This is a genomic window from Azospirillum sp. A1-3 (assembly GCF_023806445.1).
Classification (GTDB): domain Bacteria; phylum Pseudomonadota; class Alphaproteobacteria; order Azospirillales; family Azospirillaceae; genus Azospirillum.
Genome location: NZ_JAMSLU010000002.1, coordinates 604,541 through 952,303, shown reverse-complemented (window position 1 = coordinate 952,303; position 347,763 = coordinate 604,541). Strand labels below are relative to the sequence as shown.

The window sequence follows — 347,763 nt, the reverse complement described above, 5'->3', positions numbered from 1 at the left end:
AGCCGCCCTTCCCCTGATTGCATGAGCCGCAGAGGACTTGGAGGTTCGTCAGTTCCAGCGACAGGTCGGGGCGGCGGCTGATCGGCTTGATATGATCGACATTCAGGACGGCGCCCATGCTGGCGCTGACGCCGCAGCACTCGCACCGGCCATGTGACCGCTTCAATGCCTCATACCGCACCCGCTTCCATTCAGCGGACTGATAGAACTTGTTTCGGGGCGGACGGCGCTCTTTCGTGGCCTTGGCCTTCTTCTCCTGTGTGACCTTGGCTGCGGCGCGGTTTTCCGTCTTGCGGCGCTTCTCTTCGAGCCTCTCCGCATGGCGGGCAAGGCCGCGCCCGAAATTGATGACGAACCCCTTGGCCGCGCCAGGATTGGCGAAGTCTGCCGTTCTGTGGGTGACGGTGCAAAGCGCAGCGGCGGCTTGCTCAAAGCCAGCACCTTCCGGCAGCTTCACGCCCTTTTCGGCAAGGAACAGCACCACTTGCCGAAAGTCAGATATATGCTTAGACTTCTTCTTACTCATGCCAAGCCCCCATATGGTTTGGTTGGGATGCGCGCCGGACAGGGATGGCACTCCTTGTTCGGCGCTTCCAATTTTAGCCAAAAGCACCCATGCGTTCAACAGATGTTCTACTGTGACGCAATCGACTCCGCGTCCACTCTCCGTGACCATGCCGGAAATTGCGTGGCGATGCGTCTTGGCGGTTGAGCGCCCTTCCCTGATTTGGTAGAATGCAGGCGTTGCGGCAGACGGGATGGACCGTCCTGAAAGCGCGCGAGGCTCTGGCGATTATTTCGGTGCCGTTGGGAATTTGAACACCCACCTTAGCCAGAGAGCCGGGTGACCGGCCCGCAACACGGTTCGGCTAGACCCCCTTGAAGCGGTCGAAACCGGCCAGTTCCACATCATCGCTTGGCGGGCGGTGTGGTCCTAGAGACAGCCAAGCGGATAGGCAGACGATACCGGGGAGTAGTCAGGGCTTACCCAGACGAAAGCCGGGCCATTCCGGGCGGAGGCTTCGGCCTCCGTTCCAGGCGTGTGGTGATCGATCCTACCGGGGACGCCCGGAACGTTAGTCGGGGGGATTGGGCAGAAGCGTAGGCGTTGCCCTAGGATCGATGACCACAGGCTTCGGCCGCCGGACCAGATCACTGCCGAAAGGCACATCCCCGGCGGCTTGGGTAAAGCCACTCCGAACCGGCGCGAACCGGGGCCTGCATAACGGGCAGGGAAACAATGCTCACGGAGGTATGTGGCCCTCCAGCCCTATTCGCCCAGCGTATGTTGGGCAGACGAGACGGACTGCGCAGTCCAGTAGACTGCGGGGATGTTGGGAGAGTGCACGCTCCGGCATCCCGCTCTGGTCGCGCCAGAGGCTTTCCGGGTTTTGCCCAGCGATGGGCTCAGAGTTGCGGCGGCGGTTGCCGGAGCGGTTTATCGGAGGCTGATCACCTGGGGATGGTACGCGTGGCCCTGTCCCTCGTTGGTTCAAATCCAACACCGCCGTCGTAAACAGGTAGCCACCTCCTCACGGGGAGAATGGCGAGCCGCCGGGGGTTAGCCCGGACGCCAGCCGGTGCGAAAGTCCGGCAGAGGCGCCGTGGTCGCGAACGCTGCGCCCCGACCGGAGGATAGCCGGTCACTGAACGCGCCCGAATGGGCAACGAGTTGCGCCCGGTGGTTCATTCTGCCTGCGCGGTGGTCATCAGCCAGCACGGGGGAGGCTCCACCCCTCCTAGGCTCGATTAGCTGAACCGGCGATCTGGTGGTGTAACCCGTGACCGATGTAGCGCCATCGGTGGACGCAAAACGAGGGGAGCGTCGCGCGCCACTTTACCGACAGCGACAGGCGGGGCCGTCCTTCACGGGGCGGCCCTTGCCTTATGGGCGCTAGACGGTCGCAGATTTCGATAGACTTCACCGCTTCGCCAACAGGGCCATAGCGTCGGTCTTCTGCTTGCTGCCGCTGGACGACCCGAAAAAATAGGCAACCACGGACCCCCATGCGCCGCCAAGGGCGCCCAGCATGACCAGCAACGCCTCTCCGCCCTTGTCCGGCATGCCATAGTGCATCAGGGCTGCCAGCACGCCGAAGAAGCCCAGCGTGACGCCATAGGCCAGCACTTCCGGGGTGCGGTCACCGGTCTTTACCTGACGGTCGCGCGCATTGGCCCGGTCTTCGTTGCCCAGCCGGTCAACGTCGATGTCAAGCTTCCGCATGTCAGCCTGGAACTGCTGCTCAGCCTGCTTGAGTGCCAACAGGGCAGACGGATCGGCCTTCTTCACTGCGTCGGCAACCTGAGCCGGGGCTGCGTCAGACGGCAGGCCAAGGGCGTTGATGATAGCAGCGGTAGCGGCGCCAGCGAGAGGGCCGCCAAGGGCTGTGGCGATGCCCGGCGCTACGGTGCTCAGTATGCCGGTGATGCTGTCCCAAAGTTCATCCATTGTCGGTCTCCAGGCATGAGAAAGCCCGCCGGGCGGTCTGCCGGGCGGGCTGGGTTGGTTCGGGATGTAGTGGCGGTTAGGCGTCGTGCAGTGGCGCGAAGTGGGTCACGCCGCTCATATAGCCATCAGGCAATCGCTCTCCGACGCAGTAACCGTCAGGCGTCACGCGCCCAACGAACCACGATACAGAGAATGCGCTGCGGCACAGGCAAACGGACTCAACCCCACCCTTTGGGGCCTCTGACACCGGGCGGAGGATGGCGGTAACAGTTTGGTTGCTCATGGTCACGCCTCCCCTTTCAGAGCGGCGGAGACGACGCGCACCAGCCGGTGCATGTCCAAGAGGCCGTCAACGCCAACGCCGCGCATGCTGTCGTCCTCATAGACGTACGGCCCTGCGGCAGTCAGCATGTCGGCAACGGCAAGGCGCGCAACGCGCTCTACCACGTCGTCGGTAAGTTCTGTATCTTGGGGAACGGCGTCGGTCATCTCTGCACCTCAGAGGTTGGTCAATGGCCGGCGGTTGCCCCCGCCGACCGACGCCACATTCTACCATGCCGGGTAGTTAGGCGGACAGGAAAAGAGAGCGTTCAGCAGCCCGGCGATTGACGAGCCCCTGCATCACCTTGCCGTTCGCCTTGCTCCACCGAAGGAACTGATCCGCCACGCTTTCCTTGCTGGCGCCGGAGTTCCACAGACGGACCAAGGTGGAGTTGGCGAAGTTGGTGGCGCCGATATTGTAGGCTAGCGACACAGCGGCCCCGAGTTGGGCATCTGTCGCCGGCACAGTGACTGCCCTCCCCACCGCGGCGGCCTTCTTTGCCACCTCCTGCGCCAGACGGGCATCGGCCGTCGCTTGATCCCAGATCGTGCCGGGCTTGATGTCGGGACCGGTGGAGCCAAAGCCGATGGTCCATGGCGCGCCGCCGGTTGCCGGATCGGGATAGGCACGCAGCCTACCGTCGGGCATCCGCTTCTCGCACCCCTCGAATTGCTTAATGATGGCGCACGCCTTCGCGATTGCGCCGGGGGTGATCGTCACCATAGTTCAACTCCTCCAAGAGCGATTGAGAGAACGCCCCACTGCCAGCCGCCCCAAAGCAACTCTGACCATGCCGTGGGCGCATCAACGGGCTTGTTGCCGTCATTCAGCCAGCCGGCAGGGACGGGGATGCGCCAGCCCAGCCAGTAGCAGAGCGCCTGCCCTGCCCCGGCTACAGCCACCCACCACAGCGACGGGTCAGCGAGCGGAAGCGCGATCAGGCCAAAGCGGGCAGCGCCAACAGCGGCCATATACAGCCCGTCAAGCCATTCCCGCCCGGTCATGCGGCCCATGTCCTGCCCGTAGTTGTGCGGGATCATGAGGCCAAGGAATGCGGCGACGGCAGCGGCAACGCCGGTCCACCAGCCACCGCCGGACAGCCACCACACCAGCACTCCGGTAGGCAGGCACCACACGGCGCGGGCAAGCTGGGTTGAGCCGGTCGGAAGCCACCCGCCGCGGATGCGGTAAAGCAGCGCGCCGGCAAGCGCGAGGATCAGCATGGGCGCCTCCAGACATGCGAAAGGCGCCTCACGGGCGCCGGTTCGGTCAAGGGTTGGAGTGTTGTCGCAGCGTCAGCTGGGCCAGCCGGACAAGTGGTCGATGCTCTCCGGATCGTCCGACACTAGGGCAGCGTCTTTCACATCTCGGGCGTGCTGCACAATCGCGCTGTACGCGCCTGCCACGGCGGCTGCCAGGGCAACACCGTCCTGCGGCGTCGGCAGGGGCAGCCGGCTATTGTCAGCCGAAATCCACCCTTGTGCGTAGCTGTCGGGCCACTCCAAAGCGCCTGCCAGCACCAGTGCGGCGGTAGTCGCCATGCCGCCCAGGTCGGTGCGGGTCAGGGCGTCGGTGGGGAAAACCTTGCCTGCATGCTGGACGCCAAGCGCCAAGCGACGGTCCCGTTCAGCGGTGATGGCGGCGACCTTGGCGGCGCGGCGTGCATCGAGATTTGCCGCCAACACCTCCTCCGGCAGCGGAACCACCTTGCGCGGGAGCGTGACGCGATGGGCTTCTGCATCGACCAGCGGTTCGCGGTCAGGGTCAGCCACCACTTGGTGCGTCAGAGGAGATGGGAGCGCGACCGCTTCTTCAGACGCCGGCCAGTAGCCATAGCCTTGCAGGCCGAGGCTGGGGTCCGTCCATGACAGGTCCACCAGAGACTCATCCTGTAGGCCCTCAAGGCAGGGCGGCACAGCCGCGACGACTTCGGCAACTTCCAATGTTTCAAGATTGATTTTTGCGCGCATTACACAGCCCTCCGATACATGATGAAAATGACACCGCCGTTTGTTCCACCAACAGCGACTGAGCCTGCAAACGGCGCACCTCCAGGAGAATTTCCTGTGGTGGTGCCGCTGGGATTTCCAGAAAATGCTAAGTTGTTAATCCGAAGTCCATAATCCGTGCTCATACCATTTTCTACTGTCTGTGAAACCAGCGAGGAAATGCCAGGACTTGCTGTAACATTCCCTGTGTAGATTAGCCCCTTGAAGTTGGCGTCGCCTCCATATGCGAGCCCACGAATCAATGGGCTACGCGCGCCGCTCGATCCTTCAGCAGTCATGCCATCGACAGTAGTTGACCCGCCGACAACCCCAGGACTTGAGTCTGCTGCCCCCGCCCCGACGATCCCAGAAATAACCTGACCCGCAGTTACAGTCTTCCCAACCCGTTGGGAGACTGCGCCGCTACCGGCGGAATAACCTGGGTAGCAAGCCGAAGAAGCGCCGACCGCAATGATATCGACAACATCGACACCCGCAGGGACAGTCCAGTTAAACGCGCCCGCAGCCGATACGTAGTCCATCCCAACAATTTGCAGAGTATCCGGCGCAACCCGCGCCGTCCTTTGCAGCCCTTGTCCGAGGAAGCCCATCACAGCACCTCCGTCACGTACCAAAAGAAGAAGATGCCGCCGTTTGCCCCGGCAGCCCGAGTTGCAGACATGTCAGTCCCGCCACCGGCACCTGGGAGTTCAGGGATACCTGTGCTGGTGTTAGGTCGGCCCTTAAAATTAGGATGGATGTATGGCCCGCCTGAGTCTGAATAATAGCTGGACTTTCCCGCGGTCCAGGCAGGGCTAGGGCAGGCGCCGCCAGGAGCCCACAGGCCGCCGCCACATGCCCCGCCTTGGATATTTACATCGCCTCCAGTTGCGTTTCCTCCGGGAGCATTTACGCTACCATTCACGCCACCCTCTGCAACCATCCCGTCAATGGTAGTGGATGGCGCTCTTGTCCCAGAAGTTGTGTCGTTGATAGGGCCTGCACCAACGGACCCCACAATGACTTGCCCAGGTGAAACCACCTTGTTGCGCCTGATCGCCATGGCCCCACCGCTGCCTGGAACATTTCCAGTGCAGCAGCCGCCAGCACCAACCGCAATAATATCGCAGCTATCCACTCCCGCCGGAACGGTGCAGCTAATCGGACCAGACAGCGAAGTGCTGCAATAAAACGTGCTGCCGACAAAGCGTCGGCGCACACTTCCTCTCTTGGTCCCAAGACTGTCTCGCATTCCCATCACACACCTCACGCCGGCTTGGACAGGTCGTACCAGTTAAGGTCCACATCGCACGAAGCGGTAAGCGTGGCCCAACTGCCGACGCCGATAACGTCACCGGCCTCAAAGTCCATCCCGGTGATTGCGGGTACCGTCTGCGGGTTGGGCGGAGACGTGGAGTTGATTGTCTGTGCCCCCACATACTGCGTGGCGATCAGGTGCCAGACGTTTGCCGCCTCGCCCGACTTGCGCTTGTAGAAAGCTACGACCGCCGCCGTGTTGGTTGCCAGCGGAGTGATGCGGCAGGTTCCGCCCTGACCGCCGGATGCTCCGATAGTGCCGAGTGTGGTGACGCCGGTCGGGGTGTTGCCGGACGTGCTGCCGACAGCCCCCGGCGCCATCGTCACAGTGAAGGACTTCGGCGCGCCGGGGAAAACAGGAGAAGTATTAACAGCCATTTTGATGATCCTTTTACTTGCCCAAATAAGGGATGTTGATGCCTCCGCCGATTGCCATCAGCATTGCGAAGTCGAAGTTACCGCCGCTCGCTGCTGCAACTGATTGCACGGCTACGGCTTGTACGCGCGGCGCGACGATTGCCTCGCGACCGTTGATTTGCGGCGCGACAATACCGGCCTCGGCAGCGGTGCCGATCAGCAGCGTGTCGTTGCGGAGGCAGACGGCTTTGATGTTGTCGTTAGAGATGGCGCCAAGCTCGACAACGGACACGCTGGTGATAGCAAAGCTGGCGCCCAATGCTTCCGATACGCCTGCCGACTCAATTGACAACTGATGCGAGACGCCGGATTGAGCCACAAGGGTAGCCGTAAGCTCTACAGTAGTCGTACTGGTGGTGTAGTTGCTTTGTGCAGCCGCCGAAATGAGGCTGGAATAGTTGGCGGAATTGCGCACATACGCTTGCACGCCAGTTGTTGTGGAAATCCTCCGCGCTTTTGCCGTCACGAGGTACGACTTTCCTGCGGTAAGGCCGGAAAGCGCAAACACCGCCCTTGGCCACGCAGACGCGGAAGTAGCCGTAACAATCAACTCGCCATTGGTCACTGCAAGCGAGGCACTGCTGCCGGCCCACCCCGTCGTATTAGTGAACGGCCCGCCAGGATTGGTGACGAGGTTAGCCCCAACCGCCACACCCGCCGCGTCCTTGTAATCGACCCTCCGCAGCCCGGCGAACACCGACACCCCGTCGCCAGTGCCAACGGCGAGCTTGCCCGTGGCATCGTCGTAGGATAGGGCCTGCACAGACGATGACGTGCCGCCGAGGAATGCTTTGGCGCCGCTGTCGAACAGACCGCGCTCGTCGGCGTACATCTTGGCGATTTGCGCAGCGGTGGGTGCGTAGGCAGAGATGCGGACCATGCACGCCGCTGCATTGGTCGCTGGGTTTGCTCCCTGTTGGTCGATACCAATCCGCAGGGTAGCAACCGCGTTGGACAGTGAGCCGACAGATGCGGCCGAAGCTGTCGCGGTCAACACGCCGTCTACCCACAGCTCCAGCGTGCTCCCCCGCTTTTCGCATTCGATGATGTGTGTGTTGCCATCAGCTAGGCTCGACGTTCCTGCGGCGTTGGCGCTGTTTGTGCCGTCAGAGACGAAGAACCGGGGGAGACCTGCGGCGTTCAAGTATAGCTGGAAGCGTGCACCAGTAGTCGCGCTGTCTCGCGAAACTAGCGTGCATTGCGTCGGCGTCGATGTGATCTTGCCAGACCAACGGAACCAAAAATCCCCCGTTCCGAAATCCAGATCAGCGTTATACGGCTGTTCCAGATAGTTGCTGGTCGAGAACCCCGACCACACCACAACATCGCCGCCATTTGCCGCATTGCGCTGCAAAGTGCCGTTGACGATCAGGCCCTTTGCTTTGTAGCTGCGGTCGGGGGTGGCAAGGCGGACGGAGATGTTGTCGAAGTAGGCCGTGGTGCCGCCATCCATCGTCAGGAGAGAAATACCTACGCTCGTCGGCGTGGCCGTAAAGGAGCCCGTCAGCGGGGCTGATGTTGCCGATGTGGTGTTCACGTCCACCAGGGTCGTCCCACCCACCGCCCCAGCCTGCACCATGAGGCGGGCGCTGCCGGCCGTCCCTTTGCGGGCACTCGCCGTCACCACGTAGGTCTGGCCGACCACAAGGCCGGAGATCGTTTGACCAGCGGAGCCGTAGGTTCCTGCCGGAGCTGTGACAGCGATTTCCCCGCCAGAGACGGCGATGGCTCCGCCGTTGATGGCCGTCCACCCGCTGGTGTCCGTCGGAAAGGTGCCGTTGGCGACAAGCTCACCGCTGCCCGTTATCGCGCCCGTCTCGGACCCGTTCAGCCACGCGCCGACCGTGTTGCCCGGCATCCAGCCCGTGCAGTATGTGGCGGTCAGGTAGGCGACCATGCCGTTGGCTGGGTTGCTGGTGTCTTCGGCTAGGAGGGTGAGGCCCTGTGGACTTGCGATAGCGTTGCGGTTAATCGCGGTTGCCGAGCCGCCCAAAATCGCGGGAGAGACATTGGACGCATAAACGAATGACCGCCACGCATTGCTCGCAGCGTCGGCGGATGGAATTAGCCCAACCTCCACCCGCTTGTCAGAACCAAGCCGTGTCATCAAGCGGGAGTCGTCGAGGAACTTAACTTGGTCGTGCCCGGCAGCGCTTGTAAGGTCGTACACCGTCCCATCATGCCGGATCACCGACACACCAGCCGCCGTCGCCACTGCGACAGTCGGCACAGCGAGGCCGGCAGCGTCGAGCGGGGCGCCGGAGAGGGCTCGGGCGTGGACGGAGTTGACGGTATTGCTGATAATGTTTCCGGTGACGTGTCCAATACGAGAACTTGCCCCTGCCAAATACGTGGCATTGCGGCCTGCGATTGGCGTCCCGTATGGCGTAAGGTCAGCAGAGCGAACTTGGCCGCTAGTTTCAGTTGGGAAGTGGATAAGCGTAACGCCGTTCCCGGAGTTGCCGAGGACCAGCCATCCATCAATTGCCACTGCCGACGTAATGTAGCGGCTGAGTGCCGTTGACGTGCCGTTCATGCCATTTGCGTTGAACACCATCCACATTCTCGGCGCGCCGTTGGCGTCCAAATCCAGCGCGTCATAAATCGTGAGCTTGGCCTGCTCCGCGACGATCAGCGCAACAACCGGGAATTTCCTTCGCGGACCCCTGGTAGCCGTGTTCAGCGATTCGTTTTCCCAAGAGGTCCAGCCGCACTTGTCAATCCACGCGCCGCCGTCTGTGTCGAGGCGGGTGTCGTAGACAAAGCAGTCCACAAGCGTTGTGGTCGCGGCGATCTGCTTGGACAGGGCCGCAATCACGACGTTGGATGCAGACCCGATCCACTGTTGTGCCTGGACAGCGTAACCGACGGCAGCGTCTCGGGCGGCCTCGGAGATAGCACGATCCCCCGCCACTGCGGATCGGTCGGCAGCGGTGGCAGCGGCGTCATCTGATGCAGCGGCGGCAGACTGTTGGGCGGCATCGGCCGCAGCAACAGCGTCGGCGGAGACGCCAATCGTCTTGCCGACCATCGGCAACAGGTTGGTCCGGAACCCCCCGTTGCGCATGTCGTTGGCGGACGATCCGTCGTCAGAGAACTTTGTGCCGTCGGGGAAAGTAACGCTCGTCATCACATCACCTCTTCAAAGGCCAGCGGCACTTGGTCTCGGTTAAAAGTGGAATACGCCATCAATCCAGGATCAACGTTGCGCGCAAGAAACACCTCGCGCAGCAAGTTAGTCGTGCTGGTCGGGTCGGGCATCCAAAGGAACGGCGTGTCGATGTCCATTTGGCGCTGATGCTCGAATGCTTTTGCCATGGCTTCTTCGCGCTCAAGATAGCTGATTTGACCCTTAAACACACGCGGTTTATCTCGTCGCTCAAAGTATTTCGCGCCTCCTATAGCCTCAACTGATTGAGACCGGAAGCGGAAGCCGTATTGAGCGCCGTAACTGAAGTTGATGCCGACTTGCCACCCCTGTGACACTTCAAACATTCCGCACTCTATGTATCCGGCGCTGTTTGTAGTATCATCCACTTCCACTTTGATGCCGCGCGCAAGAACCTGAGCGTCAAGCCACAGAGGGCGGGTCCACCGGTATCCGGTGATCTCAAGATCGGCGTATTGGCCCGACCACCAGTTGTCGTCCTCCCACTCAAGTTGGTCTGGCGTGTAGACCACCGGCCAAGCGTCGATCCACCCGCTGTCGTAGAGCAAGGCGGTCAGGTCGGTGTCGGAGTACAGCCGCACCCTGATCTTGCCCAGGAGGCTGATGTTGTGCCCCACCAGGGCTAGCAGGCGGACGCCGCGCGCCCTGTCCAGGGTCGCTGTGAATTGCGTGTCTGCTGCATCGGCACTGGCAGAGCGCCAGACCTGTGCCAGCGGCAGGCTGCCAAGGTTGGTCACGGGGTAGGTCGCAGATGACGTAGAGCCTGCCGGCTGGGCAAAAGTGATCCTATCCGTCCACCGGGGGAACCCGATGACGGCTGCGCTGTCGGCCATTGTTTAGCCCTCACAGGTAGAGGTATAGGTCCGCCGTCTGGTTGGACCAATCAGGCGTGATGCCGGTCACTAGGGCCTTACGCCCTGCCGACATGCCGAACCGCGGGAGTTGGATGGTGATGAACTTCATCAGATCGACCGCCGCTGCCGTGGCAGGGCCGAACTTCACCTTCATGCGCGCCCGGCGGGGGCCGCCCTTCTTGCGTTGAGCAAGCCGGCTGGATGCCTCCGCCGATGTCACGGCTTGGTCGATGAACAGCGTGTCTTCGGTCGTCTGCCGGGCAAGCGGCGCGTTGGTCAACGTCGCCGCGTCTTCCTGCTTTACCTGCCGCGTTGCCTCGGTCAGGAATTGCAGGCCGTGCGTCGTCGCCGTGGACTCCAGAGAGATGCCGGCTAGGCTGTCTTTTGACTGCACCGTCCAGTTACGGGCATAGGTCAGAGCGACGCTATAGGCCGGACTGGCCGTCCCATCTCCGGGGTTGTCCCACTCCCATTCGAGAATGTCGCCATCGTTCGCTTGGGCCGATGACCCGATCCGCAGCACCTTGAACGTGACGGAGCTTGTCCCGGTCGGCTCTTCCACGCGGGCAATCCGCCATGTGCCGCCAGCATCAAGCCACGTCACGAAGCCGCCGGACGCCAGCACCTTGTTGATGGTGTCCCGGCGTTGCTCTTCGCTGGCCCCGAGCCAGATGCCGACTTCACCGGGTTGCGCTGTGTCGGCCGCCGTCACGTCGCTGGCGCTGACTGTCGTGATGCCCCAAGCCGCAAGCATTCGCTTCCAGACTTGGGCGATGGTCCGAGCGGCGCCGTTCGCTCCTTCGCTGCCATCCGCCGTAACCTCCCCAGCCGGGGCGGTGTTCAGACGGACATAGGTGCCTTCAGGCCCGCTGTACCATTTCCACTGACCTGCCGCCGGCTTCACGGCATCGTTCTGCACATCGGCAAGCGTGGAGAATGTGCCGGCCGGGGTCAGAGCCGATCCCTTGTCGTAGACGGCGCTGAGGGTCTGCATGGCGCGGGCAGACGCCTGATAGATCACCTTGGACGTATTCACGCAGACCAAGGGAACGTTGTAGTTCGTTCCCCACCATTCCGGCTTCCACTGGTCCTTGATGTCGTCCACCCCCTCTAGCCCGGCGGGCAGGGCGTTAGAGCCGGCGAACTTCACCGACTGCGCCGCCTTGTCCAAGAGGTAGGCGATCTGGTCACGCCAACGGAAGGTGACGCGATCCCAGGAAAACGCGGCGCCCTCAATCACGCCCGTGGCAAGGACGGTCGCCGAACCATAGGCTGTCGTGGCGTCGGGGAGCAGCAGGAGCCGGCCGGAAAACCCATACGTCGCCGCATTGGTCACCAGCCAGTCCAGCCACCCGTCGATGTTCTCCACGTCGATTTCCGCGAGGTCCAGCTTTCCGGCGCCATACTCGCTTTCCGACTGCCAGACCGTGCGGGATATCGTCGCCGTAGCCTCAGCGTCACCCAAGATGGCGCCCCGGTAGAAGTCGGGGGCCGAAGGATGGGCATAGGCAGACGTGCCGGCAAGGATAGTCTTTGACCCGGCGGAAACCGGGTCGTAGACCGTTGCCTCAAACAACAGGATCGTCATTCACGAAGCCCCCCGCCAGACGCCTTCTTTGCGACGGCCTTCACGTTGTCGGCGACTTCCGCCAGCCCGTTGAGCGTGCCGTCGCCGGCCGCCGCGGTGGTCCTGAGAAGGGCCGTAAGCAGGCGGTTTTGCTCTTCAAGCAGTTCGTTTTGCCGCTTGATGTCAGCAGAGCCGCCGCCGGAAGACTGCGACGACTGACGCGGCCGGTACTCGACGACGTTCCCGCCCCACCTGTCGTTCGCCGCCTCCCACGACCGGGCCATGGACACGGCTGCGGCGTTCGGGATGACCGGCTCACCGCCTTTCATCTGCATCAGCTCCGGCCCTTGCTCGCCAACCCACGCCCATCCCGGAGGAGCGGCGGGGGTGCCGGTCGCGAAGCCGTTGATGCGCCACGACTGTCCAGCCGCAGCGAGCACCTGACGGGCGATGGCCTTCGTGCTGTCGTCTTGCTGCGTGATCCAGCTTTGCCAGCCGCCGCCGCCGAAGTCGCCGCTGTACCCCGTCTTAAGGGCAAGCTGCATGTTGGCGGCGACGCTCCCCGACGCACCCCAGTTGCGGGGCGTGGAGATGACAGACGCCATCTGAGCCTGTTCTGCCATGTTGGCGTCTAGGCTCTTCAAGCTGCTGTCAATCGACGACAGGTAGCTAACCTGAGACTTGGCTGCTGTGAGTTGCTGCGATGCGATACTCTCGCTGTGCTGCAACGCATCGGTCGCCACCGAGAAGTCAGAGGCGTAGGCCGTGTTTGTGGCGTTGTAGGCTTTCGAGGCGGTCAAGAAGCTCTGAGCCACCGTTGCCAGTTGGCTCATTGCGTCCTGATCGCCACCGGCCGCCGCAGAAGACACGGCGTTGAACTGCGCCTTGGCTGCGTTGTATTTCTCCAACGGGCTGAGCGGCGATAGGTCGCCCACAAGGAGCTGCTGCCGAGCAGATGCCAGAGACTTGGCCGTATTCTCCCACGCCGACTTAACCGACTGCGCCGAAGACAGAGCCGACGACACCACCGACGACCAGGACGAGCGGATATCCGACGCCGCCTTGGCAGCCGCTTCTGCCGCCGCCTCCGCGTTGTCGTTCGCCGCCTGCTGCATCACCTCCGAGAGGTTGGAGATGCTGCCGCCGAAGGTCGCCACCACGTCCGCCCGCTGGGTGTCGTCCAGCGTCTTCAGCAGGCCGGCGAGTTGGGCGTTGAAGAGGGTCTGCGCCCGCGTCACCGGCTCGCCAACCGCCGCCAGCGACTTGCCGTTGGCGGTCAGCGTGTCGAGGAAGCCGCTGATCTGGTTGACGTAGCCCCGACCGCTTGCCTCTGCGATCTGCTGGTCGAGCGACTTGTTCAGGTTGGCCGCCATTCGCGCCCGCGTCTCAGCCTCGATCTGGTCCACATAGGTGACCATCGCGGGATTGAGTTGGGCATAGGCTTCCCGAGCGGCTTGGAACTGCCCGGTCAGCGTCGCCATGTCCTGCTGCGTCTGCGTGAAGTCCGGCGGGTTGCGGAGTTGGTCCAGGTAGGCCTTCAGCTGTTCACTGGCGAGGCCGACATAAGCCCCGTCGATGCCCAGCTTTTTGGCGCGTTCCAACTCCTCAAACATCGGCTTGAAGGACTCAGTCGTGGCCTTCTTCGCCGCGTCAGTGACGCCCGAGAGCGTCTTGACCATCTCCCGCAGCGCCGTGTTGCCGGCGTCGATGGAGGCGCCCAACGCAACGTCTTTGCCAAACTCTTCGGCGTCCTTGTTCTTCGAGTTGGTGATGGCCGCCAGCGTGTTCTTGCCGCCGTCCTTCAGTCCGCCTTGGTCGATGAGCGCGTAACGCATCATCGCGGCAAAGTCGTCTCCGAACTTCTTGTAATCGACAGAGCCAGCGATGTAGTAGCCATCCTTGGCTGTCTGCCCAAAACCGAAGTCCTTGGTCAGCCTTCCGCCACCAGCCGCCGCCGTCGTGAAGATGCTGGAGATGTAATTGCCAAGCGCCTTCCCGGCTTCCGGGTCTCCTTCGTTGTCAGTCAGTATATTCCCATAGGTCGCACTCTTGCCATTGCTGGCAATCGTCACGTCAGAAGATGCGGTTTTCCCTACGCTTGGCTTTTGAGTGCCGATCAGGCCGCCAAGCCCGCCGCCGGCACCGCCGATCAGCGCGCCGATCAGCGTCCCGACGCCGGGGATCATCGAGCCGACCAGAGCGCCAGCCGCCGCGCCAGAAGCGCCGCCTGCCAGTCCGCCAACAGCTTTATTCCCGTTCGCCAGCAACGGGCCAAGCAAGCCGCCAACCGCGAAGCCGGCGCCAAGCGGGCCGAGGTATGACGATAGCCCAGCCGATGCCCCCTGCGCCCCCGCCGCCCCCCAACTATTGTAGGCAGCGAGGGAGCCTGTCGCCGGGTTGATGGTCGTAGCCGCCACCGTGGCAGCCTGCCCGCCGACCGCCGGAACAATGGAGCTGCCGATGCCGAACGCCGAAGCGCCGAACTGGTCGATAGCCCCCGTGATGCCGCTTGTCCACGACGACGGCATGAACTTGCTGCCTATCGACAGCAGGTTGCCTGCACCCCCCATGCCGCCGTTCTGGTTGGCAGCAGAGCCGCCGCCCTGGATGCCGAACAGGCCGGGAACCGAACCGACAACCGCCGTTGTGATCGGCAGAACGATGTTTGCCTCAAGCAAGGCAACAGCGATCCGCTTCCCCAACGCCTTGATGGCGTCGATGATGCTGGCTTGCTTGTCCTGAAGGATCATCGCGTCGTAAAGGGTCTCTGACCAGTCGCGGGCGATGTCCTTGGCGGTGCTCTGTATCTCCTGTTGGTACTTCTCAGCGGCCTTCTTCGCCTCTTGGAATGCAGGGTCAGACTGTTGAACAGCCCTGTTAAAGGTGTCTTGATCAATGGCCCCAGCATTCAGAAGCCTATTAAGGTCAACAAGCGTATCGGCGTACTTCTCGGCAGGCGTGCGCGTGCTATCGTACACGCGCTTACCTTCGTTCATGACCTTGTTGTACTCTTCAACCGCCTTTGCATCAGCGGCCTTTACGGCGGAGAGGATTTGCTTTTCAAGCTTCGCCTCCGCCTTCTCCCGGTCGCCAGCCGCTTTCTCCGCATCACGTTGCGCATGGGTGACGCTCTCGACCTTGGCTTGATATGCCTCCTCAATTGCGGCGTTGTCCTTCTGCGCCTGAGCAAAGCTGATGAGGCCGGCGTCCAGTGCCGACATCACATCGGCGCGCTTCTTATTCCTCTCCGTCAGAGCGTCTTCCAGGGGGAACAGCCCCTTTACCGCATCCTTGTACGCCCCTTGCGCTGCCGTCTGAGCCGCCGCCGCCGCGGCCGATGCCGTGCGCGCTCGGTCAGATTGCTGCATTTGAGCGGCTAGGCGCTGTTCCTCTCGGACATTCTCTCCGAGAACATCGCGCGTCGCCTGAAGCCGGGCGATCCGCTTATCAATATCTGCCAGCTCGGAGTTGTTCTTCAAGAACGTCCCGACGCTGAAACCCCATCCGTTGTTGTCAGAAAGCTCCTGCTTGAGTTGCTTTTTGTACGCCTCCAATTCGGTGATTTGTTTTGATATGTTGTCAAATTGACCAGAAGTGGTCTGGTTCTTCGCCAGTCTGTCCAACTGGTCAGCAACATACTTGATGGTGTTGGCAAGGCTCTGAGACCGCTGGAGGCTTCTGTCAATTTCAGCGACGAACCGCCCCCACGAAGAGGCCATGATGCTGGACGCCCGCTCTACAGTCATGGGCATCGCTTCGAATGCCGCATTCGCCTCAGTAGACGCCCGCAGCAGGGCGCGGAATACCTTGTCAGCGGTCAGTTCGCCGGCAGAGCCCATCTCCTTCAATTGACCGATGCCGACGCCAAGCTCCTTCGCCAGAGCACGCGCCATCACCGGCATGTTCTCCAGGATCGACCTCAGTTCGTCGCCTTGAAGCTTGCCACTGGCAAGCGCCTGCCCTAGCTGTTGCGCCCCCGCTTGCGCCTCCTGCGTGCTGATGCCCGAGACGACGCCAAACTTCTGGACGGTCTCGACAAGCTGCAACACCTCCCGCCGCGTGGCGCCGATCTCCCCGGCCGCGATGTTGAAGCGGACGAACTGGTTGGCGCTGTCCGCGACGGCGATGCCGGTCTTTTGCGAAATCTGGTACAGGCCGTCATAGGTCTCGCGGGCGGCGCCAACGGACCCGGTAACGGCAGCAAGCCGCCCCTCTGTCTTCGTCAGTTCATCGCCGGCTTTGATCGACGCGGCGGCCAGCAAGGCGATGCCGCCAGCGATGGCGCCGACACCAGCCCCCATCGCCAACATCGCCACGTTCGCCGCCGTGATGCCCTTCTCCAGGCTGGAAAACTGCATGACAATGGCGCCAACAGGGCTCCCGCCGGCAGAGATGGCGTCGAAGGTGTCTCGCGCGGCGCCAGTCAGTTTGACATGAGCCGCCGCCGTCGAAGTCGCCGTGACCCGGCCATCATCAAGGGCCTTGTTCAACACCGCCAGACGGGAAGCGTGCTGGTCGGCGTCGATGGTTCCTTGCCGCAGCAGGCGGCTAAGCTCAGCCTCTGCTGTGGCATAGGCCAAATCGGATTTCGTGATGAGCCCGAGCCGCGCGTCCAGGCGGGCAAGGGCTATCGTCTGCGCCTCGGTGTCCCGAACCACTCCGCCGGACGCCTTGGAAGATGCCGCGGCGTCCGTCACCCGCGCCTGCGTCAGCTTGCCAACTGCCTCGGTCGTTTTCTGGACCGACTGGACATCAGCGGCCAGCAGACCAGCGTTAGAGACCTTGCCGCCGGCGCCGGCAGCCACAGCGGTATTCAGCGCCTCTTGCGCCACCTTCTGCTGTTGGGCCGCCTGCGCCTGGGCTTCTCGCGCCGCCTTGGCCTCCCGCATGCGCCTTGTGATGCGGTCTAGCGCCTCGTCCTCGCTCTCAGTCGCCTGCGTCACTTCCTTGGTTGACCGCTGCCACGCCTGTTGTTTGTCAACGATCTTAGTGATCGCATCCAGCATCGCTTGGGCGGCTTGTGTTTGCTTTGTGGATGCCGCCGCCATCCCTTCCATGGCTTGCTGCATGGCGCGCTCAACGCGCTCTGCCCTCTCCATCGCCGCAGCCATGGCATCGACGCTTCCAGCGCCAGATGAGATGGCGCGGGTCACAGCGTCGAAGGTAGCCCCCTGCCCCATCTTGGACATGGCGGCGTCTGCCTTGGACACGGCGGCAGCCATGGCATCGGCGCGAACTTCGATGGCTCGGTATGCGGCGACGACCTTTAGTGCGCCAGTTTCAGCCGGCGCCGCGTCTACGGCAATTCCAAGCGTCAGGGTGTCGGTCACGTGGCACCTCATAGAAAAGGGCGCCGCGGAGTAGCCGGGCGCCCGTCAGTCAAGGTCTAGCTTCTGGACTCTTTTGAGTATCCCGCGCATGCTCATGCGCTCGCTCGCGGAGAATGCGCCATGTCAATGTTTAGGAACCCATCTAACGGATACCGGCAAAGCGTGGGGCCGCAAACCGTTGCATGGATGTTATTCCTTGGCCCCATCTATTTGCTTGCCAAAGGGGCTTGGTCATATGCCGCCATCACGCTCATGGTGATGGCGTTAATTGCGTTCGTCCCTGGAGTTCCTCTGCTCGCCATATGCGGCATCTGGATAGCCTTCGCCATGTCATCGCCGCTGATGATGGCAGACCATTACAAGCGATCTGGATGGATCGAGGAATGAAAAGGGGCCGCAATTACGCGGCCCCCTTACCCATGCCTAGCACTGCCAAAACTAGACCAACCATTCCAAGCCGATCCGTGCCGTATCTCACCGGTCACTGGCATGCCATTTGGCGCTCTTCGCACCGCAGAGGGGCCGGCTTACCAGCCCCTCCCCATTGCGAACAACGGTCCTTGCCTCACCGGGCCAAACCACTCCAGTCCCGAACAGGGCTTGGCTAGGCTTGCCCCTGCGCACCTTAAGGCCTATCAGGCGACTTCGAACCTTCCGAAACGAGGCCGCCAATCACCAATTCCTACTTGTTCTCCAGCGGCTTGCAAGAAGCTTTTCACCTCTCGCGCATTCAGCATAGATGGCAGAAACTTAACCTCAATGTCCGCCGACCACCCGTCAAAGCGGGGGCGCGTGCGCATTACCTTCGCCATTCCAACCTTAACCGGGACGCGCAAGCGGAAGCGCTCATCCGCCCAAAGCTCCTCTGCCGTGGTTGGGCCGTCATACAGCAGAGTGGCGTTGCCATCGACCAATAGCCCAGCTTTTGCTTGCGGCCCGCGCTTCTCCTTCTTCGCGCCAGCGATCATGACTGCTTCAAGCATCTCGCCGGGGATGCATGGGCGCCCGCCGCTCATGTATAGCGAGCCGTAGAACTCTCGCCTACCCATCTCAATGTGATCGGCGTCAGTCTTTTTCCGCTTGCTCGAAATTTCTGCGATGCTCTTGGCAAAGGAGTTTAACGGGTCCGCGAGTTGGCCGTTGTGCATCAGCAGGGGCGATACGCCCGTGATCTTGAACTTCAAGGTTTCGTATGCCATGATCAAAGCCTTCATGTGTTGGGGCGATGCGCGACACCTCTGCCGGCTCAATGGCGGTGTTTGCGTATCGCCTTTTTCGTTGCTTGTCGGTGATTAGGTCGTGACACGAGACGCATAGGACGGTCAGAGCGTCCAAGCAATCCAGGTCCCATCTGCCTCTCGGCGGATAGTACCGGTGGTGAACCTCTAGCCTGTCGTCTTCCCCGCCAGCATTGCACAACCGGCAGCGACGCCCATCCCGTTCAAGGGCGGTTTCACGAAGCTTGCGCCAAGCCGGAGATGATATGTACTCATTGTATTCCATAACGGCACGCATCCTACTATGACGCGCACCTAGGCGCTATGCGGCGCCGTATCCTGTACCATCCGCCAGACCATAGCCTCGCGGAAGTCGCTGTTCACGCGCTTGAGGAACGCTTCCGTTGCCGGCCTGCCATGGACAAGCACTTCGTCAGCGCTTGGGTGTTCGGTCATCGACGTCAGCAGGTAGCGGAACTTAAGGTGCATTCCGTCCAGCGTCTTTGCCGGCAACGTCTCCATCCGATCCCGGCACCGATCCAGCCGCGCGGTGAACGGCGCGATTTCCGCATCAGTCATGGTCGTGGGCAGGCTATCGTAGTGGCTCACAACCTCGACATACTCCCGCCAAGCGGCGAAGAGTTCGGCGTCTGGATGATTGCGGTCCTTGGCTCCAGCCAGAATGTCGATAATCCGGAATGCAGGTTCACCCTGCGTACCAGCAACCGCACCAACCGGAACAGCGGCCGTTGCGGCGAGAAACTGACGGCGCGATGCGTTCATGGCGTTGCCCCTGCGTCCCGTTTCGTGTAACCTCGACACAGAACATGCAACATTGATCCGGCAACGTCAACAGGAATTTTGCAACTTGGCCATGATTTCGCCACAGCAGTCCAAGGGCGCCCGCGCCATGCTCGATATGTCCCGCTCCGATCTGGCGTCAGCCGCGGGGATAGCGGAGAGGACGCTTATCGATTTCGAGCGCGGCGCCCGCACGCCGCACGCCAACAACCTTGCGGCCATCCAGCGTGCCCTTGAGGACGCTGGTGTCCGCTTCACCGATCATGGGGTAGAGCTTCCGCCACAGGATGCTGTTCAGAAGACGGCGGACAACATCCGCAAGATAATCGGACCCATCGTCACGGAGTGATGCCATGATGACGGGCTTATCCGAGCATGCTCCATATGTTGAAATTCAGGACGGCGACGACTTGACGCCATTCGTTGAGCGTCAAGAGAAACTGGAAGACCTCTGCGGCGTAAAGATTGGCGGCATCTCGGCTCGGAAATCTTCGGCTGACCGGGATGGAGAAACTCGGCTGCGCATCCTAGCCGAAGTCTCTTCGTTCATAGGCCACACACTTGACCGCCATCTGTACATCCAGGCCATCATCTACGATGCGGCTGGCCGCGTGGTTGGGCAATGTACAGAAGCCATCTACGCCACCGGATACCGCGGACTCCGAGCCATCGACATGACGACTTTCTGCCGCGCTGAACCAGCACGGATTACGCTTTTCCCGTATCAGTAGGACGGCGCTACCCGACGCCGCCCTTGTCCTTGGCGCGGTCCTTTTCCTCCTTGTCGGCGATGACTGATCGGTATTCATCATCAGCCGCAAAGACCAGTTGCCGGATCGTCTCCCGGTCTTCCTTGTCGGTGATGCCGTTCTCATCGAGCCATCGGACCACGGAGGTATAGGGGATAGGCCCCAGCCCCATGCCGGACTGGCGGTCCCTTCCCGCCTCCGAGAAGGCCCGCCATGCGTCGGCTATGGTCTCGTCTATCTCTGGACGATCAGCGAGGGGGCCGGGCAGTTCCCCCTCGTCTATCATCTCATCCCAGAGGACGCTTAGTTCGCGGTCGCCTGCCCATTCGGCTGTCCAGCGAGCCAGCTCTCGAATGCGTTTTTTGAGGCGTCCACCGCGTTACGGCGGTAGCTCTCAGCGGTGAAGGCCGTGTTGATGACCTTCTCTCGGGTGTCTTCCGAGGCATTCAGAAGGCCGTACCCGAATTCCGGCGAATACTCGACCGGGTTGCCGGCGGCGTCCGTGAAGCCAGCCCAGCCGGTCAGCAGGCCTTCGGCCGCAGCGCGGATGTTGATGTCCTTGGCCTTGTCATCCGGGATTTTGCCGCCGACACTCAGCAGCTTGTCGTAGGGCTTGCGCAGCCGCTTCACGATCTCCTGATAGGCCTTGGCGCTGTTGTGGGCGACGAACACCCACTTGTCCTCATCGACCATGACGGGGATGCCATGCTCCATGGCGTCGCGGTCGCTGGCGACGGACGAGAAGTCGGGGACCGGCTTGGCCGGGGTTTCGGTGACGGGGGTGGCGGTCTCGAAGGTGTCGCTCATGGTGGAAGTCCTGCTTTTCGGGGTTGTCGGTTCGGGGTTGTCGTGGAAATGGGCGACGGCGACCCCGATAGCGCCGCCGCCCGCCGGTTGCCCGGCCCTCGCCTCACGGCGAAGCTGTTACGCACCCAGGTACGGGATGCGGTCGATCTGGAACATGTAGCCGGTCAGGTTGGAGCCCGTGCTGTCTGGCTGTGCGTCGATGGTGACTTGCAGCTTGCAGTCCTGATTGACCTTGCCGCGGGTGATGTCGCGCTTGGTGACCTTGGCGGCCAGAAGCGTCATCACGTAGGCGTTGCCGGTCGGGTCTTTCAGGATGACAGACGAGTTCGTGACGGTGGCGCCGTCCGCCCGCTTCCACAGCGGCAGGGCCTTGCCGGCTTCGAAGTACAGCTCGGCCTGGAGACTGGCCTTGAAGGTTCCGGAGCCGATACCGACGTTGCCCAGCGTGCCGGCGGCCTTCTGGTCGCGAAGGTTGTTGCTGATCTGGAGCGTGAGCGAGGTGATCTTGCCCGAGACAGCGCCGTTCTCGTAGAACCTCGCAAAACCGGTGACGGCGCTGATGGCCTGCGCCGCGACCGCCGCGACGATGGAGCCGGCGCCGCCGTTGCTGATGGTGCTGGTGTTCTGCGTCTCAGTCAGGCCCTTGAACTGGATCGTCTCCATCACCGGCTGACCGGCGTTGACCTGAACCTGATAGGTGTCCGGCTGGTAGCCCTGGTAGTCGAACACGCCGCCCGTGACTTCGGTGTTCTCCACCTCAATCGTCATGCTGTTGTCAGCAGTGCCGTTGCGGATGAAGTCGCCGAACAGGATGCGGATCGTCTTGCCGGTGCCGGCATCCGTGGTCCAGCCGGTGGGACGGTTGTCCAGCGTGATCGCATGTGCGGCGATGGCCGTGATGCGCGCGTAGTCGTTCAGGACTGCCGTTGCGAACTGGTTGCCGGCCGCCGCGCCGCCAATCTTGATGAACTGACCGACACGCAGACCAAGGGTCGTGAAATCAACCGTGGTCGATGCCAGACCGGTGGACGTGGCGGTGATATCGCCGCTGGCGCCCTCATAGCCGACGACAGTGACCGTCTTCGCCGCGCCAGAGGTTTCCGTGGTCAGGCTGGCGCCCGACGCAACGATGGTGGTGCCGGTCGTGCTGGTGACGACAGCGAGGCCGTTGTTGGCGGCATTGGTGAAACCGGCCCCCTTGACGATGTGGCCGGCGACGACGCCCGAGGACGACGTGACGGTGTAGGCGGTCGTGCTGCTGACGCTCGCACTCGTGGCCTGATAGACGCGTGTCCACGACGCAGCCTGCATCGACAGCAGCTTGAAGTCGTCGGAGGCGCCGTAATCCATGTACCGGCCGATGTTGCCCTTGGGGGTCGCATCGGTCAGCAGGTTGTCGGCGTTCTGACGGTCCGAGCGCACCACGTCGATGGACGTGAAGGCAAGGTCCATGCCGATATCGACGCTCTCGACAAGAAGCGTCTGGAGCGGGCTGGTGGGGGTGGTGCCGGCGCTGGGCTCGATGCCATAGCGGACGGCGATCTTATTCGTTACTGCGCCAACTGAGGGCATACTAAACGGCCTCCTTCAAGCCATGAAAAAGGCCGCCTCAGTGGGCGGCCCGTGTTGGTCGGTCAGTGCTCGGGGTTCAGAACGGCGCGTCGCTCGAAGGTCGGGCGAGCGTCGATATTCGGTACTGCTGCGCCGCCGCGGCGAACGCCGTGTAGGTGTTGAGGAAGACGCCGCGTGGTGTCTTCCGACTGAAGCCGCCCTCAATGTCGCGGGCATATGGGACACTCTGCGTCACCATGACGCGCTGGAACGCCCGGATGCCAGCAAGCCGGTTCATGGCGTCCTGTTCGTCCGGCAGCGGGTACAGCACCTTGTCGCCGTGGACGGGGTGCTGGGATAGCTCAGGCTCGTAGGACGTGTCAGGCGAGCCAACGGAGACCCGCAGCGAGGCGATGAACCGGCCGGTCAGCCGTGGAGAGCCGAAGGGCGGCGACCCGCGCTCATCCCGCGGCGTGGCGAGCATTCCGAACAGATCGGTGACGGCATGCTTTTGGAGCGCCGTGACCATCTCCGGTATGGCTGCCGCCTCCTTCCGCAGCGCCGTGCGGAAGGCGTCCATTCCGACGACCGGCATCAGTAGAACTCGTCCAGTTTGAACGGGACGTTGACCGTCACCCGATACCAGCCTGCTTCCTTCTCTTCCTCTCCAGGCTCGGGATAGGCGGACCAGAAGGTGAAGCCGGAAAACTGCTGCCCACGGAATAGGGCGGCAAGGCTATCGGCCAGCGTGTGAGCCTGCGACGTGCCGACACCCCGCGCTGTCCTGACATGAAGTTGCAGGACGCCCGTGTTCCGGTAGAGGTTCACGTCGGCGCCGAAACTCCGTTGCCACTCATGGCCCCACAGGACCGTGAAGGCGATGAACGGGCCGCCGGCCGGGAAGCTGCCGCCGGGCGCCTGTGGATCGAAGTCAACGTTCTCCCAGGCTATCGGCGTTGCCGTCCAATTGGCCTGGAGGCGGTCTTCCACAGCCGCGCGGGCGCTTGCGTAGCTCATTGCCTACCCCCGAGACTGAAGCTCAAACACTGCAATTTGGTCCCCGGCGTATTCTGGGCGCACCGTCACGACCGACCGCGGCGCTCCACCGTCGATGATGACTTGCCAGTCGGCCGGGGCCGGCGTCGGTATGGCGTTGCCGTTCACGTCCTTGGTGCCCACGATGACCCGCAAGTCCTTGACCGTGACCGTCGTGCCGTTGATGAGGTTGGCGTCGTAGCCAGCGATCAGCGCCTTGACGCTGTAGTCCGTGTTCGTGATGACCGGGTTTGCCCCGCCGCTCTTCGTCTGTCGGCGGAGCGTGATCGTCTTGCCGATGAGCCGGATGACCGTGGCGTAATGGTGGATCACGCTGTCGGTCAGCAACGTGGTCTGAGTGGCGGAGATGCGCCATCCAAGGTCGGTCAGCTCCGCGCTGTTCACGATGTACTGCCGCAACAGCTCATCGGTCAGCAGGTCGGCAACGTCGATCTGGACGCCAGCCACGGCAGGCAGCAGCACGCGCCATGACGGGTTCGCCGGGTTGCCGGCAACGTCCTCAACAGGCAGATCGCCGCGGGGGCTCTCCACTAGGATCGATGCAGGCCAGCCGACAGCGACGGGCGACGTGCCGCCCTGCGTCAGCGAGACGGTGCGGTTGCAGGACACAGCGAGGATCGGCAAGAGCGGCTGACGTGCGGCGATGAAGAACGTTCCCGGATCGCCCGTAAGGTAGTCGCCAACGGCTACCTGAGCGCCGTCTAGCATCGCCTGCCACGTCGCAGCGCCGTACGAATTCGGCTTGGTGTAGTTGCCGTCCGCCGTGAAGTGAGCGGGAAGCGCCGACACAACCTTGTTGCCAGTAGCAAGCGGGTCCGTCGCATCGGAGGGGCGGTAGACGTCGAAGGGGAGGCCAATGCGCTGGGCTGCCTTGCCCATGCCGCGATAGATTTTCGACTGAGCGCGAACGCCGTCCATGTCAGCCTCCGTCAGACGACGATGCGCATCCCGCCGCCGCTGTTGTTCAGGTCGGGGCCGGGGGGCACGCCAAGGAAGCCGCAAAGCTTCTGGCGCCACTGGTCTAGCAGCTTGGTTCGCTGCTCAACCTCTTTGCTGTTCCACTTCCATGGGCCGGCTTCCAAGGTGTCGAGGTTGTCACCCGCCCCCACGATGGCCGCCTCCAGATCGCGGAGCTGGCCCAGGTAGGTGGTTACAACGGTCGCTTCTGCGTCCGTCAGGTTTTGCAGGCGCGTTTCGAGCGCGCTGTAATACCGGAACCACCACGGGAAGGGGAACACGATGACGCCGGTTCCCACGGCTGGGTATCCGGCAAAGCGTCTGATGTCGATCAGGTCCGCTTCAGCGAAGGTGTGCGCGGGAACCGTCATCGTTTACTCCACAGGCTCAACCGGAGCGCCGCGATTGATCAGCAGAGCGACCTCAGCCGCATCCCCGACCACTTCGCCCGCATTCCAGTACCGGTGCCGGCTGTTCTCGTCGATGAACCCGTGAGGGGCCGTGAGCCGGACCTTCGCGGGGATGGAGACGGGGGCATCGCTGCCCCCATCGTCCAGAAGGCTACGGGCCGGACGGGCCATTACAGGCTCTCCAGGATCACCGCGCGCTTGTAGGCCGCATTCGAGGCGGTCGGCAGCACGGTCGGGTTGGCCGTGGTGTCGGTCGGGGCCACGAAGCCGCCGATGTAGCTCCACGACTGCGTGACAACCTGCTTCAGGGCGTCCAGCGGCTCGCGGGTGACGTGGGCCACGTCGTCCACGTAGGTGATCATGGACTCATCGTCCACCGCAGCGGCGGCCTGATAGGCGGTCTGCGTGAAGACGCCTTCCACCAGGGCGCCGGCACCACAGACGATGGCGCGGCGAACCGTGCCGACGCCGGCAAGCGACTGCACCGGGTTCTGGTTGGTCTCCACGATCTGGACGCCCAACAGTTCGGCGATGGCGCCCTGCCGGTATTCCGGGGTGTCCGGCTTGCCGCGGAAGAAATACTGGAAGGCCGGGTCCTGATACAGGCCGGTGAGGTGGATCGGATCGGCGTAGCAGTTGTACAGGCCGTTCGCCAGTTTCGGCACGCTGTTGGCCTCAAGCTGCGCCTTGCCGGCGAGGATCATCTGGATCGTCAGCTTGCCGGCGTTGATGTCGTTGGCCGAACTGATGGCGGCAGTGGTCGGGGCCATCACCAGACCGGACGAGGTGGACGGGCGCAGGATCATCGGCGCCACGGCGGAAATGACGGCGTTGCCGGCGGTCGCGTCCGTGGTGGTCACGTTGCTGTCGAAGGTCAGCGTGCCGGAGATGCCGCCCGGCGTGGTCGAGACGTTGGAGCCATCAGCGGTCGCGCCGATCAGGTTGTAGGCGGTCGCGCCAACGGTCACGACGACCTTGTTGGTCGAAGACACGTCGGTCGGCTGGCCGGAGCTGTTCAGCGTCTTGCGGAAGCCGCGGATGTCGTCCACCGCAACCGTGGTGCCGGCGCTGCCCAGCGTGGTCTTGACGCGGGTGTTGCCGCCCATGTAGGCGCCGAACAGGGCATCGCGGGCGATGGTGTCGATGGAGCGCGACGCCTGCTCGGCCAGCTTCTCCGCGTTCTGGAGATACAGGTCGCCGATGGCAACGCGGCTGGTCGCCACGTTCAGCATCATGTTGGCGGCGTACTGATCGACCGAGAGAATGTACTGCTCGACGCTGTAGTTCTGCGGGGTCAGGCCCGACGTAATGTCGGTGTTGCTGGCGGCGGCCATCGGCGTGGTGACGGCGGGGAGCAGACCGGTGCGGGTCTTGGTGATGCTCTCACCGATGTTCGCCATGAAGGCTTCACGGTCGGCGATGGCGCGGAAGCCGAGACGAGCGCGGAGGCTGTCGCCGAAGGAGCGCTCAAGAAAGCCCTGCTGAATGACGGACTGAATGGCAGAGGGCAGGTTGTTCATAGCCATGGTGATGTTTCCTTGAAAGGCGCACTTGGCGCGGTTGGGTTTGGTAGTGTCGGGCGTCAGGCCCAAGCGCGCCCATCAGGGCAAAGGCACAAAAAAGCCCGCCATCGGGCGGGCTGCTGGGGTGGTGAGAGGGTGAGCGGGTCAGGGCATGCGGCCGGCGGCGATGGCGCGGCGCGCTGCCTGGAACTCTTCAGGGGTCATGTCCTTCGCCAGCTTCTTGTCGCCCGGCTTGGGGGCGGGGGGCGGCGGAGTGGGGTTGCTGCTGTGCGGCTGCGGCGCGCTGAACAGGTAGGGCTTGCTCTCCTTCAACGCGGCCAACATCTCGTCAGCGCCGGTCACGTTGCCCGTGTCGTCCAGCTTGACGGCGGACAGGTCAGCCAGTTTCAGGCCGTCCAGATCGACCATACCGGCCTTGATGGCGGCGGCCTTCAGTTCAGCGCGAATGATGCGGTCGTTAGCGGCCTGTTCGGCGGCGGTGCGAGCGGCGGCGGCGTCTGCCTGCGCCTTCTCTTCGGCGGCCTTGGCGGCGGCGGTAGCGGCGTCAGCGTCAGCCTTGGCCTTAGCGGCTGCCTCTTCGGCGGCCTGAGCCTTCAGGCGCCACGTCTTGTTCTCGCCTCGAAGCTCGGACACATACTCGCGAGAGAAGGTCTGGGGCTCCGGCGGAAGTTGCGGCGCGGGCGGGGCGGGCGGCTGCGGGGCGGGCGGGATGGTATCGTCTGACATGGTTTCCTCTGCGGCTCTACCGCGTTGCGTCCGCATCAGCGGACATGACGCCCGGTCAGAACTGGCCGGGCGAAACTGCTTCGAATGTCAGGGTGCAGCGGCACCGGGGATGGATTGTCGGGGCATCGACGGGGCCAACAGGCGTCCGGAACGCCTCACCCACCGGCACGCCGTTTGGGTTCATGCTGGGAATGGCAGCGCAGACCGGGCACAGTCGCTCATCAAGAGCGACCTGCCAGTATTTCCGCACCTCCACCGCCTCATTGCTCCGGCGCTGTGCCTGCTTTGCCGCGCTCTCGCGCCCCATCTGCACGGCGTTCCAAAGCTCCGTGGCGGCGGTCATCTTGGCCCGCTCCTTCAGCGCCTTGGTTGCCCACTCCCGCATGACGCGGTTGATGTCGGCTTCCTTTGCGCCTAGAGCCTTCAGCGTCTCCAGTTGGACCAGCAAGCCGCCCGTCTGCCGGGCATTGGTGCCGGCGGCGAAGGACAGCACCTTACCCACCTCTTCGATGGTCAGCCCGTTGCGCTTGCCCCATGCGAACACCGCATCGACCGCGGCTTTCGTCCCCGCGCCGAACTGCTTGAGGAACGCGCGCTTGGCGTCACGCTCCGTGGCAACGACGGCAGGGTCCAGGCTGTCAAATGAGCGGTACAGGGCGCGGGCGGCGGCGTCGTGAGCGTCGAAGATCGGAGCAAGCGCCCCACCCATCGACAGGGCGAAGTCGCTCCACCACGAAGCCGGCATGTACCAGACGGTGACTGTGGCTGCACGGGACCGGAACAGCAGCAAGGCCGCCAGAATGGCCGCCGTTAGCTCCCGCTCGTAGTCCTGCGCCGTCTTCTCAGCGTCCTTGGGATCGTCCGTGAGAAGATCGACCATCACTCACCCCCTGCGTCTCCCTTCGGCATGGGCATGCGGCCGTGGCCGTCTTCCCCGGTGTCGTCAGGCGTCATGTCGGCTAGCCTCTGCATGGCCTTGTCCTGATCGCCTTCGATGCGGGCCACCTCTTCCCCCACGTCCGCGATGTCGTAGTCATCGGCGACGTTGGCGATTGCCGTCTCCTGGCTGATGAGGTTACTGTCCCGCAGCGTCTTGAGCGTGGTCGCGTCGTTCTGGCGGTCTGTGGCTGTCGGGGCGTACCAGCGCGGCCAGTTGAGCGTCACTTCGGATGCTGGGTTCATCTTCGGGATCGGGCGCCCGTGCTTGTCGGCAAGCGGGAACCTCTGACCGGCCTTGATGACCATGTACAGCAGATCGAGCAACGCCCCCTCGCCGTAGGAACAACGGAGCCGATCCGCAAGCCAGATGAGGGCTTGGTTCATGAGTTCCATCGCCCGGCCGGACTGAGCGGCGGACAGCTTGTCGGCATCGGCGCGGTTGCCACCCACGGCCTCCAGAGCGAAGGCACGCAGGGCGCGGGCGTATTCGACCACGGCCCCAGCGGCAGACCCGCTGATCTCCAATAGCTTCGCGTCGCCCTCCTTGGACACGACCAGGGCGTTCGCCCCCTTGATGAGGTTGCCGTTGCCCGTGGGCGGCTCCTTGATCATCAACAGGGGGTCGGAACTGTACTTGAGCCCCCGGCCAGCCTGCGAAAGCTGGTACTCAATCTCAACCTGCGTCGAGATGGCCGCTTCGAAGGTGCATGCGCCGTCCGCATCGTCTCCGCCCGGCAGGTTCCGCACCCATACCATGGGCACAAACCCGAGCGTGTGCTTTACCGTTCGGTCTGCGTCGATGACCGGTTCAACCGGCTTGTCGGACATCACCGGCCAAGGAAGATACCAGTTCTCGGCAGACGCATCCCAGACACGGCGGAACCAGAAGTCTGCGGCCATGGCCTCGGCGGTAACGTCCACCTTCACACCACGCCCCTGCGGCTGCTTGACGGTCACGCCTGCCTTGTACAGCGCCACCACGTCATAGCCCTGCGCAGCCAGTACGGAGCCCTTCACCTTGTACTGCTCCGTCACGCTCTCCAGCACGTCGGGGGCATCAGGGCGCCATGCCGGCGACAGATAGGCAGTCGGCAGGGCGGAGAAGAACACCCGGTTGCCAAGAACCCGCATGAGGATGGCGACGGAGCCGACAGAGCCGCGGGTGGCGGCGTCAACCATCACCTCGTTCAGCTTGCTATCGGCGATGACCTTGCTCAACGCCTGCGCTGTTTCCTCATCGTCCGAATGTGGCGTGGGAAAGTGCCCCTCGCTGAACAGCATGGACACGCTGTCGTTGACGATCACCTTGCACAGGTTGTAGCGCACCGAAGGCCGCCGCTCCGCCAGTGGGACATAAGCCCCGCTTGGCTCCTGTTCCTCATGGAACTCGTACGGCAGGCAGTCGTACATGGAGCCATCCAAGACGCTCCCGAGCCACTGCACGCGGGCAGTGCGCGCCGGGTAATCCCGGTCGGTCGCCATGGCCTGTTGCAGGGTCTTGAGCATGGGGCATCCTTAGCGGCGCATGAAGGGCAGATGAATGGACTTCGCTTCCGGCTTCCGGAGCAACTCAATGGCGTAACGGATAGCGTCGATGACGTGGTTTTCCTTGTCCTCCAACTGCGGCAGGACTTCGCCGGTCAGCTTGTCCACCTTGTAGGAGTACAGGGTTAGCTCGTCGATTGTGTGCTTACAGTCGGGGTGGACGACGATGTCGTAGCTCTTGAGGAACTCGATGCCGTCTTCAACGGAGCCTTGGCCCTTGTTCGCCGCGACGACTTGTGGGAAGCCGTGCTTCTGCACGTAGCTGATCGTCTCGGGCCGGGCACTGTCGGCACGGATCGGCCATTTGTCGGAGCCGGGGACCGTGCGGAACAGGGCGGGCGTGTTGTCGATCTCGCAGCCGACCTTGTAGGCTTCCTTGTCGATGTAGAGCGTCCTGCCGTTGATCCAGCACCGCACCAAGACGGTTGGGTCAACGCTGAACCCCCAGTCGGCACCGAAGTAGAACCGCGCATCGGCCGGCGTGTCGAACGCCTCGATCCGCCAGTTCTTGAAGACGCGGGCCTCGCTGTTCCGCTGATGCTCGCCCAACCAGATGTGAGCGTACTTATCAGGGTCGCGGCGACGGTCCCATTCCATTTCGTCCCGCAGGACATCGGGGAACCAGGGGTTGTCATCCCAATTCACCCGCTTGACCACGGCGTTCGGCGGCGCGTCAGAACCCCTCAGCAACGTCTCGACCGGGTCGTTCGGAAGCCGTGGGTTCCACGTCATCCAGATTTCGGAGCCGGGCTTACGCAGCGTCGGGATCAGGATGTTCAGGCTATTCTGAGAGACCGTCGCGGCCTCTTCGATCCATGCACGATCCAACCCCTCCAAGCTCTTGATGCTGTCCGGGTTGGTCCGCAACCCTGCGAACACGAAGAGCGAGCCATTCGCCCCGCGTATCTCCGTGTCAGTGCTCTGGTAGAAGCCCGACAGGCCAGAGGCGGCGATCTTGTCGTCAAGGAGCCGCTTCACGCTGTCCTTGATGCTGCGCTGTATCTCGCGGCAGCAGAGGATGCGGAGAGGTTTCTGTGCGGCCTGTAGGACCAGTGCTTGGGCGAAGGCGTGTGACTTTCCGCTGCCCCGACCTCCCCACGCCGCACGGTACCTAGCCTGCCCCTCGAAGAGGAAGCTGAACACCTCCGGCATTTGGATGGTCGGCATCGTCAGCCCCCGTTGCCGTCGCCCCGCTTGGGCGACACGAACTCAATGCGGAGCGATCCGTCCGTTTCGATGGGCTTGCCATCAGGCCCGCTGTGTTCCTGCGTCACCTTGTCCCCGTAGCGCTTCGGCGCCAGCTTCGACAAGTACCAGCGGCGCGCATCAAAGCGGAGACGGTCGCGCGTTGGGTCTCCTGCGATGTTGTCCGAGATGTCGAACACTTCGTCGGCAATCGCGTCTAGGCCGATGTCCCGGCTCCGCGTGTATTGCGCGGAAAAGCCATTTACATCGTCAACAACCCAACCCCTTACCGTCGCTTCTGCTGGCATGTCTTCGTCACGGCATATTGCCCTGAGGCTTTGCCCATTGGCGAGGCGATCACAAATCGCTGCGGCAATCTCTGGCGTGTAGGACGACGGCCTGCCGCGCTTCTGCGGCTCTCCCTTGTCCGTCGTCTTGCGTGCCATGTCTCGTATCCTGTCTCTCTACCCAATCACCCAAGCGACGATCACCCCAGCCGCAGCAAGCGCAGCCATTGCCCATCCCGCACGGGTGTAGGCGTGGCGCTTGCCGTGCTGTAGCCCGTCCTCGTAGCCCCGGCTGTAGCTGTAGGCTAGACGCTGGACGGAAGGGCCGGCGGGAGGCGTGATGCGCTCTACGGCCTGTAGGGTGGGCTGCATGCTGCGGTTCATGGCGCCATGCCCTTCAGCGCATCGGCCGGGCGCATCGGCACCAGCACATAGACGTGATCGGCCTTCAGCAGACCGGCCCGGCTTGGGTGAGGGTCGTGCGCCAGTTCGCCGGCCTTCATGACTACCATGTGATGGACGCCACGTGATGCCGGCCCGCTTGCCAGATAGTAGGCATCGGGGCAGTGGTTGCCGGGCAGGCGGATCATGTCGAAGCCCAGACCTTCGAGCCAATAGCCAAGCGCCAACTCTTCGTGGCTGCCGCGGTCACGGGCCTCAAGGAAGTCTGGCACGTCAGCAAGCGGCAGGCCCAACAGCGAAGCAACGGCGGCCTGCATGCAGTTGCCGCGCGTCCCGGCTTCTTTGTCGTGGAAGCGGTCTTGATCTACAGGCTTCATGGCCGGAACCTGTGGTCAGTGAGGCGGGCGCCCCGACGTATGCTCTGGTCGATGCGGGCCTGCCGTTCGTCGAAGCGGCGTCGGCTCTCTGCCATCTCGTCACAGGCTGCGTCGAAGAAGGCGGCCTCCGGAGTGCCGGGCTTAGTGATGGCCTGCGCCAGCTTGCGGAAGGCTTCGATCAGCATGGCGGCATCCCGTTGACGAGATCGCTGGTCACGCCCCACACAGCGAAGTGCGTATCTGCGCCCGCCACCTGTACAGCGCGGGCATTGGCCTTGCGACCGATGGAGCGCCACAGGTCGTTGATGCGCTCCGCCTGAGCTTTTGCCGCAGCCTCGCTGCATCCGTCAGTGATGCGCGGAGCGGATCGGCTGAATGGCGGGCAGCGGCCGGGGACTAATCTAGCCATGGCGGTCACCCGATCCAGATGTCGTTGTTCTCGTCCACAAACCAAGCGATGGCGAACGCCTTGCTATTGGCCGGATCGTCGCGATCCTCTTCGGCGCAGCTAATGAGCAGGTCCAGGGCTTCCAGGGCCACAGCCTTTTCGACGCGGACGTAATGGCCGGCGAATGCAGTGGCGGCGACATGAACGACGTTGGCGGCTTTGATCTCGTCCACCAGTTCCAGGGCAGACTTGCCTAAGGCGTTGTCGCTCATGTTCACCACTCCCTCGATCTCTCAGCCACCTGACGCTCTATGCGGTCCAGGCGGTCACCTAGGCGTTCAGGGCCGCAGATCGGCGCGTCCGTGTTGACCGTGCGACGCAGGGTCAGCGTGCCGTCACTGTCCGTCACCAGTTCGTCAGTCACGCTCAGCGGACAGCCGTCGAAGTGCCGGCCGGATAAGCCGCAGTCGAGACAGGCTGGCATGGCAACCTCACTGTTCGTCGGGGTGGCGGACACGGCGGCCATTGAGCACGGCGAAGCGTCCGTCTTCGTCCAGGCCCTCGACGTACTGAGGCACACGGCCCAAGGCGATGCGGTCTAGCTCAGCGTCCAGTGCGTCGCATGGGGCGCACTGGGGTGCAGCGCGGCAGAACTCTTGGCACGTCGTCATGGGCGCCTCATGTGCAGGGAGTGAGCACAAAATCCGGGAGACTGTGCATTTTCTGCATTGACGCATGTGCAGGATTTGCACATACTGAGTTCATCAAGACGACGCCAACGACGGAGCAAGCCATGCCGACCTTCACGATCTCCCGCAACGGTGCCGGCGTTACCTCCAAGAAGCTGGTCACCGACCTGCCCGCCGATTTCGTCAAGGACGCGCTGAAGCAGTCCCGTATCGCCCACACCGCTCGCGAGTGCGACGGCTATTGGTCGATCAAGGCCAACCGCGGCGAAGAGGCGATGCTGTCCGAAATCCTGCGCACCGAGTGCAAGCGCATCGAGATCAAAGAGGCGAAGGCGGAAGCCGCCGCACAGGCTGGAAACGTCATCCAACTGCACCCCAGCAACGGAGACCGCCGCGTTCTGGTCGAAGCCCGCAAGCATAGCGTCGGCGATGTCTTCGGCGGTCGCGTCATCACTGGCCTCGGCCGCGTCTTTGCCTCGAACCCTGACCAGCTTGCCGCTAACGGCATCGGCCCGTGGGTCGATTACGTCCAGTACGCCTACTTTGACTAATGGAGATACCAATGCCAGTCCGCGCAACCGTGTTGTTTGACACCAGCAAAAACTCCAAGTCGCTGTCCAGCTACTCTGCGACGTTCAGCGGCGCTTCGGTCGACGAAGTGAAAGGCAAGATCGAACAACGCGCACCCGTCATTGACGGCCACGCCGAATATTCAGGCGCGTTTGCCTCACGCTCAGAAGCCGTCAGGGCGGTATTGACGTACATTACCGCACCCTGCCGAGTGAAAGAACTTGCGCCATCTCCCTACTCATTGGATCAGCCAGCGGCCAAGGAGATTGCGCTGCGTCCAATCAACTGCGACAGAGAAGGAGCCACGCTTGGCGTCCGCGACGCCGCAGGAAACGTGCAAGTTTTCATTTGAGGCTCACCATGAAAGGCTCAGACTTCGCCGAATGGCGAAAAGCCCGGTACAAGTCGCAGGCGGAGGCCGGGGAAGCCCTTGGCCTCTCGCGACGCACCGTGGCGAACCACGAAATCCCGAATGCCGATATCCCCAAGACCATCCGGCTCGCTATGGCGGCCCTGTCTCTTGGGCTTACCGACTACCCCAAGCAGTGATGCGGGCGCCCCGGCTGATGCTGGGGCCGCTTGCTTTGCGGCGTTAAGCCGCGTCCGATAAGCGAGCCCGGTAGTGCTTGAGCCAGCCGAACGCCTTCACCAGGACCGGCGATGCACGGTCTGCTTCCGATAAAGCCAACTCCTTCACGACGCCGATCAGCTCAGCATGGCTCCGGGCCAAGGATGAATGTTCGGCGATCTCGTGGGTGAGGCGGGCTTCCATCTGGACGTGATCGCCACGCAACCGGGAAGCCTCTTCGATGGCCTTCAACCGGTCGTCAATGGCTTCCGTCAGCTTGTCGGTAAGCTCTTCGATCTTGGCGTCCTGTTCAGCGATCCGCCTGTACAGACTGGCTATCTCTGCCTTGTGACGCTCTTCGGCGGCTTCCTGCGCCTTCTCCATCCGGGCCAGATGCGCTTCAAGCTGCTTGATGGCCGCGCTCTCCACCCTATCCGCTTGCTCGGTGAGCTTGTCGGATCGGGCCGTACTTTTCCAGCCTCGCCACGCGCTCCACAGCATCCGGCCGGCAATAGCCAATGCCCCTCCGCCCGTCGCAATGCCAACTGTTTCTGGCGAGATTGACGGGTCAGGCATGGCTAGTCCTCTGGGCCAGCCGTCATAACGGCCCGGCGTGGTATAATCGCGGCATACAAAGCGACAGCAGCGGCATATTCGGGCTCTGCTTTGTCGGTGGGCACGGCGGTCAAAGGTATGGTCGTTTTGACTATACCTTCAGGTAACGGCGCGTCGCTGGGGCTGTCCGGCATTGCGAACCTCAACCACCTTGGCGCCGACGATGCTGCAGTAGGTCAGTGCGGCGCCCTGCGTCGGGAAACTGGTCAAGACGCAGCCGTCATCCGGCGCATTCAGGACTTCCCAGGGAACGCTCCAGTCCGATGTCTTGACGATCTGGACGGGACGGTGGCGCATGAACGTCCGTTCCCCATAAACACGAACGGCGCCTCAGCGGGGAGCCGGGCGCCAGACGCAACTCTGATCAATAACGGCAAGATAAGTTAGTTGGGGAAACCGGTCAAGCGGGAAAGTGGTAATAGCCTCTAGAGCGGTACGCCTCATGCCGCCATCTTGGTTGGCGCTCTCACCTTCCCGGACTTGATGTCGAGATAAAGGTCCAGAGCGTCACGGAAAATGTCGGCCACAGCCTTGCGGCACATCCCTCTATCGGCGCCAACTTCGGCGCACGTCATGCCCTCAATGACGATATCGTGTACAAGGCTAGTCTGCCAGCGTCGCGTCCCACGATGCACTTTCTGTGCGGCAGCGGCACGTTGCACCATCACGTCGCACCAGTCGTTGTAAAGCTCCTGCATTTGGACAGCCCACGCCGTCTCCCACGTATCCCCGCGCCCTCCGAAACTCTCTCCATACGTCGCCACTCTGGCGTCCATGCCGATGGTAATCAGCATGTAGGCGGCGCGTATCGACAGAGCGGCGTCATAGGCTTCCTGCGACAGTTGCCCTCTGTCCAGCATCCACAACAGCGTGTCAGGGCGCATCTTCTTGCGGGTCGGGGCGGTGCCCTTGTCAGCGCCAACGCTGGACACCTTCACCCCGGCATCCTTGTCGAGCTTGATGTCCAAGGCCCGCGCCTCTTCGGCATCGGCTTGGATGATCTTGGCGATCCGGCCCCAGGTCCGGCGGCGCGTGTCGTTCGCTGCCTTCCGTGATGCGGACGCCTTCTTTAGCGCCTCATTGACGGCTGCCGGGCCGTGCTTCTTGGTGACGAACTTTGCCCACTCCGCCTTGGTCTTCATTCGCCGCTTGCGACGGGGCTTGGGAGCGTCGGCAGCAATAGCCTGTCGGCCTAACTGGATGTCATCGGGAACGCTGACCAGAAGAGCCGGCATCACATCCTCATGCGGGAATTTCTCGACTCCGGATGATACCACCAAACGAGCGCCGCCGCAGTGTCAATCTTGCGGCGGCTTGTATTCGATCAGCGTATCAGTAGCATGGTCACGCCCGATGACCGTCCCGCATTTGCCGTCTCCGAAGTCGAAGCGTAGCCAGATGTCGCGCTCTGTTACCTCAGTGACCGTGACGGCATAGCCAGTGACTTTGTCGACGTAGCTGGCGCCAACCTTTATGCTTGTCACGCCGTTCACCAAGTCGCAAAAAGCGTGATCGCTATCAGCGCTATCACCCCACGGGGCTGCATGAGAAACCCGGCTGCCGCAGGGGCGATGTTGATGGTCAAGGTGAACATGATCACGGCCAGCAAGATCGACGGAATGAGCACCACTGCCATCACGATCTTGACGATAAGCAGGACGAACAGGGCGATCTCTTGCAGGGCGCGCTCTAGCCAACTGGTCATTTCCCCCTCCCCTCTGCGGCACGTATGCCGTCCATCATGTCAGTTACCTCACGCTTGGTAGCTTCGTCCGGCTCTTCGCGGCACAGCTTGCCGAGTAGCTCCATGTCGATGCCGGCGTCCTTGGCGGCGGCATCGCAGTTCCGGCCGCACATCGGGCAGATATGCCAGTCCGGCCAAGCTGCGTACGCCGGAAAGCCATCACGGCAGTTCCGGCACTCTGCCTCCCGCTGGGATTGCTTGGCGGCGGCATGGGCGGCCTCTACACGGCGGCGGTGGGCGTTGTAGATCGTGCCGTCGCGCCACCGTTCTTCGTCCTGCTCAGCAAAGTATGCGGCGATCCCGGCCTGCGCCTCGGGGGATGCGGCAATGACGGCGCGCATCTCCGCCACCACCACAGACAGCGGGCGGTAGTCGGTTGGCTCCGGAGGAAGCATGCTCTTCAGCCGCTCCACCTCGGCCTTGATGCCGGACATCTTTTCGCCGATTATCTCGACATGGCGCATCGTCACGTCCGACATGGCCGGAACGCCGCTCAGCTTCGACAGCGCTTCCCGGATGACCAGATAGTTGACCGTGCCGTTCTCGACGACGTAGCCGTTGACGCGATCCCGCAACAGCTTGTCCCGCTCGGCAGCCAGCCGGTCACGCTCTGCCGTCAGCGCCTCCAGTGCGGTCGCTGTAGCCCGCTCCACGATGCCCATGATGTCGCGAGCCATCGACCGGGCGTCTTCGTCATACGTCGCCGCCTCCACCCGCTTCAGGATCAGCAAGGCTGTATCTCTGGCAGCCAGCTTTCCGGCGCTCAGCGATGCGGCCGGCGGAGTGGTGGAGTAGCTGGTGGGGCCCATTGGGTTCGCGTCAACCACGGTCAGCCTCCTTGCCTTCACTGATGCGCCAGTCGTTGCCGTAGACCTTCAACTGCGCCGGCTTTTTGAACCAAACAGCAGCGGCGATCAGGCAGCCGGCAAAGACGATGGCGCCGACGATCTGTGACGTTGGTTCGGATTGGTCGATGGTCTTGAGTATGACCACGCCAACCACGCCGCCGATGGTGAAGGACAGCACCCAGCCGCAGAACCATGCGACCTTGGCCGTTACGATGAGGGCGAACTCACTCACGGTCATGGTCGGCCTCCGAGAAATGCGACGGCATCGGCATCCAGCGTTGCGGAGCATGCCGCGAACCGCGGTATTGCCAGCACTCGTTGGCATCGTCCCAGCCATCTACCCACAGGCCGGCGTCAGGGTCGAATTTGGACTTGTCCACGTCGCCACGATCGGGGCCGCAGATCAGAACCCACGTCCCGTCCTTCGGCGCCTCGCTGATCGGCCTCCACGTCACCAGATCGAGGATGGTCAGTACGTCAGCGGCAAAAACACCACCCACGCCCGACTCCTTTGCGCCTTCATCACGCCAGCGGGTCAGGCGGGTGAGGGCTTCTTGGTGGTTAGTCATGGCGTGCCTCGCGGGCTTGCTCAAATGCACGGACGGCAGCGCCTAGGGACGCGCCGATATTGGCCGGCTCCGCTTGGCTCAGGGCGACAACAATCCAGATCACGGCGCCGAAGCCGGACAGGATCAGCACACCAAGCAGGGCGAACCAGAGCTTGAAGAACAGTGGCATGCCGGGCCGGCGAAGCGTGCGGGTGTAGCGGTTAGTCATGGCGGGCCTCAGAGAGCTTGGCGCGGAGAGCGGCAGCGCAGACGGCAAGCGCGAGATTTGCGCCGTCACCACGGAGACGGTCACGCTCGATGTCGCGATGATCGGTCAGGATCGGCCAGACGTAGGCGGTGCAGAGGATGCCGTCTTGGTCGTAGTTGCTCCGGCGATGCATTTCGACGCCGCAGTCGGCGGCAAGCATCAGCGCTTGGTCGATGCTGCCCGTGTATGCCGGGGCGTAACCTTCCACCGTCGCTTGGCGTGACCCGTCGCGGGCTGTCCACTCCTGCGTGCCGACGATGAAGGCGCTGTCAACGCGCTCTCCGCCGTCGTAGATCACTTCCTTGCCGGTCACGGCGGCATGGATCATGCCGTCCAGTTCCCGGCTCGGTCCTTCTGCCGCTTCCAGCCGGGAGATGAGGGAGGGGAGGTCAGACATTGTAAGTCTCCATCTGCGCCTCGTAATGTGCCCTGAATTCCGCCAGTTTCCTTGGCTCCCAGCACGCGACTTCGGCCGATGCCTTAGCCATTTCGCGTTCAAGCCATCCGACGTGCGGGGCGCGGAGACGGTCGGCCTCGTCAAGTTTGGCGTACATCGCCACGGCCAGTTCGGCGGCTTCCCGGTCCAGCGCGGCGGCAGCGGCAAGGGCCTCCGCCTTAGCGAGATCACCCATGACGCGCCTCCTTGGCAGATGGATTGGCAAAGTCACCGAAGCACTGGCGAGCGGCGGCGGCATAAGCGGCGGCGGCTTCGTCAAGGCTAACAAACCTGCCGAGGCTGCGAAGCTCCCCGTTTACCCTGATCCTGGCGTGCCACTTCCCGTAGGCCGCCTCCCAGTAAACGCCCTTCACCCCGCTGGTGTTATTGTTGAAAATTGACCGTTTTGCGCCGTTTTCGTGCCGGGTCGCCTCGCGTAGGTTCGACAAGCGGTTGTCTGCGGGAGAGCGATTAACGTGGTCGATTTCTGCGGAAGGCCAGTTGCCGTACACGTATAGCCACGCCAGTCGGTGAGCGTAGTAGCGACGACCGTCCAGACCTATCTGGATATGCCCGCTCGGGAGGGATCGCCCAGCCACACTTCCAGCGGTAGCATTGCCGCTGGAAACGCGCCGCGTAAACACGCCGGTATCTGGATCGTACTCCAGAAGTTCCTTGAGGCGGGCTTGAGTGATAGGCGTCGTGCTGTTATCTTTGTCTATAGCCATCATCGAACTCCCGTTGTTCGCAGTGGTCAGGCCCGCAGTCGGTGTTACAGCACTGGCGGCGGGCCGCTTCATTTCAGCGCTTAGTCTATCACGGATCAGGCAGCCGCAAGAGCAAAAACTTCAGCGCCGCTCTCATTTCCTTCGCCATACTTTGGCGCGCTCGCCACAATGCTTGCGAAGTCTTAACGACTGGCGTAGCGCACTGGCGGAACGGCGACACTCCGCCAAATGCCCGTAAAAGGCCGCAGGAGCGTCGCTGGTAAAATCCCGCCTCTCGCTGCGTCCGGAACGCCAGACCGCACTCACGGACGATCCTGCGGGCTTGGCGGCGTATCGGTGGGGATTGCCTCACCCCCACTTACCGCCGCGGCAGCGTCACGCCCCTCTGCCCCTGATACCGCCCTGCCCTGTCGGCGTAGGTAGTCCGACACGGCTCGCCCTTCACGAATAGCACTTGGGCGATGCCCTGCCCGGCGGTCAGCAGCAGAGGCCGGGGAGACTGGTTGTGCAGTTCCAGGGTGACTTCCCCTTCCCAGCCGGCTTCAAGGACGGTGTTCTGGACGGACAGCCCGCACCGAGCCCACGACGACTTGTCGCAGACCAATCCCGTCACGTCCGGCGGCATGCGGATGTACTCGGCGGTGACGGCCAGAACGAAGGCGCCCGGCCGGATGGTGAACCGATCAGAAACGATCCGCTCAACGTCCTCTTCGCTGATCCATTCCGGCGACAGCGGCTCGGCAGACGGCTTGATCACCACGAACTCGTTGCCCAGCCGCACGTCGTAGCCGTAGCTGGAAAGCCCGTAGCTGGTCCCGCCCAAGCGGACTTGGCCTTCCTCGAAAGGCTCGATGATACCGGACAGGGCAATTTCGTTGTCAGACAGCAGCATGGCTTAGCGGGCCTCCGTGGTGTGGGTGGAGGAATTGCTCGCGGTGGATGCGGCGTCCTCCGGCTTGTCTTGATCCAGACCCATTCGCCGCTTGTAGCGCGCGGCGGCGGCAACCAACCGCGGCGACGGAGGCTTGGGGTTCATGATGGCGTCGAAGAAGCGGCGCGAGCCTTCCTCAGTCAGCACAATCGCGGGGGCGGTTTCAGTCTTGGTGGTGGTCACTTGGCTTGCTCCCAGGGCTGGGGAATAGGTGTCAGGCGGCATGAGCACTGCGGCTCCGCTTGAGGTCATTGGGTGGCATCACCGGCTGGATGCGCGAACTCGCCAAAATACTCACGGGCCGCGGAGGCATAGGCGGAGGCGGCGGCATCAAGGTCGGTGAAGTGCCCAAGAAAGCGGTTGTTGCCGTTTTCCATGATCTTAGCCTGCCATTTTCCGCGGCTCTTATCCCACGTCACCCCTTTCACTCCTGATGAGTTGTTTTTGCTCATCGACTTGTTTCCCATATTCTTGCTTCGCGTCGCCTCGCGGAGATTGGCCAGCCGATTGTCGGACTTCACTCGGTTTATGTGGTCCAGATCAGCGTCAGGCCACTCGCCGGTCATGTAGAGCCACGCAAGGCGGTGGGCGAGATATTGCCGCCCGTCCAGCCTGATTTGGACATATCCGTGCCCGCCGACGCACCCAGCCACCTGACCAACGCGGACGCTGTTGTTTGTCGCCACCAGCCACTTGAAGGCGCCAGTGTCTGGCTCGTAATGCAGCAGCGCTTTCAGTCGAGATTGCGTGAGTTCGCTCATTTGGTTTGCCCTCCAAACAATAGCCGCTCACGCGGCGTTGCTTTGCGTGTTCTTCCGGATCAAAACATCGTTCCAATCATCACCAACGGCGGAGGGGATGATTACTTCCGTTTCAATCTTCATCGTCCGCGCTCGCATGGCGAGGCAGAAAGCCGCGTGCTGTCCGACGTAATTCTCGTCATTGTCGGCAAACACCATGAGGCGCTTGACTTGCTTCGGCGGCTGAAACTCTTTGATCCCGTTGGCATTCAACAGCGACCACACGGGAACATTATACAGCAGACTTGCCGAGATGGCAGTCTCAATTCCTTCCGCAACTCCCAAAACTTCCTCGAAGTCAAACAGGCGGATGGCGCTACCGGCTGGGCACTCGCCCTTCATGACCTTGCGCACCTTCTCCGGGTCTTTCTGCCCGTCGCGCGTCAGGAAGGTTCGGTGAATGTTGACCGGCACGTTGTCGGAGTTGATGACCTTGGCGACCATGCCAAAGCAGCGCGGCGTGTTGACGAAGCGCAGCGGCTTGGGCCACTCCCTCAGGGCGATCCCACGGGAGGCCATGTAGCGCGTCACCACGTCGCCGGGCCGGATGGCAGCCGACGCCTTCCAAAGATCGTTCATCCGCTGGCGCAGCACGTGGTCAGGTTCGGTTTTGGTCGGCGCGTCGCGCGTCGCCGTCCCAAGAACCGCTTCGATCCGCTCCGCCGCTTCCTTGAAGCCAATTCCGAAGAACCGGCGGATCAAATCCGTTCCTGTGCCGTTACCACAGACGTTGCAGACCCATGAGCCGGTGCCGTTGTGATCCGTGAAGCGGAAACGATCCTTCCCCTCTTGGCAGATCGGGCACGGGCCATGCTTGCCGGTCAGGTGCGCGGCCGGGATGCCGGCTTGCAGGAGGACGGAACGCCAGCGACCGCACGCGCGCTCCCAAACCGGCTCTCTGTTCTGTTGGCTCACCCTGTCCTCCTTCCCTCGTTCCAGTTCGCCGGGCCGTCGATCACAGGCCGTCGGCAAATCGTCGCCTTGCTCCCATTCGGCATTTCGACGACAAGATCGCCCATGTGGATTGCCAGGATGCGGCGACCGTCGATCATCGGTATCAGCGCCTTCACGTCGGCCGGCGACCAGCCCACCGTGTCCAACCGCGCCCAATTTCTACCCACCAGTTCCGCCGCATCCGCCCTGATGATTTCCCATCGCTCCGGCAGGTACGCGCCCGGCTTAGGAGCGGTCAGCAGGCGGGCTAGAGGCTCTGCCCATCGCCTTGGCAATCCGCCGTCATGCTCGATGATGGCGGCGCGTTCCTCGCATTCATCGTCATGCGGCTGGCTGAGCATGGGCAGCCCGCTCCTTCTCCCGCCGCTTGGCGTAGCGAATTTGCTGGGCCTTCAGCCATATATCGACCTCCCACGTCACCGGCTTGGGAGGAGCGTTCTTGTAGGCGTTCGGCCAGACTTGAACGGCGGAGCGGTATTGGTTGTCAGCCCAACCCTTCCTGTACCCACGCTCACGCTCACGGAACTTGAGTTGCCCGTAGAAGTCGGCGAGATGCAGCCAAACGCCGCCGATCTTGACCGTGTTCTTCGGGCCGGTCGCCTTGGTTCCCTTGCCACGCACGATCTCGCTAAGGTCGCCGTCTTCCGTCTCGATGTCGCTCCGCGGCGATCCTTCCGGCTTGAAGCCACAGCACGGGCACTGCGCCACCTTGGGCGGCTTGAGGAACGTGCATTTTGGGCACTCCTTCGGCAGCGCGCCCTTGCGCTTGGACGCGGTGCGGACGGAGCCGTCGTCAAGGCTTTCGTGGTGGATGTCGGTCACGAAGCCATGCCGGGTGTAGTTGTCGGCGTGGTCGAGAATGATGCAATCAGCCTTGCCCGGTGCGGTGCGCAGGCCACGTCCGTAAATCTGGACGAACAGGGCTTCACTCTTGGTCGGGCGAGCGTCGATGATGCAGCGCACGTCCCAATCAACGCCCGTCGTCAGGGTTCCGACGTTGGCGACGACCTTGTAGGCGCCAGCATGAAACTTCTGGCTGATCCGCTCGCGCTCATCCATCTCCGTGAAAGCATCGACATAGCCGCACGGGATGCCGGCCGCCTCGAAGCTGTCCTGAACGTGCCTCGCATGTGCCCGGTTGACACAGAACGCCAGCGTCGGACGCCCGTCGCCCATCTTGATCCAAGTGTCAACCACGTCGGCCACCAGCTTGGGCTTGCTCATCACGTCGGCCAGTTCGCCAACGGCGTAGTCACCCTTGCTGACGCTCACGCCCGACAGATCGGGATGCGACGGCGCGAAGACCTTGAACGGCGACAGATAGCCCTGGTCGATCATGTCCTTGAGCGTGGCGCAGACGATCAGGTCGTCGTAGTGCTTCCCCATGCCCTTGGCCCACGGCGTGGCAGACAGGCCGATGACAGGGATGTCCTTCATCTCGTCGGACGCGATCCATTCGAGGAATGCCCGAAACATCGTGTGGGCCTCGTCCACGATGACCAGATCAACGTCCGGGCGCTTCCGCCGGCTGAGAGATTGGATCGTCGCAACCTGCACCGGCTGGTTCGGGTCGGTCATCTCATGATCGGCCTGGATCACGCCGATTTCAGCGATGCCGTCACGCTGGAAAGAGGCAACCGTCTGGTTGACCAGAGACAGCGAAGGGACGGTGAACATCACTCGCTTGCCCTTGGCCCGGGCCATACGGACAATCTCGCCGGCCACGCGGGTCTTGCCGCCACCCGTTGGAAGCTGGAGAACCGGACGCTTCTTGCCGGACTTCAGGCTTTCACGGAGGCTGATTATCGCGCGTTCCTGATAGGGGCGAAGCTGACGGATCATTTGTCACCTACCGCGCGGCGCAGGGGAATGACGGTGGCAGAGGATTGGTCAGGCTCATCGCCGATGACACGCCATTCGGGCTGCCCCTCAGAGGGTGTGTCGTTGGCCGGATTTGCCCCCTGATTATCCCCCTGCCACCGCTCTAACCCTTGCAATTCCTTGCTTTCTGGCAGGCTATGACTTTGCGCATAGGCAGCGTCAGCGTCCCTATATTGTGGTTGGGATACGTCACGCATTCCGTTTGCGATCCGATTGGGAGTCCGTTTCGGATCGGATTTGCGCTTTCCAGCCCACCGGGTTTCGTTCGCAACTTTGCTGGCAGCGACGCGGGTCTGGTACTTCGTCTCCGCGTCGCGCAGCTCCTTTTCCACGCGCAGATGACGCCACTTCCCGTCAACGATGACGAAGAAGCCGGAGAGCGTTGGGCGCAGACGACGCCATGCCGTGATCGGCAGTTTCGTGATGTTGGAAAGCACCACGTCATCGTCCGGCAGCGGAACGCCAGACGAATAATAGTCCATCAGAAGAAGCAGATAGGCCCCATGGCCCTCGGTGGACAGGCGACTTGTGTCAGCCAGATAGTCCCCCGGATAGAGCGCGAACCAAGGTCGTTTCATAGCGGTAACCCCCAAGGAAACCGTGTGCGCACGATATGCGCGTTGAATAAGTTACGCACTTAGGATATGATCGTTCGGCGAACTGCGATCAACCATATCACGTGAGAGATCGACATGCAAATCCAAGCTTGCACACAGCGGTCCGTGATGTTCAGGATCGCGCCGATGATTACTGGACGCCAAATACGTGCCGCGATGGCGATGATCGGCTGGTCGCTGAAGACGCTTGCAGAGCGGTCCGGCGTGCCGTGGGCCACTGTCCAGCGCATGCAGCACGTGAACGGGCACCCTAAGCAGGGGTCTGACCGCGTTGCCGCCGTCCAGAAGGTTCTTGAGGCTGAGGGCGTCGAGTTCCGCCCCGATGGCTCCGTTGGCTTCACTGAGAAGCAGCGCACCGACGCCTAAAGCACTCCCCCGCCCTTCGCGGGGGTTGCTGTATAGGTGGGCCGCCATCACGCGGCCTCCCGCATCTGACCGGCTGTCGGGTCCACGAAGAAGCCGTAGGACTCAAAGGCTTCCTTGAAGCGGCGGGCGCGCTTCTGGCACGAACGTTCAATTTCCGGCAGCAGATCGGCCGACAGAGCGACTTCCTGTGCGATGCGCTCCCACGCCGCGCCGAAGGTCCACTCGGCATCCAGGGCCAATCCTCCGCGCTCTGGACCGCGCTTAAGCAGTTCGTCCAGCCACAGATAGACGGTGTAGAAGTAGGCAACCGGCTTGATGGCGCTGTCGATGCACTTGGCTTTGACCAGCATGCACAGGTCAGCAGACGCGGCGATCAGTTCGTCGCCAAGCTTGAAGGTATAGGCGCGGAACGGCTCGCGGGCGGCGGCACGGATCAACGGCAGGGTGTCCGCCGCCAGCTTCAGGAGGTCTTCCGGGCAATTCTTGTCGTGCGCCGCTTCCCACAGGATGGAATGCAGCAGTTGGGAGGCGCAGGCGCACTCTATGGCGCCCATGCGATCGGGGCTGGAGTTGCGGGCGATGGCCGTCTTGAGCATGCGCTCACGGCGCGACAGTTCGATGGGCTTGCGGTATGCGGCTCCCATGGCTCAAGCCTCCTGTGCCGGCGGCCACACGACGGGCGCCTTGATGCCGTTGACGGGGTGCCGGTCCCACCAAGCGCGGGTCAGCAGCGGGTAGCGCTCCGCTTTGTCGTAGCCCCGGCGCAGATCGGCGCAGAAGCCGGAGCCGTGGGGAGTTGCGGTCATGACGATGGTTTCGTAGGGCGTCATTGGACGGCCTCCAGAGCGGGCGCGGCGCGGCGCACAGCGAGTTCGATGGGAGACGGTTCGACGTTGGCGACGATGCGCAGGCCAACCAGCTTGGCGTAGCCAAACAGCTTGTCGGCCGGGATGAAGTTCTGGCCGGTCTCCCACGCCGAAACCGTGGAGCGGGCCACGCCTAACCGCCGGGCCACTTCCGCAACCGACATGCCGGCAGCCTCACGGGCGCGGACGATGGCGTTGCGGATCACGAAGTAGTCACTTGAAATGGACATGGTTCACTCCGCCATCCCAAGGGCTTCCTTGTAGAGTTCAAGGATTGCCTCTGCTTCCTGCCGATCAGCTTTGTCCATCTTCCGCAGGCGGATGATCTGCCGAATGATTTTGGTGTCGAAACCCGTGCCCTTCGCCTCGGCATAGATTTCCTTCACGTACTCAGAGATGCCGGCTTTTTCTTCCTCAAGCTTTTCGATCCGCTCGACAAAGCTTTTCAGCCGCTCAGCGGCAATTCCACCAACGTCACTCATGCTGCAATCCTCTGAATGCTGGCGCGCAGCGGTATTCCCAGGCTGCGCAGCGCGTTTTCGGTATCTTCGATAGAGCGGCACACAGAGACAGTCGCGCCAGCCGCAGTCAGGGCGGCGTGGACTTCCTTCTGTGCCGGGGAGAGGCGGCCCTTTTCGGCCTTCAACTCGATGAAGTGAACGCGCCCGTCCCACACGATTTCGATGTCAGGCCAGCCGGCGCGGGTGCCCATGTCCCGGAAGGCTTTTGCCTCCAGCACATGACGGCTGCCACCGTTCGGAGAGTGGTGCCAGACAGCACGCAGCGGCAGGGACATGGACAGGTAGCGGGCAACGGCCATGTGGATGGCCTTTTCTGGCGCGGCCATTGTCACGCCCCCATGCACAGGCTGGAGGACGCCGACATCATCACGGGAAGCCCGACAATCCGTCCGTCGCGGTTAGCGCCCTCAGCCCGCCGGGAGTTGGCCGGCAGAGCCACGCGGACGGACTTGAAGGCCGACAGGAACAGTTCGTCGCCAGTGATCGTGGGCTCAGGCTCGTCAAACCAGTCCTTGGAGACCGGCGGCCGGTTGCGCTTCTTGAGTTCCCACAGGCGCTTGGTGATGGTTCTTGGAGTGGCGCCAGACCGCTCGCACATCTCCTTCCGGCTCAACCCAGCCGCGTCCCAGGCGATTAGGTCGGCGTCACTGACAAGCTGCTTGTGGCCGCCGCGCGTCAGGGCCGGCAACCCCATGTCCCGGCGGATCAGGCAGATCGCCGATTTAGACACGCCAAGGCGCTCGCCAATCTCGACATCGTTCATGCCTTGCGCGTGCAGTTCGGCGATCAGGGCGCGGCGGGCTTCGTCTTTCTTCATCACACAATCTCCCGGCCGGCGCTGTCGAAGCGACGAGCCTTGTGCAGCGCCGCAGCGATGGACGCGCGGTCACGCTCAGTGACGGTGGGGGCGGCGTGGTTGGGGTAGACGGTCGGGCGGATCGTCGCCCAATTGCCGCGCTGTTTCGGGCGGGCATCCACTTCGGCGACAGTCGGTGACCAGTTACCCGGCAGGAATGGGTTGGCGGTGCAAGCGCGTCCGGTCATGGCTCACCCCACCCACGCGGATTTGGAGCCGAGCAACTGCGGGAAGTTGGACTGGTATCCAGCCGGCGGCAGCTTCGTGACCTTCTTCATCGGAAACGCGGCGATCTGAGCGGCCATGTCTTCCGGAACCGCCCGGCAGAAGTTGGCCCGCATCTCTGCCGTGATCGTCGGGCCGGAGAACTCCTTGCGCAGCGCATGGCCCGGCAGGTTGTGCGGCACGTCGCAGGTGATCTCGCCACGCTTCCGGAGCTTCTGGACGGCCTCTTTGACCTTCGACACTTCCGCCTGCGTCTTGCGCGCGATCTCCGTGATCGTCATTCCGGGCTGGAACACCAGCCGAATGCGGGCGCGGAGCGGGGCGTTCTGATCGGTGGCGCAGAGTTCTTTCTTGGATGCGTTCTTAGGCTTGGTCATGGCAGATCGTCCGGGTTCGTTTCGCAGCGCCACGCATCGGCGGCGCGGTCATTGGGGGATGGGGAGAAGGAGGCGGGGCCAAGGTCTGCTGTCTCGGCCCCGCCAGTCTGCGCCGGGTGGGTAGGCTGGCTATCCCCGGCGGGTGGTGTTTCGTGGGTCATGCTGCGGCCTCCGGATGACGGCGGCGCGCCAGCTTGGCGATCAGTCGGCTCGTTGCCCCAGCCGTTCGGACAGCGAGAGAAGGCCGTTTGCCAACCGCACCAGAAGAAGCCGCAACTTCCCTTTCCACGATGCGCTTCTCTTCGTTCGCGGCCCGTTGGCGCGCGAGGTATTCGCGGACGGCAATGTGTTCGGCATGTGCTTCTCTGGCTGCCAGTGGGTGGAAGACGGTGGCGACAAACTCCATGCCGAAGACTGCAGTCATCCGGCCGATGTGCCGCAGGCTCCAGGGCCGCTTTTCCTCCACCAGCCGCTCGGCCTGCCGTTCGCTGATGCGCAGCACCGCAGCGAGATTGGCGGCGACCTTGAACGGCCAACGCTTGCGAGCGAACCGAACGGCGCCGGCCGTAATCACCATGCCGTCGTCATTTCCCGACACGGCGCGACGGGGGCTTTTCGTGGTCATAGCGCACCCCCCGGAACATACTTTCCGCAGCGCAGAAACACGGAGAGGAAGCCATGAGCGAGGCGGGAAGCGAGCGGATCGGTCAGCCGCACAAGTCGCGGAAGGGCACCAACGAAGAACGCTTGGTCGCCTGCATCATCCTCACCCTGGAAACGCTGGGGAGCATCACCAACCGCGCTCCAGAAGCCGAAGGACTGGCTATCGCCGTGGTCGACACCTTCGGAAAGAAAGGCTGAGCCATGGGTGCCGTCGTCGCACTCGACACGCCGCCCTGCCCCGCCAACGGCCTGGAACGAGCCGAGTGGAACAGAAAGGAGGCGTCCTTCCATCAGGTCGGCGGATGGCTGTGGTGCCGCTTCATGGCGACGGCCATCTGCATCGAAATGCGTTACCAGCGCGACGAAAGGGAACCGACTTTGCCACTCGCCAATCCGATTGATGCTTTGGTCCACGCCACCATCTTGCGGCAGGCTGCGGCCGATGAAGACAGTCCCGACGCCCGCAACGAAATGATCGGCTGGGCACGGCACCTGGAGAGTTTGGCTATGGGGGAGCATCTCACAGCCCCCAAACAGTAAGGGCAGCGGCATGGGCGAAGCGGGCGATACCCATCAGCAGGTACACGGCGGCGATGCCGAGAACGCTGGCAACGGCCATGATCGCCAAAGCCGCGCCGATGAACGTCAGCCCCTCTTCCGCCGCCCGGCCGGTCGCCACATGCAGCGCCACCAGACCCAACACAGCCTGAAAGCCGATGGCGGTCCAAAAGTGGCGGGGGTCTCCACCGGAGAGGTAGGAGCGCCAACCGTCTGCGTCCGTGACGCTGACCCCGGAGGCGCGGTAGGCTTGCAGTGTGATATGCTGTTCGGGCATAGTACGCTCCATCATGTGTTCAACCACAGGGCCGCACTCTGTTTGGCGACGGGGCGGCCCTTGGTGTTTCTGGGATCAGGCGGAAGGCTGGTCTTTGCCGCCGCGGATGGCGAAGAGCGGGCCGATCACGGTGTTCGCAGCCACCAGCTTGCGGATCAGGCTGTCACCGCCCGACAAGCGCCATTCGTTCACCGCATTGACGGTGTAGAGCTTCGTGCCCCGTGCATCCCGGCGGACGACGTAGCCGTGATCGGCGCAGAAGCGCGTCAGCTTGCGGCTGATTTCCTGAACGATGGGACGGCGGCCAGCCTTCGGAACCTTGGCATCCGTGGCGATTTGGAGCGCGGGAACGGCGTCGATCACCGCCAGCCGACCGTCAGCGCACTTCACCAAGTCACGGACGATGGACGCGAGCGAGGCAACGTCTTCCTGCAGGCTGACGACGGCCTTCTCCGTCACAGTGCCCTTGTGGGACAGCATGCGGAGCATACCGTCCATGCGGCGGAGCATTTCGTCCGGCTTGGCGGGAACGTCGCCGCCGGCCTTGGCGAAGAAGTGCGCGAACAGGACGTCGGCGCATTCCCGCTGGTAGTCGATGACCTTGGCCTTGACGGCTTCATCGGTCACGCGGTTCGGCTGGATCGTGGCGAGCCAGAAATTCAGCTTGTCCAAAGGGAGGAAGAACCACTCGCGCGATTGGATATCCCCCGGCATCTGCATCATCCTGATGGTGACGCAGGTGGAAAGGACGGGGTGCTCCATCAGCTTGCGGTGCTGGGGCTGCCACGACAGGCCCATGCCTTCGGCGACGGGCTTCATGGCGACCAGCGTGCTAGCTTGGTCAGCGCCTTTGATGGCGACCAGATCGGCGCCATGGAAGTTTATGACGGTCAGGTCGCTCATGCGTGGGCTCCGTGGCTGGCGTGGGCTTTACGGGTGCGCGGGGATTTCACCGGGGCCTTCCCCTCAATCGCCCGCTCAATGTTCCGCAGGGTCTTGACGGTCGGGCTCCAGTCTTCGCTCTCCATGTTCGCCACGGTTGCCCACGACACGCCGGCCTTGCGGGCGAGCTCAGCCGGGGTCCAGCCCTTGGCCTTCACAACGGAGCGGATGGTTTGAAGCGTTTGTTCGATCATGGGGAGACGTTATCTCAGAATTCTGAGACGGTCAACCGCAAAACTCAGAATGCTGTGATCGCATTTTTCTGAGACATGGGCATCATGCCCGCATGACAGAGGATCGGATGGACCGTTACCGCGAAGCGCTCAAATCCACGCTTGCGCGCCTTAAAGCCTCGGGGCAGGTCGATGACCTAGCCGAGTGGTGCCGGCGTGCTGGCTTCAAATCGTCCACCGTCCATGAGTTCCTGGCGGGGCGCACACGCAGCTTGACGCTGGAGAAAATCGACGCCCTAGCCGTTGCCGCCGGCATTCCGGTGTCGGTGATGCTTGGGGAAACACCGGCCATGCTGACTGAGGACGACATGCGCTTGGTCGCCGCCCTCCGCCACATGGATGCATCTAAGAAGCAAGAGCTAGCGGCATGGCTTGTCGCGGCACAAACGGCTCAGCAGGACGCCCGGAAGCAATAGCTTCAGCAGCGCGGATGAATGCCTCTCGCAACTCAGTGTCAAGCGAGCGCGACAGGTTGACCCACGACACATCTTCTTCGCTCAGCCCCACGGTACGCTCCATCATCATTTGTCGGCACCCATTAGAACAAATTGGGAACACTGTCGCAACGGGAAGAGTTGCGTCCTAATCGCGTGTCTCGCATTTTTCTCAAATTGCAAGAGATAATCGCGAAAGACCCATCGCAGCGCTGCGGCAATAGGTGCATACCCCAGTGTGATCTTTGCTTATCATTGGCAAACCGTGTGCATTATGACCCAGCCTCCGGAAGGCATGGACAGGTGAGACCCAGCCCCAAGCGCTTGTGGCGCTGGGACAATACCCTGGGCGAATGCACTACGTTCGCTAAAGGCGTGCCGGCCTGTTACCAGCAGACCGGCCGCCCTTCCATCGGTTGGGCACCGTGGAATGCCCATATACTAGCCAATACGTTACCTTTGTGTGTACGCCGTTTTGGTTACGCCCCTGTAACGTGCATAACGCGGTATGCGGGATTGCAACGGTTCAGTCTTTTACCAAGCCAGACAGTCAACATCCGAATTCGCAAAATGCCAACGTTTGCAGGCTTTAGGCCAGTCTGATGTGCAAGATACGAATTGACCAAATGTGACGTGCGGCGTGTTGTCGCACCAGCTACTGTGGCGTTAGGAAGCGGCGGTTCGTTGCTCGAATGCGCCAAAGAGTCTACAAACAGAGACGCCCCTCTCTGTATGGAGACATGCCATGCGTAAGCTCAAGGTCATCGGCAACGGAAGCCATCCTCTCACCCGCGTCATTGATGCTGACACTGGCGAGGACATCGGCGCTCAGATCGGCGCCAGCCGGGTATCGGTGCAGATCGGTGGCGGGCCGAACTTCCCGGCCCCCACCCTGGTATTGGAAATCACGCGGCCATTTGAACTGGAACTGCTGACGACAGACGATCAGCTTTCGGCAGCGTAACGCCCGGACGCCGACAAAGTGATAGAGCCAACTGGCCCCGAGCTTTGCACGTAGCCTTTCTGCAAGATCGCAGTGAAGGCCGCATCAAAGCCGGGTCCGTATTCTGCCTGGACGGCTTTCCCATCGGCGTGACCAGTGGCGCGGCTGTGTTTGGCGATGATCGCCAGAAGCTTCTTTTCCATATAAATTCTCCACAAGTGAATGAGGCTACTGCTTCTTCTTCGGCTTTGCCGGCTGGTCTGCGGCGTCAAGGGCTGACAGGAAGTTAATGAAAAGCGGGATAGCCTTCCCAGCGGAAGATCGCCCTTCTTCAAGGCTCAACATTCCAGAGGCAACCGCCATGAATTCGGCAGACCTAAGCTCTTTCCATGAGTTCTTTACAACCTGCTGAGTCAGTGCCTCTTCGGCAATCACCATCTTGTCTGCGCATCTTGTCTGATCCCGTCTCCCTGTAGTTGGGAGCACCGCCTCTTTGCAGAAATCTGATGCATCGCGGAGCATGGCGCGGGTAGCGGGCGCTTCCTGACGTAGCGCTTCGACCAATCCATTTTGTGTCTCCGCCATTGCTGGCCCCGCTAGCACCAGGGCCACCACCAGCCAAACCTTACGCATTGCATCCCCCATCCAGAAGCGCGAGCCGTGGCGGCTGAGCGCAACCGATTATGACATTCAGCCCGACGAAAAAATAACTCAGAATTCTGAGTTTTGGCGTTGACCGTCTCAGAAATCTGAGTTACAACTACCCCCATCGGAAACACGGAGCACGCGCTCCACACCGGGGGCCGAAATGACCGCCAAGCTCAGCAAGACCACCCTGACCGTCAACGGCAAGCGCGCGGGCATCCGCATCGACGCCGGCCCCTGGATCGCTAGCGTCCCGGCCGAGACCATCAAGCTCCGCAGCAAGAGCGGTTGTTTCCCCGCCGAGTTCCGCAGCGCCCTGACTGTCGAGAACAACAGCGACGGCCGGGAAGACTACTTCGAAGTCGACTGCATCCGCCTGCTGCCGGGTCATCCGCTCTACGCCGCCGCGAAGTCCTTCGCCGCCTGACCCTCCCCAACGCCAATCCATAGAGGACGACACCATGGCCCGCTTTGTCATTGAAGGAGAATGGTCCGGTTACCGCTCGTCGCAGAGCCGGATCGTCCATCGCGAAGTCATCACTGAGAAGCGCGCCGAGCGCGTCAAGAACCTGAGCGCCATCGTCTACACGGACGGAACGTGCCTCTACGTCTCGGTTCGCAAGGCGGAACCTCGTGAGCGCATCCAAGAAATCCACGGCTATTCGAGCCTGATCCGACAGGCCGAGGCGACCGGCAAGGACTACGTGACCGTCGCCGAACTCAACCCTGCCCGCGCCGCCTAACCAGTTTCGCGGCCCCGCCGCGTCCACCTGCCCACATGGGCGTCCTCCCCGACTGCCGCCGGGCTCTGCAAAGACGTCCGGCGGGCATTTCAACAAGCAAGGACACGACGATGACAAGGCCGCTGTACTGCCCGTGCCGCAGCGAAGAAGAAGACCCGGAATGCCCGGCATGTGGCGCGCGGGTCGATGGCACCGACAAGCACAACGGCGTGTGCCAGTCGATCAAGGACACCCGTCCTCCGCAGTGGTGGTTGGATGAGTTCCGAGCATCGCAGAGCAAGAAGCCGGACTGATCGCCGGCCCGGAGCGTCATCCGGGCGCTGTCCCTAGCCCGTCACCGGCGGGCTGCGGACAGCACGCAATCTGGAGACAGACGACATGGACAAGCAGCGCCACGACCTCCTCCGCCTCATCAAGCGCGATCACGCCTGCACGGAGAACGTCATGTACCTCGTCAGCGAAGGCATCAAGACGGCGACCATTCGGGCGGCCGAGCAAGACGGCCTGATCGTGAGTGTCAGCCGGATCAGCTACACCCTGACCGATGCCGGCCGCGCCGCCCTCTCTTCGGCCACCTCCACCGTGGAGGGCTGACCGATGGCGAAGTTCATCACCCTGACCAACGCCCGCTTCAACGTTGGCCCCGATCCGGATGCCCCGATCCGGATCAACACTAACCACATCATTGGATACTGCCTTGGTGACGAGAGCAACTATTCAACAAAGGTCGGCAAAACCTCTCGGCTCAGCGGTACCTATGTCGATACCGTGTTGAAAGAGGGTCAATATTTGGTCACCGAGACCCCCGAGCAGATCGACGCGATGCTGGGGGGGGCGGAGAGCGCGGCGGAGAAGTACCGGAAGGCGCTTGAGCAGATCGCCGATCCGTTGGACTTCGCCACTTGCATTGGCGACCCGTGGGACTTCTACCGCGACCTCCAGGCCGTTGCGCGTGATGCCATCGCCGCAGCCCGTGGGGAGTGACGCCCATGCGCCTCCCCACCGTCAGCCTTCTTGGGCGTCGCGTCGCCTTGGCCTGTGTAACGCCGCTCGTCGCCGCCATTGGCTTGTCCGGCATCGCCACCTTCTTCGCGCTTGGTCAGTGGGGCCTAGCTCGGTCCTTCGGGATTTTTGCGGTCCATGAATGGCGCCTCGCTTGGAATGGAGACCTCCTGTGACTTCCCCCACCCTCTCCACCAGCCGCATGCAGGTTGAGCGCTTCAACGCCGACAACCCGGTTGGCAAGCCCGTCACCTACCACGCCGCACCATTCCGCCGCGTCTCCACCGTCACCGCCAGCAAGGCGCATCTGTTCGGCGCCACGCCTGTGGTGTGGGTCATGGGTCAGGGCCGCGTGCCGCTCGACCGCGTGAGGCCGCAATGAGCCGCTTCATCCTCATCACCGCCGCCGTCCTGACCGCCGAAGGTGCGCTGTGGGCAGCCGGCCGCATCATAGGAGCGCTGATATGAGCCTGACCACCGACGAAGCTCTGCGCCGCATTTTCGATGCGCAGGTCGCTACCGGCGACAAGTTCGCCCTGACCATCGGCCACGTCATCGACATGGACCACAAGGCGACCGCCTTCCTCATGCGCTACTGGCGGCCCGATCCGCATGCTTGGCCCAAGGCCGAAGAGATCGGTCACGGGTCGGTCGATGACTGCATGGCCGCTCTGGATCGCTTCGTTGCTCAGCACGCCGCCCCCGCCTACTCCGTCGCCGCCGAATAGGAGCGCCAGACCGTGACTGCCAAGCCGGCATGGGATCGCCTCAAGGTGCTGCGCGTCGCTCTGTCCAACGGTGGGCGCTTTGTTGTCAGTCGCCGCTATCGAGACGACCAAGTGCGCGCACTGTGCTGGAACGCCAACCAATCAGGACACATGCAGGCCCTGCCATTCAGGCGACACGGCGAAATCACCTTCCAGATCACCGATGCCGGCAAGCAGTGGCTTCGCGACAACTCTCCGAAAAAGGACTGACCGCCATGGCCCACACCATCCGCCTTGACCCTGACCAGCGCGAAATCCTCTCCGCCGCTCACAAGTCCATCGCTGCCGTCCATGCCGACATCCGCAAGCTGATCGCCGATGGAGTGGAAGGGCTGGAATGGGTGGACGCCTGCCTGATCGACGCCGGGTCCGATGTCGTCGGTCTGTTCAACAACACCGAGCCGATGAGTTTCCGCCAATGAATGCCATCGCCCGTATCCAGACCGACGACGCTCAGCCCATCGCCGGCATCGGTCACAACGGCGGCCCCGCCCCCAACGCCTTCGAGAAGGCAGAAGCGGAAGTCTCAAAGCTCTACGAAGAAGCCTCGCTCTGGCTGGACGGCGCCAAGGTCGATAGCCAAGAACTGGCGGACGGCATCGCCAACCTGCTGAACATGCTCCGCGCCGCTGAGAAGGCCGCCGACGCCGCCCGCACGGCAGAAAAGGAACCGCACCTTAAAGCCGGACGCGCCGTCGATGCGCAGTACAAGCCGGTTCTGGAGCGCGCCAAGCTGGCCGCCGATGCCTGCAAGAAGGCTCTGGCACCGTGGCTCCAGAAGGTCGAAGCCGAGAAGGCCGCCGCCGCTGAAGCCGCCCGCCGGGAAGCTGACGAGAAGCGCAAGGCCGCGGAAGAGGCGATCCGCTCCCGCGACGCCGCCAACCTCGAAGAGACCGCCGCCGCCGAAGCGCTGCTGAAGGAGGCGAAGAAGGCCGACGCCGCCGCGAAGAAGGCGGAGAAGGACGGCGCCAAGGCCGGCAACAGCACCATCGGCCGCGCCGTCTCGACCCGCACCATCTACCGCGCCGAAGTCACCGACGCCCGCGCCTTTGCCCGTCATGTGTGGGCGAACCACGCCGCCGAACTGAACGCCTTTCTTGACACGCTCGCCGCGCGCCTCGTCTCCGCTGGATCGCGCGATTTGCCGGGTGTGACCGTCCACACTGAAACCACGGTGGTTTGACCATGACCAGCCCCGTCACCGCCCGCTTCACCGAAGCGCAGATCGTCCAACTCAGCGACAAGCTTGACAAAAGGAACGTCAAGTCGCGGTCTCAGTCCGGCCGTTCGCTGGCCTATATTGAAGGCTGGCACGTCATCGCCGAAGCCAACCGCATTTTCGGCTTCGATGCTTGGGAGCGCGAAACGATCTATTGCCGCGAGGTGTGCCGCTACCAGCTTGACCGCAAGGACCGCGACGGCAAGCCGCTGATCGACCGCGAGAGCGGCGAAGTCCTGCGGAACTGGAAGATTGGCTACGAAGCCAAGGTCCGCGTCACCGTGAATGGCGTGGTGAGGGAAGGCACCGGGCACGGCAACGGCACCATGGGAGACATGTACGACGCTATCGAGAGCGCGGCCAAGGAAGCCGAGACCGACGCGATGAAGCGCGCGATGATGACGTTCGGCAACCCGTTCGGCCTCGCACTCTACGACAAGACCCAGGAGAACGTCGGCCAGCCGATAAGCGACGGAGAGCGCGCCGCCGCCGCCACGATCCGCATGGGCATCGACATGGCCGCGAACATCGACGAGCTTGGCGCCTTCTGGAAAGAGCACTACAAGCACGCCCGCGACCTTCCGCCCGTGCTGTTCGACGAACTGACGAAGGCTAAGGACGAGCGCAAGGCCGCGCTGACCGTCCCGGCGAACGCGGCGGAGTAGGCCATGCTCTGCCGCACCACCGCCAAGCGCCAGCCCACCGGCATCGACACAAGCGCGCTTCCCTTTCCGAAGGGAGGCCGCAAGCCGGGGCGTATCGACAAGTCCGCCCTTGCCTTTGGCGAGCCGGAGCGCATCAGGGACCGCGCCTATCTGGACAGCGCACAAAACCGTGCGTGCGAGTGCTGCGGGCAACTGTGGCACGGGGCTGTGGTGGCGGCCCACGTCAACACCGAACAGGGCGGCGGCATGGCCCTCAAAAATGGGGATGATGCCGTGCTGTTCCTCTGTGGGACATGCCACCAATCCTGTGACACGGACCCGCGTGGCGTTGCCGTCTGGATCACCGAAAACATCGTGAAGCCCTTCCTACGGCGCCGCTACCGAGCATGGCTTGCCGGGGGAGACAGGGCGTGGCGTTCGCTGAACGCCCGCGCCGCTATGCCGGAGAACGACCGATGACCATAGCCCATCGCTTCATGGAGATTGCGCGCCGCAAGCTGGACGCTGAGACCTACGACAGCATCTATGCCGCCGCCGTCGCCGCAGAGCGCCGCAGGATCGAAGAAGCCCCGACCCTGCCTGCCGATGAGCGCGTGGAGAAGCCGGCCCTGTCCGCCTCTATCGAAGCGGCCATCAACGACCTGCCGGCACCTCCGCCGCAAGCCTCACACGTCGCCGAACGACTGGAGGAACGCGCCGATATCCAGGTTGGGCCGAACGAGCTTGGCGAACTCAAGCGCATGGTTCGCGACGGCGACCGAAACGCCAAGATCACCAAGACCCGCATGGAGAGCATCGCCGAAGCCGAAGTCAGCTTCATGGGTAGGCACTTCATCGTGGTCTACAACAAAAGCCGCGATCACCTCATCACGGCTTACCTGAAGCGCTCGAAGAAGTCGCGCAACAAATACGCAGGCCCGCGCAAGGGTGACTGGCGCCGCGACGCCCTCGACCAGATGCAGGAGGCGTGCAATGTCTGACAGACTGACGGAAGCCTTTAACGCCCTCCGTGCCGGTGGCGCTGTGTTCGCCGGCCGCGTGCGCCTCACCAACTGGTCCGACAACGCCCGCGGCATGAACGCCAGCATCCGCCTGGACGCTTCCGCCGACCCGCTGGACAACCCCGTCACTCACCCGTTCAAGGGGGCTCATTGCAGCCCCAAGGACGGGGAAGAGTTCATGGTCCTTTTTATCCCGGTAGCGAGAGAGGAAGCCAAGGCAGACGCCACGCCTGCCACCGAACCGGAGCCGCAGGCCGCCGCCCCTGCCGAGCCCAAGGAACGCCGCCCCACCACGAATGCCAACCGCGCGGGGATGATGATAGGCGAACCGCTTTTCTGGAAATGGATCGAAGCCCACTACCCCTACGGCTGCGCCGATAAGGCCGCTGCTGACCAGTTCATCAAGGAGGAATGCGGCATCCGTAGCAAGACGGAGCTGGACGTTGATCTCGACGCCGCCGCGACCTTCGACGCCATTCGCCGCCGGTATTACGCCTGGACACAGGAACCCGTCAGCCCGGCCGCCTGACCACCCCGCGCCGCCTATGGCTGGCGCACTGAGGACAATGACCATGGCAAAAGCCGATTACATCCGCTGCGACCGCTGCGATTGCAAGGTCGTGTACGACGCCGAAGACACGATCAAGGACGGGCTGCAGGCGCTGGGATTGGGCGATACGCCGATCCTGTGCAAGGACTGCCGCGCCACTCCGCCGGCCCTGTCCTCCCCTGCGCTGGCCGTGCCGATGGGCTGGAAGCTGGTCCCAATCATCCCGTCTACCGACATGGCTATCATCGGCGGAGATTTGATTGAGGCCGGAGGCTCTGACCTGTGCAGCGAGAATGTCTATGCCGCCATGCTGAAGGCCGCCCCTCCCGCCCCCGTCGCCGCCACTGCCACGCAGGAAGAGGCGCTGACCGATGCGCTCACGGCAGAGAACGAGCGGCTGAAGGAGGAAGACGAGCGCGAGGGCGTCTCCCGCCTGATCGCCATTGTGGGGGCTCTAACCGGGGCGCCGATGGACGACCTGCACGGCTACACGCTCGCTGATTGCGTCGCCATGCTGGAGGAGCACGAGCAGGAAGTCGCCGGCATCGGTTGGCAGATCGGTCTCACCGGAGAGACGCAGCGCGCCGACCGGGCCGAAGAGGCCACTGCCCGCCATGCGGCATCAGCGTCGCGTCACGAAAGGCTGTGGCGCGCGGCGATGCGGGGGGCGGCAAAGCACCGGGCCGCGCTGTCCGCCTCGCAGGAGCGGGAGAGGGCGCTGCGGGAGGCGCTGAGAAAGTGCATATCGCCGTTCGCCGGATACGCCATCCAGAGCGACAGCCAAGCCGTCGATGTGATGAAGGGCTTCTTCGCCCACATCCGAGAGGTTGACGGCATCGCCCGCGCAGCCCTGCAGACGAAGGAGGACGGCAATGGCCGCTGACCTGATCACCCCCGAACTGATCGCGACCATGCGACAGACCAAGCGTAGCGCGTGCCCGAGGTGCGGCGCTAGGACTGAGGGGCAGGCGGAGAAAAAGTGTCGCCCCACTCAGGACGAAACCGGCGAATACTCCTGCCCTGGATCGGACAGCATGGTCGATGCGCAGGGATGGTTCCTTGGCCCGACTAAAGCGGCCGAGGAGGCATCCTCGGTCTATTGGGGCGAAATCTGCCGACAGCAAGAGGCGGAGATGGAGGCGGACCACCTTGTCATCATGCTCGACCGACGCATGCCGCCGACGATGGACACCGGCCTGCCCTATTACGGATGCCCGGATGACTGGGGCCTCCTGCCGGGCGTGACCGAGTTCTGCCATCCCCAGGAGCCCCACCATGACCGCTGACCTCATCACCCGCGCACGAGCCGCTGAGACGGACGACACCATACCAGGGTGGGTTTCTTGCGACATGAGACGCCGCATCGCTGATCGTGAGGCGGAAGCGCGCCGAGGACGCGCTTGGGCGGCGGTGTCTCTAATGCGGGAGCGGGAGGCCGCCGGCCAGACCGGCGGGGAGGGCTAGTGTCAGAAGACCCCGCCGCAGAACTGGCGCGGGCCGATGCGATGATGCTGGAGGCGGACGACCTTGAGAGACGGGCGTCCGCCCTCCGACGCGGAGCCCGGCAGATACGCGCTCGATACGCCAACTGGCGCGACCCCGCCCTCACTGAAGCCCTACGAAAAGCCCTGGATGGAAAGCATGGCAACGATACCTGAAGTGCGCGGAGAGATGCTTGTGGTGGCGTCACGCGTTGAAGCCGGGCAGATCAACCCCGCCGATCTGGCGCAGCATCTCCGCCGCTGGGAACTGGACCTGCATCGACGGAAGCCCGTGCAGCGCACACCGCCACAGCGCAGGGGCAAGAGCGCAGCAGACGACATCCGCGCATATGCCGCCGCCAACCCCGGCGCCAGCTATCACGACATCGCCAACGCGACGCGGACCACCATCGGCCGCGTGTCTGAGGCATTGGCCGGCAAGCGCACCTGAGTGGCTTTCACGCCACACCAAACGCAATCCCCTCATACCAGCTAACACGGAGGCGCCGGTTACGCCCGGCGCTGGAAAGGGCACGCTATGGTCCAGATCGACGTTGAACAGTGGGACGCCGTGAGAAAAGCACGCAAGATCGAAGCCGGAGAGCTAACAGAGGCGGAGCGGGCGTTGCTTGGCCGGGCCGTCCGGATAGAACTTCCCGTCACCGATCTGCCCGGCATGAAGCAAGCCGCAGATATGCTCATCGGCCTAGGCACCCAAATCAAGTTCATCGCCGAACGCGAGGACATGACGAAGGCTGAAAAGCTCTTTGCGATGCGCTCTTACGCGAACTCCGTACGTGACCGGCTCCGAGTCTCCAGTGGACGCCCAAAGCGTACTTATGATAAGTTCTAGATCGCCTCAGATGAAATCTTGCGCAATCAACATCTGGTGTGCGCAAGATTTTCTGACGTAAGGCTCCTTATGCGTTTTTGGTGTGTAAGCGGGGTAGGTTCTATTCTGAAGTGCAACTTTCTTGTAATCACAGGGCTTTACGGGTCGTGAGCGCTGATGGGTGAACATTATTCGCAGATCGATTTCGCAGAGCGCCGCCGCATCCAGGACATGCGCGACGCCAAGATGCCGGTGACGGTGATCGCCGAGGCTTTGGGCCGTCACCGGTCGACCATCCACCGGGAAATCCGGCGCAACTTCTATCACGACCCGTTCCGGGATCGCTGGGGCCAGGAGTACAAGGGCTACTTCTGCACCAGCGCCCAGAAGTATGCCCGTGATCGACGCTCTCGGCGTCGATTGAAACTGACGCTCAAGCCGGTTCTGCGCGACCACGTGATCGCCAAGCTGCGCGAGGGCTGGTCGCCGCAACAGATTGCTGGCCGCCTCAAACTGGATGCTTCTGATGGCGCAACAGTGTCGCACGAGACGATCTACCGCTTCATCTATGGACCGGAAGGGAAAACCCTCAATCTCTATGCGCTTTTGGCCGTCGCCCGGCGTCGGCGCCGCAAGCGTATGGGTCGCAAACCACGCAGCAGTCCGATTCCCGCCGAGCGCTCGATCGCCAATCGTCCGGCCGAGGTGGAGACCCGGCAGAGTTTCGGGCACTGGGAATGTGACTTGGTGATCTTCAGCCCTCAGTTCGGAAAATCCAACATCACGTCTCTTCAGGAGCGTCAGAGCCGATACCACATCCTCATAGCCAATGAGGATCGTCGCTCAGCCGAGGTGATCAGCCGGATCGCAACAGTGCTTGGCAAATTTCCACATCATGCATGCCGGACCATTACTTTTGACCGGGGAACGGAGTTTCTGTCCTACAAAAGCCTATCGTTGGACAGTTACTTTTGCAATCCGCACAGTCCCTGGCAGAAAGGTGGCGTTGAAAATGCCAACGGACGTTTGCGGCGATATTTGCCTCTGGGCATCCCTGTAGCGGAGCGCAATGGCTCAGCACTTGCCGCCCTCGCGAAGCGGCTCAACAATACGCCACGCCGCTGCCTTGACTACAGGACGCCAGCCGAAGTCTTTGCGGTCAATCTGGCGGCTTCGAAGATCGGGCGGTGAATACCAGCTACGCCTGAGCGCCATGAGAGGCCGTGAAACCAGCAGGCCTCCCCTGCCCCGCCGCTCGCACCGGTGGGTCCACAGGCTTGATCCGCCATCGCGATGGAGGCGCGCGGATCAAGCCTATGGACTACCGGTACGAGCTCTCCTCTCCTGACGCGATCGATAAAAAGCAGGCCGCCCGATCAACAAAAACGTGTTGTCGCACTTCAGCTTGATTCCGCGCGCAATGTCAAAATGTCAGTCCCTCGCAACATAGAACTGTCAGTCTTCCGTCGGGTTTTCGACGGCTGGGAGGCTGGCGATGGGCTGGATAACGATGAGCGAACGGGACTTGCAACGCGTCGAGGTTCTCGGCGAGGTGCTGAGCGGTCGCCGCGGGGTCGGATCGGCGGCGTCGGTTCTTGGTTTGAGCGAGCGGCAGGTGTGGCGGCTTCTGGCGCGCTACAAGGCGGGTGGCGGCGGTGCTCTGGTTCACCGGGGTCGCGGCCGTTCGTCGAACCGGCGGCTTGGCGATGATGTGCGGGAGCGCGCGCTGGAGCTGGTTCGCAGCCGGTATGGCGATTTCGGCCCGACCTTGGCGGCGGAGATGCTGCGGGACAGGCATGGGCTGACGGTCTCGCGCGAGACGTTGCGCCAGTGGATGGCGGCGGCTGGTTTGTGGCTGTCGCGCCGGCAGCGCCGGCAGTTTCACCCTCCCCGTCTGCGCCGCGAGCGGTTCGGCGAGTTGATCCAGATCGACGGCAGCGAGCACTGCTGGTTCGAGGATCGCGCCGAACCCTGCACGCTTCTGGTGTTCATCGACGATGCGACGGGCCGGCTGATGCAGCTTCGCTTTGCCCGGTCGGAGAGCGCCTTTTCCTACTTCGAGGCGCTGGAGGGCTATCTGAACGCCCATGGCCGGCCGCTGGCCTTCTACTCGGACAAAGACTCGGTGTTCCGGGTTTCGCAGCGCGAGGCAAAGGGCGGCCAGGGCATGACGCAGTTCGGCCGGGCTTTGGCGGAGCTGAATATCGAAATCCTGTGTGCCAACTCCAGTCAGGCCAAAGGGCGGGTCGAACGGGTGAACCGGACGCTGCAGGACCGGCTGGTGAAGGAGTTGCGGCTGGCCGGCGTCACCGGCATTGAGGCGGGCAACGCCTTCCTGCCCGGCTTCATGGAACGGTTCAACGCCCGCTTTGCCATCCCCCCTGCCCGTCCGGACGATCTGCACCGGCCGCTGACCATGGCGCCGGATCGGCTGCGCCAGGTGCTGTGCTGGCGCGAACAGCGCCATGTCGGGCAGCAACTGACGCTGTCCTACGAGCGCAAGCTGATCATGCTGGAGGAGACTGAACTGACGCAGGGGCTGGTTGGCCAGTATGTCGATACCTACGCCTACGCCGACGGCCGGTTGGAGGTGCGGTGGAAGGGGGCGGCTTTGTCTTATCGGGCCTTTGACAAGGACCAGCGGGTCACCCAGGCCGACGTCGTGGAGAACAAGCGGCTGAGCGCTGTGCTGGCGGAAGTGAAAGAGATGCAGGAGAGCCGGCCGCCGCCCCGAGTGAAGACCAACAGCGAAAAGAACGGCTATCGCAAGACGGGGCGGGGCAAGCGGGACGGCCGCCCGCCCGACAGCGCCTGCACGGCCGGCTGAGCAAAGCCCCGGTGCTGCCGGCATTTCTGGCAGCAGGATGATGGCTCGGCGATTGGCGGCGTCGTCAAGCCCTGCGCCTGCGGCGCACCGCAGAGCGGCGATGGGGCTTGACCGCGCCGCCGAGCCCGAAGGCATCCATGCCAGATATGCCGAAGAAGGCCGGCTACATCGCCAAGCCGAAGTCTCTCCCACTGACATCCCTACTTTGCGCAATTCACTGACACTTCTATCCGGTGGCACCAGTTGAAAATTTCCCAAAATAGGATGTCATTTGATCCGCTGGTCCAGCTTTCCCGATGCCGGATGAGCGTCTCGCAGAAACAACAAGGCCGTCCAACACGGAGCGGCCTATGTCGTTATGGTGTGGCGGAAAATTAAGCGCCATGCCCTGCCCGTCGCTTGCCGCTCCAGTCGCGCAAAAACTCCCGCACCACGTCTGGCCACGACTGGTCAAACATCTCCTTGGCTTCCGGATCGGTGTAGGGCGGCCGCATGTCGTCCAGGATGGCGTCGTTCAGTTCCACGACCTGGATGCCGTACCCTTCCCCATCGGTCGCAAACACCTCAGCCTCTTCGGCGCCGGTCTTAAGCGCCTTGTCGATGGCGTCACGAAGGGATTCCAATCCGGCACGGTTGCCGATGATATGCGCGTCGTCACGCCATGATGGTTGCCCGTATAGGTGCACCATGGGGATTTGGCGTAGAATGCGTTCGGTCATGGCTTGCCCTTCCCTTCCGCCTCAGAGCGAAGGCAATCCATCAGCTTAGCGGCCTCACGAAGGTAGCTGATATGCACGTCGCGAGTAATGAAGCCGGGCTGCGGCGGTTCGGCTCCGAACTTGGCGAATGGCTTCAGCGCCTCCATGAAGGCTTTCCTGTCGGCCTCTGCGGCGTCTCGCCGGACAAACACGTCGTCCCATGACAGGACGCGCGCCCGCTCGTCCTCCATGAGGGCTTGCGCCTCTTCCTTCGTGGCTCGGTAGCGGATCGTGAACGTCACCAGTTCTTGGGTCATTGTGCGTGTCCTCTAGGAATAGGGGCGGTTAGAACGTCAGCTTTTCGAGCTTGGCGATCTGCTTCTTGAGGCTGTCGATCTTCCGCAGGCGCCGTTGCTCCGCAACCGCCTGTGCATTGGATTGGTCGTTGCGGGAGAAGGGCTCTCTGCAGCGGTCGTGCGCGGCAAGTTCGCAGAGGACGACGCAATCAGCGCGTTCGCGGACATCATCAGGGCATCTCTGCCGTGACAGGGGAGGCCGGCCCCGGAACCGTGTCCCTTGCGAAACAGGCCGGCGGGATAAGGTGGCATTATTTCAGTGTTGTCGACTTGGCTGGCCAAGTTGACAAAGCCATAGCCAAACCCGACGAGAGGTGTTCACCTCCATTCAGACAGACTACACTCCGGCAGTGCACCCGTTCCGCCAGCGTCGGCATGACACCGGGCCAAGCCGGGTTATGATCTGCGTGAAATCGTCACCACCGAACCAAAGCAATCGCATTCGCCTTCTCCCCCGCTATCACGGGTCCGACCATGCCGGCACAAGATGCCTTTGCAGACACGCCACGCGACCGCTTTCTAAAGGGCGAGGATCTGCCTGCTGGATGTCTGGACGAAGCGGTGCTGTCTTCCTGGCGGCGGCTGCGGGACCGGGCATCGACAGAGTTCGACCCTCCGGCGGAGCACCATCCGGCGGACCTGCCGGCAAACCGGTTGCTGGGCAGTATCGCTGCCACCGGCGCGCTCATTCTCGGCTCGATCCGCCTGATCCTAGGCCGCGATCATCCCATCGCCATCGTCCTGGTCGATAGCGACCTGGTGATTCACAGCGTGACCGGAGACCGCAGGTTCATCGAACGGCTGGACATGGCCGGTATGGATGAGGGCCGGTCGGCGGTGGAGGATGCCATCGGCACCAACGCCATCGATCTGTGCCTGCGGGAGCGGCGCCCGATGGTCACGTACGGTTGGCAGCATGTCAGCGCCGGACTGGCGAACACCACGATTGCCGCCGCACCTCTGTTTGGCTTGAACACCGCCCTGCATGGCGCCATTGCGCTGGTATCGGACGCATCGGTCGGAACGGACACTCTCAGCGGGCTTGCCCTGCTGTGCGCCGAAAGTGCCAGCGCCCAATTGAGCGCGGTCGAGACCAGCGGCAATCTCGACCGCATGTTGGTCGAGCAACGGGCCATCATCGACAGCATCTCCGATGGGTTGCTGGTCGTGGACGAGGATGGCCGGGTCCGCCACATGAACGCGCCGGCCGGCCGTATTCTGACCCTGAACCCGCAGCAGAGCGTCGGCCGTCGCTTTGCCGAACTGCTCGACTTCGAGCCGATCATTGCTCCGATCTTCCGCACCGGCATCGGCTATTACGACCGGGAACTGATCGTCGATTCCGGCCAGCGCCACCTGCACCTGATCGACACCGCCATTCCCATCAAGGACCCCCAAGGCAAGGTCCAATCCGTCGTTAACACCTTCCGCGAGTTCAACCGCGCCAAGCGGATCGCCCAGCAGATCGCCGGCAGCCCGGTGCGTTATACCTTTGACGACATCATCGGCACGTCGGAGTGCCTGCGCCATGCCATCGGCGACGCCCGTAAGGCGGCGCTCGGCACCGCGAACATCCTGCTGAACGGGCCCAGCGGCAGCGGCAAAGAGGTCTTCGCCCAGGCGATCCACGCCCATGGTGACCGCCGCGACGCCCCCTTCATCGCCGTCAATTGTGCCGCTCTGCCACGCGAACTGATCGAAAGCGAGTTGTTTGGCTATGTCGCCGGCAGCTTCACCGGAGCGCAGAAGGGTGGGCGGCCAGGCAAGTTCGAAATGGCCTCCGGCGGAACGATCTTCCTCGACGAGATCACGGAGATGCCGCTCGATCTCCAGGCCAAGCTGCTGCGCGTCCTCCAGGAACGCGAGGTTACTCGGATCGGCGCCACGCGGCCGATCCCCGTCGATGTCCGGGTTATCGCCGCGTCCAATCGGAACCTGAAAGACGCCATCGCCCGGCGGGAGTTTCGCGACGACCTGTATTATCGCCTGCACGTCGTCTCAATCGCCATTCCAGCCCTAAAGGACCGCAAAAGCGACATCCCGATGCTGGCGACGCATTTCCTGCGCAAATACGCGGCCAACGCCGGCAAGTCTGTGTTCACCATTTCCGAGGGTGCCCTGCGGTCGATGGCCGAATACGAATGGCCGGGCAATGTGCGCGAACTGGAAAACACCTTGGAGCGCCTCGTCGTGTTGTCCGAGGGCACGGAAATCCAGCATTTCGATCCACCCGGCGACGCAAGGACGCAGACACCGGCTCCAGCCGCGTCTCTCGCCCTGAAGTCGCTGCGCGAACATGAACGCGACATCATCACCGCCACGCTGAGCCATGTGGATCACAACGTAACCAAAGCGGCGGAAATCCTCGGCATCGCGCGGCCAACTCTCTACAGCAAAATTCGCGAGTATGGGATTGCCTTGCGACGCAGTGGAGCGGACAGGCCGTCATGATTCTGAACGATTGTAAAATATTCTAACGTTTTGTTTTCTTACAATCTTTTAAGGCACCGTATCCCCGTAGAGTGGTGCGGCCTCCTGACAGCAGGTCAAGTGGCTGATTCTGTTCAGTGGTCCGCCTCCTATTCAAGCTCGGCCAAGCTTGGCACGGTCGTTGCCTAGTGACGGGTGAGCCCCTGAACTGGAGACAGCCCGTATGATCATCCCCTTGGATCCGGAGCGCGTCGAAACGGTGCAGCTCGTCGTCGACGCATCGATGACGGCCGACGCCTTCGCCCGTGACCCGGATGAGCGCTATCCGCAGGTCCTCGCCACGCCGGTAATGATCGCCGAGATGGAGCGCGCCTGCGCCGCCCTGCTGCGCCCGGTGCTCCAGCCCGGAGAGTTGTCCGTCGGGGCCAAGCTGGACGTGTCGCACGTCGCGCCGACGCCCGTCGGCGGACAGGTGAGGACCAGCGCCCGCTTCACAGGGCGCGAGGGCCCCCTCTACTGGTTCAACGTCTGGTCGGAAGACGCTGGCGGCAAGATCGGCCAGGGCCGGCACGCCCGCGCCATCCTGCCGCAATCCGCCATCGAATCCCGCGCCGAATCTCGTGCCGCTGCGCGCTCCGGCTCCTGACCGGTGCTTCCACCATCCACACCGAGGCCCTGATGCCGACCTCTGATCTTCTCCATCCCGATTTTGAGACCCTGTCCGACGGCGAAATCCGCGCCCTGCAGGACCGCCTTTGGGCCGCACAATGGGACTATGTGTCCGACCGGTCGGCGATGTACCGGCGCATGCTGCCCGCCGACATCGGGCGTGCGGTGACGCTCGACGGTCTCCAGGATCTGCCGCTGACCGACAAGGAGGATCTCCGCGCCAGCCAGGAGGCCAGCTATCCCTTCGGCGACTATGTGGCCTGTGCGGAGCAGAGCATCGTCCGGCTGCACCGCACCTCCGGCACCACCGGCCGTGCGCTCAACCTCGCCAACAGCCGGCAGGACTGCGACCGCATCGCCACCATCGGTGGCCGGGCGATGCATGCCTCCGGACTCCGTTCGACCGACCGCGTGGTGCATTGCCTGAACTACTGCATGTGGACCGGCGGCGTGACCGACCACATGACGCTGGAAGCGGCGGGTGCGACCGTGGTGCCCTTCGGCGTCGGCAACACCAAGCAGCTTCTCCAAGCGATCGTTGATCTGAAGATCACGGCCATCTCCTGCACGCCGTCCTACCCGGCACTGCTGGAAAAGCTTCTGCGTGACGAGGGCGGTCCGGCGCCGCGCGCCCTCGGGCTTCGGCTCGGCCTGTTCGGCGGCGAGGCCGGGCTGGACAACGCCGCCTTCCGCGCGACCATGGAGGAAACCTGGGGCTTCGGCGTGCGCAACGCCAATTACGGCCTCAGCGAGGTGCTGAGCACGCTGGGCAGCCAATGCGAGGCGACCACCGACCTGCATTTCCATGGTAGCGACTATCTGTTCGCCGAAATCCTCGACGCGGAGGGCAATCGCCTGCCGATCCGCGAGGGCACGGTCGGTGAACTGGTCTGCACCCACATCGAAAAGGAATGCCAGCCGCTGATCCGCTATCGCACCCGCGACGTCGTCACCGTGACCGGCACCGGGCGCTGCGCCTGCGGCCGGACATCCTGGCGCTTTCGGGTCAGCGGGCGCACCGACGACATGTTCAACGTACGTGGAATCAACATCTTCCCCAGCGCGGTCCGCAAGGCGGTCAGCAGCCTGCCGGCGCTGTCGTCCGGCCATTTCCGGATCCGGCTGGTCGGACCCGGGCCGTACGACCGCATCCAGCTGCGCGTCGAGGCAGCGGAGGGGCTGCCTGAAACGGCATGGCCCGCGGCAGCGGCGGAACTGGAGAAGGCGGTGCGTGATCAGGCCGGTGCGACTGCCTCGGTCACAATGATCCCGCACGACACGCTGCCGCGCACCGCCGGCAAGACCGATTGGATCGAAAGGGTTGCATCATGAGCACGGTCAATCTCGATGTGGCGGCGGGGATCGGCCGCGTGACGCTGAACCGGCCGGAGCGGATGAACGCCATCGGCACCGCCCTGCTGCATGACCTTCACGCCGTGCTGACCGAGGCGGCGGAGCGCCCGGACGTGTCGGTCATCCTGCTGTGCGGCGCTGGGCGGGCCTTCTGCGCGGGTGATGACCTGAAGGAGTTCGACCAGCAGACCCGCGACGATGCCGCGATCCGCGCCCACATCGCCGGCATCCAGCAGATCACCCACGACCTGATGTTTGGATCGAAGATCGTCGTGGGGGCGGTACACGGCTTCGCCGTGGGCGGCGGATTCGAATGGCTGCTGAACTGCGATCTCGTGGTCGCCTCCGACGATCTCCAGGCCTTCTTTCCCGAAATGGACTGGGGCCAGTTCGTGACCGGCGGGGTGACGCATCTGCTGCCGCTGGCGGTCGGCTACCAGCGGGCGATGGAGCTGATGCTTCTGGGCGAACGGCAATCGGCGGCACGACTGGCCGAACTCGGGCTGGTCAACCGGGTGGTCCCACGCGAGGCGCTGCTCGAAACCGCAACGGCACTGGCGACGGTGGTTGCCGGGAAGTCGCGCTTCTCCACCGGCCGGCTGAAGCGCCTGATGACCGTCGACCTGTCCGACCTGCTGCACCGTGCCCTGGATTTGGAGGCGGCGGCCACCATTGAGGCGTTCGGCAATCCCGAAGCCGCCGAACGGGTCACCCGGTTCGCCGCACGCAAGTCGTCTTGACAAGAGGAGCAGGAATGGACGCGATCAAGGCCGTCACCTTCGATTATTTTGGTACGCTGGTGGATGTCGATGCCGGCGGCACCGCCGGCATGGCGCAGGTGCTGTTCAGGCTGGGCCGCGGCGACTTGGATCCCGCCGCTCTCTACCTCGACTGGGACATGCGCAACGTCCAGCTCTACCGGTCGTCCGCCTATCGCCGGTACCGCGAGGTCGCCGCCGAGGGGCTGGCCGCCACGCTGGCCGAGGCCGGGATTGAGCGGGTGGACATGGACCAGCTTCCTGCCCTGACCGATACGCTGCTGACCGGCCTCGTCGAACAGGCGCCGCCGCACCCCGAGGTGCCGGAGATCCTCGCCTTGTTGGCGGCCAAATATCCGTTGATGCCAATCACCAACATGGACAGCGACCTGTTCGCGCGCAGCCGGCTGGCCTCCTTCTTCCCCAGCGTCACAACCGCGGAGATGGCCCGGGCCTACAAGCCGTCGGAACGCATCTTCCGTCTGGCTCTGGAACGGCTGGCGCTTGCCCCCGGCGAGGTCCTGCACGCCTCGCTGGCCTCCTGGGCGGACATTGACGGAGCCAAGCCGTTGGGCATGCGGGTCGCCTGGATCAACCGCACACAGGACCGGCTGGGGCCGTGGCAGCCCCGGCCGGACCATGAGTTCGCCGATCTCACCGGATTGCGCGAGGTGCTGGCCTTCTAACATCAGGCACACCGCAAGGTGGGGCTTACCGAGACACGTCCGCCGCATGCGGCCCGGCGGGCGGATGCAATGACACAACAACATGCCGCCTCAACGAATGGGGAAGTTCCATGTCTCGATCAATGTCTCAGTCTGGGTCTCGATCCGACACGTTCATCCGCAAGCTGTTCCGCGGCAACCTTCTTCGTTTCGGCATTTCGATCGCGGCACTGGTGCCGACGGCGGCGGCGGCCGACGTCAAGCTGGGCCTCGCCGGGCCGGTCACCGGACAATATGCCTCCTTCATGGAACAGATGCGGCGCGGCGCCGACCTCGCCGTTGCCGATCTCAATGCCGCCGGCGGCATCAACGGTGAGAAGGTCGTCCTGCAGGTGGCCGACGATGCCTGCGACCCCAAGCAGGCGGTGGCCGTCGCCAACCGCTTCGTCGCCGACGGCGTGCAGGCCGTGGTCGGGCATTTCTGCTCCAGCTCCACCATTCCGGCCTCCAGCGTCTATGCCGAAGCCGGACTGGTGATCGTGACGCCAGCCTCGACCAACCCGACGATCACCGAACGCGGTCTGACCAACATGTTCCGCGTCTGCGGGCGCGACGACCAGGCCGCAGGCGTGGCGGCGAAGCAGATCGTCAGCCGCCATCTCGGGCAAACCATCGCCGTCGTCCACGACAAATCGACTTATGGTCAGGGCATTGCCGAGGGGGTGCGGGGCGAATTGGCGAAGCAGGGCATCAACGCCGTGCTGTTCGAAGGCATCACCCAGGGCGAGCGCGATTTCTCGTCGCTGGTCGCCCGGCTGAAGGCCTTGAACGTCGATCTCGTCTTCTTTGGCGGCTATCACACCGAGGCCGGGCTGCTGGTGCGCCAAGCATCAGAACAGGGGCTCAAGACCCGTTTCGTCGCCGGCGACGGTTTGGCAACCACCGAATTCGCGTCCATCGCCGGACCGGCCAGCAATGGGGTGATGTTCACCTTCTACCCGGATCCACGCGTCAACGCCGGCACCGCCGATCTGGTGCAGCGCTTCCGTACGGCCGGATTCGAGCCGGAGGGCTTCACCCTCTACACCTATGCCGCCGTCAACGTGCTGGCCGATGCCGCGAAAGCGGCAAAAACGATGAAGGGCGACAAGCTGGCTGCCGCGTTGCGTGCCGGCACCTATCACACCGTGCTGGGCGACATCCGGTTCGACCGGAAGGGCGATCCCAACTCCGAGCCCTTCGTGCTCTATGCCTGGAACAACGGCACTTACGCTCCCCTAAAGTGATCCCGGCAGCACGCCTGCCCTGACGAACGGAGCCGCAACCACGGCCGCCGAACGCGGGGACATGCCCGCCGCTCGCCCCACACAGGACGAGCGGCGCCGTGGCGCATCGCGCTGTCCGTCCCGACCTCCAAGCTCTTTGCCGCCCTTTGTTCAGGCCGGAAAGAGCCTCAAACTTCGGGCGACGACTTCATGGACTATTTTCTCCAGCAATTGATCAACGGCTTGTCGCTTGGGGCGATTTACGGCCTGATCGCGATTGGCTACACGATGGTGTACGGCATCATCGGCATGATCAACTTCGCCCATGGCGAGATTTACATGATCGGCGCCTTCGTCGCACTGATCACCTTCCTGGCCATCGGCGCGCTCGGCGTCACCTGGGTGCCGCTGGCGCTGCTGATCATGCTGGTCGCCTCCATGCTGTTCACCAGCGTCTATGGCTGGACGGTCGAGCGCATCGCCTACCGGCCGCTGCGCTCCTCGCCGCGCCTGGCGCCGCTGATCTCCGCCATCGGCATGTCGATCTTCCTGCAGAACTACATCCAGATCCTCCAGGGCGCCCGCTCCAAGCCGCTGCAGCCCATCCTGCCCGGCAACCTCACCCTGATGGACGGCGCCGTCTCCGTCAGCTACGTGCGGCTGGCCACCATCATCATCACCCTGGTCCTCATGGTCGGCTTCACCATGCTGATCAACCGCACCTCGCTCGGCCGTGCCCAGCGCGCCTGCGAACAGGACAAGAAGATGGCAGGATTGCTCGGCGTCAACGTCGACCGCGTCATCTCGCTGACCTTCGTCATGGGCGCCGCACTCGCCGCCGTCGCCGGCATGATGGTTCTGCTGATCTATGGCGTCATCGACTTCTACATCGGCTTCCTGGCCGGGGTGAAAAGCTTCACTGCCGCCGTGCTCGGCGGGGTGGGCTCGCTGCCCGGCGCCATGCTCGGCGGCGTGGTCATCGGCCTGATCGAGGCCTTCTGGTCGGGCTATGTCGGCTCCGAATGGAAGGACGTCGCAACCTTCTCCATCCTCGTCCTCGTCCTGATCTTCCGGCCCACCGGCCTGCTCGGCCGGCCCGAGATCGAGAAGGTGTAAGCGCCATGACCACCCCTTCCCACGCGCCCTCGCACCCCCATTTCCACATCAACGGCAAGCGCCCCGGCGTCGACTGGGCCGCCACCGTCAAGGACGCCGGCCTCGCCGCCTTCGTCGCCCTGCTGCTGACCGTGCCGCTGGTCGGCCTGCGCACCGTCGACCGTCCCACCGGTCTCGGCATCGAAGCCCGGCCGGAGGAGGTGATCGCCTCCCTCCTCCTGGTCTTCTTCGGCCGCCTCGGCCTCGGGCTGATCCGCCAGGGCATGGCGCTGCCGGTGCTGATCCTGGCGCTGATCTGCGCCGGCGTCGGGCTGGTGCTGCCGATGCCGACCCAGGTGCTGCGGCTGGTCCTGGTGCTGGGCGGCGGCGTCATCGCTCTGCGCGCCGCCATGACGGTGGCCACCGGCCGCTCCAAGCTGAGCCAGGCCGACCGCGACAAGCGGATGGACCGCATCGCCGCCAAGGTGCAGCACGCCAGCCGCTACATCGGCCCGGTCGCCGTGGTCTTCGCCGCCATCCTGCCGATGACGCCGCTGGCCGACCGCATGCTGCTGGACATCGGCATCCTGCTGCTGACCTACATCATGCTGGGCTGGGGCCTGAACATCGTCGTCGGGCTGGCCGGCCTGCTCGACCTCGGCTATGTCGCCTTCTACGCCGTCGGCGCCTATTCCTACGCGCTGCTCGCCCATTACTTCGGCCTCAGCTTCTGGGTCTGCCTGCCGCTGGCAGGACTGCTGGCCGCCTGCTCGGGCGTGCTGCTGGGCTTCCCGGTGCTGCGTCTGCGCGGCGACTATTTCGCCATCGTCACCCTGGGCTTCGGCGAGATCATCCGCATCATCCTGGTCAACTGGTACCAGTTCACCGGCGGCCCCAACGGCATCTCCGGCATTCCGCGGCCGAGCTTCTTCGGCATCGCCGACTTCAGCCGCAGCCCGGCCGAGGGCATGGCCGCCTTCCACGAGCTGTTCGGGCTGGAATACTCGCCGCTGCACCGCATCGTCTTCCTCTACTACCTCATCCTGGCGCTCGCGCTGGTGGTGAACCTGTTCACGCTGCGCGTTCGCAAGCTGCCGCTCGGCCGGGCCTGGGAGGCTCTGCGCGAGGACGACATCGCCTGCGCGTCCTTGGGCATCAACCGCACCAACATGAAGCTGGCGGCCTTTGCCATCGCCGCGATGTTCGGCGGCTTCGCCGGCTCCTTCTTCGCCACGCGCCAGGGCTTCATCAGCCCGGAGAGCTTCACCTTCATCGAGTCGGCGATCATCCTGGCCATCGTGGTGCTGGGCGGCATGGGCAGCCAGATCGGCGTGGTGGTGGCCACGCTGCTGGTGATCGGCCTGCCCGAGGCGTTCCGCGAACTGGCCGACTACCGCATGCTGGCCTTCGGCGCCGGCATGGTGGTGATCATGCTGTGGCGTCCGCGCGGCCTGCTGGCCCACCGCGACCCGACCATCCTCCTGCATGGCGGCAAGAACCCCGCCGCGGGAGCCGCGAAATGAGCGCCGTGATGCCCCACACCACGATGACCGACAAGCCGCTTCTCAGCGTCGAACACCTGACCATGCGTTTCGGCGGTCTGGTGGCGAACAACGACGTGTCCTTCGAGGCGCGGGCGGGCGAGATCACCGCGCTGATCGGCCCGAACGGCGCCGGCAAGACGACGCTGTTCAACTGCGTCACCGGCTTCTACACGCCCACCGTCGGCCGGCTGACGCTGCGCCACCCGCAGGGCAAGGAGTTCCTGCTGGAGCGGATGCCGGGCTACCGCATCGCCCAGCTGGCCGGGGTGGCGCGCACCTTCCAGAACATCCGGCTGTTCAGCGGCATGAGCGTTCTGGAGAACCTGATCGTCGCCCAGCACAACAAGCTGATGCGGGCCTCGGGCTTCGCCATCGCCGGCCTGCTCGGCCTGCCCGGCTTCCGCAAGGCCGAGCATGAGGCGGTGGAGCTGGCGAAATACTGGCTGGACCGGGTTCGCCTGACCGAGTTCGCCGACTGGGAGGCCGGCAACCTGCCCTACGGCGCCCAGCGCCGCCTGGAGATCGCGCGGGCCATGTGCACCGAGCCGGTTCTGCTCTGCCTGGACGAACCGGCGGCCGGCCTGAACCCGCGCGAGTCGGGCGAACTGGCCGAGATCCTGACCTTCATCCGCGACGTGCAGACCCCGCAGGGCCACCGGACCGGCGTTCTGCTGATCGAGCATGACATGAGCGTGGTGATGCGCATTTCCGACCATGTGGTGGTGCTAGACTATGGCCGGAAGATTTCCGACGGCGATCCGGAGCATGTGAAGAACGACCCGGCGGTGATCCGCGCCTACCTCGGCGAGGACGAGGACGAGGCGCTGCCGCCGGAGGTCGCCTCGGACCTGAACCTTGCCCAGAAGGGGGCCTGAGCCATGCTGAAGGTATCGGGCGTCCACACCTTCTACGGCGCCATCGAGGCGCTGAAGGGCATCGACATCGAGATCGGCGCCGGCGAGATCGTCTCGCTGATCGGCGCGAACGGGGCGGGCAAGTCGACGCTGCTGATGACGATCTGCGGCAGCCCGCGCGCCCGCCAGGGCCGGGTGTTCTTCGAGGGCGAGGACATCACCGACCTCCCCACCCACGAGATCGTGCGGCGCGGCATCGCGCAGTCTCCCGAAGGCCGGCGCATCTTCCCGCGCATGACGGTGCTGGAGAACCTGCAGATGGGCTCGATCGTCGCCCAGCCCGGCAGCTTCGACCGCGAGCTGGAGCGGGTGCTGACGCTGTTCCCGCGTCTGAAGGAGCGCATCAACCAGCGCGCCGGCACGATGTCGGGCGGCGAGCAGCAGATGCTGGCGATCGGCCGCGCGCTGATGAGCCAGCCGCGTCTGCTGCTGCTGGACGAGCCGTCGCTTGGTCTGGCGCCACTGATCGTGAAGCAGATCTTCCAGGTGATCCAGGAGATCAACCGGGAACAGAAGATGACGGTGTTCATGGTCGAGCAGAACGCCTTCCATGCGCTGAAGCTGGCGCACCGGGCCTATGTGATGGTGACGGGGAAGATCACGATGACGGGGACCGGGGCGCAGCTTCTGGCCGACCCGGAGGTGCGGTCCGCCTATCTGGAAGGGGGTCACTGAGATGGAAACGATCCTTGGGTCCAGACCATCGAGCCCGCTGCTTTTGCGCAGGCATCAGCGGGCCTTTGCCGTCCGTGCCGGCCCGTCGGGTCCTTCAAGCAAGGATAGGGGCAAGGCGGTGGTATGCTTGATCTCGGACAGTGCAATGGCCGAGTTGGTTTCACGCACCGCCGGAAGCTGGGACAGCTTCTCGCGAAAGAAGTGCTCGTAGGATTCGACGTCCCGCGCGACCACCTTGATGATGTAGTCGGTGGCCCCCAACAGCGTGTAGCATTCCAGCACTTCCGGCAACTGGCGCACCGTTTCCTCGAATTCCGGCAGGGTCGCGCGGCCATGCGCGGCCAGCTTCACCTGCGCGAACACCAGAACGTTCAGCCCGAGCTTCTTCCGGTCGAGCAGGGTGGCGCGCAGGCGGATGACGCCATTCTCCTCCATCCGCTTGATCCGGCGCCAGCAGGGGGCTTGCGACAATCCCACCCGCTCGGCGATGTCGGCGCTCGACAGCTGGGCGTCCGATTGCAGCAGAGCCAGGATGCGGCGGTCGATCGCGTCAAGTTCGATCTGCATGAATTCTCCCAACGAAACCGCAAAACACGAATTGAACGATGCGTACTTTCTCCACAAGAGGCATTAGAACGCAAAGAAAATTCGCTGCTCCAACGGTATAATCGGACGCAGGGGATCACTCACGAAGGCGCGCGACCAGGGCCGCTTCCTCACCCCCTCATTCTTCAGCAACCGCCGCCGCTCGGACACAGCGTCCGATGCCAGCCCCTGCCATTGGAAGGACTGCCATGGATGCCCCCATGCCTGTTCCAGCGCCGTTGAGTCTGCATGTACCGGAGCCTCCGCAGCGGCCCGGCAGCGAGATCGATTTCACTGGCCTCACGGTGCCGCCGGCCGGCACCGCCCGCCGTCCCGCCATCGACTGTCCTGCAGCCGACATGACCGATCTGGCCTATGATCTGGTCCGCGTGCTCGATGATCAGGGGCATGCCGTCGGTCCCTGGGACCCGGCGCTCGCCCCCGACACGCTGGTACGGGGGCTGCGGTCGATGATGACGGTGCGCGCCTATGACGAGCGCATGCAGCGTGCCCAGCGCCAGGGCAAGACCTCCTTCTACATGAAATGCACCGGAGAGGAGGCGATCGCCGTCGCGCAAGCGATGGCGGTCGATCGAAGTGACATGTTGTTTCCAACCTACCGGCAGCAGGGGCTTCTGATTGCCCGCGACTGGCCGCTGGTCGACATGATGTGCCAGGTTTTTTCCAATACCGGCGATCGGCTGAAGGGCCGGCAGATGCCGGTCTTCTATTCCAGCAAGGAGGCCGGCTTCTTCTCAATCTCCGGCAATTTGGGGACGCAGTACAGCCAGGCAGTGGGTTGGGCGATGGCCTCGGCGATCAAAGGCGACACCCGCATTGCCGCGGCCTGGATCGGTGAAGGCGCCACCGCGGAGGGCGACTTCCACCACGCCCTCACCTTCGCCTCGGTCTACCGCGCTCCGGTGATCCTCAATCTGGTCAACAACCACTGGGCCATCTCCTCCTTCCACGGCATCGCCGGCGGGGAGCGCACGACCTTCGCGGCGCGCGGCCTCGGCTATGGCATCCCCAGCCTACGCGTGGACGGCAACGATTTCCTGGCGGTCTTCGCGGCGACGCACTGGGCGGCGGCGAGGGCGCGGGCCAACCTCGGCCCAACCCTGATCGAACTGTTCACCTACCGCGCGGCTGCTCACTCCACCAGCGACGACCCCGCCAAATACCGGCCGGAGAATGCCGGCGCCCATTGGCCGCTGGGTGACCCGATTGACCGGCTGCGCCAGCACCTGATCGCCCTGGGCATCTGGTCGGAGGCCAAGCAGGAGGACTTGGCCCGGGAGGTAACGGAAACGGTTCAAGCCGCCGGGAAGGAGGCCGAATCCCTCGGCACCCTCGACAAGGGGCCGTTCCACTCGGCCCGCACGATGTTCGAGGACGTCTACAAAACAATGCCCTGGCATTTGAAGCGCCAGCGCCAGCAGGCGGGGGTCTGAACGATGGCGACCATGACCATGGTCCAGGCGCTGAATGCGGCGATGGATGTGATGCTGACCAGGACCGACGACGTCGTCGTTCTGGGCGAGGATGTCGGCTATTTCGGCGGCGTGTTTCGCTGCACCGACGGGCTGCAGAGCAAGCATGGACGCGCACGGGTGTTCGACACCCCGATCACCGAAGCCGGCATCATGGGGATCGCCGTCGGCATGGCCGCCTACGGCCTGCGCCCGGTCGCGGAGATGCAATTTGCCGACTACATCTACCCGGCCTGCGACCAGCTGATTTCCGAAGCAGCGCGGCTGCGCTACCGCTCCGGTGGCGAGTTCACGGCACCGCTCACGGTGCGGGCACCCTACGGCGGCGGCATCTTTGGTGGTCAGACCCACAGCCAGAGTCCGGAGGCCATCTTCACTCATGTCGCAGGACTGAAGACGGTGATCCCTTCGACCCCTTACGACGCCAAAGGGCTGCTGATCAGCGCCATCGAAGACGACGATCCCGTGATGTTCTTCGAGCCCAAGCGTCTTTACAACGGTCCCTTCGAGGGCTACCACGACCGCCCGGTAGTGCCTTGGGCCAAGCATCCAGCCAGCGACGTGCCCGACGGCCATTACGCCATCCCGCTCGGCAAGGCGGCGACTGTGCGCAGCGGCGGCGCCGTCACCGTCCTCGCCTACGGCACCATGGTGCATGTGGCGCTGGCCGCCGCCCGCGATGCGCAGGTCGATGCAGAAATTCTTGATCTGCGCACCCTGGTGCCGGTCGACATTGAGGCAATCGAGGCGTCGGTGCGCAAGACCGGCCGCTGCGTCATCGTGCATGAGGCGACCCGGACCGGCGGCTTCGGTGCCGAGTTGTCCGCCTTGGTACAGGAGCATTGCTTCCACCATCTGGAAGCGCCGATCGAGCGGGTCACCGGCTGGGACACGCCTTATCCGCACGCTTTCGAATGGGAGTATTTCCCCGGCCCGGCTCGAATTACCGAGGCATTACGCCGCGTGATGGAGGACTGATCATGGCGCGCTATGTCTTCAAGCTGCCCGATGTCGGTGAGGGCACTGCCGAGGCGGAGATCGTCGCCTGGCATGTCGCGCTCGGCGACCGCGTCGCCGAGGATCAGACGCTGGTCGATGTGATGACGGACAAGGCGACGGTCGAGATCCCGTCGCCGGTGGCCGGCACAGTGCTGTCGCTCAACGGCGATCCCGGCACGATGCTGGCGGTCGGATCCGAGTTGGTTGTGCTGGAGGTGGAGGGGGACGGCGCTCACGTGCCCGACGACGCCCCCGCCGATACGCCCAATGCCTCCCTTGCAACGGTGCCCCTCACAGCCACGCCTCCGCCGATGATCGCCGGTGCCCCCGCGCCGGAGGCGGCAACAGTCTGGCCGGACGTCTCCCCGCCTGCCCTACTGGTCCGTCGACCGCCCGGCGTCAAGCCGACCGCCTCGCCGGCGGTGCGGCGCCGCGCCTGGGACCTGGGCATTCCCTTGCAGTTCGTTGCGGGCTCCGGTCCCGACGGCCGGATTTTGCATCGCGACCTCGAGCGGCACCTTGACGGGGCATCGGAGGTCGGCGGTGTTGCCGTCGCCGAGCGGCCATCGCCCTCAGCTCGGGCCGGGGTGTGGGAGGTGCCGGTGCGCGGCCTTCGCCGCAGGATCGCCGAGAGCATGCAGGAGGCCAAGCGCCACATCCCGCATTTCTCCTACATCGAGGAGATTGACGTTACCGCCCTGGAGGAGTTGCGCCTGCACCTCAACGCCGAGGGTGGCGCAACGCGGCCGAAGCTGACCCTGCTGCCTTTCCTGATCCGCGCCCTTGTGCGGGCGCTGCCGGAATTCCCGCAAATCAACGCGCGTTACGACGATGCGGCGAATGTCGTCCACCGGTTCGCGGCGGTGCATGCCGGCATCGCAACACAAACGCCCGGCGGGTTGGTGGTGCCGGTCGTCCGCCATGTCGAAACGCTCGACCTGTGGCAGGCCGCCGACGCGATCCGCAAACTGGCTGCCGCCGCGCGCGACGGGCAGGCTGGGCGGGAGCAGCTCAGCGGCTCCACCATCACCATCACCAGCCTGGGAGCCCTAGGCGGCCTCGCCACCACGCCGATTATCAACCGGCCCGAGGTCGCCATCGTCGGCGTCAACAAGATCGTCGAGCGGCCGGTGGTGCGTAAGGGCGCCATCCTCATTCGGTCGATGATGAATCTGTCCTGTTCCTTCGACCACCGGGTCGTCGACGGCTGGGACGCCGCCTCCTTCGTTCAGCAAGTCAAAACCCTGCTGGAACAGCCCGCCACCCTTTTCCTGGACCAACCCCAATGAATGCATCCAGCGTAAAGACCGTCACCGCCCAGGTGCTCGTGGTCGGCGGCGGACCGGGCGGCTATGTCGCCGCCATCCGCGCTGGCCAGTTGGGGCTCGATACCGTGTTGATCGAGGCCGACCGCCTGGGCGGCACCTGTCTGATCCGTGGCTGCATTCCGTCAAAGGCGCTGATCCATGTCGCTGCCCGGTTTGAGGCGATGCAGAAATCGGTTGGTGATGGCCATCTCGGCATCGCGCTCGACACGCCGCCGCGTCTTGATCTCGCCACCGCCATGCGTTGGAAGGATGGGATCGTCGATCGGCTCAGCGGTGGGGTGGCGGCCCTGCTGCGCAAGGCAAAGGTGCGGGTGCTGCGCGGCTGGGCGGTTTTCTCCGATGCTAAGACCTGCACTGTCCAAAGCAGCGAAGGTCCTCTGACCGTGAAGGCGGAACATGTGATCCTCGCCACCGGCTCGGAACCGGTGCCGCTACCTACCCTTCCCTTCGGTGGACCGGTGCTCTCCTCAACCGAGGCGCTGTCGCTCGAGCGGCTGCCGCGTCGGCTGGTGGTGGTCGGTGGCGGCTATATCGGGCTGGAACTGGGCAGCGCCTTCGCCAGGATGGGCTCCGCGGTGACGGTGGTCGAGGCGCAGCCGCGCATCCTGCCGCTTTACGACGCGGCTCTGACCGACCCTGTGCGACGCTGGCTGGAGCGCTCTGGAGTGACCGTTCACCTCGGTGCCCGTGCGCTGGGTATGGAGACAGAGGGGGAGAGTCATGCGCTCGTTGTGCAGACGGCGGATGGTGGGATGAGTCGGCTGCCGGCCAACGCGGTGCTTTCGACCGTCGGCCGGCGTCCCCGGCTGGAGGGCTGGGGCTTCGAGGCGATGGGTGTCGATCGCCAGGGAGCCTTCGTCGCGGTGGACGACCAGTGCCGGACCTCGATGCGCAATGTCTGGGCGATCGGCGATCTGGTCGGCGAGCCGATGCTGGCCCACAAAGCGTCGGCGCAGGGCGAGATGGTGGCGGAGATCATTGCTGGCCATTGTCGCCGCTTCGCCCCGACGGCAATCCCGGCGGTCTGCTTCACGGAACCGGAGATCGTCAGCGTCGGTCTGTCGCCGGACGAGGCGATGGCGCAGGGGATCGACGCGATTTTCGACCAGTTCCCCTTCGCCGCCAACGGCCGCGCCCTCACCCTGGATGCTGGGCGGATGGACGCCGGCGGGAGCGGGTTCGTCCGGCTGGTGGCGCGTCGGGACAACCGGCGGGTGATCGGCATCCAGGCGGTGGGCGCCCATATTTCGGAATTGTCGGGGGAGTTCGCGCTGGCGCTGGAAATGGGGGCCGAACTGGAGGATGTGGCGGGAACGATCCATGCTCACCCGACTTTGGGCGAGGTCTTCCACGAAATTGCGCTCAGGCTGCTGGGGCGGCCGCTCCATCTCTGATTGAACATTTGCGACGATACGGTTGAAATCACCGGCGAACCCGCTGATTGGCCCCTCTTTATCGGAGATGCCAGCCGTCACGATAGGGGGAGTTCCAGCGCGATGCTCATACCCTCTGGGATTTCGTCGCGACGACGAGCATGGTGTCGTCGCGTCGCTGATCTGCCACAGTCGTATCGACGAGAGCGATGGCAACCAGAGCGCCGTAACACTTTCCAGCCAGAAATGGCATCCCGGTGATGGGCGGTGACCACCGGCTGACCTGTTCCGGGGGAGCAGCCTGTAGACCCTGATCTCAAGACGGTCGAACTGACCTCCAGAGCGTTGCGGAGTTTCTGAGTGACGTCGCCCAAGCGCTGTTCGTGCGCGCCCGGCCCAGTCAATGGCCCTGGACTTGCCCGAACAAAGTGGAGAGCCTCCATCTATGGTCTGAGGGACCAGGAGGTTTGGCATGGGTGACGGGCATCGGCGTAAGCTAACGGAAGACTTCAAGCGGGAAGCTGTTCGGCATATCGCAACGAGCGGCCGGACTGTCGGGGAAGTGGCGGCTGATTTGGGGATCGGCAAATCGACACTGACGCGATGGAGATCGCGGTATCAGGAAGCGGAGCTTCTGTCCGGTCGACAAAACGATGTGCAAAAGGAATTGATCCGTCTGCGTCGTGAGAACAAGGTTTTACGCCAGGAGCGTGACCTGTTAAAAAAGGCAGCCGCTTTCTTTGCGAAGGAGACAAATCGATGAGAGTTCAGCTCATCGATGCAGAGAAAGCGGGTGCTCCGGTCTCCCGGCTTTGCCAGCTCTTGGGTGTGAGCGTCAGCGGTTACTATGCGTGGAAGACGGGCAAAGCCAGTGTTCGACAACGAACCGACCTGGTGCTGTTGGCCCATATCCGAAGCCGGTTCACAGCGTCGCGCGAAACTTATGGCAGCCCACGGATGCATGCCGAGTTGACGGCGGACGGCGTGACGGTCGGTCGCCATCGCGTCGCCCGCCTGATGCGTGACAACCACCTGAAGGCCCTCCAAAGGCGCCGGTACAAGCGAACCACTGACAGCCAGCATGGCGGCTTGGTGGCGCCAAACCTGCTCGATCAGGACTTCTCCGCTCCGGCGCCGAACCGGAAATGGGGAACCGACATTTCCTATGTCTGGACCGCTGAAGGTTGGCTTAATCTGGCCATCGTGCTGGATCTGTACTCCCGCCGGATCGTGGGATGGGCCACCAATGACCGGATCACCAAGGAGTTGGCGATCACGGCGTTGAAGCGGGCCATTACCGTTCGGCAGCCACCTCCTGGTCTGATTCATCATTCAGATCGTGGAAGCCAATACTGTTCAGATGATTACCAGAAGGTGTTGCAGGAGAACGGAATGTTGGTTTCGATGAGCGGGCGCGGGAACTGCTACGATAACGCGATGGTGGAGACTGTCTTCAAGACCTTGAAGTCAGAACTGGTATGGCGCACGATCTTTACTTCGCGGCGGCAGGCTGAAATCGCCATTGGCCGCTACATCGACGGCTTCTATAATCCAATCCGGCGACACTCCTCACTCGGCTTCCAAAGCCCTTGTGTCTTTGAGGTCGCTGCGTAGGATCGACACACTGGCTCTCCACTTTGTTCGGGCAAGTCCAGGCCTCCCGTCCCATGGTTTCCCGGAACCATCGCCACCAAGGCGTGATTGGTCGTTTCCCAGGTTCCATCGTCGCGCCAGTGTTGGAAATAGCGCTGGACCGTCGTCATCGGCGGGAAATCCTTCGGCAGTTGCCGCCACTGGCACCCGGAGGTCGCCAGAAAGAGGATGCCGTTCACGCTCTCGCGCACGTTGAACGTTCGCGGCCGTCCCAAGCGTCGAGCCGCCGGGAGGAGTGGTGCGAGCACCGCCCACTCCGCGTCCGTTGTGTCGCTTGAATACCGCAATCCTTTCCGCCGATACTGCGCTCGGGTGATTTCAGTCCACATTGTCTTGTCATTCGTCATGCTTCGCAACATCGATCGAATCACAAGGGACTGAAATCACTCAATTCTTTTCGGGTCAGGCTCTTAGGGCCGCATCCCACTCTCTCCTCATGCCATGGTGATACCGGCATCATGAAGTCGACCGATCTCCGCGGAAGACAAACCCAGCAGATCGGCCAGCACCGCTTCGGTGTCCTGTCCCAGACGGGGAGCCGGACGATGATCGGTGCGCTCGCCCAGACCGGGAAAACCGAGCGGCGATCCGGGAACCAGCAGCGACCCGACGCCGGGCTGGTCGATTTCGCGGAACAACGGGTTGGCGATGGAGCAACGTGCGTCTTCCGCAACGAGCTGGCCGAAATCGCGGTAGGGGCCCCACAGCACCCCCGTAGCGGTGAACGCACCCTCCACCTCCGCCAAGGTGCGCGCGGCGAACCAAGGGGCTAGCACGGCGGAGATTGCATCCCGGGCCAGAAAGCGCCCGCCCTCATCATCCATGTCCACGCCCATCAGTGGGCCGATCATCGCCAGCCTGTCCCCAAGCCCGGTCGCCTTGCCGAGCGCTTTCCACTGGCGGTTGGAAATGGCGACGACCATCGCCCGCCGTCCATCGGCGGTAGCGAAATCCCGGCCATAGGCGCCATACAGGTCATTGCCCATCGGCGGACGCACGGCGCCGTTCACCCGCACGTCGGCGAGATAGCCGAGATTGCCGACGGTCGCCAGCATCACGTCGGCCAGCGCCACCGTCACCTCCTGCCCCCGGCCGGTGCGGCGGCGATGCCGTTCGGCCGCCAACAGCCCGGTGGCGAGGTAGAGGCCGGCCGCCACGTCCCAGGCCGGCAGAACATGGTTCACCGGCTCCCCTCCCCGGCCGGTCGCCATCGGGAATCCGCCGGCGCAGTTGACGGTGTAATCGACCGCCGCCGATCCGTCGGGATTGCCGGTCAGCCGCAGCATGATCAGGTCCTCGCGCTTGGCGGAAAGCGCCTCATACCCCATCCAGCCGCTGGCCGGCAAGTTGGTCAGCAGAAAGCCGGCATCCTCGCCCGACGCGGTGATGATGGCCTGGGCGATCTCCCGCCCCTCCGGCTTGTCGAGCGCCAGGGCGACCGACCGCTTCGCCTTGTTGAGAGCCGTCCAATAGAGGCTGGTGCCGTTGGGCGCCAGCGGCCAGCGCCGGTAGTCGATGTTGCCGCCGATGGGGTCGATGCGGATCACCTCCGCGCCCAATTGGGCCAGCGTCATGCCGCCCAGTGGAGCTGCGACGAAGGCCGAAACCTCGACGATGCGCAGATCGGAAAGTAGCGAGGACATGGCAAGGGGATCCGCTTCGCAGGAATGAGATTGAACGGATTAGCGCGGGGAAGGGGCGCAGATGCGCCCCGGCCTTACACGCACCGCCCGCCGTCGACTTCCAGCACCACACCGGTGATGAAGGACGCCTCGTCGGAGGCGAGATACAGCGCGGCATTGGCGACGTCGGACGGTCGGCCCAGGCGGCCGAGCGGGACGATGCCCATCATGGCCGCCCGCTTCTCCGGGGTATCGCCGCCCATGAAGGTGGCGAGCAGCGGCGTTTCGGTGGCGACCGGAGCCAGCGCGCAGACCCGGATGTTGTCGGGTGCCAGTTCCAGCGCCAGCGACTGGGTGATGTTGTGCACCGCGCCCTTCGTCGCGTTGTACCACACCAGCCCCGGACGCGGGCGCAGCCCGGCGGTGGAGCCGAGATTCAGGATGACGCCGGACTTCTGCGCCCGCATGGTCGCCACCACCGCCTTGGAATAGAGGTAGATCGACTTGACGTTCAGGGCGAAGACACGGTCGAACTCCTCCTCGGTCACATCTTCGAACGGACCCTTGGCGTGGGTGGAGCCAGCATTGTTCACCAGGATGTCGAGGCGCCCGAACTTTTCGACCGTCGCGGCGATGGTCATCTCGACATCGGCGGCCTTGGTCACGTTGGCGGCGATGCCGATGGCGGACTCGCCCAGCCGCTCCGCCACCGCGCGTGCGGCGTCGCCGTTGATGTCCACGACCGCCACGCGGGCGCCCTCGCGTACGAAAATCTCGGCCATCGCAAGGCCCAGGCCCTGCGCCGCCCCGGTAATAAGGGCGACCTTGCCGTCCAAGCGCTTCGTCATTCTCGGTTCCTCCCCAAGGGATTATGTGATGATGGGGGGAGGCTATCCGGGCCGGACGGGCCGTGCTATGGACCATCCGTCATAACTGCTATCAGCGCCCAAAGCATATCAGGGTGGAAGGTGCGGAGCCGGGCGCCGTCAGGGCGCACTGTGCTCCCCCGCGCTGCCGGGAGCGACGACCTTGCCCTTCAGAACGCCATTGGCGACGCATTTGACGACTTCGGCATGGATCAGCCGCAGCAGGGCGCGCGTCGCCTTCGACACCGGCTGATGCAGCGGTGTCGCGGTGACCAGCATGGCATGCATGTCCTTCGACGTGATCTCACGCGCGACCAGCCGGCCCTGGTGCACCTCCCGGTGGACGGCGCCGAAGGGGAGAATGGTCGATCCCATTCCCTCCTCCACCAGCTGCTTGATGGCGGTGACGGAATCGATCTCCATATCGACCAGCAGATCGATGTCGGCACGGCGAACCGCCGCGTCCACCACGCGGCGCAGCCCGTTTTCCAGACCGGGCAGCACGAAGTGCAGATCGCCCAACATCTCCACCCCGACAGGCCCGCCGTCGCCGGCAGCCGCCTCCTTCGCGGACTGGACCAGAAGCAGGTTTTCCACCAGCAGGGGCGACGACAGCATGCTGCGTCCGCGCCGGGCGTCGTAGAGAACGGCGAGATCGAGCCGCCCACCCTCCACCCACTCCAGCAACGTGCCGCTGAACACCTCGTGGATGCGCAGCGTGGCGTCCGGATAATTCTCGTGGAAGCGGCGGGCGAGCGGGGCGCCCAGCGTGGCGCAGATCGACGGCGGAAGACCCAGCGTGACCGATCCGGTCAGCCGTTCCGACTGGTCCTGGATTTCCTCCTTGATCTCGCTGAGCGCTCCCAGCAGGTGGCGCACCACGTCGTAGAGCTTGCGCCCCTGCTGGGTCAACGAAACGCCGCGGCCATGGCGATAGAACAAGCTGGTGCGCAACTCGTGTTCCAGCTTCTGGACCTGCCGGCTCAGCGCCGGCTGGGTGATGCCCAGCTTGACCGATGCCTTGGAAAAGCTGCCAAGGTCGGCCACCTGAACGAAATAGCGCAGTTCCAGAAGTTCCATCGCGGGCAGCCTTGTCTTTTCGGTCCTCCCCGTCGGATAGCGAATACGCTGGTATGGCACAAGCGTAGTCGCCACAGGTCAGTTCCGCCCGACCGGCAGTTCTCAGTTGCGGCGCGACAGCAGGCCGCGGGCGACGACCTGGGCCTGGATTTCCGCCGCACCCTCGAAGATGTTCAGGATGCGGGCATCGCACAGCACCCGGCTGACCGGATATTCGACGGCATAGCCGTTGCCGCCATGGATCTGAACCGAATTGTCGGCGTTCGACCAGGCGACGCGGGCGGCCAACAGCTTCGCCATGCCCGCCTCGATGTCGCAGCGGCGGTCGCCGTCCTTCTCGCGCGCGGCGAAATAGGTCAGCTGGCGGGCGATCATCGTTTCCACCGCCATCCAGGCCAGCTTGCCGGCGACGCGCGGGAAGGCGGCGAGCGGACGGCCGAACTGGACGCGCTCCTGCGCATAGCGCAGGCCGAGTTCCATTGCGTTCTGCGCCACGCCGACGGCACGGGCGGCTGTCTGCACACGGGCGGATTCAAAGGTCGCCATCAGCTGCTTGAACCCCTGGCCCTCGACGCCGCCCAGCAGGTTTTCGCGCGGAACGGCGAAACCGTCGAAGCCGATCTCGTATTCCTTCATGCCGCGATATCCCAGCACCGGGATCTCGCCGCCACTCATGCCCTCGGCCGGGAACGGGTCCGCCTCGGTGCCGCGCGGCTTCTCGGCCAGCAGCATCGACAGGCCGCGGTAGCCGGGAGCGTCCGGGTCGGTGCGCACCAGCAGCGTCATCAGATCCGACCGGCTGCCGTGGGTGATCCAGGTCTTCGCCCCGGTGACGCGATAGGTGTCGCCGTCCAGCACCGCACGGGTGCGCAGGCTGCCCAGGTCGGAGCCGGTGTTGGGCTCGGTGAATACGGCGGTTGGCAGGATCTCGCCCGACGCGATGCGCGGCAGCCAGCGCTCCCGCTGTTCGGCCGTGCCGCCCATGCGGATCAGTTCGGCAGCGATCTCCGCACGGGTGCCGAGCGAGCCGACGCCGATATAGCCACGCGACAGCTCCTCCGTCACCACACACATGGCGAGCTTGCCCATGCCCAGCCCGCCATCCTCCTCCGGCACGGTCAGGCCGAACACGCCCATTTCGGCCATCTGCTCGACGACGGCGAGCGGGATCAGCTCGTCCTTCAGGTGCCAGCCGTGGGCATGAGGCTCCACCGCGTCGGCGACGAAGCGGCGGAACTGGTCGCGCACCATGTCCAGCGCCTCGTCCTCCAGCGCCGCCTCGCCGAAGCCGCCGCCATGCAGCGCATCGGCCAGCAGCTCGGCGATGCGCAGCCGCAGGCCGGACGCGTTGCCGGCGGCAATCAGCCGGCGCACCGCGTCGGTGCGGAAGGCGTCCCGCTCCTCCTCGCCCAGGGCGAAGTCGGCCGGCCGGACGATCTCGCCCTGGCTCATCGCCAAGCCGCCATCGAGTTGAGCCAGATACTCGCCGAACGCCGCCTGGAGCATGGACGCTTCCAGTTCGCCCAGCCGGCCGGCGCGGTCCAGCCGCTCCGCCCAGCCCCGCATCTGGTGCAGCGCCTCGGCATAGGTGGCGACCCAGGCGAAACCATGCGCCGCCACCTGATGGCGATCAAGCAGGGCTGCGTCCACGCGGCCCTCCGGCGCCACCAGCGCCGCGACGCCGCGCTCCGCCGCCTCGGCCAGCCGCGCCACCGCGTCGAGCGCCGAAGCCGTGGCCTGCAACAGGTCGGGAAGCAGAAGCGGACGGGCTTCGGACGGGCTGACGGTGCTCAAGGTGGAAGACATCGGCGCGTTTCCCCGGTGTTCGTTGTACGATGTTTGCTATCCGGTCCGGCCATCTCTGGAGACGGCCGGGTCGTCACTCCGCCGCCGCTTTCCCGCGGGACGGCGGAGAGGCGGCGTTTGCAGCAGCGACAATTCCAGCGAACGCCTGTTCGACCAACCGGCGCTGATCGGCGTCATGGTCGCCGTGGAAGCTGCCGGCGGGAGAGGCCGCCTCGGCGCGGGCCACGCAGGCGACGCGCGGCTCGGCGCAGCCGGCCGCTTCCCGCAAGGCCTCCAGCCGGCGGTCGAGGTAGGTCCAGGCGCCCAGATTGACCGGCTCCTCCTGCGCCCACAGGCAGGATGCGTCCGGCCAGCGGCGGAACAGCGCCGACAGTTCGGCTTCGGGCAGAGGATACAGCATCTCCAGCCGCACCACCGCGACATCGTCGGTTCCCAGGGCGGCCCGTTCACGCTCCAGCTCGTATGCCAGCTTGCCGCTGCACAGCAGGATGCGGCGAACCTGTTCCCCGGCAGTGACGACGATCGGCTGGAACCCGGTCCCGGGCGCGAGATCGGCCAGCGCCGACACCGCGGCCGGCAGGCGCAGCAGGGTCTTCGGGCTCAGCACCACCAGCGGCTTGCGGTCGCGCCGCAACATCTGCCGCCGCAGCAGGTGGAAGTAGTTCGCCGGAGTGGACGGATGGGCGATGCGGATGTTGTCGCGCGCCGCCATCTGGAGGAAGCGTTCCGGCCGGGCGGAGGAATGCTCCGGCCCCTGCCCTTCCAAGCCATGCGGCAGTAGGATGACGAGACCGGAGGGCTGGCGCCATTTGTCCTCGGCGCTGACGATGAACTGGTCGATCAGGATCTGGGCGCCGTTGGCGAAATCGCCGAACTGTGCCTCCCAGATCACCAGCGCGTCGGGCCGTTCCAGGCTGTAGCCGTATTCGAAGCCAAGCACGGCATATTCCGACAGCGGGCTGTTGACCACGTCGAAGCGGGCCTGGGGGACGCCCAGATGGTTCAGGCTGACATGGCGACGCCCGGTGACGGCATCGGTCAGCGCGAAATGCCGGTGGGAAAAGGCGCCGCGCACGACGTCCTGGCCGGTCAGCCGCACCGGCGTTCCATCCGTCAGCAGCGTGGCGAAGGCCAGCGCCTCGCCGGTTGCCCAGTCTAGCGGCTCCTCGGCGCGGCGGCGGATGACGCGCTCCACCTTGCGGTCGACCGCCAATCCGTCCGGAATGGCGGCCAGTGCCGCAAGTAGGCTTCGCAGCCGGTCGACGGCGATACCGGTGTCCGGTTCGATGGACGCCGAACCGTTCGGAGCGAAAGGCGCCCAGCGGCCGCCGGGGAACCCGTCATGATTCGGCCGGTGGTCGGCGGCGGCGGCAAGCGCCTCCTGGAAGTGGGCCTTGTGCCCGGCGGCCAGACCCTCCACGGCGCCGTCGCCGACGACGCCTTCCGCGACCAGCCGCTTGGCATAGAGCGCGCGCGCCGGCGGGTGCGTGTCGATCGCCGTGTAGTCCAGCGGCTGGGTGAAGCGCGGCTCGTCGATCTCGTTGTGACCGTTGCGGCGGTAGCCGACGAGGTCGATCACCGCGTCACGCCCATGCGCCTGCCGGAAGGCGACTGCAAGATCGGCAGCCCGCAGCGCCGCGTCGGGATCGTCGGCGTTGACGTGCAGGATGGGGCTGTCCACCGCCTTCCACAGCCCAGTGCAGTGGAGCGAGGTCCGCGCCTCGTCACGTTCGGTGGTGAAGCCGATCTGGTTGTTGACGACGATGTGGATGGTGCCGGCGACGGTGAAGCCGGCGACGCCGGACAGCTGCAGCGCCTCGGTCACGCTGCCCTGCCCGATCACGCTGGCGTCGGTGTGCAACAGCACGCACAGAACCCGGTGCGCCTCGCCCCCCTGCTCGCGGACCAGATCCTGGCGTGCCCGCGCCCGGCCCAGGGTGACGGGATTGATCGCCTCCAGATGCGACGGGTTGGGCGACAGGGTCAGCGCAAGCGTCCGGTCGTCAAAGGACAGGCTGCTTTCCACCCCCATGTGATAGGGGACATCGGCGGGAACCGGCGGATCGGCCAGGAACGGGTGCATGCCCTTGATGCCCGCGAACAGCTCGACCAGGGGCTTGCCCAGCACATTGGCCATCAGGCTGAGCCGGCCGCGGTGCATGGTCCCGACCTGGACCGCGGTGACGCCCGCCGCCGCCGCCGCCGCGAGGATACGGTCCAGCAGCGGGATCAGCGTCTCCATCCCCTCCGCGCCGAAGCGCTTCTTCGTGGGATAACGGGTGCCGAGTAGCTTCTCGAATTCCTCCGCCGCGCTCAGCAGCGACAGCGCCCGGCGGCGCGCCTCGGCCGGCGGGACGACGTCCGCACTCTCGTAGGCGTCGCGCAGCCAGGACCGCAGCGCCGAATCGTCGATATGGGCGGTCTCAAGCGTCAGCGTCCCTTGGTAAAGCCGACGCAGCCTTGCGGTCTCCGCATCCTCGGACGCCTGCCCAGCGGGCCGAGCGGTACGGCCCAACGGATCGAGGTCGGCGGCAGCATGACCGCGCTGGCGGATTTCCTCGTGCAGCGCTACCAGCGGATCGGACAGCGGCGCACCGGACGCCGGGGTGGCGGCGCCGAGTTCGTCCAGAATCTGGAAGACGGCGCGCCAGCTCACATCCACCGACGCAGGATCGTCGCGGAAGCGTTCCTGCAACGCTTCGAGATAGGCAGCCCCGGCGGCGTTGAGCGGAGAGGACGGCCTAGACATGGCGCACACCGTTCATGCGGTTGAACATCCGTCGTTTGAGGCGGTTGGGAACAGTCCGCCACAGACTATCGACCGGCCGCCCGTCGCGGAGCGCACGGCGTGCCTGTAACAGATATTCATTGCGGGCATAGCAAACCGTTCGTTGGCGTACCCGTTTCACCGTGCCTCACTGGGTTTGAGCAAAACAGTTGGCATGCCTGAAGGCTTGCCCGGCTTATGGCTGGTATGCCCACGAAACACATTCCGCTGTGCTAGCGCTTGCTCCACTGTCAGGATCACCACGTCGTCCCTGGCCGTTCCCGGAAAATCCTCAGCGATAAGCGGAACACAAGCCAACACCCATCAACCTCGTGCCAAGGAGAGGCCGCGCCCACCGCCAGATGTTGGAAAGCAGGATGCCTGTCCACCCGGATTCATATGGCTCTGTACCTTGACGACAACAACGGATCCGCGCGTCCACCCCGCATCGCGTCGCCACACAACAAGAACTTCGGGAGGAAAAACAGCATGAAGCGCCGTCAATTCTTCAAGGGTGCCGCCGTCGCCGCCGGTGCATCCACGCTTGCGGCCCCGGCGATCGCCCAATCGGAGCCGACGATCCGCTGGCGCTGCGTGTCCAGCTTCCCGAAAAACATCGACGTGCTCTATGGCAGCGCCGAGGTGATGGCAAAGAACGTCGCCGAGGCCACCGACGGCAAGTTCCAGATCCAGGTCTTCGCCGCCGGCGAGGTGGTCCCGGCACTGCAGGCGCTGGACGCCGCCAGTAACGACACGGTGGAGATGTGCCACACCGCATCCTACTATTATGTCGGCAAGGACCCGGCCTTCGCCTTCGGCTGCTGCCTGCCCTTCGGCCTGAACACCCGCCAGCAGAACGCCTGGTTCTATCACGGCGAAGGCGGCAAGCTGCTGGAGGAGTTCTATGCCGGCTACAACCTGAAAGCGCTGGCCGGCGGCAACACCGGCGCCCAGATGGGCGGTTGGTTCCGCAGCGAGATCAAGAGCGTCGAAGACCTGAAGGGGCTGAAGTTCCGCATTTCCGGCTTGGGCGGCCAGATCCTCGCCAAGCTTGGCGTGGTGGCGCAGCAGGTCGGCGGCGGCGACATCTACCCGGCGCTGGAGCGCGGCACCATCGATGCCGCCGAGTTCAACGGCCCCTACGACGACGAGAAGCTCGGCCTCTACAAGATCGCGCCCTACTATTATTATCCGGGGTGGTGGGACGGCACCTCGCTCCAGCACTTCTTCATCAACACCAACCGCTGGAACAGCCTGCCGAAGCATTATCAGGCGGCGCTGACCGCCGGCGCGGCACTGGCCAACGTCGACAGCGTGGCGCGCTACGATGTGCTGAACCCGGCGGCGCTGAAGCGCGTGGTCGCCAACGGCGCCAAGCTGCGCGCTTTCCCGCAGGACGTACTGCAGGCCAGCCACAAGGCGGCGATGGACCTCTATGACGAGCTGGCGGACAAGAACCCGGCCTTCAAGAAGCTCTACGAGAGCTACCGCCGCTTCCAGAACGACTCCAACCTGTGGCTCCAGGCATCCGATTACGCCTATGACAGCGCGACGCTCCGCCTGACCCGGCGCTGATCCGCCGCCGCTCCTCGCGATATCCCACCCAGGACCGGATGCCGACATCGCCGCATCCGGTCCTGGCTCCGTCGCGGCCTTCGCGACCGGCCTTCCGGGAGAAGCTGCCCCCATGTCGAGCCACACCCCCTCCCCTCTGATGATGGCCCTGGTCGGGGCCTGCCGGCTGGTCGACGCGGTCACCGCTCGGCTGGGCAAGGCCATATCCTGGCTGATCCTGCTGGCGATCCTGGTCTCGGCGGTCAACGCCGTCATCCGCAAGCTGTTCGACGTCAGCTCCAACTCGTGGCTGGAACTGCAATGGGTGCTGTTCGCCGCGGTGTTCCTGCTCTGCTCCCCCTGGACGCTGAAGGACGACGAACACATCCGCATCGACATCGTCAACGCGATGCTGACCAAGCGCGCGCGGGACGGCATCGACCTGTTCGGCCATATCGCCTTCCTGCTGCCCTTCAGCTTCGTGATGATGATCACCTCCTGGCCCTTCGCCATCGCCTCCTTCGCCATCGAGGAACAGTCGATGAACGCGGGCGGGTTGCCGCAATGGCCGGCGAAGTTACTGATTCCGCTCGGGTTCACCGTGCTGTTCGTCCAGGGCCTGTCGGAACTGGTCAAGCGTGCCGCGATCATGTCCGGACATCTGGAGGACGCGACCCAGCGGGCCGGAGGCCATCAGGCGGCGGCCGAGGCGGAGGCCGAGCGGCTGCTCGCCGCTGAACGCGAACGGACCGCCCATCCCGACACCATTCCCAGCCGGTAGACGCGTGATGAGCACGACCTCCCCCTCCCTTTCGCCGCGCGCCGTCCGGCTGTCCGTCATCTCCCTGCTGCTGCTGGCCGCCGTCGCCGTGGCGCTCTACGTGCTGCCGGTGCCGGGTGCCGGCGCGCTCGCCGAACAGGACGGCTGGCGCGGCTGGTTCGGCCACAATATGGCGCCGATCATGTTCGCCGTGCTGGTGGTCATGCTGCTGCTGGGCTATCCGGTCGCCTTCGCGCTGGCGGCCAACGGCCTGCTGTTCGGCCTGATCGGCATCGAGCTGGGCCTGTTCCGACCCGACCTGTTCCAGGCGCTGCCGGAACGCGTCTACGGCACGATGAACAACGACGTGCTGCTGGCCGTGCCCTTCTTCACCTTCATGGGGCTGGTGCTGGAACGCTCCGGCATGGCAGAGGATCTGCTCGACACCATCGGACAGCTGTTCGGGTCGATCCGCGGCGGCCTCGCCTACGCCGTCATCTTCGTCGGCGCGCTGCTGGCGGCGACGACCGGGGTGGTCGCGGCTTCGGTCATCTCCATGGGCCTGATCTCGCTGCCGATCATGCTGCGCTACGGCTACGACCGCCGTCTGGCGTCGGGCATCATCGCCGCCTCGGGCACGCTGGCGCAGATCATCCCGCCGTCGCTGGTGCTGATCGTCATGGCCGACCAGCTCGGCCGCTCCGTCGGCGACATGTACGAAGCCGCCTTCATCCCCGGCCTGCTGCTGTCGGGCCTGTACGCCCTCTATGTCTTCATCGTCTCGATCATCTTCCCCAAGGCCGCCCCCGGCCTGCCGCCGGAGGCCATCGCCTACCGCGAGCCGAACGGCGCACGCGGCATCTGGCAGCTCGGCCTGCTCGCCCTGTTCTCCGGCGCGGTCGCTTATTGGGTGATGGGCCGCACCGGCGTGAAGTCCGGCGCCGACTATGTCGTGCTGCTGCTGTCCGTGGCGGTGCTGGTGGCCTTCCTGGCCGCCACCTTCAACCGGACCTTCGGCGCGCAGCGTCTGGTTCTGCAGGCAGCCGCGACGGTGGCGTTGACGGCGGGTGCGGCGTGGCTGACTCTGAACGATTGGGCAACCTGGGCTCTGCTTGGCGATTCGGTTGCGGCCGGCGCGCTCTACGCCCTGGCCGTGGCGCTGGTTGAGCGGGCCAGCGGCCGGCGCCTGATCTCCCGCATGGCGGAGCAGGCCACCTTCGTGATGGTGCCGCCGCTGGCGCTGATCTTCCTGGTGCTCGGCACCATCTTCATCGGCCTCGCCACCCCGACCGAGGGCGGCGCCATGGGTGCCGTCGGCGCGCTGGCGCTGGCAGCGATGAAGAAGCGGCTGAGCTTCGACATGGTGCGTCAGGCCACCTATTCGACGGCGAAGCTGGCGGCCTTCGTGCTGTTCATCCTGATCGGCGCCCGGGTGTTCTCGCTGACCTTCTACGGCGTCAACGGCCATGTCTGGGTCGAGGAGCTGATGGTCTCCCTGCCCGGCGGGCAGATGGGCTTCCTGATCGCGGTCAGCGTCATGGTGTTCCTGCTGGCCTTCTTCCTCGATTTCTTCGAACTGGCCTTCATCATCATCCCGCTGCTGGCACCGGCGGCGGACCGGCTGGGCATTGATCTCGTGTGGTTCGGCATCATCCTGGCGGTCAACATGCAGACCAGCTTCATGCATCCGCCCTTCGGCTTCTCGCTGTTCTTCCTGCGCTCGGTGGCGCCGAAGCTGCCCTACATCGACCGCGTGACGAAGAAGGAGACGGCGCCGGTCCTGACCAGCCAGATTTATTGGGGCGCCGTGCCCTTCGTCGTCATCCAGCTCGTGATGGTGGGGCTGGTGATCGCCTTCCCGCAGATGGTCATGCATTACAAGTCGACTGCCGTCAAACTCGACGACAAGCAGATCGAAGAACAGTTCCAGGGGCTGGGCAACAGCCTGGACGACGCGCTACCGCCCCTGGAATTCAAGTGAGACAGGAAGAGGGGACGACATGCGCATCGCCGTCGTAGGGGCCGGCGCCGTGGGCGGCGCGCTGGCGGGGTATCTCGCCGCGACAGGCCGGCACGATCTGTCGCTGCTGGCGCGCGGCGCCCATCTGGCGGCCATCCGCGAGCGCGGACTGACCGTCCAGACGCCGAAGGGCACGCTGACCTGCCGACCGCGGGCCAGCGACGATGCCGCCGAACTGGGACCGCAGGACGTGGTGATCGTCACCGTCAAGGGGCACGGGCTGCCGGCGCTGGCCTCGTCCTTCCCGTCGCTCTGCGGCCCGGACACACTGGTGGTGGCGGCGCAGAACGGCATCCCCTGGTGGTACCTGTACGGTGCTGGGGACGACGTGACGCCGGAGCCGCTGGACGTGGTCGATCCCGGTGGCGCCGTCTGGTCGGCCATCGGGCCGGAGCGGGTCGCCGCCTGCGTGATGGAGGTTCTCCCGGCCCGCATCGTCGAACCGGGCATCGTCGCCCACACCGCCATGCCGGTGCTGGCCTTCGGCGCCCCCCGGCCCGGCGACCACGCCGCGAAGCTGGCGGCCCTGGCCGACAGCTTCAACGCGGCCGGCGCCACCGCCCGCCTGCCTGCCGACATCCGCGCCCCGTTGTGGAGCAAGCTGATGCTCAATATGGCGGTCGGACCGACCAGCGTGCTGACCGGCGCCACCATGGGCGCCATGGAGCAGGCCCCCGGCATGGCTGCCGTCCAGGGCCGGCTGATGCGCGAATGCCTGGATGTGGCCCGCGCCTGGGGCGTCGAGCTACCCGACGACATCGACGAGCGGCTCAGCCGCGGCAGCGGCGTTCCCGGTCACAAGCCGTCGATGCTGCAGGATTTCGAGGCAGGACGCAGCATGGAGATCGATCCCATCGTGACCGCCGTCCTCGACCTGGCCCGCCGCCGCGGCGTGCCGGTGCCGACCATCGAGACGCTGTGGGCGCTGACCGCCCTGAAGGAGCGGGTGGCGCGCGCCGGCTGATGCCGGCCGCCGTACCTGCCCTCAAACGAACAGATTTCCGGAGAAGACCCAACATGTCCCCCGACACCCGTCCGACCACCAACTTCATTGCCGGCTGCTGGCGGCCGGGCCACGACCGGCTCGACATCTTCAATCCGTCGGACCTGGACGAACTGGCCGGTTCCTACACGCTGGCCGGTGCCGACGACGTGGCCGAAGCGGTGGCCGCCGCCCGCAAAGCCCAGCCGCAATGGCGTGCCGCCACGGTGGAGCAGCGCTCTCTGGTGCTCGACGCCATCTCCCGCGCGCTGTTCGACGGCAAGGACGAGTTGGCGCGGATCGCCGCCACCGAAGGCGGCAAGACCATCCCCGACGCGCTGGGCGAGATCACCCGCGCCGCCCATCTCGCCCGCTTCTTCTCGGCAGAGGCGCTGCGTGCGCCGGGCGAGACGCTGGGTTCGGTACGGCCGGGGGTCGAGGTCGACGTGACGCGGGAGCCGGTCGGCGTCATCGGTCTGGTGACGCCCTGGAACTTCCCCGTCGCCACGCCGATGTGGAAGATCGCCCCGGCGCTGGCTTTCGGCAATGCGGTGATCTGGAAGCCGTCGGAAAAGACCCCCGGCATCTCCATCGCCGTCACCCGCATCATCGCGGCGGCCCTGGAAGCGCACGGCATGCCGGCCGGCCTGTTCAATCTGGTGATCGGCGCCGGTCCGAATGTCGGCGCCGCGGTGGTCGACGCGGTGGACGCGGTGTCCTTCACCGGATCGGTCAACACCGGGCGGCGCATCGCCGTGCGCTGTGCCGAACGCATGATCCGCGTCCAGCTCGAACTCGGCGGCCAGAATCCGCTGGTGGTGCTGGGCGACGCCGATCCCGAGCGGGCCGCCGAGATCGGCGTCAACAGCGCCTATTTCCACGCCGGGCAGCGCTGCACCGCCACCGGCCGCTTCATCGTCGAGGACAGCATCCACGATGCCTTCGTCGCCGCGATGGTGGAAAGGATGGCGGCGCTGCGCGTCGGCCACGCCCTGCAGCCGGAAACCCAGATCGGCCCGGTGATCGACGAATTCCAGCTGACCAAGAACCTGCAATACATCGACACCGGCCTTGGCGAGGGCGCCCGGCTGGCATCCGGCGGCACGCGGCTTGAGCGGCCGACACGCGGCTGGTTCTTGGCGCCGGCCCTGTTCACCGAGACCAGCAATGCCATGACCATCAATCGCGAGGAGGTGTTCGGCCCGGTCGCCAGCGTCATCCGCGTGAGCGATTACGAGGAGGCGCTGGCCGTCGCCAACGACACCGACTATGGCCTGTCGTCGGGCATCATCACCAACTCGATGAAGCACGCCCGCCATTTCCAGGCGAACATCCAGGCCGGCATGACCATGCTGAACCTGCCGACGGCGGGCGTCGACTACCATGTACCCTTCGGCGGCCGGAAGATGTCGAGCTACGGCCCGCGCGAGCAGGGGCGCTCGGCCATCGAATTCTACACCATCATCAAGACGGCCTACCGCGCGCTGTGACGCAGGCCCGAAGCCCAGGGAGAGCCCCCTTGCCGAACGACCCGGACGACATCCTGACCAGCGGGCAGTCCACCTTGCGGCCGGACTTCGCGACGGCCGTACTCGCCCCGATCCGCGCCATCGTCGGCGAGCGGGGCCTGATCACCGATCCCGACACCATGAAGCCCTTCATGGAATCCTGGCGCGACGGCTGGGTCGGCCGGTCGCCCGCCGTGGTGCTGCCCGACAGCACCGAGGCGCTCGCCGCCGTCGTCCGCATCTGCGCCGAAACCCTCACGCCGATCGTGCCGCAGGGCGGCAACACCGGACTGACCGGGGCCAGCCAGCCGCATGCCGACGGATCGGAGATCGTCATCTCCACCAACCGGCTGAACCGCATCCGCGAGATCGACATCGACAACGACACGATGACGGTGGAGGCCGGCTGCATCCTTGCCAACATCCAGAACGCGGCACGCGACGTCGGCCGGCTGTTCCCGATGAGCCTCGCCGCCGAGGGATCGTGCCAGATCGGCGGCAACATCGCCACCAACGCCGGCGGCGTGCAGGTCGTGCGCTACGGCAACATGCGCAACCTCGTGGCCGGGTTGGAGGTGGTGCTGCCCGACGGGCAAATCTGGGACGGGCTGCGCGGCCTGCGCAAGGACAATGCGGGCTATGACCTGAAGCAGATCTTCATCGGCTCGGAAGGCACGCTGGGCATCGTCACCGCCGCGGTGCTGAAACTGTCGCCGCTGCCGCGCGCCACCGCCACGGCGCTGGTCGCGGTGTCGGCCCCCAGCGACGCCGTCGATCTGCTGACCCGCGCCAAGGGCGTGGCCGGTGACCGCATCGTCACCTTCGAACTGATCCAGCGCGCCTGCATCGACGTGGCGCGCAAACATGTGCCCGACGTGCCCGATCCCCTGCGCGACCGCTATCCCTGGTACGTGCTGGTGGAATTGGCCGACCAGGAGTCCGGCAATCGTCTGGCGGAAATGTTGGAAGGCATCCTGGAGGCGGGGTTGGAAGCCGGCGAGGTGCTCGACGGCGTGGTCGCTGCGTCGAAGGCCCAGGCGGATTCGTTGTGGCGCATCCGCGAGGGCATCCCGGAAGGCCAGAAGCGCGAAGGCGTATCCTTCAAGCACGACGTCTCGGTGCCGATCTCCCGCGTCGCGCGGTTCCTTGATCGGACCGACGCGGCTCTGGAACGGGCCTGCCCAGGCATCCGCCCCTTCTCCTTCGGCCATCTCGGCGATGGCAACATCCATTACAACCCGATCCAGGCGGAGGACGGTGATCCGGCCGAATGGAAGGCCAAGCTGGCGACGGTCAACGCCATCGTCCACGACATCGTCGTCGAACTCGGCGGCTCGATCTCGGCCGAACACGGCATCGGCCGCCTGCGCATCGACGAGATGCCACGCTACAAATCAGCGGTGGAACTGGAGATGATGGCGACGCTGAAGCGTGCCTTCGACCCGCATAACCTCATGAATCCGGGAAAAATCCTGCACATATCCGGGGTGTCGCCGTGATGTTCGATCATCTGAAGGATTGGGTCGGTCGGGTGGAGATGCGGACCGATACCGCCGTCGCCGGACCGCTGGCGGGGCTGGCCGCGACGCTGGACCACGACACCCCGCCATGGCCGGTCGGAGAGTTGCCGCCGCTCGGCCATTGGCTGCATTTCCTCCCCAATGCGCTGCAACGGGACATTGGCGAGGACGGCCACCCGCACAAGGGCGGCTTCCTGCCACCGGTGCCGCTGCCGCGACGGATGTGGGCCGGCAGCGACATGCGCTTCCTGGCGCCGATCCCCATCGGTGCGGAGATGCGGCGCACCTCCACGATCAAGGCGGTGGAGCACAAGGCCGGCCGGTCCGGCGACATGGTGTTCGTCAGCGTGATGCACGAGATCGCGACCGACGCCGGCGTCGCCGTCCGTGAGAAGCAGGACATCGTCTACCGCGAAGCCGCCAAGCCGGGCGAGACGTTGCCGCCGGCCGCGGCAGCCGAGCCGCTGCCCGTCGCCCGCTGGACCGGCAGCGTCACCCCCGACCCGGTGCTGCTGTTCCGTTACTCGGCGCTGACCTTCAACGGCCACCGCATCCATTACGACCGCCCCTACTGCCGCGAGACCGAAGGCTATCCGGGGCTAGTGGTGCATGGACCGCTGACGGCGACCCTGCTGATGGACTTGGTGTTGCGCAATCTCGGGGACCGGCGGGTTGCCGGCTTCCGCTTCCGCGCCCGGCGGCCGCTGTTCGACACAGCGCCCTTCACGCTGAACGCGGCGGACAGGGAGGACGGCGAAATCGAAGGATGGGTGGTCGGCCCGGACGGTCAAATCGCCATGACCGCCGAATTCGCGGTCGCTCCATGAGCGAACCGTTCAACGACGGGCGGCCACGCCGCAGCTGGCTGTTCACCCCGGCGACCCGCCCGGAGCGCTTCGACCGCGCTGCCCGATCCGGCGCCGATGTGCTGATCATCGACCTGGAGGACGCCGTTCCACCGGCCGACAAGGCGGCGGCGCGCGACACGGCACTGGCTGCCCTCGCGGCACCGCCGGCCGTTCCGATCCTGCGGGCGTTGCGCATCAACGCACCGGTGACGCCCGACGGGTTGGAGGACCTGCTGGCGCTGACGCGCCGGCCGCCAAACGGCGGGCCGAACTGCGTCATCGTGCCAAAGGTCGACAGTGCCGAGACGATCCGCTGGATCGACGCGCTGCTGAGCGGCGCCGGAAATCCCCTGCCGCTGGTGGCGCTGATCGAATCGGCCCGTGGTGTTGCGGCGGTTGAGGACATCGCCCGCGCATCGCCCCGGCTGGCTGCGCTGTTCTTTGGTGCCGCGGACCTGTCCGCCGACCTGGGCTGCGCCAGCGCGTGGGAGCCGCTGCTGTCCGCTCGCTCCCGGCTGGTCAATGCCGCGGCTCTGGCCGGCATCGAAGCGGTGGACTCCCCATTCTTCGATCTGACCGATGCAGCAGGAATGCAACGGGAGGCCGCCGCCGCCTTGGCTCTGGGATTCGGCGCCAAGGCGGCGATCCATCCTGGCCAGATATCCGCCATCAACGCGACCCTGACGCCGACCGAGGCCGAAATCGCCCATGCCCGCCTTGTCGTGGCGGAAAGTGTAAAGGGTGTTGCGGTGGTCGATGGCCGCATGATCGACGAAGCGATGGCAAGAAAGGCCCGCCGCATTCTGTCTCGCGCCACATCTGCGGCCCAGCCGCAAGAGGACTGATATTCATGAACATCCTTGTCTCCTGAAGCGGGTTGTCAACTACAATGTGAAGGTCTGCGTCAAGGCGGATGGCAGCGGCGTCGAGACGGCCAACGTGAAGATGAGCATGCCCCCTTCGACGAGATCGCTGTCAAAGAAGCCGTGCGCCTGAAAGAAGCCGGCACGACGACCGAGATCGTCGTGGTCTCCGTCGACCCGACCCAGGCCCAGGAAACCCTGCGCACCGCTCTCGCCATGGGGGCAGACCGTGCCATCCTGGTGCAGACACGTGACGACCGAGCCGCCGGCCGTCGCCAAGGTGCTGAAGGCCTTGGTCGAGAAGGAGGCCGCTCGACCCCGTGGTCGGCGCGGTGTTCGTCGATGAAGGCGATCATTTCCTGAACGGGCGGTCGAGCTCCGCCTGGGCGAAATACGCCGACGCCTTGTGAAGGATCTCACTCGCCCGGCGCAGTTCTCGCACCTCACGCTCCAGCGCCTTGATCCGCTCCTGCTCGTCCGTTGTCGGACCAGGACGCTTGCCCTGATTATGCTCGGCCTGCCGAATCCAGTTCCCCAGCGTCTCGGGATTGCAGCCGTTCTTCGCCGCGATCGAGCCGATCACTGCCCACTGCGAGGCGTGCTCGCCTTCGTGCTCGAGCACCATCCGAACCGCGCGCTCCCGGACTTCAGGGGCGTATTCGGGGGATGCCGGTTTCGTCATGATGATCCCACTCTCTCAGAAGATGGGGCCTCCACGAAACCCGGTGCGGTTCACTTGCAGCGGGCGGAGAAGCCGGCATCACCCGCGCCATTCGCATCTTGGGTCGCGAACTCGACATGCCAATGACGCTGTGCGGAGTGAGCAACTTGTCGGCCATGGGGTCCGCCCATCGGCTGGCGCCGGTGTAGGCGCCGTTCCGCGCGGACTGCTTTGATACGATAAAGCCGGCCCCGGGGCGAACCGGGGCCGGCTTCGGGCGGCTACGACGAACGGCGATCACAGAAAGCCGGTCGAGAGCCAGGGAATTGCGGCGACCAGCACCAGTCCGATCAGCAGAGCCGCCAGATAGCCCAGGATCGGGCGCATGCCCTCATCCGGGTTGACCCGGCCAATGGCCGAGGCGACATAGAAGCCGACGCCGAAGGGCGGGGCGAACAGGCCGAGGCCCATGGCGAGGATCACCACCATCGCATACTGCACCTCATGCACGCCCATCTCGCGGGCAATGGGGAACAGCAGCGGGCCGAACAATACGATGGCCGGAATTCCCTCCAGCACGCTGCCGAGGATGATGAAGGTGACGATGGATACGGCAAGGAAGGTGAAAGCGCCTCCCGGCAGGCCGGCCATGAACTGCGCCAGATCGGTCGAGAATCCGGAGCGCGTCAGGCACCAGGCCATCGCCGTCGCGGTGCCGATGATGAACAGGATCGCTCCCGACAGCGCCGCGGTCTCGACCAGCATGGGAACCAGCCGCCCCCAGTCGAAGCGGCGATAGACCAACATTCCAACAGCAACGGCATAGACGATGCCGATGGTCGAAACCTCGGTCGCCGTGGCGACGCCCTCGATCACCGCGGTGCGAATGACGAAAGGGAGGGCGAGCGCGGGCAGCGCCACCACCAGGCTGCGGCCCAACTCACGCCCGGTCGGCCGACGTACTCCCGACAGGTTTTCACGGCGGTAGCGGTGGCGGACAACCAGACACAACATCACCGCCAGCAGCAAGCCGGGCAGCAGGCCGCCGGTGAAGAGCGCAGCGATTGAAACGCCGGTGACCGAGCCGATGGTGATCAGCACGATGCTGGGCGGGATGGTCTCGGTCTGCGCGCCGGTCGCCGCCAGCAGCGCCACCAGATCGCCCGGCTTGGCACCACGGGCTTTCATCTCGGGGAACAGCACCGGGGCGACTGCCGCCATGTCGGCGGCCTTCGAGCCGGAGATGCCGGACACCAGATACATCGCGCCGATCAGCACATAGGACAGGCCGCCGCGGACATGGCCGAGCAGGTTGGCCAGCACCGCCACCATGGCGCGGGCCATGCCGGTCATCTCGATCAGCAATCCTAAGAAGACGAACAGGGGCACCGACAGCAGAATCAGGTGTGACATGCCCTCATCCATTCGGCCGACGACGACCAGCAGCGGCACCCTGGTGGTCAGGGCGAGATAGCCGAAGCTCGACAGACCAAAGGCGAAGGCAATGGGCACGCCGGCGAACACGGCCCCTGCAACCACGAGCACAAAGAAGACCAGCAGGTTGAGCTTGCCGAGGTCGGCCAGCATAGGCTGGAGGACGAAGAACAATGCGGCGATCGCCGCGACCGCCGCCACTGCACCCGCCACCAGCTTGAGATCGCCCACCCGTGCGAGACGAATCAGAGCCGTCGCGATCATCAGCCCAAGACCGGTCGGCAAGGCAGCCGCGCGCCACATGTTCGAGATCTGCAGAGCCGGGGTGGTGATCTCCAGCTCCTCCCAGGCGAATTCGCCGGCCGGCATGATGACCAGCAGCAGGAAACAGAGGGCCGCCGCCACCGCGAAGACATCGAGGAACGCCCGCGCGCGTGGCGATGCCCAACTGACGAATGCGGTCATCCGCATATGCTCGCCACGGCGGAAGGCGACAACGGTTCCCAGCATCGCCAACCAGAGGAACAGGATCGACGCCAGTTCGTCCGACCAGGTGATCGGAGCGTGGAGCACGTAGCGGGCGACGATACCGGTGAAGAGAATCACCACTTCCGCGGCCACCAGAAGCGCCACCGGCAGTTCGGATAGCCAGCCCAGAAGCCGGTCGGCATGCGCCAGCCACCGGCTGGCGCTGTCGGGCGAGCCGGCGGTGGACTTGTGATCCACCACCGCCGTCATGTCAGCGCCCCTACCGAACTTTCCAGGGCGCTCCAGGCCTCTTCACCGTATTTGGCCTTCCATTCGTCGTAGAAGCCTGACTTGCGCAGGGCTTCCCGGAATGGCGCCGGATCGACCTTGTTGAAGGTCAGGCCCTTCTGCGAGAGCGAACCTTGCAGCGCCTCGTTGAGGCCGGCGATGTCCTGGCGCTGCTGCAGCGCGCCGTCGTTCAGGTTCCGGCTGACGATCTGCCGCAAATCCTCGGGCAGTCCACGCCAGGAGCGGCCGTTGGTGACGATCCATGAACCGTCCCAGACATGGTTGGTGATGGAGCAGAATTTCTGCACCTCGTAGAACTTGGCAGTGTCGGCCACCACCAGCGGATTCTCCTGTCCGTCGACCACGCCGGTCTGCAGCGCGGCATAGACCTCGCCCAGGTTGATGCTGGTCGGCGACGCACCCAGCCCCTTGAACAGCGATACATAGACCGGGCTGACCGGGACGCGGATCTTGAAGGCCGCCAGATCGGCCGGCCCGGTGATCGGCTTGGTGCTGGTGGTGATCTGGCGGAAGCCGTTGTCCCAGATGCGGTCGAAGGCGTGGAGGCCGGCCTTGTCGAAACCTTTGCGGATCACCCCGCCGAGTTGGCCGTCCATCGCCTTCCAGACGGCATCATAGTCCTTGAACGCGAACCCCATGCCGTTGATCGACGCAACCGGGACCAGGGTCGATAGGATCAGGCCGCCAGTGCTGAAGAACTCGATGCCGCCGGAGCGCACCTGCGCCAGCAGGTCGCTGTCGCCGCCGAGTTGGCTGTTGGGGAAGACGGCGATGTCGACCTTGCCGCCGGTCTCCTTGCGGATGCGTTCGGCCGCTTCGACAGCGCGGACATGCAGCGGGTGGCTCGCCGGGAAGCCATGGCCGAACTTCCATGCGAATTCCGCGGCATGCGCCTTTGAAATGAAGGGTGCGGCCAGGGCGCCCACCGCGGTAGCGGCCAGAAACTGCCTACGCTTGATCAACATCTTGGTTCCCTCCCTTTTTGTGTTCTCTCGTCCGGTTTGCCCTCCGTGCCGGCCGGCCCTTACCGGCCCGACGGCGATCCTGGGCGACGCCCCTCCACTGCCGCCGCGAGGATGCCGCGCACGGCTTCTTCGGTCACCGGTCCGGGGTTGTAGCTGTTGTCCGTCTCGACGGTGATCCGGGCGGCCTCCGCGATCCGGTCAGCGGAAAAGCCGACCTCCGTCAGCCGCGTCGGCAGGCCGACCGTTTCCATCATGTCGAAAATGGCGGCGCCGATGTCTTCCACCCCGATGGCGGCGGCAAGCCGGTCCATCGCCTGGGGGGCGAAGGGTGCATTGTAGGCTGCGACATGGGGCAGCACCAGCGCATGGGACAATCCGTGCGACACGCCGTAGGTGCCGCCCAGGACATGGGCGACGCCATGCTGAAGCGCGAAGCCGCCGGCCAGCGCCGCACCGGCGAGGTGGGCGCCGTACAGCAGGTCGGCACGCGCTTGCCCATCGTCCGGACGGGCCGCCACCCGCGGCAGCGCGTCCATGATCGCCCGCGCGCCTTCCATCGCCGCCGGCACGATCACCGGGCTGATGGTCGGGGTGTAGATGGCATCGACACAATGGGCGAGCGCGTTCATGGCGCTGGCCGCGCTGACGTCCACCGGCAGCCCGAGCGTCAGCGAGGGGTCATAAACAACGGTGCCGGCCAGCATGCGCAGGCTCTGGTGCATCCGCTTGATGCCGTCGATGGTGATCCCGCAGAAGCCGGTCATCTCGGAGCCGGAATAGGTGGTAGGCACGGCGATGATCGGCAGCCCGAGTTCGAGCGCGATGGCTTTGCCCAGGCCGATGGAGGCTCCGCCGCCGACGCTGACCAGACAGTCGGCGCCCATGTCGCGCGCCTTGGCCCGGCCCCGGATGGCCAGTTCGATGGGCACCTGGGAAATCGCTTCCGGCAGGATGCCGATACAACGGCTTCCAAGGCGGTCGGCGACACGGCCGCCCATGGCGCTACGGCCGGGAGTGGAGACGACGAGCGCATGCTTCGCGCCCAGCCGCTCCACCTCCGCGTCGATCCGGTCGATGGCCCCGGCTCCGAAGACGACCCGCGATGGCAGCGCGTTGAACACGTCGCCGGGGGTGCTGAATTCTCTCATGATGGAAATCCGTCCGATAGGTCGGTGAGGGCGGCGCTTACCAATCGACGATGGTGCCGTCGTCCAGAATGGCCGAGGTCGTGTGCATCACCTCCGGCTTGAACGGGTGCTTTGCCGCCTCCGTCTCGTTCACCTCGATGCCGAAGCCGGGGGCGTCGGGCACCTCCCAATGGCTGCCGGTGCGGCGGATCGGGGTCTGCACCACGTCGTCGTACCAGGGCACCGCGCCGCTCATCTCCTCCTGGATGACGAAGTTCGGCGTGGAGATGTCGAAATGCAGGGCGGCGACGCCGGCCAGCGGACCGTTGGGATTGTGCGGGGCGATGCCGATCAGGTCGGCTTCCGCCAGCGCCGCGATCCGCTTGCCTTCAAGCAGGCCGCCGGTGTGGTTCAGGTCGGGCTGGGCGATGTGGAGCGCCTTCTGGGCGAAGACGGGTTGGAACTCCTTCAGCCCGACCAGCCGTTCGCCGGATGCGATCGGGCAGTCCGCCTGTTCGGCGATGCGGCGCAGCGCCTCGGTATCGCCGGGCTGGACCGGCTCCTCGCAGAACATCGGCCGGTAGGGCTCCAGTTCGCGGATGTAGCTCATGGCGGCGGCGATGGAGCCGGGGCGACCGTGGAAATCGATCATGATGTCGACGCCGTCGCCCACCGTGTCGCGCAGCGCCTGCATCATCTTGCCGACATGGCGCTGGGCCGGAATCGGCGCGCTGTGGGCACCATAGGGAATGAACACGACCTTGAGCGCATCGTAGCCCTTCTCCGTCACCGCCGCGGCCCGTTCCTTCAGCGAGCCGACGTCGAAGGTCTCGTAGACCGACTTCATCTCGCCAAGGCCGAGATGAGTGTAGACGCGCACGCGGTCGCGAACTTTGCCGCCGAGCAGGCGCCAGACCGGCAGGCCGACGCTCTTGCCGAAGATGTCCCAGAGCGCGTGCTCGATGCCGCTGATCGCCGTCACGCCGACCATGCCCAGCTTGTAATAGCTGAACTTGTTCATCGCGCGGACGCACTGCTCGATGTCGCGCGGATCGCGTCCCAGCACGGTCGGTTCCAGATCCTCGACGGCGCCGGTGACCGCCCGCGTCTTCCAGTTCAGACTGGCCTCGCCCCAGCCATAGAGGCCGGGCTGGTCGGTCAGCACCTTCACGAAGATCCAGTTGCGCATCTCGGCGTTGACGACGAAGGTCTTCACGCCGGTGATCTTGATCGGCACGCCGGCGCTCCGGCGGGCGAGGTCCTCGGTGTCTCGGATCATGGAATGCTCTTGTTTTGGATGGCGGCAGGCGATACCGGAGCAGGTGCCCGCACGAGGTTCAGCAGCGGCTCGCCGGCGGCCAGCCGGTCGATGTTTCGGGCAATGAACGCATAGCGGCGTTCGGGCAGCCGGCTCGTCCAGGCCGACGAATGCGGGGTGCAGACCGCGTTGGGCAAATCCTCGAAGCGGAAGCTGGCGGGCGCCACTTGGTCGTCGGCTCCTGCCGGATAGCCGTACCAGACATCGAGCACCGCACCGCCGATTGTCCGGCGCGACAGCACATCATACAGCGCCTCCTCGTCGACGATCGGCGCGCGCGATATGTTGATCAGCACGCCCGTCGGCTTCATGGCCGCGAGTTCGGACGTCCCGATCAGCCCGCGGGTCTGATCGGTCAGCGGGCAGGCGATCACCAGGAAATCGGATTGCGCCAGCAAATCCGGCAAGCGGTCCGGCGGCAAGATCGCCTCGGCCAAGCCGTCGGAGTCGGTGGCGAACTGGTCGACCGCGAGGATGCGCATGCCGAAAGCCGCTGCCCGCCGGGCTATTGTCCGCCCGATCCGGCCGAACCCGATGAGGCCCAGTGTCAGGCCGTGGATCTCCCCGTGGGGCACCCGCGCCCGGTAGACATCGGACCATGTGTCCGTGGCGAAGGATCTGCGCAGAGCGTCGGGGCGGATTTCCCAATTCAACATCGCCGTCATGACGAACTCGGCGATGGGAATTTCATGCTCGAAGACGTTGCAGATGCTGGCGCCGGATGGCAGTGAAGCCATGTCGATGCCGTCCAGTCCGGCCCCTGGCACATGCAAAAGGCGAAATTCACGTGCTGTTTTTCCGCCTCGGGAGAACCGCAAAGACACGATCACGTCGTCTGCGGTGATTGCGGAATCGAACTGGGACGAGTGGGCGGCTTCACGGGGAAGGGGTATGATGTCGCAGGGAGTCGTCAGGAAAGCGGCCAGCTTGTCCTTGTGATTGGCAGCCTCCCCAATCATGAAGACTTTCATTGGCTTTATCCTCCGTTGCACGAACGATAGAGCCAACGAATTGAGTAGGTCCAACTTTTAAAAATGATTGATTGATAAGAAAAAGTTTTCACCGACTGGTGTTTGCACCTTCGATGATCGGGGTGAAAGGCTGACCGTTCAGGAGACCAGTTCGCCCACCGCGGTCGCGACGTCCAGAAATGTCTGAATGGCGGGAGAGGTGTCGTCGCTCTGGTAGGCAACCCCAAGCGTCAGGTGGGGTGCCGGCCCGTCGAGCGGACGATAGACCACCCCGGGCCGTGCGAATTGCTGAAGATCGGAGGCGATGAGGCCGATCCCGAAATCCGCTGCGGCCAGCGCGATAATCGACTGCGCCGGGGAGGCTTCGAGAATCAGCTCCGGGCTGAATCCCGCCTGCTGGCACAGGCTGATGATTTCATCGTAGAGGCGTGGGCCGATCACGCGTGGGAAGATGATGAAGCGTTGCCTGGAGAGATCATCCAGCCGCAGGCGCGGCCGTTCGGCCAATGGGTTGCGGTCCGACAGCACGACATTGAAACGCATGCGCGCGATGGGGTGTGACGACAGCGACTGATCGTCAAGCGGGGGATGGAAGATGCCGACATCGATCGCTCCGGCCCTCAAGGCTTCTTCCTGCTCTGACGTCGTCATGACATGGACGTTCACGCCGAAATTGGGCAATGCCATGCGGAACCGGTGCATGATCTCGGGGAAGACAATATAGAGCGCCGGTGCGGTCATACCGACCGACAATTGCCCGATTTCGCCGCGATCCGTTTGACGAGCGAGCTGCGCGGCCCGTTCCATCTGAGTCAAAATCTTCCGGGCTTCGCTCAGGAAGGTCTCGCCGGCCCTCGTCAGGGAAACGCGCCGTTTGTTGCGGTGGATCAGCTGAACCTGCAGCTCTTCCTCCAGTTGGCGCAATTGCTGGCTGAGGGCGGGCTGCGTGATGTGGCACCGTGCGGCGGCACGGTGGAAATGCAGCTCTTCGCAGAGCGCGACAAAGAACTGGAGCCTGCGACGATCCATGATGCGGAGATAAGATCATCCAGCCGAAGCTGTAAAGGCAGGATGAGCGGCCCGGCCTTCCGACGATGGTCGGCTCGCAGGTCAGGACGATGTTTGCGCTTTGATGATCTCAACAAGGAAAAATGTTGATAAGCGCGGGAACTGTAGAGTTCCAGTTGCGCGCTGTTCCAGACATGACCCTGAAACGAGAGGAGAGTGCCGGCCGCCGATCCCTCTTCAGATCTTCTTGTTCGGGTGGGATTTGGTATACCATACCGATGACGGGATGGATGATCTGCTCGTATCCGGCCCTTCGCCGCGAAAGACCAACATCGGGGAGCCGACGGAGACCATGCGCAACTTCGAAGAACCCGGCCGTTCGCTCGCCATGGGCCGCAACGGCATGGCTGCCACCTCGCACCCGGCGGCAACCCTGACGGCGGTCGAGATTCTGAAGGCCGGCGGCACCGCGATCGATGCCGCCGTGGCGGCCTGCGCGGTCCAGAGCGTGGTCGAAGCTGGATCGACCGGGATCGGCGGCGACTGCTTCGCCATGGTCGCTCCGCTGGGCGGGACCGACATCCGCGCCTACAACGGCTCCGGCCGCACCCCGGCGGCGATGACGCTGGAGCGCTTGCGGGCGGCGGGCGTCACTGCGATCGACCGCCACTCTCCCCACGCGGTCACGGTGCCGGGCGCGGTGGATGCCTGGACGCGGCTGGTCGCCGACCATGGCCGCCTGCCTCTGAACGAGGTCTTCGCCCCGGCCATTGCCATGGCGCGCGAGGGCTACGTCATCACGCCACGGGTCTCACACGACCTCGCCCAGCAAACCGATCTGCTGCGCCGGGATCCGACCGCCGCCGCCACCTTCCTGGTGGACGGAGAAGCCCCTGCGGCCGGCACCGTCCAGACCCAGCCACTGCTGGCCGACACGCTGGAGGCAATCGGGCGCGAGGGACCGGACGCCTTCTACCGCGGTGCCATAGCCAAGGACATGGCGGAGTCCCTGCGGGCGGTGGGCGGCTTTCACAGCCTGGAGGATTTCGCTGGGGCCAAGGGCGAGTACGTGACGCCGATCAGCACCGACTATCGCGGCCGCACCATCCATGAATGCCCGCCGAACGGACAGGGCATCATCGCCCTGATGATCCTGAACATCCTCAAGCGCTTCCGGCCGGCCGGCGATCCGCTCGACCCCGACAGCCTGCATGTGGAGATCGAGGCGACGCGGCTCGCCTATGCCGCGCGCGACGCCTTCCTGGCCGATCCGGCGCAAACCGGACTGTCGATGGCGGAGCATCTGCTGTCCGATGCGCTGGCCGACCAACTGGCCGCCCGGATCGATCCCGCCCGCGCGCTGGAGATCGGCGGGGTGTTCGACAGCGTCGAGCACAAGGACACGGTCTACATCGCCGTGGTCGATAAGCACCGAACGGCAGTCAGCTTCATCAGCTCGATCTTCCATCCCTATGGCAGCGGGCTGATGGCGCCCCGCTCCGGGGTGCTGTTCCACAACCGGGGCCAGAGCTTCTCGCTGGTCGACGGGCATCCCAACATGGTGGCACCGCGCAAGCGGCCGATGCACACCATCATTCCGGGCATGGTCACCGAAAACGGGCGCGTCAGCCTGACCTTCGGCGTCATGGGCGGGCATTATCAGGCGATGGGCCATGCCCATTTCCTGTCGAAGCTGTTTGACCACGGCCTGGACATCCAAAGCGCCATCGACCTGCCGCGCCTCTTCCCCCTGCCCGGCACCCGCACCGTCGAGGCGGAGACGGCAATCCGCACCAAGGCGGGGGCGGAGTTGGCCCGCCGCGGCTTCACCGTGACGGCACCCAACTGGGCGATCGGCGGTGCCCAGGCAATCGCCATCGATTGGGAGCATGGAACCCTATTGGGCGGCTCTGACCACCGGAAGGACGGGTGCGCGCTGGGGTATTGACAGGTCACCGCCACCCGCGTCGTGTCGAAGGACCGTGGTCGCCGCACCACGGCCTTTCGAGGTGTTGTCAGGTTTTCGGTCGAGATCATCAGCGAAGCGGTGTGGCCGGTTCACTTATGTCGATAGCCGCAGATAGAAGGTCGGCAGCACCTCCGGCAACTTTTCGGCGCGGTCAATCACCATGACGTTGCGCGCTCCGAACACTCGGGTCAGATAATCGCGGCCCTGCGGATCGAGCCCGATCACGAAGCAGTCGATCCCCCGCGACGCCAGCCCCAGCACGGCACGGCGGGCGTCGTCCAGCAGATAGCGGCGGTCGGCGACGTCGATGTCCGACGGTTCGCCGTCGGTCACCACCAGCAGCAGGCGGCGATGGGTCGATTGCTGCTCCAGCAGCCGTCCGGCATGGCGCAGGGCGGTGCCGAGCCGGGTGGACAGGCCGGCCTTCAATCCGGCCAGCCGCCCCTTGGCCGCGGCATCGTAGGATTGGCGGAAGGCCTTGATCCGGTAATAGCTGACGTCCTGCCGTCCGTTGGAACGAAAGGCATGGATGGCGAAGGGATCGCCCAGCTCGTCCAGCGCCTGGGCGAATAGGGTCGCGGCCTCCCGCTCCACCGACAGCACGCTGCGCCCGCCCCCGGCAACTGGATCGTCGGTCGAGGCGGAGACGTCGAGCAGCAGCAGGACCGACAGGTCGCGGTTCCGGCGGATCAGCACCTCATGCACCCGCGGATCGGGAGCCTCGCCGCGGCGGTGGCTGACCATCGCGTCGATGCAGGCGTCCAGATCCATGCGGTCGCCCTCCGGCTGACGGCGCAGGCGCACCGGCCGGCTGACCTTGGCCGAGCGGACCAGCGCGGTCAGCCGGTCGGCGGTCGCCTGATGACGCTCGACGATGCGGGCGATGGCGGCGGGGTCGCCGGGTTCGGTCCGGCGTTCGTTCAGCACGACCCAGTCGGGGCGGTCGATGCCGACGCGGTAGTCCCATTCCGGGTAGCGCAGCGGCGGAGCGGTGATCTCCTCCTCCCCCACCGCGCGGGCGGGGACATCGGTGGCGGACAGTCTGGCCGGGGTGGCGCCCTCCCCCACCTGATCGTCGGAGCGGCCATGGTCGCGCTCCTCCTGCTCGGTGCGGAAGGCCTCGAAAACGGTTTCGGCATCGCTGGGCGGGGTCGGCGGCGCCTCGCCATGGTCCCATAGGCCGAGATTGTCGTCGCGGTAGGCGGGTTCGACGACATAATCCTTGGAATTGAATTGCACCCGCATCTGGCCGAGATCGTTGCCCAGCAGCCCGCCGATCCGGCGGCTGAGCGCCGGGCTGTCCCACTCGGACTCCGCCGCGAAGAACAGGCGCTTGCCCTTGGCAACCCAGGCGTCGTCGTCACGGTAGTCGGGATCGATCAGCGCGCGGGCCAGCCGTGCCATCAAAGCGGGCGCGGTGCTGGCGCCATTCGGCTCGGCGACGTGGAAGGGCCGCCAGACCCGCAGCAGGCCGGGATGCTCGCGCATCGCCAGATGCTCGACCCGGGCGTCCTCGATCAACGAGACCAGCGCCAACTGCATCGGCTTCAGCCCGGCGGCCGGGAAGCGCGGACCGGTGAAGCGCAGATGCGCCCCGGCATGGACCAGGGCCGCGCGAAACAGCGCGCCGGAGCGGCGGCCATCGACGCCGCGGAAGGTTCCGGGCATCCAGATCAGCCCGTCCGACAGGCTGACCCGCCGCGGCGGGTTGCCGGCGGCATCCGGCTTGGCATGGCGGATCGGCACCCGCAACCGCCACAGGGCGACCAGATAGGCGACCAGCCGGCGCTCGACGGAGGAGAAGGCGGTGTCTGCGGGAAATTGGTCTGCGGGAAATTGGCGCGACTGGTCGTCGGGCATTTGGTCTCCGGTCCTCTTTCCTCTCCCCGAACAGGGATGGGTCAGGCAATCGCCGCCGACACTGCGGCAGAGAAGGCGTCCCGCACGTCGGCGTCGTCGGTGATCGGTAGGACCAGCGCGATCTGGCAGGCGGTCTCCAGTGGGATCCCCTGCGCCTCCAGCCGGCCGGCATGGATCAGCATGCGGGTGGAAACCCCCTCCTGCAGGCCATGACCCTTCAGGTTGCGCGAGCTTGCGGCGATGCGGACCAGCAAAGCCGCGGTGTCGGTGCCGACGCCGGATTCATGGGCGACGATCGCCGCTTCCACCGCAGCGTTCGGATATCCAAACTCGATGGCGGCGAAGCGTTGCTTGGTTGATTCCTTCAGGTCCTTCAGGACGCTCTGGTAGCCGGGGTTGTAGGAAATCACCAGTTGGAAGTCCGGATGCGCCTGGACCAGTTCGTTGCGCTTCTCCAATGGCAGGATGCGGCGGGCGTCGGTTAGCGGATGGATGACGACGGTGGTATCCTGGCGGGCTTCGACGATCTCGTCGAGGTAGCAGATGGCGCCATGTCGCACCGCCTGGGTCAGCGGCCCGTCGTGCCAGACCGTGCCGCCGGGGTCGAGCAGGAAGCGCCCGACCAGATCCGAGGCGGTCATGTCTTCGTGGCAGGCCACCGTCACCAGCGGCCGGCGAAGCCGCCATGCCATGTGCTCGATGAAGCGGGTCTTGCCACAGCCGGTGGGGCCCTTCAGCATCATCGGCATGCGCGCCGCATAGGCGGCCTCGAACAGCGCCACCTCCCCGGCGACGGGCCGGTAATAGGGCTCCTCCAGAATCCGGTGTGCGTCCAGCGCCATCGGCGCGTCTCCTTGTAAAACGGTCGCGATGAATGGTCTCGGTCCGGAGAGATGCGGCGGGCGTCCCCCCTGCACCCGCCGCGCCGTCCGCCGAATCCTCCGGGAGATTCGGCGGACGGAGTCTCGGTCCTTCAGCGATGCAGTGCGGTCTCGGGGTTGGGGATGCCGTCGATCGGGCATTCCTCGGTCCCGACGGTGCCGCGGGTCATCGCCTCGACGCGGGCGCGGGTCCCTTCCGGATCGTTGATCCAGTCATGGTAGAAGCTGTAGGCGCAGGCGGCCTCACCCTTCGAATCCTCGCCGGAGTTGATCTTGCCGGTGTAGCCGCGGTGGACCAGCTTGAAGAGGTGGTTCTGCGACTGCATGTTCTTGCGCGCGTCGCGGATCAGCGAGGTGGAGAGTTGGGCGTACTGGATGCCGTTCTCCTCGGTGCCGCACTCGCCCAGCGTCCGGCCGTCGAAGCCGATGATGGCGGAATGGCCGAAGTAGGAATAGACCCCGTCGAAGCCGGCGGCGTTCGCCACCGCGACATAGGTGTTGTTGGCCCAGGCCATCGCCTTGGACATGATGACCTGCTGTTCCTTGGCGGGGTACATGTAACCCTGGCAGCGGATGATGAGTTCGGCACCCTTCATGGCGCAGTCGCGCCAGATCTCCGGATAGTTGCCGTCGTCGCAGATGATCAGGCTGATCTTCAACCCCTTCGGCCCGTCGGTGACGAAGGTGCAGTTGCCGGGATACCAGCCCTCGATCGGCACCCAGGGCATGATCTTGCGGTATTTCTGAACGATCTCGCCCTTGTCGTTCATCAGGATCAGCGTGTTGTAGGGCGCCTTGTGCGGGTGCTCCTCATGCCGCTCGCCGGTCAGGGAGAAGACGCCCCAGACCTTGGCCTTGCGGCAGGCGTCCGCGAAAATCTCGGTCTCGTCGCCGGGAACCGACGAAGCGGTCTCGTACATCTCCTTGGAATCGTACATGATCCCGTGGGTCGAATATTCCGGGAAGATCACCAGATCCATGCCCGGCAGGCCGACCTTCATGCCCTGGACCATCTCCGCGATCTTGCGGGCATTGTCGAGGACTTCGGCCTTGGTGTGCAGGCGCGGCATCTTGTAGTTCACGACCGCGACGCCGACGGTGTCCTTGCTGCTGGAAATATCGCCGTGCAACATGGTGCGTTTCCTTCTTGGTTCGTGGATGGCTTGGTCTGTGGATGGACAAGGAGAGGGCGTCCCGTCCCGGTGCGAGGCGGGACGGCGAACCCCTTGTTTCGGGGTTAGGAGGAATGGGACCGGAACTGCGGCCTAAACCGCCATGTGCCGGTGCACCAGATCGTCGGTCAGGCTTTCCGTCAGCCCGTGGGCGGCAACCCGCCCCTTATCGAGCATCAGGAAATGGTCGGAGGCCTGCCGGGCGAACGTCACGTTCTGTTCGACCAGCACGACGGTGATGCCGTACTGGCGGTTCAGGGTCATGATCACGTTTTGGATCTGCTCGACGATGTTGGGCTGGATGCCCTCGGTCGGTTCGTCCAGCAGCAGGACCTGCGGATTTGCCGCCAGCGCCCGCGCAATCGCCAGCTGCTGCTGTTGCCCGCCGGACAGGTCGCCGCCCTTGCGGTTCAGATTGTCCCGCAGATAGGGGAACATCTCGAACACCAGGGGCGGGATCTCGCGCTTGCCGTCCGGACGGGCGAAGGTGCCCATCAGAATGTTCTCGCGGATGGTGAATTTACCGATGATGCCGCGCCCCTGCGGGACATAGCCGATGCCGAGGCCGGCGCGGCGGTGGGTCGGCTCGCTCCGGATGTCGCTGCCACCCAGCCCGATCCAGCCGGTGACCCGGTCGGTCAGCCCCATGATGGTCCGCATCAGCGTGGTTTTCCCCACCCCGTTGCGGCCCAGCACGCTGAGCAGGCTGCCCTTGGGCACCGCGAAGCTGACATTCTGTAACACCGGGCTGCTGCCGTAGAAGGAATAGACGTCGGTCATGTCAAGCATGGGAGATGCCCCCGCTTCCGAGATAGGCTTCGCGCACCTTGGGATCGTTCTCCACATGGCGGATCGATCCTTCGGAAAGGCGCTTGCCCTGGTGCAGCACGGTGATGGTCTCGGCGATTTCGCGGACGAAGCCCATGTCGTGCTCGACCACGATCAGCGTGTGCCGGCCGCGTAGCCGCTGGAAGATGCGCGAGGTCTTGCCGGTCTCCTGGATGGTCATGCCGGCGGTCGGCTCGTCCATCAGGATCAGGGCGCTGTCCTGGACCAGCAGCATGGCGATCTCCAGCCATTGCGTCTGGCCATGCGACAGGAAGGCGGCCCTGGTGTCCAGTTCGTCGGCCAGTTCGACGATCTCCAGCACCTCGGCGATGCGCCGGTTGAGGCGGATGCCGGGGAACAGCCGGATGGTCCGGGCCGGGCTGGGAAGCCGGGAGTGCGCCACCTCCAGATTTTCACGCACCGTCAATTCCTTGAACACGCTGGGCACCTGGAACTTGCGGCCCACCCCGTGGCGGGCACGCCGATATTCCGGCGCATGGGTGATGTCCTGCCCGTCGAGCAGGATGCGCCCGCCGGTCGGCTGGGTGCGCCCGCAGATCAGGTCCAGGGTGGTGGACTTGCCGGCCCCGTTGGCGCCCAGCAGGCAGCGCAGCTCGCCGCGCTCGACCGCCAGATCCAGGCCGTTGACCGCCTTGAAGCCGTCGAAGCTGACTTCCAGGCCGTGGAGTTCGAGATAGCCCATGTCGGTCGTCTCCTTCAGCTCAGCTTGCGGCGGGCGTGCGGCGCATCGGCAAGGGCGGAGGCCGGTGCGGGCTGGGCCGGGCGGGTCAGGCGGTCCGACAGGATGCCGATCAGGCTCGACAACCCGTTGGGCAGGAAGACCACCACCAGGATGAACATGCCGCCGAGGATGAGCTGCCAGGTGTCGAGGAAGCTCTCGGACAGGCTGCCCTGCATGAAGTTGACCAGGATGGCGCCGATGGCGGCCCCCAGCAGCGAGCCGCGCCCGCCGACCGCCGCCCAGATCACCATCGACAGGCTGAGCGGCACCCCCATGAAGGTGGGCGACGCGAATTCCAGCACCATGGCGTAGAGCATGCCCGCCACCCCCGCCATGCCGGCCGACACCGCGAAGGCGAGCGACTGGTAGGCGGCGACGTCGTAGCCGAAGAAGCGCACCCGGTCGGCATCGTTACGGATGGCCTGGAGGATCAGCCCGGCCTTGCTGCGGGTGAAGGCGAGGCCGAGCAGCAGGCACAGCGACAGTGCCCCAGCGGACAGATAGTAGAAGGCCGGGCTGTAGGGATCGAAGGTGATGCTGCCGACCTCCAGCCACGCCAGATCGGTGATGCCATTGAAGCCGCCGGTGTAGGCCTGCTGGTCGATGAACAGCAGGTTGACCACCGCCAGCATGGCGAGCGTGATGATGGCGACATAGACCCCGGCGATCCGGGCGCGGAACATGAAGGACCCCAGCAGCAGCGCCACCACCACCGGGGCCAGGATGCCGGCCAGCACAGCGAACAGGCTGGAATGGAAGGGCTGCCAGAACCAGGGCAGGTGATCGAGGTTGTTCCACACCATGAAGTCCGGCAGGCCGGCCGAGCCGGTATGGACCGGGCTGGTCTTCAGCTTCAGATGCATGGCGATGGCATAGGCGCCGATGCCGAAGCTGACCCCCTGCCCCAGATTGAGGATGCCGGCATAGCCCCAACTCAAAGCCAGCGCGGCGGCGGCGAGGCCAAGCGCCAGATAGCGGGCGAACTTGTTCAAGAGGAAGGCGTCGGTGACGAAGCTGGGAACCGCCAGGATGACGGCGCAGAACAGGAGATAGGCTGCGAACTGCGCATACGGCTTGCTGCGCGACAGGGTCGATTTCGACATAAGCGGGCTCCGGGCGACGGGACTGACCGGGGGACTGGCCCCGTGACGGAGATCGGGTTGACGGAGATCGGGTTGGCGGAGGTTGGAAGGTTGGTCGTCGGGGAACTGGACACTGGTCATCGCCTTGGCCCTCCTCACCGGCGCCGCTGATCGACGAACAGACCCTGCGGACGGAAGCGGATCAGGACCACCACCGCCAGGAAGACCAGCGCCTTGGCCAGCGTGTCGTTCAGCAGGAAGGCGATGCCGGCGGTGCCGCTGCCGAGCAGGCCGGAACTGACCACCGTGCCGATCAGGCTGCCGACGCCGCCGACCACCACCACCATGAAGGCATCGACCACGAAGTTGGTGCCCATGTCCGGCGCCACGCTCTTGATCGGCGCCACCAGCGCGCCGGCCAGCCCGGCAAGGCCGGAGCCGAAGGCGAAGGTCAGACTGTAGATCCTGGCGCTGTTGATGCCGTAGCAGCTGGCGATCTCGCGGTTCTGGGTGACGGCGCGCAGCTTCATGCCGAACTCGGTCCGCTGGATGATGAACCAGGTCAGCGCCAGAAGGGCGGCGGTCAGCGCCAGGATGAACAGGCGGTAGCTGGGGACGCCGACCCCGGCGATGTCGATGCTGCCGGACAGGAACTCCGGCGTCTGGACGTAGCGCAGTTCGGCACCGGCGGACAGGCGCACCGCCTGTTGCAGCATGATGCCAATGCCCCAGGTCGCCAGGATGGTGTCGAGCGGCCGGTGGTAGAGGAAGCGGACCACCGTGCTCTCGACCACCCAGCCGGCCGCCGCTACCATGAAGAACACCAGCAGCAGGCAGGGGATCAGCGGCAGGCCGAACTGCGACTGGAGGAACCAGGTGCCATAGGCGCCCAGCATGACGAACTCGCCATGGGCGAGGTTGATGACCCCCATCGCGCCGTAGATGATCGCAAGCCCGAGCGCCACCAGCAGCAGGATCGAAGCGATGCTGAGCCCGGTGAAGAGTTGACCGAAGAAAATATCCATAAGCCCCTCCGACGGGGAAGGCGTCGGGCGACGCCCTCCCCTGCCCGTTCTATTGCTCACGCACCCTTTAGACCGTCCTTGGTGCAGCTCTGGCCCGGATAGGCCCAATAGGGCTCCGGCTTCACCCAATCCGACGATTGCTGGATGACCTTGAACTGGCCGTCGGCCTGGGCCTGGCCGATCTTCGGCCACAGGTAGCAGTGCAGGTTGTCGCCATCGACCTTCACCTTGCCCTGCGGCGCCATGATCTCCAGCCCCGCCGTGGCGTCGCGGACGGCGATGGGGGTGATGTCGCCCTTGCCGATCTTCTCGACCGCCTTGCGGAACAGGTGCATCTGGAAATACGCCGCCTCCGACACGAAGTGCGTCACCGAATCCTTGCCGAAGCGCTTCTGGTAATTTTCGACGAAGACCTCGTTCTCCTTGGACTGATGGCCCATGAAGTACGGGGCGGAGGTGAAGTGGCCGGCGGCGTACTCGCCGCCCATCGCCGCGATCTCCACCTCCGACGTGGTCAGGCTGGCCATCGGCATCTTGTCCGGGTTGAAACCCGCCGCCTTGTACTGCTTGTGCAGCGCGATCACGCTGTCGCCGACCACGGTGGAGAAGATCACGTCCGGCTTGGTTTCGCGGAGCTTGTTCAGCACCGAGCCGAACTCCGAATGGCCGAGCGGCACATATTCCTCGCCGACCACCTCGCCGCCCAGCTCCTTCAGCAGGATCTTGCAGACGTTGTTTTCTTCCTTGGGATAGATGTAGTTGGAGCCGATCAGATAGAACTTCTTGCCGAAGGTCTTGACCAGCCAGGGAATGAACTCCTTCTGCTGCTGGTTGGGCACCGCCCCGGTGTACATGACGTTCTTCGAGCACTCGCGGCCTTCATAGAGCGTCGGGTACCAGTAGAGGTTCTTGCGCTTCTCGAAGACCGGCAGCACCGCCTTGCGCGAGGCGGAGGTGTAGGAGCCGAAGACGCTGACACACTTGTCGTTCAGCACCAGCTTGTTGGCCTTGTCGGCGAAGGTGGCGGGGTCGGAGGCCGGATCCTCAACGACCGCGGTCAGCTTCATCCCGTTGATGCCGCCGGCAGCGTTGATCTCGTCGATGGCCATCAGGGTGGCGTTGTGCATCGACTTCTCGACGACCGCGGTGGTGCCGGTCAGCGAGAAGAGGACGCCGACCTTGATCTCGCCGTTCGCCGCCCAGGCGACGCCGCTGTCCTTTATCCAGATGTGCGGGAAGCCGACCGATCCGGCCAGCCCGGCGACTGCCGTCGATTTCAGAAAATTACGCCGTGTGAAGGTCATGACGTGTTTCCTCCTCGTTTGCCTGTTCTTGCTGGTTCTTCGGCACAGACAGGAGAGCGCACAAAAAAAGCCCCATTCAGGCCGGCGGCCTGCTGGGGCTTCATTGCCTCGGCGCAACTCCCGGCGTCATCGGCGGGGGTGTGCCTGGTGCGGTCTCAAGGTGCGTGAGCTGATTTTAAAATATTCAATGAATGGTGGCGTCGATTATCCAGTACTGTTCCTGCCGGCCTCGAATGGATCGAGCGCCGGGTAAAAGGATCCGTTGCGCGACAAGAGTGTTGCCGCGTCGGTCCATAAGGATTGAACGGTCGGACTTATCCCTGCACAAACCTGCCCATCGGCCTCCCTCGCATCTGTGGTGCCGGAGTGCGCGTCGGTACGTTAGGTTCAAACACAAAAAAACCCCAGCAAGGCTTTCACACCTTCAGGGGCTTCATCGCCTGCCCGTCGATCCGACATCATTGGCGGACGCGAGCGATTTGCTTCACTTGCTTAGTAAGATGCACATCCCACCGCCTTATCGTCAATATCAAAAATGATCAGCGAGTCGGATTTTCCGCCATAAGCATTTCGCTGGCGTCGATGATGGCGGCGGCGACCGCCTCGATGGTCGTCCGCCGGGCCATGGCGCGTTCGCGGATGAAGCGGTAGGCCTCCTCCTCGGTGATCCGCCGCTGCTCGATCAGGATCGCCTTGGCCTTGCTCACCTTCTTGATGCCGTCCAGCCGCTGCTCGACCTTCTGGAGGCGCTTGCGCATGCCGCGCTCCCCTTCTGCGGCACGGTGGGCCATGAACATGGTGGTCAGCAGGCCGAAGGCGCGGATCGGCTTGCTGACGAAGCCGCGCACCCCATAATCGACCAGGGCCTTGAGTACGGTCGGGCTTTCATAATCGAGCACGGCGACGATCGGTGGTCCTTCGTCGGCGGTGGACCAGGACAGCCGTCCCTGCCCCGACAGCAGCTGAGTCATGTCGAGGAAGATCAGATCGACACCGCTGGGGCGGTCCTTGGGCGGCGGCCATTCGGCTCGGGCCTGGCAGCCGATGCGGTGGAGCTGGCGCAACAGCTCCTCCGCCTCGGCGTCCTGCGGGTGGATGACCACGACGCGAAAGGAACGGATGTCGCGGAGCAGGTTGATCGACATGCGGCGTTTGCCCCGTTTGCAGTCAGACCGTAGCCTGCCGCCGCCGGCGGATGTCCGCCTCGCCGGCAACGTTGTGATCCACCAGATAGGGATCGGGCTTCATCGCGACCAGCGACTCCGCAACGATCTCGAACCGGCCATCCGCATCGACCCGGCCGACGCGCGGCCACAGGTAGGTGTGGTTGTTGTCGGGATCGATCCGCACCCGCCCCTGGGGCGCATCGAACTCCTGACCGAAGATGGCGTCGCGCAGCCGGTCGGTGTCCATGCAGTTGGCGATGCGCAGAGCCTGGGCGAACAGGTGGACCTGGAAATAGGCGGCCTCGCACGACGCGTTGGTCCGTTCATGCTCCCCGAACCGCTCGCGGTAGCGGGCGACGAAACGGCGGTTCGCCTCGCTGTCGATGGAATCGAAATAGGGAGCGGCGGTGACGTGCCCGCGCGAGGCGGCGACGCCGATGTCGCTGATTTCCGCCTCGCTGGTGGTCAGGCTGGCAATCGGCATCCGCGCCGGATCGAACCCAGCCTCGGCATAGGCGTGGTAGAGATGGGCGGTGGCGGCACCGACCACCGTGGAGAAGATGAAGTCCGGCTCCTTGCGCCGGATGTCGCGGATGACCGGGGCGAACGCCTTCTGCGTCGCATTCAGCGGCAGATACTTCTCCGCGAGGATCTTGCCCGACCGCTGGAGCACCAGCTCCCGCATGATCCGGCTGGATTCATAGGGATAGATGTAGTCCGACCCCACCATATAGACGCGGCTGCCATATTCCCGCGTCAGATAGTCGGCCAGTTGGCGGCCGTTCTGGTTGGGGGCGGCGCCGGTGTAGATGACGTTGCGCGAGCATTCGAACCCCTCGTAGAGGGTCGAATAGAGCAGCAGCCCGTTGCGCCGCTCCACCACCGGCAGGATCGCCTTGCGCGTGCTCGACATGTAGCAGCCGAACAGGACGCTGACCCGCTCCTCGGTCATCAGCCGCTCGGCGAGAGCCGCGAACACCGCCGGATCGGATTGCGGATCCTGGACGATCGGCAGGATCTCCCGGCCGTTGACCCCACCGCCGGCATTGATCTCCTCGATCGCCATCAGTGTGCCCTGAAGCTGGGTGCGTTCGATTCCCGCCGTTACTCCGGTCTGCGAGAACAGCACGCCGACTCTCCACGGTTCACCGGTCTTGGGGGTACAATCCATCTGCATCCACCTCTTCGTCGAACTCGCAGCCGTAATCCGCGCCCAGGCCAACCGGTGATTATCCGGCTGAAATTAAAACAAAAAAAGCCCCAATCAGGGCGTTCGGCCCAGATTGGAGCGCCATTGCTCCGGCCCGCTCCATCACGTCGGGACCCGCTGAAACCCAGCCGCGGCCCCTTGGCGTGACGTCGGACAGATATCGACTAGCATACTATGACAAGGACGGATTGTTTGGCGACTCCTGTTTTGCGCGGGTCTGCGGGTTCCGGGAGCGACGGCCGCCCCCCGTCAGGGTCGCAGGCGACGGGTCGGGCGGCCACAGCAGGACGACGTCGACACCCATCCAGCGGCAGAACACCGGCCAAGTGCCGGCATGGGCGACGATGGTGCGAAGTGCGGCATCACCGTGATGGCAAAGGGCGATGCCGCTCGCGGGCGGGCTTTCGTCGACATCGTGCTCTCCCCGCCCGCTGAGGCCTCCGATCAGGCGGCGCGGACGGTCGACAGGAAGTCCTCGACCTCGCTGCGCAGCCTGACCGTCTCGCGGACCAGACCGCTGGAGGCGGACAGCACACCCGACGCGGCGCTGCCGGTCTGGCCGACGGTCTGGGCGACGCCGGCGATGTTGCTGTTGACCTCCGCCGTGTGGCGGGCGGCCTGCTGGATGTTGGCGCCGATGTCCTTGGTGGCGGCGCTCTGCTGCTCCACCGCAGACGCGATGGCGGTGGCGATGTCGCTGACCGAGGTGATGGTGCTGCCGATGCCCTGCACCGCCGTCACCGTATTCCCGGTGAATTGCTGGATTTCCTGCACCTTGGCCTGGATGTCTTCGGTGGCCTTTGCGGTCTGGTTGGCCAGCGCCTTGACCTCCGAGGCGACGACGGCGAAGCCCTTGCCGTGCTCGCCGGCGCGGGCCGCTTCGATGGTGGCGTTCAGCGCCAGCAGGTTGGTTTGACCGGCGATGGCGTTGATCAGTTCCACCACCTGCCCGATCTCCTGGGCGGCGGACGCCAGGCTTTGGATCATGCCGTCGATCTTCGTGGCTTCATCCACCGCACGGCCGGCGACGCTGGTGGACATGGTCACCTGACGGCCGATCTCGGCAATGGAGGCGAACAGTTCCTCCGTCGCGGCGGCGACGGTGTTGACGTTGCTGCTGGCCTGTTCGGACGCTTGCGACACTGCATCGGCTTGGGTGCCGGAGCGGTCGGCGGCGGTGGCCATGCCGGAGGCGGTTTTCTCCATCTCATGCGCAGCGGCGGCGACGGCGGCAACCATGCCCATCACGCGCGCCTCGAACTGGGCGGCCATGTCGAGCAGGGCGGCGCGGCGTTCGGCCTCGGTGCGGTCCTTCTGCGCTTCGGCTTCCGCCTGGAGACGGCGGACTTCCAGCCCGTTGCGCTTGAACTCCTCCAGCGCGCGGGCCAGCGTGCCGACCTCGTCCTTGCGGTCCTGGTGGTTGATCGCGACGGACAGGTCACCGGTGGAGATGCGGTTGGTGGCCTGGGTCAGCTGCAGGATCGGCGTTGTGATGCGCCGGCCGATCCACACGGCAAGGCCGAGGCTGACCGCCGCCAGCACCGCGATCACCGCGGCGATGTTCAGCATGGTCTGCAGGCGCGCGGCGGCCACCGTGTCGAGATAGACACCGGAACTAACTACCCAGCCCCAACCCTTGGTCAGCTTCGAATAAGCGGATTTCTCCACCGGATCACTGGAACCAGGCTTGGGGAAGGAGAATGAGGAATAGCCGCCGCCGGATTCGGCGGCCTTGATCTCGTCGCGGACGAACAGCCGGCCGCTCTTGTCGGTGCTGTCCCACATCGCTTTGCCTTCGACCTGCGGGTTCAGGTGGGCCAGGATGTTGCCCTTGCGGTCGAGGATCAGCGCATATTCCGACCCGTCGTAGCGGGCCGACCGCGCGATGTCGAGCGCCAGCTTCTGCGCGTCGGCGACCGGCAGTTCGCCGGAGGCGGCCCGCTGCTCGAACCGTTCGATGATGGAGGTCACCATCTCCACCGCGACGCGGGCGCGGGCTTGGCGCTCCTCCATCATCACGGTGCCAAGCGTCTTGGCGGTCATGGCCCCGGCGCCGACCAGCGCCAGGACGGTGATCAGGGGCAGCAGCAACAGGCGCCCCCGGATACCACGCAATGCGGAAATCATGTCTCTCTCGTCCCTCGGCGTCTGGCGTCTTGCTGGATTGGCCTTGTCGGAACGGCCGAGCCGGCGCCCCACCCGCTGGTGAGACGCCGGCCGGGCCGACTGCAAGATTATTCCATTCAGACTTTCACATATGGTTTACGTGCTACACCATTTGGTCAGCGATTCACCACTTTCGGCGGCAGGGCGTAGACCAGCAGAGCGCCGATCACCAGGCAGCCGGAGAAGAACCACAGGGCGGCGTTGCTGCTGCCGGTCAGGTCGATGACGATGCCGATCAGCGAGTTGCTGACCAGCCCGGCGATGCTGGCGAGCGAGATCGCCATGGCGAAGCCGGTGGCCGCCGCCGTGCCCTTCAGGAAGGTGGCCGGCAGGCTGAAATAGGCCGGAAGCGGACCCAGCACGCCGACCGACGCGATGGTGAACAGCGCCACGGTGGCAACGAGGTTCTCGGCGAAGAAGGTGCTGGCCGCCATGGCGGCCGAGGCGGCCAGGAAGGGAACGATGATGTGCCAGCGCCGCTCGCGCATCCGGTCGGAGCTGGCGCCGATCAGCAGGATGCCGATCACGGCCAGGATATTGGGGATCATCGTCAAGAGACCGATGTGGAACGGATCGACCACGCCGGTCTTGCGGATGAAGGTGGGCAGCCAGAAGCCGATGGCGTAGGCGGTCAGCAGGATGGCGAAATCGATGCCGCCCAGCATCCAGACCTTCAGGTTCAGCAGCCCTTCCTTGAAGCTGTGGCCGGCATGCTTGGTTTCCGAATCGTCGCCGTGCAGATCGGCGGCAATCCGGGCCTTCTCATCGCCCGACAGCCACTTGGCATCGCGGAAAGAGTTGGGCAGCGCCACGAAGGTCAGGAAGCCGAGAAGCACGCTGGGGATCGATTCCAGCAGGAACAGCCACTGCCAGCCGCGCAGGCCCTGGACATGGTCGAAATGGCTCATGATCCAGCCCGACAGCGGGCCGCCGATCACGCTGGACAGCGGCAGACCGATGACGAACAGCGCCATGATGCGGCCGCGGCGGTAGGTCGGGAACCACAGCGTCAGGTAATAGAGCACGCCCGGCAGGAAGCCGGCCTCGGCAGCGCCCAGCATGAAACGGACGATGTAGAACTGCGTCGGGGTGGAGACCAGCATGGTGGCGGCCGACAACAGGCCCCAGGTAATCATGATGCGGGCGATCCACAGCCGCGCGCCGACCTTGGTCAGCACGAGGTTGCTCGGCACCTCGAACAGGATGTAGCCGACAAAGAACAGGCCGGCGCCCAGACCATAGGCCGCCTCGCTGAACTGGAGGTCACCCATCATCTGCAGCTTGGCAAAGCCGATGTTGATGCGATCCAGATAGGCCGCCAGATAGCAGAAGCAGAGGAAGGGGATGAGGCGCCAGGTGATCTTCTTATAAAGCTGATCCGCATCGACGGACTGCGCCGCGCCGAGCGCCGCATTCGCCGTTGTTGTCTGGGCATAGGACATGCTGTTTGTCTCCTTACGCTGATCGCGTTGTGAACCCGTCCTGTTTTTGCATGCCGGCGCCGCCTGTCTCGGGTGCGGCGCCGGGTGTCGGTCCCGGTTTTCTTTTTATTATTGGTCCTGAACTGTCCCTCCCCCTCTCCCCCCCCCCGGGGAGAGGGTCGGGGTGAGGGGGAGCCATGGCGTGGATTCATCAGAGTGCGAAGGTGTGCGACTTTTGAAGATCCTCGCCGCGCATCCCCCTCACCCTAACCCTCTCCCCGGGGGGGAGAGGGGATTCTGCCGGTGCCTCACCGGCCGAACCGGTCGAGCACCTCCTGCTTGCTGACCACATCGCCGTATTTGCTGTCGATGTCGAACAGGTTGGCCTCGTGCGGACGGTCGTGGCGGTCGCCGACGCACTCGCGCACGACGATGGTGCGGAAACCGTGCTGGACCGCATCGACAGCGCTGGCGCGGATGCAGCCGCTGGTCGAGCAGCCGGTCAGCACCACCGTATCGACGCCCATCGCATGCAGCATCGGGGCGAGGCTGGTGCCGAAGAAGGCGCTGGCATACTGCTTGGAGATCACAACCTCGTCGGATCGCGGCGTAACCTCCGGGCAGAAGGCGGCGAGCGGATTGCCCTCCACCATGTCCTTCATCACCGGGGCCTTGCGCACCCACATGCCGCCATCGGCGAAATGGCCGGGATGGTAGCGGATGTTGGTGTGGACGACCGGAATGCCGGCGCGGCGGGCGGCGTCCAGCAGGTCCACCGTCTCCGCCACCGCGCTCACCACGCCGGGGGCGTAGAGCGGCGCGCCTTCGGTGGTGTAGCCCTGCATGAAGTCGATCACCAGCAGGGCCGGCCGCTCGCCGAAGCCGATCCGGTTGCCCCAGACGCCCTTGTAATTGTCGGATGCGCTCTGCCCGTCGGTCATGGGGCCGCTCCTCAGTAGGCGCCGGACAGCAGGGCGCCGGCGCCGGGCACGATCGGCTCCAGCTTCAGCGCCTTCAGCATGGCGTAGGTCGTGGCGATGGCGGCGGTCAGCACCGGCTTGCCGGTCTCCGCCTCCACCCGCGGCACCACCGGCAGCGACGGCATCTGCACGCAGGCGGACAGGACGACGACGTCCACGCCGTCCAGGTTCATGCCGCGGACGATGTCCGGCAGGTTGTTGGGGTCGTGGCGGGCGACGTCGAGATTGTCGGGGATCTCCAGCGCGCGCCAGTCCTGCACCTCGAAGCCTTCGGCGCGGATATAGTCCACCACCAGCTCGGTCAGCGGGCGCATGTAGGGGGCGACGATGGCGATGCGTTTGGCGCCCATCACCTTCAGCCCGTCGACCAGAGCGCCGGCGCTGGTGACCACCGGGGCCGGCGCGTCGTTCTCCAGCGTCTTGCGGGCGAGGCGTGCTTCGGAGTCGCGGTGATAGCCGAGGCCCATCGACATGATGGCGACGAGGCAGGCATAGCCCAGCACATCGACGCGGGCGTCCGACAGCTCGACGGCGCAACGGTCGGACTCGGCGTCCATCGCCGCCAGTTCTTCCTTCTTGACCGTCTTCATCCGCATGCGGGCGGAGTGGAAGGTGAAGCGTTCGGGGCGGATCGCCTGACGCGCGGTCAGCATGGCCGGGATTTCCGTTTCCATGGTGACGTTGGAGCTGGGGACGATCTGGCCGATGCGGTACAGCGAAGACATGCGGATGGTTCCTATCAATCAGGCGAGCGGGTGGCCGAGGCGGTCGCCGAAGGCGGCGAAGAAGCCGTCGAGGTCATCCCAGGGGATCATGTGCCCGGCGTTGGGGACGCGGGCGATGCGGATGGCGGGCTGGAGGCGGGTGATCTCCGCCTCGTCCTCCGGCTGGATGACGCCGCCGCGGCCGGCGACGATCAGCAGGGCCGGGACCGGCAGCTTCGGCAGGTCGGCATGGATGTCGTCCTGGTGGAAGCCCTCATAGGTCTGGACGATGGCCGGCTCGTAGCAGGTGTGCAGCCATTCGGCGCGCAGCCGCAGCTGCTCCTCCGTCCAAGTCGGGCAGAAAGCCCGCATGGCGTCGGCATCCATGCCCTTCAGCGACTGGCGGATCGAATCGACGTACCAGGGCAGGCCGCTGGGATAGGGCCGGCGGCCGGGGCCGGAAACCGGCGGATCGATCAGCACCAGTTGGCGCAGGCCCTTCCCTTCACCGCGCACGGAGGCGCGGATGGCGAAGCGGGCACCCATGGAATGGCCGATCAGGATGCACTCGGTCAGGCCGAGCGCCGCGATGAAGCCATTCACGTCGTCGGCGCAGGCATCGATGCCGTAATCCAGATGCGGACCGCTTTCCGACAGCCCGCGCCCGCGCACGTCCAGCACATAGGTGTCGAACTGCTGCCCGAACCGCTCGGCGACGAAGCCCCAGGTGACGGCCGGGCTGGTGATGCCGGGGATCAGCACGATGGCCGGGCGACCGGCATGCCGCTCCCCGCCATAGCGCAGGTAATGCTGGCGGATGCCGTTGGCCTGGACGTTGGCGCCGTAGAGGAAGGTCGAGGCGGTCATGCCGCGATGCCTTCGCGCAGCGGCTGCTCATAGACGTCGTAGCCGAAGACCCAGGCGGGATCCTCCTGGTTGCGCAGGAAGGTGTTGGCGTTGGACACCGCCTGCACGCGCGTCGCCCGGTCCTTGCGGTTGGCCTCGTACAGGGCGAAGGCGGTGCGGTAGTCGGTCAGGCCGGTCTCGGACAGGCAGCGGGTCAGCATTGCCGCGTCCTCGATCGCCATGCCGGCGCCCTGCGCCATGTGCGGCTTCATCGGGTGGCAGGCATCGCCCAGCAGGACCAGCCGGCCGCGGCTCCACAGCGGCAGCGGGTTGCGGTTGCGCAGCGGCCATTTGGTGACCTCTTCCGTGCACTCGATCAGCGCCTGGACGGTCGGGTGATAGCCCTGGAAGGCCTCGAACATCTCTTCGCGGCTGCTGTCGACGAAGGCCTCCTGGAAGTCCCAGGCCGGATGCGGCACGCCGGTGACGTAGTAGTATTCGTCACGCTTCCCGGTGGTGAAATAGACCATCATGTGACGGTCCTCGGTCCACCACTTGATGCAGTCCTCGAAGGTCAGGTCGTATTTCGCCAGCTGGTCGCCGCGGATCAGCGCGCGGTGGGCGACCCAGCCGCTGTAGTTCGGCGCCTCGACGCCCAGCAGGGCCTCGCGGATGCGGGAGTTGATGCCGTCGGCGCCGATGACGATGTCGGCACGCGCCTCGGTCCCGTCGGCGAAGGTCAGATGCACGTCGTCGCCGCTGTCGGTGATCGTCTCCAGCCGCTTGTCGAAGTGGACGGAGCCGGGGGCCAGCGTGTCCATCTGCAGCAGGTGCATGTCGCCACGGTGGACGGTGACGTAGGCGGCGCCGTATTCGCGCTTGGCGAAGTCGCCCAAGGGAATGCGCGACAGGTAATCGCCGGTGAAGCCGTCGCGGCTGAACCAGAAGTCCGGCTTGGAGCCCATCGCCTCCAGCGGCTTTTCGATGCCCAGGCGGCGGAACACCTTCATCACGTTGGGACCGACATGAATCCCCGCGCCCAGCCGGGAGAATTCAGGCGCCTGTTCGTAGACATCCACCTGAAACCCGGCCTGCTGCAGGAGCCCGGCGGCGGCGGCTCCGCCCAGGCCGGCCCCGACGATAGCGATTCTCTGAGTCTTTCCCATGGATATGGCCCTTTGCTGACGTGGGGGTGTTCGGTCGGCGCCGCCGAAGGGCTCGCGACCGGATGCAAGGGTGCGGGAGGAGTGTCCGGGGGCTTCTCGCCCCGGCTCCGGCCGTCGACCGTTGCATTGAACTCGATATGAAGTGTGTACGCTGTTTCAGCTTGCCATGCAACACAATTCGCCATACAACGCTACTCAGCCTTTGCGGGGCCATAAGGGCCGTTTGCAGCAGGGAGTGATCACGATTTAGCCTTGCTCAGCCTCATTTTAAATCACGGTTGCCTAATTATCGTTCATATCGGCACAGCGGCAGCGAAGGGTTTACCCCCTTACTGTTCATGGTCGAATTAAGCTTATACGCTCTATATGTCCTGGTCAGCCGCCGTGATGATCGGCGGATGTCCACCCGGAAACACGGCCCGGAACGCGCTTTCAGCGTCTGCGGCCACCAAGGTTGGGAGAGATGAGATGCCGGTGAGCGATCGCGAACTGACGCAGATGTTCGAACGGGTTCTGACCCTGTCCAAGGTGGACAAGACCCAGAGCGTCGCTGTGCTGAAAAGCGACTATTCCAACCCGCGCATCGTGCGTGCGGCGATGGACGCGGCGCAGCGACTGGGCGCGAACGTCTACGGGGTCGAACTGCCGGCCTTCAACCACCCGCGCGCCATGGGCATGGACATGACCGCCTATTGCGGCGACACGCCGCTGACCGGCAACCTCGCCGCCCAACGCGCGCTGGAGGCCGCCGACCTGATCATCGACACCATGATGCTGCTGCATTCGCCGGAACAGGAGCAGATCCTGAAGACCGGCACCCGCATCCTGCTGGCGGTCGAGCCGCCGGAGGTGCTGGCCCGCATCCTGCCGACGGAGGAGGACAAGCTCCGCGTCAATGCCGCGGCGGAGCGGCTGAAGCGCGCCCGCTCCATCACCGTGACCTCCAAGGCCGGCAGCGATTTCCGCGCGACTCTCGGCCAATATCCGACGGTGACGGAATACGGATTCGCCGACGAGCCCGGCCGCTGGGACCATTGGCCGAGCGGCTTCCTGTTCTCTTGGCCGGACGAGGGCAGCGCGGAAGGCACGCTGGTGCTCGACGTCGGCGACATCCTGCTGCCCTTCAAGGCCTATGTGCGGGAGAAGGTGACGCTGGAGATCGAGGAGGGCTTCATTCGCCGCATCCATGGCGGGTTCGAGGCGGAGTACCTGCGCGACTACATGGCCTATTTCAAGGATCCGGAGGTCTACGGCATCTCCCACATCGGCTGGGGCCTGCAGCCGCGGGCGCAATGGACGGCGATGGGGCTGCACGACAAGAACGACGGCATGTGCATGGACGCGCGCGCCTTCTACGGCAACTTCCTGTTCTCCACCGGCCCGAACACCGAAGTCGGCGGCAGCCGCAAGACCCCCTGCCACATGGACATCCCGCTGCGCGGCTGCGACATCCTGCTGGACGGCGAGCCGGTGGTGCTGGCCGGCGACGTGGTGGCGCCGGAAGCCTCCAGGGCATGACGGGCGGCATGAGGGCGGAAGCCCGCCGCCCTTCCCTGCCCCCGCCGCCGCTGCTATCGTTCGCTACCCACCGGTCCACCGTATGTTGCCCCCGATGACCCAAGACCTGCTGCCCGAAGACGGCGCCGACGCTGGCCCCGGAGAAGCCGATTACGTCTTCTCCGACCAGATCGGACATCTGCTGCGGCGGGCCTATCAGCGGCACCTCGCCATCTTCCAGCGCAACGCCTGCGACCCGCAGCTGACCTCGGTGCAGTTCGTCACGCTCTGCGCCATCCGCGACAACGGGCCGAGTTCGCTGATCGAGCTGGTGAAGTCCACCGCCATCGATCAGGCAACGATCCGCGGCATCGTCGACCGGCTGAAGGCGCGCGGGCTGATCCGCCAGACCTCCGACGCGCAAGACCGCCGCAAAGTCATCAACTGCCTCACCGACGAGGGGCGGCAACTGCTGGAGGACATGGTGCCCTGCGCCAAGCGGATCAGCGAGATGACCATGGGGCAGCTGAACCCGGCGGAACGGCTGGCCGTCACCCACGTCCTGCAGAAGATGATCGCGCAGGACGGGGAGGAGTAACCCCCCGCAAGACGGTTTTCTGGCCAATTCACCCCGCTTGTACAGCGGGCGTGCGGGACTCATCGCACCGGACGGACGCTTTATGGAAAAGACCATCGCGCTGCGGGTGAATGGCCGCGCCGTCTCGGTGACGGCGATGGCCGACACGCCGCTGCTCTACATCCTGCGCAACGATCTGGCCCTGAACGGGCCGAAATACGGCTGCGGGCTCGGCGAATGCGGGGCCTGCACCGTCATCCTCGACGGCGTCGCCGCGCGGTCCTGCGTCATCCCGCTGGCGGGGGCGGAGGGGCGCGAGGTTGTGACGCTGGAAGGGCTGGGCAGCAGCAGCGCCCCGCACCCGGTCCAGCAGGCCTTCATCGACGAGCAGGCCGCCCAGTGCGGCTATTGCATGAACGGCATGATCATGACCGCCAAGGCGCTGCTCGACCGCAATCCGACCCCGACCATGGACGAGGTGCGCCGCGCCCTGTCCGGCAACCTGTGCCGCTGCGGCACCCATGTCGAAATCCTGCGCGCCGTCATGCGGGCTGCGCGGCTTCTCTCCTCCCCCGGAGCACATTATGACGACCATCCCGACGCCCAACCAGCAGTCCGAGCTGATGCCGACCCGTGCGGAGCTGATGGCGGCGACCGGCGTCCTGCTGATCGTTGACGAGATCCAGCCGCCCTCCGGCTTGGTCGCCAAGGGCGGCACCGCGACGCCGAAGCCGCTGGAGATCGCCCTGTTCCTGGCGGTGCGCGACGACGGGCAGGTCTTCGCCTTCAACGGCCATGTCGATCTCGGCACCGGCATTCAGACGGCGCTGACCCAGATCGTTGCGGAAGAGCTGGACCTGCGCATGGACCAGTTGCGCATGGTGCTGGGCGACACCGGCCGGACGCCGAACCAGGGTGCCACCATCGCCAGCGCCACCGTCCAGATTTCGGCGGTCCCCCTGCGCAACGCCGCGGCGGAGGCGCGCCGCTACCTGCTGGACCGCGCCGCCGCCCTGTTCGGCGTGCCGGCGGGAGAGTTGCGCGTCGAAGAGGGGGTGGTGATCGCCCCGGAAACCGGCGGAATCGGCAACCGCCGCATCTCCTACGGCGAGCTGGTGCGGGGCGAGCGGGTGGAGCTGCGCATCAGCGGCAAGGCCCCGCTGAAGGCGCGCGAACAGTACAAGCTGGTCGGCAAGGGGGCGCCGCGCGTCGACATCCCGGCCAAGGCGACCGGCGAGTTCTCGTATGTCCACGACCTGCGGCTGCCGGGGATGCTGCATGGCCGGGTGGTCCGCCCGCCCTATGCCGGCATCGACAGCGGCGAGTTCGTCGGCAACAGCCTGGAAAGCATCGACGAATCCTCCATCGCCCACATTCCCGGCATCATCAAGGTGGTGGTGCTGCGCGACTTCGTCGGCGTGGTGGCGGAGCGCGAGGAGCAGGCGATCAAGGCGGCACGCGAGCTGAAGATCACCTGGAAGCCCTGGACCCGCAAGCTGCCCGACCTGTCGAACCTCGCCCAGGCCCTGCGCGAGAACCCCAGCACGCCGCGCAAGGTGCTGGACAAGGGCGACGTCGATGCCGCGCTTGCCGCCGCCGACCAGCGGATGACGCGCACCTATGTCTGGCCCTACCAGATGCACGGCTCGATCGGGCCGTCCTGCGCCGTGGCCGACTGCAAGGCGGACCACGCGACCGTCTGGTCCGGCACCCAGAACCCGCATCTGCTGCGCGCCGACCTCGCGTGGCTGCTGGAATGGCCGGAGGAGCGGATCGACGTGGTGCGGATGGAGGCGGCCGGCTGCTATGGCCGCAACTGCGCCGACGACGTGGCGGCGGATGCGCTGCTGCTGTCGCAGGCGGTCGGCCGTCCGGTGCGCGTCCAGCTGACCCGCGAGCAGGAACATCTGTGGGAGCCGAAGGGCACCGCGCAGCTGATGGAGGTCGATGGCGGCATCAGCGCCGACGGCGGCATCGTCGCCTACGATTTCGCCACCAGCTATCCGTCGAACGGCGCGCCGACGCTGGCGCTGCTGCTGACCGGGCGGGTCGATCCGGTGGCCGCCGTGTTCGAGATGGGCGACCGCACCTCCATCCCGCCCTACGATTACGACAACATGCGGGTGGTCATCAACGACATGGCCCCCATCGTCCGCGCCTCCTGGATGCGCGGGGTGTCGGCGATGCCCAACAGCTTCGCCCATGACAGCTACATCGACGAGCTGGCCTTTGCCGCCGGGGTCGATCCGGTGGAATTCCGCCTGCGCCATCTGACCGAGGACGAACGCGCCGCCGACCTGATCCGCGCCGTCGCCGGCCGCGCCGGCTGGCAGCCGCGCACCGCCCCGCAGCAGACCCCGCCGGAGGGCGACATGCTGCGCGGTCGCGGCTTCGCCTATGCCCGCTACATCCACAGCAAGTTCCCCGGCTTCGGTGCCGCCTGGGCGGCCTGGGTGGCGGACGTGGCGGTGGACCGCAAGACCGGCGAGATCGCGGTGACCCGCGTGGTCGTCGGCCATGACGCCGGGCAGATGATCAATCCCGACGGCGTGCGCCACCAGATCCACGGCAACGTCATCCAATCGACCAGCCGCGTGCTGAAGGAACAGGTGGAGTTCGAGGATTCGGTGGTCGCCGCCAAGGAGTGGGGCGGCTACCCGATCATGACCTTCCCCGAGGTGCCGGACATCGACGTGCTGATGATGCCGCGCGAGAACGAGCCGCCGCTGGGATCGGGCGAATCCGCTTCCGTCCCCAGCGCGGCGGCCATCGCCAACGCCATCTTCGACGCCACCGGCATCCGCTTCCGCGAGTTGCCGATCACCGCCGAAAGGGTGCGGGAGGCGCTGAACGGCCCGTCCGAACCGGTCCCGCCCTCCCCGCCGGAAGCGGTGAAGCCGCGCAAGCGGGGGTGGAAGGCATGGCTCGGCGCCTCGCTGACCGGCTTATGCGGGGTGATGATCGGCATGGCGAGCAGCGCCCTGCCCTTCCGCGCCGAGATCGCCCCGGTGTCGCCGCCCTCGGCCGGGCTGTGGTCGTCCGCCACCATCGAACGCGGGCGGCAGTTGGCGGCGCTCGGTGACTGCGCGGTCTGCCACACGGTGGAGAACGGTGCGACCAACGCCGGCGGCCGGCCTTTCGAGACGCCGTTCGGCACCGTCTACAGCACCAACATCACGCCGGATGCGGAGAGCGGGATAGGGCGCTGGTCCTTCGCCGCCTTCGACCGGGCGATGCGCGAGGGGATCAGCCGCGACGGCCGGCATCTCTACCCGGCCTTTCCCTACACCGCCTTCCGCAACATGACCGACGACGACATGCAGGCGCTCTATGCCTACATGATGACGCAGCCGGCGGTGCGCGGTGAGGTGCCGGCCAACACCATGCGCTTCCCCTTCAACCTGCGCCCGATAATGGCGGGGTGGAACACGCTGTTCCTCAACCGCGAGACCTACAAGCCAGACCCGCAGAAAACTGCGGAGTGGAACCGCGGCAACTATCTGGTCAACGGCCTCGGCCACTGCGCCGCGTGCCATTCCCCGCGCAACGCGCTGGGGGCGGAGAAGCTGGGCGACGCGTTCCTGGCCGGCGGCTCGGTCGATGGCTGGGAGGCGCCGGCCCTGACGGCGCTATCCAAGGCGCCGAAGCCCTGGACGGAGGACGATCTGTTCACCTACCTGCGCACCGGCTTCTCCCAGCGCCATGGCGTCGCCGCCGGCCCGATGGCCGCGGTGGTGCACGAGCTGTCCACCGTGCCGGAGGCGGATGTGCGGGCGATGGCGGTCTATCTTGCCTCCCTGGGCAGCGATGTGGGCGGTGATGCGGTGGAAGCGCCTGCAGCCACCCCCACCTCCGTCAGTTCCGCCAATGGAGAGCGCATCTTCAACGGCGCCTGCCAAGCCTGCCACAGCGATGGCGAAGGGCCGACGCTGTTTGGCGTCAGCCCCTCCATGGCGGTGAACAGCAACGTCCACAGCGACAGCCCCGACAATCTCGCCCGCGTCATCTTGCACGGCATCCAGAACCCGGCGACCCGCGACCTCGGCTATATGCCGGCCTTCCGCGACAGCCTGTCCGACCGCCAGATTGCGGATCTGATGGCGTATCTGCGCGGCCGCTTCGCACCGGACAAAGCGGCCTGGACCGACGTGGCGAACGCGGTGACGAGGGCGCGGGCCAATCCGGGGACGCATTGACGGGGAGGCCAGCGCCTTACGTTGGCGCACAAATCGCCGCGAGGGGGAGGAGCGGCGGCCGCGCATTCGCTTGGTTGGAAGCGGCCGAGGAGAAAGCCGAAACCTGGTGTGGCTCAGAGACCCAGCCAAACGCCGTTTCACGCTTCCTGAACATTCTGCGATGGTGTGCGATCACCCAGATCGGCAATCCAATCCTCACCCTGGCTGTAGGCCGACGCAAGGGTGACGTCCTGCGCCGGCGTGAGCACGTCATCGATGACGCTGGGGAGTGAAGCGGTCAGCGTCGGCACGGGGAGGAGGTCATGTCGTTGCCGATGTGCCATCGCCGCTCTCATCCGCCGTTACGCGCCGGGTCGGCAATTCCAAACGGTAAGGCTGACCAAACGTGGGTCGTCGGCGTGATCCACCAGCATGCGTCGGACCCGCTCCTGCCATAGGCTGCGGAACTGCGCCGCTTCGTCCGCTGTGGCCGCGTCGGACAACACGCGCTGCAGAAGGCGAGGCATCGCTGGATCCACCGGAACGACACTCATGTCGAGTGTCGCCTGCAGGCCCGCCCCCGTGTCGGTGCGGACGAAGGCCATTGCGCCTTGCATGCCGACGCCGAAGAACAGGAGGTTCCGGCGGTCGAAGCGTCCAGCGATGCCTTTAAAGCCGGTGTCTTTCGTCGCTCCGGTCAGCAGCGTGGCGACGCTGGCCATCACGCCGGCCACACCCTCGTCGGCGGCCTCACGAACGGAGACTGCAACAGCCCCGCGTTCGGGCACTTCATCGGGATACAGCTTCTCCAATGACCGTACAGTCATCAGGTAAGATCCCGCGACGGTCGGACAGGAATGGCCGGCAAGCCGCACAGCGTCGGCATATCCGTAGTGAAGCAGGCCGCCCTCGGCCGCGCCGAGGAACTCGCTCAGCGGATCGCGCACAATGAGCCGCGGTGCCGCATCGTAGAATGATGGAAAGGTCATGGTCGGACCATGCCACGACAATGCCGGGTCCTCTTTGTGCTTGCGCAAACTCCGTGCCGTTCGGCGCGCATTGCCGCGAACGCTCCACCCTTCCGTGATGGGGAACATTCGGCGTGGACGAGACATGCGGCCGCCTGTGGCCAAGCTCACATCGGCGGCGGGCGGAGTTCGTTAGGGTCATGTCATCGAGACCACCCGCCGGATGCAGAGCACCGGCCCCACCAAGGAGACCGCACCATGATCCGCACCTCCCTGCTCGCCGGCTTTGCCACCCTGGCCCTGTTCGCCGCTCCCGCCATGGCGCAGAATGTGTCCAATCTGTCGAACACCGCGGCCGGCATCGGCAATGCCGCCACCCAGAACGTCACGACGTTGCAGCGCAGCGGCGGGCTGTTGGGCGGCCCGAACATGGCGAACGTTTCGAACCTCTCGGCCGGCGTCGGCAACACCGCCAGCCAAGGCGTGTTCGTCGGCCAGCGCAGCGGCGGGCTGTTCCCCGGCGGCTCGATGGCCAATGTATCGAACACTGCGGCGGGCATCGGCAACTCGGCGGCGCAGGGCGCGACGGTGCTCCAGCGCTCCGGTGGCCGGACGCCTTTTGGCCCTCCGAACCTTGCCAACGTGCAGAACCTCGCCGCCGGCATCGGTAACGTCGCAGGCCAAGGCGCCCTTGTTCGCCAGCGCTGAGTAGCGAATTCCCCACCTCCCATCCTGTGATCTTGGCCCCGCCTGGTTCATCCGGCGGGGCCGCCCTTTTGTCTTCCTCCGTCTGCGGCCGCGTTCCCCAAGACGAACGGATCGCAAATCCTCCCCGCTCTACGGCCTGGCACAGGGGCCGATCACCCAGCCATGCGTTGTAGACCGGCATGGGGTCGGGCCGGTTCTGCACGTCACGGGTGATAAACTGTGCTCGCCGGGACATGGCTTGTGCTCCGAGCTGTCACGGTGAAAGGCTGCGGCGGGCCACCAACCTTCCCGTAACAGCGCCCCATCGACTTCTACCTCTCTCCCACGCGGAACAGTCTCGAGGAGACGGAGCACCGGCAGGGCAAATATCTGAACAATGTGGTGGAAGCCGGCCATCATGCGCCAACACCAGAAGTTTGCAACAGAGCCCGTCTGACAGCCCTCCACCGTCGACTAGACGCGCACCGTGGGCTCACCTCAAATTGGAACGACACCCTTCGGGTCGTAGGATGCGCCTGCGAGGTCGGCACTGCCGATCCGATTAACGCTCAGGGAGGCAGGATCAAACGAGAAGAGGACCCGATTCTGTTGAGTATCGAGTGCGCTGTAGACAAGCTGGCCGCCGACGGCGCTGAAATCACCTGCCGCTGTCCAATCAGGACCTGAAGCGACTTCCTTGACCATGCGCGTACCCGCGGCGGTGCCATCGCTCATCCAGAGCTGGCGCCCATTCTTGCCATCGTCCGCGTTGAAGAACAGTTCCTCGCCAACGGCCGTCATGTCGGATATCGACGCTCCGAGGATCCCCGGGTTTATATCCATGACCAGGTGGGTGCCCGGTGTGGTTCCGTCGGAGGCCCACAGCTCCATGCCATGTTGACCGTCATTGGCGGCAAAGAACAGGGTGTCACCAGCCGCAGTAAGGCTGTTGGGATTCCATCCCGGCATCGGTGCGAAGCTCTTGATCTCCCTGGTGCCTTCGACTGTACCGTCCGACCTCCACAAAGAGAAGTCGGCGTTGAAGTAGAGCGTCCCGTCCATCGCCTCCAGGTCGTTGTCGAAGCCCTCGCGCGTGTCGGTGACCATGCCGCCCTTCAATGGAATCGTGCCGGCTTCCGTGCCGTCCGTCACCCACAGATACGTTTCGAACTCGCCCGTCCCGGATGTGAGGAAAAGTCGGTCGCCGACCGCCTTCAGGTGTCGTGGATCGTGGGCAAACGGCCCTCCCGGGTCGATGTTGCCGGGGAGGAAATCCTTCACCACCATGGTTCCGGAGGCGGTGCCGTCGCTTTTCCAGAGAGCGACACCGTGTGCGGCATCCCGTGCATCGAAAAACAGGGTGCCGTCCACGTCTGTGAGGCCGATGATGGAGCTCATTGCGTTGGAGACCATTTGGGTTCCCCTGGTGGTCCCATCACTCCTCCAGAGCGCGCGACCATGCACCCCGTCATCGGCGGTGAAATAGAGTTCGCCGTCCATCATCGTCAAATCGCTCGGGCTGGACGAGCCGCCACCGGGACGGATGTCCCTCACCAGAACGGGTCCCTTGGCGGTTCCATCACTTTTCCACAATTCCGCGCCATGGGTTGCATCGTCAGCCGTGAAGAACAGCGTGTCGCCGATGGCCACCGAGCCGGTGGGCTGGGAAGAGGTTGGCCCAGGCGCAATGTCCTTGACGAGGTATGCAGCCTTGCCGTCGGTGCCCCAGAGTTCACGGCCGTGGGCGGGGTCGTCGGCCGAGAACAGGGCTTTGGTTCCTGATGGCCTGGAGTCGGGAAACGTGAAATCGTTTCCTTCGGTGAAGGTCGGCAGGCCGCGCGACACCCCGGTGACATGAAGGGTGGAGCCGTCCTTGAAGGCGAGGTCAGCCGCCCAGGAATAGCCGTCCGGGTAATAGGTGTACGGCTTGATGTCCTTGACCGTCACCGGACCGGCAAGATCCACGTGGCTGTAGCCGTGGAATTCGATCCGGTCATTGTCGTCGTTGAAGCCCGAGATCGTGTCGTGGCCGAATCCTTGGCCGCCGCTGCCGAAGAGGAACAGGTCGGCAGCGTCGCTGAAATCGACGGCGCCCCATCGGCCGGGCGCCCCGCCGCCGTCCATCCAGTCGTCGCCCCTGCCCCCGACGAGGGTGTCGCGTCCGGCAAAGGCTCCTTGATAAGGATCATGCACACCAATGCTGTCATTGCCATCGCCGCCGATCAGCAGGTCGTTGCCCAATCCGCCGCCGAGCCAGTCGTTTCCCGAGCCACCCGCCAACACGTCATCGCCCGCTTCACCACTCAAGCGATCGTTGCCGGTGCCACCGAACAGGCGATCATCGCCATCATAGCCTCCCAGCCTGTCGTCGCCGCCGCCGCCCCGGATCGTATCGTTCCCCGTGGCGCCGAAGATATCGTTTGCGCCCGCGTTGCCGCGAAGGTAGTTGGACTGGCTGTTTCCGCTCAGGAACGTCCGGCCTTGGGATAGGGTGTCCAGCAGGACGGCATTCTCCAGATTGTCCGCCAGTTGATAGGAGCCTTTGACGAAGGCCGTATCGGTGCCCTCCTCGGGATTCTCGCGGATGATGTCGCTGGACCGCTGGTCGCTGCCGGTTCCGATGATCCAATAGACATCGTCTCCAGATCCGCCGGCCATCGTGTCCGTCTGTCCATCGACGCCGGCATAGAGCGTGTCGCGGCCGCTTCCGCCAAGCAGACTGTCGGCTCCCGGACCGCCACTCACCACATCATCTCCAGCCCCACCGTCCAGACGGTCGTCACCAGGACCGCCCTTCACGATGTCGTTGCCGCTGTCGCCCCATAGGGAGTCGTTGCCCTGATCCCCCTCCAACTCGTCACGCCCACCCTTGCCGAAGATGAGATCGTCACCCCGGCGACCGGAAATCGTGTCGTCCCCCCGTCCGCCCGTCAGTGTATCCGCTCCACTGGTTCCTTTGATCCGTTGGCCTTCCAGTGGGCCAAGGGTCGCGACGAAGACGTCGGTCAGCCCCCCGTTGGCATCGTCGGCTGAGAGGTTGTCGGCATAGCTCTGAAAGCCGACATGTGATCCGTCGGCCGAGATGACGCCACCGAATGAGGAGCCGTTTGCCTGGACACCGTCCCCGGTCTCGCTGGCCAGTATCAGCGCACCGGTGGTCAAATCCTTCACATAGATGTCATATGCGGAGGCGGGACCATCCTTTGGAACGAGGGCGGCGACGCTTGTGAAGGCAACTCTTCGTCCGTCCCCTGAAATGGTTGGAAGTATGGATTGCCCGTTTCCCGGCATGCCGTCCTGGTTACGGCTAATCAGTGTCAGCTTGCCTGTCACCAAGTCCTTCAGAAAGACATCATCGGTTCCGTTGCTGTCGTCTGGAGCCAGATCATCGTCGTTGCTGGAAAAGACAAGTTTGGTTCCATCATCCGAAATGGACGGTATGCCCAAGACCCCTGATGCCTGCCTTCCATCCGTGGTCCGACTGGCCAGGACGGTTTTCCCTGTGTTCAGATCCCTTACGAATATGTCTTCGCCGCCGTTCTCGTCACCTAGGACCAGATTATCGGCACTGCTGGAAAAGGCGATCTTCGTTCCGTCCGCCGAAATCGCGGGATTGGAACTGGGCCCATTCCCAAGGGAGCCGTCCACTGCCTGACTGACGAGGGTCGTCTTGCCCGTGGTCAGGTCTTTAACGAAGATATCCCCCTGTCCATTCGTGTCACCGGTGACAAGGTTGCTTGCCTGACTGAGGAATGCGATCTTCGTTCCATCGGCGGACAATGCAGCGGCAAAGCTTGAGCCATTCGCATCGCCGCCGTCCTCCGCACGAGAAACCAACGTCAATGCTCCGGTCGTCAAGTCCTTCACGTAAAGATCATAGAACCCGTTGTTGTTTGTCGGCGGGAGATCATCCGTGTAGCTGGAAAAGGCCACCGTTGTTCCGTCACCCGATATGGTCGCCGCGCCTAGCCATCCGATCACCTGCTTTCCCGCTTGTGTCTGGTTGACCAGCATAATCTGACCGGTCTTGATGTCCTTTAGGTAAAGATCGGGTTCATGGGGCGTTAAATCGTTTTCAATAAGGTTGCTTGAATAGCTGACAAAGACCGCTTTTGTGCCGTCGCCCGAAAGCGCTGGACTTTCTGAGTCCAAGTTTCCACCGGTGTTTTCGGCAGTGGAACTTACAAGATTGAGATCGGTAACGACGGTTGTTGTCATGACGATCACCTCTTGCAATCCCGCAGACGCTGGGAACGCCGGGACTCCTTCTACCACATAGCAAAATACTTCCCATAATGCCGGCGTATATATTAGACACATTGCCCTGAGTACAAAAGAATTCGAAAGAGTGTCAGACGCCATGCATAGTTAGACTACCCCCTGTTATACTTGAGGGCAGCGCGACAGGCGTCAACTTAACAGCATCAGCGTGGAACGGACAAAGAACTCCTTTCAGCAATTATCTTCTTCTTCCCATTACGCCAAGTGCCGCATAGAGAAGGGCCTTCCCGACCTTGATCCGCGCAGCGGCTTCAGGAACCGTGAGCCCTTGGGCGAGGAGCGCACTTACCCGGCGGAGCCTATACCCGCTCACAATTCGCTTCGGCAGCGGTGGCCAACCGGGCTGGCGACATGCTTATCGGATAGTCGGTCAGTCAAAATCCGCTTCCAGTCGTGGGCGATGCGGCGGAACAGCGGTCCGTGGGCGGCCTGGACGGGAATCCTGCTGGCGATCTTCGGCGCGCAGGGCGGGACATCGGTCGCATTGTACACGTCGGCGGTCTACATGCTCTATTTCCTGCAAGACGTCCTGAAGGTCGACAGCATGCAGACCAACATGTGCGTCGCTGTCGCAGTGCTGGTGACCGCGCCGCCGCCCTGCCCTTGAGGGTGCCTCGGGCCATCGGCGCGTCCAGCGTGGCGCCGATGGTGCCTGTAGGTGGACACGCTATGATGCCGGTGGCCGTCAGGCGGACGCGGTCCGCAGCCGGTGTTCCAGGAAGAAGCGCAGCATCTCCGCCGTGGCGTCCGGACCCTGCGGGTCGGTGTAGGAGCCGGCGGGGCTCCCCCCCGCCCAGGCATGTCCGGCGCCATGGATAGCCCACTGCTCGCACAGCGTCCGGCCGGAAGGGTCGGTGTGCAGGGTTCGGCTGTAGGAACGCCGGCCGGGGGCTTCGCCATGTTGCACTTCAGTGCCGAGACCGGCTGCGGCGGCCGTCGCGCGGGCCGCCACATGATCGCCGTTTCGCGGGTGGACGACGGTATCGCGATCGCCGTGGAAGATGATGGTCGGGACCGGGTGGCCGGCACCTGCCCTTCCTGCTCTTGCCCCGCCTGTGGCTCCGCCGTCGCCCTGGCGCATGGCGGCGAGGGCGGAGGGAAGATCGTGCGCGGCGCCGGCAGGCAGGCCGGAATGCACGCCGATCGCCGCATAGAGGTCGGGATAGGCCTCCCCCATGATGGCCGCGGCGGCACCGCCGGCCGACAGCCCGGCGATGTAAACCCGGTTCGGGTCGATGGGGTGGTCGTGGATGATCCGGTGGGTGATCCCAGCCAGCAGGTCGGGCTCCCCTTGGCCGCGGCGCTGGTCTTCGGGTTTGAACCAATTCCAGCAGCGCTGGGCGTTGGCCGAGGCCGGCTGTTCGGGGTAGGCGACATAAACGCCGTGCCGCTCGGCAAAGGCGTTCATCCTGGTCCCTGCGGAGAAATCGTCGGGCGACTGGGTGCAGCCGTGCAGCATCACCACCAGCGGACGCAGCCCGTCGCCGCGGTTTGCCGGCACATAGAGCTTATAGGCCCGCGTCCCCGCCGCCCCGCTGTGGGACGCCGTCGCGAAGGACGCGCCATCGGGCAGCGGTTCGGCGGGCGGGCGCGGCGCACCGGTTCCGCCTAGCAACCCCGTCGGCTGCAGGCGCGCGGCAAGGCCGCGCAGGGTCTCGCCCAGGCCGGTCCTCGCGCCCTTTCCTGACCGGCCTCCCGGCATCTTGCCGGCCGGTCGTGCGCGGTCCGGGGTGTCGCTGCGAGCCTGCGGTCCGGGAGCCGCATCGAGGTTCACGAACTCTCCCTCCAGCAATGTCGGGTCTGGCACGGTGGCCGGAGTTGCCGCAGGTTCGGCCGCGCCCTCTCCGCGCAGCAGACGCTGGACCAGACCGGTCGCTTCGGCGAGCCGGCCGGCCCGGGTCAGGCGGGCGACCTCGTCCATGCCGGGCGGAAAGCCGGTGGGGCGTGTTTGGGACATGTGGGTGCTTTCTCGGTTCGGGGATGGACGCCGGCATCCGCTCTGCGGGACGCATCAGCGGATGCGATCGGCGAGCGCCGCCTTGACGGCGGCCGGCGCATGGAGCGCGCCAAGTACGGTCAGCGAAGCGATGGTGGCGCGGGCAAGCTCGGGCGACACGTCCTGGGCGATGGCGGCAAGCCCAAGGACGCGGATATCCAGCATCCGCCCTTGGGCCTGCACGGCTTCCAGGTCGGCGCGGCTGAAATGGCGAAGGCCCAGATCGACGCTCTTTCGCGTCACTGATTGGCGGACCACGTCAGCGTGTTTGTCGACCTGATTGCGGATGGCGGTGCGGATGAAGTCGGTGCGGTTCGAATAAAACCCTTCCTCCACCAACAGGTCGATGTGACCCAGGTCGACATAGCCGAGATTGATTGTGATCTTCTCGCTGTCACCGGCTTTCGGCCGCAGGTCTCGCGCCATGTCGCTCATGATTTACCATCCATCCACCATCTGTCTGGATGGTAAATGGATGGTGGGCACCGGCCGTTCAAGCCCGACCCCCGATGTTTTCGGAAGCCGGACGGCACGCAACTCCCACTACCGAGGGTGGCCTGACGCGGCGCAATAAAAAAGGGGAGCCCGAACGCTCCCCTTTTTCCGTCATTTCACGAGTGGGCAGCCGCTTGCCTTCGGGTCGATGTAGGCCTGCGTACCGGGAATCTTCTTGATGATCTTGAAGTAATCCCAGGCGTATTTCGATTCGGCAGGCGTCTTGATCTGCGCCAGATACATGTCGTCGAAGACGCGGCCGTTATCAGCGATCTTCGCCTCCTTCATCATCATGTCGGTGACCGGCATGCTGCGCATCTTGGCAGCCACCTTGTCGGCATCGTCGGTGCCGATCTCCTGCACGGCCTTCAGGTAATGGCGGACCGCCGAATACACGCCGGCCTGGTTCATCGACGGCTTGCGGCCGGTCCGTTCCTCGAACTTCTTCGACCAGGCGCGGGTCTCGTCGTTCATGTCCCAGTAAAAGGAGTTCGCCAGCATCAGCCCCTGCGAGGTCTCCAGCCCGAGCGCCTTGATGTCGTTGATGTTCAGCAGCAGGCCGGCCAAGGTCTGCCCACTCTGGGGAATGCCGAATTCAGCCGCCTGCTTGACGCCGTTGATGGTGTCGCCGCCGGCATTGGCGAAGGCGACGACGTCGGCGCCGGATGCCTGAGCCTGAAGCAGGTAGGAGGAGAAGTCGGATGCGCCCAGCGGATGACGCACACTGCCCTTGATGGTCCCGCCGAGTTGCTTGACCGTGTCGGCCGCTTCGGCCTCCAGCGAATGGCCGAAGGCGTAATCGGCGGTGATGAAGAACCAGCTCTTCCTGCCCTGCTCGACCAGCGCGCGGGCGGTCGCAGAGGCGACGGCATGGTTGTCCCAGGTCCACTGGAAGCCGTAGGGGCTGCAATCCTTGCCAGTCAGGTCGGTCGAACCGGGACCGGACATCAGGAACAAGCGCTTCTTGTCCCGCGTGATTCCCTGCACGGCCAGCGCGGCAGCCGAATTCGGCACATCGGCGATCACGTCCACCTTTTCCGTATCGATCCACTGGCGGGCGAGGTTGGCGGCGATGTCCGCCTTGTTCTGGTGGTCGCCGACGATGATCTCGATCTTCGTGCCGTTGATGGCGTTGCCGAACTCTTCAGCGGCCATCCTTGCGGCAACCGCCGATCCTTCGCCGTTGATGTCGGCATAGATGCCGGAGCGGTCTGACAGCATGCCGATCTTGATGACGTTGTCGGACATCTGGGCCTGGGCCTGGGTTGAGGCCGAACCCGCGGCCAGCGTGGCGAAGGCAACGCCGGCGAGAAGGAACTTGCGCATCTTTCACTCCCAATTCTGACAGTTCTTGGTGATTGGGGCGGTCACCGGCGACGGCGCCGCCCGGAGGGTCGCGGGATGTGGACTCAATGGGTGGTGTAGCCGCCGTCGACGGGAAGGACCGCGCCGGTGATCGATGCCGCGGCGTCGGAACAGAGGAAGGCGATGGCGGCGGCGACCTCCTCCGGGCCAATCAGCCGGCCGGTCGGCATCTTTTCCAGGAACACCGCCTTCAGGACCTGATCTTCGGGCAGGCCGGTGACCTGCGCCTGCTGGGCGATCTGCCGTTCAATGATCGGGGTCAGCACCGTGCCGGGGCAGACCGCGTTGCAGGTGATGCCATGACCGGCGACCTCGATCGACACCGACTTGGTCAAGCCGATGATGCCATGCTTGGCGGCGACATAGGCCGGCTTGTGCGGGGCGCCGACCATGCCCAGCACGGACGCGGTGTTGACGATGCGTCCCCAGCCCCGCTCCCGCATCGCCGGCACAGCCGCCTTGATGGTGTGGAATGCGGCGCTGAGATTGACCGCCAGCAGCAGGTCCCATTTATCGTCGGGAAACTCGTGCAGGGCGGCGACATGCTGGACGCCGGCGTTGTTCACCAGGATGTCGATCGGTCCCAGCAGGTCAGCCGCCTCCGCCATCAGGGCGCGGGCCTCCTCCGGCCGGCTGAGATCGGCGGCGGAATAGACGATCCGGGCCCCGCTCCGCTCCGCGATCTCGGCACAGGTCCGGTCGATCTCCGCACGGTCGCCGAAGCCGTTGACCATCACGTGGCAGCCCCGGCCGGCCAGTTCCCGCACGGTCGCCAGCCCGATTCCGCTGGTGGAACCGGTAACCACGGCGTTTCTGTTCTGCATCTATCGGTCCTTAGATATAAGAAAATGGGGCGGCTCAGAACGCCACCTGATCGGCGCCCTTGAGGTGGAGCATGGCGCGCGCCTCTTCCGGGGTGGCGACCTCCAGCGACAGTTCCTCCAGGATGCGGCGGATCTTCGCCACCTGCTCGGCGCTGTTCCGCGCCAACCGGCCTTTGGCGAGATAGAGGCTATCCTCAAGCCCGACCCGGACATTGCCGCCCATCACCGCGGCCATGGTCGTGAAGGGGATCTGATGGCGGCCGGCGGCCAGCACCGACCATTCGTAATCCTTGCCAAACAGGCGGTCGGCGGTTTCGCGCATGAAGACGAGGTTGCGCTCCTCCGCACCGATGCCGCCCAGGATTCCGAAGATCGTCTGGATGAAGAGCGGCGTCTTCACCAGCCCGCGATCGAGGAAATGTGCGAGATTGTACAGGTGCCCGACATCGTAGCATTCGAACTCGAAGCGCGTGCCACAGCCCTCGCCCAGGTGCTCCAGAATATAGGCGATGTCCCGGAAGGTGTTGCGGAAGATGAAGTCGTCGGTGCTGCGCAGATAGGGCTCTTCCCAGTCGTGCTTCCAGTTCTTGTACCGGTCGGCCAGGGGGAAGATGCCGAAGTTCATCGATCCCATGTTGAGCGAGCACATTTCCGGCTGTGCCTGCAGCGGGGCGGCAAGCCGTTCCTGAACCGTCATGTTGAGCGAGCCGCCGGTGGTGATGTTCAGCACCGCGTCGGTGGACTGCTTCAGCCGCGGCAGGAACTGCATGAACACCGCCGGATCCGGTGTCGGCTGTCCGGTGCGAGGATCGCGGGCGTGCAGGTGCAGGATCGCCGCCCCGGCCTCGGCCGCACCGACCCCCTGCTCGACGATTTCGTCGGGCGTGACCGGCAGGGCGTCCGACATGGTGGGCGTGTGGATCGAGCCCGTCAGCGCGCAGCTGATGATGACTTTCTTGCCTGATGCGGCCATGCAAGGCCCTCCTTGTGTGAGTCCGCCCGTCGGGGCTGCGGACGATTGAAGATTGAACGTCGCCGGGCGGCTGCGGTGGCGGCTACCGGCGTTCCAGGCCATCCAGCCGTTGAAGATGCGTGGCAAGGGTGGTGGTGACCTCCTCCCGCTGCGCGTCTGTCCAGGTCCGGAAACCCGCGCCTGCCTTCATGCCCAGCCGCCCCGACGCGACCAGATCGCGCAGAAGGGGCAGCGGACCGGGACTGCGGTCGAGATCGGGCAGGACATGCTCATGAACCGCGAGGGTCAGGTCGGTGCCGACAAGATCGGCATTCTCCAACGGTCCAAGCACGGCGAGCCGCCGGCCGAAACTCGCCTTGACCACGGCATCGACCGTTTCGGCATCGCACACGCCGTTCTGGACCAAGGCGATCGCCTCGCGCCAGAGCGCGTGCTGCAGGCGATTGCCGATGAAGCCGGGAACATCCTTGCGGACATGCACCGGCGTCTTTCCAATGGACGTCAGCAGGCCCATCATCGCGGTGATTGCGGCATCGCTGCTGTCCTTGGTCTGAATCACCTCGACCAGCGGGATCAGATAGGGCGGGTTCCACCAATGGGTGCCCATGGCGCGGGTCTTGTCGGAAAGCGGCTCCATGATCCGCGTGATCGGGATCACCGACGTGTTGCTGGCCAGAAGCGCATGGGGTGGCGCAGCCGCTTCGATGGCCGCGACGATGCGTTGCTTGAGGGCGAGGTCCTCCGGCACCGCCTCGATAACGATGTCGGCGCTGGCAACGGCGCCCGCCAGCATTTCGTGAGGTTCGATCAGGTCGGCGGCAGCGATGTCTTCTCCCAAAACCTGCAGATTGCGGCGGACATGGTCGGTGATCGCGGACCGGCGTTCGGCATCGGGTTCCTGGATGGCGACGCGATGCCCGGCGGCGGCAAAGGCCTGTGCGATCCCGTGCCCCATCAGTCCGCCGCCGATGATCGCGATGCGCTGGTTTGTCATGGCGCGTGCATATCCCCCCTTGCCTGACCTGAAGCCTGTGCCCCACCACCCTTTTCATGCCAAGGCCCATAGGATCGGGAGGCGGATTGTCAGGGTAGCGCGCAATTTGGAAGGAACGGTTAGCAACGCGCGTGCCACACAGGTAACTGCTTGAAAGAAAGGAATATGTGTTAAGCGGCGCTCAACATGCGGCGGAGCAGGATTTAGCGATCGCTGACAGTCGACTGGTGCAAGGGGCGGAACACCGCTGCAAATCGGCACTTTCGCCGTGTTCACTTTTCTGACAGACAATGTACAACATATTGACAATCAGTGACGCGAAGGAGCGTGGCATGCAGAAGGATCCGGCCGGTCATTTCGCTGCGGCACGTGCGCTGATGGTGATGATCGATGAGATGATCGACGGCGCCATACTGGTCGATCAGGATGCGCGCCTCGTCTGGTCGAACGACAAGCATGTCTGGTTCAGCGACAAACAGATTGCGATGCTTGGCTTCCGGTCGCCAGCGGACGCAATCGGCCAGCCGGTGGAACGCATCATTCCACACAGCCGGATGCGCGAGGTGGTGGAAACCGGCCGGTCGCTGCCGCTCGACATCATGCGCTATGGCGAGCACACGCTGCTGGTCAGCCGCCTGCCCCTGCGCGATGAGCAAGGACAGGTCATCGGCGCCCTTGCCTTCGCCCTGAAGAACAGCCTGACGTATCTTCGGCCCATCGCCGACCGTTTCAACAAGCTGCAGTCGCGCCTGACCCGTGTGGAGCAGGAATTGGCGGCGAGCCGGGCCTCCCAATACACGGTCGAGAACCTGATCGGCTTCAGCCAACCGATGCTGCAGGTCAAGCGGCTGGTGCGCAGGGCCGGCCAGATCCGGTCGGCGGTCCTGCTGCTTGGCGAAACCGGGACCGGCAAGGAACTGGTGGCTCAGTCGATCCATGCCTCCTCGGATCGCGCCCACCGCCCGTTCGTCGCCGTCAATACCGCCGCAATTCCGGAAAATCTTCTGGAAGCGGAGTTCTTCGGCGTCGCACCGGGGGCATACACGGGCGCCGCCCGCCAGCCGCGCCCCGGCAAATTCCAGCTTGCCCATGGCGGAACGCTGTTCCTCGACGAGATCGGCGATATGCCACTCCCGTTGCAGGCGAAACTGCTGCGCGCCCTGCAGGAACGCGAGGTCGAGCCGCTCGGGTCCAATCAGATCATCAAGGTCGATGTCCGCATCATCGCAGCAACCAGCCGTCCCCTGGCCGAGATGGTGCGCAGCGGCGCCTTCCGGTCGGATCTGTACTACCGGCTCAATGTTTTTCCGATACAGCTGCCGGCGCTCCGTGATCGCAAGGACGACCTGGAGATCCTGGCCCCCCTGTTCTCGGAGAAGATTGCCATCAGTCTCGATCAGCCGATGCGCGAGTTCACGCCTGCGGCGCTGGATGCGTTGCGACAGCATGACTGGCCCGGCAATGTCCGTGAATTGGCCAATGTCATCGAACAGGTCTATGTGCGCACCGAAGGTGAGCGCATCAGGGCCGAGGATTTCGCGGACATCCTTCCGAGCACCGCGATCCAGCCCCCTGCCCCACCCGACCGAAAGCGGTCCCTGACCGCCGCCATGGACGAGTTGGAACGGTCGCTCATTCTGGAAGCCCTGGAGGATTGCCGGGGTAACAAGCTCGAAGCCGCCCGGAGGCTCGGCCTATCGCGCACAAATCTTTACGCCAAACTGCGCAAACACGGCATTGCGTCTCATTCAGACGACTGATGCCAGCCTACTGACCGCGGCCAGCATCCGGGCGTCGATGGACGGACGCGGCCGTTGGACGGTCGGACGAAGACCTACCAGGGCACACCGCTCAGTGCCCTGCCGCGCCCGCCGCAGTCCTTCGGGCGACCATGGCACGGATGCGGTCCTTGGTGTGCTCATCCAGCGGATTGTAGACCAGCAGCCCCAGGTCCGGACGGCCATCGACGGCAAACCCGGAAAATTCCATCTCGATGCTGCCGAGTTCGGGATGCTGGAGGCGCTTGATCCCCTCGCTCGGCGCATAGACGTCGTTCTCCTTCCAGAACCGGGCGAAATCCGCGCTGGCCCGGCACAATTCGCCGACGAGGTCGGCAATCTCCTTCACCGCCCCGGCGCGGGCGGCATCGACCCGGAATGCGCCGACCAGGAACCGCGCCATGCCTTCCCAATCCTTCTGCTTGGCCCGGATCGCCGGATTGCAGAACACCAGCCGCAGGATGTTGCGCTGGTCGGGGGGAAGCGTGGCGTAATCGGTCAGAACGACAGCGGCGGCCTGATTCCAGGCCAGCACGTCCCAGGTCGCCGTCTTGATGAAGGCGGGACAGGCGTCGAACGCATCCAACAGCCGTTGCAGACGCGGACTGACGCCGTCCGCCGGCCTGTACCGCATCTCCGGCGGGCGGCCGAGCGCCAGAATGAACAGATGCTCCCGTTCCAGATCGGTGAGCATCAGGCTGCCGGCGATCCGGTCCAGCACATCGGCCGACGGCGCCCCTCCCCGCCCCTGTTCCAGCCAAGTGTACCAGGTCGGGCTGATGTTGGCACGTTGCGCCACCTCTTCCCGGCGCAGTCCCGGCGTGCGGCGCCGCCCTGTGAAGCCGAAGACCGCCGGATCGAGCCGTGTGCGGCGGTCCCGCAAAAAGCCGGCGAGCGTGTTGGCCTTGTCCGCTGGTTTGGCATCGGGCTGCATCGGCGATCCTGGTAGCCATTATACTAGGAAAACGTCACTACTTTAACAGGATATCCCGGAGCGTCACAGTGGGGGTGACGAAATTGGAACGGTGATTTCCCCATGCGTATTTTCCTCACCGGCGCCACCGGCTTCATCGGCCGGGCGGTGCTGTCCGAACTTCTCCAGGCCGGCCATCAGGTCATCGGCATGACCCGCTCCGCCGACGGCGCCCGCGCGTTGGAAGCCGCCGGGGCCGAACCGCACCATGGCACGCTGGAGGACCCGGCGAGCGTCCGAAGCGGCGCCGAAAGGGCCGACGCGGTGATCCACACCGCCTTCGACCACGACTTCTCGCGCTTTGTCGAGAATTGCGAAAAGGACCGCCGGGTGATCGGTGCGCTTGGCGAGGTGCTGAAGGGGTCCCGGCGCCCGTTGCTGATCACGTCCGGGGTCGGCATCGGCGGTGCCGGCCATGGCCGGCTCGCGCGGGAGGATGTCTTCGATGACTCCCACCCCAATCCGCGCATCGCGTCGGAGCGGGCGGGCAACGAGTTGCTGGATGCCGGCGTCAATGTCGCGGTGATGCGGCTGCCGCAGGTCCACAACACCGAGAAGCAGGGGCTGATTACCCCGCTGATCGCCATCTTCCGCGAAAAGGGGGCCGCAGCCTACATCGGCGACGGGCGCAACCGCTGGTCCGCCGGTCATCTCAGCGACGTGGCCCGCCTGTATCGGCTGGCCATTGAGAAGGCGGAACCCGGCGCCCGCTATCACGCGGTCGGCGAGGAAGGCGTCGAGACTCGCGCGATCGTCGAAGCACTGGCGCGCGGCCTGAAGATCCCCTCGGTCTCCATCCCGCAGGACAAAGCGGCGGAGTCCTTCGGCTGGATGGCGATCTTCGCGGGCCTCGACATGGCGGCATCCAGCGCCCTGACACAGGCGACGCTCGGTTGGCAACCGCAAGGCCCCAGCCTGATCGCAGACCTGGAGGCGATGCGATACCCATGAGCGGAGGAGTCAGCCGTCACCCTTGAGATAGGCGCGCGGCGACGATCCCAACACCCGCTTGAACATCGCAGTGAAGGCAGCGGGGTTGTCATAGCCGAGGTCGAGCGCGACGGCGGTGATGCTCTCCCCTGCCACCAGCCGCGGCAGCGCGGCGGCAAGGCAGGCCTGCTGTCGCCACTCCAGGAAGCTCAGCCCGGTTTCCCGCCGGAACAGCCGGGTGAAGGCGCGCCGGCTGACCCCCAGCCCGTCGCACCATTGCTCGATCGTCTCATGCACCGCCGGCCGCCGAAGAAAGCGCCGGCAACGCTCGGCCAAGGCCGGGTTGGTCGGGAATGGCACGGTCAGCGGCTGGGCCGGCAGATGCTGCATCTCATAGCGGATCAGCGCCATCACCGCGCCGTCATGGCTGTCCGGGTCATAATCGGCCGGGACATCCACGGCACGGGAAATCAGGCTGCGGATGAAGGGCGACAGCCCGACGACCTGACAGCGGTCCGGCATGCCGCCGGTCAGATCCGGATCGAGGAAAAGGCTGTGGGTGGTCACCGCCCCGATCATGCGGACCTCGTGCATGACACCGGGCGGGATCCACAGGCCGAAGTCCGGCGGCACCACCCACCGCCCTTGCGGCGTCGACATGATCAGCACCCCGGTGATGCCGGAGATCAGCTGTCCGCGCCGGTGCCGGTGGAGCGGCAGCGTCCCGCCGTCCGGGTAGTCGTGGGTGGTGGCGAGCAGTGGCCGCTGGACGGTGTCGATCTCGTCGACGCGCACATTTCTGACCATGGCCCGATCTCGTAGGAAACTGGCCTGACCGCGGTGGCGGGCCTTCTCCGCCGACCGTAGGCTTACGGCGCATTCAACGCAACATGCCGGGCGATCCCGAACCGCCCCCTTCATCGAGGGATGGTCCGGACCCAACGCCTGAGGCGGAGAGAAGAGGGCATGCCCCCGTGACCGACACCACCATGAGCCGGTCCCGCACCGGTTCGACGGCCTTTTCCATTCTGGCCGCGATCAGCGCCTGCCACCTGCTCAACGACATGATCCAGTCGCTGCTGCCGGCGGTCTATCCGATCCTGAAGGACGAGTTCGGCCTCAGCTTCGCCCAACTCGGCCTGCTGACCTTCGTCTATCAGGTCACGGCATCGCTTCTTCAGCCGCTGGTCGGCCTGTTCACCGACCGCAAGCCGATGCCCTATTCGCTGGTCTTCGGCATGGGCTCCACCCTACTCGGGCTTCTCACCCTGGCCTGGGCGCCCGGCTTTCCGGCGCTGCTGGCCGGCGGCATGCTGCTGGGCTTCGGGTCGTCGGTCTTCCATCCGGAAGCGTCGCGCATCGCGCGCCAGGCCTCCGGCGGCGCCCATGGGCTGGCCCAATCGCTGTTCCAGGTCGGCGGCAATCTCGGCTCATCGCTCGGCCCGCTGCTGGCGGCCTTCGTCATCCTGCCCCACGGCCAGGGCAGCCTCAGCTGGTTCGCCATCGCCGCCCTTGCCGGCATGGTGGTCATGGTCCGGCTGGGCAGCTGGCAGCGGCTGAACGCAAAACCCCGTGCGAGTGGCAGACAGTCGGCGCAGCGGTCCGAACTGCCGGCCGGGCAGGTCGCCAGGGCCGTCGGCATCCTGATCGCGCTGATCGTCTCCAAATACGTCTATTTGGCCAGCATCACCAGCTACTACATCTTCTACCTGATCGACCGCTTCGGGTTGTCCACCGGCGACGCCCAGCTCTGCCTGTTCGTCTTCCTGGCGGCCGTCGCGGCGGGAACGGTGATCGGCGGTCCGGTCGGCGACCGCATCGGCCGCAAGACGGTGATCTGGGTCTCGATCCTCGGGATCCTGCCCTTCACCCTGGCCCTGCCCTATGTCGGCCTGACGGCGACGGTGGTTCTCAGCGCCGTGATCGGGCTGGCCCTGGCATCGGCCTTTCCCGCCATCGTGGTCTATGCGCAGGAACTGCTGCCCGGCCGGGTCGGTCTGGTGTCGGGCCTGTTCTTCGGGCTGGCCTTCGGCGTCGCCGGCATCGGCGCGGCAGGGCTCGGCGTCGTCGCCGACTGGCGCGGCATCGGCTTCGTCTATTCCGCCTGCTCGTTCCTTCCGCTCCTGGGGCTGCTGACCGTCTTCCTGCCGAATGTGGAGCGGCGATAGCCGGCAGAGACGGGTCAAGCGGCCCTACGGCAAAAAGCCCGCGCTCCTGATCGGAGGCGGGCTTTTTTCCTGGCCTGCTGTGTCCGGGCCGGCAGGTCACTCCAGCGGATCCAACATGAAATGCCGGACCTTGTGCCGGTTTTCGATCAGTTCGTCGATGGTGGGTTCATTGCGCATCGCCCGGCCGATGGCGATCTTGGTCGCCTCGTAATTGGTGCGGTAGAGATCGGCGCGATCGAGGTTCGGATCGGTGGGGCAGCGGGGATCGATCCAGACCATCACCAGGATGCACAGGTCGTTGATCCCGTCGCGCGGCAGAACGCCTTCGATGACGCAGTCCAGCACCGCGTCGGCAGTCGCGGCCTGAACGACGCCGCCGAACAGGTCGACATAGGCGCTGGACTTCATCGTCACCTTGGACACCATCATGGTGGCCGGACGGACCATCTGGTTGCAATCCCGCACCGCGAACATGCGGGTGTGGCCGGCGGTCTGCCCCATCATGGTGGCGAACGCGTGGCCGGCCGGACCATCGACCGAGCCGATCACGATCTCCGGCATGGCGTCGGTGAACTGGCCCTCCTTGGCGAAGACGGTGGCTTCACCGACACGGAACAGCGGATTGGTCATGGGATCATCGTTCTCTTGATATGGGTGACGTTGCCGGTCAACCGGTGCGGATGCCGTCCAGCAGCCGGCCGGTCCGGCCGGGGCTCGACGCGATGCCCTGCATGTGTGCTGACGAGTCCATCGGTGACCACGATCATCGCGAGGCTGAAGACGGCCGTCCCACACGCGTGCGCGTTCGGGACGGATCGCCTCCACGAATGGTGCGGGAAAGGGGGCGCTGCCACCGCCGTCGAGCGCGGTGGCGCGGCTGCCGATCAAAGCTTGCCGGTGACCCAGTAATCAACCCGGGCCTTGTTGTTCTTGATGTAATTGTCGACCGCCTGCTCGTAGCTGGTCTGCCGGGCTTCCTGCATCATCGCTTCCAGATCGCCGATCGGCAGGACCATCCGGTTCAGGAACTCGAAGATTTCCGGATGATCCTGGTAGAAGCCTTTGCGGACGATGGCGTTCACGCTCTCCAACCCGCCCAGCGCGCCCTTCGGATCGTCCAGGTAGCGCAGCTTCCAGTTGGCGAACATCCAGTGCGGACTCCAGCTCGTCACGACGATCCACTCGTTGCGCTTCATGGCGCGCTCCAGAGCGGCGAGCATCGCGGCGTCGCTGGCCGACACCAGCTGCAGGCCCTTCAGATCATAGGTCTTCAGCGCCTTTTCGGACGCCTGCATCAACCCCGATCCCGGATCGATGCCCTGGATCTTGCCGCCCAGCTTCTGCTGCACGTCCGGCTTCTTGAGATCCTCGATGGATTTGACCTGATCGACGGGGATGTAGTCCGGCACCACCCAGCCCAGGCGGGCACGGGTGTAGAGCGGGCCGAGGTCGACCACGTCCTTGCCGACCTTGTCGAGATAGGGCTTGTGGGTCAGCGGCTGCCACGACATCAGCATGGCGTCCAGCTTGCCGCTGGCGATGCCCTGATACTGGATGCCGATGTCGGCCATGGTCAGCTCGACCTTATAACCGTACCGCTCCTCGATCACGGCTTTGGCCAGCTTCGTCACCGCCTCGGCGTCGGACCAGGCGGTCCAGCCGATGTTGATGGACTTCTCGGCGGCCTGCGCCGGGGCGGCGATCACGCCGGTCCCCAGACTGACCGTCATGGCCGCCGAAAGCAGCACGCCCAAGGCTTTACCGAAGATTTTCATCAAGAAGCCTCCTCTTATCGTTTGTTTGTTTGGACCCGTTTGGCCGGACGGCCCGGCGTCGCCGTGCCGGAACTTGCAGCGGACGCGAGCAGGTGGCCCGGAAGATCACCTCCGTCCTACCGGGGAACGCGCTCGGATGATGGCTCCGGATCGAATGCATGAGCCGCCGGCCACCTTCCGGGATCGACGCGGAAAGCCGTTTCCAACCAACGGGATCGTTGTTGGCATCAGTGCTGATTGAGGAAGAATGCCGGCCCCGAAAGCAAAAAACCTTCATCAGAGCGGCAATTCGTATCGGATTTGCGACAGCTTCGTACGAGCCCGGCCCTGCCGGCGAATGTTGCCCGGCTTACAGGCGGCAGCCGTTGTTCTTGGATAATCACGGCATGTCGCAAAACGACTGTTGCCGAAGTCCGGCTTGCGCAAAAAGACAGGTACGCCTGTCGGCCTTTTTAAAGTTGATGTCGCATTCCAGAACGCGACGCGCCGCGACGGGCGGCAGGCTGTGTGTCGTGGAATCGAAAATGGCAACAGCCCGGTCAAGGCTGAACGGTTCCAAGAACGCACGGCCCCACTCCCGCAGAAGGTCAACCGCCATGTCGTCCGAGATTTCCATCGAAGCCCTGCTGACCCGCCGTAAGAAGGGGCACAGCCTGGAAGCCCCGTTCTATACCAGCGAGGAGATCTTCAAGCTGGACATGGAGATCATCTTCGGCCGCCATTGGCTGCACGTGGGTGTGGAGCCGGACGTGGCGGAGCCGGGCGACGTGATGGTGGTGGACATCGGCAAGACCTCCGTCATCGTCATGCGCGACGACGACATGGAGCTGCGGGCCTTTCACAATGTCTGCCGCCATCGCGGCGCGCGCATCATCCTCCAGGAGAAGACCTCGGTCGGCAATCTGGTGTGCAGCTATCACCAGTGGACCTACGACCAGGACGGCGAGCTTCTGTTCGCCGAGCATATGGGCAGTGATTTCGACCGCAAGTGCCGGAACCTGAAAAAGGTGCACATCCGGTCGGTCGGCGGCCTGATCTTCATCTGTTTGGCGGAGGAAGCGCCGGACGACATCGACCGCATGGCGGCGGCCATCGAGCCCTACATCCTTCCGCACGATCTGAAGAACTGCAAGATCGCCAAGACGGTGGACCTGATCGAGAAGGGCAACTGGAAGCTCACGATGGAGAACAATCGTGAATGCTACCACTGCGTCAGCAACCATCCGGAACTGACCATCCCGCTGTTCGAATACGGCTTCGGCTTCGCCCCCGACGGCACCAACCCGAAGCGGATGGAACATGCCGCCAAGTACGAGGCGCTGGTGCAGTCCTGCCACACCGGTTGGGAAGCGGCCGGCTTCCCCAGCCGCGAGGTCGATCGCCTGACCGACACCACCGGCTTCCGCGCCGAACGCCTGCCGCTGGACGGCGCCGGCGAAGCCCACACCAAGGATACGCTCAGTGCCTCCAAGAAGCTGCTGGGGTCGATCACCGAGCGCAAGCTGGGCGCCCTGTCCTTCTGGACCCAGCCGAATTCCTGGAACCACTTCATGAGCGACCACATCGTCACCTTCTCGGTGTTCCCGCTCGGTCCCGACCGCAATCTGCTGCGCACCCGCTGGCTGGTCCACAAGGACGCGGTGGAAGGTGTCGATTACGACCTGAACCGCCTGACGGAGGTGTGGGAGGCGACCAACCAGCAGGACGCCGATCTGGTCGAGATCTCGCACAACGGCGCCCTCAGCCCCGCCTACGAGCCGGGTCCCTATTCTCCCTACACCGAGCCGCTCGTGGAGAAGTTCACGGAATGGTACGTCGGCCGCATGGCCGAGCATCTGCTGGGCAAGCAGGCGCCGATGGGCGTCGCCGCCGAATGACGCGACGCCAGGGCGATCCCGGCCGGCAAACCGCCGGGATCGCCCGCTGGTCCAGGTTCAGGGCTCGAGGCCCAGGGTTCAGGACTCAAGGTTCAGGGCTCAAGGAGAGAGATGACGATGCAGCAGGATACGGCTCCGCCTCCGGTCCGGGATTGGGATCCCGAAATCGACGACACGCTGGTGTGCCGGGCGGTGCGGGACGAGACGCATGACGTGAAGACCTTCGTCTTCGCGCCACGGCGCCCCTGCCTGTTCCGGTTCAAACCGGGTCAGTTCATCACGCTGGAACTGCCCATCGGCGGCGAAACCATTCACCGCAGCTACACCGTCTCCTCCTCCGCCGCGCGGCCGCACCGGCTCTCGATCACCGTCAAGCGCGTGCCCGGCGGTCCGGTGTCGAACTGGCTGCACGACACGCTGAAGCCGGGCGATACGATCCGCGCGGTCGGTCCGCTCGGCGAATTCACGCCGGGGGAGTCCGAGACTCCGCGCAAGTTCCTGTTCCTGTCCGGCGGCAGCGGCGTCACGCCCCTGATGTCGATGACCCGGACCTTCGACGATCTGGGGGAGGATCACGACATCGTCTTCGTCCACGCCGCCCGGACGCCTGCCGACATCGTCTTCCGCCGTGAACTGGACGCGCTGACCGGCCCCGGCCGCTGCCTGCGCGTCGCCCATGTGTGCGAAGGCATCGGCACCGAGGCCCATTGGGTCGGCTTCACCGGCCGGCTGTCGCTGCCGATGCTCGGGCTGATCGCTCCGGACTTCATGGAGCGGGAGGTCTATGTCTGCGGCCCGGGCCCCTTCATGAAGGCGGTGCGCACCTTTCTGGAGCAGGGCGGCTTCGACATGGGCCGCTACCACCAGGAAAGCTTCAATTTCGAGGAACTCACGGCCGAACTTGCCGCGGCAGAGCCGCCGGCGCAATCCGCACCGGCCCAGGTGGCAGCGCCCACCGACGGCTTCCGCATCGAATTCGCAAAAACCGGCAGGGTCTTCGCCTGCCCGCCCGACATGGCGGTCGCGGATGCGGCATCGGCCGCCGACATCCGGGTTCCGACCTCCTGTTCACGCGGGATGTGCGGAACCTGCAAGACGAAGTTGATCTCCGGTACTGTGGAAATGAACCACACCGGCGGCATCCGTAAACGTGAAATCGACCAGGGGTTGATCCTGCTCTGCTGCAGCCGCCCGACCAGTGATCTGGTGATAGAGCGTTAGAATCATCGCCAACGAATTGTCTTCCGGAGGGCGAGCCGTTGACGCTAGCATCCCGAAGGACGGATCACGGCCGTCAGGCTGGGACCGTGGGACTGGGAGGGTATCCTGGTGGGGAAGACAGTGGAATATCGCCGTTTCGGCGGTAGCGGTCCCGCACCCCGGCAGGAGGAACGCGCGCTGTTGTCGGTCGGGTTCATCCTGACCAACAATTTCACGCTGACGGCGCTCGCCCCCTTCATCGACGCCCTGCGGCTGGCGGCCGACGAGGGCGACCGGTCGCGCCAGATCCGGTGCCGCTGGACCATCATGGGATCGCGGGCGGAGCCGGTGATGTCCAGCTGCGGCATCGGCGTCGCCCGCTGGGAACCGCTGACCGATCCCCGCCGCTTCGACTATGTGGTCGTGGTGGGCGGACTGTTGCACGCCGGCCCGCAACTGGACGACGAGACTCTGGCCTATCTGCGCGCCTCGGCATCCTACGGCGTGACCCTGGTCGGCGTGTGCACCGGCAGCTTCGTGCTGAGCCGCATCGGCCTGATGAAGAACCGGCGCTGCTGCGTCAGCTGGTATCATCACCGCGATTTCATCGAGGAATTTCCCGATCTGGTGCCGGTGGCCGACCAGCTTTACGTGGTGGACCGCGACCGCATCACCTGTTCGGGCGGCGCCGGAGTGGCGGATTTGGCCGCCTTCCTGATCGAGCGCCATCTGGGCCGCGCCACCGCCCAGAAAACCATGCACATCCTGCTGATCGACAAGGCGCGTCCCGCCAGCCAGTCGCAACCGCAGCCGCCGACGGTGGTGGAGATCACCAACGACCGTGTCCGCCGCGCCTTGCTGCTGATGGAGCAGCACATCAGCGACCCGCTGTCGGTGGAGGAGATCGTCCGCCGCCTGAACGTCAGCACCCGGCAATTCGAGCGGCTGTTCCGGCTGGCCGTCGGCACCAGTCCGGCCACCTACTACCGAACGCTGCGCCTGCGCTATGGCCACTGGCTGCTGCGCAACACCAAGCGGTCGGTCACCGCCATCGCGAACGAGGCCGGCTTCGCCGACTGCGCCCATTTCTCCCGCCAGTTCCGCGAACTGTTCGGCATATCGCCGTCCGAGGTGCGCCGCACCGCCGAACCGGATGCGGAGGCCGATCCGCATCTCTCGCCTCTCGCCGCTTTCCGGCGCACGAACGGCGACTCCCTGCTGCCCGACCGCCGGCTGTTCGAAGACCAGGCGCCGATGGCCCAAGGGGGTGTGGCGACGGACTGAAGGGGGTGCCACCACTCCCAATTTTCCTAGAGAATTCAGATATTTGACGGACCGGCATCGCGTCGTACCGATCCTGTCGCAAAAAGGTAATTCCCGGTCGCGGGGGGCAACGCGACAATCGCGCCGATGGTGAATTCTTGGCAGGCTCAATACTGGGGATCGTTCCTGCCATGTCCTCACCCGCCGAAGCCCTTCTGAAGCCTCTGCAGATCAAGCATTTGACGATCCGTAACCGCGTGATGAGCACCAGCCACGCGCCGGGCTACGGGTCCGAAGGCAAGCCGAAGGAACGCTATCAGCTCTACCACGAGGAAAAGGCCAAAGGCGGCATCGGCCTGACGATGTTCGGCGGCTCCTCCTCCGTCGCGGTGGACAGCCCGGCGGCGCCGTGGAACCAGATTTCCGTCGCAGACGACAGCGTCATTCCCTTCTTCCGCGAATTCTCCGACCGGGTGCACCGCCATGGCGCGGCGCTGATGATCCAGCTGACCCACATGGGCCGGCGCACCCGCTGGGACACCGAGAACTGGCTGCCCACCGTCTCCGCCTCGGCCGCGCGCGAACCGGCGCACCGCAACACGCCGAAGGAGATGGAGGATTTCGATTTCAAGCGGATCATCACCAGCTACGCCGCCGCCGCCCGCCGCTGCAAGGAAGGCGGGCTGGACGGCTTCGAGCTGTCGGCCGCCCACGGGCACCTGATCGACCAGTTCTGGAGCCCCTCGGTCAACCGGCGCACCGACAAGTATGGCGGCAGCCTGGAAAACCGCATGCGCTTCGGCATCGAGGTGTTCGAGGCGATCCGCGCCGAGGTCGGGGATGACTACATCGTCGGCATGCGCATGTCGGGCGACGAGCTGATCGACGACGGCCTCAGCCACGAGGACTGCATCGCCATCGCCCGCACTTATGCCGAACGCGGGCTGATCGATTTCGTCAATGTATTGGGCGGACAGGCGCGCGATCATTTGGCCCACGCCATCTCGCTGCCCAACATGTCCTTCCCGGTCGCCCCCTTCCTGCATCTGGCCAGCGGCATCAAGCGCGAGGCCGGCATTCCCGTCTTCCATGCCCAGCGCGTGACCGACCTCGCCACCGCCGCCCGCGCGGTGGAGGAAGGCCATGTCGACATGGTCGCCATGACCCGCGCCCACATCGCCGACCCCTATCTGGTGCGCAAGCTGATGGAAGGGCGGCTGGACGACGTGCGCCAGTGCGTCGGCGCCGGCTATTGCATCGACCGCATCTATGTCGGCGGCGACGCGCTGTGCATCCAGAATGCGGCCACCGGGCGCGAAAGCACCATGCCGCATGTGATCCCGAAGGCGGAGCGCAAGCGCCGCGTGGTCGTGGTCGGCGGTGGCCCCGGCGGCCTGGAAGCCGCCCGCGTCTGCGCCGAGCGCGGCCATACGGTAGTCCTCCTCGAACGCAATGCCGCCCCCGGCGGCCAGATCGGCATCGCCGCCAAGGCGACCTGGCGCGAAGCGATGAGCGGCATCACCCGCTGGCTGTCCCAGCAGGTCACCAAGCTGGGCGTCGATGTCCGCCTTGGGGTCGAGGCCGACCGCGCCGCCGTCGAGGCCGAGACTCCCGATGTGGTGATCCTCGCCACCGGCGGCCGGCCCAACCGCGGCGACTTCAAGGGCGCCGATCTGGCGGTGTCGACCTGGGATGTCCTGACCGGGGCTGTGGAGCCGACGGGAACGGTCCTGATGTATGACGGCACCGGCCAGCATCACGGCGCGTCCTGCGCCGAATTCATGGCCAAGCGCGGCGCTCTGGTGGAGATCGCCACCCCCGACCGCATGATCGCGGAGGAGGTCGGCACCACCAACCAGCCGATCCACCTGCGCGAGCTGTACAAGCTGAACGTGGTGATGACCACCAACCAACAGCTCGTGGAAATCTACCCGGAGGGCAACCGCCGCGTCGCCGTCCTGCGCAACGAATACACCCATGAGGAAGAGGAGCGGCTGGTCGACCAGATCGTGGTGGAGCTGGGAACGCTGCCCAACGACGGCCTCTATTTCGATCTGAAGGACCACTCGCTGAACCGCGGCGAAACCGATCTCGACAGCCTGATCGCCGGCCGGCCGCAACCGGTGCAGGCCAACGGCCATGGCGGCTACACGCTGCATCGCATCGGCGATGCGGTGGCCGGCCGCAACATCCACGCCGCCATCTACGACGCCGCACGTCTTTGCAAGGACATCTGACGACCGCCCATCTGCCCCGCCAAGCGACAGGAGCCGTCCGACGTGATCGCCACCGCTCTCACCACCGTCGTCCTTGCCGTCCTCGCCATCGGCGCGGCATTGGCCGCCTGGCAGTCGCGGCGTTGGCTGGCCGGCCGGCCGGCGACGGTCGGTGTGGTCGCCGGGCTACGCGCCCTGCCGGGTCGCTATCTGGTCGATGTACACCATGTGGTCGGGCGGACGCCGTTCAACGCCCGCTTCCACGCGCTGGTCGCCGGCGGCTTCCTTGCGGCGGTCCTGCTGCTGGTGGCGATGGGTGTCGCCATCGCCGTTTCCTGGAGCGGATCGCGCATTCTCTGGCTGCTGCTGGCGCTGGTGCTGGTGGCCATGCTGGCGGGTGCCCTGATGGTCCGCCATCGCCGGCGGGTCCTCCGCCCGCGCGAGCTGTCGCAGGGCCGCTTCGCCCGCCTTCCGCTGTCGCTTCTGGGCTTTTCCGCCTGCCTGCTTGTGGTGGCGCTCGACCAATCGCTGGGCGGCGTGATGCCGGAGGCGCTGGCGCTGGTGCTGATCGCCATTGCCGGAGTGGCGATGGCCGATCTGGTGTGGGGGGTGTGGAAGGGACCGCTGAAGCACGCGGTGCATGGGGCGCTGCATCTGGCCTTCCACCCACGTCCGGCTCGCTTCCATGATGGCATGGGACGCGACACCGGGCTGAAGCCGCTGCCGCTCACTCCGGCGGAGACGGATGAGGCCGGCGCTCTGGGTGTGGAACGTCCCGTCGACTTCGCCTGGAACCGGCTGCTCGGCTTCGACGCCTGCGTCCAGTGCGGGCGGTGCGAGACGGCCTGCCCGGCCTATGCCGCCGGCCTGCCGCTGAACCCGAAGAAGCTGGTGCAGGATCTGGTCGCCGCCATGGACAGCCAAGCCAGCGACGCCGCCTATGCCGGCAATCCCCATCCCGGCCGCGGCGTGGGCAAGGCCCATGGCGGAGCGGCGCTGCCGCTGATCGGGCCGGATGCGATGATCCATCCCGACACGCTGTGGTCCTGCACCACCTGCCGCGCCTGCGTTCAGGAATGCCCGATGATGATCGAGCATGTGGACGCGGTGGTCGACCTGCGCCGCTTCCAGACGCTGGAACTGGGCGCCACTCCGGCCAAGGCCGCCGTCATGCTGGAGGAGCTGCGTGCAACCGACAATCCCGGCGGTCGCGCGCTCGCCCGGCGCTGGGACTGGGCGGCCGACCTGTCGCTGCCCCGGCTGCCGGCCGGCGGGTCCTGCGACATGCTGCTGTGGGTCGGTGACGGCGCCTTCGACCTGCGGGTCCAGCGCTCGCTGCGGGCACTGGTGGTGCTGCTGCGCCGCGCCGGTGTGGACTTCGCCGTGCTGGGCGACGAGGAGCTGGACTGCGGCGACGTCGCCCGTCGGCTGGGCGATGAGGCGACCTTCCAGTCGCTGGCGGCCCGCAATGTGGCTACGCTGAACGCCCGCCGCCTCAATCGCATCGTCACCGCCGACCCCCACGCGCTGCACACGCTGCGCAACGAATATCCGGCCTTCGGCGGCAGTTGGACCGTCGTCCATCACACCGCCCTTCTGCTGGAGCTGATCACCGCCGGCGCGCTGACGGTGACCAAACCGGTCGGGCGCAGTGTCACCTTCCACGACCCCTGCTACCTCGGCCGCTACAATGGCGAGATCGAGGCGCCGCGCGCCCTGCTTGACGCCATCGGCGTGGAGCGCCGGGAAATGCTGCGCTCCGGCATGCGGTCGAGCTGTTGCGGCGGTGGCGGCGGCGCCCCGCTGACCGACGTGTCGGGCGAACGCCGCATCCCGGACGTCCGCATGGAGCATGCGCGCGAGACCGGCGCCTCGCTGGTCGCCGTCGCCTGCCCCAACTGCGCCCTGATGCTGGAAGGCGTCGTCGGCCTCCGGCCGGAGGTGGCGGAGATCGCCGAACTGGTGCTCGCCGCGACGGAGACCGCCCGATGACCACTCCTCCGACCCTCCGCCGCCGTGTCGATCCCCGCGCCGAGCGCGCCGCCCGCACCATCCTGGCCGGCCAGCGTCCTCGCCTGCTGCGGCTGCCGGTCGCCGCCGCGACGAACGAACGCCGCCGCGACCCGCGCGCCATCCGCGACGCAGCCCTGGTCCAGCGCCAGCCGCGCCCGCGCTACGACTGGACGCGCGACCCGGCCTCGGCCGGCTCCGCCCCGGCAGTGGGTATCGCCACTGCCGCAGCCCCCACGATCCCGCTGACGGTGATCGCCGAGCCGGCCTATCTGATCCTCGCCATGCTCGACCGCCCCGGCGGCGAGGTCAGCGAGCATGACCGGCAGGTGATCGCCGCCGCCCGTCTGCTGGCCGATGCCGGCGGCGGGGCGGTGGTGACCGTCTGCACCGGTTCGGGGGAGGCGCTGGCCGAAGCCGGATCCGACCGCCATGTCGCCCTGCCCGACGGCTGGGCCGACGATTACGTGCCGGAACGGCGCGCCGCCGCCGCTTCGGCGCTGATGGCGGCGCTGTCTCCCCGCCACATCCTGTTCCCGGACAGCCCGGACGGTGCCGATGTCGCACGGCGGGTTGCGGCGGCGGCGGGAGAGCGGCTGTTCGCCGGCGTGCAGAGCCTCGCCCCCGACCGGGCGACCCGCCAGTCGGCCGGCGGATCGCTGGAGACCGGGCACCGCCCGACCCGGCTGATGACGGTGGCGGCGGATGCCTTCGCCCCCCTCGACGGCGTGCGGCACGAAGCCCGGCCGCTCGACCTCGCCGCTCCGGTGACCGCTGGGGAGGAAGTCCTGCCGCGCCTGGGCGGCGCCCGGCGGCTGGCCGTCGATCCCGACGCCCTGTCGCTGACGGAGACCGACTTCATCGTCAGCGCCGGCAACGGCGTGACCGACTGGCGGAGCTTCGCCGAACTGGGCGAGGCGCTGGGCGCCACCCGCGCCGGCAGCCGTGTGGTCTGCGACGCCGGCCATCTGCCGCGCGAACGACAGGTCGGTGCCTCCGGAACGGTGGTCAGCGCCCGTTGCTACCTCGCCTTCGGCATCGCCGGCGCACCGCAGCATCTTCAGGGCATCACCGGCGTCCGCCACGTGATCGCCGTCAACACCGACCTCCACGCCGAGATGATCAAGCGGGCCGACCTGTCCATCGTCGCCGATGCTCAGGCCATCATGCCCGCCCTGATCCGGCTCATCCGGGAGCGCCGCCATGTATAATGTCGCCGTCCTGCTGTCCGTCGGTCGCCATCCGGCTTCGGGCCGCGCCCGCCGTGCCGTCACCGATGCGCAGGCGCTGGAGATGGCGCTGGCATTGCGCCCGCGGCGGCTGACGGCGATCCATGCCGGCCCCGCCGCCGACGGCGAGGCGCTGCGCGCCTATCTGGGCATGGGGCTGGAGCGGCTGACGCTGCTGGTCCTGCCGGAGGGAGCCGATCCCGTCGAGCCGCTGATCGCCCATCTGCGCCAGTTCGACCCGTCACTGGTCCTGACCGGACGGCAGGCGGAGGACGGCGAGGGCAGCGGCATGCTGCCCTATCTGATCGCCCGCGGCCTTGATGCCGCCGTCGTTCCCGATGTGGTGCGGGTCGGCTCCGCCGATGCGCCGGACTCCATGCCGGGCGCGGTGGACCTCGTTCAGGCGCTGCCGCGCGGACAGCGGCGGGCATTGATCGCCAATGGCCGTTTTGTGGCGACCATCCATCCTTCCGCCCCGCCCGCCCGCGCCTCGGCCTTCGGCCCGGCCCGGCGGGGCGTCATCGAGCCGGTGGCGGCCCAGGCGACCGCCGACCTCTTCCTGTCGGACTGTGAGCATCGGCCATGGCGACCAAAGCCCAAGCTGATGCGCGTGAAGCGCGCCGGCTCGGCGCTGGACCGGCTGAAAGCCGCGACCGAGAGCAAGAGCGGAAAAGGCCAACTGCTGGTCAACCCGACAGCCGAAGCGGGGGCGCTGGCCATCTACGACAGCCTCGTCGAACAGGGAATGCTTCCATGACCATGCAAAACGATCCTCCCAGTACCACAGGTCGCGCTGTCGCCAATCGAGAGGAGGCCTGTCGATGAACACGATGATGCGAAGCGCGGTTTCGGTCGGTGGACCGGCCAGCCTGGGCTTTCCCCGCGGCGCTGCCAGGACGAGCGTCGGCGATGACGCGGCGGTCCGGCTGGAGGTGCGGAACGTCTACAAGGTCTTCTCCGCCGATCCCAAACCCGCGTTGACCATGCTGCGCCAGGGCGCCAGCAAGGCGGAGGTTCTGGAGAAGCTGAATGTCAATGTCGGCGTGCTGGATGCCAGCTTTCAGGTCCGTTCGGGCGAAATCTTCGTCATCATGGGGCTGTCGGGGTCCGGCAAATCCACCATGATCCGCCTGCTGAACCGCCTGATCGAACCCAGCAGCGGCGAGATCCTGCTCGACGGCAAGGATCTGGTCAGCATGTCCAAGTCCGAGCTGATCCAGGCCCGCCGCCGCAACATGGGCATGGTCTTCCAGTCCTTCGCCCTGATGCCGCACTTGAGCGCGCTGGACAACGCCGCCTTCGGCCTGGAAATCTCCGGTGTGTCCAAGGCGGAGCGACACAAGGCGGCGCAGCAGGCGCTGGAGCAGGTCGGGCTTGGCGCCTACGCCAGCCGCTATCCGCGCGAGATGTCGGGCGGCATGCAGCAGCGCGTCGGCCTTGCCCGCGCGCTGGCCAACGATCCCACCATCCTGCTGATGGACGAGGCCTTCTCCGCTCTCGACCCGCTGATCCGCACGGAAATGCAGGACGAACTTCTGCGCCTGCAGCGCGAGCATCAGCGCACCATCGTCTTCATCTCCCACGACCTGGACGAGGCGATGCGCATCGGTGACCGCATCGCCATCATGGAAGGCGGCCGCATCGTACAGGTCGGCACGCCCTATGAAATCCTCAGCCGCCCGGCCGACGATTACGTCCGCTCCTTCTTCCGCAATGTCGATGCCTCCAAGGTGCTGCGGGCCGGCGACGTGGCGCGCTACGAGGCGACCAACACGGTCATCCGCCTGCCCGGCGAACTGGCCCCCGCCCTGCAGCAGTTGCGCGAGAACCACCACAATTTCGGCTATGTGCGCACCCAGGACGGCCGCTTCGAAGGCATCGTCTCGCAGACGACGCTGGAACGCGAATTGAACGGGCCGCAGCCGCGCTTCGTCAACGCCTTCCTGCCCGACGTCCGCACGGTCAACGCCGCGACGCCCGTCCATGCCCTGCTCGCGCTCGTCGCCGACACCGAATGGCCGGTGCCCGTCGTCGACGACGACCACAACTTCCTCGGCGCCATTTCACGCGCCCTCATGCTCCACACCTTGGTTCGGGGGGATTGACCGATGGAGTCCGAAATCAGAATCGGCAAATGGGTCGAGGAGTTGGTCAGCTTCATGCTCGACCATTTCCAATCGACCTTCGACGCGATCGCGACAGTGGTGAACGGCTTCGGCGGCGCCATCGACTATGTGCTGGTCGGCGCGCCGGCCTGGCTGCTGATCGGGCTGCTCGTCGCCATCTCCCTCTGGCGCGTCGGCGTCGGCTTCGCCGTCTTCACGGTCGCCGCCCTGCTGCTGATCGCCGGGATGGGGCTGTGGACGGAGACCGCCTCCACCCTGGGTCTGGTGCTGACCGCCACCCTGCTCAGCCTGCTGATCGGCGTGCCGCTGGGCGTCTGGATGGCGCGCAACCGCGTGGTCGAAAGCATCGTCCGCACCACGCTGGACTTCATGCAGACCATGCCAGCCTTCGTCTATCTGATCCCGGCCGTGATGTTCTTCGGCCTGGGCCGGGTGCCTGGAATCCTCGCCACCGTCATCTTCGCCATGCCGCCGGCGGTGCGCCTGACGTCGCTGGGCATCCAGCAGGTGCCGGCCGAGATCGTCGAGGCCGGAAAGGCCTTCGGCTGCCATGACCGCCAGCTTCTGTTCAAGGTGCAGCTGCCGAACGCCCTGCCCTCGATCATGGCGGGCGTGAACCAGACCATGATGATGGCCCTGTCGATGATCGTCATCGCCTCCATGATCGGCGCCGGCGGCCTGGGCAACGTGGTGCTGCAGGGCATCCAGCGCCTGGACATCGCGCTCGGCTTCGAAAGCGGCCTCAGCGTCGTTCTGCTGGCCATCGTTCTCGACCGCATCACGCAAAGCTTCGGCCGGACCGCCTCCGCCCCGCGCCCGGAACGCTTCGCATTCCTGCGGCGGTTCCTGCCGGTGCCGGCACGGTGAGCGCGGGGGCTCTTCCGGAAGGGGGCTTCGCCACCGCTCTTCCGGCGCGGCCCGTGCCGCCCCACGGGCCGCGGCTGCATGGTGACATAGGAGGCGGCATACGGGTGGAGCGGCTGACCGGCGCCGCGCTGGCCGACCGGGTGGAGGAGTTGGCGGTCCTGCGTCTGGCGGTGCTGGGCGAGTTCCCTTATCTCTATTCCGGTTCGGCCGCGTACGAGGAACGCTATTTGTCCGGTCTCGGCGGCCTGCCGGGCGGGCTCATCCTGGCCGCTTTCGCGCGCAACCGCATGGTCGCGGCCGTCACCGGCGCACCGCTCGACCAGGAATTGGACGCCTTGCGCGATCCGTTCACCCATGCAGGCTGCAACCCGCGCTCGATCTTCTATTTCGGCGAGGTGGTGGTCCTCCCCTCCCATCGCGGGCGCGGGATCGGGACCGCCCTGTTGGAAATTGGCGAATCCCACATACGCGAAACCGGCCGCTTCGCGTCCATCGCCTTCGGCGAGATCGTCCGTTCCGTCGACCATCCCCGCCGCCCGAACACCTACCGGACGCCCGATGCCGCATGGCGGCGGCTGGGCTATCGGCTGGAGCCGGAGATCGGCGGAACCCTGTCCTGGTGCGATGCCGGCGACCGGGAGGAGACCGCCAAACCTCTTCGTTTCTGGGTCAAGTCCCTCGCCACCAACATCGGACCATGACGCAGGACGGCCTGGTCTTCGACAGTTCGGCCGCGTGGCGCGTATCGGCAGCGTCAAGGTGCCGGTCCTGTGCGGGGTGGAGCGCTTTGCCTCCGTCCACCATCCGGTGTCGGTGATCGAGGGGCAACTGCATGGCGGTTGAACCGGCAAGGATCAGAACGCCGACACCGAACGAAGGGTCAGCGACAGGGGGCCGTTTCGGCGCGGCCATTCGACCACGTCGCCGGCCCGTCCGCCCATCAGCGCCTCACCCAACGGGGATTGCCAGCTGATCCGGCCGGCGGCGGGATCGGCCTCCTCGCCGCCCACCAGCGTGAACGTCCATCGGCGCCCGTTCTCATCCTCGGCGACGACAACGGAGCCGAACCCGACCTCCTCCGCCGAGCTGGCCGGGCGCATCACCACGGCGGCGGCCAGACGGGCGCGGAGCAGGTCGGCGCGCCGCTTGGCGCTGCTCATCGCCTGCCGGTCCTCCGGCGCTTCGGAGCCGCGCAGATTCGCAACCTCGGCGTCGGCCGCGGCAAGCTCGTCCTGCCAGGCGGCAACGGTGGCGGCGGACACATGCAGCGGGCCGGTGATCTGCGGCAGCGGCCCCTCGGTTTCCGCGTCGCTTTCCTTGACGAAGGCGCGGCTCATGTCTCCCCCCTCAACCCAGCAGCGCCATGGCGGCGGCGGGGGCGCAACTGGCGACCCAATCCTGACCGGGGGCACCCACCACATCGCAGAAATCATGGTAGGGACGGCCCAACCGGCCGGCCACCTCCTTCACGACGGCCCGTCCGACGCCGGCCCCGACCACGGGCGCATCGACCGGAAGGGGCGGCACCCCGGCCGACAGCACGCGGCAGGCGGCATCGTGGATGCGGCGCAGCTGGCGTTCGGTCAGATCGGCGGCCATCGCCCGCCAGACCGCCGGATCGTAGTCGCCGGCATCATGCCCGACCATGCGGGCCAGACGGCGCAGGCTGGCCCCGACCGTCTTCGCCCCGTTGTCGGCGGCGGGATGCTGGTCCGCGGCCTCGTCCAGCCGGCCCAGCACACGGTAGAGGTCGGCACTGGTGGCGAAATACTCGGCCATCATCGGCAACCGCTCGCCAGCGACGAGCGCGGTGCGCTCCATCGCCATCACCGCCGTGCGGGTCAGCCCGGTATAGAGCAGTTCCTCCACCGCCATCCGCTCGTGATCGGTGACGCCGCGCGCCACCACCGCACCATCGCGCACCGGCACGATGTCCGTGGTGGTGCTGCCCATGTCGACCAGCAGCGCCGCAGGCAGGAGCCGGGCGACCACCGCGGCGGTCGCCATCCAGTTGGCGGAGGCCACGTCCATCACCTGTCCGCGCGCCTCCTGTGGCGACAGCAATCCGCGCCGGCCGGCATAGACGCGCAGCCGCCCCTGCGGCAGTGCCGCCGCCATCCGGTCGATCAGCGTGTGCACGCCCTGGGCGCGGTCGTCGAACAGATCGACCAGTTCGCCGGTCATCGTCACCACATGGTCGGCGTTCGCCGGCAGGCGCTCCAGCACCGTGGCGAGTGCCGCATCCAACTCTCCCATCCCTTCCCAGAGCCGGCAGGGCACCTGGACCGCATCGCGCAGCCGGCTGTCCTCCGCCCAGGCGGCCTTCAGGTGGGCGCCGCCGATGTCCCAGCCGATCACGGTCGAACCACGGGTGTCAGGCATGTGCGTCCTCCCGGCCCGCATCTGCCGATCTTGGGTGGAACAGAGTCAGGATGTCGCCCGCCGGGTTCCAGCCCAGCACCCGCGACAGCCCGGAGTAACCGACGGACAGGCGCGGGTTCACCTCCACCACCACCGGACCTTTCGCCTCCGGACCATCAGGCCGGTCGATGAGATCGACGGCGACATAGCCGCGCAGGCCAGGAATCGCGGCGGCGATGGCGCGAGCCAGCGGCTCCCAGGCGGCACGGCGGTGCTCCATCGCCCCGACCTCCACGCCATGGAAGGAGAAGCAGTCGCTCCCGCGCTCCACCGTCTGACGGTTGCAGCCGAGCAGCCGCACCCCGCCGGTATCGTCGACCAGCATGGACAGGCTGCACGCCTCGCCCTCGACCAGTGGCTGGACGATCCAGCGGCCGGCATGCGGCGGCGTCCAGGCGGCGATGTCGTCGACGATGAAGGTGTCGAGGCAACCGGCGCCGTCGTCCGGCTTCACCACATGGCGAGCGGCGGGCGGTGGCGGGGCGCCGAAGGGCACAGTGGGAATGGTCGCGATGCCGTGCGCGGCCAGCCGCGCCGCCGTCGCCGTCTTCGACGACGCAAGAGCGATGGCCTCGGGGGCGCAGGCGACCACCGGACGACCGGTGCCGCGGAAAAGAGCCACGACATGGCCCAGCAGCCCGTCGCTTTCCGGCGCGACCGGCCAGACCAGTTCGCACCGGTCGGCGGCATCGCACCAGCGCGCCTCATGATCCTCGCCCGGCGCCACCGGGAACAGGGCGACACGGTCGGCCGGGAAGGACGGCGGGGCAAGGCGGTTGTCCCAGCACAGCGTGACGTGTATTCCGTCCAGCGCGACCAGATCACCGACCAGGGCCGCGACCATCGCGTTGGCCTCATCAATCAGGTCGGTCGGAAGCGGCCCATTGCACAGCGCGCCGCCGGTGACATACTCGCAGACCAGAACCCGACGAAGGCTGTTCTCCATGGACATCGTTCCCGTCATCGACCTGCTGGGCGAGCAGGTGGTTCATGCCAAGCGGGGGGAGCGCGACCGCTACCGCCCCATCGAAAGCGCGCTGACCGCAGGATCCGCACCACAGGATATCGTGGCCGCGCTGCTGGCGCTGCAACCCTTCCGCGCCTGCTATGTCGCCGATCTCGACGCGATCAGGGGAAATGGCGACCACCGTTCCACCGTCGCGGCACTGCAGGCGCGCTGGCCGGAGGTGGCGTTCTGGGTCGATGCAGGACTGGCGACGCCCGACGATTGTCGCCGCTGGTTCGACGCCGGGATCCGGCATCTGGTGATCGGCAGCGAAAGCCAGTCGGACGGCGCGACGCTGGACGCGGCGCTGGCGCTGGCCGGAGAAGACCGGGTGGCGCTGTCGCTGGACGTCCGGCAGGGAACTCCGCTGGGACCTGCGGCGCTGCATGAGGATGCCGGCCGCTGGCCCGCGCGCGTGATCGCCATGACGCTGGACCGGGTCGGCTCGGGCGAGGGGCCGGACCTGGACCGCATCGCCACACTGGCGGCCCGACGCCCGGGGGTTCGGGTGTGGGGGGCCGGCGGCGTGCGCGATGCGTCGGATCTGAACGCGCTGGCCGCGCACGGCGCCGATGCCGTGCTGGTGGCCAGCGCGCTCCACGACCGGCGCCTCGACGCCGGAACGCTTGCCCGATTCGCGTCCGGTCAGTTGGCGGCGAAAGGGTGAACCGCTCCGGCAACCCGTCCAACGCCAACTTGACGGTGCCCCACCGGTGCAGGGCCGTCCTGTCGTTACACCTTTTGCAGTAACCTGATCGAGCGCCGCCGATGTTGATGCACGTCAATGCTGCGGACCGTCAGACGGATAGCCTGGGTCGATAGCATGGACCGTCGAACCGGTCCTTCCGGAGACGGCCGATGACTCTGCCGCTGACCGACAACGGATCGAGCCACGGACGCTCGACCACCCCGGCCCCACCAGCCCAACGCGCCTTCCGGCACTCGGGCTGGCTGCTGGGGATCCTGCTCACGCTGTTGGGCGCGGCGGGGCTGCTCTATCACACCATGGGCACCCAGACCGCCGCTCCCGCCTATCGGACCGGACCGGTGACGCGCGGCGCGGTCACCGCATCGATCACCGCGTCCGGCACCGTCAATCCGGTCGTTACGGTGCAGGTCGGATCGCAAGTGTCGGGACAAATCAGCGAATTGGTCGCCGACTTCAACACGGAGGTGAAGACCGGCCAGCTCATCGCCCGCATCGATCCCGCGCTGTTCGAAACACAGGTGGCACAGGCGGCAGGCGATCTCGCCGTCGCCCGGGCCGGCATCCAGACCCAGCAGGCCACCGTCGCCCGCGCAGCCGCCGACCTGGAGGCAGCGCGCGCGACCCTGACCAACGTCCAGGCCCAGCTGCGCAGATCGCAGGCGCTCCTGTTCAACGCCAGGACCAGTTTCGACCGCACGCAACGGCTTTTCGAGCGGGGAAATGCATCCGCTTCGGACCGTGACAGCGCCAAGTCCGCCAGCGACGCCGCCCAGGCCGACGTTGAGGCGCTCGGCGCACAGGAGGTCAGCCAACAGGCCACGATCCGGTCCACCGAGGCCCAGCTGAGTCTCGCCCAGGCCAACCTCGCGGCTGCGACGGCCCTGGTGCAGCAGAAGGAGGCGGCCTATCAGGGCGCGCGCATCAATCTGGAACATACGCGCATCGTCGCGCCGGTGGACGGCACCGTCATCCAGCGCAACGTCGATCGCGGCCAGACCGTTGCGGCCAGCCTGCAGGCGCCGGTGCTCTTCACCATCGCCCAGGATCTCGCGGCCATGCAGGTGGACGCATCCGTGGACGAGGCGGATGTCGGGACGGTGCGGGTCGGCCAGGAGGTGCATTTCACCGTGGATGCCTACCCCGGCCGCGCCTTTGCCGGCACGGTGCTCCAGATCCGCAAAGCACCCCAGGTCGTACAGAATGTCGTCACCTACGACGTGGTCATCTCGGCGCCCAATCCCGATCTGGCGCTCCTGCCCGGCCTGACCGCCAACGTCCGCATCGTCGTCGAGCATCGCGACGACGCGCTGCTGGTCCCCAATGCCGCTCTGCGCTATCGCCCGGCCAAGGCCCCCCTGCCGGATGCGCCGCCATCCCCACAAGCGGGCGATGTCTGGGTGCTCGGCTCGTCCGGCCAGCCGGAACGCCGCCCCCTTCGTCTCGGCACCTCCGACGGGACCGTGGTGGAGGCCGTCGAGGGCAAGCTGTCTGCCGGCGAACGGGTCATCCTTAGCGAAACCGCCCCGGCTGCCGCCTCCGGCACCATGCCGTCCATGGCCGGCGGACCCCGTTTCTGACATCTGCGCCTTCCACCGGGGAGCCCGACCATGGGCAACTGGCTGATCGAGACCGAACACCTGAGCAAGGAGTATCGACTGGGGGACGTGCCCCTGCTCGCCCTGAACGACGTGTCGGTGCGCATCGCCGCCGGCGAGTTCGTGGCCGTTATGGGGCCGTCGGGATCGGGCAAGTCCACCTTCATGAACCTGCTCGGCTGCCTCGACAGCCCCAGCGCCGGCCTCTACCGCCTCGACGGGCGCGACGTGTCGCACCTTGCTCCCGATGAACTGGCAGGGGTGCGCAACCGTCTGGTCGGCTTCGTGTTCCAGGGCTTCAACCTGCTGCCGCGCACGCCGGCGGTCGAAAATGTGGAGCTGCCGCTCGTCTACGCCGGCCTTTCCGCCCAGGAGCGCCGCCGCCGCGCCCTCGCCCGCCTGACCGAGGTCGGCCTTGCCGGACGGGCATGGCATCATCCCTCGCAATTGTCGGGCGGCCAACAGCAGCGCGTCGCCATCGCCCGTGCGCTGGTCAACGACCCGCTGCTGATCCTGGCCGACGAACCGACCGGCGCGCTCGATTCGCGCACCAGCATCGAGGTCATGGCGCTGTTCCAGGGCTTCAATGCGCGCGGCATCACGGTCGTGCTGGTGACCCACGAGCCGGACATCGCAGCCTTCGCCCGGCGCACGCTGAGCTTTCGCGATGGCCGGCTGATCGATGACCGGCCGGTCGTCGCACCCCGCGTGGCGTCCGAGGTGCTGGCGGGCTTGCAGCAGCCGGGAGCCGCGGCATGAACCCCCTGTCGTCCATCCGCATCGCGTTCGCCGCATTGCGCCTCAACCTCATGCGCAGCATGCTGACCATGCTGGGGATCATCATCGGGGTGGCGTCGGTCATCACCATGATCGCGGTCGGCGCCGGAGCGGAAGCGCGCATCGCCCAACAGATCGACAGCCTCGGCTCCAACCTCATCATTGTGGTGTCCGGCGCGATCACCTCCGGCGGCGTGCGTCTGGGCTTCGGCACCCAGATGACGCTGAGCGAGGACGACGCCCAGGCCCTGCAGCGGGAAATCCCCGAGATTCTGGTCGCGGCACCGGGCGTGCGCGGCACGGCCCAGATCATCTACGGCAATCTCAACTGGTCCACCGTGATCTTCGGCACCACCACCGACTTTCTGGCGGCACGGGATTGGGGCGTCGCTCAGGGCAGGCCCTTCGAACAGGCGGAAGAGGACCGCGCGGCCAAGGTGGCGCTGCTCGGCCAGACGGTGGCGTCCACCCTGTTCGGCAGCGCGGATCCGGTCGGCCAACTGATCCGCATCAAGAAGGTGCCGTTCACCGTGGTCGGCGTGCTGGACCGCAAGGGCCAAAGCATGCAGGGGCAGGATCAGGACGACACAGTCGTCATGCCGCTGAGCACGGCGCGCAACCGCGTACTGGGCGGCAGCGAGGTGAGCCGGCGGGCGGTGGGCGCCATCCTGGTCAAGATGCGCGAGGGTGCCGACATGCACGCCGCCGGGACGCAGATCCACGACCTGCTGAGGCAGCGCCACCGTCTTCAGCCCGCACAGGACGATGATTTCTGGATCCGCAACCTGTCGGAGGTCGCCCAGGCACAGGAGGCATCGTCGCGCGTGCTGACGCTGCTGCTGGCGGCGGTGGCCTCGGTGTCGCTGGTGGTGGGTGGAATCGGCATCATGAACATCATGCTGGTCAGCGTGACCGAGCGGACCCGGGAAATCGGACTGCGCCTTGCCGTCGGAGCGCGCAGCCGCGACATCCTGGGCCAGTTCCTGATCGAAGCATTGACGCTGTCGCTGACCGGTGGGCTGATCGGGATCGCCGTCGGTGCCGCCGCCTCCTTCACCATCGGACATTGGGCGCACTGGCAGACGGAATTGAGCATGCCGGCGATCCTTCTGGCGGTCGGCTTTGCGGCCGTGATCGGGGTCTTCTTCGGCTTCTACCCGGCCCGCAAGGCGTCCCGCCTCCAGCCGATCGAAGCGCTGCGCTACGAGTGATGCGTGGCGGTGCAACGTACAGAGGAACGGGCGAAATGAAGAACGGTCTCGACAGCGCTGCCACGGCCGGCCGGTGGCATTCGCGGCGGGCGGCGTCAGGTGCTCCGGCATGATGGAAGAACGGGCAGCCGCCGGAGTTGCGCTGCGCGGACAAGGCACCGGGCCGCTGCCGGCGTCGGTCGGCGGCTATGTCTGGCGCCACAGCGGCAAGCATCAAGTCGGGCTGGCGGTCCTTTCCGTCATGGTCTTCCTTTTGAGCATCTGGCCGCTCGAGATCCAGCGGCGCATCGTCAATGATGCCATCTCGTCGAGATCGCTGTCCGCGATCGTTTGGCTGTCGGTCGCCTATTTCGGCATCGCGCTCCTCGAAGGTGTGCTCAAGTTCATCCTGAACCTCTACCGTGGCTGGGTCAGCGAAAGGGCGGTGCGGCATCTGCGCATGACCATCCTCGGCTTGGCCCGTTACGTTCCGCGCCGGCACGGTTCACAGGAAGAGGAGGGCGTGGAAATCGCGCTGGTCCTGTCGGAAGCGGAACCGATCGGCAACTTCGTCGGCATCAGCGTGTCAGAACCCTTGCTGCAGACCGGCATCCTGGTCAGCGTGCTCGTCTACATCGCCCATCTGCGGCTGGAATTCGCGTTGGTCAGCGCGCTGGTTTTCCTGCCGCAGATGATCATCGTTCCGCTGATCCAGCGGGCGATCAACCGGCGGGCGGCGATGCGCATCAGGACGCTGCGCCAGATCAGCAGCAACATGATCGGCAGCACCGGAAGCACGATGGTCGACAGCCGGGACCAGCCCAAGCGCATCGACACCGTTTTCGCGCTGAATATGGGCATTTACACGCTGAAGTTCGGGATGAACTTCCTGATGAACCTGCTGCACCACCTCGGCGTCTCGGTGATTCTTGGCATCGGCGGCTGGTACGTGGTGCGGGGAGACATCGACGTCGGTGCGGTCGTCGCGTTCGTCTCCGGCCTCGCAAAGATCGTCGATCCCTGGGGCGACCTGATCAACTGGTTCCGGGAAGCCACCGTCAGCAGTGTGAAATACCAACTGATCGAGACGGCGGCACGGCGGATCGCCTCCGGCGCGGCGTGGGCGGACCGGTCCGTATGATGTGGGATGTTTATCCAGCAACCTGCCCCTACAGGAATACCTCCGCCTTGAACGTATTGCATATGAGGACGAGGGTCCGCCTCTTCTCGTGTTTTCACTGCCGGAACGCTGTTCTCTTTCGAACGACACCACCCGCATGGTGGACTTGCCCGGAGAGAGTGGAGAGCCTCCATCTATGGTCTGAGGGACCAGGAGGTTTGGCATGGGTGACGGGCTTCGGCGTAAGCTGACGGAAGATTTCAAGCGGGAAGCTGTTCGGCATATCGCAACGAGCGGCCGGACTGTCGGGGAAGTGGCGGCTGATTTGGGGATCGGCAAATCAACGCTGACGCGATGGAGATCGCAATATCAGGAAGCGGAGCTTCTGTCCGGTCCACATGACGATGTGCAAAAGGAATTGGTCCGTCTGCGTCGTGAGAACGAGGTTTTACGCCAGGAGCGTGACCTGTTAAAAAAGGCAGCCGATTTCTTTGCGAAGGAGACAAGTCGATGAGAGTTCAGCTCATCGATGCAGAGAAAGCGGGTGCTCCGGTCTCCCGGTCTGATCCATCATTCAGATCGTGGAAGCCAAGGCGGATTCAAGCGGTCGTCGCAACAGCCTCTTCTCGGCCTCCCTTATCGATAGAATGGAGCAATTCGTCCAGCGCCTCGGCCGGAGTTTTCCAGCTGAGGGTTTTGCGGGGTCTTGTGTTCAGGGCGACGGCGACGGCGACGGCCGCAAGGGTGTCGGCATCATGCACGATCAGGTCGGTTCCCTTGGGAAAGTACTGGCGTAGCAGGCCGTTGGTGTTCTCGTTCGTGCCGCGCTGCCATGGACTGCGCGGATCGCAGAAGTAGACGCACAGCCGGGTGTCGATCCGGATATTGGCGTGTTGGGCCATCTCCGCCCCCTGATCCCAGGTCAGCGACCGGCGGAGTTGTGCAGGCAAGGTTGAGATCGTGCGCGCGATGGCATCACGGACAGCCTCGGCACCATGACCGGCAAGCGCCGGCCCATTGTGGAGGCGCGGTCCGCTGGCGTGCCCTGGCATCGGAGGCAGATGGAGCAGCATCGTGAACCGCGTCGTCCGTTCCACAAGGGTGCCGATCGCTGATCCGCCCAAGCCGATGATGAGATCCCCCTCCCAGTGCCCCGGCACCGCCCGGTCCGCCACCTCCGCCGGGCGTTGGCTGATCATGATCTCGGGGGTGATGAAGGACTTACCTTGCTTGCGGGTCCGCGCCATCGGAACGCGCAGAGTCCGCCCGATTCGCAGGCAGGCGGTCAACTCGCGGCGCAACGCTCCCCGGCCTTGAATGAACAGCGCCTGACAAATGGCCTCATGGCTGATGCGCATTGTTGGGTCCTCCGGAAAGTCGAGCCGCAGGCGCCGGGAGATCTGTTCAAGGCCCAACGCCTTGGCCCACCGCCGGTCCTGCCGGCGCCCGTGACGACGCGCATTCCAGGGCACAGCCGGCCTGGGATCGCCATGCCGTCCGGAGCAACCACCGTGCCGGACAGACGCTCCTGCACATAGTCGCGCAGAGTTGGATTGACCACCAGCTTGGCCGGCTTGGGCCGGCGAGCGGAGCGATTGGCATGCTATTGCGCGGTCGTTGCCCGATACTCCAGCCCGCCCGATCGGGGGCGGCATTGCGCCGCAGTTCCCGGGAAATGGTCGAGGCGGCTCGCTCCAACTGGCGAGCGATCTCCCGTACGCCAAGCCCCTGGGCCCGCTGCAGCGCGATCTCCTCCCGCTCCGATAATTGCAAATACCGCTTCGACGGCAGCTTCGCCGACGATGCAAACCTCGCTGGTGGCATACCCCCCGCCTCTCTGAACCAACGTCCCCCCACCGCGGGCGACACGCCAGCCAGGGATGCCGCATCCTCGCTCGATTGTCCCATCGCAATCGCCGCCCAGAACCGCCGGTGATCCTCACGCTGTGCCGAGGGGGGCCGACCAGGTGACCGCAGAGAAACCCGTCCAGATCGATCCGAGCGCCGCTTCCGCTTCTTCATCGCAACCTCCTGCGTCAGGTTGTTGCGACGACCGCTTGAATCCGCCCAATACTGTTCGGATGATTACCAGAAGGTGTTGCAGGAGAACGCAATGTTGGTTTCGATGAGCGGGCGCGGGAACTACTACGATAACGCGATGGTGGAGACTGTCTTCAAGACCTTGAAGTCAGAGCTGGTGTGGCGCACGATCTTTACTTCGCGGCGGCAGGCTGAAATCGCCATTGGCCGCTACATCGACGGCTTCTATAATCCAATCCGGCAACACTCCTCACTCGGCTTCAAAAGCCCCTGTGTCTTTGAGGTCGCTGCGTAGAATCGACACACTGGCTCTCCACTTTCTCCGGGCAAGTCCATTCGCCTTTGCCGAACACCTTCGGTCCTGTGGAGTCGATCGCCACCGTCACGGGCCACTCCATCTAGGCCAGCCTCGACGCGACCGCCAGATCGGCGCTGCGCCAATGCTGTTGGTTCAGGCCAAGGCGATGTCGTCCATGCGTTCATCCTTCCTTATGCTTGCGCCCCCAAACATACTTATTGGAATGTATGTTACTTGCGAGTAGGATGAGGCCAATTGATGCGCTTATCAACAGTGCGCGTGGCTATCAATCGGCCATGGCTGCTGCGGCTGTCGGCGCGATAGACGAATGCAAAGGCTGTAGGATGACCGCGTGCCGGAACGGAGTGACGACGCGATGCAGGATGCTCCAATGCGGGATACTTTGGACGGCGGATCGCCATGAAAGACGTCCGCGGACCGCTGGACGGAGCGGGAAGCCAAGCATGTCGCCGTGCTGCGGACGGCGGCGCAGGCCCTCTACAAGATAGGCATTCACAACACATCGCTGGACGACATCGCGTGGCGCCTGAATGTCATCAAGCCGACCACCTAATATTACGTCAGGAACAAGGAAGAGATCCTCTTCGAGTGCGTGCGCATCGGGCGGGAGATGCTCGACGAGGTCTCCAACGGCCTGATGGGCCATGGCGGCAGTGCCTATGAGGACTGACCGCCGTCATGCATAAATATGCGGAGATCGTCACCATGGACTTGGGCCTGTGCGTGATCCGCGTCGGCGAGGAGCCTCGGCCGCCTGATCGAACGCGGCATCGCCGAGGGCTGGATCGCCTGCTGATATCGGCCGAACGGCGGCCTCAGTGCCTGCGACATCGCGGCCCAGTCCATCGATCTGCTGATGAACGGCCTGGGCAAAACCAGAACATCCGGGGAGGACCATGACACTCGATCCCAGGGCCAACGCTACGGCCAACCCGACCGACACCCGATCGGACCTTCAGGGGCCGGTGGCCCCTGATCCTGACGCAGTTGGGCGCGTCGCCGTCATCGGTGCCGGCACCATCGGCGCCAGTTGGGCGGCGCTGTTTCTGTCCAGGGGGATGAGCGTCGCCATCAGCGACCCCAATCCCGCCGCGGAAGTGGTGGTGCGCGGCCTGATCGCCGAATCCTGGCCGGCGCTGGAACAGCTGGGCCTCACCCCCGGCGCCGATCCGGAGAAGTGGAGCTTCCACACCGACCCGCGCGACGCGGCGCGCGGCGTCCGCTTCGTCCAGGAGAACGCGCCGGAGCGGCACGACGTCAAGCGCGCGCTCTACGCCGCGCTGGAAGAGGTGTTGGACGACGATGCAATCGTGGCCTCCAGCACCTCCGGCCTGATCATGAGCGAGCTGCAGCAGGGATGCCGCGTGCCGGGACGCTTCGCCGTCGGCCATCCCTTCAATCCCCCACACCTGATCCCTCTGGTGGAGGTCGTCGGCGGCCGGGACACAACGGCCGGCACGGTCGAATGGCTGATCGCCTTCTACCGGGCAATCGGCAAACGCCCGATCCGCCTGAACCGGGAGGTGCCCGGCCATCTCGCCAACCGCCTCCAGGCGGCGCTCTGGCGCGAGGCGGTCCATGCGGTCGCCACCGGGCTGGCCAGCGTGGAGGATGTGGACACCGCCATCGCGGAAGGGCCGGGCCTGCGCTGGGCGATCATGGGGCCGAACATGATCTTCAACCTCGCCGGCGGTGCGGGTGGGATGTCGCATTTCCTCGACCATATCGGCCCGGCGATGGAGGACTGGTGGCGGGATCTCGGCACCCCGGCGCTGACGCCGGAGCTGCGCGGCCAGCTGACCGCCGGCATGCGGGAGGCGCTGCACGGCCGGTCGCAGGCCGATCTGGCGCAGGAGCGCGACCAGCTGCTCCTGGCGCTGATCGAGACGCTCCAGCAGGAGCGGCGGGCCCTGCGCACCGGCTCCTGACCGCACTCGACATCACGGAAAACAAGGGAGGAGACACCCAATGAAGCGCGCCGACAAGGTCATCATCACCTGTGCCGTGACCGGCTCGATCCACACACCGACCATGTCGCCCCATCTGCCGGTCACGCCGGACGAGATCGCCCGCGACGCCGTGGCGGCGGCGGAGGCCGGTGCGGCGATGCTCCACCTGCACGCCCGCGATCCGGAAACCGGCAAGCCCTCCCCCTCGCCCGACCTGTTCATGGAGTTCCTGCCGCGCATCAAGCAGCAGACCGCCGCCATCCTGAACATCACCACCGGCGGCGGGCTGGGCATGACGCTGGACGAGCGGCTGGCCGCAGCCAAGCGGGCGCAGCCGGAAGTGGCGTCGATGAACATGGGATCGATGAACTTCAACATCTCCGGCGCCGCGGCGAAGTTCGACAGCTTCAAGCACGACTGGGAGAAGCCCTATCTGGAGTCGACCACCGACTTCATCCTGTCCAACACCTTCGCCCAGATCGAGCGCGGTATGCGCGAGTTGGGCGATGTCGGCACCCGGTTCGAGTTCGAGTGCTACGACGTCGGCCATCTCTACAATCTTGCGCATTTCGCCGACCGCGGCATCGTCAAGCCGCCCTTCTTCACGCAATGCATCTTCGGCATCCTCGGCGGCATCGGCCCCGATCCGGAAAACCTGATGCACATGAAGGCCACGGCCGACCGGCTGTTCGGCAACGACTATTACCTGTCGGTGCTGGCCGCCGGACGCCACCAGATGTCCTTCGTCACGCTGAGCGCCATTCTCGGCGGCAACGTCCGGGTCGGGCTGGAGGACAGCCTCTATGCCGGACGCGGCAAGCTGGCGACCTCCAACGCCGAACAGGTCACCAAGATCCGCCGCATCCTGGAGGAATTGAGCCTGGAGATCGCAACGCCGGAGGAGGCGCGCGCGATGCTGCAGACCAAGGGCGGTGACAACGTCGCCTTCTGATCGTCCGAAAAAACAAACCAAACAGGGAGGAAACATCCATGAAACGCTGGTTTTTGGCTGCCGGTGTCTGTTCCGCCGCGCTGATCGCCGGGGCCGCTCACGCCCAGATCTCCGACGACAAGGTGAAGATCGCCGTCCTGAACGACATGACCGGCGTCTATGCCGACCCGACCGGCATGGGCTCGGTCGAGGCGGTGCGCATGGCGGTGGAGGAGATGGGCGGCAAGGTCGCCGGCAAGCCGGTCGAGGTGATCTTCGCCGACCACCAGAACAAGCCGGACATCGGCGCGGCGCTGGTCAACAAGTGGATCGACACCGAACAGGTGGACGTGATCGTCGACGTCCCCACCTCCTCCGTCGCGCTGGCGGTGCAGGACATCACAAAGCGCAAGAACCGCGTCTTCCTGATCTCCGGCGGCGGTGCCGCTCAGCTGACCGGGGAGGCCTGTTCGCCGACCACGGCGCACTGGACCTACGACACCTATGCGCTGGCCCAGGGCATGGGTAAGGCGGGTGTCAAGATCCTGGGCGACAGCTGGCACTTTCTGACCGTGGATTACGCCTTCGGCCATGCGCTGGAGCAGTCGCTGACCGAGGTGCTGAAGGCCAACGGCGCCAAGGTCACCGGCTCCGTCCGCCACCCGCTGAACACCGCCGACTTCTCCTCTTACCTGCTGCAGGCGCAGGCGAGCGGGGCCAAGGTCATCGCGCTCGCCAATGCCGGCGGCGACACCGCCAACTCGATCAAGCAGGCGCAGGAGTTCGGCCTACCGCAGGGTGGGCAGACGCTGGCGAGCCTGCTGATGTTCCCCACCGACGTGCATTCCCTCGGTCTGCAGGCGGCGCAGGGGCTGGTGCTGATGGATGGCTGGAACGCCGACCGCGACGACGATGCCCGCGCCTTCGCCAAGGCCTATATGGCGAAGACCGGCAAGATGCCCAGCATGATCCAGGCCGGCAGCTATTCCGCCGTGCGCCACTACCTGAAGGCCATCGAGGCCGCCGGCACCGACGAGGCCAAGGCGGTGATGGTGAAGATGCGTGAGACGCCGGTGAACGACGCTTTCGCCAAGGGCGGCACGCTGCGCGCCGACGGCCGCATGGTCCACGACATGTACCTGATGCAGGTGAAGAGCCCGGCCGAATCCAAGGGACCGTGGGATTATTACAAGGTGCTGACCACCATTCCGGGCAACGAGGCCTACCGACCCATCGACAAGGGCGGTTGCCCGCTGGTGAAGTAATCCGGCCGGTTCCCCGGCCGCATTGGAAAACCTGCGCGGCTGGGGAGCGTTTTTTTCGAGTTCTGATGGGATGGACGCCGCGGTCGGCCGGCATGCGTTCCAGATCAACGATCCGGGCAGGCTATATGCGTTGACGCCGCCCGTTCGCGCTCAGTCGGGTTCGAGCTGCTTCTGCGCCTCGGTGACGGCTTCATCGCACTTGCTGGCATTGCCCTGCTGGTCAAAGCTCTTGGCTTGGTTGAGCGAGGCCTTGGCCTGCATAACACGATCGCCGGCGGCGCCCGCATTTTCGGCAGAGCGAACAGCGCCGGCTTCCTTATGCTCCTTTTGATAAGGAACGGCGGGGGTGCCGACTGGACCGTGCGTGTTCTCGGCATGAATGGCCTGACCCTCACGGGCACCAGCGACGCCCTGGCCGGCGGAGGACGTGGAGATGGCGGATTCCGCCTTCTCCGCCAGCTTGGCCTCCAATGAGGTGATCCGCTCGGTGCAGGAGGCGGCGAGGGCTGGGCCGCTCGCGAGAAGACCGGCGACCGCGGTCGCGAGGGTAAGGGCAAGCTTCATGACTGGTCTCCCTGCCGTCAGACGGCGAGCTGGTCGCGGATGGGGAACTGGCGAATGCGCTTGCCGGTCGCCGCGAAGACGGCGTTGGCGATGGCCGGCATCACCGGCGGCAGGCCAGGCTCGCCGACGCCGCCCATAGGCAGGTTCGGGGCATTCGACTTGACCAGATGGACGTGGATCTCTCGCGGAGACGTGTCCATGCGGACCAGCTCGTAACTGTCGAAATTGTTCTGCTGGGCGCGTCCATCCTTGAACGTGATCTCGGCCCGCCGGGCTTGGCCGAGGCCCATGATGACCGCTCCTTCCATTTGTGAACGGATGCGCTCCGGGTTGACCTGCGTGCCGCAATCGATGGCGATGTCCACGCGGGGAACCGACAGGCGACCATCCTCGCCCACAGCCACTTCGGCCGCTACGGCGACATAGGAGACGAAGCTGTAATGGGCGGCGATGCCCAGGCCGCTGCCCTTCGAAACCGTCCGGCCCCAGTCGATGCCTTTTGCGGCGGTCTCGATCACCGTACGGAGGCGCCCCGTGTCGATCGGATAGCGGTCGGGGTTCTCGCCGTAATTCCAGACGTCGCCCAGATCGGTCGGGTCGATCTTCTGCGGCTGTCCAATCAATTCCAGCAGGTAATCCTTGGGGTCACGGCCGGCCGCGTGGGCCAACTCCGCCACGAAGCATTGGATAGCGAGGGCGTGAGGGATGTTGGACACCGATCGATACCAGCCGATGCGGACATGGGCCGGCGCCTCCGGGTTTTCGGCACGGAAGTTGGCAATCGGGAAGGGCGTGTTGGTCAGACCCATACCGAGTTCGAAGGGCATTTCGTGCTTGGGGTCGGGCGCGAAGATCGAGCCGATCGTCGGAGCCACGCTACGGTGGAGCCAGGCGACAGGCCTGCCTTGCTCGTCCAGCCCGGCCTCCAGCCGCTCGACCGAAACGGTGTGGTAGTAGCTGTGGTGAAGGTCGTCCTCGCGCGTCCAGGTGACCTTCACGGGCGCGCCGTCCATGGCCTTGCTGAGGATGCCGGCCTCCAGCACATAGTCTGGTTTCGATTTCCGGCCGAAGCCTCCGCCCAGCAGCATGACATTGACCTTGACCTTCTCCGGTTCCAGACCCAACCGCTTGGCGAGACGCAGGCGGGTGACCTGTGGTGCCTGGGTGCAGGCCCAAACCTCGCAATACCCGTCCACGATGCGGGCGACGGCCGCCGGGGGCTCCATCGGCGCCTGAGCAAGGTGGGGAATGTAATATTCGGCCTCGACGCGTTTGGTGGCTTTCGCCATCGCGCTGTCGAAGTCGCCCTGGGCGCGCACCAGCTTGCCCGGTTTGCGCGCGGACTCTTCAAGCTGCTTGCGGTAGCTTTCCGACGAATAGCCGGCGTTCGGCCCGTCGTCCCACTGGATCTTCAGCTTCTTGCGGCCCTGGATGGCCGCCCAGGTGTTGCGGGCGATGACGGCGATGCCGCCCAGCGGCTCGAACTCCGAGGGGATCTGCGGTGCGTCGATCGCCACCACCTTCACCACCCCGGGCGTCTTCAAGGTCTCACCCGCGTCATAGCTCGCCACTTTGCCGCCGAAGACCGGCGGGCGGGCGATCACGGCGTACAGCATGCCCTCCAGCCGTGTGTCGATGCCGTACATGGCCTTGCCGGTGGTGATGTCCCGGTTGTCCACCAGCCCGATCTTTTCCGTGCCGATGTAGCGGAAGTCCTTGGGGTCCTTCAGCCGCACCGTGTCGTCCGCCGGAACCGGCAGGGCCGCGGCGGCCTCCGCCAGATCGCCGTATCCGATGGAGCGACCGGAGGCGGAGTGGACGACCTTGTGGTTTTCGGCCCGGACCTCCGTGACCGGGACACCCCACTGCTTGGCCGCCGCCTGCTCCAGCATGGCGCGGGCCGAAGCACCGGCCCGGCGCATCGGCATGAAGAAGTGACGCAGGCTGCGCGAACCGTCGGTGTCCTGGTTGCCGAAGCGCTCCTCATCGCCGGGCGCCTGGGTGACCTTGACGCGGGCCCAATCGGCCTCAAGCTCGTCGGCGATGGCCATTGCGATGGAGGTGCGGACACCCTGACCCATTTCCGAGCGGTGGCAGGTGATCGTCACCTCCCCGTCTTTGGCGATGGAGACGAAGACATGCGGGTCGTCCTTCCAGCCGTGCGGCATGGCGTCGGCGCCGAACTTCTTCTTTTCCTCCGCACGCGACAGGATGGGCAGCCCGACCGCCAGCACGAAGGTGGCGGCACCCATGCCGCCGAGGAGCATGCGGCGGCTGACGTTTCTGAGGGAGAGATCGCCCATCACCCGGCCCTCCGTCCGGCGGACTGGCTCTGCGCCGCCTGCTTGATGGCGGCGCGGATGCGCGTATAGGTGCCGCATCGGCAGAGATTGGCGCTCATCGTGCCATTGATGTCCTGGTCCGACGGGTTGGGAATGGCGGCCAGCAGGGCGGCGGCCTGCATGATCTGGCCGGCTTGGCAGTAGCCGCACTGCGCCACGTTCAGCTCCCGCCAAGCCACTTGCACCGGGTGGTTGCCGTCGTTGGCCAGCCCCTCGATGGTCGTGATCTTCGTCCCATTCACCAAGCTCATGGGCGTGACGCAGGAGAAGGCGGGCTGCCCATCCACATGGATGGTGCAAGCACCGCACTGCGCCACGCCGCAGCCGAACTTGGTGCCCGTCAGGCCCAGTTCGTCGCGCAGGTACCAAAGCAATGGCATGTCCGGATCGCCATCAAACCGGTGTTCGATACCATTCACGCTCAAGGTCACCATGGAAGTTTGTCCTTTCCCGACGCATCCGGATCGTCCCGCCCCCGCCATTGACGCGCAAGGGTAGCCACGCGCCTCAACAGCCGCGCGGCGGGAGAGTTTCCCCGGCTAGCCGCAATACCGTGTCGGTAAGGCTTACCTTGAACATTGCGGTGTTTGGGCCGGACGCTGGGTCGTTGGCAGTCCACCCACCGATTGAGAGCGTGTTTGTAGACGTCATGCGCTGAATGCCTGGGGAGCGAGCCGCTTGAGGCCCCGTGCGAGGATTGAGACGAAGGCGATCTCGATGAAAGCGATGAGGGGCTCGGTCGTCTGCTCGAAGATCGTGCTCAATCGCCGAGAGAAGCTGATCCAGGCGAACGACCGTGCCACCACCCAGGCGATTTCGGTCGGGAGGAAGACCCCATCGCGGCCGCGGGCGATCGGCTGGTGCGGCTGTCGATCACCACGGTGCTCGGCTTCGCCGCAGCCGGTCGAGCAGCCGACACCCCCACCAAAAAACATGTTGAACGAACCACTGACGATCAGTATGCTGTCTATCAGCACACTGATTAAATTCGACGGAGTGGGGAGATGACCAGCGGGCGCGGAGGCAGGCGGGGATTGCACGGTGTGCGGTTCGTGCTACGAAACACATCGCGCTATCGATCTGGAATAAGGCGGCAATGGGGGACTTCATGTTGCACGGCGACCTGCATCTCAAACCCGGCCATCTGATCCGCCGGGCGCAACAGATCGCGGTGTCGATCTTTCTTGATGAGTGCAAGGAATTCGACCTGACGCCGACGCAGTACGCGGTTCTGGCCGTGCTGCGGGAGAAATCGGACCTCGATCAGATCACCCTGGCGTCACGGGCGGCCTTGGACCGTTCGACCATCGGCGGCCTGGTCGAACGGCTGGAGGAAAAGGGCTGGATCCGCCGGACGGCCGGGGTGGAGGATCGGCGCCAGAAGCTGGTGTCCCTCACTGAAGCCGGGCAAGCCATGCTGGAAACGGTGGAGCCATCGGTGGAGCGGGTGCAGCAACGCCTGCTGGAACCGCTGAACGGCGACGAGCGCGCCGTTTTCATGGCCTTGCTGGAACGCCTGGTGGACGAGAACAACGAAAGCAGCCGCGCTCCATTCAAGAAGTAAACGCTGCCCATTCGGGCAAGTTGGCCGGATGATTGACTGACCCATGCGCCAGGAATTTGGCGCGCTTTCTTCATGCCCTTATAGTTTCATTTGATATTTTCCCGTTTTGAAATTTCCAGATTCCGAACATCCACCCGCCGCTTGACGAAGCCGGCGAACGGCGCCCTGCACCCAAACTTTGCCAGAACCGGCTGTCGCCGGAATCGGAGGACTGTCCATGCTTGAACTCGGTCGTCTCGAAGACCTGCCGGAGGACTACCGTGCCGCCCTCACCGCGCAGAATCTGGTGCCGTTGTGGCCCAGCCTGCGGGCCGTCCTGCCGCCCGGCAAGCCGGCGCGGCGGACCCAGCCGATCGCCTGGACGTATCGGGACCTGCGCCCGCTGCTGCTCCGCGCCGGTGACCTGACGCCGATGGAAAAGGCGGAACGGCGCGTGCTGGTGATGGCCAATCCCGGGCATGGCCTGGAAAAGATGCAGGCGACGTCGACGATTTATCTCGGCATGCAACTACTCCTGCCCGGCGAATGGGCACCGGCCCACCGGCATACGCCGAACGCCGTGCGCATGATCGTCGAAGGCGAAGGCGCCTACACCACGGTGGACGGCGAGAAATGCCCGATGAGCCGCGGCGACCTGATCCTGACCCCGACCGGCCTGTGGCACGAGCATGGCCATGACGGCGACAAGCCGGTGGTCTGGCTCGACGTGCTGGACCTGCCGATGGTCTATTACATGGAAGCTTCCTATGTCACCGAAGGCAACGCCCAGTCGGTAAATGGCGAGACGGCCGAACGCGCCTACCAGCGCGGCGGCGTGGTTCCGTCGCCCGTCTTCAACCGGGCTGGAAAGCCCTTCCCGATGCTGCGCTACCCCTGGGCCGACGTTCGCAAGGCGCTGCTGGTCCTGGCGGAGAGCCAGCCCGGCATCGATGCGGTACAGGTCGCCTACGTCAACCCGGAGACCGGTGCCGACTGCCAGAAACTTCTCGGTTTCTCGGTGTTGATGCTGCGTCCGGGCGAGCGGCTCGACCTGCCGGTCCGATCCACCGCCATGGTCTTCCACCTGATCGAGGGCGCCGCCGACGTCACACTGGACGGCAACCACCTCGCCCTGAACGAGGCCGACACCTGCTGCGTGCCCGGCTACGAACCGGTGAACCTGCGCAATCCGTCCGCCGAGCAACCCGCCTTCCTCTTCATCGCCGACGACGCGCCGCTTCAGAAGAAGCTGGGCCTCTACGAAGTCCGCACTTAAGTCAAAGAAATGAGACGAGACATGTCTGACGCCAAATACCTTTGGACGCCCGCGCCGGTCGCCTCGTTGCCGGTGCGGGGCAGCGACGCGCGTTTCCCAGTGAAGCGGATCTTCTGCGTCGGCCGCAACTATCACGCCCACGCCATCGAAATGAACCGTCCGGTTGACAAGGCGTCGTCCAAACCCTTCTACTTCCTGAAGGACCCGTCGACGCTGGTGCCGTCCGGCACGACCGTCCCGTACCCGGCCGGAACCACCAACTACCAGTATGAGATGGAGCTGGCCGTCGCCATCGGCGCGGAGGGCTTCCGTGTCACCGAATCCGACGCTGGACGCCTGATCTACGGCTATTGCGCCGGGCTCGACATGACCCGCCGCGATCTGCAGCTGGTGGCCCGCGACCAGGGACGGCCATGGGATCTGGGGAAGAACTTCGAGAACTCCACGGTGTGCGGGGCGATCGTTCCGCAGGGCGATCTCGGCGTTCTGAAGACCGGCGCGATCAGCCTTCAGGTTAATGGCGAGCAGAAGCAGAGTGCCGACCTCAGTCAGCTGATCTGGGATATCCCCGAGCTGCTGGCCGATCTTTCGCACTATTACCACCTGCAGCCCGGCGACCTGATCCTTACCGGAACACCGGAGGGGGTCGGTCCGGTCAAACCCGGTGACCGCCTCATTGGCCATGTCGAGAAGGTCGGCGACATCGCCCTCACCATCGGCGATGCCGAATAACGCCCCGACATCCCACCGTTTCGAAAATCCGAGGAAGAGATGACTGAAGAACTTCCCGTGCTGGTCGCCGGCGGCGGTATCGGCGGCCTTGCGGCGGCACTTGCCCTGGTGCGCCGCAGCTTCAAGGTCCAGGTGTTCGAGCAGGCCCCCGAGATCGGCGAGATCGGCGCCGGCATCCAGCTCGGCCCGAACGCCTTCCATGCCTTCGATGCGCTGGGTGTCGGCGACAAGGCTCGCAGCCGTGCCGTCTTCACCGACTACATGGTGATGCACGACGCCATCGACGAATACCAAGTCGGCAAGGTCCCGACCGGTGAGGCGTTCCGCCAGCGCTTCGGCAACCCTTATGCCGTCATCCACCGGGTCGACGTGCATCTGTCGCTGCTGGAGGGCGCGCAGGAGACAGGCCGGGTCGAGTTCCGCACCAACACCCGGATCGAACGCATCGAGCAGGACGACACCAGCGTCACCGTTTATGACCAGAACGGCAACGCCTACAGGGGCGTGGCCCTGATCGGCGCGGACGGCGTGCGGTCTGTGGTGCGCCAGCAGTATGTGAACGACCCGCCGCGCGTCACCGGCCATGTCGTCTACCGCGCAGTGATCGACAAGTCGGAGTTCCCCGACGAGCTGAAGTGGAACGCGGCCAGCATCTGGGTCGGTCCCAACTGCCATCTGGTGCATTACCCGTTGCGTGGCGGCGAGCAGTACAACGTCGTCGTCACCTTCCACAGCCGCAACAAGGAGGAGTGGGGCGTCACCGAGGGCAGCCCGGAGGAAGTCCGCAGCTATTTTCAGGACATCTGTCCGAAGGCCCGCCAGCTGATCGACCTGCCAAAGCAGTGGAAGCGCTGGGCCACCGCCGACCGCGAGCCGATCCCGCAATGGACCTTCGGCCGAGTCACGCTGCTGGGCGACGCCGCCCACCCGACGACGCAGTACATGGCCCAGGGCGCCTGCATGGCGCTGGAGGATGCGGTGACGCTGGGCGAGGCTCTGCGGGTCACCGGCAACGACTGGCTCAAGGCGCTGGATCTGTACCAGCGGTCGCGCATCACCCGCACTGCGCGGATCGTGCTCTCCGGCCGCGAGATGGGGAGAATCTACCACGCCAAGGGCGTCGAGCGTCTGGTCCGCAACTCGCTGTGGAAGGGCCGTCCGACCGAGCGCTTCTACGATGCGATGGAATGGCTGTACGGCTGGAACGTCGGCAATTGCCTGGCCCAGGGCTGAAGGGTCCAAGGCTATGATGCAGCTCTACAACTTCTTTCGCAGCGGAACGTCGCATCGCCTGCGCATCGCGTTGAACCTGAAGGGGCACGACGTCGAGTATGTCGCAGTCGACCTGCGCACCGAAGAGCATAGCGGCACCGCTTTCCGGGCGATCAACCCGCAGGGGCTGGTGCCGGTGTTGGCCGTCGATGGAGAAAAGGGCGCCAACGCGCTGACCCAATCCCCGGCGATCATTGAATGGCTGGAGGAGCGCTACCCGACACCGCCCCTGCTTCCCGCCGATCCTGATGCGCGGGCGCGGGTGCGGGAGCTGGCCGCCCTGGTCGGCTGCGACATCCACCCGTTGAACAACCGCCGCGTCCTTGAATATCTGCGCAAGTCGCTGGGCTGTGGCGAGGCGGCGGTGCTCGCCTGGTGCGCCACCTGGATCGACGCCGGCTTCCAGGCGCTGGAGACGATGCTCGCCACCGACACGCGGCGGGGCGCCTTCTGCTTCGGCGACGCGCCCACGATCGCCGACGTCTATCTGGTCCCGCAGATCGAGAGCGCGCGGCGGTTCAACGTCGACCTGACGCCCTACCCCACACTGGTGGCGATCGACCGCGCCTGCGCCACGCTTGATGCCTTCCGCCGCGCCGCACCTGCGAACCAACCCGACGCAGCCTGACCGTCACACCGAACCGCCACACAAGACCGAATAGAAAAAAGGGAGGGAAGAATGCAACCGAGGACGTCCATCGCGTGGGTGACCGCCGCGCTCGCCGCCTATGCCCTGTCGCTCGCCGCCCACAGTGCCCAGGCCGCGGATCCGCTGAAGGTTGGGCTGGTCCTGCCGATGTCCGGGCCCTTCGCCTCCTACGGCAAGCAGATCGAGCATGGCGCCCGCCTCTACCTCCAGCAGTCCGGCGGAACCATCGCCGGCCGCCCGGTGGAACTGATCGTCAAGGACGACACCGGCGTCGCTCCGGAAATCAGCAAGCGCGCGGCGCAGGAGCTGGTGGTCAAGGACAAGGTTGACGTGCTGGGCGGCTTCGGCCTGACGCCGTCGGCCTTTGCCGCCGCGCCGATCGCCACCGAGGCGAAGAAGCCGATGATCGTGATGAACGCGGCCGCGTCGGCGATCACCACCAAATCCAACTACGTCCTGCGCGTCTCGCACACGCTGCCGCAGCTGACCGCCCCCATCGCCGACTGGGCGGTGAAGAACGGCATCCGCAAGGTCTATACGCTGGTCGCCGATTTCGGCCCCGGCCACGATGCAGAGGCGCAGTTCAAGAAGACCTTCACCGCCGGCGGCGGCGAGGTCGTCGGCGAGGTGCGCACCCCGGTGAAGAACCCGGACTTCGCGCCCTTCCTGCAGAAGATCAAGGACATCAAGCCGGACGCGGTGTTCCTGTTCGTGCCGCCCGGCGAGCAGACGGTCGCCTTCATGAAGGGCTTCGTCGAGCGCGACCTTGCCAAGGCCGGCATCCGCATCGTGGCCACCGGCGACCTGACGGAGGAGGACATCCTCGACGCCGTCGGCGACAACGCACTGGGGCTGATCACCTCGCTGCAATATTCGGAAGTCCACAACTCGCCGGAGAACGCCGCCTACACCCGCGCCTATTACGCCGCCTATCCGAAGGACCGCCCCAACTACATGTCGGTGAGCGGGTTCGACGGCATGCAGCTGATCGCCCGCACGTTGGAGAAGACCGGTGGCGACGTCACCGCCGACAAATTCATGGCGGCCGCCCGCGGCATGAGCTGGACCAGTCCGCGCGGCTCCATCGCCATCGATCCGGATACCCGCGACATTGTCCAGACCATCTACATCCGCAAGGTCGAGCGGGTCGACGGCAAGCTTCAGAACGTCGAGTTCGACGCCGTCGCCAACGTCCGCGATCCGGGCAAGCCTTAACCGCGCGCCGCGGCCCCGGGTGCCCCCGCCCGGGACCGCAACCTTCCGCTTTTCATCGCGTCCTTTTGTACCGCCCTTTCGCACCGTCGACAAAGGAGCTTGCCATGACCGTCCTCTTCGACGGTGTCGCCTCGGGGATGTTGCTGTTTCTCATCAGCGTCGGTCTGTCGGTCACGCTGGGACTGATGAATTTCGTCAATCTGGCACATGGCGCCTTCGCCATGGTCGGCGGCTATCTGTGCGTCCTGCTGCTGAACCGTGTCGGCGTGCCGTTCCTGGCCGCGCTGCCGCTGGCTGCCGGCCTGACCGCCCTGGTCGGGGTGGTGCTGGAACGCACGTTGTACCGCCGGCTGTACACGGCAACCCATCTCGATCAGGTGCTGTTCTCGATCGGTCTGGTCTTCATGTCGATCGCGGCGGCCCAGTTCCTCTTCGGTGCACAGCAGCAACCCCTGACCCTGCCGGATTTCCTGCGCGGCCAGATCAGCCTGCCGGGACTGGACATGGGCGCCTACCGCCTGTTTCTGATCCTGCTCAGCCTGGTGATCGCCTTTGGCCTGCAGCGGCTGGTCGGCGGCACCCGGTTCGGGGCGGAGCTGCGGGCATCGGTCGACAACCCGCGGGCGGCGCGCGGCGTCGGCATCAATGTCGAGCGCGTCTTCACCCTGACCTTCGCCCTGGGAACGGCGCTGGCTGGGCTGGGTGGCGCGCTGGGCGTCGAGATGCTCGGCCTCGATCCCGGCTTTCCGGTCAAATACATCGTCTATTTCCTGATCGTCGTCGCCGTCGGCGGCAGCGGCAACATCACCGGGTCGCTGGTCGCCTCGCTCATTCTCGGCGTGCTCGACGTCGCCGGAAAATACTACGTCCCGCAGATCGGCGCCTTCGTCATCTACGCCGTCATGGTGGTGATGCTGATCTTCCGCCCGCAAGGGTTGTTCGGGCGCCGCGCGGCGCGCTAGAGGACAAGAGCATGAGTCTCGCAACCTTCGATCTTACCCCGCTCCGCCGCGCCGACCGCTGGCATCCGGCGGAACTGGCCTTCTGGCTGCTGCCGGTCGCCGCCTATCTGGTCTTTCCCGACAATCTGGTCCTGCTGACCCAGATCGCCATCACCGCGCTGTTCTGCCTGTCGCTGGACCTGATCCTCGGCTATGCCGGCATCGTTTCGCTCGGCCACGCCGCCTTCTTCGGGTTTGGCGCCTACGCGGCCGGGCTGCTGGCCGCCAACGGCATCGGCGATCCGCTGGCCGGTCTGGCGGTGGCCGCACTGGCGAGCGCCGCACTCGGCTTCGTCACCAGCTTCCTGGTGCTGCGCGGTTCCGACCTGACCCGGCTGATGGTGACGCTGGGCATCGCAATGATGCTGTACGAGGTCGCCAACAAGCTGACCGACCTCACCGGCGGGGTCGACGGGCTGCAGGGCATCGAGATGACACCGCTGCTCGGCCGGTTCACTTTCGACCTTTACGGCAAGACCGCCTATTGGTACGCGGTCGCCGTCCTGTTCGTGCTGTTCTGGGCGGCACGCAAGCTGGTGCACAGCCCGTTCGGACTGAGCCTGAAGGGCATCCGCCTGAACGTCGCGCGCATGCCGGCCATCGGGGCGCCGGTCAACGCCCGGCTGTCCGCCATCTACACCATCGGCGCCGCCTATGCCGGGATCGCCGGGGCGCTGCTGGCCCAGACGACGCAGTTCGTCGCCTTGGACGTCCTGTCCTTCAACCGGTCGGCCGAGCTGATGCTGATCCTGGTTCTCGGCGGGTCGGGATCGCTCTACGGCGCGGTGATCGGGACCATCGTCTTCATGTCGGCCCACCATGTGCTGTCCGACATGAACCCGGAATACTGGCAGTTCTGGCTGGGCGCCCTTCTGGTGGTGGTCGTTCTCTTCGCGCGGGACGGGGTGATGGGTGGCTTGCGCCGGCTGAGCCATGCGGCCGGCGGCCTCCGGAAGGGAGTACAGTGATGGATTACGCTCTGCAGACACGCAATCTCGCCAAGAATTTCGGCGGCTTCACCGCCACCAACAATGTCAGCCTGACTGTCGAGGCCGGCGCGCGCCACGCGCTGATCGGCCCGAACGGCGCCGGCAAGACCACGCTTATCAACCTGCTCACCGGCTTTCTGGAGCCGACGGCCGGCCATGTCATTCTTCAGGGCGAGGATGTGACACGGCTGGGCCAGCACCAGCGGGTCAAGCGCGGTCTGGCGCGGACCTTCCAGATCAACCGTCTGTTCGCCGACCTGACCGTACTGGAATCGGTGACCATGGCGGTCAACGAGCGGCTGGGGCTGGGTGCCCGCTTCTGGAAGCCGGTCGGCGCCCATGGCCAGGCGGTGGAGGAGGCGGTGGCATTGCTGGACAGCCTGCGCCTGCTCGACGTCGCCCACGAGAAGACGCGCAGCCTCGCCTACGGCAAGCAGCGGCTGATCGAAATTGCGCTGGCGCTGGCGATGAAGCCGCGCGTCCTGCTGCTGGACGAGCCGGCGGCCGGCGTGCCGACCACCGAAAGCCGTGAGCTGTTCGAGTCCATCGCCGCCCTGCCGCGCGACGTGACCATCCTGCTGATCGAGCACGACATGGACCTCGTGTTCCGCTTCGCCGACCGCATCTCGGTCCTGGTCGGCGGCGCGCTGCTGACCCACGGCACGCCCGAGGTGATCGCCAACGATCCGAAGGTCCGCGAAGTCTATCTGGGGGAGGCGATCTGTGCCTGAGCTTCTGACGCTGGAGAATGTCTGGGCCGGCTATGGCGACGCCGTGGTGCTGGAGGACATCTCCCTGACGCTGGGGGAAGGCGACAGCCTGTCCCTGCTTGGCCGCAACGGCATGGGCAAGACGACGCTGCTCTCCACCCTGATGGGGGCGGCCCGGCACCGGTCCGGATCGATGCGCTTGGCCGGCCGTGACCTGACCCGGGTTCCGGCCCACGCCCGCGCCCATAGCGGGCTCGGCTGGGTGCCGCAGGAACGCGACATCTTTCCCTCCCTGACGGTGGAGGAGAACCTGACCGTTGTGGCGACCCACGGACCCTGGACCCTGCAGCGGGTCTACGAAATGTTCCCCCGCCTGAAGGAGCGCCGCGGCAACATGGGCAACCAGTTGTCAGGCGGCGAGCAACAGATGCTGGCGATGGGCCGCGCGCTGATGCTGAACCCCAAAATTCTGCTGCTGGACGAGCCGATGGAAGGGCTGGCGCCGCTGATCGTGCAGGAGTTGATGACGATCATCCAGCGCCTGACCGAGGACAGCGGCATGGCGATCATCCTGGTCGAGCAGCACGCCCGCCAGATCCTGCCGCTGACCCGTCAGGCGCTGGTGCTGGAACGCGGCAAGGCCGTCTACAGCGGCGACAGCGAAACTCTGCTCAACGACCGTGCGCTGCTGGACGGCTGGCTCGGCGTCGTGGCGCACTGACCGACAGGAAGACCGTCATGAAAGCGATTGACATCATCCACGCCGAACACCGTGCGCTCGGCGCCGTGCTCCAGGCGTTCGGCTTCATCCTCGACGAGGTGCGTGACGGCCGGCTGAAGCCCGATTTTGCCCTGCTGGAGGCGATGATCGAATACATCACCGAGGTCCCCGACAAGCTGCACCACCCCAAGGAGGACGACGTCCTGTTCGTCGTCCTGCGGGCGCGCATTCCGCAGGCGGGCGCGTTGATCGACAAGCTCCAGCACGACCATGCCGAGGGCAACCGGCACATCGCGGAACTGCGCGACACGTTGCGCCGCTACCGGGAGGAGGGACCGGACGGCTTCCGGACGTTCGAGGGGACGGCCCGCGCCTATATTGCCAACAGCTGGGGCCATGTCGGGCTGGAGGAGCGCGAGCTTCTGCCGCTGGCCCGCATGGGATTGAGTGAGGGGGAATGGGCCAACATCGACGCCGCATTTGAAGCCAACAAGGATCCCTGGTCCGGCCCGACCGGGGAGTTCCGCTCGCTGTTCACCCGCATCGTGTCGATGGTTCCCGCTCCCCACGGCCTTGGGCCGTCTGCAGGCTCCGACACATAAAATCGGGAAATTGGGTTTCGGCCGGCGGCAGCGTCATGGCAGGAGAGGGCAAGCCGGTGAGTGCTGCCTCCAGGACATGGAGCAGCACAAAGCCCGGCGCCTATCCCTCGGCCCTTACGGCGGTGTTCGGGGATGCCGTCGAGCACCGCACCTCAATATTCAAGAACAACCGTTTGGAGCAAGATCACCGGGTCGTGTCCCACGCCCTGTCAGCGTTTCCGGTGCCACCGACGCGGGCGTCTGGGCGCGACGGCCGAGTTCCATACCCTTAGCCATTTTGGATCGAGCCGCCGCGTAGGCGGGGGCTGCCATCGGGTACTCCTGCGGCAGCCGCCATTTCCCCCTGTATTGGTCGGGCGAGAGATCGTGCTCGTGACCTAAGTGACGCTTCAGCATGCTGTTGCGCTTACCGCATTCCAGGCAGAAAATCGCCTCTGGGGTTACCGACCGACGGAACGGAACCGCTGGCAGCAGCCGTTCTTCCTCCGTCAGCACCCGCTGTCCAGCCTGCGACAGCGCGGTGTGAACGGGCCGGCTCAAGTCAGGGTGGAGAGAGGAGGGCGCCGGTTATCCACGTAGAGAGGGCACGGTTATTTTTGTCGTCAAGGAGATGATTTTTACCGGGTCCATACTATCAATCATTGAATTCGCTCCATTGATCCCAGAGCATCAGGCGATAGCACAGATCCTTGAGCATCGATTCAAGTCATCTGCGACTTCTACTTAATCACCGATCTATATCATAGCTCTACTAACACGCTAAGGGTGTTTATCAAAGAATGATAGTATAAATCCGTGAATTATTTGTAGAAAAGCATGTCATGGAGTGACTGTAATTCTGTTTACATGCGAGGGCTCTTCAACGATGACCGTTTACCGTCCACCAAGTCCGGCCTTTGATCCGTTCGCCCGTCCTGATGGGAGCTGCCTCGGCCGCCGTCCAGAGGAGGAGGACGAACCACCTGAGCCTGCCAAAACAACCGGCCGCGGAACCCCGCCCACAGGTCCAGCCGAGCCAATGAAATCTGGACGGCCTGAAAGCGGATGATCGCTTGGGTCTAAAGGCCACCAGAACGACGGGAATCGAGCGGATGGCCGAGCCCCTCGTCGCTTTCATCGAGATCGCCTTCGTCTCAGTCTTCGCACGGCGCCTTGAGCGGCTGGCTCGCCAGGCCATCAGCGCATGACGTCTACAAACACGCTCTTATCCTCGTGCCCGCCGCCCGCAGCGGTCACGTTTACGCCTGAAAAGTTTTGCCGGCTAAGCGATCGGCAATTTTGCTCTCGACGTGATGAGCCCGTCGATGCTCTTCAGGAAGACCTGCAGGATGGGCGAAGGATTGTCCGCTCGATAACCTGCGGCGATCTCGATCACAGGCGCGTTGCCGGTAAGCGGCCGGCTGACCAGCGAGCGCGGCAGCAAGGGTTCCACATGGGCAGGCAGCAGCGTGACCCCACCGGTGGACGCCACCAGCGAGATCCGGGTGGCGATGCCGTCCAGCGCGTGGACCGGCGACACGACCACGCCACGCTCACTTACGGTCTGCTGGTTTCGTTATTCTTCTTCGCTCGCTCCTTCTTCGCTTGATCGTGATGCCACTTGATGGCGAAGAACATGCCCGTGCCTAACACGATAATCTTGAATGGAAAGAAGACTAAGGGGAACCAATCATACATTTTGAACATCTCCAAGTTATGACACTATCTGTCGTCGGGGAACCTGACGGTAGTCAGGTCGAGCACGAGTCTTTGTCTGCGGAAGGGGCCGCAAACGGCTGGGTTGGCGCGGTCGTACCGAAACGGGCTTCCTCGGCCTTGTAGAAGTACTCGCCGGCCACCAGCCAACCCTTCAACGGCCGCAAGTGCGGAATGCAGGTCAGCAACAGGATCGGCGCATGAATGGTCCAGACCACAGACCTTGCAGTGGGACCGCAGCTTCAAAACGCCACTGACTAGATGACCCTGGCTGCAGCGTGGGCAGTGACCACGCAGGCCGGCGCCGAGAGGGGGACGAGGCGGCGACTCCTGTTCGGATGACATCGCGTGTTCCTTCGGGAGGCAATGGCGAGCAATGCCTACATGCAATGCGCGATCGTATGCTCCGATGATGCCTGCAATGTCAACCAAAATGCATGCAATGTGCCGGCGGATTTCATACAATCATGGAAGACATGGCAGGTGCTTCGGCCAGAAGGTCGGCCACTTGCCGCAATGCCTCGCGCAGACCCTGGCGGTCCTTCGGACCGCCGAGCGCGACACGGACAGCCTTCAGCGGCATTGACACGGCAAAGGCATCGTCTGCAGTCACGGTTGTATCCGCCCTTGATTCATCAAGAGTTGCCGGTGCCAGATCACTCCACCACCGCCCGCCGCGCCCGAACGGTGATGTTGCCGTCAGCACGGGGCTGAAGCTGTGCGGACCGGGCGAGGCGAAGAGAACGTGCAGCTGTCTGGCGGCCAGGGCTCCGGTCGCGGCGGTCGCCTTCAGTAGGGTTCGGCGGTCCAGCGGCATGGTAAGGGGCCTCCAGTCGGCGGTGAGAGGCTGAGGCCCAACAATCATTGTGCGGCGTGGCCGCCCGTCCAGAAGGGGCGCCGGGCATCCGTCATCGCCTCACCTCCACACCCACCGCGCCTACGGAGAAATGATTACTCCTTCTGCGCGGGAACCTGATCCCCATATCCAGCATCGAAGCCGCGAACACGAGGAGCGAAGGCATGGACCAGGCACGGCGGATCGGACAGGGCGCAGCGGTTTCCGACGCGGATCTCACCGGGCGCATCCGGTTGGGAGATGCCGCCGCCTTTCGCATCCTGATGCAGCGGCACAACCAGACGCTCTTCCGCATGGCGCGCAGCGTGCTGCGCGACTCCACCGAGGCCGAGGACGCGGTGCAGGACGCCTGGATCCTCGCCTTCACCCACATCCACCAGTTCCGCGACGCCTCCAGCCTGTCCACCTGGCTGGGCCGCATCGTCCTCAACGAGGCGCTGCGGCGGCTGCGGCAGAGACGACCCATGATCGGATTGGACGGAGAGGACGGACCTGACGGTGCGCTCCCCGGCGCCAAGGTGATCCCCTTCCCGGGCGCCCAGCCGCCCCCCACGACCCCTGAGGAGGACGCCGCCCGAGCCGAGACGCGGCGTCTGCTCGAGCGCGCCATCGACGCGCTGCCGGATGCGTTCCGTACGGTCTTCATGCTGCGCGAAATTGAGCAAATGAGCGTCGAGGAGACGGCGGCTTGCCTCGGCATCCCGCCGGACACTGTCAAGACGCGCCTGCATCGGGCGCGCGGCCTGCTCGGCCAAAGCCTGCGGCGGGAACTCTCACCCGATCTCGGCGGCGTGTTCCCGTTCGCCGGCGAGCGCTGCGCCCGCATCGCCGAACGGGTTCTCGTCCGGCTCGGCCACAGCCTACGGCGGGACCCGCCGCCCGACCCGGACTGACCCGTGGTCCACGATCGGACCGAACCACCCAAGGGAGGACATCATGTTGATTCGCACCGTCCTGATCGCCAGTGCGCTCGCCCTGGCCGCCGTCCCCGTGCAGGCGGAGAGCGTGGAGAAGGCACCGCCTGGGGGCGCTTACAAGAAGGTTAGTGAATTGGTGAAGCTGCCCGACTTCCTGCCGGGCATGGGCACGCTCTACGTCGACCCGAAGACGCTTCCGGCCGGCCCCTTCCTGGCCTACGACCACGACGGCCGGCTCGCCAGCACGATCTACATGATCCCGGTCGAGGACATACAGGGCCAGAAGAAGTTCGACAACCTGAAGGCCGCCGGCGGGACCGTCGATCACGTCGACATGTACTACAACGCGGGCCATCCCGGCGTGGAGAAGCCGCACTACCACGTCGTCCTCTGGCACGTGTCCAAGGCCGACGAGGCACGCGTGGCGAAGTAGCCATGATGCTGGTGCGACGCACGCTGCTGCGGGCCGGCGGCTGGGCCGCCGGCCTCGCGCTGGTCGGGCTGCCGGTCACGACGCCCGCGGCATCGGTGGTGGAGATCCGCATGCGCGGCAACGCCGACGGCTCCAAGGTGTGGTTCGATCCGATCGGCGTGTTGGTGGAACCCGGGCAGACGCTGCGCTGGATCAACACGGATCCCGGCAATTCGCACACCAGCACGGCCTACCACCCGGCAAACGAAGGACACCCGCTGCGCATTCCCAAAGGAGCCGCGCCGTGGAACTCGGACTACCTGCTGCCGGAGCAGAGTTTCGAGCTGAGCCTCACCGCGCCGGGTGTCTACGACTATTTCTGCGTCCCGCACGAGGAGGCCGGCATGGTCGGCCGCATCGTCGTCGGGCGGCCACGAGGGAGCGTCTCCAACGCGACGCTGCCGGAGCCGGCGCGCCGTCTGGTCCCCGCGCCGGAGGAGATCATCCGCTGCAAGACCGTCCGCATTACCCCATGAGAAACGCCACGGGGAGGACACGATGAAGACTGGTTCCGTTGCAAAGCTTGACGGTGGTCGCGGAGGTCCGGCCGCCTTTGCAACGCGATCGCCGGTGAGGCGAAGATATTCCCACCTCGGAGTCACCAAAGCTTAACGGGAGTGAACGGGCGCTTGGGCGTAGAGAGGCTTCCTGTAACGGGGCGGCGGGCAACTGCCGCTCCCGCGGCAAACACGCCACTCCAGGACGTCTCTAAACTCCGCCCATTCGACCACGGGAGCTCCATGATGATCCGCCGCACCACTCTGCTTGGGACTTGTGCGCTTGCGCTGCTGGCCGCCGTCGCGTCCGCCGCTGAAGCCGGGGCAGCCACCCGCCTGTCCGTCTACACCGCTCTGGAGAATGAACAGCTCGCCCCTTACAAGAAGGCATTCGAGGCCGACAACCCCGGCATCGAGATCGAATGGGTGCGCGATTCCACCGGCGTCGTCACCGCCAAGCTGCTGGCCGAGAAGGACAATCCCAAGGCCGATGTGGTGTGGGGCCTCGCCGCCTCCAGCCTGATGATCCTGGATGCCCAGGGCATGCTGATGCCCTACCAGCCCAAGGGGGCCGAGGCGCTCAAGCCGAGCTTCCGCGACGCCAAGACCCCGCCGGCCTGGGTCGGCATGGATGCCTGGATGGCGGCGATCTGCTTCAACACGGTCGAGGCCGAGAAGAAGAAGCTGCCGAAGCCGACCTCCTGGGCCGACCTGCTGAAGCCGGAATACAAGGGCCAGATCGTCATGCCGAACCCGGCCTCCTCGGGCACCGGCTTCCTGGCTGTGTCCGGCTGGCTGCAGACCATGGGGGCGGACAAGGGCTGGTCCTACATGGACAAGCTGAACGACAACGTCGCGCTCTACACCCATTCGGGCTCCAAGCCCTGCAAGATGGCGGCGGCCGGCGAATATCCCATCGGCATCTCGATCGAATACACCGGCGCCCAGCAAAAGACCAAGGGTGCGCCGATCGACGTGATCCTGGCCTCCGAAGGCGTGGGCTGGGAGATGGAGGCGACGGCCATCGTCAAGGGCACCCAAAAGGCCGAGGCCGCCAAGGCGCTCGCCGACTGGGCGGCGAGCCGCAAGGCGAACGAGGAATATGTGAACTTCTATCAGGTCACCGCCCATCCCGGCGTGACCAAGGAGACGCCGAATTATCCGAAGAACGCGGAGGCGGCGATGATCAAGACCAACGACTTCGCCTGGGCCGCCGCCAACCGCGACCGCATCCTGGCGGATTGGGAAAAGCGCTACGGCGCCAAATCCGAACCGAAGAGCTGAGGCCAGGGAAAAACCTGGTCGAGCCGACGGGCGGGTGCCGCGGGCGCCCGCCCGTTCTTTCCGTTTTCCGCCGGGACAGTCCGCCAATGACCGCCGAGCCCTATCTCCGCCTGGACTCCATCGTCAAAAATTTCGGGACCTTCACCGCGTTGAAGGGCGTGTCGCTCGACATCCGGCGCGGCGAGTTCATCTGCTTCCTCGGGCCGTCCGGCTGTGGCAAGACCACGCTTTTGCGGGTGATCGCCGGGCTCGACCCGCAGAGCGGCGGAGCGGTGTGGCTGGGCGACCGCGACGTGTCGCGCCTGCCGCCGTCGGCGCGCGATTACGGCATCGTCTTCCAGTCCTATGCGCTATTCCCGAACCTGACCGTGCACAGGAACGTCGCCTATGGCCTGAAGCTCGGCCGGGCCGCCGAACGGGCGCGGGTGGAGGGGTTGCTGGCGCTGGTCGGCCTGCCCGACGCCGGACCGAAATATCCAGCGCAGCTTTCCGGCGGCCAGCAGCAGCGGGTGGCGCTGGCCCGCGCGCTGGCGCCTTCCCCCGGCCTGCTTCTGCTGGACGAGCCGTTGTCGGCCTTGGACGCGCGGGTGCGGCTGCATCTGCGGCGCCAGATCCGCGAGCTGCACCGCCGGCTGGGCATCACCACGATCATGGTCACCCACGACCAGGAGGAGGCGCTGACCATGGCCGACCGCATCGTGGTGATGAACAACGGCGTGATCGAACAGGTCGGCGCGCCCGACGAGGTCTATCGCCGGCCAGCCAGCCCCTTCGTCGCCGATTTCGTCGGAGCGATGAACTTCCTGCCGGGCGTGCTGGAGGCGCCGGGACGGGTGCGGCTGGGTGACCATGGTTTCGAGTGCGGCTTCGAGTGCGATGGCGACGATCTGGCGTCTACAGCCCCCGGTGCCGCCGTGACCGTCTGCCTGCGGCCGGAGGACGTGCAGGTGCGCGCGGCCGGCGGCGCCAACACACTGGAGGCGGTGATCGAAAGCCTGGAATTCCTCGGCCCCTTCCACCGTGCCCGGCTGGCCGCCGACGGGTTGGGCGAGGCCCGCGTCACCGCCGACCTGTCGGCCAATCTGGTGCGCGACCTGTCGCTGGAGTCAGGCCGCCGGCTGGCGGTGACCCTGCCGCGCGAGCGGCTGCGCGTGTTCGAGGCCGTGCGATGAGCCTCGTCAAAGCTGAGACGGCAAAGCCGGCCTTCTTCACCGTTCGCCAATTCGGCCGCCAATCCGGCCGGCCGGTGGAGCCGGGCGAACGTTGGCTTTTCGGGCTGGGAATGGGTGGAATCGCGCTGTTCCTGGCGCTGTTCGTCCTGCTGCCGCTGTGTACGGTTTTCCTGCGCAGCGTCTATGACCGCGACGGCGCTTTCGTCGGCCTCGCCAACTTCGCCGCCTTCCTGGAGGCGCCGACGCTGGTGCGGTCGGTGGTCAACACCCTGACGCTTTCGCTGCTGACCACAGTCATCACGGTGGCGCTGGCCTTCCTCTACGCCTTCTGCCTCACCCGCACCCATATGGCGGGCAAGGGGCTGTTCCGGCTGCTGGCGCAGATCCCGCTGCTGGCGCCGTCGCTGCTGCCGGCCATCGCACTTGTCTATCTGTTCGGCAACAAGGGCATCCTGCGCGGCCTGCTGATGGGCGAGAGCATCTATGGCCCCATCGGCATCGTGATGGGCGAGGTCTTCTACACCTTCCCGCATGCGGTGATGATCCTGACCGTTGCGCTGTCGACCTCCGACGCCCGGCTCTACGAGGCGGCGGAGGCGCTGGGCGCCGGCGCCTGGAAGCGCTTCGCCACCATCACCCTGCCCGGCGTGCGCTATGGCCTGATCTCCGCGATCTTCGTGGTGTTCACGCTGGTGGTCACCGATTTCGGCGTGCCCAAAGTGATCGGCGGCTCCACCAACATGCTGGCGACCGACGTCTATAAGCAGGTGGTGGGCCTGCAGAATTTCGGCATGGGGGCGGTGGTCGGCATCGTCCTGCTTCTGCCGGCGGTGCTGGCCTTTATCGCCGACTGGTTTGGCCAGCGCCGGCAGATGGCTCTGCTGTCCGCCCGCTCGGTGCCGTTCCAGCCGCGGGTGAGCCCGGTCGGCGACCGGCTGGCGTTGCTGTTCTGCACGCTGATCGGCGGCCTGCTGCTGGGCCTGCTCGGTGTGGCGGGCTTCGCCTCCATCGTCACCTTCTGGCCCTATAACCTGACGCCGACGCTGGCGAACTACGACTTCGCCCAGTTCGACGCGGCAGGCTGGAGCAGCTACGCCAACAGTCTGACCCTGGCCTTCTGGACCGCGCTGGCCGGCACCGCCATCGTCTTCACCGGCGCCTGGCTGGTGGAGCGGGCACCGGGACGCGCGGCGATGAAGGGGACGGTCCGGCTGATGGCGATCCTGCCGCTGGCGGTGCCTGGCATGGTCCTGGGGCTGGCCTACATCTTCTTCTTCAACGCGCCGTGGAACCCGCTGGGCTGGCTCTATCACGGCATGGCGATCCTGGTGCTGGCGACGGTGGCGCATTTCTACACCGTCAGCCACCTGACCGCCGTCACCGCCCTGAAGCAGCTGGATGCCGAATTCGAAGCGGTGTCGGCCAGTCTGAAGGTGCCGGTGTGGTCAACCTTCCTGCGGGTCACGGTGCCTTTGTGCCTGCCGGCCATCCTCGACATCGCCATCTACTTCTTCGTCAATGCGATGACCACGGTGTCTGCGGTGGTCTTCCTCTATTCCCCGGAAACCAAGCCGGCCTCGGTCGCCGTGCTGAACATGGACGACGCCGGCGAGGTGGCGGGGGCCGCCGCCATGGCGATGATGATCGTGCTCACCTCCGCCGCGGTGCGGGCGCTGCATGCCCTGCTGTCGCGGGCGTTGCAGGCGCGGACCCAGGCATGGCGGCGCCACTGAGCCCGCCGGCCTCGGCCGCGACCTCCCGCGCCAGATCAAGAAACGCCCGCACCACCGCCAGCCGGCGGCGTTCGCGCAGGCAGACCACATATTCGTCCATCTCGACCTCGGCTCCGGCGATCGGCAGCAGGACCAGCCGGCCGTCTCCGGTGAATTCGGCGGCGGAGGTGAAGCCGATGCCAAGCCCAGCCGCCACCGCCTCCACCACCGCCTCGCGGCTTTGAATCTCGATGACGGCGGCGGGCGTGACCTCCGCCGCCGCCAGCGCCCGCTCGATCAGCCGGCGGGTCATCGATCCCGGTTCCCGCAGCACCAGCCGCTCCGTCGCCAAGTCGGTCAGCGCCACCGCCCGGCGCCGTGCCAGCGGATGCGCCTTCGGCACCAGCGCCCGCACCGGATCGCGCCGCAGGGGCAGCACATAAAGCCGCGAATCCCCCGGCACGTCGGCCAACACCGCCACGTCGATGCGCGTTTCCATCAACCCTTCCAGCATGCTGCGGGAATTGCCGACCGCCAGCGTCACCGTCGGCCCCGGATGGGAACGGGTGAAGCGGGCGATCAGCGGCACCGCATGGAACGGCCCGTCCGCTCCCACCGCCAGCGTGCCGCCATCCAGATGCCGCACCCCAGCCAGCAATTCCATCGCCTCCTGCTCCGCCGCGAACAGGCGGCGGGTGACGGCGAACAGCGCGGTGCCGACCTCGGTCAGCGCCACCTGACGGTTGCTGCGGTCGAACAGGGTGACGCCATAGGTCTCCTCCAGCGCCTTCACCTCCTGCGAACAGGTCGGCTGCGTCACGTTCAGCAGGCGTGCTGCCTTGGTGAATCCCCCCTCCGTCGCCACCGCGTGGAAGGCGCGAAGCTGGGCGAAGTTCATTGATTTCATCTATGGACCCATAGGTCGAATGGATTGGCTTTATAATAGGCGAACCGGCGTCATGGGGCCATTCCGACAGTTCGGGTTCACTTCTCCTTTGGGATTTTCCCTATGCCTGACCCTGTGCCCTATCTGCTAACCCCCGGCCCTCTAACCACCTCCGCCACCGTCAAGCAGGCGATGCTGCGCGACTGGGGCTCGCGGGACAGCCGCTTCATCGGCCTCAACGCCGCTATCCGCGACCGGCTGGTGCGTCTGGCCGGCAGCAGTGCCGACAGCCATGTCGCGGTGCCCGTTCAGGGTTCCGGCACCTTCGCAGTCGAGGCGATGATTGGCACGCTGGTGCCGCGCGCCGGCCGGCTGCTGGTGCTGGTCAACGGCGCCTATGGCACCCGCATGGTCCGCATCGCCGAAGTGGCCGGCCGATCCGTCACCACGCTGGAAACGGCGGAGGACCTGCCGGTGTCGCCCGCCGCGCTGGCCGAGGCGCTGGATGCCGATCCGGCGATCACCCATGTCGCCATCGTCCACTGCGAAACCACCTCCGGCATCCTCAACTCGATCGAGGCGGTGGCCGAAGTCACCCGGTCCCGCGGCCGCGCCCTGCTGATCGACGCCATGAGCGCTTTCGGCGCGCTTCCCCTGGACATGACGGCGCTGGGCGCCGTCGCGGTCGCCGCATCCTCCAACAAATGCCTGGAGGGGGTGCCGGGCATGGGCTTCGTCATCGCCCGCCGCGACGCGCTGGAGGCGGCCAAGGGCAATGCCCATTCCCTGTCGCTCGACCTGCACGACCAGTGGCGCGGCTTCGAGGCGAACGCGCAGTGGCGCTTCACCCCGCCCACCCATGTGGTCGCCGCCTTCGCCCAGGCGCTGGACGAGCATGAGGCGGAAGGCGGCATCGAGGGGCGTGGCGCCCGCTACCGCGCCAACGCCGCCATCCTGATCGAGGGCATGCGGGCACTGGGATTCGAAACCCTTCTGCCGGACCACCTGCAGGCGCCGATCATCGTCACCTTCCGCATGCCGGCCGATCCGGCCTTCGTCTTCGCCGACTTCTACGACCGGCTGCGCGAGCGCGGCTTCGTCATCTATCCCGGCAAGCTGACGGTGGCCGACAGCTTCCGCATCGGCTGCATCGGCCGGCTGGGGGCGGAAGAGATGACCGCCGCCCTCGCCGCCATCCGCACCACCCTGTCGGAGATGGGCGTCGCTTCCGGCACCCCCTGACCGCTCCTTCCGTTCGAAAGCCAAATCCGATGAGCTTCGTCTATTCGCGCCGCTACACCGGGCCGCTCCAGGCCGTCATCCTCGACTGGGCCGGAACCACGGTGGACCATGGCTGCCTCGCCCCGGCCGGCGCCTTCATGGAAGCGTTCCGCCGTTCCGGCGTCACCATCACGCTGGAGCAGGCCCGTGCCCCCATGGGGATGGCCAAATGGCATCACATCCAGGCGATCACCCGCATGGCGCCGGTGACCGACGCCTGGACCGCCGTCCATGGCGCCGCCCCGACCGACGCCGATGTCGACCGCCTCTACGAAACCTTCCTGCCACTGCAGGTGGAGGTGGTGGAGCGGCATTCCGATGTGATTCCCGGTGCGGCGGAGACGGTCGCCGCCTTGCGGGCGCGCGGGCTGAAGATCGGCTCGACCACCGGCTACCCCCGCCCGGTGATGGAGGTGGTGCAGCGCGTGGCGGCGGCGCAGGGCTATGAACCCGACATCACCGTCTGCGCCGGGGAGACTCCGGCCGGCCGGCCCGGTCCGGCGATGGCTTTGCGCTGCGTGGTCGAACTGTCGGTCTCGCCGGTGGAAGCCTGCGTGAAGATCGGCGACACCATCGTCGATGTCGAAGAGGGGCTGAACGCCGGCATGTGGACCATCGCGGTGGCCGATACCGGCAATGAGGTCGGCGTGCCGCTTGCCGACTGGCAGGCCCTGGCGCCCGAATGGCGCGATGCGCTGCATGCCACCGCATCCGATCGGCTGGCTCGAGCCGGCGCCCATTACGTTGTCCGGTCGCTGGCCGAGGCGCTGCCACTGCTCGACGCCATCGAAGCTCGGCTGGCACGCGGCGAGAAGCCGTGACGGCCGGTCCAGTCCTCGACCGCTCGGAAATCGTGGTGGTCGGCGCCGGCGTCCTGGGGTTGGCGGTCGCCTGGGCGCTGGGGCAAGCGCTCGGTCCTGCCGCCCGGTCGGTTCTGGTGGTCGATCGTCATCCGCCGGCCACCCAGGCGACGGCGCGGGCCGCCGCCCTGCTGACTCGCGCCCGCGGCGATGCGGCGACGGCCGCACTGGTGCGCGACACCTACGCCGCCATCACGAGCCTGGAAGAGGAACTGGAAGAGGAGCTCGGGCTGCGGCGGGTCGGCACCCTGCATGTCGCCGCCAGTCCTGCGCGTGTCGAGGCCCTGCGCGCCCTGGTCGCCGACAGCACGGATCCGGTCGACTGGCTGGACGGCGACGGCGCCGCCCGCCTCGCGCCCTGCCTGTCGGCGGAGGCCGTCGAACGCGCCGCCTTCATGCCGCTGGACGGCTTCATCGATCCGGTCCGGCTGGCCGATGCCTACCGCCGGTCGGCCCGCCGCGCCGGCGTCCGGATCATGACCGGCCCGTCGGTGCAGGCGATCCGGGTGGAGGGTGGACGGGTCGCGGGCATCGACACCGACCATGGCGTCATCTCGGCCCCGATGGTGGTCAATGCCGCCGGCGCCTGGGCGGCCGGGCTGGCCTGGACTGCCGGAGTGGGGCTGCCGCAAGCGCCGGTGCGCAGCCAGTATTGGATCACCGGACAGCACCCCGACCTGTTCCCCCGCAACCTGCCGGTGCTGGTCATGCCTGATGCCGGCGCCTATGCCCGGCCGGAACTGGGCGCTCTGCTGTTCGGGCTGCGCGGACGGCGGTCGTTGGCCTTCGATCCGGCCCGGCTTCCCGCCGACACGGCCGGACTGGACCTTGCCGATGCCGACGGCGGCTGGCAGACGCTGGAGGAGGGCTGGCAGGCGCTGGCGCGACTCTGCCCGCCACTGCTGCAAGCCGGCATCGCCCACTATGTTTCCGGCCTGTCCACCTACACCGCCGATGGCCGGTTCGTGCTGGGGCCGGTCCTGGAGATGCCGGGGCTCTTCATGGCCACCGGCTGTTGCGGCGCCGGCATCGCCGCATCGGGCGGCATCGGGCGGGTCGTGGCGGCATCCGTCCTGGCCAAGCCGGGGTCAGTGGACCTTTCCCCCTTCGCGCCCGACCGTTTCGTCGGGGTCGACCCCTTTTCACCCGCGCTGCACGACGCCTGCGCCGCCGCACGCTCCGGCAAGATCACCGGCTGAAAGGCCGGTTTACAGAAGGATGACGCGATGCAGGCCGACCGTTCCGAAGGCGACATCAACCTCGGGCCGCGCCGCGAACGCTGGATGGCGGATGCCCTCGGCCCCCGCTCCCGCGCGCTGGTGGAGCGCGATGCCGCCGCCTTCCTGAGGCAGTCCCTGTCCACCCCCTGCCTGTCGGCGATCCGCAAGGCCGAGGGCATCTGGATCGAGGACATGGACGGCCGCCGCTTCATGGATTTCCATGGCAACAGCGTCCATCACATCGGTTACGCCCACCCCCGGCTGGTGACGGCGCTCAAGACGCAGATGGACGAGCTTAGCTTCGCTCCGCGCCGTTTCGCCTGCGAACCGGCGGCCGAGTTGGCGGAACGCCTGGCGGCAGTCGCCCCGACCGGCCCCGGCAGCCGCGTGCTGTTCGCTCCGGGCGGGTCTGAAGGGATCGAGATCGCGCTGAAACTGGCCCGCGTCGCCACCGGCCGCTTCAAGACCGTCTCCTTCTGGGATGCCTTTCACGGTGCCGGTTTCGGTGCGTCCGGCGTCGGGGGAGAGGCGCTGTTCCGCTCCCATGGGATCGGGCCGTTGCTGGCGGGAACTGAGCATGTGGCGCCATTTGCCTGCGCCCGCTGTCCCTACGGCTTCGATCCGGCACCCGGCGGCGGCCCGGACCTTGACGTCTGCCGGATGACCTGTGCGCGGATGCTGCGCTATGTGCTGGAAAAGGAGGGGGACGTCGCCGCCGTGGTGTCGGAGCCGGTGCGCGCCGTGCCCTATGTGCCGCCGCCGGGATTCTGGGCGGAGGTGCGGCGGGCCTGCGACGCGGCCGGCGTCCTCTTGATCTTCGATGAAATCCCGACCGGCCTCGGCAAGACCGGCAGCCTGTTCAGCCACGAGCCGTTCGGCGCGCAGCCGGACATCCTGGTGCTTGGCAAAGCGCTTGGCGGCGCCATGCTGCCGCTGGCTGCGGTGATCGCCCGCCCCGGGCTGGATGTCGCCGCCGACCGGGCGCTCGGCCACTACACCCACGAGAAGAATCCGCTGCTCGCCCGCGCCGGCCTCACCACCCTGGACATCATCCGGGACGAGGGGCTGGCAGAACGCTCCGCAAACCTCGGCGCCTTCGCGCTGGATCGTCTGCGCGACATGACCGCGGCGCTGCCCGGCATCGCCGACATCCGCGGAGCCGGGCTGCTGATCGGGGTGGAACTGGCCGACCATGACGGCCGCAGCGCTGCCGACCGGGCGGAGGCGACCTTCTACGCGGCGCTCGCGGCCGGTGTCAGCCTGAAGATCTCGCAGGGTACCGTGCTGACGCTGTCCCCACCGCTGACCATTGCCAGATCCGATCTGGAGCAGGCATTGGCGGTTGTCGCCCAGGCGATTTCCACAGCGGGGGTCTTCACTTCCTCACCACATAGGTGAAGTAGCGGATCACCCCCTTGGCGTTGGTCTCGCGATGGCACCGTCAACTTGTTGATTATGGCGATTATCGATGACACGGATTGCCCATGGACGCCCTGGAACGGGCAATCACGCGGCAACCTGCTGCGCGCCGACGACCTCGGCCCAGATGGCGAAGGCTTGGGCTCGGGCGGTACGGCAGTCGGAGGCCGGACGGCTGTGGCGGTTGGTGAGGGTCGTCAGGCCGCTCCGCATTCAGACGTCGCCCGCGCCGGCAACCCGTCCAATGCCAAACTGACGGTGCCTTTTGATTAGGACCGGGTCCAAAGTTCATCCAGGATCATCCGTTTGGGACATGCGGGATTACCTCGCCGGATGATATTATCGTTCGCGCACACGGATGATTGGTACTAAAAACAATCCTGACTCGATCAACGTCGTGCTTCTTCAAGAATTATGTCCGATTTGTTCAATGTCACCGGGCCGCAACCTGCGTAGGCTGCTTGTCATAAAAGTCTGATGGCGCGGAAAGGGATCGATCCCACGCCCATCCGAACGTGGCCGCCGAAGCAAACAAGGCCACGGGTAAACAGCGTGTTCGCCGACCATTCGCGACCCACGATACGAACAGGAAAGCGGAAGAGGGGCACGGGACAATGAAGTGCATTGAACAGCAGTCCGGCGGTTCCAAGGCCGACACGATCGGTTTTCTCCTGGTTCCCGATTTCTCCATGATCGCCTTCACAGCGGCGGTGGAGCCTCTCCGCCTTGCCAACCACATCAGCGGCAAGGAGCTGTATCGCTGGGTGCTGCTCTCTCCGACCGGCGGTGTCGAGCGGGCCAGCAACGGCATCCGCATCTGCGTCGACCACGCCATCACCGACGCCCCTCAGCTGTCCACCGTGATGGTGTGCAGCGGCATCGGAGGCCACTGGTACGAGGATCGGGCGGTTTTCTCGTGGATGCGGCGTTCGGCGGCCCAGGGAATCGCTTTCGGCGCCCTGTGCACGGCCAGCCACATCCTGGCCCGGGCCGGCCTGCTGAACGGCTACCGCTGCACCATCCATTGGGAGAACATGGCCGGCTTCGCCGAGACCTTCCCGGAGATCGAGGCGACGGGGGAGCTGTTCACCATCGATCGCAACCGCTTCACCTGCGCGGGCGGCACCGCCGCCACCGACATGATGCTGCACCTGATCGCCGCCCGGCATGGCGAGAAGCTGGCGATGGACATCGCCGAACAGCTTCTCCACACCAAGATCCGGGCCGGCAGCATCCGCCAGCAGGAAGAACTGCATGCCAATCCGGTGCTGGATCACGAAGATCTCAACGCCGCCGTGGCGGTGATGCAGGCCAACATCGAGGAACCGCTGGACCTGCTGACGCTCGCTGCGGAGCTGGGCCAGTCCCGCCGGAATCTGGAGCGGCTGTTCCGCAAATACATGAACTGCTCGCCGGCCAAATACTATCTCGGCCTTCGGATGAAGCGGGCGCGGCAGCTGCTGTGCCAGACCCGCATGTCGGTGATGGAGGTGTCGATCAGCTGCGGCTTCATTTCCGCCACCCACTTCAGCAAATGCTACCGTGATCACTTCGGCCTCGCTCCGCGCAGCGACCGCCAGAGCCAGCGGCACAGCCCCCTTGCCGCCGCGCACGAGTTCGCCGGCTTGACCTGATGCGGCAGGTGCGGATCAGGCTCAACTCCGGGAAATCAGGCGGGCGGCGGCGGGAATTCTCAATTCGGTGTCGCATTCGAACACATGCCCTCCTCCGGTCGCCGATAAGGTACAAAACGGCCTGCCAGACATCCGATCCGCGCCAGGCCCCGCCGGACAACTGCCAGGAGGACGGCACCGATGCTCGAAACGATCCTTTCCGCCCAATGCGCGCGCGGCACGGCCACGGCCGACGCCCGGCTGTCCTCCATCCCGGCCGGCCTCTACGAGCTGTTCTTGGACAACGTCGTCCTGCCTTGCCGGATCGGCGTCTTCGATTACGAGCGCGGTGCGCCTCAGCGGGTGCGCATCGATCTTCTGCTGCAGGTGCGCCAGGACGAAGCCCAGTTCTCCGACGATATCGGCGATGTGCTGTCCTACGATGATCTGCTGTCCGGGTTGAAACGGATCCTGATGGACGAGCACACCAATCTGGTCGAGATGCTGGCGGAGAAGATCGCCCGCATGTGTCTGGCACACGAACAGGTGCAGTCGGCCCGCGTGTCGGTGGCGAAGCTGGACATTTACGACGGGGTCGCGGTTCCGGGCATCCGGCTGGAGCGGACGCGCGACCAGATGCCCGCAGCGTCCCTGGCGGCGTCACATCGCCTAATGGTCATGGCCGACCACTTGGCCGACCGGCGGATCTGATCCGATGACGGCCAACGCATCGCCAGAAGACGGATCGCCAGACGCCGCGGCGCGGCCCTGGGTGATCAAGATCGGCGGCAGCCTGTCGGACTGGCACCGGCTGGGAACCTGGTTGGACCTGATCGCCCGTCCCGGCCATCTCCACCCTCTGGTCATCGTGCCGGGTGGCGGCCCGTTCGCCGATGCCGTCCGCGACGCCCAGGACAATTGGCGCTTCGACGACCGCCTCGCCCATCGCATGGCCCTGCTGGCGATGGAGCAGTTCGGGCTGATGCTGCACGGCATCTGTCCCAACCTGCAGACAGCAGCAACGCACGAGCGGCTGCGGTCGCTGATCCGGGCACGGATGCCGGCGGTGTGGCTGCCGTCCGCCATGGTGCTGGACCGGCCGGAGATCGCCGAAAGCTGGGATGTCACCTCCGACAGTCTCGCGGCATGGCTGGCGGTGGAACTGGATGCGGCGGCGCTGGTGCTGGTCAAGTCGGGACCCTGCCCGTGCGCGGCGACCGATGCGGCGTCGCTGGCGCGCGACGGGCTGGTCGACGCGGCCTTTCCGCACTGGCGCGCGCGCTTCTCCGGCGAGAGCTGGTGCATCCATCGCGACAACCACAGCCTGATGGAAGAGGCGCTTGTCGGCCGCGCGAATCCCGGCTGCGGCCTGCTGCGCAACCCGGAGGCGGAACTTCTGCCGGGCGTGCGGGTATGACCGACTCATCCCCTGCTCCCGCTCCGCCAAGGCTGGCCTGGGCGCTGACCGGATCCGGCTATTGCATCAAGGAGACGCTCGACCTGATGGGCGCCGGCAGCACCCCGCACATCGCCACCTACGGCGTGACCCGCAGCGGGGAGGATCTGGTGATCGACCCGGACAGGGTTGCCGGCGTCGTCCGAAGCGTCACCGCGTCCGGCCGCGCGCCGGCCTGCACAGCCATGTGATGGTGACGCTGACGGCGAGCGCACCCGCGGTCAGCGCCAGCACCCAGAGCAGGATACCGAAGCCGGCGCCGTCCCGGTGCACCGCGGCAGACAAGGCCGCCGCCATGCACATCGCCGCGGCACAGCGCAGGCGAAGGACCGTCCGCCGCGGCAGAGCCCGCCGGGGATCGACCAGATCGCGCCAATGCCGCTCCACCGTCAGGGCGAGCGCCCCGAAGGCGAGGTAGCAGAGGCCGAAGATCGCGGGGAAGGACAGGACATCAGGCATGGTCGGTCACCTTCGACAAGGTGGACAGTTCCGGCCGCGCGCGCCGGGCCACACGCCTGGAGACGCGCCAGGCACCGGCCGCCGTCAGCGCCAGCACGGCGTCGACGCCGACCACCGCCCAGTCGCCGGCCGCAACTGCCCGGACGGGATGCTCCCCGGTGGTGATCCAGTTCAGCACCACGCACGCCGCAGCCAGCAGCGCGACGGCGGCACACTGGTTCCTCCAGGGCGGATCCAGCCGTGTGCGGATTGCGGCGTGAACGGCGCCGGCGATCCAGGTCAGGAAGAAGACGCCGACCTCCACCAGCTCGCGTGACGGCACTCCGGATGGCAGCAGGCGGTTGGCCGCCATCATCGCCAGCGTGGCGATCAGCAACCCGGTGGTGGTGCCGCAGGTCAGCGCGGCGACGCTGCGCCAACCGACGCCGGGCAGGCCATGGACGACGCGCCGCTTCTCCATCCAGTGCAGCATGCCGGTGCCGATCAGCACGCAGCCGGTCAAGCCGGACAGGAAATAGAGCCAGCGCAGCGGCCAATGCTCGAAGGCGGCGAAGTGCAGTCCCGACATCACCCGGTGCGCCGCCACCATCGGTCCCGGCCGCTGGTACTTCAGCAGCGCGCCGGTCACGCCGTCGAAGAAGACCGGCTGGACATCCAGGCTGATGCGGTCGCCGGTGTCGCGGTTGATGCGGACCACCGACGCGGCATCGCCCGCATTGTAGACGAAGACCACCGCGGGCTCGCCGCCGCCCCAAAGGCGCTTCGCCTCGACCAGCATCGGGTCGAGCGGTGCCGCCGCCGCCGGGATGCCGGCGCGCGGCCGGCTGTAGTTGCCGAGCGCATCGTCGTAGAAGCGCTGCACGTCCCCGCCATAGAGCGCCTGGACGCCCGCCGGAAGCACGATCGGCAGGATGATGACGATCCCGGTGAAGGTGATCATCAGGTGGAAGGGCAGCACCAGCACCCCGGTCAAATTGTGCAGGTCGAGCAGCGAGCGGCGAAGCTGGCCCCAGCTGCGGAAGGTGAAGAAGTCCTTGAAGATCCGTGCGTGGATGAAGACGCCGGAGATCAGCCCGGCCAGCATCGCCACCGATGCGAAGGACACGATCCAATAGCCGACGAAGCCCGCCCGCAGGTGCAGGCTGTAATGGAGCGGATAGAAGAAGGAGCTGGCACCCAGCGTCCCCACCGGCGGCAGCAGCGTACCGCCGGCGGTCGCCATGGCGCCGGCAGTGCCGTTTTCGGTGCGCACCCGCAAGGCCATCACCGGGCGCCGCTCGTCCGGCAACTGCACATACCAGTCGCGGACAGCCCGTCCGGTGGCGAGCCGCTCCACCAGCGGCACCACCGTCCGGTCCAACGAAACCGCCGCCTCCGGCGCCTCCACCGCGCCGATCCGGGTGTCCGGCATCATCCAGCGGTCGATCTCGGAGGCAAAGACCGCCAGCGAGCCCATGAAGAAGACCAGCATCAGCAGCCCGCCGAGCGTCACTCCCGCCCAGGTGTGCGGCCACAGCATCGCGGCGCGCAGCGCCGGGCTGATCAGCTTGCGCTTTCCCGCCGTCATGGCGCCGTGATCCCGACAAGCCGCGACACGGCGATCATCACGACCGCACCGCCGCCCAGCACCGCCCAGCCGACACCGGCTCGCGGCACCGCGAAGGCCCACAGCGACACCGCCGGCAGGACCAGCAGGGCGAGCAGGCTGGCGGCGGTCACCGCTTCCGCCGGGGCCATACCGGCCAGCGTCCCCAATTCCGCCCCAAAGGCGGCGATGCCCCAGGCGAAGCCATAAGCCCCGAAGACCGCCGCCGTCACCCGCGCGGCGGTGCGGAGGCGCGATGGCCCCCGCTTCGGACCATTGCCGGCAACGGTCCGCTGCCGCAGGGCCTTCGCCTCCGTCACAGCTTCGCCCGCAGGGTCAGCAGCACCGTGCGCGGCTCGCCGTAGATGTTGCCGGACTGCGGCGTGCCGACGCGCTGGTAATAGGTGCGGTCGAACAGGTTTTTGACGTTGAGCGCCGCCGTCACCTTCTCCGTCACATCATAGGCGACGCGGGCGTCCACCGTCGCATAGCCGCCCTGGGTCAGGCGGGCGCCACCCAGCGCCGGGAACTCGTTGTACATGGAGCTTTGGGCGGTAACGCCGCCGCCGACGCTCAGACGGTCGTCGATGCTCTCCGGCAGTCGGTAGTTGGTCCACAGCTTCACCTGATGCATCGGCGCGATGGCGGTGAAGGCGCTCGCCGCGTTGGCGCTGCTGTCCAGGCTCTTGGCACGGGTGAAGGTGTAGCCGGCATAGACGTCCCAACCCGGCAGGATCTCGCCGGAGACATCCAGTTCGAATCCGCGGCTCTGCGCCTTGCCGCCGGAGACGTAGATGGACTGGTTGGGGAAGCGCGGGTCGGACTGCGGCCGGTTCTCCTCTTCGATGTGGAAGACGGACGCAGTGGCGTGAAGGCGGCCCCCGAAGTAATCGGCCTTGATGCCGGCCTCATACTGCCGCCCCTTCAGCGGCTCCAGCACCTTGCCGGACGCATCGACGTAGGATTGCGGCTCGTACACCTGCGAGACGCTGGTGTAGAGGGCGTAGGTGGAGTTGACGTCATAGACGAGGCCGGCATAGGGCGTGACCTTGCCGCGGACGGACGCGCTGCTTTCCGGGGTGCCGGCCAGGGCATCGGCATCGACCTTGGTCTGCCACCAGTTCATCCGCCCGCCGACGATCATCTTCAGCGGCTCGGCCAGCTTCAGGCGCAGAACGCCGTAGGTGCCCCAGCTGTCGGTGGTGGTCTTGGTGTCCTTCTGCCAGTCCCGCCAGGCCGGCTCTGCCGCCGAGGCGTCGGGCGAGAAGATGTTCTGCGTCACCGACCAACTGCCGACCGGATTGGCGGCGCGGTGGCGGAAGGTCGTCCGCTCGTAATTGGCGCCGACGGCCACCTCGTGGGTCAAGCCGAACAGCCCGAAATTGCCAGTGGTCGACAGGTCGGCGCCCAGCTGCTCCTGATCGTAGCGGACTTTCTGGGCGTAGAGCGTCGTCCGGTTCACCCCCGATGTGACCGGCGAATAGGCATACGCCATCTTCCGGTCCATCTCGTTGTCGATGTAATGGGTGGCCAGCTTCACCGCCCAGCCGCTGTCGAACCGGTGCTCAAGGTCGGCGAAACCGCCTTTGGTGGTGAAGACGTCCTCGTTCCACTTCTCGCCCAGCGAGGTCGAGCGGTCGACGTCGAGCAGGCGTAGTTGCGGCCGCCCACCCACCACCGACGCATAGGCCGGCAGGTTCCAGGCGCCCTGGTAGCTCATGCGCTGGTACCAGGCGCCGGCCGTCAGGGTGGTGTCCGACGTCAGGTCGGCGGCGATGCTGCCATAGGCGAGGCCACGGCGCTGCTCCGTCCAGTCCTGGAAGGCGTTGCGGTCCTGATAGGCGCCGACGAAACGCCCGCGCAGGCTGCCGGACTCGTTCAGCGAACCGGTGATGTCGCCTTCGCCGCGATAGTTGGCGTAGGAGCCGGCGGTCAGTTCGCCATAGCCTTCCAGCGTCCTCTTCGGGGTCTTGCGGACCAGATTGACCGCGCCGCCCGGCCCGCCCATGCCGTTCAGCAGGCCGGCCGGTCCTTTCAGCACCTCGACCCTCTCATACATCGCCAGATCGGGCGAGGCGAAGATGCGGTCGTCCAGCGTCGTCGGCACGCCGTCGAACTGCAGGTTGGTGATCTCGAAGCCGCGCGAATAGAAGTTCAGGCGGTTGCCGTCGATCGGCTCCACCGTGACGCCGGGCGTCTGCCGCATGGCGTCTTCCAGCGTGATGAGCTTCTGTTCCTCGATGTGTTCACGCGGCACCGTGATGACGGTCTGCGGCACCTCGCGCGGCGCCGACGGCAGCTTGGAGCCGACGGTGGTCGGCGGGTTGGCGTCGTGCTGGCGGTCGGCACTGACGTCGATCGTTGGCAGCGTCATCGTCTCCAACGAGGCATTGCCGGTGTTTTTCCCCCCATTCTGGATCGCAGTCTGGGCCAGTGCGACGGCCGGCAGCAGCAGGGCTGCCGCCGCGACCGACCCCAGCAGGCGGACGCGCCCCCTGTTATTTCCCCAACGGCATCCGGGCTGCCCAATGGTCTTCATTCTGAAAGTCCCCCATTCGTCACTGTGCTGATGTCGTTTTGCGGATTTGTTGGCCGTGGCCCCGCTCGGCGTCCGCCGTAAGGGCCGCAGCGATTTCCTGCGCGCGGATCGGCAGGATCGAGAGCACGGATCCGGTGCAGGGCCGCCAACCCCGCAGCCATCGCCAACTGGTTGCCGCGGAAGGTTCCGGCATGGGCGCCCGGCGCCCAGCAGTCGAGGCCAGCGTTGTAGACCACCACCGACAGCGGCAGGCTGCCGCTGATCGCCTTGGACAGCGCCAGGATGTCGGGCTCGATCCCCGCATGTTCGAAGGCGAACAGCCGGCCGGTGCGGCCGAGCCCGGTTTGCACCTCGTCGATGACCAGTGGGACACTATGGGCACGGGTCAGCCGCCGCAGTCCCTGCAGCCAGTGCACCGGCGCCGGCACCATGCCGCCTTCGCCCTGTACCACCTCCACCACCACGGCCGCAGGCGTCACGACGCCCGATTCCGGATCGCTCAGCAGCTGTTCGATCATCGACAGGCCGGCATCAACCCCGGCCTCGCCGCCAAGCCCGAACGGGCAGCGGTAGTCGTAGGGATAGGGCAGCATGTGGGCGTCGCCAATTCCGCCGCCCAACGGGCGCTTCGGCCCCAGATTGCCCATGATCGCCAGCGTGCCATGGGTCATGCCGTGGTAGCCGCCGGAAAAGCCGACGATGGTGCGCCGCCCGGTTGCGGTGCGGGCCAGCTTCATCGCCGCCTCGATCCCGTCCGCGCCGGTGGGGCCGCAGAACTGGATCCGGGCATCACGGGCGAAGGCCGGCGGCAGGGCCGCGAACAGATCCTCGACGAATCGGTCCTTGACCGGATTGGTCAGGTTCAGCGTGTGCAGCGGCAGCCCGCTGTCCAGCGTCGCGCGCAGCGCCGCCACGACGTCCGGGTGGTTGTGCCCCAGCGCCAGCGTTCCGGCGCCGGCGAGGCAGTCGATGAACAGCTGACCGGCGCTGTCGCGCAGATAGATGCCACGCCCTTCGGTCAGCACCAGGGGGATGCGTCGCGGATAGGAGCGCGCGTTGGATTCTCGCGCCTCCTGACGGCGAAGCATCGGATCGTCGCCGAGGCGGATCGCCGGCTGGGCACGGAAACCGTCCAGGCCGAATGGTGCCGTGATGGTCGCGGTCATGGGCACATCTCCCTCAGCGGGAAAACGGGATCGGGCACGGCCGGTCAGGCCGCATCGCCCAGGGCGCGGCGCAGGCTGAGCGGAAGCATGTCGGTCCACACTCGCTCGATGTGGGCGAGGCAGTCCTCCTTGGGACCGCTGACGTTGACCGTGCGCCAACCGGCGGGAACCGGCTTGTGGTCGGGCCAGATCGAGTACTGCTCCTCGTCATTCACCACGACGTGAAATCGCGTGTCCGGGCTGTCCCAGCTCATGCCGAAGCTCCTTCAGGCCAGGGCGCGGAAGAGATGATCGTGTTCGGGGAATGCGCGTTCGGATGAGCGCGTCATGCCTTCTTGCATAGTGAGATTAATTCTCATTTGCAAGTGGGTTTGTGGTGCGTTAACGTCCGTCCCGGCTGCGGGGCCCGGCGGGATTGCCCGCAAGATATGTGTTGTTCATCCGGTCTCTGCGCCGAAGCCGTTCCAAGCACGGCCCAAGACCTGCTGCGATTGCTGCCCCACCTGTCGGCAGGAGCAGCGCTCAGCGCCACTATGAGAACGATTATTACTCACAGTAAAGACGTCTCTGTCGACCTGCCCGCAATTGGACGGACCGATCACCCCATGGACCAACGCATTTTCGATCCGAGCCCGGCCGCAAGCCCCGAAACGCTGGCCGTGCAGCCGCTGCTTCCCGGCGCCGACCTGCCGCTGCTGGTGACGTCGAAGGACGGCGCGCTGGATGACGATGGATGGCGGAATCTGCTGCCGGACATCCGCGCGGTGGTACGCGAACGGCTGCATGGCGACGCCTCCTTCCGCGCCTTCGCCGAGAGCTTCGGCCGGCCGCTGCTCGACTATGATTTCGGCTCCACCCCGCGCTCCGCGGTGGACAAGGGCGTCGACACCTCCACGGAATATCCGGCCCACCAGTCGATCCCGCTGCACAACGAGCAGGCCTATATCCTGCAGTGGCCGCAGACGATCTGGTTCCACTGCGTGACCGCCGCGACCACCGGCGGGGCGACACCGATCGCCGACAGCCGGCTGGTCGCCCGGCGCATCAATCCGGCGATCCGCGCCCGCTTCGCCGCCAAGCGCCTGATGTATGTGCGCAATTACGGGAACGGCCTCGAACTTCCCTGGCAGCGCGCCTTCAACACCGACGATCCGGCGGAGGTGGAGCGTTTCTGCCGCGCCAACGCAATCGCCTGGGAGTGGACGAGGACGGCGAGCTGCGCACCCGCCAGATCTGTCAGGCGGTGGCCCGCCATCCCGTGACCGGCGAGGAGGTCTGGTTCAATCAGGCTCACCTGTTCCACGTCTCCAACCTGCCGCCCGCGGTGCGCGACAGCCTGCTTGCGGTGGTGGAGGACGAGTCCGAACTTCCCCGCCATGTCTTCTACGGCGACGGTACGCCCATCAAGGACGAGGCGCTGGACCATATCCGTGCCGTCCTGGACGACTGCACCCGCAGTTTCCCCTGGCAGGACGGGGACGTGATGATGCTCGACAACATGCTGGCGGCCCATGGGCGGGAGCCCTTCACCGGCAGGCGCAAGGTCGTGGTCGCCATGGCCGACCCGGTGCGCTCCCCTAACCTTCCCGCCGCCTGAGGACCCCGCCATGGACAGTATCACGACCGCACCCGCCGCGGCTCCCACCGCCATTCCCGCTGGCGAGGAACAGCGCGCCCTGTGGACCGCTTGGCGCTTGGCGCCGGAGGATCCGGCCTACAACATGACCTACGCGGTGAGGCTTGCGCCGGGTATCGACCCGCAGCGGCTGGCCGCCGCCTTCGCTCAGGTCATCGCCGGGCACGAGGCGCTGTCCAGCCACTTCCGCGAGGATGCCGATGGCCGCCTCGTTATGGAACGGCGGCCCGGGTTCGCCGCCGATGTCGCCGTCCATGCCACCGGGGCGATGAGCGACGCCGACCGGCTGAACTGGCTGGAGCGCGAGGCCGACCTGCCGCTGCCGCTCGCTCGCATCACCGCGCTGGCCTGCGGCAACGGGCCGCTGTTCCGCCACATGACCACCTATGTCTCAGTGGGCGAGCGCTCCGCCGTCAACCGCGCCGTCCGACGGAAGCTGTTCGCCCAGCAGCGCGGCGCCGCCAACGAGCTGAACCTGCGCTGGGTCGACGACGGCGAGCGGCTGACCGGCCAATGGCGCGCCGACCCGGCGGTGTTCGGACCGGAGACCTCGGCCCGCATGCGGCGCGGCTTCCTCGCCCTGCTCGAAGGCGCGATCGCCGATCCCGACGCTCCAATCGCCGCCCTGGAGGCGACCACCGACGATGCCGACCGTTCGCTGCGCCGGGGACCCGCCGCCGGCGCGCCGACCTCGGCCCTTGCGCTGTTTGAGGCCGCTGTCACCCGTCATCCCGGCCGTGCGGCCGTGGAGGACGACGACCGGATCCCAACCTACGCCGACCTCGACGCTGCCGCCGGCCGGCAGTCGGTGCGGCTCGCCGACGCCGGGGTGCGGCCGGGCGACCGTGTCGGGCTGTGGCTGCCGCGGGGCGCGGCGCTGGCCGTCGGCATGATCGCGGCGTGGAAGGCGGGAGCGGCTTACCTCTGTCTGGACCTGGCGCTGCCCGACGCGCGCCTCGCCCTCCTAGCGACGGCCAGCGGCGCGCGCGCCATCGTCGGCCACGGCACGGCGCCCGGCTGGCTCGGCGGCGAGGCATGTCTGGAGGTCGACGGTGCATCGTTCGACGGCGGCTCAGGCGATGCCGCCCCTGTCCCGGCCAGCCCCGACCTACCGGCCTACCTGATCTACACCTCCGGCTCCACCGGCACGCCCAAGGGGGTGGTGGTTACCCAGGGCAACCTCGTCCAGTATGCCCAAGGCGTGTTGGCAGCGATGGATTTGCCGGAAGAAGCCACGCTTGCCACTCCGGCGTCGGTGACCGCCGACCTCGGCTATACCGCCTGGTTCGGGGCGCTGCTCGGTGGACGCACTTTGCGGATCATCGCGCCGGCGCTGGCCGACGACCCCGGCGTGCTGGCCCGCCATTTCGCCGAACGGCCGGTCGACGCGCTGAAGATCGTTCCCTCGCATCTCGCCGCGCTGATGGCGGTGGCCGATCCGGCCCGGCTTCTGCCGCGCCGCTGCCTCGTCCTCGGCGGCGAGGTACTGGAGGGTGGCTTCGTCGCTCGCCTGCGCACGCTCGCCCCCGGCTGCCGGGTGCTGAACCATTATGGCCCGACCGAGACCACCGTCGGCTGCCTGACCGCCCCGCCCCTCAGGACCCGAGCGTTCCGGTCCCCATCGGCACCCCGCTGGCCGGCGTCCATGCCGCGGTGCTGGACCGCCACGGCGACCCTGTGCCGCTTGGCGTCGTCGGCGAACTCGCCATCGGCGGCAGCGGTGTCGCCGCTGGCTACCTCGGCCGCCCGGCCCCGACCGCCGAGCGCTTCGTGCCCGATCCGTGGCGCAGCGGTGGCCGGCTGTACCGCACCGGCGACCGCGTGCGCCTCACCGCCGCCGGCCTCATGGATTTCCTTGGCCGCGCCGACGATCAGGTGAAGATCCGCGGCTTCCGCGTCGAACTGGGCGAGGTCGAATCCTGGCTGCGCCGCCAGCCCGGCGTGGTGGAGGCGGCCGTCCTCGCCCGTCCGGTGACCGCCGGCGGCGGGGTCGGCTTGCGGCTGACCGCCTTCGTCGCCTTGGCGACGCTCGATGATGACGCCCTTCGAACCGCCATGGCCGCCACTCTGCCGGACGACGAAGCCGCCCCGCCTGCCCCCTCGGCCGGCCGCCGCCTGACGGAGGCCGAGGAGACACTCGCGGCCCTCTGGGCGGAGGTACTGGGACGCCCGTCGGTCGGGGTCGAGGAGGACTTCTTCGCCATCGGCGGCGATTCGATCCTGGCGCTCCAGGTCATCGCCAAAGCGTCTCTGATGCGGGTCGTGCTGGCCCGCATCGGCACCTCCACTCACCGCTTCCTATGGACTTGGTACCATGCGTTGCTCGACGGCTGGAGCATGTCGCAACTGCTGGGCGAGATCCTGCGGCGTTACGATGGGGAAGCGGTGCCCCCGCCGGCAGTGCGCGTCCACGATCTGGTCGCCTGGACCTAGGCGCGCAGCCGGAAGCAGGATCGCGCCGCCGCGCACGCCCATTGGCGGTCCTGTCTCGCTGTCCTGCCGGCGCCCACCCGCCTGACCGCCATCCTATCGCCCCCGGATGCACCGAGGCCCGATGGGACGGAGGAGCGCATCATCGACAAGGCGGCAGTGCAGCAACTCCAGCGCTTCGCCAGCGCCCGGAAGGTGACGCTGAACACGCTAATCCAGGCCGGTTGGCTGCGGCTTCTGGCCCGGCTGTGCGGGCAGGACACGGTTGGCTTTGGCGCCGTCATGTCCGGCCGGTCCGTCGAGATGCCGGGGATCGACCGGTTGACCGGCCTGCTGGTGGGCTTCTTGCCACTGGTCCACGAGGTGGTCGACGCCGGCGCTCACGAAGACAGCCGGGAAGACGACTGACTGCTCAGGCTGCTGGCCGCCAACATCGCCGCCCGTCAGAACGGCCATGCGCCGCCCGCCCTTCAATGCTGGACCGACCCGGCCTCCGCTCCCTTCGACAGCATCATGATTTTCGAGAATTATCCGGTTGACGCCGCCCTGCGGCAGAGCGAACGCGCAACCCTGTCCTTCCGCGACGTCGGCAACCTCCGGCGAATGAGCTATCCGCTGAACCTGATGGTGGTGCCACGCGACACGGTGGTCCTGCGGCTGGAATATGCCGGCGCCCTGTTCCGCCCGCGCGATGCGGCGGCATTGGTCGACGGGTTGGTCTGCGAGGTGCAGGCTTTGGCTCTTTCGGATGTCGCTCCATGTCCGGGATAACGGCGCGGGAAGCCAGTTGGGCGGTGGTCGCTTCTTACACGACAACATGCTATGTGTCCCGATGTAGTGACAGGCGCTATCAAGTCATTGGCTGCGCCTAAAGGAGGCATCCATGCACATCGCCAAGCTCACCAGGATCGGCAACTCCACGGGTCTCACGCTGCCACGGGAGATGCTGGCGGCGGCTCACCTTGACTGTAGCGATGAGGTGACCATCAAGCTGCGCGACGGGCGGATCCAGATCGCCAAGGCCGGCAATACTTGTAACCATGCACTGGACATTGGCCGATACTTTGCCGCGCGTTACCGCCGCACCATGAGCATTTTGTCCAAGTAGTTGCTCATGGAAGAACCCACTGTTCAGGGGCGTCCTTGTGTTATCCCGCAGCTCCACGTCGGTCTCGCCCCCTTCGGGCGACGTCTGGGAGATTCTGGGATGACGCCCGTTTCGTCAGGATTCCTCCACCCTCCGATGACGGGACTTTTGGAAAGCCCAGCCCGGTTCCCTTGCTGAGCACCCTGGAACGCGCTAAGTAATACTTAGAATTGCGCTGGTATTACCGAGGCGGCCATGGCCACGACGCTCACCACCAAGGGGCAAGTCACCATTCCCAAGCTCATCCGCGATCGTCTGGGTCTCGGGCCCAGCAGTGCGGTGGAATTCGAGATTGCGGAGGACGGGCGCGTCATTCTAAGATCGGCGGGCCGAACGCTTCCGGCAAAGAGCCGGTTCGAGCGCCTCCGGGGCCGAGCCACCGCGGGGCTGAGCACCGACCAGATCATGGCGTTGACGCGTGGCGAGTATGGCGCGACAATCAGGCATTCTCACCGTGATTGTCGGGCCATAACCCGCAAGCCAACCTGACAGTACCGCCTCAAGCGCCTCGCTCCCCAAGCCGTCGGCGCATGACGTCTGCAAACAGCTTCTCATCAGTTCCTCAACAGCGCCCTCTACCGATCATTTCAGGGGCGGCTAGGCTTCTACTCGCCCTCTACCCTTCCGGGCGGACCTGCCGGGTCGGACATTATCGGTCGGAGGCAGGTGGGAGGCGTGGCCGTGGCAGGGAGAATGGGGGGTAAGCGGGCGATCTCGGCTATCCGTCCGTCACTATCCCGACGAGTGGCCACGATGCTACAGCCGCGCTCGATCCACACCACAAACTGAGCCGTGCGAAGACGCTCCGATGCTGTCGGATCATCGTGCCACAGAAGATCGACCGACCAAGCGCGCGCAGGATCGTCGCGCCAAAGCTGGTACTTTACTTGGAAGTAGGCCTGCAGCGGCGCAGGACCCATGTAGATAATAATCTCAGCGGGGGCATCCCGGCCAATGGCGGCGGCAAGCCGTCGGCCGGTTTGATTGAGTGCATCAACCACCGCAGACGGTAGAACACCTGGGGTCGCGTCGCCCAGCGTAGCGGTGAGCAGGACTGGCAGGTCGGAACGGACAGGGGAGCGCGTGACGGACGTTAGAACGAGGCTGGCGACAAGCGCGAGTGGGAGCGCCAGAGCAGTCGTCCGGTTCCAGCCCTCATCTGCGCAACGGCGAACCCGCCGTATCATCAAAAGGACGGCCACCAGAAGTCCAGTCTGAGCAACGTGCGACTGGTAACGGAACCACTCGGCCGCTCTTAAAGCCTCATCCGGCGCGAAGGCCGCAAGATAGGTGAAGAGCAGGAACGCAGAATAGGCCATCCAGAGCAACAGGAAGACAGCCGCCAGCGGGTCGGCGGCATCGGCTTCGTACACCAGGGTCGCCGAGTTCCTCTGCCACCGACCCGCCAGCCATTGCCCGCCGCATGCCGATACTGTGAGGAGCACTAGCGTCAGGCCCCAATGGGCGAGCATGGCGCGGCCAATTGCAGCAAAGGTGCTGCCCATATCCCCCCAGTTCCAGTCATCCAGTGGCTGCAGACCGAACTCGATGGACGGCCAGAAGGGCGTTTTCTCCGACGGCAGCAGCACGGCGATATAGAAGCGCCATGCGGCCAGCACCGCTCCGGCCGGTCCAAACGCAGCGAGTATCGCAGCCGCTCCGCGCGGCCACGGCCGAGCCGTTCGTAGGCCAACACGAGCAACCGACGCTAGGGCGAGTGCTGCCATGAGGCAGGCCGCGAGCACCACGCCAGTTTGACGCATCGCCAGTAGCAGCGCCAAGACCAGCCCGAAAGCAAAGGCCGGGCCGGGCGCTGCCCGTAGGGTGTTGTCGCTTGCCACCCAGAGACGCACGCCCAGCCACGCCAGCACCATCACAGCTGTGGCAGTCATGACATCGGGCAGTGCCGAGAGGACAAAATGCCAGTCCACCCCGGGGTTGCCGAGGGTGACCGCAAGGCCAGCTGCCGCGCCGGCGGCAAATCGCCGGATTCTTCCCACTGGAGCGCCCGCGGCAATGATCAAAAGCCCGGCGGGCACAGCGAGGATCAGCACATTGACCACGCCGCCGGCGTTGTCAGCGAAGGTTCCCGCAAGGCGCGACCAGGACGCGATCAGAAGCTGCATGCCCGGGGGATACCCCGTGAATGCGGTGATTGGCGGCGGCCCCTCGGCGGACGGCAGACTGCCGAACCGGTATAGGTACTCGGCAGCCGGCAGCCACGTCATGAAGTCGTCCCAATGGCGCGGCGGTGTCTCCGCGGCCACTATCAGCGCCGGCGCTATCCCTACCAAGACACCGGCGAGGACAGGCAAACCGCCACGGCGACCGGCACGGACCAGCAACACCATCGCTCCCAATGCCAGCACGACGGGCACAAGATACAGCACTGGATCGCCGGGCAGGCCCACCGCCGCTGCCGCGACCAGCCCAACCAACCCCGCACCGACGGCTGCCCCTAATAGCGCCAGCACAGCAAGACCGCCGGGCACTGTCATGTCACAGTTCTCCAGGTCGTGCTGATCCAGTCCCAGGACCAGAACGCTGACGCCTTGGGCTTGCAACCCAGTATGATCCGGCCGACGTGGACGATGCCGGTTCGGACTGCGTAATTAGGACCAAATCGTCGCCGTGAGCCGCATCTTGGGGATGCGGTGGCGACGGGCAGCATTGTGCTTGAAGGGCAAGGCAGGCGCGGTAGTCAGCGCAACGGGGCCGCCCTTCTACATAGCGCGTTCGCCCCCGCCAACCGGTCCGCCTCCCCTCCGTGCACCACCATTGTTCGGTTCCCTTCCGGCCGGCTTGGAGGGCGAGACCAGCGTCAGGATCGTCTCCTTCGAGTTCGAGGACAGCGATGAGATGATCCCATCTGCGGCTCCGACACGGCCGAATTGGCCGAGGATGGAGGCCTCGAGATTGAAAACAGCATCCACCATGGCGACTTGATCCAGAATTAGGGCTCATCGCTGGTAGTCTTTCAGCAGCCTGTTAGAAGCGAGACAATGTTAACTGGATTGTGAGAGTCATAAGGATCGTAAGACAGTTGGACGGGCGTAGCGCTGCCAATCCGCACCAAGTCCGAGGTGTCAGTGTTGAAGGAGAACACCACTTGGTTCTGCTGACTGTCCGTAGCATTGAAGAAAAGTGTTTTACCAACCGTGCCCAGGGCGCTGGGAGCAGTCCAAGCGTCATCGTCAGTGACGTCTTTGACCATCCTGGTTCCATTGGCGGTACCGTCGCTCATCCACAGATCATAGCCGTGGGTGCCGTCATTTGCGGTGAAGAAGACTTGGTCACCGACAGCAGTGAGATTGGAAATCTGGGCGCCAAGTTCGCCGGGACGTAGCTCCTTGACCATACGTGTGCCCGTTTCCGTCCCGTCTGAAGCCCACAGCTCCATCCCGTGCACCCCATCGTACCCTTGGAAGAACAGTGTGTTGCCGGCCGCAGTCAGATTGGTGGGGTTGGCGCCCATCATGGGGGTAAACTCCTTCACTTTCCGCGTGCCAGCCGTCGTACCATCAGACGTCCACAACTCGAACCCGGCGTTGAAATACAGTCGGTTGCCCATGGGCTCCAAATCGATGGAAATACCCACATGCGGTTCTTCGGCAATGCCACCCTTCAGCTTAACGGTCCCAGCCGCGGTGCCATCGGTTCTCCACAGATCCGTGTCATTGCCCACGCCATCTCGTGCGGTCAGAAAAAGGAAGTCGCCGACAGCGGTCAAATGGTCCGGTGCCTGATTATAAGGCGCCATCGAATCAACGCTTCCCGGTATGAAGTCCTTAACCAGGGTCGTTCCATCAGTCGTTCCGTTGCTCTTCCAGAGCGCTGCCCCGTGCGTTCCGTCCTTTGCCGCGAAATAAAGTGTATTGCCAACCGAAGCAAATGTGCCGGGAGCGGACGACGAGGAACCTGCCCATATGTCTGACACCATCATGGTGCCCGACACCGTACCATCACTCCTCCAAAGCTCGTTTCCGTGAATGCCATCGTCCGCCGCAAAGTAGAGCGTGTCGCCAACGCGGGTCAGTTGGCCGGGCGGCGACATTGAATCGTCAGGCTGGATGTCCTTGACGAGCGTCGTTCCGGCCGCCGTTCCGTTGCTCTTCCACAACTCCGCTCCATGCACGCCATCGTTGGCGGTGAAGTAGGCTGTGCCATTCACGACGGTCAGATTGGAAGGTGTGGAGGAGGCCATCCCCGGCGCGATATCCTTGGGGAGTGTCAGGAATTCCGTGCTTGGCGGAGCGTGTTGAGTATCAGGCGTTCATCGCCTTCGCGAAGCGCTCTCCGAAGATGACGGCCATCTGAGCCTTTGCGGCCGTCCACTCCCGTGGCGGCATCTTCCAGTCTTTCTCGGCGCGGTTCAAGACGAGAAACAGGAGCTTCAGCGCGGCCTCGTCATTGGGGAAATGCCCCCGGGCCCGCACCGCCCGGCGCAGCTTCGAGTTGAGCGCCTCAATAGAATTCGTTGTGTAAAGGATGCGTCGGACCTCGCGGGGAAAGGCAAAGAAGGGGATGACCTCCTGCCACGCCCGCCGCCACGCCTTGCCGATGGCCGCATACTTTTCGCCCCAGGGGCCGTCCTCGAAGGCGCTCAGGGCCACCTCGGCGGCCTTGTCGTCGACGGCATCGTAGACCGTCTTCAGTGCGGCGGCGATGGCCTTGCGGTCCTTCCAGGACGCGAACTCCATGCTATGGCGTAACAGATGAACGATGCAGGTCTGGACAATCGTCTCGGGATAGGCGGCGGCGATCGCCTCGGGAAAGCCCTTCAGCCCGTCGACCACTGCCAGCAGGATGTCCTCCACGCCGCGGTTCTTCAGTTCGTTCAGCACGCGCAGCCAGAACTTGGCGCCTTCGTTCTGCTCAATCCACAGCCCCAGCACCTCCTTGCCGCCGTCGGCGCGCACACCAATGGCAACATGGATGGCCTTGTTGCGCACCAAGCCTTCGTCGCGGATCTTGACCCGGATGGCATCAAGGAACACCAGAGGATAGATCGCCTCCAGGGGCCGGTTCTGCCAGGTCGTCACCTCCTCGATCACCGCGTCCGTTACCGTGGAGATCAGGTCGGCCGACACCTCGATGCCGTAGAGTTCCCGCAGGTGTCCGGTGATTTCCCGCGTCGACATGCCCCGCGCGTACATCGACACGATCTTCTCGTCGAAGCCGGGGAAGCGGCGCTGGTATTTGCCGATCAGCGCCGGATCGAACGTCCCGGTCCGATCGCGCGGGATGGACAGGCCCATCGAGCCACCCTCGGTCAGCACCGTCTTGTGGCCGTAACCGTTGCGGCGGTTGCCGCTCTCGTCACCGGCCAGGTGATGATCCAGCACCGCCTTCAGGGCTCGCTCCGTCAGCGCCTTTTTCAGCTGGTCGAGCAAGCCGTTCTGATCGAAGGCCGTCTTGGCGTCAGCTCCAGCCAGCAGCTGGTCGAGGATCGCGTCCGGGATAACAGGCTCTTTGCGTCGGGCCATGGCGGGTCTCCTTCCATGTCAGGATAACCCCGCCAAGCACGGAATTCCTGACACTCCCTATCCTTGATCAGATGCGCAGAGGCGCCATTCGTGCTCCAAAGTTCGTCGCCGTGCGCCCCATCGGTGCCTGCGAACAGCGCGGCGCCCCCATCCGACGGCTTGTCACGGAAGACGCCAGCCCAGTCGTTCCGGGCGGCTCTCCGCTCCCAATTCGCCCCGGCGAAGACGTATTGGCTGCCCAGAGACATCTGTGGCGCGCCGATGGATACGCCTGTGACGTGCAGGGCGGAACCGTCTCGGAAGGAGAAGTCGGCCTGCCAATATTCCTGCCCAGGTGTCATATAGGGCTGGCTGGTGAGCCTCACTGGACCGGACAGGTCCTGGCTGCGGTAGCCACTGAAGACGAGCTGGTCGTTTTGCAGATTGAACATTTCCAGCCGGTCATTCCCGAAGCCGGACGCACCCTTCTGGAAAAGGAAAACGTCACCTCGATCACTGAATGGAGGGTTGCGGAGGGTACCATCAAGGATGGTGTCATCACCCGGGCCGGCTATGAAGACGTCATGGCCCAGATCACCTCCCTCCCCCATGGAGAAGGAGTAGAGATTGTCGCCGCCGTTCCCGCCGTAGAGGACATCGTCGCCATAGCTGCCAACAACAAGGTCAGCACCGTTCTCGCCTCGAACTGTGTCATCTCCGACGCCGCCGAATAGCGAATCCTGGCCGTTCATGCCGTAGATGAGGTCGTTCCCGGCTCCGCCGTCCACCCGGTCGTTGCCGTTGCCAGCCCACACCGTGTCGTTGCCACCGCAGCCATCAATGGTGTCGTTACCGGCCAAGCCGTACAGTCTATTGTTGCCGCTGTTGCCGACCAGAAGGTTGTTCAGCCCGTTGCCCGTTGCGCTCCCGTTGGCCCAAGCCCCAACCTCTTGCAAGGTCGCATTCTCCAAGTTCGGCCCGAGCTGCCAGGAGAATTTGGCCCGCACAGTGTCGATGCCCTGATTGGCGTATTCGACGACTGTGTCTTCCGGCCCATTCACCCAGAAGGTATCATTTCCGAGCGCGCCAGCCAGACGGTCGGGAGCGGCGTCGTCACCGGCGTAAAGCACATCGTCGCCCGACCCTCCATCCATGGTGTCGGACCCGTTGCCACCGTCCAGCGTATCATTGCCGCCCTCGCCGTACAGGAGATCTCTGCCAGCGTGTGCATAGATCAGATCGTTTCCCGAAGCCGCAAAGACGGTGTCATTGCCTGCATTGGTCGAAAAGATGTCATCGCCATCTGTACCGCGAAGCCAGTTTTTGGAATCGTTTCCTCCGAAGTACGCCATCTTTCAACCCTCCTCTTGCTGATACGCGCGGCATATTATTTTTATGGAAATGCACAGCAAATAAGGGCCGTGCCTTGACGAGAGAGCACTGTTTGGCCTGCGGATAAACCCCTCAGACTCTCTCAGATGATAATGAGGTCACTGCTACCCAGCCGCTGTTGGCCGAAGCCGCTGATCGTCAAGACAGGAACGTCTTGGCCCCTCTGCCGCACCGAGACCAGAAGATCCTCCCCGACCGGGGACTGGAGAATATCAGCGGGGCTCAACCCCAGACCACCGAAGCCGATAATGTCAGAGCCGGGCGTGAAGTCGGAGAGCGTGTTCGGACGGTCCGGCAAGGCGGCCGCCGTCACCCAAAACAGGTCGTCGCCCGCTCCTCCCGTCATGGTGCTGCCGCCCGACCCGGCGAACAGTTCGTCCGCGCCATCGCCGCCAAAAAGCAAATCCGCCTCGCCGGCAAATAGGACGTCGCCATCGGGACCGCCGTACAGCCGGTTTCTACCGCCACCAGCCACGGCATTGAGAACATCCGCTCCACTCTCCCCGAACAGTTGGTCATGCGAACCGGCCAGCAGTTCATCGTTGCCGGCCCCTCCGAACAGCCGGTTCGAGCCGGGCGACTGGGAAGAGTCGACAAGGTCGTTCCCAGCACCGCCGAACACCGTAATGGACCCGTCGAACAAATTGATGACGTCGTCACCCGCCGTTCCAAATACCCGATCCGTTCGGCCCTGATTGAGGGCCTCGACATTCAGGACATAGCGTCCCACGCCGAAACCGGCAGAACCGCTGCCCGCAATGTTTGGATCGTAGTTGGAGTTCGCGAAACCACTGACGCCGATAATATAGGTTCCCTGTTCCGGCGCAGTAAATGTAATTCGCGAATCCAGCCCATCTGAATCGTCATTGTAAGCGAGTTGACTGCCTTGTGCGTCAAATATGCGCAGGATCGTGTCCAGATTGGACACTCCGGCATTGGCCGCATCGGTATCGATCATGACCTGCTGTCCCGGTGCCAGCCGGAACTTCACCAAGTCAACCTCATTAGGCCTGCTCTCAACGCCAGCATTGTCGCCAAGGAAACCATTCAACGAGAGTTTTCTTTCCTGTCGGAGTTCGGCAGTAAAGTCCCCCGCCTGCTGGATTGTATCATTGGGTTCTATGACATCGACTGTCTGGGACGGAATCAAGGCCGGGCGCAGGGTAGGATCCCCCTGCATGGTCATCCCGTAGAACCAGTCGACTTTCCAATCATCCGATGGGGCGTCAGTTGGCGCGACGTTCGCGTTGAACCAATCTTTGAATGCCTGCCCCATATTGGCAAGACTGCTTTGGGGAGAATAGAAATCCGCAAAATTCAGCATGCCGCCGGTCTTGGTACTGCCAACGGCATTGACGACATTTCCCTGCCCAAACACGTAGGCGCCGATCAGGTTGTCCGCCGTCGTATAGTCAGCACTGGAACAATTAAACATATTCAGGAAGCCAAAGCGTTTATCGATTCGAGCAACTTCTTGGCTTGTCAAAATCCCGCCGTCGACACCACTCACCGAATGGCCCGCTGACCAGCTGTGGATCTGCTCGATCACAGTTTCGGCATTCTCACCGAGCGCTTGAATATAGCGGGGCAGCGTTGTCTCACTGGGGTTCCGGATGTCTGTGACCTGACTATAAAGCGATGCCAAGCTTTGCAGATCTCCGACATAGGGAGACCAGTCGTCATCGGCAAACCAGATCGCACGATCCTCATACTGAAGAGCGCCCGTGCGGACGTTGTGGACCTTCTGGAAGTACGAATTGATGAGGTCTGCCTCGCTTCCGGCAATGATTCCCTGAAGGTTATCTGCTGACAGCCGTGACACGTAGATCTCGCAATCCACATCGCCGGTGTGGCTGTCCAGCCCCTGCTCGTTCAAAATATAGGTCCCGTCGAGGTCCATGAAGTACAAGTCGTGGGGATAGGTTGTTTGGGATGCTCCACCCCAATTGTCTTCGCTGGTGAAATCGACATGGGGAATGTTGCCGACAAACAAAGCGCCTTGCAGCCCGGACTGCTCCCATTGCGCATGCAACTCATCGCGTAGTTCCATAGCGGAACCGTTCCAAGGCCGGATAGAGACGTCATAGCCCTCAGCAGCCAGGTCCGTCGCGTAGACGTCCAGCGAGCCCGCGATCTGTGGCATCAAGGAGGCTTCGACAAAAACGTCAAAGGTACCGGTGTCCAAAGCCACTGAAGGTGCTTGGCGGCTTTCCGCATCGGACAAGTTCCCATTGAGAATGCCGGCATTAACGAGGCTCTCCAGAGAATTGGGCCCGTTGCCCTTGATCGACTGGATGGAGCGGTCAATGGAAGCCTTATCGTAAAGCTCGCACTCTTGTGCTCCAGCCATTGTTTTTTCTCCGCTTGTGATACTCTGTACTGTCCAGCATAATCTTGGCATCCCACGATATGCTGCACCTGCCGGGCAACGAGTCCACCATCTGAACGATCCCGCAATCTGCGGCCCTCAGGTCTTCACGTTGTTTGAGAGATGATTTGCCTTACAATCTTATAGCACGCATGGTGAGGATTGCGGGGCTAGGCAATGGGAGATGAGAGTTATCGGAGGGATGTTTCGCATATTGAAGTTGTGCATGTACTATTTTTCTCTCTGGCATTGACGAATACTACATCTGTGTCTCAGTCGAATCTATTCCCTGTACAGGTGTGACCAGATACCGCCCCTTTGTAAGACGATATGTCTCCTTCGAGAGCTGGTAGTGAACTTTTGCGAGTAAATCGGTGCCGTTGGGGGAGAGCGGGACAGGCGTTCGCTGAACAACGCCAAGGGCAAACTGAGCCGGGTCAGGCATCCGCGCCGGGCGTTCCTTTAGCCGGGAAATTTCATGAGGTTTGGCGGAGCCTTGTTACAGCGAGGTGAATTCGGCCGCAGGAACCCCTTTCCCGGCACTTTGGTGCAGAACTCGACCTGTGGACGGATTTCGCCCAGAGACGATGGAGATCGGGCGACCTTCCCGGTGGTTGGCTTGCCGAGGTTGGTCATGGGATTGATGACGGCGCAGGCGACCTTGGCTTCGGCATTTTGCGCAGGCAGAGTTCGGGCGCGCAGGCTGCGTCTGATTGGCACCTTGTACCGAAGCATCGCCACCTCGACCAACGATCTCTTGCCGTGTTGGACGGCTCGCTGCCAACCCAAGCGACCACGCTCCTTGATCGTCTGGATGTAGCGGTCGCGCCGGGTGGGCGCTCTCTCGGCGGTGTCGCTCACCACCGCGGTAGCGCGGCGGGATGATCACCCCGGCGTCCGGCGCACGCTCGGCGACAGCATGATAGACGGGCTCGCCGTCGTAGGCGCCGTCCGCCAGCACCGAGCCGATGGGGCACGTGACCTGACCGAGCAACTGACCGACCAGCGAGACGTCTCCCTCTTCGTTGCCCGTCAACGCCGAGGCGAGGATCTCGCCGGTAGCGGGATCGACGGCCAGGTGCAGGTTGCGCCAGCATCGGTGCGCTGTGCCGCCGCGCTTTCCCAGGTGCCACTCGTCCCAGCCGAACACCTTCAGCCCGGTGGAATCGATGACCACGGTGACCGGCCCGTCCGTCCTGGCCAGCGCCGACGCGACGGCCAGATCGGTGCTGCGCCGGGAAAACGTCGAATGATCGGGAACCGTGAGGTCCAGGCCGAGCAGGCGCATGAACGAGCCCAGCAAACCCTCGGTCTGGCACCACGGCCGACCGAACGCCAGCCGCAGCATCAGCCCGGTCTCAATAGCGATATCGGAGTAGCGCGCTGGCCGGTCGCCTCGGCCCGTGGTGGGCGGCGTCCACGCGGCGATCGCCACCGGCGTCACTCAGATCGTCAGATCTCCCCGCCGGCAGATTTCCCCGCCGGTGCAGTGCCGCATCGTAGGCCGCCCAGTGGTGTTGTCAAGTTGCTGGCGGGGAGTGGAATTGCGGCCAGCTGACCTGCATTCGCCTCCCAAGTCAGCTGACCTGGGCAGCGCCGGTCGCCTCGCGTCATGTGGTGAAGGCGCTGGTACGAGCGGCGCGGTACTCGGAAGCGGGGATGAGGTGGCGGCGCAGTTGAAAATGGCTGTGGATCAGGCCGTGGGTGGAAAGAAACCGGGCCTCCCAGTCGCGCACCGCCTCATAGGAAAAGACCAAGCCACGCAGGAGCAGGAAATCGGCGCGATCGCGCAGGCTCAGTTTGATTCAAAGCCGCCACAGCACGATTAGGAAGACGACATTGGAGGGCAGTTACAGGCGGTTCAGCACCGAGCCGGTACGCTCGTTGAAACCGCGCCCAGACTGCCGGCAGCGGAAGCGGCGGTCGCAGTGGGCCGTCCGATCCGAACGCTCTGTCGTCGCGGTCGAAGAGCAGTGTGGGCAGCGCATCGGTCACCCCCAATGGAGAGATGATCCTCTATGTCAGCCCCGCGCCGTCAAACAAGTTGGCGCAAAGGCTGACAGAACCCTCAAAAACATCCACTGCGAACATCTTCGTCAACGGGCGCGCGCGACAGCCGAGTTCATAGTCGCCGCCTCCTGAAAGAGATCTTGTAAAGCTCTTTCATCAAGATCATCTCCTTCCATGAGATCGACCGCACGCCTTACTCCCGTGAAACTAGCGTTGAAGAGCCTGTGCTTATCCTGGAGCAAGCTTCCTTTGGGGAATGTAAGCTTGACCTTGTCTTTGTATGTCTCACCCGTGCAGATGATGCCGGTATGCGACCATGTGGGCACGCCGAGAGGGTTGGTCGGCTTGCGCCACTTCACATCCTCAACGACATCCGGAACGGCGTCCCTAATCAGCTGACGGATGCGGGTGAGGAGTGCCCCACGCCAATCGGGAAGGCTGGCGATCTTTGCGTCGACGGCTTCTGACATTTTGGTCATCCTTACGGTTGAAGCGGACGTGGTTTGCACCAAGTGCGGTCCTGGTGCCGCGCCAGCATACAGTAGCCGACGACGCTTGAGCTGATGTGGTGGACGGCCCTTCCACTTTCCTGAATCGATGGCAAGCTACGAACGCCTTGCTCTGTCGATAGCTTTAGGCGGAAATACCAAGCAGAACAAGGCGGTTGACGTTGTAGACGACGCCTCCGAGCAACGCCTGAGACCGTTGCGTGAGGTCTGTGCGGGCAGATAGAGCCTCACCCCACCTCCGCTTTGCGACGGACATGACGGTTTCCACCAGCCACCTCAGCGCGTACCAGTTCACCATGTCGGTCGAGGATCAGCTCTGGCTGCTGCATGGTCAACAGTCGTCCGACAGCTTGCAAGTCGATTCCCTTCGGCCGCCCGAACAGCGCGCGGCATAGGATCGGGATTGCCGCGGACAGACCGCGCTGTCCAGGGCTGGGCCAGCGTGAAAGTCTTTGAGGACGACGTTCAATTCTTGAAGTTTTCGCAGGATCGTGAAGATTTCCGCAGACGGCCCGCCGGTCGCGAAGCCTTTTGCGATCCCAGGAACCCAGCATGCCAGACACCTTGCGCGAAGGCGAGCGCTACACCGGGCTCATGGGGTTCGTCACCCGCTTCGATCTGCCGTCGCCCAAGCCGAGCGTCATCTCGATCCTCGGCAGCGGTCAACGGCGGCAGGTCGTCGAGGCGTACCGCACCATCGAGCGCTACCTTGCGTCCTACGACTACGGCAACACGCCGGAGATGGAACTGAAGTTCGCCCTCCGCTACAAGACGACGGACCTCGCGATCCTGCGGCTGGCCTTCGAGAGCATGGCGACGGCGGACCTTGAGGCGTGGATCCGCAGCGAGCCGAACGGGACCTTCTCGCCCGGCGCGCTTGGTTCTTCCACGAGTGGCTCACCGGCGCGCAGTTCGATCTCCCCGACGCCGGCGATACGCCAGCAACTGCTGCCGGACAAGCACACCGTGCTACCAGGCGAACCTTCGCGGCGCCACCGCGTCACCGACAACCTGCCCGGCCCCCCCGCCCTCGATCTGCGGTGATCCGCCGGACGCCGCAGATCGAGGCGCTGCCCCGGTCGGGCATCCGGGAGGAAGTCGCAACTCTGGTCCGCGGCTGCGACCCGCAGCTCCTGGACCGCGATCAACTATCTCTACACCAAGGAAACCAAGGAGGCCTTCGCCATTGAGGGGGAGGCCGCAAGTGGCACGAAGGCCGAGCGTTTCATCGAAGCATTGCGGACGGTCCGCAACTTCGATCCGGCCAGCGAGAGGGACCAGACCCGGCTGCAAAACGTCATCGTCGATCACCGCTATGCGGCGGCCGGGTGGCGCGATTTCCAGAACTTCGTCGGCGAATCCTCGACTGGGTACCGGGAGATCACCCACTTCATCTTCCGCAAGCCTGAAGACGTGCGCTCCCTCATGGCAGGCTTTGCGGAGCTGGTCGCGCGGCTGAAGGGGGCTGAGATCGACCCCGTCCTGGCCGCCGCCGCGATCGCCTTTCTCTTCGTGTTCATCCACCCGTTTGAAGACGGTAACGGAGGCATCCACCGCGACCTGAGCCACCACACGCTGGACGAAGCCGGCTTCACCCCGCCAGGCATCCTGTTCTCAGTCTCGGCGGCCATCGTGCGCAACCAAGCGGCCTAGGACGCGTCGCTAGAACGATTCTCACGTACGATCACACCGCACATCGACTGGGAGTGGGGGGCCGGCGCATCCGAGGACGGTCCTGCCGTCGTCGTCCAGAACCGGACCGACCACCTCTACCGCTACTTCGATGCCACGCCGTAGGCCGAGTATCTGTACGGCTGTGTCATCGATACCGTGCCGCGCGACTTCAAGGAGGAGGTCCTCTTCGTCGAGATCTTCGACTACGCGATGCAGGGGGAGATGGACCATATCGACATGCCCAACCGGAAGGCGGGGCAACTGGTGCGGCTGGTGATGCAGAACAACCGGATTGGCAAGGAGAAGCGACTCAAGCTCTTCTCAGAGATGTCGGATGCGGAGATTGATGATCTGGCGCGAATCGTGCACGTCGCCAGCGCCCCGCCCTCCGACGAGGACGACGCCTGAACGCCCATCAGGCCGCCGGTCTGGAGTTGGAGTCCGGACGTCCGAGGTCGAGCATCTGGTTCGATTCCGTTGCAATGCTTGACGGTCGGCGCGGAAAGTCGTGGCGTCGGCGTCGTCAGGCGGCCACACCGAACAGACGGGCGATGAAGGTCGCCTAGCAGGCTGCTGAAAAACACCCTTCCCGGCGCGGCATGGTTGTGATTCGCTTTCCTTGCGGTGGTCAGGTGAGGTCACGGGTATGCGCGGACGGCAGTCGCATCAGGGCGGGATGTTCAGCTACGTGTCTCTGGAGGAGCGGGTTCCGGCCAAGCATCCGTTGCGGGCGATCCGGGCAGTGGTCGATGAGGTGCTGGCCGGCATGGATACGGCGTTCGCCGGACTTTACGCCAGCACCGGGCGGCCGTCGATCCCGCCCGAACAGGTGCTCAAGGCGCTGCTGCTGCAAGCCTTTTACTCGATCCGCTCGGAGCGTCAGCTCGCCGAGCAGATTGACTTCAATCTGCTGTTCCGCTGGTTCGTCGGCCTGGGCGTGGACGATCCGGCCTGGCACCCGACAGTGTTCACCAAGAACCGCGACCGCCTGCTCGCCGGCGACGTGGCCGGCACTTTCCTCGGTGCCGTGGTGGCGCACGCCAAGGTCAAAGGCTTGCTGTCGGACGAGCACTTCTCGGTGGACGGGACGTTGATCGAAGCCTGGGCCAGCGTGAAGAGTTTCCGTCCGAAGGACGGGAGCGACGAGCCACCGGGGCCCGGACGCAACGGCGAACGGAACTTCCACGGCGAGCGGCGCAGCAACGACACGCACACCAGTCTGACCGATCCCGAAGCCAAGCTGTTCCGCAAGGGGCGCGGCAAGGAGGCCAAGCTCAGCTTCATGGGGCACGTGCTAATGGAGAACCGCAACGGCCTGGTGGTTGGAGCGACGCTCACGCAGGCCAGCGGCACCGCCGAGCGGAGCGCCGCGCTCGACCTGATCGGCGCCATGGAAGGCCGGCACCGTATCACGGTGGGCGCCGACAAGGGCTACGACACGGCGGATTTCGTCGCCGACCTACGGTCACTGAAGGCGACGCCGCACGTGGCGCAGAACATCTCCGGGCGGCGTTCGCGTATCGACGCGCGCACCACCCGGCATTCCGGCTACGAGGTGAGCCAACGCTGCCGCAAGCGCATCGAGGAGGTATTCGGCTGGATCAAGACGGTGGCCGGTCATCGCAAGAGCCGCTTCCGCGGCACCGCCCGGGTGGGCTGGGCCTTTACCTTCGCCACGGCAGCCTACAACCTGATCCGGCTGCCCAAGCTGCTGGCTACGGCGCCATGACGGCGGCGCGACGCTGCAAGGTGCTCGGCAAGTGGCGCCTCATCGAAGCCGACCAGTGGGACCGTGCATATCTCGATCTGGTCGAGCCGGCCTACATCCGCTTCGACGTCGACGGCCGCGGCGAGATGGTGTTCGGCGCCCTTCAAGCCGGCCTGGAGTGCGAGACTGGCGTCAGCACCATCTTCTTCGATTTCGAGGGCAGCGACGAGATGACACCTATCCGCGGCACCGGCACGGTCGAATTGGCCGAGGATGGGAGCCTCGAGGTTGAAATCAGCATCCACCACGGCGACGAGATCCAGCTCAAGGCTCACCGCTGGTAGTTTTTCAGCAGCCTGCTAGGCGGCCATGTTGCTGGCGGGAATGGCGGCGACCTGCCCCTTGCGCACCATCGCTAAGACGCCGGTCCACACGTCTACCGGAGAGCAGAAGGCAGTCAAGCGGACTGCGACATAATGTCTATATTGCACCGATGATTATCTCGCCCAGAATAACCTCGGATCTGACGACGACCAGAATAATAACAGGTTTTTCCGCAAAACCTTCACCAACAAAAATAGTTTTTTAACAGGAGACCTCAAGGTGATTAAGATTTTCTCCAACCATCTTTCCTTTGATCGCATGATCGCAATTCCAGTTATCAAGGTTCTCTACTGGATTGGCCTGATTGGAGGCGCCGTTGGGGGCGTTGTTTCGGCTATCGGTGGACTCGGCATGATGCGTTGGGATGCGGCGGCAGGAGTTGGCACCTTCATCGTCACCTTGGCCGGAACCGCTTTCGGTTTGCTGATGTGGCGCGTGGCCTGCGAAGGCATGATCGTCGTTTTCGGTATTCACGAACGGCTGGGCCACGTGAAGGACGCGCTGAGCCGGCAGGCGTCTGCGTAAAATGGCAATGCCTAGAGCAGTTTGACAGGCATCTGAATCGAGGGATTCCCACAAACGTCAGCGTGTTGCACGGAGGTGGCGGATGTCAGGCTTCGCCCTTATCCTGCCATTGCTCAGGCAAGGCGGACAGACTCCGGGCGTCCGAGATGAGCATGCGATTGAGGGCGAGCACGCCGATGAAGACCTCGTTGGCCTGAGCCTGATCGGTGAGAAGCGCAGGCCGTCGCCAAGGACCTGCTTCCAGCGTCCGATCTGGTCCTCGACACGAACTCTGTGATTGCAGCTGCTGGTCCGTTGCCAAGCCAGGCGACCGCTTTCGATAATGGCCTGGACGTGGTGATCACGCGGCGTGGGGGCGGTATCAGCCCTGTCGCTGAGAACGGCGTCGGTCCGTGGGGGCGCCACCACCACGGCCTCAGGTTGACGGGCGTGCACCGCCGCGTAGACCCCCAGCCCGGTCATAGGTGCCGTCACCGGTGAGCCCGCTCACCGGGGCCGTGACTTGGTCGAGCAGGGGCCCGACCACCGCTGCGTCATCGACCATGCGGTCGGTCAGCGTCGCCGCCACGATCCGGCCGGTGGAGGCATAAACGCCAACGTGCAGCTTCTTCCAAGACCGCCGCTTACGAGTTCCGTGCTTTTCGATCAACCACTCCCCCTGGCCGGCAAATTTCAACCCGGTGCTGTCGACCATCAGATGGACCTACCCCTTCCGGGTGGCTGGCCCCGCTTCGCGCATTGCGCGATCCTCCCGCACGATTCATCGAAAAATGGGGGGTCAGGCGTGTCGGACACAATCGCTTCCGGTGGTACGGCTGGCACCGTCCGGCGTGCTTTTCGTTTTCCTCTATGGGCTCTTCGCGCCGTCTGGCTTCTGATCGTTCCACTGATGTTTGTGGCGCTCGGGATTACGCAGGAGCAGCGGGCCGCCGCGACGCTCGCCGACTACCGGCAAGCCGGACAGGAATTGCCGGAGGCGCTTGCCCAACTCCAGCGGATCGAAGCGAACAATCCGTCGGCCTTCGTGACCATGGGCGGACCGGATGGCCGCCGCATGCCGGTCTCGATGGCCATTGCCGGGGTCCGCAACGTCATCGACACAATGGACGAGGGCACCGAGGTTTCACTGATCCGCTACCCGTTGAGCTGGGGCACGATGGCCGGCGGCCTGCTGGCCTTCCTTGCCGGGCTCACCGGGGTGCTGGCGGCACGGGTCGCGGCGCTGCGGGCGCAGCGGTCGCGCGACGCCCTGGTCCGGAACTTCGACCGCTTGAGGCGGGGCCTGCCCTTCGCGCTCGCCGCCGTGCTCGTCGGCCTCAGCATTGCCAGTGTTTCGGCTTCGCTTTTCGAAGCGGCGAGCCTGTGGTTCTGGGACCATCTGTCGACCGGCAGCATGAAACTCTTCGCCGCTGCCGTGACGCTCGCGGCACTCGCCGCCTACAGTGCCGTGATGGCGGTGATCGCACTGCGCCGGGTCTTCGACCTCTACACCATGGAACCGCTCGACATCCGTGGGTTGGTGGTGAGCCGGGACGAGGCGCCCGGCCTCTGGCGTTTCGTCGAGGACTTGGCGGTCCGGCACGAGGCGCTGATGCCGGACAGCATTCTGATCGGCCTGACCGAGGGCTTCTTCGTTACCGAGGCGCCGGTCCGGCCGCTCGGCGGAGAGCGGGTGCTGCAGGGCCGTACCCTTCATTTGCCGGCTCCTTGCCTGCCGCTGCTCGGCGAGACCGAACTCGCGGCGGTCATCGGGCATGAACTGGCCCATTTCTCGGGCGGGGATACCACCTACAGCCGCCGCTTCGCCCCGATCCATGCCGGATTGTGGCGGACCCTGACCGCGCTCGGCGAGCGTTCCGGCACCGGCGGTTTCGTGCTCACCCCCGCTCTGCATCTCGGCTTCCACACGCTGGAGAGTTTCGACCTCGCGGTCGCCCAACACAGGCGGCAGCGCGAGCTGGAGGCTGACCGCCGGGCCAGTCTGGTCAGTGGTACGGAGAGCGTTCCCCTTGCCCTGCTTCGCAGCGCGGCACTGGCGCCGGCCATCGTTGGGACGCTGAATGATGCCTTCTCCGCCCCGGAAACGTCCGGGCCAGATCTGATGGCCGAAATCCAGCGGCGCGTCGAAGGCGGTCTCCCCGATCCCGCTGCGTATCTGGAAGAGTGCCAGCCACATCCGACCGACAGCCATCCGCCGACCACCCTGCGGATCAGCACCCTTGGCGTCCGGCTCGACGAGCGCCTGCTGGCCCGCGCCGCTCGCGGACCGGTTGCGGAAGACACCAGCCTGCCGCATCGGCTGTTCGCCGACTGGAGCGGGATTTGTCAGGCTCTGACGGCGGCGTTCCTCGACGAGGCGCGGGAGGCACATCGGCTGGACCGGGCGGAGCTAGAGGCCGCCGCCGCAGCCGTTCCGGAGGAGCACACGATGCTCTACGAGAACGGCAGGCCGATGATCTGGGCCATGGCCTTCATCGCGGCAATGTTCGTCGCCTTTGCCATCGGCACCATCTTCTTCGGGCAGTCACTCGGCATCGGCAACGATCCGGGGACGACGGCCTTCGTTGGAGCGGTGACGGCCCTCGGTGTCTGCATCGCTTTGGCCTACGCGGCCTGGGTCCGCCATAAGACGAAGGCGCCACTGATGACATTGACCCCCGACGCGCTGGTGTCGGCCCGGCTGCGGGAGGCAATCGCCTGGACCGATGTGGCGGGGATGCAGGTGACGGCATCGCGCCGGCTGGCGCTGGTGCTGGCTCTGCATGAGGAGGCGCCTCTGCCCAACCGGATCGGCTTTTCCATTTACAACAAGGTGAACCGTCGCAAGCGGATCGTGGTGCTCGAGGCAATGGGGATCCGCGGGATGAAGGCCGCTGACTTCGAGGCCCTGGTGAGCCGCTACCTCACCGCCGCCTATGCCCGCCGCCGGCTCGCCGGCAGTTGATGCGGTGAGTGGCATCTTTCGACGAGCGGGCAGAAAGTGCGTGCGCCGCCTGCCGGTAAGCTTTGCAACAGAGCCGTTTCGATCACCTCCAGAGTGGACGTTATCCTCTACGTCCGCCTTGCGTCGCCGAACAAGATGACGGGAAGGCTGACAGAACATTCAGTCGGAATCTACACAGTAACAACAAATTGACGTTGTCCTTGGCAGTCAGCCCCAGACTGGTCCGCCTTCCTCCAGCAACGCCCCGGCGCCAGGAACCGCGGGGATTAGACCAAGACGGGTGAGCATGCCGTACACAGTGCAGACCGCCGTGGAGACTGTCGGGATGCCCAGCATCTCCTCAATGGGGCGGATTGCCGGAAGGGACGGCATCTGCACGCAGGCCGAGGCGACTACGACGTCCGCCCCAGCCGTCTTCAACGAACGCACGTCCTCGACCAGCCGCATGGGGTCTCGGCGGCCGACCTCCAGGTTGTCGGCGATCTCGAAACACCGCCAGTCGATCACCTCGATCCCTTCATGCTCGATGTAAGCCACCACCAGTTCGGTCAGGGGACGGGTGTAGGGTGCCATCAGGGCGATGCGGCGCGCGCCTAGCGCCTTCAGCCCATCGATCAGCGCGCCGGCCGAAGTCATCACCGGTGCTGTGCAATGGTTCGCGCGTGCGACTTCGGCCAGTTCCTGCTCCACAGTGCGGTGGTGGCCGAAGCCCATCGCCATGATGGCGACGAGGCAGGCCGTGCTCATCACGTCGACGCGGGCGTCGGCAAGTTCGGCGGCACAGCGCAGGCTTTCACGGTTCATCGCCTCCAACTCCTCCTTCACCACCCGATGCATGCGCATCCGGCTGGAATGGAAAGTGAAGCGTTCCGGCAGCACCGCCTCGCGGGCGCGCAGCATGGCCGGGATTTCGGTTTCCATGGTCGTGTTGGAACTGGGCACGATCTGCCCGATGCGGTAGGTCCGGGTCATGGTGCGGACTCCTCAGGTGCGGGATCGGGCAGGTTGCGGAGGCAGTGCGCCGGAAACGCTGCCGGCCGTGCGCGGTAGCCGGCCAAGCGCCCAGAGCAGCAGGTTGCCGGCCAGCGCGATCAGGCACGGAATGGCGGCTACCACCAGAAGGTCCGCGGTGGACCAGTTCAGCCGCATCAGTTCCCCGCCGATGACCGGCCCAAAGATCGACCCCAGCCGGCCGATGCCAAGCGCCCAGCCCGCACCGGTCGAGCGAACCGGTGTCGGGTAGAAGGCGGCGGCGAGCGCGTTCAGCGCGGACTGTCCCCCCAAGATGCAGAAGCCGGCCACCGCGATTACCACGCCCGCAATCCCCAGTGAGCCAGAGACCTGTCCGATCAGCGCCACGCCGAGTGCGCCGGCCAGCAGATTGATCGCCAGCGTCGGGCCGAAGCCGTGCCGGTCGACCAGCCAGCCGAGCAGCAGGTTGCCGACCAGTCCGCCGACCCAGAAGATCGTTCCCACCAGCACCGCTGCGGAAGCGGGATGGCCGGCCTCCGTCATGATCACGGGCAGCCAGTTGGCGAGGAAATAGGCGGCAAGCAGGTTCATGAAGTTCAGCAGCCACAGCAGCGGCGTCGCCACCGCCATCGCGCCGCGGAACAGCTCCAGGATCGGCGCACCACGCGCCGGACGGTCGGCCGCAGCCAGGATCGTGTCGTCGCGCATGGCCAGGCCCGGCTCGATCCGGGCAAGCCAGCGTCGCACCTGCTCCAGGTTCCGCCCCCTCACCGTCAGGTATTGAAGGGATTCCGGCAGCAGGGCGAGCATCGCCACGCCCAACAGCAGCGGGGCGGCTGCACCGGCGAGGAACACCGCATGCCAGCCATGGGCCGGGATGAGCAGGCCGGCGACGACCCCGCCCACGGCTCCGCCGAGGATGAAGCCGGATGAGGCGACCATCATCAGGGTGATACGCACCCGCACCGGGCTGAACTCCCCGGCCAGAGCCACAGCGTTCGGAACGATCGCACCCATGCACAGGCCCGTCAGGAAGCGCATCCATCGCAACTCCTCGACGCTGGTAGCCTGCGAGGTCGCGAAACTGGTGAGTGCCAGGCATAGCATGGCGGCGATCAGCACCGGGCGGCGGCCGAACCGGTCGGCGATCATGCCCATGACCAGAGCACCCAGGGTCATGCCCAGCAACGCCGCGCCGAATACGGTGCCGAGGTCCGCCTTCTGGATACCCCAGTCGCTGATGATCGCTGGCGCCACATAGCCCATTGCCTGGACGTCGAAACCGTCGACGATCATGCAAAAGGTGCAGAGCGCGACGACGCGCAATTGCAGGCCGCCCAGCCGGCTGCGCCCGATGACGTCGGAAACGCTGACCGTGTTCATGCCGTCCTCCCCAGGGGTTCGTCGTTGTTCTGCGCCTCGTAGGCGGCGGTGAAGTGCGGATCGCGGCGGCGCAAATCCTCGTGGCTGACCTGCCCGGTGCGCCGCATGTAGTCGTAGGCGAAGCCGATGGGGTCGAGGTGGAGCTTGCCGGCAACCGTCTCGTACCAGTCCAGGCTGCGCGCGGCAGCTCCCTGGAAGCTGGAGGAAGACCGGCGGCGCTGCGCTTCGAAGGCGGTGAAGGCGGCGGGCAGGTCGCCCGGATGGTCGACGATCCCACGATGAAGTGCGATAGCGTCCTGCATGGCCATGCGGGTGCCGGACCCCAGCGAGAAATGCACGGTGCGCAGCGCGTCGCCCAGAAGCACGACGTTTCGGTGGTGCCAGTGTTCGTTGCGCACGATGTTCGCCTCGAACCAGTGCGACCGGTTGGTCAGCAATGGGTTACTGCCAAGGTCGGCACGGAATATTTCGGCGCAGGCGCGGCTGCTCTCCTCCTCGCTCATCCGGTCGAAGCCAGCGCGCAGCCACGTCTCCGGATCGACCTCGACCAGAAAGGTGCTGAACTCCGGGCTGTACTGGTAGCTGTGGGCGATGAAAACGCCTGCCGAGGTTTCGCGGAAGATCAGCGAGACGGGATGGAAGCGCTGGCGCGTACCGTACCAGGCGAACTTGTTGCGTCGCTGTTCGAAGCTGGGGCGGAACTGTTCGGCGTAGTGCAGGCGCACCGCGCTGTTGGCGCCGTCGGCGCCAACCAGCAGGTCGGCGTCACGCGCCAGCGCGTCGATGTCCGTGATGCGCTCGCCATGCCGGATCTCCACCCCCACCCGCCGGCAGGCGTGCTCCAGCGCTTCGAGCATGGCGAGCCGGGCGGTGCGGGAGAAGTGATTGCCGTGGATCTGCACGCGGGTATCGCGGTGCACGATCTCCATATAGTCGCAGCACTCGTGCCCGGCGGTGAATTCGGCGAAGAAGTCCGGGTCCGCTTCCTTCAGAAAGGAAAGGCCCACGTCGGAAAAGACAACACCCCAGCCGTAGGTGGCGCCTCGCGGGTTCTGTTCGAAGATTTGGATGTCGTGCGCCGGGTCGTGCTTCTTGGCGAGCAGAGCAAAATAAAGGCCGGCCGGGCCGCCCCCGATGATGGTGATCTTCATGCCGGGCCTCCTTCCGCCGCGCAGGCGCCGTGGTAGCGTTCCAGCGCCTGCCGGAATGCCGGGGGGATGTCGATGGAGCGGCGTTCGCCGCGCGCGACGCAGACGGGGGTCAGATGCGCCAGGAACGCGATGTCGCCAGTGAGTGTGCGGGCGCAAATCCGCAGCACGTAGGTCCGGTTCCGGATTTCCGCGACCGTGACGGTCATCTCGAACTCCTCGTCCGGCCGCAGCGACCGGCGGAAATCGAAGTCGAGCGCGCGGGTGGGCGTGCCGAACCCCTGCTCGTCCTTGGCGCGCTGCGGGGTGGTGCCGAACAGGCAGCCGTAGAACAGCTCCGCGGCCGAGATGACGTATTCACTGAAGGTGACGGTGTAGACGACTCCGGCCGGGTCGCACTCCCCCCATTTCACGCGGCGGCGGATCACCAGCGGGGTGGTGCCGACGATGTATTCGGTTGCTGTGAAATCGTTGGGAGTCATGCCGCACCTGCCGTGGTTTCAGCCGCCAACTTGTCGGCGATCAGTGTCTTCAGCGCCGGCTTGTCCAGCTTGCCGACGCGGGTGAGGGGGAACTCGTCCAGCACTTCGACGCGCTCCGGGCATTTGTATTTCGCAAGCCCGCAACCGGTCAGGAAGGCACCCAACTCCTGCACGTTCGGAGCCGGCATGCCTGGCCGCGTGACGATGAAGATGCAGCCCTTCTCGCCATAGAGCGGATCGGGCATGGCGACCAGTTTGGCGTCGGCGACGCTGGGATGGCGGCTGACATAGGCCTCCACTTCTTCGCAGCCGATCTTCTCGCCACCGCGGTTGACGTTGTCGCGCAGGCGCCCTTCGAAGGCGTAGCAGGTCTGCCCATTCACGACATGGGCCGTCATGATGTCGCCCGTGCGGTAGAAGCCGTCGGACGTGAAAGCCCCGGCGTTCGCCGTCGGGTTGTCGAGGTAGCCGCGCAGGCTGGACGGGCCACGGAAGCACAGCTCGCCCATCTGGCCCATCTGGCCGGGCGGCACCGGGGTCTCGGTCCCCGGTTCGAGCAGCCGGATCTCGTCGAACGGACAGCCGGAGGTGCCCTGCGTGCGGTGCCGCCGCTCCGTCTGGGCGTCCGCCGGCGAACCGAGAAGCAACCCTTCGGTGATGCCGTAAAGGTTCGAGCAGGGCACGCCGATGTGCTCCTCCAGCTTGTCGGCGCGGCTCATCGTCGCGAACAGGCGGAGGGAGGACAGGTCGTGCCGCCGGATGTCCGGATAGCCCATCAGTTGCGGTGCGATGGGGCCGACCGACAATGCGTGGGTGACGCTGTGCGCTTCGATCAGCTCCAGCATGCGCCGGATGTCGACCCTCGGCATCAGGACGACGGTCGCCCCGCCGAGCATCATCGGCATCAGCGCATAAACCTGAGCGGCATTGTGCAGCAGGGGCAGCGACCACAAAATGCGGCTGTCCGCCGTCATCCCGTAGAGCCCCATCAGGTGCCGCACATGACCCAGATATTCGGCATGGAAGCGCGGAATGATCTTGGGCAGTCCGGTCGTGCCGCCGGACAGCTGGAAGGTCAGGACGTCTTGTGGACCGAAGGGCAAGCCGGCCAGCCGGGCGCGCGCGGTTTCCGCCGGAACGGCGGCGATCAGATCCTCCAGCGCCAGTCCGGCGGACCTCCCGCCCCGCGCAACCACGAGATGTTGCAGGCCGGGGTGCCGTTCCATTATGGACACGGCAAAACCGGCGAGGTCGAAGCGGCTGAAGTCTGCCTGGACGAAGTAGCCGCGGGCGCCGCTCTGCCGGGCCAGCTCGCCGATCTCCACCTCGCGGTGCTGCGGTAGCGTGCAGACGGGGACGATTCCCGCCTTGAAGCAGGCGGCGAGCGCGATTACCGTCTCGATCGTCGTGCCCATCTGGAATATCGCGCGGTCGCCGGCGGCAAGGCCCAGCGCCAGCAGCGCCGCGGCCAACCGCTCGCTCGCCCCGTCCAGTTCGGCGAAGGTCACGGTCCGCTCGTCGCTGATCAGAGCCGGCTTGTCAGGATGGCGGGCTGCGGTGGCGCGTAGCACGTCCCCGACGGTGGAAGGGATCCAGGCCCCGTCGGCAAGGTATCGTTCGGCCTGATCGGCCGGCGTATAGACGACTCCGCTTATGGGATTGCGGATTCCTGTCATCTCTGTCCTCCCCTATATGCCTTTTAATTTGCAAGCCGGCTAAGCAGCGGGGGCGATGACGACGCGGTCGCGGTCGAAGATTTCGATCCGACCGCAGATGCCGCCGGTGAAAAGTCCGTACCAGACCGCCGGCTTCAGCCCGAGCGCACGACGCTGGAACTCGACCGGCCCAGCGGCATCGATGCGGTCGTGGATGTCCAGCGCGGTGACGGTGCAGTCGTCGCGCCCGCGGGCAGCGCGGGTCAGGCTGGCGAATTCCTCCAGCCGCGGCACGAAGATGCTGACCGCCGCGTGACCGCCGTCCGGATTGAGCAACGTGGACTTGCGTGCCCAGATCTCGTCAATGGCGATGACGCGCCGGCCTTCGGCGGATGCTGCGTCCTCCGCGTCCATGGCGGCCCGCAGGGTCAGTGCGGCGTCGGTGGAATCGATGGCGTTCAGCGGCCGCAGCTTGCGCGTGATTTCCACGAAATAGCCGTTGGGATCGCGCACGTAGATGGACTCGATCACTTCGTGCGTGGTCTCCACCGAGACTGTCAGACCTTCGGCTTCTAGGCGCCGCTTCCAGCCCTTCAGTTCCTCCTCACTGTCGACAAGCCAGGCGGTGTGGGTCGCGTCGAAGACGTGATCGTCCGGGAGTGGTGGCATCGCTGCGCGCCCCACCAGCGCCTCCGGTTGGTCGGACCCGAGATAATAGAAGAAGGCGATCGTGCTGCCGTTGCCGCTGTCGAAGAAGAAATGCAGGAAGTCGGGATGGGTGGCCGGGCCCCAACCGCGCGCCGAGATGACATGGACGAGCGGCAGGCCCAGCTTGTCGCGGTAGAACTCCACGGTTTCGCGCAGTTTCCAGGTCGGGCGGGCGGTATGGTCCACGCCGCGCAGGCGGAGCCGCGTCGCGGGTTGTTCAAGCATGCTGGTCTCCTTGAAATCCTATCGTTCGTGGCGCTCAGCCGCCGAAATGGTCGCGCAGCCAGTCGCCGACCGCCCGGCCGGCGGCGTAGCGCCCCGGCTCCTCTTCCGGGATCAGTGCCCGACCGTGGTGGTCGCCGCGGATGCGCAGATGGGTCTTGTGTCGTGTGGAGAAGCCGTCGAACAGAGCCGCGGTAGTCGACGGGAAGGTCGAGACGTCGCCGGTGTACTCGACCAGCAGCAACGGCTGTTCGATGGCCGGCGCGGTCTTGTATAGGGCGGCGTTGGATGACAGGCCTGACCACGTCGACAGCCACGCCTCCGGCGAGCAGACGCGGGCAAAGCCGACCGCGCCGTAGTTGGAGGCGAAGGGATCCCGCCCCCACAGCGTGCCGTAGCCGCGGTCGGAAGGATCGAGGCTCAAATCGAAGCAACGCAGGTCGGCGTCGGTCCGCCAGACGGTCATCAGCGGCGTGTGGGCGCCGCGCCGCCGGTCGTCAACGCTGCCGGTTTCCTTGGCGCGCTTGCGCGCCGCCAGCCTTGCCGCGATCAGGGCACGCGCCCGCTCGTCCAGGCGCGCGATCCGGGCCTGCTGGGCGGAGCGGTAGCGCTCGACGAAGTCCGGGGCATAGCGGGACTGTCCCGGAGGCTCCGCGAAGCCGTTCGCCGGGCTGAAGGGGTCGAGGGCGGGCTCCACCGACAGCGCGTCGTCCTCGTCGGTCACCGACGGGTCGATGCAGCCCATCAGCAGCATGCCCTGGCCGGGGTGAGGAGCGACCAGCACCAGCCCGTCCGCCACCGGCATGTCAAGTGACGCGAGGTTGGTCGGCCGGCCGCCGGGCGTGCGGGCGATCCGCCGCTCCGGCTCCAGCTGAGACTGCTGCATGTAGAAGGCGTAGAGACTGCCGCCGCCGGAGTTGCCGAGCAGGACGATGCGGCGGAAGCCCTGGGCGCGCAGGAAGGACAGCCCAGCGGCGACGTCGAACAGAGCCGTCTCGTGCTCCAGCCGGCTGTCGTTGCCGACGGAGCGGGGCGACTGGGACCAAGCCGCGAATCCGGCCTCTACAATATCCGGTACAAGGTAATGGCAGGCCATGAACTCCCGGGGATGCATGATGCACACGACCGTGTCGCTGCGCCCGCGGACATAAAGCGTGCCCCCCGTAGCCGCCCGGTCGGCCGTGCGTAGCGCCACGTTGCGCGTCACCGTGCCGTCGGGAAGGTCGCGGGGATTCCAATCGGTGTTGAGAAATCCCGCCGTCGCCGCCTGATCCGCAGCCTGATGTGCAGCAGGCGTGGGTATGCCCGAAACCGGCATGTCCATCGTCTCCCTTTCGAGGGGCGGCGCGATCCGCCCGTATGTTGGTCTTGAGGCAGGCTGGCAGGGCTATTCAATGATGCTGCCTGCCCTGCATATTTGACATCGTGCCGAATAATTGACGGAACCGTCAATAGGTGGAAATTCCTGTCAAGCCGCGATTTGTCGCACCTAAGCTGTGGTCATTGCCGTTCAGCACAAGTTTTTCAAAGACTTCGATGCCAACGGGTGTCGAAAGGCACGTCTGTCAACGCTTCAAAAATTTGACGTGCGCGTCAAAACCTCCCATCCTGCGGCATGGAGATACCGGGTAGGAGGACGGGGTGGGCAGAACATCGGCCAAAGCGGAAACCGGCCGGAAGGCGCTGCTGCGCCAGAGCGTGCTCGACGCGGCGGCGAAGCTGTTCGCCGAACGCGGCTTCGCGGGCACCAGCTTCCAGGACGTCGCCGACGCGCTGAATGTCGGGCGCACCGCGCTCTACTACTACTTCAAAAGCAAGGAGGAGGTGCTGGCTTCGCTGGTGGAGGAAGTCACCGTCGTCAGCGATCGGCAATCCGCCATGCTCTCAGCCCGCACCGACGACGATCCGGTCGAAGTGCTGCGCTCCATGGTGAGCGGCCATGTGGAGCTTCTCCTCTCGCATGCCCTCCAGTTCCGGGTCGTCGATCGGACCGAGGTGGAACTGCCGCCCGACCTGCGCGCAGTGCACGAGCGATCCAAGCGGGCCGTGCTCGATCATTTCACGGCGCAAATCGCACGAGGGATACAGCAGGGCGTGTTCCGTCCCGTCGACGCCCGCGTCGCCGCTTTCGCGCTGATCGGCATGTGCAGCTGGACGACGTGGTGGTTTCATGAGGGCGGGCGCAAGACGGCCAGGGAGGTCGCTGGGATTTTAGCGGATCTGGCAGTGCACGGCCTATTGCGGTCGGACGATCAGCGCAAGACGTCCGGCGATCCCGGCGATCTATTTCGCCAGTTGCACGAGAATCTGGATTGCCTGGAAATCCTATACAAGCGGCGGGAAGCGGGAGCCTGAAGGGGTTCCGTCGGCTTTGTCACGGCAACTGAGTCGGCAAGTAGAACTTGCGAACTTCGCAACTGGTTCACGTTGAGGCGGTCGCGGCCTGCCAGTCGGCCACGGCCTGCGCCCGGAAGGTGCGCAGGGTACGGCGGGAGACCAGGTGGCGCTGGAGGTTGAAGGTGTTGTAGACGGCGGCATGTAGACAGACGAAGCGCTGGGCGGAACGCGTTGACTTGAACTGCTGCATCTTGCGCTCTCGTCGCCGCACCGGCTGGTGTGAGACCTCGACGCGGTTGTTTGTTTGCCGCCCCTGTTCATGGTGGGTGGTCAGACCGCATTGGGGGAAGGCGGCCCCGTAGGACTGGAGCTTTTCGGTGGTGACCTGTGTGGGCGCGAAACCGTGCTTCTTCAGCAGTTTACGCATCAGCTTGCGGGTTGCAGACTTATCGTGCCGGCGCTGGACGAGCACCTCCAACACCTCGCCTTGTCATCGACAGCCCGCCACAAGTACATCAGCTTTCCGCTGACCCTGATCACCATCTCGTCCAGATACCAGCGCGGGCTGGGCTTGGGCCGGAGACGCCGCAGGTTGCCGGCGATGGCCAGCGGAATGCCGTACTCCTCCACCCCGAGCTGGAGCTTGATACCGCGGATCTTTTTGCCGCCGTCCACGCCGCGGGCGTTGTCACGGGAACGGTGGCAGGGCACCCGTGGCGGCATTATCTTGCTCGGATGTTGCCGCTCTCGTATGCCCGCCATCAGTTCCCGCCCGCGATCATCCAGCATGCAAACTGGCTTTATCTCCGCTTCACGCATAGTTATCGGGATGTCGAGGAACTGCTGGCCGAACGCGGCGTGGAGGTGTCCTACGACTGGCCGCCGGTGAACTCCGCTCTCGCGCCAATTTGTGCGCCAAAGTTATCGACGGCGCCATTCGTCCACGCATCCGAGCGTGTGGCAATCGGTCCTGCTCCTCGGTCAATGCATGGATGTTAATGTTGTGGGTGCTGCCTCTGCTCCAAGTCGTCCGGGTTTCGACCAAGCCCGCGCCTATCCGCCGAACGGACCGTCACGATGGAGGTCGTCATGCAAGCGCAGCCAACGCAATCCTACGATTCCGTCGCCAAGTTGCTCCACTGGCTGATGGAGGTCGTGTTCGCGGCCCTGTTCGTCCTCGGGTTCGTCATGACCGAGGTGCCCAAGGGGCCGGAGCGCTATGCTCTCTACGATGTACACGAGATCATCGGCATGATCGCCCTGGTGTTGGCCGTCGCGCGGCTCGCCTGGCGCCTCATGCATCCCGCGCCAACCCCATCGGGCCCGAAGGCTCCTGGCTGATGACAGGCGCCAAGATGGCCCATGGCACGCTTTATGCGCTGATGTTTGCGGTTCCCATCGTCGGTTGGCTCATGCTGTCGACGGCGGGACACCAAGTGGAACTCGGTGTTGTCACCATCCTGGCGCTGATTGAGAAGAATGAGGCTTCGAAGGAGATCCTGACGAAAGTCCACGAACTTCTCGCCTTCCGCTTCATGGGGCTCCTCACGATCCATGTGGCGGCTGACCTAAAGCACCATTTCGTCGATCGCGACCGGACGTTAGTACTACAGCCGGGATTATCTGCTTTGCTGGCTGTTGAAGGGTTCATCCTACCGGAGGGAGGTTAGGATGACGACAGTGACGGAAGCGGCGAGTTGGGCAAGCGATTTGGAAGCTTTGGCCACCCGGATCGGTCCACGATTTTGCCGGCCCGAGGCGCGCGAGCGGGCACGGCGCTATCTGGCCGGGCTTCTGGCGCCGCTGGAACGCAAGAATGGCTGGCATCTGGCGGAGGCGGCTGGCGACGCCAGCCCTGACAGCGTGCAGGATTTCCTGGCCCGTATGCGTTGGGACGCCGACGCCGTTCGCGACGACTTGCGGGCTTACGTCGTCGAGCATCTGGGTGATCCCGACGCCGTGCTGGTGCTGGACGAAACCGGGTTCCTGAAGAAGGGCGAGCGTTCGGTCGGCGTGCAGCGTCAATACTCCGGCACGGCCGGGCGTATCGAGAACTGCCAGATCGGCGTCTTCCTGGGCTACGCCGGCCGGCACGGCTATGCCCTGATCGACCGAACCTTGTATCTGCCACAGTCCTGGGCCGGTGACGAAGAGCGCCGCCGCACTGCCTGGGTGCCCGAGACGGTCGCGTTCGCTACCAAGCCCAAGCTGGGGCTGACGATGCTGGAGCGGGCGCTGGACGCCGGTGTCCCCTGCGCCTGGGTAGCGGGCGACAGCGTCTACGGCACCGACAGCGCCATCCGGCGCGAACTGGAGCGCCGTCGGGTCGGCTATGTGCTGACCGTCACCAGCGGCCAGCGGCTGTGGCCGGGCACGGTGAGCGACTGGGTGGAAGAGGTGCCGGCCGATGGCTGGCACCGGCTCAGCGCGGGCGATGGCACCAAGGGCCCGCGCTTGTACGATTGGGCCCGCCTGCCGTTCCGCGGTGCGCCCGAGGGCTGGAGCAAAGCCCTGTTGATCCGGCGCCGCCTGGGGGATGGGGAATTGACCTTCTACCTGACCTGTGCGCCGGAAGGCACCGCTCTGGCCGATCTGGTACGGGTGGCAGGCGTGCGCTGGACCATTGAGTCCGCCTTCGAGATGGCCAAGAGCGAGGTCGGGCTCGACCAGTACGAGGTGCGCTCCTGGACCGGCTGGCACCGCCACATCACCTTGGCCATGCTGGCATTCGCCTTCCTCACCGTCCTGCGCAAGGCGGCTATCGGGGGGAGAGGACCTGGTCGACCTGACAGCCGATCTCCTTCCCCTGACCGTGCCGGAAATCCGACGGCTCCTCTACCATCTCGTGGTCAACGCACCACCCAATCAAAGCGCCGTTATCGCTTGGTCACTTTGGCGAAGACGTCACCAGCAACGGGCAAGACGGGCACATTGGAAACGACGCACCCAAACCTATAATGCCCGACTGTAGTACTAGTCAGGATTCTGCCGCAGCGAGTAAACCTTCTGCTCGATTGAGATCTGTCGGGGGCTCCTGTGGCATATCGCGCGGGAGCGATGCGCATCCTCCCGATCGGATTGCGATCGCTGGTTTCGCACAGAGAGTTCCGCCGCGATCTTCGTCAGCCTCGCCAACGTCTCAGCGGCCCCGGGCAAATCGGAGAGGGCCGCGACCCGCGCGAACAGGGTCAGATCAATCTTGGATCGGGTCCAGAACAGACGGTCCATGGCCTGCTCCGTCTCGGCGAGCCACCGGCAGTACGCCTCATACTGGTTCACGCGGCCGGCTTGATCGCCGCCTGTCGAACCGGCCCTCGCGCGAGTTCGATGTGGCACGGGAAGATCCGTAAGACCAGGAAGCTGTCCCTCAGGTAATCGACGGACGCCAGGTGGAGCGGCTCGGAGAACGGCCTACGCAACTCGAGCCATTGGTGCCGGGCTTCGGCGCTCATGCCCCACAAGGACAGGACCGCTCCCGCCAGCTAGAGGTAATCCGCCCGCTGGCAACCGTTGTCGGAGAGCGGATGCGCTTATACCAGAAGGTTGAAGGATCACCACGAACATCGCGAGCGAAGTCAGGATCAGCATCGGCTGGGTAAGCCAAAGCTAGGCGTTGCCGTTCATGACGCCCTCCGTTCCGCCGTCCGCCCGGATTAACGTCGGCTGTGCCGTGGCGGCTGGGTTGTCTGCGTGTGCCATTCCTCCGTCCAACCCGCGCCCCCCTCCATCGAGGCCGCCGGCCGACGGTACCCAGCGCCCCACTGACGCCATTCCCTAGTGATTTAGCGCGCCGTTCGACCGGATGCCGTGGGCCGCGTCCGCACAGCCCCAAGCACAGGAGTACTCCCCCTGCGTCGCGACCCTGAATGCCAGCTGAACCTGCCGTTCAGGCTCGCTTCAGGCCGCGTGGCGCAGAGTGCCGGTCATGGAGCGCATCGGCGCTCCCCAGCATTGAAGGTGAAGCCATGCTCAAGACCACCGCCCTCGCCGCCCTCGGCCTCCTGACGCTCTCCGGCGCCGCCTCCGCCGGTGACCATCACCACACCCAGGCGCTCCAGCCGAGCAGCCCGCAGGCGCTCATGGACGTGGTTGAGGCGGGCGGCGGCACCCTCACCGGCACGGTCGGCACCGTCGCCGCGAAATCGTTCGTCCTCTCCGACGGGGCGATGGAGATCCCGGTCACCAGCCACCGCTTCCTGCCGGACGGCATCCAGTCCGGCGACCAGATCACCGTGGTCGGAAGCATCCGGCAAGGCGGCATCCGGGCCGACCAGATCATCCGCCAGGACGGCACCTCATTCAGCCGCGACGCGTCCCCGGATCGCCCCCGCCACTACGCCGACAATGACTGACCGCGCCCCCGGGACACGGGTGGGGTGGAACGAGCCCCCACCCGGCGCCGTCCCGGGCATGTCTACCCGTCAACGTCCTATCATCCCCGGCCGGAGCGCCGCCCATGCTGAAAACGATGATGGTCCACACCCCCGCGGCCGTGTTCGTTGTCGGCGCCCTGGCCACCGCCTACCAAGCGACCGTAGACGACCCGTCGAGCGTCGCCGGGCTCTGGGCCGCTGCTGACAACCTGGATGACTGAACCGCGCCTTCCGGCGCGCTCTATCCAAAACGGACACCGCGATGGCCACCCGCAAGCCGACCGCCGCCGAGATGACCGCGTTGCTGGCGTTTCACGCCATCCTCTCTGGCGCGTTTGTCGTCGCCTACCTCATCGGAGACGAGGACACCTACGGCATGCACGTCTTCTCCGGCTACACGGCGCTCACCGCCATCGTGCTGCGCTTGGTGATTGGACTGCTGGCTCCCGCCGGCAGCCCGCTGCGCCTTCCCCGGCCATCGCCCGGTCCGGTGCTGCACCGGGTGAAGCGCCTGGTCAGCGGCGATCCGAAGGCGCGCGCCGAGCGCAGCCCGCCGATCGCCTGGATGGCCGCAGCCCTCCTCGTCGGCGTCGGCTTGGCGGCGGCCTCCGGAGCGGTGGCAGACTTTGTCGTGACGTTCGAGGACCTGCACGAGACCCTCGGCGAGTTCTCCCTGTACATCGTCATCGCCCACGTCGCCCTGGTCTTTGGGCTGCATGGGCTGAAGCGGCTCACGCCCGAGGTCCCATCCCACGGCACCACCCAGCGCTCCACCCTTTCCGATCGGGTGGCTCCATGAGACTGCTCCTCGTCCTTGCCGCCGTTGCGGCTACCACCGCCGGCATCGCCCTGGCGGCCACCGCCGACCCGAACCGCACGAAGATCCTGGACGGCTACGCCGCCGAGGCGAAAAAGGCCGATCCAAGCTTCACCGGCTTCTCCGCCGACCGTGGTCGGGCGCTCTACTTGGGTCCGCACAGCGGCGGCAAGGTGGCCGAAACCCCGGCCTGCGCCAGTTGCCACACCCAGAACCCCGCCGGGCCGGGGCGCCACTACCGCACCGGGCGGGCCATCGAGCCGATGGCGGTTTCGGTCAACCCGAAGCGGCTCACCGATCCGGCTGAGGTCGAGAAGCGCTTCGAGCGCGACTGCGTCAACGTCCTCGGCTGCGCCTGCACCGCCCGCGAGAAGGGCGACTTCATCACCTTCCTGGCCAGCCAATAGAAAGGACGCTCCCGATGTCTCCCGACCCACATCTCCGCTCGCTACGCGACGCCTACGCCCGGTACGCCACCGGGGTGGCGGTGATCACCACGCTGACCCCGGCGGGCACTCCGGTTGGCCTGACCGTGAACTCCTTTAGCTCGGTGTCACTGGACCCGCCGTTGGTGCTGTGGAGCCTGATGCGGTCCTCCGCCAGCCTGCCCGCGTTCGGCGAGGCCAGTCGCTTCGCCGTGAACGTGCTCGCCGACGATCAGCACCATCTCTCGACGCGCTTCGCGTCGCGCAGCGAGGAGCGGTTCGCCGGGATTGACTGGACGCCCGGTCTGGGCGGCGTGCCCCTGTTGCCCGACTGCCTCGCGCAGTTCGAGTGCACCACGCACCGCCTTGTGGAGGCCGGCGATCACGTGGTCGTCCTGGGCCGCGTGCACCGCTTCGAACACCACGACGGCGCGCCGCTCCTGTTCTTCGCCAGCCGCTACGCCGAGCTGCACCGCGAGCCGGCGTCCGCCACAGCAGCCTGAGGAGTCCGGCCATGCGCTTCGTGATCGGCGCCACCGCCGCCCTGGCGAACGAGTTCGAACGGATGCCAGTGTGTCGCACGGAGGTGGCCGGGGTTACAGTTCCGCTTGGCTCGCGTCCGTAATCAGGCGAGGCGGACAGAGTTCGGGCGTCCGAGGTCGACCATTCGGTTGAGGGCCGCGGCGGCGATGGCTACCTCGGTGGCTTGCGCCTCATCGGTGTGGAAGCGCAGGGCCGGTCCAATGACCTGCTTCCAGCGGCCGATCTGTCCCTCTAACCGCGCCCGCACATTGTACTGGCTGTCCCGGTGCCAAGCCATCCGGCCGTTCTCCGTGATCATCTGGACGTGCCGGTCGCGCTGCTTGGGCGCGGTCGCGAAGGTGTCGCTGAGTACGGCGTCGGCGCAAGGCGGTGCCACGACCGCGCTTCGGGATGGCGCTGGTGGACCGAGGCGTAGACCCCGGTCCGGTTATAGGCGCCATCCCCGGTGAGTGCGGCCACCGGTTCGTCGATTTGGTCGAGTAACGGCCCGACCTGAGTGGCATCGTTGTAGTCGCGGTCGGTCAGCGTGGCCGCAACGATTCGGCCGCTCTCCGCATCCACGCCGCGGTGCGACTTCCTCCAGGAGCGCCGCTTGCGAGTTCCGTGCTTCTCGATCAACCACTCGCCCGGCCCGCACAGCTTCAGCCCCGTACTGTCCACCAACGGGTGAAGGGGGCCGCTGGATGAGCGTGGCTTGCTGGGCAGCGCGACTGTCCTGGCGCGCCAAGCGATGGTGGAATGATCGGGCACCGACAGGTCGAGCCCGAGCAGCCGCAGGATGCGGCCGATCAGCCCTTCGGTCTGGCGCAACGCCAGATGAAAGACCGCGCGCAGCATCAATGCTGTCGTGATTGCCAGGTCCGAGTAGTTGGGCTGCCCGCCCCGTGTCGTCCGTGGCGCCGCCTTCCAGCTCGCAATCGCTTCGGGCGTGATCCCCACGGTCAGGCTGCCCCGCCGACGCAACACCTCGTTGTAATCCGCCCAATTCGTAAAGCGCCATTTCGGCCGCGGAATATGGTAACGGCCAGCGGCATTGGCTTTATGCGGCATGACAGGGAGACCCGAGGGGCAGGAACAGACTCCTCCCATCCGTGCAACACGCTGACACATGAATCACAAAGCCGCGCCTCTTTGGAATTTTTAATTATACAAATTCTAAAATAACCTCCTGCAAGAACCTGCAAGAGTGCGCCGTCGAATGAACCGCGTCATCATATACTATATGACGATTGGTGCTGACGGGCGCGCTGATATTCTTAGCAGGCCAGGCAGACTGTTTGCCTGGCCTATTGAACTCCGACGATGAGGGAGGAAGCCATCATGACGTGGGTCAAACCCGCTTATTGCGATCTTCGCCTGGGTTTTGAGGTGACGGCGTACGTGTACGTTCGCTGATGCGAATAAGGAAGGGCCGGGACCCGGTCCTTCCCCCTATCCGAAAGTAGTCCAATGGAAGCAGTCGAACGCCTTGGGCCGCGCGCCATCGTCGAGATCAACCCCGTTTACCTGTTCCGCTGGGAAGAATCGCAGAACGCACACATCCTGCTCTACCCCGAAGGGGTCGTGAAGCTGAACGACACCGCAGCGGAGATTTTGAAGACCTGCACCGGCGAACTCCCGGTTGCGGCAGCCATCGCTGATTTGTCCGCGCGCTTCAACGGCGCAGACGTTGTATCCGATGTCATGGAATTCTTGGAGATGGCACATGCCAAAGGCTGGATCCGGATTAAGTCTTGATGGTTTGGGGATGCCGCTTTGGCTGGTGCTTGAGATGACGTACAAGTGCCCGCTGAAGTGTCCGTGGTGCAACAATCCTACCGATTTCGAGCGCTACCGCAACGAGTTGAGCACCGACGAGTGGAAGCGTCTTCTGAACGAAGCAAGACGCTTGGGAGCGCTCCAGCTCGGCTTCTCCGGCGGCGAGCCGATGCTGCGGAACGATCTGGAGGAGCTGGTCGCCGAAGCGGATCGTCTTGGCTTCTACACCAACCTGATCACCTCCGGCATCGGGCTGACGCCCGAACGCCTGACTGATTTGAAAAAGGCCGGTCTCAAACAGATCCAGCTCAGCCTTCAGGCCTGTAACAGCGAGTTGAATCATACGCTGGTCGGACTTGACGTTTTCGACCGCAAAATTGCAATCGCCCGCGAAATCAAAGCCCAAGGCTTCCCGATGGTTCTCAATGTACCGATCAGCCGGTACAACATCGACCAGACCGAAGCCTTTATTGAACTTGCCGTAGAACTGAAAGTTGAATATGTCGAGTTCGCCAATCTCCAATACTACAACTGGGCTTATCTGAACCGTGCGGAACTGTTGCCGACCCGAGAGCAGTTGGAGCGCTCGGAGGAAGCGGTGAAGCGCGCGCGTGAGCGGCTGGGCAAGGCATTGACCATCTATTTCGTCATCCCGGACTATTTCGACGACCGGCCGAAGGCATGCATGAACGGCTGGGGTTCGATCCACCTGACCATCGCCCCGGATGGCACGGCGCTTCCCTGCCAGGAAGCGCGCCTGATCAAGAGCATCGAGTTTCCGAACATCCGTGAGCACAGCCTCGAATGGATCTGGACGGAATCACCTGCCTTCCGTGCCTTCCGCGGCGTCGGCTGGATGAAGGAGCCCTGTCGGAGCTGTTCGGAAAAGGACAAGGACTTTGGCGGCTGCCGCTGTCAGGCTTTCATGCTGACCGGCGATGCGGCCAACACTGACCCCGTGTGCTCCAAATCGCCGCACCGGCACCTGATCGACGATGCCGTGCGCGCAACACAGGAACGGCTTCCCGGTGATGACAAGCCGCTTGTCATGCGCGCGCCCGGGCGGGTTGGGGCCGGCGGCCTTTCACCGGCCAGATAGGAAGCCTTCGATGGATACGGCAGACCTCGACATTGTCGCCCGCTGGCTGCACATCGCCGGCGTGGTGATCTGGATGGGCCACAACTGGTCCAATGTTGTGCACAACCCGACTTATCGCCGCACCCTGCCAGCCGATCCGGCCGAGCAGGTACGAGGCGTGTTCATTGCGGCGTCCAAGCGTGAACACGGCATCTTTCGCCATGCCTCTTTGGTGGTGTGGGTGACCGGGCTTTTTATGCTGTGGCACCGCGGTACGCTGGTGGATGCGCTCACCGTGAGCGGTTCATCGGCGGTGATCGGAATGGGCGTCTGGACCGGCACGCTCATGGTGCTGAACCTGTGGCTCGTCATGTGGCCACACCAGAAAAAGGTGCTCGGCTTCGTTGAGGCACGGGTCGAGGAAAGGCTTCACTGCACCCGCATTACCTTCCTGTCATCACGCACCAACACCATCCTGTCGATCTTCACCCTTGTCTTCATGGTGGTCGGTGCGCATGGGGGCTACCTGTTCTAAGGACGTCTGGAGAGCGCCATGACGGTCTACAGCTTTGGGTCCGGCCCCACCGTTCTGCCGCCCGAGGTGAAAGAGAGCATTTGCGCGGGCATCAATCCGGACGGCGGCGGCACGCCGTCGGTCCTGGAAATGACCTTCACGGGTGCGGCCTACGCCGACATACAGGCTGAGGCCGAAAGCCGTTTGCGATCCCTGCTCTCCATTCCGGAGACCCACCGCGTGCTGTTCTTGCAAGGAGGGGCTTCCGCACATTTCGCACTGGTGGCGATGAACCTCCTCGGCCCACGCGACGCGGCCGGCTACATTGACAGTGGCCTCTGGGCGCGTCGCGCCATAGCCGAAGCGGCGCATTGGGGCGAAATCCGCGTGGTCGGACGGACCTGCAGCCAGGGACGCCTGCCCCCGCAGGAAAGTTGGCGGATATCGCCCGACTTGGTCTATCTGCATGTCACCACCAACGAAACCGCGGAGGGTAAGCAGTTCCGCCGTTTGCCGGAGACCGGTGCGGTGCCGCTCGTGGCGGACATGAGCGGCGACCTGCTGTCGGAACCGCTCGACGTCGGCCGTTTCGGACTCATCTATGCCAGCGCGCAAAAGAATCTGGGGGTGGCGGGTTTGACCATCGTAATCGTGCGCACCGATCTGCTGGGGCGCGCCAATCCACTTACTCCCGCACCTTTCGACTATACAAAGCAATCTGCCGCCAACAGCCGGGTCAACACACCACCGACGGCAGCCGTCCACATTGCGAACTGCATGCTGGGCTGGTTGCTTGCCCAGGGTGGGCTCTCCGCCATGGCCACGCGCAACCAGCGCAAGGCCGACCGTCTCTACGCGACCATCGAACGAAGTGGGTTTTACCGCAGCCCTGTCGCGGCGGACGATCGGTCACGCGTGAATGTGCGCTTTCATTTTCCGGATCCACTTCTGGACGCTGTCTTTTTCGAGCAGGCGGAGGCCGCCGGTCTGCTGCACTTGAAGGGGCACCCGAACGTTGGCGGGGTCCGCGCGAACCTCTACAACGCCGTTCCTGAGGCGGCGGTGGACGCCCTGATTGTCTTCATGGATCGGTTCGAACGCCAATGGGGCTGATGCGACCCATCCACTGGCGCGCTGCCGCGACCGCCTCCGGCGTTCGCCTGCTGGCGCCATTCCTTCGCGATCAGACTGCAGGTCAGCCGGTGTCGGTCATGGGATTGGATTTCCCAAACCCGGTGGGACTTGCCGCAGGCTTCGACCGAACCGGCCGTTTGGCGGCACCGCTTGCGGCGGTTGGCTTCGGCTTCATCGAGATCGGCACCGTGACGCGGCATTCCCAGTTGCGTCTGCGCAAGCCGGTCGGCATCCCGGTGGGTGTGAACATCGGCAGCCCGCGTCCCGGTCTGGACGACGCTGTGATCGAAGACTATGTCGCGGCTCTTCGTCGCGTCTGGTCGTTCGCCGACTATCTGACGGTTAATTTCAGTTCTCCCTTCCTGGCACGCAGCGCAGTCGCCAACGACCATCCGGGCGGCGTCGATCGCCTTTTTGCCAGATTGGTAGAGGAAGCCACGGCACTGTCCGAGGTGACGGGTCGCCTTGTGCCGCTGACCGTCAAGACGGGGGCCGGGAAGCATGGCGATCCGCTTCCACCAGCCTTGCCCGCTGCGCGCCAGCATGGAATCGACGGTGTCGTGCTGGTCACTGACGATGTCCGCCGTCTGGCGATGGTGGTCTCAGACATGGCGCCTGTGCCGGTCATTGCCGTCGGCGGCATTACCAACGCAAAGGATGTGCGTGACCGGCAGTCCGTGGGCGCAGTTCTGGTTCAGGTCTACAGAGCGTTTGTTGAGGGCGGCCCGCGTTTCCCGCGCCGCCTCCTTGCCGAGTTGAAAGCGGTGGCGACATGATCGGCAGTTTGCTCCTCTTGGTGGCCGGCTGGACGGCACTGACAGGCTGGCTCGACATGCGTCAGCTTTTCCATCTGAAGCGGATCCGGGCTGACGGCGCGCCCGCCGGATGGAACGTTCAAGCCTTCGAGCGGGCCATTGCCATCGGTTCCGCGAGCGCCGCGCTGTCTGTCGCCGGCACCCTGGTGGAGGGAGGCTTGGTTGCGGTGTTGATCGGCGGCGGAGTGGCCGCTTTGGATGCGTGGTGGAGCGGATCGGGCCTGCCGACGCCGGTCGCGGCGGCAATGCTGATTGTATCGGCGCGGGCAGGGCGCAGCGCCGTGCGTCTGGTGCGCCGTGCCGCGATTGTGTTCGCCGTTGACCAGCGCTTCGGCTTGAACCGCATCACTCCGGTCCGGTTCCTCGTCGATGCGGGCAGGCAGGCCTTGCTTTCGGCATTCGTGATCCTGCCTCTGGGCTGCGCGGTCGTGGCGTTGATGGAGCACGGCGGACCCCTGTGGTGGTTCTGGGTGTGGGCTCTTTGGTATGGCCTGGCGATCGCCCGTGCGTGGTTGGCCCCAATGCTGCCCCCAGCCGTTTTCGAACGCGACGCACCGCTTGCCGATGCCGTGCTCGCCAGCCGATTGGCTGTGGTGCTGGCAGGTTGCGGACTGCACACGGTTGCATTGAGAGTTGCGTACACATCCCACCGTTCGGCCCGCGCCAACGCCGGCGTGTTGGGCCTGGGACGCATCAGTCGCATCCGTTTGCACGACACGTTGCTTGCGCGTCTCGATCCGCGGGAGGTGGAAGCCGTTGTCGCGCATGAGGCCGGACACATGCATCACCGTCATATGATGCAGCACCTCGCCGCCCAGGGAATGGTCGGACTGGCGGCTGTTGCGGCTCTGGACATGCTGGGTCCGGCGATGGGCGCGTCCACCGGCGAGCGATTGACCCTGTTCATGCTCGTGCTGCCTATGATCGGGTTAGTGGCGCGCCCGGTCATGGTGAGCGTACGGCGCCGGTGGGAGTTCCAGGCCGACGCCTTCGCTGCGCGGCTTGTCGGTGCAGAGGCGCTGGCTGGCGCGCTTTCAAAGCTCTATACCCTCAATTCGGCTGTCCCCAGCAGCGATCCGCTGCATGCGGCCTTTCACGCCACCCATCCGGATCCCTGTGAGCGGCTGTGCCGACTGAATCCTTGATGGCGGCATGAGAGCTTGTTCGCAGCAGGCGCATCCCTGGCGGAGCTGGTCGAGATGCTGCTTTAAGCTGAAAAGTGCTGGCCTGGCTGGGTCGCGGTCTGGTAGCTCTGTGGGCCTCGTCTTGACCACCTCGAACCGCATTCTTTGGGCACCGCCCCATTCATCCCGCAAGCACCGAGCCGGCATCCTGGGACGCGTTCTCGGACGTCGATGCCTTCGTCGAGGAGCTGCTTGTCGAGTTGCCTGCCATGGCGGCGGATGGCACGCGACCGCCCCGCTCCGGGCTCGAGGCACCGCTCACCGGCGCCCCCTTGCGCAAGGCTATCATGGCGATATGGTGCGTGGGTTTCTGCGGCATGCAGTGGGGCGCCATCGGCCAGCTCTCCGGCATTTCCTTCGGCACACTGTACAACCTGGACTTGCCCTGACAAAATGGAGAGCCAGTGTGTCGATCCTACGCAGCGACCTCAAAGACACAGGGGCTTTGGAAGCCGAGTGAGGAATGTTGCCGGATTGGATTATAGAAGCCGTCGATGTAGCGGCCAATGGTGATTTCAGCCTGCCGCCGCGAAGTAAAGATCGTGCGCCATCCCAAGGCCGCGGTGGTGGTGCCGCGCCGCGATGGCGTGCTCAGCGACACCACCGAGACGGTGCCCACCCAACGTGACCGCCACATCCTGGCCATTGCTGAGACGGGCCGGATGGCGTGGCAGCGGACCAGCGGCTACAACAAGCGTGCCGGCGTGGAGAGCCAAATGGCGCGGTGGAAAGGCGTCTTCGGCGACGCTCTGCGTTTCCATTCGGATCGGGCGCAGGCTACCGAAGTCGCTATCGACGTCATAGTCCTCAATCGCATGCTCGACCTTGGATGCCCGCACTCCGTCCGCGTCACCTGATTACTAGCGGGACAGGGGTGATCTCTTGCCCCGCTCACCTCGCTGCAACACGCCGGCTCCTGTCATATGATCGGGTCGATGACCGTGAAGCGCAGATCATGAGCCGTCGTGTCCAGGACGAGGACACTGTCGCCGCCGCCGAAATCAACCCGTACACTGTCTCCAAGGTCTGTTACGTACTCCACCCGCCACGCCGCGGTCCCGACGTTCTGCGCAAACCCCTTCAGGATGAGAATGTCCAGATGCGGGTCAAAGGCGGTCAGCACGTCGGCCCCGCTGCCGGGAGCGAAGAAGAACTGGTCGCTCTCGCCGTCCCGTTCGGCGAGCAGCACATCGTCGCCGATCCCCCCATCGACGATGTCGCGTCCCGCTCCCGGAACAAGAATGTCCCGCCCGGACATGCCGTAGAGGCGATCGGCACCGGCCGCTCCATCAATATAGTCCTCGCCGGCGCCCCCGTTCAGGCGGTCATCCCCGGCGCCGGCCAGAATGCGGTCGTTGCCACCCAGGCCGTGGATCCAGTCGGCGCCATCCTCGCCCCACAGCATATCGTCGCCTTCGGACCCCTTGCGGATGCCGTCCGGCGCCGCGATGACCCCGAGCAGCTTTGCCGTATGATCCCAATAGTCCGCCCCCGCGCCGGGAGGGAGTTCGGCAAGCACGACGGTATCGCCCGTCGTACCGTCGGACAGGAAAAACCGATCGATGTTGGCGGAATAGTCATGATCGAATCCCAGCATGCGGCCATCGAGTTCCCCCAGCAACTTGTCGCCGTACGCCCCTCCCGCCATCGGCCCCAGGTGGTGCGTGCCCCCGGATGTTCCATCGGTCACCCAGAACCCGGCGGGATCGGCTCCGTTCTGGTCCGTCAGGAAGAACGCCCGGTTTCCGGCAATCGCGATGCTCTGATACATCCAGCTGTTCTGGTGGAGTTCAACGGTCCCACCCGCCGTGCCGTCCGTCGCCAGGAGGCGTTGGGAACCCGACCAATAGCTTTCGTCCAGGAAGAGCAGGCGGTCGCCCTCCTCGCCGGGCGGCCCTTGGTCGAGCCATCCCAGCGGCTTGGCAAGTTCCTGTCCCGGGAGGAAGCTGATCTGACCTGTGGCGTCATCCAGCACGCCGATCTTGGAGGCGTTACCCTGTTCGGTCCGGTAGACGTCCATGTCGCTTGTGAACACCACCTGGCCGCTGTGCAGACCGACGACACGGCCGAGGTCCCACCCCTGCATCGTTAGGTCGCCGAGGTGCCGCGTGCCCTCTGCCGTCCCGTCCGTGGCCCAGAAGGTTGAATGCCGGACAGCGGTCGGCCATTCCATACTGCCGGTCCAGTCGATCACCGTGGTGACCGACGCCACGATCCCGTCCGGCGTGGCGACATAGCGGACAACCCCGCTGTCGGGGATGATGTCCGTTAAGGCTGTCGTGCTGCCGTCGGAGTTGACGAAAGTGACATTGGAGGCCCAGGACGCCGCCCCCTCGTGAAAAGCCAGCCGCCCGTCGGTGATGCCGATCAGGGAAATGCCTTGAGACCATGGGGAGAGCGGCGCCATCTCATGAAACAGGCGGGTATCGGCGGCAGTGCCGTTGGAACTCCAGATCCCGCTGTGGGTCCCGCTATCTGCGTGCAGATAAACCCGGCCTTGTGCCGCCGTCAGCGCCGATGGCGAGGATCCCTGCACTCCCGGCACGATGTCGGCGACCATGCGAGTGCCTGCCGCGGTCCCGTCGCTCACCCACAACTCCCGGCCATGAATGCCGTCATCGGCGGTGAAGAAGATCTTGCCGTCGGCGACGACGGCATCCTCAGGCGCGCTTCCCTGCTGGCCGGGCCTGATGTCGGCGAGGAGACGGGTCCCCGACGGCGTACCGTCAGTCACCCAGAGCTCCGTACCGGTGTCGTCCGTTGTGGCTGTGAAAATAGCGATTGGTGTCTGTGCCATGCCCCCTCCAGTCTGGGAAAGCATTGACGGTTAACAGCAAGATATTTTGTGATATTTTCAGGTCATTTCACTAAAAGGCATGCACATTTTTCCAGAATCGACAGTATTATGACTTTGCAAGGACTTTCGACACGTTGTAATGGGCGTCCCTTAGGAAATATTGTTGTCGATGTCTTCCTTCCGGGTATGCCGGAGAAGTAATCTTGCCCCGGTTCGGTGGTTCTTGCGCACTTTGCGTGGATGAGCTGGGAGAGGTTAGCCGGCAGGCTGGGAATGCCGGTCAGCCGGGATGCTCATTTGCGTATCCAGATTGCCGTCGCTGTCGATGGCGCGGTACAGGTACTGCCACTGGCCGGCGACCTTGAGATACGTCTCGTCCACGTACCAGCTCCGACCAACCTTTCCTCGACGGCGCTGGCGCAGGGCGTTCGCCAGCAACGGCGCGAGTCTGGTCTCCCAGTCGCGCACCGCGTCGTGAGAGAAGACCAAGCCACGCAGGAGCAGGATTTCGGCGAGATCGCGCAGGCTCAGCTTCAACCAAAGCCGCCACAGCACGATCAGAAAGACGACATCGGAAGGTACCTGCAGGCGGTTCAGCACCGAGCCGGTACGCTCGTTGAAACCGCGCTGGCATTCGCGGCAACGGAAGCGGCGATAGCCATGCGCCGTTCGGTCCGAACGCTCCGAGGTTGCAGTCGAGTGGCAGTGCGGACAGCGCATCCATCGCCTTCAGAGTGGAGGTGATCCTCCACGTCAGACCCACAGTCACAAGCAAGATGGCGCGAGGGCTGACGGAACCCACCCGCGCTATGACGCCCCCCTGCGCCAATGATTTGGCCATGGGCGCAGGGGGGCGTCACCGTCAATGAGCTAAAACGGACTTTATATGCAACCGTGCCGTCAGCCCGCGCGCACTTGCGTGAGGAAGCGGTTCACCTCCTGGCTCAGCGAGTCGGTGTGGCTGGACAGCTGACGGACGGAGGCCAGCACTTCGTAGGCGACCTTGCCGCTTTCGTTTGCCGCACGATTGACGCCGCCAATGCTGTTGGAAACGGTCTGCGTCCCTTGGGCGGCCTGCTGGATGTTGCGGCTGATCTCGCGGGTGGCAGCGCCCTGCTCTTCGACCGCGGAGGCGATGGAGGTAGTGACTTCGTTGATGTGGCCGATGACCCGGACAACCTGCTGCAACTCGCCCACCGCGTCACCGGTCATCGACTGGATGCCGGCGACCTGTGCGGCAATATCGTCGGTGGCCTTGGCCGTCTGGGTAGCGAGCGCCTTCACTTCGCTCGCCACCACGGCGAATCCGCGCCCCGCCTCTCCGGCGCGGGCGGCCTCGATGGTGGCGTTCAGCGCCAGCAGGTTGGTCTGGCTGGCGATGGAGTTGATGAGTTCGACCACGGCGCCGATCCGCTCGACCGCCTCGGCCAGACCGCCGACCTTGACGTTGGCACGTTCGGCGATTCCGACCGCCTCGCGGGCGATCTCAGAGGATTGGCCGACCTGCCGGCTGATCTCGCCAATGGAACCGGTCAGTTCTTCGGTCGCGGCGGCGACGGTCTGGACGTTGGCGGAGGTCTGACCGGTGGTCACCGCCACGTCGCCGGCGAGCTTGCCGGTTTGGTCAGCGGCCCTGGTCACGGCGCTGGCTCGACTTTCCATGCCGGCGGCTTCCTCCACCACGGCATGGATCACGCCGCCGACCGCCTGTTCGAAGCGGTCCGCCATTGCGGCGACTGCACGGTGCTTGTCCTCTTCGGCGCGGCGGGCCTGCCCGGCCCGTTCGGCCTCCAGCCTTTGTTTGGCCAGCGCATTCTCCTTGAACACTTGGGTGGCCCGGCTCATGTCGCCCAGTTCGTCGCCGCGGCTGGTTTCCGGGAAGCCGACCGTCAGGTCGCCGTCAGCCATCGCCCGCATCCGCCCGGCAAGCGAGCGGATGGTGGCGCTGATGTTGTGCCCGACCAGCGCCAGCAGCAGGATGGCCGGCAAGGCCAGCCCGCCGATAACGCCGAGCAGGGTTAACATCTGCGATAGGAAGGCGGACCACAGATCGTCGATGAAGACGCCGGTGCCGATGAAGATCCGCCAGGGCTCGAACCCCTTCACATAGGCGAGCTTCACCGCCGTCTCGGTGCCGCCGACGGTGCGCGGCCAGTCATAGGCGTAGGTGCCCTCGCCCTTCTTCTTCACGACGTCAATCAGCGCTGGAATGACAGGCACGCCCGCCGCGTCCTTGATGCCGGAGACGTCTTTGCCCATCAAAGCCTTGTTGGCATGGGCGAACCCGACGCTGTCGTAGGTGTGGGCGAACAGATACTCCTCTCCGCCATAGCGGATGGCGAGGAAGGCTTCCTTGAAATGGGCCTGCGCCTCCTCACGGGTCAGGTGGCCGGCCGCGACCTCGCCTTCGAACCGTGCCGCCATGCTGTGTCCCGCCTCGACCATGAAACGAAGGGCATCGACGCGGTCCTGGTACATCCGATTATAGCTGAGATAAAGCCCGGCACCAGCAATCGCCAAACAGGCGAGACTGGCTGTTGCGACCAGCATTAGCAGCTTCTCGCGGATTGAGAGGGAAGATCTGGACATAGTTCACCACCTTTCGGCGCACTTCTCACGCCTTGTCTTGCGGCGAATTGTTGCGCGAATAGTGAACCAAATCCTTACAAAGGACGCGCGTTAGAGTGTCGCATGGAGCGTCTTAGCTCGACTTTGGCCATTATTCAATTCTCAGGGTGGCGGTGCAAGGCGCCGCCTGTTGCTGAAAACCATGCTGAAGTACCGACGAGTGCACGTCAGCGTGGAGGTTGCAGAGCGATTTCGGCTTGTCGCGGCTTCGGTTGCATATTGAGAAAATCCACGTACACCGCAGGACCTCAAGGCTTCCCGTACTCCATGCCCGCTTCATAATGGCCAAAGTCGAGCTCAGCGTTTACACCATCACTCCGCGCCGGCTCGACAAACCGTCATCAAGCTGACGGTGCCCTTTCAACTACACCGCCACTTAGTCTCCGCCTCCGAGTATCGCGCCGCCCGCGCTCGAGCCTTCACCACTTGGCGCGAGGCGACCGGCCTTGCCCTGACCGCCTGAACCGGTGAACAAGCAGGTTGTTCAAATTCTCCGTGCATCAACCGACTGCGAAGTTGACAACACCATCACAATCGGCGAATCACTTGACAGTGATCAATTAGAGTGCTCATCAACTGTGCGATGGTCGGTTCAGACGAAATATCGATCTTGGACGACGCCATGAAGAGCAAGATGTTTCCCGCCACAGTCAGCACCATCGCCCTCTTGGCTCTGTCGGGGATTGCCTCGGCATCGGCCACCACTCTGTACGCTGATCCGAAGGTCAAGGAGCCGACAGTCAGCGTCGTCCAGGACCCGGCCGCGGTCCCCGCCCAGGAAAGAGCGGGAAAACGCGCCCCGAAGACCCACGAGGTCGTCCTGAACACGACTGAGGTGGAGTCCAAGCTAGACGACGGCACCACCTACACCTACTGGACCTTCAACAACACCATTCCCGGACCGATGTATCGGGTGCGCGTCGGCGACACGGTGGACGTGAAGATTTCCAACGCCAAAGAGTCCACGATGAACCACAGCGTGGACTTCCACGCTGCAACCGGTTTCCTCGGCGGCGGCCAGATCACCCAGGTGGAGCCGGGCCAGACGAAGGAGTTCTCCTTCAAGGCGCTGACGCCGGGCGTCTACGTCTACCACTGCGCCACGCCGATGGTCGCCCACCACATCTCCAAGGGCATGTACGGTCTGATCGTCGTCGAGCCCGAGGCTGGCATGGCGGCAGTGGACCACGAATTCTACGTGATGCAGCAGGAGGTCTACGCGACCAAGGCCAAGAACATCCCGACCGCCGAGGACGACTACGACGGTCTGGTGAACGAGCGGCCGAATTACATGGTGTTCAACGGCGCGGTCGGCGCCCTGTCCAAGGACAAGCCGCTGAAGGCCAAGGTCGGTGAGACCGTGCGCATCTGGTTCGGCGTCGGCGGCCCGAACCTGACCTCGTCCTTCCACGTCATCGGCGAAATCTTCGACCGCGTCTACGGCATGGGCGGCCTAGAGAGCGAGCCGGCCAAGGGCGTGCAGACCGTCACCGTCGCCCCGGGCGGCGCCACCATGGTGGAGTTCAAGGTGGACTATCCGGGCAAATACGCTCTGGTCGACCACGCGCTGAGCCGCGCCACCAAGGGGCTGATCGGCATCCTGGAGGTCGAGGGCCCGGCCGACGACAGCATCATCAAGGACAAGAGCGGCGACAGCCGCAAGCAGATGGGCGACATGCAGCACTGAGCACAAGCGCGTCGATGACGGCGAAGAGGCGAAGGATCACTCCGCCTGGCGTTGTCACGGGAACGGTGGCGGCTTGCCGGTCGTGACATTGTCCTCCTCGGATGTCATCGATCTCGTATGCCCAACATCGGTTCCCTCCCGCCGTCATTCAGCAGACCATCCGGCTGTATCTGCGCTTCACATTGAGTTACCGCGATGTCGAGGTGGACTTTTCCGGAGAAAGTGGAGAGCCAGCGTTTCGATTTTACGCAGCGACCTCAAAGACACGGGGGCTTTTGAAGCCGAGTTAGGAGTGTCGCCGGCAGTGTCAAGTTAGTGGCGGCTTGTCAAGCCGAGGTCGGACACATGGCGCAGGCACGGAGGTGCGGATCGGTTTTCACGGCCAAGCGGGCCCCAGCCATCTCCGCCCAGGCCTGGAAAGCTTGGCCACGGGCGGTGCGGTATTCGGCGACGGTGCGATTGTCGCGGTGGAGATAAAAGAGGTTGGCGATCGGGTCGTGGATGGCGAGGAAGCGCTGAACCTGTTTCGGTGATTTGTAGCGCTTCATCTGCCGTTCGCGGCGTCGGGTTGGCTGATGGCTGTTCTCGGCCCGGTTGTTCAGGCCCTTGTACTGGCGGTGCTCGCAGCGCAGTGTCAGGTTCTTCTTGGCCGCCGCGTAGAATCGCAATTTGTCGGTGATCAGGACACGGGGTGCCCGGCCCTGCTTCGTGAGCAGCTTACGCAGTAGGCGCTTGGCCGCCCTCTTGTTGCGCCGGCTCTGGACCAGCACGTCGAGGACAAAGCCGTCCTGGTCGACGGCGCGCCAGAGGTAATGTTTTTTGCCGGCGATGCGGAGGACGACCTCGTCCAAATGCCACCAGTTTCCGCGAGCCAGACGGCACTGGCGGATGCGGTTGGCGATCACCTGACCGAACTTCAGCGCCCAGGCCCGAATCGTTTCGTGGCTGACCGTATCGCCACGCAGCGCCAGCATCTCCTCTGCCATGCGCAAACTGAGCGAGAAGCGATAGTAGAGGTAAATCGCGTAGCTGATCACCTCGACGGGGAAACGGCAACCGGCGTACAATGGGGCGGAGCGTGTCGTCAGCCCGGCTCCATACCGTCACCCCATCCTGCCGGCCAGCCCGGACTTGACGGTGCCTTCCAGCCTCACGAGTGCGCCGCATACATCCGACATGCAGGGTATGCTTCTACATAAATCAGACAGATTCCTGCGCGGCGGCGACCATGGTGTTGGTGGCGGCATCGACCGCCAGATGAAGCTTCCGCCAGCTCCGCGGCCCCCGCACACTATACTTGTCGTGGTGCCACTCGGCAGCCCCGTAGACCTTCAGACCGTTCTGTCGATTACCAGGGTGACCAGGCCCGCCGGCAGGGCCGTGGCCATCATCTGCGTCAGCTGCGCCGCGCGCCGGCTGATCGGGGTGTGATCGGGAACCGGCAGGGCCACGCCCACGAAATCCAGCAGAGAGCCGAGCAGTCCTTCGGTTTGGCGCAGCGGTTGGTGAAAGACCAGACGGACCATGAGGGCGGTTTCAACGGGGGTCTGTGAGTAGCGTGCCTGACCACCCAGCGTCTGGCGCGGCGCCGCTCGCCACGCTGTGATCGCCTTGTTGCTCACCCACAGCGTCAGGCTGCCGCGCCGGCGCAGACAGGCTCCGTACGCCGCCCAATTCGTTACCTGGAACCGCATCTTCGGCATGTGGTGGCGCCGTGCGTCATTGTGTTTGTTCGGCATCCCGACAGCTGACCATCCGGGAGAGAAAGCAAAAGCGTCGCTCTACAGCACGGCTCGCGACTGGCAAGCCCGCTCCCTCTGCGTGCACCAATACCTCTTCAGGTTGCTCGACCTGTCGCGCAACTGACCTCGTCCCACGCCTGGACAGTGAGGTGCTTGGCGATCCGGCCGCCCCGCAGATCGAGGGTCATCGCTGACATCACGTGGCACCCGTCCGGGTAGGCGCACTCCTCGACGAAGGCGGCGCGGTTCGGCCCAACCACCTCATGACCAACGTAGTGGGTCATGTCCCTAGAGCACACATCGCGCCAGAACGCCGCAATCGCCTCCCTACCCGAAAATGTCATCGGCGAACTGGGGGGGCGATTGCGATCGACGATCACCATCTCGGCATCATCGGCGTAGAGCCCGATCAGGGTGGCGGCGTCGCTGTGTTCAAGGGCTTTCTTCAAGTCACCGAAATCGAATGTCGCAGTTGCGGATGTCGTCATGGCACATCCCCTGAGAAGGTTTCGGCGCAACTCCGTTAAGATACCTCTTCATAGGCTGCGTGTCCGCAGCGCGGACGGCTACTGAAAGGCAATCCCCGCGCATGCGACTGCAAACTGGTGCGGTTTTCCAGACAGCTTGAACGTCCTTATGGCGTCATACCCGAGCTTGTGGAACGGCCTGCAACACTGGGCCAGTTTCAGGGGTGATTGGCGTCCAATAACCAGCCACCCCTGATCTGGCAGACTACCACCCTGGGTTTAGACGACAGGGTGGCGAACAGGGATGTTGACGGTGGAGACGATCACACCGATACGACGCGAGCACGCGAAGGGGAAAAGCATCTGGGCCATTGCCCGGTCGCTAAAGGTGTCGCGGGAGACGGTGACGAAATACCTGCGCTCGGGCGAGACGGCGCCGCGCTACGAGCGCCAGCACCAGCCGCTTCCGAAGTTGGCCGCATTCCAGGAGGAGCTGGTACGGCTGATCACGGAGAACGAGCGGCGGCCAGCCCGCGACCGGCTCAATTATCTGGGGATCTTCAGGTGGCTGCAGAACCGCGGATTCCAGGGCGGCTACGACGCAGTGCGCCGCCACATCAAACGCTTCAAGCTGCGCCAGCCGCTGGGCGGGCCAGTGAACGCCTACGTGCCGCTCACCTTCGCCCCCGCCGAGGCGTACCAGTTCGACTGGGCGGAGGAGTGGATTATCCTGGACGGGGTGACGACCAAGGTGCATCACGGCCACACGGAATGATAGTTTACATCGTTGATTTTGATAGAAAATTTCACTGCAGAGGACATTGGTGCGAAATTCGTTGGAAGCTGGCGATGTCGTGGTCTGGCAGGTATCAAAGGTGCCACCGCTGAAGCTGAGACCCGCATGCCGTACAAGGCCAACGAGAGCCGCCGCCACAAGATCCCCCGCGCCCGCTACCGGGTGGAGAACTGGTCGGCCTGCGGCGCTGCGTCGGCGTGGCGACCTGACCATCTGGGTGACGCCGGAGGCGATCGCTGGCTGGACGCCGGCGCGTTCTGGCCGGCGAGGCCGACCATCGCGCTACTCGGACCTCGCCATTGAGGCTGGGCTGATGCTGCGCTTGGCGTTCGGACGGCCGTGGCGGCAGACCGAAGGCCTGTTGGGTTCGTTGATGCGCCTGCTCGGCCTGGACGCCGGTTCCGGATCACACGACCTTCTCCCGCCGCAGCGCCGATCTTGAGGTCGCGTCGGCGCTGGTCAGGACGGATGGGCCGGTCACCGTGGTCCTCGACTCCACGGGGCTGAAGGTGTTGGGCAAGGGTGAGTGGCACTTGGAAAAGCACGGTGGTCAAGCGCGCCGGAGTTGGCGAAAGCTGCACCTCGCGGTCAATCCGGACACGGGTGAGATCCTGGCCTCGGAGTTGATGTCCAACGAGGAGGGGGATGCCTCACTGGTCGCTCCATTGCTCGACCAGATCAAGCGCCCGATCGGCACGGTGCTGGCCCACGGCGCGTACGACGGCGAGCCCATCTACCGAGCCGTCGCGGCACAGGCACCGAAGGCGGAGCTGATCATCCCGCCGCTCGCGACCGCAGTGGTGAGCGGGAGCGCCGAGACCTCCCCCACCCGGCGCAACCGCCACATCCAGATGATCAATGAGCATGGTCGGCTCGGCTGGCAGCCGACAGTCCAGTACGGCCGCCGTTCCTTGGGCGAGGTGGCCATGATGCGCTACAAGCATCTCATCGGGCGCAGCCTCCGCGCCCGGAGTCTGCCTGCCCAGAAGGTCAAGGCGGCCGTCAGCGGCGAGGTGATAACATCATGACCAGCCTGGGCATGCCCGTCTCGCGCAAGAGCGCCTGATCACCGCGGTCGGTCGGCGGACTCCACTTGCACGCCGAAATGTGCGCCAAAGTCGCACCTCATCGTTTTCGTCCAAATCGCCTTTATCTCAATCCTCGCACGGCGCCTAAAGCGGCTCGTTCCCCAGGAGGTCAGCGCATAACTGCTGCAAACAGCTTCTCAATTGCGGCAGACCTCTCAGGCCTTCAACTCAGCGAGGCGCTGCAAGACGGCTTCCTCCCGGACGCTCTCTGCTCGGGCATCAGTCCAGGCGTCCCCGCAGCCGCCGCACGTGGTGACAGGGACCTGCACATCGACGGTCGCCATCAGGACGTCCCCGGGCCCATAGGGGAAACGGACCGCCTGCGCTTCCACGCTGTGGATGAGGTTTGCGCTCCCACACTTCGGGCAGAGCTTGTCGAGGGGTTCGCCGAAGTCCGTGTTCATCATCACTTTCTGTTTTCCTTTACGGGTATCGAGCGCAGGCCGTCTCAGCGACGGACCCACCGGCCCATTATCGTCCACCAGGCGACCCACTCCAAGCTTGTGGAGGAGCTGTCGGTATTTTTCAGGCGGCAACGCCCTCTTGACGCCGTCTATACGTCGCAATGCCGCGATGCCCACGTCGGTGAAGCGGGCCGTCAGCCAATGGGATCCATCGTCGTCCGAGGTGAGCAGACCCCGGTCGATCATTTCCTGCAAGGTGGCTCCCGGCTTCGGCTTGCCCCCGTGTTGGGCCCGGTCGCCCCGCGTTTCACCAGGATGCCGTCGTGGAGCAAACGGGTCGACGAGAGGCGCGTCATGAACTCGTTGCGGATCAGCGCGCGTTCCTTCGGCGTTAGGTTGTTGTCGGTCACTGGCCTATCCACTTCACTCCCGGCCACGCGATACACGGAACCAATGCTCGGCGTAATGCCGGCAGAGTTCTGCCTCCACCATGTCGCCGCTTCGTTCCGCGTCCGTTGCGTACGCGAGCCATTGGGACTCCTTTTGCTGTGCCGACCCGTTGACCTTGACCGGAGAGCGGCTGGGCCCGGCCGCCGGCTGTCCAGTCGTTCCGAACCGTGGCCATAGCGCTCCCTGACCAGCCACCGCTCGGCTGGAGCAGCTGAAGTTATTGGGCAAGTTGGACATCGTGCAGCTCGCGGAGATCGTGACGATCACCACCGCTGTCTTGCGCGCCTGAGCAGCCAGGAGGCGTTGTGCTAAAGTAATGAACACACTACGTGCTCATTGACCAAAGTCAACCCCGCTCCTATAGTAGTGATATCACTATAAAGAAGCTGAGATGCATCGCACGGTATCTGCAGACGACGCCAACCGGCAATTCTCCGAGATCCTTGGGCAAGCCACCAGCGGGCATACCGTGATCATCACCAAGCGTGGACAGCCCGTAGCGCAGCTGTCGCCCTATGATCGGTCTTCTGTCAAAACCGATGGAGGCTCGGCTTGGAGCCGTCTGTTCCAGACGCTGGAAGATGGCGTGGACCTCGGGGGCGAGCGGTTTGGCCGTGACGCCCTTTATGACCGATAAGAGCAATGCGCTTCACACTCGACACGAACATCCTGGTTTACGCAGTCGACCGGGCCGCCGGGAAACGGCACAATCAGGCCGTTGCCCTGATCCACCGTCTCCCTGGCCGAGACTGCGTGCTGACGCTCCAGTCTCTGGCGGAACTCTTCTGCACCCTCACCAGCGCTAAGCAGGGCATCCCGCCGGCGCGAGCGGCAGACATTGTCCAACAGTGGCGCGACAAATTGCCGGTGGTGGCGGCGGACAACGCGTACCTCACGGATGCCATAAACGCAGTCACCCACCATGGCTGGTCGTTTTTGGGATGCGATGATCTGGGCGACAGCAAAGCGTCACGGGTGCCGGCTCCTCCTGTCGGAAGATGGTCAGGCCGGTCGTACGCTGGGCGGAGTCACCATCATCAACCCGTTTGCCGATGGCCCGCAGCCTCTTCTTGATGAGGCACTGGGCGTGAACTGAATGCGTTCTGCCGATTGTTAAGTGAACGCCAGTTGCCGAGACCTGCACATGTTCCAGGTCTCTTCCTCGCCAAGATAGGCGCTACCCGCAAGTACGCTCTGCCGTCCAGCTCAGATGGTGACGGCCATGGGGCAATGGGCTGACGAACCCTAGCCCCGGGTCCGCGGCCTCGCGATGTCTTGCGTCTTGCTCCGGGTCAGGGGTGCGGCCTCTAGTGTTCCGTCTCAGGAATTTTTATCCATATGCCGTTGGAGGTGGTTTTCTGAGCGGCCTGACCGATATGGAGGACGGCATGGCTTGGGGATCGGCGGTACGGATTGAACTGAGCGAGGCCGAGCAAGGTGAACTGAAGGCGCGCTCGCGCCGTCGGAAGATCGCGCGGGCCGATGCGGTACCGGCGGAGATCATTCTGCTTGCCGCCGACGGCCTGACCAATGTCGCCATTGCCGAGCGGATCGGCGTCACCCGCCTGACGGTCGCGACGTGGCGCCGACGCTTTGCCGAGCTGCGGCTGGATGGCTTGCTTGACGACCCCCGCCCGGGCGCCCCGCGTAAGATCGGCGATGACAAGGTGGCCGAGGTCGTCATCACGACGCTCGAGGCGGCGCCGGTCGACGCCACCCACTGGAGCACGCGCTCCTTGGCCCGCGCCTCGGGGCTGTCGTCCGCGACCGTGCACCGCATCTGGCGGGCCTTCTCGCTCCAGCCGCACCGCAGCGAGACCTTCAAGCTCTCGAGTGACCCGCAGTTCGTTGACAAGGTGCGCGACATCGTCGGCATCCACCTGGCCCCACCCGCTCGTGCTCTGGTGCTGTGCGTGGACGAGAAGACCCAGATCCAAGCCCTCGACCGCACTCAGCCGGTGCTGCCGATGCGCCCTGGTCAAGTGGAGCGGCGCACCCACGATTATGAGCGCCACGGCACCAGCTCTTTGTTCGCCGCGCTGGACGTGAAGGCCCGGAGCGTGATCGGCCGGTGCCTGCCACGCCACCGGGCGGCAGAGTTCCGCCAGTTCCTGGACGAGATCGAACGCAACTTCCCTGCCGACCTGGACGTCCACGTGGTGATGGACAACGCCTTCTCCCACATGACCAAGCTGATCCGTGACTGGTTCGCCAAGCGGCCAAGTTGGCACGCACACTTCACCCCGACCTCGGCCTCCTGGGTCAATCAGGTCGAGCGCTTCTTCGCGCTGCTCACCGACCAGCAGATCCGGCGCACCACCCACCGCTCGACGGAGGAACTTGAGGCGGCCATCCATGCCTATATCAACGCTCGTAAAGCCGACCCAAAGCCGTTCCGCTGGACCAAATCCGCCGATATCCACGCTGCTGTCGAGCGATTCTGCCGCCGGACACAGAACGCGCTATCCAGCAGTAAATAAGAACTTCTGAGACGGGACACTAGGTGGTTGTTTCCGGAAATTTCACTCGGTGGAAGCGTCTGCCGACCGAGGCACCGGCGCGTTGGCTGCAAATGCGGAAATGGTGCGCAAGGTCGCGACCACGGCGGCGATGCGTGGCCATAACTCAAGGGAAAGGCCCGTCCGCTCCGCGTTGATGGCTTGCGGAAAGAGGACGACATCCGCGATCGACGGAGCGTCCCCAACGGCGAACCGTCTCTCCGGCTGGCGGGACAGCAGGGCTTCAATCGCAGTCATTCCTTCCTGAATCCAGTGGCGGTTCCAGTCCCTAACGGTCATGGAATTGGCGCCTGGAATGGTGCCTAACCGTTTCGCCACGCGGGGCGGCAAAAGGGGATGGATGTCCGATGCGATGGACAGGGCCACCGACCGGGCCAGGGCGCGTTCGACCGGGTCGTCCGGCAGGAGCGCCGGTTCGGGAAACCGCTCGTCGAGATACTCGACAATCGCCAGCGATTGCGTGATCAACGCGCCGTCGTTGGTCAGAAGCGCCGGCACAAGGCCCTGCGGGTTGATCGCAAGGTAATCGGCGCTCCGGCTCCGCGGCTCGGCACCGAGGATGGAAATCGGGACGCTTTCGACCTCCACCCCCTTCAGGGCCAGCACGATCCGCACGCGGGCGACGGCGGAGGAAATCCGATCTTCGAATAGCTTCATGTCTTCGTCCTCACTGTTGGGGGGTGCTCACCGCTGCCGATGCGTCGACAGGCTGGTGTGAAAAGGGTGCGACAGAGGAAAGGAGGGGCTGCGAGAGCAGCGCCAGGATGGAGGGCGCCTCGCGGGGGTCATCGTCCCAGGCGCAGGGGGCGGCAGCGAGCCCGATGGCCATGGCCATCGCGAAAAGAACACGCATCGTGCTGTCTCCGATAGTGGACGCATGATAATTATTATGATCATAATCACATCGACGTGCCGCCAAACCGACCGGTTGCGGCGATGGTGATCAGGACAACCGAACTCCCGGTGACGACATGAGCCGTAAGACCTCCAGCACTCCCGCCGCTCCCACCTCCGACAGGTCGGTCGCTCCGCCGGCCGGGAGGTCGCAAACTGCCAAGCTGGCGGATTTCATGTGCTTCACGATCTATTCGGCGAACCTCGCCTATTCGCGGGTCTACAAGCCGGTGCTGGAGCAGCTTGGCGTCACCTATCCCCAGTACATCACCATCATCGCCCTGTGGGAGGAGGATCGGCAGACCGTCAAGAGCCTCAGTGAAAAGCTGTTCCTGGAGCCCAGCACCATGACGCCGATGCTCCAGCGGCTGGAGGCGATGGGCTATGTCACGCGGATGCGCGACGACGAGGACGAACGCAGCGTGCGCGTCTCTCTGACCGAGGCGGGACGCCAGCTTCGCGAGAAGGGCTTGGGCTTCGGTGAGTTGACGGTGAAGGCTTCCGGACTTCCGCCCGACGAGTTCCGCGCGCTCCAGAGAGCGGTCGCCCGATTGCGCGACAACCTCCGGGATGCCAGCCAGTGAAAGAGAGTGGATGCGGAGGTTCGAGGCCACGCGGACTTCTCCTCAACCGAAAGTGAAGGCGTAGGCGTCGACTCCGGGGTTCAGAAAGCGCACCTCGAACGTCCGTTCCCGCACCGGGCCCGCCTGCCGCACCAGCTGATAGAGCCTGGTTTCCGAAACGGTGCCATAGCCCTCGGCATCCGTATCCGTTCCGTGATCCGGCCCGGGTGACATGCCATCGACCGTGACCTGGAAGCGCACGGGCTTACCGTCCTGGGCGGGACCGAGGATGAGGTGCAGGTCGCGCGCCCGGAAGCGGTAGACGATCGCCCCGCCCGCCCGGTTCAGCCGGGCCTGCTCGGCCCCAACCGTCCAGTTGCCGGAAAGCCCCCAGCGGTTGAGTCGCAGCGCACCGACCGTGTAGTCCTGCGGCCGGTCGATGCCGTCCCGTTCCGGCGATGCGAAGTTCGCAGCCTGCCGATAGCCGACATAGGTTTCGCCGGAGCGGATATCGTCGAGGTCGGCGGGCGCCTGCGCGCCCTGCCCCGCCGGGCTGACGAGCCTTCCATCCTCGTCCCGACGTCCGGCGGCCTCTGCCAGCAAATCCTGGATGACCCATTCGGTCTGCTCGTACTCGCCCTCACCGAACTGATGATGGCGGATCCGGCCCGTGGCATCGGCGATGTAAAAGGCCGGCCAATAGCTGTTGCCGAACGCCCGCCAGATGCGGAAATCATTGTCGATCGCCACCGGGTAGGTGATGGCGAAATCCCGCAACGCCGTCTCCACGTTCGCGATCCGCTTTTCGAAGGCGAATTCCGGGGCATGGACACCGACCACCACCAGCCCCTGGTCCCGGTACTTCTCCGCCCATGCCCGCAGGTACGGCAGCGTCCGGATGCAGTTGATGCAGGAGTAGGTCCAGAAATCGATCAGAACGACCTTTCCCCGCAGTTCCTCCGTGCTGAGCGGCTTTGAGTTCAGCCAGTCCGTCGCACCGTCCAAGGACGGGAGAAGGCCTTCGACCGGCAGGCTGCTGCGATAGAAACGCTGGGCATCGGCGAGCACGAGGCCCGTCCTGGACGTCTCCGGCGCACCCGAGGTTCCGGAAGCCACGGGGGCAGAGGCAGGGGCAAACCTGTCGATCAGCGATTGTTCGACTCCCGTTGTGCCGGCATAGGACAGGCGGGCCAGCAACCCGGTGTCGAGCCCCAAGGTGATGACGCCGACACCGGCAAGGACGGCAATGCCCAGTCCCTGGCGGAGACGCTCCCCAACGCCAAGCGACCGCTTCATCGCCGTCAGCACCCGGCCGCCGGCAAGAAGGGCGAGTGTCAGGGATGTCGCAGCACCCGCCGCATAGGCCGCCAGCAGCAGCGTGGTTTGCAGGCTGGCGCCATGAAGCGCGGCACTGGTCAGGACCAGCCCGAGGATCGGCCCGGCGCATGGCGTCCACAGCAGACCGGTGGCGACACCCAGCAGAAGCGATCCGGCGACACCGGCGCGACCGGACAGCCGGTTGCCGGCGGCGACCAGCGGACGGCTGAGCATCGCCGCGGCGCGGGGCGACAGGAGCGTCCATCCGAACAGCGCCATCAGCGCGATGGCGGCGGCCCGCCCGGCCCCGTTTGCTTCTACCGCCCAGCCTCCGCCCACGGCGGACAGCGTCGCGACCCCGGCGAAGCTGACCACCATGCCGAACAGCATCGGCAGGATGCCGCGGAGCAGCGGCTGCCCCGCCCGGGAAAAGACGAAGGGCACGACCGGCAGGATGCACGGGCTGACGATGGTCAGGGCGCCCGCCAGGAAGGAGACAAGAAAGAGGATCATGACTGAACCCTTTCGGGGGCCGGGTGCGGCTTCGCGCCCGCCCCGCAAATCATGGGAAGATCACTTCGAGACCGCCTCGGCCGCCTCGACGATCAGGGTGGCGACGGCTTCGGGCTTGGCGGCGTAGACGGCATGGCTGGCCTCGACCGATCGGACATGGCTGCCGGCCCGGCGGGCCATGTCCAGTTCCAGCTCCGGATTGATCGAGCGGTCGGCGGTCGCCACCAGCGCCCAACTCGGCTTTGATTTCCATGCCGGCTCCCCGGCCGGCGTCGTGAAGGCATCCTTCGCCGCGAACACCTGGGAGTAGGCGAGGAAGGCCGCGTCGGCCGCCGGAAGGTCGGCGGCGAAGGCACCGGCGAAGGCTGGCGGGTCGAGATAGAGATAGCTGTCTGCGGTGCCCTTGACGGCACCCGGTTCGGCACCGGGCACCGGTTTGCTGTCGGCCAGTTTGGCGAGGCTCTCGCCCTTGTCCGGTTCGAAGGCGGCAACATAGACCAGTGCGGCGACATGGCTGTCGCTCCCGGCCTCGCTGATCACCATCCCGCCATAGCTGTGGCCGACCAGGACGGCCGGGCCGGTCTGAAGCGAGAGGACGCGGCGGGTGGCCGCGACATCGTCGGCGAGCGAGGTCAGCGGCTGCTGAACGATCGATACGGCATAGCCCCTGCCGGTCAGGATGTCGGAGACCTTGCGCCAGCCCGAACCGTCGGCGAAGGCGCCATGAACGATGACCACGGACTTCACCGGGGCGGCGGAGGCCGGCGACCAGGGGACGGCCAGCGACAGGGCCAGACCGAACAGGGCAACCGGAACTTTGCACGGAAGCATGGATGTGTCTCGTCATGTGATTTGCGTCATAATCATTATTTTGATAAGTACATTCGCGGAAGGCAGGCTGTCCAGACGGAACGATGCGGACGCCGGCGTGCGGCAGGGGATTTTTGTACCGGCATGTATCAGGCGATGGGGCGGATACAGACCGACACAAACCACCGGACGCGGGCAGCACTCCACCCGTCATAAGACCGCCGAACAGCAGCGGGGTTCGACCGAATGGATCACATCGACCACGTCCTGATCGTCGACGACGATCGCGACATCCGGGAACTGGTTTCCGGCTATCTGAAGAGGAACGGCCTGCGCGTGACCCTCGCCGCCGACGGCCGGCAGATGCGTTCTTTTCTGGAGCGCGACCTGGTGGATTTCATCGTGCTCGACATCATGATGCCGGGCGACGACGGGCTGGTTCTGTGCCGGGAGCTTCGCGCCGGGCGGCATGCCGCGACGCCGGTCCTGATGCTCACCGCGCGCAACGACGAGATGGACCGAGTCCTCGGCCTGGAGATGGGGGCCGACGACTATCTGGCGAAGCCGTTCGCCGCACGCGAGCTGCTGGCCCGCATCAAGGCGATCCTGCGCCGGGCGCGCATGCTGCCGCCCAACCTCCAGATCAGCGAGGCCGGACAGCTGTTGGGCTTCGGCACTTGGCGACTCGACACCGTCGCCCGCCACCTGCTCGACCAGGACGGCACGGCCGTCGCGCTGAGCGGCGCGGAGTACCGGCTGCTGCGCGTCTTCCTCGACCACCCGCAACGGGTCCTTTCGCGCGACCAGCTCCTCAACCTGACGCAGGGGCGCGAGGCGGAGCTGTTCGAACGGTCGGTCGACCTGCTGGTCAGCCGGCTCCGGCAGCGGCTGCGCGACGACGCGCGCGAGCCCAGCCACATCAAGACGGTGCGCAACGAAGGCTATGTTCTGGCGATGCCGGTGGAGATCATGAGGGCACGGTCATGACGGGCGCAATCCGCCGGCTCCATCGCGTCCTGCATCCGCCGCGCACCTTGCGCTGGCGGCTGTTCCTCATCCTCCTGACCGGGCTTGTCCTGGCGCATGGATTGTCCTTCGGCGCGCTGGTCCTGGAGCGCGCCAATGCCGCCAAGGCGATGATGCTCGGCACGCTGGAGCAGGATGTGGCGACCTCGGTCGCCCTGCTCGACCGCCTGCCGCCGGAGGAGCGCGGCCGTTGGCTGGCGGTGCTGGAGCGGCGCACCTACCGGTACGAACTTGGTCGCGGCCTGCCGGGTGTGCCGGACCTTGGCAGCCGCGGCGTGGAGATCGCCCGCGCCATCAACGGCGGTGCCGGTTCCGGCTTCCCGGTGGTGGTCGAGACCATTCCGGGCGACCGCCCGCATCTCCAGGCCCATGTCACGCTTCGCGACGGCTCGCCGGTGACAATCGACGTGACACCGGCGCTCATGCCGCTCGCCGCCTGGCTCCCCCTCCTGCTGACTGCCCAGCTCGTGCTGCTGGTCCTCTGCACCTGGCTTGCCGTGCGGCAGGCGATCCGGCCGCTGGCGCGCTTCGCCAAGGCTGCCGAGACGCTCGATCCCGGCGGCAAGTCGGCGCGGCTGGAGGAGGACGGCCCAAGCGAAGTCGCCCATGCCGCGACCGCCTTCAACGCCATGCGGGACAGGATCGCCCATTACATGGAGGAGCGCGTGCGGATCCTCGCCGCCATCTCCCACGACCTCCAGACGCCGATCACCCGCATGACGCTGCGGGTCGAGATGGCGGAGGACAGCCCGGAGAAGGAGCGGCTGCTCCGGGATTTGTCGCAGATCGAACGGCTGGTGCGCGAAGGGGTGGCCTATGCGCGCAGCGCCCATGGCGATGTCGAGACGCCGGCCCGCATCGATGTCGGGTCCTTCGTCGAAAGCCTCGCCTTCGACTATCAGGACATGGGCAAGCCGGTGACCGTCCGCGAGCTCTCCGGCGCGGTCTTGACCACCCGACCGCACGCGCTGCGCCGCATTCTGACCAACCTGATCGACAATGCCTTGAAATTCGCCGGAGAAGCCGAGATCACGGTGACCCGGGACAGCACCGGCCGGATCGGCGTCGCCGTCCGCGACACCGGTCCCGGCATTCCGGAGCATCAGCTCACCGCCGTCCTCCAGCCCTTCTACCGGCTTGAACAGTCCCGCAACCGCGATTCCGGAGGAACCGGACTGGGTCTGGCCATCGCCCACCAGCTGGCGCTGGCGATTTGCGGGTCGCTGACGCTGCGGAACCGGCGCACCGGCGGCCTCTGTGCCGAGGTGACGCTTGGCTGACGGGGGGCTAACCGTTTCCGAACGCAGTGGCGAAGACCGCCCAGCGCTCCTCGAACAGCCGCAAGAGGGACGGCACGTTCCCCCCCCTGTCATCGCCGAGCCGCAGCCGGTTGTTGACGCCCTCCAGCAGGTCGACCAGGATCCCGCAGACCGAAGCCGGATCGCCCGGTCGCAGTTCGCCCGCGCCTTGGGCGGCGGCGACGCATCCGACCAGCGGTTCCAAGGCATCACGCGACCAGCTCGCCAGCCGCTCCCGGAGAACCGCCGAGATCGCAGCCTCGGCGCTGACGGAGAGGTAGAAGGCGGCGTAGTCGCGCGACGACCCGATCTCGACATAACGGAACGCGGCGCGGTGCAACGCGTCGAGCGCCCCCTTTCCCTCCTTGTCATCGGCGGCGGACAGCAGCGCGTCGCGGAACCGCCCGACGTCACGCCCGACCACCGCTTCAAGGAGGGCGGCTTTGTTGGGGTAACGGCGATAAAGCGTGTGCTTGGACACACCGAGTTCGGCCGCAATCTCTTCCAGACCGCTGTTGGCGACGCCCTTGCGGCAGAAGACGGCCCTGGCGCCATCGAGGATGCGCGCATCGATGGCCGCGGCCTGATCCCTGGTCGGCCGTCCTCCTGGCTTGCGTCCGCCGGTGTCCACGTTCACATCCCTTCAGCTCTCCATCGGCCAGCAAAACAGCACAGGTCCGTTGCGTTTTCCATCGCCATCTGGTATCAGCACGATTGCGTGCTGATATTCTGACTCCAACAAGGGGCGACGCATGGCATCAATCTCCATATCCCGGATCGGTTGGGCCACGCCCGACGGCCAAAGCGTCCTGACCGGTGTCGACCTGAATTTTGCACAAGAGCGCACAGGCCTCGTCGGGCGGAACGGCGTCGGCAAATCGACCCTGTTGAAACTCATCACCGGAGAACGTCAGCCACTCACCGGCACCGTCCGGGTCACCGGCACGCTCGGCCTGCTGAAACAGGCGGTCCGACCCAGCGAGCGGGAAACGGTGGCCGATCTGTTCGGCGTGGCCGGGGAGCTCGCCCTCCTGCGCCGCGCCGAGGCTGGGACAGCAAGCGTGGAGGAACTGGCGGACGCCGATTGGACGCTGGCGGAGCGCATCACCGCCGCCCTGGCCCGCGTCGGGCTCGATGCCGCTCCCGAGTCCCGGCTGACGGAACTCTCCGGCGGCCAGCGGACGCGCGCCAGCCTTGCCGCGGCAATCTTCGCCGCACCGGATTTCCTGCTGCTCGACGAGCCGACCAACAACCTCGATCGCTCCGGCCGCGAGGCGGTGATCGCCCTCCTCGCCGGCTGGCGGGCTGGAGCGATCGTCGTCAGCCATGATCGCGAGCTTCTCGACCGGATGGACGCCATCGTCGAACTGACCTCGCTGGGTGCCACCCGATACGGCGGCAACTGGACGCGCTATCGCGAGCGCAAGGCGACGGAACTGGAAGCCGCTCAACAGGATCTGGCCCACGCGGAAAAGCAGGCGACCGAGGTCCGGCGCAAAGCGCAACGCGCGGCGGAGCGGCAGGACCGGCGTGATGCGGCCGGGTCACGGAAGGCGGCGCAAGGCGACATGCCCCGCCTCCTGCTGGGCGCGCGCAAGAGCAATGCCGAGGCCAGCCGGGGTGCCGGCGCCAAACTGGCCGACCGCCAGCGGGCGGAGGCCGAGGGAGCGCTCGCATCGGCACGGTCCCGAATCGAGATCCTGCAGGACCTCTCAGTGGCCCTTCCACCCACCGGGCTCCCGGCCAATAAAACCGTCCTGCGGCTGGACGGGGTCACCGCCGGCCATGACCCGGACCATCCGATCATCCACGATCTGTCCTTCACCATGGAGGGGCCGGAACGGGTCGCCATCGTCGGGCCGAACGGATCGGGCAAGACGACGCTGGTGACGCTGATCGCCGGCGGGATCGCGCCGATGCGGGGGACGGTGTCGGTCGCCGTCGACTTCGCCATGCTCGACCAGCGCGTCGGCATCCTCGATCCCGCCGCGTCGATCCTCGACAATTTCAAGCGCCTCAATCCCGGCGCCACCGACAATGCCTGCCGGGCGGCACTCGCCCGCTTCCTGTTCCGGGCGGACGCGGCCCTGCAACTGGTGGGAACGCTGAGCGGCGGGCAGATGCTGCGCGCCGGCCTCGCCTGCACGCTGGGCGGCCCGCGGCCACCGGCGCTGCTGATCCTGGACGAGCCGACCAACCACCTGGACGTCGACTCGATCGAAGCCATGGAGGCCGGGCTGAGATCCTATGACGGCGCCATCCTGCTGGTCAGCCATGACGAGACGTTCATGACCAACATCGGCATCGGCCGGCGGTTGAGCCTCGGCTCAGCGGAAGGCGACGCCCCATAGCCTCCGCCGGCATGACCGATCCGGGACAGGGTCGGGACGATCACCTCCATCGGAACTTTGTATCCCACTGTGTCCGATGGGCCGAATGGTACAGACGCTTTCACCAAGCCCCATGGCCGGACATGCGCGGGATACATCGGCATCTCATGTTGCGGCCACGGATGAACGCATCTCGGGAGAGATAGATGGTACGGAAACTGGAGACGGAGACCACCGGCACAGCCCCGGTCGATTATGGACGCCGCCACTTCATCGGCACGGCGACCCTTGCAGCCGCGGCGGCCGGCCTCGGGTTGGGAATGGGGTGGGCGCAGGCGGCGGAAGCCGCTGCGGCCCGGCCAGCGGCGGGCTCTTCCTCGCCCACCGGCTTCAAATCGCTGAAACAGATCGATGCCGGATCGCTCAACATCGGCTATGCCGAGGATGGCCCCGCCGACGGGCCGGTGGCCCTCCTCCTGCACGGCTGGCCCTATGACATCCACAGCTATGTGGAGGTGGCCCCCATCCTGGCGGCGACCGGCTACCGCGTCATCATCCCCCACCTGCGCGGCTACGGCACGACGCGCTTCCTGTCCGCCGCAACGCCACGCAACGGCCAGCAGGCGGCCATTGCTGCCGACATGATCGCTCTGATGGACGCGCTGAAGATTCAGACCGCGATCCTCGCCGGCTACGATTGGGGCGCACGGACGGCGAACATCATGGCGGCACTCTGGCCGGAGCGCTGCAAGGCCATGGTATCGGTCAGCGGCTATCTGATCGGCAGCCAGGACCTCAACCGGGCGCCGCTGCCTCCCAAGGCGGAGCTGCAATGGTGGTATCAGTATTACTTCGCCACCGACCGCGGCCGCGCCGGTTATGTGAAGTATACGCATGACTTCGCCCGGCTCATCTGGCAACTGGCCTCCCCGAACTGGGCCTTGGACGACGCCACTTTCGAACGCTCCGCGGCTTCCCTCGACAATCCCGACCATGTCGACATCAGCATCCACAACTACCGCTGGCGACTCGGCCTTGCGGAGGGGGAGGCGCAATATGACGCGCTTGAACGGGCGCTGGCGGCGTTCCCGACCATCAAGGTTCCGACGATCACCATGGAAGGCGACGCCAACGGCGCGCCGCACCCTTCACCGGACATGTACCGTGCGAAGTTCACCGGTCGATACGAGCATCGGTTGATCACCGGCGGTATCGGCCACAACCTGCCGCAGGAGGCGCCAAAGGCCTTCGCCCAGGCGGTGTTGGACATCGGCAAAGCCTGACCAGGACTTGACCGCAGAAGTGGCATGGGCCTTCCGGTTCCGTGTCGATAATGCGGTCGCCCATGGGGTGACCCGAGAGACGCCGCATGATCGGCAGGCCGAAGCCACCTCACGGTCACGAACCTTGCTCTGCGGCCCCCTGCCCGAGGGTATGGAGGACAGGGGGCTGCGGCAGGCCAAGCATGGATGCCATGCTGCGGCGATGGCGGACGATGTCGGCCAAGCTATAGTCGTCAAGGACAGCCAGGAAGGCCTGCAACGCTTCATGCAGAGCACTGCGCAGGTTGCAGGCCGGACTCAGTCGACAGAGGGGCGGGTCCTGAAGCGCGCCCATGCAGTCGACGATGGCCATGTCCTCTTCGGTGTAGCGGACGACGTCGCCGATCCGGATCTGCTCGGCCGGACGGCCGAGGCGCAGCCCGCCGTTCCGTCCCCTCACGGTTTCGATATAGCCGCCACGCCCAAGATCATTCGCCACCTTCATCAGGTGGTTTTTCGAAATGCCATACACCCGCGCAACCTCGCTGATGGTCGGCAACCCCTCCTGCCGCACAGCGAGGTACATGAGCAGGCGCAGCGCATAATCCGTATAGCTCGACAAGCGCATCGCTGACCAAACCTGTATCAATTCTACATCAATATAGCCGTGCCTCTTAAATCCCGCAATCGACCGTCCCCGTCCGTCAGGACGGAACGCCGGCAGAAGCCGTGGTTCAATGGGCGCCGCCCCCGCCCAGATGGTCGGGCTTCTTCAGCAGCAGGGTCGCGAGCAGAGCGACCAGCAGGGCGGTGCCCAGCAGGAAAAATGCATCACTGAACGCCATGACGAAGGCCTGTTTGCGCACGACCGCACCGATGGCGACATAGGCGCGGCGCCCGGCGTCGAGCGGATCGGTGATGCCATGCGACTGGAAGTACCGGGTCAACTGCTCGATGCGGGCGACGGTCGCCGGCTCGAACAGCGAAACCGCATGCGACAGGATGTTGGAATGGAACTGTTCCCGCTTCGTCAGGAAGGTCTGCAGCAAGGCGATGCCGACGGCGCCTCCCAGGTTCCGCATCATGTTGAACAGGCCGGAGGCCGAGCCTGCGTTCTCCTTCTCGATGCCGGCGGTCGCCACCGCTGACAGCGGCGCGAAGACCAGCGCCTGCCCGACGGCGCGCACGATGTTCGGCACCAGCAGTTGGTCTGCGGCGTAGGACGTGGTCATGGCGATGTTCATGAAGGCGCTGCCGGCGAAGAGTGCGAAACCCACGGCGATCAGCAGCCGCGCATCGAACCGCTTCATCAGGCGCGGAACCAGCGGGATCAGCAAAAGCTGCGGCAGCCCGGTCCAGGCCAGTACACTGCCGATCTGTTCGGCGTTGTAACCCTGGATGCGCGACAGATAGACGGGCAGGACGAAGACGGACCCGTAGAGCGCCACGCCCAGCATGAAGTTCGCAACGATGCCGAACCCGAAGTTGCGCCGCACCAGCAGCCGCAGGTTCAGCAGCGGCCGGGCGCTGCGCAGCTCGATCCACAGGAACAGCCCCAGCGAGACCGCCGCCACGACACTCAGCCGCAGAATGAAGGGCGAACCGAACCAGTCCTCCTTGTTGCCCTCCTCCAGCACCGTCTGCAACGTGCCGAGCCCCACCGCCATCGTGACGATCCCCGGCCAGTCGCCCGTCTTCAGCAGGCCGAGCTTCATGGGCGCGGGGTCCAGCGAGAAGGCCAGCAGGCCGACCATCACGGCGCCGGGGACCAGATTGACGTAGAAGATGTACTGCCAGCCCCAGTTCTCTGTCAGATAGCCGCCGATGGTCGGCCCGATCGCCGGGGCGAAGGTCGCCGACAGGGCGAACAGGGCGAGCCCGATCGACTGCTGCGCCTTGGGCAGAAGCGTGATGATGATGGTGAAGGCCATCGGGATCAGCACGCCGCCGCTGAAGCCCTGGATCGCGCGCAGGATGATCATCTGCTCCAGGTTCGCGGCAAAGGCGCAGAGGACGGAGAAGACGAGAAACAGCACCGCGTTGGTCAGCAGATAGCGGCGGATGGAGAAGACCTGGGCCAGCCAGCCGCTCAACGGGATCACGATGATCTCGGCCACCAGATAGGCGGTGGAGATCCAGCCGCCGTCGTCGATGCCGGCGCCGATGGCGCCCTGGATGTCGGCGAGCGAGGCGTTGACGATCTGGATGTTAAGCACCGCCATGAACGCGCCCAGCGTCGAGCCAGTCACGGCGAGCCAGTTCCGGGTGGTGGCGGCACCGATTGGGCCGGGTGCGGCAAGAGTCGCCATGGTCTTGATCCTTTGCCCAGAGGGAGGTCAGCTTGCCGGCGTCGCCGTTTCGCGGGTGTCAATGGTCGGCTCGACCGACATGCCGGGGCGCAGCAGGCCTGACAGGGGCCCCGGATCCAGGACGATCCTCACGGGGATGCGCTGCACGATCTTGGTGAAGTTCCCGGTGGCGTTGTCCGGCGGCAGAAGGGCGAACTCCAGACCGCTGGCCGGGGACAAGCTGTCGACATGGCCCTTCAGCTCGATGCCGGGGAAGCCGTCCACCGCGATCTCCACCGGCTGACCGGCATGGACATGGGTCAGCTGGGTTTCCTTGAAGTTCGCGACGACATAGACCGCCTGCAGCGGCACCACGGCCATCAGCTGCGTGCCGGTCTGCACATACTGCCCGACCCGCAGCGAGCGGGCACCCACCGTACCGGAGATTGGGGCGGCGATGACCGTGTAGGACAGGTTCAGCCGCGCCTGCTCCAGCGTGCTGTGGCTGCGGTCGCGCTGGGCCACCGCCTTGCCGCGCTCGGTGACCAGAACCGCGATCTTGTTTTCGGCGGCAGCCAGAGCGGCACGGTCGCCGTTCACCTTGGCTTGCGCTTGCCCCAGGGTCGATTCCGACTGCTGCGCCCGCTGGGTCGTGCCGTAGCCGGTCCGCATCAGGTTGCTGTAGCGTGCGTTTTCCTTCTGCGCAAAAGCGAGGGCGACTTCGCTCGCCGCCACGTCGGCCTTCTCCTGCTCGATCAGCGACCGCTGCAGCACAATCTGGGCGTCCAGGTTGCGGATCGCCGCCTCCGTCGTCTCCAACTCCGCCCGTGCCTGATCCAGCGCCACGCGAAAATCGCGGTCGTCGATCCGCGCCAACGGCTGGCCGGCAACAACACTCTGGTTGTCCTGCACCAGCACTTCGGCGACATAGCCGGACACCTTGGGCGCGATCACTGTATGATCGGCTTTGACATAGGCGTCGTCGGTGCTTTCCAGATGCCGCCCGACCGTCCAGTAGCGATAGCCGGCGTTGCCCGACGCGGCGACGACGCCGAGGAGAGCCAGTGCGAGCGCCATGCGCTTCAGCGCCTTGCGCGTGCCGAGCGCGGCAGGCGCCGCTCCGGCCTCTTTGCCGTGAGTGAGTTCAACCATGGCACCGATCCTTTTCCGAGGGATTGCCGGGAGCCGTGGTCGTCCCGGACCGCGATGTCAGGATGGGTGCGGGGATGCCGGTTGAGAATTTGGGAAAGGCTGGAAAGATTATCCGGCGTGAGTTGATAATCGCGGCGAACCAAGGCGGCGGGGGTGCGCATGGACCGGCTGACGAGCCTGACGGCCTTTGTGCGGGTGGTGGAGTGCGGGGGCTTTTCCGCGGCGGCTCGGCGGCTGAACCTGTCCGTCACCATGGTGAGCAACCATGTCCAGGCGCTGGAGGACCGGCTGGCGGTCCGCCTGCTGAATCGGACCACGCGGCGTGTCAGCCTGACCGATGCCGGTCGGGCGTATTATGACCGCTGCGTCACCATCCTCGCCGAGCTGGAGGCCGCCGACGAGTTGGCCGTGGCGCTGACCGCGACGCCACGGGGCACCCTGCGCCTGCACATCGGCACACACCTCGCCCGCTTCATCGCACCGGTGATCGGCGATTTCGTCGCGCGCTACCCGGCGATTTCGGTGGAGTTGACCATCGGCGAGGCTTCGGTTGACATCGTGGACGAAGGGTTCGACCTGGCGGTGCACCCGTTGCAGCCGCAGAACACCAGCCTGATCTGCCGGCGGCTGACGCCCTGGCGGCATGTGCTGTGCGCGGCGCCGGCCTATCTGGAAAGGCACGGCATTCCCCAAAACCTGGAGGATCTGGCGAACCACAATTGCCTGCGCTACAGCCATTACCCATTCGGCAATGAGTGGCGTTTCACCGGCCCGGACCAGTCGGACCTGTCGGTACGGGTGTCGGGCAATCTGGTGACCAACAGCGCGGAAACCCTGCTGCTGGTCGCATTGAGCGGCGAGGGTTTGCTGCTGCTGCCCAGCTTTATCGTACTGGACGCTTTGCGCAGCGGAGCCCTTTGCCGGCTGCTGCCGGACCACCGGCCGGTGGAGTTCGCCATCAACGCCATCTATCCGCACCGCGATCACTTGTCCACCAAGGTGAGAGCCTTCATCGACCTGCTGGCCGTACATTTCGCCCGGCATCGCGAATGGCTGAACCCCTTCGACCCCTCCTCTACGCGGTCGGGAGCCGGACCCGACGGATTGCCACCGCACCAGGACTGAACGGTCCCACCGGCGGCTTCGTCACGCGGTCGCCAAACGCAGACAAGAATAATCTCCGTTTCCTACTTGCGCGACAAAACGCGGACTGATACTGTCTGCGTTATTGGATGGGCAGCCGGATCGCGGTGATCCGCAAGGTTCGAACGCCCGCCGCCGCCATTTCCGGCTTTTCAATCGGGCACCGGACGCCCGTCGGACAGGAGAGGGACTCATGAAAATCGTCGTCATCGGTGGAACGGGGCTGATCGGTTCCAAGCTTGTCGCCATCCTGAGCGCCAGCGGCCATGAGGTCGTGGCCGCCTCGCCCAGCAAGGGCGTGAACACCATCACCGGCGAGGGATTGGACGAGGCACTGGCCGGCGCTGCGGTCGTCGTCGACGTGTCCAATGCCCCGTCCTTCGATGAAACGGTCGTGACCGATTTCTTCCGGACCTCCGGCGGCAATCTGGCCGCGGCCGAGGCGAAGGCTGGTGTCCGCCACCATGTCGCCCTGTCGATCGTCGGCACCGACAGCGTCGCCGACCTCGGCTATTTCCGTGCCAAGATGGAACAGGAACGGCTGATCGCGCAGTCCGGCATTCCCTACACCATCGTCCGCGCCACCCAGTTCCTGGAATTCCTCGCCGGCATCGCCGACGGCCATGCCGATGGCGACACGGTGCGGCTGGCGCCAGTGCAGTTCCAGCCGATTGCAGCGGACGATGTGGCCGCCATCCTGGCCGAGACCGCCCTGGCGCAGCCGCTCAACGGACGCATCGACATCGCCGGTCCGGACCGCGGTCCCTTCGCCGACATCGTCGGCCATTATCTCAAGGCCGTGGGCGACCGCCGCAGCGCCGTCGGCGATCCGGCAGCCCGCTATTTCGGCGGCAGCGTCACCGAGTTTTCCCTGGTCCCCACCGGCCCGGCCCGCCTCGGTCGGATCGGCCTGACCGACTGGCTCGAACGGTCCAAGGCCGGCTCCTGATCGACTTTCCGCCCCCGGGGCCTCGTGACCCGGCGTCCAATCAAAACCGTCGATTTCTGAAGGAGCAGACCCATGAAGCGCTTTATCGCCCCCCTCTTGTTCGCGACCCTGCCGTTCGCCACGGCCCTGGCCGATACCCCCCAGTCGAAAAATGCCAAGGTGACTTTGGTTTACGAACACGCACTGCCCGACGTGCCCGGCAAGAGCGTCAAGGGCGTGCTGGTCGAATATGGTCCGGGCGGCTATTCGCCAGCCCATACCCATGCGAAGTCGGCACTCATCTACGCCACCGTGTTGGAAGGGGCGATCCGCAGCAAGGTCAATGACGGCCCGGCCAAAACCTATCGGGTGGGCGAGAACTTTACCGAACTGCCGGGCGACCATCATGGGGTCAGCGCCAACGCAAGCGACACCAAGCCGGCGAAGCTCCTTGCGGTCTTCGTGGTGGACACCGCCGATACGGAGCTGACCACGCCGGACAGGAAGTGACGGGGAAGTTGCGGAACAGGGATAGCTTGCGCTTTGAAACGCGGATTATTAATGTCCCTGTTCCTCTGTTTTCCATCGGAACCGGCCATGGCACATCTCACCGTCAGCGTCGAGTATAGCATTCACTGTCTTCTCTGGCTGGTCTCATCAGGCAACCAGCCATTGAGCAGCCGTGACCTGGCCGAACTGCAGGGCATTTCACCGTCTTTTCTTGCCAAGATCTTCCCGAAGCTTGAAAAGGCCGGACTCGTGATGGCCAGCGAAGGCGTGCGCGGCGGCTATCGGCTGGCCAAAGCTCCGGAGGACATCACTTTTCTGGACATCGTCGATGCGATCGAGGGCGACAAGCCGCTTTTCGATTGCCAGGAAATCCGCGGTCGCTGCGCGGTGTTCGGGGAGCGACCGCCCTCCTGGGCGACATCCGGTGTCTGTGCGGTGCATGCGGTGATGCTGCGCGCGGAAAAGGCGATGCGGGCGGAATTGGCCAAGGAGACACTTGCCAGTGTCGCCAGTACATTCGGCCGAAAGGCCCCGCCGGAATTCTCCGACAAAATCGCACACTGGATGCAGGACCGGTTCAATGCCCGGACCTCGACACGCACGTCGCGATCCAAATGAATCGTCCGTCCTCCCCCAGGCGGGACGCAGAGCATCGGACATTGAGCTTGGATGCGGCATCGGGACTGAGATAACGACAATAACATTCATCAGCTATGAATGATTTATATCGCCGGCCATCACGTTGCCGTGCGACCTGCTCACAAGCCTCACTGACGGCTGCAGCACTTCGCCCCATTCAACCGCGCTTTCTGGACATCCATCCAACTCCCGACGCCAAGTGCGACAATCTGTCCGCTCTTAAAGATATATTTTTTGAGCATATTATGTCCACGACATCAAGCGGCCGGCGCCAACGGCGACACGCTTGATGCACCTGACACGTCACGCTGTGGACGCCGTCGACAACCGCCGACAGAGCGTACCGGCGCACAGGAGCCGAGGAGCTCAGATCATGACTGCCTTCATCCTCACCACGCATCACACGCCGCGCAACGTCAGCGACCGCATCGCGCTGGGCTTTACCAAGGCGCTGCGCCTGCTGGCCGACACCTTCTTCGCCAAGCGCTATGGACATCGCGCCATTGTGCTGGAAACAGTGGCGGCGGTTCCCGGCATGGTCGGCGCGACGTTGCAGCATCTGCGCTGCCTGCGCCGCATGCAGCATGACCAGGGCTGGATTCACACCCTGCTCGACGAGGCCGAGAATGAACGCATGCACCTGATGACCTTCATCGAGGTGGCGAAGCCGAACTGGCTGGAACGCGTCCTGATCCTGCTGACCCAGGGTGCCTTCTACAACGCTTTCTTCCTGCTGTACCTGATCTCGCCGCAGACGGCCCACCGTGTGGTCGGCTATTTCGAAGAGGAAGCAGTCATCAGCTACACCGGCTACCTCGCTGAAATCGATGCCGGCCGTCATGCGAACCCACCGGCCCCGCGCCTTGCCATCGATTACTGGCAGCTTCCCGAAACCGCGACCCTGCGCGATGTCGTGCTCGCAGTCCGCAATGACGAGGCCAACCACCGCGACGTAAACCACGGCTTCGCCGATACGCTGGCCGGACAGCCGTCTGCCGATGCGGATCACCGTGACGATTCGCGCAAGGCGGCTTGATCGAAGGTGCCAAGGTGGCCGTGTTCGCCCGCAATGATTTGGGCGGTGCCGCTTTTCGTGATGACGTCATCTCTGAAAAATCGGGGGCTCCGGGAATCCCGCCCCCGTTCACTATCTGCCGCCGCACTCTGCCGAACGCATTGCTCCGAAAGGGCATGCACGAGGGTCTTGAGAAACCTCCGCCATGACCGTATCGTTCTTGCGCCGCAGATAGACTGCGGCGTTCTTTCAGCAAGGAGCTTGCTGAGCATGGTTTCTACCAACAGCACCGGACGCGAGTCCGGCCCCCTGTCGTTGCCGAGAAAGACCGCGGTTCCCGGTGCCCAAAGTGCCCCGGCGACCAGAGCCGAAAGCGCCTTGGCATACGATTTTTTGGTCTTCGTCGGCCGCTTCCGCCCGTTCCATCTCGGCCATCTCACCGTCATGCAGCGGGCTTTGTCGCTGGGGCGCCATCTGATCGTTCTGGTCGGATCGTCGCGTCAGGCGCGCAGCCACCGGAATCCCTTCCGCTTCGAAGAGGTGCGCTCCTACATAGCCGGTGCCTTAACACCGGAAGAGCGCGAGCGCATCACGGTGCTTCCCCTCATCGACCGCTACAACGACTTGGAATGGATCCGCGATGTCCAGGCCGCGGTGCATGGTGTCGTCGTGCAGCATCACCGGCCTGCCGACGGCTCGCCCCCCAAGGTTGGGCTGATCGGTCATTCGAAGGACCACAGCAGCTACTATCTGCGCATGTTCCCGCAATGGGGCGCCGTAGAATGCATGAACTGCCGGGGGATTTCGGCCACGCCCATCCGCGACGCCTATTTCGCCGACGCAGCGGCGGCGCTGGAGGCATGGAAAGAGGCATTGCCCGCGAATGTCACCGCCTTCATGGCGGAGTTCGCGCGTACCGACGAGTACAAGCGGCTGGCCGAGGAAAGCGCCTATATCGCCAAATATAAGGCAGGCTGGGCCAACGCACCTTACCCTCCGACCTTTCTGACCGCCGATGCTGTGGTGATTTTGTCCGGTCACGTCCTGCTGGTCGAACGCCGGGGCCTGCCGGGACGCGGTTTGCTGGCACTACCCGGAGGCTTCGTCGGCCAGCATGAACGGATCAAGGACGCCATGATCCGCGAGTTGCGGGAGGAGACGAAGCTCAAAATTCCAGCGGGATTTCTGGAGGGCGGAATCCGCGCCAGCCAGATCTTCGATCACCCCTACCGCTCGACACGCGGGCGCACGGTGACTCAAGCCTTCCTCATCCAGCTCAAGCCCACCGACGAAGGCTTTCCCAAGGTGCGTGGCGGTGACGACGCCAAATCGGCCCGCTGGATGCCGATCGCGGAAATCGATCCCGAACAGATGTTCGAGGATCACTTCCATATCATCCAAACACTGATCGCGTTGTCCAACAACTGAATGCGGTGTCCATCCGGCGCTGCAATCCAGCATGACGACCAAGCCCGCCGGACAGACCGGCGGCATTCGGCAAAGGAGCTTTGCCATGTCAACCACTCCGTCCACCACTCTGCGCATCGTCTGCGTCCAGGCCAACCCCACGGTCGGCGCCCTCCAGGATAACTTCGCCATCATCCGCCGCCGCCGCGAGCAGTACCGCGGCAAGGCCGACCTGCTGGTGTTCAGCGAATGTTTCGGCACCGGCTATCCGCTTCAGGATCTGGTGCTGCGTCCGGGCTTTCGGCGCGATTTCCGCACGGCGCTCGATGCGCTGGCCGGTGAAATGCGGGGCGACGGCGGACCGGCGGTGCTGGTCGGCGGTCCGCTCGACGGCGCTGCCCTGCCCTACAACGCAGCCTTTCTCATCGAGACCGACGGTTCGATGAAGATCGTGCTCAAGCACACGCTTCCAAACGACGAGGTCTATGACGAGAAGCGGGTCTTCGCCCGCGGTCCGCTGCCCTCGCCCATCGATTTCCGCGGCTTCCGCCTAGGCATCGCCATCTGTGAGGATTTCTGGCACGGCAAGGTTGCCCAGCTCCTGGCGGCCGAAGGGGCAGAGGTGCTGATCGTACCGAACGGCTCGCATTTCAGGACCGGAAAGCAGGCGGTGCGGCTCGCCATCGGCCGGCGCACGGTCAAGGCCACCGGCTTGGCCGTCCTCTACGTCAATCAGATCGGCGGACAAGACAGCCTGGTGTTCGATGGGGGAAGCTATGTGATGGACCGGGCCGGGCTCGTGATCGCCCAAACCAGCTTCCGGGAATGCGATTTCGATATCACGCTAGAGCGCGGCGAGAACGGAGGGGTGGACCTGCGGCGCGGCGACCTGCTCGGTATGCTGCCGAACAGTTACCCCGACGAGACCGAGGCCATGTATCAGGCGCTTGTGCTGGGCTTGCGCGACTATGTGAACAAGAACGGCTTTCCCGGTGTGGTGCTCGGCATGTCGGGCGGCATCGACAGCGCCTTGTCGGCCGCCGTCGCGGTAGACGCGCTGGGGGCCGGGCGCGTGCTGCCGGTGCGCATGCCGTCGCCCTACACCTCGGCGGAGAGCATGGAGGATGCCGAACGGGCCGCCACCCTGCTCGGCACCGGCATGCTGACCGTGCCGATCGCGCCGGCGATGGCCGCCTTCGACGACATGCTCGCTCCAGTCTTCAATGACCTGCCGGTGCCGGCGGCGGACACCACGTTGGAGAATGTCCAGGCGCGGGCGCGCGGCATGACCCTGATGGCCCTGTCCAACCGGCTTGGGCTGATGGTGCTGAGCACCGGCAACAAGAGCGAGATGAGTGTGGGCTATGCGACCCTCTACGGCGACATGTGCGGCGGCTATTCGGTGCTGAAGGACGTCTACAAGACGGTCGTCTTCCGTCTGGCACGTTGGCGCAACACGCACCGCGCCGAAGGCCTGCTCGGCCCACAAGGGGCCGTGATGCCGGACCGCATCATCGCCAAACCGCCGAGCGCCGAACTGCGCGAGGGGCAGACCGACGAGCAGGCGCTGGGCGCCTACGAGCATCTGGACGCGGTGCTTGCCACCATGGTCGAGGGTCTGAACGGGGCGGACCGCGCCGCCGAACTGGCGAGCGCCGCCGTCGCCCAGCCGATTTCCACCGCCTATGCCGAGCGCATCGCCCGCGTGACGGCGCGTGCGCAGTACAAGCGCGACCAGAGCCCTCCGGGCGTCGTCGTCACCGAACGGACCTACGGGCCGGGCTGGCGTCTGCCGGTCACCAACCATTACGGGCTGTGACCCGGTCAGCGAGAACAGGAGGTTTCAGCCATGCTCGTCAATTTCAGCAGCCGCGCCCACAACCACAATTTCGCCACCGACTTCATCGTCCGGTCGCTGCTAGACACCGACTGGTACAAGCTGGCGATGCTGCAGTTCATCTGGCGGCATTTCCGCGACGTGAAGGTCCGCTTCAGCCTGATCAACCGCACCCGCTCGGTGAAGCTGGCCCGGATCATCGACGAGGCCGAACTGCGCCGCCAGCTCGACAATGTGCGCTCGCTGCGCCTGAAGCGGTCCGAGGCGGTCTGGCTGCAAGGCAACACCTTCTATGGGCAGCGCGGGATCTTCCGGCCCGAGTTCGTCGCCTGGCTCGCCGACGACTTCGCCCTGCCCGACTACCGGCTGTCGGAGGAGGACGGCCAGTGGCGCCTGGATTTCGAAGGGTCGTGGGCAATGACGACGATGTGGGAGATCTACGCCCTCAGTGTCATCAACGAGTTGAAGACGCGCGCCGCGCTCGCCAGCATGACCGAGACCGAACTCGACATCCTTTACGCCCGCGCCAAGGTGCGCCTGTGGGACAAGATCGAGCGGCTGCGCCCGCTCGACGACCTCAGTCTTTCCGATTTCGGCACGCGGCGGCGGCACAGCTTCCTCTGGCAGGAATATGTGGTGGAGACGATGGCGGCGGAACTCGGCCCGCGCTTCATCGGCACCTCCAACACCCATCTCGCGATGAAGCACGATCTGGAGGCCATCGGCACCAACGCGCACGAGCTGCCGACGACGGTCGCGGCACTGGCGCGGAACGACGGCGATCTGCGGGTGGCGCAGTACGATGTGCTGCGGTTGTGGCAGGAAACCTATGGCGGCGCGATGCTGGTGTTCCTGCCGGATACCTTCGGATCGACCCAGTTCCTGAAGGACGCGCCGGACTGGGTGGCGGACTGGACCGGCATGCGGGTGGACAGCAAGGAGCCGGTGACGGCGGGCGAGGAATACATCGCGTGGCTCGAACGGCACGGCCGCGATCCCCGCGAGAAGCGCGTCCTGTTCAGCGACGGGCTGGACGTCGAGGATATCGTGAAGCTTCACCAAACCTTCGGCGGCCGCATTCGCGACGGCTATGGCTGGGGCACCCTGCTGACCTCGGACTTCCGGAACTGCCACCCGCGCAACGGCCAGGGGCTCGATCCGCTGAGCCTCGTCTGCAAGGTGACCGCGGTCGAGGTCGATGGCGCCTGGAAGGGGGCGGTCAAGCTCAGCGACAATTACGAGAAGGCCACCGGGCCGGCCTCCGAGGTCGCTCGCTATCGCGCTATCTTCGGCACCGAGGGCGTCGCGAACGTCCCGGTGCTGGTCTGAACCGGGGGAGAGGAACCATGACGGAGACGAACATGAGCCGGGCCATCAACCCGGCCGCCGCGCTGGAGGCCGTCGCCGCCGCCCTGCCGGTGCGCAGCACCAGCGTCACGCTGGCCGGCAAGCGGGTTGGAAAGCTCGATGTCGATCCGGTGAACGGATTTGCTGCCATCGGCGGCGGCAATCTGGCGCCGCCGGTCGCCAATGCCCAGGTCAGCCGCATGATCGCCGAGATCGACCGCACCGACACGCTGTTCATAGAGGCCGGCTATCCCATCGCGGTGTTCCTCGACACCCATGAGCCGGGCAAGCCCGAATACCCCTACCCGCCCCATTGCGAGGCCGGCACCGGTGAGGAGAATCTGGTCGAGGAGCTGTCCTGGCTGGACGGCGCCCCCGGCGTCACGCTCATGCGCAAGGACTGCATCAATGGCGTGGTCGGGACGACCGACCTCGCGAGCGGGCGGAACCGGCTGTTCGACTGGATCGCCGCCAACGGCATCGAGACGCTTGTTGTGGACGGCATCTGCACCGACATCTGCGTGCTTCAGGCTGTGCAGGCTCTGCTGTCGGCGCGCAACCACGGCATGACCGGACCGTTGCGCGAGATCGTCGTATATGAGCCGGGATGCGCCACCTACGATCTGCCGCTCGCCACCACCCGCAGCCTCGGCCTGCCCGACACCGCGGCCCACCCGCAGACGGTCGCCCACCACATCGGGCTGTATCTGATGCAGGCGAGCGGCGCCATCATCGCCGACGAGCTTGTCTTCCGCGGCGCGTGACCGCAAGCGCCGTCAGGTCGGCGCGATCATGTGCGGGACGAAGCGGCTGGTGTTGCCGGTGATCAGGGCGCGGTCCTCGCGGATTCCCAGACCGCAGGCCTTGTCGCCGGCCATCCAGACGCCGAAGACGGCATGGTTGCCATCGGCCTCCGCCAGCGGCGTGAAGGCCTGATACACCCAGCCCTCGTCGACATAGGGCCCTTCGGTCTGCGCAATCGGCTGGCCGACCGGGAAGCCGGCGGCGTCGAGGGTGGCGATGCTGACGTTGCTGCCCTCGCGGCCGAGCAGCGGCTTCGCCACCACCATACTCCCGGCCGGAAAGCCGGTGCGGTCGAGGGCCGTTGGCAACAGGTTGGGGTGGCCAGGGTTCAGTTCCCACAGCAGGGCGAACAGCCCCTTCGACGCCATCACCATCTTCCAGGCCGGCTCGATCATCCGGATCCGCCCTTGATCGGCGGCGGTCACCAGTTCACGGCCGGTCGTCTCCCGGATCATCCAGTCCCAGGGATACAGCTTCATCAGGTGCCGGATCGTCAGACCGGCATCGTCCAGAAAACAGCCGGAGGCGTCATCATAGCGGATCGCCTGGATCGGCATCGCCTTGGTGGTCATGCCGGCGCGCAGCGCCAATGTCTGGAGATAGGCGATGGTCGCCTCGTCCTCCGGATGCGGCATCAGGCAGGCGAAATGCACCGCCTCGGCCTGCGATGCCAGCGCGGGAAACACCCGCATCCGCGCCTGCCAGCGCTCGACCAGGGCCTCCTCCAGGCTGTTGAACTGGTCGGCGTCCGGATGAACGTCCTGAAGCCAGCACCATTGGGCGACGGCGGTCTCATAAAGCGAAGTCGGCGTTTCCGCATTCAGCTCCAGCGCCTTCGGCGCCCCGCCCTTGCCGTCCCAGGCGAAGTCGAAACGGGCGTAGAGCGCCATGTCCCGCCCCTCGCGCTCCGCCCAGCTTGCCTCGATGGCGGGAGCCGCCCAGGGGGGAAGTCCGAGCGCCTCGTACAGACCGCGCGTCACCACATGGCCGACCGCGTCCTCGCACAGCCGGTAAACCTCCTCGGCGGCGGCCTCCAGCGTCTCGATTTCGGCGAGGGAGAAGCGCCAATAAGCGCTTTCGTCCCAATAGGCCGTGCCGTCGGCATCGGTGTGGAAGGGAAAGCCGATCTCGTCGAGCTTGGTCTGCCACTGCGGGCGGGGGGCCGTCGGCACGCGCTCCATAGCCTCAGCTCCCCGAAAAGCCGCGTGACGACCCGGTCGAGCCGAAGCCGGCGCTGCGCCCGCTCGTGGTGACCGTGAAGGACTTGCCGGCGTTGCCCGAACCCGGCCGATAGTAGGATCCGGAACTGGAGGCCACGCCCCCGCTGCCCTGGCGAATCTCGTCCCGGCGCTGCGGCGGGAGCGGTGTCTCGGCGATCCGGGTGTTGCCGCTGCGGGCGTAACCCTGACGGTCGAAATAAACCGGCTGGGCGTAACCGCCGGTCAGGCTGCGGCCGATCATGAAGCCGACCAGTGCCGGAACGAAGACGTTCCCCGTGCTGCTTCCCACGCCTTCATTTGCCGGAGTGCAGGCACCATCCCCCATCTCCGCTTCGCAGGCTTCCCGGCTTGAGAAACGGGGTGCGCCCGCCAGATGCTCTTCGCGGGCGGCGGCAAAGGCCTCGGCACAGTCGCTTGCCGGCTTCTCGGCGGTGCAGGCCTCGACGGAGGGATAGACGGTCGCCTCTTCAGGGCTGTCCTCTCCGCAGGCGAACAGGAGCGGGCTGATGCCGCCCAGCAGCAGGGCCGCCACGGTGCGCGAGCGCTTCATCGGAAAGCCTTTCCTCGAATCAATAGGTCAGCGAGCCGTAGTTCAGCAGCCCGACCGCAATGGACAGGCTGGCGAGCAGGATGCCGTAAGCGGTGCGGTCGGCTTCGACCCCGGCACGGAAATCCGGCAACAGCACGCGCGAGCCGATGACGTAGACCAGAAGCTGCGACACTAGCGCGATCACACCCCACACCGCCAGATCGACGATGCTGGTGGTGTGGGAGGCGACGCTCGTCAACGGCAAGGCGAAGCCGATCATGGCGCCGCCCAGGGTTAGGGCCGCGGTCGAGTTCCCCTGACGGACCAGGGCCAGATCGCGATAGGGGGTGACCGCGGTGTAGGCCAGAATAAACAGCAGCAGGAACCCCAGCATCACGACAGCGAAGAGCAAATATGACGGAAGGGTTGTCAGAGACTGGAGAACCGTCGTCATACCTTCATCCAACTTTGCATCGCCACCCCCCAGCGTTGCATCGTTCTTGAGCGTTCGACAAGGACGGATCGGGATGGCGGGAGGCAGAGCGCTGCGGCTCATAAGCGGTATATCTATGGGCTAAGGCCGGTGCGCTGCGCACCTACACTTTTTCGTCATTGCGCCCGTGAAGTGGCCTCGTCAACTTGTGAGTGAACATTCATTCACATGGAGGCGTCATGTCCACCGACGTTCGCCACAAGGTCCGCGATGCCGCCATCGCGCTGTTCGCCCAGAAAGGGGTGAAGGCGACGACGGTCCGCGACATCGCCCGGTCCGCCGGGGTATCGGAGGGAGCGCTCTACCGCCACTGGCCGAGCAAGGAGGAACTGGCGGCCGACCTGTTCGCGGCGGAATATACGGCCATGTCGCAAAGCCTGCGGGACGCGGCAGGCCAAGGTCCGGCGCCGGAGCGGCTGCGGCGAGTCATCCATCATGCTTTCCATCTGGCGGAGGCTGCTCCCGACCGCACCCGCTTCCTTCTGCTGTCGCAGCATGAATCGCTGCCGCTGGTGCCCAGGGGCCAGGAGACGCCGGTCGACGTGATCTGCGGCATCGTCGCCGACGGGATGGCGGAGGGCAGCATTGTGCCGGCCGACCGCGATGCGCTGTCCCACATCGTCATCGGCGCCATCGTGCTGAACGTGCAGTCGCAGGTCTACGGCCGGCAGACGGCACCGCTCTCCAGCCTCGCCGACCCGATTGCCGACGCCATTCTCACCGGCATCGCGACCTCCACCGCCAGGACCGGAGCCGGACAATGAACGCTTCCGCCCTTCTCGCGTCGCGGCGCTTCCTGCCGCTGTTCCTGGCACAGTTCCTCGGCGCCTTCGGCGACAATGTCCTGCGCGGCGCCATCGCGGTGCTGGCGGTGTATGGCGTGTCCGGCGAGGGCGCGCTGAGCGGGGCGATGATTTCGACCCTGGCGGCGGGCGCCTTCACCCTGCCCTTCCTGCTGCTGTCCGCCACCGCCGGCCAGCTGGCCGACCGCTACGACCGCACGCTGATCGCCCGCATCGTCAAGCTGGCGGAAATCGGGCTGATGGCGATGGCCTCCTGGGGCATCGTCGCCGCCGACCTGCCGGTCCTGATCATCGCGCTGGTCGGCATGGGCGCCCATTCGACGCTGTTCGGGCCGGTCAAGTACGGCCTGCTGCCCGACCTGCTCGACCCGTCCGAACTGACCGCCGCCAACGGTCTGGTCGAAGCCGGAACCTTCGTCGCCATCCTGCTGGGCACCATCGCCGGCGGCTCGCTGGCCCTGCTCCACCCCTGGGCGGTGCCGGGCATGCTTGGCGCTTCCGCGGTGCTGGGTCTCGCCGCGTCGGTGTTCATCCCGCGCGCCGGCAATGCCGACCCGGCGGTGCGCGTTGGGCTGAACCCGCTGTCGGTGACGGCAAAGGTGCTGCGCTCGGCCACCGGCGACCGAGCCTCGATGCAAGCGATCCACGGCATCTCGGTGTTCTGGGGCGTCGGCGCGGTGGTGATGGCGCAATTCCCGTCCATCGCCCGCGAGACGCTGGGAACCGACAGCGGCGGCGCCACCCTGCTGCTGGCGGTGTTCGCCATCGGTGTGGCCGCCGGCTCGGTGTTCGCCGGCCTCAGCCACCGCACACCGTCCACCGCCGACGCCGGCCGCGCCGCATTGGCCGGTCTGGTCGCCGCCATGGCGGGTGCCGTCCTGCCCCTGCTGACCCCGGCCGCCCCGGCGGCGGACCCGCTGTCGCCGCTAGCCCTGCTGGCCCAGCCGTGGGCGCTGCCGCTGCTGGCCGACCTCTTCGTCATCGCCGCCGCCGGGGGTGCCTTCGCCGTTCCGCTCTATGCGCTGATCCAGCATCGCGCCGCGCCGGGGTCCCGTGCCCGTGTCATCGCCACCGCCTATGTGGTCAATGCGCTCTACATGGTGGCTGGCTCGGCCGTCGCCGCGGGGATGCTGGCGCTGGGTGCCTCGCCGCTGACGGTCGCGTCGGTGGGCGGCGCCAGCATGCTGGTCGCCGTCGTGATGACGCTCGCCGTCGATGCGCAGGCGCTGATGCGCGTGTTCTTCCGCGGCCTTTTCCGGCTGGCTTTCCGGGTCGAGGTCCGCGGGGCGGAGCATCTGGCCGGTCTCGACGGCGCCGCCGTGGTGACGCCGAACCACCAGTCCTTCCTGGACGGCGCTCTGCTCGCCGCCTTCCTGCCGGGCATGCGCTTTGCGGTCGACACCCACATCGCCAAGCTTCCGCTGGTCAAGCCGTTCCTGGCAATCGCCGACCATGTCACCATCGACCCGACCAACCCGCTCGGCACCCGAATCCTGGCCCGTACGCTTGCCGACGGCGACAAAGTCTGCATCTTTCCGGAAGGGCGGATCACCGTCACCGGGTCGCTGATGAAGATCAATGGCGGCCCCGGCATGCTGGCCGACAAGGCCCGCTGCCCGGTGGTGCCGGTCTGCATCGAGGGCGCCCAGCGCTCGGTCCTGTCGCGGATGAAGGGCCGGCTGCGGCTGGGCCTGTTCCCGCGCATCACCATCACCGTGCTGCCGCCGGTGACAACCCCCGACGTTGGCGGTCTGATCGGCAAAAAGCGGCGTGCCGCCCTGAAGTCCTGGCTGTCGCGCGTGATGACGGAGAGCGTCTTCGCCGCCCGCCCGCGGCAGGAGACGCTGATGCTGGCCCTACTCGACGCCCGCCGCAAAGCCGGAGCGCGGGAGGAGGCCGTGCAGGACGGCGATTTCTCCACCCTGTCCTACCGTGCGCTGGCGGCCCGCGCCCTGGTGCTCGGCCGCATCCTGACGCGCGGCACGGAAGCGGACGAGCCGGTGGGCGTGCTGCTGCCGACGGCATCGCCGACCGCGGCGGTGTTCTTCGGCCTCGCCGCCCATGGCCGTCCGGCCGCCATGCTGAACTTCACCGCCGGACCGGACGCGGTGAAGGCCGCCTGCCGCGCCGCCGGGGTGCGCCGGATCGTCACCTCCGCCCAGTTCATCGAGAGGGCTCGCCTCGGCGCGCTGGTCGAGGCGCTGGCCGCCGACCACGCCATCATCCATCTGGAAGAGGTCAAGCGCGGGCTGCGGCTGGGCGACAAGCTGCGCGCCCTGGCGGCACTGGTCGTGCCGGAACGGCTGCTGCCGCCGCAGGGCAGCGGCGACGACATCGCCGCCATCCTCTTCACCTCCGGGTCGGAGGGAGCGCCGAAGGGCGTGGCACTCAGCCATGGCAACCTGCTCGCCAACATGGCGCAGGTAGCGTCAGTGGTGGATTTCAACAGGCAGGACGTGGTGTTCAACTGCCTGCCCGTCTTCCACTCCTTCGGCCTGACGGGCGGCATGCTGCTGCCGATCCTGAACGGCGTGAAAACGGTGCTCTACCCCAACCCGCGCCATGTCCGGCTGATCCCGGAACTGGTCTACCAGACCAACGCCACGGTCCTGTTCGGCACCGACTTCTTCCTGAACGCCTGGGCGCGGTCCGCCGACCCCTACGACTACCGCTCACTGCGCCTCGTCTTCGCCGGGGCCGAGCGGCTGCAGGACGAGACGCGGCGCATCTACACCGAACGGCTACGTGTCCATCTGCTGGAGGGCTACGGCACCACCGAGACCGCGCCGGTGATCGCCGTCAACACCCCGGCCCGCTTCCGTCCCGGCAGCGTCGGGCAGGCCCTGCCCGGCATTGAGACCGAACTGGTGGCGGTGCCCGGCGTCGATGCCGGCGGGCGGCTGCGGGTGCGCGGGCCGAACGTGATGAAAGGGTATCTGCACGCCGACCGTCCCGGCGTGATCCAGCCGCCGCAGGATGGCTGGCACGACACCGGCGACATCGTCAAGATCGACGCCGACGGCTTCATCCGCATCGTCGGCCGGGTCAAGCGCTTCGCCAAGGTGGCGGGCGAGATGATCCCGCTCGGCCTCGTCGAAGAGCTGGCGAGCCTCGCCGATCCGGACGCCACGCACGCCGCCGTCGCCCTGGCCGATGCCAAGCGCGGCGAGCGGATCGTGCTGGCGACCACCAGCGTCGTCCTGGCCCGCGATGCGCTGGTCGCTGCCGCACGCAGCCGGGGGGCGCCCGAGATCGCCATTCCGCGCGACATCCTGCGCATCGACGCCGTCCCGCTGCTGGGCACCGGCAAGACCGATTATCCGGCCGTGACGCGGTTTGCCGCGGACGCCGCAGCCAAGGAGCCTGCATGATGGAGACCTCCGCAACCGCCGGAAAAACTGCCGCCGCCAAGCCGGCCGCCGACCGGCGCCCCATCGCCACCCGGTCGGCCCGCTGGGCGCAGCGGCTGGCGGCGTGGCTGACCACGACGCCGGTGACCCCCAATCAGATCTCGCTGCTGTCGGCGGTGTGGGCGGCAATCGGCGGCGTCCTTCTGCTGCAGGGCGGTGTCCTGGCCTGGATCGGCGCCGCGCTGTGCGTCCAGCTGCGCCTTGTCTGCAACCTGCTCGATGGCATGGTCGCGGTGGAAGGCGGCAAAGGATCGCCGGTCGGCGCGCTCTACAACGAAATCCCCGACCGCATCGCCGACACCGCCTTCCTGGTGCCGCTGGGCTATGCCGCCGGCCTGCCCTGGCTCGGCTGGGCGGCGGCGCTTGCCGCCATGATGACCGCCTATATCCGTACTTTCGGCGGCGCCTTGGGGCTGGCGCAGGATTTCGGCGGCGTGATGGCCAAGCAGCGCCGCATGGCCGCCCTCACCGTCGCCCTGCTCGCCCAGGCGGTCGAGCATGCGCTGTGGGGCACGAGCTACAGCCTGCTGGCGGCGGCCTGGATCATCATGGCCGGCAGCCTGCTGACCGTCGCGACGCGCACGCTCGGCATCGCCCGCCGCCTGAACGCCCAACATCTGGAGGCCCAGCATCTGGAAGCCCTCGAACCGGAGGTCCGGTCATGATCCCTCTTCTCCAACCGGCGCTCCGCCACGGTCTCTTGGGGCTGACCCGCCTGCTGGTCGGCGCCCGCGCAAGCTGGGAAGGCAGTGCGCCCGCGGATGTCCCACGCATCTATTTCGCCAACCACACCAGCCATCTCGACACGCTCGCCGTCATGGCGGCCCTGCCGGCGAAGCTGCGGGCGCGCACGCATCCGGTGGCGGCGCTCGACTATTGGGGCGGCTCGGCCCTGCGGCGTACGGTGGCGGTGGGCTGCCTGAACGCACTGCTGGTCGACCGCACCGGCAAGGCGACGGCGGAGGTGATGGATGCCATGGCGGCGGTGCTGGAAAGCGGGCAGTCGCTGATCCTCTTTCCCGAAGGCACGCGCGGCGACGGCACCGTGGCGCCGTTCAAGAGCGGTCTCTTCCATCTCTCCCAACGTGTGCCGTCTGCGGAACTGGTGCCGGTCTTCATCGAGAACCTGCACCGCGTGATGCCGAAGGGTATGCCGCTGCTGGTGCCGCTGATCTGCACCATGCGCTTCGGCACGCCGCTGGAACCGGTCGAGGGCGAGAACAAGGCGGCATTCCTAGAGCGGGCGCGCGACGCGCTGGTGTCGCTGTCCCGGCCCGCCTCCCAGTCCGACTCCGAGCCCAACTCGCAGCCCTCTGACCAACGGACCGCCCGATGAACAGCGTGATGACCGCAGTGACGAGCTTCTTCACCACCACAGACCCGCTGTTCCTCTGGCTGTCGGGGGCCGCCCTTAGCCTGCTGGTCGTCGCCACCCTGATCGGCACGGTCCTGGCCTACCGCGTCCAGACGCCGGCCGGACGCGACACGGTGCGCAACCTGAACGCCCGCATCCGTTCCTGGTGGGTGATGGTGGCGCTGTTCGCCGCGGCGATGCTGCTGGGCAGCGTGGTGACGTTGGTCCTGTTCACCCTGCTCTCCTATCTGGCGTTGCGAGAGTTCATCACGCTGACGCCGACCCGGCGCGGCGATCATGCCGGGCTGTTCCTGTCCTTCTTCGTGGTCGTGCCCCTGCAATACTGGCTGATCGGGATCGGCTGGTACGGGTTGTTCTCGATCTTCATCCCAGTCTATGTGTTCATGGCGCTGCCGTCGCTGTCGGTGCTGGGCGCCGACCCCACCGACTTCCTGACCCGCACCGCCAAGGCGCAGTGGGGGCTGATGCTGGCGGTCTATTGCACCAGCCACGCGCCGGCCCTGCTGTGGCTCGACATCCCCGGCTACGAACTGCCCAGCGCCCTTCTGCTGCTGTACCTGATGACGGTGGCGCAGCTGAGCGACGTCTTCCAGTACGTCTTCGGCAAGCTGTGGGGCAAGACCCGGCTGTCGCCCGGCATCAGTCCGTCCAAGACGGTGGAAGGGCTGGTCGGCGGTGGGCTGACCGCCGTCGCCATCGGCACCGGGCTGCACGTCATCACGCCCTTCTCGCCGCTCCAGGCAGCGGGCATGTCGCTGATCATCGTGATCGCCGGATTCTTCGGCGGCTTCGTCCTGTCGGCGATGAAGCGCGACCTCGGGGTCAAGGATTGGGGCACCATGATCGAGGGGCATGGCGGCGTCCTCGACCGCCTCGACTCCATCGTGTTCTCGGCGCCGCTGTTCTTCCACCTCACGCGCTACTGGTTCACCTGACCAAGGGATGCGCCTGACAACGGGCAAAATTTGAATGGTGCCCCCTATTGCGACACACTCATTCGGTGCTACGGCCGTGTGTCCGGAAGAAATCGTTGAGTGTGTCGAACGGCTCGGCTTCGGAAAGAGCATCGAAACGGCCATGATCGGCCAACATCCGCGCCGCCCTGAGAAAGCCGCCCCACGCGGCGCGGCTGAGTGCGCTTCCAAGGCTGATCCGCCGCACGCCCAATTCGGCAATCTGCTGCACCGACAGACCGATCGGCGAGGAGACAAGCAGGTTGAGCGGCTTGGGTCCCACAGCATCGACCGCAGCCTTTATCACACTCGGATCCCGCAGGCCCGGCGCATATAGAACGTCAGCCCCCGCCGCCGCGTAGGCGGGCAGCCGGCGCAGCACCTCCTCGACAGCTGCCGGATGATCGACCAGTACGGCTTCGCAGCGGGCGGTCAGGAGAATGCCCGTTCCCCGCAGAGCCTCCGCCGCCGCCGCGATACGCTCGACGCCATGGGAAAAATCGTACAGCGGCTTCGATGGATCGCCGGTGGCGTCCTCTACGGACAGGCCGGCCACGCCGGTTTCGGCGCAGAGCCGCACATTGCGGGCCAGACCCTCGACATCATGGGCATAGCCGGATTCAAAATCGGCATTCACCGGCAGATCGGTCGCCTGGACGATGTCGGCGATGTGGGACAGCATGTCTGCGCAGGACACCGCCCAATCAGCATCTGGAAGCCCCCGCGAAAAGGCAAATCCCGCCGAGGTGGAGGCCAGTGCGCGGAACCCGAGGTGTTTCAGCATCATGGCGCTGCCGATATCCCAAGGGTTGGGAATGACGAAGCAGCCGTCCTTGTGCAGGTCGGAGAACGCGGTGCGAGTTTTGCTGTGGTCAGCCATCACGGACTCTTTCTGGAATGGCAGCACGGTCTCGGCTGAATGCCTCCCGCAAGGTACGGCAGCGGTCCGGCACAGTCCAATGGCAACGGCAGCTGCCCCGGCGGCGGCCTTGATTCTGACCCGGAGTTCACCGCCGCAAGCTCCGGCGTTCAGGCCGGAGATAGGCGCAGATGCGCGTCCGCGCCGACATCAGGTTCAGCCGGGGGTGCGCTGTTGCTCGATGTACTGGCGGATGATGCTGATCGGGGGCCCGCCGCAAGAGGAAGCGAAGTAGCTGGGCGACCACAGGACGCCCTTCCAGTAGCGGTGAACCAAGGCCGGATGGTTCTGGAGCAGGCGGCGGCTGGACACACCTTTGAGGCTGTTCACCAGCGTCGAGACCGCCACTTTTGGCGGGTGGTTCACGAGGAGGTGCACATGGTCGTCCTCACCATCCATCTCGATGAGTTCAGCACCGAAGTCGGCGCACACCGACGCGAAAATGGTGCGGGCATCGTCGAGCACGGCTTTGGTGAACACGCGGCGCCGGTACTTGGTTTAAGAAGACCAAGTGAACGTGCATGGCAAAAACACAGGTGGCGACCGCGCCTGACGTCACTTTCATCTGTCATAGGCCAATGTTATGCTGCCGCTCATGATCGACCGCAAGGCCGTCCTGTTCCGCCTCTACCCGACGCCTGAGCAAGCCGCTCAGATGGCACAGATCGCGGGGGCGTGCCGGTTCGTCTACAACCTCGCGCTGGAGCAGCGCCGGGATTGGTATCGCCCCGGCCGGAGATTTACTTTCGCCAGCCAATGCCGCGAGGTCACGCAGTTGCGGGCTGAGATGGCATGGTTGAAAGCCTGTCCGGTCCATACCTTGCAACAGGCGCTGCGCGACCTCGATCGGGCCTATCAAAACTGGTGGGCCGGCCGGGCCAAGGCACCGACCCCGCGCCGAAAGGGGCTGAACGACAGCTTCCGCTTTCCCGATCCCATCTCGCTGGTGGTCGAGCGCACCGGCGCCTCGTCGGGCCGCGTGGAGCTGCCCAAGCTGGGCTGGGTCCGCCTGCGTGGCTGGACGGCTCTGCCGGGTGCCATCCGCACCATCACCGTCTCGCACCGCGCCGGGCACTGGTTCGCCGCCGTTCAGTGCGAGCGCGAGGTGGCCGAACCCGTCCCATCCCCCCTGCCGCCGGTTGGTATCGACCTTGGCGTGGCGGTGTTCGCCGCGCTCAGTGACGGCACTGCCATCGCCCCGGTCAACCACGGCAAGACGGCACTGAAGGCCCTGCGCAAGGCGCAACGGGCCCTGGCCCGCAAGAGGCGGGGCTCGGCCAACCGGCGCAAAGCGGTGCAGCGGGTCGCGCGGCTCCAGAAGCGGGTGGCGAACGCCCGCAAGGACTTCCTCCACAAGCACAGCACGATCATCGCCAAGAACCACGGTGTGGTCGTTGTGGAGGCGTTGCCGGTGCGGAGCATGTCCGCGTCGGCGAAGGGCACGGTCGCGGAGCCGGGCCGCCGGGTCCGGCAGAAAGCCGGACTGAACCGGGCCATCCTCGATCAGGGATGGGGTCTGTTCCGTACCATGCTGGCCTACAAGTTGGCGGATCGTGGCGGAAAGCTGGTGGAGGTGCCCGCCGCCCACACCAGCCAGACCTGCGCCTGTTGCGGCCATGTCGATGCCGCCAACCGGCCGAGCCAAGCCGTCTTTGTGTGCGTGCGTTGTGGCCACAGCGCCAACGCCGATACCAACGCGGCGACCAATATTCTACGGCGCGCGGACGGCGCGTTGAAGCCTGTGGAGGGGTACCGCACCAAGCGGCCCGATGAAGCAGGAACCAGCCGGAGGGCCGCATGTTGTGGCTCACCGGAACCTCTGCCCTTCAGGGCAGAGAGGATGTCAGCGCATTTCACCGCGATCCGGGCGTGAAGGACATCCTGCGATAATAAGAATCGTTCGCATTTCAAATTCAGTGCGGCTATACCGGTGTGACCGGCATCAAAGGCGAAGGCCCCACGGATGCCAATCCCTTCGCATCCGCCACTCCGCGCATCCGTGACCGACATTTTCCGCCCTGCCCTGTCCGCTGACCTCCGTTCCTGGCCCGCCCGATGACCGGCCCTGTCGGCAATTGGGCGCGCAGGATCGCGGAGCTGTTCGATGAGCATCGGCTGCGGGTGGAGCGTGCCATCGCCCGGCGGACCGGCGATCCGCAGACGGCGGGCGATCTGGCGCAGGATGCCTTCGTGAGGCTGGCACGCCTGCCCGATGGCGAGGCGGTGCAGAACCCCGCCGGTCTGCTCTATGTAGTGGCCGACCGCATTGCGCTGGACCATTGCCGGGCAGCCCGGCGTCAGCGCATGCGCGAGGCGGGTCCGCCCGACGAGGGGTTGCCGGCCGCAGGCCCCGGCGCCGATGCGGTGGTGGAGCGGAACCAGACCATGGCCCGGCTACGCGGCGCTATCGATGCCCTGCCGCCCAAGACCCGCGAGGTCTTCCTGCTCTACCATGTCGAAGGCCTGCCCTACCGCGCCATCGGCGAACGGCTCGGCATCTCCCCGCGCACCGTGGAGTACCATCTGCGCACGGCGCTGGAACAGTGCCGCGCCCACATGAAGCGGCGCCCGCTGCGATGATCGGCAATTTCCTTTCCTCTGCAGGGAATTTTCTTTGAGGGATCGGCCTGTGCTGGTCGTCTTATCCAACATGAGGCAACGGGAGCTTGCGGCAAGACGCGATGGATCATCGGGATGAACGGCATCGGGACCCGGCAGACGGGGAGCCGGCGGACGGTGGACCGGATGAGGACCGACTGTTCTCGGAAGCCAATGCGTGGTTCTTTCGCCTGCAGTCCGACGACCTCACCCCGACGGAGCGTACCGCCTTCGCCGAGTGGCTGGCCCGCACCCCGGCTCATTCCCGCTCCTGGAGCGAACTGCAGACCCTCCTGCACGATCTGAAGGAACCTGCCCGTTCAGCCTATGCCGGGTCCCGCATTGCGCCTCCCCGCCGCCCGGCAGCGGCCGGTGTGCGACGCTTCGCTGCGGCGCTGGCGGTCCTGCTGGTGGCCGGCGGGTTTGGCGTCTGGTACGGACCGACGTTCTACCAGAATGCCGTCGCCGATCAGGTGACCTCGACCGGGCAGCGGCGGACATTGACCCTGCCGGACGGTTCCACCGCCGAGATGAACGGCGACACCGCACTGGCTCTCGATTTCCGGGATGGCGAGAGGCGCGTCCGGATCCTGCACGGAGAGGTGTGGTTCCACGTCACCCGCGATCCCGACCATCCCTTCGTCGTCGATGGCGGGGCGGGTGCCGCCCGCGTGCTGGGCACCCAATTCAGCGTTCGGCGCGAGGACGACCGCACGACGGTCACCGTCGGCGAAGGGCTGGTGGAAGTCGCCGCCCAACGAGACGCCGACAGCCACGCTCCCTGGCCCGACAGCATCCGCCTGCACCCCGGCGAAAGCGCGGAGGCCAGTCCGCTCGGCCTGACCGGGCCACGGGCAACGGATCCCGCCGTCGCCTTTGCATGGCGCCAGGGCCAGATTGTCTTCCGCCAGCAGTCGCTCGCCTCCGTCATCGCCGCGCTGAACCGGCAATGGCCGGGCCGCGTGGTCCTGCTGAACGACGAGGCGGCGGAGCGCGTGGTCTCCGGCGTCTTCGCGCTCGACCGGCCGGATGCCGTGTTCGATGCGCTGGAGCGCGGCCTCGGCGTGCGCGCCACCCGCGTCACCCCCTACCTGACCCTGCTCCGCTGAAAAAGTTCGGGAAGTCCGAAAAACTTCCCAGGGATCTCCGTCTACCCATCGTCATCACCGGAAAAGAAGAGAATGAGACGCAGTCGCAGAGCGCGACGCGGTCTCTCACCGGATGACAGAGGCGAGTGATGGCATCGGCAAAGTTTGGGCTTATGGATGTGATGATTGGACGCCGGGGCAGCGTCCATGGTGGTCGGTTCGGCCACGTGTTCCTGGGGCGGCTGCTGGCGACGACGGTGATGATCGCGCCCGGCCTGCTGCTGTCCAACGTCCCCGCGGCGATGGCGCAGACGAACCCGGCCGGGGCGGTGACCTTCGCCATTGCGCCGCAATCGGTGGACGGGGCGCTCGCCGCCTTCTCCACCGCCACCCGCATCCAGGTGCTGAGCCCCGGCGCGGTGACGCAGGGCGTCAACTCCCCCGGCGTCAGCGGTTCGATGTCCGCGCGCGAGGGGCTGAACCGCCTGCTGTCCGGCACCGGGCTGGCCGCCCGCTTCCTCAACACCGAAACCGTAACGGTCGAGCGCGTGGCCGCCGGTGGCGCCATCCAGCTCGACCCGGTGCAGATCGAAGGCAGCGGGGCCGCGACCGGTCCCGGCGCCCTGCCCCCGGCCTACGCCGGCGGTCAGGTGGCGCGCGGCGGGCGGATCGGCGCGCTGGGCAACCAGGACGCGATGGATGTTCCGTTCTCCGTCACCGGCTACACCGCCGAAACCATCCGCAACCAGCAGGCGGATACCGTCGCCGACGTGCTGGCCAACGATCCGGCGGTGCGCAGCGGCCTCGGCTACGGCAACTTCGCGGAAAGCTTCGTCATCCGCGGCTTCCAGCTGATGGGCGAGGATCTGTCGATCGACGGACTCTATGGAACCGCACCTCGTCAGATCGTCGCCACCAACATGTTCGAACGGGTGGAGGTGCTGAAGGGCGCCAACGCCTTTCTGAACGGTGCGGCCCCCAGCGGGTCCGGCATCGGCGGCGGCGTGAATCTCGTACCCAAGCGGGCGGAGGATGAACCTCTGACCCGCCTGACCGCCAGCTATGCGATGGACAGCCGGTTCGGCCTGTCCGCCGATGTCGGCCGCCGGTTCGGTGACACCAACCAGTTCGGCGTGCGCGTCAACGCCGCGATCCGCGGCGGCGAGACCGCCATCGACGACGAGGAGCGGACGCTAAAGCTCGGCTCCCTGGCGCTTGACTATCGCGGCGAGCGCGCCCGCGTGACGCTTGACGTCGGTACCCAGACCCAGCGGGTGGAGCAGGGCCGCCCCGTGGTCTATTTCGGCAGCTTCGTCCCAGCGGTGCCGTCGGCTTCCCAGAACTATGCGCAACCCTGGAGCTATTCGCAGATGCGCGACACCTTCGGCCAGATCCGTGCCGAATACGACATCCTGCCCAACCTGACCGCCTACGGCGCCTTTGGCCTGCGCAGCATGCGCGAGGACGGCGACTATGCCTCCCCCACCATCACGCGGCCCGACGGCACCGGCACCGTCAGGCGCCTGACCGTCCCGCGCGAGGATTTCACCAGCACCGGTCAGGCCGGCATCCGGGCCGACCTGCACACCGGTCCGGTCAGGCACCAGTTGAATGCCGGCGCCTCCGCGCTGCGGACGACCAACAACAACGGCTTCGAGTTCGGCACGACCACCGCCATCAACCTCTACAACATGGTCGGCTTCCCGCGACCGGCGACGACATCGGCCAGCGGCATGGTCGGCGATCCGCCAAAGGTCAGCGAGTCGGTGCTGCGCAGCGTCTATGCGTCGGACACGCTGTCGATCCTCGACGACCGGGTGATGGTCACCGCCGGCCTGCGCCAGCAGAACATCCAGGTCCGCGGCTTCAACCGTGCCAACGGCGCCCGCACCTCCGATTACGACCAGTCGGCGCTGACGCCGGTGGTCGGGCTGGTGGTGAAGCCGATCAAGGAACTGTCGCTCTACGCCAACCGCATCGAAGGGCTGGCGCAGGGACCGACCGCCCCGTCCACGGCGGCCAATTCCGGAGAGATCTTCGAGCCCTACCGCTCCGTCCAGTACGAGGTCGGCGGCAAGCTGGACTTCGGCAGTTTCGGCGGTTCTCTGTCGCTGTTCCAGACCACCCAGCCCAGCGGCGTCACCGACGCGTTCACCCGCATCTACAGCGTGTCCGGCGAACAGCGCAACCGCGGCATCGAGCTGATGCTGTACGGCGAGCCGGTGCAGGGCGTCCGGCTGCTGGGCGGCGCCACCGTCATCGATCCGGAGCTGACCGACACCGGCAGCGCCGCGACCGAGGGCAAGGACGCCGTCGGCGTTCCGCGCCACCAGTTCAATGCCAACGTCGAATGGGACCTGCCCTTCCTGCCGGCCTCCTTCCCCACCGTGACGCTGACTGGGCGCGTGATCCACACCGGATCGCAGTATCTCAACACCGCCAACACCCTGAAGATCCCCAGCTGGACCCGCTTCGACGTCGGCGCGCGGATGGTCACCGACATCCAGAACCGTCCGGTCACCGTCCGGGCGGCGGTGGAGAACGTCACCGACAAGGCCTATTGGGCATCGGCCTATGGCGGCTACCTGAGCCAGGGCGCGCCGCTGACCGCCAAGCTGTCGCTGTCGGTCGATTTCTGAACGCTGCAGTCCTGACGGCGGCATGAGGAGTGCCCGATGACCAACCAAACCATCCGGATTTGGACGCTGATCCACAAATGGACCAGCCTGATCTGCACGGTCTTCATGCTGCTGCTGTGCCTGACCGGCCTGCCGCTGATCTTCCATGACGAGATCGAGGCGCTGACGGCGGAGGACACCCTGCCGCCGATGCCGGCCGAAACACCCTTGAAGTCGTTGGACGACGCGGTTGCCTCGGCGCTGGCCACATATCCCGGCGAGCGTCCGCTGTTCCTCAGCTTCGACGAGGACCGGCCGGTGGTGAACGTCACGACCGGCCCGACCGCCCGCCCGCCGGTGTCGCAGATGCACATCTCCGCCATCGACCTGCGCACCACGCGGATTCTGGCCGACCTGAACGACGACCAGGGCTTCATGCATGTGATGCTGCGCCTGCATGTGGACATGTTCGCGGGGCTGCCCGGCGAGCTGTTCCTCGGCTTCATGGGATTTTTGCTGTTCCTCGCCACCCTGTCCGGCGTGGTGATCTACGCCCCCTTCATGCGCAAGCTGTCCTTCGGCACGGTGCGGGCCGGGCGCAGCAGGCGGCTGAAATGGCTCGACCTGCACAACATGCTGGGGATCGTCACGCTGATGTGGGTGGTGGTGGTCGGGCTGACCGGCGTCATCAACACCCTGTCGGTTCCGCTGGTCGCCTATTGGCGATCCAACGAGCTGGCGGCGATGATCGCCCCCTATGAGGGCAAGCCGGTGCCGGAACGATTCGCCTCCGTCGACGCTGCTGTCCGCAAGGCGATGGAGGCCGCCCCCGGCATGCGCCCGCAGTTCATCGCCTTCCCCGGCGTACGGTTCTCCAGCAATCATCATTACGCGGTGTGGCTGAAGGGAGCCACGCCGGCCACCAACCGGATCCTGACGCCCGCCCTGATCGACGCGGAAACCGGGGCCTTCACCGACATGCGGTCCATGCCCTGGTACATGCTGGCGTTGCGGCTGTCACAGCCGCTGCACTTTGGCGATTATGGCGGGCTGCCGATGAAGATCCTGTGGGCGGTGCTGGACGTGCTGACCATCCTCATCCTCGGCAGCGGCCTGTATCTGTGGATCGCCCGCCGCCGCAACGTCCAGGAACGGGCCGGCGCAAGCACCGGCCTGCGCGCCGCCGCCGGGGAGGCTGCGGAATGAAGCCGCGCGCCCCCCTCCCCCTGCTGGCGATCTTCGGCATCCCCGCCGCAATCGCGCTCGTCACCACCGCCGGGCTGGTCACCGCCCTGCTGGACGACGGGCTGGTGGACGCGCTGTCCTGGGCGGCATTGTCCGTCCCCATTCTGGCTGCGGCCTGGTCCTGGCGGAAACGCGAGCGCTGACGGCTCCTTCCGACACCACGGCGGGGAGCGGATGATAACATCGGGCACCGTTATCGATCCGAAATAATGCATTGACGGAACTGGTGGATCCGGGAAACCTCAGTCTCTTGACAATAGGGACACCAAGGTTCCGCGCCCGATGCAGTCGTCCACCCGGAACGCCTCTCCAGCTCCCGCACCGCAGGCCGCACCACCCTTGCTCAGTGTCGAGGACCTGTCCGTCGCGTTCGGCGGGCAACGCGTCATCGAGGATCTCAGCTTCCGTGTCCATCCGGGGCGGACGCTGGCGATCGTCGGCGAGTCGGGGTCGGGCAAGTCGGTGACGTCGCTGTCGGTGATGCGGCTCGCCGACATGGTGGGGGCGCACTATCCCACCGGCCGCATCCTGTTCGAGGGCAGTCGGGGGCCGCGCGACCTGCTGACGGCCACGCAGAAGGAGATGCGGGCGATCCGCGGCAAGGAGATCGCCATGATCTTCCAGGAGCCGATGACCTCGCTGAACCCGGTCTTCACCATCGGCGACCAGATCGGCGAAACGCTGATCCTGCACGAAGGCATGGGCAAGGCCGCGGCGGCGGAAGAGGCCCGGCGGCTGCTCGACATGGTCCGCCTGCCGGATGCCGCCCAGATCCTGAAGCGCTACCCGCACCAGCTCTCGGGCGGCATGCGCCAGCGGGTGATGATCGCCATGGCCCTGGCCTGCCGGCCCAGGCTGCTGATCGCGGACGAACCGACGACCGCGCTCGACGTGACGATCCAGGCGCAGATCCTGACCATCATGCGCGACCTGCAGGCCGAACTCGGCATGGCGATGATGTTCATCACCCACGATATGGGCGTGGTGGCCGAGATGGCGGACGACGTCGTCGTCATGTGGAAGGGCCGCAAGGTCGAGGAGGGCCGCGCCGCCGATCTCTTCGCCACCCCGTGCAAGCCCTACACCCGCGCCCTGCTGGCCGCCGTGCCGCGGCTGGGTAGCATGGCGGGAGAGGACCATCCCCGCCGCCTGCCCTTGACCGTCCTCGACGGCGACCACGTCACCACCGTGGGCGAGGCCCGGGTGCAGGACACGGCTGACTACGGCGCAGCACCCCTTCTGTCGGTTCGCGACCTGTCCGTCAGGTTCAAGTCCAGGACCAACTGGCTCGGCCGCGCGACGCATCAGGTCCATGCGGTGACGCAGGTCTCCTTCGACATCCATCCGGGCGAAACGCTGGCGCTGGTCGGCGAGTCGGGCTCCGGCAAATCGACGATCGGGCGCACCATCCAGCAGTTGCAGGACGCGACCTCGGGCCGCATCTCGTTCCGCGGCCGCCCCCTGTCGGAGATGAGGGCGGCGGACCGTAACCGGCTGCGACGCGACGTCCAGTACATCTTCCAGGATCCCTTCGCGTCGCTCGACCCGCGCAAGACGGTCGGCTTTTCGATCGCCGAGCCGATCCGCACCCATGGCCTGCTCGACGACGAGCGGGAGATCCGCAAACGGGTGGACGGCCTGCTGGAGCGGGTCGGGCTCGCCCCTGCCCACGCCGCCCGCTACCCGCACGAATTTTCCGGCGGCCAGCGCCAGCGCGTCTGCATCGCCCGCGCGCTCGCCTCCGACCCGAAACTGATCATTGCTGACGAGGCGCTGTCGGCGCTCGATGTGTCGATCCAGGCGCAGGTCATCAACCTGTTCATGGACCTTCAGGCCGAACGCGGCCTCGCCTATCTGTTCATCAGCCACGACATGGCGGTGGTGGAGAAGATGAGCCACCGGGTGGCCGTCCTCTTCCTCGGTCAGATCATGGAAATGGGAAGCCGGCGGCAGATCTTCGAAAGCCCGGCGCACGACTACACGCGCCGCCTGCTGTCCGCGGTCCCGGTCGCCGACCCGTCGCGGCGGAGCCGCAGGGCCCTGCTGGACGGGGAAATCCCAAGCCCGGTCCGTGCCGTCGGCGACGATCCCGCGGTCCTGCCGCTGGAAGAGGTGCAGCCGGGCCATTTCGTCCGCCGGAGCGCATGACCCGGCACCCGCGTCAACCAACAACAACCATCGATCAAGGAACAGGTGTCATGGCATTGGGAGTGAAGGGATTCAGGGCCGCGTTCATGGCGGCGCTGCTGGCGGGGACGGCCTTCATGGCGACGCCCGCGGATGCCGCCGGGAAGCTGACGATCTCATCGCCGCAGGATCCCGGAAGTTGGGACCCGATCGACACCTTTCTGGTCAACTGGGCCTCGGTCGGCACCAACATCTTCGACGGGCTGACCTACCGCGGCCCGGACCGCAAGCTGATGCCTGGGCTGGCCGAATCCTGGACTGAGATGGACGGCGGCAAGCGCATCCGCTTCAAGCTGCGCAGCGGCGTGACCTTCCACAACGGCGAGCCGTTCAACGCCGCCGCCGTGAAGTTCACCTTCGACCGGCTGCTTGGCGAGGAAGGGGCGAAGGGGCCGCAGCGCTCCAACTACATCGCCATCGACAGCGTCGAGGTCATCGACGACACCACCGTCGATCTCAAGCTGAAGGCGCCCGACCCGGTCCTGCTGACCAAGCTGGCCGGCTATGGCGCGATGATCGTCCCGCCGAAATACATCCAGGAGAAGGGCGACGCCTTCTTCAACGTCAACCCGGTCGGCACCGGGCCTTTCAAGTTCGTCTCCTATGCCCCCAAGACCAGCATCAAACTGGAAGCCAATCCCAACTACTGGGGCGGCGCGCCGAAGCTGTCGGAGGTCGAATACCGCTTCATCACCGAACCGGCCACCGCGGTCGCCGAGCTTCAGGCCGGCCGCGTCGACGTCGTGCTGCCGCCGACCATTCCCATCGGCATGGTGCCGGTGATCCAGGCCGACCCGAAGCTGACGCTGCTCAGCGTTCCGGGGCCGACGGTGGACGCGCTGCGTTTCAACACCAAAAGCGGTATCACCGCCGATCCGCGGGTGCGCAAGGCACTGATCATGGCGGTGGACCGCGCTGCCATCGTCAAGTCAATCCTGGCCGGCCAGGCGTCGGAAATCGCCAGCTTCCAGGGCGAGTTGTCCTTCGGCTACGACCCGACGCTGAAGCCGCTGCCCTTCGATCCGAAGGGAGCGCAGGCCCTGCTGGCCCAGGCCGGCGTGAAGCCGGGCGCCACGGTGCAGATCGACATCCGCGGCAACGACGCCACGATGAACGAGGTGGCCCAGGCCGTCGCCGCCTATCTGGGCGCGGTCGGCGTCATCGCGACGATCAAGCCCTATGAGACCAACGTGCTGCTGAACGACATCATCCCGCAGGGCAAGACCGGCGCGATGTTCCAGCAGAAATGGGGCGGCTGGACCTTCGACTACGACAACACCGCCTACGCCATGTACCATTCCGGCGAGAAGTGGAACCCGTACGAGCAGGACGCCGATCTGGACAAGCTGCTGGAATCGCAACGCGCCATCACCGACGTGGCGGAGCGCGAGCGCATCCTGAAGCAGATCGCGCGCACCGTCGCCGACAAGGCGCTGGAGATGCCGCTCTACAACTCCAACGCCATCTACGGCGTCGCCAAGCGTGTCAAGAACTTCCCGCCGGCCTCGGACAACCGTCCGAAGCTGACCGAAGTGACGGTGGACTGACCGCGCATCCGGCACCGCCTTTCCCCCGAGGGAGCATGGCGGTGCCGGATGTGGTTTTGCTCTATTTTATCAGGCCCGTTTTTCCCAAGGGTGGCATGTCTTGGCCGGTTTCCTTCTCAAGCGCCTGATCCAGGCGGTCTTCGTCATGGTGGTGGTGACGCTGGTCGTCTCGTTTGCGATCCGCCTGACGGGCGACCCGGCCCTGATGCTCACGCAAGGGGCGGGCAGCATCACCGAACAGGATCTGGAGCGCATCCGCGAGGCGCTGGGGGTCAACCGGCCCTTCCTCGTCCAATATGGCGGCTTCCTGACCGGACTGCTGCGGTTCGACTTCGGCAACAGCTTTCTCGGCGGCACCCCGGTGTCGCGGCTGATCGCCGACGCGCTGCCGGCCACGCTGCTGCTGGCGCTGATATCGATGGCCGTTTCCATCGCCCTGTCCATCCCGCTCGGCATCCGGGCGGCGACGGCGCGGGGCGGGGTCGCCGATCAGGCGATCCGCATCCTGTCGCTGGTCGGCCTGTCGGTGCCCAACTTCTGGCTGGCGACGATGCTGGTGCTGCTGTTCGCCATCACCTTGGGCTGGCTGCCGCCGAGCGGTATGGAAAGCCCCTCCAACTTCATTCTGCCGGCGGTCACCATGGGCGTTATCCTGACCGCGACCAATGTGCGGCTGGTGCGCAGCGCCATGCTGGAAACCCTGCAGTCGCAATATGTCATGGTGGCGCGCGCCAAGGGGCTGAGCGAGGGCAAGGTCCTCTACAAGCATGCGCTGCGCAACTGCGCCATCCCGCTGATCACCTATTTCGGCCTGCAGTTCGGGGGCCTGCTGGGCGGCATCGTCGTTGTGGAGCGCGTCTTCAACTGGCCGGGACTCGGCACGCTGGCCTTCGACGCGGTGGCCGCGCGCGACTACCCGGTGCTGCAGGGCGTCATCACCGTCCTGTCGCTGCTGATCGTCGGCGTCAACCTGCTGGTCGACATCGCCTATGGGCTGGTCGATCCGCGCATCCGGACCTCGTGACCGCCATGGCCGCTGCGCTCTCCTTCCTGCGCTCCCCGCGCTTCCGCAACCTCGAATTCCTGCTCGGCGCGTCGCTGACCCTGGTCATCTGCGTGGCCGTGCTCTTTTCCGACCAGCTGTTCCCCGGCGGGGCGGACAAGATGGACCTGCTGGCTCGTCTGTCGCCGCCCTTCCGGAATGCGGCGCACCCGCTGGGCACCGACCCGCTCGGGCGCGACGTGCTGGCCCGTGTGGTTGCGGGCGGCAAGATCTCGCTGCTGGTTGGTTTCGTCTCGGTCGCCGGGGCGGCGGTGATCGGCGTGCTGATGGGCCTGATTTCCGGCTACTACCGCGGCATCTGCGACATCGTGGTGATGCGCTTCGCCGACGTGCAACTGGCGCTGCCCTTCATCCTGCTGGCGATCACCTTCATCGCCATCGTCGGCGGCAGCCTGACCAACACCATCATCCTGCTGATCGTGTCGCAGTGGGTGCAATACGCACGCCTCGTCCGCGGCTCCGTCCTGGCATTGCGCGAGCGGGAGTTCATCCAGTCCGCCCGCGCCATCGGGGTGAAGGATTGGCGGATCATCGTCCAGCACCTGCTGCCGAACCTGATCGGCCCGGTGATCGTGCTGCTGACGCTGAACGTCGCCAACAACATCCTGCTGGAAAGCAGCCTGACCTTCCTCGGGCTCGGCATCGATCCGACCATCCCCAGCTGGGGCGGCATGCTGGCCTCCGGGCGCACCTATCTCCAGGTCGCCTGGTGGGTCAGCGTCTTCCCCGGCCTTGCCATTCTTCTGACCGTGCTGGGCCTGAACCTGCTCGGCGACTGGCTGCGCGACAGCCTCGACCCCACCGGGAGAACGTTACGATGACCGTCCTGTTCGAAGCCTCGTTCGAGCGGACGCTCGATCAACTGTGCGCCCAGCTGAACGGCGGCGCCCAGAGCGGCAATTCGGTGGAGGCCTGGACCTTCGACGATGCGCGGAGCCGCCGCGCCGCCGAGCGGCGCCTCGCGGAGCGCGGCGTGTCCGCCCGAATCCGCAGCGCCTACAAGCCCCTGCTGCACTTCTTCCTGGAGGAGGTGGAGCGGGGCGATCTGGCGGCCGTGACCGTCGCCTATCCGGTCCACCCACAGGCTCCGGCGAACCGCTTCCTGCTGGAGGCCTATCCGCTGGCCGCCCTGCTGGACGGGTTGAAGGTGGCGTTCCACCCGCGGGCGGACGGCGCGTTCCATTACGACGTGACGCTGACCTTCAAGGATGGCCGGCGGGAGGAACAGCGGGTGGCCGCGCCCAACCGCGTCCACACCGACATGGCGGGGGAGACCAGCGTTTCGCCGACCGGCTGGCTGCGCCTGGGCGACAATGAGGACGGGGAACGGCTGGAAACCGATTACGAGCGGCTGTTCGAAGCCGCCATGACGGCCATCATTGCCCACCCCTGGACCTGCGGCGAGCCCTATTTCGAGGAACTGAGCATCCGCGCCGACTATCCGGCGGCGGACGAACCGCTGGGCTTCGCCGACGAGGTTGTGTGCCTGCGCGAGGCCTTGCACGAGGACTTCTATTTCTCCCTGCTGGAGGTGTTCCAGCGCAAATCCGGCCGGCCGCTCGGCGACCGCGGGCTGAAGCCGGGCCAGATCGCACCGGATATCGGGCTGAGCGACGGCGCGGTGCGGGTGCGGGTGGAACTGCGCCCGCTGTCGCGCGGTGCCATCATGTCCTCCGACGAGCCATTGGACGTCCCTTCGCTGGACCGCGCCGCCGCTCCGCTCGGCGACGCGGCGATCCGTGCCGGATTGGAGCGGATCGGCGGCGAGCCGTTCGAGGCGGGAACGCGCAGCGGACGCCCGGTGCTCGCCCGCTATGTGCGGGGCAGCGACGTACCGGTGATGATCAGCGGCGGCCAACACGCGAACGAGACGACCGGCGTGGTGGGCGCCCTGCGGGCGGCAAGCCGGCTGGCGCAGCGTCCGGGCGCGCATTTCACCGTTTCGCCCCTGGAGAATCCGGACGGCTACGCCCTGCATCAGCGGCTGCGGGCCGCCAACCCGCGCCACATGCACCACGCGGCGCGCTACACCGCGCTCGGCGACGACCTGGAATACCGCGATCCGGCGACGGCCGGTCCCCATCTCAATGAAAAGGCCATCCGGCTGGAGGCGGAACGGTTGAGCGGCGCCCGTCTCCACCTGAACCTGCACGGCTATCCCTCGCATGAATGGACCCGGCCGCTGTCGGGCTATGTCCCCCGCAACTTCGCCATGTGGACCCTGCCCAAGGGCTTCTTCCTGGTGATGCGCCACCACGCGGGTTGGGAGACGGTGGCGGAGCGCCTGCTCGACCGGGTGACGGCGCATCTTGCCACGATTCCTGAACTGGCGGCCCGCAACGCCGAACAGATCGCACTCTACGAAATCCATGCGGGCGAGACTGGATTCCGCATCATCAACGGCTTCCCCTGCCTGTCGTCACTGGATGAACGCAGCACGGTGCCGGTGACGTTGATTACCGAATATCCGGACGAGACCATCTACGGCGATGCCTTCATCCAGGGCCACACCGCGCAGATGGCGACGGTGCTTGCCGCCTACGAGGCCTGGCAGGAGCTTGTCGTGAGCTGACCGGCGCCATCATGGCATGCCCAGGCCCACGAGAGCGGGCCTGGGGCTGTCGGTTAAGCCGGGCCGGTGACCCGCCTTACTTCTCCACCAGCGGGCAGCCACCTTCAGACAGCGGGCGGAACGCTTCGGGGCCAGGGATGGTCTTGACCAGCTTGTAGAAGTCCCAAGGTCCCTTCGATTCTTCGGGTTTCTTGACCTCGAAGAACAGCATGTCGTGGACCGCCCGGCCGTCAACGCGAACGCTGCCCTTGCCGAACAGGGGATCATCGGTCGGCAGGTCCCGCATCTTGGCGGCGACGACGGCGCCATCGGTGCTGTCGGCGGCCTTGACCGCCTTCAGATAGTGAAGGGCGCCGGCATAGACGCCGGCCTGGTTGCCGGTGGGACGGCGCCCGTCCATCCGAGCAGCGAAGCGGTCGGCAAAGGCCCGGGTGCCGGGATTCAGATCCCAATAGAAGGCCTCAGTCAGATACAGTCCCTGCGCATCCTTCAATCCGACGGCGGCGACGTCGCTCAGCTGCATCAGCAAGGCGGCCAGCCGCTGGCCGCCGGCGGTGATGCCGAACTCGGTCGCCTGCTTGACCGACCCGATGGTGTCGCCCACCGCGTTGGCCAGCCCGATGACCTGTGCGCCGCTGCCCTGCGCCTGTAGCAGGTAGGAGGAGAAATCGGACGCGTTGGGCGGATGGCGGACGCTGCCGACGATGGTGCCGCCCATGCTCTTGACCACCGCCGAGGCGTCGCGCTCCAGCGCATGACCGAAGGCGTAGTCGGCGGTCATGAAGAACCAGCGCTTGCCCCCGCTCTCCGTCACCGCCCGCGCCGTGCCGTTGGCCAGCGCCCAGGTATCATAGGTCCATTGGATGGTATTGGGGGAGCATTTCGGGCCGGTCAGCTCCGTCGTACCGGGACCGGATGCGATGAAGACAGCCTTGGACTTGCGCGTCACCTCGTTCACCGCCAGCGCCACCGACGAGAAGGGCACGTCCAGAATCGCGTCGACATGTTCCTGGTCCAGCCAGCGGCGCGCGGTGGCGGCGCCGATGTCGGGCTTGTTCTGGTGGTCTGCGTGGATGACCTCAATGGTGACGCCGGGCAGCTCCTTGGCGAAATCCTCCGCAGCCAGTTCCGCAGCCACCACCGAGCCCCGGCCGGTGCTGTCGGACGCGAAGCCGCTCATGTCGGTCAGCACCCCCAGCTTCACCCGGTGATTCGCGATCTCGGCCGATGCCGGGACGGTGCCGATCGACAATGCGACGAGGCTGGCGGCGGCCATGCCGGCCAGCGTGTATCCGGTCTTCATCAAGGTCCTCCCCTTATTCATTTTGATGCTCTACGGTTTTGCCCGCTGCCGTCAGGCGCCGGTGGCCCCGCCACGCAGATCCCGCAGGACCTCCTGGGCGATGTCCTGGCGCACGCTGCCGCGCTCCACCAACGCGGCGGCGACGCGGTCGATCTCGTCGCCGACCGCGCCGGCCATCATCGCGATGTTCTGGGCGTGCAGAGCCATGTGGCCTTTCTGGATGCCGGTGGTCGCCAGCGCCTTCAGCGCCGAGAAGTTCTGTGCCAGCCCAACCGCGGCGATGATGCGGGCGAGACGTTCGGCGCTGGTTACGCCGAGGATCGCCAGACAGGCCTGCGCCGTCGGATGCGCCTTGGTGGCGCCACCGATCAGCCCGACCGCCATCGGCAGTTCGATGGAGCCGCTGAGCTGTCCGTCGGCGGTTACCTCGAAGCGGGTCAGGCTGCCATACTGGCCGCTACGGGCAGCAAAGGCATGGGCGCCGGCCTCCACCGCACGGGTGTCGTTGCCGGTCGCCAGCACGACGGCGCTGACGCCGTTCATGATCCCCTTGTTGTGGGTGGCGGCGCGATACGGGTCGGCGGCTGCGAAGTGATAGGCACTGATGATGCCGTCGCGCACCGACTCGCCGCCAATCTGGTCGAGTGGCCACACCGCATGCGCCCGCGCCAGCCGGCGGTCGGCCAGATTGGACAGGATGCGCAGATACACCCGGCCGCCGCTCCAGGCGGCGATGTGGGGAGCCAGCTTCTCCGCCATGCTGTTGACGGCGTTGGCGCCCATCGCGTCGCGGGTATCGACGATCAGATGGGTCACCAGCATCGGGCCGCCCTGGCTGTCGAGCACACGCACCTCGACATCGCGGAAGCCGCCGCCGAAGGACAGCAGTACCGGATCGCAGCCGTCGCAGATCGCCTTGATCTCCTCGCGTCGCCCGAGGATGCGCAGGCGGGCCGCATGGGGATCGGCCACGTCGACCGCCTGGATCTGCGCGATCATCAGCGTGCCGGACATCGAGGTGGTGAAGCCGCCGGCGTCATAGCATTGCCGGGCCGCGTTGCAGACCGCGGCGACGACCGACGACTCCTCCGTCGCCATCGGGATCAGCACATCCTCGCCGTCGACCCTCATATTGGTCGCGATCCCCAGCGGGATATTCATCGACCCGATTACGTTCTCGACCAGACGGTCGGCAAGGCCCAGATCCAGGTTCCCGGTGTCCGACAGCCGCGCGGCGGCGGCGGCATCGAGGCCGGCGAAGTCCGAGACGATGCCCAAGCGCTCCGCCGGCGATTTCTTATGGAATCCGGAGATGCGGGAACTGCGGGTGGTGTCGTTCATTCCTGAACCCTGTCGTGCGCTTTGTGGATGCATTCCCTTCCGGCGCCGCGCGGCGGAGCACACCGGATGGGATAATGAGGGCGGGACAATGCTGGTGCTGGTCGAACGGGCGCCGCGGGCTGCCCCGCCATCACCATTCGTTTCGTTGATGATCAGTGATACAAAGGGACAGCACAAGGGACAGTTTCCCGAAATCTCCGGGACACTGTACCAGCGCATTTGTTGGGACACTGAAACGGTGACGCGATGACACGGGTGGGTAGCATCGTCGACAGGATCGCCGGCCTGATCGGCGAGGGCCTGTTGAAGCCGGGAGAGCGTCTCCTATCGGTGCGGGCCGGCGCCGTCGAGCACGGCGTCTCGAAGAACACTATGGCGGAGGCCTACGACCGTCTGGTCGCGCTGGGCCATGTCGAGGCGAAGCAGGGGGCCGGCTATTACGTCGCCCGCGTCCGCCATGCCGTGGTCGGGCAGCAGTCCGCCCATGTCGCCGAAGCGGTGGACTTCGTGTCTCTGCTTCGCGAACAGCTGGTGCAGAGCTATGCCGTGCGGATCGGCGATGGCCGGCCGCCGCCGTCCTGGATGGAGCGGTTCGAGGTCGGTGGCAGCCCGCGTTTCCTGGCCGCAACCCGCAGCCTGACGCCGGAACACGGCTACGGCTCCCCCTGGGGCTTCCTGCCGTTGCGAGAGCGGCTGGCGCTGACGCTCGGCGAACGGTCGATCACGGCGTCGCCGGACCAGATCCTGCTGACCCAGGGCGCGAACCACGCACTCGACCTCGTGGCCCGCCAGATGCTGGAACCGGGGGACACGGTGCTGGTCGACAGCCCCGGCTATTATCCACTGTTCGGCAAGCTCCGGCTGTCGCGGATCAGCATCGTCGGCGTCCAGCGGCGCCACGACGGCCCCGACCTCGACGATCTCGCCGCCAAGGCCGCCGCCCACAAGCCGAAGCTGTTCTTCACCCAGTCGCTGGCGCACAACCCGACCGGCGGCTCGATCACGCCCGCCGTCGCGCACCGCCTGCTGCGGATTGCCGAACAGCACGGCCTGTACGTCGTCGAGGACGACCCCTTCGCTGATGTCCTGCCCGCCGCCAGCCCGCGGCTCGCCGCGCTCGACCAGCTGGAGCGGGTCGTCTATGTCGGTACCTTCTCGAAAACCCTGTCGGCCAGCCTGCGTGTCGGCTATGTCGCAGCGAAACGCCCTCTGATCGACCGGCTGTGCGACGTCAAGATGCTGACCGTCGTCAGCACCTCCGACTATGTCGAGCGGATCGTCTACGCCTTCATCGCCTCCGGCCAGTATCTTCGACATCTGCGCCGGCTGAAGACGCTGATAGCGGAGCATACGGAAAAGGCGACGCTTGCATTGACCCGCATCGGTGTCCGACTGCCACCGGCCGCTCCCGGGGGATATTATCTGTGGGGTGAGCTTCCCGACCGCATCGACGAGGCGGAGTTGGTGCGCCAGGCTGCCGAACAGGAGATTTTCCTGGCGCCCGGCACGCTGTTCCTGCCGACGCGGACGGCCACTGCGCCGGCGATGCGGATCAACATCGCCTATGCCGACGACCCCCGCTTCATCGCATTTCTCGGCGACCGTCTGCACGCCCACGGCCCGCGGTAAGCGGGGCCGCACTGACCCGCGGCTTCGCAACAATGGGCCTATTTGCCGTCGCCCTCCCGGCGGCTTTCCTCGACGACCCAACGGCGGAAGCGGTCGCGACGCTCATCCGGCTTGCGCCGGCTGGACACGACGAGGAAATAGCCCCGTTCCGTCTGAACCGGCCGGTCGAGCAGGGCAACCAGATGCCCGTCCCGCATCAGATCGGCGATCAGCGGGCTCCATCCCAGCGCCACCCCCTGGCCCATCAAGGCAGCCTGCAGGACCAGCGGGTAATTGTTGAAGGTCAGATCATGGCCACCCGCCGGCACAGGCAGCCCGTGCAGGGTGAACCAGTCACCCCAGGACAGCCAGGCGGCCGGCCCGACGCTTTCCAGATGCAGGAGCGGCAGGGACGACAGATCGGCCGGGGAAGCGGCGACCCCGGCGGCGAACGGGGCGCGGCTTGCCCGGAAAGCAGGGCTGCAGACCGGCAGGACCCGCTCGGGAAACAGGAGTTCCGCCTCGCAGCCGGGCCAATGGCCGTGACCGAAGGTGATGGCGATGTCCGCCGCCTCGCGACGCAGGTCGATCGCGTTCTGCGTCGTCACGATCCGCACATCCAGTTCGGGCAAAAGCTGGCGCAGGGCGCCGAGACGCGGCAGCAGCCAGCCGGAGGCGAAACCGAAATCGGTGGCGACGTTCAGAACGCCCGGCCGTTGCCGATCGCGGATGCGGGTCACCGCATCGCCGATGCCGTCCAGCGCCTCGCGCGTCGCCTCGTAGAGCCGCACGCCGTCCGGCGTCAGCGCGACTCCGCGGTGAAGGCGACGGAACAGCGCCGTCCCCAGATCGGCCTCCAGCCAGCCGATCTGGTGGCTGACGGCCGATTGGGTGCAGGCAAGCTCGCGGGCGGCAGCGCTGAAGCTCAGCAGTCGGCCGGCCGCCTCGAAGAAAAGCAGGGTGCGCAGCGGCGGCAGGCGGTCCTTTCCCATGAGCGCCCCTCATACCGGCATGATGAGACAGGGGCTTCACGCCCCTGTTGGGTGCGTCAATTCTATCGTTCCCGAACGTTCTGTCCATAAACGGTATGAAGCAGGCGGATATGGCACGGCGCCCCAACATCCTTATCCTCATGGCCGACCAGATGATCCCGCAGGCGCTCGGCGCCTACGGCAACCCGACGGTGCGGACGCCCCACATCGATAGCCTGGCAGAGGGCGGCGTGGTGTTCGACAGCGCCTACTGCAACAGCCCGCTCTGCGCCCCCTCGCGCTATGTCTTCCTGTCGGGGCGGTTGCCCTCGGCGATCGGCGGCTACGACAACGCCGCCGAATTTCCCTCCGCGGTTCCCACTTTTGCCCATTACCTGCGGCTGGCCGGCTACCAGACCATTCTGTCCGGCAAGATGCACTTCTGCGGGGCCGACCAGCTTCACGGCTTCGAGGAACGGCTGACCACCGACATCTATCCGGCTGATTTCGGCTGGACGCCGGACTGGACGCGGCCCGAGGAGCGGCCGAGCTGGTATCACAACATGAGTTCGGTGCGTGACGCCGGTCCCTGCCTGCGCACCAACCAGCTCGACTTCGACGAGGAGGTGGTGTTCACCGCCGAGCGCAAGCTGTACGACATCGCCCGTGGCCGGCGGGACCGGCCCTTCTGCTTCGTGGTGTCGCTGACCCATCCGCACGACCCCTATGCCATCACCGAGCGCTACTGGAACCGCCACATCGATGCGGAGGTCCCGCTGCCGCGCGTCACTTTGGCGCCGGACACGATGGACCCGCATTCGCGGCGTTTGCGTCACGTCTGCGCGATGGATGAGATGCCGCTCAGCGAACGGCAGATCCGCAACGCCCGCCGCGCCTACTATGGTGCCGTTGCCTATGTGGACGACCAGATCGGCCGGCTCACTGGCGTGCTGGAGGAAACCAGACTGGCCGAGGACACCGTCATCGTCCTGCTGTCCGACGATCGTGCCCCTGAGCGTGGTGTAGGAGTTGGGTCGCTCACCGGGTTCTCCGGCTGGTCTGGCCGGAATTGTCAGGCGGCCACGGCGGGCAGGCTGACGAGGGGATCATCGCCGAGCGGGGCGATTGTTTCCAGCGTCATGTAGCGTGCCCGCTGAACGGCCCATTCATCGTTTTGCTCCAAGAGGATGGCGCCGATGAGCCTCGTAATCGCTTCCTCGTTGGGAAATATGCCGACAACCTCGGTGCGCCGCTTGATCTCACCGTTGAGACGTTCAATCGGGTTTGTCGAGTGGAGCTTGGCCCGATGCTCCCTGGGAAAGGTCATGTAGGCCAGGACGTCTTCTTCCGCCTCGTCCATCAGGGTGGCCAGTTTCGGCAGCTTGGCCCGGACCTGATCGGCCACTTGCCGCCACTGCGTGCGAGCAGATGCCGCATCGTCCTGGGCGAAGGCCGTGGCGATGAAGGCCGCCACGACACGGCGCCCGCTCTTGCCGGCGTGGGCAAGCGCTGTCCTGGAGAAATGGACCCGGCACCTTTGCCACGTCGCCTGGAAGACCCGGGTGACGGCGGCCTTGATGCCGCCATGGGCGTCGGAGATCACCAGCTTGACGCCGCTCAGACCACGGCGCTTGAGCTTGCGCAGGAACTCGATCCAGAAGGTTTCCGCCTCGGACGGGCCGATGTCCATGCCCAGCACCTCGCGCCGGCCGTCGGTGTTGACCGCCACCGCGATGGTCACGGCGACCGAAACGATGCGTCCGTTCTGGCGCACCTTCACGTAGGTGGCATCCAGCCACAGGTAGGGCCAGTCGCCCTCGATGGGACGGCCGAGAAAGGTCTTCACCCGCTCGTCGATCTCGGCGCACAACCGACTGACCTGGCTCTTGGAGATGCCAGACATTCCCATCGCCTGGACCAGATCGTCCACTGAGCGCGTCGAGATGCCCTGGATGTAGGCCTCCTGGATCACTGCCGTCAGTGCCTTCTCGGCCATCCGCCGCGGCTCCAGAAAGCCGGGGAAGTAGGAGCCCTTGCGCAGTTTGGGAATGCGCAGCTCGACGGTGCCGGCGCGGGTCTCCCAGTCGCGATCCCGGTAGCCATTGCGCTGGACGAGCCGCTCGGCAGACCGCTCGCCATGACCGGCCCCGGTCAGGCCCTGCACCTCCAACTCCATCAGCCGTTCAGCGGCAAAGCCGATCATCTCACGCAGAACATCGGCATCCGCGCCCTTCTCAAGCATCGCGCGAAGCGCCATCATCTCGTCGGTCATCGTGGTCACCCTTCGGTCGGGTTGAGGTGTGGTGACCAGACTCTACCGAAGAACCGCGATGACCGCCCCGCTATGGATAACCGGCCCGCCTACGCCAGCCATCGGAGGGCGCTACGGCGGGCCGGTTCCCCACAGCTCCTACACCACCCCGTGGGGCACGACCCTGTCCGACCATGGCGACATGCTGGGTGAACGCGGGCTGTGGTACAAGATGAGCTTCTTCGAGTCCGCCTGCCGCATCCCGCTGATCATCCGGGCGCCGGGCTGGTTCCAGGCCGGACGGGTCGCCGCCTCGGTCTCATCGATGGATCTGCTGCCGACCCTGGTCGAACTCGCCCATGACGGGGCGGCGCCAGGCTGGCGGACGCCGATCGACGGGCGCAGCCTGCTGCCGCACCTTCAGCGCAGCGGCGGCCATGACGAGGTGATCGGCGAATATCTCGCCGAAGGTGCCCTGGCTCCCATCGTGATGATCCGGCGCGGTCGCGACAAATTCATCCATTCACCGGCCGATCCCGACCAGCTCTACGACCTGTCCGACGATCCGGACGAGCTGGTGAACCGGGCGGAGCAGCCCGCCGCCGGCTCGGCGGCGGCCGATGCCCTGCGACGCTACCGCGCCGAGGTGGAACAGCGCTGGAATCTGGCGCGCCTGCATGAGGAGGTTGTCGCCAGCCAGCAGCGGCGCCTCCTGGTGGCTGATGCACTGCGCCAGGGGCAGCACCGCTCCTGGGATTTCCAGCCCTTCACCGATGCAGGCACCAGCTATATGCGCAACCATCTGGATCTCGACGATCTGGAAGCCATGGCGCGCTTCCCGCGCCATGGCACCCCGGCGCACTAAGACGGCGCGCTGGCGCGCCGGACGTCGACCATCACCCGACAGGAGGGAGAGCACATGCGTGCACCGGAGCTTGCAATGGGCGGTTTGACAGCGGGGCGTTCGGCACTGGCCGGTCTGGTGGTCGTGATCGGGACAACGGTCAGCGCGCTGGCGATTTCGGCAGCGGCATCGGAATCGGCGACTGCGGCGGAGCCCGCGAGTTGCCAGACGGTGAGGATGGCCGATCCCGGTTGGACGGACATCACCGCGACCAATGCGGTGGCGGGAGCGCTGCTGGGAGCCATGGGCTATCAGCAGAAGATCGAGACGGTCGCCGTGCCGATCATTTTCCAGGGGCTGAAGACCGGGCAAATCGATGTCTTCCTCGGCAACTGGATGCCGGCCCAATCCACCTTCCTCGACAAGCTGATCGCCGAGAAATCGGTCGAGATCGTGCGCCCGAACCTGGAGAACGCCAAATTCACCCTGGCGGTGCCGACCGCTGTGGCCAATGCCGGCGTGCACAGCTTTGCCGACCTCGCTCGGTTCGGCGATCGGTTCGAAAAGAAAATCTACGGGATCGAGCCGGGGGCGCCGGCGAACCAGAACATCCAGCGCATGCTCGACAAGAAGGATTTCGGGCTGGAGGGCTGGACCCTGGTCGAATCGAGCGAGCAGGCCATGCTGACGCAGGCGATGCGCCGAACGCGCAGCAAGGATTGGGTGGTCTTTCTCGGCTGGCAACCGCACCCGATGAACACCCGGATCGACATGACCTACCTCAGCGGCGGCGACGCCTATTTCGGCCCGAACTATGGCAGCACCACGGTCAACACCCTGTCCCGGCGCGGCTACGGCACCGAATGCACGAATGTCCACCGCCTGTTCAGTCAACTCGCCTTCACCGTCGAGATGGAGAACGAGATCATGGCCGCCATCACCGAAGACAAGAAAGCCCCCAAGGACGCAGCGGCCAGCTACCTGAAGGCGCATCCCGACCTGCTCGGCCCCTGGCTGGCCGGCGTGTCGACCCGCGACGGCAAGGACGCCGCCACGGCCGTGCACATGGCATTGGGCCTGAAGTAACGCAACCAAACGAGAAGGAGACGAACAACCATGCTGGCCGCGTTGCGCGCATGGGTCCGGGCCCGCTTCCCCTCCTGGTTCCGGCCGGCCTACCGTCCTGAACGCCATTACATGCGGGGCCCCTCCGGCTTGCGATGAGTCCGGAGGGGGAAGGACCGCCGGATCATACGGCAACCATCTCCATCAGCCGGGCGCGATCGGCAGGGGAGGCCGCTTCACCATGGAGCGTGATGCGGCCCCGTTCCACCGCGTAGAAGCGGTCAGCGACATCCAGGGCGCGGTGGATGTTCTGCTCCACCAGCAGGATGGTCAATCCCGCCCGCTTCAGCTCCGTGATGATCGCGAAGATCTCGTCGACGATCATCGGCGCCAGACCTTCCGTCGGTTCGTCGATCAGCAACAGCCTGGCGGTACCCACCATCACGCGGGCCATCGCCAGCATCTGCTGCTCGCCGCCGGACAAGGTGGTGCCGAGTTGCCGACGCCGTTCGGCCAGCCGGGGGAAGCGGGCGAAGGCCTGTCCGATCGCCTGTTCGTTCTCCCGGCGCGCGCGCCCGGGGCATTGGCGCAGGCCCAGCCGCAGATTCTCCTCGACGCTGAGGCCTGGGAAGATGCGGCGATCTTCCGGCACCAGCCCGAGCCCAAGGCGGGCGATCGCGTCGGGCGTCTGCCCGGCCAGATCAATGCCGTCGAAGCGGATCGTGCCGGAACTGGCCGGCACCCAGCCGGCGACGGATTTCAGAATGGTGGTCTTGCCGACGCCGTTGCGGCCGAACAGCCCGACCACCTCGCCCGGACCGGCCTGCAGGGACACCCCTTGCAGAACATGGCTCAGGCCGTAATGCGCGTGCAGGTTCTCGATGGAAAGCATGGGTGTCACCCGTGTCCGAAATAGGCGGCCTGTACGGCGGGATCGGCGCGCACCACGGCGGGCGGCCCTTCGGCAATCTTCCGGCCCTGGGCCATCACAACGACATGGTCCGACAGGCTCATCACCAACCCGATGTCGTGTTCGATCAGCAGCACGGTCAGGTCGCCGGCCAGCGTGCGGATCAACGCGCCGGTGTCTGCCGTGTCGCCGTGGCTCATGCCCTGGGTCGGCTCGTCCAGCAGCAGCACCCGCGGTTCGGCGGCCAGCGCCACCGCGATCTCCAGCCGCCGCTGTTCGCCGTGCGACAGGTTGCCGGCAAGCTCGCGCGCCTTGGCTAACAGGCCGAAGCGTTCCAGCAGCGCGTCGGCCTTGGCCAGCGCACGACGGCTGTGGCCGACCGGACGCAGCGCGTGCCAGGGCCGTTCCAGAACCTGCGCGGCGATTCGCAGGTTTTCCAGCACCGGCAGCTCGAAGAACAGGTTGGTGATCTGGAAGGACCGCGCCAGCCCGGCGGCGAGCAGCCGGTCGGGGGAGCGCCCGGTGACGTCGGCGCCGTCCAGGGTGACCCGGCCGCCGGTGGGGCGGATGGCGCCGCTGATCAGGTTGAACAGCGTGCTCTTGCCCGCCCCGTTGGGTCCGATGACCGAGGTGATCCGTCCGGCTGCGGCCTCGAAGCCGACGCCCGCCACCGCCTGGAGCCCGCCGAAATTCACCGACAGGTCACGCACGCTGAGCGCAGAGGCGCCGCCGGCCGTCACCGTCCTGAGGGAGGATGCCGTCATGGCGCCGTCCTCCCCGGTCGGCGGCTCAGCCGCGCCAGCAGGGCGCCGACCAGCCCCTTGCGCAGGAAGATGACGGACAGCATGAAGATGACCCCCACGACGATCAGGTGATGTTCGGTCCAGGATCCGACGACAGAGCGCAGGGCGGTCAGCAGTAGGCTGCCCACAACCGGCCCGACCAGCGTGCCGACGCCGCCGACGATCACGGTGATGACCGCGTTGCCGGAGGTCTCGAAGAACATCAGTTCGGGCGAGACGAAGCCGCGCAGCATCGGGTACAGCGCCCCCGCCAGCGCGGCGACGCAGGCCGCCAGCACATAGACCGCCAGCTTGTAGCGCCAGGCATTGAAGCCCAGGAACGGTACGCGCTTCTCGTTGGCGCGGATGGCGGCCAGGGTGCGGCCGAACGGCGCGTCCATCAGATAGGCCAGCCCTGCATAGGCCGCGACGGTTAGGGCCAGCACCAGCAGGAAGAAGGACAGCGGATCGGCGGTGTCGAGACTGAACGGCCCGAATCCGACCTGGATCTGCGGGATGCCGATCAGCCCGTCCGACGCGCCCAACGCGCGGGTGTTGTAGACGGTCTTGGCGGCGACCTGCGCCAGCCCGAAGGTGATGAGTGCGAAATATACTCCCTTCACCCGGTTGGCGATGACGCCGCCGATCAAGCCCGCCACGCCGCCGGCCAGCAGGGCCGCTCCCATCGCCAGCCAGAAGCTGGGGGCGACGTCGCGCAGGACGAGCGCCGAGACATAGGCGCCCAGCCCGAAATACAGCGCCTGTCCCAGCGACAGCAGGCCGGTATAGCCGAGCAGCAGGTCGACGCTCATCGCCAGACCGGCGAAGATCAGCGCTTCGGTGGCCAGACGCAGGTAGAAGCCGTTGCCGGTCGCCCAGGCGACCGCAGCGAAGCCCAGCGCCGCCGCCAGGAAGGCGAGCGCCAGCCAATGGACCGGGGCCAGACGGGAGAGAAGGGACGCAGGCCGGGCGCGACCGGGGTCGGAGAGGGTGCGCAGAGTGGCTTCAGGCATGTCCAAGCCTCCCGAACAGGCCCTGCGGCCGGACCATCAGCACCAGCACCATGATCCCGAACACCAGCGGGTCGGACCACACCGGCGAAATGTAGAGGCTCGACAAAGCCTGCACCTGGGTCAGCAGCAGGCCGGCGATCACCGCCCCCTGGATCGACCCCATGCCGCCGACGATCACCACGGTGAAGGCCATCAGGATGAAATCGCGGCCCATGGTCGGGAACACCGAATAGATCGGCGCCAGCAGCACTCCGGCCAGCCCGGCCAGCGCCACCCCGAAGGCGAAGGTGCCGGCATAGACGCGGCGCACCGGCACGCCCAGCGACGAGGCCATGTCCTTGTCGAAGGCGGCCGCCCGGACCATGGCGCCGAGCCCGGTGCGGAAGACCACCAGCCAGACCGCGGCGATCAGCGCGAGACCGAAGCCGATCAGGAACAGCCGGTAATTCGGCAGGAACATGCCGAGGATCTCGGTGCCGCCCTCGATCGGATTCTCGGGCCGCAGGGTGTTGGGGCCGTAGACCAGCTTCAGAAGATCCTCCAGGATCATCCCCAGCCCGAAGGTCAGCAGCAGGGTCAGGATGTGGCGGTCGCGGCTGTGAAAGACCCGTGCGATCAGCCAGCGCTCGGCCATCCAGCCGATCGGCAGCATCAGCAGCGGCACCAGCACCAGCAGTGCCCAGAACCCGACACCCAGCCCGGCCAGGGTCAGGGACAGGAAGGCGCCCATGGCGTAGAATTCGCCATGGGCCATGTTGATGACGTCCAGCAGCCCGAAGATGATGGTCAGGCCCAGCGCCATCAGAACGACGGCAACCCCGAGCGACAGACCGTTCAGCGCTTGCGGCGCCAGGACGAATTGCAGATAGTCGATGAGATCGGCCATGGCCATCGGCTCCTTGACTGCGTCCTCAGAAGCGGGTGCAGAGGTCCGGCCCGATGGCCTTCTCGCCCGGAACGGTGCCGACAACGTCGAAGCGGTTGTTGGTGCCGTCCGACGAGATGCGCACGGCGTACATGTCCTGGACCGCCTGATGGTCGCCGGCCCGCATGGTCTTGGTGCCCTGCGGCGTGCTCCAGCTCAGCCCTTCCATCGCCTTGCGCAGCGCCTCGGTGTCGGTGCCGCCGGCCTTCTCCACCGCCGCCTTGAAGAAGCCGATCAGGCCATAGCTGTCGGCGCCGTAGAGGTCGGGGGCGGTGTCATAGGCCTTGCGGAAGGCGGCGACGAACGCCTTGTTCTCGGGCGTCGCCAGTTCCGCCGAATAGCCGACGCCGGTGACGAAGCCGTCGGCCGCCTTGCCGATGGCGCCGATGTTCTGGGCGGTGACGGTGCCCGACGCGCCGACGATGGTCAGGTTGCGCAGCAGCCCGTATTCGCCCATCTGCGTCAGCAGCCGCACAGTGTCGTTGCCGGCCGTGGAGGTGTAGAGCACGCTGGGCCGCGCGGCGCGGAGCTGGCCGAAATACTGCGAGTAATCCTTGCTGCCGAGCGGCGCGAACACCTCGCCGGTCGATTGCGCCCCGGTCTTCTCCGCCGCCTCCTTGAAGGCCGCAACGGTGGACCGGCCCATCTCATAGTCCGGGCCGAGATAGTAGACCTTGGCCTTCGGCTTGTCCTTGGCCAGCCATTCCGCCAGCGCCGCCGACTGCTGCCCCGCCCGCGCGTTCACCCGGAAGACGTTGGGCGAGCATTTGTCGGTGGTGATGGCGTCGGAAAAGGAGACGGTGGTGGCGATCAGCCGGCCGTTGCGCTCCGCCAGCTGCCCGACCGCCAGGGTGGAGCCGGAATTGACGGTGCCGGTCAGGAAATCGACCTTGTTGACCTGGAACAGCTTTTCCGCCTTCTGGGTGGCGACGGCGGGGTTGGCCTCCTCGTCCTCGAACAGCAGCTCGACCTGACGGCCGAGAATGCCGCCGGCGGCGTTGACCTCCTTCGTCGCCAGTTCCAGGCCCCAGCGGACCTGCTGGCCGATCGGCGCGTAAGTGCCCGATATCGGGGTTACCACCCCGATGCGGATCGGATCGGCGGCCTGCGCCACGCCCGGCGCCACCAATGGCGCCGCCAGCAAGGCCAGCAGCGGCGAAAGGGTGTAGATTGACCTCGGAAGAGCGTTCTTGGGCATGGATGGTCTCCCTCACTGGCGCGATGCCGCGCCCTGTTGTTGGAAAGGCGGCGCCCGCTCGTTCGATGGCGGGCGCTCGACGTTGGTGCCGAAACCGGAGCCGGGGATCAGTTGCCCGTGAAGACGGGCTTGCGCTTCTCGTGGAAGGAGGCGACGCCCTCCTTGAAATCCTCCGAGCCGCGCAGGCGGCCGTAGGCCTGCCCCTCGATCTCGATGGCGCCGTTGACCGATACGTTGTTGCCGCTGTTCAGCACGCCCTTGATGGTGCGCTGGGCGAGAGGCGAGAAGCCGCGCAGCTCGTCCACCAGGGCGGCGACCGTCGCCTCAAGTTCGGCGTCGGCGACGCAGTCGGTGACGAAGCCCCAGTCGGCGGCCTGACGGCCGGGGATGCGCTTGGCCCGCATCACCATGTCCTTGGTCCGGCAGATGCCGATCATGTGCAGCAGGCGGGCCGAGCCGCCGGAGCCGGGGATCATGCCGATGCGCATTTCCGGCAGGGCGAACTGCGCGGTCTCCGACACGATGCGGAAATCGCAGGCCAGCGACAGCTCGAAGCCGACGCCGAAGCAATAGCCGCGGACCTGGGCGATCACCGGCTTGCGGCAGCATTCCGGCGCGGCGATGTTGACCGCCAGTTCCGACACATGCTCCGCCGACTTCTCCATGAAGCCGGCGATGTTGCCGCCGGACGAGAAGTTCTCTCCCTCGGCGCGCAGGACGATCACCCGCACCTTGGGGTCGCGGTCCAGCGCCGCGAACACGGCGGCGAACTGGTCGCGCTGGAGCATGCTGACGATGTTGAAGGGCGGACGGTGCAGCACGATGTCGGCGCGTTCCTTGGCCTCGTCGATCTCGACACGGAAGCCGTCGAGGTCGGCGAGCAGGCGGTCGGTGCTGTCGAAACGGTAGGGGGTCACGGTCGGAAACTCCATGGATGAAGGCGGTGTTCAGGAGAGTGTCGGGCTGTGTTCGGCCGGGTTGTGTTCGGCAGAGCTGTGCTCAAGGGTGAATTCGCCGGCCTGGAGCTTGCGGCGCAGGATCTTGCCGACCGGCGATTTCGGGATTGCGTCGAGGAAAACGTACTCGCGCGGGCGCTTGAAGTTGGCGAGGCCGGAGGTCCGGCAATGGTCGTCAAGATCCTTCGCCTCGACGCCGTGGGCGCGCTTGACGAAGGCGACGACCCGTTGGCCCCAGCGCTCGTCCGGCAGGCCGGCGACCGCGACCTCCAGCACGCCGTCATGCAGCGACAGCACGCTTTCGATCTCGACCGGCGAGACGTTCTCGCCGCCGGTGATGATCATGTCGTCGACCCGGCCGGTGACGAAGAGGTCGCCGTCGGCGTCGAGGAAACCGATGTCGCCGGTGAAGTACCAGCCGGCATGAAGCGCCTTGGCGTCGGCGTCCGGCCGTTTCCAATAACCTTCAAAGGATTCGTCGCCGGACAGGTCGGCGACGATCTGCCCCTCCTCCCCGGCCGCGGCGCACGCGTCGGGATCGAAGCTGCCGAGGCGGACGATGCGGATGCGCTGGTTCAGCGCCGCCTTGCCGGCCGAGCCCGGCTTGGCCGGCGCGTTCTGGTCGATGGTGAAGGTGTAGATCTCGGACGAGCCGTAATGGTTGACGAACAGCTCGGGCCGGAAGGCGGCGTCCAGCCGCTTCAGCAGGCCGTCGGTCATCGACGCCCCGGCAAAGCCCAGCTTGCGCACCGACGACACGTCGGTGCTTGCGAATTTCGGGTCGGCCAACAGGTCGTGATAGAGCGTCGGCACCAGATAGAGGCAGCTCAGCCGTTCGGCCGCGATCAGGTCGAGCGCGCGGCCGGTGTCGAAGCGCGGCAGGCAGACGAAGCAGCCGTCGACCAGCGCCATCGCCAGCAGCGAGCGTACTCCCATCGTGTGGTAGAGCGGCATCACCCCCAGCGTGCGCTCGCCGCGGCGGTAGCAGTTCTGGGCGACATGGGCGATGGCGGAGACGCGCTCCGTCCGGTGACGGCGCGGCACGCCCTTGGGCTTGCCGGTGGTGCCGGAGGTGTAGAGGAACAGCGAGACATGCTCCGCCGTGGCACGGGGCTGCGCTTGGGCCATCTCGCTGTCCAGCAGGTCGGCGAAGCGGTGATCGCTTCCGTCGCCCGGATCGCCGACCGCGATGCAGGGCAACGCCCTTGCCGCAGCGGAGTCCCGGACCGCATCGGCCGAAACATCCTGATAGAAGAGGGCACGCACCTCGGCGTCGGGGAGGCAATAGTCCAACTCGTCGGCCTTCACCCGCCAGTTCAGCGGCACGACGGCGATACCGGCCAACTGGCAGGCCCAGTGGATGGTCGCCATCTCCCAAGTGTTCTGCAGCGCGGTGGCGATGCGGTCGCCGGGATGCAGGCCGAGCCGGTCGAAGGCGCCGACCAGCCGGCGGATGCGCTCCAGCCATTGCGCGTAGGTCAGCCGCAGGTCGCCGTCCACGATGGCGACCGCGTCGGGGCTGCGTTCCGCGCTGGCCAGGATGCTGCGGCCGAGGTCAAACATGGGTGACCTCCTTCACCGTCTGGCCCGTGACCTCCATCACGGCACGGACGATGCCGGCATATCCGGTGCAGCGGCAAAGATGGCCGCTCAGCATGTCGCGTAGCTCCTCTTCGGTGGGTTTGGGATTGCGGTCCAGGTAATCGGTCAGCGACATCAGGATGCCGGCGGTGCAGAAGCCGCATTGCAGGGCGTGGTGCCGGCGGAAGGCCTCCTGAAGCGCGGTCATGCGCCCCTCATTGGCCGCCGCCAGCCCCTCGACAGTGTCGATGCGCCGACCGTCGGCCTGGACCGCCAGCGTCAGGCAGGCGCGGACCGCCAAGCCGTCGATGCGGACGGTGCAGGCGCCGCAGACGCCATGTTCGCAGCCGACGCGGGTGCCGTGGGCGCCCAGCTCGTGACGCAGGAAATCGGTCAGCAGCAGGCGCGGATGGGCGTGCCCAGTCCGCGGCGTGCCGTTCAGGACGATGGAGACGGCGTGTCGCGTCTCCGCCGACAGCGGCGATGTGGATTTCAGCGGCGGCATGACAGGGCCTCTTCAAGGACGGTGCGGCCGATCCGGCGGACGAGGTCGCGGCGGTAACGTGCGGTGGCGTGCTGGTCGTCGTCGCCGCCGAGATCCCAGGCGAAGACGTTCAGCGCCTCGTCGAGATCCGGCGGCAGCCCGCCGGCGGCGAGCGGCCAGGAGCGCAGCGTCGGCCGGTCCGCCACCCCGCCGACGGCGATGCTGGCGCGCTCCCCATCCACTGTGGCGGCGCAGGCGGTGATGGCGAAATCGCCGTGCCGCATCGACTGCTCGCGGAAGGCATGGCCGCTGTTCGGCCGGGCCAAGGGAAAGCGGACGCATTCGACGATCTCGTCCGCCGCCTTCACCGTGGTCAGCGGCCCCACGAAGAAATCGGCGGCGGGGACGGTGCGGCGGCGGCGCAGGTTGCGCAGCACCACCTCGCCGCCGGTGGCGACCAGACAGAGCGGCGTCTCGGCGCTGGGATCGGCATGGGCGACCGACCCGCAAAGCGTGCCGCGGTTGCGGGTCTGGAAATGGCCGACCCACGGCAGGGCGGCGGCCAGCAGCGGCACCTCTTGCGCCAGGGTCGGACGGGCCAGGACCTCGGCCTGGGTGATGGCGGCGCCGACGGTCAGCCAGCCATCTTCGGCCCGCAGCGTGCGCAGTTCCTCCAGCCGGCCGAGATCGATCAGCAGGCGCGGCTGGACCAGCCGCATGTTCAGCATCGGCATCAGCGATTGGCCGCCGGCGATCACGCGGGCGTCGTCCCCCCCGGCCGCCAGCGCCGCCAGCGCATCGGCAACCGTCGTCGGCCGCAGATAGTCGAAGGACGCGGGTTTCATTGCGTGAGTCCCAGAAGGCGCAGCAGGCGCGCCGGAAGT

The 347,763-nt window shown here is 65.5% G+C and carries 353 protein-coding genes, 17 pseudogenes and 1 other annotated feature (1 of these 371 running past the window's edge); of the genes and pseudogenes, 185 read left to right on the top strand and 185 right to left on the bottom strand.

Features of this window, described 5'->3' with window-relative positions; translation table 11 throughout:
- The 13 genes from M5E06_RS17970 to M5E06_RS17915 all read right to left on the bottom strand — a co-directional run.
- Nucleotides 1-526: HNH endonuclease (locus M5E06_RS17970; RefSeq protein WP_252139344.1), on the bottom strand; the 526-nt coding region annotated here is incomplete at its 3' end.
- Between the two features lie 1,395 nt (nt 527-1,921).
- Nucleotides 1,922-2,449, bottom strand: a complete 528-nt coding sequence (locus M5E06_RS17965) for a hypothetical protein (RefSeq protein ID WP_252139343.1) — start codon at nt 2,447-2,449, stop codon at nt 1,922-1,924.
- A 285-nt stretch (nt 2,450-2,734) separates the two neighbouring features.
- Nucleotides 2,735-2,938, bottom strand: coding sequence for a hypothetical protein (locus tag M5E06_RS17960; RefSeq protein ID WP_252139342.1), 204 nt, complete (start codon nt 2,936-2,938; stop codon nt 2,735-2,737).
- Between the two features lie 76 nt (nt 2,939-3,014).
- Nucleotides 3,015-3,494, bottom strand: a complete 480-nt coding sequence (locus M5E06_RS17955) for a lysozyme (protein WP_252139341.1) — start codon at nt 3,492-3,494, stop codon at nt 3,015-3,017.
- Nucleotides 3,488-3,994 (bottom strand): hypothetical protein, encoded by a 507-nt coding sequence (locus M5E06_RS17950; protein ID WP_252139340.1) that lies wholly within the window; start codon nt 3,992-3,994, stop codon nt 3,488-3,490. Before M5E06_RS17950 ends, M5E06_RS17955 begins: the two co-directional genes overlap by 7 nt.
- Before the next feature lie 72 nt (nt 3,995-4,066).
- A complete protein-coding gene (locus M5E06_RS17945) occupies nt 4,067-4,741 on the bottom strand; it encodes a DUF4376 domain-containing protein (protein ID WP_252139339.1) in 675 nt (224 codons plus the stop codon).
- Nucleotides 4,741-5,370 carry a hypothetical protein gene (locus M5E06_RS17940; protein ID WP_252139338.1) on the bottom strand — a complete coding sequence of 210 codons (630 nt, stop codon included), beginning with the start codon at nt 5,368-5,370 and terminating at the stop codon, nt 4,741-4,743. Before M5E06_RS17940 ends, M5E06_RS17945 begins: the two co-directional genes overlap by 1 nt.
- A complete protein-coding gene (locus tag M5E06_RS36075) occupies nt 5,370-6,011 on the bottom strand; it encodes a glycine-rich domain-containing protein (RefSeq protein ID WP_502801990.1) in 642 nt (213 codons plus the stop codon). Before M5E06_RS36075 ends, M5E06_RS17940 begins: the two co-directional genes overlap by 1 nt.
- Nucleotides 6,012-6,025: 14 nt before the next feature.
- Entirely contained in the window at nt 6,026-6,454 is a 429-nt protein-coding gene (locus M5E06_RS17935) for a hypothetical protein (protein WP_252139337.1), read from the bottom strand.
- Between the two features lie 13 nt (nt 6,455-6,467).
- The gene (locus M5E06_RS17930; protein WP_252139336.1) at nt 6,468-9,623 is read right to left on the bottom strand and encodes a LamG domain-containing protein; all 3,156 of its coding nucleotides are present in this window, start codon (nt 9,621-9,623) and stop codon (nt 6,468-6,470) included.
- A complete protein-coding gene (locus M5E06_RS17925) occupies nt 9,623-10,495 on the bottom strand; it encodes a hypothetical protein (RefSeq protein ID WP_252139335.1) in 873 nt (290 codons plus the stop codon). Before M5E06_RS17925 ends, M5E06_RS17930 begins: the two co-directional genes overlap by 1 nt.
- Nucleotides 10,496-10,505: 10 nt before the next feature.
- Nucleotides 10,506-12,104 (bottom strand): hypothetical protein, encoded by a 1,599-nt coding sequence (locus tag M5E06_RS17920; RefSeq protein ID WP_252139334.1) that lies wholly within the window; start codon nt 12,102-12,104, stop codon nt 10,506-10,508.
- The gene (locus M5E06_RS17915; RefSeq protein ID WP_252139333.1) at nt 12,101-17,413 is read right to left on the bottom strand and encodes a tape measure protein; all 5,313 of its coding nucleotides are present in this window, start codon (nt 17,411-17,413) and stop codon (nt 12,101-12,103) included. The genes M5E06_RS17920 and M5E06_RS17915 overlap by 4 nt, the downstream gene beginning before the upstream one ends.
- A gap of 120 nt (nt 17,414-17,533) precedes the next feature.
- On the opposite strand from M5E06_RS17915, the gene M5E06_RS17910 reads away from it, so the two are divergent.
- Nucleotides 17,534-17,800: a hypothetical protein gene (locus M5E06_RS17910; protein ID WP_252139332.1), complete on the top strand. Its 267-nt coding sequence runs from the start codon at nt 17,534-17,536 to the stop codon at nt 17,798-17,800.
- Nucleotides 17,801-18,048: 248 nt separating this feature from the next.
- Here M5E06_RS17910 and M5E06_RS17905 read toward each other — a convergent pair whose 3' ends face one another.
- Together M5E06_RS17905 and M5E06_RS17900 are read right to left on the bottom strand one after the other, a co-directional pair.
- Nucleotides 18,049-18,612, bottom strand: coding sequence for a hypothetical protein (locus M5E06_RS17905; RefSeq protein ID WP_252139331.1), 564 nt, complete (start codon nt 18,610-18,612; stop codon nt 18,049-18,051).
- 333 nt (nt 18,613-18,945) lie between these two features.
- A complete protein-coding gene (locus M5E06_RS17900) occupies nt 18,946-19,413 on the bottom strand; it encodes a twin-arginine translocation signal domain-containing protein (RefSeq protein WP_252139330.1) in 468 nt (155 codons plus the stop codon).
- Between M5E06_RS17900 and M5E06_RS17895 the strand changes: the two genes are divergently transcribed.
- Both M5E06_RS17895 and M5E06_RS17890 read left to right on the top strand, forming a co-directional pair.
- On the top strand, nt 19,412-19,780 hold the full coding sequence (locus M5E06_RS17895) for a helix-turn-helix transcriptional regulator (protein WP_252139329.1): 369 nt from the start codon (nt 19,412-19,414) through the stop codon (nt 19,778-19,780). The two genes, M5E06_RS17900 and M5E06_RS17895, sit on opposite strands and share 2 nt — an antisense overlap.
- A gap of 4 nt (nt 19,781-19,784) precedes the next feature.
- Complete coding sequence (locus M5E06_RS17890; protein ID WP_252139328.1) at nt 19,785-20,162, top strand: hypothetical protein; 378 nt, start codon at nt 19,785-19,787, stop codon at nt 20,160-20,162.
- Between the two features lie 7 nt (nt 20,163-20,169).
- Here M5E06_RS17890 and M5E06_RS17885 read toward each other — a convergent pair whose 3' ends face one another.
- The 16 genes from M5E06_RS17885 to M5E06_RS17810 form a co-directional block, all read right to left on the bottom strand.
- On the bottom strand, nt 20,170-20,466 hold the full coding sequence (locus M5E06_RS17885) for a phage tail assembly chaperone (RefSeq protein WP_252139327.1): 297 nt from the start codon (nt 20,464-20,466) through the stop codon (nt 20,170-20,172).
- Between the two features lie 17 nt (nt 20,467-20,483).
- Nucleotides 20,484-20,987 carry a phage-derived protein YdaY family protein gene (locus M5E06_RS17880; RefSeq protein ID WP_252139326.1) on the bottom strand — a complete coding sequence of 168 codons (504 nt, stop codon included), beginning with the start codon at nt 20,985-20,987 and terminating at the stop codon, nt 20,484-20,486.
- 117 nt (nt 20,988-21,104) lie between these two features.
- Nucleotides 21,105-22,559, bottom strand: a complete 1,455-nt coding sequence (locus M5E06_RS17875; protein ID WP_252139325.1) for a phage tail tube protein — start codon at nt 22,557-22,559, stop codon at nt 21,105-21,107.
- Between the two features lie 76 nt (nt 22,560-22,635).
- A complete protein-coding gene (locus M5E06_RS17870) occupies nt 22,636-23,133 on the bottom strand; it encodes a hypothetical protein (RefSeq protein WP_252139324.1) in 498 nt (165 codons plus the stop codon).
- On the bottom strand, nt 23,133-23,555 hold the full coding sequence (locus M5E06_RS17865) for a phage tail terminator-like protein (protein ID WP_252139323.1): 423 nt from the start codon (nt 23,553-23,555) through the stop codon (nt 23,133-23,135). Before M5E06_RS17865 ends, M5E06_RS17870 begins: the two co-directional genes overlap by 1 nt.
- A 3-nt stretch (nt 23,556-23,558) precedes the next feature.
- A complete protein-coding gene (locus M5E06_RS17860) occupies nt 23,559-24,512 on the bottom strand; it encodes a hypothetical protein (RefSeq protein ID WP_252139322.1) in 954 nt (317 codons plus the stop codon).
- 11 nt (nt 24,513-24,523) lie between these two features.
- The gene (locus tag M5E06_RS17855; protein ID WP_252139321.1) at nt 24,524-24,922 is read right to left on the bottom strand and encodes a hypothetical protein; all 399 of its coding nucleotides are present in this window, start codon (nt 24,920-24,922) and stop codon (nt 24,524-24,526) included.
- 209 nt (nt 24,923-25,131) lie between these two features.
- Nucleotides 25,132-26,487 carry a major capsid protein gene (locus M5E06_RS17850; protein WP_252139320.1) on the bottom strand — a complete coding sequence of 452 codons (1,356 nt, stop codon included), beginning with the start codon at nt 26,485-26,487 and terminating at the stop codon, nt 25,132-25,134.
- A 141-nt stretch (nt 26,488-26,628) separates the two neighbouring features.
- Complete coding sequence (locus M5E06_RS17845; RefSeq protein WP_252139319.1) at nt 26,629-27,210, bottom strand: phage scaffolding protein; 582 nt, start codon at nt 27,208-27,210, stop codon at nt 26,629-26,631.
- A 55-nt stretch (nt 27,211-27,265) separates the two neighbouring features.
- Entirely contained in the window at nt 27,266-28,090 is an 825-nt protein-coding gene (locus tag M5E06_RS17840; RefSeq protein WP_252139318.1) for a phage minor head protein, read from the bottom strand.
- A complete protein-coding gene (locus M5E06_RS17835) occupies nt 28,090-29,655 on the bottom strand; it encodes a phage portal protein (protein ID WP_252139317.1) in 1,566 nt (521 codons plus the stop codon). Before M5E06_RS17835 ends, M5E06_RS17840 begins: the two co-directional genes overlap by 1 nt.
- A gap of 9 nt (nt 29,656-29,664) precedes the next feature.
- Nucleotides 29,665-30,861, bottom strand: coding sequence for a PBSX family phage terminase large subunit (locus M5E06_RS17830; RefSeq protein ID WP_252139316.1), 1,197 nt, complete (start codon nt 30,859-30,861; stop codon nt 29,665-29,667).
- A 2-nt stretch (nt 30,862-30,863) separates the two neighbouring features.
- Entirely contained in the window at nt 30,864-31,325 is a 462-nt protein-coding gene (locus M5E06_RS17825; protein WP_252139315.1) for a terminase small subunit-like protein, read from the bottom strand.
- 221 nt (nt 31,326-31,546) lie between these two features.
- Nucleotides 31,547-31,945, bottom strand: a complete 399-nt coding sequence (locus tag M5E06_RS17820; RefSeq protein ID WP_252139314.1) for a hypothetical protein — start codon at nt 31,943-31,945, stop codon at nt 31,547-31,549.
- A complete protein-coding gene (locus M5E06_RS17815) occupies nt 31,942-32,130 on the bottom strand; it encodes a hypothetical protein (RefSeq protein WP_252139313.1) in 189 nt (62 codons plus the stop codon). Before M5E06_RS17815 ends, M5E06_RS17820 begins: the two co-directional genes overlap by 4 nt.
- Before the next feature lie 229 nt (nt 32,131-32,359).
- Nucleotides 32,360-32,605, bottom strand: coding sequence for a hypothetical protein (locus M5E06_RS17810; RefSeq protein WP_252139312.1), 246 nt, complete (start codon nt 32,603-32,605; stop codon nt 32,360-32,362).
- A 521-nt stretch (nt 32,606-33,126) separates the two neighbouring features.
- Here M5E06_RS17810 and M5E06_RS17805 point away from each other — a divergent pair.
- Genes M5E06_RS17805 through M5E06_RS17795 form a run of 3 tightly spaced genes read left to right on the top strand, consistent with a single transcriptional unit; the run spans nt 33,127 to nt 34,141 of the window.
- On the top strand, nt 33,127-33,573 hold the full coding sequence (locus tag M5E06_RS17805; RefSeq protein ID WP_252139311.1) for a hypothetical protein: 447 nt from the start codon (nt 33,127-33,129) through the stop codon (nt 33,571-33,573).
- Between the two features lie 11 nt (nt 33,574-33,584).
- Entirely contained in the window at nt 33,585-33,944 is a 360-nt protein-coding gene (locus M5E06_RS17800; RefSeq protein WP_252139310.1) for a hypothetical protein, read from the top strand.
- Between the two features lie 8 nt (nt 33,945-33,952).
- The gene (locus M5E06_RS17795; protein ID WP_252139309.1) at nt 33,953-34,141 is read left to right on the top strand and encodes a helix-turn-helix domain-containing protein; all 189 of its coding nucleotides are present in this window, start codon (nt 33,953-33,955) and stop codon (nt 34,139-34,141) included.
- A gap of 43 nt (nt 34,142-34,184) precedes the next feature.
- Here M5E06_RS17795 and M5E06_RS17790 read toward each other — a convergent pair whose 3' ends face one another.
- The 19 genes from M5E06_RS17790 to M5E06_RS17700 all read right to left on the bottom strand — a co-directional run bounded on the left by M5E06_RS17790 (nt 34,185) and on the right by M5E06_RS17700 (nt 44,491).
- Entirely contained in the window at nt 34,185-34,736 is a 552-nt protein-coding gene (locus tag M5E06_RS17790) for a hypothetical protein (RefSeq protein WP_252139308.1), read from the bottom strand.
- Nucleotides 34,737-34,874: 138 nt separating this feature from the next.
- Nucleotides 34,875-35,072 (bottom strand): hypothetical protein, encoded by a 198-nt coding sequence (locus M5E06_RS17785; RefSeq protein ID WP_252139307.1) that lies wholly within the window; start codon nt 35,070-35,072, stop codon nt 34,875-34,877.
- A gap of 143 nt (nt 35,073-35,215) precedes the next feature.
- Nucleotides 35,216-36,010, bottom strand: a complete 795-nt coding sequence (locus M5E06_RS17780; RefSeq protein WP_252139306.1) for a hypothetical protein — start codon at nt 36,008-36,010, stop codon at nt 35,216-35,218.
- A gap of 63 nt (nt 36,011-36,073) precedes the next feature.
- Nucleotides 36,074-36,259: a hypothetical protein gene (locus tag M5E06_RS17775; protein WP_252139305.1), complete on the bottom strand. Its 186-nt coding sequence runs from the start codon at nt 36,257-36,259 to the stop codon at nt 36,074-36,076.
- Nucleotides 36,260-36,264: 5 nt separating this feature from the next.
- Nucleotides 36,265-36,480 carry a hypothetical protein gene (locus tag M5E06_RS17770; RefSeq protein WP_252139304.1) on the bottom strand — a complete coding sequence of 72 codons (216 nt, stop codon included), beginning with the start codon at nt 36,478-36,480 and terminating at the stop codon, nt 36,265-36,267.
- Nucleotides 36,477-37,346, bottom strand: coding sequence for a hypothetical protein (locus tag M5E06_RS17765; RefSeq protein ID WP_252139303.1), 870 nt, complete (start codon nt 37,344-37,346; stop codon nt 36,477-36,479). Before M5E06_RS17765 ends, M5E06_RS17770 begins: the two co-directional genes overlap by 4 nt.
- Nucleotides 37,339-37,605, bottom strand: a complete 267-nt coding sequence (locus tag M5E06_RS17760; RefSeq protein ID WP_252139302.1) for a hypothetical protein — start codon at nt 37,603-37,605, stop codon at nt 37,339-37,341. Before M5E06_RS17760 ends, M5E06_RS17765 begins: the two co-directional genes overlap by 8 nt.
- Nucleotides 37,592-37,936, bottom strand: a complete 345-nt coding sequence (locus M5E06_RS17755; RefSeq protein ID WP_252139301.1) for a hypothetical protein — start codon at nt 37,934-37,936, stop codon at nt 37,592-37,594. The genes M5E06_RS17760 and M5E06_RS17755 overlap by 14 nt, the downstream gene beginning before the upstream one ends.
- Complete coding sequence (locus tag M5E06_RS17750; protein WP_252139300.1) at nt 37,929-38,144, bottom strand: hypothetical protein; 216 nt, start codon at nt 38,142-38,144, stop codon at nt 37,929-37,931. Before M5E06_RS17750 ends, M5E06_RS17755 begins: the two co-directional genes overlap by 8 nt.
- On the bottom strand, nt 38,137-38,580 hold the full coding sequence (locus M5E06_RS17745; protein WP_252139299.1) for a hypothetical protein: 444 nt from the start codon (nt 38,578-38,580) through the stop codon (nt 38,137-38,139). The genes M5E06_RS17750 and M5E06_RS17745 overlap by 8 nt, the downstream gene beginning before the upstream one ends.
- Entirely contained in the window at nt 38,573-38,815 is a 243-nt protein-coding gene (locus M5E06_RS17740; RefSeq protein ID WP_252139298.1) for a hypothetical protein, read from the bottom strand. The genes M5E06_RS17745 and M5E06_RS17740 overlap by 8 nt, the downstream gene beginning before the upstream one ends.
- Nucleotides 38,808-39,350 (bottom strand): HNH endonuclease signature motif containing protein, encoded by a 543-nt coding sequence (locus tag M5E06_RS17735; protein ID WP_252139297.1) that lies wholly within the window; start codon nt 39,348-39,350, stop codon nt 38,808-38,810. The genes M5E06_RS17740 and M5E06_RS17735 overlap by 8 nt, the downstream gene beginning before the upstream one ends.
- A gap of 355 nt (nt 39,351-39,705) precedes the next feature.
- Complete coding sequence (gene dcd, locus M5E06_RS17730) at nt 39,706-40,239, bottom strand: dCTP deaminase (protein ID WP_252139296.1); 534 nt, start codon at nt 40,237-40,239, stop codon at nt 39,706-39,708.
- Between the two features lie 3 nt (nt 40,240-40,242).
- Nucleotides 40,243-40,461 carry a type II toxin-antitoxin system TacA family antitoxin gene (locus tag M5E06_RS17725; protein WP_252139295.1) on the bottom strand — a complete coding sequence of 73 codons (219 nt, stop codon included), beginning with the start codon at nt 40,459-40,461 and terminating at the stop codon, nt 40,243-40,245.
- 65 nt (nt 40,462-40,526) lie between these two features.
- On the bottom strand, nt 40,527-41,039 hold the full coding sequence (locus tag M5E06_RS17720; RefSeq protein WP_252139294.1) for an HNH endonuclease signature motif containing protein: 513 nt from the start codon (nt 41,037-41,039) through the stop codon (nt 40,527-40,529).
- A 27-nt stretch (nt 41,040-41,066) separates the two neighbouring features.
- On the bottom strand, nt 41,067-41,993 hold the full coding sequence (locus M5E06_RS17715) for a toprim domain-containing protein (protein WP_252139293.1): 927 nt from the start codon (nt 41,991-41,993) through the stop codon (nt 41,067-41,069).
- Nucleotides 41,990-42,373 carry a hypothetical protein gene (locus M5E06_RS17710; RefSeq protein ID WP_252139292.1) on the bottom strand — a complete coding sequence of 128 codons (384 nt, stop codon included), beginning with the start codon at nt 42,371-42,373 and terminating at the stop codon, nt 41,990-41,992. Before M5E06_RS17710 ends, M5E06_RS17715 begins: the two co-directional genes overlap by 4 nt.
- A complete protein-coding gene (locus M5E06_RS17705) occupies nt 42,354-43,874 on the bottom strand; it encodes a DEAD/DEAH box helicase (RefSeq protein WP_252139291.1) in 1,521 nt (506 codons plus the stop codon). The genes M5E06_RS17710 and M5E06_RS17705 overlap by 20 nt, the downstream gene beginning before the upstream one ends.
- A complete protein-coding gene (locus M5E06_RS17700) occupies nt 43,871-44,491 on the bottom strand; it encodes a YdaU family protein (protein WP_252139290.1) in 621 nt (206 codons plus the stop codon). The genes M5E06_RS17705 and M5E06_RS17700 overlap by 4 nt, the downstream gene beginning before the upstream one ends.
- A gap of 165 nt (nt 44,492-44,656) precedes the next feature.
- On the opposite strand from M5E06_RS17700, the gene M5E06_RS17695 reads away from it, so the two are divergent.
- Nucleotides 44,657-44,896 (top strand): MGMT family protein, encoded by a 240-nt coding sequence (locus tag M5E06_RS17695; protein WP_252139289.1) that lies wholly within the window; start codon nt 44,657-44,659, stop codon nt 44,894-44,896.
- Between the two features lie 47 nt (nt 44,897-44,943).
- Here M5E06_RS17695 and M5E06_RS17690 read toward each other — a convergent pair whose 3' ends face one another.
- The 9 genes from M5E06_RS17690 to M5E06_RS17650 all read right to left on the bottom strand — a co-directional run bounded on the left by M5E06_RS17690 (nt 44,944) and on the right by M5E06_RS17650 (nt 48,366).
- Nucleotides 44,944-45,540, bottom strand: a complete 597-nt coding sequence (locus tag M5E06_RS17690; RefSeq protein WP_252139288.1) for a hypothetical protein — start codon at nt 45,538-45,540, stop codon at nt 44,944-44,946.
- Nucleotides 45,541-45,543: 3 nt separating this feature from the next.
- Entirely contained in the window at nt 45,544-45,726 is a 183-nt protein-coding gene (locus tag M5E06_RS17685; RefSeq protein WP_252139287.1) for a hypothetical protein, read from the bottom strand.
- Complete coding sequence (locus tag M5E06_RS17680; RefSeq protein ID WP_252139286.1) at nt 45,723-45,992, bottom strand: helix-turn-helix transcriptional regulator; 270 nt, start codon at nt 45,990-45,992, stop codon at nt 45,723-45,725. The genes M5E06_RS17685 and M5E06_RS17680 overlap by 4 nt, the downstream gene beginning before the upstream one ends.
- Before the next feature lie 3 nt (nt 45,993-45,995).
- On the bottom strand, nt 45,996-46,244 hold the full coding sequence (locus tag M5E06_RS17675; RefSeq protein WP_252139285.1) for a DUF2312 domain-containing protein: 249 nt from the start codon (nt 46,242-46,244) through the stop codon (nt 45,996-45,998).
- Nucleotides 46,241-46,609 (bottom strand): VRR-NUC domain-containing protein, encoded by a 369-nt coding sequence (locus M5E06_RS17670; RefSeq protein WP_252139284.1) that lies wholly within the window; start codon nt 46,607-46,609, stop codon nt 46,241-46,243. The genes M5E06_RS17675 and M5E06_RS17670 overlap by 4 nt, the downstream gene beginning before the upstream one ends.
- A gap of 2 nt (nt 46,610-46,611) precedes the next feature.
- Complete coding sequence (locus M5E06_RS17665; RefSeq protein WP_252139372.1) at nt 46,612-47,100, bottom strand: helix-turn-helix domain-containing protein; 489 nt, start codon at nt 47,098-47,100, stop codon at nt 46,612-46,614.
- Entirely contained in the window at nt 47,100-47,327 is a 228-nt protein-coding gene (locus M5E06_RS17660; RefSeq protein ID WP_252139283.1) for a hypothetical protein, read from the bottom strand. Before M5E06_RS17660 ends, M5E06_RS17665 begins: the two co-directional genes overlap by 1 nt.
- A 3-nt stretch (nt 47,328-47,330) precedes the next feature.
- A complete protein-coding gene (locus M5E06_RS17655) occupies nt 47,331-47,741 on the bottom strand; it encodes a hypothetical protein (RefSeq protein WP_252139282.1) in 411 nt (136 codons plus the stop codon).
- A gap of 157 nt (nt 47,742-47,898) precedes the next feature.
- Nucleotides 47,899-48,366, bottom strand: a complete 468-nt coding sequence (locus M5E06_RS17650; protein ID WP_252139281.1) for a hypothetical protein — start codon at nt 48,364-48,366, stop codon at nt 47,899-47,901.
- A gap of 53 nt (nt 48,367-48,419) precedes the next feature.
- Between M5E06_RS17650 and M5E06_RS17645 the strand changes: the two genes are divergently transcribed.
- Entirely contained in the window at nt 48,420-48,602 is a 183-nt protein-coding gene (locus M5E06_RS17645; protein ID WP_136702169.1) for a hypothetical protein, read from the top strand.
- Nucleotides 48,603-48,605: 3 nt separating this feature from the next.
- Nucleotides 48,606-48,944, top strand: coding sequence for a hypothetical protein (locus M5E06_RS17640; protein WP_252139280.1), 339 nt, complete (start codon nt 48,606-48,608; stop codon nt 48,942-48,944).
- On the opposite strand, the gene M5E06_RS17635 is transcribed toward M5E06_RS17640, so the two are convergent.
- The 3 genes from M5E06_RS17635 to M5E06_RS17625 all read right to left on the bottom strand — a co-directional run bounded on the left by M5E06_RS17635 (nt 48,925) and on the right by M5E06_RS17625 (nt 50,375).
- Complete coding sequence (locus M5E06_RS17635) at nt 48,925-49,239, bottom strand: hypothetical protein (RefSeq protein WP_252139279.1); 315 nt, start codon at nt 49,237-49,239, stop codon at nt 48,925-48,927. The genes M5E06_RS17640 and M5E06_RS17635 overlap by 20 nt on opposite strands.
- A 75-nt stretch (nt 49,240-49,314) precedes the next feature.
- A complete protein-coding gene (locus M5E06_RS17630; protein WP_252139278.1) occupies nt 49,315-50,142 on the bottom strand; it encodes a phage antirepressor N-terminal domain-containing protein in 828 nt (275 codons plus the stop codon).
- Nucleotides 50,139-50,375, bottom strand: a complete 237-nt coding sequence (locus tag M5E06_RS17625; protein WP_252139277.1) for a helix-turn-helix domain-containing protein — start codon at nt 50,373-50,375, stop codon at nt 50,139-50,141. The genes M5E06_RS17630 and M5E06_RS17625 overlap by 4 nt, the downstream gene beginning before the upstream one ends.
- 107 nt (nt 50,376-50,482) lie before the next feature.
- Here M5E06_RS17625 and M5E06_RS17620 point away from each other — a divergent pair, with 107 nt between their 5' ends.
- On the top strand, nt 50,483-50,830 hold the full coding sequence (locus tag M5E06_RS17620) for a hypothetical protein (RefSeq protein WP_252139276.1): 348 nt from the start codon (nt 50,483-50,485) through the stop codon (nt 50,828-50,830).
- 763 nt (nt 50,831-51,593) lie between these two features.
- Entirely contained in the window at nt 51,594-51,812 is a 219-nt protein-coding gene (locus M5E06_RS17615) for a hypothetical protein (RefSeq protein WP_252139275.1), read from the top strand.
- Here M5E06_RS17615 and M5E06_RS17610 read toward each other — a convergent pair.
- Nucleotides 51,794-51,994 carry a hypothetical protein gene (locus M5E06_RS17610; protein WP_252139274.1) on the bottom strand — a complete coding sequence of 67 codons (201 nt, stop codon included), beginning with the start codon at nt 51,992-51,994 and terminating at the stop codon, nt 51,794-51,796. The two genes, M5E06_RS17615 and M5E06_RS17610, sit on opposite strands and share 19 nt — an antisense overlap.
- Nucleotides 51,995-52,019: 25 nt before the next feature.
- Nucleotides 52,020-52,424 carry a hypothetical protein gene (locus M5E06_RS17605; protein WP_252139273.1) on the bottom strand — a complete coding sequence of 135 codons (405 nt, stop codon included), beginning with the start codon at nt 52,422-52,424 and terminating at the stop codon, nt 52,020-52,022.
- A 175-nt stretch (nt 52,425-52,599) separates the two neighbouring features.
- Here M5E06_RS17605 and M5E06_RS17600 point away from each other — a divergent pair, with 175 nt between their 5' ends.
- From M5E06_RS17600 to M5E06_RS17505, 20 genes and pseudogenes are all read left to right on the top strand, one after another.
- Nucleotides 52,600-52,863 carry a hypothetical protein gene (locus M5E06_RS17600; protein WP_252139272.1) on the top strand — a complete coding sequence of 88 codons (264 nt, stop codon included), beginning with the start codon at nt 52,600-52,602 and terminating at the stop codon, nt 52,861-52,863.
- A gap of 34 nt (nt 52,864-52,897) precedes the next feature.
- Nucleotides 52,898-53,179: a hypothetical protein gene (locus tag M5E06_RS17595; RefSeq protein ID WP_252139271.1), complete on the top strand. Its 282-nt coding sequence runs from the start codon at nt 52,898-52,900 to the stop codon at nt 53,177-53,179.
- Nucleotides 53,180-53,289: 110 nt separating this feature from the next.
- Nucleotides 53,290-53,472, top strand: coding sequence for a hypothetical protein (locus tag M5E06_RS17590; protein ID WP_252139270.1), 183 nt, complete (start codon nt 53,290-53,292; stop codon nt 53,470-53,472).
- 85 nt (nt 53,473-53,557) lie between these two features.
- Nucleotides 53,558-53,773: a hypothetical protein gene (locus M5E06_RS17585; RefSeq protein WP_252139269.1), complete on the top strand. Its 216-nt coding sequence runs from the start codon at nt 53,558-53,560 to the stop codon at nt 53,771-53,773.
- Nucleotides 53,774-53,776: 3 nt separating this feature from the next.
- Complete coding sequence (locus M5E06_RS17580; RefSeq protein ID WP_252139268.1) at nt 53,777-54,163, top strand: hypothetical protein; 387 nt, start codon at nt 53,777-53,779, stop codon at nt 54,161-54,163.
- Between the two features lie 190 nt (nt 54,164-54,353).
- Complete coding sequence (locus tag M5E06_RS17575) at nt 54,354-54,563, top strand: hypothetical protein (RefSeq protein WP_252139267.1); 210 nt, start codon at nt 54,354-54,356, stop codon at nt 54,561-54,563.
- Between the two features lie 82 nt (nt 54,564-54,645).
- The gene (locus M5E06_RS17570; RefSeq protein WP_252139266.1) at nt 54,646-54,909 is read left to right on the top strand and encodes a hypothetical protein; all 264 of its coding nucleotides are present in this window, start codon (nt 54,646-54,648) and stop codon (nt 54,907-54,909) included.
- A 12-nt stretch (nt 54,910-54,921) separates the two neighbouring features.
- Nucleotides 54,922-55,158 (top strand): hypothetical protein, encoded by a 237-nt coding sequence (locus tag M5E06_RS17565; protein ID WP_252139265.1) that lies wholly within the window; start codon nt 54,922-54,924, stop codon nt 55,156-55,158.
- A gap of 5 nt (nt 55,159-55,163) precedes the next feature.
- Nucleotides 55,164-55,370, top strand: a complete 207-nt coding sequence (locus M5E06_RS17560; RefSeq protein WP_252139264.1) for a hypothetical protein — start codon at nt 55,164-55,166, stop codon at nt 55,368-55,370.
- Nucleotides 55,367-56,131 carry a hypothetical protein gene (locus M5E06_RS17555; protein ID WP_252139263.1) on the top strand — a complete coding sequence of 255 codons (765 nt, stop codon included), beginning with the start codon at nt 55,367-55,369 and terminating at the stop codon, nt 56,129-56,131. Before M5E06_RS17560 ends, M5E06_RS17555 begins: the two co-directional genes overlap by 4 nt.
- Nucleotides 56,132-56,133: 2 nt before the next feature.
- Entirely contained in the window at nt 56,134-56,832 is a 699-nt protein-coding gene (locus M5E06_RS17550) for an RAD52 family DNA repair protein (RefSeq protein ID WP_252139262.1), read from the top strand.
- A gap of 3 nt (nt 56,833-56,835) precedes the next feature.
- The gene (locus M5E06_RS17545; protein ID WP_252139261.1) at nt 56,836-57,291 is read left to right on the top strand and encodes a hypothetical protein; all 456 of its coding nucleotides are present in this window, start codon (nt 56,836-56,838) and stop codon (nt 57,289-57,291) included.
- Nucleotides 57,288-57,812 (top strand): hypothetical protein, encoded by a 525-nt coding sequence (locus tag M5E06_RS17540; protein WP_252139260.1) that lies wholly within the window; start codon nt 57,288-57,290, stop codon nt 57,810-57,812. The genes M5E06_RS17545 and M5E06_RS17540 overlap by 4 nt, the downstream gene beginning before the upstream one ends.
- On the top strand, nt 57,805-58,362 hold the full coding sequence (locus M5E06_RS17535) for a hypothetical protein (protein ID WP_252139259.1): 558 nt from the start codon (nt 57,805-57,807) through the stop codon (nt 58,360-58,362). Before M5E06_RS17540 ends, M5E06_RS17535 begins: the two co-directional genes overlap by 8 nt.
- A 43-nt stretch (nt 58,363-58,405) precedes the next feature.
- Nucleotides 58,406-59,266: a hypothetical protein gene (locus tag M5E06_RS17530; protein ID WP_252139258.1), complete on the top strand. Its 861-nt coding sequence runs from the start codon at nt 58,406-58,408 to the stop codon at nt 59,264-59,266.
- Nucleotides 59,256-59,669, top strand: coding sequence for a hypothetical protein (locus M5E06_RS17525; protein ID WP_252139257.1), 414 nt, complete (start codon nt 59,256-59,258; stop codon nt 59,667-59,669). Before M5E06_RS17530 ends, M5E06_RS17525 begins: the two co-directional genes overlap by 11 nt.
- Before the next feature lie 394 nt (nt 59,670-60,063).
- A complete protein-coding gene (locus M5E06_RS17520) occupies nt 60,064-60,315 on the top strand; it encodes a hypothetical protein (RefSeq protein WP_252139256.1) in 252 nt (83 codons plus the stop codon).
- Between the two features lie 87 nt (nt 60,316-60,402).
- Nucleotides 60,403-60,717 carry a hypothetical protein gene (locus M5E06_RS17515; RefSeq protein WP_252139255.1) on the top strand — a complete coding sequence of 105 codons (315 nt, stop codon included), beginning with the start codon at nt 60,403-60,405 and terminating at the stop codon, nt 60,715-60,717.
- A 156-nt stretch (nt 60,718-60,873) separates the two neighbouring features.
- A pseudogene (locus tag M5E06_RS17510) lies at nt 60,874-62,044 on the top strand (IS30 family transposase).
- Nucleotides 62,045-62,191: 147 nt separating this feature from the next.
- On the top strand, nt 62,192-63,523 hold the full coding sequence (locus tag M5E06_RS17505; protein ID WP_502801989.1) for an ISNCY family transposase: 1,332 nt from the start codon (nt 62,192-62,194) through the stop codon (nt 63,521-63,523).
- Nucleotides 63,524-63,897: 374 nt separating this feature from the next.
- On the opposite strand, the gene M5E06_RS17500 is transcribed toward M5E06_RS17505, so the two are convergent.
- Nucleotides 63,898-64,242: a hypothetical protein gene (locus M5E06_RS17500; protein WP_252139254.1), complete on the bottom strand. Its 345-nt coding sequence runs from the start codon at nt 64,240-64,242 to the stop codon at nt 63,898-63,900.
- Nucleotides 64,239-64,538 (bottom strand): hypothetical protein, encoded by a 300-nt coding sequence (locus M5E06_RS17495; protein ID WP_252139253.1) that lies wholly within the window; start codon nt 64,536-64,538, stop codon nt 64,239-64,241. The genes M5E06_RS17500 and M5E06_RS17495 overlap by 4 nt, the downstream gene beginning before the upstream one ends.
- A 513-nt stretch (nt 64,539-65,051) precedes the next feature.
- On the opposite strand from M5E06_RS17495, the gene M5E06_RS17490 reads away from it, so the two are divergent.
- The 10 genes from M5E06_RS17490 (at nt 65,052) to M5E06_RS17445 (ending at nt 75,945) form a co-directional block, all read left to right on the top strand.
- The gene (locus M5E06_RS17490) at nt 65,052-67,028 is read left to right on the top strand and encodes a sigma-54 interaction domain-containing protein (RefSeq protein ID WP_252139252.1); all 1,977 of its coding nucleotides are present in this window, start codon (nt 65,052-65,054) and stop codon (nt 67,026-67,028) included.
- 202 nt (nt 67,029-67,230) lie between these two features.
- Entirely contained in the window at nt 67,231-67,653 is a 423-nt protein-coding gene (locus tag M5E06_RS17485; protein WP_252139251.1) for a thioesterase family protein, read from the top strand.
- A 32-nt stretch (nt 67,654-67,685) separates the two neighbouring features.
- Nucleotides 67,686-69,008, top strand: a complete 1,323-nt coding sequence (locus M5E06_RS17480) for a phenylacetate--CoA ligase family protein (protein ID WP_252139250.1) — start codon at nt 67,686-67,688, stop codon at nt 69,006-69,008.
- Nucleotides 69,005-69,769 (top strand): enoyl-CoA hydratase/isomerase family protein, encoded by a 765-nt coding sequence (locus M5E06_RS17475; protein WP_252139249.1) that lies wholly within the window; start codon nt 69,005-69,007, stop codon nt 69,767-69,769. Before M5E06_RS17480 ends, M5E06_RS17475 begins: the two co-directional genes overlap by 4 nt.
- Before the next feature lie 14 nt (nt 69,770-69,783).
- Nucleotides 69,784-70,473: an HAD family hydrolase gene (locus M5E06_RS17470; RefSeq protein ID WP_252139248.1), complete on the top strand. Its 690-nt coding sequence runs from the start codon at nt 69,784-69,786 to the stop codon at nt 70,471-70,473.
- 110 nt (nt 70,474-70,583) lie between these two features.
- Nucleotides 70,584-71,738 carry a branched-chain amino acid ABC transporter substrate-binding protein gene (locus M5E06_RS17465; protein ID WP_252139247.1) on the top strand — a complete coding sequence of 385 codons (1,155 nt, stop codon included), beginning with the start codon at nt 70,584-70,586 and terminating at the stop codon, nt 71,736-71,738.
- A gap of 189 nt (nt 71,739-71,927) precedes the next feature.
- The gene (locus tag M5E06_RS17460; protein WP_252139246.1) at nt 71,928-72,833 is read left to right on the top strand and encodes an ABC transporter permease subunit; all 906 of its coding nucleotides are present in this window, start codon (nt 71,928-71,930) and stop codon (nt 72,831-72,833) included.
- A 5-nt stretch (nt 72,834-72,838) separates the two neighbouring features.
- Nucleotides 72,839-74,335, top strand: coding sequence for a high-affinity branched-chain amino acid ABC transporter permease LivM (gene livM / locus M5E06_RS17455; RefSeq protein ID WP_252139245.1), 1,497 nt, complete (start codon nt 72,839-72,841; stop codon nt 74,333-74,335).
- Nucleotides 74,332-75,231, top strand: a complete 900-nt coding sequence (locus M5E06_RS17450) for an ABC transporter ATP-binding protein (RefSeq protein WP_252139244.1) — start codon at nt 74,332-74,334, stop codon at nt 75,229-75,231. Before livM ends, M5E06_RS17450 begins: the two co-directional genes overlap by 4 nt.
- A 3-nt stretch (nt 75,232-75,234) precedes the next feature.
- Nucleotides 75,235-75,945, top strand: a complete 711-nt coding sequence (locus tag M5E06_RS17445; protein ID WP_042696422.1) for an ABC transporter ATP-binding protein — start codon at nt 75,235-75,237, stop codon at nt 75,943-75,945.
- Between the two features lie 54 nt (nt 75,946-75,999).
- Here M5E06_RS17445 and M5E06_RS17440 read toward each other — a convergent pair whose 3' ends face one another.
- On the bottom strand, nt 76,000-76,512 hold the full coding sequence (locus M5E06_RS17440; protein WP_252139243.1) for an Lrp/AsnC family transcriptional regulator: 513 nt from the start codon (nt 76,510-76,512) through the stop codon (nt 76,000-76,002).
- A 239-nt stretch (nt 76,513-76,751) separates the two neighbouring features.
- On the opposite strand from M5E06_RS17440, the gene M5E06_RS17435 reads away from it, so the two are divergent.
- The 5 genes from M5E06_RS17435 to M5E06_RS17415 all read left to right on the top strand — a co-directional run bounded on the left by M5E06_RS17435 (nt 76,752) and on the right by M5E06_RS17415 (nt 83,337).
- Nucleotides 76,752-77,984, top strand: coding sequence for a thiamine pyrophosphate-dependent enzyme (locus tag M5E06_RS17435; RefSeq protein ID WP_252139242.1), 1,233 nt, complete (start codon nt 76,752-76,754; stop codon nt 77,982-77,984).
- 3 nt (nt 77,985-77,987) lie between these two features.
- The gene (locus M5E06_RS17430) at nt 77,988-79,001 is read left to right on the top strand and encodes an alpha-ketoacid dehydrogenase subunit beta (protein WP_252139241.1); all 1,014 of its coding nucleotides are present in this window, start codon (nt 77,988-77,990) and stop codon (nt 78,999-79,001) included.
- A gap of 2 nt (nt 79,002-79,003) precedes the next feature.
- Entirely contained in the window at nt 79,004-80,311 is a 1,308-nt protein-coding gene (locus M5E06_RS17425) for a dihydrolipoamide acetyltransferase family protein (RefSeq protein WP_252139240.1), read from the top strand.
- Complete coding sequence (lpdA, locus tag M5E06_RS17420; protein ID WP_252139239.1) at nt 80,308-81,744, top strand: dihydrolipoyl dehydrogenase; 1,437 nt, start codon at nt 80,308-80,310, stop codon at nt 81,742-81,744. Before M5E06_RS17425 ends, lpdA begins: the two co-directional genes overlap by 4 nt.
- 451 nt (nt 81,745-82,195) lie before the next feature.
- Nucleotides 82,196-83,337, top strand: a protein-coding gene (locus M5E06_RS17415) for an IS3 family transposase (RefSeq protein WP_252139238.1) whose coding sequence is annotated in 2 segments (ribosomal slippage) — nt 82,196-82,466 and nt 82,466-83,337 — 1,143 coding nt in all. Because the reading frame shifts where the segments join, the coding sequence is not laid out codon by codon here.
- Here M5E06_RS17415 and M5E06_RS17410 read toward each other — a convergent pair.
- From M5E06_RS17410 to M5E06_RS17385, 6 genes and pseudogenes are all read right to left on the bottom strand, one after another.
- Nucleotides 83,330-83,705 (bottom strand): annotated as a pseudogene (locus M5E06_RS17410) (transposase); the annotation flags it as partial. The gene M5E06_RS17415 and the pseudogene M5E06_RS17410 sit on opposite strands and share 8 nt — an antisense overlap.
- Before the next feature lie 105 nt (nt 83,706-83,810).
- Nucleotides 83,811-85,019, bottom strand: coding sequence for a CoA transferase (locus M5E06_RS17405; RefSeq protein WP_252139237.1), 1,209 nt, complete (start codon nt 85,017-85,019; stop codon nt 83,811-83,813).
- A 74-nt stretch (nt 85,020-85,093) separates the two neighbouring features.
- The gene (locus tag M5E06_RS17400; protein ID WP_252139236.1) at nt 85,094-85,846 is read right to left on the bottom strand and encodes a glucose 1-dehydrogenase; all 753 of its coding nucleotides are present in this window, start codon (nt 85,844-85,846) and stop codon (nt 85,094-85,096) included.
- A 138-nt stretch (nt 85,847-85,984) separates the two neighbouring features.
- Nucleotides 85,985-86,944 (bottom strand): LysR family transcriptional regulator, encoded by a 960-nt coding sequence (locus tag M5E06_RS17395; RefSeq protein ID WP_252139235.1) that lies wholly within the window; start codon nt 86,942-86,944, stop codon nt 85,985-85,987.
- 102 nt (nt 86,945-87,046) lie between these two features.
- Nucleotides 87,047-88,750 carry an acyl-CoA dehydrogenase family protein gene (locus M5E06_RS17390; RefSeq protein ID WP_252139234.1) on the bottom strand — a complete coding sequence of 568 codons (1,704 nt, stop codon included), beginning with the start codon at nt 88,748-88,750 and terminating at the stop codon, nt 87,047-87,049.
- Between the two features lie 73 nt (nt 88,751-88,823).
- The gene (locus tag M5E06_RS17385; protein ID WP_252139233.1) at nt 88,824-91,499 is read right to left on the bottom strand and encodes a 2-oxoglutarate dehydrogenase E1 component; all 2,676 of its coding nucleotides are present in this window, start codon (nt 91,497-91,499) and stop codon (nt 88,824-88,826) included.
- A gap of 507 nt (nt 91,500-92,006) precedes the next feature.
- On the opposite strand from M5E06_RS17385, the gene M5E06_RS17380 reads away from it, so the two are divergent.
- The 9 genes and pseudogenes from M5E06_RS17380 to M5E06_RS17340 all read left to right on the top strand — a co-directional run.
- Nucleotides 92,007-93,092, top strand: coding sequence for a TRAP transporter substrate-binding protein (locus M5E06_RS17380; protein ID WP_109154269.1), 1,086 nt, complete (start codon nt 92,007-92,009; stop codon nt 93,090-93,092).
- Between the two features lie 112 nt (nt 93,093-93,204).
- On the top strand, nt 93,205-93,852 hold the full coding sequence (locus M5E06_RS17375; protein WP_252139232.1) for a TRAP transporter small permease subunit: 648 nt from the start codon (nt 93,205-93,207) through the stop codon (nt 93,850-93,852).
- Between the two features lie 169 nt (nt 93,853-94,021).
- The gene (locus tag M5E06_RS17370; RefSeq protein ID WP_353654347.1) at nt 94,022-95,812 is read left to right on the top strand and encodes a TRAP transporter large permease; all 1,791 of its coding nucleotides are present in this window, start codon (nt 94,022-94,024) and stop codon (nt 95,810-95,812) included.
- A 19-nt stretch (nt 95,813-95,831) separates the two neighbouring features.
- Nucleotides 95,832-96,815 (top strand): ketopantoate reductase family protein, encoded by a 984-nt coding sequence (locus tag M5E06_RS17365; RefSeq protein WP_252139230.1) that lies wholly within the window; start codon nt 95,832-95,834, stop codon nt 96,813-96,815.
- A 53-nt stretch (nt 96,816-96,868) separates the two neighbouring features.
- On the top strand, nt 96,869-98,323 hold the full coding sequence (locus M5E06_RS17360; RefSeq protein WP_252139229.1) for an aldehyde dehydrogenase family protein: 1,455 nt from the start codon (nt 96,869-96,871) through the stop codon (nt 98,321-98,323).
- A gap of 29 nt (nt 98,324-98,352) precedes the next feature.
- Nucleotides 98,353-99,840, top strand: coding sequence for an FAD-binding oxidoreductase (locus M5E06_RS17355; protein ID WP_252139228.1), 1,488 nt, complete (start codon nt 98,353-98,355; stop codon nt 99,838-99,840).
- On the top strand, nt 99,840-100,688 hold the full coding sequence (locus M5E06_RS17350; RefSeq protein ID WP_252139227.1) for an HTD2 family dehydratase: 849 nt from the start codon (nt 99,840-99,842) through the stop codon (nt 100,686-100,688). The genes M5E06_RS17355 and M5E06_RS17350 overlap by 1 nt, the downstream gene beginning before the upstream one ends.
- Nucleotides 100,685-101,554, top strand: coding sequence for an aldolase/citrate lyase family protein (locus M5E06_RS17345; RefSeq protein WP_252139226.1), 870 nt, complete (start codon nt 100,685-100,687; stop codon nt 101,552-101,554). Before M5E06_RS17350 ends, M5E06_RS17345 begins: the two co-directional genes overlap by 4 nt.
- Nucleotide 101,555: 1 nt before the next feature.
- Nucleotides 101,556-101,879, top strand: a pseudogene (locus tag M5E06_RS17340) (electron transfer flavoprotein subunit beta/FixA family protein); the annotation flags it as partial.
- Here the strand turns inward: M5E06_RS17340 and M5E06_RS17335 are convergent.
- Nucleotides 101,851-102,254: pseudogene (locus M5E06_RS17335) on the bottom strand (transposase); the annotation flags it as partial. The pseudogenes M5E06_RS17340 and M5E06_RS17335 sit on opposite strands and share 29 nt — an antisense overlap.
- Nucleotides 101,875-101,970, bottom strand: a sequence feature (AL1L pseudoknot). It overlaps the preceding pseudogene by 96 nt.
- A 62-nt stretch (nt 102,255-102,316) precedes the next feature.
- Between M5E06_RS17335 and M5E06_RS35880 the strand changes: the two are divergent.
- A pseudogene (locus M5E06_RS35880) lies at nt 102,317-102,442 on the top strand (hypothetical protein); the annotation flags it as partial.
- 88 nt (nt 102,443-102,530) lie between these two features.
- Here M5E06_RS35880 and M5E06_RS17330 read toward each other — a convergent pair.
- From M5E06_RS17330 to M5E06_RS17305, 6 genes are all read right to left on the bottom strand, one after another.
- The gene (locus M5E06_RS17330) at nt 102,531-104,405 is read right to left on the bottom strand and encodes a TRAP transporter large permease (RefSeq protein ID WP_252139225.1); all 1,875 of its coding nucleotides are present in this window, start codon (nt 104,403-104,405) and stop codon (nt 102,531-102,533) included.
- Entirely contained in the window at nt 104,402-105,409 is a 1,008-nt protein-coding gene (locus tag M5E06_RS17325) for a TRAP transporter substrate-binding protein (RefSeq protein ID WP_252139224.1), read from the bottom strand. The genes M5E06_RS17330 and M5E06_RS17325 overlap by 4 nt, the downstream gene beginning before the upstream one ends.
- A 59-nt stretch (nt 105,410-105,468) precedes the next feature.
- Nucleotides 105,469-106,557 carry a maleylacetate reductase gene (locus tag M5E06_RS17320; RefSeq protein ID WP_252139223.1) on the bottom strand — a complete coding sequence of 363 codons (1,089 nt, stop codon included), beginning with the start codon at nt 106,555-106,557 and terminating at the stop codon, nt 105,469-105,471.
- A gap of 37 nt (nt 106,558-106,594) precedes the next feature.
- Nucleotides 106,595-107,815 carry an enolase C-terminal domain-like protein gene (locus M5E06_RS17315; protein WP_252139222.1) on the bottom strand — a complete coding sequence of 407 codons (1,221 nt, stop codon included), beginning with the start codon at nt 107,813-107,815 and terminating at the stop codon, nt 106,595-106,597.
- On the bottom strand, nt 107,812-108,825 hold the full coding sequence (locus M5E06_RS17310; protein ID WP_252139221.1) for a 2-hydroxyacid dehydrogenase: 1,014 nt from the start codon (nt 108,823-108,825) through the stop codon (nt 107,812-107,814). The genes M5E06_RS17315 and M5E06_RS17310 overlap by 4 nt, the downstream gene beginning before the upstream one ends.
- A 138-nt stretch (nt 108,826-108,963) precedes the next feature.
- Nucleotides 108,964-109,854, bottom strand: coding sequence for a LysR family transcriptional regulator (locus M5E06_RS17305; protein WP_252139220.1), 891 nt, complete (start codon nt 109,852-109,854; stop codon nt 108,964-108,966).
- A 331-nt stretch (nt 109,855-110,185) separates the two neighbouring features.
- On the opposite strand from M5E06_RS17305, the gene M5E06_RS17300 reads away from it, so the two are divergent.
- The gene (locus tag M5E06_RS17300) at nt 110,186-111,781 is read left to right on the top strand and encodes a gamma-glutamyltransferase family protein (protein ID WP_252139219.1); all 1,596 of its coding nucleotides are present in this window, start codon (nt 110,186-110,188) and stop codon (nt 111,779-111,781) included.
- A gap of 114 nt (nt 111,782-111,895) precedes the next feature.
- On the opposite strand, the gene M5E06_RS17295 is transcribed toward M5E06_RS17300, so the two are convergent.
- The 16 genes from M5E06_RS17295 to M5E06_RS17220 all read right to left on the bottom strand — a co-directional run bounded on the left by M5E06_RS17295 (nt 111,896) and on the right by M5E06_RS17220 (nt 130,355).
- Nucleotides 111,896-113,662: a nitric oxide reductase activation protein NorD gene (locus tag M5E06_RS17295; RefSeq protein ID WP_252139218.1), complete on the bottom strand. Its 1,767-nt coding sequence runs from the start codon at nt 113,660-113,662 to the stop codon at nt 111,896-111,898.
- Between the two features lie 41 nt (nt 113,663-113,703).
- Nucleotides 113,704-114,504, bottom strand: a complete 801-nt coding sequence (locus M5E06_RS17290) for a CbbQ/NirQ/NorQ/GpvN family protein (RefSeq protein WP_252139217.1) — start codon at nt 114,502-114,504, stop codon at nt 113,704-113,706.
- 131 nt (nt 114,505-114,635) lie between these two features.
- Nucleotides 114,636-115,676, bottom strand: a complete 1,041-nt coding sequence (locus M5E06_RS17285; RefSeq protein WP_109154283.1) for an aliphatic amidase — start codon at nt 115,674-115,676, stop codon at nt 114,636-114,638.
- Nucleotides 115,677-115,808: 132 nt separating this feature from the next.
- On the bottom strand, nt 115,809-116,504 hold the full coding sequence (gene urtE / locus M5E06_RS17280) for an urea ABC transporter ATP-binding subunit UrtE (RefSeq protein ID WP_109075076.1): 696 nt from the start codon (nt 116,502-116,504) through the stop codon (nt 115,809-115,811).
- A complete protein-coding gene (gene urtD, locus M5E06_RS17275; protein WP_252139216.1) occupies nt 116,497-117,246 on the bottom strand; it encodes an urea ABC transporter ATP-binding protein UrtD in 750 nt (249 codons plus the stop codon). The genes urtE and urtD overlap by 8 nt, the downstream gene beginning before the upstream one ends.
- A 14-nt stretch (nt 117,247-117,260) precedes the next feature.
- Nucleotides 117,261-118,388, bottom strand: coding sequence for an urea ABC transporter permease subunit UrtC (urtC, locus tag M5E06_RS17270; RefSeq protein WP_252139215.1), 1,128 nt, complete (start codon nt 118,386-118,388; stop codon nt 117,261-117,263).
- Nucleotides 118,389-118,522: 134 nt separating this feature from the next.
- On the bottom strand, nt 118,523-119,392 hold the full coding sequence (urtB, locus tag M5E06_RS17265; RefSeq protein WP_109075073.1) for an urea ABC transporter permease subunit UrtB: 870 nt from the start codon (nt 119,390-119,392) through the stop codon (nt 118,523-118,525).
- A 56-nt stretch (nt 119,393-119,448) separates the two neighbouring features.
- Complete coding sequence (locus tag M5E06_RS17260; RefSeq protein WP_252139214.1) at nt 119,449-120,696, bottom strand: transporter substrate-binding protein; 1,248 nt, start codon at nt 120,694-120,696, stop codon at nt 119,449-119,451.
- A 539-nt stretch (nt 120,697-121,235) separates the two neighbouring features.
- Nucleotides 121,236-121,841 (bottom strand): ANTAR domain-containing response regulator, encoded by a 606-nt coding sequence (locus tag M5E06_RS17255; protein ID WP_109154289.1) that lies wholly within the window; start codon nt 121,839-121,841, stop codon nt 121,236-121,238.
- Nucleotides 121,842-121,863: 22 nt separating this feature from the next.
- Nucleotides 121,864-123,033: a transporter substrate-binding domain-containing protein gene (locus M5E06_RS17250; protein ID WP_252139213.1), complete on the bottom strand. Its 1,170-nt coding sequence runs from the start codon at nt 123,031-123,033 to the stop codon at nt 121,864-121,866.
- Between the two features lie 483 nt (nt 123,034-123,516).
- Entirely contained in the window at nt 123,517-125,163 is a 1,647-nt protein-coding gene (locus M5E06_RS17245) for a methyl-accepting chemotaxis protein (RefSeq protein WP_252139212.1), read from the bottom strand.
- 191 nt (nt 125,164-125,354) lie between these two features.
- On the bottom strand, nt 125,355-126,680 hold the full coding sequence (locus tag M5E06_RS17240; RefSeq protein WP_109154291.1) for an MFS transporter: 1,326 nt from the start codon (nt 126,678-126,680) through the stop codon (nt 125,355-125,357).
- A gap of 287 nt (nt 126,681-126,967) precedes the next feature.
- Nucleotides 126,968-127,600 (bottom strand): N-carbamoylsarcosine amidohydrolase, encoded by a 633-nt coding sequence (locus tag M5E06_RS17235; RefSeq protein WP_252139211.1) that lies wholly within the window; start codon nt 127,598-127,600, stop codon nt 126,968-126,970.
- Between the two features lie 11 nt (nt 127,601-127,611).
- A complete protein-coding gene (locus tag M5E06_RS17230) occupies nt 127,612-128,364 on the bottom strand; it encodes a maleate cis-trans isomerase family protein (RefSeq protein ID WP_502801988.1) in 753 nt (250 codons plus the stop codon).
- Nucleotides 128,365-128,382: 18 nt separating this feature from the next.
- Complete coding sequence (locus M5E06_RS17225; RefSeq protein WP_252139210.1) at nt 128,383-129,210, bottom strand: alpha/beta fold hydrolase; 828 nt, start codon at nt 129,208-129,210, stop codon at nt 128,383-128,385.
- On the bottom strand, nt 129,207-130,355 hold the full coding sequence (locus M5E06_RS17220) for an FAD-dependent monooxygenase (protein ID WP_252139209.1): 1,149 nt from the start codon (nt 130,353-130,355) through the stop codon (nt 129,207-129,209). The genes M5E06_RS17225 and M5E06_RS17220 overlap by 4 nt, the downstream gene beginning before the upstream one ends.
- A 468-nt stretch (nt 130,356-130,823) precedes the next feature.
- Between M5E06_RS17220 and M5E06_RS17215 the strand changes: the two genes are divergently transcribed.
- The 4 genes from M5E06_RS17215 (at nt 130,824) to M5E06_RS17200 (ending at nt 136,625) form a co-directional block, all read left to right on the top strand.
- Nucleotides 130,824-131,873, top strand: coding sequence for a 2,5-dihydroxypyridine 5,6-dioxygenase (locus tag M5E06_RS17215; RefSeq protein ID WP_252139208.1), 1,050 nt, complete (start codon nt 130,824-130,826; stop codon nt 131,871-131,873).
- Between the two features lie 94 nt (nt 131,874-131,967).
- Nucleotides 131,968-132,450, top strand: a complete 483-nt coding sequence (locus tag M5E06_RS17210; protein WP_211099788.1) for a MarR family winged helix-turn-helix transcriptional regulator — start codon at nt 131,968-131,970, stop codon at nt 132,448-132,450.
- Between the two features lie 82 nt (nt 132,451-132,532).
- Nucleotides 132,533-133,105 (top strand): (2Fe-2S)-binding protein, encoded by a 573-nt coding sequence (locus M5E06_RS17205; protein ID WP_502801987.1) that lies wholly within the window; start codon nt 132,533-132,535, stop codon nt 133,103-133,105.
- Nucleotides 133,014-136,625 carry a molybdopterin cofactor-binding domain-containing protein gene (locus M5E06_RS17200; RefSeq protein ID WP_252139207.1) on the top strand — a complete coding sequence of 1,204 codons (3,612 nt, stop codon included), beginning with the start codon at nt 133,014-133,016 and terminating at the stop codon, nt 136,623-136,625. Before M5E06_RS17205 ends, M5E06_RS17200 begins: the two co-directional genes overlap by 92 nt.
- A 137-nt stretch (nt 136,626-136,762) precedes the next feature.
- Here the strand turns inward: M5E06_RS17200 and M5E06_RS17195 are convergent, their stop codons facing one another.
- Nucleotides 136,763-136,915, bottom strand: a complete 153-nt coding sequence (locus M5E06_RS17195; protein ID WP_252139206.1) for a hypothetical protein — start codon at nt 136,913-136,915, stop codon at nt 136,763-136,765.
- Between the two features lie 51 nt (nt 136,916-136,966).
- Entirely contained in the window at nt 136,967-137,701 is a 735-nt protein-coding gene (locus tag M5E06_RS17190; RefSeq protein ID WP_252139205.1) for an FmdE family protein, read from the bottom strand.
- 129 nt (nt 137,702-137,830) lie between these two features.
- Here M5E06_RS17190 and M5E06_RS17185 point away from each other — a divergent pair, with 129 nt between their 5' ends.
- Nucleotides 137,831-138,280 (top strand): hypothetical protein, encoded by a 450-nt coding sequence (locus M5E06_RS17185; RefSeq protein WP_252139204.1) that lies wholly within the window; start codon nt 137,831-137,833, stop codon nt 138,278-138,280.
- Nucleotides 138,281-138,757: 477 nt separating this feature from the next.
- Here M5E06_RS17185 and M5E06_RS35585 read toward each other — a convergent pair whose 3' ends face one another.
- Nucleotides 138,758-142,477, bottom strand: coding sequence for an ELWxxDGT repeat protein (locus M5E06_RS35585; protein WP_286208826.1), 3,720 nt, complete (start codon nt 142,475-142,477; stop codon nt 138,758-138,760).
- A gap of 463 nt (nt 142,478-142,940) precedes the next feature.
- Between M5E06_RS35585 and M5E06_RS17165 the strand changes: the two genes are divergently transcribed.
- Nucleotides 142,941-143,147, top strand: a complete 207-nt coding sequence (locus M5E06_RS17165; RefSeq protein WP_252139203.1) for a hypothetical protein — start codon at nt 142,941-142,943, stop codon at nt 143,145-143,147.
- A 78-nt stretch (nt 143,148-143,225) separates the two neighbouring features.
- Here M5E06_RS17165 and M5E06_RS17160 read toward each other — a convergent pair whose 3' ends face one another.
- From M5E06_RS17160 to M5E06_RS17135, 6 genes are all read right to left on the bottom strand, one after another.
- On the bottom strand, nt 143,226-144,497 hold the full coding sequence (locus tag M5E06_RS17160) for an extracellular catalytic domain type 1 short-chain-length polyhydroxyalkanoate depolymerase (RefSeq protein ID WP_252139202.1): 1,272 nt from the start codon (nt 144,495-144,497) through the stop codon (nt 143,226-143,228).
- 54 nt (nt 144,498-144,551) lie between these two features.
- Nucleotides 144,552-144,971 carry a ribbon-helix-helix domain-containing protein gene (locus M5E06_RS17155; protein ID WP_252139201.1) on the bottom strand — a complete coding sequence of 140 codons (420 nt, stop codon included), beginning with the start codon at nt 144,969-144,971 and terminating at the stop codon, nt 144,552-144,554.
- A 171-nt stretch (nt 144,972-145,142) separates the two neighbouring features.
- Nucleotides 145,143-146,357, bottom strand: coding sequence for an ABC transporter substrate-binding protein (locus M5E06_RS17150; protein ID WP_252139200.1), 1,215 nt, complete (start codon nt 146,355-146,357; stop codon nt 145,143-145,145).
- Between the two features lie 83 nt (nt 146,358-146,440).
- Nucleotides 146,441-147,220, bottom strand: coding sequence for a 3-hydroxybutyrate dehydrogenase (locus tag M5E06_RS17145; RefSeq protein ID WP_252139199.1), 780 nt, complete (start codon nt 147,218-147,220; stop codon nt 146,441-146,443).
- A gap of 34 nt (nt 147,221-147,254) precedes the next feature.
- A complete protein-coding gene (kce, locus tag M5E06_RS17140; RefSeq protein ID WP_109154305.1) occupies nt 147,255-148,193 on the bottom strand; it encodes a 3,5-dioxohexanoate:acetyl-CoA acetone transferase in 939 nt (312 codons plus the stop codon).
- 82 nt (nt 148,194-148,275) lie between these two features.
- Entirely contained in the window at nt 148,276-149,187 is a 912-nt protein-coding gene (locus tag M5E06_RS17135) for a 3-hydroxyacyl-CoA dehydrogenase family protein (RefSeq protein WP_252139198.1), read from the bottom strand.
- A 332-nt stretch (nt 149,188-149,519) separates the two neighbouring features.
- Between M5E06_RS17135 and M5E06_RS17130 the strand changes: the two genes are divergently transcribed.
- Nucleotides 149,520-150,947 carry a sigma-54 interaction domain-containing protein gene (locus tag M5E06_RS17130; protein ID WP_252139197.1) on the top strand — a complete coding sequence of 476 codons (1,428 nt, stop codon included), beginning with the start codon at nt 149,520-149,522 and terminating at the stop codon, nt 150,945-150,947.
- 91 nt (nt 150,948-151,038) lie between these two features.
- Here the strand turns inward: M5E06_RS17130 and M5E06_RS17125 are convergent, their stop codons facing one another.
- Complete coding sequence (locus M5E06_RS17125) at nt 151,039-151,899, bottom strand: helix-turn-helix transcriptional regulator (RefSeq protein WP_252139196.1); 861 nt, start codon at nt 151,897-151,899, stop codon at nt 151,039-151,041.
- A 102-nt stretch (nt 151,900-152,001) separates the two neighbouring features.
- Between M5E06_RS17125 and M5E06_RS17120 the strand changes: the two genes are divergently transcribed.
- Nucleotides 152,002-152,889 carry an SDR family oxidoreductase gene (locus M5E06_RS17120; RefSeq protein WP_252139195.1) on the top strand — a complete coding sequence of 296 codons (888 nt, stop codon included), beginning with the start codon at nt 152,002-152,004 and terminating at the stop codon, nt 152,887-152,889.
- A gap of 9 nt (nt 152,890-152,898) precedes the next feature.
- On the opposite strand, the gene M5E06_RS17115 is transcribed toward M5E06_RS17120, so the two are convergent.
- The gene (locus M5E06_RS17115) at nt 152,899-153,675 is read right to left on the bottom strand and encodes an AraC family transcriptional regulator (protein WP_252139194.1); all 777 of its coding nucleotides are present in this window, start codon (nt 153,673-153,675) and stop codon (nt 152,899-152,901) included.
- A 167-nt stretch (nt 153,676-153,842) separates the two neighbouring features.
- Between M5E06_RS17115 and M5E06_RS17110 the strand changes: the two genes are divergently transcribed.
- Nucleotides 153,843-155,036 carry an MFS transporter gene (locus M5E06_RS17110; protein ID WP_353654338.1) on the top strand — a complete coding sequence of 398 codons (1,194 nt, stop codon included), beginning with the start codon at nt 153,843-153,845 and terminating at the stop codon, nt 155,034-155,036.
- A gap of 96 nt (nt 155,037-155,132) precedes the next feature.
- On the opposite strand, the gene fae is transcribed toward M5E06_RS17110, so the two are convergent.
- From fae to M5E06_RS17095, 3 genes are all read right to left on the bottom strand, one after another.
- Nucleotides 155,133-155,666, bottom strand: a complete 534-nt coding sequence (gene fae / locus M5E06_RS17105; RefSeq protein WP_252139193.1) for a formaldehyde-activating enzyme — start codon at nt 155,664-155,666, stop codon at nt 155,133-155,135.
- A gap of 254 nt (nt 155,667-155,920) precedes the next feature.
- A complete protein-coding gene (locus tag M5E06_RS17100; RefSeq protein WP_109157508.1) occupies nt 155,921-156,811 on the bottom strand; it encodes a glycine betaine ABC transporter substrate-binding protein in 891 nt (296 codons plus the stop codon).
- Nucleotides 156,812-157,190: 379 nt separating this feature from the next.
- Nucleotides 157,191-157,427, bottom strand: a complete 237-nt coding sequence (locus M5E06_RS17095) for a hypothetical protein (protein WP_252139192.1) — start codon at nt 157,425-157,427, stop codon at nt 157,191-157,193.
- On the opposite strand from M5E06_RS17095, the gene M5E06_RS17090 reads away from it, so the two are divergent.
- The 11 genes from M5E06_RS17090 (at nt 157,408) to M5E06_RS36070 (ending at nt 170,442) form a co-directional block, all read left to right on the top strand.
- On the top strand, nt 157,408-158,688 hold the full coding sequence (locus tag M5E06_RS17090) for an aromatic ring-hydroxylating oxygenase subunit alpha (protein WP_252139191.1): 1,281 nt from the start codon (nt 157,408-157,410) through the stop codon (nt 158,686-158,688). The genes M5E06_RS17095 and M5E06_RS17090 overlap by 20 nt on opposite strands.
- Nucleotides 158,689-158,799: 111 nt before the next feature.
- Nucleotides 158,800-159,909 (top strand): FAD-binding oxidoreductase, encoded by a 1,110-nt coding sequence (locus tag M5E06_RS17085; RefSeq protein ID WP_252139190.1) that lies wholly within the window; start codon nt 158,800-158,802, stop codon nt 159,907-159,909.
- Between the two features lie 108 nt (nt 159,910-160,017).
- A complete protein-coding gene (locus M5E06_RS17080) occupies nt 160,018-161,172 on the top strand; it encodes a GlxA family transcriptional regulator (RefSeq protein ID WP_252139189.1) in 1,155 nt (384 codons plus the stop codon).
- 170 nt (nt 161,173-161,342) lie between these two features.
- The gene (locus tag M5E06_RS17075) at nt 161,343-163,388 is read left to right on the top strand and encodes an NADH:flavin oxidoreductase (protein ID WP_252139188.1); all 2,046 of its coding nucleotides are present in this window, start codon (nt 161,343-161,345) and stop codon (nt 163,386-163,388) included.
- 42 nt (nt 163,389-163,430) lie between these two features.
- The gene (locus M5E06_RS17070) at nt 163,431-165,359 is read left to right on the top strand and encodes a DUF3483 domain-containing protein (protein ID WP_252139187.1); all 1,929 of its coding nucleotides are present in this window, start codon (nt 163,431-163,433) and stop codon (nt 165,357-165,359) included.
- Entirely contained in the window at nt 165,356-166,588 is a 1,233-nt protein-coding gene (locus M5E06_RS17065) for an electron transfer flavoprotein subunit alpha/FixB family protein (protein WP_252139186.1), read from the top strand. Before M5E06_RS17070 ends, M5E06_RS17065 begins: the two co-directional genes overlap by 4 nt.
- A complete protein-coding gene (locus M5E06_RS17060; protein WP_252139185.1) occupies nt 166,581-167,363 on the top strand; it encodes an adenine nucleotide alpha hydrolase family protein in 783 nt (260 codons plus the stop codon). The genes M5E06_RS17065 and M5E06_RS17060 overlap by 8 nt, the downstream gene beginning before the upstream one ends.
- A gap of 64 nt (nt 167,364-167,427) precedes the next feature.
- Complete coding sequence (proV, locus tag M5E06_RS17055; protein ID WP_109154798.1) at nt 167,428-168,711, top strand: glycine betaine/L-proline ABC transporter ATP-binding protein ProV; 1,284 nt, start codon at nt 167,428-167,430, stop codon at nt 168,709-168,711.
- A gap of 3 nt (nt 168,712-168,714) precedes the next feature.
- On the top strand, nt 168,715-169,599 hold the full coding sequence (locus M5E06_RS17050; protein ID WP_252139184.1) for an ABC transporter permease: 885 nt from the start codon (nt 168,715-168,717) through the stop codon (nt 169,597-169,599).
- A 104-nt stretch (nt 169,600-169,703) separates the two neighbouring features.
- Nucleotides 169,704-170,300, top strand: coding sequence for a GNAT family N-acetyltransferase (locus M5E06_RS17045; protein WP_252139183.1), 597 nt, complete (start codon nt 169,704-169,706; stop codon nt 170,298-170,300).
- Between the two features lie 34 nt (nt 170,301-170,334).
- Nucleotides 170,335-170,442, top strand: a complete 108-nt coding sequence (locus M5E06_RS36070) for a chorismate-binding protein (protein ID WP_502801986.1) — start codon at nt 170,335-170,337, stop codon at nt 170,440-170,442.
- A gap of 11 nt (nt 170,443-170,453) precedes the next feature.
- Here M5E06_RS36070 and M5E06_RS17040 read toward each other — a convergent pair whose 3' ends face one another.
- Genes M5E06_RS17040 through M5E06_RS17030 form a run of 3 tightly spaced genes read right to left on the bottom strand, consistent with a single transcriptional unit; the run spans nt 170,454 to nt 172,966 of the window.
- On the bottom strand, nt 170,454-170,936 hold the full coding sequence (locus tag M5E06_RS17040; protein WP_252139182.1) for a GreA/GreB family elongation factor: 483 nt from the start codon (nt 170,934-170,936) through the stop codon (nt 170,454-170,456).
- Between the two features lie 10 nt (nt 170,937-170,946).
- On the bottom strand, nt 170,947-171,981 hold the full coding sequence (locus M5E06_RS17035) for a hydantoinase/oxoprolinase family protein (protein WP_252139181.1): 1,035 nt from the start codon (nt 171,979-171,981) through the stop codon (nt 170,947-170,949).
- Nucleotides 171,974-172,966, bottom strand: coding sequence for an ATP-grasp domain-containing protein (locus M5E06_RS17030; RefSeq protein ID WP_252139180.1), 993 nt, complete (start codon nt 172,964-172,966; stop codon nt 171,974-171,976). The genes M5E06_RS17035 and M5E06_RS17030 overlap by 8 nt, the downstream gene beginning before the upstream one ends.
- On the opposite strand from M5E06_RS17030, the gene M5E06_RS17025 reads away from it, so the two are divergent.
- The 6 genes and pseudogenes from M5E06_RS17025 to M5E06_RS17000 form a co-directional block, all read left to right on the top strand.
- Nucleotides 172,965-173,693 (top strand): HisA/HisF-related TIM barrel protein, encoded by a 729-nt coding sequence (locus M5E06_RS17025; protein WP_252139179.1) that lies wholly within the window; start codon nt 172,965-172,967, stop codon nt 173,691-173,693. The genes M5E06_RS17030 and M5E06_RS17025 overlap by 2 nt on opposite strands.
- Before the next feature lie 191 nt (nt 173,694-173,884).
- On the top strand, nt 173,885-175,312 hold the full coding sequence (locus M5E06_RS17020) for an efflux RND transporter periplasmic adaptor subunit (protein ID WP_252139178.1): 1,428 nt from the start codon (nt 173,885-173,887) through the stop codon (nt 175,310-175,312).
- Nucleotides 175,313-175,342: 30 nt separating this feature from the next.
- Nucleotides 175,343-176,089 carry an ABC transporter ATP-binding protein gene (locus M5E06_RS17015; RefSeq protein ID WP_109153822.1) on the top strand — a complete coding sequence of 249 codons (747 nt, stop codon included), beginning with the start codon at nt 175,343-175,345 and terminating at the stop codon, nt 176,087-176,089.
- Nucleotides 176,086-177,318, top strand: coding sequence for an ABC transporter permease (locus M5E06_RS17010; RefSeq protein ID WP_252139177.1), 1,233 nt, complete (start codon nt 176,086-176,088; stop codon nt 177,316-177,318). Before M5E06_RS17015 ends, M5E06_RS17010 begins: the two co-directional genes overlap by 4 nt.
- A 73-nt stretch (nt 177,319-177,391) precedes the next feature.
- A complete protein-coding gene (locus M5E06_RS17005) occupies nt 177,392-178,438 on the top strand; it encodes an ABC transporter ATP-binding protein (RefSeq protein WP_252139176.1) in 1,047 nt (348 codons plus the stop codon).
- A 202-nt stretch (nt 178,439-178,640) separates the two neighbouring features.
- Nucleotides 178,641-179,011, top strand: a pseudogene (locus M5E06_RS17000) (transposase); the annotation flags it as partial.
- 5 nt (nt 179,012-179,016) lie between these two features.
- Here M5E06_RS17000 and M5E06_RS16995 read toward each other — a convergent pair.
- Nucleotides 179,017-180,439: pseudogene (locus M5E06_RS16995) on the bottom strand (IS30 family transposase).
- A 43-nt stretch (nt 180,440-180,482) separates the two neighbouring features.
- Between M5E06_RS16995 and M5E06_RS16990 the strand changes: the two are divergent.
- A pseudogene (locus M5E06_RS16990) lies at nt 180,483-180,752 on the top strand (integrase core domain-containing protein); the annotation flags it as partial.
- Between the two features lie 37 nt (nt 180,753-180,789).
- Here the strand turns inward: M5E06_RS16990 and M5E06_RS16985 are convergent.
- Nucleotides 180,790-180,894, bottom strand: a pseudogene (locus M5E06_RS16985) (IS5/IS1182 family transposase); the annotation flags it as partial.
- 147 nt (nt 180,895-181,041) lie between these two features.
- Nucleotides 181,042-181,422: a hypothetical protein gene (locus M5E06_RS16980; RefSeq protein ID WP_252139175.1), complete on the bottom strand. Its 381-nt coding sequence runs from the start codon at nt 181,420-181,422 to the stop codon at nt 181,042-181,044.
- Between the two features lie 250 nt (nt 181,423-181,672).
- Between M5E06_RS16980 and M5E06_RS16975 the strand changes: the two genes are divergently transcribed.
- From M5E06_RS16975 to M5E06_RS16965, 3 genes are read left to right on the top strand one after another with little or no spacing between them, the layout of a single operon-like run.
- On the top strand, nt 181,673-182,704 hold the full coding sequence (locus M5E06_RS16975) for a 3-hydroxyacyl-CoA dehydrogenase NAD-binding domain-containing protein (protein ID WP_252139174.1): 1,032 nt from the start codon (nt 181,673-181,675) through the stop codon (nt 182,702-182,704).
- Between the two features lie 40 nt (nt 182,705-182,744).
- Nucleotides 182,745-183,677 carry a 3,5-dioxohexanoate:acetyl-CoA acetone transferase gene (gene kce, locus M5E06_RS16970; RefSeq protein WP_109152387.1) on the top strand — a complete coding sequence of 311 codons (933 nt, stop codon included), beginning with the start codon at nt 182,745-182,747 and terminating at the stop codon, nt 183,675-183,677.
- Between the two features lie 38 nt (nt 183,678-183,715).
- A complete protein-coding gene (locus M5E06_RS16965; RefSeq protein ID WP_252139173.1) occupies nt 183,716-184,921 on the top strand; it encodes an ABC transporter substrate-binding protein in 1,206 nt (401 codons plus the stop codon).
- Nucleotides 184,922-185,071: 150 nt separating this feature from the next.
- Here the strand turns inward: M5E06_RS16965 and M5E06_RS16960 are convergent, their stop codons facing one another.
- The 4 genes from M5E06_RS16960 to M5E06_RS16945 form a co-directional block, all read right to left on the bottom strand.
- Nucleotides 185,072-185,485 carry a hypothetical protein gene (locus tag M5E06_RS16960; RefSeq protein ID WP_252139172.1) on the bottom strand — a complete coding sequence of 138 codons (414 nt, stop codon included), beginning with the start codon at nt 185,483-185,485 and terminating at the stop codon, nt 185,072-185,074.
- Between the two features lie 17 nt (nt 185,486-185,502).
- The gene (locus M5E06_RS16955) at nt 185,503-187,788 is read right to left on the bottom strand and encodes a xanthine dehydrogenase family protein molybdopterin-binding subunit (protein ID WP_252139171.1); all 2,286 of its coding nucleotides are present in this window, start codon (nt 187,786-187,788) and stop codon (nt 185,503-185,505) included.
- Nucleotides 187,788-188,261 carry a (2Fe-2S)-binding protein gene (locus tag M5E06_RS16950; RefSeq protein ID WP_252139170.1) on the bottom strand — a complete coding sequence of 158 codons (474 nt, stop codon included), beginning with the start codon at nt 188,259-188,261 and terminating at the stop codon, nt 187,788-187,790. The genes M5E06_RS16955 and M5E06_RS16950 overlap by 1 nt, the downstream gene beginning before the upstream one ends.
- 213 nt (nt 188,262-188,474) lie before the next feature.
- On the bottom strand, nt 188,475-188,804 hold the full coding sequence (locus M5E06_RS16945) for a hypothetical protein (RefSeq protein ID WP_252139169.1): 330 nt from the start codon (nt 188,802-188,804) through the stop codon (nt 188,475-188,477).
- A gap of 119 nt (nt 188,805-188,923) precedes the next feature.
- Here M5E06_RS16945 and M5E06_RS16940 point away from each other — a divergent pair, with 119 nt between their 5' ends.
- From M5E06_RS16940 to M5E06_RS16890, 11 genes are all read left to right on the top strand, one after another.
- Nucleotides 188,924-189,391 (top strand): MarR family winged helix-turn-helix transcriptional regulator, encoded by a 468-nt coding sequence (locus M5E06_RS16940; protein ID WP_109072924.1) that lies wholly within the window; start codon nt 188,924-188,926, stop codon nt 189,389-189,391.
- 217 nt (nt 189,392-189,608) lie between these two features.
- A complete protein-coding gene (locus M5E06_RS16935; protein WP_252139168.1) occupies nt 189,609-190,646 on the top strand; it encodes a cupin domain-containing protein in 1,038 nt (345 codons plus the stop codon).
- A gap of 21 nt (nt 190,647-190,667) precedes the next feature.
- Nucleotides 190,668-191,378, top strand: coding sequence for a fumarylacetoacetate hydrolase family protein (locus M5E06_RS16930; RefSeq protein ID WP_252139167.1), 711 nt, complete (start codon nt 190,668-190,670; stop codon nt 191,376-191,378).
- 39 nt (nt 191,379-191,417) lie between these two features.
- Nucleotides 191,418-192,611: a 3-hydroxybenzoate 6-monooxygenase gene (locus M5E06_RS16925; RefSeq protein WP_252139166.1), complete on the top strand. Its 1,194-nt coding sequence runs from the start codon at nt 191,418-191,420 to the stop codon at nt 192,609-192,611.
- A gap of 13 nt (nt 192,612-192,624) precedes the next feature.
- Nucleotides 192,625-193,278: a maleylacetoacetate isomerase gene (maiA, locus tag M5E06_RS16920; RefSeq protein WP_353654337.1), complete on the top strand. Its 654-nt coding sequence runs from the start codon at nt 192,625-192,627 to the stop codon at nt 193,276-193,278.
- Nucleotides 193,279-193,329: 51 nt separating this feature from the next.
- On the top strand, nt 193,330-194,514 hold the full coding sequence (locus M5E06_RS16915) for an ABC transporter substrate-binding protein (protein WP_252139165.1): 1,185 nt from the start codon (nt 193,330-193,332) through the stop codon (nt 194,512-194,514).
- 104 nt (nt 194,515-194,618) lie between these two features.
- A complete protein-coding gene (locus tag M5E06_RS16910; RefSeq protein ID WP_149199835.1) occupies nt 194,619-195,476 on the top strand; it encodes a branched-chain amino acid ABC transporter permease in 858 nt (285 codons plus the stop codon).
- 11 nt (nt 195,477-195,487) lie between these two features.
- On the top strand, nt 195,488-196,483 hold the full coding sequence (locus M5E06_RS16905; RefSeq protein WP_252139164.1) for a branched-chain amino acid ABC transporter permease: 996 nt from the start codon (nt 195,488-195,490) through the stop codon (nt 196,481-196,483).
- The gene (locus M5E06_RS16900; protein WP_252139163.1) at nt 196,483-197,235 is read left to right on the top strand and encodes an ABC transporter ATP-binding protein; all 753 of its coding nucleotides are present in this window, start codon (nt 196,483-196,485) and stop codon (nt 197,233-197,235) included. The genes M5E06_RS16905 and M5E06_RS16900 overlap by 1 nt, the downstream gene beginning before the upstream one ends.
- Nucleotides 197,228-197,935 (top strand): ABC transporter ATP-binding protein, encoded by a 708-nt coding sequence (locus tag M5E06_RS16895; protein ID WP_252139162.1) that lies wholly within the window; start codon nt 197,228-197,230, stop codon nt 197,933-197,935. The genes M5E06_RS16900 and M5E06_RS16895 overlap by 8 nt, the downstream gene beginning before the upstream one ends.
- Nucleotides 197,936-197,952: 17 nt before the next feature.
- The gene (locus tag M5E06_RS16890) at nt 197,953-198,537 is read left to right on the top strand and encodes a hemerythrin domain-containing protein (RefSeq protein WP_252139161.1); all 585 of its coding nucleotides are present in this window, start codon (nt 197,953-197,955) and stop codon (nt 198,535-198,537) included.
- Between the two features lie 159 nt (nt 198,538-198,696).
- On the opposite strand, the gene M5E06_RS16885 is transcribed toward M5E06_RS16890, so the two are convergent.
- From M5E06_RS16885 to M5E06_RS16875, 3 genes are all read right to left on the bottom strand, one after another.
- Nucleotides 198,697-199,077: a MucR family transcriptional regulator gene (locus M5E06_RS16885; protein ID WP_286208825.1), complete on the bottom strand. Its 381-nt coding sequence runs from the start codon at nt 199,075-199,077 to the stop codon at nt 198,697-198,699.
- A gap of 721 nt (nt 199,078-199,798) precedes the next feature.
- Nucleotides 199,799-200,062 carry a LysR substrate-binding domain-containing protein gene (locus tag M5E06_RS16880; protein ID WP_252139159.1) on the bottom strand — a complete coding sequence of 88 codons (264 nt, stop codon included), beginning with the start codon at nt 200,060-200,062 and terminating at the stop codon, nt 199,799-199,801.
- Nucleotides 200,063-200,689: 627 nt separating this feature from the next.
- The gene (locus M5E06_RS16875) at nt 200,690-201,049 is read right to left on the bottom strand and encodes a hypothetical protein (RefSeq protein WP_252139158.1); all 360 of its coding nucleotides are present in this window, start codon (nt 201,047-201,049) and stop codon (nt 200,690-200,692) included.
- 203 nt (nt 201,050-201,252) lie between these two features.
- Here M5E06_RS16875 and M5E06_RS16870 point away from each other — a divergent pair, with 203 nt between their 5' ends.
- The 6 genes from M5E06_RS16870 (at nt 201,253) to M5E06_RS16845 (ending at nt 207,163) form a co-directional block, all read left to right on the top strand.
- Entirely contained in the window at nt 201,253-201,981 is a 729-nt protein-coding gene (locus tag M5E06_RS16870) for an RNA polymerase sigma factor (RefSeq protein WP_252139157.1), read from the top strand.
- Nucleotides 201,982-202,024: 43 nt separating this feature from the next.
- A complete protein-coding gene (locus M5E06_RS16865; protein ID WP_252139156.1) occupies nt 202,025-202,438 on the top strand; it encodes a DUF5602 domain-containing protein in 414 nt (137 codons plus the stop codon).
- Nucleotides 202,439-202,440: 2 nt separating this feature from the next.
- Nucleotides 202,441-202,953 carry a plastocyanin/azurin family copper-binding protein gene (locus M5E06_RS16860; protein ID WP_252139155.1) on the top strand — a complete coding sequence of 171 codons (513 nt, stop codon included), beginning with the start codon at nt 202,441-202,443 and terminating at the stop codon, nt 202,951-202,953.
- Between the two features lie 264 nt (nt 202,954-203,217).
- Nucleotides 203,218-204,258 (top strand): putative 2-aminoethylphosphonate ABC transporter substrate-binding protein, encoded by a 1,041-nt coding sequence (locus tag M5E06_RS16855; protein ID WP_252139154.1) that lies wholly within the window; start codon nt 203,218-203,220, stop codon nt 204,256-204,258.
- A gap of 86 nt (nt 204,259-204,344) precedes the next feature.
- Nucleotides 204,345-205,430 (top strand): putative 2-aminoethylphosphonate ABC transporter ATP-binding protein, encoded by a 1,086-nt coding sequence (locus M5E06_RS16850; RefSeq protein WP_252139153.1) that lies wholly within the window; start codon nt 204,345-204,347, stop codon nt 205,428-205,430.
- Nucleotides 205,427-207,163 carry a putative 2-aminoethylphosphonate ABC transporter permease subunit gene (locus M5E06_RS16845; protein WP_252139152.1) on the top strand — a complete coding sequence of 579 codons (1,737 nt, stop codon included), beginning with the start codon at nt 205,427-205,429 and terminating at the stop codon, nt 207,161-207,163. Before M5E06_RS16850 ends, M5E06_RS16845 begins: the two co-directional genes overlap by 4 nt.
- Here the strand turns inward: M5E06_RS16845 and M5E06_RS16840 are convergent.
- Nucleotides 207,081-208,049 carry a LysR substrate-binding domain-containing protein gene (locus tag M5E06_RS16840; RefSeq protein WP_252139151.1) on the bottom strand — a complete coding sequence of 323 codons (969 nt, stop codon included), beginning with the start codon at nt 208,047-208,049 and terminating at the stop codon, nt 207,081-207,083. The two genes, M5E06_RS16845 and M5E06_RS16840, sit on opposite strands and share 83 nt — an antisense overlap.
- Before the next feature lie 102 nt (nt 208,050-208,151).
- On the opposite strand from M5E06_RS16840, the gene M5E06_RS16835 reads away from it, so the two are divergent.
- From M5E06_RS16835 to M5E06_RS16800, 8 genes are all read left to right on the top strand, one after another.
- Nucleotides 208,152-209,270, top strand: coding sequence for a 2-aminoethylphosphonate--pyruvate transaminase (locus tag M5E06_RS16835; RefSeq protein WP_252139150.1), 1,119 nt, complete (start codon nt 208,152-208,154; stop codon nt 209,268-209,270).
- A 29-nt stretch (nt 209,271-209,299) separates the two neighbouring features.
- On the top strand, nt 209,300-210,130 hold the full coding sequence (gene phnX / locus M5E06_RS16830; RefSeq protein WP_252139149.1) for a phosphonoacetaldehyde hydrolase: 831 nt from the start codon (nt 209,300-209,302) through the stop codon (nt 210,128-210,130).
- The gene (locus M5E06_RS16825; RefSeq protein WP_252139148.1) at nt 210,127-211,368 is read left to right on the top strand and encodes an NAD(P)/FAD-dependent oxidoreductase; all 1,242 of its coding nucleotides are present in this window, start codon (nt 210,127-210,129) and stop codon (nt 211,366-211,368) included. Before phnX ends, M5E06_RS16825 begins: the two co-directional genes overlap by 4 nt.
- A 27-nt stretch (nt 211,369-211,395) precedes the next feature.
- Nucleotides 211,396-212,787: an aspartate aminotransferase family protein gene (locus M5E06_RS16820; protein WP_252139147.1), complete on the top strand. Its 1,392-nt coding sequence runs from the start codon at nt 211,396-211,398 to the stop codon at nt 212,785-212,787.
- A 635-nt stretch (nt 212,788-213,422) separates the two neighbouring features.
- Nucleotides 213,423-214,442, top strand: coding sequence for a GlxA family transcriptional regulator (locus M5E06_RS16815; protein ID WP_252139146.1), 1,020 nt, complete (start codon nt 213,423-213,425; stop codon nt 214,440-214,442).
- 180 nt (nt 214,443-214,622) lie between these two features.
- Nucleotides 214,623-215,132, top strand: a complete 510-nt coding sequence (locus M5E06_RS16810; RefSeq protein WP_252139145.1) for a dihydroneopterin aldolase — start codon at nt 214,623-214,625, stop codon at nt 215,130-215,132.
- A gap of 4 nt (nt 215,133-215,136) precedes the next feature.
- Nucleotides 215,137-215,838, top strand: a complete 702-nt coding sequence (locus M5E06_RS16805) for an amino acid kinase family protein (protein WP_252139144.1) — start codon at nt 215,137-215,139, stop codon at nt 215,836-215,838.
- Nucleotides 215,835-216,068: a hypothetical protein gene (locus tag M5E06_RS16800; protein WP_252139143.1), complete on the top strand. Its 234-nt coding sequence runs from the start codon at nt 215,835-215,837 to the stop codon at nt 216,066-216,068. Before M5E06_RS16805 ends, M5E06_RS16800 begins: the two co-directional genes overlap by 4 nt.
- On the opposite strand, the gene M5E06_RS16795 is transcribed toward M5E06_RS16800, so the two are convergent.
- Genes M5E06_RS16795 through M5E06_RS16770 form a run of 6 tightly spaced genes read right to left on the bottom strand, consistent with a single transcriptional unit; the run spans nt 216,028 to nt 221,880 of the window.
- Nucleotides 216,028-216,336, bottom strand: a complete 309-nt coding sequence (locus M5E06_RS16795) for a DUF3325 domain-containing protein (protein ID WP_252139142.1) — start codon at nt 216,334-216,336, stop codon at nt 216,028-216,030. The two genes, M5E06_RS16800 and M5E06_RS16795, sit on opposite strands and share 41 nt — an antisense overlap.
- A complete protein-coding gene (locus tag M5E06_RS16790; protein ID WP_252139141.1) occupies nt 216,329-217,903 on the bottom strand; it encodes a PepSY-associated TM helix domain-containing protein in 1,575 nt (524 codons plus the stop codon). Before M5E06_RS16790 ends, M5E06_RS16795 begins: the two co-directional genes overlap by 8 nt.
- Entirely contained in the window at nt 217,900-218,241 is a 342-nt protein-coding gene (locus M5E06_RS16785; RefSeq protein WP_252139140.1) for a hypothetical protein, read from the bottom strand. The genes M5E06_RS16790 and M5E06_RS16785 overlap by 4 nt, the downstream gene beginning before the upstream one ends.
- A complete protein-coding gene (locus M5E06_RS16780) occupies nt 218,238-220,460 on the bottom strand; it encodes a TonB-dependent siderophore receptor (RefSeq protein WP_252139139.1) in 2,223 nt (740 codons plus the stop codon). Before M5E06_RS16780 ends, M5E06_RS16785 begins: the two co-directional genes overlap by 4 nt.
- Entirely contained in the window at nt 220,457-221,626 is a 1,170-nt protein-coding gene (locus M5E06_RS16775) for a diaminobutyrate--2-oxoglutarate transaminase family protein (RefSeq protein WP_252139138.1), read from the bottom strand. The genes M5E06_RS16780 and M5E06_RS16775 overlap by 4 nt, the downstream gene beginning before the upstream one ends.
- 44 nt (nt 221,627-221,670) lie before the next feature.
- On the bottom strand, nt 221,671-221,880 hold the full coding sequence (locus M5E06_RS16770; protein WP_252139137.1) for an MbtH family protein: 210 nt from the start codon (nt 221,878-221,880) through the stop codon (nt 221,671-221,673).
- A gap of 351 nt (nt 221,881-222,231) precedes the next feature.
- On the opposite strand from M5E06_RS16770, the gene M5E06_RS16765 reads away from it, so the two are divergent.
- The 8 genes and pseudogenes from M5E06_RS16765 to M5E06_RS16730 all read left to right on the top strand — a co-directional run bounded on the left by M5E06_RS16765 (nt 222,232) and on the right by M5E06_RS16730 (nt 227,328).
- The gene (locus tag M5E06_RS16765; RefSeq protein WP_252139136.1) at nt 222,232-222,888 is read left to right on the top strand and encodes a TauD/TfdA family dioxygenase; all 657 of its coding nucleotides are present in this window, start codon (nt 222,232-222,234) and stop codon (nt 222,886-222,888) included.
- Nucleotides 222,870-223,223, top strand: coding sequence for a TauD/TfdA family dioxygenase (locus M5E06_RS16760; RefSeq protein WP_353654336.1), 354 nt, complete (start codon nt 222,870-222,872; stop codon nt 223,221-223,223). The genes M5E06_RS16765 and M5E06_RS16760 overlap by 19 nt, the downstream gene beginning before the upstream one ends.
- A pseudogene (locus M5E06_RS16755) lies at nt 223,138-224,942 on the top strand (AMP-binding protein); the annotation flags it as partial. The gene M5E06_RS16760 and the pseudogene M5E06_RS16755, both read left to right, overlap by 86 nt.
- Nucleotides 224,943-225,032: 90 nt before the next feature.
- Nucleotides 225,033-225,695, top strand: a complete 663-nt coding sequence (locus M5E06_RS16750) for a phosphopantetheine-binding protein (RefSeq protein WP_353654346.1) — start codon at nt 225,033-225,035, stop codon at nt 225,693-225,695.
- 18 nt (nt 225,696-225,713) lie between these two features.
- A pseudogene (locus M5E06_RS16745) lies at nt 225,714-226,100 on the top strand (condensation domain-containing protein); the annotation flags it as partial.
- Between the two features lie 105 nt (nt 226,101-226,205).
- Complete coding sequence (locus M5E06_RS16740; RefSeq protein ID WP_252139133.1) at nt 226,206-226,463, top strand: hypothetical protein; 258 nt, start codon at nt 226,206-226,208, stop codon at nt 226,461-226,463.
- A 112-nt stretch (nt 226,464-226,575) separates the two neighbouring features.
- Nucleotides 226,576-226,800: an AbrB/MazE/SpoVT family DNA-binding domain-containing protein gene (locus tag M5E06_RS16735; protein ID WP_252139132.1), complete on the top strand. Its 225-nt coding sequence runs from the start codon at nt 226,576-226,578 to the stop codon at nt 226,798-226,800.
- Between the two features lie 234 nt (nt 226,801-227,034).
- Nucleotides 227,035-227,328, top strand: a complete 294-nt coding sequence (locus M5E06_RS16730; protein ID WP_252139131.1) for an AbrB/MazE/SpoVT family DNA-binding domain-containing protein — start codon at nt 227,035-227,037, stop codon at nt 227,326-227,328.
- A gap of 116 nt (nt 227,329-227,444) precedes the next feature.
- Here M5E06_RS16730 and M5E06_RS16725 read toward each other — a convergent pair whose 3' ends face one another.
- From M5E06_RS16725 to M5E06_RS35875, 8 genes and pseudogenes are all read right to left on the bottom strand, one after another.
- Nucleotides 227,445-229,403 (bottom strand): hypothetical protein, encoded by a 1,959-nt coding sequence (locus M5E06_RS16725; RefSeq protein ID WP_252139130.1) that lies wholly within the window; start codon nt 229,401-229,403, stop codon nt 227,445-227,447.
- 413 nt (nt 229,404-229,816) lie between these two features.
- Nucleotides 229,817-231,043: an ELWxxDGT repeat protein gene (locus M5E06_RS16720; RefSeq protein ID WP_252139129.1), complete on the bottom strand. Its 1,227-nt coding sequence runs from the start codon at nt 231,041-231,043 to the stop codon at nt 229,817-229,819.
- Nucleotides 231,044-231,104: 61 nt separating this feature from the next.
- Complete coding sequence (locus M5E06_RS16715; protein ID WP_252139128.1) at nt 231,105-232,325, bottom strand: IS256 family transposase; 1,221 nt, start codon at nt 232,323-232,325, stop codon at nt 231,105-231,107.
- Nucleotides 232,217-233,656, bottom strand: coding sequence for a calcium-binding protein (locus M5E06_RS16710; protein WP_252139127.1), 1,440 nt, complete (start codon nt 233,654-233,656; stop codon nt 232,217-232,219). Before M5E06_RS16710 ends, M5E06_RS16715 begins: the two co-directional genes overlap by 109 nt.
- Before the next feature lie 122 nt (nt 233,657-233,778).
- Entirely contained in the window at nt 233,779-236,046 is a 2,268-nt protein-coding gene (locus M5E06_RS16705) for a pre-peptidase C-terminal domain-containing protein (protein WP_252139126.1), read from the bottom strand.
- Nucleotides 236,047-236,661: 615 nt separating this feature from the next.
- Nucleotides 236,662-237,578: pseudogene (locus tag M5E06_RS16700) on the bottom strand (IS5 family transposase); the annotation flags it as partial.
- Nucleotides 237,579-238,160: 582 nt separating this feature from the next.
- Nucleotides 238,161-238,544: a DUF1801 domain-containing protein gene (locus tag M5E06_RS16695; RefSeq protein ID WP_252139125.1), complete on the bottom strand. Its 384-nt coding sequence runs from the start codon at nt 238,542-238,544 to the stop codon at nt 238,161-238,163.
- 163 nt (nt 238,545-238,707) lie between these two features.
- Nucleotides 238,708-238,881, bottom strand: coding sequence for a transposase (locus M5E06_RS35875; protein WP_353654335.1), 174 nt, complete (start codon nt 238,879-238,881; stop codon nt 238,708-238,710).
- A gap of 254 nt (nt 238,882-239,135) precedes the next feature.
- Here M5E06_RS35875 and M5E06_RS16690 point away from each other — a divergent pair, with 254 nt between their 5' ends.
- From M5E06_RS16690 to M5E06_RS16665, 6 genes are all read left to right on the top strand, one after another.
- Nucleotides 239,136-239,627, top strand: coding sequence for a hypothetical protein (locus M5E06_RS16690; protein ID WP_252139124.1), 492 nt, complete (start codon nt 239,136-239,138; stop codon nt 239,625-239,627).
- Nucleotides 239,628-239,819: 192 nt separating this feature from the next.
- A complete protein-coding gene (locus tag M5E06_RS16685) occupies nt 239,820-240,236 on the top strand; it encodes a Fic family protein (RefSeq protein WP_252139123.1) in 417 nt (138 codons plus the stop codon).
- Between the two features lie 177 nt (nt 240,237-240,413).
- Nucleotides 240,414-240,665 carry a hypothetical protein gene (locus tag M5E06_RS16680; RefSeq protein WP_252139122.1) on the top strand — a complete coding sequence of 84 codons (252 nt, stop codon included), beginning with the start codon at nt 240,414-240,416 and terminating at the stop codon, nt 240,663-240,665.
- 238 nt (nt 240,666-240,903) lie between these two features.
- On the top strand, nt 240,904-241,986 hold the full coding sequence (locus M5E06_RS16675; protein ID WP_252139121.1) for an IS5 family transposase: 1,083 nt from the start codon (nt 240,904-240,906) through the stop codon (nt 241,984-241,986).
- Entirely contained in the window at nt 241,983-242,309 is a 327-nt protein-coding gene (locus M5E06_RS16670) for a hypothetical protein (protein WP_252139120.1), read from the top strand. The genes M5E06_RS16675 and M5E06_RS16670 overlap by 4 nt, the downstream gene beginning before the upstream one ends.
- A 259-nt stretch (nt 242,310-242,568) precedes the next feature.
- Entirely contained in the window at nt 242,569-242,874 is a 306-nt protein-coding gene (locus M5E06_RS16665; protein ID WP_252139119.1) for a DUF4282 domain-containing protein, read from the top strand.
- A 415-nt stretch (nt 242,875-243,289) separates the two neighbouring features.
- Here the strand turns inward: M5E06_RS16665 and M5E06_RS16660 are convergent, their stop codons facing one another.
- Nucleotides 243,290-243,568, bottom strand: a complete 279-nt coding sequence (locus M5E06_RS16660; protein WP_252139118.1) for a transposase — start codon at nt 243,566-243,568, stop codon at nt 243,290-243,292.
- Between the two features lie 195 nt (nt 243,569-243,763).
- On the opposite strand from M5E06_RS16660, the gene M5E06_RS16655 reads away from it, so the two are divergent.
- Nucleotides 243,764-245,818, top strand: coding sequence for a M48 family metallopeptidase (locus M5E06_RS16655; protein ID WP_252139117.1), 2,055 nt, complete (start codon nt 243,764-243,766; stop codon nt 245,816-245,818).
- A 207-nt stretch (nt 245,819-246,025) separates the two neighbouring features.
- On the opposite strand, the gene M5E06_RS16650 is transcribed toward M5E06_RS16655, so the two are convergent.
- From M5E06_RS16650 to M5E06_RS16620, 7 genes are read right to left on the bottom strand one after another with little or no spacing between them, the layout of a single operon-like run.
- Nucleotides 246,026-246,790, bottom strand: a complete 765-nt coding sequence (locus M5E06_RS16650; protein WP_286208824.1) for a maleate cis-trans isomerase family protein — start codon at nt 246,788-246,790, stop codon at nt 246,026-246,028.
- Nucleotides 246,791-246,802: 12 nt separating this feature from the next.
- Nucleotides 246,803-248,173 carry an MFS transporter gene (locus tag M5E06_RS16645; protein WP_252139116.1) on the bottom strand — a complete coding sequence of 457 codons (1,371 nt, stop codon included), beginning with the start codon at nt 248,171-248,173 and terminating at the stop codon, nt 246,803-246,805.
- Nucleotides 248,170-249,324, bottom strand: coding sequence for an FAD-dependent monooxygenase (locus M5E06_RS16640; protein ID WP_252139115.1), 1,155 nt, complete (start codon nt 249,322-249,324; stop codon nt 248,170-248,172). The genes M5E06_RS16645 and M5E06_RS16640 overlap by 4 nt, the downstream gene beginning before the upstream one ends.
- Entirely contained in the window at nt 249,321-249,803 is a 483-nt protein-coding gene (locus M5E06_RS16635; RefSeq protein ID WP_252139114.1) for an acyl-CoA thioesterase, read from the bottom strand. Before M5E06_RS16635 ends, M5E06_RS16640 begins: the two co-directional genes overlap by 4 nt.
- Nucleotides 249,800-251,479 (bottom strand): AMP-binding protein, encoded by a 1,680-nt coding sequence (locus M5E06_RS16630; RefSeq protein WP_252139113.1) that lies wholly within the window; start codon nt 251,477-251,479, stop codon nt 249,800-249,802. The genes M5E06_RS16635 and M5E06_RS16630 overlap by 4 nt, the downstream gene beginning before the upstream one ends.
- A gap of 39 nt (nt 251,480-251,518) precedes the next feature.
- Complete coding sequence (locus tag M5E06_RS16625; protein ID WP_252139112.1) at nt 251,519-252,391, bottom strand: VOC family protein; 873 nt, start codon at nt 252,389-252,391, stop codon at nt 251,519-251,521.
- Nucleotides 252,392-252,425: 34 nt separating this feature from the next.
- Nucleotides 252,426-253,712, bottom strand: coding sequence for an alpha/beta fold hydrolase (locus M5E06_RS16620; RefSeq protein WP_252139111.1), 1,287 nt, complete (start codon nt 253,710-253,712; stop codon nt 252,426-252,428).
- Between the two features lie 317 nt (nt 253,713-254,029).
- Between M5E06_RS16620 and M5E06_RS16615 the strand changes: the two genes are divergently transcribed.
- Nucleotides 254,030-254,743 carry a TetR/AcrR family transcriptional regulator gene (locus tag M5E06_RS16615; protein ID WP_252139110.1) on the top strand — a complete coding sequence of 238 codons (714 nt, stop codon included), beginning with the start codon at nt 254,030-254,032 and terminating at the stop codon, nt 254,741-254,743.
- A 67-nt stretch (nt 254,744-254,810) separates the two neighbouring features.
- On the opposite strand, the gene M5E06_RS16610 is transcribed toward M5E06_RS16615, so the two are convergent.
- A complete protein-coding gene (locus tag M5E06_RS16610; RefSeq protein WP_502801993.1) occupies nt 254,811-255,197 on the bottom strand; it encodes a DDE-type integrase/transposase/recombinase in 387 nt (128 codons plus the stop codon).
- The gene (locus M5E06_RS36065) at nt 255,152-255,514 is read right to left on the bottom strand and encodes a DDE-type integrase/transposase/recombinase (RefSeq protein ID WP_502801994.1); all 363 of its coding nucleotides are present in this window, start codon (nt 255,512-255,514) and stop codon (nt 255,152-255,154) included. Before M5E06_RS36065 ends, M5E06_RS16610 begins: the two co-directional genes overlap by 46 nt.
- On the opposite strand from M5E06_RS36065, the pseudogene M5E06_RS16605 reads away from it, so the two are divergent.
- From M5E06_RS16605 to M5E06_RS16590, 4 genes and pseudogenes are all read left to right on the top strand, one after another.
- A pseudogene (locus tag M5E06_RS16605) lies at nt 255,461-255,601 on the top strand (IS6 family transposase); the annotation flags it as partial. The gene M5E06_RS36065 and the pseudogene M5E06_RS16605 overlap by 54 nt on opposite strands.
- Nucleotides 255,602-255,802: 201 nt before the next feature.
- Nucleotides 255,803-256,066 (top strand): cytochrome b, encoded by a 264-nt coding sequence (locus M5E06_RS16600; protein ID WP_252139109.1) that lies wholly within the window; start codon nt 255,803-255,805, stop codon nt 256,064-256,066.
- Nucleotides 256,066-256,395, top strand: coding sequence for a cytochrome b (locus M5E06_RS16595; protein ID WP_252139108.1), 330 nt, complete (start codon nt 256,066-256,068; stop codon nt 256,393-256,395). The genes M5E06_RS16600 and M5E06_RS16595 overlap by 1 nt, the downstream gene beginning before the upstream one ends.
- Before the next feature lies 1 nt (nt 256,396).
- Nucleotides 256,397-257,683, top strand: a complete 1,287-nt coding sequence (locus tag M5E06_RS16590) for an IS701 family transposase (protein ID WP_252139107.1) — start codon at nt 256,397-256,399, stop codon at nt 257,681-257,683.
- 15 nt (nt 257,684-257,698) lie between these two features.
- On the opposite strand, the gene M5E06_RS16585 is transcribed toward M5E06_RS16590, so the two are convergent.
- Nucleotides 257,699-257,953 (bottom strand): hypothetical protein, encoded by a 255-nt coding sequence (locus M5E06_RS16585; protein ID WP_252139106.1) that lies wholly within the window; start codon nt 257,951-257,953, stop codon nt 257,699-257,701.
- A gap of 737 nt (nt 257,954-258,690) precedes the next feature.
- Between M5E06_RS16585 and M5E06_RS16580 the strand changes: the two genes are divergently transcribed.
- The 5 genes from M5E06_RS16580 to M5E06_RS16560 all read left to right on the top strand — a co-directional run bounded on the left by M5E06_RS16580 (nt 258,691) and on the right by M5E06_RS16560 (nt 260,843).
- Entirely contained in the window at nt 258,691-259,077 is a 387-nt protein-coding gene (locus M5E06_RS16580; protein ID WP_252139105.1) for a hypothetical protein, read from the top strand.
- Nucleotides 259,078-259,181: 104 nt separating this feature from the next.
- A complete protein-coding gene (locus M5E06_RS16575) occupies nt 259,182-259,319 on the top strand; it encodes a hypothetical protein (RefSeq protein WP_252139104.1) in 138 nt (45 codons plus the stop codon).
- Between the two features lie 41 nt (nt 259,320-259,360).
- Nucleotides 259,361-259,897 carry a hypothetical protein gene (locus M5E06_RS16570; RefSeq protein ID WP_252139103.1) on the top strand — a complete coding sequence of 179 codons (537 nt, stop codon included), beginning with the start codon at nt 259,361-259,363 and terminating at the stop codon, nt 259,895-259,897.
- The gene (locus M5E06_RS16565) at nt 259,894-260,322 is read left to right on the top strand and encodes a DUF1924 domain-containing protein (protein WP_252139102.1); all 429 of its coding nucleotides are present in this window, start codon (nt 259,894-259,896) and stop codon (nt 260,320-260,322) included. The genes M5E06_RS16570 and M5E06_RS16565 overlap by 4 nt, the downstream gene beginning before the upstream one ends.
- 14 nt (nt 260,323-260,336) lie before the next feature.
- Nucleotides 260,337-260,843 (top strand): flavin reductase family protein, encoded by a 507-nt coding sequence (locus M5E06_RS16560; protein WP_252139101.1) that lies wholly within the window; start codon nt 260,337-260,339, stop codon nt 260,841-260,843.
- 122 nt (nt 260,844-260,965) lie between these two features.
- On the opposite strand, the pseudogene M5E06_RS16555 reads toward M5E06_RS16560, so the two are convergent.
- Nucleotides 260,966-261,933, bottom strand: a pseudogene (locus tag M5E06_RS16555) (IS5 family transposase).
- 270 nt (nt 261,934-262,203) lie between these two features.
- Between M5E06_RS16555 and pqqA the strand changes: the two are divergent.
- The 7 genes from pqqA to M5E06_RS16525 all read left to right on the top strand — a co-directional run bounded on the left by pqqA (nt 262,204) and on the right by M5E06_RS16525 (nt 267,327).
- A complete protein-coding gene (pqqA, locus tag M5E06_RS35870) occupies nt 262,204-262,278 on the top strand; it encodes a pyrroloquinoline quinone precursor peptide PqqA (protein WP_502801992.1) in 75 nt (24 codons plus the stop codon).
- Between the two features lie 54 nt (nt 262,279-262,332).
- Nucleotides 262,333-262,620, top strand: coding sequence for a pyrroloquinoline quinone biosynthesis peptide chaperone PqqD (gene pqqD / locus M5E06_RS16550; RefSeq protein WP_252139100.1), 288 nt, complete (start codon nt 262,333-262,335; stop codon nt 262,618-262,620).
- Nucleotides 262,589-263,740 (top strand): pyrroloquinoline quinone biosynthesis protein PqqE, encoded by a 1,152-nt coding sequence (pqqE, locus tag M5E06_RS16545; protein WP_252139099.1) that lies wholly within the window; start codon nt 262,589-262,591, stop codon nt 263,738-263,740. Before pqqD ends, pqqE begins: the two co-directional genes overlap by 32 nt.
- 10 nt (nt 263,741-263,750) lie before the next feature.
- A complete protein-coding gene (locus M5E06_RS16540; protein ID WP_252139098.1) occupies nt 263,751-264,254 on the top strand; it encodes a hypothetical protein in 504 nt (167 codons plus the stop codon).
- Between the two features lie 18 nt (nt 264,255-264,272).
- On the top strand, nt 264,273-265,346 hold the full coding sequence (gene serC / locus M5E06_RS16535) for a 3-phosphoserine/phosphohydroxythreonine transaminase (RefSeq protein ID WP_252139097.1): 1,074 nt from the start codon (nt 264,273-264,275) through the stop codon (nt 265,344-265,346).
- A 98-nt stretch (nt 265,347-265,444) separates the two neighbouring features.
- Entirely contained in the window at nt 265,445-266,143 is a 699-nt protein-coding gene (locus tag M5E06_RS16530) for a beta/alpha barrel domain-containing protein (protein ID WP_252139096.1), read from the top strand.
- Nucleotides 266,140-267,327 (top strand): M48 family metalloprotease, encoded by a 1,188-nt coding sequence (locus tag M5E06_RS16525; protein ID WP_252139095.1) that lies wholly within the window; start codon nt 266,140-266,142, stop codon nt 267,325-267,327. The genes M5E06_RS16530 and M5E06_RS16525 overlap by 4 nt, the downstream gene beginning before the upstream one ends.
- A 454-nt stretch (nt 267,328-267,781) precedes the next feature.
- Here the strand turns inward: M5E06_RS16525 and M5E06_RS16520 are convergent.
- Nucleotides 267,782-267,922 (bottom strand): annotated as a pseudogene (locus tag M5E06_RS16520) (IS3 family transposase); the annotation flags it as partial.
- Here M5E06_RS16520 and M5E06_RS16515 point away from each other — a divergent pair.
- On the top strand, nt 267,873-268,223 hold the full coding sequence (locus M5E06_RS16515; RefSeq protein ID WP_252139373.1) for a hypothetical protein: 351 nt from the start codon (nt 267,873-267,875) through the stop codon (nt 268,221-268,223). The pseudogene M5E06_RS16520 and the gene M5E06_RS16515 overlap by 50 nt on opposite strands.
- Before the next feature lie 62 nt (nt 268,224-268,285).
- Here M5E06_RS16515 and M5E06_RS16510 read toward each other — a convergent pair whose 3' ends face one another.
- From M5E06_RS16510 to M5E06_RS16500, 3 genes are all read right to left on the bottom strand, one after another.
- A complete protein-coding gene (locus M5E06_RS16510) occupies nt 268,286-270,163 on the bottom strand; it encodes an ELWxxDGT repeat protein (RefSeq protein ID WP_252139094.1) in 1,878 nt (625 codons plus the stop codon).
- Nucleotides 270,164-270,418: 255 nt separating this feature from the next.
- On the bottom strand, nt 270,419-270,883 hold the full coding sequence (locus M5E06_RS16505; RefSeq protein ID WP_252139093.1) for a DDE-type integrase/transposase/recombinase: 465 nt from the start codon (nt 270,881-270,883) through the stop codon (nt 270,419-270,421).
- 180 nt (nt 270,884-271,063) lie between these two features.
- The gene (locus tag M5E06_RS16500) at nt 271,064-272,713 is read right to left on the bottom strand and encodes a methyl-accepting chemotaxis protein (protein ID WP_353654333.1); all 1,650 of its coding nucleotides are present in this window, start codon (nt 272,711-272,713) and stop codon (nt 271,064-271,066) included.
- Nucleotides 272,714-273,413: 700 nt separating this feature from the next.
- Between M5E06_RS16500 and nirK the strand changes: the two genes are divergently transcribed.
- Nucleotides 273,414-274,478, top strand: coding sequence for a copper-containing nitrite reductase (gene nirK / locus M5E06_RS16495; RefSeq protein WP_252139091.1), 1,065 nt, complete (start codon nt 273,414-273,416; stop codon nt 274,476-274,478).
- 326 nt (nt 274,479-274,804) lie between these two features.
- Here nirK and M5E06_RS16490 read toward each other — a convergent pair whose 3' ends face one another.
- The 3 genes from M5E06_RS16490 to M5E06_RS16480 form a co-directional block, all read right to left on the bottom strand.
- On the bottom strand, nt 274,805-275,566 hold the full coding sequence (locus M5E06_RS16490; RefSeq protein ID WP_252139365.1) for an IS6 family transposase: 762 nt from the start codon (nt 275,564-275,566) through the stop codon (nt 274,805-274,807).
- 243 nt (nt 275,567-275,809) lie between these two features.
- Nucleotides 275,810-276,217 (bottom strand): transposase, encoded by a 408-nt coding sequence (locus M5E06_RS16485; RefSeq protein WP_252139090.1) that lies wholly within the window; start codon nt 276,215-276,217, stop codon nt 275,810-275,812.
- A gap of 98 nt (nt 276,218-276,315) precedes the next feature.
- Nucleotides 276,316-276,708: a nuclear transport factor 2 family protein gene (locus M5E06_RS16480; RefSeq protein WP_252139089.1), complete on the bottom strand. Its 393-nt coding sequence runs from the start codon at nt 276,706-276,708 to the stop codon at nt 276,316-276,318.
- Nucleotides 276,709-277,000: 292 nt separating this feature from the next.
- Here M5E06_RS16480 and M5E06_RS16475 point away from each other — a divergent pair, with 292 nt between their 5' ends.
- Entirely contained in the window at nt 277,001-277,462 is a 462-nt protein-coding gene (locus M5E06_RS16475; protein WP_252139088.1) for a hypothetical protein, read from the top strand.
- Nucleotides 277,463-277,588: 126 nt separating this feature from the next.
- Nucleotides 277,589-278,549 (top strand): annotated as a pseudogene (locus tag M5E06_RS16470) (IS5 family transposase).
- A gap of 177 nt (nt 278,550-278,726) precedes the next feature.
- Here the strand turns inward: M5E06_RS16470 and M5E06_RS16465 are convergent.
- Both M5E06_RS16465 and M5E06_RS16460 read right to left on the bottom strand, forming a co-directional pair.
- On the bottom strand, nt 278,727-279,230 hold the full coding sequence (locus M5E06_RS16465) for a hypothetical protein (protein ID WP_252139087.1): 504 nt from the start codon (nt 279,228-279,230) through the stop codon (nt 278,727-278,729).
- A gap of 168 nt (nt 279,231-279,398) precedes the next feature.
- Nucleotides 279,399-279,662 (bottom strand): DUF4167 domain-containing protein, encoded by a 264-nt coding sequence (locus tag M5E06_RS16460; protein WP_252139364.1) that lies wholly within the window; start codon nt 279,660-279,662, stop codon nt 279,399-279,401.
- 154 nt (nt 279,663-279,816) lie between these two features.
- Between M5E06_RS16460 and M5E06_RS16455 the strand changes: the two genes are divergently transcribed.
- From M5E06_RS16455 to M5E06_RS16445, 3 genes are all read left to right on the top strand, one after another.
- Complete coding sequence (locus M5E06_RS16455; RefSeq protein WP_252139086.1) at nt 279,817-280,062, top strand: type II toxin-antitoxin system Phd/YefM family antitoxin; 246 nt, start codon at nt 279,817-279,819, stop codon at nt 280,060-280,062.
- Between the two features lie 285 nt (nt 280,063-280,347).
- Complete coding sequence (locus M5E06_RS16450) at nt 280,348-280,521, top strand: PIN domain-containing protein (RefSeq protein ID WP_252139085.1); 174 nt, start codon at nt 280,348-280,350, stop codon at nt 280,519-280,521.
- A gap of 292 nt (nt 280,522-280,813) precedes the next feature.
- On the top strand, nt 280,814-281,905 hold the full coding sequence (locus M5E06_RS16445) for an IS630 family transposase (RefSeq protein ID WP_252139084.1): 1,092 nt from the start codon (nt 280,814-280,816) through the stop codon (nt 281,903-281,905).
- A gap of 42 nt (nt 281,906-281,947) precedes the next feature.
- Here the strand turns inward: M5E06_RS16445 and maiA (M5E06_RS16440) are convergent, their stop codons facing one another.
- Entirely contained in the window at nt 281,948-282,601 is a 654-nt protein-coding gene (maiA, locus tag M5E06_RS16440) for a maleylacetoacetate isomerase (RefSeq protein ID WP_252139083.1), read from the bottom strand.
- Nucleotides 282,602-282,915: 314 nt separating this feature from the next.
- On the opposite strand from maiA (M5E06_RS16440), the gene M5E06_RS16435 reads away from it, so the two are divergent.
- Entirely contained in the window at nt 282,916-283,422 is a 507-nt protein-coding gene (locus tag M5E06_RS16435) for a MarR family winged helix-turn-helix transcriptional regulator (protein WP_252139082.1), read from the top strand.
- A 42-nt stretch (nt 283,423-283,464) separates the two neighbouring features.
- Here M5E06_RS16435 and M5E06_RS16430 read toward each other — a convergent pair whose 3' ends face one another.
- Nucleotides 283,465-285,231, bottom strand: a complete 1,767-nt coding sequence (locus tag M5E06_RS16430; RefSeq protein WP_252139081.1) for a cytochrome c biogenesis protein DipZ — start codon at nt 285,229-285,231, stop codon at nt 283,465-283,467.
- A gap of 60 nt (nt 285,232-285,291) precedes the next feature.
- On the bottom strand, nt 285,292-286,062 hold the full coding sequence (locus M5E06_RS16425) for an alpha/beta fold hydrolase (protein ID WP_252139080.1): 771 nt from the start codon (nt 286,060-286,062) through the stop codon (nt 285,292-285,294).
- Between the two features lie 225 nt (nt 286,063-286,287).
- Here M5E06_RS16425 and M5E06_RS16420 point away from each other — a divergent pair, with 225 nt between their 5' ends.
- Nucleotides 286,288-287,028 carry a response regulator gene (locus tag M5E06_RS16420; RefSeq protein WP_252139079.1) on the top strand — a complete coding sequence of 247 codons (741 nt, stop codon included), beginning with the start codon at nt 286,288-286,290 and terminating at the stop codon, nt 287,026-287,028.
- The gene (locus tag M5E06_RS16415; RefSeq protein ID WP_252139078.1) at nt 287,025-288,347 is read left to right on the top strand and encodes a sensor histidine kinase; all 1,323 of its coding nucleotides are present in this window, start codon (nt 287,025-287,027) and stop codon (nt 288,345-288,347) included. The genes M5E06_RS16420 and M5E06_RS16415 overlap by 4 nt, the downstream gene beginning before the upstream one ends.
- A gap of 7 nt (nt 288,348-288,354) precedes the next feature.
- On the opposite strand, the gene M5E06_RS16410 is transcribed toward M5E06_RS16415, so the two are convergent.
- Entirely contained in the window at nt 288,355-289,002 is a 648-nt protein-coding gene (locus tag M5E06_RS16410; RefSeq protein ID WP_252139077.1) for a TetR/AcrR family transcriptional regulator, read from the bottom strand.
- 115 nt (nt 289,003-289,117) lie between these two features.
- On the opposite strand from M5E06_RS16410, the gene M5E06_RS16405 reads away from it, so the two are divergent.
- Complete coding sequence (locus M5E06_RS16405) at nt 289,118-290,716, top strand: ABC-F family ATP-binding cassette domain-containing protein (protein WP_252139076.1); 1,599 nt, start codon at nt 289,118-289,120, stop codon at nt 290,714-290,716.
- Between the two features lie 185 nt (nt 290,717-290,901).
- The gene (locus M5E06_RS16400; protein WP_252139075.1) at nt 290,902-291,978 is read left to right on the top strand and encodes an alpha/beta fold hydrolase; all 1,077 of its coding nucleotides are present in this window, start codon (nt 290,902-290,904) and stop codon (nt 291,976-291,978) included.
- A 115-nt stretch (nt 291,979-292,093) separates the two neighbouring features.
- Here the strand turns inward: M5E06_RS16400 and M5E06_RS16395 are convergent, their stop codons facing one another.
- The 3 genes from M5E06_RS16395 to M5E06_RS16385 form a co-directional block, all read right to left on the bottom strand.
- Nucleotides 292,094-292,585, bottom strand: coding sequence for an Rrf2 family transcriptional regulator (locus M5E06_RS16395; protein WP_252139074.1), 492 nt, complete (start codon nt 292,583-292,585; stop codon nt 292,094-292,096).
- Between the two features lie 106 nt (nt 292,586-292,691).
- The gene (locus M5E06_RS16390; protein WP_252139073.1) at nt 292,692-294,266 is read right to left on the bottom strand and encodes an MDR family MFS transporter; all 1,575 of its coding nucleotides are present in this window, start codon (nt 294,264-294,266) and stop codon (nt 292,692-292,694) included.
- A gap of 27 nt (nt 294,267-294,293) precedes the next feature.
- Complete coding sequence (locus M5E06_RS16385) at nt 294,294-295,397, bottom strand: HlyD family secretion protein (RefSeq protein WP_252139072.1); 1,104 nt, start codon at nt 295,395-295,397, stop codon at nt 294,294-294,296.
- A gap of 159 nt (nt 295,398-295,556) precedes the next feature.
- Here M5E06_RS16385 and M5E06_RS16380 point away from each other — a divergent pair, with 159 nt between their 5' ends.
- The 9 genes from M5E06_RS16380 (at nt 295,557) to M5E06_RS16340 (ending at nt 304,987) form a co-directional block, all read left to right on the top strand.
- Nucleotides 295,557-296,522, top strand: coding sequence for a LysR family transcriptional regulator (locus M5E06_RS16380; protein WP_109150784.1), 966 nt, complete (start codon nt 295,557-295,559; stop codon nt 296,520-296,522).
- A 211-nt stretch (nt 296,523-296,733) separates the two neighbouring features.
- Nucleotides 296,734-297,489, top strand: a complete 756-nt coding sequence (locus M5E06_RS16375; RefSeq protein WP_109150785.1) for an SDR family oxidoreductase — start codon at nt 296,734-296,736, stop codon at nt 297,487-297,489.
- 72 nt (nt 297,490-297,561) lie between these two features.
- Entirely contained in the window at nt 297,562-297,978 is a 417-nt protein-coding gene (locus M5E06_RS16370) for a cupin domain-containing protein (protein ID WP_109150786.1), read from the top strand.
- An 87-nt stretch (nt 297,979-298,065) separates the two neighbouring features.
- Nucleotides 298,066-298,596, top strand: coding sequence for an RrF2 family transcriptional regulator (locus M5E06_RS16365; RefSeq protein WP_252139071.1), 531 nt, complete (start codon nt 298,066-298,068; stop codon nt 298,594-298,596).
- 394 nt (nt 298,597-298,990) lie between these two features.
- Entirely contained in the window at nt 298,991-299,653 is a 663-nt protein-coding gene (locus tag M5E06_RS16360) for an alternative oxidase (RefSeq protein ID WP_252139070.1), read from the top strand.
- A 249-nt stretch (nt 299,654-299,902) separates the two neighbouring features.
- On the top strand, nt 299,903-301,060 hold the full coding sequence (locus M5E06_RS16355; RefSeq protein ID WP_252139069.1) for a bifunctional nicotinamide-nucleotide adenylyltransferase/Nudix hydroxylase: 1,158 nt from the start codon (nt 299,903-299,905) through the stop codon (nt 301,058-301,060).
- A gap of 85 nt (nt 301,061-301,145) precedes the next feature.
- Nucleotides 301,146-302,858 carry an NAD+ synthase gene (locus tag M5E06_RS16350; RefSeq protein WP_252139068.1) on the top strand — a complete coding sequence of 571 codons (1,713 nt, stop codon included), beginning with the start codon at nt 301,146-301,148 and terminating at the stop codon, nt 302,856-302,858.
- A 30-nt stretch (nt 302,859-302,888) separates the two neighbouring features.
- Nucleotides 302,889-304,205, top strand: coding sequence for a nicotinate phosphoribosyltransferase (locus tag M5E06_RS16345; protein WP_252139067.1), 1,317 nt, complete (start codon nt 302,889-302,891; stop codon nt 304,203-304,205).
- Nucleotides 304,206-304,222: 17 nt separating this feature from the next.
- Entirely contained in the window at nt 304,223-304,987 is a 765-nt protein-coding gene (locus M5E06_RS16340; RefSeq protein ID WP_252139066.1) for an isochorismatase family protein, read from the top strand.
- Nucleotides 304,988-304,999: 12 nt separating this feature from the next.
- On the opposite strand, the gene M5E06_RS16335 is transcribed toward M5E06_RS16340, so the two are convergent.
- From M5E06_RS16335 to M5E06_RS16325, 3 genes are read right to left on the bottom strand one after another with little or no spacing between them, the layout of a single operon-like run.
- Nucleotides 305,000-306,208: a glutathionylspermidine synthase family protein gene (locus M5E06_RS16335; RefSeq protein ID WP_252139065.1), complete on the bottom strand. Its 1,209-nt coding sequence runs from the start codon at nt 306,206-306,208 to the stop codon at nt 305,000-305,002.
- A gap of 4 nt (nt 306,209-306,212) precedes the next feature.
- On the bottom strand, nt 306,213-306,797 hold the full coding sequence (locus tag M5E06_RS16330; protein ID WP_252139064.1) for a DUF1190 domain-containing protein: 585 nt from the start codon (nt 306,795-306,797) through the stop codon (nt 306,213-306,215).
- Between the two features lie 19 nt (nt 306,798-306,816).
- Nucleotides 306,817-307,230 (bottom strand): DUF350 domain-containing protein, encoded by a 414-nt coding sequence (locus tag M5E06_RS16325; protein WP_252139063.1) that lies wholly within the window; start codon nt 307,228-307,230, stop codon nt 306,817-306,819.
- A 218-nt stretch (nt 307,231-307,448) separates the two neighbouring features.
- Here M5E06_RS16325 and M5E06_RS16320 point away from each other — a divergent pair, with 218 nt between their 5' ends.
- Genes M5E06_RS16320 through M5E06_RS16300 form a run of 5 tightly spaced genes read left to right on the top strand, consistent with a single transcriptional unit; the run spans nt 307,449 to nt 313,792 of the window.
- Entirely contained in the window at nt 307,449-308,033 is a 585-nt protein-coding gene (locus tag M5E06_RS16320; protein WP_252139062.1) for a TetR/AcrR family transcriptional regulator, read from the top strand.
- Nucleotides 308,030-311,443 (top strand): acyl-[ACP]--phospholipid O-acyltransferase, encoded by a 3,414-nt coding sequence (locus tag M5E06_RS16315; protein WP_252139061.1) that lies wholly within the window; start codon nt 308,030-308,032, stop codon nt 311,441-311,443. The genes M5E06_RS16320 and M5E06_RS16315 overlap by 4 nt, the downstream gene beginning before the upstream one ends.
- Nucleotides 311,440-312,147, top strand: a complete 708-nt coding sequence (locus M5E06_RS16310) for a CDP-alcohol phosphatidyltransferase family protein (RefSeq protein ID WP_252139060.1) — start codon at nt 311,440-311,442, stop codon at nt 312,145-312,147. Before M5E06_RS16315 ends, M5E06_RS16310 begins: the two co-directional genes overlap by 4 nt.
- On the top strand, nt 312,144-312,818 hold the full coding sequence (locus M5E06_RS16305; protein ID WP_252139059.1) for a lysophospholipid acyltransferase family protein: 675 nt from the start codon (nt 312,144-312,146) through the stop codon (nt 312,816-312,818). The genes M5E06_RS16310 and M5E06_RS16305 overlap by 4 nt, the downstream gene beginning before the upstream one ends.
- An 8-nt stretch (nt 312,819-312,826) precedes the next feature.
- Entirely contained in the window at nt 312,827-313,792 is a 966-nt protein-coding gene (locus tag M5E06_RS16300; protein ID WP_252139058.1) for a phosphatidate cytidylyltransferase, read from the top strand.
- Between the two features lie 58 nt (nt 313,793-313,850).
- On the opposite strand, the gene M5E06_RS16295 is transcribed toward M5E06_RS16300, so the two are convergent.
- Together M5E06_RS16295 and tnpA are read right to left on the bottom strand one after the other, a co-directional pair.
- Nucleotides 313,851-314,690: an isocitrate lyase/PEP mutase family protein gene (locus M5E06_RS16295; RefSeq protein ID WP_252139057.1), complete on the bottom strand. Its 840-nt coding sequence runs from the start codon at nt 314,688-314,690 to the stop codon at nt 313,851-313,853.
- 195 nt (nt 314,691-314,885) lie between these two features.
- A pseudogene (gene tnpA / locus M5E06_RS16290) lies at nt 314,886-315,301 on the bottom strand (IS200/IS605 family transposase).
- A 23-nt stretch (nt 315,302-315,324) separates the two neighbouring features.
- On the opposite strand from tnpA, the gene M5E06_RS16285 reads away from it, so the two are divergent.
- The 11 genes from M5E06_RS16285 to M5E06_RS16235 all read left to right on the top strand — a co-directional run bounded on the left by M5E06_RS16285 (nt 315,325) and on the right by M5E06_RS16235 (nt 329,647).
- On the top strand, nt 315,325-316,602 hold the full coding sequence (locus M5E06_RS16285; RefSeq protein WP_252139056.1) for an RNA-guided endonuclease InsQ/TnpB family protein: 1,278 nt from the start codon (nt 315,325-315,327) through the stop codon (nt 316,600-316,602).
- A 182-nt stretch (nt 316,603-316,784) separates the two neighbouring features.
- Entirely contained in the window at nt 316,785-317,309 is a 525-nt protein-coding gene (locus M5E06_RS16280; protein WP_252139055.1) for an RNA polymerase sigma factor, read from the top strand.
- Nucleotides 317,310-317,410: 101 nt separating this feature from the next.
- Nucleotides 317,411-318,436, top strand: coding sequence for a FecR family protein (locus M5E06_RS16275; RefSeq protein WP_252139054.1), 1,026 nt, complete (start codon nt 317,411-317,413; stop codon nt 318,434-318,436).
- Nucleotides 318,437-318,597: 161 nt separating this feature from the next.
- Nucleotides 318,598-321,054 (top strand): TonB-dependent receptor, encoded by a 2,457-nt coding sequence (locus M5E06_RS16270; RefSeq protein ID WP_252139053.1) that lies wholly within the window; start codon nt 318,598-318,600, stop codon nt 321,052-321,054.
- 36 nt (nt 321,055-321,090) lie between these two features.
- Nucleotides 321,091-322,239, top strand: coding sequence for a PepSY-associated TM helix domain-containing protein (locus M5E06_RS16265; RefSeq protein ID WP_252139052.1), 1,149 nt, complete (start codon nt 321,091-321,093; stop codon nt 322,237-322,239).
- A complete protein-coding gene (locus M5E06_RS16260; RefSeq protein WP_252139051.1) occupies nt 322,236-322,421 on the top strand; it encodes a hypothetical protein in 186 nt (61 codons plus the stop codon). The genes M5E06_RS16265 and M5E06_RS16260 overlap by 4 nt, the downstream gene beginning before the upstream one ends.
- A 139-nt stretch (nt 322,422-322,560) precedes the next feature.
- Nucleotides 322,561-324,426, top strand: coding sequence for an ABC transporter ATP-binding protein (locus M5E06_RS16255; RefSeq protein ID WP_252139050.1), 1,866 nt, complete (start codon nt 322,561-322,563; stop codon nt 324,424-324,426).
- Nucleotides 324,427-324,476: 50 nt separating this feature from the next.
- A complete protein-coding gene (locus M5E06_RS16250; RefSeq protein ID WP_252139049.1) occupies nt 324,477-326,012 on the top strand; it encodes an ABC transporter substrate-binding protein in 1,536 nt (511 codons plus the stop codon).
- 100 nt (nt 326,013-326,112) lie between these two features.
- Nucleotides 326,113-327,036 (top strand): ABC transporter permease, encoded by a 924-nt coding sequence (locus M5E06_RS16245; protein WP_252139048.1) that lies wholly within the window; start codon nt 326,113-326,115, stop codon nt 327,034-327,036.
- A 5-nt stretch (nt 327,037-327,041) separates the two neighbouring features.
- Nucleotides 327,042-327,896, top strand: coding sequence for an ABC transporter permease (locus tag M5E06_RS16240; protein WP_252139047.1), 855 nt, complete (start codon nt 327,042-327,044; stop codon nt 327,894-327,896).
- On the top strand, nt 327,893-329,647 hold the full coding sequence (locus M5E06_RS16235) for a M14 family metallopeptidase (RefSeq protein ID WP_252139046.1): 1,755 nt from the start codon (nt 327,893-327,895) through the stop codon (nt 329,645-329,647). Before M5E06_RS16240 ends, M5E06_RS16235 begins: the two co-directional genes overlap by 4 nt.
- 76 nt (nt 329,648-329,723) lie before the next feature.
- On the opposite strand, the gene M5E06_RS16230 is transcribed toward M5E06_RS16235, so the two are convergent.
- On the bottom strand, nt 329,724-330,950 hold the full coding sequence (locus M5E06_RS16230) for an ABC transporter substrate-binding protein (protein ID WP_252139045.1): 1,227 nt from the start codon (nt 330,948-330,950) through the stop codon (nt 329,724-329,726).
- Between the two features lie 51 nt (nt 330,951-331,001).
- Nucleotides 331,002-332,291 carry a hydroxymethylglutaryl-CoA reductase, degradative gene (locus M5E06_RS16225; RefSeq protein WP_109150810.1) on the bottom strand — a complete coding sequence of 430 codons (1,290 nt, stop codon included), beginning with the start codon at nt 332,289-332,291 and terminating at the stop codon, nt 331,002-331,004.
- Between the two features lie 246 nt (nt 332,292-332,537).
- Here M5E06_RS16225 and M5E06_RS16220 point away from each other — a divergent pair, with 246 nt between their 5' ends.
- On the top strand, nt 332,538-333,920 hold the full coding sequence (locus M5E06_RS16220; protein WP_252139044.1) for an aminotransferase-like domain-containing protein: 1,383 nt from the start codon (nt 332,538-332,540) through the stop codon (nt 333,918-333,920).
- A 38-nt stretch (nt 333,921-333,958) separates the two neighbouring features.
- Here M5E06_RS16220 and M5E06_RS16215 read toward each other — a convergent pair whose 3' ends face one another.
- On the bottom strand, nt 333,959-334,891 hold the full coding sequence (locus tag M5E06_RS16215) for a choline sulfate utilization transcriptional regulator (RefSeq protein WP_252139043.1): 933 nt from the start codon (nt 334,889-334,891) through the stop codon (nt 333,959-333,961).
- A gap of 110 nt (nt 334,892-335,001) precedes the next feature.
- Here M5E06_RS16215 and betC point away from each other — a divergent pair, with 110 nt between their 5' ends.
- Nucleotides 335,002-336,015: a choline-sulfatase gene (gene betC, locus M5E06_RS16210; protein WP_252139042.1), complete on the top strand. Its 1,014-nt coding sequence runs from the start codon at nt 335,002-335,004 to the stop codon at nt 336,013-336,015.
- Here the strand turns inward: betC and M5E06_RS16205 are convergent.
- Nucleotides 335,943-337,142 carry an IS256 family transposase gene (locus M5E06_RS16205; RefSeq protein ID WP_252138668.1) on the bottom strand — a complete coding sequence of 400 codons (1,200 nt, stop codon included), beginning with the start codon at nt 337,140-337,142 and terminating at the stop codon, nt 335,943-335,945. The two genes, betC and M5E06_RS16205, sit on opposite strands and share 73 nt — an antisense overlap.
- 58 nt (nt 337,143-337,200) lie before the next feature.
- On the opposite strand from M5E06_RS16205, the gene M5E06_RS16200 reads away from it, so the two are divergent.
- Nucleotides 337,201-337,986, top strand: a complete 786-nt coding sequence (locus tag M5E06_RS16200; protein WP_252139041.1) for a sulfatase/phosphatase domain-containing protein — start codon at nt 337,201-337,203, stop codon at nt 337,984-337,986.
- A gap of 75 nt (nt 337,987-338,061) precedes the next feature.
- Entirely contained in the window at nt 338,062-339,051 is a 990-nt protein-coding gene (locus M5E06_RS16195; RefSeq protein WP_252139040.1) for a choline ABC transporter substrate-binding protein, read from the top strand.
- 163 nt (nt 339,052-339,214) lie between these two features.
- On the opposite strand, the gene M5E06_RS16190 is transcribed toward M5E06_RS16195, so the two are convergent.
- The 10 genes from M5E06_RS16190 to M5E06_RS16145 all read right to left on the bottom strand — a co-directional run.
- On the bottom strand, nt 339,215-339,922 hold the full coding sequence (locus M5E06_RS16190) for an ABC transporter ATP-binding protein (RefSeq protein ID WP_252139039.1): 708 nt from the start codon (nt 339,920-339,922) through the stop codon (nt 339,215-339,217).
- A gap of 5 nt (nt 339,923-339,927) precedes the next feature.
- On the bottom strand, nt 339,928-340,704 hold the full coding sequence (locus tag M5E06_RS16185; RefSeq protein ID WP_252139038.1) for an ABC transporter ATP-binding protein: 777 nt from the start codon (nt 340,702-340,704) through the stop codon (nt 339,928-339,930).
- Nucleotides 340,701-341,735 (bottom strand): branched-chain amino acid ABC transporter permease, encoded by a 1,035-nt coding sequence (locus M5E06_RS16180; protein WP_252139037.1) that lies wholly within the window; start codon nt 341,733-341,735, stop codon nt 340,701-340,703. The genes M5E06_RS16185 and M5E06_RS16180 overlap by 4 nt, the downstream gene beginning before the upstream one ends.
- Entirely contained in the window at nt 341,728-342,621 is an 894-nt protein-coding gene (locus M5E06_RS16175) for a branched-chain amino acid ABC transporter permease (protein ID WP_109150835.1), read from the bottom strand. The genes M5E06_RS16180 and M5E06_RS16175 overlap by 8 nt, the downstream gene beginning before the upstream one ends.
- Nucleotides 342,622-342,646: 25 nt before the next feature.
- Nucleotides 342,647-343,858 (bottom strand): ABC transporter substrate-binding protein, encoded by a 1,212-nt coding sequence (locus tag M5E06_RS16170; RefSeq protein ID WP_252139036.1) that lies wholly within the window; start codon nt 343,856-343,858, stop codon nt 342,647-342,649.
- Nucleotides 343,859-343,965: 107 nt separating this feature from the next.
- The gene (locus M5E06_RS16165) at nt 343,966-344,775 is read right to left on the bottom strand and encodes an enoyl-CoA hydratase/isomerase family protein (RefSeq protein WP_252139035.1); all 810 of its coding nucleotides are present in this window, start codon (nt 344,773-344,775) and stop codon (nt 343,966-343,968) included.
- A 30-nt stretch (nt 344,776-344,805) separates the two neighbouring features.
- The gene (locus M5E06_RS16160) at nt 344,806-346,377 is read right to left on the bottom strand and encodes an AMP-binding protein (RefSeq protein ID WP_252139034.1); all 1,572 of its coding nucleotides are present in this window, start codon (nt 346,375-346,377) and stop codon (nt 344,806-344,808) included.
- Nucleotides 346,370-346,900, bottom strand: a complete 531-nt coding sequence (locus M5E06_RS16155; RefSeq protein WP_252139033.1) for a (2Fe-2S)-binding protein — start codon at nt 346,898-346,900, stop codon at nt 346,370-346,372. The genes M5E06_RS16160 and M5E06_RS16155 overlap by 8 nt, the downstream gene beginning before the upstream one ends.
- The gene (locus M5E06_RS16150) at nt 346,888-347,724 is read right to left on the bottom strand and encodes an FAD binding domain-containing protein (protein ID WP_252139032.1); all 837 of its coding nucleotides are present in this window, start codon (nt 347,722-347,724) and stop codon (nt 346,888-346,890) included. The genes M5E06_RS16155 and M5E06_RS16150 overlap by 13 nt, the downstream gene beginning before the upstream one ends.
- Nucleotides 347,721-347,763, bottom strand: the final stretch of a protein-coding gene (locus M5E06_RS16145) for a xanthine dehydrogenase family protein molybdopterin-binding subunit (protein ID WP_252139031.1). It continues 2,996 nt past the right edge of the window; the window shows 43 of its 3,039 coding nt (coding positions 2,997-3,039); its start codon lies off the right edge, out of view; it ends in the stop codon at nt 347,721-347,723. The genes M5E06_RS16150 and M5E06_RS16145 overlap by 4 nt, the downstream gene beginning before the upstream one ends.

Coding starts and splice junctions, on each gene's coding strand:
- M5E06_RS17965 (WP_252139343.1), bottom strand. CDS start 2,449: ATGGATGAACTTTGGGACAGCATCACCGGCATACTGAGCACCGTAGCG.
- M5E06_RS17960 (WP_252139342.1), bottom strand. CDS start 2,938: ATGACCGACGCCGTTCCCCAAGATACAGAACTTACCGACGACGTGGTA.
- M5E06_RS17955 (WP_252139341.1), bottom strand. CDS start 3,494: ATGGTGACGATCACCCCCGGCGCAATCGCGAAGGCGTGCGCCATCATT.
- M5E06_RS17950 (WP_252139340.1), bottom strand. CDS start 3,994: ATGCTGATCCTCGCGCTTGCCGGCGCGCTGCTTTACCGCATCCGCGGC.
- M5E06_RS17945 (WP_252139339.1), bottom strand. CDS start 4,741: ATGCGCGCAAAAATCAATCTTGAAACATTGGAAGTTGCCGAAGTCGTC.
- M5E06_RS17940 (WP_252139338.1), bottom strand. CDS start 5,370: ATGGGCTTCCTCGGACAAGGGCTGCAAAGGACGGCGCGGGTTGCGCCG.
- M5E06_RS36075 (WP_502801990.1), bottom strand. CDS start 6,011: ATGCGAGACAGTCTTGGGACCAAGAGAGGAAGTGTGCGCCGACGCTTT.
- M5E06_RS17935 (WP_252139337.1), bottom strand. CDS start 6,454: ATGGCTGTTAATACTTCTCCTGTTTTCCCCGGCGCGCCGAAGTCCTTC.
- M5E06_RS17930 (WP_252139336.1), bottom strand. CDS start 9,623: ATGACGAGCGTTACTTTCCCCGACGGCACAAAGTTCTCTGACGACGGA.
- M5E06_RS17925 (WP_252139335.1), bottom strand. CDS start 10,495: ATGGCCGACAGCGCAGCCGTCATCGGGTTCCCCCGGTGGACGGATAGG.
- M5E06_RS17920 (WP_252139334.1), bottom strand. CDS start 12,104: ATGACGATCCTGTTGTTTGAGGCAACGGTCTACGACCCGGTTTCCGCC.
- M5E06_RS17910 (WP_252139332.1), top strand. CDS start 17,534: ATGTCAATGTTTAGGAACCCATCTAACGGATACCGGCAAAGCGTGGGG.
- M5E06_RS17905 (WP_252139331.1), bottom strand. CDS start 18,612: ATGGCATACGAAACCTTGAAGTTCAAGATCACGGGCGTATCGCCCCTG.
- M5E06_RS17895 (WP_252139329.1), top strand. CDS start 19,412: ATGGCGTTGCCCCTGCGTCCCGTTTCGTGTAACCTCGACACAGAACAT.
- M5E06_RS17900 (WP_252139330.1), bottom strand. CDS start 19,413: ATGAACGCATCGCGCCGTCAGTTTCTCGCCGCAACGGCCGCTGTTCCG.
- M5E06_RS17890 (WP_252139328.1), top strand. CDS start 19,785: ATGATGACGGGCTTATCCGAGCATGCTCCATATGTTGAAATTCAGGAC.
- M5E06_RS17885 (WP_252139327.1), bottom strand. CDS start 20,466: ATGATAGACGAGGGGGAACTGCCCGGCCCCCTCGCTGATCGTCCAGAG.
- M5E06_RS17880 (WP_252139326.1), bottom strand. CDS start 20,987: ATGAGCGACACCTTCGAGACCGCCACCCCCGTCACCGAAACCCCGGCC.
- M5E06_RS17875 (WP_252139325.1), bottom strand. CDS start 22,559: ATGCCCTCAGTTGGCGCAGTAACGAATAAGATCGCCGTCCGCTATGGC.
- M5E06_RS17870 (WP_252139324.1), bottom strand. CDS start 23,133: ATGCCGGTCGTCGGAATGGACGCCTTCCGCACGGCGCTGCGGAAGGAG.
- M5E06_RS17865 (WP_252139323.1), bottom strand. CDS start 23,555: ATGAGCTACGCAAGCGCCCGCGCGGCTGTGGAAGACCGCCTCCAGGCC.
- M5E06_RS17860 (WP_252139322.1), bottom strand. CDS start 24,512: ATGGACGGCGTTCGCGCTCAGTCGAAAATCTATCGCGGCATGGGCAAG.
- M5E06_RS17855 (WP_252139321.1), bottom strand. CDS start 24,922: ATGACGGTTCCCGCGCACACCTTCGCTGAAGCGGACCTGATCGACATC.
- M5E06_RS17850 (WP_252139320.1), bottom strand. CDS start 26,487: ATGGCTATGAACAACCTGCCCTCTGCCATTCAGTCCGTCATTCAGCAG.
- M5E06_RS17845 (WP_252139319.1), bottom strand. CDS start 27,210: ATGTCAGACGATACCATCCCGCCCGCCCCGCAGCCGCCCGCCCCGCCC.
- M5E06_RS17840 (WP_252139318.1), bottom strand. CDS start 28,090: ATGGTCGATCTTCTCACGGACGATCCCAAGGACGCTGAGAAGACGGCG.
- M5E06_RS17835 (WP_252139317.1), bottom strand. CDS start 29,655: ATGCTCAAGACCCTGCAACAGGCCATGGCGACCGACCGGGATTACCCG.
- M5E06_RS17830 (WP_252139316.1), bottom strand. CDS start 30,861: ATGCCGACCATCCAAATGCCGGAGGTGTTCAGCTTCCTCTTCGAGGGG.
- M5E06_RS17825 (WP_252139315.1), bottom strand. CDS start 31,325: ATGGCACGCAAGACGACGGACAAGGGAGAGCCGCAGAAGCGCGGCAGG.
- M5E06_RS17820 (WP_252139314.1), bottom strand. CDS start 31,945: ATGAAGCCTGTAGATCAAGACCGCTTCCACGACAAAGAAGCCGGGACG.
- M5E06_RS17815 (WP_252139313.1), bottom strand. CDS start 32,130: ATGCTGATCGAAGCCTTCCGCAAGCTGGCGCAGGCCATCACTAAGCCC.
- M5E06_RS17810 (WP_252139312.1), bottom strand. CDS start 32,605: ATGAGCGACAACGCCTTAGGCAAGTCTGCCCTGGAACTGGTGGACGAG.
- M5E06_RS17805 (WP_252139311.1), top strand. CDS start 33,127: ATGCCGACCTTCACGATCTCCCGCAACGGTGCCGGCGTTACCTCCAAG.
- M5E06_RS17800 (WP_252139310.1), top strand. CDS start 33,585: ATGCCAGTCCGCGCAACCGTGTTGTTTGACACCAGCAAAAACTCCAAG.
- M5E06_RS17795 (WP_252139309.1), top strand. CDS start 33,953: ATGAAAGGCTCAGACTTCGCCGAATGGCGAAAAGCCCGGTACAAGTCG.
- M5E06_RS17790 (WP_252139308.1), bottom strand. CDS start 34,736: ATGCCTGACCCGTCAATCTCGCCAGAAACAGTTGGCATTGCGACGGGC.
- M5E06_RS17785 (WP_252139307.1), bottom strand. CDS start 35,072: ATGCGCCACCGTCCCGTCCAGATCGTCAAGACATCGGACTGGAGCGTT.
- M5E06_RS17780 (WP_252139306.1), bottom strand. CDS start 36,010: ATGCCGGCTCTTCTGGTCAGCGTTCCCGATGACATCCAGTTAGGCCGA.
- M5E06_RS17770 (WP_252139304.1), bottom strand. CDS start 36,480: ATGACCAGTTGGCTAGAGCGCGCCCTGCAAGAGATCGCCCTGTTCGTC.
- M5E06_RS17760 (WP_252139302.1), bottom strand. CDS start 37,605: ATGACCGTGAGTGAGTTCGCCCTCATCGTAACGGCCAAGGTCGCATGG.
- M5E06_RS17755 (WP_252139301.1), bottom strand. CDS start 37,936: ATGACTAACCACCAAGAAGCCCTCACCCGCCTGACCCGCTGGCGTGAT.
- M5E06_RS17750 (WP_252139300.1), bottom strand. CDS start 38,144: ATGACTAACCGCTACACCCGCACGCTTCGCCGGCCCGGCATGCCACTG.
- M5E06_RS17745 (WP_252139299.1), bottom strand. CDS start 38,580: ATGTCTGACCTCCCCTCCCTCATCTCCCGGCTGGAAGCGGCAGAAGGA.
- M5E06_RS17740 (WP_252139298.1), bottom strand. CDS start 38,815: ATGGGTGATCTCGCTAAGGCGGAGGCCCTTGCCGCTGCCGCCGCGCTG.
- M5E06_RS17735 (WP_252139297.1), bottom strand. CDS start 39,350: ATGATGGCTATAGACAAAGATAACAGCACGACGCCTATCACTCAAGCC.
- dcd (WP_252139296.1), bottom strand. CDS start 40,239: ATGCTGCTGTCTGACAACGAAATTGCCCTGTCCGGTATCATCGAGCCT.
- M5E06_RS17720 (WP_252139294.1), bottom strand. CDS start 41,039: ATGAGCGAACTCACGCAATCTCGACTGAAAGCGCTGCTGCATTACGAG.
- M5E06_RS17710 (WP_252139292.1), bottom strand. CDS start 42,373: ATGCTCAGCCAGCCGCATGACGATGAATGCGAGGAACGCGCCGCCATC.
- M5E06_RS17705 (WP_252139291.1), bottom strand. CDS start 43,874: ATGATCCGTCAGCTTCGCCCCTATCAGGAACGCGCGATAATCAGCCTC.
- M5E06_RS17700 (WP_252139290.1), bottom strand. CDS start 44,491: ATGAAACGACCTTGGTTCGCGCTCTATCCGGGGGACTATCTGGCTGAC.
- M5E06_RS17695 (WP_252139289.1), top strand. CDS start 44,657: ATGATTACTGGACGCCAAATACGTGCCGCGATGGCGATGATCGGCTGG.
- M5E06_RS17690 (WP_252139288.1), bottom strand. CDS start 45,540: ATGGGAGCCGCATACCGCAAGCCCATCGAACTGTCGCGCCGTGAGCGC.
- M5E06_RS17685 (WP_252139287.1), bottom strand. CDS start 45,726: ATGACGCCCTACGAAACCATCGTCATGACCGCAACTCCCCACGGCTCC.
- M5E06_RS17680 (WP_252139286.1), bottom strand. CDS start 45,992: ATGTCCATTTCAAGTGACTACTTCGTGATCCGCAACGCCATCGTCCGC.
- M5E06_RS17675 (WP_252139285.1), bottom strand. CDS start 46,244: ATGAGTGACGTTGGTGGAATTGCCGCTGAGCGGCTGAAAAGCTTTGTC.
- M5E06_RS17670 (WP_252139284.1), bottom strand. CDS start 46,609: ATGGCCGCGCCAGAAAAGGCCATCCACATGGCCGTTGCCCGCTACCTG.
- M5E06_RS17665 (WP_252139372.1), bottom strand. CDS start 47,100: ATGAAGAAAGACGAAGCCCGCCGCGCCCTGATCGCCGAACTGCACGCG.
- M5E06_RS17660 (WP_252139283.1), bottom strand. CDS start 47,327: ATGACCGGACGCGCTTGCACCGCCAACCCATTCCTGCCGGGTAACTGG.
- M5E06_RS17655 (WP_252139282.1), bottom strand. CDS start 47,741: ATGACCAAGCCTAAGAACGCATCCAAGAAAGAACTCTGCGCCACCGAT.
- M5E06_RS17650 (WP_252139281.1), bottom strand. CDS start 48,366: ATGACCACGAAAAGCCCCCGTCGCGCCGTGTCGGGAAATGACGACGGC.
- M5E06_RS17645 (WP_136702169.1), top strand. CDS start 48,420: ATGAGCGAGGCGGGAAGCGAGCGGATCGGTCAGCCGCACAAGTCGCGG.
- M5E06_RS17640 (WP_252139280.1), top strand. CDS start 48,606: ATGGGTGCCGTCGTCGCACTCGACACGCCGCCCTGCCCCGCCAACGGC.
- M5E06_RS17635 (WP_252139279.1), bottom strand. CDS start 49,239: ATGCCCGAACAGCATATCACACTGCAAGCCTACCGCGCCTCCGGGGTC.
- M5E06_RS17630 (WP_252139278.1), bottom strand. CDS start 50,142: ATGAGCGACCTGACCGTCATAAACTTCCATGGCGCCGATCTGGTCGCC.
- M5E06_RS17625 (WP_252139277.1), bottom strand. CDS start 50,375: ATGATCGAACAAACGCTTCAAACCATCCGCTCCGTTGTGAAGGCCAAG.
- M5E06_RS17620 (WP_252139276.1), top strand. CDS start 50,483: ATGGACCGTTACCGCGAAGCGCTCAAATCCACGCTTGCGCGCCTTAAA.
- M5E06_RS17615 (WP_252139275.1), top strand. CDS start 51,594: ATGCGTAAGCTCAAGGTCATCGGCAACGGAAGCCATCCTCTCACCCGC.
- M5E06_RS17610 (WP_252139274.1), bottom strand. CDS start 51,994: ATGGAAAAGAAGCTTCTGGCGATCATCGCCAAACACAGCCGCGCCACT.
- M5E06_RS17605 (WP_252139273.1), bottom strand. CDS start 52,424: ATGCGTAAGGTTTGGCTGGTGGTGGCCCTGGTGCTAGCGGGGCCAGCA.
- M5E06_RS17600 (WP_252139272.1), top strand. CDS start 52,600: ATGACCGCCAAGCTCAGCAAGACCACCCTGACCGTCAACGGCAAGCGC.
- M5E06_RS17595 (WP_252139271.1), top strand. CDS start 52,898: ATGGCCCGCTTTGTCATTGAAGGAGAATGGTCCGGTTACCGCTCGTCG.
- M5E06_RS17590 (WP_252139270.1), top strand. CDS start 53,290: ATGACAAGGCCGCTGTACTGCCCGTGCCGCAGCGAAGAAGAAGACCCG.
- M5E06_RS17585 (WP_252139269.1), top strand. CDS start 53,558: ATGGACAAGCAGCGCCACGACCTCCTCCGCCTCATCAAGCGCGATCAC.
- M5E06_RS17580 (WP_252139268.1), top strand. CDS start 53,777: ATGGCGAAGTTCATCACCCTGACCAACGCCCGCTTCAACGTTGGCCCC.
- M5E06_RS17570 (WP_252139266.1), top strand. CDS start 54,646: ATGAGCCTGACCACCGACGAAGCTCTGCGCCGCATTTTCGATGCGCAG.
- M5E06_RS17560 (WP_252139264.1), top strand. CDS start 55,164: ATGGCCCACACCATCCGCCTTGACCCTGACCAGCGCGAAATCCTCTCC.
- M5E06_RS17555 (WP_252139263.1), top strand. CDS start 55,367: ATGAATGCCATCGCCCGTATCCAGACCGACGACGCTCAGCCCATCGCC.
- M5E06_RS17550 (WP_252139262.1), top strand. CDS start 56,134: ATGACCAGCCCCGTCACCGCCCGCTTCACCGAAGCGCAGATCGTCCAA.
- M5E06_RS17545 (WP_252139261.1), top strand. CDS start 56,836: ATGCTCTGCCGCACCACCGCCAAGCGCCAGCCCACCGGCATCGACACA.
- M5E06_RS17540 (WP_252139260.1), top strand. CDS start 57,288: ATGACCATAGCCCATCGCTTCATGGAGATTGCGCGCCGCAAGCTGGAC.
- M5E06_RS17535 (WP_252139259.1), top strand. CDS start 57,805: ATGTCTGACAGACTGACGGAAGCCTTTAACGCCCTCCGTGCCGGTGGC.
- M5E06_RS17530 (WP_252139258.1), top strand. CDS start 58,406: ATGGCAAAAGCCGATTACATCCGCTGCGACCGCTGCGATTGCAAGGTC.
- M5E06_RS17525 (WP_252139257.1), top strand. CDS start 59,256: ATGGCCGCTGACCTGATCACCCCCGAACTGATCGCGACCATGCGACAG.
- M5E06_RS17515 (WP_252139255.1), top strand. CDS start 60,403: ATGGTCCAGATCGACGTTGAACAGTGGGACGCCGTGAGAAAAGCACGC.
- M5E06_RS17505 (WP_502801989.1), top strand. CDS start 62,192: ATGGGCTGGATAACGATGAGCGAACGGGACTTGCAACGCGTCGAGGTT.
- M5E06_RS17500 (WP_252139254.1), bottom strand. CDS start 64,242: ATGACCGAACGCATTCTACGCCAAATCCCCATGGTGCACCTATACGGG.
- M5E06_RS17495 (WP_252139253.1), bottom strand. CDS start 64,538: ATGACCCAAGAACTGGTGACGTTCACGATCCGCTACCGAGCCACGAAG.
- M5E06_RS17490 (WP_252139252.1), top strand. CDS start 65,052: ATGCCGGCACAAGATGCCTTTGCAGACACGCCACGCGACCGCTTTCTA.
- M5E06_RS17485 (WP_252139251.1), top strand. CDS start 67,231: ATGATCATCCCCTTGGATCCGGAGCGCGTCGAAACGGTGCAGCTCGTC.
- M5E06_RS17480 (WP_252139250.1), top strand. CDS start 67,686: ATGCCGACCTCTGATCTTCTCCATCCCGATTTTGAGACCCTGTCCGAC.
- M5E06_RS17475 (WP_252139249.1), top strand. CDS start 69,005: ATGAGCACGGTCAATCTCGATGTGGCGGCGGGGATCGGCCGCGTGACG.
- M5E06_RS17470 (WP_252139248.1), top strand. CDS start 69,784: ATGGACGCGATCAAGGCCGTCACCTTCGATTATTTTGGTACGCTGGTG.
- M5E06_RS17465 (WP_252139247.1), top strand. CDS start 70,584: ATGTCTCGATCAATGTCTCAGTCTGGGTCTCGATCCGACACGTTCATC.
- M5E06_RS17460 (WP_252139246.1), top strand. CDS start 71,928: ATGGACTATTTTCTCCAGCAATTGATCAACGGCTTGTCGCTTGGGGCG.
- livM (WP_252139245.1), top strand. CDS start 72,839: ATGACCACCCCTTCCCACGCGCCCTCGCACCCCCATTTCCACATCAAC.
- M5E06_RS17450 (WP_252139244.1), top strand. CDS start 74,332: ATGAGCGCCGTGATGCCCCACACCACGATGACCGACAAGCCGCTTCTC.
- M5E06_RS17445 (WP_042696422.1), top strand. CDS start 75,235: ATGCTGAAGGTATCGGGCGTCCACACCTTCTACGGCGCCATCGAGGCG.
- M5E06_RS17440 (WP_252139243.1), bottom strand. CDS start 76,512: ATGCAGATCGAACTTGACGCGATCGACCGCCGCATCCTGGCTCTGCTG.
- M5E06_RS17435 (WP_252139242.1), top strand. CDS start 76,752: ATGCCTGTTCCAGCGCCGTTGAGTCTGCATGTACCGGAGCCTCCGCAG.
- M5E06_RS17430 (WP_252139241.1), top strand. CDS start 77,988: ATGGCGACCATGACCATGGTCCAGGCGCTGAATGCGGCGATGGATGTG.
- M5E06_RS17425 (WP_252139240.1), top strand. CDS start 79,004: ATGGCGCGCTATGTCTTCAAGCTGCCCGATGTCGGTGAGGGCACTGCC.
- lpdA (WP_252139239.1), top strand. CDS start 80,308: ATGAATGCATCCAGCGTAAAGACCGTCACCGCCCAGGTGCTCGTGGTC.
- M5E06_RS17405 (WP_252139237.1), bottom strand. CDS start 85,019: ATGTCCTCGCTACTTTCCGATCTGCGCATCGTCGAGGTTTCGGCCTTC.
- M5E06_RS17400 (WP_252139236.1), bottom strand. CDS start 85,846: ATGACGAAGCGCTTGGACGGCAAGGTCGCCCTTATTACCGGGGCGGCG.
- M5E06_RS17395 (WP_252139235.1), bottom strand. CDS start 86,944: ATGGAACTTCTGGAACTGCGCTATTTCGTTCAGGTGGCCGACCTTGGC.
- M5E06_RS17390 (WP_252139234.1), bottom strand. CDS start 88,750: ATGTCTTCCACCTTGAGCACCGTCAGCCCGTCCGAAGCCCGTCCGCTT.
- M5E06_RS17385 (WP_252139233.1), bottom strand. CDS start 91,499: ATGTCTAGGCCGTCCTCTCCGCTCAACGCCGCCGGGGCTGCCTATCTC.
- M5E06_RS17380 (WP_109154269.1), top strand. CDS start 92,007: ATGAAGCGCCGTCAATTCTTCAAGGGTGCCGCCGTCGCCGCCGGTGCA.
- M5E06_RS17375 (WP_252139232.1), top strand. CDS start 93,205: ATGTCGAGCCACACCCCCTCCCCTCTGATGATGGCCCTGGTCGGGGCC.
- M5E06_RS17370 (WP_353654347.1), top strand. CDS start 94,022: ATGGCGCCGATCATGTTCGCCGTGCTGGTGGTCATGCTGCTGCTGGGC.
- M5E06_RS17365 (WP_252139230.1), top strand. CDS start 95,832: ATGCGCATCGCCGTCGTAGGGGCCGGCGCCGTGGGCGGCGCGCTGGCG.
- M5E06_RS17360 (WP_252139229.1), top strand. CDS start 96,869: ATGTCCCCCGACACCCGTCCGACCACCAACTTCATTGCCGGCTGCTGG.
- M5E06_RS17350 (WP_252139227.1), top strand. CDS start 99,840: ATGTTCGATCATCTGAAGGATTGGGTCGGTCGGGTGGAGATGCGGACC.
- M5E06_RS17345 (WP_252139226.1), top strand. CDS start 100,685: ATGAGCGAACCGTTCAACGACGGGCGGCCACGCCGCAGCTGGCTGTTC.
- M5E06_RS17330 (WP_252139225.1), bottom strand. CDS start 104,405: ATGACGGCGGTGGTGGATCACAAGTCCACCGCCGGCTCGCCCGACAGC.
- M5E06_RS17325 (WP_252139224.1), bottom strand. CDS start 105,409: ATGTTGATCAAGCGTAGGCAGTTTCTGGCCGCTACCGCGGTGGGCGCC.
- M5E06_RS17320 (WP_252139223.1), bottom strand. CDS start 106,557: ATGAGAGAATTCAGCACCCCCGGCGACGTGTTCAACGCGCTGCCATCG.
- M5E06_RS17315 (WP_252139222.1), bottom strand. CDS start 107,815: ATGATCCGAGACACCGAGGACCTCGCCCGCCGGAGCGCCGGCGTGCCG.
- M5E06_RS17310 (WP_252139221.1), bottom strand. CDS start 108,825: ATGAAAGTCTTCATGATTGGGGAGGCTGCCAATCACAAGGACAAGCTG.
- M5E06_RS17305 (WP_252139220.1), bottom strand. CDS start 109,854: ATGGATCGTCGCAGGCTCCAGTTCTTTGTCGCGCTCTGCGAAGAGCTG.
- M5E06_RS17300 (WP_252139219.1), top strand. CDS start 110,186: ATGCGCAACTTCGAAGAACCCGGCCGTTCGCTCGCCATGGGCCGCAAC.
- M5E06_RS17295 (WP_252139218.1), bottom strand. CDS start 113,662: ATGCCCGACGACCAGTCGCGCCAATTTCCCGCAGACCAATTTCCCGCA.
- M5E06_RS17290 (WP_252139217.1), bottom strand. CDS start 114,504: ATGGCGCTGGACGCACACCGGATTCTGGAGGAGCCCTATTACCGGCCC.
- M5E06_RS17285 (WP_109154283.1), bottom strand. CDS start 115,676: ATGTTGCACGGCGATATTTCCAGCAGCAAGGACACCGTCGGCGTCGCG.
- urtE (WP_109075076.1), bottom strand. CDS start 116,504: ATGCTTGACATGACCGACGTCTATTCCTTCTACGGCAGCAGCCCGGTG.
- urtD (WP_252139216.1), bottom strand. CDS start 117,246: ATGGGCTATCTCGAACTCCACGGCCTGGAAGTCAGCTTCGACGGCTTC.
- urtC (WP_252139215.1), bottom strand. CDS start 118,388: ATGTCGAAATCGACCCTGTCGCGCAGCAAGCCGTATGCGCAGTTCGCA.
- urtB (WP_109075073.1), bottom strand. CDS start 119,392: ATGGATATTTTCTTCGGTCAACTCTTCACCGGGCTCAGCATCGCTTCG.
- M5E06_RS17260 (WP_252139214.1), bottom strand. CDS start 120,696: ATGACCTTCACACGGCGTAATTTTCTGAAATCGACGGCAGTCGCCGGG.
- M5E06_RS17255 (WP_109154289.1), bottom strand. CDS start 121,841: ATGTCGATCAACCTGCTCCGCGACATCCGTTCCTTTCGCGTCGTGGTC.
- M5E06_RS17250 (WP_252139213.1), bottom strand. CDS start 123,033: ATGGATTGTACCCCCAAGACCGGTGAACCGTGGAGAGTCGGCGTGCTG.
- M5E06_RS17240 (WP_109154291.1), bottom strand. CDS start 126,680: ATGTCCTATGCCCAGACAACAACGGCGAATGCGGCGCTCGGCGCGGCG.
- M5E06_RS17235 (WP_252139211.1), bottom strand. CDS start 127,600: ATGACCGACGGGCAGAGCGCATCCGACAATTACAAGGGCGTCTGGGGC.
- M5E06_RS17230 (WP_502801988.1), bottom strand. CDS start 128,364: ATGTCTTCGCTGTACCGCATCGGCCAGATCGTCCCCAGCTCCAACGTC.
- M5E06_RS17225 (WP_252139210.1), bottom strand. CDS start 129,210: ATGACCGCCTCGACCTTCCTCTACGGCGCCAACGTCCAGGCCAACGGC.
- M5E06_RS17220 (WP_252139209.1), bottom strand. CDS start 130,355: ATGGGAAAGACTCAGAGAATCGCTATCGTCGGGGCCGGCCTGGGCGGA.
- M5E06_RS17215 (WP_252139208.1), top strand. CDS start 130,824: ATGCCGGTGAGCGATCGCGAACTGACGCAGATGTTCGAACGGGTTCTG.
- M5E06_RS17210 (WP_211099788.1), top strand. CDS start 131,968: ATGACCCAAGACCTGCTGCCCGAAGACGGCGCCGACGCTGGCCCCGGA.
- M5E06_RS17205 (WP_502801987.1), top strand. CDS start 132,533: ATGGAAAAGACCATCGCGCTGCGGGTGAATGGCCGCGCCGTCTCGGTG.
- M5E06_RS17200 (WP_252139207.1), top strand. CDS start 133,014: ATGACGACCATCCCGACGCCCAACCAGCAGTCCGAGCTGATGCCGACC.
- M5E06_RS17190 (WP_252139205.1), bottom strand. CDS start 137,701: ATGTTCCCCATCACGGAAGGGTGGAGCGTTCGCGGCAATGCGCGCCGA.
- M5E06_RS17185 (WP_252139204.1), top strand. CDS start 137,831: ATGATCCGCACCTCCCTGCTCGCCGGCTTTGCCACCCTGGCCCTGTTC.
- M5E06_RS35585 (WP_286208826.1), bottom strand. CDS start 142,477: ATGACAACAACCGTCGTTACCGATCTCAATCTTGTAAGTTCCACTGCC.
- M5E06_RS17165 (WP_252139203.1), top strand. CDS start 142,941: ATGCGGCGGAACAGCGGTCCGTGGGCGGCCTGGACGGGAATCCTGCTG.
- M5E06_RS17160 (WP_252139202.1), bottom strand. CDS start 144,497: ATGTCCCAAACACGCCCCACCGGCTTTCCGCCCGGCATGGACGAGGTC.
- M5E06_RS17155 (WP_252139201.1), bottom strand. CDS start 144,971: ATGAGCGACATGGCGCGAGACCTGCGGCCGAAAGCCGGTGACAGCGAG.
- M5E06_RS17150 (WP_252139200.1), bottom strand. CDS start 146,357: ATGCGCAAGTTCCTTCTCGCCGGCGTTGCCTTCGCCACGCTGGCCGCG.
- M5E06_RS17145 (WP_252139199.1), bottom strand. CDS start 147,220: ATGCAGAACAGAAACGCCGTGGTTACCGGTTCCACCAGCGGAATCGGG.
- kce (WP_109154305.1), bottom strand. CDS start 148,193: ATGGCCGCATCAGGCAAGAAAGTCATCATCAGCTGCGCGCTGACGGGC.
- M5E06_RS17135 (WP_252139198.1), bottom strand. CDS start 149,187: ATGACAAACCAGCGCATCGCGATCATCGGCGGCGGACTGATGGGGCAC.
- M5E06_RS17130 (WP_252139197.1), top strand. CDS start 149,520: ATGCAGAAGGATCCGGCCGGTCATTTCGCTGCGGCACGTGCGCTGATG.
- M5E06_RS17125 (WP_252139196.1), bottom strand. CDS start 151,899: ATGCAGCCCGATGCCAAACCAGCGGACAAGGCCAACACGCTCGCCGGC.
- M5E06_RS17120 (WP_252139195.1), top strand. CDS start 152,002: ATGCGTATTTTCCTCACCGGCGCCACCGGCTTCATCGGCCGGGCGGTG.
- M5E06_RS17115 (WP_252139194.1), bottom strand. CDS start 153,675: ATGGTCAGAAATGTGCGCGTCGACGAGATCGACACCGTCCAGCGGCCA.
- fae (WP_252139193.1), bottom strand. CDS start 155,666: ATGACCAATCCGCTGTTCCGTGTCGGTGAAGCCACCGTCTTCGCCAAG.
- M5E06_RS17100 (WP_109157508.1), bottom strand. CDS start 156,811: ATGAAAATCTTCGGTAAAGCCTTGGGCGTGCTGCTTTCGGCGGCCATG.
- M5E06_RS17090 (WP_252139191.1), top strand. CDS start 157,408: ATGTCGTCCGAGATTTCCATCGAAGCCCTGCTGACCCGCCGTAAGAAG.
- M5E06_RS17095 (WP_252139192.1), bottom strand. CDS start 157,427: ATGGAAATCTCGGACGACATGGCGGTTGACCTTCTGCGGGAGTGGGGC.
- M5E06_RS17085 (WP_252139190.1), top strand. CDS start 158,800: ATGACGATGCAGCAGGATACGGCTCCGCCTCCGGTCCGGGATTGGGAT.
- M5E06_RS17075 (WP_252139188.1), top strand. CDS start 161,343: ATGTCCTCACCCGCCGAAGCCCTTCTGAAGCCTCTGCAGATCAAGCAT.
- M5E06_RS17065 (WP_252139186.1), top strand. CDS start 165,356: ATGACCACTCCTCCGACCCTCCGCCGCCGTGTCGATCCCCGCGCCGAG.
- M5E06_RS17060 (WP_252139185.1), top strand. CDS start 166,581: ATGTATAATGTCGCCGTCCTGCTGTCCGTCGGTCGCCATCCGGCTTCG.
- proV (WP_109154798.1), top strand. CDS start 167,428: ATGAACACGATGATGCGAAGCGCGGTTTCGGTCGGTGGACCGGCCAGC.
- M5E06_RS17050 (WP_252139184.1), top strand. CDS start 168,715: ATGGAGTCCGAAATCAGAATCGGCAAATGGGTCGAGGAGTTGGTCAGC.
- M5E06_RS17040 (WP_252139182.1), bottom strand. CDS start 170,936: ATGAGCCGCGCCTTCGTCAAGGAAAGCGACGCGGAAACCGAGGGGCCG.
- M5E06_RS17035 (WP_252139181.1), bottom strand. CDS start 171,981: ATGCCTGACACCCGTGGTTCGACCGTGATCGGCTGGGACATCGGCGGC.
- M5E06_RS17025 (WP_252139179.1), top strand. CDS start 172,965: ATGGACATCGTTCCCGTCATCGACCTGCTGGGCGAGCAGGTGGTTCAT.
- M5E06_RS17030 (WP_252139180.1), bottom strand. CDS start 172,966: ATGGAGAACAGCCTTCGTCGGGTTCTGGTCTGCGAGTATGTCACCGGC.
- M5E06_RS17020 (WP_252139178.1), top strand. CDS start 173,885: ATGACTCTGCCGCTGACCGACAACGGATCGAGCCACGGACGCTCGACC.
- M5E06_RS17015 (WP_109153822.1), top strand. CDS start 175,343: ATGGGCAACTGGCTGATCGAGACCGAACACCTGAGCAAGGAGTATCGA.
- M5E06_RS17010 (WP_252139177.1), top strand. CDS start 176,086: ATGAACCCCCTGTCGTCCATCCGCATCGCGTTCGCCGCATTGCGCCTC.
- M5E06_RS16980 (WP_252139175.1), bottom strand. CDS start 181,422: ATGGCCCATCAGGCCGTTGGAGACCTCGTCGAGCATCTCCCGCCCGAT.
- M5E06_RS16975 (WP_252139174.1), top strand. CDS start 181,673: ATGACACTCGATCCCAGGGCCAACGCTACGGCCAACCCGACCGACACC.
- kce (WP_109152387.1), top strand. CDS start 182,745: ATGAAGCGCGCCGACAAGGTCATCATCACCTGTGCCGTGACCGGCTCG.
- M5E06_RS16965 (WP_252139173.1), top strand. CDS start 183,716: ATGAAACGCTGGTTTTTGGCTGCCGGTGTCTGTTCCGCCGCGCTGATC.
- M5E06_RS16960 (WP_252139172.1), bottom strand. CDS start 185,485: ATGAAGCTTGCCCTTACCCTCGCGACCGCGGTCGCCGGTCTTCTCGCG.
- M5E06_RS16955 (WP_252139171.1), bottom strand. CDS start 187,788: ATGGGCGATCTCTCCCTCAGAAACGTCAGCCGCCGCATGCTCCTCGGC.
- M5E06_RS16950 (WP_252139170.1), bottom strand. CDS start 188,261: ATGGTGACCTTGAGCGTGAATGGTATCGAACACCGGTTTGATGGCGAT.
- M5E06_RS16940 (WP_109072924.1), top strand. CDS start 188,924: ATGGGGGACTTCATGTTGCACGGCGACCTGCATCTCAAACCCGGCCAT.
- M5E06_RS16935 (WP_252139168.1), top strand. CDS start 189,609: ATGCTTGAACTCGGTCGTCTCGAAGACCTGCCGGAGGACTACCGTGCC.
- M5E06_RS16930 (WP_252139167.1), top strand. CDS start 190,668: ATGTCTGACGCCAAATACCTTTGGACGCCCGCGCCGGTCGCCTCGTTG.
- M5E06_RS16925 (WP_252139166.1), top strand. CDS start 191,418: ATGACTGAAGAACTTCCCGTGCTGGTCGCCGGCGGCGGTATCGGCGGC.
- maiA (WP_353654337.1), top strand. CDS start 192,625: ATGATGCAGCTCTACAACTTCTTTCGCAGCGGAACGTCGCATCGCCTG.
- M5E06_RS16915 (WP_252139165.1), top strand. CDS start 193,330: ATGCAACCGAGGACGTCCATCGCGTGGGTGACCGCCGCGCTCGCCGCC.
- M5E06_RS16910 (WP_149199835.1), top strand. CDS start 194,619: ATGACCGTCCTCTTCGACGGTGTCGCCTCGGGGATGTTGCTGTTTCTC.
- M5E06_RS16905 (WP_252139164.1), top strand. CDS start 195,488: ATGAGTCTCGCAACCTTCGATCTTACCCCGCTCCGCCGCGCCGACCGC.
- M5E06_RS16900 (WP_252139163.1), top strand. CDS start 196,483: ATGGATTACGCTCTGCAGACACGCAATCTCGCCAAGAATTTCGGCGGC.
- M5E06_RS16890 (WP_252139161.1), top strand. CDS start 197,953: ATGAAAGCGATTGACATCATCCACGCCGAACACCGTGCGCTCGGCGCC.
- M5E06_RS16875 (WP_252139158.1), bottom strand. CDS start 201,049: ATGCCGCTGGACCGCCGAACCCTACTGAAGGCGACCGCCGCGACCGGA.
- M5E06_RS16870 (WP_252139157.1), top strand. CDS start 201,253: ATGGACCAGGCACGGCGGATCGGACAGGGCGCAGCGGTTTCCGACGCG.
- M5E06_RS16865 (WP_252139156.1), top strand. CDS start 202,025: ATGTTGATTCGCACCGTCCTGATCGCCAGTGCGCTCGCCCTGGCCGCC.
- M5E06_RS16860 (WP_252139155.1), top strand. CDS start 202,441: ATGATGCTGGTGCGACGCACGCTGCTGCGGGCCGGCGGCTGGGCCGCC.
- M5E06_RS16855 (WP_252139154.1), top strand. CDS start 203,218: ATGATGATCCGCCGCACCACTCTGCTTGGGACTTGTGCGCTTGCGCTG.
- M5E06_RS16850 (WP_252139153.1), top strand. CDS start 204,345: ATGACCGCCGAGCCCTATCTCCGCCTGGACTCCATCGTCAAAAATTTC.
- M5E06_RS16845 (WP_252139152.1), top strand. CDS start 205,427: ATGAGCCTCGTCAAAGCTGAGACGGCAAAGCCGGCCTTCTTCACCGTT.
- M5E06_RS16840 (WP_252139151.1), bottom strand. CDS start 208,049: ATGAAATCAATGAACTTCGCCCAGCTTCGCGCCTTCCACGCGGTGGCG.
- M5E06_RS16835 (WP_252139150.1), top strand. CDS start 208,152: ATGCCTGACCCTGTGCCCTATCTGCTAACCCCCGGCCCTCTAACCACC.
- phnX (WP_252139149.1), top strand. CDS start 209,300: ATGAGCTTCGTCTATTCGCGCCGCTACACCGGGCCGCTCCAGGCCGTC.
- M5E06_RS16820 (WP_252139147.1), top strand. CDS start 211,396: ATGCAGGCCGACCGTTCCGAAGGCGACATCAACCTCGGGCCGCGCCGC.
- M5E06_RS16815 (WP_252139146.1), top strand. CDS start 213,423: ATGAAGTGCATTGAACAGCAGTCCGGCGGTTCCAAGGCCGACACGATC.
- M5E06_RS16810 (WP_252139145.1), top strand. CDS start 214,623: ATGCTCGAAACGATCCTTTCCGCCCAATGCGCGCGCGGCACGGCCACG.
- M5E06_RS16805 (WP_252139144.1), top strand. CDS start 215,137: ATGACGGCCAACGCATCGCCAGAAGACGGATCGCCAGACGCCGCGGCG.
- M5E06_RS16800 (WP_252139143.1), top strand. CDS start 215,835: ATGACCGACTCATCCCCTGCTCCCGCTCCGCCAAGGCTGGCCTGGGCG.
- M5E06_RS16795 (WP_252139142.1), bottom strand. CDS start 216,336: ATGCCTGATGTCCTGTCCTTCCCCGCGATCTTCGGCCTCTGCTACCTC.
- M5E06_RS16790 (WP_252139141.1), bottom strand. CDS start 217,903: ATGACGGCGGGAAAGCGCAAGCTGATCAGCCCGGCGCTGCGCGCCGCG.
- M5E06_RS16780 (WP_252139139.1), bottom strand. CDS start 220,460: ATGAAGACCATTGGGCAGCCCGGATGCCGTTGGGGAAATAACAGGGGG.
- M5E06_RS16775 (WP_252139138.1), bottom strand. CDS start 221,626: ATGACCGCGACCATCACGGCACCATTCGGCCTGGACGGTTTCCGTGCC.
- M5E06_RS16770 (WP_252139137.1), bottom strand. CDS start 221,880: ATGAGCTGGGACAGCCCGGACACGCGATTTCACGTCGTGGTGAATGAC.
- M5E06_RS16765 (WP_252139136.1), top strand. CDS start 222,232: ATGGACCAACGCATTTTCGATCCGAGCCCGGCCGCAAGCCCCGAAACG.
- M5E06_RS16740 (WP_252139133.1), top strand. CDS start 226,206: ATGATTTTCGAGAATTATCCGGTTGACGCCGCCCTGCGGCAGAGCGAA.
- M5E06_RS16735 (WP_252139132.1), top strand. CDS start 226,576: ATGCACATCGCCAAGCTCACCAGGATCGGCAACTCCACGGGTCTCACG.
- M5E06_RS16730 (WP_252139131.1), top strand. CDS start 227,035: ATGGCCACGACGCTCACCACCAAGGGGCAAGTCACCATTCCCAAGCTC.
- M5E06_RS16720 (WP_252139129.1), bottom strand. CDS start 231,043: ATGGCCTCCTCCACACCTTCCAATCTGACCGTCGTGAATGGCACAGCC.
- M5E06_RS16715 (WP_252139128.1), bottom strand. CDS start 232,325: ATGGCCCGACGCAAAGAGCCTGTTATCCCGGACGCGATCCTCGACCAG.
- M5E06_RS16710 (WP_252139127.1), bottom strand. CDS start 233,656: ATGGCGTACTTCGGAGGAAACGATTCCAAAAACTGGCTTCGCGGTACA.
- M5E06_RS16705 (WP_252139126.1), bottom strand. CDS start 236,046: ATGGCTGGAGCACAAGAGTGCGAGCTTTACGATAAGGCTTCCATTGAC.
- M5E06_RS16695 (WP_252139125.1), bottom strand. CDS start 238,544: ATGTCAGAAGCCGTCGACGCAAAGATCGCCAGCCTTCCCGATTGGCGT.
- M5E06_RS35875 (WP_353654335.1), bottom strand. CDS start 238,881: ATGGTGAACTGGTACGCGCTGAGGTGGCTGGTGGAAACCGTCATGTCC.
- M5E06_RS16690 (WP_252139124.1), top strand. CDS start 239,136: ATGCCAGACACCTTGCGCGAAGGCGAGCGCTACACCGGGCTCATGGGG.
- M5E06_RS16675 (WP_252139121.1), top strand. CDS start 240,904: ATGCGCGGACGGCAGTCGCATCAGGGCGGGATGTTCAGCTACGTGTCT.
- M5E06_RS16670 (WP_252139120.1), top strand. CDS start 241,983: ATGACGGCGGCGCGACGCTGCAAGGTGCTCGGCAAGTGGCGCCTCATC.
- M5E06_RS16660 (WP_252139118.1), bottom strand. CDS start 243,568: ATGGTCGACAGCACCGGGTTGAAATTTGCCGGCCAGGGGGAGTGGTTG.
- M5E06_RS16655 (WP_252139117.1), top strand. CDS start 243,764: ATGTTTGTGGCGCTCGGGATTACGCAGGAGCAGCGGGCCGCCGCGACG.
- M5E06_RS16650 (WP_286208824.1), bottom strand. CDS start 246,790: ATGACCCGGACCTACCGCATCGGGCAGATCGTGCCCAGTTCCAACACG.
- M5E06_RS16645 (WP_252139116.1), bottom strand. CDS start 248,173: ATGAACACGGTCAGCGTTTCCGACGTCATCGGGCGCAGCCGGCTGGGC.
- M5E06_RS16640 (WP_252139115.1), bottom strand. CDS start 249,324: ATGAAGATCACCATCATCGGGGGCGGCCCGGCCGGCCTTTATTTTGCT.
- M5E06_RS16635 (WP_252139114.1), bottom strand. CDS start 249,803: ATGACTCCCAACGATTTCACAGCAACCGAATACATCGTCGGCACCACC.
- M5E06_RS16630 (WP_252139113.1), bottom strand. CDS start 251,479: ATGACAGGAATCCGCAATCCCATAAGCGGAGTCGTCTATACGCCGGCC.
- M5E06_RS16625 (WP_252139112.1), bottom strand. CDS start 252,391: ATGCTTGAACAACCCGCGACGCGGCTCCGCCTGCGCGGCGTGGACCAT.
- M5E06_RS16620 (WP_252139111.1), bottom strand. CDS start 253,712: ATGGACATGCCGGTTTCGGGCATACCCACGCCTGCTGCACATCAGGCT.
- M5E06_RS36065 (WP_502801994.1), bottom strand. CDS start 255,514: ATGCTGGATGATCGCGGGCGGGAACTGATGGCGGGCATACGAGAGCGG.
- M5E06_RS16600 (WP_252139109.1), top strand. CDS start 255,803: ATGGAGGTCGTCATGCAAGCGCAGCCAACGCAATCCTACGATTCCGTC.
- M5E06_RS16595 (WP_252139108.1), top strand. CDS start 256,066: ATGACAGGCGCCAAGATGGCCCATGGCACGCTTTATGCGCTGATGTTT.
- M5E06_RS16590 (WP_252139107.1), top strand. CDS start 256,397: ATGACGACAGTGACGGAAGCGGCGAGTTGGGCAAGCGATTTGGAAGCT.
- M5E06_RS16585 (WP_252139106.1), bottom strand. CDS start 257,953: ATGGACCGTCTGTTCTGGACCCGATCCAAGATTGATCTGACCCTGTTC.
- M5E06_RS16580 (WP_252139105.1), top strand. CDS start 258,691: ATGCTCAAGACCACCGCCCTCGCCGCCCTCGGCCTCCTGACGCTCTCC.
- M5E06_RS16575 (WP_252139104.1), top strand. CDS start 259,182: ATGCTGAAAACGATGATGGTCCACACCCCCGCGGCCGTGTTCGTTGTC.
- M5E06_RS16570 (WP_252139103.1), top strand. CDS start 259,361: ATGGCCACCCGCAAGCCGACCGCCGCCGAGATGACCGCGTTGCTGGCG.
- M5E06_RS16565 (WP_252139102.1), top strand. CDS start 259,894: ATGAGACTGCTCCTCGTCCTTGCCGCCGTTGCGGCTACCACCGCCGGC.
- M5E06_RS16560 (WP_252139101.1), top strand. CDS start 260,337: ATGTCTCCCGACCCACATCTCCGCTCGCTACGCGACGCCTACGCCCGG.
- pqqD (WP_252139100.1), top strand. CDS start 262,333: ATGGAAGCAGTCGAACGCCTTGGGCCGCGCGCCATCGTCGAGATCAAC.
- pqqE (WP_252139099.1), top strand. CDS start 262,589: ATGCCAAAGGCTGGATCCGGATTAAGTCTTGATGGTTTGGGGATGCCG.
- M5E06_RS16540 (WP_252139098.1), top strand. CDS start 263,751: ATGGATACGGCAGACCTCGACATTGTCGCCCGCTGGCTGCACATCGCC.
- serC (WP_252139097.1), top strand. CDS start 264,273: ATGACGGTCTACAGCTTTGGGTCCGGCCCCACCGTTCTGCCGCCCGAG.
- M5E06_RS16530 (WP_252139096.1), top strand. CDS start 265,445: ATGGGATTGGATTTCCCAAACCCGGTGGGACTTGCCGCAGGCTTCGAC.
- M5E06_RS16525 (WP_252139095.1), top strand. CDS start 266,140: ATGATCGGCAGTTTGCTCCTCTTGGTGGCCGGCTGGACGGCACTGACA.
- M5E06_RS16515 (WP_252139373.1), top strand. CDS start 267,873: ATGGTGATTTCAGCCTGCCGCCGCGAAGTAAAGATCGTGCGCCATCCC.
- M5E06_RS16510 (WP_252139094.1), bottom strand. CDS start 270,163: ATGGCACAGACACCAATCGCTATTTTCACAGCCACAACGGACGACACC.
- M5E06_RS16505 (WP_252139093.1), bottom strand. CDS start 270,883: ATGCGCTGTCCGCACTGCCACTCGACTGCAACCTCGGAGCGTTCGGAC.
- M5E06_RS16500 (WP_353654333.1), bottom strand. CDS start 272,713: ATGCTGGTCGCAACAGCCAGTCTCGCCTGTTTGGCGATTGCTGGTGCC.
- nirK (WP_252139091.1), top strand. CDS start 273,414: ATGAAGAGCAAGATGTTTCCCGCCACAGTCAGCACCATCGCCCTCTTG.
- M5E06_RS16485 (WP_252139090.1), bottom strand. CDS start 276,217: ATGCCGAACAAACACAATGACGCACGGCGCCACCACATGCCGAAGATG.
- M5E06_RS16480 (WP_252139089.1), bottom strand. CDS start 276,708: ATGACGACATCCGCAACTGCGACATTCGATTTCGGTGACTTGAAGAAA.
- M5E06_RS16460 (WP_252139364.1), bottom strand. CDS start 279,662: ATGTCCAACTTGCCCAATAACTTCAGCTGCTCCAGCCGAGCGGTGGCT.
- M5E06_RS16455 (WP_252139086.1), top strand. CDS start 279,817: ATGCATCGCACGGTATCTGCAGACGACGCCAACCGGCAATTCTCCGAG.
- M5E06_RS16450 (WP_252139085.1), top strand. CDS start 280,348: ATGGCTGGTCGTTTTTGGGATGCGATGATCTGGGCGACAGCAAAGCGT.
- M5E06_RS16445 (WP_252139084.1), top strand. CDS start 280,814: ATGGCTTGGGGATCGGCGGTACGGATTGAACTGAGCGAGGCCGAGCAA.
- maiA (WP_252139083.1), bottom strand. CDS start 282,601: ATGAAGCTATTCGAAGATCGGATTTCCTCCGCCGTCGCCCGCGTGCGG.
- M5E06_RS16435 (WP_252139082.1), top strand. CDS start 282,916: ATGAGCCGTAAGACCTCCAGCACTCCCGCCGCTCCCACCTCCGACAGG.
- M5E06_RS16430 (WP_252139081.1), bottom strand. CDS start 285,231: ATGATCCTCTTTCTTGTCTCCTTCCTGGCGGGCGCCCTGACCATCGTC.
- M5E06_RS16425 (WP_252139080.1), bottom strand. CDS start 286,062: ATGCTTCCGTGCAAAGTTCCGGTTGCCCTGTTCGGTCTGGCCCTGTCG.
- M5E06_RS16420 (WP_252139079.1), top strand. CDS start 286,288: ATGGATCACATCGACCACGTCCTGATCGTCGACGACGATCGCGACATC.
- M5E06_RS16415 (WP_252139078.1), top strand. CDS start 287,025: ATGACGGGCGCAATCCGCCGGCTCCATCGCGTCCTGCATCCGCCGCGC.
- M5E06_RS16405 (WP_252139076.1), top strand. CDS start 289,118: ATGGCATCAATCTCCATATCCCGGATCGGTTGGGCCACGCCCGACGGC.
- M5E06_RS16400 (WP_252139075.1), top strand. CDS start 290,902: ATGGTACGGAAACTGGAGACGGAGACCACCGGCACAGCCCCGGTCGAT.
- M5E06_RS16395 (WP_252139074.1), bottom strand. CDS start 292,585: ATGCGCTTGTCGAGCTATACGGATTATGCGCTGCGCCTGCTCATGTAC.
- M5E06_RS16390 (WP_252139073.1), bottom strand. CDS start 294,266: ATGGCGACTCTTGCCGCACCCGGCCCAATCGGTGCCGCCACCACCCGG.
- M5E06_RS16385 (WP_252139072.1), bottom strand. CDS start 295,397: ATGGTTGAACTCACTCACGGCAAAGAGGCCGGAGCGGCGCCTGCCGCG.
- M5E06_RS16380 (WP_109150784.1), top strand. CDS start 295,557: ATGGACCGGCTGACGAGCCTGACGGCCTTTGTGCGGGTGGTGGAGTGC.
- M5E06_RS16375 (WP_109150785.1), top strand. CDS start 296,734: ATGAAAATCGTCGTCATCGGTGGAACGGGGCTGATCGGTTCCAAGCTT.
- M5E06_RS16370 (WP_109150786.1), top strand. CDS start 297,562: ATGAAGCGCTTTATCGCCCCCCTCTTGTTCGCGACCCTGCCGTTCGCC.
- M5E06_RS16365 (WP_252139071.1), top strand. CDS start 298,066: ATGGCACATCTCACCGTCAGCGTCGAGTATAGCATTCACTGTCTTCTC.
- M5E06_RS16360 (WP_252139070.1), top strand. CDS start 298,991: ATGACTGCCTTCATCCTCACCACGCATCACACGCCGCGCAACGTCAGC.
- M5E06_RS16355 (WP_252139069.1), top strand. CDS start 299,903: ATGGTTTCTACCAACAGCACCGGACGCGAGTCCGGCCCCCTGTCGTTG.
- M5E06_RS16350 (WP_252139068.1), top strand. CDS start 301,146: ATGTCAACCACTCCGTCCACCACTCTGCGCATCGTCTGCGTCCAGGCC.
- M5E06_RS16345 (WP_252139067.1), top strand. CDS start 302,889: ATGCTCGTCAATTTCAGCAGCCGCGCCCACAACCACAATTTCGCCACC.
- M5E06_RS16340 (WP_252139066.1), top strand. CDS start 304,223: ATGACGGAGACGAACATGAGCCGGGCCATCAACCCGGCCGCCGCGCTG.
- M5E06_RS16335 (WP_252139065.1), bottom strand. CDS start 306,208: ATGGAGCGCGTGCCGACGGCCCCCCGCCCGCAGTGGCAGACCAAGCTC.
- M5E06_RS16330 (WP_252139064.1), bottom strand. CDS start 306,797: ATGAAGCGCTCGCGCACCGTGGCGGCCCTGCTGCTGGGCGGCATCAGC.
- M5E06_RS16325 (WP_252139063.1), bottom strand. CDS start 307,230: ATGACGACGGTTCTCCAGTCTCTGACAACCCTTCCGTCATATTTGCTC.
- M5E06_RS16320 (WP_252139062.1), top strand. CDS start 307,449: ATGTCCACCGACGTTCGCCACAAGGTCCGCGATGCCGCCATCGCGCTG.
- M5E06_RS16315 (WP_252139061.1), top strand. CDS start 308,030: ATGAACGCTTCCGCCCTTCTCGCGTCGCGGCGCTTCCTGCCGCTGTTC.
- M5E06_RS16310 (WP_252139060.1), top strand. CDS start 311,440: ATGATGGAGACCTCCGCAACCGCCGGAAAAACTGCCGCCGCCAAGCCG.
- M5E06_RS16305 (WP_252139059.1), top strand. CDS start 312,144: ATGATCCCTCTTCTCCAACCGGCGCTCCGCCACGGTCTCTTGGGGCTG.
- M5E06_RS16300 (WP_252139058.1), top strand. CDS start 312,827: ATGACCGCAGTGACGAGCTTCTTCACCACCACAGACCCGCTGTTCCTC.
- M5E06_RS16295 (WP_252139057.1), bottom strand. CDS start 314,690: ATGGCTGACCACAGCAAAACTCGCACCGCGTTCTCCGACCTGCACAAG.
- M5E06_RS16285 (WP_252139056.1), top strand. CDS start 315,325: ATGATCGACCGCAAGGCCGTCCTGTTCCGCCTCTACCCGACGCCTGAG.
- M5E06_RS16280 (WP_252139055.1), top strand. CDS start 316,785: ATGACCGGCCCTGTCGGCAATTGGGCGCGCAGGATCGCGGAGCTGTTC.
- M5E06_RS16275 (WP_252139054.1), top strand. CDS start 317,411: ATGGATCATCGGGATGAACGGCATCGGGACCCGGCAGACGGGGAGCCG.
- M5E06_RS16270 (WP_252139053.1), top strand. CDS start 318,598: ATGATTGGACGCCGGGGCAGCGTCCATGGTGGTCGGTTCGGCCACGTG.
- M5E06_RS16265 (WP_252139052.1), top strand. CDS start 321,091: ATGACCAACCAAACCATCCGGATTTGGACGCTGATCCACAAATGGACC.
- M5E06_RS16260 (WP_252139051.1), top strand. CDS start 322,236: ATGAAGCCGCGCGCCCCCCTCCCCCTGCTGGCGATCTTCGGCATCCCC.
- M5E06_RS16255 (WP_252139050.1), top strand. CDS start 322,561: ATGCAGTCGTCCACCCGGAACGCCTCTCCAGCTCCCGCACCGCAGGCC.
- M5E06_RS16250 (WP_252139049.1), top strand. CDS start 324,477: ATGGCATTGGGAGTGAAGGGATTCAGGGCCGCGTTCATGGCGGCGCTG.
- M5E06_RS16240 (WP_252139047.1), top strand. CDS start 327,042: ATGGCCGCTGCGCTCTCCTTCCTGCGCTCCCCGCGCTTCCGCAACCTC.
- M5E06_RS16235 (WP_252139046.1), top strand. CDS start 327,893: ATGACCGTCCTGTTCGAAGCCTCGTTCGAGCGGACGCTCGATCAACTG.
- M5E06_RS16230 (WP_252139045.1), bottom strand. CDS start 330,950: ATGAAGACCGGATACACGCTGGCCGGCATGGCCGCCGCCAGCCTCGTC.
- M5E06_RS16225 (WP_109150810.1), bottom strand. CDS start 332,291: ATGAACGACACCACCCGCAGTTCCCGCATCTCCGGATTCCATAAGAAA.
- M5E06_RS16220 (WP_252139044.1), top strand. CDS start 332,538: ATGACACGGGTGGGTAGCATCGTCGACAGGATCGCCGGCCTGATCGGC.
- M5E06_RS16215 (WP_252139043.1), bottom strand. CDS start 334,891: ATGGGAAAGGACCGCCTGCCGCCGCTGCGCACCCTGCTTTTCTTCGAG.
- betC (WP_252139042.1), top strand. CDS start 335,002: ATGGCACGGCGCCCCAACATCCTTATCCTCATGGCCGACCAGATGATC.
- M5E06_RS16205 (WP_252138668.1), bottom strand. CDS start 337,142: ATGACCGACGAGATGATGGCGCTTCGCGCGATGCTTGAGAAGGGCGCG.
- M5E06_RS16200 (WP_252139041.1), top strand. CDS start 337,201: ATGACCGCCCCGCTATGGATAACCGGCCCGCCTACGCCAGCCATCGGA.
- M5E06_RS16195 (WP_252139040.1), top strand. CDS start 338,062: ATGGGCGGTTTGACAGCGGGGCGTTCGGCACTGGCCGGTCTGGTGGTC.
- M5E06_RS16190 (WP_252139039.1), bottom strand. CDS start 339,922: ATGCTTTCCATCGAGAACCTGCACGCGCATTACGGCCTGAGCCATGTT.
- M5E06_RS16185 (WP_252139038.1), bottom strand. CDS start 340,704: ATGACGGCATCCTCCCTCAGGACGGTGACGGCCGGCGGCGCCTCTGCG.
- M5E06_RS16180 (WP_252139037.1), bottom strand. CDS start 341,735: ATGCCTGAAGCCACTCTGCGCACCCTCTCCGACCCCGGTCGCGCCCGG.
- M5E06_RS16175 (WP_109150835.1), bottom strand. CDS start 342,621: ATGGCCGATCTCATCGACTATCTGCAATTCGTCCTGGCGCCGCAAGCG.
- M5E06_RS16170 (WP_252139036.1), bottom strand. CDS start 343,858: ATGCCCAAGAACGCTCTTCCGAGGTCAATCTACACCCTTTCGCCGCTG.
- M5E06_RS16160 (WP_252139034.1), bottom strand. CDS start 346,377: ATGTTTGACCTCGGCCGCAGCATCCTGGCCAGCGCGGAACGCAGCCCC.
- M5E06_RS16155 (WP_252139033.1), bottom strand. CDS start 346,900: ATGCCGCCGCTGAAATCCACATCGCCGCTGTCGGCGGAGACGCGACAC.
- M5E06_RS16150 (WP_252139032.1), bottom strand. CDS start 347,724: ATGAAACCCGCGTCCTTCGACTATCTGCGGCCGACGACGGTTGCCGAT.